General features: G+C 64.4%; 421 protein-coding genes, 5 tRNA genes and 4 pseudogenes (2 of these 430 running past the window's edge). 176 read left to right on the forward strand and 254 right to left on the reverse strand.

The genetic code is table 11. From position 1 onward, the window contains the following. The 4 genes from rpiB to E5554_RS17965 form a co-directional block, all read left to right on the forward strand. Positions 1-84, forward strand: partial view of a ribose 5-phosphate isomerase B gene (rpiB, locus tag E5554_RS17950; RefSeq protein ID WP_017501826.1) — the 3' portion only. It extends 354 nt beyond the left edge of the window; 84 of the gene's 438 nt are visible here — the last part of the coding sequence; the start codon falls outside the window, past its left edge; the stop codon is at positions 82-84. Between the two features lie 11 nt (positions 85-95). Further along, on the forward strand, positions 96-1,415 hold the full coding sequence (gene glyA, locus E5554_RS17955) for a serine hydroxymethyltransferase (RefSeq protein WP_136187626.1): 1,320 nt from the start codon (positions 96-98) through the stop codon (positions 1,413-1,415). A 6-nt stretch (positions 1,416-1,421) separates the two neighbouring features. Further along, entirely contained in the window at positions 1,422-1,883 is a 462-nt protein-coding gene (gene nrdR, locus E5554_RS17960) for a transcriptional regulator NrdR (protein ID WP_010337343.1), read from the forward strand. An 81-nt stretch (positions 1,884-1,964) separates the two neighbouring features. Continuing rightward, positions 1,965-3,050, forward strand: coding sequence for a TrmJ/YjtD family RNA methyltransferase (locus tag E5554_RS17965; protein WP_136187627.1), 1,086 nt, complete (start codon positions 1,965-1,967; stop codon positions 3,048-3,050). Here E5554_RS17965 and E5554_RS17970 read toward each other — a convergent pair. Beyond that, a complete protein-coding gene (locus E5554_RS17970; protein WP_037507836.1) occupies positions 3,047-3,343 on the reverse strand; it encodes a chorismate mutase in 297 nt (98 codons plus the stop codon). The genes E5554_RS17965 and E5554_RS17970 overlap by 4 nt on opposite strands. A gap of 232 nt (positions 3,344-3,575) precedes the next feature. Between E5554_RS17970 and rpsD the strand changes: the two genes are divergently transcribed. From rpsD to E5554_RS17995, 5 genes are all read left to right on the forward strand, one after another. Then, a complete protein-coding gene (rpsD, locus tag E5554_RS17975; RefSeq protein ID WP_004211980.1) occupies positions 3,576-4,190 on the forward strand; it encodes a 30S ribosomal protein S4 in 615 nt (204 codons plus the stop codon). 150 nt (positions 4,191-4,340) lie between these two features. Further along, positions 4,341-6,014 carry a M28 family metallopeptidase gene (locus tag E5554_RS17980; protein ID WP_136187628.1) on the forward strand — a complete coding sequence of 558 codons (1,674 nt, stop codon included), beginning with the start codon at positions 4,341-4,343 and terminating at the stop codon, positions 6,012-6,014. 72 nt (positions 6,015-6,086) lie between these two features. Further along, positions 6,087-6,431 (forward strand): hypothetical protein, encoded by a 345-nt coding sequence (locus tag E5554_RS17985; protein ID WP_136187629.1) that lies wholly within the window; start codon positions 6,087-6,089, stop codon positions 6,429-6,431. After that, on the forward strand, positions 6,431-7,567 hold the full coding sequence (locus E5554_RS17990; RefSeq protein WP_136187630.1) for a glutathionylspermidine synthase family protein: 1,137 nt from the start codon (positions 6,431-6,433) through the stop codon (positions 7,565-7,567). The genes E5554_RS17985 and E5554_RS17990 overlap by 1 nt, the downstream gene beginning before the upstream one ends. A gap of 60 nt (positions 7,568-7,627) precedes the next feature. After that, on the forward strand, positions 7,628-8,008 hold the full coding sequence (locus tag E5554_RS17995; RefSeq protein ID WP_136187631.1) for a hypothetical protein: 381 nt from the start codon (positions 7,628-7,630) through the stop codon (positions 8,006-8,008). A gap of 310 nt (positions 8,009-8,318) precedes the next feature. Here E5554_RS17995 and E5554_RS18000 read toward each other — a convergent pair whose 3' ends face one another. Beyond that, positions 8,319-8,771 carry a DUF6265 family protein gene (locus E5554_RS18000; RefSeq protein WP_136187632.1) on the reverse strand — a complete coding sequence of 151 codons (453 nt, stop codon included), beginning with the start codon at positions 8,769-8,771 and terminating at the stop codon, positions 8,319-8,321. A 101-nt stretch (positions 8,772-8,872) separates the two neighbouring features. Between E5554_RS18000 and E5554_RS18005 the strand changes: the two genes are divergently transcribed. From E5554_RS18005 to E5554_RS18020, 4 genes are all read left to right on the forward strand, one after another. After that, on the forward strand, positions 8,873-9,862 hold the full coding sequence (locus tag E5554_RS18005; RefSeq protein WP_136187633.1) for an agmatine deiminase family protein: 990 nt from the start codon (positions 8,873-8,875) through the stop codon (positions 9,860-9,862). 89 nt (positions 9,863-9,951) lie between these two features. Beyond that, positions 9,952-10,284, forward strand: a complete 333-nt coding sequence (locus E5554_RS18010) for a DUF2501 domain-containing protein (protein WP_136187634.1) — start codon at positions 9,952-9,954, stop codon at positions 10,282-10,284. A 68-nt stretch (positions 10,285-10,352) separates the two neighbouring features. Then, positions 10,353-11,201, forward strand: a complete 849-nt coding sequence (gene aguB, locus E5554_RS18015) for an N-carbamoylputrescine amidase (protein WP_099230338.1) — start codon at positions 10,353-10,355, stop codon at positions 11,199-11,201. A 31-nt stretch (positions 11,202-11,232) separates the two neighbouring features. After that, entirely contained in the window at positions 11,233-11,559 is a 327-nt protein-coding gene (locus E5554_RS18020) for a YnfA family protein (RefSeq protein WP_136187635.1), read from the forward strand. Here E5554_RS18020 and E5554_RS18025 read toward each other — a convergent pair. Then, on the reverse strand, positions 11,556-12,221 hold the full coding sequence (locus E5554_RS18025) for a uracil-DNA glycosylase (RefSeq protein WP_026109227.1): 666 nt from the start codon (positions 12,219-12,221) through the stop codon (positions 11,556-11,558). The two genes, E5554_RS18020 and E5554_RS18025, sit on opposite strands and share 4 nt — an antisense overlap. A 23-nt stretch (positions 12,222-12,244) precedes the next feature. On the opposite strand from E5554_RS18025, the gene folK reads away from it, so the two are divergent. Together folK and E5554_RS18035 are read left to right on the forward strand one after the other, a co-directional pair. Next, complete coding sequence (gene folK, locus E5554_RS18030; RefSeq protein ID WP_125986636.1) at positions 12,245-12,754, forward strand: 2-amino-4-hydroxy-6-hydroxymethyldihydropteridine diphosphokinase; 510 nt, start codon at positions 12,245-12,247, stop codon at positions 12,752-12,754. A gap of 41 nt (positions 12,755-12,795) precedes the next feature. Then, positions 12,796-12,871: transfer RNA gene (locus E5554_RS18035), tRNA-Lys, on the forward strand. Between the two features lie 310 nt (positions 12,872-13,181). On the opposite strand, the gene E5554_RS18040 is transcribed toward E5554_RS18035, so the two are convergent. Continuing rightward, positions 13,182-16,310 (reverse strand): TonB-dependent receptor, encoded by a 3,129-nt coding sequence (locus tag E5554_RS18040; RefSeq protein ID WP_136187636.1) that lies wholly within the window; start codon positions 16,308-16,310, stop codon positions 13,182-13,184. A 293-nt stretch (positions 16,311-16,603) separates the two neighbouring features. On the opposite strand from E5554_RS18040, the gene E5554_RS18045 reads away from it, so the two are divergent. Continuing rightward, positions 16,604-18,376 carry a rhamnogalacturonan lyase gene (locus tag E5554_RS18045; protein ID WP_136188404.1) on the forward strand — a complete coding sequence of 591 codons (1,773 nt, stop codon included), beginning with the start codon at positions 16,604-16,606 and terminating at the stop codon, positions 18,374-18,376. A 143-nt stretch (positions 18,377-18,519) separates the two neighbouring features. Then, positions 18,520-21,615, forward strand: a complete 3,096-nt coding sequence (locus tag E5554_RS18050) for a DUF4982 domain-containing protein (RefSeq protein WP_136187637.1) — start codon at positions 18,520-18,522, stop codon at positions 21,613-21,615. Positions 21,616-21,963: 348 nt separating this feature from the next. On the opposite strand, the gene E5554_RS18055 is transcribed toward E5554_RS18050, so the two are convergent. From E5554_RS18055 to E5554_RS18070, 4 genes are all read right to left on the reverse strand, one after another. Beyond that, on the reverse strand, positions 21,964-23,589 hold the full coding sequence (locus E5554_RS18055; RefSeq protein ID WP_136187638.1) for a GMC family oxidoreductase: 1,626 nt from the start codon (positions 23,587-23,589) through the stop codon (positions 21,964-21,966). Next, a complete protein-coding gene (locus E5554_RS18060; RefSeq protein WP_004211880.1) occupies positions 23,590-24,354 on the reverse strand; it encodes a hypothetical protein in 765 nt (254 codons plus the stop codon). 3 nt (positions 24,355-24,357) lie between these two features. Continuing rightward, positions 24,358-24,879: a sigma-70 family RNA polymerase sigma factor gene (locus tag E5554_RS18065; protein ID WP_136187639.1), complete on the reverse strand. Its 522-nt coding sequence runs from the start codon at positions 24,877-24,879 to the stop codon at positions 24,358-24,360. 88 nt (positions 24,880-24,967) lie between these two features. Next, a complete protein-coding gene (locus E5554_RS18070) occupies positions 24,968-25,993 on the reverse strand; it encodes an oxidoreductase (protein WP_136187640.1) in 1,026 nt (341 codons plus the stop codon). A gap of 113 nt (positions 25,994-26,106) precedes the next feature. Between E5554_RS18070 and E5554_RS18075 the strand changes: the two genes are divergently transcribed. The 3 genes and pseudogenes from E5554_RS18075 (at position 26,107) to E5554_RS23395 (ending at position 27,702) form a co-directional block, all read left to right on the forward strand. Beyond that, on the forward strand, positions 26,107-26,616 hold the full coding sequence (locus E5554_RS18075) for a VOC family protein (protein WP_136187641.1): 510 nt from the start codon (positions 26,107-26,109) through the stop codon (positions 26,614-26,616). A gap of 20 nt (positions 26,617-26,636) precedes the next feature. Continuing rightward, a pseudogene (locus E5554_RS23390) lies at positions 26,637-26,933 on the forward strand (Gfo/Idh/MocA family oxidoreductase); the annotation flags it as partial. Between the two features lie 172 nt (positions 26,934-27,105). Then, positions 27,106-27,702 (forward strand): Gfo/Idh/MocA family oxidoreductase, encoded by a 597-nt coding sequence (locus E5554_RS23395; protein ID WP_247594449.1) that lies wholly within the window; start codon positions 27,106-27,108, stop codon positions 27,700-27,702. Between the two features lie 122 nt (positions 27,703-27,824). Here E5554_RS23395 and E5554_RS18085 read toward each other — a convergent pair whose 3' ends face one another. The 7 genes from E5554_RS18085 to E5554_RS18115 form a co-directional block, all read right to left on the reverse strand. Beyond that, positions 27,825-28,457 carry a PaaI family thioesterase gene (locus E5554_RS18085; protein ID WP_037507444.1) on the reverse strand — a complete coding sequence of 211 codons (633 nt, stop codon included), beginning with the start codon at positions 28,455-28,457 and terminating at the stop codon, positions 27,825-27,827. Between the two features lie 96 nt (positions 28,458-28,553). Then, positions 28,554-30,458, reverse strand: coding sequence for a glycogen debranching protein GlgX (glgX, locus tag E5554_RS18090; RefSeq protein ID WP_136187642.1), 1,905 nt, complete (start codon positions 30,456-30,458; stop codon positions 28,554-28,556). Then, positions 30,455-31,906, reverse strand: a complete 1,452-nt coding sequence (gene glgA, locus E5554_RS18095) for a glycogen synthase GlgA (protein WP_136187643.1) — start codon at positions 31,904-31,906, stop codon at positions 30,455-30,457. The genes glgX and glgA overlap by 4 nt, the downstream gene beginning before the upstream one ends. Before the next feature lie 8 nt (positions 31,907-31,914). Then, positions 31,915-33,174, reverse strand: a complete 1,260-nt coding sequence (glgC, locus tag E5554_RS18100; protein WP_136187644.1) for a glucose-1-phosphate adenylyltransferase — start codon at positions 33,172-33,174, stop codon at positions 31,915-31,917. Between the two features lie 48 nt (positions 33,175-33,222). Beyond that, positions 33,223-35,397: a 1,4-alpha-glucan branching protein GlgB gene (gene glgB / locus E5554_RS18105; protein ID WP_136187645.1), complete on the reverse strand. Its 2,175-nt coding sequence runs from the start codon at positions 35,395-35,397 to the stop codon at positions 33,223-33,225. 39 nt (positions 35,398-35,436) lie between these two features. Beyond that, entirely contained in the window at positions 35,437-37,902 is a 2,466-nt protein-coding gene (locus E5554_RS18110) for a glycogen/starch/alpha-glucan phosphorylase (protein ID WP_004211863.1), read from the reverse strand. 119 nt (positions 37,903-38,021) lie between these two features. Further along, positions 38,022-39,227, reverse strand: a complete 1,206-nt coding sequence (locus E5554_RS18115) for a serine hydrolase domain-containing protein (protein WP_136187646.1) — start codon at positions 39,225-39,227, stop codon at positions 38,022-38,024. Between the two features lie 158 nt (positions 39,228-39,385). On the opposite strand from E5554_RS18115, the gene E5554_RS18120 reads away from it, so the two are divergent. From E5554_RS18120 to E5554_RS18145, 6 genes are all read left to right on the forward strand, one after another. Beyond that, positions 39,386-39,898, forward strand: coding sequence for a sigma-70 family RNA polymerase sigma factor (locus E5554_RS18120; protein WP_029547652.1), 513 nt, complete (start codon positions 39,386-39,388; stop codon positions 39,896-39,898). Positions 39,899-39,953: 55 nt separating this feature from the next. Continuing rightward, complete coding sequence (locus E5554_RS18125; protein WP_136188405.1) at positions 39,954-40,883, forward strand: FecR domain-containing protein; 930 nt, start codon at positions 39,954-39,956, stop codon at positions 40,881-40,883. Continuing rightward, positions 40,867-43,311 carry a TonB-dependent receptor gene (locus tag E5554_RS18130; RefSeq protein WP_136187647.1) on the forward strand — a complete coding sequence of 815 codons (2,445 nt, stop codon included), beginning with the start codon at positions 40,867-40,869 and terminating at the stop codon, positions 43,309-43,311. Before E5554_RS18125 ends, E5554_RS18130 begins: the two co-directional genes overlap by 17 nt. A gap of 102 nt (positions 43,312-43,413) precedes the next feature. Continuing rightward, on the forward strand, positions 43,414-46,629 hold the full coding sequence (locus E5554_RS18135; RefSeq protein ID WP_136187648.1) for an autotransporter domain-containing protein: 3,216 nt from the start codon (positions 43,414-43,416) through the stop codon (positions 46,627-46,629). Between the two features lie 251 nt (positions 46,630-46,880). Next, entirely contained in the window at positions 46,881-47,543 is a 663-nt protein-coding gene (locus E5554_RS18140) for a hypothetical protein (protein ID WP_136187649.1), read from the forward strand. Positions 47,544-47,576: 33 nt separating this feature from the next. Next, a complete protein-coding gene (locus E5554_RS18145; RefSeq protein ID WP_136187650.1) occupies positions 47,577-48,227 on the forward strand; it encodes a hypothetical protein in 651 nt (216 codons plus the stop codon). Positions 48,228-48,292: 65 nt separating this feature from the next. Here the strand turns inward: E5554_RS18145 and gatB are convergent, their stop codons facing one another. The 3 genes from gatB to gatC all read right to left on the reverse strand — a co-directional run bounded on the left by gatB (position 48,293) and on the right by gatC (position 51,813). Continuing rightward, positions 48,293-49,798: an Asp-tRNA(Asn)/Glu-tRNA(Gln) amidotransferase subunit GatB gene (gatB, locus tag E5554_RS18150; protein WP_136187651.1), complete on the reverse strand. Its 1,506-nt coding sequence runs from the start codon at positions 49,796-49,798 to the stop codon at positions 48,293-48,295. Positions 49,799-50,026: 228 nt separating this feature from the next. After that, complete coding sequence (gene gatA, locus E5554_RS18155; protein WP_136187652.1) at positions 50,027-51,526, reverse strand: Asp-tRNA(Asn)/Glu-tRNA(Gln) amidotransferase subunit GatA; 1,500 nt, start codon at positions 51,524-51,526, stop codon at positions 50,027-50,029. Beyond that, positions 51,526-51,813, reverse strand: coding sequence for an Asp-tRNA(Asn)/Glu-tRNA(Gln) amidotransferase subunit GatC (gene gatC, locus E5554_RS18160; RefSeq protein WP_004211845.1), 288 nt, complete (start codon positions 51,811-51,813; stop codon positions 51,526-51,528). Before gatC ends, gatA begins: the two co-directional genes overlap by 1 nt. A gap of 156 nt (positions 51,814-51,969) precedes the next feature. Between gatC and E5554_RS18165 the strand changes: the two genes are divergently transcribed. From E5554_RS18165 to E5554_RS18175, 3 genes are all read left to right on the forward strand, one after another. Continuing rightward, positions 51,970-53,094 carry a DUF3089 domain-containing protein gene (locus E5554_RS18165; protein ID WP_136187653.1) on the forward strand — a complete coding sequence of 375 codons (1,125 nt, stop codon included), beginning with the start codon at positions 51,970-51,972 and terminating at the stop codon, positions 53,092-53,094. Positions 53,095-53,100: 6 nt separating this feature from the next. Next, positions 53,101-53,574 (forward strand): Holliday junction resolvase RuvX, encoded by a 474-nt coding sequence (gene ruvX / locus E5554_RS18170; RefSeq protein ID WP_004211843.1) that lies wholly within the window; start codon positions 53,101-53,103, stop codon positions 53,572-53,574. A 299-nt stretch (positions 53,575-53,873) separates the two neighbouring features. Next, a complete protein-coding gene (locus E5554_RS18175; protein WP_004211842.1) occupies positions 53,874-54,038 on the forward strand; it encodes a hypothetical protein in 165 nt (54 codons plus the stop codon). Here E5554_RS18175 and E5554_RS18180 read toward each other — a convergent pair. Beyond that, the gene (locus E5554_RS18180; RefSeq protein ID WP_136187654.1) at positions 54,020-54,427 is read right to left on the reverse strand and encodes a MerR family transcriptional regulator; all 408 of its coding nucleotides are present in this window, start codon (positions 54,425-54,427) and stop codon (positions 54,020-54,022) included. The two genes, E5554_RS18175 and E5554_RS18180, sit on opposite strands and share 19 nt — an antisense overlap. A gap of 67 nt (positions 54,428-54,494) precedes the next feature. On the opposite strand from E5554_RS18180, the gene E5554_RS18185 reads away from it, so the two are divergent. Continuing rightward, positions 54,495-55,259, forward strand: coding sequence for a MauE/DoxX family redox-associated membrane protein (locus E5554_RS18185; protein ID WP_136187655.1), 765 nt, complete (start codon positions 54,495-54,497; stop codon positions 55,257-55,259). An 18-nt stretch (positions 55,260-55,277) separates the two neighbouring features. Here E5554_RS18185 and E5554_RS18190 read toward each other — a convergent pair whose 3' ends face one another. The 3 genes from E5554_RS18190 to serB form a co-directional block, all read right to left on the reverse strand. Then, the gene (locus E5554_RS18190; protein ID WP_136188406.1) at positions 55,278-56,771 is read right to left on the reverse strand and encodes a L,D-transpeptidase family protein; all 1,494 of its coding nucleotides are present in this window, start codon (positions 56,769-56,771) and stop codon (positions 55,278-55,280) included. A gap of 68 nt (positions 56,772-56,839) precedes the next feature. Next, complete coding sequence (locus tag E5554_RS18195) at positions 56,840-57,097, reverse strand: hypothetical protein (RefSeq protein WP_010337163.1); 258 nt, start codon at positions 57,095-57,097, stop codon at positions 56,840-56,842. Between the two features lie 160 nt (positions 57,098-57,257). Next, positions 57,258-58,196: a phosphoserine phosphatase SerB gene (serB, locus tag E5554_RS18200; RefSeq protein WP_210729766.1), complete on the reverse strand. Its 939-nt coding sequence runs from the start codon at positions 58,194-58,196 to the stop codon at positions 57,258-57,260. Between serB and miaA the strand changes: the two genes are divergently transcribed. The 8 genes from miaA (at position 58,195) to leuA (ending at position 66,213) form a co-directional block, all read left to right on the forward strand. Beyond that, positions 58,195-59,139, forward strand: a complete 945-nt coding sequence (gene miaA, locus E5554_RS18205) for a tRNA (adenosine(37)-N6)-dimethylallyltransferase MiaA (protein WP_136187656.1) — start codon at positions 58,195-58,197, stop codon at positions 59,137-59,139. The two genes, serB and miaA, sit on opposite strands and share 2 nt — an antisense overlap. Before the next feature lie 104 nt (positions 59,140-59,243). Next, the gene (locus tag E5554_RS18210) at positions 59,244-60,995 is read left to right on the forward strand and encodes an acetolactate synthase 3 large subunit (protein ID WP_136187657.1); all 1,752 of its coding nucleotides are present in this window, start codon (positions 59,244-59,246) and stop codon (positions 60,993-60,995) included. Continuing rightward, entirely contained in the window at positions 60,992-61,339 is a 348-nt protein-coding gene (locus E5554_RS18215) for a hypothetical protein (protein ID WP_010337168.1), read from the forward strand. The genes E5554_RS18210 and E5554_RS18215 overlap by 4 nt, the downstream gene beginning before the upstream one ends. After that, positions 61,339-61,854, forward strand: coding sequence for an acetolactate synthase small subunit (gene ilvN / locus E5554_RS18220; RefSeq protein WP_004211828.1), 516 nt, complete (start codon positions 61,339-61,341; stop codon positions 61,852-61,854). The genes E5554_RS18215 and ilvN overlap by 1 nt, the downstream gene beginning before the upstream one ends. Before the next feature lie 89 nt (positions 61,855-61,943). Further along, positions 61,944-62,963 carry a ketol-acid reductoisomerase gene (gene ilvC, locus E5554_RS18225; RefSeq protein WP_004211826.1) on the forward strand — a complete coding sequence of 340 codons (1,020 nt, stop codon included), beginning with the start codon at positions 61,944-61,946 and terminating at the stop codon, positions 62,961-62,963. Between the two features lie 115 nt (positions 62,964-63,078). Continuing rightward, positions 63,079-63,699 carry a YceI family protein gene (locus E5554_RS18230; RefSeq protein WP_136187658.1) on the forward strand — a complete coding sequence of 207 codons (621 nt, stop codon included), beginning with the start codon at positions 63,079-63,081 and terminating at the stop codon, positions 63,697-63,699. Between the two features lie 4 nt (positions 63,700-63,703). Beyond that, complete coding sequence (locus E5554_RS18235) at positions 63,704-64,309, forward strand: YceI family protein (protein ID WP_136187659.1); 606 nt, start codon at positions 63,704-63,706, stop codon at positions 64,307-64,309. 230 nt (positions 64,310-64,539) lie between these two features. After that, positions 64,540-66,213 carry a 2-isopropylmalate synthase gene (gene leuA, locus E5554_RS18240; protein ID WP_136187660.1) on the forward strand — a complete coding sequence of 558 codons (1,674 nt, stop codon included), beginning with the start codon at positions 64,540-64,542 and terminating at the stop codon, positions 66,211-66,213. Positions 66,214-66,331: 118 nt separating this feature from the next. Here leuA and E5554_RS18245 read toward each other — a convergent pair whose 3' ends face one another. Continuing rightward, positions 66,332-67,699 (reverse strand): M20/M25/M40 family metallo-hydrolase, encoded by a 1,368-nt coding sequence (locus E5554_RS18245; protein WP_247594300.1) that lies wholly within the window; start codon positions 67,697-67,699, stop codon positions 66,332-66,334. A gap of 194 nt (positions 67,700-67,893) precedes the next feature. Here E5554_RS18245 and E5554_RS18255 point away from each other — a divergent pair, with 194 nt between their 5' ends. After that, entirely contained in the window at positions 67,894-69,195 is a 1,302-nt protein-coding gene (locus tag E5554_RS18255) for a dicarboxylate/amino acid:cation symporter (RefSeq protein WP_136187661.1), read from the forward strand. Positions 69,196-69,231: 36 nt separating this feature from the next. Here the strand turns inward: E5554_RS18255 and E5554_RS18260 are convergent, their stop codons facing one another. The 3 genes from E5554_RS18260 to E5554_RS18270 all read right to left on the reverse strand — a co-directional run bounded on the left by E5554_RS18260 (position 69,232) and on the right by E5554_RS18270 (position 71,614). After that, a complete protein-coding gene (locus tag E5554_RS18260) occupies positions 69,232-69,999 on the reverse strand; it encodes a ThuA domain-containing protein (protein WP_136187662.1) in 768 nt (255 codons plus the stop codon). 71 nt (positions 70,000-70,070) lie between these two features. Next, positions 70,071-70,457: a RidA family protein gene (locus E5554_RS18265; protein WP_136187663.1), complete on the reverse strand. Its 387-nt coding sequence runs from the start codon at positions 70,455-70,457 to the stop codon at positions 70,071-70,073. Beyond that, the gene (locus tag E5554_RS18270; RefSeq protein WP_136187664.1) at positions 70,457-71,614 is read right to left on the reverse strand and encodes an alanine racemase; all 1,158 of its coding nucleotides are present in this window, start codon (positions 71,612-71,614) and stop codon (positions 70,457-70,459) included. The genes E5554_RS18265 and E5554_RS18270 overlap by 1 nt, the downstream gene beginning before the upstream one ends. 149 nt (positions 71,615-71,763) lie before the next feature. On the opposite strand from E5554_RS18270, the gene E5554_RS18275 reads away from it, so the two are divergent. The 5 genes from E5554_RS18275 to trmFO all read left to right on the forward strand — a co-directional run bounded on the left by E5554_RS18275 (position 71,764) and on the right by trmFO (position 75,713). Then, positions 71,764-72,309: a MarR family transcriptional regulator gene (locus tag E5554_RS18275; protein ID WP_004211810.1), complete on the forward strand. Its 546-nt coding sequence runs from the start codon at positions 71,764-71,766 to the stop codon at positions 72,307-72,309. A gap of 61 nt (positions 72,310-72,370) precedes the next feature. Then, complete coding sequence (locus E5554_RS18280; protein ID WP_136187665.1) at positions 72,371-73,393, forward strand: SRPBCC family protein; 1,023 nt, start codon at positions 72,371-72,373, stop codon at positions 73,391-73,393. 20 nt (positions 73,394-73,413) lie between these two features. Then, positions 73,414-73,785: a hypothetical protein gene (locus tag E5554_RS18285; RefSeq protein WP_136187666.1), complete on the forward strand. Its 372-nt coding sequence runs from the start codon at positions 73,414-73,416 to the stop codon at positions 73,783-73,785. 50 nt (positions 73,786-73,835) lie between these two features. Further along, positions 73,836-74,243: a hypothetical protein gene (locus tag E5554_RS18290; RefSeq protein WP_136187667.1), complete on the forward strand. Its 408-nt coding sequence runs from the start codon at positions 73,836-73,838 to the stop codon at positions 74,241-74,243. Between the two features lie 123 nt (positions 74,244-74,366). Next, entirely contained in the window at positions 74,367-75,713 is a 1,347-nt protein-coding gene (gene trmFO / locus E5554_RS18295) for a methylenetetrahydrofolate--tRNA-(uracil(54)-C(5))-methyltransferase (FADH(2)-oxidizing) TrmFO (RefSeq protein WP_048937311.1), read from the forward strand. A gap of 16 nt (positions 75,714-75,729) precedes the next feature. Here the strand turns inward: trmFO and E5554_RS18300 are convergent, their stop codons facing one another. Both E5554_RS18300 and E5554_RS18305 read right to left on the reverse strand, forming a co-directional pair. After that, positions 75,730-76,194 carry a hypothetical protein gene (locus E5554_RS18300; RefSeq protein WP_136187668.1) on the reverse strand — a complete coding sequence of 155 codons (465 nt, stop codon included), beginning with the start codon at positions 76,192-76,194 and terminating at the stop codon, positions 75,730-75,732. A gap of 45 nt (positions 76,195-76,239) precedes the next feature. Next, positions 76,240-76,899, reverse strand: coding sequence for a hypothetical protein (locus E5554_RS18305; RefSeq protein WP_136187669.1), 660 nt, complete (start codon positions 76,897-76,899; stop codon positions 76,240-76,242). A gap of 139 nt (positions 76,900-77,038) precedes the next feature. Here E5554_RS18305 and E5554_RS18310 point away from each other — a divergent pair, with 139 nt between their 5' ends. Genes E5554_RS18310 through E5554_RS18320 form a run of 3 tightly spaced genes read left to right on the forward strand, consistent with a single transcriptional unit; the run spans position 77,039 to position 80,282 of the window. Continuing rightward, complete coding sequence (locus E5554_RS18310) at positions 77,039-79,033, forward strand: TadE/TadG family type IV pilus assembly protein (protein WP_136187670.1); 1,995 nt, start codon at positions 77,039-77,041, stop codon at positions 79,031-79,033. 59 nt (positions 79,034-79,092) lie between these two features. Further along, positions 79,093-79,626 (forward strand): TadE/TadG family type IV pilus assembly protein, encoded by a 534-nt coding sequence (locus E5554_RS18315; RefSeq protein ID WP_247594301.1) that lies wholly within the window; start codon positions 79,093-79,095, stop codon positions 79,624-79,626. Then, positions 79,623-80,282 carry a pilus assembly protein gene (locus E5554_RS18320; RefSeq protein WP_125987297.1) on the forward strand — a complete coding sequence of 220 codons (660 nt, stop codon included), beginning with the start codon at positions 79,623-79,625 and terminating at the stop codon, positions 80,280-80,282. The genes E5554_RS18315 and E5554_RS18320 overlap by 4 nt, the downstream gene beginning before the upstream one ends. 65 nt (positions 80,283-80,347) lie before the next feature. Here the strand turns inward: E5554_RS18320 and E5554_RS18325 are convergent, their stop codons facing one another. From E5554_RS18325 to eno, 4 genes are all read right to left on the reverse strand, one after another. Continuing rightward, entirely contained in the window at positions 80,348-81,715 is a 1,368-nt protein-coding gene (locus E5554_RS18325; protein ID WP_136187672.1) for a pyruvate dehydrogenase complex E1 component subunit beta, read from the reverse strand. Next, positions 81,715-82,788, reverse strand: coding sequence for a pyruvate dehydrogenase (acetyl-transferring) E1 component subunit alpha (gene pdhA / locus E5554_RS18330; protein ID WP_136187673.1), 1,074 nt, complete (start codon positions 82,786-82,788; stop codon positions 81,715-81,717). The genes E5554_RS18325 and pdhA overlap by 1 nt, the downstream gene beginning before the upstream one ends. A gap of 230 nt (positions 82,789-83,018) precedes the next feature. Continuing rightward, positions 83,019-83,330 (reverse strand): septum formation initiator family protein, encoded by a 312-nt coding sequence (locus E5554_RS18335; protein WP_004211795.1) that lies wholly within the window; start codon positions 83,328-83,330, stop codon positions 83,019-83,021. Positions 83,331-83,420: 90 nt separating this feature from the next. After that, the gene (eno, locus tag E5554_RS18340) at positions 83,421-84,695 is read right to left on the reverse strand and encodes a phosphopyruvate hydratase (RefSeq protein WP_037521021.1); all 1,275 of its coding nucleotides are present in this window, start codon (positions 84,693-84,695) and stop codon (positions 83,421-83,423) included. A gap of 226 nt (positions 84,696-84,921) precedes the next feature. On the opposite strand from eno, the gene E5554_RS18345 reads away from it, so the two are divergent. From E5554_RS18345 to E5554_RS18365, 5 genes are all read left to right on the forward strand, one after another. Then, positions 84,922-85,527 (forward strand): hypothetical protein, encoded by a 606-nt coding sequence (locus E5554_RS18345; RefSeq protein WP_004211793.1) that lies wholly within the window; start codon positions 84,922-84,924, stop codon positions 85,525-85,527. A gap of 65 nt (positions 85,528-85,592) precedes the next feature. Beyond that, positions 85,593-85,967 carry a phage holin family protein gene (locus tag E5554_RS18350; RefSeq protein ID WP_136187674.1) on the forward strand — a complete coding sequence of 125 codons (375 nt, stop codon included), beginning with the start codon at positions 85,593-85,595 and terminating at the stop codon, positions 85,965-85,967. Then, positions 85,964-86,287 carry a hypothetical protein gene (locus E5554_RS18355; RefSeq protein WP_125998630.1) on the forward strand — a complete coding sequence of 108 codons (324 nt, stop codon included), beginning with the start codon at positions 85,964-85,966 and terminating at the stop codon, positions 86,285-86,287. The genes E5554_RS18350 and E5554_RS18355 overlap by 4 nt, the downstream gene beginning before the upstream one ends. After that, positions 86,280-86,933: a DUF883 family protein gene (locus tag E5554_RS18360; RefSeq protein WP_136188408.1), complete on the forward strand. Its 654-nt coding sequence runs from the start codon at positions 86,280-86,282 to the stop codon at positions 86,931-86,933. The genes E5554_RS18355 and E5554_RS18360 overlap by 8 nt, the downstream gene beginning before the upstream one ends. Positions 86,934-87,037: 104 nt before the next feature. Further along, a complete protein-coding gene (locus tag E5554_RS18365) occupies positions 87,038-87,259 on the forward strand; it encodes a DUF4170 domain-containing protein (protein ID WP_004211788.1) in 222 nt (73 codons plus the stop codon). A 63-nt stretch (positions 87,260-87,322) separates the two neighbouring features. Here E5554_RS18365 and E5554_RS18370 read toward each other — a convergent pair whose 3' ends face one another. The 5 genes from E5554_RS18370 to carA all read right to left on the reverse strand — a co-directional run bounded on the left by E5554_RS18370 (position 87,323) and on the right by carA (position 93,482). Continuing rightward, complete coding sequence (locus E5554_RS18370; protein WP_136187675.1) at positions 87,323-87,982, reverse strand: rhomboid family intramembrane serine protease; 660 nt, start codon at positions 87,980-87,982, stop codon at positions 87,323-87,325. Between the two features lie 4 nt (positions 87,983-87,986). After that, positions 87,987-88,463 carry a transcription elongation factor GreA gene (gene greA, locus E5554_RS18375; RefSeq protein WP_004211784.1) on the reverse strand — a complete coding sequence of 159 codons (477 nt, stop codon included), beginning with the start codon at positions 88,461-88,463 and terminating at the stop codon, positions 87,987-87,989. Positions 88,464-88,544: 81 nt separating this feature from the next. Further along, entirely contained in the window at positions 88,545-91,880 is a 3,336-nt protein-coding gene (gene carB, locus E5554_RS18380) for a carbamoyl-phosphate synthase large subunit (RefSeq protein ID WP_136187676.1), read from the reverse strand. Between the two features lie 58 nt (positions 91,881-91,938). Next, the gene (locus tag E5554_RS18385) at positions 91,939-92,307 is read right to left on the reverse strand and encodes a ribonuclease E inhibitor RraB (protein ID WP_136187677.1); all 369 of its coding nucleotides are present in this window, start codon (positions 92,305-92,307) and stop codon (positions 91,939-91,941) included. Continuing rightward, positions 92,304-93,482: a glutamine-hydrolyzing carbamoyl-phosphate synthase small subunit gene (carA, locus tag E5554_RS18390; protein WP_136187678.1), complete on the reverse strand. Its 1,179-nt coding sequence runs from the start codon at positions 93,480-93,482 to the stop codon at positions 92,304-92,306. The genes E5554_RS18385 and carA overlap by 4 nt, the downstream gene beginning before the upstream one ends. Positions 93,483-93,635: 153 nt before the next feature. Between carA and E5554_RS18395 the strand changes: the two genes are divergently transcribed. The 7 genes from E5554_RS18395 (at position 93,636) to E5554_RS18425 (ending at position 101,690) form a co-directional block, all read left to right on the forward strand. Beyond that, the gene (locus E5554_RS18395; protein WP_099231727.1) at positions 93,636-94,088 is read left to right on the forward strand and encodes a GatB/YqeY domain-containing protein; all 453 of its coding nucleotides are present in this window, start codon (positions 93,636-93,638) and stop codon (positions 94,086-94,088) included. A gap of 77 nt (positions 94,089-94,165) precedes the next feature. Continuing rightward, positions 94,166-94,567: an endonuclease domain-containing protein gene (locus E5554_RS18400; RefSeq protein WP_080727267.1), complete on the forward strand. Its 402-nt coding sequence runs from the start codon at positions 94,166-94,168 to the stop codon at positions 94,565-94,567. A 4-nt stretch (positions 94,568-94,571) separates the two neighbouring features. Continuing rightward, positions 94,572-96,461 carry a DNA primase gene (gene dnaG, locus E5554_RS18405; protein WP_136187679.1) on the forward strand — a complete coding sequence of 630 codons (1,890 nt, stop codon included), beginning with the start codon at positions 94,572-94,574 and terminating at the stop codon, positions 96,459-96,461. Between the two features lie 43 nt (positions 96,462-96,504). Continuing rightward, positions 96,505-98,544 (forward strand): RNA polymerase sigma factor RpoD, encoded by a 2,040-nt coding sequence (gene rpoD, locus E5554_RS18410; RefSeq protein WP_004211766.1) that lies wholly within the window; start codon positions 96,505-96,507, stop codon positions 98,542-98,544. Between the two features lie 220 nt (positions 98,545-98,764). Continuing rightward, on the forward strand, positions 98,765-99,448 hold the full coding sequence (locus tag E5554_RS18415) for a hypothetical protein (RefSeq protein WP_037507512.1): 684 nt from the start codon (positions 98,765-98,767) through the stop codon (positions 99,446-99,448). 99 nt (positions 99,449-99,547) lie between these two features. Beyond that, the gene (locus E5554_RS18420) at positions 99,548-100,393 is read left to right on the forward strand and encodes a MoxR family ATPase (protein WP_010337204.1); all 846 of its coding nucleotides are present in this window, start codon (positions 99,548-99,550) and stop codon (positions 100,391-100,393) included. 250 nt (positions 100,394-100,643) lie between these two features. Continuing rightward, positions 100,644-101,690, forward strand: a complete 1,047-nt coding sequence (locus tag E5554_RS18425) for a hypothetical protein (protein WP_136187680.1) — start codon at positions 100,644-100,646, stop codon at positions 101,688-101,690. 60 nt (positions 101,691-101,750) lie between these two features. On the opposite strand, the gene E5554_RS18430 is transcribed toward E5554_RS18425, so the two are convergent. Beyond that, on the reverse strand, positions 101,751-102,620 hold the full coding sequence (locus E5554_RS18430) for a DUF3617 family protein (protein ID WP_136187681.1): 870 nt from the start codon (positions 102,618-102,620) through the stop codon (positions 101,751-101,753). Between the two features lie 120 nt (positions 102,621-102,740). Between E5554_RS18430 and E5554_RS18435 the strand changes: the two genes are divergently transcribed. After that, positions 102,741-103,595 carry a DUF817 domain-containing protein gene (locus E5554_RS18435; protein ID WP_136187682.1) on the forward strand — a complete coding sequence of 285 codons (855 nt, stop codon included), beginning with the start codon at positions 102,741-102,743 and terminating at the stop codon, positions 103,593-103,595. Here E5554_RS18435 and E5554_RS18440 read toward each other — a convergent pair. Beyond that, positions 103,583-104,947 carry a methyl-accepting chemotaxis protein gene (locus tag E5554_RS18440; RefSeq protein WP_210729767.1) on the reverse strand — a complete coding sequence of 455 codons (1,365 nt, stop codon included), beginning with the start codon at positions 104,945-104,947 and terminating at the stop codon, positions 103,583-103,585. The genes E5554_RS18435 and E5554_RS18440 overlap by 13 nt on opposite strands. Before the next feature lie 146 nt (positions 104,948-105,093). Here E5554_RS18440 and E5554_RS18445 point away from each other — a divergent pair, with 146 nt between their 5' ends. Together E5554_RS18445 and E5554_RS18450 are read left to right on the forward strand one after the other, a co-directional pair. Beyond that, the gene (locus E5554_RS18445; RefSeq protein ID WP_136187684.1) at positions 105,094-106,269 is read left to right on the forward strand and encodes a VWA domain-containing protein; all 1,176 of its coding nucleotides are present in this window, start codon (positions 105,094-105,096) and stop codon (positions 106,267-106,269) included. 615 nt (positions 106,270-106,884) lie between these two features. After that, positions 106,885-107,295: an immunity 70 family protein gene (locus tag E5554_RS18450; protein ID WP_026108722.1), complete on the forward strand. Its 411-nt coding sequence runs from the start codon at positions 106,885-106,887 to the stop codon at positions 107,293-107,295. A 286-nt stretch (positions 107,296-107,581) separates the two neighbouring features. On the opposite strand, the gene E5554_RS18455 is transcribed toward E5554_RS18450, so the two are convergent. The 25 genes from E5554_RS18455 to thiE form a co-directional block, all read right to left on the reverse strand. Next, complete coding sequence (locus tag E5554_RS18455; RefSeq protein ID WP_136187685.1) at positions 107,582-107,851, reverse strand: DUF1467 family protein; 270 nt, start codon at positions 107,849-107,851, stop codon at positions 107,582-107,584. Between the two features lie 169 nt (positions 107,852-108,020). Then, the gene (locus tag E5554_RS18460) at positions 108,021-109,658 is read right to left on the reverse strand and encodes a ribonuclease J (protein ID WP_097382621.1); all 1,638 of its coding nucleotides are present in this window, start codon (positions 109,656-109,658) and stop codon (positions 108,021-108,023) included. Beyond that, positions 109,655-110,437, reverse strand: a complete 783-nt coding sequence (locus E5554_RS18465) for a type III pantothenate kinase (protein WP_037507523.1) — start codon at positions 110,435-110,437, stop codon at positions 109,655-109,657. The genes E5554_RS18460 and E5554_RS18465 overlap by 4 nt, the downstream gene beginning before the upstream one ends. A gap of 10 nt (positions 110,438-110,447) precedes the next feature. Next, positions 110,448-111,113: a biotin--[acetyl-CoA-carboxylase] ligase gene (locus E5554_RS18470; RefSeq protein WP_247594302.1), complete on the reverse strand. Its 666-nt coding sequence runs from the start codon at positions 111,111-111,113 to the stop codon at positions 110,448-110,450. A gap of 44 nt (positions 111,114-111,157) precedes the next feature. After that, a complete protein-coding gene (gene nuoN, locus E5554_RS18475; RefSeq protein WP_136187687.1) occupies positions 111,158-112,594 on the reverse strand; it encodes an NADH-quinone oxidoreductase subunit NuoN in 1,437 nt (478 codons plus the stop codon). Continuing rightward, a complete protein-coding gene (locus E5554_RS18480) occupies positions 112,594-114,147 on the reverse strand; it encodes an NADH-quinone oxidoreductase subunit M (RefSeq protein WP_136187688.1) in 1,554 nt (517 codons plus the stop codon). Before E5554_RS18480 ends, nuoN begins: the two co-directional genes overlap by 1 nt. Beyond that, positions 114,147-116,243, reverse strand: coding sequence for an NADH-quinone oxidoreductase subunit L (gene nuoL / locus E5554_RS18485; protein ID WP_136187689.1), 2,097 nt, complete (start codon positions 116,241-116,243; stop codon positions 114,147-114,149). Before nuoL ends, E5554_RS18480 begins: the two co-directional genes overlap by 1 nt. Before the next feature lie 10 nt (positions 116,244-116,253). Further along, a complete protein-coding gene (gene nuoK / locus E5554_RS18490) occupies positions 116,254-116,559 on the reverse strand; it encodes an NADH-quinone oxidoreductase subunit NuoK (protein ID WP_004211745.1) in 306 nt (101 codons plus the stop codon). After that, complete coding sequence (locus E5554_RS18495) at positions 116,556-117,167, reverse strand: NADH-quinone oxidoreductase subunit J (protein WP_004211740.1); 612 nt, start codon at positions 117,165-117,167, stop codon at positions 116,556-116,558. The genes nuoK and E5554_RS18495 overlap by 4 nt, the downstream gene beginning before the upstream one ends. Before the next feature lie 29 nt (positions 117,168-117,196). Continuing rightward, entirely contained in the window at positions 117,197-117,682 is a 486-nt protein-coding gene (gene nuoI / locus E5554_RS18500) for an NADH-quinone oxidoreductase subunit NuoI (protein ID WP_004211738.1), read from the reverse strand. After that, a complete protein-coding gene (nuoH, locus tag E5554_RS18505) occupies positions 117,679-118,728 on the reverse strand; it encodes an NADH-quinone oxidoreductase subunit NuoH (protein ID WP_017501781.1) in 1,050 nt (349 codons plus the stop codon). Before nuoH ends, nuoI begins: the two co-directional genes overlap by 4 nt. Beyond that, entirely contained in the window at positions 118,725-120,731 is a 2,007-nt protein-coding gene (nuoG, locus tag E5554_RS18510; protein WP_136187690.1) for an NADH-quinone oxidoreductase subunit NuoG, read from the reverse strand. The genes nuoH and nuoG overlap by 4 nt, the downstream gene beginning before the upstream one ends. A gap of 2 nt (positions 120,732-120,733) precedes the next feature. Beyond that, positions 120,734-122,068, reverse strand: coding sequence for an NADH-quinone oxidoreductase subunit NuoF (gene nuoF / locus E5554_RS18515; protein WP_004211735.1), 1,335 nt, complete (start codon positions 122,066-122,068; stop codon positions 120,734-120,736). Beyond that, complete coding sequence (locus tag E5554_RS18520; RefSeq protein ID WP_004211734.1) at positions 122,065-122,748, reverse strand: NAD(P)H-dependent oxidoreductase subunit E; 684 nt, start codon at positions 122,746-122,748, stop codon at positions 122,065-122,067. Before E5554_RS18520 ends, nuoF begins: the two co-directional genes overlap by 4 nt. Next, entirely contained in the window at positions 122,748-123,983 is a 1,236-nt protein-coding gene (locus E5554_RS18525) for an NADH-quinone oxidoreductase subunit D (protein WP_004211732.1), read from the reverse strand. Before E5554_RS18525 ends, E5554_RS18520 begins: the two co-directional genes overlap by 1 nt. Beyond that, positions 123,983-124,780, reverse strand: coding sequence for an NADH-quinone oxidoreductase subunit C (locus E5554_RS18530; protein ID WP_136187691.1), 798 nt, complete (start codon positions 124,778-124,780; stop codon positions 123,983-123,985). Before E5554_RS18530 ends, E5554_RS18525 begins: the two co-directional genes overlap by 1 nt. Position 124,781: 1 nt before the next feature. Then, complete coding sequence (locus E5554_RS18535; protein WP_017501785.1) at positions 124,782-125,300, reverse strand: NADH-quinone oxidoreductase subunit B; 519 nt, start codon at positions 125,298-125,300, stop codon at positions 124,782-124,784. 26 nt (positions 125,301-125,326) lie between these two features. Then, on the reverse strand, positions 125,327-125,701 hold the full coding sequence (locus E5554_RS18540) for an NADH-quinone oxidoreductase subunit A (RefSeq protein WP_004211729.1): 375 nt from the start codon (positions 125,699-125,701) through the stop codon (positions 125,327-125,329). A 295-nt stretch (positions 125,702-125,996) separates the two neighbouring features. Continuing rightward, entirely contained in the window at positions 125,997-126,809 is an 813-nt protein-coding gene (locus E5554_RS18545) for an inositol monophosphatase family protein (protein WP_004211727.1), read from the reverse strand. Between the two features lie 36 nt (positions 126,810-126,845). Beyond that, positions 126,846-127,202, reverse strand: a complete 357-nt coding sequence (locus tag E5554_RS18550) for a hypothetical protein (protein ID WP_099232399.1) — start codon at positions 127,200-127,202, stop codon at positions 126,846-126,848. Then, complete coding sequence (gene efp / locus E5554_RS18555; protein ID WP_004211725.1) at positions 127,202-127,765, reverse strand: elongation factor P; 564 nt, start codon at positions 127,763-127,765, stop codon at positions 127,202-127,204. The genes E5554_RS18550 and efp overlap by 1 nt, the downstream gene beginning before the upstream one ends. Before the next feature lie 214 nt (positions 127,766-127,979). Then, positions 127,980-128,546, reverse strand: coding sequence for a M23 family metallopeptidase (locus E5554_RS18560; RefSeq protein WP_136187692.1), 567 nt, complete (start codon positions 128,544-128,546; stop codon positions 127,980-127,982). Further along, entirely contained in the window at positions 128,543-129,661 is a 1,119-nt protein-coding gene (locus E5554_RS18565; protein WP_136187693.1) for a L,D-transpeptidase family protein, read from the reverse strand. Before E5554_RS18565 ends, E5554_RS18560 begins: the two co-directional genes overlap by 4 nt. A 48-nt stretch (positions 129,662-129,709) precedes the next feature. Next, positions 129,710-130,078 carry a DUF1622 domain-containing protein gene (locus tag E5554_RS18570; protein WP_004211722.1) on the reverse strand — a complete coding sequence of 123 codons (369 nt, stop codon included), beginning with the start codon at positions 130,076-130,078 and terminating at the stop codon, positions 129,710-129,712. A gap of 74 nt (positions 130,079-130,152) precedes the next feature. Further along, positions 130,153-130,845 carry a thiamine phosphate synthase gene (gene thiE, locus E5554_RS18575; RefSeq protein WP_010337227.1) on the reverse strand — a complete coding sequence of 231 codons (693 nt, stop codon included), beginning with the start codon at positions 130,843-130,845 and terminating at the stop codon, positions 130,153-130,155. A gap of 74 nt (positions 130,846-130,919) precedes the next feature. Here thiE and E5554_RS18580 point away from each other — a divergent pair, with 74 nt between their 5' ends. Beyond that, positions 130,920-132,047, forward strand: coding sequence for a P1 family peptidase (locus E5554_RS18580; protein ID WP_136187694.1), 1,128 nt, complete (start codon positions 130,920-130,922; stop codon positions 132,045-132,047). Positions 132,048-132,109: 62 nt separating this feature from the next. Here the strand turns inward: E5554_RS18580 and E5554_RS18585 are convergent, their stop codons facing one another. Next, positions 132,110-132,649 (reverse strand): hypothetical protein, encoded by a 540-nt coding sequence (locus E5554_RS18585; protein ID WP_136187695.1) that lies wholly within the window; start codon positions 132,647-132,649, stop codon positions 132,110-132,112. Positions 132,650-132,654: 5 nt separating this feature from the next. Further along, positions 132,655-133,560: a fructose bisphosphate aldolase gene (locus E5554_RS18590; RefSeq protein ID WP_136188409.1), complete on the reverse strand. Its 906-nt coding sequence runs from the start codon at positions 133,558-133,560 to the stop codon at positions 132,655-132,657. A 259-nt stretch (positions 133,561-133,819) separates the two neighbouring features. Between E5554_RS18590 and E5554_RS18595 the strand changes: the two genes are divergently transcribed. Together E5554_RS18595 and E5554_RS18600 are read left to right on the forward strand one after the other, a co-directional pair. Then, positions 133,820-134,317: a TlpA disulfide reductase family protein gene (locus tag E5554_RS18595; RefSeq protein WP_210729768.1), complete on the forward strand. Its 498-nt coding sequence runs from the start codon at positions 133,820-133,822 to the stop codon at positions 134,315-134,317. A gap of 79 nt (positions 134,318-134,396) precedes the next feature. Then, on the forward strand, positions 134,397-135,608 hold the full coding sequence (locus E5554_RS18600; protein WP_048937341.1) for an MFS transporter: 1,212 nt from the start codon (positions 134,397-134,399) through the stop codon (positions 135,606-135,608). A gap of 20 nt (positions 135,609-135,628) precedes the next feature. Here E5554_RS18600 and E5554_RS18605 read toward each other — a convergent pair whose 3' ends face one another. The 3 genes from E5554_RS18605 to tkt all read right to left on the reverse strand — a co-directional run bounded on the left by E5554_RS18605 (position 135,629) and on the right by tkt (position 139,917). Next, a complete protein-coding gene (locus tag E5554_RS18605; protein WP_136187697.1) occupies positions 135,629-136,831 on the reverse strand; it encodes a phosphoglycerate kinase in 1,203 nt (400 codons plus the stop codon). A 71-nt stretch (positions 136,832-136,902) separates the two neighbouring features. After that, entirely contained in the window at positions 136,903-137,913 is a 1,011-nt protein-coding gene (gene gap / locus E5554_RS18610) for a type I glyceraldehyde-3-phosphate dehydrogenase (protein WP_004211711.1), read from the reverse strand. Positions 137,914-137,949: 36 nt separating this feature from the next. Then, complete coding sequence (gene tkt / locus E5554_RS18615) at positions 137,950-139,917, reverse strand: transketolase (RefSeq protein WP_136187698.1); 1,968 nt, start codon at positions 139,915-139,917, stop codon at positions 137,950-137,952. 18 nt (positions 139,918-139,935) lie between these two features. Here tkt and E5554_RS18620 point away from each other — a divergent pair, with 18 nt between their 5' ends. The 5 genes from E5554_RS18620 to aqpZ all read left to right on the forward strand — a co-directional run bounded on the left by E5554_RS18620 (position 139,936) and on the right by aqpZ (position 142,625). After that, positions 139,936-140,283 (forward strand): hypothetical protein, encoded by a 348-nt coding sequence (locus tag E5554_RS18620; RefSeq protein WP_168708658.1) that lies wholly within the window; start codon positions 139,936-139,938, stop codon positions 140,281-140,283. Further along, the gene (locus E5554_RS18625) at positions 140,276-140,611 is read left to right on the forward strand and encodes a cell division protein ZapA (protein WP_004211707.1); all 336 of its coding nucleotides are present in this window, start codon (positions 140,276-140,278) and stop codon (positions 140,609-140,611) included. The genes E5554_RS18620 and E5554_RS18625 overlap by 8 nt, the downstream gene beginning before the upstream one ends. A gap of 196 nt (positions 140,612-140,807) precedes the next feature. Further along, positions 140,808-141,389 (forward strand): 5-formyltetrahydrofolate cyclo-ligase, encoded by a 582-nt coding sequence (locus tag E5554_RS18630; protein WP_004211706.1) that lies wholly within the window; start codon positions 140,808-140,810, stop codon positions 141,387-141,389. Between the two features lie 5 nt (positions 141,390-141,394). Beyond that, complete coding sequence (locus tag E5554_RS18635; RefSeq protein WP_010337236.1) at positions 141,395-141,637, forward strand: DUF2842 domain-containing protein; 243 nt, start codon at positions 141,395-141,397, stop codon at positions 141,635-141,637. A 256-nt stretch (positions 141,638-141,893) separates the two neighbouring features. Next, positions 141,894-142,625 (forward strand): aquaporin Z, encoded by a 732-nt coding sequence (aqpZ, locus tag E5554_RS18640; RefSeq protein ID WP_026109314.1) that lies wholly within the window; start codon positions 141,894-141,896, stop codon positions 142,623-142,625. 102 nt (positions 142,626-142,727) lie between these two features. Here aqpZ and E5554_RS18645 read toward each other — a convergent pair. The 3 genes from E5554_RS18645 to E5554_RS18655 all read right to left on the reverse strand — a co-directional run bounded on the left by E5554_RS18645 (position 142,728) and on the right by E5554_RS18655 (position 144,157). Further along, positions 142,728-142,804 (reverse strand) — tRNA-Asp (locus E5554_RS18645). Between the two features lie 80 nt (positions 142,805-142,884). Next, positions 142,885-142,961: transfer RNA gene (locus E5554_RS18650), tRNA-Asp, on the reverse strand. A gap of 41 nt (positions 142,962-143,002) precedes the next feature. Next, positions 143,003-144,157 carry an AI-2E family transporter gene (locus tag E5554_RS18655; protein ID WP_136187700.1) on the reverse strand — a complete coding sequence of 385 codons (1,155 nt, stop codon included), beginning with the start codon at positions 144,155-144,157 and terminating at the stop codon, positions 143,003-143,005. 165 nt (positions 144,158-144,322) lie between these two features. On the opposite strand from E5554_RS18655, the gene E5554_RS18660 reads away from it, so the two are divergent. Continuing rightward, entirely contained in the window at positions 144,323-144,793 is a 471-nt protein-coding gene (locus E5554_RS18660; RefSeq protein WP_210729769.1) for a hypothetical protein, read from the forward strand. Positions 144,794-144,841: 48 nt separating this feature from the next. Here E5554_RS18660 and E5554_RS18665 read toward each other — a convergent pair whose 3' ends face one another. The 5 genes and pseudogenes from E5554_RS18665 to E5554_RS18685 form a co-directional block, all read right to left on the reverse strand. After that, the gene (locus E5554_RS18665; RefSeq protein ID WP_136187701.1) at positions 144,842-146,137 is read right to left on the reverse strand and encodes a dihydrolipoamide acetyltransferase family protein; all 1,296 of its coding nucleotides are present in this window, start codon (positions 146,135-146,137) and stop codon (positions 144,842-144,844) included. Positions 146,138-146,240: 103 nt separating this feature from the next. After that, entirely contained in the window at positions 146,241-147,245 is a 1,005-nt protein-coding gene (locus tag E5554_RS18670) for an alpha-ketoacid dehydrogenase subunit beta (RefSeq protein ID WP_136188411.1), read from the reverse strand. Positions 147,246-147,419: 174 nt separating this feature from the next. After that, entirely contained in the window at positions 147,420-148,715 is a 1,296-nt protein-coding gene (locus E5554_RS18675) for a 3-methyl-2-oxobutanoate dehydrogenase (2-methylpropanoyl-transferring) subunit alpha (protein ID WP_010337241.1), read from the reverse strand. Positions 148,716-148,832: 117 nt separating this feature from the next. Continuing rightward, positions 148,833-149,105 (reverse strand): annotated as a pseudogene (locus E5554_RS18680) (thymidylate synthase); the annotation flags it as partial. 197 nt (positions 149,106-149,302) lie between these two features. Then, complete coding sequence (locus tag E5554_RS18685) at positions 149,303-149,605, reverse strand: helix-turn-helix transcriptional regulator (protein WP_168708738.1); 303 nt, start codon at positions 149,603-149,605, stop codon at positions 149,303-149,305. A gap of 325 nt (positions 149,606-149,930) precedes the next feature. Here E5554_RS18685 and E5554_RS18690 point away from each other — a divergent pair, with 325 nt between their 5' ends. Further along, entirely contained in the window at positions 149,931-150,545 is a 615-nt protein-coding gene (locus tag E5554_RS18690; protein ID WP_136187703.1) for a hypothetical protein, read from the forward strand. 1,051 nt (positions 150,546-151,596) lie between these two features. Here the strand turns inward: E5554_RS18690 and E5554_RS18700 are convergent. The 10 genes from E5554_RS18700 to E5554_RS18745 form a co-directional block, all read right to left on the reverse strand. Beyond that, positions 151,597-152,406 (reverse strand): TIR domain-containing protein, encoded by an 810-nt coding sequence (locus E5554_RS18700; RefSeq protein WP_168708739.1) that lies wholly within the window; start codon positions 152,404-152,406, stop codon positions 151,597-151,599. Next, positions 152,303-152,980, reverse strand: a complete 678-nt coding sequence (locus E5554_RS23130; protein WP_168708740.1) for a hypothetical protein — start codon at positions 152,978-152,980, stop codon at positions 152,303-152,305. The genes E5554_RS18700 and E5554_RS23130 overlap by 104 nt, the downstream gene beginning before the upstream one ends. Then, positions 152,977-153,618 (reverse strand): hypothetical protein, encoded by a 642-nt coding sequence (locus tag E5554_RS18705; RefSeq protein ID WP_136187706.1) that lies wholly within the window; start codon positions 153,616-153,618, stop codon positions 152,977-152,979. The genes E5554_RS23130 and E5554_RS18705 overlap by 4 nt, the downstream gene beginning before the upstream one ends. Positions 153,619-154,119: 501 nt before the next feature. Further along, a complete protein-coding gene (locus E5554_RS18710) occupies positions 154,120-155,238 on the reverse strand; it encodes a hypothetical protein (RefSeq protein ID WP_136187707.1) in 1,119 nt (372 codons plus the stop codon). A 10-nt stretch (positions 155,239-155,248) separates the two neighbouring features. Next, complete coding sequence (locus tag E5554_RS18715) at positions 155,249-156,880, reverse strand: alkaline phosphatase D family protein (protein ID WP_136187708.1); 1,632 nt, start codon at positions 156,878-156,880, stop codon at positions 155,249-155,251. Positions 156,881-156,950: 70 nt separating this feature from the next. Then, positions 156,951-160,118, reverse strand: coding sequence for an outer membrane beta-barrel protein (locus tag E5554_RS18720; protein WP_210729770.1), 3,168 nt, complete (start codon positions 160,116-160,118; stop codon positions 156,951-156,953). Between the two features lie 143 nt (positions 160,119-160,261). Beyond that, positions 160,262-161,272, reverse strand: a complete 1,011-nt coding sequence (locus E5554_RS18725) for a FecR domain-containing protein (RefSeq protein ID WP_136187710.1) — start codon at positions 161,270-161,272, stop codon at positions 160,262-160,264. Then, complete coding sequence (locus E5554_RS18730) at positions 161,241-161,843, reverse strand: sigma-70 family RNA polymerase sigma factor (RefSeq protein WP_136187711.1); 603 nt, start codon at positions 161,841-161,843, stop codon at positions 161,241-161,243. The genes E5554_RS18725 and E5554_RS18730 overlap by 32 nt, the downstream gene beginning before the upstream one ends. 1,083 nt (positions 161,844-162,926) lie before the next feature. Then, positions 162,927-163,757 (reverse strand): aldo/keto reductase, encoded by an 831-nt coding sequence (locus E5554_RS18740; RefSeq protein WP_136187712.1) that lies wholly within the window; start codon positions 163,755-163,757, stop codon positions 162,927-162,929. A gap of 73 nt (positions 163,758-163,830) precedes the next feature. Beyond that, positions 163,831-164,409: a TetR/AcrR family transcriptional regulator gene (locus tag E5554_RS18745; protein WP_198382195.1), complete on the reverse strand. Its 579-nt coding sequence runs from the start codon at positions 164,407-164,409 to the stop codon at positions 163,831-163,833. A 138-nt stretch (positions 164,410-164,547) separates the two neighbouring features. On the opposite strand from E5554_RS18745, the gene E5554_RS18750 reads away from it, so the two are divergent. The 3 genes from E5554_RS18750 to E5554_RS23510 all read left to right on the forward strand — a co-directional run bounded on the left by E5554_RS18750 (position 164,548) and on the right by E5554_RS23510 (position 169,802). Continuing rightward, positions 164,548-165,537: a zinc-dependent alcohol dehydrogenase family protein gene (locus tag E5554_RS18750; protein ID WP_136187713.1), complete on the forward strand. Its 990-nt coding sequence runs from the start codon at positions 164,548-164,550 to the stop codon at positions 165,535-165,537. Positions 165,538-165,639: 102 nt separating this feature from the next. After that, positions 165,640-166,749: an S-(hydroxymethyl)glutathione dehydrogenase/class III alcohol dehydrogenase gene (locus E5554_RS18755; protein ID WP_063975929.1), complete on the forward strand. Its 1,110-nt coding sequence runs from the start codon at positions 165,640-165,642 to the stop codon at positions 166,747-166,749. Positions 166,750-167,210: 461 nt separating this feature from the next. Beyond that, positions 167,211-169,802, forward strand: coding sequence for an excinuclease ABC subunit UvrA (locus E5554_RS23510; protein WP_136188413.1), 2,592 nt, complete (start codon positions 167,211-167,213; stop codon positions 169,800-169,802). A 255-nt stretch (positions 169,803-170,057) separates the two neighbouring features. Here E5554_RS23510 and E5554_RS18765 read toward each other — a convergent pair whose 3' ends face one another. The 9 genes from E5554_RS18765 to E5554_RS18805 form a co-directional block, all read right to left on the reverse strand. Further along, positions 170,058-170,627: a type 1 glutamine amidotransferase domain-containing protein gene (locus E5554_RS18765; protein ID WP_136187714.1), complete on the reverse strand. Its 570-nt coding sequence runs from the start codon at positions 170,625-170,627 to the stop codon at positions 170,058-170,060. 31 nt (positions 170,628-170,658) lie between these two features. After that, positions 170,659-171,798 (reverse strand): glutathione-independent formaldehyde dehydrogenase, encoded by a 1,140-nt coding sequence (locus E5554_RS18770; protein WP_009823884.1) that lies wholly within the window; start codon positions 171,796-171,798, stop codon positions 170,659-170,661. A 299-nt stretch (positions 171,799-172,097) separates the two neighbouring features. Further along, positions 172,098-172,517, reverse strand: coding sequence for a heme-binding protein (locus E5554_RS18775; protein WP_136187715.1), 420 nt, complete (start codon positions 172,515-172,517; stop codon positions 172,098-172,100). A 102-nt stretch (positions 172,518-172,619) separates the two neighbouring features. Next, positions 172,620-172,913 carry an antibiotic biosynthesis monooxygenase gene (locus E5554_RS18780; RefSeq protein ID WP_136187716.1) on the reverse strand — a complete coding sequence of 98 codons (294 nt, stop codon included), beginning with the start codon at positions 172,911-172,913 and terminating at the stop codon, positions 172,620-172,622. Positions 172,914-173,024: 111 nt separating this feature from the next. Continuing rightward, positions 173,025-173,765 (reverse strand): SDR family oxidoreductase, encoded by a 741-nt coding sequence (locus E5554_RS18785; protein WP_136187717.1) that lies wholly within the window; start codon positions 173,763-173,765, stop codon positions 173,025-173,027. 76 nt (positions 173,766-173,841) lie between these two features. Continuing rightward, complete coding sequence (locus tag E5554_RS18790; RefSeq protein ID WP_009823880.1) at positions 173,842-174,993, reverse strand: L-dopachrome tautomerase-related protein; 1,152 nt, start codon at positions 174,991-174,993, stop codon at positions 173,842-173,844. Further along, a complete protein-coding gene (locus E5554_RS18795) occupies positions 174,990-176,102 on the reverse strand; it encodes an NADH:flavin oxidoreductase/NADH oxidase (RefSeq protein WP_136187718.1) in 1,113 nt (370 codons plus the stop codon). Before E5554_RS18795 ends, E5554_RS18790 begins: the two co-directional genes overlap by 4 nt. Then, positions 176,096-176,554 (reverse strand): VOC family protein, encoded by a 459-nt coding sequence (locus tag E5554_RS18800; protein WP_136187719.1) that lies wholly within the window; start codon positions 176,552-176,554, stop codon positions 176,096-176,098. The genes E5554_RS18795 and E5554_RS18800 overlap by 7 nt, the downstream gene beginning before the upstream one ends. Then, a complete protein-coding gene (locus tag E5554_RS18805; RefSeq protein ID WP_009823877.1) occupies positions 176,554-177,249 on the reverse strand; it encodes a type 1 glutamine amidotransferase domain-containing protein in 696 nt (231 codons plus the stop codon). The genes E5554_RS18800 and E5554_RS18805 overlap by 1 nt, the downstream gene beginning before the upstream one ends. Before the next feature lie 209 nt (positions 177,250-177,458). Between E5554_RS18805 and E5554_RS18810 the strand changes: the two genes are divergently transcribed. From E5554_RS18810 to E5554_RS18830, 5 genes are all read left to right on the forward strand, one after another. Further along, positions 177,459-178,337, forward strand: a complete 879-nt coding sequence (locus E5554_RS18810) for a LysR family transcriptional regulator (protein ID WP_031297874.1) — start codon at positions 177,459-177,461, stop codon at positions 178,335-178,337. 662 nt (positions 178,338-178,999) lie between these two features. Beyond that, entirely contained in the window at positions 179,000-181,333 is a 2,334-nt protein-coding gene (locus tag E5554_RS18815; protein WP_136187720.1) for an AAA family ATPase, read from the forward strand. Next, a complete protein-coding gene (locus E5554_RS18820; protein WP_136187721.1) occupies positions 181,330-183,231 on the forward strand; it encodes a UvrD-helicase domain-containing protein in 1,902 nt (633 codons plus the stop codon). Before E5554_RS18815 ends, E5554_RS18820 begins: the two co-directional genes overlap by 4 nt. Then, positions 183,188-183,952 carry a TauD/TfdA family dioxygenase gene (locus tag E5554_RS18825; RefSeq protein WP_210729771.1) on the forward strand — a complete coding sequence of 255 codons (765 nt, stop codon included), beginning with the start codon at positions 183,188-183,190 and terminating at the stop codon, positions 183,950-183,952. The genes E5554_RS18820 and E5554_RS18825 overlap by 44 nt, the downstream gene beginning before the upstream one ends. Further along, positions 183,945-184,883, forward strand: coding sequence for a hypothetical protein (locus tag E5554_RS18830; RefSeq protein ID WP_136187722.1), 939 nt, complete (start codon positions 183,945-183,947; stop codon positions 184,881-184,883). Before E5554_RS18825 ends, E5554_RS18830 begins: the two co-directional genes overlap by 8 nt. Here E5554_RS18830 and E5554_RS18835 read toward each other — a convergent pair. Continuing rightward, a complete protein-coding gene (locus tag E5554_RS18835) occupies positions 184,868-185,995 on the reverse strand; it encodes a hypothetical protein (RefSeq protein WP_136187723.1) in 1,128 nt (375 codons plus the stop codon). The two genes, E5554_RS18830 and E5554_RS18835, sit on opposite strands and share 16 nt — an antisense overlap. Before the next feature lie 121 nt (positions 185,996-186,116). Here E5554_RS18835 and E5554_RS18840 point away from each other — a divergent pair, with 121 nt between their 5' ends. Then, positions 186,117-187,019 (forward strand): hypothetical protein, encoded by a 903-nt coding sequence (locus E5554_RS18840; protein WP_136187724.1) that lies wholly within the window; start codon positions 186,117-186,119, stop codon positions 187,017-187,019. Positions 187,020-187,233: 214 nt separating this feature from the next. Here the strand turns inward: E5554_RS18840 and E5554_RS23410 are convergent, their stop codons facing one another. From E5554_RS23410 to thyA, 8 genes and pseudogenes are all read right to left on the reverse strand, one after another. After that, complete coding sequence (locus E5554_RS23410; RefSeq protein ID WP_247594303.1) at positions 187,234-188,070, reverse strand: hypothetical protein; 837 nt, start codon at positions 188,068-188,070, stop codon at positions 187,234-187,236. Positions 188,071-188,752: 682 nt separating this feature from the next. Continuing rightward, entirely contained in the window at positions 188,753-189,694 is a 942-nt protein-coding gene (locus E5554_RS18850) for a helix-hairpin-helix domain-containing protein (protein WP_136187726.1), read from the reverse strand. Beyond that, complete coding sequence (locus tag E5554_RS18855) at positions 189,688-190,149, reverse strand: hypothetical protein (RefSeq protein ID WP_136187727.1); 462 nt, start codon at positions 190,147-190,149, stop codon at positions 189,688-189,690. The genes E5554_RS18850 and E5554_RS18855 overlap by 7 nt, the downstream gene beginning before the upstream one ends. Next, positions 190,149-190,727 carry a hypothetical protein gene (locus E5554_RS18860; RefSeq protein WP_136187728.1) on the reverse strand — a complete coding sequence of 193 codons (579 nt, stop codon included), beginning with the start codon at positions 190,725-190,727 and terminating at the stop codon, positions 190,149-190,151. The genes E5554_RS18855 and E5554_RS18860 overlap by 1 nt, the downstream gene beginning before the upstream one ends. Beyond that, positions 190,724-192,907 (reverse strand): site-specific integrase, encoded by a 2,184-nt coding sequence (locus E5554_RS18865; protein ID WP_136187729.1) that lies wholly within the window; start codon positions 192,905-192,907, stop codon positions 190,724-190,726. The genes E5554_RS18860 and E5554_RS18865 overlap by 4 nt, the downstream gene beginning before the upstream one ends. Before the next feature lie 10 nt (positions 192,908-192,917). Then, a complete protein-coding gene (locus E5554_RS18870; protein ID WP_136187730.1) occupies positions 192,918-195,578 on the reverse strand; it encodes a hypothetical protein in 2,661 nt (886 codons plus the stop codon). 94 nt (positions 195,579-195,672) lie between these two features. Continuing rightward, positions 195,673-196,614, reverse strand: coding sequence for a thymidylate synthase (locus tag E5554_RS18875; RefSeq protein WP_136187731.1), 942 nt, complete (start codon positions 196,612-196,614; stop codon positions 195,673-195,675). Positions 196,615-197,242: 628 nt separating this feature from the next. Further along, positions 197,243-197,911: pseudogene (gene thyA, locus E5554_RS18880) on the reverse strand (thymidylate synthase); the annotation flags it as partial. A 204-nt stretch (positions 197,912-198,115) separates the two neighbouring features. On the opposite strand from thyA, the gene E5554_RS18885 reads away from it, so the two are divergent. Both E5554_RS18885 and E5554_RS18890 read left to right on the forward strand, forming a co-directional pair. Beyond that, complete coding sequence (locus tag E5554_RS18885) at positions 198,116-198,391, forward strand: JAB domain-containing protein (protein WP_136187732.1); 276 nt, start codon at positions 198,116-198,118, stop codon at positions 198,389-198,391. A 104-nt stretch (positions 198,392-198,495) separates the two neighbouring features. Further along, positions 198,496-198,572, forward strand: a tRNA-Pro gene (locus tag E5554_RS18890). Between the two features lie 178 nt (positions 198,573-198,750). Here the strand turns inward: E5554_RS18890 and E5554_RS18895 are convergent. From E5554_RS18895 to E5554_RS18905, 3 genes are read right to left on the reverse strand one after another with little or no spacing between them, the layout of a single operon-like run. Then, positions 198,751-200,562 (reverse strand): response regulator, encoded by a 1,812-nt coding sequence (locus tag E5554_RS18895; RefSeq protein WP_136187733.1) that lies wholly within the window; start codon positions 200,560-200,562, stop codon positions 198,751-198,753. Then, on the reverse strand, positions 200,552-201,427 hold the full coding sequence (locus tag E5554_RS18900) for a CheR family methyltransferase (RefSeq protein WP_099231441.1): 876 nt from the start codon (positions 201,425-201,427) through the stop codon (positions 200,552-200,554). Before E5554_RS18900 ends, E5554_RS18895 begins: the two co-directional genes overlap by 11 nt. Then, complete coding sequence (locus tag E5554_RS18905) at positions 201,412-204,825, reverse strand: response regulator (protein ID WP_136187734.1); 3,414 nt, start codon at positions 204,823-204,825, stop codon at positions 201,412-201,414. Before E5554_RS18905 ends, E5554_RS18900 begins: the two co-directional genes overlap by 16 nt. A 205-nt stretch (positions 204,826-205,030) precedes the next feature. On the opposite strand from E5554_RS18905, the gene E5554_RS18910 reads away from it, so the two are divergent. After that, a complete protein-coding gene (locus E5554_RS18910; protein WP_136187735.1) occupies positions 205,031-206,698 on the forward strand; it encodes a cyclic nucleotide-binding domain-containing thioredoxin-disulfide reductase in 1,668 nt (555 codons plus the stop codon). On the opposite strand, the gene E5554_RS18915 is transcribed toward E5554_RS18910, so the two are convergent. Beyond that, positions 206,649-207,113, reverse strand: a complete 465-nt coding sequence (locus tag E5554_RS18915) for a MarR family transcriptional regulator (RefSeq protein WP_136187736.1) — start codon at positions 207,111-207,113, stop codon at positions 206,649-206,651. The two genes, E5554_RS18910 and E5554_RS18915, sit on opposite strands and share 50 nt — an antisense overlap. Positions 207,114-207,241: 128 nt before the next feature. On the opposite strand from E5554_RS18915, the gene E5554_RS18920 reads away from it, so the two are divergent. Further along, positions 207,242-207,670, forward strand: a complete 429-nt coding sequence (locus tag E5554_RS18920; protein WP_004211445.1) for an organic hydroperoxide resistance protein — start codon at positions 207,242-207,244, stop codon at positions 207,668-207,670. Positions 207,671-207,728: 58 nt separating this feature from the next. Here the strand turns inward: E5554_RS18920 and putA are convergent, their stop codons facing one another. After that, positions 207,729-211,355, reverse strand: coding sequence for a trifunctional transcriptional regulator/proline dehydrogenase/L-glutamate gamma-semialdehyde dehydrogenase (gene putA, locus E5554_RS18925; protein WP_136187737.1), 3,627 nt, complete (start codon positions 211,353-211,355; stop codon positions 207,729-207,731). 98 nt (positions 211,356-211,453) lie between these two features. Here putA and E5554_RS18930 point away from each other — a divergent pair, with 98 nt between their 5' ends. Continuing rightward, the gene (locus tag E5554_RS18930; protein WP_004211443.1) at positions 211,454-211,939 is read left to right on the forward strand and encodes an Lrp/AsnC family transcriptional regulator; all 486 of its coding nucleotides are present in this window, start codon (positions 211,454-211,456) and stop codon (positions 211,937-211,939) included. Here E5554_RS18930 and E5554_RS18935 read toward each other — a convergent pair. From E5554_RS18935 to E5554_RS18975, 9 genes are all read right to left on the reverse strand, one after another. Beyond that, a complete protein-coding gene (locus E5554_RS18935) occupies positions 211,936-212,139 on the reverse strand; it encodes a hypothetical protein (protein ID WP_017502196.1) in 204 nt (67 codons plus the stop codon). The genes E5554_RS18930 and E5554_RS18935 overlap by 4 nt on opposite strands. 76 nt (positions 212,140-212,215) lie before the next feature. Next, positions 212,216-213,445 carry an SGNH/GDSL hydrolase family protein gene (locus E5554_RS18940; RefSeq protein WP_210729772.1) on the reverse strand — a complete coding sequence of 410 codons (1,230 nt, stop codon included), beginning with the start codon at positions 213,443-213,445 and terminating at the stop codon, positions 212,216-212,218. A 391-nt stretch (positions 213,446-213,836) separates the two neighbouring features. Further along, positions 213,837-216,701 carry a TonB-dependent receptor gene (locus tag E5554_RS18945; RefSeq protein WP_136187738.1) on the reverse strand — a complete coding sequence of 955 codons (2,865 nt, stop codon included), beginning with the start codon at positions 216,699-216,701 and terminating at the stop codon, positions 213,837-213,839. Between the two features lie 133 nt (positions 216,702-216,834). Then, on the reverse strand, positions 216,835-219,516 hold the full coding sequence (galB, locus tag E5554_RS18950) for a beta-galactosidase GalB (RefSeq protein WP_136187739.1): 2,682 nt from the start codon (positions 219,514-219,516) through the stop codon (positions 216,835-216,837). Positions 219,517-219,527: 11 nt separating this feature from the next. Beyond that, positions 219,528-220,988 carry a mannitol dehydrogenase family protein gene (locus E5554_RS18955; protein ID WP_136187740.1) on the reverse strand — a complete coding sequence of 487 codons (1,461 nt, stop codon included), beginning with the start codon at positions 220,986-220,988 and terminating at the stop codon, positions 219,528-219,530. A 4-nt stretch (positions 220,989-220,992) separates the two neighbouring features. After that, positions 220,993-222,267 (reverse strand): MFS transporter, encoded by a 1,275-nt coding sequence (locus tag E5554_RS18960; RefSeq protein ID WP_136187741.1) that lies wholly within the window; start codon positions 222,265-222,267, stop codon positions 220,993-220,995. Positions 222,268-222,405: 138 nt separating this feature from the next. Continuing rightward, positions 222,406-223,617 (reverse strand): D-mannonate dehydratase ManD, encoded by a 1,212-nt coding sequence (gene manD / locus E5554_RS18965; RefSeq protein WP_136187742.1) that lies wholly within the window; start codon positions 223,615-223,617, stop codon positions 222,406-222,408. Between the two features lie 86 nt (positions 223,618-223,703). Then, complete coding sequence (locus tag E5554_RS18970; protein ID WP_136187743.1) at positions 223,704-226,082, reverse strand: glycoside hydrolase family 3 N-terminal domain-containing protein; 2,379 nt, start codon at positions 226,080-226,082, stop codon at positions 223,704-223,706. A gap of 3 nt (positions 226,083-226,085) precedes the next feature. Then, positions 226,086-228,410: a glycoside hydrolase family 3 N-terminal domain-containing protein gene (locus E5554_RS18975; RefSeq protein ID WP_247594450.1), complete on the reverse strand. Its 2,325-nt coding sequence runs from the start codon at positions 228,408-228,410 to the stop codon at positions 226,086-226,088. Between the two features lie 201 nt (positions 228,411-228,611). On the opposite strand from E5554_RS18975, the gene E5554_RS18980 reads away from it, so the two are divergent. Further along, complete coding sequence (locus E5554_RS18980; protein ID WP_136187745.1) at positions 228,612-230,756, forward strand: alpha-glucuronidase family glycosyl hydrolase; 2,145 nt, start codon at positions 228,612-228,614, stop codon at positions 230,754-230,756. A 74-nt stretch (positions 230,757-230,830) separates the two neighbouring features. Further along, positions 230,831-231,904 carry a LacI family DNA-binding transcriptional regulator gene (locus E5554_RS18985; protein WP_136187746.1) on the forward strand — a complete coding sequence of 358 codons (1,074 nt, stop codon included), beginning with the start codon at positions 230,831-230,833 and terminating at the stop codon, positions 231,902-231,904. 342 nt (positions 231,905-232,246) lie between these two features. On the opposite strand, the gene E5554_RS18990 is transcribed toward E5554_RS18985, so the two are convergent. Continuing rightward, complete coding sequence (locus E5554_RS18990; protein WP_136187747.1) at positions 232,247-232,639, reverse strand: hypothetical protein; 393 nt, start codon at positions 232,637-232,639, stop codon at positions 232,247-232,249. 603 nt (positions 232,640-233,242) lie between these two features. Beyond that, a complete protein-coding gene (gene purB, locus E5554_RS19000; RefSeq protein WP_136187749.1) occupies positions 233,243-234,559 on the reverse strand; it encodes an adenylosuccinate lyase in 1,317 nt (438 codons plus the stop codon). Between the two features lie 287 nt (positions 234,560-234,846). Between purB and E5554_RS19005 the strand changes: the two genes are divergently transcribed. Continuing rightward, complete coding sequence (locus E5554_RS19005) at positions 234,847-235,260, forward strand: EF-hand domain-containing protein (RefSeq protein ID WP_210729773.1); 414 nt, start codon at positions 234,847-234,849, stop codon at positions 235,258-235,260. A gap of 138 nt (positions 235,261-235,398) precedes the next feature. Here the strand turns inward: E5554_RS19005 and E5554_RS19010 are convergent, their stop codons facing one another. Further along, positions 235,399-235,584 carry a hypothetical protein gene (locus E5554_RS19010; RefSeq protein ID WP_004211421.1) on the reverse strand — a complete coding sequence of 62 codons (186 nt, stop codon included), beginning with the start codon at positions 235,582-235,584 and terminating at the stop codon, positions 235,399-235,401. Between the two features lie 223 nt (positions 235,585-235,807). Here E5554_RS19010 and E5554_RS19015 point away from each other — a divergent pair, with 223 nt between their 5' ends. The 7 genes from E5554_RS19015 to pyrF all read left to right on the forward strand — a co-directional run bounded on the left by E5554_RS19015 (position 235,808) and on the right by pyrF (position 241,971). Beyond that, positions 235,808-236,956: a fumarylacetoacetate hydrolase family protein gene (locus E5554_RS19015; RefSeq protein ID WP_063976189.1), complete on the forward strand. Its 1,149-nt coding sequence runs from the start codon at positions 235,808-235,810 to the stop codon at positions 236,954-236,956. Further along, on the forward strand, positions 236,953-237,711 hold the full coding sequence (locus E5554_RS19020) for an SDR family oxidoreductase (RefSeq protein WP_037507575.1): 759 nt from the start codon (positions 236,953-236,955) through the stop codon (positions 237,709-237,711). Before E5554_RS19015 ends, E5554_RS19020 begins: the two co-directional genes overlap by 4 nt. A 1-nt stretch (position 237,712) precedes the next feature. Continuing rightward, positions 237,713-238,588 carry an SMP-30/gluconolactonase/LRE family protein gene (locus tag E5554_RS19025; RefSeq protein WP_136187751.1) on the forward strand — a complete coding sequence of 292 codons (876 nt, stop codon included), beginning with the start codon at positions 237,713-237,715 and terminating at the stop codon, positions 238,586-238,588. 29 nt (positions 238,589-238,617) lie between these two features. Beyond that, a complete protein-coding gene (locus E5554_RS19030; protein ID WP_004211417.1) occupies positions 238,618-240,030 on the forward strand; it encodes a sugar porter family MFS transporter in 1,413 nt (470 codons plus the stop codon). A 53-nt stretch (positions 240,031-240,083) separates the two neighbouring features. Continuing rightward, complete coding sequence (locus E5554_RS19035) at positions 240,084-240,884, forward strand: aldose 1-epimerase (protein ID WP_247594451.1); 801 nt, start codon at positions 240,084-240,086, stop codon at positions 240,882-240,884. 68 nt (positions 240,885-240,952) lie between these two features. Next, a complete protein-coding gene (locus E5554_RS19040) occupies positions 240,953-241,300 on the forward strand; it encodes a LapA family protein (RefSeq protein ID WP_004211415.1) in 348 nt (115 codons plus the stop codon). Further along, positions 241,297-241,971, forward strand: coding sequence for an orotidine-5'-phosphate decarboxylase (gene pyrF / locus E5554_RS19045; protein ID WP_017501564.1), 675 nt, complete (start codon positions 241,297-241,299; stop codon positions 241,969-241,971). The genes E5554_RS19040 and pyrF overlap by 4 nt, the downstream gene beginning before the upstream one ends. Positions 241,972-242,028: 57 nt before the next feature. Here pyrF and E5554_RS19050 read toward each other — a convergent pair whose 3' ends face one another. The 8 genes from E5554_RS19050 to E5554_RS19085 all read right to left on the reverse strand — a co-directional run bounded on the left by E5554_RS19050 (position 242,029) and on the right by E5554_RS19085 (position 253,312). Continuing rightward, positions 242,029-243,129: a glycoside hydrolase family 43 protein gene (locus tag E5554_RS19050; RefSeq protein WP_247594304.1), complete on the reverse strand. Its 1,101-nt coding sequence runs from the start codon at positions 243,127-243,129 to the stop codon at positions 242,029-242,031. Between the two features lie 206 nt (positions 243,130-243,335). After that, on the reverse strand, positions 243,336-243,764 hold the full coding sequence (locus E5554_RS19055; protein ID WP_004211412.1) for a thioesterase family protein: 429 nt from the start codon (positions 243,762-243,764) through the stop codon (positions 243,336-243,338). A 198-nt stretch (positions 243,765-243,962) separates the two neighbouring features. Further along, complete coding sequence (locus tag E5554_RS19060; protein WP_004211411.1) at positions 243,963-244,616, reverse strand: porin family protein; 654 nt, start codon at positions 244,614-244,616, stop codon at positions 243,963-243,965. A 177-nt stretch (positions 244,617-244,793) separates the two neighbouring features. Continuing rightward, positions 244,794-246,188: an L-serine ammonia-lyase gene (locus E5554_RS19065; protein WP_097382575.1), complete on the reverse strand. Its 1,395-nt coding sequence runs from the start codon at positions 246,186-246,188 to the stop codon at positions 244,794-244,796. Between the two features lies 1 nt (position 246,189). After that, positions 246,190-250,395 carry a translocation/assembly module TamB gene (locus E5554_RS19070; RefSeq protein WP_210729774.1) on the reverse strand — a complete coding sequence of 1,402 codons (4,206 nt, stop codon included), beginning with the start codon at positions 250,393-250,395 and terminating at the stop codon, positions 246,190-246,192. Next, complete coding sequence (locus tag E5554_RS19075) at positions 250,395-252,413, reverse strand: autotransporter assembly complex family protein (RefSeq protein ID WP_136187754.1); 2,019 nt, start codon at positions 252,411-252,413, stop codon at positions 250,395-250,397. Before E5554_RS19075 ends, E5554_RS19070 begins: the two co-directional genes overlap by 1 nt. A gap of 128 nt (positions 252,414-252,541) precedes the next feature. Further along, positions 252,542-253,012, reverse strand: a complete 471-nt coding sequence (locus tag E5554_RS19080) for a DUF1465 family protein (protein ID WP_010337951.1) — start codon at positions 253,010-253,012, stop codon at positions 252,542-252,544. 120 nt (positions 253,013-253,132) lie between these two features. Further along, positions 253,133-253,312 carry a DUF465 domain-containing protein gene (locus E5554_RS19085; RefSeq protein WP_037492086.1) on the reverse strand — a complete coding sequence of 60 codons (180 nt, stop codon included), beginning with the start codon at positions 253,310-253,312 and terminating at the stop codon, positions 253,133-253,135. A 186-nt stretch (positions 253,313-253,498) separates the two neighbouring features. Between E5554_RS19085 and E5554_RS19090 the strand changes: the two genes are divergently transcribed. Continuing rightward, complete coding sequence (locus tag E5554_RS19090) at positions 253,499-253,657, forward strand: YdcH family protein (RefSeq protein ID WP_010337949.1); 159 nt, start codon at positions 253,499-253,501, stop codon at positions 253,655-253,657. A gap of 253 nt (positions 253,658-253,910) precedes the next feature. Here E5554_RS19090 and E5554_RS19095 read toward each other — a convergent pair whose 3' ends face one another. From E5554_RS19095 to E5554_RS23215, 3 genes are all read right to left on the reverse strand, one after another. Then, complete coding sequence (locus E5554_RS19095; RefSeq protein ID WP_048939094.1) at positions 253,911-254,279, reverse strand: PilZ domain-containing protein; 369 nt, start codon at positions 254,277-254,279, stop codon at positions 253,911-253,913. 59 nt (positions 254,280-254,338) lie between these two features. Then, positions 254,339-254,803 (reverse strand): RNA polymerase-binding protein DksA, encoded by a 465-nt coding sequence (gene dksA, locus E5554_RS19100; protein ID WP_004211401.1) that lies wholly within the window; start codon positions 254,801-254,803, stop codon positions 254,339-254,341. 520 nt (positions 254,804-255,323) lie between these two features. Continuing rightward, positions 255,324-255,926, reverse strand: coding sequence for a hypothetical protein (locus E5554_RS23215; protein ID WP_247594305.1), 603 nt, complete (start codon positions 255,924-255,926; stop codon positions 255,324-255,326). Positions 255,927-255,981: 55 nt separating this feature from the next. Between E5554_RS23215 and E5554_RS23515 the strand changes: the two genes are divergently transcribed. Beyond that, a complete protein-coding gene (locus tag E5554_RS23515) occupies positions 255,982-256,116 on the forward strand; it encodes a hypothetical protein (RefSeq protein WP_257211453.1) in 135 nt (44 codons plus the stop codon). A 56-nt stretch (positions 256,117-256,172) separates the two neighbouring features. Here E5554_RS23515 and E5554_RS19110 read toward each other — a convergent pair whose 3' ends face one another. Further along, complete coding sequence (locus tag E5554_RS19110; protein ID WP_168708741.1) at positions 256,173-256,613, reverse strand: host attachment family protein; 441 nt, start codon at positions 256,611-256,613, stop codon at positions 256,173-256,175. An 88-nt stretch (positions 256,614-256,701) separates the two neighbouring features. On the opposite strand from E5554_RS19110, the gene serS reads away from it, so the two are divergent. The 6 genes from serS to rimO all read left to right on the forward strand — a co-directional run bounded on the left by serS (position 256,702) and on the right by rimO (position 265,434). Then, a complete protein-coding gene (serS, locus tag E5554_RS19115; RefSeq protein WP_136187757.1) occupies positions 256,702-257,979 on the forward strand; it encodes a serine--tRNA ligase in 1,278 nt (425 codons plus the stop codon). Positions 257,980-257,993: 14 nt separating this feature from the next. Then, positions 257,994-258,758: a 5'/3'-nucleotidase SurE gene (gene surE, locus E5554_RS19120; protein ID WP_136187758.1), complete on the forward strand. Its 765-nt coding sequence runs from the start codon at positions 257,994-257,996 to the stop codon at positions 258,756-258,758. A 23-nt stretch (positions 258,759-258,781) separates the two neighbouring features. Next, a complete protein-coding gene (locus E5554_RS19125) occupies positions 258,782-259,921 on the forward strand; it encodes a LysM peptidoglycan-binding domain-containing M23 family metallopeptidase (RefSeq protein ID WP_210729775.1) in 1,140 nt (379 codons plus the stop codon). After that, positions 259,918-260,976, forward strand: a complete 1,059-nt coding sequence (locus E5554_RS19130; protein WP_136187759.1) for a potassium channel family protein — start codon at positions 259,918-259,920, stop codon at positions 260,974-260,976. Before E5554_RS19125 ends, E5554_RS19130 begins: the two co-directional genes overlap by 4 nt. 155 nt (positions 260,977-261,131) lie before the next feature. Then, the gene (locus tag E5554_RS19135; protein ID WP_136187760.1) at positions 261,132-263,957 is read left to right on the forward strand and encodes a TonB-dependent receptor; all 2,826 of its coding nucleotides are present in this window, start codon (positions 261,132-261,134) and stop codon (positions 263,955-263,957) included. A 94-nt stretch (positions 263,958-264,051) separates the two neighbouring features. Further along, the gene (gene rimO, locus E5554_RS19140) at positions 264,052-265,434 is read left to right on the forward strand and encodes a 30S ribosomal protein S12 methylthiotransferase RimO (protein WP_201450253.1); all 1,383 of its coding nucleotides are present in this window, start codon (positions 264,052-264,054) and stop codon (positions 265,432-265,434) included. An 18-nt stretch (positions 265,435-265,452) separates the two neighbouring features. Here rimO and E5554_RS19145 read toward each other — a convergent pair whose 3' ends face one another. Next, a complete protein-coding gene (locus E5554_RS19145; RefSeq protein WP_136187762.1) occupies positions 265,453-266,295 on the reverse strand; it encodes a DUF4163 domain-containing protein in 843 nt (280 codons plus the stop codon). After that, positions 266,295-266,495 (reverse strand): hypothetical protein, encoded by a 201-nt coding sequence (locus tag E5554_RS19150; RefSeq protein ID WP_004211387.1) that lies wholly within the window; start codon positions 266,493-266,495, stop codon positions 266,295-266,297. Before E5554_RS19150 ends, E5554_RS19145 begins: the two co-directional genes overlap by 1 nt. A 156-nt stretch (positions 266,496-266,651) precedes the next feature. On the opposite strand from E5554_RS19150, the gene E5554_RS19155 reads away from it, so the two are divergent. The 4 genes from E5554_RS19155 (at position 266,652) to argC (ending at position 270,328) form a co-directional block, all read left to right on the forward strand. After that, positions 266,652-268,049: a leucyl aminopeptidase family protein gene (locus E5554_RS19155; RefSeq protein WP_136187763.1), complete on the forward strand. Its 1,398-nt coding sequence runs from the start codon at positions 266,652-266,654 to the stop codon at positions 268,047-268,049. A 62-nt stretch (positions 268,050-268,111) separates the two neighbouring features. Further along, complete coding sequence (locus E5554_RS19160; protein WP_004211384.1) at positions 268,112-268,519, forward strand: MarR family winged helix-turn-helix transcriptional regulator; 408 nt, start codon at positions 268,112-268,114, stop codon at positions 268,517-268,519. Next, positions 268,479-269,387, forward strand: a complete 909-nt coding sequence (locus E5554_RS19165) for an NlpC/P60 family protein (protein WP_136187764.1) — start codon at positions 268,479-268,481, stop codon at positions 269,385-269,387. Before E5554_RS19160 ends, E5554_RS19165 begins: the two co-directional genes overlap by 41 nt. Then, entirely contained in the window at positions 269,384-270,328 is a 945-nt protein-coding gene (gene argC, locus E5554_RS19170; RefSeq protein ID WP_136187765.1) for an N-acetyl-gamma-glutamyl-phosphate reductase, read from the forward strand. Before E5554_RS19165 ends, argC begins: the two co-directional genes overlap by 4 nt. A gap of 69 nt (positions 270,329-270,397) precedes the next feature. Here the strand turns inward: argC and E5554_RS19175 are convergent, their stop codons facing one another. Next, the gene (locus E5554_RS19175) at positions 270,398-270,601 is read right to left on the reverse strand and encodes a hypothetical protein (RefSeq protein ID WP_004211380.1); all 204 of its coding nucleotides are present in this window, start codon (positions 270,599-270,601) and stop codon (positions 270,398-270,400) included. Between the two features lie 230 nt (positions 270,602-270,831). On the opposite strand from E5554_RS19175, the gene E5554_RS23140 reads away from it, so the two are divergent. The 3 genes from E5554_RS23140 (at position 270,832) to E5554_RS19185 (ending at position 272,857) form a co-directional block, all read left to right on the forward strand. Next, positions 270,832-271,002, forward strand: coding sequence for a hypothetical protein (locus E5554_RS23140; protein ID WP_010337933.1), 171 nt, complete (start codon positions 270,832-270,834; stop codon positions 271,000-271,002). A 60-nt stretch (positions 271,003-271,062) separates the two neighbouring features. Continuing rightward, the gene (locus tag E5554_RS19180) at positions 271,063-272,391 is read left to right on the forward strand and encodes a sorbosone dehydrogenase family protein (protein ID WP_004211377.1); all 1,329 of its coding nucleotides are present in this window, start codon (positions 271,063-271,065) and stop codon (positions 272,389-272,391) included. Positions 272,392-272,518: 127 nt separating this feature from the next. Continuing rightward, complete coding sequence (locus E5554_RS19185; RefSeq protein WP_247594306.1) at positions 272,519-272,857, forward strand: hypothetical protein; 339 nt, start codon at positions 272,519-272,521, stop codon at positions 272,855-272,857. 3 nt (positions 272,858-272,860) lie between these two features. On the opposite strand, the gene E5554_RS19190 is transcribed toward E5554_RS19185, so the two are convergent. After that, complete coding sequence (locus E5554_RS19190; RefSeq protein WP_136187766.1) at positions 272,861-273,676, reverse strand: ATP-binding protein; 816 nt, start codon at positions 273,674-273,676, stop codon at positions 272,861-272,863. A 110-nt stretch (positions 273,677-273,786) separates the two neighbouring features. On the opposite strand from E5554_RS19190, the gene E5554_RS19195 reads away from it, so the two are divergent. After that, complete coding sequence (locus E5554_RS19195) at positions 273,787-274,743, forward strand: L-threonylcarbamoyladenylate synthase (RefSeq protein WP_136187767.1); 957 nt, start codon at positions 273,787-273,789, stop codon at positions 274,741-274,743. A gap of 14 nt (positions 274,744-274,757) precedes the next feature. Here E5554_RS19195 and E5554_RS19200 read toward each other — a convergent pair whose 3' ends face one another. The 7 genes from E5554_RS19200 to E5554_RS19230 form a co-directional block, all read right to left on the reverse strand. Next, the gene (locus E5554_RS19200; protein WP_136187768.1) at positions 274,758-275,024 is read right to left on the reverse strand and encodes a hypothetical protein; all 267 of its coding nucleotides are present in this window, start codon (positions 275,022-275,024) and stop codon (positions 274,758-274,760) included. A 114-nt stretch (positions 275,025-275,138) separates the two neighbouring features. Continuing rightward, positions 275,139-275,672, reverse strand: a complete 534-nt coding sequence (gene msrA, locus E5554_RS19205) for a peptide-methionine (S)-S-oxide reductase MsrA (protein ID WP_136187769.1) — start codon at positions 275,670-275,672, stop codon at positions 275,139-275,141. Positions 275,673-275,717: 45 nt separating this feature from the next. Further along, complete coding sequence (locus E5554_RS19210) at positions 275,718-277,439, reverse strand: long-chain fatty acid--CoA ligase (RefSeq protein ID WP_026109646.1); 1,722 nt, start codon at positions 277,437-277,439, stop codon at positions 275,718-275,720. 148 nt (positions 277,440-277,587) lie between these two features. Beyond that, positions 277,588-278,271, reverse strand: coding sequence for a cell cycle transcriptional regulator TrcR (locus tag E5554_RS19215; protein WP_010337928.1), 684 nt, complete (start codon positions 278,269-278,271; stop codon positions 277,588-277,590). Positions 278,272-278,386: 115 nt separating this feature from the next. Next, entirely contained in the window at positions 278,387-279,415 is a 1,029-nt protein-coding gene (locus E5554_RS19220; RefSeq protein WP_136187770.1) for a glycosyltransferase family 1 protein, read from the reverse strand. Between the two features lie 14 nt (positions 279,416-279,429). Beyond that, complete coding sequence (locus tag E5554_RS19225; protein WP_136187771.1) at positions 279,430-280,293, reverse strand: UDP-2,3-diacylglucosamine diphosphatase; 864 nt, start codon at positions 280,291-280,293, stop codon at positions 279,430-279,432. 115 nt (positions 280,294-280,408) lie between these two features. Beyond that, a complete protein-coding gene (locus tag E5554_RS19230; protein ID WP_136187772.1) occupies positions 280,409-281,416 on the reverse strand; it encodes an NAD(P)H-quinone oxidoreductase in 1,008 nt (335 codons plus the stop codon). Between the two features lie 102 nt (positions 281,417-281,518). Here E5554_RS19230 and E5554_RS19235 point away from each other — a divergent pair, with 102 nt between their 5' ends. From E5554_RS19235 to E5554_RS19270, 8 genes are all read left to right on the forward strand, one after another. After that, positions 281,519-281,716 (forward strand): DUF1192 domain-containing protein, encoded by a 198-nt coding sequence (locus E5554_RS19235; RefSeq protein ID WP_004211362.1) that lies wholly within the window; start codon positions 281,519-281,521, stop codon positions 281,714-281,716. A 156-nt stretch (positions 281,717-281,872) separates the two neighbouring features. Continuing rightward, on the forward strand, positions 281,873-284,194 hold the full coding sequence (gene clpA, locus E5554_RS19240; RefSeq protein ID WP_037511227.1) for an ATP-dependent Clp protease ATP-binding subunit ClpA: 2,322 nt from the start codon (positions 281,873-281,875) through the stop codon (positions 284,192-284,194). A 143-nt stretch (positions 284,195-284,337) separates the two neighbouring features. Then, positions 284,338-285,027 (forward strand): DUF2185 domain-containing protein, encoded by a 690-nt coding sequence (locus E5554_RS19245; protein ID WP_247594307.1) that lies wholly within the window; start codon positions 284,338-284,340, stop codon positions 285,025-285,027. Continuing rightward, positions 285,020-285,670, forward strand: a complete 651-nt coding sequence (locus E5554_RS19250) for an alpha/beta fold hydrolase (RefSeq protein WP_247594308.1) — start codon at positions 285,020-285,022, stop codon at positions 285,668-285,670. Before E5554_RS19245 ends, E5554_RS19250 begins: the two co-directional genes overlap by 8 nt. 99 nt (positions 285,671-285,769) lie before the next feature. After that, positions 285,770-286,504, forward strand: coding sequence for a hypothetical protein (locus tag E5554_RS19255; RefSeq protein WP_136187774.1), 735 nt, complete (start codon positions 285,770-285,772; stop codon positions 286,502-286,504). Between the two features lie 115 nt (positions 286,505-286,619). After that, on the forward strand, positions 286,620-287,858 hold the full coding sequence (locus E5554_RS19260) for a hypothetical protein (protein ID WP_136187775.1): 1,239 nt from the start codon (positions 286,620-286,622) through the stop codon (positions 287,856-287,858). A 109-nt stretch (positions 287,859-287,967) separates the two neighbouring features. After that, complete coding sequence (locus E5554_RS19265; RefSeq protein ID WP_136187776.1) at positions 287,968-290,034, forward strand: S9 family peptidase; 2,067 nt, start codon at positions 287,968-287,970, stop codon at positions 290,032-290,034. A 62-nt stretch (positions 290,035-290,096) separates the two neighbouring features. Then, positions 290,097-290,726, forward strand: coding sequence for a glutathione S-transferase family protein (locus tag E5554_RS19270; protein ID WP_037511357.1), 630 nt, complete (start codon positions 290,097-290,099; stop codon positions 290,724-290,726). 78 nt (positions 290,727-290,804) lie between these two features. On the opposite strand, the gene E5554_RS19275 is transcribed toward E5554_RS19270, so the two are convergent. The 8 genes from E5554_RS19275 to E5554_RS19310 form a co-directional block, all read right to left on the reverse strand. Continuing rightward, the gene (locus E5554_RS19275; protein WP_048939075.1) at positions 290,805-291,539 is read right to left on the reverse strand and encodes a Bax inhibitor-1/YccA family protein; all 735 of its coding nucleotides are present in this window, start codon (positions 291,537-291,539) and stop codon (positions 290,805-290,807) included. Between the two features lie 123 nt (positions 291,540-291,662). Continuing rightward, on the reverse strand, positions 291,663-292,334 hold the full coding sequence (locus E5554_RS19280) for a cyclase family protein (RefSeq protein WP_136187777.1): 672 nt from the start codon (positions 292,332-292,334) through the stop codon (positions 291,663-291,665). Next, complete coding sequence (locus tag E5554_RS19285; RefSeq protein WP_136187778.1) at positions 292,331-292,588, reverse strand: hypothetical protein; 258 nt, start codon at positions 292,586-292,588, stop codon at positions 292,331-292,333. Before E5554_RS19285 ends, E5554_RS19280 begins: the two co-directional genes overlap by 4 nt. Before the next feature lie 78 nt (positions 292,589-292,666). Beyond that, on the reverse strand, positions 292,667-295,336 hold the full coding sequence (gene acnA / locus E5554_RS19290; RefSeq protein WP_136187779.1) for an aconitate hydratase AcnA: 2,670 nt from the start codon (positions 295,334-295,336) through the stop codon (positions 292,667-292,669). A gap of 318 nt (positions 295,337-295,654) precedes the next feature. Next, positions 295,655-297,409: a DUF885 domain-containing protein gene (locus tag E5554_RS19295; RefSeq protein WP_136187780.1), complete on the reverse strand. Its 1,755-nt coding sequence runs from the start codon at positions 297,407-297,409 to the stop codon at positions 295,655-295,657. A 54-nt stretch (positions 297,410-297,463) separates the two neighbouring features. Beyond that, positions 297,464-297,667: a DUF5818 domain-containing protein gene (locus tag E5554_RS19300; protein ID WP_004211342.1), complete on the reverse strand. Its 204-nt coding sequence runs from the start codon at positions 297,665-297,667 to the stop codon at positions 297,464-297,466. 5 nt (positions 297,668-297,672) lie between these two features. Further along, on the reverse strand, positions 297,673-297,858 hold the full coding sequence (locus E5554_RS19305) for a DUF1328 domain-containing protein (RefSeq protein ID WP_136187781.1): 186 nt from the start codon (positions 297,856-297,858) through the stop codon (positions 297,673-297,675). A 71-nt stretch (positions 297,859-297,929) separates the two neighbouring features. After that, a complete protein-coding gene (locus E5554_RS19310; protein WP_136187782.1) occupies positions 297,930-298,928 on the reverse strand; it encodes a D-glycerate dehydrogenase in 999 nt (332 codons plus the stop codon). Between the two features lie 102 nt (positions 298,929-299,030). Between E5554_RS19310 and E5554_RS19315 the strand changes: the two genes are divergently transcribed. From E5554_RS19315 to E5554_RS19325, 3 genes are all read left to right on the forward strand, one after another. Beyond that, positions 299,031-299,528 (forward strand): SH3 domain-containing protein, encoded by a 498-nt coding sequence (locus E5554_RS19315; protein WP_004211336.1) that lies wholly within the window; start codon positions 299,031-299,033, stop codon positions 299,526-299,528. A 536-nt stretch (positions 299,529-300,064) separates the two neighbouring features. Beyond that, entirely contained in the window at positions 300,065-301,000 is a 936-nt protein-coding gene (locus E5554_RS19320) for a hypothetical protein (RefSeq protein ID WP_136187783.1), read from the forward strand. Positions 301,001-301,038: 38 nt separating this feature from the next. Then, entirely contained in the window at positions 301,039-301,575 is a 537-nt protein-coding gene (locus E5554_RS19325; RefSeq protein WP_157228538.1) for a CAP domain-containing protein, read from the forward strand. Between the two features lie 250 nt (positions 301,576-301,825). Here E5554_RS19325 and E5554_RS19330 read toward each other — a convergent pair whose 3' ends face one another. The 4 genes from E5554_RS19330 to E5554_RS19345 all read right to left on the reverse strand — a co-directional run bounded on the left by E5554_RS19330 (position 301,826) and on the right by E5554_RS19345 (position 306,391). Further along, positions 301,826-302,023 (reverse strand): hypothetical protein, encoded by a 198-nt coding sequence (locus tag E5554_RS19330; RefSeq protein ID WP_136187785.1) that lies wholly within the window; start codon positions 302,021-302,023, stop codon positions 301,826-301,828. A 128-nt stretch (positions 302,024-302,151) separates the two neighbouring features. Further along, positions 302,152-303,465, reverse strand: a complete 1,314-nt coding sequence (locus tag E5554_RS19335; protein WP_136187786.1) for an amidohydrolase family protein — start codon at positions 303,463-303,465, stop codon at positions 302,152-302,154. Continuing rightward, the gene (locus E5554_RS19340; RefSeq protein WP_136187787.1) at positions 303,462-304,865 is read right to left on the reverse strand and encodes an amidohydrolase; all 1,404 of its coding nucleotides are present in this window, start codon (positions 304,863-304,865) and stop codon (positions 303,462-303,464) included. The genes E5554_RS19335 and E5554_RS19340 overlap by 4 nt, the downstream gene beginning before the upstream one ends. Beyond that, entirely contained in the window at positions 304,862-306,391 is a 1,530-nt protein-coding gene (locus tag E5554_RS19345; protein WP_136187788.1) for a peptide MFS transporter, read from the reverse strand. The genes E5554_RS19340 and E5554_RS19345 overlap by 4 nt, the downstream gene beginning before the upstream one ends. A gap of 164 nt (positions 306,392-306,555) precedes the next feature. Between E5554_RS19345 and E5554_RS19350 the strand changes: the two genes are divergently transcribed. Together E5554_RS19350 and E5554_RS19355 are read left to right on the forward strand one after the other, a co-directional pair. Further along, positions 306,556-307,134: a nitroreductase gene (locus E5554_RS19350; protein WP_037511276.1), complete on the forward strand. Its 579-nt coding sequence runs from the start codon at positions 306,556-306,558 to the stop codon at positions 307,132-307,134. Positions 307,135-307,207: 73 nt separating this feature from the next. Beyond that, complete coding sequence (locus E5554_RS19355; protein WP_004211328.1) at positions 307,208-307,552, forward strand: GntR family transcriptional regulator; 345 nt, start codon at positions 307,208-307,210, stop codon at positions 307,550-307,552. Positions 307,553-307,582: 30 nt separating this feature from the next. Here the strand turns inward: E5554_RS19355 and E5554_RS19360 are convergent, their stop codons facing one another. From E5554_RS19360 to E5554_RS19390, 8 genes are all read right to left on the reverse strand, one after another. Then, positions 307,583-309,598, reverse strand: a complete 2,016-nt coding sequence (locus E5554_RS19360) for a tetratricopeptide repeat protein (protein WP_136187789.1) — start codon at positions 309,596-309,598, stop codon at positions 307,583-307,585. Positions 309,599-309,601: 3 nt separating this feature from the next. Further along, a complete protein-coding gene (gene prsR / locus E5554_RS19365) occupies positions 309,602-310,966 on the reverse strand; it encodes a PEP-CTERM-box response regulator transcription factor (RefSeq protein WP_004211323.1) in 1,365 nt (454 codons plus the stop codon). Then, positions 310,966-313,047, reverse strand: coding sequence for an XrtA/PEP-CTERM system histidine kinase PrsK (gene prsK, locus E5554_RS19370; protein WP_136187790.1), 2,082 nt, complete (start codon positions 313,045-313,047; stop codon positions 310,966-310,968). Before prsK ends, prsR begins: the two co-directional genes overlap by 1 nt. Positions 313,048-313,057: 10 nt before the next feature. Further along, complete coding sequence (locus E5554_RS19375; RefSeq protein ID WP_136187791.1) at positions 313,058-314,446, reverse strand: TIGR03013 family XrtA/PEP-CTERM system glycosyltransferase; 1,389 nt, start codon at positions 314,444-314,446, stop codon at positions 313,058-313,060. A 205-nt stretch (positions 314,447-314,651) separates the two neighbouring features. Beyond that, a complete protein-coding gene (locus E5554_RS19380) occupies positions 314,652-314,909 on the reverse strand; it encodes a hypothetical protein (protein WP_004211319.1) in 258 nt (85 codons plus the stop codon). 82 nt (positions 314,910-314,991) lie between these two features. Beyond that, positions 314,992-315,678: a sigma-70 family RNA polymerase sigma factor gene (locus E5554_RS19385; RefSeq protein ID WP_136187792.1), complete on the reverse strand. Its 687-nt coding sequence runs from the start codon at positions 315,676-315,678 to the stop codon at positions 314,992-314,994. A gap of 142 nt (positions 315,679-315,820) precedes the next feature. Then, complete coding sequence (locus tag E5554_RS23520) at positions 315,821-315,952, reverse strand: hypothetical protein (RefSeq protein WP_004211316.1); 132 nt, start codon at positions 315,950-315,952, stop codon at positions 315,821-315,823. Between the two features lie 92 nt (positions 315,953-316,044). Then, positions 316,045-316,839 carry a response regulator gene (locus tag E5554_RS19390; RefSeq protein ID WP_004211315.1) on the reverse strand — a complete coding sequence of 265 codons (795 nt, stop codon included), beginning with the start codon at positions 316,837-316,839 and terminating at the stop codon, positions 316,045-316,047. 331 nt (positions 316,840-317,170) lie between these two features. On the opposite strand from E5554_RS19390, the gene E5554_RS19395 reads away from it, so the two are divergent. Further along, complete coding sequence (locus tag E5554_RS19395; protein WP_037511289.1) at positions 317,171-317,365, forward strand: NepR family anti-sigma factor; 195 nt, start codon at positions 317,171-317,173, stop codon at positions 317,363-317,365. A gap of 59 nt (positions 317,366-317,424) precedes the next feature. Beyond that, a complete protein-coding gene (locus E5554_RS19400) occupies positions 317,425-318,978 on the forward strand; it encodes a sensor histidine kinase (protein WP_136187793.1) in 1,554 nt (517 codons plus the stop codon). Between the two features lie 7 nt (positions 318,979-318,985). Here E5554_RS19400 and tgt read toward each other — a convergent pair whose 3' ends face one another. Together tgt and E5554_RS19410 are read right to left on the reverse strand one after the other, a co-directional pair. Further along, positions 318,986-320,116, reverse strand: a complete 1,131-nt coding sequence (gene tgt, locus E5554_RS19405; protein WP_099234149.1) for a tRNA guanosine(34) transglycosylase Tgt — start codon at positions 320,114-320,116, stop codon at positions 318,986-318,988. Positions 320,117-320,175: 59 nt separating this feature from the next. Next, positions 320,176-320,358, reverse strand: a complete 183-nt coding sequence (locus E5554_RS19410; RefSeq protein WP_004211308.1) for a hypothetical protein — start codon at positions 320,356-320,358, stop codon at positions 320,176-320,178. A gap of 235 nt (positions 320,359-320,593) precedes the next feature. Between E5554_RS19410 and E5554_RS19415 the strand changes: the two genes are divergently transcribed. After that, positions 320,594-321,529, forward strand: coding sequence for a crotonase/enoyl-CoA hydratase family protein (locus E5554_RS19415; protein WP_004211306.1), 936 nt, complete (start codon positions 320,594-320,596; stop codon positions 321,527-321,529). 3 nt (positions 321,530-321,532) lie between these two features. Here the strand turns inward: E5554_RS19415 and E5554_RS19420 are convergent, their stop codons facing one another. The 4 genes from E5554_RS19420 to E5554_RS19435 all read right to left on the reverse strand — a co-directional run bounded on the left by E5554_RS19420 (position 321,533) and on the right by E5554_RS19435 (position 327,510). After that, positions 321,533-323,524 (reverse strand): EAL domain-containing protein, encoded by a 1,992-nt coding sequence (locus E5554_RS19420; protein WP_136187794.1) that lies wholly within the window; start codon positions 323,522-323,524, stop codon positions 321,533-321,535. Between the two features lie 276 nt (positions 323,525-323,800). Further along, positions 323,801-325,444 (reverse strand): chaperonin GroEL, encoded by a 1,644-nt coding sequence (groL, locus tag E5554_RS19425; protein ID WP_004211302.1) that lies wholly within the window; start codon positions 325,442-325,444, stop codon positions 323,801-323,803. 56 nt (positions 325,445-325,500) lie between these two features. Beyond that, the gene (groES, locus tag E5554_RS19430; RefSeq protein ID WP_004211301.1) at positions 325,501-325,788 is read right to left on the reverse strand and encodes a co-chaperone GroES; all 288 of its coding nucleotides are present in this window, start codon (positions 325,786-325,788) and stop codon (positions 325,501-325,503) included. 639 nt (positions 325,789-326,427) lie between these two features. Then, a complete protein-coding gene (locus E5554_RS19435) occupies positions 326,428-327,510 on the reverse strand; it encodes an IS110 family transposase (RefSeq protein WP_247594309.1) in 1,083 nt (360 codons plus the stop codon). A gap of 602 nt (positions 327,511-328,112) precedes the next feature. Here E5554_RS19435 and E5554_RS19445 point away from each other — a divergent pair. After that, entirely contained in the window at positions 328,113-328,550 is a 438-nt protein-coding gene (locus E5554_RS19445) for a universal stress protein (RefSeq protein WP_136187796.1), read from the forward strand. 97 nt (positions 328,551-328,647) lie between these two features. Then, positions 328,648-329,517: a glutathione-dependent disulfide-bond oxidoreductase gene (yghU, locus tag E5554_RS19450; RefSeq protein ID WP_136187797.1), complete on the forward strand. Its 870-nt coding sequence runs from the start codon at positions 328,648-328,650 to the stop codon at positions 329,515-329,517. 135 nt (positions 329,518-329,652) lie between these two features. On the opposite strand, the gene E5554_RS19455 is transcribed toward yghU, so the two are convergent. Continuing rightward, positions 329,653-330,264, reverse strand: coding sequence for an NAD(P)-dependent oxidoreductase (locus tag E5554_RS19455; RefSeq protein WP_136187798.1), 612 nt, complete (start codon positions 330,262-330,264; stop codon positions 329,653-329,655). A 110-nt stretch (positions 330,265-330,374) separates the two neighbouring features. Here E5554_RS19455 and E5554_RS19460 point away from each other — a divergent pair, with 110 nt between their 5' ends. Continuing rightward, on the forward strand, positions 330,375-330,767 hold the full coding sequence (locus tag E5554_RS19460; RefSeq protein ID WP_136187799.1) for a helix-turn-helix domain-containing protein: 393 nt from the start codon (positions 330,375-330,377) through the stop codon (positions 330,765-330,767). Here E5554_RS19460 and E5554_RS19465 read toward each other — a convergent pair. The 10 genes from E5554_RS19465 to truB all read right to left on the reverse strand — a co-directional run bounded on the left by E5554_RS19465 (position 330,764) and on the right by truB (position 342,518). Then, positions 330,764-331,792, reverse strand: a complete 1,029-nt coding sequence (locus E5554_RS19465) for an acyltransferase (RefSeq protein WP_136187800.1) — start codon at positions 331,790-331,792, stop codon at positions 330,764-330,766. The two genes, E5554_RS19460 and E5554_RS19465, sit on opposite strands and share 4 nt — an antisense overlap. A 77-nt stretch (positions 331,793-331,869) precedes the next feature. Next, positions 331,870-332,187 carry a hypothetical protein gene (locus tag E5554_RS19470; RefSeq protein WP_004211293.1) on the reverse strand — a complete coding sequence of 106 codons (318 nt, stop codon included), beginning with the start codon at positions 332,185-332,187 and terminating at the stop codon, positions 331,870-331,872. A gap of 114 nt (positions 332,188-332,301) precedes the next feature. Then, positions 332,302-334,413: an NAD-dependent DNA ligase LigA gene (gene ligA / locus E5554_RS19475; RefSeq protein WP_136187801.1), complete on the reverse strand. Its 2,112-nt coding sequence runs from the start codon at positions 334,411-334,413 to the stop codon at positions 332,302-332,304. Between the two features lie 21 nt (positions 334,414-334,434). Next, positions 334,435-334,809: a putative quinol monooxygenase gene (locus E5554_RS19480; protein WP_136187802.1), complete on the reverse strand. Its 375-nt coding sequence runs from the start codon at positions 334,807-334,809 to the stop codon at positions 334,435-334,437. A 141-nt stretch (positions 334,810-334,950) separates the two neighbouring features. Then, on the reverse strand, positions 334,951-336,612 hold the full coding sequence (gene recN / locus E5554_RS19485; RefSeq protein WP_136187803.1) for a DNA repair protein RecN: 1,662 nt from the start codon (positions 336,610-336,612) through the stop codon (positions 334,951-334,953). A 52-nt stretch (positions 336,613-336,664) separates the two neighbouring features. Beyond that, positions 336,665-337,453, reverse strand: a complete 789-nt coding sequence (locus tag E5554_RS19490) for an outer membrane protein assembly factor BamD (protein ID WP_037492082.1) — start codon at positions 337,451-337,453, stop codon at positions 336,665-336,667. Between the two features lie 67 nt (positions 337,454-337,520). Then, positions 337,521-338,540, reverse strand: coding sequence for a histidine kinase dimerization/phosphoacceptor domain -containing protein (locus E5554_RS19495; protein WP_136187804.1), 1,020 nt, complete (start codon positions 338,538-338,540; stop codon positions 337,521-337,523). 147 nt (positions 338,541-338,687) lie between these two features. Then, positions 338,688-341,003, reverse strand: coding sequence for a polyribonucleotide nucleotidyltransferase (gene pnp, locus E5554_RS19500; RefSeq protein WP_017499908.1), 2,316 nt, complete (start codon positions 341,001-341,003; stop codon positions 338,688-338,690). Positions 341,004-341,205: 202 nt separating this feature from the next. Further along, entirely contained in the window at positions 341,206-341,475 is a 270-nt protein-coding gene (rpsO, locus tag E5554_RS19505; RefSeq protein WP_010337408.1) for a 30S ribosomal protein S15, read from the reverse strand. Positions 341,476-341,492: 17 nt separating this feature from the next. Then, entirely contained in the window at positions 341,493-342,518 is a 1,026-nt protein-coding gene (gene truB, locus E5554_RS19510; RefSeq protein WP_136187805.1) for a tRNA pseudouridine(55) synthase TruB, read from the reverse strand. A 164-nt stretch (positions 342,519-342,682) separates the two neighbouring features. Here truB and E5554_RS19515 point away from each other — a divergent pair, with 164 nt between their 5' ends. Next, positions 342,683-343,378 carry an HAD family hydrolase gene (locus E5554_RS19515; protein WP_136187806.1) on the forward strand — a complete coding sequence of 232 codons (696 nt, stop codon included), beginning with the start codon at positions 342,683-342,685 and terminating at the stop codon, positions 343,376-343,378. Positions 343,379-343,381: 3 nt separating this feature from the next. On the opposite strand, the gene E5554_RS19520 is transcribed toward E5554_RS19515, so the two are convergent. The 3 genes from E5554_RS19520 to E5554_RS19530 are packed head-to-tail and all read right to left on the reverse strand — an operon-like array spanning position 343,382 to position 345,414. Continuing rightward, the gene (locus E5554_RS19520) at positions 343,382-343,933 is read right to left on the reverse strand and encodes a GNAT family protein (RefSeq protein WP_348769743.1); all 552 of its coding nucleotides are present in this window, start codon (positions 343,931-343,933) and stop codon (positions 343,382-343,384) included. After that, entirely contained in the window at positions 343,930-344,508 is a 579-nt protein-coding gene (locus E5554_RS19525; RefSeq protein ID WP_136187807.1) for a thymidine kinase, read from the reverse strand. The genes E5554_RS19520 and E5554_RS19525 overlap by 4 nt, the downstream gene beginning before the upstream one ends. Before the next feature lie 9 nt (positions 344,509-344,517). After that, positions 344,518-345,414, reverse strand: coding sequence for an alpha/beta hydrolase (locus E5554_RS19530; RefSeq protein ID WP_136187808.1), 897 nt, complete (start codon positions 345,412-345,414; stop codon positions 344,518-344,520). A gap of 135 nt (positions 345,415-345,549) precedes the next feature. Here E5554_RS19530 and E5554_RS19535 point away from each other — a divergent pair, with 135 nt between their 5' ends. Next, the gene (locus E5554_RS19535; protein WP_038292451.1) at positions 345,550-345,837 is read left to right on the forward strand and encodes a hypothetical protein; all 288 of its coding nucleotides are present in this window, start codon (positions 345,550-345,552) and stop codon (positions 345,835-345,837) included. Positions 345,838-345,872: 35 nt separating this feature from the next. Here E5554_RS19535 and rbfA read toward each other — a convergent pair whose 3' ends face one another. From rbfA to E5554_RS19585, 10 genes are all read right to left on the reverse strand, one after another. Continuing rightward, the gene (rbfA, locus tag E5554_RS19540) at positions 345,873-346,274 is read right to left on the reverse strand and encodes a 30S ribosome-binding factor RbfA (RefSeq protein ID WP_048939454.1); all 402 of its coding nucleotides are present in this window, start codon (positions 346,272-346,274) and stop codon (positions 345,873-345,875) included. Positions 346,275-346,276: 2 nt separating this feature from the next. Next, positions 346,277-346,651, reverse strand: coding sequence for a helix-turn-helix transcriptional regulator (locus E5554_RS19545; protein ID WP_136187809.1), 375 nt, complete (start codon positions 346,649-346,651; stop codon positions 346,277-346,279). Beyond that, positions 346,648-346,872, reverse strand: a complete 225-nt coding sequence (locus E5554_RS19550; RefSeq protein WP_247594310.1) for a type II toxin-antitoxin system RelE/ParE family toxin — start codon at positions 346,870-346,872, stop codon at positions 346,648-346,650. Before E5554_RS19550 ends, E5554_RS19545 begins: the two co-directional genes overlap by 4 nt. Before the next feature lie 106 nt (positions 346,873-346,978). Beyond that, positions 346,979-349,606, reverse strand: coding sequence for a translation initiation factor IF-2 (gene infB, locus E5554_RS19555; protein WP_136187810.1), 2,628 nt, complete (start codon positions 349,604-349,606; stop codon positions 346,979-346,981). A 9-nt stretch (positions 349,607-349,615) separates the two neighbouring features. Further along, positions 349,616-350,329, reverse strand: coding sequence for a DUF448 domain-containing protein (locus E5554_RS19560; protein WP_136187811.1), 714 nt, complete (start codon positions 350,327-350,329; stop codon positions 349,616-349,618). A 63-nt stretch (positions 350,330-350,392) separates the two neighbouring features. Continuing rightward, on the reverse strand, positions 350,393-350,626 hold the full coding sequence (locus E5554_RS19565; protein WP_017499897.1) for a 4-oxalocrotonate tautomerase family protein: 234 nt from the start codon (positions 350,624-350,626) through the stop codon (positions 350,393-350,395). 6 nt (positions 350,627-350,632) lie between these two features. After that, positions 350,633-352,207, reverse strand: a complete 1,575-nt coding sequence (gene nusA / locus E5554_RS19570) for a transcription termination factor NusA (RefSeq protein WP_048937887.1) — start codon at positions 352,205-352,207, stop codon at positions 350,633-350,635. A 13-nt stretch (positions 352,208-352,220) separates the two neighbouring features. After that, positions 352,221-352,745 carry a ribosome maturation protein RimP gene (rimP, locus tag E5554_RS19575; protein WP_017499896.1) on the reverse strand — a complete coding sequence of 175 codons (525 nt, stop codon included), beginning with the start codon at positions 352,743-352,745 and terminating at the stop codon, positions 352,221-352,223. Positions 352,746-352,904: 159 nt separating this feature from the next. After that, positions 352,905-353,723: a proline dehydrogenase family protein gene (locus E5554_RS19580; protein WP_235654687.1), complete on the reverse strand. Its 819-nt coding sequence runs from the start codon at positions 353,721-353,723 to the stop codon at positions 352,905-352,907. A 23-nt stretch (positions 353,724-353,746) separates the two neighbouring features. Further along, a complete protein-coding gene (locus E5554_RS19585) occupies positions 353,747-354,862 on the reverse strand; it encodes a GNAT family N-acetyltransferase (RefSeq protein WP_136187812.1) in 1,116 nt (371 codons plus the stop codon). Positions 354,863-355,023: 161 nt separating this feature from the next. Between E5554_RS19585 and E5554_RS19590 the strand changes: the two genes are divergently transcribed. Together E5554_RS19590 and E5554_RS19595 are read left to right on the forward strand one after the other, a co-directional pair. Continuing rightward, entirely contained in the window at positions 355,024-356,172 is a 1,149-nt protein-coding gene (locus E5554_RS19590; protein WP_136187813.1) for a PQQ-dependent sugar dehydrogenase, read from the forward strand. 8 nt (positions 356,173-356,180) lie between these two features. Beyond that, the gene (locus E5554_RS19595) at positions 356,181-356,867 is read left to right on the forward strand and encodes a pentapeptide repeat-containing protein (RefSeq protein WP_136187814.1); all 687 of its coding nucleotides are present in this window, start codon (positions 356,181-356,183) and stop codon (positions 356,865-356,867) included. 6 nt (positions 356,868-356,873) lie between these two features. Here E5554_RS19595 and E5554_RS19600 read toward each other — a convergent pair whose 3' ends face one another. Continuing rightward, a complete protein-coding gene (locus E5554_RS19600; RefSeq protein ID WP_136188420.1) occupies positions 356,874-357,695 on the reverse strand; it encodes a hypothetical protein in 822 nt (273 codons plus the stop codon). Between the two features lie 182 nt (positions 357,696-357,877). Here E5554_RS19600 and E5554_RS19605 point away from each other — a divergent pair, with 182 nt between their 5' ends. After that, positions 357,878-358,990 (forward strand): NADH:flavin oxidoreductase/NADH oxidase, encoded by a 1,113-nt coding sequence (locus tag E5554_RS19605; protein ID WP_136187815.1) that lies wholly within the window; start codon positions 357,878-357,880, stop codon positions 358,988-358,990. 32 nt (positions 358,991-359,022) lie between these two features. Here the strand turns inward: E5554_RS19605 and E5554_RS19610 are convergent, their stop codons facing one another. From E5554_RS19610 to tpiA, 3 genes are all read right to left on the reverse strand, one after another. After that, positions 359,023-360,654 (reverse strand): CTP synthase, encoded by a 1,632-nt coding sequence (locus E5554_RS19610; RefSeq protein WP_010337427.1) that lies wholly within the window; start codon positions 360,652-360,654, stop codon positions 359,023-359,025. 90 nt (positions 360,655-360,744) lie between these two features. After that, positions 360,745-361,122 (reverse strand): preprotein translocase subunit SecG, encoded by a 378-nt coding sequence (gene secG / locus E5554_RS19615; RefSeq protein ID WP_004211256.1) that lies wholly within the window; start codon positions 361,120-361,122, stop codon positions 360,745-360,747. A 376-nt stretch (positions 361,123-361,498) separates the two neighbouring features. Then, positions 361,499-362,242 carry a triose-phosphate isomerase gene (gene tpiA, locus E5554_RS19620; RefSeq protein ID WP_004211255.1) on the reverse strand — a complete coding sequence of 248 codons (744 nt, stop codon included), beginning with the start codon at positions 362,240-362,242 and terminating at the stop codon, positions 361,499-361,501. Between the two features lie 211 nt (positions 362,243-362,453). On the opposite strand from tpiA, the gene E5554_RS19625 reads away from it, so the two are divergent. Next, the gene (locus E5554_RS19625; protein WP_136187816.1) at positions 362,454-364,403 is read left to right on the forward strand and encodes a peptidylprolyl isomerase; all 1,950 of its coding nucleotides are present in this window, start codon (positions 362,454-362,456) and stop codon (positions 364,401-364,403) included. Position 364,404: 1 nt separating this feature from the next. Then, entirely contained in the window at positions 364,405-365,928 is a 1,524-nt protein-coding gene (gene trpE / locus E5554_RS19630; protein WP_210729776.1) for an anthranilate synthase component I, read from the forward strand. Positions 365,929-366,040: 112 nt separating this feature from the next. Here the strand turns inward: trpE and E5554_RS19635 are convergent, their stop codons facing one another. Genes E5554_RS19635 through pobA form a run of 3 tightly spaced genes read right to left on the reverse strand, consistent with a single transcriptional unit; the run spans position 366,041 to position 368,781 of the window. Then, the gene (locus E5554_RS19635; RefSeq protein WP_136187817.1) at positions 366,041-366,769 is read right to left on the reverse strand and encodes an extensin family protein; all 729 of its coding nucleotides are present in this window, start codon (positions 366,767-366,769) and stop codon (positions 366,041-366,043) included. A gap of 3 nt (positions 366,770-366,772) precedes the next feature. Further along, a complete protein-coding gene (locus E5554_RS19640; protein WP_136187818.1) occupies positions 366,773-367,543 on the reverse strand; it encodes an NUDIX domain-containing protein in 771 nt (256 codons plus the stop codon). 56 nt (positions 367,544-367,599) lie between these two features. Continuing rightward, positions 367,600-368,781 carry a 4-hydroxybenzoate 3-monooxygenase gene (gene pobA / locus E5554_RS19645; protein WP_136187819.1) on the reverse strand — a complete coding sequence of 394 codons (1,182 nt, stop codon included), beginning with the start codon at positions 368,779-368,781 and terminating at the stop codon, positions 367,600-367,602. 151 nt (positions 368,782-368,932) lie between these two features. Between pobA and E5554_RS19650 the strand changes: the two genes are divergently transcribed. After that, positions 368,933-369,814 (forward strand): helix-turn-helix domain-containing protein, encoded by an 882-nt coding sequence (locus E5554_RS19650; RefSeq protein ID WP_136187820.1) that lies wholly within the window; start codon positions 368,933-368,935, stop codon positions 369,812-369,814. Positions 369,815-369,842: 28 nt separating this feature from the next. Here the strand turns inward: E5554_RS19650 and E5554_RS19655 are convergent, their stop codons facing one another. Beyond that, complete coding sequence (locus tag E5554_RS19655; RefSeq protein ID WP_136187821.1) at positions 369,843-370,436, reverse strand: TetR/AcrR family transcriptional regulator; 594 nt, start codon at positions 370,434-370,436, stop codon at positions 369,843-369,845. A 50-nt stretch (positions 370,437-370,486) separates the two neighbouring features. Between E5554_RS19655 and E5554_RS19660 the strand changes: the two genes are divergently transcribed. The 6 genes from E5554_RS19660 to E5554_RS19685 all read left to right on the forward strand — a co-directional run bounded on the left by E5554_RS19660 (position 370,487) and on the right by E5554_RS19685 (position 375,891). After that, positions 370,487-371,332: an oxidoreductase gene (locus E5554_RS19660; RefSeq protein ID WP_136187822.1), complete on the forward strand. Its 846-nt coding sequence runs from the start codon at positions 370,487-370,489 to the stop codon at positions 371,330-371,332. A gap of 36 nt (positions 371,333-371,368) precedes the next feature. Further along, a complete protein-coding gene (locus E5554_RS19665; protein WP_136187823.1) occupies positions 371,369-371,854 on the forward strand; it encodes a hypothetical protein in 486 nt (161 codons plus the stop codon). After that, positions 371,854-373,443, forward strand: coding sequence for an alpha/beta hydrolase-fold protein (locus E5554_RS19670; protein ID WP_136187824.1), 1,590 nt, complete (start codon positions 371,854-371,856; stop codon positions 373,441-373,443). Before E5554_RS19665 ends, E5554_RS19670 begins: the two co-directional genes overlap by 1 nt. Positions 373,444-373,509: 66 nt before the next feature. Next, positions 373,510-374,262: a peroxide stress protein YaaA gene (gene yaaA, locus E5554_RS19675; RefSeq protein ID WP_136187825.1), complete on the forward strand. Its 753-nt coding sequence runs from the start codon at positions 373,510-373,512 to the stop codon at positions 374,260-374,262. 84 nt (positions 374,263-374,346) lie between these two features. After that, positions 374,347-374,901, forward strand: a complete 555-nt coding sequence (locus E5554_RS19680; RefSeq protein ID WP_080604505.1) for a zinc/iron-chelating domain-containing protein — start codon at positions 374,347-374,349, stop codon at positions 374,899-374,901. Positions 374,902-374,994: 93 nt separating this feature from the next. Further along, positions 374,995-375,891 carry an aldo/keto reductase gene (locus E5554_RS19685; RefSeq protein WP_136187826.1) on the forward strand — a complete coding sequence of 299 codons (897 nt, stop codon included), beginning with the start codon at positions 374,995-374,997 and terminating at the stop codon, positions 375,889-375,891. A 122-nt stretch (positions 375,892-376,013) separates the two neighbouring features. Here the strand turns inward: E5554_RS19685 and E5554_RS19690 are convergent. Further along, positions 376,014-376,089: transfer RNA gene (locus tag E5554_RS19690), tRNA-Ala, on the reverse strand. A gap of 257 nt (positions 376,090-376,346) precedes the next feature. On the opposite strand from E5554_RS19690, the gene E5554_RS19695 reads away from it, so the two are divergent. Beyond that, positions 376,347-377,270: a DUF2171 domain-containing protein gene (locus E5554_RS19695; RefSeq protein ID WP_136187827.1), complete on the forward strand. Its 924-nt coding sequence runs from the start codon at positions 376,347-376,349 to the stop codon at positions 377,268-377,270. Between the two features lie 207 nt (positions 377,271-377,477). On the opposite strand, the gene E5554_RS19700 is transcribed toward E5554_RS19695, so the two are convergent. The 3 genes from E5554_RS19700 to E5554_RS19710 form a co-directional block, all read right to left on the reverse strand. Then, positions 377,478-378,311, reverse strand: a complete 834-nt coding sequence (locus E5554_RS19700; RefSeq protein WP_136187828.1) for a CoA ester lyase — start codon at positions 378,309-378,311, stop codon at positions 377,478-377,480. Further along, positions 378,308-378,760, reverse strand: a complete 453-nt coding sequence (locus tag E5554_RS19705) for a MaoC family dehydratase (protein WP_136187829.1) — start codon at positions 378,758-378,760, stop codon at positions 378,308-378,310. The genes E5554_RS19700 and E5554_RS19705 overlap by 4 nt, the downstream gene beginning before the upstream one ends. Before the next feature lie 61 nt (positions 378,761-378,821). After that, complete coding sequence (locus E5554_RS19710) at positions 378,822-380,663, reverse strand: acetyl/propionyl/methylcrotonyl-CoA carboxylase subunit alpha (protein ID WP_136187830.1); 1,842 nt, start codon at positions 380,661-380,663, stop codon at positions 378,822-378,824. Between the two features lie 116 nt (positions 380,664-380,779). Between E5554_RS19710 and E5554_RS19715 the strand changes: the two genes are divergently transcribed. Further along, on the forward strand, positions 380,780-381,136 hold the full coding sequence (locus tag E5554_RS19715) for an endonuclease domain-containing protein (RefSeq protein WP_313737313.1): 357 nt from the start codon (positions 380,780-380,782) through the stop codon (positions 381,134-381,136). Here the strand turns inward: E5554_RS19715 and E5554_RS19720 are convergent, their stop codons facing one another. Next, positions 381,137-382,738, reverse strand: coding sequence for a carboxyl transferase domain-containing protein (locus tag E5554_RS19720; protein ID WP_136187831.1), 1,602 nt, complete (start codon positions 382,736-382,738; stop codon positions 381,137-381,139). A gap of 39 nt (positions 382,739-382,777) precedes the next feature. Between E5554_RS19720 and E5554_RS19725 the strand changes: the two genes are divergently transcribed. Next, positions 382,778-383,116 carry a DMT family protein gene (locus E5554_RS19725; protein ID WP_017499869.1) on the forward strand — a complete coding sequence of 113 codons (339 nt, stop codon included), beginning with the start codon at positions 382,778-382,780 and terminating at the stop codon, positions 383,114-383,116. 130 nt (positions 383,117-383,246) lie between these two features. Here the strand turns inward: E5554_RS19725 and E5554_RS19730 are convergent, their stop codons facing one another. Beyond that, positions 383,247-384,392, reverse strand: a complete 1,146-nt coding sequence (locus tag E5554_RS19730) for an isovaleryl-CoA dehydrogenase (protein WP_004211231.1) — start codon at positions 384,390-384,392, stop codon at positions 383,247-383,249. Between the two features lie 85 nt (positions 384,393-384,477). Between E5554_RS19730 and E5554_RS19735 the strand changes: the two genes are divergently transcribed. Continuing rightward, positions 384,478-385,350, forward strand: a complete 873-nt coding sequence (locus E5554_RS19735) for a LysR family transcriptional regulator (RefSeq protein ID WP_136187832.1) — start codon at positions 384,478-384,480, stop codon at positions 385,348-385,350. A gap of 152 nt (positions 385,351-385,502) precedes the next feature. Here the strand turns inward: E5554_RS19735 and E5554_RS19740 are convergent, their stop codons facing one another. After that, entirely contained in the window at positions 385,503-386,348 is an 846-nt protein-coding gene (locus E5554_RS19740; RefSeq protein ID WP_136187833.1) for a DUF4239 domain-containing protein, read from the reverse strand. Positions 386,349-386,789: 441 nt separating this feature from the next. Here E5554_RS19740 and E5554_RS19745 point away from each other — a divergent pair, with 441 nt between their 5' ends. Both E5554_RS19745 and E5554_RS19750 read left to right on the forward strand, forming a co-directional pair. Next, on the forward strand, positions 386,790-387,866 hold the full coding sequence (locus tag E5554_RS19745) for a BamA/TamA family outer membrane protein (RefSeq protein ID WP_247594311.1): 1,077 nt from the start codon (positions 386,790-386,792) through the stop codon (positions 387,864-387,866). Positions 387,867-388,071: 205 nt separating this feature from the next. Further along, positions 388,072-389,571 carry a glycosyltransferase family 39 protein gene (locus tag E5554_RS19750; RefSeq protein ID WP_168708742.1) on the forward strand — a complete coding sequence of 500 codons (1,500 nt, stop codon included), beginning with the start codon at positions 388,072-388,074 and terminating at the stop codon, positions 389,569-389,571. Positions 389,572-389,581: 10 nt separating this feature from the next. Here E5554_RS19750 and queA read toward each other — a convergent pair whose 3' ends face one another. The 5 genes from queA to E5554_RS19775 form a co-directional block, all read right to left on the reverse strand. Next, on the reverse strand, positions 389,582-390,610 hold the full coding sequence (queA, locus tag E5554_RS19755; protein ID WP_136187836.1) for a tRNA preQ1(34) S-adenosylmethionine ribosyltransferase-isomerase QueA: 1,029 nt from the start codon (positions 390,608-390,610) through the stop codon (positions 389,582-389,584). Between the two features lie 25 nt (positions 390,611-390,635). Then, the gene (locus E5554_RS19760) at positions 390,636-391,409 is read right to left on the reverse strand and encodes a peptidylprolyl isomerase (protein WP_004211219.1); all 774 of its coding nucleotides are present in this window, start codon (positions 391,407-391,409) and stop codon (positions 390,636-390,638) included. A 285-nt stretch (positions 391,410-391,694) separates the two neighbouring features. After that, positions 391,695-392,207, reverse strand: a complete 513-nt coding sequence (coaD, locus tag E5554_RS19765; protein ID WP_010337450.1) for a pantetheine-phosphate adenylyltransferase — start codon at positions 392,205-392,207, stop codon at positions 391,695-391,697. A 3-nt stretch (positions 392,208-392,210) separates the two neighbouring features. After that, a complete protein-coding gene (locus tag E5554_RS19770) occupies positions 392,211-393,116 on the reverse strand; it encodes a farnesyl diphosphate synthase (RefSeq protein WP_004211215.1) in 906 nt (301 codons plus the stop codon). A gap of 8 nt (positions 393,117-393,124) precedes the next feature. Continuing rightward, positions 393,125-393,382 carry an exodeoxyribonuclease VII small subunit gene (locus E5554_RS19775; protein WP_004211214.1) on the reverse strand — a complete coding sequence of 86 codons (258 nt, stop codon included), beginning with the start codon at positions 393,380-393,382 and terminating at the stop codon, positions 393,125-393,127. Between the two features lie 190 nt (positions 393,383-393,572). Between E5554_RS19775 and E5554_RS19780 the strand changes: the two genes are divergently transcribed. The 5 genes and pseudogenes from E5554_RS19780 to E5554_RS19800 all read left to right on the forward strand — a co-directional run bounded on the left by E5554_RS19780 (position 393,573) and on the right by E5554_RS19800 (position 399,072). After that, positions 393,573-393,956 carry a hypothetical protein gene (locus E5554_RS19780; protein WP_004211213.1) on the forward strand — a complete coding sequence of 128 codons (384 nt, stop codon included), beginning with the start codon at positions 393,573-393,575 and terminating at the stop codon, positions 393,954-393,956. A gap of 177 nt (positions 393,957-394,133) precedes the next feature. Next, a pseudogene (locus E5554_RS19785) lies at positions 394,134-394,469 on the forward strand (glycine zipper 2TM domain-containing protein). A 79-nt stretch (positions 394,470-394,548) separates the two neighbouring features. Beyond that, entirely contained in the window at positions 394,549-396,726 is a 2,178-nt protein-coding gene (gene purL, locus E5554_RS19790) for a phosphoribosylformylglycinamidine synthase subunit PurL (RefSeq protein ID WP_136187837.1), read from the forward strand. A 296-nt stretch (positions 396,727-397,022) separates the two neighbouring features. After that, entirely contained in the window at positions 397,023-397,289 is a 267-nt protein-coding gene (locus tag E5554_RS23415) for a hypothetical protein (protein ID WP_247594312.1), read from the forward strand. Between the two features lie 112 nt (positions 397,290-397,401). Continuing rightward, the gene (locus tag E5554_RS19800; RefSeq protein ID WP_136187838.1) at positions 397,402-399,072 is read left to right on the forward strand and encodes a glycoside hydrolase family 43 protein; all 1,671 of its coding nucleotides are present in this window, start codon (positions 397,402-397,404) and stop codon (positions 399,070-399,072) included. Here the strand turns inward: E5554_RS19800 and E5554_RS19805 are convergent. Next, entirely contained in the window at positions 399,030-399,803 is a 774-nt protein-coding gene (locus tag E5554_RS19805; RefSeq protein WP_136187839.1) for a methyltransferase domain-containing protein, read from the reverse strand. The genes E5554_RS19800 and E5554_RS19805 overlap by 43 nt on opposite strands. Before the next feature lie 58 nt (positions 399,804-399,861). On the opposite strand from E5554_RS19805, the gene E5554_RS19810 reads away from it, so the two are divergent. The 3 genes from E5554_RS19810 (at position 399,862) to bfr (ending at position 401,971) form a co-directional block, all read left to right on the forward strand. Then, complete coding sequence (locus tag E5554_RS19810; RefSeq protein ID WP_136187840.1) at positions 399,862-401,106, forward strand: DUF418 domain-containing protein; 1,245 nt, start codon at positions 399,862-399,864, stop codon at positions 401,104-401,106. A 54-nt stretch (positions 401,107-401,160) separates the two neighbouring features. Beyond that, positions 401,161-401,331 (forward strand): (2Fe-2S)-binding protein, encoded by a 171-nt coding sequence (locus tag E5554_RS19815; RefSeq protein WP_004211205.1) that lies wholly within the window; start codon positions 401,161-401,163, stop codon positions 401,329-401,331. A 160-nt stretch (positions 401,332-401,491) separates the two neighbouring features. Then, positions 401,492-401,971 (forward strand): bacterioferritin, encoded by a 480-nt coding sequence (bfr, locus tag E5554_RS19820; RefSeq protein ID WP_004211204.1) that lies wholly within the window; start codon positions 401,492-401,494, stop codon positions 401,969-401,971. A gap of 126 nt (positions 401,972-402,097) precedes the next feature. Here bfr and E5554_RS19825 read toward each other — a convergent pair whose 3' ends face one another. After that, positions 402,098-402,505 (reverse strand): (deoxy)nucleoside triphosphate pyrophosphohydrolase, encoded by a 408-nt coding sequence (locus E5554_RS19825; RefSeq protein ID WP_125985188.1) that lies wholly within the window; start codon positions 402,503-402,505, stop codon positions 402,098-402,100. An 80-nt stretch (positions 402,506-402,585) separates the two neighbouring features. Here E5554_RS19825 and E5554_RS19830 point away from each other — a divergent pair, with 80 nt between their 5' ends. Together E5554_RS19830 and E5554_RS19835 are read left to right on the forward strand one after the other, a co-directional pair. Then, positions 402,586-402,771, forward strand: a complete 186-nt coding sequence (locus tag E5554_RS19830; RefSeq protein ID WP_048937848.1) for a Flp family type IVb pilin — start codon at positions 402,586-402,588, stop codon at positions 402,769-402,771. 133 nt (positions 402,772-402,904) lie between these two features. Then, complete coding sequence (locus E5554_RS19835) at positions 402,905-403,066, forward strand: Flp family type IVb pilin (protein WP_004211201.1); 162 nt, start codon at positions 402,905-402,907, stop codon at positions 403,064-403,066. A gap of 76 nt (positions 403,067-403,142) precedes the next feature. Here the strand turns inward: E5554_RS19835 and E5554_RS19840 are convergent, their stop codons facing one another. The 5 genes from E5554_RS19840 to E5554_RS19860 all read right to left on the reverse strand — a co-directional run bounded on the left by E5554_RS19840 (position 403,143) and on the right by E5554_RS19860 (position 408,623). Next, positions 403,143-404,621, reverse strand: a complete 1,479-nt coding sequence (locus tag E5554_RS19840; protein WP_136187841.1) for a M48 family metalloprotease — start codon at positions 404,619-404,621, stop codon at positions 403,143-403,145. A gap of 81 nt (positions 404,622-404,702) precedes the next feature. Further along, entirely contained in the window at positions 404,703-405,647 is a 945-nt protein-coding gene (locus E5554_RS19845; protein ID WP_004211198.1) for an acetyl-CoA carboxylase carboxyltransferase subunit alpha, read from the reverse strand. A gap of 11 nt (positions 405,648-405,658) precedes the next feature. Beyond that, positions 405,659-406,588, reverse strand: coding sequence for a tyrosine recombinase (locus E5554_RS19850; RefSeq protein ID WP_136187842.1), 930 nt, complete (start codon positions 406,586-406,588; stop codon positions 405,659-405,661). 14 nt (positions 406,589-406,602) lie between these two features. Continuing rightward, on the reverse strand, positions 406,603-408,432 hold the full coding sequence (locus E5554_RS19855) for a hypothetical protein (protein ID WP_136187843.1): 1,830 nt from the start codon (positions 408,430-408,432) through the stop codon (positions 406,603-406,605). A 5-nt stretch (positions 408,433-408,437) separates the two neighbouring features. Next, a complete protein-coding gene (locus tag E5554_RS19860; RefSeq protein ID WP_004211192.1) occupies positions 408,438-408,623 on the reverse strand; it encodes a hypothetical protein in 186 nt (61 codons plus the stop codon). A gap of 94 nt (positions 408,624-408,717) precedes the next feature. Here E5554_RS19860 and E5554_RS19865 point away from each other — a divergent pair, with 94 nt between their 5' ends. After that, positions 408,718-409,266, forward strand: coding sequence for a shikimate kinase (locus tag E5554_RS19865; RefSeq protein ID WP_004211191.1), 549 nt, complete (start codon positions 408,718-408,720; stop codon positions 409,264-409,266). After that, positions 409,257-410,366 carry a 3-dehydroquinate synthase gene (aroB, locus tag E5554_RS19870; RefSeq protein ID WP_136187844.1) on the forward strand — a complete coding sequence of 370 codons (1,110 nt, stop codon included), beginning with the start codon at positions 409,257-409,259 and terminating at the stop codon, positions 410,364-410,366. Before E5554_RS19865 ends, aroB begins: the two co-directional genes overlap by 10 nt. Positions 410,367-410,778: 412 nt before the next feature. Here the strand turns inward: aroB and rpmE are convergent, their stop codons facing one another. The 12 genes from rpmE to rpsB all read right to left on the reverse strand — a co-directional run bounded on the left by rpmE (position 410,779) and on the right by rpsB (position 422,150). Beyond that, complete coding sequence (rpmE, locus tag E5554_RS19875) at positions 410,779-411,003, reverse strand: 50S ribosomal protein L31 (RefSeq protein WP_004211187.1); 225 nt, start codon at positions 411,001-411,003, stop codon at positions 410,779-410,781. 114 nt (positions 411,004-411,117) lie between these two features. Then, the gene (gene fabZ, locus E5554_RS19880) at positions 411,118-411,597 is read right to left on the reverse strand and encodes a 3-hydroxyacyl-ACP dehydratase FabZ (protein ID WP_004211185.1); all 480 of its coding nucleotides are present in this window, start codon (positions 411,595-411,597) and stop codon (positions 411,118-411,120) included. 4 nt (positions 411,598-411,601) lie between these two features. Then, positions 411,602-412,270: an OmpH family outer membrane protein gene (locus tag E5554_RS19885; RefSeq protein WP_136187845.1), complete on the reverse strand. Its 669-nt coding sequence runs from the start codon at positions 412,268-412,270 to the stop codon at positions 411,602-411,604. Continuing rightward, on the reverse strand, positions 412,270-414,906 hold the full coding sequence (bamA, locus tag E5554_RS19890; RefSeq protein WP_017499847.1) for an outer membrane protein assembly factor BamA: 2,637 nt from the start codon (positions 414,904-414,906) through the stop codon (positions 412,270-412,272). The genes E5554_RS19885 and bamA overlap by 1 nt, the downstream gene beginning before the upstream one ends. 88 nt (positions 414,907-414,994) lie before the next feature. Continuing rightward, on the reverse strand, positions 414,995-416,128 hold the full coding sequence (rseP, locus tag E5554_RS19895; RefSeq protein ID WP_017499846.1) for an RIP metalloprotease RseP: 1,134 nt from the start codon (positions 416,126-416,128) through the stop codon (positions 414,995-414,997). Next, the gene (locus E5554_RS19900; protein ID WP_136187846.1) at positions 416,125-417,282 is read right to left on the reverse strand and encodes a 1-deoxy-D-xylulose-5-phosphate reductoisomerase; all 1,158 of its coding nucleotides are present in this window, start codon (positions 417,280-417,282) and stop codon (positions 416,125-416,127) included. The genes rseP and E5554_RS19900 overlap by 4 nt, the downstream gene beginning before the upstream one ends. Continuing rightward, positions 417,282-418,058, reverse strand: coding sequence for a phosphatidate cytidylyltransferase (locus E5554_RS19905; protein ID WP_004211179.1), 777 nt, complete (start codon positions 418,056-418,058; stop codon positions 417,282-417,284). The genes E5554_RS19900 and E5554_RS19905 overlap by 1 nt, the downstream gene beginning before the upstream one ends. A gap of 5 nt (positions 418,059-418,063) precedes the next feature. Then, positions 418,064-418,804, reverse strand: a complete 741-nt coding sequence (locus E5554_RS19910; RefSeq protein WP_010337468.1) for an isoprenyl transferase — start codon at positions 418,802-418,804, stop codon at positions 418,064-418,066. Positions 418,805-418,847: 43 nt separating this feature from the next. Then, the gene (gene frr, locus E5554_RS19915) at positions 418,848-419,405 is read right to left on the reverse strand and encodes a ribosome recycling factor (protein ID WP_004211176.1); all 558 of its coding nucleotides are present in this window, start codon (positions 419,403-419,405) and stop codon (positions 418,848-418,850) included. A 2-nt stretch (positions 419,406-419,407) separates the two neighbouring features. Then, the gene (pyrH, locus tag E5554_RS19920; protein WP_004211175.1) at positions 419,408-420,133 is read right to left on the reverse strand and encodes a UMP kinase; all 726 of its coding nucleotides are present in this window, start codon (positions 420,131-420,133) and stop codon (positions 419,408-419,410) included. 226 nt (positions 420,134-420,359) lie between these two features. Then, positions 420,360-421,286, reverse strand: a complete 927-nt coding sequence (gene tsf / locus E5554_RS19925; RefSeq protein ID WP_010337470.1) for a translation elongation factor Ts — start codon at positions 421,284-421,286, stop codon at positions 420,360-420,362. A gap of 105 nt (positions 421,287-421,391) precedes the next feature. Next, entirely contained in the window at positions 421,392-422,150 is a 759-nt protein-coding gene (gene rpsB / locus E5554_RS19930; RefSeq protein WP_010337471.1) for a 30S ribosomal protein S2, read from the reverse strand. Positions 422,151-422,407: 257 nt separating this feature from the next. Here rpsB and E5554_RS19935 point away from each other — a divergent pair, with 257 nt between their 5' ends. Next, entirely contained in the window at positions 422,408-422,644 is a 237-nt protein-coding gene (locus E5554_RS19935; protein ID WP_125985195.1) for a hypothetical protein, read from the forward strand. A gap of 14 nt (positions 422,645-422,658) precedes the next feature. Here the strand turns inward: E5554_RS19935 and E5554_RS19940 are convergent, their stop codons facing one another. Further along, on the reverse strand, positions 422,659-423,372 hold the full coding sequence (locus tag E5554_RS19940; RefSeq protein ID WP_136187847.1) for a phosphatidylcholine/phosphatidylserine synthase: 714 nt from the start codon (positions 423,370-423,372) through the stop codon (positions 422,659-422,661). A 50-nt stretch (positions 423,373-423,422) separates the two neighbouring features. Next, positions 423,423-424,157 carry a phosphatidylserine decarboxylase gene (locus E5554_RS19945; RefSeq protein WP_029547694.1) on the reverse strand — a complete coding sequence of 245 codons (735 nt, stop codon included), beginning with the start codon at positions 424,155-424,157 and terminating at the stop codon, positions 423,423-423,425. A gap of 203 nt (positions 424,158-424,360) precedes the next feature. Here E5554_RS19945 and E5554_RS19950 point away from each other — a divergent pair, with 203 nt between their 5' ends. Next, a complete protein-coding gene (locus E5554_RS19950) occupies positions 424,361-425,581 on the forward strand; it encodes an NADP-dependent isocitrate dehydrogenase (protein ID WP_004211167.1) in 1,221 nt (406 codons plus the stop codon). Between the two features lie 119 nt (positions 425,582-425,700). Continuing rightward, the gene (locus E5554_RS19955) at positions 425,701-427,314 is read left to right on the forward strand and encodes a bifunctional GNAT family N-acetyltransferase/carbon-nitrogen hydrolase family protein (RefSeq protein ID WP_048937837.1); all 1,614 of its coding nucleotides are present in this window, start codon (positions 425,701-425,703) and stop codon (positions 427,312-427,314) included. 54 nt (positions 427,315-427,368) lie between these two features. Here E5554_RS19955 and glmS read toward each other — a convergent pair whose 3' ends face one another. From glmS to glmU, 3 genes are all read right to left on the reverse strand, one after another. Then, a complete protein-coding gene (glmS, locus tag E5554_RS19960; protein ID WP_136187848.1) occupies positions 427,369-429,192 on the reverse strand; it encodes a glutamine--fructose-6-phosphate transaminase (isomerizing) in 1,824 nt (607 codons plus the stop codon). Positions 429,193-429,308: 116 nt separating this feature from the next. Beyond that, positions 429,309-430,172 (reverse strand): metallophosphoesterase, encoded by an 864-nt coding sequence (locus E5554_RS19965; protein ID WP_136187849.1) that lies wholly within the window; start codon positions 430,170-430,172, stop codon positions 429,309-429,311. Next, positions 430,169-431,461, reverse strand: coding sequence for a bifunctional UDP-N-acetylglucosamine diphosphorylase/glucosamine-1-phosphate N-acetyltransferase GlmU (gene glmU, locus E5554_RS19970; protein WP_247594452.1), 1,293 nt, complete (start codon positions 431,459-431,461; stop codon positions 430,169-430,171). The genes E5554_RS19965 and glmU overlap by 4 nt, the downstream gene beginning before the upstream one ends. A 154-nt stretch (positions 431,462-431,615) precedes the next feature. Here glmU and E5554_RS19975 point away from each other — a divergent pair, with 154 nt between their 5' ends. The 3 genes from E5554_RS19975 to E5554_RS19985 all read left to right on the forward strand — a co-directional run bounded on the left by E5554_RS19975 (position 431,616) and on the right by E5554_RS19985 (position 434,336). Beyond that, positions 431,616-432,284, forward strand: coding sequence for an HAD family hydrolase (locus E5554_RS19975; RefSeq protein ID WP_210729777.1), 669 nt, complete (start codon positions 431,616-431,618; stop codon positions 432,282-432,284). Further along, positions 432,281-433,042, forward strand: coding sequence for an enoyl-CoA hydratase-related protein (locus tag E5554_RS19980; RefSeq protein ID WP_136187852.1), 762 nt, complete (start codon positions 432,281-432,283; stop codon positions 433,040-433,042). The genes E5554_RS19975 and E5554_RS19980 overlap by 4 nt, the downstream gene beginning before the upstream one ends. A gap of 142 nt (positions 433,043-433,184) precedes the next feature. Beyond that, positions 433,185-434,336 carry a GGDEF domain-containing protein gene (locus tag E5554_RS19985; protein WP_136187853.1) on the forward strand — a complete coding sequence of 384 codons (1,152 nt, stop codon included), beginning with the start codon at positions 433,185-433,187 and terminating at the stop codon, positions 434,334-434,336. On the opposite strand, the gene E5554_RS19990 is transcribed toward E5554_RS19985, so the two are convergent. From E5554_RS19990 to E5554_RS20030, 9 genes are all read right to left on the reverse strand, one after another. Continuing rightward, positions 434,312-434,587 (reverse strand): hypothetical protein, encoded by a 276-nt coding sequence (locus tag E5554_RS19990; RefSeq protein ID WP_136187854.1) that lies wholly within the window; start codon positions 434,585-434,587, stop codon positions 434,312-434,314. The genes E5554_RS19985 and E5554_RS19990 overlap by 25 nt on opposite strands. A gap of 94 nt (positions 434,588-434,681) precedes the next feature. Next, on the reverse strand, positions 434,682-436,082 hold the full coding sequence (gene lpdA, locus E5554_RS19995; RefSeq protein ID WP_136187855.1) for a dihydrolipoyl dehydrogenase: 1,401 nt from the start codon (positions 436,080-436,082) through the stop codon (positions 434,682-434,684). A gap of 107 nt (positions 436,083-436,189) precedes the next feature. Beyond that, positions 436,190-437,437, reverse strand: coding sequence for a 2-oxoglutarate dehydrogenase complex dihydrolipoyllysine-residue succinyltransferase (odhB, locus tag E5554_RS20000; protein WP_004211157.1), 1,248 nt, complete (start codon positions 437,435-437,437; stop codon positions 436,190-436,192). A gap of 8 nt (positions 437,438-437,445) precedes the next feature. Next, complete coding sequence (locus tag E5554_RS20005) at positions 437,446-440,241, reverse strand: 2-oxoglutarate dehydrogenase E1 component (RefSeq protein WP_004211156.1); 2,796 nt, start codon at positions 440,239-440,241, stop codon at positions 437,446-437,448. A 98-nt stretch (positions 440,242-440,339) separates the two neighbouring features. Then, on the reverse strand, positions 440,340-441,224 hold the full coding sequence (gene sucD, locus E5554_RS20010) for a succinate--CoA ligase subunit alpha (RefSeq protein WP_004211155.1): 885 nt from the start codon (positions 441,222-441,224) through the stop codon (positions 440,340-440,342). 99 nt (positions 441,225-441,323) lie between these two features. Continuing rightward, entirely contained in the window at positions 441,324-442,286 is a 963-nt protein-coding gene (gene mdh / locus E5554_RS20015; RefSeq protein WP_136187856.1) for a malate dehydrogenase, read from the reverse strand. Positions 442,287-442,602: 316 nt separating this feature from the next. After that, on the reverse strand, positions 442,603-443,715 hold the full coding sequence (zapE, locus tag E5554_RS20020) for a cell division protein ZapE (protein WP_004211152.1): 1,113 nt from the start codon (positions 443,713-443,715) through the stop codon (positions 442,603-442,605). Further along, positions 443,712-444,173 carry a PaaI family thioesterase gene (locus E5554_RS20025; RefSeq protein WP_010337482.1) on the reverse strand — a complete coding sequence of 154 codons (462 nt, stop codon included), beginning with the start codon at positions 444,171-444,173 and terminating at the stop codon, positions 443,712-443,714. Before E5554_RS20025 ends, zapE begins: the two co-directional genes overlap by 4 nt. Before the next feature lies 1 nt (position 444,174). Further along, the gene (locus tag E5554_RS20030; RefSeq protein WP_004211148.1) at positions 444,175-444,963 is read right to left on the reverse strand and encodes a succinate dehydrogenase iron-sulfur subunit; all 789 of its coding nucleotides are present in this window, start codon (positions 444,961-444,963) and stop codon (positions 444,175-444,177) included. Positions 444,964-445,241: 278 nt separating this feature from the next. Between E5554_RS20030 and E5554_RS20035 the strand changes: the two genes are divergently transcribed. The 3 genes from E5554_RS20035 to E5554_RS20045 are packed head-to-tail and all read left to right on the forward strand — an operon-like array spanning position 445,242 to position 447,849. After that, entirely contained in the window at positions 445,242-446,321 is a 1,080-nt protein-coding gene (locus E5554_RS20035; RefSeq protein ID WP_136187857.1) for a glycosyl transferase, read from the forward strand. Next, positions 446,318-447,421 (forward strand): CDP-alcohol phosphatidyltransferase family protein, encoded by a 1,104-nt coding sequence (locus E5554_RS20040; protein ID WP_136187858.1) that lies wholly within the window; start codon positions 446,318-446,320, stop codon positions 447,419-447,421. The genes E5554_RS20035 and E5554_RS20040 overlap by 4 nt, the downstream gene beginning before the upstream one ends. Continuing rightward, positions 447,418-447,849, forward strand: a complete 432-nt coding sequence (locus E5554_RS20045; protein ID WP_136187859.1) for an HIT family protein — start codon at positions 447,418-447,420, stop codon at positions 447,847-447,849. Before E5554_RS20040 ends, E5554_RS20045 begins: the two co-directional genes overlap by 4 nt. 24 nt (positions 447,850-447,873) lie before the next feature. Here the strand turns inward: E5554_RS20045 and E5554_RS20050 are convergent, their stop codons facing one another. Next, positions 447,874-448,890, reverse strand: a complete 1,017-nt coding sequence (locus tag E5554_RS20050; protein ID WP_247594313.1) for an outer membrane beta-barrel protein — start codon at positions 448,888-448,890, stop codon at positions 447,874-447,876. A 177-nt stretch (positions 448,891-449,067) separates the two neighbouring features. Between E5554_RS20050 and E5554_RS20055 the strand changes: the two genes are divergently transcribed. Next, on the forward strand, positions 449,068-450,246 hold the full coding sequence (locus E5554_RS20055; protein ID WP_247594314.1) for a BamA/TamA family outer membrane protein: 1,179 nt from the start codon (positions 449,068-449,070) through the stop codon (positions 450,244-450,246). Positions 450,247-451,109: 863 nt separating this feature from the next. Here E5554_RS20055 and E5554_RS20065 read toward each other — a convergent pair. Further along, positions 451,110-451,880 (reverse strand): phosphocholine cytidylyltransferase family protein, encoded by a 771-nt coding sequence (locus E5554_RS20065; protein WP_069337757.1) that lies wholly within the window; start codon positions 451,878-451,880, stop codon positions 451,110-451,112. A gap of 126 nt (positions 451,881-452,006) precedes the next feature. On the opposite strand from E5554_RS20065, the gene E5554_RS20070 reads away from it, so the two are divergent. Beyond that, positions 452,007-453,353, forward strand: coding sequence for a lipopolysaccharide biosynthesis protein (locus tag E5554_RS20070; RefSeq protein WP_136187862.1), 1,347 nt, complete (start codon positions 452,007-452,009; stop codon positions 453,351-453,353). Between the two features lie 95 nt (positions 453,354-453,448). Here the strand turns inward: E5554_RS20070 and E5554_RS20075 are convergent, their stop codons facing one another. The 3 genes from E5554_RS20075 to E5554_RS20085 all read right to left on the reverse strand — a co-directional run bounded on the left by E5554_RS20075 (position 453,449) and on the right by E5554_RS20085 (position 456,233). Next, the gene (locus E5554_RS20075; protein WP_136187863.1) at positions 453,449-453,811 is read right to left on the reverse strand and encodes a hypothetical protein; all 363 of its coding nucleotides are present in this window, start codon (positions 453,809-453,811) and stop codon (positions 453,449-453,451) included. 105 nt (positions 453,812-453,916) lie between these two features. Continuing rightward, positions 453,917-454,708 carry a nucleotidyltransferase family protein gene (locus E5554_RS20080; RefSeq protein WP_010337492.1) on the reverse strand — a complete coding sequence of 264 codons (792 nt, stop codon included), beginning with the start codon at positions 454,706-454,708 and terminating at the stop codon, positions 453,917-453,919. A 40-nt stretch (positions 454,709-454,748) separates the two neighbouring features. Beyond that, a complete protein-coding gene (locus E5554_RS20085; protein ID WP_247594315.1) occupies positions 454,749-456,233 on the reverse strand; it encodes a M23 family metallopeptidase in 1,485 nt (494 codons plus the stop codon). Positions 456,234-456,518: 285 nt separating this feature from the next. Between E5554_RS20085 and E5554_RS20090 the strand changes: the two genes are divergently transcribed. Both E5554_RS20090 and E5554_RS20095 read left to right on the forward strand, forming a co-directional pair. After that, complete coding sequence (locus E5554_RS20090; RefSeq protein WP_136187865.1) at positions 456,519-459,464, forward strand: helicase-related protein; 2,946 nt, start codon at positions 456,519-456,521, stop codon at positions 459,462-459,464. Between the two features lie 19 nt (positions 459,465-459,483). Next, complete coding sequence (locus tag E5554_RS20095; protein WP_037510259.1) at positions 459,484-459,780, forward strand: RNA-binding S4 domain-containing protein; 297 nt, start codon at positions 459,484-459,486, stop codon at positions 459,778-459,780. A 13-nt stretch (positions 459,781-459,793) separates the two neighbouring features. On the opposite strand, the gene E5554_RS20100 is transcribed toward E5554_RS20095, so the two are convergent. Further along, on the reverse strand, positions 459,794-460,127 hold the 3' portion of the coding sequence (locus tag E5554_RS20100) for a MipA/OmpV family protein (RefSeq protein WP_136187866.1). It continues 458 nt past the right edge of the window; only the last 334 of its 792 coding nucleotides appear in the window; its start codon lies beyond the right edge, outside the window — the gene reads right to left on this strand; it ends in the stop codon at positions 459,794-459,796.

Raw genomic sequence — 460,127 nt, forward strand, 5'->3', positions numbered from 1 at the left:
TGCGTCACCGCCTTCCTCACCACCGAGTTCGGCGGTGGCCGCCATGCCGGCCGCGTCGAGAAACTGTCCCAGCCCGCGCTCTGAAAGGACTTGAGATGAGCACCGAAACCCTCACCCAGCCCAACCTGTCCGACATTCGTTCGGAAGGCTATTTCACCGCAGGCCTGGCCGCTGCCGATCCGGCCGTGTTCGCCGGCGTCGCCCAGGAACTGAAGCGCGAGCAGACCCAGATCGAGCTGATCGCATCGGAAAATATCGTGTCGCAGGCCGTGCTCGAAGCGCAGGGCAGCGTCTTCACGAACAAGTACGCCGAAGGCTATCCGGGCAAGCGCTATTATCAGGGCTGCGCCCCGTCGGACGTGGTGGAACAGCTCGCCATCGACCGCGCCAAGCAACTGTTCGGCTGCCAGTTCGCCAACGTCCAGCCCCATTCGGGCGCGCAGGCCAATGGCGGCGTGATGCTGGCGCTGGTCAAGCCCGGCGAAACCATCATGGGCCTGTCGCTCGACGCCGGTGGTCACCTGACCCACGGTTCCAAGCCCAGCATGTCGGGCAAGTGGTTCAACGCCGTGCAATATGGCGTGCGCGAAGACACCCATCTGATCGACTATGACGCGGTCGAGGCCCAGGCGATCGAATGTAGCCCCAAGCTGATCATCGCCGGCGGCAGCGCCTATCCGCGCCAGATCGACTTCGCCCGCTTCCGCGCGATCGCCGACAAGGTCGGCGCGCTGTTCATGGTCGACATGGCCCATTTCGCCGGCCTGGTCGCCGGTGGCGCCCATCCCTCGCCCTTCGGCCATGCCCATGTCGTGACCACCACCACGCACAAGACGCTGCGTGGCCCGCGTGGCGGCATGATCATGACCGATGACGAGGCGATCGCGAAGAAGATCAATTCGGCGATCTTCCCCGGCCTCCAGGGCGGCCCGCTGATGCACGTGATCGCCGCCAAGGCTGTCGCCTTCGGCGAAGCGCTGCAGCCCGAATTCAAGACCTATGCCCAGGCGATCGTCACCAACGCGAAGGCGCTGGCCGGCAAGCTGGAGCAGCGCGGCCTGGCCGTGGTCTCGGGCGGCACCGACACCCACCTCGCCCTCATCGACCTGCGCCCCTACGGCATTTCGGGCAAGGATGCGGACGAGGCGCTGGAACGCAGCTTCATCACCTGCAACAAGAATGGCGTGCCGGGCGACCCGTTGCCGCCGACCAAGACCAGCGGCATCCGCGTCGGTTCGCCGGCCGGCACCACCCGCGGCTTCGGCGTCGCCGAGTTCGAGGATATCGGTGACATGATCGCCGACGTTCTGGAAGGCCTGCGCGACAATGGCGAAGCCGGCGATGCCGCCGTCGAAGCCAGCGTCCGCGAGCGTGTCGCCGCGCTCTGCGCCCGCTTCCCCATCTATCAGGGGTAAGCCCGCTTGCGCTGCCCTTTCTGCGCCCATGAGGACAGCCAGGTGAAGGACAGCCGGCCGACGGAGGATGGCAATGCCATTCGCCGTCGCCGGCAGTGCGAAGCCTGCGGCGCGCGCTTCACCACCTTCGAGCGCATCCAGTTGCGCGACATCTGGGTGGTGAAGAGCGAAGGCCGCAAGGAAGCGTTCGAGCGCGACAAGCTGGCCCGCTCCATCGGCATCGCCTGCCGCAAGCGGCCGATCGACCCGAGCCGGATCGAGAAGCTGATTTCGGGCATCCAGCGCCAGCTGGAAACCAGCGGCGAGAGCGAGATCCCGGCGCGATCGATCGGCGAGATGGTGATGGAGGGGCTCAAACGCCTCGACAGCGTCGCCTATATCCGCTTCGCCAGCGTCTACAAGGACTTCACCGACGCCCGCGACTTCGAGGATTTCGCCAGCACGGTGAAGGAGGTCGGGAGTGAGTGAGACGGAAGGCGCTATAATCTTCCGTTCGGCCTGAGCGAAGTCGAAGGCCCCAACCGAGCGAAGCGAGGGCGAGGAGACGGCATGGCGTTCTATTGCTATATACTGCGATGCGCGGACGGCTCCTATTATACGGGCCACACCGACGATCTCGACGCCCGCTTCGCCGCCCATCAATCGGGCATCATCAAGGGCTACACATCGGAACGGCTGCCGGTCGAACTGATGTGGTCCGCCGAATTTCCGACCCGCGCCGAGGCGCTGGCCAGCGAGTTGCAGATCAAGGGCTGGTCCCGCAAGAAGAAGGAAGCCTTGATCGCGGAAGACTGGCAGGAGCTCAAGGCAGCTTCCGTCTCACCCACTTCGCCTTCGCTCAGTGACGCCCTTCGACTTCGCTCAGGGCGAACGGAGGTGGAGGCAGACGAGAAAATTGGTTCCATGAATATAGACACCTCCCCCCTCCCCCCCGTCATCGTCCTGGTCCGTCCGCAACTGGGCGAGAATATCGGCAAGGCGGCGCGGGCGATGCTGAATTTCGGGCTGACCGAGATGCGGCTTGTTTCCCCGCGCGACGGCTGGCCCAATCCCGATGCCGGCCCGGCGGCGGCGGGCGCGGACTTCATCCTGGACAAGGCGCAGGTCTATGAGACGCTGGCCGATGCGGTCGCCGACTGCGCCCATGTCTATGCCACCACCGTGCGCAAGCGCGGCGTCACCAAGCCGGTGGTCACGCCGGAGGAAGCCGCGCAGGAAATCCATGCCGCACAGGGCCGCTGCGCCTATGTGTTCGGGCCGGAACGCTCGGGGCTGGAGACCGAGGATGTCGCGCTTGCCCGCAAGATCCTGACCGTGCCCATCAACCCGGAATTCGGCTCGCTGAACCTCGCCCAGGCGGTGATCCTGTGCGCCTATGAATGGTCCAAGCAGGCCAATCTGGCCCAGCCGACCGTGACCGAGCTGGGCGAACCCGCGCCACAGGAGGAGCTGGAAGGCATGATCCTGCAGCTCAACACGCTGCTGGAGAAGGTCGGCTATTTCTTCCCGCCCGACCGCGCACCCGCGACCAAGCTGACGCTGCGCAACCTGCTTACCAAGCCGGGCTGGAACCATCTGGAGGTGCGCACGCTCCGCGGCGTGCTATCGCACCTCAACCGACCGCGCGAGCGTTAACCCCGCGTGCGGTCATACTCGGCCATTTCATAGGCGATCGAGGCTTCGACCAGCTGCTCCCACAGCTCCGCGATGACGTCGCCGGGCGCACCCAGCCGTTCGGCCTCCGCACGGGCATTGTCGATCACCTGGCGCTTGCGCGCCTCGTCGCGCACGGCGCTGCGATCCGGCTTGATGCGGGCGGCGGCGCGCATATGGGCGAAACGCTGGTCAAGCAGGGCGACGAGCTGGCGGTCGAGGGCGTCGACACCGGCGCGCACCTCGGTCATACTGGTATAGTCTTCGGGCTTCATGGCCGCCGGATTAGGCCGCGCTCCGCCGGCTGTCGAGGCTTGACATAGTATCCGACCTTCTCCATAGGCGCGCCTTCGCGATTGGCCCCGCATCCCGGTGAAGCGGCGGCCCTGTCCCTGAAATATGGAAACAGGCGATGACCGGGAAGCCTTCGCCCTCCGCTTGCTGCGGACCTCGGTTCATCGGATCCGGAGGGCGGATAACGTAGTATGCAGTTGTAAGGAATTAGGTATGTCGAAGCGCTCTAGCGCCAAGTACAAGCTCGACCGTCGCATGGGCGAGAACATCTGGGGTCGCCCGAAGAGCCCGGTCAACAAGCGCGAATATGGCCCCGGTCAGCACGGCCAGCGCCGCAAGGGCAAGATGTCGGACTACGGCATCCAGCTGCGCGCCAAGCAGAAGCTGAAGGGCTATTACGGCGACATCACCGAGAAGCAGTTCAAGAAGAACTATTTCGAAGCCAGCCGCATGAAGGGCGACACCGGCCAGAACCTGATCGGTCTGCTGGAGCGCCGCCTGGACGCCGTCGTGTACCGCGCCAAGTTCGCGCCGACCATCTTCTCGGCCCGTCAGATCGTTTCGCACGGCCACATCTATGTGAACGGCGTGAAGTGCAACATCGCCTCGCGTCTGGTGAAGCCGGGCGACGAAATCACCCTGGGCAAGAAGGCGCAGGAAATGGCGCTGGTTCTCGAAGCGCAGAGCCTGCCCGAGCGTGACATCCCCGACTATGTCGCCCCCGACGGCGCCACCAAGGTCACCTATGTCCGCGTTCCGACGCTGGACGAAGTGCCCTACCCGGTGAAGATGGAACCGAATCTGGTCGTCGAATTCTATTCGCGCTAATCGGTCTTTCCGGACAGAATTTGGAGAAGGGCGGCCCCGCAAGGGACCGCCCTTTTTCTTTTGGCCATTTTCTTTACCTTGTAACAATCTTGCCTTGCCCCCGGTGCGATGGCATCACCCCGCCATCCTATCCAACCAAGGGTCATTCCCATGCGCAGCTCCGTCGCGGCGATCGCCGCCGTTCTCGCCCTTTCCGCTCCCGCCCTGACGCCCGCCGTCGCGCTGGCCGCCCCGGCCGCCAAGAGCGACGCCGCCCCCTCGATCGACACGATGAAGCGGCTGGTGAAGGAGCTTTCGTCCGACGCCTATGAGGGCCGCGCGCCCGGCACCGTGGGTGAGGAAAAGACGCTGGCGCTGCTGACCGCCGAGTTCGAGAAGCTGGGCCTCAAACCCGGCAACAAGGGCAGTTGGTTCCAGGATGTGCCGCTGGTCGAGATCACCGCCAAGAATGTCTCGGCCCTGAGCTTCACGGGTGGCAAGGCGCCCATCACCGCCACCTATGGACCGGAAATGGTGATCGGCACCTATCGCACCACCCAGCCCCGGATCGAGGTCAAGGACAGCCCGGTCGTGTTCGTCGGCTATGGCATCAACGCCCCGGAAAAGGGCTGGAACGACTATGCCGGCCTGGACGTGAAGGGCAAGACGGTGCTGATCCTGGTCAATGACCCGGATTATCAGACGCCGGGCCTGACCGGCCCGTTCAATGGCCGCGCCATGACCTATTATGGCCGCTGGACCTACAAGTTCGAGGAAGCCGCGCGCCAGGGCGCCGCCGCCGCGATCATCATCCACGACACCGAGCCGGCCGCCTATGGCTGGAACGTCGTCCAGTCGAGCTGGACCGGGTCGCAGCATGTCGCCGACAATCCGGGCGGCAATGCCGACCAGTCAGCCGCGATCGGCTGGATCCAGAAGGACAAGGCCGCCGCCCTGTTCGCCGACGCGGGCCTCAACCTCGACCAGCAGATGGCCGCCGCCAAGCAGAAGGGCTTCAAGGCCGTGCCGCTGGGCGCGATCAAGGCCAATGTCTCGTTCGACAATGACCTGCGCAAGCATGCGTCGAAGAATGTCGTCGCCCTGCTGCCGGGCAAGACCCGCCCCGACGAATATGTGCTCTACAGCGCCCATTGGGACCATCTGGGCCACTGCCAGGCGGCGCCCGACGGCGACGATATCTGCAACGGCGCGGTCGACAATGCCACCGGCACAGCCGCGCTGGTCGCCCTGGCCCAGGCCAATGTGAAGGCCGGCCCGTCCGACCGCAGCCAGGTGTTCCTGGCCGTCACCGGCGAGGAATCGGGCCTGCTGGGTTCGGCCTATTATGGCAACAACCCGGTCTTCCCGTTCAGCAAGACCGTCGGCGGCGTCAACATGGATGCCTTGAGCGTCGCGGGCCTCGCCAAGAATGTCGTCGTCATCGGCAAGGGCAAGTCGCAGCTCGATGCCTATCTCGACCGCGCACTGGGCGCGCAAGGCCGCGTCGCCACGCTCGAACCGACCCCGGAAAAGGGCTATTATTACCGCTCCGACCATTTCAGCTTCGCCAAGCATGGCCTGCCGATGCTCTATTTCGAGGGCGGCGAGGATCTGGTGAAGGGCGGCACCGCCGCCGGCATGGCCGCGGCGGAGGATTATACCGAGCATCGCTATCACGGTCCCAAGGACGAATATGATCCCAACTGGGACTGGACCGGCGTCGCCGCCGACCTGAAGCTCTATTATGATGTCGGCCGCGCGCTCGCGAACACGACCGACTGGCCCAACTGGGTCGATGGCGACGAATTCCGCGCCATCCGCGACAAGGACCGCGCGGGCAAATAAGCATCGTCAAGGCCGGCGACAGCATGGGGACGCTGTCGCCGGCCTTTCATCTTCGGGGCTATAAGGGGGATCATGACCCAGAAATTCGACCGGCGCATGTTGCCGATCACATCGGCCATGGCGGCGGCCCTGCTCGCCACCGGCTGCTCGCGCAGCCCCGACACGGCCGACCGCGACGTGCGTGTGTGCCGCGATGCGCAGGGACGCCGGGTCGAGGACCGCAATTGCAGCTGGGGCGGCAGCGGCGGCGGCCATGGCTGGTATTATCTGGGCCGGGGCAGCGCGGTCGCGCGCGTGGGCGAACGGGTCAGTGGCGGGTCGATCGCCCCCTCCTATGGCCATAGCTACAGCCCGGCATCCTCGGCCAATGTGACGCGCGGCGGCCTTGGCCTGTCGGGGCGCAGCGGCCACAGCTGATGGAACGGATCGCCTGCACGCCGCGCCCGCACTGGCAGGCCCGCGTCGAGCATCTGGGCCTGGTCTGGCATGGCGCCGATGCCCAGCCCTATTGGGATGAAAGCGCCTGCTATCGCTTCAGCCCGGACGAGATCGCGGAGATCGAGCAGGCCACCGCCGAACTCTATCGCCTGTTCCTCGCCGCTGGCCAGCATGTGCTGGATCAGAATCTGCTCGGCAGCTTCGGCATTCCCGATTTCTGTCATCAGGCGATCCGCGAGGCGTGGGACGGCGAGCCGGCCGCGCTCAACTATGGCCGCTTTGACCTCGGCTATGACGGCGCCGGTCCGCCCAAATTGTTCGAGTTTAACTGCGACACGCCGACCAGCCTACTGGAAGCATCGGTGATCCAGTGGGACTGGAAGGAGGCCGTCTTTCCCGCCGCCGACCAGTTTAACAGCCTGCACGAGCGGCTGGTCGACCGCTGGCGCGCCATCGCCCCGCCGCGTGGCACGTCGATGCTGCACCTCACCTATGTCGACGGCAATATGGGCGAGGATGCGGTGACCGTCGCCTATATGGCCGACACGGCGCGCGAAGCGGGGATCGACACCCAGTTGATCCAGACCCAGCAGCTCGGCTGGGACCATCAGCGCCGCCGCTTCGTCGATCTCGACAATCGGCCGATCGACGCCCTGTTCCACCTCTATCCCTGGGAATGGATCGTCCATGAACCTTTTGGCCGGGAAGTGGTGGAAAGCCTGTCCTCCACCCTGTGGATCGAGCCGATCTGGAAGATGATCTGGAGCAACAAGGCGATCCTGCCGATCCTGTGGGATCTGTTCCCCGGCCACCCCAATTTGCTGGAGGCCAGCCGTGTCGCCATGACCGGCGACCATGTGGTGAAACCGCTGCTGTCGCGCGAGGGCGCCAATGTCCGCCTCGTCCAAGATGGCGAAACGGTCGCCCAGAGCGGCGGCGACTATGGCGAGGAAGGCTTCATCTACCAGCGGCTCTATACCCTGCCCGGTGCAGGCGACCGGCGGCCGGTGCTCGGCAGCTGGGTGGTGGATGGCGACCCCGCCGGCATGGGCATTCGCGAGGATGGGCCGATCACCGGCAATGCCGCGCGCTTCGTGCCGCACATCATCGCCTGAAGGTTCAGCGCGGGTTCAGCGCTTGGGGCTGACCTTGCCCCGTCCTGTAGGAGCAACGCCATGCGCATCCCCCTTGCCCTGCCCAGCCTGTTTCTGACCGCCCTCGCCCTGCCGGCCACGCTGCCCGCGCAAATCGCGCCCAAGACAGAGCCGACCGCACCGCCCGGCCCGGTCAATGTCCGGGTCGAGCCTCGGCCCTCGGGCGACTATGAACTGGATCGCGCGCGTCAGGACATACGCGACGGACGCAAGAGCGGCTCGCTCAGCAGGAAACAGGCGCGCGCGCTGCGGCGAGAGGCCGACCGCGCCGATGCCCAGGCCGATCGCAGCGCCCGCGATGGCCTCAGCTATTCCGAACAGCGCGAAATCGACATGCAAGGCCGCGCCCTCCAGAGCCTGACCGAAGCCCAGCGCAGCCAGCCAAGCGGAAAACGGCCTTAAAGTCTGAGGTGGGCGCATAGGCTCCAACCTGCCTTTCATCCCGTCATCCCAGCGAAGGCTGGGATCTCTCTTTTCTTTCAAACCCATCGTTAAAAGAAGTGAGATGCCAGCCTCCGCTGGCATGACGGACCTGGGTGGGAAGCGGACTGTCCGAAAATCCTCCCCAAGCTTGCTTGGGGAGGGGGACCGCCGAAGGCGGTGGAGGGGCAATAGCCTTGCGCTTGCGCCATTTCCCCTCCGTCAGCGCTTCGCGCTGCCACCTCCCCAAGCAAGCTTGGGGAGGAACTAGGTCTGGTCGCAACCTCGCCCCTCATTGCCCCGCCGGGGCGTAGGTCCAGTTCTGGGCGTTGCTGCCGTCCATCATCGCGGTTTCGGCCATCAGCAGACGGCCTTCGCGCCAGTAGCGGATGCGCTGGGGATAATCATGGTCGGGATTGGCGAAGCTGATGTCGCGCACGCCCTGCTCCAGCACGGGGAAGATCGTTTCCTTGCCGCCCTCTGGCGCCGCATGCAGCGTCAGCGTTCCGTCCGCCGCCCGCACGATCCGCATCACCTCCCAGCTTTGCAGGCTTTCGCCCCGCCCGCTGCGCCCCATGCCGATCATCACCCCGCCGCGCGGCAGCGACCAGAGTTCCTCGGTCCAGCGGTCGCCCCGTTCCTGCTGCCATTCGCCGGTCAGCCATTCGGGCAGGTCCGCCGCCTGCGCCAGCGGCGCCGCGCCCAGCATCAGCGCCGCCAGCATGATCGATACGCTCTTCTTCACCCGCTACACCCTCTGTCCAGACCCGCGACCCTGCGCTATGGAGCGCGCAACATCTCTCCCGCTATCTCGGACCGGCCAGCGCGCCGGGCAAGGACAAATCTATGACTTTTCGCATGCCTGCCGAATGGGCGCCGCACGACTGGACCTGGATCGGCTTCCCGACCAACCCGGAAGAATGGCCCGGCGCCTTTGACGGCGCGCGTCGCCAGATCGCCGATTTCGCCAGTGCGCTCCACGCCGATGGCAAGGGCGAGGAGGTGCGGCTGGTCGTCGCCAACCAGGCGGATGCGGACGCTGCGCGTGCGCTGGTCGCGCCGGGCGTCACCATCGCCGTCCACAGGCTGGGCGACGTATGGCTGCGCGACACCGCGCCGATCGCCGTGCTGAACGGCGCTGGAGACCGCGCATTGGTCGATTTCGGTTTCAACGGCTGGGGCGGCAAATATCAGATGCCCGGTGACGAGGATATCGGCGCGCGCCTGGCCGCGACCACCGGCATGACGACCTCCACCCAGAATTGGGTGTTCGAGGGCGGCGCGATCGACACCGACGGCACCGGCCTGTTCGTCACAACCGAACAATGCCTGCTCCACCCCAACCGCAACCCGGACCTTGATCGCGGCAAGATCGAAACGCTGCTGGCCGGCGCGCTGGGCCTGTCCGACATGCTGTGGCTGGGCGATGGCCTGCTCAACGACCATACGGACGGCCATGTCGACAATCTCGCCCGCTTCGTCGCGCCGGGCAAACTGGCGCTGCCGATCGCGACCACGCCGGACGATCCCAATACGGCCATTTATGCCGACGCCCGCGCCCGCGCCAAGGCGCATGGCGTGGAGGTGGTCGACATCCCTTCGCCCGGCCTGGTGCTGGTCGATGGTGAGGCGATCCCGGCCAGCTACATGAATTTCTATGTCGGCAACGCCGCCGTCATCGTCCCCATCTATGGCCAGCCCAATGACCAGGCGGCACTCGATGCCTTCGCCCCCTTCTTTCCGGGGCGTCAGATTGTCGGCCTGCGCAGCGACGCGATCCTGTCGGGCGGCGGCAGCTTCCATTGTTGCAGCCAGCAAATGCCCTCGCTGGTCTAAGGGTTAGTCCCCCGTTGCGGGGATGCGCATGCGGGCGCAATTTCCGGGCCGGGCGACGCAGCATCGCCCGGCTTCAGGAGCATTGCCCCATGTTTCGTCCGATCCTTGCCACTTCACTGATCCTGCTGGGCGCGAGCGCCGGCACCGCCCAATTGCCCAGCATCGTCGGCATGGGCGCTGAAAACGCCGCCGGCGTGCTGGGCTATTGCGTCAAGAACCGGCTCGTTGACGCGACCAGCGCCAATGCCGTGCTGGACAAGCTGCACAAGAAACCGGGCGTGAAGGGCTCGGGCGCCTTCAAGTCCGGCGAGACCGGCATCATCCATGCCGGCAAGAAGGACATTTCGCTCGACAGCCTGAAGGGCGATGCCAAGGGCAAGATGTGCTCCATGGTGCTCAAGCAATCGGCTTCCCTGCTATAGGCGCTTCCCGGTAGCGCGGCGGCGCCATAGCCCCTATATCGCGCGGCGAACCCATCATGGAGTGATGAATGACCCGCGTGACCGTCGCCGCCCTGCAGCTCGCCTTTTCGGACGACATGGCCGACAATATCGCCATGGTCGCCGATCATGTGACCAAGGCCGCCGCCCGCGGCGCGAAGATCATCCTGCCGCCCGAACTGTTCGAGGGCCATTATTTCTGCAGGCAAGAGGACGAAGCCCTGTTCGACCGCGCCCAGCCGACCGACCAGCACCCCGCCGTGCAGGAAATGCGCAAGCTGGCCAAGGATCTGGGCGTCTATATCCCGACCAGCTATTTCGAGCGGGACGGCCATCATTATTACAACTCGCTCGCCATGATCGATGATGAGGGCGAGATCATGGGCGTCTATCGCAAGAGCCACATCCCCGACGGTCCGGGCTATGAGGAAAAATATTATTTCCGCCCCGGCAATACCGGCTTCAAGGTGTGGCCGACCAAATATGGCACCGTGGGCGTCGGCATCTGCTGGGACCAATGGTATCCCGAAACCGCCCGTTGCATGGCGCTGATGGGCGCGGAAATGCTGTTCTACCCGACCGCGATCGGCTCTGAACCCTATGATGCGGAGCTGGACACCAGCCGCATGTGGCGCCGCGCGATGATCGGCCATGCGGTCAGCAACTGCATGCCGGTGATCGCCGCCAACCGCATCGGCGAGGAAGAGGGCCAGAAATTCTACGGCCACAGCTTCATCAGCGACGAATGGGGCGATTTCCTCGCGGAGTCCGACGCCAGGGACAATGGCGCGCTGGTCGCCACGCTGGACCTTGCCAAGGCGAAAATCCACCGCGCCGGCATGGGCTTCTTCCGTGATCGCCGCCCCGAACTTTACGGCCGCATCGCGCAGGATATCTGATGACGCACTGCAACCCGGCCCGGATCGGCTGATGCAGTCGATCCTGGTCTATATCGCCGCCGCCCTGGCCGAGATCGCCGGCTGCTTCGCCTTCTGGGCGTGGCTGCGGATGGACAAGTCGATGCTGTGGCTGATCCCCGGCGCGGGGTCGCTGCTGCTCTTCGCCTGGCTGCTGACCCTGGTCGACGCGGCGGCGGCGGGCCGCGCCTATGCGGCCTATGGCGGCGTCTATATCAGCTCGGCGCTGCTCTGGCTCTGGCTGGTCGAAGGCGTGCGGCCGGACCGCTGGGACATGGCCGGCGTGGCGCTCAGCCTGGTCGGCGCGGGCATCATCCTGTTCGGCCCGCACCGCGCCTAATTGGCGGACGTCAGCCCCGCCAGTTCCACCGCCCGCGCAAACACCGCCTCGAACATCTCCGCCGTCAGCCGGTTGGTATTCTGATTGTAGCGCGAACAATGATAGCTATCGATCAGCATCCGCCCGTCGGGCATGCGATGCTCCGCCCCATGGGCAAAGCGCGCCTTGGGCAACTTGCCACCAAGCACCTTCACCGCCGACTGATGGGCAATCTCGCCCAGCGCGACGAAGGTCCGCGCGCGCGGCAGTTGCGCCACGCCGTCGGCCAGGAAGGGGCGACAGGCATGGACTTCGGCCGGCACCGGCTTGTTCTGCGGCGGCAGGCAGCGGACCGAATTGATGATGATCGCGTCGCGCAGTTCCAGCCCGTCATCGACCCGCGCCTCATAATTGCCTTGCGCCAGGCCGAACTTCTTGAGCGTCGCGAAAAACAGCTCGCCCGCGACATCGCCGGTGAAGGGCCGACCCGTGCGGTTTGCCCCCTGCTTGCCCGGCGCCAGGCCGATGATGCCGATCCGCGCCATCGGGTCGCCAAAGGCGGGCACCGGCGCGTTCCACCAGTCGGGATGTTCCGCTCGGCATTCCTCGCGCAGCGCGACAAGACGGGGGCAGAGCGGACAGTCGCGGGGCGGTTCACTAGATAGGGGGCTTTGCAGGATCATGGCGCTCAGATAGGCGCTGCACCATGCCGGACACAAGCCGCCACCTTTATGCCCTCTCGATCGGGTCGAACCGGCCGCTCTCGGCTCGGCTGACGCCGCCGCGCCTGCTGGCCGAGGCGGTGCGCCGGATCGGCGCGCTGGGCGATGTCCTTGCCCTGTCCCCGACGATCGAGACGCCGCCGCTCGGCCCGTCGCGCCGCCGCTTCGCCAATGCCGCGCTGCTGGTCGCCAGCGCCCTGCCCCCGCCCGCCATGCTGGCCGCGTTGCAGGGCATCGAGGCCGGGCTTGGCCGCCGCCGCTTCCAGCGCTGGGGCGCGCGCCGGCTCGACATCGACATCATCCTCTGGTCGGGCGGGCATTGGCGCAGCCGCGATCTTCTGATCCCCCACCCCACCTTTGCCCAGCGCGACTTCGTCCTGCGCCCGCTCAGCGCCATCGCGCCCGACTGGAAATGCCCGCCTTCCGGGCAGAGCGTGCGGCATCTCCATGCGCTTTTGCGAAAAGCATCCTATCATCGTGCCACAAGAGGTTGACCAGCCGCCCGCACGCCACTAGTGCGAGCGGTCTCGACAGGGGGTCCATAGCTCAGTCGGTAGAGCAACTGACTTTTAATCAGTAGGCCGCTGGTTCGAACCCAGCTGGACTCACCACCCCCCGACATCGCGATAGAAACCGATTCCGGCGCATCCTTGCCGATCGAGCGCGCGCATCCACGCCATTTCTGCACGCAACGCACAACTGTCGTGCCGACAAACGGCAGGACAGGACGCCCCCGGATGTTATCGAGCGGGCGACGCGCCCGCTGCCAAGATTCGGGGCGCACACCGCGGTTTTCAAAAGCGGGCGCGTCACCCTCCCTTCGTTCCGACCTGTCGCGGCCTGCCCGCCGCACAAAGCAAAACGCGGCCCCGGAACATGCCCGGAACCGCGTCTTTGCCTTTTCCCCAAAGGGGAATGGGATCAGAACTTGCCCTGGATACCGACGAAGAAGCGCTGACCGGGATAGGCCATCTCCACCGGCATATCGCTGTTGATATAGAGTTTGGTGGATTCCTTGGTCAGGTTCTGCGCTTCCAGGAAGACACTGAAATGATATTGCGGGAAGCGCAGCGTGATCTTTCCGTCCAGATAGCCTTCACCCCTGCGATAGAGCGGGTTATTGCCGTTATTGGCATCAATCACCGTCTGCATCCACTTGGAGCGATAATTGTAGCTCAGGCGGAAATTGAGCCAATCCTTGTCGTAGAAGAAGCTGGCATTATAAGTATATTTCGACATGCCGGGATATTCTTTGAGTTCCGCCCCGGTCGCACTGTTGGTGAGGTTGGTCCGCAACGCCCGCGAATAGCTGAAATTCGCGCTAGCCCCGAAACCATCGAACGGCTTGGGCAGGAAGGTGAAGGCAGTCTGCGCATTCGCCTCGATGCCGTCGAGCAGCGCACCAAAGCCATTGACCGGCTGGCGCACCGTATAGCTGGAGCCGTCGTTGAACAGGTCCACGCCGCTGCGGGTCACATTGGGAATGACAAAGCTGGATTCATATTTCTTCCAATAGCCCAGGCTCAGCATCGTGTCGGCATTGGGATACCAGGCCAGGTTCACTTCCCACTGGTCTGCGCGATAGGGCTTGAGCGCCGGATTACCCGCTGTGCAGGTATCGTCCGTGCCCGTGATGGTGATGTCATCCAAGCAATTGATGTTCGGCACCAGGTCGGTGGGACGCGGTCGCGCCAAATTCTTGGCCCAGTTCGCCCGCAGGAACAGGTCGCGCGCCAGTTCCAGATTGGCGTTGAAGGCCGGCATGATGTCCGTGTAACTGTTGCTGATCGTCACCGATTGCGCCGCCAGCACGACCGTTTCCGTGCCGCCGGTCGGGGTGAAGCGGGTCACGCGGCTGACATTGGTGCCGGTCCCTTCATCCTTGGTATGCATCCAGCGCACGCCGGCATTGCCGGTCAGGCGCATGCCGAAAATCTGGGTATCGATATCCGCCATGACATAACCCGCCAGCACGGTTTCGTCGATCTTGGCGCTGGGCACCTGCGGGAAACCATCGGCGAAGCGGACCAGATCATGATCGAAGCCCGACAGATCGTAGAATTTCCCCAGTTCCTCGGCATCGAAATTGGGGAAGGCGAGCCCCGTGGGCAGGCCAGCCGGCGCGCCCTTCAGGCCGGAAAAGAGCGGCGCGCCACCCGTGGTGCCGCCTATCGCGCCGATCAGCGCGGTATATTGGGCGGGCGTCATATACCAGGTATTGCCGTTGCGCGTCTGGGTCGGATTGGCGACGATATTGGTGGTGTAGGAGACATTCGCCGACGATTGATAGGTCATGCTCGTGGGATCGAGCAGTACCGAACCACCCCCCTGATAGTTCAGGAATTTTTGTTTGCGCCCCTGGGCACCAAATTCGATCTTGCTGACGATCGGGTGATCGATTTCCCAATCGACGTCGATCTTGAACTGATCTTCGGTATTGTTGAACTCGCCCGGACGATATTGCAGGCCGGGGCCGTAGACGGGCAGCACCTGGCCATTGGCGCCGGTGCGGGTGAAGTCGGCATAGACCGCCGGATCGGCGGGGTCGAAATTGGATGGGAAGCTGAAGACCGGCAGCCCCTGATCATTGTTGCGGTCGATGGTGATGCCCGACACGCTGGTGCCCAGCGAAATGAGGTTGGTCTGCTGATCGGTATGGGCGGTCGCATGCGATCCCATCACGTCGATCTTCAACCGGCTATTGGGTTCCCAGGTGAAGCCGCCCGAGAAATATTTGCTGTCCTGGTCATAATCGAAGTCGCGGCGCTGCACGCCGATGATGTTCGCCGCACCATTCCAGTTGGGGTTGGTTGCGGTACCGATGTTGACGGCGTCAAGCGCGGTGGTGAGGCCGGTGACGACATGGTTCCCGTTGACCGTCGAAGTGCCCAGTTGGACCCGGCGACGCGACGTGCCACCGCCCGCGCCGGCTGCCAGTTGCGGATCGAGATTGAAGCGCTCGATGCGGCCCAAATCGACCGAATAGTTGGTGTCCTGCAGCTTCTGGTTGCGCAGATTGACCTGGCCGTTGACATAGGCGCGGAAATTGGGCGCCACCTGATATTGCAATGTGACATCGGCCGAGATGCGCTTGTCATTACGCACCAATTGGCGATAGCGCGGCACGGTCGGCGCCCAGTCGAAGAACTGGGTTTCGCACGCCAGCCGGTTGGCGGTGGCGGCCCCACTGGTCGCACCACCGACGCCAGCGCAGCTCTCATATGTATTATAGTTGCTGTAGAGCGGGTTAGCGACCGTCTTCTCGGTCGAATGATCGAAATCGGCCAGCCGCTGCCAATTGGTGTTGCTGATATAATCCTGGCGTGTGTCGACGTCGCTATAGGTAGCGTTGACCAGGATGCCCAAGCCATCGATCAGGAATTTGGGCGCACCGGCAAAGAAGGTCAGGCGCGGCTTCCAGCTTTCCGTAAGATCCAGATGCTGGCCCGACGCGACCATCGAGATCAGTGGATCCTTCAGTTCCAGCGGCTTGCGCGTTTCGACGCGCACCGTGCCGCCGATGCCACCTTCGGTCAGGTCGACGGCATAGCCCTTGTAGACGTCGATCGACTTGACCAGTTCGGCCGCGATTTCGCGGAAGTCGCCGGCGCGCGAACCGAGCGCGCTGACCTGGCTGACACCGTTGATCTCGACGCGGTTGAGGTCGGGTTCGACGCCACGGATCGAGATCTGGTTGCCCTCGCCAAATTCGCGGCTCAGTTGGACGCCGGTGATGCGGGCGAGCGAGTCACCGATATTCTTGTCGGGGAAGCTGGCGATATCATCGGCGACGATCGAGTCGACGACGGTGTTCGCTTCCTTCTTGCGGTTGATCGCCGATTGCAGCGAGGCGCGGGTGCCGACGACGACGATATCGGCGGCCGAAACGGCGCCTTCCTTCTTTTCGCCTTCGTCATTTGTCTGAGCAATGGCCGAAGCCGACATCAGCATGACGCCCGCCATGGTCAGGGCAGAGGCGCCCTTCAGCGTCCGGCGAACCATTGCGATGTTGGAAAAATTGCGTGCACTTTCAGTGGTATGCTCGCGCATAGCCGATCCCCTCTCTCCCAGAACACCCCATGACCGACTCCGTTTCCCCACGGTCGTCGAATCAGTTTCTAGACGGAGAGTTACTGAACCTATATGTGGGATGCAATTCTAATATTTGGATCAGTAGTGATCCGGAGGGGAGATTGATGCAAATGCGCACCACTATTCGGGCCTTTACCATGATGCTCGGGCTGGCGACTTCGACCATGGCATTGGCAACTGGCCCCACCGCCCGAATAGCGGCCGAACGACTTGATCGCGGCGCGGTAGCGCTACCAGCGCAGGGCGGCGGCATGCTCATTACATGGCGTCTACTGGCCGATGATCCCGCCACCATTCGCTTCCGTCTGCTGCGCGATGGCAAGCCGATCCATGACAGCCGCGTCGGCGAAGCCACCGCCTTCGTCGACAGGAAGGGCAGCGCCACCAGCCACTATGCGGTGCAGCGGATCGGCGACAAGGGCGCCCCCTCCCCCGCCATGATGTGGGACAAATCCTATCTCTCCATCCCCCTCACGCCCCCCGCCGACGGCGTCACCCCCGCCGGCGAGTCGTTCAGCTACACCGCCAATGATGCCAGCGCGGCCGATCTGGACGGCGACGGCCGTTACGAGATCATCCTGAAATGGGATCCGACCAACAGCCATGACAACAGCCAGGGCGGCTATAGCGGACCGGTGCTGCTCGACGCCTATCGGCTCGACGGCACGCGGCTTTGGCGCATCGATCTGGGTCGCAACATTCGCGCAGGCGCCCATTATACCCAGTTCCTGGCCTTCGACTTCGACGGCGACGGTCGCGCCGAAGTGGCGATGAAGACCGCCGACGGCACGGTCGACGGCACCGGCACGGTGATCGGCGACGCCAGGGCCGACTGGCGCGGCCATGATGGCGAAGTGCCCCAGCGCGACCGCACCGGCGCCAAGATACTGCCCGATGGCACGAAGGTCGCGCCGATGCAGGGCCGCATCGTTAAGGGGCCGGAATATCTGACCGTCTTCGACGGCCTCACCGGCAAGGCACTCGCCACCGCCCCCTATGATCCGCCGCGCTATCCCGGCGGCAATCCCACGACCGCGCAACTGACCGAAAGCTGGGGCGATGGCTATGCCAACCGGTCCGACCGGTTCCTGGCCGGTGTCGCCTATCTCGACGGCCATCTGCCCTCGATGGTCTTTGGCCGCGGCTATTATGCCCGCACCGCGATCGCCGCCTGGGACTGGCGCGACGGCAAGCTGACCCAGCGCTGGCTGTTCGACAGCAGCCAGCCGGGCAAGGGCGACTATGCCGGGCGCGGCAATCACCAGCTTTCGATCGCCGATGTCGATGGCGACGGCCGCGACGAGGTGATCTACGGCTCGATGGCGGTCGACGACGATGGCAAGGGGCTGTGGACCCAGCCGCTCTTCCACGGCGACACCATGCATGTCAGCGATCTCGACCCCGCCCGCCCCGGCCTCGAAAAATTCGGCGTGTTCGAGGATCAGCGCCAGAACGGCATGATCGGCTCCGCCCTTCTCGACGCGCGCACCGGCCAGATGCTCTGGTCCACCCCGGCCGAAAAGGATACCGGCCGCGGCGTCGCCGCCGATATCGATCCGCGCCACTGGGGCGCCGAGTTCTGGAATTCCAGTTCGGCCGAACTGTTCGACGTCGCCGGCAAGCCGATCGGCCCGCGCCCGCGCCAGATGAACTTCGCCATCTGGTGGGATGGCGACCTGCTGCGCGAACTGCTCGACAAGACGACCATTTCCAAATGGGACTGGGAAAATGGCAAGGAAATCCCCCTGCTCTCGCCCGAGGGCCTGTCGTCCAACAACGGCACCAAGGCGACACCGGCGCTGCAGGCGGACCTGATCGGCGACTGGCGCGAGGAAGTGGTATGGCGCAGCGCCGACAATCGCGAACTGCGCATCTACACCTCCCCCTATCCGACCACGCACCGCTTCGTCACGCTGATGCAGGATCCGGTCTATCGCCTCGGCGTCGCCTGGCAGAACACCGCCTATAACCAGCCGCCGCACACCAGCTTCTATCTGGGCGCCGGCAAGCAGGGCGAACGCTGACCCTCGATCGGGTGGGCGGCGCCACACACGCCCCACCTGACTGACCAATATATGGATCACATATCCATTTTTAGGGATATCTATTGACCCCTCGCCCGGCATCGCCCAAAGTGGCCTGACCAATATTCGGAGAGGGCAAGGGCATGAAGCGGAAATCGGCTGTCGGCGCGCGGGTGCGTCAGTTGCGGGGTGGCCTGGCCCTGCTGGCGCTGGCGCCGCTCCTGCCCGCGCTCCCCGCCGCCGCCCATGACGCCTCCACCGTCACCGCCTCGCCGCGCCAGACCTATAATCTCAATCCCGGCTGGCTGATGACCACCGGCGATCAGGCCGGCGCGCAGCAGCCCGGCTTTGACGACAAGGGATGGCAGAACGTCACCCTGCCCAACGCCTTCAACGAGACCCAGGCCTTCGCCCGCGACATCAAGGCACTGTCCACCGGCATCATCTGGTATCGCAAGCACATCACCCTTCCCGCCGATGCGACACGCGGCAGGGCCTTCCTCGAATTCGAAGGCGTGCGTCAGGCCGCCGAAATCTGGGTCAATGGCCGTTCGGTCGCCCTCTCCGAACATGGCGTCATGGCCTTTGGCGCCGACATCAGTGCTGCGCTCCGTCCCGGCGATAATGTCATCGCCGTGCGCGTCGACAATGACTGGAAATATAAGGAACGCGCCACTGGCAGCGGCTTCCAGTGGAACAATGACAATTTCAACGTCAATTATGGCGGCATTACCAAGAATGTCCGGCTCCACCTGACCGGGCCAGTCTATCAGACGCTGCCGCTCTATTCGTCGCTCGGCACCACCGGCCAATATGTCTGGGCCGACGGTTTCGACATCGCCGGCCGCCGCGCGACCATCCATGCCGAAAGCCAGGTCCGCAACGACAGCGCCGCTGCCCGCGCCTTGTCGTTCCGCGTCGAAGTGCGCGATCCCGCCGGCCGCCGCATTGCCCGCTTCGACAGCGCCGCCGCCTCGATTGCGCCCGGCCAGACCGCCACCCTCGCCGCCGCCGCACCGGTCGCCGGCCTCCATTATTGGAGCTGGGGCTATGGCTATCTCTACACCGTGACGACCAGCCTGATGGACAAGGACAAGGTCATCGACAGCGTTGATACGAAGACCGGCTTCCGCCAGACCCGCTTCGGCGATGGCAAGATCGACCTCAATGGCCGCACCATCATGGTCCATGGCTATGCCCAGCGCACCTCCAACGAATGGCCCGCCGTCGGCACCTCCATCCCGCCCTGGATCAGCGACTTTTCCAACGCGCTGATGGTGGAGAGCGGCGGCAATCTGGTCCGCTGGATGCACGTCACCCCGTCAAAGCAGGACATCGAATCCGCCGACCGCGTCGGCCTGATGCAGGCGATGCCGGCGGGCGACGCCGAAAGCGACGTCACCGGCCGCCGCTGGGACCAGCGCAAGGAAGTGATGCGCGACGCGATCATCTATAATCGCAACAATCCCTCGATCCTCTTCTACGAAAGCGGGAACGAGAATATCAGCGAAGCGCATATGGCGGAGATGAAGGCGATCCGCGATCAATACGATCCCCATGGCGGCCGCGCCATCGGATCGCGCGAAATGCTGGACAGCAAAGTCGCCGAATATGGCGGCGAGATGATGTATATCAACAAGAGCGCGAAGCATCCGATGTGGTCGATGGAATATAGCCGCGACGAAGCCGCCCGCGCCTATCAGGACAATTTCACCCCGCCCTTCCACAAGGATGCGCCCGCCTATAATCGCAACCAGGACAGCCATGCCATCGAGGATGTGAAGCGCTGGAACGACTATTATGTCATGCGGCCGGGCACCGGCACCCGCGTCAGCTCGGGCGGGGTCAACATCATCTGGTCGGACAGCAACACCCATTTTCGCGGCGACAATAATTACCGCCGCTCGGGCGAAGTCGACGCCGTGCGCATCCCCAAGCAGGGCTTTTTCGCGCATCAGGTGATGTGGGATGACTGGGTCGACAGCGTCACCCCCGCCACCCACATTATCGGCCACTGGAACTATGCGCCCGGCACGGTCAAGGACATGAGCGTCGTGTCCAATGGGGATAGCGTCGAGCTGTTCCTCAACGGCCGCTCGCTCGGCAAGGGCCAGCGCAGCGATAGTTTCCTCTTCAGCTGGAAGAATGTCGCCTTCGCCCCCGGCACGCTGCGCGCCGTCGCCACCCACGCCGACGGCAAGACGTCGGAGTTCAGCCTCATCACCACCGGCCCGGCGGTCGCGCTCAAACTCACCCCCCATGTCTCACCGCGCGGCTTCGTCATGGACGGCGCCGACATCGCACTGGTCGATGTCGAGGCGGTCGATGCCCAGGGCCGCCGCGTGCCGGTCGATGCCAGCAAGGTCCATTTCGATCTCAAGGGGCCGGCGCTCTGGCGCGGCGGCATTGCCCAGGGCGACAGCCAGGGCAAGGTCCGCGCCGGCCAGACCGAAGGCGAAGCGGTGGTGACCAAGGCGCATGGCGCGGACGGCACCACCTCCTATGCCGGCACCGCGCGCGAGGAGGATAATTATATCCTCTCACCCGACCTGCCGCTGGAGGGCGGGGTCAACCGCGTCCTGATCCGCGCGGGCACCAAGGCCGGCACGGTATCGCTCACTGCGACGGCGCCGGGCCTGAAAACGGCCAGCCTGTCGATCCAGACCAAGCTGCCCGCCGCCACCAAGGGCGGTCTGTCCACCGACTTCGCCGACGCCTTCCAGCCCGGCAGCCTGGTGCGCGGCCCGACGCCGGCCACCCCCAGCTTCACCCCGCACCGCACCACTTTCCTCGCCCAGGATATCCGCGCCGGGTCGGGACAGACCGATGCCAGCGCCACCGTCGACGACAATGAACTCACCCGCTGGGCGAGCGACGGCAAGCCCGACAATGGCTGGATCGAATATCGCTTCGCCACGCCGGTGCGCTTGAGCGAAATCGACCTGAAGCTGGTCGGCTGGCGCTCGCGCGCCTATCCGCTCGAACTGACGATCGACGGCAAGAGCGTCTGGCGCGGCGAGACCGAACGGCAGCTCGGCTACACCACGCTGCGTTTCCCCGCCACGACCGGCCAGTCATTGCGCATCCGCCAGACCGGCCCGGTGCAGGACAAGGACGCCTTCGGCAAGGTGGTGGAACTGGCCAGCGCCCGCCAGGCCGGCGACACCGGCGCCGACGCCGTCCCGCCCGGCTGGCACCTGGGCATTGTCGAAGCCGAATTCCACGGTCCGGTCGACTGACGCCCCCAACCCGCACGCTCCCACATCCGTTCGTTTCGAGCCTGTCGAGAAACGAGAAAGCCGCGCCGGCCGTTTCTCGACCAAGTTCATTCTGAGCGCCTGCCTCAGATCATACGGACAAATTCGGACGGTCTGAAAGCGACCAGAAGCTGACGTTTCTCATTCCTCCCCAAGCTTGTCTTGGGGAGGTGGCAGCGCGAAGCGCTGACGGATGGGCAATGGCGCGACCTCATCTACTTGCCCCTCCACCGCCTTCGGCGGTCTCCCTCCCCAAGCAAGCTTGGGGAGGATTGTCGGTCAGTCCGCAACCCACCCATCGCCACCGCTCGGCGAACCTCAAAGCAAGCGCTACGATGCCTTCGCCAGCCCCGGCACCCGCACCGGCTGCGCCACCGGGCGGTTGAGCGCGACCGACAGCCGATCGGCCGTGCGCAGCGCCAGCGCAGCGATGGTCAGCGTCGGATTGGCCCAGCTCGATGTCGGGAAGATGGACGACCCCACGACATAGAGATTGGCCTGGCCATGCACGCGCCCGTCGGCATCCACCACGCCTTGGCGCGGGTCGGTCGCCATGCGGGTCGTGCCCATATGATGATAGCCGCCGATCGCGTGGGACGAGATGAGCGGATCGTTGCGCCACAGCTCGCCCGGCTCGTCCAGCCAATCGGCCCGCTCGACCCGGCCCATGCCCAGCCGCTTGAGTTCACGGCCCAGACCATCGACCAGTCCCGTCACGCTATGCTTGTCGATCGCCGACAAGCGCCAGTCCAGCGCCACGCGCGGCACGCCCAGCGCGTCGCGCTCCTTCGTCAGCAGCACCCGGCTATCGGGATTGGGCGCCTGTTCGGCCCGCACCAGCAGCGCGATCTCCAGCTTGCCCGCCTTGTGCAGCAGCCAGGGACGCAGCGGATCGACATGGCGCTGGGCCCAGGTCGCCGCCTTCTTGGTCATCATCCACATCCGCCGGCCACTGCGCGTCGGCGACATGTCATGCTTGAGCGAACCATAGGCGCGCATGCCCCAGAATTGCGACGCCCGCGCCGGTTGCCGCCCGACGATGGTGAGCGAGCTGTTGAGCAGCCCCTCGCGCCGCTGCAGATCGGCAGAGGGCGTGATGAGCGCTGCCATGTCATGGCCGCCGATCCGGTGCCGCCGGCCGAAGGCCTTGAGCAGTGGCCAGGCCTTGGCATCGACGATCCGCCCGCCGCGCGCATGGGGATGTTCCATGAAGTTGCGGCCGACCTGGTCGCGCTCATTGCCGATGTTCGACGCCAGCAGCAGCCGGGCATTCTCGATCCCGCCCGCCGCCAGCACGAAGGCGCGCGCCTCGACATGCAGATGCGCGCCGGCCAGCGCCTTCGCCTCGATCCGGCTGATCGCGCCATCCCTGGTCACGATCCGCGTGACGCTGGCATGGGTGATGATCTCGCAGCGTGGATGGTCGCGCAAATCCTGGCACGCGTCGAAGGTGAAGCGGTTGAAACGCGGATCGAAATTCCACACCGGCATATGCAGTTCCGACCGATCGAAGCCGGGCAGCGGCACGCCATGGGCGCTCAGCGCATCGGCGCTGGCCGGCTCGTCGCCAATCTCGAATATGCCGCGCGCCTGGCCATAATAATCCTGCAGTTCGTCCCAGGACAGCGGCCAGCCTGATCCCGCCACCCAGTCGCGGCGCTGCAGGTCGATCGGGTCCAACGTAGCGCAGCGCCCGCCCCAGATCGCCGTCGTGCCGCCAAAGAAGCGCAGCCGTGCATCGTCGAGATCATAATAGGCCTGGCCGACATTCTTGCCGGCGTTGAGGTCGGCGGTTTCCCGCTCATAGTCCAGCCCGCCGCTTTCCAGCAGCAGCACCTGATGCCCGGCCGCCAGCAGCCGGCGCGCGGTGGTGATGCCGGCCGCGCCCGCGCCGACGACGCAGACATCTGCCCGCCGGCGCAGCGCGCCGGTCTGTTGCGAGAGATCAATGCTCATTCATGCGTCCTGATTATTGGCCAGATCGGCCGCGTGCTTCTGCAGGAAATCCTGGGATTCCACGCCGGTCAGCACATAGACGGTGCCCTTGCGGGCCCAGTAGGCGATGGTCTCGCCGTCGACGACCTGGGTGCGCGGCGTTTCCGGCAGGCCGGTGACAGCCCGCGCCGCAAACAGCGACACCGGCGCCTTTTCGCCCGCGTCGATCACCAGTTGCAGGCTCGGCCCATAGTCCGACGGAAACAGCTGCACATCCAGCACCCGCCAGCCCGCCGGCAGCACCGGCACGTTGATATGGGTGGCGGACCGGACATCGGCCGGGTCGAAATGCGGGATTTCGGGCTGCGACTTCATGTGCGACCGGACCAGCGCGGTCTTGTGCGACATCAAGGCCTCCTCGATGAACACCGGCATCGCCTGCGCCGTCGGCGCCACGCCCATGTTCAGCTTGCCCACGCCCAGCGCCACGGCGGCAACGATGCCCGCCGCCATCGCCAGCCCGCCGCTCAACCGGCGAAACAGGCGGCTACGGTGCAGCGCGCCTTCCACCTTGCGGGCGCTGTCATGCAAGCGTTGCGGCACCGGCTGCTCGTCGCGCTCCGCCAGTGCCCGCATCGCGTCGCGCACCGACAGATCGGCCAGCACGCGCGCGGCGACATCAGGGTTGCGCACCAGATAATCGGCCACTTCCAGCCGCCCCATGGCGTCGAGCTGGTCGTCGACATAGGCGTGCAGTTCGCATTCGGTGATGGTGAGTTCTGCCATGGCTCAATCCCTCACGATGCGCAGATGGCCGGGGCGCATTGCGGGTGCGCCGTCCTCCAGCGCGCGCAGTTTCGCGCGGGCGCGGGACAGGCGCGAAATCAGCGTGCCGATGGGAATGCCGATCGCGTCGGCCGCATCCTGATAGGAAAGCCCCTCGACCGCGACGAGATGCAGCACGGCCTGCTGCTCCTCCGGCAGGGCGGTCAGCGCCGCCTCGATCTGGTGCAGTCGCACCATCTGCTCCTGCGCCGGCGCCGCTACCGGCTCGGCCTGCGCCACGGCGTCGGCGCGGAACCGTTCGCGCACGGCCGCCCGTCGCGTGCCGCTGACGAAGACATTGTGCAGGATGGAAAACAGCCAGACGCGCAGTGGCCGGCCGCGCTGATAGCTGTCGGCATTGGCATAGGCGCGCACCAGCGCATCCTGGACCAGGTCTTCGGCATCGCTTTCATTGCCGGTCAGTCGACGGGCGTAGCGCATCAGCGCGGGCAGCAGGTCGACGACCTTGGGCGACGTGGGTTTCATACGTCACTTACGCCTCAGTGGCGGCTTTAATCCCCTTTGCTACCAAATTATTTCCAGACCATGTATCGGGGCTTTCCCCGACCGGGGATCAGGGTCGGATTTCGCGCCTTTCCGCGCTGCTGCGCAGGCCCGCCTCCAATATCTCCATCACTGCGATCGCCTCGTCCGCCGGCACCGGATTGGCGCCCTCGCCCCGGATCGCATCGGCCAGCGCCTGCCAGAACAGCCGGTAATCGCCGCGCTCATTCATAACCATATGGGTATCGCCCGCCGCATCGGTCAGATCGCCCGGTTGCGGATCGACGCCCCAGTCCGCACCCTCAGGCCGCTGCCCCGCGACGGTCGCCGCCTCCTGCCCGTCGGTCCCACTCTTGATCCAGCTGCCGCCCGTGCCATGCACGACGAAGCGCAACCCGTGCGCCGCCGCTTGCTTGGTCGCATGCAGCAGCACGCGATGGCGCGGATAGCGCAGCGTCACATGGAAATAGTCGGGCGACACCGCCCCTTCGCGCAAAGCCGCAATATCCGCGCTCACCCCTTCGGGCTTGCCGAACAGGCACAGCGCCTGGTCGATCAGATGCGGCCCCAGATCCTGCCAGATACCCGCCGCCCGCGCATCCTTCCAGCTCGTCGCCGGGATCGGTCGCCAGCGGTCGAAATGGCTTTCGAACTGGATGATCTCGCCCAGCCGTCCCTCGGCAATCAACCGGCGCAGGGTGCGGAAATCGGCGTCCCAGCGCCGGTTCTGGAAGATCGCCAGCAACCGGCCCGCGCCTTCCGCCTCGGCCGCGACCCGGCGCGCATCGGCCAGGGTCGCAGCGAAGGGCTTGTCCACCAGCACATGCTTGCCCGCTCGCAGCGCCGCGATCGCATGGTCGGCATGCAGCTCGTCCGGGCTGCACACGATGACCAGATCGATCCCCGGCAGCGCCAGCAGCGCATCGACATCGGGCACCACCTGCATGCCCGGCAGGCCGGCATGGACCTTGGCCGGATCGCGCGAGACCACCGCGCGCAGCGCCATGCCCGGCGTCGCCAGCACATAGGGCGCGTGGAACGCCCGCCCGCCAAGCCCATAGCCGATCAGGCCCACGCCGATTTCCTGCATCATCATCGTCCCATATCGCCAGGGCGGATCAGGGCGCGCGCGCCTTGCCCCATAAAAATAGCATATACTATCTTCATGCCGAATCCCGCGAACGGGATCATGCCGAGAGGATAGCGCCCATGTTGTTGCGCCGACCATCGCCGCTTGTCGACCCGGCATCGGGCGTGCTGCGCGCCGAACATTTCCAGATCGCCTATGCGACCAACGATATCGACCGGGCACAGGCGATCCTTGCCAATCGCTATGGCATAGGTGCTTTCCGCCGGCTCGAAGGACCGCTGGCGGCCGGCGGCCAGATCCGCGTCGAACTGGCCTGGGTCGGCCCGGTCATGTATGAATTGCTGACCGCCTCGGGGCCGGGATCGGCCATCTACATGGACCGCCTGGCACCCGGCGATGCTTTCCAGCTGCGCCATCATCATCTGGGCTATCTGATCCACGACGCCGCGCAGTGGCAGGCCCTGCTCGCCCGCGCGCAAGCCGACGGCCTGCCCGTCCCCCATGTCAGCCATAATCCGGGCTTCATGGACAGCTGCTTCATCGATGCGCCGGATCTTGGCCATTATCTCGAATATATTTTCCCGACCCAGGCCGGGATCGACTTCTTCGCCGCCGTCCCCGCCACCTGATCCGCCCGAAAGGACCAACCATGCCCCCTGCCCCCCGCGCGATCGTCGTCGGCACCGGCTTTGGCTGTCGCATCCATGTCCCCGCACTGCGCGCTGCCGGGTTCGAGGTGGCAGGCCTCATCGGCACCGATCCTGACCGCACCCGCCGCCGCGCCGATGCTGTCAACATCGCTGACATCTTCACGGATCTGGGCGAAGCGATCGAGCGCACCGGCGCGGTCGCGGTGACGATCGCCACGCCGCCCGCCACCCATGCCGCGCTTGCGCTGACCGCGATCGAACGGGGCTGCCACGTCCTTTGCGAAAAGCCGATGGCCGCCGATCTGGCCGAAGCCCGCGCGATGCTGGCGGCGGCGGAACAGGCGGGCGTCACGCACCTGATCGGCAACGAGTTCCGCTGGGCGCCCGATCGCGCGATGATCGGCCGCGCCATCGCCAAACGGGCTGATCGGCGATCCACGCTACGTCACCCTGTCCAGCGTCCTGCCGATCGTCGCCGATCCTGCCGCCCGCATGCCGCGCTGGTGGTTCGATGCCGGCGCGGGCGGCGGCTGGCTCGGCGCCCATGGCTCACATCTGGTCGACCAGTTGCGCGTCTGGCTGGGCGAGGTCGACAGCCTCAGCGCCACCCTGCCCACCGTGCCGGATCGCCCGGCCGACGCGGCGGAGGACAGCTATATCGTCCGCTTCCGCATGAAGAATGGCGCGCAGGGCGTGCTCCAGCACAGCGCCGGCGTCTGGGGGCCGTCCGAGAATATCAGCCGCGTCGCCGGCACCCATGGCACGCTCTGGGTCGACAAGGGGGTGGTGAAGATCGCCGACCGGGATGGCGTGCGCGACCTACCGGTCGATGCCGACCTCCACCTGCCGCCGGTCGAAGCCGACGATCCGCGCAAGGCGGCGATGCTGTTCGAACTCGCCCCCTTCATCCGCCTGTGCGAAGCCCTGCGCGCCGGTGTCGAAGGGCGGCCCATGCCCGATGACGTCCCGATCCCGACCTTCCATGACGGCGTCGCGGCGATGGCGCTACTCGACGCCATCCGCCAGTCCGCCGCGCAGGATGGCGCGCTGATCAACATAGCCTGAAAAGAGAGAAGGCCCGTCGACGGGGGGATGTCGACGGGCCCGATCTGCGAGACCGCCCGAGCGGGGGGGAAGTGCGGCGGCCTCATGCAACAGAACGGGCCAGGACAGTGATGGTTCCCGACTTATTGCTGATGCGGCAGCAATTCGATGAACAGCCCTTCGGCGTCGGCACACAGCAGATCGCCGTCACGCAGTTCGCCCCGCACGAAACGCTTGCGTCCCTCGACCTTCGTGACCCAGGCGCTGACCTGCAATTCCTTGTCGATCGGCGTGATGGCGCGATAATTGACGTGTAAATAGGCGGTCCGGGCCATCCGCTGCGCGCTCATATTCGCCGGCAGGCCCAATATCTCGTCGAACAGCAAAGCCACCGCCCCGCCATGGGCGGCATAATTGGCACCCAGATGGAAGGCGCCAAAGGTGACGCGGGCATGGAGCGAATCGTCGCCCATCTGATCGGGGATGAAGGCCGGCGCGAACACCTGGCCATGGCCCGGCGCGTCGCGCACCCGGCCGAACATGCGATGCGCCTCATCCGCCACCATCGGCGTCAGCCGCTGCGTCCAGGCGGCCAGGTCCGCGTCCAGCGCCTGCGCCGTAGCGTCGTCCAACTTGGCCGCCGCGACATGATCCAGGAAATCGCGCAGCCGGTCGATCATCGCGCCATAGGGCGTATCGCCCGTCAGCCAGCGTCCGCCCAGCAGATCCCGTTCCTCGTCCGCTCCCGGTCCTGCCGCCGATCCTGCTTCCGTCATCTGTCGTCCTGCTCCCTTTGCCCCTGCTTAGCCATGCTTTGGCGGGCGAAGGAAGCCCCCGATCGGCGGGCAGGATGGCGGCTGGATCGCCGCGCATCAATCGGGCGCGGCCGCGCCTTCCGGGATAACGCTACGGCGTTGCGGCATCACGCTGCGCCCCGGCACCATCAGGGGACCGCCGGGCGTCTCGAAAAGAAAATCGCCCTCCGCGCCATTGATGCACAGGCTGAGGCCCGACGCCCGGAAATGCAGCACCAGCCGCCGCCGCGCGGGATCTTCCCATTGAGCGACGCTCAGCGGCTGACCGCCCTCGTCCAGCCAGACGACATCGTCCTCGCCCAGCAGCGCCACGTCGGTCAGATCGGCACAACGCCGCCGCCATTGCCCCAGCGCAAAGGCATGGGCCTCGATCTCCCGGTCGCGCGCGTCCCACTCGATCCAGCTGATGCCATTATCCTGCGCATAGGCATTATTATTGCCCATCTGGCTGCGCCCGAACTCGTCGCCCGCCGTCAGCATGATCGTCCCGCGCGAGCAGAAGAGGGTGGAAAGCAGCGCCTTGATGTCGCGCCGCCGCGCCGCGATGACCGTCGGATCGTCGCTCGCCCCCTCCACGCCGTTGTTCCAGCTGAAATTCTCGCCATGGCCATCGCGATTGTCCTCGCCATTGGCGAGGTTATGCTTGTCCGCATAGGCAGTGCAGTCGGCCAAAGTGAAGCCGTCATGGGCGGCGAGGAAATTGACACTGCGGGTGATGCCCTCGAACAGGTCCGAAGACCCCGCCAGCCGCGTGGCAAAGGCGCCGATCGTGCCAGCGTCGCCCCGCCAGAAGCGCCGCATATCGTCGCGATAGCGGTCATTCCATTCCAGCCAGGGCAACCCGAACCGGCCCAGTTGATAGCCGCCCGGCCCGATATCCCATGGCTCGGCAATCAGGATGCGGTCGCCCAGCACCGGATCGGCGCGCATCTCCGCCAGCAGCGGCGCGTCGCGATCGAACCCATCCGGCAACCGCCCCAGCGCCGGCGCCAGATCGAAACGGAAACCGTCGATCCCCGCCTGCACCACGAAATGGCGCAGCGATTCCAGGATCAGCCGGCGCACCATCGGCTGGTTGCAATCCACGCTGTTGCCGGTGCCGGTATCGTTGATCAGCCGCCCGTCCGCCTCGTGCCGGAAATAGGCGCGGGCATTGAGGCCGCGCAGCGACAAGGTCGGCCCCAGCCTGTCGCTTTCGCCGTCATGATTATAGACCATGTCCATGATCACGCCGATCCCGGCGTCGTGCAGCGCCGCCACCGTATCGCGCAGTTCGGCAAGCCCGCCGGGCGCCAGCCGCGGATCGAGGGCGAAATAGCTGACCGGATTATAGCCCCAGGCATTGCGCAGGCCGAGCGGCGGCAAATGCCGCTCGTCGATCCAGGCGTTGATCGGCATCAGTTCGACCGCACCGACACCCAGCTTCTGCAGATGATCGATGACCGCCGGATGCGCGAGCGCGGCGATCGTGCCGCGCTGCGCTTCAAGAACGTCAGGATGAAGCAGCGAGAAGCTGCGCACCTGCAATTCGTAGATCAGCCCGCCCGGCTGGAAGCGCGGCGGCGCCGGCGCGATGGCCGGCAGCGGCGGCGCCACCACCCCTTTGGGTATCAGCGGCGCCGTGTCCTCCCCCTGCCCGCGCGGCGCGGCCAGCATCGGGTCATGGACGAAGGCCCGGTCGATCGCCGGCGCATAAGGATCGAGCAGCAGCTTGTCGGGATCGAACCATAGGCCGCTATCGGGATCATATGGGCCGTCGGCGCGCAGGCCATAGCGGGCACCGGCGCCGACGCCCGGCGCATGAACCTGCCAGACGCCCTCATCTCCCTGCGCCATCGGCAGGCGGCTTTCCCGGTCGTCGGCGTCGAACAGGCAGAGCCAGAGCTGCGTCGCCTCGGGCGCCCAGACGGCAAAGCGGGTTCCGCCGGCATCGATCACCGGCCCGAACCCGTCCGCGCTCATGCCGCTTCGCGCCCCAGCAGGCTGCGATAAAGGGCCGCATAGCGCGCCGCGCTGTGCGTCCAGCTGAAATCGGCGCGCATCCCCGCGCGCTGCATCGCCTGCCAGGCCTCCGGCTCACCATGCAATCGCACCGTCCGCGCAATCGCGCCGTGCAGCGCCAGCGGATCATCGCCAGCGAACAGGATGCCGGTCGCCACGCCCGCGCTCACCGCCGCCTCATTGGCGTCGATCACCGTGTCGGCCAGACCGCCGACCCGCGCCACTACCGGCACGCAGCCATAGCGCAGGCCATAAAGCTGGGTCAGGCCGCAGGGTTCGAATCGCGACGGGATCAGGATCGCGTCGCCGCCCGCCTGCAACAGATGCGACAGCGGCTCGTCATAGCCGATCTGCACGCGCACGCGGCCGCGATGCCGGTCCGCCGCCGCCAGGAAGCCGCCCTCCAGCGCGTGATCGCCCGACCCCAGCACCGCCAGTTTCGCGCCCAGCCCGACCAGATGGTCGATCGCCCCCATCATCAGGTCCATGCCCTTCTGCCAGGTCAGGCGGCTGATGATGACGAAGATCGGCGCATCGTCACGCTGCAGGCCGAAGCGTTTTTCCAGCGCCCGCCGGTTGGCGCTTCGGCCGCTGAGCGCGCGCGCGCTGTAGCGGCGCGCGATCAGTTCATCCTCGGCCGGGTTCCAGATGTCGGTATCGACGCCGTTCAAAATGCCGTGCAGCTTGTCGCTGCGCCCGTTGATCAGCCCATCCAGCCCCATGCCATGGACCGGCGAGCGGATTTCCTCGGCATAGGTCGGGCTGACCGTGGTGATCGCATCGGCCGACACCAGCCCCGCCTTCAGAAAGCCGGTGCCGCCATAATATTCGACGCCATCCATGCCCCAGGCTTCGGCCGGCAAGCCCAGCTGGGCAAATATCTCGGGCCCGAACCGCCCCTGAAAGGCCAGGTTATGGATGGTGACGACGCGCGGCACGGCATGGGCCGGGCCAAAGCGCATATAGGCCGCCGTCATCGCCGCCTGCCAGTCATGGACATGGACGATATCGGGCACCCAGCCCTTCACGCCCTCCGCCGCAATGTCCGCACCGACCCGCGCCAGCGCGGCAAAGCGCCGCCAATTGTCGCCCCAGTCATTGCCGCCATGGTCGCCATAAGGCCCACCTTCGCGGGCGAAGAAATCCGGCGCATCCAGCACCAGCAGGTCGAGGTCGCCGACCTTCCCCGCCAGCACCGTCGCCGGGGCACCGAACAGCTTGTCATAACGGCGCACCGCCTTGGCCTTACCCAGCTTCGACAGCACCGACGGATAGCCCGGCACCAAGGTCCGGGTCTCGACATCATGGCCGGCCAGCGCGCCGGGCAGCGCGCCGACGACATCGGCCAGCCCCCCGGTCTTGATCAGCGGATAGATTTCGGACGCAACCGACAGAAGCTTCATCATCATCCTTCTTTTCAGGCCACCAGCCGATCGATCATTGGCTGCGTCACCAGGCATATGCCGCTGTCGGTGCGGCGAAAATGCTGCGCGTCAAAGGCCGGGTCTTCGCCGATGATCAGGCCCGGCGGGATGCTGATCCCCGAATCCACCACGCATTTGTGCAGCCGCGCGCCGCGCCCGATCACGCAATTGGGCATGATGACGCTCTCTGTAATGGACGAGAAGCTGTGGGTGCGCACCTCGGAAAAGAGCAGGCTGCGATGCAGCGAGGAGCCCGACACGATGCAACCGCCCGCTACCAGCGAACTGGTCGCCGATCCGCGTCGGCCATCCTCATTATGGACGAACTTGGCCGGCGGCGTGACTTCCGAATAGGTCCAGAGCGGCCAGCTGCGGTCGTAAAGGTCGAGGCTGGGCACGACGTCGGTCAGGTCGATATTGGCCTGCCAATAGGCGTCGATCGTGCCGACATCGCGCCAATAGGGCACCAGCTCGCTTTCCGCCCGCACACAGCTGCTGGAGAAGCGATGCGCCACCGCCTTCCCGTGCTTGACGATATAAGGGATGATGTCGCCGCCGAAATCGCGCTTGCTGCTCTTGTCGTCGGCATCGCGCAACAATTGCTCGATCAGGAAGCGGGTGCGGAAGACATAAATGCCCATCGATGCCAGCGCCATGTCAGGCTGGCCGGGAATGGCGGGCGGATCCTTGGGCTTTTCGACAAAGGCGGTGATCACGTCCGCCTCGTCGACATGCATCACGCCAAAGCCCACCGCCTCCATCCGCGGCACCTCCAGACAGCCGACGGTGACATCCGCGCCACTGTCGACATGCTGCTGCAGCATCAGCTCATAGTCCATCTTGTAGACATGATCGCCGGCCAGGATGACCATATATTCCGGCGCATAGCTTTCGATGATGTCGATATTCTGGAACACCGCGTCGGCCGTGCCCTCATACCATTGGCTTTCGGAAATACGCTGGCTGGCGGGCAATATGTCGAAGCTCTCGTTGCGCTCGGGCCGCAGGAAGTTCCAGCCGCGCTGCAAATGGCGGATCAGCGAGTGGGCCTTATACTGGGTCGCCACGCCGATGCGGCGGATACCGCTGTTGAGCGCATTGGACAGCGCAAAGTCGATGATCCGCGCCTTGCCGCCGAAATGCACCGCCGGCTTGGCCCGCCGGTCGGTCAGCTCGGCAAGGCGACTGCCGCGTCCGCCGGCCAGCACATAGGCCATGGCGTCGCGCGCGATCGGCTGATTGCGTTGTTGCATTAGGGCTCCTCTCTCATGCCCGCGACCGCCTGCACGCGTTCCTCGGTATCAATAGTCCAGTTCCAGCATCAAGGTTCCGAAGGGCGGGATGGTTATGTTCGCCCATCCGCTCTCATCGGCCTCGACCACGCCCATATTGCCGGCTCCGCTGCCGCCATATTCACACGCATCGCTATTGAGTATCTCGCGCCAGCGACCACCCACGGGCAGCCGCATGCGATAGCCATGGCGCAGCACCGGCGTGAAATGGCTGATGACGACGATCGGCTTGTGGCCTGGAGCCCGCCGTTGCCAGGCAAAGACGCTGTCCACCGCGCCGTCGACCAGCACCCATTCAAACCCTTCCGCCTCGCAATCGCGCGCATGCAATGCCGGCCGCGAGCGATAGAGGCGGTTGAGGTCGCCGACCAGCATTTGCACGCCCTGATGGGGCGCATGATCGACCAAGTTCCAGTCGAGCGCCCGCTGCTCGCTCCACTCGGCGCGCTGGGCGAATTCCTGCCCCATGAACAGCAGCTTCTTGCCAGGATAGCCCCACATGAAGGCATAATAAGCCCGCAGCGTCGCGAATTTCTGCCAGTCGTCGCCCGCCATCTTGTGCAGCAGCGACGATTTGCCATGCACCACCTCGTCATGGCTCAGCGCCAGCACGAAATTCTCGCTGAAGGCGTAGAGCAGGCCGAAGGTGATGTCGTCATGATGATGCTGCCGATGCACCGGCTCGCGCGCCAGATAGCGCAGCGTGTCGTGCATGAAGCCCATATTCCATTTGAAGCCGAAGCCCAGACCACCCTGATGCACCGGCGCCGACACCTGCGGCCAGCTGGTCGATTCCTCGGCGATCGTCATCACGCCGGGCGAGTCCGCGTAAAGGGCCTTGTTCATCCCCTGGAGGAAAGCAACCGCCTCCACATTTTCCCGCCCGCCATGGTCGTTGGGGATCCATTCGCCGGGCTTTCGCGAATAATCGAGATAGAGCATCGACGCGACGGCATCGACCCGCAGCCCGTCGACATGATAGCGCTCGGCCCAGAAGAGCGCATTGTTGGTCAGATATTCCGCCACCTCGCGCCGGCCGAAATTATAGATCGCCGTGTTCCAGTCCGGCTGGAACCCCTTGCGCGGATCGGCATGTTCATAGAGCGCGGTGCCATCGAACCGGGCTAGGCCATGCTCGTCGGTCGGGAAATGCGCCGGCACCCAATCCAGGAGGACGCCAATCCCCGCCCGGTGCGCACCATCGACGAAGCGGGCAAAGCCCGCCGGATCGCCGAAGCGCGCAGTCGGCGCATAAAGGCCCAGCGTCTGGTAGCCCCAGCTTGGATCATAGGGAAATTCGCTGATCGGCAGGAACTCGATATGGGTAAATCCCATGCCGACGACATAAGGGATCAGCCGCTCGGCCAGCGCGTCCCAGTGCAGGAAATCGCCATTTTCGTCGCGCTGCCATGACCCGGCATGCACTTCGTAGATGGAGATGGGTTGCCGCCGCGCATCCGCCTTCTGCCAATGGTCGCGGTGATCCGCATCGCCCCATATATGCGCGGGTGGACCGTTGACGATCGACGCAGTCGACGGGCGCAGTTCCGAGCGGAAGGCGAAGGGATCAGCCTTGAGCGGCAGCACCACGCCGTCCGGCCCGACAATCTCGAACTTGTAGGGCTGGCCGATACCCACTTCGGGCAGGAAGATTTCCCACACGCCCGCATCCTGCCGGTGCCGCATCGCCGCGCGCCGCCCGTCCCAGCGGTTGAAGTCGCCGACCACCGACACGCGCCGGGCATTGGGGGCCCAGACCGCGAAATGGGTGCCGGCAACCCCCTCATGCTCCATCGGATGCGCGCCCAGCTTCTCGAACAGCCGCTTGTGCGATCCTTCGGCGAAATAATAATCGTCCATCGGCCCCAGCACCGGGCCAAAGCCATAGGGATCGATCGTCGCATAGCGGCCGCCATCGGCATATTGCGCTTCATAGCGCAGCGGCTGGCGCTTGCGGATCTTGACCTTGCCCTCGAACAGTCCGGCCGGGTGGATCAGCGCCAGTTCGCCGACCGGCTTGCCATCCAGCGTCTGCGCACTGACGCTGACGGCGTCGGGCAGCAGCACGCAGGCGGTAAAGCCGGTCTTGCCGCTGTCGGGATCGGCCGGATGCACGCCAAGCGTCGCGAAGGGATCGGCATCGCGCCCTTCGACCAGCCGGTCGATCTGCTCCGGCGTCAGCACGCTCCTATCTCCCGTCTCCGCCGATAGCGGCCATTCTTATCATCCCATGTTCCAGATGTCGGCTGCATATTCGCGGATCGTCCGGTCGGACGAGAACCAGCCCATGCGCGCGACATTGTGGATCGCCTTCTTCGCCCACAATGCCTGATCCTGCCAGATGCCATCGACCCGGCGCTGGGCGGCGGCATAGCTGTCGAAATCGGCCGCCACCATGAACCAGTCATGGTCATAAATGCCCTGGATCAGATCCTTGTAGCGATTGGGATCGTCGGGCGAGAAGACGCCGCTGGCAATGGCATTGAGCGCCTGTCCCAGCTCCCGGCTCTGTTCGATCACCGCGCGCGGATTATAGCCCTCGGCCCGGCGCTGGTTCACCTCGGCCGCGGTCAGGCCGAAGATCACGATATTATCCTCGCCGACATGGTCGCGCATCTCGACATTGGCGCCGTCCAGCGTGCCGATGGTCAGCGCGCCATTGACCGCGAACTTCATGTTTCCGGTGCCCGATGCCTCCATGCCGGCGGTCGAAATCTGTTCCGACAGATCGGCGGCCGGGATCATCATCTCGGCCATGGAGACATTGTAATTGGGCACGAACTGCACCTTCAGCAGTCCCTGCACCGACGGGTCATGATTGATCGCGCGGGCCACGTCGCCCGCCAGCTTTATGATCAGCTTGGCATTATGGTAGCTGGGCGCCGCCTTGCCGCCGAACAGCTTGACCCGCGGTACCCAGTCCTTTTCCGGGTGAGAACGGATCTGGTCATAGAGCGCCACCGCCTCGATGATGTTGAGCAACTGCCGCTTATATTCATGGATGCGCTTGATCTGGATGTCGAACAGCGCGTCGGCGTCGATCCGCGCATTGATCCGCTTGCGCAGCAGGTCGGCCAGCGCGACCTTGTTGAAGCGCTTCACAGCCAGGAACCGTTCCTGGAAGGCGGTGTCGTCGGCGAAATTGTCAAGCTCGCGCAGCGCCTCGGCATCGTCCATGAAGCGGTCGCCGATCGCCTCGCGGATCAACTCGAACAGGCCATGGTTGCACTGCATCAGCCAGCGGCGGAAGGTGACGCCGTTGGTCTTGTTGTTGATCCGCGCGGGATAAAGCTTGTGCAGGTCGGCAAAGACCGTGACCTTCATCAGGTCGGTATGCAGCGCCGACACGCCGTTGACGCTGTGCGATCCGGCAAAGGCCAGATTGCCCATCCGTACCCGCCGCTCGCCGCCCTCGTCGATCAGCGAGATGGTGCCGATCGCATGGTCGTCGAACTGGCCGGACTTGCGCGCCTCGCCCAGCAAGCGGCTGTTGATGGCATAGACGATCTGCATGTGCCGGGGCAGCAGCCGCTCGAACAGGGGCACCGGCCAGCTTTCCAGCGCCTCGGGCAACAATGTGTGGTTGGTATAGCCGAAGGTGCGGCGGACAATGTCCCAACCCTCGTCGAAGTCCAGCCCATGCTCGTCGACCAGGATGCGCATCAGCTCCGCCACCGACACCGCCGGATGGGTATCGTTGAGCTGGATCGCCGCCTTGTCCGGCAGGGTGCGGACATCGCCGAAATATTGGATATGCCGCCGGACAATGTCCTGCAGCGAGGCGGAGGAGAAGAAATATTCCTGCCGCAGCCGCAATTCCTGGCCCGCCGGCGAACTGTCGGCAGGATAGAGAACGCGGGTCAGCGCCTCGGCCCGATTGCTTTCGGACAGCGCGCCCAGATGGTCGCCGGCATTGAACTTGTCGAGCAGGATCGGATCGATCGGCTGCGCTTCCCACAGGCGCAGCGTATTGACCCGCTTGCCCCGCCAGCCGGCAATCGGCGTGTCATAGGGGGTGGCGATCACCCGTTCGGCGGGACGCCAGCTCATCTGATAGGGGCCGCAATTCTCGCACTCGGCGGGATCGACACGCCCGCCGAACCCGACCTCGTAACTCGCCTCGCGCCGCTCGAACTCCCAGGGGTTGCCGTGCGCCAGCCAGTTTTCCGGCAGTTCAACCTGCCAGCCGTCGCTGATCTCCTGCCGGAACATGCCGTTCACATAACGGATGCCATAGCCATAAGCGGGGATGTCGACCGTCGCCATGCTCTCCATAAAGCAGGCGGCGAGGCGCCCCAGGCCGCCATTGCCCAGCGCAGCATCCGGCTCCAGCGCAGCGATCAGGTCCAGATCGACACCCAGCGAGTCGAGCGCCGCCTGCAAATCGTCCAGCATTTCCATGTTGGACGCGGCATCGCGCATCAGCCGGCCGATCAGGAATTCCAGGCTCAGATAATAGACCCGGCGCCCCTGTTCCTCATAGGTCTTGTGGGTGGACTCGATCCAGGCATCGATCACCCGGTCGCGGATCGAGAGGATGACGGCATGCAGCCAGTCATGCGGCTTGGCTGCCTTGGCATCCTTGCCGATGCGATAGGTCAATCGCTCGACAATCTCATGGGCCAGAATCTGCGGATCAACCTGCCGGGGTGCCGGCTTGGGAAGCTGCGTCTCGCCCTTGAGATTCATGGCCGGGATCTCCCTCTATGAGTCACCGGGATGATGGCACAGCGCGCTTCGCCATGCCAATCCATTTTTTGCAGCGCAGCATGGGCTTTTCCCGCTTCTTTCTGCGGGCTTGGCTCGCCTCAGCCCTGACCGCGTCGCGTGACGATGGCGGCCCCGATCCCGGCCCGCAATTCCGCCCGCACCGGATAGGTGCTGGACGGCAGATGCTGGGTCATGAACAGGCCGATCAGCCGCTCGACCGGATCGATGAAGAAATAGGTCGAAAACACCCCGCCCCAGTAAAATTGCTGGTTCGCCAGCGTCATCGCAAAGCCCAGGCCGAAACCGACACCGGCATAGTCAGCTTCGCTGAACATCGCCTGCGACATGCTGGCGAGGTCGCCGCCGCCGGGCAGGTGATTGCTCCGCATCTGCGCCACCGTGTCGGGCTGCAACAGCCGCGCCCCATCAAGCTCGCCACCGCGCAGCAGCATCCGGGCAAAGCGATGATAGTCGGCGGTCGAGGAAATCAGCCCGCCCCCGCCCGACCGGAAGCGCAGCTTGCGCCGCCAGCTGCTGGCCGCGCCCCGGTCACGAAGCCGCAACCCGTCCTCGCCCAGCCCCCAGGCATCGGTCAGTCGGTCGGTCCGGTCCGCAGGCAAGGTGAAGAAACTGTCCTTCATGCCCAGCGGATCGAAGATATTCTGACGAAAATGCGTCTCCAGATCCTGCCCCGACAGCCGCTCGACGATCACGCCCAGCACATCGGTCGACACGCCGTAATTCCAGCGCTCGCCCGGCGAAAATTCCAGCGGCAGGCTGGCCAGCGCGGCGATGAACTCGTCGGACGACCGCTTTTGCTGGAACTCGTCCAGCCCCAGTTCGCGATAGCGCGCATCGATCGGCGTCTGCCGTTGCAACCCATAGGTCAGACCCGATGTGTGGCGCAGCAGGTCGATCATCCGCATCGGCCGCGTCATCCGCCCGGTTCCGTCCGCGCCGACGCGCAGGTCGGCAAATTCGGGCAGCACGTCGGTAACCGGATCGTCCAGCGCCACCTTGCCCTGTTCGACCAGCCGCATGAAGGCGACGCTGGTGATCGGCTTGGTCATGGACGCGATGCGGAACAGCGCATCGGCCTGCAACGGCTCGCCGGTCGCGCGCGCCTGCCCCCGGCTGACCGACAGCAACGGCACCTCGTCGCGCGACAACAGCATCTGCATATGCGGCAACTTGCCGCTCTGCACATAGGTCTGGTCCAGATGATCGACCAGCGCATCCAGCCGGTCGGGGTCCATCCCCGCCGCCCGCGCCGCTGCTGCATCCGTCACCTTCGCTGTCGCCATGTCCGCTCCTGCCATATCCGAAACGGGCTAGAGCAAGCCGCGCACTAGGTAAATGATTTCAGACCATGACTGGTCCATCAACGCCTTGCCATTGCCAAGACCCCACCCCTGCCTCTATGGCAACCCGCCTGATCGCCAATACCGGACGCACCACAGGCATGGCCACGGGCCTTTCTGCTATCTTCTTCCAGAACCGCGCTGCTCTGCTGCGCTTCCTGCGCGCGCGCGGTGCGGGGGAGGATGCGGAAGATCTGCTACAGGACATGTGGATGAAGCTGGAGGCCAAGGATCTGGGGCCGGTCGCCGACCCGCTGCCCTATCTCTATCGCATGGCCAACAACCTCATGCTCGATCGCTATCGCTCCGCCACGCGGCGCGAGCGGCGCGAGCAGGACTGGGCCGAAGGCGCCGGCGGCGTGATGGCCGACCCGAATGACGATCTGGCAGTCGACGAACGCATGATCCTCAATCAGCGGCTGGAACAGGCGCGCGGCATATTGGCCGACCTTGGCCCCCGCGTCGAACTGGTGTTCCGTCGGTTCCGCATAGAGGGGGTCGGCCAGCGGCTGATCGCGGAGGAATTGGGGGTCAGCCTGACCACGGTCGAGAAGGATCTGCAAAAGGCCTATCGGGCGATGCTTGCGCTCAAGCAAAGTCTGGATACGGAATGAGCGGATCGGCGGCGTCTGGCTCTTCAAGGGGCAAGAAATGAACAGGGCACAGGCCATGATGAACGAGGAGGCGCTCGGGTGGGTGATCCGCACGCGCGATCCCGAATTTGACGACTGGGACGCCTTCACCATCTGGCTGGAGGGCGATCCCGCCCGCGCGACCGCCTATGATGCGCTGATGGCGGCCGACGCGGATCTGGCGGACATGGTTCCGGCAGAACCCGTCGTCATGCCTGTTGCCGCCAATGATGCCGGCGAACGTCACCGCCGCCCGCTGCGCTGGATCGGCGGCGGCGCGATCGCCGCCGCGCTGGTCGCCGCCGTCTCGGTCGGCCTGCTCAACCGCAGCGACATCTACAGCATCACCACCCGTCCCGGCGAGACCCGCAGCATCGCGCTGGATGACGGCACCAGGATCGAACTGAACGGCGGCACCACGCTGCGCCTCGACCGCAAGAATGCGCGCTTCGCCGCGCTCGACGCGGGCGAAGCCGCCTTCACCGTGCGCCATGACGCCGCCGATCCGTTCCGCGTGACCGTGGGCGACGCCGTGTTCGAGGATGCCGGCACCGTCTTCAACATCGTCCATAGCGGCGACGCCACCCGCATCGGCGTGTCCGAGGGCAAGGTCATCTACAATCCGCAGGCCGAAGCCATCTCGCTGCCCGCCGGCCGCGCCCTCAGCGATAGCGCCGAAGGGCTGCGCGTGATGGACGTCGCGCCCCAGGCCGTCGCGAGCTGGCGCCAGGGCCAACTCATCTATGCCAATGCGCCGGTCGGCGACGTGACCCAGGATATCGCCCGTTCGCTGGGCGTGACGCTGGCCGCGACGTCCGGTGCGCAGGCCATGCGCTTTACCGGCACGATCCGGCTGGAACGGGATCCGTCCCGCTTCTTCGCCGCTGCCGCGCCCCTGATGGGGCTGTCCGCCATCCGACAGGGGAATGGATGGCTGCTGAAGGAAGGGGATGGGTCGCAAAACTGACGTCCTTTTCGTCACCGCCTTCGCCATAGCGGCCGCATCGCCTGCGCGAGCGGCGGACAGACAGTCGATCGACCTCGCTCCGGGACGCCTGGGCGAGGCGGTGGTGGCGCTCGGCCGTCAAACCGGCGCCAGCATCGGCATGTCGGACCAGTCGCTGGCCGGCATCGCCACCCCTGCGATCCGGGGCCGGATGTCGACCGCGAGCGCCCTTTCCCAGTTGCTGCGCGGCAGCGGCGCCAAAGCCAGACAGATCGACGCCAGCACCTGGCGCATCGTCCGCGCGCGCAAGGCCGCGCCGCCCCCATCGCCGACGCCAGCCGCAGCCGTGCAACTCGCGCCGGTTGCGCAGGAACCGCCCGCCGACATCATCGTCACCGCATCCAAGCGCGACATTCCCCTGCCCCGCTATGCCGGTATGGTCGAAACCGTGACCGGCGGGCTGTTCGAGACCGCCGACGCGGCACAGGGCACGGCCGCGCTGCTCTCGCGCGTCGCCAGCCTCAGCTCCACCCATGCCGGCGCCGGCCGCAATAAGCTGTTCATCCGCGCCATAGCCGATTCCGGCGTCGCCGGGCCGACCCAGGCGACGACCGGCCAATATCTGGGCGACATGCGTCTCAACTATGCCGCGCCCGATCCCGACCTGCGCCTCTATGACGTCGGCGGGGTCGAGGTGCTGGAAGGGCCACAGGGCACGCTCTATGGCGCCGGCTCGCTCGGCGGCATCATCCGCATCATCCCCAATGCCCCCAATCTCGCGCAGTTCGGCGGCCAGATCTCGACCGGCGTGTCGGCGACCCAGCATGGCGATCCGGGCGGCGACCTGTCGGCCATTCTCAATCTGCCGATCGTGGCCGAGAAGGTGGCGCTGCGCGTCGTCGGCTATGGCGTGCAGGAAGGCGGCTATATCGACGATGTTTTGCGCGACAAGGATGACGTCAATCGCACCCGCACCTATGGCGGCCGCGCCACGCTGCGGATCGCACCGGCGGACGACTGGACGATCGATCTCAGCACCGCCTACCAGCATATCGAGGGTGACGACGCCCAATATGCCAGCCGCGAGGTCGGCCGGCTGGAACGCGCCTCCAGCGTCGCCCAGCCCTATCATTCCGACTATATCCTGGCCAATGCGCGCATCGAGCATCAGTGGGATGACCTGCGCCTCGTCTCCTCGACCGGCTATGTCCGCGATGTCCTGGCCGAAAGCTATGACGCGACCCAGCCGGGCGGCGCGCCGGCCCTGTTCCGCCAGCGCAACAAGGTCGAACTTTTCTCGACCGAAAACCGGCTGGTCCGCGACCTCGACAATGGCCTGGGCTGGCTGCTGGGCGTTTCCTATCTGGAAAGCACCTCGACCATCCAGCGGTCGCTGACCGGCTATGGCCCCCTGAGCGCACCGGCGATCGAGATTTTGCCGGGCGTCCCGGTCTATGGTCGCGGACGTCCTGCCACGGCCACCGGCGTGCGCAACCGGATCAAGGAAGCGACCCTGTTCGGCGAAGCCTCGTTCGAACCGCTCCAGGGGCTGGTCGCCACCGTCGGCGGACGCCTCACCAACAGCCGCCTCAGCGGCGAAGCGATCGATCCGGTAGCGATGCTCTCAGCCGTCGCTGATCTAGCTCGTGTCGAGGCGCAGGCCGATCGTTCCGAAACCATCTTCCTCCCCTCCTTCTCGCTGCTCAGCGATGCGGTGAAGGGGCTGACGCTTTATGCCCGGTTCGAACAGGGCTTCCGTCCCGGTGGCCTGGCGGTCGACGATCAGCGCGCGCGCAGCTTCCGCAATGATCGCATCTCGACCATGGAACTGGGCTTCCGCAAGGGCGTGCCGGGCCGCGACACGATCGCGCTCAGCGGCAATGTCGCCTATACCGACTGGCGCGACATCCAGGCCGACGTCACCGACCGCATCGGCCTGCCCACCACCGCCAATATCGGTGATGGACGCATCTATACGGTGGAAGGCCGGATCGTGGTCCGCCCGATCCCGCCGCTGACGCTGGACGGCTCGATCATCTACAATGACAGCCGCCTGACCCAACCGGCCCAGTTCGTGCGCGCGCTCTCCTATGAAGGGCGCTCGCTGACCCTGCCCAACGTCGCCAATCTGGGCGGCCGCGTCGCTGCCGATTATCGCGCGCCACTGGGCGACGACATGCGCCTGCACCTGTCGGCATCGGCCCGCTATGTCGGCAAGTCGCGCCTGGGCGTCGGACCGATATTGGGCCGGGAACAGGGCGATTATGTCGATACGGCCCTGTCCGCCGCCGTCACCCGCGGCCCGGTCGAACTCTCGCTTTCGCTCACCAACTTGTTCGACAGCGACGGTAATCGTTTCTCGCTCGGCACCCCGTTCGACCTGAGCACCGACTATTATACGCCGCTGCGCCCCCGCACCGTGCGCATCGGCCTGGATTTCGCCTTCTAAAATCACGCCGGACGGCATTTTTCCTGACGGAACCGGCCCGGCGGCGGCGTCCCTCCCGCATGTACGTGCCCATCAAACGGCGCGGCATTCAGAGGAGATATCATGCGACATTTGCTGGCCTGCACGGCCATCGCCCCGGTTCTGGTTGCGATGACCGCAACCAATGCCGCGGCGGAAACCACGATCGGTTCATCCACCACCACCGCCGTCAAGACCTCCACCGTCGCCTCCGGCGCGGCCGATGCGATCACGGTCAGCTCGGCTGGCAGCATCACGCTGACCAGCGGCACCGCGATCACGATGGACAGCAACAACAATGTCAGCAACGCCGGTTCGCTGACCATCAACGATGCCGACAATGCGACCGGCATTCTGGTCAAGGCCGGCACCACCGGCAACATCACCAACAGCGGCACGATCACGCTGACGGAAGATTATACCGCGACCGACACGGACAGTGACGGCGACATTGACGGCACGTTCGCCAAAGGGACGAACCGCAATGGCATTCTGGTCGAATCCGGCGCGGCCCACACCGGCAATATCGACACCACCGGCACGATCTCGATCGAAGGCAACAACAGCGCCGGCATCCGCGTCAACTCGACGCTGATCGGCAATCTGTCGACCTATGGCACGATCGGCGTGACCGGCGACAACAGCTATGGCGTGGTCGCCAACGATATCGATGGCAACGCCACGATTCGCGGTTCGATCAGCACCAAGGGCGCGAACAGCACCGCCGTCGCCCTGCTGGGCGATGTCGATGGCGCAGTGAAGATCCAGGGCACGATCGTCAGCACCGGCTATCGCTCCACCACCCGCCCGAGCGACGTCACCAAGCTCGATGCCGACGACCTGCTGCAGGGTGGCCCCGCCCTCGTCATCGCCGGCAATGTCAGCGGCGGCATCGTGTTCGACGTCGCGCCGACCGCCAGCGACGATGACGACGAAGATGACACCGACATCGATGATGACGGCCTGCTCGACAGCACCGAAACCACCGCCACGGTCATCAACTATGGCTCGGCGGCTGCGGTGCAGATCGGCTCGGCCAGCGCCGACACCAGCATCGGCGTGGTCCAGGGCGACAGTTCGGGCTATGGCGTGGTCGTGCGCGGCGCGATCGCGGGCTATGGCATCTATGACGGTGTCGATGCCAATGCGATGGTGATCGGCGGCCTGGGCGGCGATGTCGACATTGCCAAGGGCGTCCTGGTCGCCGGATCGATCACCGCCATCTCCTATGACAGCAACGCCACCGCGCTGCGCCTGGGTTCGGGCGCTACCAGCGACGCGATCGAGATTTCGGGCACCGTCGCCGCATCGGGCGCGGCGCTCGCGAACACCACGTCGCGCGGCCTGGTGATCGACGCCGGGGCACAGGTGAATTCGGTCAAGGTCAGCGGCACCGTCGCGGCCGTCGCCGCCGATGATGAAAAGGGCCGCGCGATCGCGATCCTCGATTCCTCGGGCACCGTCTCCAGCCTCAGCAACACCGGCACCATCTCGGCGACCGGCGGCCTCACCAACACCGCCATCGACCTCAGCGCCAACAGCAGCGGCGTGACGCTGACCCAGGCGCTCGCCTCCTCGACCGCGACCGCGCCCAGCATCATCGGCGACGTGAAGCTCGGCTCGGGCGATGACGTCATGACGGTATCGGCTGGCCGGATCGTCGGCGATGTCAGCCTGGGCGCGGGCAATAACAGCCTGTCGCTCTCGGGCAGTTCGACCCTGACCGGCGATCTCAGCTATGCCGGCACCGGCGCCACCCTGACCCTGGCCGATACCGCCAGCGTCACCGGCGCGCTCGACTTTGGCGGCGCCAGCGGCACGATGACGCTGAACGGCACCTCCAGCTATACCGGCGCGATCAGCAACAGCGGCAACATGGCGCTGGTGCTGAACGGCGGCACGCTGGCAGCCAGCAACACCGGTTCGATCGCGCTCGCCTCGCTCAGCGCGTCCTCGGGCTCGGCGCTGGGCGTCACCATCAACGGCGCCGACGGCACCAACACCGTCTATGACGTCGCCGGCGCCGCCAGCTTCGCCAGCGGTTCCAAGGTGAAGGTGGCGCTGACCCAGGTCGGCGGATCGGAAGGCGACTATGTCATCGTCCGCGCCGCATCGCTGTCGGGCACCCCGGCGCTCGATAGCGCGACCCTGCTGCCCTATATGTTCAAGGGCAGTGTCAGCAGCGACACGACGACCGGTGACGTGACCCTGTCGATCGCCGCCAAGACCACATCGGAACTGGGCCTGACCGGCTCGCTTTCAAGGGCTTATTCGGCGATCTTCAATGCGCTCGACAATGACAGCACTCTGGCCAACGCCTATCTGGACGTGACCGACGGCCAGACGCTGAACGGTGCGCTGCGCCAGATGCTGCCCGAACATTCCGGCAGCACCTTCGAAGCCGTCACCGCCGGCTCGCGGGCGACCGCGCGCATCCTGTCGGATCCCAACGGCATCTACCGGACCAAGGACGGCAAGCTCGGCTTCTGGTTGCAGCAGGTCGCGTTCGGCAGCTCCAAGAGCATCGGCGACACCGCCTCCTACGACATTAATGGCTGGGGCGCGGGCGGCGGCGTCGAATATCTGACCGACCTTGGCGCCTTCGGTGGCTCCTTCGCCTATATTCATGGCCGGGACACCAGCGACAGCTCCAACAGCTCGGCGGATTCCGACCAGTTCGAACTGGCGGCGCACTGGCGCGGCAGCTGGGGTCCACTCCAGGCCTTCGCGCGCGTTTCGGCGGCGCATATCGACTTTGACGGCACCCGCAACTTCGCGCTCGACGATGTCGTGCGCAAGGCGACCGGCGACTGGTCGGGCAAGCTCTATTCGGCCACGGCCGGGGCTTCCTATCAGCTCCAGTTCAACCGCTTCAGCCTGCGTCCGGGCATTGGCATCGACTATTACCGCCTGAAGGAAGGCGGCTATAGCGAAAGCGGCGGTGGCGACGCGTTCAACCTGACCGTCGACGGCCGCACCAGCGACGAAATGACCGCAAACGGTACGATCGCCGCTGGCTATGATTTCGGCAGCCTCAATCGCGAGGATGGCTGGGCGCGGTTCGAACTGGAAGGCGGTCGCCGCCAGCTGATCGGCGGGTCGCTCGGCGATACGGTCGCCCATTTCAAGGATGGCGATGACTTCGTCCTGGTCGCCGACAAGCGCACCAGCGGCTGGACCGGCCGGGCCCGCCTCTATGGCGGCACCGACACGTTCCGCGTTGGCGGCGAATTCGGTGCGGAAGAACAACAAAATCACGTCGCAATCTCATTCCGCGCGACGGTTAACTTCGTCCTGTGACGTCTGAATAAGGAATTGGCGGGCCACACCCCACAGACCCTCCCGGTCCGCCAGTTGCGCCACGGCATGATGTTCCTCCCCAAGGGACGCCAAGGCAAAAAAGAGGGGCGTCGCATGGGTTTCACCCGAGCGGCGCCCCTTTTTCTTTGCTCCCCTCTGCGCCCTCTCCTTTCATTGGCCTCTTGCGGGCGGCATCGGCCCGTGCTGAATAAGTAGCGGGGAATCAGGCTCTTGAGCCTAATGGGGGATGAATGGGGGGAATTTCTCGCCTGTGCGCGACCTTGGTCGGCATATGGCTTGCGGCATTGTCGCCGGCGCACGCACAGACCGACGCCGCATCGGCAGATACAGATCATCAAAAGCCATGTGAGCTACATGTCTGGCCGGGAAACGGGCTGGGCTCGGTTTATCATGGCTGGCTGCATGGCGGCATCGTCAATGGCGCCGTCCAGGGACGCGAAGGCTACAAGGCCATGAATGCCAATCCGCTTGCCACGGCGGACCAACGCGCCTTGCTTGCTACGCTACCACTGGCCTCATGGCTTGGCCTGCCCGACCATCAGTTGGTCCTTCATGACGAATCTCTCGACAGCCGGACGATGCGTTCGACTTCGGGCCGCATCCGGCCGGACGGATCGATCTGCTACGCCGAATTCATGATCGACGACCTGATCTTTCAGGAAGATGTCGTTACCGGCCGCTTTCTCAAGATATTGTTCCGATTCCGCGATTTCGGATCGGAACAGACGGCGAGACGCAGCTTCGGCACCTGGACCATGACCAAGCTTACCCAGTTCCCGCCACAAACGGCGGAGGCAGAAGGCGCGGCCCTGACCGACTTGAAATCGGCGTTCCAACAGGATGTCGAGCAATTCGGGGAATATCTGCGCCGCCCGGTAAGGACACGTAACTAACCAGCTTTTATCACGACAATTGGGGGAATGATTATGTTGAAGACCATCTGGGTTGGTCTGGCATCGCTGACGCTTGCCAGTGCCGCCCAGGCCCAAACGGCCGAGGCTCCGTCGCCGGCCTGCGAATTGCACATATGGCCGGCCGAACGCATGGCCTCCGTGACAACCGGCCTGCTTGGCGGCGGCTTGCTCGATGCCGCCCTGCATGCCGGCAAGGATGCCAGCAACAAGGCACAGATGGCCAGCGCGCTCGACAGCCCCAGCCAGGTTGACGCACTCCAGTCGCTGGATCTGGCCACGTTGCTGGAACTGAAGCCGGGCACGGTTATCATCCGTCATGAAGCACCGCTTGAGCGCAAGACCATGAACAAGGTGAAGACGCGCCGGTCCGATTCCACTGCCGCCTGCTACTCCGAGCTCATCACCGCAGATGTGCTGTATCACAAGGCCGCGATCTATGGTCGCTCGCTCAAGACATTGTTCATGGTTCGGGACTTCGGCAACGACCAGAAGATCGACTTCGAATATAAGGCCTGGGGCGGAAATGGCCTGTCGCTCTTCCCCGCGAAGGAAGGCGAGGACGCCGTGGCCGCGCTGGATGAACTGGTTGGCGTCTTCAAGAAGAATTTCGAGGAATATGCCAACAATGCCCGCAAATCCATGGCATTGAAGAAGAAGGCCTGACCGAAAAAGGGGAGCGACCGTCAGGCCGCTCCCCCTCAATCACGAAAGGCCATGGAGAAGCGGCCTCAGCCGGCGAGCGCCTTCTTGACCAGTTCGTTGACGACCTGGGGGTTGGCCTTGCCCTGCATCGCCTTCATCGTCTGGCCGACGAAGAAGCCGAACAGCGCTTCCTTGCCGCCGCGATACTGCTCGACCTTGTCGCCATTCTTGGCGAGGACATCGGCCACTGCCGCCTCGATCGCGCCGGTGTCGCTGGTCTGCTTCAGGCCCTTTTCCTCGACGATCTTGCCGGGCTTGTCGCCGGTCTCCAGCATGATCTCGAACACCTGCTTGGCGATCGTGCCGCTGATCGTGCCGTCGGCTACCAGCGCCAGCAATTCGGCGCCTTCCTCGGGACTTACCGGGCTTTCTTCAAGGCCTTTGCCAATGCGGTTGAGCGCCCCATACAGCTCCGACAGCAGCCAGTTGGCCGATGCCTTGGCGACCTCGCCCTCGCTCTTCTTCTGGATGCGTGCGCCTTCGGCCAGCAGCGCCTCGAACCAGCGCGCCGTGTCGGCGTCGGCGGTCAGGGTCGCGGCATTATAGGCGGACAGGCCCAGATCCTGCGCATAGCGGCGCAGTTTCGCGTCCGGCAGTTCGGGCAGCGACTGGCGGCATTCCTCCAGGAAGGCATCGTCCAGTTCCAGCGGCAGCAGGTCGGGATCGGGGAAGTAGCGATAATCATGCGCATCTTCCTTCGACCGCATCGAACGGGTCTCGTTGCGGTCCGGATCATAGAGGCGCGTTTCCTGCACGATCTTGCCACCGGCTTCTAGCACGTCGACCTGACGGTTCGCCTCATGCTCGACCACGGCCATGACGAAACGGACCGAGTTCACATTCTTGGTCTCGGTGCGGGTACCGAATGCCTCGCCCGGACGGCGCACGGAGACGTTGACGTCGGCGCGCATCGAACCCTGGTCCATATTGCCGTCGCACGAACCGACATAGCGAAGAATGGTTCGCAGCTTCGAGAGATAAGCCCCTGCTTCGGCAGGCGAACGCATATCCGGCTTCGACACGATTTCCATCAGCGCCACACCCGACCGGTTGAGGTCGACATAGGAGCTGGTGGGATGCTGGTCGTGCATCAGCTTGCCGGCATCCTGCTCGACATGGATGCGCTCGACGCCGATCACCTTGGTGCTGGCTTCGGGGTTCTTCTCGTCGAGGACGATCTCGATCTGCCCCTCACCCACGATCGGGTGATAGAGCTGGCTGATCTGATAGCCCTGCGGCAGATCCGCATAGAAATAATTCTTGCGGTCGAAGCGCGACCATTTGTTGATCTGCGCGTCGATCGCCATGCCGGTGCGCACCGCCTGACGGATGCACTCGCGGTTGGGCACGGGCAGCATGCCGGGCATGGCCGCATCGATCAGGCTGACCTGCGTATTGGGCTCCGCGCCGAACGCCGTCGCGGCGCCGGAAAAGAGCTTCGCGTTCGACGTCACCTGCGCATGGACTTCCAGGCCGATCACGACCTCCCACTCGCCGGTTGCGCCCTGGATGCGATAGGTTGATTCAGTCATTTCGCTTCTTGCCCATCAATTTCTGTCGGAGCGATCCGACCTCTGCTTCGGCGACCCTTGCCCCACAGACTGGTCTTGGGACGATCCGATGTCGCTTCTGCGGTAGCAGTGACGATCTTCCGCCGCTTGGCTGGTCGATCATCCTTACGCTGATATCGCTGCTTCCCAGAAACAGTGAAGGAACTGAGCAGATCGACCAGTCCTCCCAACAGTTCCGAGAAACTCATATCACCACCACTTGTCCGGCCGCGCGGTGAAGCCGGCCCGTTCCTCGATGGCGAGGCTGGCGTTCAGCACGGTCTGTTCGTCCAGCGCCTTGCCGATCACCTGCAGGCCGATCGGCAGGCCCGCCGAATCCAGCCCGCCGGGAATCGCCATCGCCGGCAACCCGGCCAGCGAGGCCGGCACGGTGAAGACGTCGTTCAGATACATGGCCAGCGGATCGGCTTGCTTCTCGCCCAGCGCGAAGGAGGCGCTCGGCGCGGTCGGCGTCAGCAGCAGGTCGCACTTTTCGAACGCCAGTTCGAAATCGCGCGCGATCAGCGCCCGCACCTTCTGCGCCTGGGTATAATAGGCGTCGTAGAAGCCGGCCGACAGCACATAGGTGCCGATCATGATGCGGCGCTTCACTTCCGGGCCGAAGCCGGCGGCGCGGGTCGCGGCATACATGTCCTGCAAACCTGCGCCATCGGGCAGGTCGCGCTGGCCATAACGCACGCCGTCATAGCGGGCGAGGTTCGACGAGGCTTCGGCAGGCGCGATGATATAATAGGTCGGCAGCGCATATTGGGTATGCGGCAGCGACACTTCGACTACTTCGGCGCCGGCGTCCTTGAGCCATTCGATGCCGCGATCCCACATGGCGGAGATTTCGGCGTTCAGGCCATCGGGCCGATATTCCTTGGGAATACCGACCTTCTTGCCCTTGAGATCGCTCGACAAATTGGCTTCCCACTGCGGAACGGCCAGGTCGAGGCTGGTCGAATCCTTGGGGTCGAAGCCCGACATGACTTCCAGCAGGATCGCATTGTCGCGCACGGTGCGCGCCATCGGCCCGGCCTGGTCCAGCGAACTGGCGAAGGCGACGATACCGAAGCGCGAGCAGCGGCCATAGGTCGGCTTGATGCCCGAAATGCCGGTGAAGGCGGCAGGCTGGCGGATCGAGCCACCGGTGTCGGTGCCGGTCGCCGCCGGGCAGAGCCGCGCGGAAATGGCCGAGGAGGAACCACCCGACGAACCGCCGGGCGCCAGTGCGGCGTTATCGCCGCCCCCCCCATCTTTCTTGGCCCGCCGCCAGGGCGAGATCACATTGCCATAGTAACTGGTCTCGTTGGACGAACCCATGGCGAACTGGTCGAGGTTGAGCTTGCCCAGCATGCCCGCGCCAGCCGCCCACAGCTTGCCCGACACGGTCGATTCATAGGTCGGCACAAAGCCTTCCAGCATGTGGCTCGCGGCAGTCGTCTGCGTGCCTTCGGTGCAGAACAGGTCCTTCATGCCGATCGGCACGCCGGCAAGCGCGCCCAGTGTCTCGCCGGCAGCCTTGGCCTTGTCGGCCGCGTCGGCTGCTGCCAGCGCCTTTTCGGGCGTCTCGACGATGAAGGCGTTCAGTGCCTTGGCAGCAGCGACATTGGCATTGAAGCCCTCGGCCACTTCACGCGCCGAAAAATCGCCCGCGCGGAAGCCGTCGCGGATTTCCGCGACCGTCAGATCAGTCAGATTGGTCATTATTCGATCACCTTGGGCACCGCGAAGAAGCCATGTTCGGCCTGCGGCGCATTGGCCAGCACCTTGTCACGCACATTGCCGTCAGTGACGACATCGTCGCGCAGGCGTTGATGGTTGGGGATGACGGCCGTCATCGGCTGCACGCCGGTCACGTCCACCTCGCCCAGCTGTTCCACCCAGCCAAGGATATTGTTGAGTTCGGGCACCATGGCTTCCGCTTCCGCATCCGTCACCGAAATGCGCGAAAGGCTGGCGATCTTTTTCACGGTCTGAAGGTCTATCGACATGGGCCAAGCCGCTAGCACCCGCACCAGTCCGCTTCAAGTGTCCTGCTGCACCATCTGCCATCTTGCATGCCCCCATCTTGCATGACTGCCGCGCATGGGCCAGACAGGCCGCACGAAGGCGGGGCGATCCCCGCACAGGGATGGAGACGAGAGCAAGTGGCCCGCAAATTCCTCTATGTCGTCGCCGGCCTGGTCGTGCTGGTGCTTGCGATGCTGCTCGCCTATCGCATCTGGGGGATGCAGATCATGCGGGCGGTGATGGTCCCGCGCGAAGCGTTCCAGCCGCTCCAGCCCCTGCCCGCCAACGCCTATGACGATCCGAAAATGTGGATCGCCCGCCCCGACCAGACCAAGGACAATCCCGCGCTCTGGACGCCGCAGGGCGCGGCCAGGCTTGCGCCGCCCGCGCAGAAGGCCGCCGTCTTCTTCATCCATCCGACCAGCTATGTGACGCCGCTTGGCAATGCCCATTGGAATGCGCCGCTGGACGATGCGGAAAGCAATGCGACCGCGCGCCGCTTCGTGCTGAGCCAGGCCAGTGCCTTCAGCGCCGCCGGCAATGTCTGGGCACCCCGCTATCGCCAGGCCAATTATGGCGCCTTCCTCACCACCGGCGCGGAGGGCGACCAGGCACTCGCCGCCGCCTATCGCGACGTGACCCAGGCCTTCGCCGCCTTCCTCAAGGCCAATCCCACCGGCCCGCTGATCCTCGCCGGCCACAGCCAGGGGTCACGCCACCTGCTGCAACTGGTGCGCGAACAGGTGGCCGGCAAGCCGGTCGCTGACCGGGTCGCCGCCATCTATGCCGTGGGCTGGCCGATCTCGGTCGAGGCCGACCTGCCTGCATTGGGCTTCCCCGCCTGCGCCAGGCGGGATCAATCGCACTGCATCGTCAGCTGGCAAAGCTATGCCGAACCGGCCGATCCGTCCGCCGTGGTCGAAAGCTTCGAGCGCAAACAGGGCCTCAATGGCCAACCGCGCAAGGGCACGCACATGCTCTGCACCAATCCGATCACCGGCACCTTCAACGGCAATGCGCCCGCCAGCGCCAATATCGGCACGCTCGACGCCCGCGCCGCCGACAAGCCCGCCCATCTGGTGGCCGGCATCGTCCCTGCCCGCTGCGACACCAGCGGCGTGCTGATGATCGGCGAGCCGGTCGACATGGGCCCCTACACGCTGCCCGGCAATAATTATCACGTCTATGATTATAGCCTGTTCTGGGGCAATGTGCGCGACGACGCCCGCCAGCGACTGGCCGCTTTCACCAAGACACACTGAGACGTAATGAAACTTGTCACGACTGACCGCGCGGAATTTCGCGCAGCCCTGCCCGAGGGTGGCCGCCTGATCGGCATGGATGTGGGCACGAAGACGATCGGCCTGGCCCTGTGCGACGCGCAATGGTCGATCGCCAGCCCCGCCTACACCGTCAATCGCGGCAAGTTCAGCAAGGACAAGCCGGCGCTCGAAGCCTTCATGGCGCAGCAGCAGGTCAAGGGCATCGTCATCGGCCTGCCGCTCAACCTCGACGGCACCAACAGCCCGCGCAGCCAGGCCAGTCGCGCCTTCGCCCATAATGTCGCGGATATCGGCCTGCCGGTGCTGCTCTGGGACGAGCGCTGGTCGACCCAGGCCGTCACCCGCACCCTGCTGGAGGCCGACGCCAGCCGCGCCCGCCGCGACGAACTGGTCGACAAACTCGCCGCCAGCTACATCCTTCAGGGCGCGATCGACGGCCTCGTCGCCGGGCTGGAATAGGCACGCCTGTCCTACAGCGTGCCGCCCGGCTACATTCCCGGCGGCTCTTTCCCATCGTGACCCCACGCCGCTTTCCGATAGGATCAGCGGAACGCAACATAATGTCAGAATGTGCGGGAAATGTGCGAAGTTAAGCGCGCGATTTCCAACATTTACCCTGTCACGCGCGCGCCGCCCAAGTTGCATATATCTGAAGTAACAGCGTTAAAGCGCCGTTTACGTGATCGCGCTCACGGATTGATCGGCGCGAAAGCGATATTCCCTGCCCTGCAGTCGAACGGAAAAGGGCGGACGGATCAATGACCGAAGGCAAGAGTCCGGAAGATATCTGGCACATCATCAGCGAACAGCGGCGCATGATGCGCGACCATTTTCGCCGTGATCCCACCAGCTACTCGGTGCGTCGGGAAATGTCGCGCCGGCAGATGGCGCAGAAGCAGGACGATCAGACGCAGGACGTCTGAACGCCGTCCTCGAACGCCGCGATGATCGGGCATGGCCCTTCATCGGAGGCATGGCATTGCCGGGCCAGTCGCGTCAGCGCCGCCCGCGCCGCCTCCAGTTCCGCGATCTTCACATCCAGCGCCGCGATCCGATCGGCCGCCAGCTCGCGCGCCCGCTTGCGATCCTGCCCGGCATCGAGTTGCAGCAGCTCGCCGATCTGCTCCAGCGTGAAGCCCGCCGCCTGCGCCGACCGGATGAAGCGCAACCGCCGCACGTCGCTCTCTCCATAGCGGCGCACGCTGCCCTCCGGCCGATCGGGCGCATCCAGCAGGCCGCGCCGCTGGTAGAAGCGCACCGTCTCCACCCCGACATCGCCCGCGCGGGCCAGTGCGGAAATTGTCATGCTCATGCCTTGACTCCGTACCATGGTACAGACCCTATATGAGGGGCATCGCAGCGTAAACAAGGATGATGCAATGTCCCCAGCCTCGGGAAATCCGGCCCCGGAAAAGACGGCCCAGCTCTACCGTATGGCGATGCCCGGTCATGTCTGTCCCTATGGCCTCAAGGCGCGCTGGCTGCTGGGCCGCCATGGCTATCGGGTCGAGGATCATGCCCTTAGCAGCCGGGCCGAGACCGACGCCTTCAAGGCACAGCATGACGTAAAGACGACGCCGCAAATCTTCATCGATGGCCGGCGGATCGGCGGCCATGACGATCTGCGCCGCTTCCTGGGCCTCAAGGTGCCGGTGCCCGGCGCGACCAGCTATGTGCCCGTCCTCGCCGTCTTTGCCGTCGCCGCGCTGCTGGCACTGGCGATCAACTGGCTGACCTTGGCGCCACTCCTAGGCTTGCTGACGCTGGAGCGGTTCATCGCCATCGCCATGATGCTGCTTGCCATGCTGAAGCTGCAGGATGTGGAGCGGTTTGCGACCATGTTCCTGAACTACGACCTGCTCGCCCGCCGCGTCATTCCCTATGGCCGCGTCTATCCTTTCCTGGAACTGGGGGCGGGCGCGCTGATGCTGACCGGCCTTGCCCCCTGGCTGTCGATCCCGGTCGCCCTGTTCATCGGCGGCATCGGCGCCGTGTCGGTGTTCAAGGCAGTCTATATCGAGAAGCGCGAACTCAAATGCGCCTGCGTCGGCGGCAGCAGCAATGTGCCGCTCGGCTTCGTCTCGCTGACCGAGAATGTCATGATGGTCGCCATGGCGCTTTGGATGGTTGCCGGCATCCATTGAGCCGGCAGGACGGGGAGACTACTCCCCGTCCCGTCCATAGTCGTCGGGCAGGAACTGCACCCCGTCCGCCGTCGGCACCACCGTCAGATAGGTGAGATAGACCGGCACCGGCCGCGGCAGCGGCACATATTGTTCGGGTGCATCGCTCTCTGCCGTCGGCGTCTTGCCGAAGAACCAGCGGCCCAGACGCTGTGCATCCTCCAGCCGGACGCAGCCATTGCTGAAATGGCGCACCGGCTTGGCGAACAAAGCCCGGTCAGGTGTGTCGTGCAGATAGATGCCCAGGTCATTGGGGAACATGAACTTGATCTTCCCCATGGCATTATTGCCGCCCGGCAACTGGCGCACGCGCAATTCGCGCTGCCCCGCTGCCACCGCCTGCCAGTCGATCTCACTCTGGTTCAGCGTCTGCGCATCGGCGGTCCAGTCGCTTAGCGCTTCATAGCGCATCTTCCTGAGCGTCGCCCCGTCCAGGATCTTGGGTGCGATCTTGCGCTCGACCAGGTCGGGCGGGACATTCCAATAGGGATTGAGCGTCGCATAGCGGATCATGCCCGCCATCATCGGCGTCTGGCTTTCCTTGGCGCCGGCCACGACCTTCATCGATCCGTCCAGTTCGCCGCCGCTATAATAATAGAGCCGCGCCGATGCCGCATCGACCTCGACATGCCGCACCCATGGGCCAGGCAGCAGCCGCGCCCGCTCCAGATTGAGCTGCAATATCCGGCCATAATGGCCCGGACCACGATTGAGCGCCTCGATCGTCTGTGCGCCGGCAATGCCGTCCGCATCCAGCCCGTGATCGGCCTGGAACAGCTTGACCTTGGCCGCCAGCGCCTTGTCATAATCGACCCCGTCGGGCAGCCCCAGCCGATGGCGCAAGATCGCGATCTCACCACTCGATCCGCCCGGCCGCAGCTTGACGTCGGTCGGCACGTTCACCGCCGGCAGGCCGCCCCAGCGCGTTGCATAGGCGCCGCTCGCCGCGCGCAGCTTCATGTAGAGCGGGCTCATCCAGCCCGCCTTCTCGACATAGGTCGCCAGCGACGGCGCGACCGCCGCCGCGCGCAGCACCTCGGCGGCATCGGGCGCCTGCGGCTCCACCTCGGGGTCGAGATAGCGCATCTTCACCGCCTTGGACGGGCGGCGCACATCGGCGACATAGGTGGCCAGCGCCTTCGACAGGGCGACATCGACCCGCGCCAACGCCTTGGGATCGCCTGAGGCATCGGCCTCCTTGATCGCCCGCAACAATCCCCTAGCATCATAGTCGCGCGATCGCAGCCCGTCCTGATCGGCACTGTCGAGCAGCGCCAGCAGCGCTTGCGCCGGTTCGGCGCGGACCTTGCCGTTGTCGCTCCACAGCGGCCAATAGCCGCGCGTGCCATAGAAATCGCGCAGCTTGCCGCTGGCCGCCGACCGGATTTCAGCAGCCACGCTCGACCGCGCCGCCGTGTCGCTGACGGCCGGCTGCGCAGCCGCCATCCCCGGCACGGAACCGGCGATCAGCATGGCGAGGATCAAGGAAGCAGGATGTCGGGGGGCGCGGCGGAAATGCCGCGCCCGAAAAGGAGGATTGCTCAGCCGCGTTCTCCGGAACGGGGCGGCGCCGGCGGCGGCGGGGGCGGCGGACAGGGCGGTCCCTGGACCGGGTGATAGATGCCATCCGACGTGTAATAGCCGTCGACATAGCCATCGCCGTTGCGGTCTGCGGCCACCGTGCCGGCAATCGCGCCCGGCCCGAGCGGCGGTGCGCTGGTCACCGGCGCATCATTTTTCGAGCAGGCGCTCAGCGCCAGCAGGCTACCGGCGACCAGCGCCATTGTCTGGATTTTCATACCATCTCCCTGTGCGCCACGATCCTGTCGCGACGCCAATTGGACCCACTGCCGGGATGCAGTGCGACGACAACGGTTCAGGGGCGAAATGGAATCCATTACCCTTGTGCAATGACGGCAGGACGTGCCTCAAGCGCGCCCAGCCGTTAAGCATATCGGATCAGTCGCGGACCCAGTCAGCCGAAGCGATACCCTGCGCATAGAGCAGCACCGACAGGTCGCCATGGACGATCTCGGCCGCCGCCGCTGCGCGGGTCTTGGGCTTGGCATGATAGGCAACGCCCAGCCCCGCCCCCTCGATCATCGGAATGTCATTGGCGCCGTCACCCACCGCCAGCGTCAGCGCACGGTCAATCCCGCCGTCGATTGCGGCCTCCAGTTCGGTGCGCTTGCGCGCCGCATCGACGATCGGGACGGTGACGGTGCCAAGCAGCGCGCCATCAGCGATTTCCAGCACATTGGCGACATGTACGTCGAAGCCGATTTCCGCCGCCACCGGCCCGGTGAAGCGGGTGAAGCCACCCGACACCAGCAGCGTCCGAGCACCACGCGCCTTCATCGTACGCACCAGTTCGCGCGCACCGCCCATGATCACCACCCGCTCCTCGCGGCACTGGTCGATCGCGCTGTCGGGCAGGCCTTTCAGCAGGGCGACGCGGCCATGCAGCGCGCCCTCGAAATCCAGTTCGCCGCGCATCGCCCGTTCGGTGATCTCGGCAATCTGCGGCTTGATCCCGGCATAGTCGGCCAGTTCGTCGATGCACTCGACCGTGATCATGGTCGAATCCATGTCAGCGATCAGCAGCTTCTTCTCGCGTGTGGCGGCAGGTTGGACGATCACATCCAAAGCCAAGTCACGGCCATACCCGCCCTGCGCGATGGAAAGTGCGATCTCTTTGATTGCTCGCGAAATTTCGAGGCAATCCGATTTTTCGACACCGTCCGCCGGTTCAAAGAAGATGTCCGCAGCGATGCCGTCGTCGATCATGGATATGGAGTAACCAGCGCCCGCAGTACAATCGCGATCAAACTGGTGCGCAATTTCGCTGAGCAGGTCGTGGTCCAACCCACCTTTTGCCACTAAGGTCGCGACGAACATGAACACTCCCGCACATATGCCGGGCGAATCCCGCCCACCGGTCGCGCTTATTGCCGGGCCGACCGCCAGCGGCAAGAGCGCGCTCGCCGTCCGCCTGGCCCAGATCGCCGATGGCATCGTAATCAATGCCGACGCCAGTCAGGTCTATGCCGACCTTGCGATCCTGTCCGCCCGCCCATCGCAAGAGGAAATGGGCGGCGTGCCCCACCGCCTGTTCGGCCATATCGATGGGGCCGAAGCCTGCTCCGCCGCGCGCTGGGCCGCCGAGGCCAGGGCGGAGATCGACGCCGCCCATGCGGCCGGCAAGCTGCCGGTACTGGTTGGCGGCACGGGCCTTTATATACGGACCTTGCTCGACGGCATCGCGCCGGTGCCGGAAATCGACGCCGACATCCGCGCCGCCGTGCGCGCCATGCCGGTGGCGCAGGCGCATGAAGCGCTGCGCAGCGAAGACCCGGAGGCCGCTGCCCGCCTCGCCCCGGCCGACACCACCCGCGTCGCCCGCGCGCTGGAAGTGGTGCGATCGACCGGCAAGCCGCTGAAGCTATGGCAGCAGCACAAGCAGGGCGGCATCGCCGACCGCATCAGCCTGTCGCCGATGATCCTGCTGCCGCCGCGCGACTGGTTGATCGAACGGTGCGACCGGCGGTTCGAGCTGATGGTCGATCAGGGCGCCGTCGCCGAAGTGGAGGCGCTGCTGCCGCGCAACCTCAATCCCGACCTGCCGGTGATGCGGGCGATCGGCGTGCCGGAAATCGCCGCCTGGCTCAAAGGTGACATCGATCGTGACACGATGATGGCGCGCGGACAACTCGCCACGCGCCAATATGCCAAACGCCAATATACATGGTTCTCCAACCAGCCGCCGCAGGACTGGCATCGCGAAAAGAGATCGATTGATGCTGAAATCGCCAATGAATTAGCAATTAAATTACAACAATAGGGGTTGACCACGCATTTTATGTCCTCTAGACGCTGGCGCCTTGCCAATGCGGGCGCGACGGCGCAGACCCGCGAGCCAGCATCTTAAAAAAGAGGAGTTTCATCGTGGCCGAAAAGAGCGGCGCGGACATTTTGGTCGAGTGCCTGGTTGATCTGGGCGTCGAAGTTGTGTTCGGCTATCCGGGCGGCGCCGTGCTGCCCATCTATGACGCGCTCTATAATCACCCCACGATCAAGCATGTCCTAGTGCGCCACGAGCAGGGCGCGACCCACATGGCCGAGGGCTATGCCCGTTCGACCGGCAAGCCGGGCGTCGTCCTGGTCACCTCCGGCCCCGGCGCGACCAATGCCGTCACCGGCATCACCGACGCGCTGCTGGATTCGATCCCGATGATCGTCATCACGGGTCAGGTGCCCACGCAACTGATCGGCACCGACGCTTTCCAGGAAGCGGACACGGTCGGCATCACGCGCCACTGCACCAAGCATAATTATCTGGTGAAGGATCCGGCCAAGCTGGCCGGCATCGTTCATGAGGCATTCCATATCGCCACCACCGGCCGCCCCGGCCCGGTCGTCGTCGACATTCCCAAGAATGTCCAGATCGCGACCGCGCCCTATGCCCGGCCGGAACTGAAGGTCCATGCCAGCTATCATCCGCAGACCAAGGCGGATGCCGCCGCGATCGATACGGCGGTGGAGATGCTGGCGGCGGCGGAACGGCCGATCTTCTACACCGGCGGCGGCGTCATCAATTCGGGTCCGCAGGCCAGCGCGCTGCTGCGCGAACTGGCGGCGATGACCGGCGCGCCCGTCACCTCGACCCTGATGGGTCTGGGTGCCTTCCCCGCGTCGTCCGACCAGTGGGTCGGCATGCTGGGCATGCACGGCACCTATGAAGCCAATTGGGCGATGAACCAGGCGGACCTCATCCTCTGCATCGGCGCGCGTTTCGACGATCGCGTCACCGGCCGGCTGGACGCTTTCGCGCCCAACAGCCGCAAGGTGCATATCGATATCGACCGCAGCTCGATCAACAAGATCGTCGACGTCGATGTCGCGGTCGTCGCCGATGTCGGCAGCGCGCTGGAAGACATGATCGCCCTGTGGAAGCAGCGCGGCCATGAAAAGGCGGACCTGTCGGCCTGGTGGGCACGGATCGCCGAATGGCGTGCCAAGAAGAGCCTGTCCTACCCCGAAAGCGGCAGCGAGATCATGCCGCAAAAGGCGATCGCGGACCTCTACAAGGCGACCCGCGCGACCGGCAAGGACATCATCATCACCACCGAAGTCGGTCAGCACCAGATGTGGGCGGCCCAGCATTTCGGTTTTGAAGCCCCCAATAAATGGCTGACCTCGGGCGGTCTGGGCACGATGGGTTATGGCTTCCCCGCTGCCATCGGCGCGCAGATGGGCAATCCCGACAGCATCAGCATCTGCATCGCCGGCGACGCCTCGATCCAGATGAATATTCAGGAAATGGGGACAGCCAGCCAGTATCGGCTGCCGGTGAAGATCTTCATCCTGAACAATGAATATATGGGCATGGTCCGCCAGTGGCAGGAACTGACCTATGAAAGCCGCTATTCCAACAGCTATTCGGACAGCCTGCCCGACTTCGTGAAGCTGGGCGAGGCCTATGGCTGGACCGGCATCCGCATCGAAGGGCCACAGGAACTGGAGGCCGGCATCCGCCAGATGCTGGAAACCGACGGTCCCGTGATCGTCGATTGCCGCGTAGCGAAGCTGTCCAACTGCTTCCCGATGATCCCGTCGGGTGCGGCCCATACCGAAATGCTGCTCGATCCCAACCAGATCGAAGGCGTCATGTCGGACGAGGCAAAGGCACTGGTGTGACCACCCCCGCCAAGGTCCGCATTTTCGTGACCGAACCCTGGGATTTCGAACGGATCACAGGCACGACCGAACTCACCGGCTGGACCAGCGACCATGCTGACCCCGACAATGAGGAATGGGAAGTGCATCTGGATAGCGGGTTCGAATATCATGGCCTGCAGGTCGATCGGCTGCTGGCCGGCCCACGCTATGTGGGCGAACATCTTCTGCGGATGTTCGACGCGGTGACGGCCTTTCCCGTCCGCCTCGCCCACCCGCAGGACGATGATTGGCACTATGCCTTTATCGGCATGATCTCGCCGCGCCCCGAGCGCGAAGAAATGGAAGACGGGAACAGCATCTGATGCATATCCACGAAGAACAGAGCGAGCGGCACGTCCTGTCGCTGACGGTGTCGAACGAGGCGGGCATCCTGGCCCGCATCGCCGGCCTGTTCACCGCGCGCGGCTATAATATCGACAGCCTGACCGTGGCCGACATTACCGACGACCATGCGATCAGCCGCATCACCATCGTCACCAACGGCCCGCCCAAGGTGATCGACCAGATCATCGCCCAGCTCGACCGGCTGGTGCCGGTCCACAAGGTGACCGACCTGACCGACGCTGGCCCGTTCGTCGAGCGCGAACTGGCGCTGGTCAAGGTCGCCGGCACCGGCGAGGACCGGATCGAGGCGCTGCGCCTGGCCGACGTGTTCCGTGCCAAGGTGGTCGACACCACGATCGAGAGCTTCATCTTCGAGATCACCGGCACGACCGAGAAGATCGACAATTTCGTCGGCCTGATGCGCCAGATCGGCCTGGTCGAGGTCGGTCGCACTGGCGTAGCCGGCCTGATCCGCGGCAAGGAGCCGGCCTGATATTCCATTCCGCGCCGTCACAGGCGGCGTTTCTTTCCACCACTATTGTCTAACGCCCCCTGCATGGGGGGACGAGAAGGGGTTTTCCAATGAAGGTTTATTACGATCGCGACGCAGACATCGGCCTGATCAAGGGCAAGAAGGTCGCCATTCTGGGCTACGGCTCGCAGGGCCACGCCCATGCTCAGAATCTGCGCGACTCCGGCGTTGCCGAAGTCGCCATCGCGCTGCGCCCCGGTTCGCCCAGCGCCAAGAAGGCCGAAGGCGCCGGTTTCAAGGTGCTGCCGAACAAGGAAGCCGCCCAGTGGGCCGACGTGCTGATGATCCTGGCGCCCGACGAGCATCAGGCCGCCATCTATGAAGCCGACATCAAGGGCAATCTGCGCCCCGGCGCCGCGCTCGCCTTCGCCCATGGCCTCAACATCCATTTCGGCCTGATCGAAGTCCCCGCCGACATCGACGTCATCATGATCGCGCCCAAGGGCCCCGGCCACACCGTGCGCGGCGAATATCAGCGGGGCGGCGGCGTCCCCTGCCTGATCGCCGTCCATCAGGACGCGACCGGCAACGCCCATGACATCGCCCTGTCCTACGCCTCGGGCGTCGGCGGCGGCCGCTCGGGCATCATCGAAACCAACTTCCGCGAGGAATGCGAAACCGACCTGTTCGGCGAGCAGGCCGTGCTGTGCGGCGGCGCCACCGCGCTGGTCCAGGCCGGTTTCGAAACCCTGGTCGAAGCCGGCTACGCCCCGGAAATGGCCTATTTCGAGTGCCTGCACGAGCTGAAGCTGATCGTCGACCTGATGTATGAAGGCGGCATCGCCGACATGCGCTACTCGATCTCGAACACCGCCGAATATGGCGACATCAAGACCGGCCCGCGCATCATCACCGAGGAAACCAAGAAGGAAATGAAGCGCGTTCTGGCCGACATCCAGTCGGGCCGCTTCGTCAAGGACTTCATCCTCGACAACCGCGCCGGTCAGCCCGAACTCAAGGCCAGCCGCAAGCAGGCCGCCGCCCACCAGATCGAAAAGACCGGTTCGCAGCTGCGCGCCATGATGCCCTGGATCGGCGCCAACAAGCTGGTCAACAAGGACAAGAACTAAGCCCTTTCGCGCACCGGAAACGGAACGATCCGTTTCCGGTTACGCCTCTGGAACAATCGAGGGACGTGGCATATTCTGTGCCGCGTCCCTTGAATGCTTTTGGAGAGCGTTTCCCATGCGCAAATATCTGATCTCTGCCGCTGCCCTGATCGCGGTCGCCGGCGGCACTGTTGTCATCGCCCAGGCCCCGATGGCCGTCCCCGGCAGCAAGGATGTCGCCAAGGTCACCGGCGGCACCTATAGCGTCGAACCCAGCCACACCCAGATCGTCTTCGCCTATGACCATATGGGCTTCACCAACAATATGGGCGTCATCACCCAGCCGACCGGCACGCTGACGCTGGACAAGGCCAACCTCTCGGCTTCGAAGGTGTCGATCACCCTGCCGATCGCCAACCTCACCACCGGCATCCCGGCGCTGAACGAGCATCTCGCCAAGCCCGAATTCTTCGACGCCGCCAAATTCCCGACCGCGACCTTCGTGTCGACCGGCGTGAAGCCCGACGGCGCGACCGGCGCGGACATCACCGGCAACCTGACCATCAAGGGCATCACCAAGCCGGTGACGCTGGATGCCGAATTCTATGGCGCCGGTGCGAACCCGATGAACAAGAAGGAGAATGTCGGCTTCGTCGCGACCGGCACGATCAAGCGCAGCAATTTCGGCATGGGCGGCTTCGTCCCCGTCGTCGGCGACAATGTCGAACTGAAGATCATCGTCGCCTTCCAGAAGTGATGCGATGATCCCCCGCCCGGCCCGCGCGATCCTGCTTCTGAGCGTGATCGCGTGCGGGCCGGCGGCGGCCAGTCCTGCTAGCGGCCCTGCGCTCTATGCGCCGGGCCGCTATCTGGTGGATGGCGCAGCGACCAGGGTCCACTTCCATGTAAAGGCCCTGGTCGGCGGCTATGAAGGCGATTTCACCCAGCCCGAGGGCATGGTGATGATCGACCCCGCCCGGCCCGAGCGGGCCGACGTCGATATCAGCTTCCCGGTCGAGAAGATGACCACGGGCGATGCTTCGACCGACGCCATGCTGAAAGGCGACAGCTTTTTCGACATGGCCCATTTCCCGATCGTGCGCTTCACTGCACAGGATGCGCCCCTCGTCGGCAGCGACAGCGCGACGATCATTCCCGGCGAACTCACCATGCACGGCCAGACCCGCGCGGTCGCCCTGTCGGTCCGGCTGACCGGTGTCACGCCCGACGAAGCGCCCGGCATCGCTACCCTTCACTTCACCGGCAGCATGACCGTCGAACGCAGCAATTATGGCATGGGCTTTGGCCGCCCCTTCGTATCCGACAAGGTCGACCTGGCCATCGACGCAATTTTCCGTCGCACCTGACGCCCCTTTTGCAAGAAACGGCTTTACGCTCCCCCTGTCCGCGTTTATGGGGACAGCATCATGCAGAGCGTCGCGCTTCTTACCCTGCTACGACTTACACGCCCTTAGGCGTGGCTTTTGTGCTGCCTTCCGGCTAAGGGCAGCGTCGATCCGCCTAAGGGCATTCATCACAGTCAAGTCGTACCCCGGAGCGCGCCATAGCGTCCCGAGCCAGGAAGTAGTTTGATCCCATGATGCTGACCGATCCTTCGCAGAAATACCGCCCCTTCCCCCAGGTGGACCTGCCCAATCGCCAATGGCCGTCCAAGGTCATCACCAAGGCGCCCCGCTGGCTGTCGACCGACATGCGCGACGGCAACCAGTCGCTGATCGACCCGATGAATGCGGAAAAGAAGCGCCGCTTCTTCGACCTGCTGGTCAAGGTCGGCGTCAAGGAGATCGAGGTCGGCTTCCCCGCCGCCGGCGCGACCGAGTTCGACTTCATCTCGGGCCTGGTCAAGGAAGGCGCCATCCCCGACGATGTCATGCCCCAGGTGCTGACCCAGGCGCGCGAAGACCTGATCGCCACCACCTTCGAAAGCCTGCGCGGAGCGAAGCAAGCCATCGTCCATGTCTATAACGCGATCTCGCCGGCCTGGCGCAACATCGTGTTCCAAATGGAACGCCCGGAAATCAAGCAGATCGCGATCAACGCCGCCAAGCTGCTGCGCGACAATGCGGCGCGGATGCCCGACACCGACTGGCATTTCGAATATAGCCCCGAAACCTTCTCGACCGCCGAGCTGGATTTCAGCCTGGAATGTTGCGAGGCGGTGATGGACATCCTGCAGCCGACACCGGATCGGCCGCTGATCCTGAACCTGCCGGCCACGGTCGAGTGCGCGACCCCCAACATCTATGCCGACCAGATCGAATGGATCTGCCGCAACATCTCGCGCCGTGACAGCGTGGTGATCTCGCTGCACACCCATAATGACCGGGGCACCGGCGTCGCCGCCGCGGAACTGGGCATCATGGCCGGCGCCGACCGCGTCGAAGGCTGCCTGTTCGGCAATGGCGAACGCACCGGCAATTGCGACCTGGTGACCGTCGCGCTCAACATGTACACGCAGGGCATCGACCCCGAACTGGACTTCAGCGACATCGATGAAGTCATCCAGACCGTTGAATATTGCAACCAGCTGCCAGTCCACCCGCGCCATCCCTATGCCGGCGAACTGGTGTTCACCGCCTTCTCGGGGTCGCATCAGGACGCGATCAAGAAGGGCTTTGCCGCGCAGGAAGCGCGCAACGACCTGTTCTGGAACGTCCCCTATCTGCCAATCGACCCCAAGGATCTGGGCCGCGACTATGAAGCCGTGATCCGCGTCAATTCGCAGTCGGGCAAGGGCGGCGTCGCCTGGGTGCTGCAGCAGGACAAGGGCTACAAGCTGCCCAAGCGGATGCAGGCCGACTTCTCGAAGGTGGTGCAGGCGCTGGCCGACCAGTCGAGCCGCGAACTCAATGCCGCCGACATCTCGGCCGCGTTCGACGTCCATTATCACCAGACCGGCGACCAGGCCTATAGCCTGATCGACTATCATGAGAGCGGCAGCGCAGGCGACCGCATCTTCACCGGCAAGATCGTCCATGAAGGCGGCGAACGCTCGATCTCGGGTCGCGGCAACGGCCTCATCTCGTCGGTGCTGGCCGCGCTGCGCGACGAACTGGGCGTGGTGTTGGAGGTCGCCGACTATAATGAACACGCCATCGGCGCCGGCACCGACGTGAACGCCGCCGCCTATGTCGAATGCCGCACCGCCGACGGCCGCACCGTCTTCGGCATCGGCACCGACAGCGACGTCGCGACCGCATCGGTCAAGGCCGTCCTCTCGGCCGCCAATGCGGTGGCTGTGCGAGGCTGATATCCATCCGTTCGCCCTGAGCGAAGTCGAAGGGCACGGCCGACCATCGGGAGGCCACTTCGCTTCGCTCAGTGTCGGGCTTCGACTTCGCTCAGCCCGAACGGATTAAAGATAGCCGTTACTTGGCCAGCGCCCGCACCACGCTGTCCCACTGGGCCAGCGAGGCGGAGATTCCCGCCACCGGCACCCGTTCGTTGAGGCCATGGGCAAAGCCGTCCTCGGCCTTCATGAACAGGCTGGAGACGCCATAGCTGGGAACGCCCAGCGCGCGGAAATAGAGGCTGTCGGTCGCGCCGGCCGACATGCCCGGCATCACCGTGATCGCCGGCGAACGCGCCTTGATCGCGGCGGCCACCGCCTTCATCACATCGTCGCGCAACGGCGAGGCATCGCTGCCGGTCGGGTCGTTGAGCGTGGTGAAGGTCGCGCTTTGATCATCCACCACCTTGACCAGTTGCGCCTTCACGTCGTCGATCTTTACGCCGGGAAAAATCCGGCAATTGACGCTGACCTTGGCACTTTGCGGCAGGGCGTTGAGCGCATGGCCGCCCGACAGCATGGTCGCGACGCAGGTGGTGCGCACCTGCCCGACAAATTCCGGCCGGCTCGACAATAGTTCCGCAGAGGCCGGATCCTGGGTCGCGGCATAGAGACGCATCGCCTCTCCCACGTCGCCGCCGATCCGCTGCGCCGACAGGCTGAGCGACGCCTTGGTCAGCTCGTTGATCATAGGCGGGAACCGATAGGCCGCGATCCGGTCGATCGCCTTGGCCAGCCGATAGATGGGATTGCCCGGCGTCGGCGCGCTCGAATGGCCGCCCGGATCGGTGAAGCCGATCTCGAAATCGGCATAGGTCTTCTCGCCCGCCTGCAACTGGTAGAGGACCGGCTTGCCCGTCTCGTCGAGCAGGCCGCCGCCGCCATCGCCGTTCAGCAGCAGCTCGGCATCCTTATATTTGGCCGCCAGCGCCTTGGTGGTGACCATGTTGGTCTCCTCGTCGCCCGACAGAAGCAGGATGACGGTGCGGCGCGGGGTCCATCCCTCCTTTTTGAGCTGCGCCAGCGTCGCGACCATCATCGCGACATCATATTTATTATCTTCCGACCCGCGCCCGAAAATATAGCCATCCTCCTCGACCGGGACGAAGGGATCGCGTGTCCAGTCGGCCCGATTGGCGGCCACCACGTCCATATGACCGATCATCAGCATCGGCTTCAGGCTGGGGTCGCGCCCCTTGATCGTCGCCGCCAGGGTCGCGGTCTCGCCCATCGGGGTGATGACGATATCGGCATCGGCAAAGCCCGCCTGCTTCAGCACCGACGCATAATAGGCGGCCAGCGCAGGCACCTGCCCCGCCCCCTCGACGGTTTTGAACGCGACCGATCGCTTCAATATCTCCTTGGCCGCGCCGGCATCCGCTGCCGCCTGCGCCCCGACTGGCATTGCCAGCACCACCCCCGCCAGCAATATCCCCCGCAATTGCATATATTTATACTCCCTGATGGACCCGAGCGGCGATTGTGGCATAGCGGATCGCGCCGTTCCATGCGTTTGATCGGACGGCGCGCGGAAAGAGGGCCACCTTATCCGCACTGAACCCCTTGAAAGAATTGCTTGCGCGCAATCGGATAGATGCCATCCGATATAGCGCGCCGGTCGTCCAAAGGAAAAATGCCATCATGGCCCTCAATTATCGCAGCTTCGGCTTCCAGGTTCTGCTCGGCATGGTCGTGGGCCTTGCCCTCGGTCTCGTCGCGCGCCAGATCGGCGCGGGTCCGGATGGCGACCTCAACTGGCTGGCGACCACCCTCAAGACGGTCGGATCGATCTTCGTCTCGCTCCTGAAGGCGATCGTGCCGCCATTGGTGTTCGCCGCGATCGTCGCGTCGATTGCCAATCTGCGCGCGCTCGACAATGCCGCCCGGCTTGCCGGCCAGACCCTGCTCTGGTTCGCGATCACCGCACTGATCGCGGTCAGCATCGGTCTCGCCATCGGCCTGATCGTGCAGCCGGGCGCGGGCCTGCACGGCACAGCGCTCGCCATGGGCAAGGCGGATTCGGTCGGCGGCTGGCTCGATTTCCTCAAGGGCCTGGTGCCCGGCAACAGCCTAGCCCTGTCGGGCAGCACCAAGATCACCGACGGCAGCGCCAGCACCAGCATCTCGTTCAACATCCTGCAGTTGCTGGTCATCTCGATCGCGGTCGGCCTTGCCACGCTGAAGGTCGGCGACAAGGCGGAGCCCTTCCTGTCCTTCGTCCGCTCGCTGCTCGCCGTCGTCCGTGCGATCCTGGGCTGGGTCATCCGCCTGACGCCGATCGGTTCGGCCGCGCTGATCGGTACCGCGATCGCCACCTATGGCTGGAGCGCGCTGGCGCAGCTCGGCACCTTCACCGCCGCCATCTATCTTGGCCTCGGCCTCGTCCTGCTGGTCGTCTATCCGCTGCTGCTGATCGCCAATGGCCTGAAACCCGGCCCCTTCTTCGCCAAGGCTTGGCCGGCAATCCAGCTCGCCTTCGTCTCGCGCTCGTCGGTCGGCACCCTGCCAGTGACCGAGACCGTGACCGAGCGGCTGGGTGTCGACAAGGGCTATGCCGCCTTCGCGATCCCGCTCGCCTCGACCACCAAGATGGATGGCTGCGCCTCCATCTATCCGGCACTGGCAGCGATCTTCGTTGCGGGCTTCTATGGTATCCCGCTGCACTTCATCGACTATGTGCTGATCGTCTTCGTCTCGGTCATCGGCTCGGCCGCGACCGCTGGCCTGACCGGCGCGATCGTGATGCTGACGCTTACCCTCTCGACGCTGGGCCTGCCGCTCGAAGGCGCCGGGCTGCTGCTGGCGATCGACCCGATCCTCGACATGGGCCGCACCGCCGTCAATGTCGCGGGCCAGGTGCTGGTTGGCGTGATCGCCGCCAAGCGCGAGGGCATTCTCGACGAGAGCGCCTATTATGGCGAAGGCGAACTGGTCGCCGCCTGATCGAAAACCGGGCGGCGCGGGCATTCCGTGCCGCCGTCAGGGCAGTTGGCCGCGCCCGGTCGCCGTCCAGTAGATGCCGCCCATCAGATGGTCGAGATAGCGCGGATCGCGATACATCTCGCCATTATGGCCCAGCGTGGTGACGAACACCCGCCCCTTCTCATACGCATGATACCAGGCGACGGGATGCTCCCGCCCCATCGGCCTTGCCACCTGCCCCGGCCAGATTTTGGTCGGGTCGTAGCTGCTTTCCTCGACATTCAGCACCGGATGGATCGTCACCTTATAGGGGTTGGCGGTCACATAATATTCGTCGGTCCAGATCCAGCGATCGGGCAGGCCATAGGTGGCAGGAAAACCCTTGTCGGTCGGCGTCACCACCGCCGTCTGCACCATCGGATGGATGACGAAGCTGCGCCCGACCATCTTCTCGTACCAGGCCCACTCGCCCGGCGGGGTGATGAGCGCGCGATGCACGACGATGGCATTGCCGCCCGCCCGCATATAGGCCTCGAACCTGGCGCGCTGGGCCGGGTTCAGTTCCTCGCCCGGCGTGTTGAGGAACATCACCGCCGCATATTGGCTGAGATCGCCGTCGAAGACGGACGTGTTGTTGGCCCAGGTGAAGCTGAAATCATGCAGCTTGCCCAGATGCTCCAGGTTGTCGCGCGCGATCGGTATATATTCATAATGATATTTGTTCGGGATGGCGAGGACGAGCAGCTTATACTGGTCCTCCGCCCGCACCGCTGCGGGCACCGACAGCGCCATCAGGGCAATGAGTGCCCCGACCTTGTTTCTCATCCGCCTGTCTCCTTCGCTCGCCTATCGCTAGGACAGGCGGCGACGGAAAGATAGCGCTCCCATGGTCGTAGTCAGCCCGGTAGCAGGCCGATCGCGTCCACTTCGACCAGACAGCCATGATGAAGTTCGGGTGCGGGCACTACCGTGCGCGCCGGCCGGGCATCCCCCATCATCTCGGCATAGATGCCGTTGAAACGCGGCCAATTCTCGACGCCCACGATATAGGCGGTGACGCGCGCGATCCGTTCCGGCCCGCATCCTGCCTCTGCCAGGATCGCCAGCATATTGCCGATCGCCAGCCGCGCCTGATCCTCGAACGACAGGTCGCTGCGTGGCCCCTGCCCTGCCACCACCGGCAATTGCCCCGATACGAAGACGAAGCCATTTGCAATCGTCGCCTGCGCATAATAGCCGGCGGGCGCCGGCGCCTTGTCGGTCTCGATCCGCTGCACGTTCATCACCATCCTCCAAATCGCGGCCAGACCGCTTCCACCGCACCGCTGCCCCCCCGCACCACATGATAGCGATCATGCTGCGCCCCGGTGGCACAGGCATGATTGGGCAATATCCGCACCCGATCGCCCACCGCCAGGTCCGGCAGAGCGCCAGATGCCCCCGGCCGCAGCGCGATGATGCCATGCTCCTGATTGGCATCGACCAGGACCAGATCGCCATAGGGCCGCCCATCCCGGTCGCAGACCAGGCCATAGCCCTGATCGACATCCTGTTTCGCCGTGCCGCGATCGCGCGACATCGCCATCCAGCCGGCATCGACCAAGATCCAGCCCTTGTCCCGTTGATGCCCGATCACCGTCGCCAGCACCGACAGGGCGATGTCGTCCACCGAACAGATGCCGATCCCGGCCATCACCAAATCGAAGAAGACGAAGACGCCGGCGCGCACCTCGGTCACGCCGCTCAGGTCCGTGGCATGATGCGCGGTGGGGGTCGATCCGACGCTGATCACCGGGCAATCATGTCCCGCCGCCCGCAAGGTCCGCGCCGCCGCCAGCACGGCATCCCGCTCGGCATCGGCGCAGGCGCGCAGTTCGGCATCGCCCCTTGCGCCATAGCTGCCGCCGGCATGGGTCATCACGCCGCGCAATGCCCCGCCCTGTGCCAGCGCCGCGCCGATCGCCCGCAATCGCGCCGCATCGCCGGGCTGCACGCCCGACCGATGGCCGTCGCAATCAATCTCGATCAGGGCCGGAATGGCGGTACCGGCCGCGCGCGATGCGGCCGCGACCGCCTCCGCCTGCTCGACCGAATCCAGCACGATCGCCAGATCCACGCCCTGCGCCCGAAGCGCCAGTATCTCGGGCAACTTGGCCGGGCTGATGCCGACCGCATAGAGAATGTCGCGCACCCCGGCCGCCGCAAAGCGGCGCGCCTCCTGCAGGGTCGATACCGTCGCCGGCCCCTGCGCCGTCGGCATCAGCCGCAGCGCGACCTCGACCGACTTGGCGGTCTTGAGATGCGGCCGCATCCCCACGCCCAGCCCGTCCAGATGCGCGCGCAGCCGCGTAATGTTGCGATCCATCCGGTCGGCATCCAGCACAAGGCAGGGTGTTGGCAAGGTATCGAGCGAGGCGGGATCGTCGAAAAGGGCTGACATAAAAAGCTCCGTTGCTGATCCGCAGATTGCCGAGATGCGGCGGCTTTTCAACGGGCTCGACGGATTTCGGCGATTTTTCCTCCGCCGTCACCGCCCCCTTGCCCGACTCACCTCATTCCGTTATTTCTGTTTTTACAGAAAGGAATGTCATGCCACTTCTCGACCATCCCGATGCCAAGGCGTTCCTGCTCCACTGGGGCGAGATGGGCACCCAATGGGGCGTCAACCGGTCGGTCAGCCAGGTCCATGCGCTCCTCTATCTGTCGGACCATCCCCTGCCCGCCGACGAGATTGTCGACCAGCTTGGCCTAGCCCGCTCCAATGTCTCGACCGCGCTCAAGGAACTGCAATCCTATGCGATCGTCCGCCGCGTCCATGTGGAGGGCGACCGGCGCGACCATTTCGTCGCGGAAACCGATCTGTGGGAAATGCTCACCCGCATCGCTGCCGAGCGCAAGCGGCGCGAAATCGATCCGACCATCGCCCTGCTCAACGACCTCGCCCAGCGCCTCGCCAAAGATGAAAGCTGCCCGCCCCATGTGCGCGAGCGCATCACCCGCATGCATGAATTCATGTCGACGCTCGGCAACTGGTATGAGCAGGTGAACAAGCTGCCCAAGTCGACCCTGATCGCCCTCATGAAGCTCGGCAACAAAATTGCCCGCTTCATCCCCACCGGCAAGAGCAAGGACTAGTCGCTGCTGATCGATGCGCCCTGACGCCCGATCGCGCCCGCCAGTTTCGGAGTTTACAGAAATGTCTGATATAAACGACGAAAACCCCGATCCCGTTGCCCCGATCCCCCGCACCGGATCGGCCCCGCTGCGCATCGCCTCGGCGGTCGCGCTGGCCATGGCTTTTGCGATCGGCGTCTATCTGCTGCTCGACGCCACCCGCGTGAATGGCCTTGTCAGCTTCACCTTCCTGCTGCTCCTGCCGGCCGCGCTCACATCTTTCGTTGCCTATGTCGGCGATCCCTGGGCGGAGCGGTCGCGCCGCTATTATATGATGATGCCGCTCTGGCTGCTGGGCGCCACCATCCTCCTGTCCGTCCCGGTGCTGAAGGAAGGGGTGATCTGCATCGTCATGCTCGCCCCGCTGTGGATCGTCAGCGGTCTGGCAGGCGCCTATGCCACCTACCGGCTGCGCGGCCGGGCCGGCGATCGTGGCACCAGCTATTGCATGGCGGTGCTGGCCATGCCGCTGATCGCGATGCAGGTCGAACCGATGATCCCCCTGCCCGACGCCACCGCCACGGTCAGCCGCTCGATCATCGTGGAGGCCAGCCCGGACCGGATCTGGCCGCTGCTGCGCGGCATTCCCGATGTCCGACCGGGCGACGGCACATGGACCTTCACCCAGGATGTGCTGGGCGTGCCCCGACCGCTCGGCGCGCATATGCTGGGCGACGGGATCGGCGCGGTCCGCATGGCCGACTGGGGCCGGCAGGTGCGGTTTCGCGAACATATCATCGACTGGCAACCGGGCCGCAGCATCGGCTGGCGCTTCGATTTTCGCGGGCTCGACGCCTGGCAATTCACCGACCGGCACCTGATGCCCGACAGCGCCTATTTCAAGGTGACGACCGGCGGCTATCGCATGGAACCGGCCGGCCCCGGCCGCACCCGCGTCATCATCGACACCCATTATTGGATGCAGACCCCGGTCAATGGCTATTCCCGGCTGTGGGGCGAACTCTTCCTGGGCGACATCGAAAAGAACCTGCTCGCCCTCATCAAGCAGCGCGCCGAACGACCGGTCGCGCCCACCATCCTCTGACCGCTACAAGGAGATGAACCATGGTTGAAACCGCCTATGCCCTCTATCTGGTCATCACGCTCGCCATCACCATCTGGGTCGCGCGCACCCTGTCGAAAAATGGCGAGGTCTTCCTGACCCAATGTTTCGGCCATGATGCGCAACTGGCCCAGTCAACCAACCATCTGCTCGTCGTCGGCTTCTACCTCGTCAATATCGGCTTCATCACCCTGACGCTCAGCCTGGGCAAGGAACCGACCAGCTATGCCGAAACGATCCGCTTCCTCAGTGCCAAGATCGGCCTCGCCGTGCTCGTGCTGGGCGGCATGCATTTCTTCAACATGGGCGCGATCGCCCATTTCGGTCGCAAGGTGAATGGCTGGTTGCACGACGGCCATCCCCAGGCCGCCTGATCGCTCGTCGGGAGGGTGCGCCCCACCCTCCCCCTTTTCGGGAGGTTCCGATGTCCCATGCCGATCCTGCCCATCTTCGCGGCGCCGGCCGCGCGATCCTAACCGCCGGCCCGCTATTCGTGACGCTCTATCTGGCGGCCGATCTCTATCGCCGCATACCCGATGCCATCACGGTGGATCTGGGCATCTTCATCATCCTGCCCCTCATATTGCTCTTCGCGTTGATCTTCGGCCCCTTGGCTGCCGCCATCCCAATCATCATCGGGACGACGTCGATGCGCGTCCTGGCATATCATTGCCCCCTTTTTGCACCCCGCGCCTTCTGGTTGCTCGCCGGTGCCGCCATCGGCTTCGGCGTGGCTTATGGCTGCGACCTACTGGGGGAAGTCCCCGATTTGAGCTTTGCCCTGATCGCCACCAGCGGCCTCAGCGGCTGGCTGGCCTACACGCCGGAATAGTATTTCCGCGCCCCTGTCCTATTGAACCATGGCCCGCTATACTGATTGCATCTCATAACAATATGTCCCACTGGCGTTCGGAAATTGCCGAATGTGCGGGAAAAGTGCGAAGTTAAGCGAAATATGTCCAATCATCAGATCCATGTCATCGGCGGCGGTCTCGCCGGTTCGGAAGCCGCCTGGCAGCTCGCCCAGGCCGGTATCAAGGTTCGCCTGTCGGAAATGCGCGGCACCGGAGAGATGACCCCGGCGCACCAGACCGATGGGCTGGCGGAACTGGTCTGCTCCAACAGTTTCCGGTCCGATGACGCGGACAAGAATGCCGTGGGCCTGTTGCATCAGGAAATGCGCCGCCTCGGCTCGCTGATCATGGACCGCGCCGAACCGGCCAAGGTGCCGGCCGGCTCCGCCCTGGCGGTCGACCGCCATGTCTTTTCCGACGGCGTCACCCGCGCGCTGGCCGAACATCCCAATGTCGAGATCGTGCGCGAGCGGATCGACACGCTGCCCACCGAAGGCATGACCATCGTCGCCACCGGGCCGCTGACCGCCGCCGCGCTCGCCAGCAGCATCGGCGAAGCCGCCGGCATGGAGCATCTCGCCTTTTTCGACGCGATCGCGCCGGTCATCCATTTCGACAGCATCGACATGGAAGAATGCTGGATGGCCAATCGCTGGGACAAGATCGGCCCCGGCGGCGGCGAGGGCAAGGACTATATCAACTGCCCGATGAACAAGGAGCAGTATCAGGCCTTCGTCCAGGGGCTGCTCGACGGCGAGAAGACCGAGTTCAAGGAATGGGAGTCGAGCACCCCCTATTTCGAGGGCTGCATGCCGATCGAGGTGATGGCCTCGCGCGGGCCGGAAACGCTGCGCCACGGCCCGATGAAGCCGATGGGGCTGGACAATCCCAAGACCGGCCGCTGGCCCTATGCCGTGGTCCAGCTGCGCCAGGACAATGCGTCGGGCACGTTGTGGAATATGGTCGGCTTCCAGACCAAGCTGAAGCATGGCGCCCAGGTCGAGCTGTTCCGCACCATTCCGGGCCTGGAAAAGGCGGAGTTCGCGCGGCTGGGCGGGCTGCATCGCAACACCTTCATCCAGAGCCCCAAGCTGCTCGATCCGACGCTGCGCCTCAAGAGCGCGCCGCATATCCGCTTCGCCGGACAGATGACCGGGTGTGAGGGCTATGTCGAAAGTGCCGCCATCGGCCTGATCGCCGGGCGTTTCGCCGCGGCCGAGATATTGGGCCAGGACCTGGCGCCGCCGCCCGCCGACACGGCGCTCGGCGCGCTGCTCGGCCATGTCACTGGCAATGTCGAGACCGCCGACTATCAGCCGATGAACGTCAATTTCGGCCTGTTCCCGACGCTGGACGACGTCAAGAAGAAGCAGCGCAAGGAAGCCTATACCGCCCGCGCCCGCGCCTCCTTCGGTCGCTGGCTGGGTGAGGTGGTGGAACCGGCCTGACCCGTCCGGGACAGGCTCAGCATTTGCAGCGTGGTTTCACCGCGCGCTTCGGCGCAGTCGTGGCGAATTCGGCCGGGGTCAGCTTGCCGTTCTTGTCGGCATCAGCCCCGGTGAAGCGGTCCGCGGTCGCGACCGCCCATTCCTCGAACGACAGGAGATTATCCTTGTTCGTGTCGAGTTGTTTGAAGGCGGCAGTGCGGCTGCCCAGCATCTCGATCCGGCTGATGATGCCGTCGCGATTGCGGTCATAACGGGCAAAGCGCTTTTCCTCGCGGCTCTGCGGACTGGTCTCGCCGGGCATTGGCGGCGCCTCCCCGACCGCATCGGGGTCGCCCTCCGGCAAGACTTCGTTGGCTGGCGGCGGCGGCGGCGCGAGCAAAGCCTTGGGCGGCGGCTCGTTGGTCGCCCGCCCCTGCCACCAGAACAGGCCCGCCGCGACCAGCAGCAAAGCCCCCATGCCACCTGCCAGCAACCGTCCCATCGCCCGCTCCCCACTTCGTGACGGCAGCGAACCTATCGCGATCGACTAGCGCCCGACAAGCGCGATCCGCATCAGCCGCCAGGCCATGTTCCGCGTCAGCCCGACCGGCGCCCGCTGTCCCCGCTCGACATCGTGCCGCGCCAGCAGATAGGCGATGCGCAGCGGCTTCCACGCCCTGGGCCACGCCGGATCACCAACCTGCGGCAACAGGTCGCGGGCCAGGCCAATGGCGGCGTCCGCCAGCGCCTCGTCGCCGCTATGGGCGGACAGATCCCACAAGGCCCAGACCTTGCCCGCCGCGATCAGCCAGTCGGGCGCATCGGCTACATCGGCCAATGCCTGGAACAGCCCGCCGCCGCGGCCGGCGGCATAGTCGCGCAGGCCGGTGAGATCGATCTCCGACTCCACCACCAGCACTTCCCAACCATCGAGCATCGCCGGGATACCGGGCGCGGCCAGCGCACCGATCGCGCGCAGCCAGTCGACCACCGGCTCGCCCTGTCCCTTGACGCCCGCCTCGTCCATGACGACGCCCAGCCACCAGGCGAGGCGCATCTGCCCGATCGCCGCATCGCTGGTTGTTCGCGCAATTTGCGCAAAGCGCTGGTCCAACGCCCAGAGCGCCCGATGCCGCTCGGCAAGGCGCCCGGCATGCCCGGAAAGCAGGCGCGCCAGCGGCGCCAGATCGTCCGTGCGATCCATCATTTCGATCCCGATCTAAAAATGGCTTATCAATCCTTTAACCAGACTTCGCATAGAGACCCTAACCAGTCCCGTTGCATAGCCGACGATGGCCCTGTCCAGATTTCTGGGGGGAAACGGGCGACATGGGTGAATGCGGAACATGGGCAAGCAGATCAAGCGCGCGATGACATTCCTTGGCCGGCTTCGGCGCAACCAGGCGGGCAACACGCTCGCCATGGTGGCCGCAGCCATCATCCCGCTCGCCGGCCTGATCGGCGGCGGCGTGGACATGAGCCGCGCCTATATGGTCCGCGCCCGGATGCAGCAAGCCTGCGACGCCGCAGCACTGGCGGGACGGCGTGCGATGACGACCGCGTCAATGACCGATGACAACAAGGCCGAGGCGAAGAAATTCTTCGACTTCAACTTCCCGCAGCAGACCTTCGGCGCCGCCAGCTTCACGCCCGTGATCCAGAGCAAGCCCGGCGAGACGACCACGGTCCAGGTGTCGGCTGCGACCACCATCCCGACCACCATCATGCGCATCTTCGGCGTTCAGACATTGTCGCTGGCAGTGAACTGCGATTCCCGCTTCGACATCGGCAATACCGACGTGATGCTGGTGCTGGATACGACCGGATCGATGGCAGATTCCATTTCCAACGGCTCTGGTGGCAGCGTCGTGAAGCTCGCGGCGCTTCAGCAGGCCGTGAAGGACTTCTACGATACGCTGGGTCCTGGTTCCGACAGCAGTGGCCGCATCCGCTATGGGTTCATGCCCTATAGCAGCACGGTCAATGTCGGCTACCAATTGCCGACGGAAGATTTAATTGGCGGGACTTCTGGCGACACGTGGAATTATCAGACCCGTCGCGCAATCTATGAAACAAGTTCGCAACCTGTAATCTGCTATCGTCGCTACGGCTTGAACAACTGCTATGCAACATCGACAGATGCCAATGCCGCAACAACATCCTCAACGCTATCCCCGTCAAGTTGCACGTCCTATTCCAATAATAACGGAAACGGCAATCCATTAAACTCCGGAAGCGCTCCATCAACGGTGGTGACGACGACTTATAGCTATGATTCCTTCAATGGCTCTACATCATCGCCATCGGGCAGCAACAATCGCAAGTGCGTTCGCAAGGAAAGCGCCGTCACGAAAACATATTCCAGAACAAATTCGGGTAATAGCGATACCAAGTTCTATTCATGGGAATATGGACAATATCCGGTTGATCTAACCGGTGTGATCGCCGGCAACAGCGTTGCAAATCCTAGCTATAATGCCAGTTCGCCAAACGACGTGAACAGTACCGCTGTGGCATCGACTATGAAATGGTCCGGTTGTATCGAGGAACGCTCCACCGACAGCAATATTTCGGCCACCACGTCCACTGCCTCCATCCCAAGCACAGCTTTCGATCTTCAGATCGATACGGCTGCAACGGATACAGAGACAAGATGGCGCCCCCATCTCCCGCAGGTCGAATTTAAGCGCAACGGTCGTTGGATGAATGACAACATCGATAACACAAAGGCTCTAAAGGCCGAAAGCGACACCTATCGCGCAGGTTCTGGCGGCTGGAACGCATGCCCGAGTCAGGCGCGAAAATTGACCAGCTATGCCAGCCGCACTGCGATACCAACCGGACAGTCGAGTAGCTACGACAGCTACGTCGATGGATTGGTCGCAGTAGGAGGCACTTATCATACCATCGGTATGATGTGGGGCGCCCGATTCCTGTCACCGACCGGCATATTTGCGGATGAAAATGCTTCAGCTCCCAACGGTTTCAACATTTCGCGGCACATCGTGTTCATGACGGACGGAACAATGAGCGCCTATAACAACGTCTATGGCGCTTGGGGCTATCAGTCACTCGACCAACGCGACGGGCCATCAGGAGCATCCAATAGCGACCTGACCGCCATCCACAATCGCCGCATGGAAATGATGTGCAATGCCATAAAATCCAGAGGCATCACGATTTGGGTCATCGGCTTTAGCAATTCAAACGTCATGAGCACGGAACTGCAGAATTGCGCCAGCAGCGCCAATCACTGGAGCATGAACTATTCAGCCGCCCAGTTGAAAACGACGTTCCAGAACATCGCCAAGAATATTGGCGGCCTGCGGTTGTCGAACTGATGCCCCGCCCTCTCCACCTCCCCCGTGATCTACAGCATGATCAACGTGGCGCGACGCTGATGGAGTTCGGCCTGATCGTCACGCCCCTCTGCCTGTTCATCATGGGCGTCGGCGACTTGGGCTATCAGTCCTATCTGCGCTCGGTGACCCAGGGTGTGCTCGACAGGGCCGCCCGCGCGGCATCGGTCGGGACACTCAACAGTACCCAGATCGATGCCTATATCGATGCGCAGATGCAGGCGATCAACAGCAAGAACGGCTCCACTTCGGTGACCAAGAAGAGCTATTACAACTTCTCGCGCGTGGGAAAGCCTGAAAAAATCACCACGGATACGGCACCGCTTGGCAGCTTCAACACGGGCGATTGCTTCGAGGATTCCAATGGCAATGGCAGTTACGACAGCAGCGCAGGATCCACTGGTCTTGGTGGTGCCGATGATATCGTCTTCTATCAGGTGACAGTGTCCATGCCCCGCCTGTTCCCGATGGCCAAGCTGCTGGGCTGGAGCGCGACCCAGACCGCCACGGCCAACGCCACCATCCGCAACCAGCCTTGGTCCAACCAGGCAACATTGCCGATCATCTGCACATGAAACCGACCCACCTCCCCCTTGCGCGCTGGGCGCGCCGTCTGCGCGACGATCAGTCCGGCCTGGCCCTGATCGAATTTGCCTATTCGTTGCCGGTGCTAATGGTCCTCTCCATGGGCGGACTGGAAATCGCCAATTTGGCAACCGCCCATATGCGCGTTAGCCAGATCGCGATGCTGGTAGCCGACAACGCCTCGCGCGAGCGAACCTCGATTGACGAGGCGGATATCAACGAAATCTTCACCGGCGCCGAACTGGCCGGCGCCAACCTCAAGGATTTCAAGGCGAATACCCGCATCTTCCTGTCCGACCTGGAGCCCAATACCCAGACCGGCACCAAGGCAGGGCAATATATTCGCTGGCAGCGCTGCTGGGGTGGCGGTACCTTTACCTCCACTTACGGCAAGGCCGGCGACGGCACCAGCGACGCCACATTGGCGGACGGGCTTGGCCCCACCGGGACCAAGATCAAATCAGGCAGCGGCACGGCCGTGATGTTCGTGGAAGTGGCCTATACCTATCAGCCGCTGGTCTCCAACAGCATCTTCGGCACGAAAGTCATCCGCTACACCAGCGCGTTCAACGTGCGCGAACGGACCGACCAGGCAATGAAAAATGCCGGCAACCTGTCCACCTCGCAGACTGCAGCCTGCTCCTGATAGCCGGCCACCATAGGTCTGATTAAAAAAAGGGGCGATCCGATCGGACCGCCCCTTTTTCATTCTTACTTGTAGCAGACCTTCTTGGCCGCTTCGACCACGCGGGCCGTGTCGATCAGTGCCAGCTTTTCGAGGTTGGCGGCATAAGGCAGCGGCACATCCTCGTTGGTAACGCGCAGGACCGGGGCGTCGAGATCGTCGAAGCCCTTTTCCATCACGACGGCAGCGATTTCCGACGCGATCGAGCAGGTCGGCCAGCCTTCTTCCACCACCACCAGGCGGTTGGTCTTCTTCAGGCTTTCCAGCACGGTCGCGGTATCGAGCGGACGCAGCGTGCGCAGGTCGATCACTTCCGCATCGATGCCCTCGGCAGCAAGCTGCTCGGCCGCGTCGAGCGCCAGGCCCACGCCGATCGAGTAGCTGACCAGGGTCACGTCCTTGCCCGGACGCATGATGCGCGCCTTGCCGATCGGCAGGACATAATCGTCGACCTTGGGCACGTCGAAGCTGCGACCATAGAGAAGTTCATTCTCCAGGAACACGACCGGGTCGGTCGAGCGGATCGCGGCCTTCAGCAGGCCCTTGGCGTCGGCCGCGTCATAGGGCGCGATGACGATCAGGCCGGGAACGGCGGCATACCAGGGACCATAGTTCTGCGAGTGCTGCGCGCCGACGCGGCTGGCCGCCCCGTTGGGACCACGGAACACGATCGGGCAGCGCATCTGGCCACCGGACATATAGTTCGTCTTGGCCGCCGAGTTGATGATGTGGTCGATCGCCTGCATGGCGAAGTTGAACGTCATGAACTCGATGACCGGGCGCAGGCCACCCATGGCCGCGCCCGAACCGATGCCGGCAAAGCCATATTCGGTGATCGGCGTGTCGATGACGCGCTTGGGACCGAATTCGTCGAGCAAGCCCTGGGTCACCTTGTAGGCGCCCTGATATTCGGCGACTTCCTCGCCCATCACGAAGACGCGCGGATCCGACCGCATTTCCTCGGCCATGGCGTCGCGCAGCGCTTCGCGCACGGTGGTCTTGACGAACTCGGTGCCGGCCGGGAGGTCGGGATCCTGCACGGTCGCCTTGGCTTCCGACGCCAGCTTCGACGTGCCGCTTTCCGCCTTCTTGGGGGCTTCTTCGGCCTTGGGCGCTTCTGCCTTCGGCGCAGGTGCCGGAGCAGCTTCGCCGCCCTCGCCCGCCATCGTCGCGATAACGGTGCCGACCTTCACGCCTTCGGTGCCTTCGGCAATCACGATCTGGCCGATCTTGCCTTCGTCGACGGCTTCGAATTCCATCGTCGCCTTGTCGGTCTCGATCTCGGCGAGGATGTCGCCGGACTTCACTTCATCGCCTTCCTTCACCAGCCACTTGGCCAGCGTGCCCTCTTCCATCGTCGGCGAGAGCGCCGGCATCTTGATTTCGATACCCATTAATATTGCTCCACCAGCACGTCGGTATAGAGTTCATGCATCTCAGGTTCGGGCGAGGTTTCGGCGAAATCGGCCGCTTCGGCGACGATCTTGCGGATATCCTGGTCGATGACCTTGATCTCGTCCTCGCTAACGCCGGCGTCGATCAGATATTTCTTCACGCCCTCGATCGGGTCGCTGTTGTCGCGCACAGCCTGAACCTCGTCACGTGAACGATATTTCGCCGGATCGGACATGGAGTGACCGCGATAGCGGTAGGTCTTCATTTCCAGCAGGATCGGGCCATTGCCGCCCTGGACCCACTTGAGCGCTTCCTCGGTCGCACCGCGCACCGCCAGAACGTCCATGCCATCGACCTGGATGCCGGGGATGCGGAAGCTCTCGCCACGGCGATAAAGCTGGTCTTCCGACGAGGCGCGGTTGACGCTGGTGCCCATGGCATATTGGTTGTTCTCGATCACGAAGATGATCGGGAGCTTCCACAGTTCGGCCATGTTGAACGATTCGTAGACCTGGCCCTGGTTGGCCGCGCCGTCACCGAAATAGGCAACGCACACACCGCCATCATCATTATATTTGTGGGCAAAGGCCAGGCCCGCGCCGAGCGACACCTGGGCGCCGACGATGCCGTGGCCGCCATAGAATTTATGCTCGACGCTGAACATGTGCATCGAACCGCCCTTGCCACGCGAAATGCCGGCTTCGCGGCCGGTCAGTTCGGCCATGATGACCTTGGGATCGATGCCATAGGCGAGCATGTGACCATGGTCGCGATAGCCGGTGATCACGCTGTCCTTGCCGGGCTTGAGCGCCGACTGGATGCCGACCGCAACCGCTTCCTGGCCGATATAGAGGTGACAGAAACCGCCGATGAAACCCAGACCATAAAGCTGGCCGGCCTTTTCCTCGAAGCGGCGGATCAGAACCATCTGCCGATAGAATTCCAGCAGCTCTTCCTTGCTGGCCTTGTAGTCGGTGGGCGTTTCGGGGCGCGGACGATTATGGTCCGCACCGGCCGGCGCTGCGGCCTTTGCCTTTGCGCTGTCGGCGCGCGGCGTGGTTGGTTTCGCCAAGGCTATTATCCTTTTGCGTGGGTAGGATGGAAGGAAGCCCGATATGCGTCAGAGTTGCATAGATTGCAACGGCGGACCCCACGGAATCCCGGCATAATGAATATCCCGAGTGCAAAAACGACAATCCATGACAACGCTGTCGAAAACGGGCCACGAACGGCTGGCAACAAAATGTTGCCGCGATAGGATTTTACCAAATAAATGGAAAGCGCACCCCGTCGGGATGCAGATCAGTTCAGCGGAACGATCACTTCATCATGATGAATCACGCCAAGCTGGCGACGGATCAGTTCGTCCGACAGGTCAGGATCGACGCGGCGCGGATTGAGCAGGTCGACCCGGTTGCGCAGCTCCTGGCGATGCAGCTGGACGATCTTGAGTTCAGCCTTCGCATCGCGCAGCTGGCGCGAATAATCGCCCCAGGCAAGCACGCCATTGGAGCCGAGGACGACATAGCCGGCGAAGAACAGCAGCAATAGCACCGCGATTGCCGGCCCGAGGGCCGACATCAATAGCATGCGGAGCTTCGCGATATGCGCCATGAACTGCTTGAATCACAGGATTCGGCCGGTCGCAAGCAAAAATATGCCCGATGCGACCAGCCGAATCCCTAACCTGAAATTAGCCGTGGATCAGCGGAAGATCGAACGACCGGCATAGACCGCCATGTCGCCCAGTTCCTCTTCGATGCGGATCAGCTGATTATACTTGGCAAGCCGGTCCGAACGGGCGAGCGAGCCGGTCTTGATCTGACCGCAATTGGTGGCGACGGCAAGGTCGGCGATGGTCGAATCCTCGGTCTCACCCGAACGGTGCGACATGACCGCCGTGTAGCGGGCACGGTGCGCCATATCGACGGCGGCGAGCGTTTCCGACAGCGTGCCGATCTGATTGACCTTCACCAGCAGCGAATTGGCCAGCCCCTTGCCGATGCCCATCGACAGGCGGGCCGGGTTGGTGACGAACAGATCGTCGCCGACCAGCTGGACCTTGTCACCGATCTTGTCGGTCAGCGCCTTCCAGCCCTCGAAATCATCCTCGCTCATGCCATCTTCGATCGACTTGATCGGATAGTCGGCGGCCAGCGCGGCGAGATAGTCGGCCATTTCGACCGGCGAGAGCGACAGACCTTCGCCCGAAATCTCGTACTTGCCGTTCTTGAAGAATTCGGTCGCGGCACAGTCCAGCGCCAGCACGACATCGTCACCGGGCTTGTAGCCGGCCTTTTCGACCGACAGCATGATGAAGTCGAGCGCATCACGGGTCGAGGCGATGTTGGGGGCAAAGCCGCCCTCGTCACCGACCGAAGTGGCCAGCCCCTTGTCGTGCAGGCCCTTCTTGAGCGTGTGGAAGATTTCCGAACCGATGCGCACGGCGTCGGCGATGCTCTCCGCACCGACCGGCATGATCATGAATTCCTGGAAGTCGATCGGGTTGTCGGCATGCTCGCCACCGTTGATGATGTTCATCATCGGCACCGGCAGGACATGCGAGGAGACGCCGCCGACATAGCGATAGAGCGGCAGGCCGCGCGCGTCGGCGGCGGCCTTGGCAGTGGCCAGCGACACGCCCAGGATCGCGTTGGCGCCCAGACGCGACTTGTTCTCGGTGCCGTCGAGCGCGATCATCGCGGCATCGACTTCGCCCTGGTCCTCGGCGTCGAGGCCGATGAGCTGCTCGGCAATCTCGTCATTGACGGCGGCGACGGCCTGAAGCACGCCCTTGCCCAGATATTTGCTCTTGTCGCCGTCGCGCTTTTCGACCGCCTCATAGGCACCGGTCGACGCGCCCGAGGGCACGGCGGCGCGGCCGAAGCTGCCATCTTCCAGCATCACATCGACTTCGACGGTCGGATTGCCGCGGCTGTCGAGAATCTGGCGGGCGTGGATATCGAGAATGGCGGTCATGATCGCTCCCTGATCTGGGCCCGGACACGCGCCGGGCGGCCTTTTCGCGGCCCCGCTTAGCCAGCAGCCCCAAACTTGGCAATCCGGGGGACTTGCCATCGGACAAAAAATGCCGATGCTCAAAATAGTAACGGCGCCGGAACTGTAGGCCGCCGCCAAGCATTAGGATCATGACAGCCCGCCCCGCGCGGGACCATGAGGTTGAGCTTTAGGGAGACTTTGGACAATGGCCGACACCCCGGAAACCCCGCCCGTCAAGCGCGTGAAGAAGGCGGTTGCCGCCAAGGCGAAGCCGGCGTCGACCAAGGCCTCCACCCCGGCCGTCAAGGCCGCGCCGGTGAAGAAGGCCGCCACCCGCAAGGCGCCCGCAAAGCCCGGAAACGGGGCCGCCCATGGCTGGTCCGCGCAGATCGCCCCGATCAAGGCGCAAGCCGAAAAGGCCGCCAAGGCCGCGACCGACAAGATCAATTCGGTCGACTGGAAGGCGCATATCGACCCGATCAAGGAGCAGGCCGGCAAGACTGCAAAGTCTGCGGCGAGCAGTGCCAAGGACAAGACCGGTTCGGCGATGCAGAGCCTGTCGAAGCTGATTGCGGATACCGCCGGCACGGTCGATGCGAAGCTGGGCCCGCAATATGGCGACTATGCCCGCCAGGCAGCGGAATCGGTGGCCAGTGCCGCAGATACGCTGGATAGCAAGGACGTCGACCAGTTGATGACCGAGGCGCGTGATTTCGTGCGCAAGAGCCCGGCCGTTGCCATCGGCGCTGCCGCCGTGGTCGGCTTCGTGCTGATGCGCCTTGCCAAGGGATCGTCCGACAGCGACGCCTGACGGACGCAAGACAGGATTATCGTGACGGCTAACCGCAGGCCCCGGTTCACGGGGCGGAGGGGCAATTGACGCAGGAACCAGCGGATACGGTGGCAACGCCGCAGACCGAGGGGAATGAGGAGTCTGTCCGCGCGACATTCGCCCGCCTCTACACCGATGGCCGCGCCTATGTGCAGGCGGAGGTCGAGCGCCAGAAGCTGCGCGCCGGCATTGCCGGCGCCGGCATCCGTAATGCCGCTATCCTGGGGATCGTAGCCCTGATGCTGCTGTTCGCCGCGATCGTGACCCTGTTGATCGGGTTGGTGATTGCGCTGTCCGCGATGATCGGGCCGCTCTGGGCAACGCTGGCGGTGTTCGGCGGCGCCGTACTGATCGCCGTCCTGCTGCTGCTGCTGGCCAAGGGACAGATCAGCCATATGTTGAAGACGATCAAGTCATGAGCCGGGAACAGGCCTATCTCGAAGCGACCGAACGCGCGGCGCATCTGCGCAGCAAGGCGGTCCTGAGCCTTGCCGATGCCCAGGCGCGGATCGCACCCGATCGGCTGAAGGCCGATGTCGAGGCGAAGATCACGGCGACTGCGCTCGACGGCGTCGCCTATGTCGGTGCCAAGGTGCGCCAGCGGCCGGCTGCCACCGGCGCGGCCGCAACCGGCATCGTCCTGTTTCTCTTCCGCCGCCCCCTCACGGCACTTTTCGGACGACTGTTCGTTCGACTGAGGAACCGTAACACGGAAATTTCGGAGATTGATGATGGCTGACATCCGCGCCCAACTGACCCGCGTCCGCGAAGCGGCCAATGACGCCGCCGGCAGCGCAACCGACATGATCAAGGACAGCACCGGCAAGGCGCGCGAAAGCGCCGGCGAACTGATCCAGACCGGCAAGGACAAGGCGAGTGAAGCCTATGGCGACGCGCGCGATCGGAGCCAGCGGGTCGCTGCCCGCGCCAACGAGATCATTCAGGAGCATCCGGTTGCGGCCGTGGCCGGCGCGGTCGCGGCCGGCGCAGTCATCGCCTGGATGTTCCCGAAGAGCCGGAAAGTGATGAAGGCGCTGCCGGGCCTGGCCGCCACTGCCGGCGCGCGGGTGCTGGAAGCAGCCGCCACCGCCCGCACGGCCGCGAGCGAGAATAGCGAGTCGCTGCGCCATAATGCTGGCGAAGCGCTGGCCAGTGCGCGGGACAATGCCGGCGAAGTGCTCAGCAAGGCCCGCGAAACGGCCAGCCATGCGCTGTCGAGCGCCAAGGAAAGCGCAAGCGACACCGCGACGGCGGCCCGTGACGCTGCGGCATCGGCCGATCTTGGCGGCAAGGCATCGAAGCTGGCGGACGAACTGGTCGCGCTCGTCTCCACCCGCGTCGAGGCGTTGGGCGACGCGATCAAGGCACGATTGCCGAAAAGCTAATCGCGATTGCCGCAAACGCAATCGACACACAGGCCGCTTTCCTTGGCGGATCGCAGGGACGATGCTAAGGCACCGCGATCAGTCAAAGGAGAACATATAACGCCATGAGCAAGATGCATCTGGTGATGGGCGGCCGCGTAACCAACCCGCAGACGCTGGAATTCCAGGACCTGAGCAAGGTCGACCTGGTTGGCGTCTTCCCCGACTATGCCTCGGCCGAAAAGGCCTGGCGCGGCGCCGCGCAGCGCACCGTCGATGACGCCGAAATGCGTTATGTGATCGTCCATCTGCACCGCTTGCTGGAGCCTGAGCTGCCGGCAGCCTGATGGCCCGTTTCGGGCGAGACCGGATCATGCCCCGGTTTCGCCCGAACACAGTTTATCGAACGATCAATTGATAGCCTGGGGCCGCTTGCGGAAGCGCCAGCGCAGCAAGGGCCTGGTCAGGGCCAGCCCTGCCAGGAAGCCGCCAATATGCGCGGCAATCGCGATCTGACCCAGATCGCCCAATCCCCCCGCCGTCGCCACACCGATCATCAGCTGGATCGTGATCCAGGCGGCCGCCAGCCACAGCACCCGCACAAAATTGGCCGACAAAGGCCCGATCCGCCGCACCTGTTGCTGGCTGTAGAGCAGCGCATAGGTGGCGATGATCGCGGAAATGGCGCCACTCGCCCCGACCATCGGATTGACCGATTCCGGCGTGATCGCCCATTGGGCGAAGCAGGCGGCATAGGCGCCGGCGACATAGAGGATCAGCGTGCCAGTGCGGCCCAGCACATGTTCGACCTGCCGCCCGCAGAAAAGCAGCATCAGCAGGTTGAAGCCGATATGCAGCCAGCCGGCATGGACGAAGGTGCAACTGAGCGGCGTCAGCCACCAGGGCACCGCCGCCATGCCGTCCAGCAAGCCGGGGTTGCCAATGCGGGCAGGAATGAACCCGCCCAGCAAGGCCGCATTGTCGATCTGCCCGGTTGCCAGCAGCAACAGGAACAGGACGAACGTGACCAGCGCGATCGCGTTGGTCGTGCGTCCGGCAGGCAGTTTCACGGGATCAGATGAACGCGATCTTGTCGACCAGGTAGAATTTGTCGCCCGACGGGACCGACACTTCCACCTCGTCACCGACCTCGCGGCCGATCAGCGCACGGCCCAGCGGGCTGTTATAGCTGATCATGCCCGCCTTGGCGTCCGCCTCGGCCTGGCCCACGATCTGATATTTGACCGGCTTGTCATCCTCGTCCAGCAGGGTCACGGTCGCGCCAAACACGATCTTGTTACCCGACAAGGTGGTCGGATCGATGATCTGGGCGCGCGACAGCTTGTCTTCCAGGTCGGAAATCGTTGCCTCGACCTGCCCCTGCCGTTCCTTGGCGGCGTGATATTCGGCATTTTCCGACAGGTCGCCGTGGGCACGAGCTTCCTCGATGGCGTCCACGATCAGAGGGCGCTCGGCCTTCAGTTCGCGGAGCTGCGCATTGAGCTTGTCATAGCCCACCTGCAGCATCGGCATCTTCTCGACGGTCGCCATTATTGCAAATCCTTCGTCAAAACTTCCCTTTGGCGGCGCCGAACGTGGCGCCACCCGCAGCATGCTTCCTGGTGAAGGGGATCAGGCGTGCGACCCAGGATAATAGGACTGGAGCGAGCGCACTTCAAGGGCGCGGTCCCGCAAAGCCTCGATTGCGTCCGCCGCAGCGACGCTGGCGGTCGCGGTGGTGAAACTTGCAATCTTTGCGCGTAGAGCACTGGTGCGGATCGCCTTGCTGTCCTTCAGGGACTGCCAGCCTTCGGTGGTGTTAAAGATGAGCTGCACGTCGCCATCGGTGATCCGGTCGACGATGTGCGGACGGCCTTCAGCCACCTTGTTCACATGCTCGACGGCGATCCCCTGCCCTTCCAGATAAGTGGCAGTGCCACCGGTCGCGATGATGGTGAAGCCCATGCCCGCCAGCTTCTGCACCGCCGGCAGGATCACCGGCTTGTCGCTATCCTTGACCGACACGAAGACGGTGCCGCTGGTCGGCAGCACGGTGCCCGCGCCCAGCTGCGCCTTGGCAAAGGCGGTCGCGAAATTGCTGTCGATGCCCATGACTTCGCCGGTGCTCTTCATTTCCGGCGAGAGCACGGGATCGACGCCGGGGAAGCGGTTGAACGGGAAGACCGCTTCCTTGACCGCGACATGGTCGATCGCGTTGCGATCGATCCTGGGCAGATCCTTGATCTTTTCACCGGCCATGACGCGCGAGGCGATCTTGGCGATCGGGGTGCCGATCGCCTTGGCGACGAAGGGCACGGTCCGGCTGGCGCGCGGATTGACCTCGATCAGATAGACGATGCCATCCTTGACCGCGAACTGGATGTTCATCAGGCCACGGACCGACAGGGCACGGGCCAGCACTTCGGTCTGACGCTCGATCTCGGCAATCACCTCGTCCGACAGGCTGTAGGGCGGCAGCGAGCAGGCCGAGTCACCGGAGTGAACGCCGGCTTCCTCGATATGCTGCAGCACGCCGGCGACGACCACATCGTCGCCGTCACACAGCGCGTCCACGTCGACCTCGACCGCATCACGCAGATACTGGTCGATCAGCACCGGGGAGTCGCCCGACACCTGCACGGCGGTGGTGATATATTCTTCGAGCTGGGCCTGACCATCGACGATTTCCATGGCGCGACCGCCAAGGACATAGGACGGACGCATCAGCACCGGATAGCCGATGCGGTTGGCGACCGCGATCGCCTCTTCGCGGCTGCGGGCAATGCCGTTGGCCGGCTGGCGCAGCTTCAGCTTGTCGATCAGCGCGGCGAAGCGCTCGCGATCCTCGGCCAGGTCGATCGCGTCCGGGCTGGTGCCCAGGATCGGGATGCCGGCATCTTCCAGCGCCTGTGCGAGCTTGAGCGGCGTCTGGCCGCCAAACTGCACCAGCACGCCGGCCAGCGTCCCCTTCGACATTTCGACATGCAGGATTTCCAGCACGTCTTCGGCCGTCAGCGGCTCGAAATAGAGGCGATCAGACGTGTCATAGTCGGTCGACACGGTTTCCGGGTTGCAGTTGACCATGATCGTCTCATAGCCGGCTTCGCTCAGCGCAAAGCAGGCATGGACGCAGCAATAGTCGAACTCGATACCCTGGCCGATGCGGTTGGGACCGCCACCCAGGATGACGACCTTCTTGCGGTCGCTGGGCTGCGCCTCATTCTCCGGCTCGCCGAAGATCGGGGCTTCATAGGTCGAATACATATAGGGCGTCTTCGCCTCGAACTCGGCGGCGCAGGTGTCGATCCGCTTGAACACCGGACGCACGCCCAGCTTGTGGCGCAGGCTGCGCACCTCGTCTTCGGTCACGCCGCCGGTCATGGCGACGACGGCATCGTGGATCAGGCCGCTGCCGCGCGCGACGCCGCGCTCATTACCGCGCAGATTGGCCGACTTGAGCGCCAGCCAGGCGAGACGCTTGTCGGAAAAACCCATGGCCTTGAGGCGGCGCATGCCGTCCGCATCGCGCGGCAGGCCATGTTCCAGCACCTCATTCTCGGCCTCGACGATTTCCTTCAGGCGCTCCAGGAACCAGGGGTCGAACTTGGCGATATTGTGGATTTCCGCGACGGTCAGACCTTCACGAAGGGCTTGCGCGGCAACCAGCAGGCGATCGGGCGTCGGCTGTGCCAGGGCGGCGATGATGTCGTCCTTGGGCGCGCCGACCAGATGATCGACCTGGTTGAAGCCGGACAGGCCGGTTTCCAGACCGCGCAGCGCCTTCTGCATCGATTCATGGATGTTGCGGCCGATCGCCATGACTTCGCCGACCGACTTCATGGCGGTGCCCAGCAGCGGCTCGGCGCCCTTGAACTTTTCAAAGGCGAAGCGCGGGATCTTGGTCACGACATAGTCGATGGTCGGCTCGAACGAGGCCGGGGTCACGCCGGTAATGTCATTCTCGATCTCGTCGAGCGTGTAGCCAACGGCCAGCTTCGCCGCGACCTTGGCGATCGGGAAGCCGGTTGCCTTCGACGCGAGCGCCGAGGAACGCGACACGCGCGGGTTCATCTCGATGACGACCAGGCGGCCGTCCTTGGGATTGACCGCGAACTGGACGTTGGAACCGCCGGTCTCGACGCCGATCTCGCGCAGCACCGCCAGGCTGGCGTTGCGCATGATCTGATATTCCTTGTCGGTCAGCGTCAGCGCCGGCGCGACGGTGATGGAGTCGCCGGTATGGACGCCCATCGGATCGACATTCTCGATCGAGCAGATGATGATGGAATTGTCGTTGCGATCGCGCACGACTTCCATCTCATATTCCTTCCAGCCGAGGAGCGATTCCTCGATCAGGACTTCGGTGGTCGGCGAGGCATCCAGGCCGCCGCGGACGATGTTCATGAACTCGTCGCGATTATAGGCGATGCCGCCGCCGGTGCCGCCCATGGTGAAGCTGGGACGGATGATCGAGGGAAGGCCGGTGAACTCCAGCGCTTCCATCGCCTCTTCCATGGTGTGGGCGATGCGCGAGCGGGCCGATTCCAGGCCGATCTTGTCCATGGCGTCGCGGAACTTGATCCGGTCCTCCGCCTTGTCGATCGCCTCGGCGTCGGCGCCGATCATCTGGACGCCGAACTTCTCCAGCGTGCCGTCGTTGAACAGCGCCAGGGCTGTGTTCAGCGCGGTCTGGCCACCCATCGTAGGCAGCACCGCATCGGGCCGCTCCTTCTCGATGATCTTCGCCACGATTTCGGGCGTGATCGGCTCGACATAGGTCGCGTCGGCAAATTCCGGGTCGGTCATGATCGTGGCCGGGTTGGAATTCACCAGGATGATGCGATAGCCCTCTTCCTTCAGCGCCTTGACCGCCTGCGTGCCCGAATAATCGAACTCGCACGCCTGGCCGATGATGATCGGACCAGCGCCGATGATGAGGATGGAGGAGATGTCTGTGCGCTTGGGCATTATTTGGCCTCTGATTTACAGTTGAAGGCGCTCACGCGCACAATTTGAATAATGGCGGTCAATGCACGCCTCCCGTCTGCGCCTCGCAACCCCAGCCGTCATATTCGACGCCGCAGAGAATTTCGATCTGGAGGCATTTCCGGGTCAGCGCGCGGATCGAGGCTTCGTCGACCGGCTGCACGCATTCCAGGAACAGGAACAGGTCGCCTTCCTCATCTTCCTCCCGGTCCAGTTCGACGAAGCCGAACTGGCTGGCGATGGTCAGGACGCGCTCGAAATCCTTCTCGCTGCCCCGGAAGCTGACATCCACGGGCCGCGCGAAACGCGCGACGTCGCCATTGCGCTTGAGATTGGCGAGGACTTGCCTGTCCGCCTCCCACTCTGCGGCAAGGCGCGCTTCGTCAACCGGGGGCAGGTTCTGGCTCACGCGGCGACCGCGCCCTTGAGGCCATCGACGAACTTCTTGAACAGGTAGAAGCTGTCCTGCGGGCCGGGCGAGGCTTCGGGGTGATACTGGACCGAAAAGGCATTTTTGTCCGTGAGTTCGATGCCGCAATTGCTGCCGTCGAACAGCGAGACATGGGTCGAGCGCGCATTGGCCGGCAGCGTGTCGACATCGACGGCGAAGCCATGGTTCATGCTGGTGATCTCGACCAGGCCATCCGACAGGCGCTTGACCGGATGGTTGGCGCCGCGATGGCCCTGATGCATCTTGATCGTCCTGGCGCCGACGGCCAGGCCCAGAAGCTGGTGGCCGAGGCAGATGCCGAAGACAGGGATATCGGCGGCCAGTACCTGCTGAATCACCGGCACGGCATATTCGCCGGTCGCGGCCGGATCGCCCGGACCGTTCGACAGGAACACGCCGTCGGGATTGAGCGCCTTGACCTGATCGAAGCTCGCGGTGGCGGGCAGCACGGTGACGCGCGCGCCGGCCTTCACCAGATTGCGGAAGATATTGTTCTTCGCACCATAATCGATGGCGACGACATGGGGGCGTTCCTCACCCGCTTCATTGAGGCCATAGCCATGGCCGATGGTCCAGATGCCGTCCTTCCATAGGCGGCTTTCCTTGCCCGTGACTTCGATGGCGAGGTCCATGCCTTCAAGGCCCGGCCAGGCGGCCGCCTTGGCAGCGAGCGCGGCGATGTCGAAATTGCCGTCGGGATCATGGGCGATGACGACGTTGGGCGCGCCCTTCTCACGGATCAGCCTAGTCAGCGCGCGGGTGTCGACACCGGCGAGGCCGATGCGGCCCTTTTCCTTCATCCACTGGTCGAACGGTTCGACATTGCGGAAATTGCTGGGCGCGGTGACGTCCTGGCGCACGATGCAGCCCAGCGCATAGGGGCTGTCGGCTTCGACGTCGTCGAGATTGGTGCCGACGTTGCCGATATGCGGGAAGGTGAAGGTGATGATCTGCCCGGCATAGGAGGGATCGGTCATGATCTCCTGATAGCCGGTGATCGAGGTATTGAAGCAGAGTTCGCCGACCGCGTCGCCGACCGCGCCGAAGCCGCGACCGAAGACGGCGGAGCCATCGGCAAAAACCAATACCCCTGTCGCTCCTTTGGGCACAATGAGGGTCTTGGCGTCAGCCATGGTCTGCGGTCCTTTATGCTTTTGCGGGAACCCGTCTGGTGCGGGTTAAACGGCCGGTCACCTATTCCCGCAACGCGTGAAGGTCAACGTCTGTTAAAAATCTCTTTTCGCATTATATCTACTCCTTTCCCGAGAAACAGGATTAATTCGCCCATGATTCGCGACACCATCAAGAGCGCCCAAGTGGAGTCCATGAAGGCCGGCGACAAGGATCGCCTGGCTGCCGTGCGCCTGATCCTGGCCAAGCTCAAGGATCGCGACATCGAACTGCGCACCGCCAGCAATGTGCCCGACGACGACACGGTCGTGGTCGAGGTGCTGCAGAAGATGGTGAAGCAGCGCCGCGAATCGATCGACATGTTCAAGAGCGGCGGCCGCGACGAACTGGCCGCCAAGGAACAGGCCGAGCTGGACGTCATCGAAACCTTCCTGCCGGCGCAGCTGAGCGAAGACGAGACCAAGGCGGCGATCGAGGGCATCAAGGCCGAGATCGGCGCGGAAAGCGTCAAGGACATGGGCAAGGTGATGGCCGTGCTCAAGGAACGCCATGGCGCCGTCATCGACATGAGCAAGGCGAGCGGGCTGGTGAAGGCGGCGCTGAGCTGAGTTAGCACCGGGCTGACATGCGCGTGCGATACTGACATAATAGCCCCTCCCTTCCAAGGGAGGGGTTGGGGTGGGTGATGGCGCTGCGCATCAATGCGAGACTCGGTCAATTTGCGCGCAAGATGCGGCGCGAGCCCACGGAATATGAACGCCGCCTTTGGGGCGCCCTACGCGGCTCCCAGCTGGAAGGCTTCAAATTCCGCCGACAAGCCGTGATCGAACCCTATATCTGTGACTTTCTCTGCCCCCTCCTCGGCCTCATCATAGAAGTCGATGATGATAGCCATGATGCTATCAAGGATCGAGATAGAGACTTTGACCTTGCACATCAGGGCTATCTGGTTTTGCGCTTCTCCAACTTCGACATTCGGGACAATCTGGAAGGCGTGCTGAGCGTCATTCTGGATCGTGCCCGCGCCATGCCGGAAAGGCAGAAGATCACCCACCCCAACCCCTCCCTTCGAAGGGAGGGGCTTTAATTAGATGACCCTCACGCCCCAATGGCTGGATGAGCTGCGCGCGCGGACGTCGCTTTCGACGTTGATCGGCAAGACCGTGAAGGTGCAGAAGGCGGGCCGCGAATATAAGGCCTGCTGCCCCTTCCATAACGAGAAGACGCCCAGCTTCACGATCAACGACGAGAAGGGTTTCTATCACTGTTTCGGCTGCGGCGCGCATGGCGATGCGATCCGCTGGATGACCGACCAGCGCGGCCTGCCCTTCATGGAGGCCGTGAAGGAACTGGCGGCAACCGCCGGCATGGAAGTGCCCGCCGCCGATCCGCGCGCGGCCAAGCGCGCCGAGCAAGCCAAGGGGCTGCATGACGCGATGGCGGCGGCGCAGAGCTTCTTCGAGGACCAGCTTGGCGGCATCGACGGCGGCGACGCCCGTTCCTATCTCGCCAAGCGCGGCATCACCGACGCGACCCGGCGCACGTTTGGCTTTGGCTATTCGCCGGATTCGCGTGGCAAGCTCAAGACATCGCTGCGCGATTTTGGCGAGCCGATGCTGGTCGAGGCCGGCTTGCTCATCGACCCTGACGGCGAACGTGACACGTACGATAGGTTTCGCGGTCGCCTCATGCTGCCGATCCGCGATATTCGCGGACGGGTGATCGCCTTTGGCGGCCGCATCATCGGCCAGGGCGAACCCAAATATCTGAACTCACCCGACACCCCGCTCTTCGACAAGGGGCGCACCCTCTACAATATCGACCGCGCCTCCCCCGCCAGCCGGCAAAGCGGCCGGGTGATCGTGGTCGAGGGCTATATGGACGTGATCGCGCTCGCCCAGGCCGGTTTCGGCGACGCCGTCGCGCCGCTCGGCACGGCGCTGACCGAACATCAGATCGAACGACTGTGGAAGATGGTCGAGGTGCCGATATTGTGCTTCGACGGCGATGCGGCCGGGCAGAAGGCAGCGATCCGCGCGGCGACCCGCGCCCTCCCCCTGCTGCGTCCCGGCCATAGCTTGGCCTTCGCCACCCTGCCCGCCGGGCAAGACCCCGACGATCTGCTCCGCGCCGAGGGGCCGCGCGCGATGGACGCGGTGCTGGCTGGCGCCCAGCCGCTGGTCGATCGCCTGTGGGAGCATGAGCAGAAGGTCGGCCCGCTCGACACGCCTGAACAGAAGGCGGCGCTCAAGCAGCGGCTCGCCGCCCATAGCGACTCGATCCAGCATCCCGATGTCCGCGCGCTCTATGCCCAGGCATTCCGGGAGCGTTATGATGCGCTCTTCTTTGCCCGGCCCGATCGCTTCGGCGGCGGCCAGCGCGCGCCGCGCGGCGCAGGTGGCGGTGGCGCCCGCGCCGGCTGGCAGCGCGACAAGAAGGGCAATTGGAAGCCCCCCGTCCCGCCCGCCGGCAACGAGGCGCGGGAGATCGGCGCAAACGGCATGGAACATCGGCTGCTGCGGGCGATATTGGCCAGCCTGCTGCGCGATCCGGAGCAGATCGTCCTGCACCGCGAGACGCTGTCAGGCCTGCGAATCGGCGATCCCGCGCTGGCGCGATTGCTGGATGCGATGATCGCCGCATCCTTCCGCAAAGAAACAGTTGAAACGCAGGCCCTCCTTACCATATTGGGGCAAGGTGACTTGTATAATATGGCTAAGGGGATGCTCCGGGCCGATACGTTCACATTCACCCCACATAGGATGACAACCGACCCCAGTCGCGTGCAACGCGACCTGGACGAGGCCATCCGGGTGATGGCGCAAGGACCGGAGCTGGAAACGGCGCTGGCGGAGGCTACTAGACGGTTCGAGAGCGACTTCAGCGAAGAGAATTTCGCTGAACAGCAGCGCGTCCGCGCGCTGAAAGCCGATCACGACAGCCGCCTGGCGGAACTGGCGCAGTCCGAAGACATTGTTTGATTGAGGCTCGTTCCTGTCGGGACGACGGAGTTAAGGCGAATAGATGGCGACCAAGGCGAACAGCAAGAATGGCGGGATGGGCGATGGCGAGGATGGCGATGCCCCCCTGCTCGACCTCAACGAAGCGTCCGTCAAGAAGCTGATCGCCCGCGCGAAGAAGCGCGGCTACATCACCTATGACGAACTGAACGACGCCCTGCCGCAGGACCAGATGTCCTCCGAGCAGATCGAGGACATCATGTCGGCGCTCAACGAGATGGGCGTCAACATCGTCGAGAATGAAGAGGCGAGCGAAGACGGCGACGAGCAGCGCGAGCGCGAGGAAGCCGACGACGCCGACGATGATTCGAGCGACGATGACGGCCCCAAGCTCGTCACCGAGAAGAAGAAGGAAACGGTCGATCGCACCGACGATCCCGTGCGCATGTATCTGCGCGAGATGGGCGCCGTCGAACTGCTCAGCCGCGAGGGCGAAATCGCCATTGCCAAGCGCATCGAGGCCGGCCGCGACACGATGATCCTGGGTCTGTGCGAAAGCCCGACCACCTTCAACGCGATCATTGAATGGTCGACCGCGCTCAATAATGGCGAGATGCAGCTGCGCGAGATCCTCGATCTCGACGCCATGCTGTCCAAGGATCCTGCTCCTGAAAATATGGAGGAAGGCGCCGAGGATGATGATGGCGAGATCAGCGAGAAGACCGCTGGCCCCAGCTTCAAGGAAGAGGAAGAGCCGGAGGAGGAATCCGCCGACGGCGACGAGGACGAGGATGGTGCGCCCCGCGCCCGCCGCGAGGAGGACGAGGAAGAGGACAACACCCTGTCCCTCGCCCAGATGGAAGAGACTTTGAAGCCGATGGCGCTGGAGAAGTTCGCGACCATCACCGAAATCTTCCGCGCCTTCTCCAAGGCCCAGGAATCGCGCATGGTCGCCATGGCGAACGGCGAGAGCCTGAGCCAGAAGGCCGAGGACAGCTATCATGAGCTGCGCGAGCAGCTGACCGCCGAGGTCGAGAGCGTCCAGTTCCACCAGCAGAAGATCGAATATCTGGTTGACCAGCTCTATGCCTATAACCGGCGCCTGACCGCGCTGGGTGGCCAGATGCTGCGCCTGGCCGAGCGCCACAAGGTCAGCCGCAAGGACTTCCTTGAGCGCTATATGGGCCATGAGCTGGACGATGCCTGGCTGGAAAAGGTGCAGGGCCTCGACAAGAAGTGGGCCGCCTTTGCCGCTGCCGAAGGCCGCGCGGTCGAGCGCATCCGCAATGAAGTGAGCGAGATCGCCCAGGCGACCGGCATGTCGCTCAGCGAATTCCGCCGCATCGTGAACATGGTGCAGAAGGGCGAGCGCGAGGCGCGCATCGCGAAGAAGGAAATGGTCGAGGCAAACCTGCGCCTCGTCATCTCCATCGCGAAGAAATACACGAACCGCGGCCTTCAGTTCCTGGACCTTATCCAGGAAGGCAATATCGGCCTGATGAAGGCGGTGGACAAGTTCGAGTATCGCCGCGGCTACAAGTTCAGCACCTACGCCACCTGGTGGATCCGTCAGGCGATCACCCGTTCGATCGCGGACCAGGCGCGGACCATCCGCATCCCGGTCCACATGATCGAGACGATCAACAAGCTGGTCCGCACCAGCCGACAGTTCCTGCACGAGCAGGGCCGCGAGCCGACCCCGGAAGAGATGGCCGAACGCCTCTCCATGCCGCTGGAGAAGGTGCGCAAGGTGATGAAGATCGCCAAGGAGCCGATCTCGCTCGAAACGCCGATCGGCGACGAGGAAGACAGCCATCTGGGCGACTTCATCGAAGACAAGAATGCGATCATCCCGGTGGATGCCGCGATCCAGGCGAACCTCAAGGAAACGGTCACCCGCGTCCTTGCCAGCCTGACCCCGCGCGAGGAACGCGTGCTGCGCATGCGCTTCGGCATCGGGATGAACACCGACCATACGCTGGAGGAAGTGGGCCAGCAGTTCAGCGTGACCCGCGAGCGTATCCGCCAGATCGAGGCGAAGGCGCTCCGCAAGCTGAAGCACCCCAGCCGCAGCCGCAAGATGCGCAGCTTCCTGGACCAGTAAATCCGGTCAGATTATCGCTTCAAACAAGGGCCCGGCCGGACATTCCAGCCGGGCCTTTTGTTTTTCAAGACGATAGCATCATTTGTTAACCATAACGGCCTAGACCATTGGTGCCACATTTGCGACCAGCCGAAGCGACAAGTTTAACCCGGCGTTTACGCACCTTGCCCTAGATTGTGCCCAGCGGCGCCCCTTACGCCGTTGCCACAGGGAAATTTCTATGAGCGAAGTGACGGCGCTGCGCCGGGGCGACGATATTGCGCAAATCCTGGACATGCTGGTTCGGGCCGATGGCAGCTATAGCCACAGCTATCTGGCCCAGGCGAGCCAGGATGCCCGCTCGCGCGATGGCCTTGGCCTGCCCGACCTTGCCGATGCCGCCTATTATCTCTGCCTGCTCCATGGTCGCCATCCCGGCGTGATCGACCATGCCGCCACCCGCTCGGTCGACAATGCCGCGCGCCGCTGGCTGATCGAGGCCGCCGACGCCTTTGCGCGGGAGCGCGCCTATCTGACCCAGGTCACCGTGGCTGCTGGCCCCGCCCCCAGCACGGCGGGCCAGAGCAGTTGCGAAACCATCGTCAGTCAGCAGCGCCATGCGCTCGACATGCTGGCCCAGTCCGACCGGCGCGGTTGCGCCATGGGCGCAGCGATCGCGCTGGTGCTGGACTGGCGCGCCGTGCGCAAGCTGCTGGACATTGCCGCGCTTCGTGCGGGCATCGAACCGGTTCCCTGCTCTTTGCCCGATCATCGGGCAACGCTGGACGTGGCGCGCGCCATTGGTGGCGATCCGGCCGTTGATCGCGCGATCCAGTTCGGCATGCGCCAGCTGCTGGCCCAGCATCGCGGCCTGTGGGATGTGCTGGAGGCGCGCGCCGCCATCCGCCGGCAACAGCAGGACTGATCCATCGCCCCACCGCTTGCCGCAACGCACAAACGCGTTGCGCCCCAATCCCGCTTTGCCTAGTCCGGTCCTCCAGCAATGATGGAGCGGAAGAGAGCCATGCGCTTTGAGGGCACCCAGGATTATGTCGCCACCGACGATCTGAAGGTCGCGGTCAATGCCGCGGTGCTGCTGCGCCGGCCGCTGCTGGTGAAGGGCGAACCGGGCACCGGCAAGACCGTGCTGGCCCAGGAAATCGCCAAGGCCATTAACGCCCCCCTCATCGAATGGAACGTCAAGTCGACGACCAAGGCGCATCAGGGCCTGTATGAATATGATGCGGTTGCCCGCCTGCGTGACGGCCAGCTGGGTGACGAGCGGGTCCACGACATCGCCAACTATATCCGCAAGGGCAAGCTATGGGAGGCCTTCACCTCCCCCACCCTGCCCGTCCTGCTGATCGACGAGATCGACAAGGCCGATATCGAATTTCCCAACGACCTGTTGCAGGAACTCGATCGCATGGCCTTCCATGTCTATGAGACCGGCGAGACGGTCGCGGCCAAGGAACGGCCGGTCGTCATCATCACCTCGAACAACGAGAAGGAACTGCCCGACGCGTTCCTGCGCCGCTGTTTCTTCCACTATATCAAATTCCCGGATCGCGAGACGATGCAGGCGATCGTCGATGTCCATTTCCCCGGCATCCAGAAGATGCTGGTCAGCCGGGCGATGGACATTTTCTACGACATTCGTGAAGTGCCCGGCCTCAAGAAGAAGCCCAGCACATCCGAACTGCTCGACTGGTTGAAACTGCTGCTGAACGAGGACATGCCGCTCGACGTGCTGCAGAATGCCGATCCGACCAAGGCGATCCCGCCGCTGCACGGCGCGCTGCTCAAGAATGAGCAGGACATCATGATGTTCGAGCGCCTGGCCTTCATGGCACGACGCCAGGGGCGCTGAGGCCGCCGTCCAACCTGGCCGAATCGCGATCCTGACATTGGGCGAACCCGGCCTGATCGTGGCCGAAGGCGTCATCCGGACCGATGCTGCACAGCAATGGGCCTGTCACGGCCCGCAATTGTCGCAATTTCCGGGGCAAATAGCACCGGCAGCGTGAAGGCGGCTTGCGCCCCTGCGGAATACGTGATTTCCTGATCCTCTGTCATTCAAGGCCGCGCCAAGACGGTCTGGATCGAGAGAGAGGATGCCAATGCCCCGACGTGCGTTGTTCCTATGTTCGATGGCTCTCTGCCTGGCCCTGCCCTCGCTGGCGCAGGCGGCGGACGATATCGAGGCATGGACGCCCAGTGATACTGCCATACGTGCCACCGCCGCCGGCATCAGCCTGCCGCAGACGGTCGCCAGCCTGTCGTTGACCAAGAGCGGCGAAGTATCGAACGGCGGCAAGGGCATCGACAATTACGCCCAATATATTTCGCAGGATGGCGCCATCCAGGCGACCCTCTATGTCTATCTGCCGGCCTATGCCGACGCTTCACTCGCCGCTTACATGACCGACAAGGCGGTGATGGAGCGGTTCGGCGGCAAGACCCATCGCACCGCTTATGACAGCGTCGCCGCCGGCGGCCGCGCGGGCACGGCGATCCGCGCCGTCTATGACGATGCCGCCGATGGCGCGCTGACCACGGCGGCCGCCTTCGCCCATGCCGGGCGCTGGATGGTGAAGCTGCGCGTCACCGGGCCGACCGAACGCCGCGCAGAAGTGCTGGCCGGGTTGGACGGCATGCTGGCCGGCCTGAAATTCGACGATGCGGCAAGCCTGCACGCGACCAGCCCGGCCAGCTTCGGTGCCTGCCCGACCGGCGATGGCGGCGACGCGCGCCTGACCAAGGCCGTGCCGAGCGGCACCGCCGGCCAGCCCGTGCCGCAGGACGTCCGCATCCCGCGCGAGGGCAAGGATAATCTGTGCATTCGCGGCACCGTCCAGACCGCGCAGGGCAGCTATGACATGCTGCAGCAGACGGGGCGCAGCGATGGCGCGATCATCGTGCCGGTCGACGATAGCGGCACTGTCCTCGCCTTCGATCCCGCCACCCGCGACCTTGGCTATCAACTGTCGATCCATATGGTCGGCCAGACCGACCTTTACGGCGTCTATGACAAGGTGCCCAGCGGCCGCCAGATCGCCGCGATCCTGGACGGCAAGGATCCCCAGACGGCCCAGGCCGAAGCCACCGCACTTTATGCCGCCAATGGCGAGGTTACGATCAGCCAGGGCGCGCGCAAGCCCAACTGAGGCGGTTTTAGAAAATCCTGGGCGCTCCGGACATTATCCGGAGCGCCCTTTCGCTTCCGATCAGCGACCGGGGCACACGCCGACGCGCTCCCCCGACAATTCGGTCTTCAGGCTCCCGAAGAAGCGAGGCTTCTCGGGCCCCTTCCCGCGCGGCCCGCGTCCGCCAACCGTCTTGTGTTCGGCAGACGCCTCCAGCGCATCGCCCGTGACCGTTCCGTTCATCCTGCCATAGGAAAAGCCGCCATGCGCACGACCGCAATATAGTCGCCCCTCGAATTTGCGCCCTGACACAGTGACCCGCCATTGGCGGCATCCATGCGGGCCACCGGCCCCAGCCGGCCGGGGCGGCCCCTCCACGGCATAGCGGATCGCCAGGTCATCGCGGCGATCGGGGATGCAGGCCTCCCACTGGCGGGTGCCGGGAGGATGATGTCCGGACATGCTGCTCACATAGGTGCCGATCTCGGTAAAGCGCCACAGGCCAGGATTGATGACATGGCGCGCGCCGGTGACGATGATCGCGTCGGATTTTCCGCCTTCATCCGCTTGCGCATCCTGTCCGGCAGCGGCGGTTTCAAGCGCGGCTTCGCTCACCAGCGCCGGCAATGTTCCACGATGACTGGCGAGATCATCGATCCGGGCATTGACGCATTGCTTGGCCTCTTCGCGCCTTGTCTTCCCGTCGAGCAGGCATTGCTGCAGCAACATGCAAATCGCCCGGTCGGCCGCCGGCGTGCCGGTCGTCCCGTCGAGATTGCAGGCCTTGAGCCAGGGGCCACGAAGCGCATATTCGATGTTGATGATCTTCATCCGGGCGGCGATCACGATGATCTCGTCCTCGGCCTGCTGGGGCGTATCGGTCCCCAGCGCCGCGCCCGACGCGCCGAGCAGCGCCAAGGCCACACCCCGCGTCCATCGCCGTCCCGCCATCGGCAGCCTCTCCTCATTTTTGTCGTTCCGTCAGCTTAACGATCATGCGCGCGCTGCAAAGCCCTTTCGTCGGGGCCGGAATGATTGGCGTCCGAGCCATGGCGCGCTAGACATGGGGACATGAACGACCCCACGGGCGCGACCCGCTTTGCGCGGATACGCGCCCATCTGGAATCGGTCCGCGTCGCGGCGGGGCCGCGCGCCTGGGCCTATGAGTTCCTGCTGTTCGGCTTCAAACAGGGCTGGGCCTGCCTGTTCGGCGGACTGATGCTGGCGCTGCTGCTAGGCACCCATCTTTTCTATCCCGCCAACGCGGCCCTCCACCGCTATGATTTCCTGACTCTGTCGGCGATCGTGATCCAGATCGCGATGCTGGGGCTGCGGCTGGAAAGTCCGCGCGAGGCGCTGGTGATCTGCGCCTTCCACCTGATCGGCACGATCATGGAATTGTTCAAGACCCATGCGGGAAGCTGGGTCTATCCGGAGGCCAGCCTGCTCCATATCGGCCCGGTGCCGCTCTTTTCCGGCTTCATGTATGCCGCCGTCGGCAGCTATATCGCGCGGGTCTGGCGCATCTTCGACTTTGGTTTCAGCCGCTATCCGCCGGTCTGGGCGACGGTGCTGCTGGCGAGCGCCGTCTATGTCAATTTCTTTGCCCATCACTGGCTGCCCGATGTGCGGATCGCCCTGTTCGCCGCCGCCATCCTGTTGTTCGGACGCAGCTGGATATGGTTCACGCCCTGGCGGGAAGCACGGCGGATGCCGCCGCTGCTCGGCTTCTTCCTGGTTGCGCTGTTCATTTGGCTGGCGGAGAATATCGGCACCTTCGCCAATGCCTGGACCTACCCCAGCCAGCGCCACGGTTGGGAGATGGTCAGCCTGATGAAGCTGGGCGCCTGGTATCTGCTGATGATCATCTCCTTCGTGCTGGTCTCGCTGATCCACGGCATAAGGCGCGTCGATCAGATCAGATAGCCGACCTCATACAGGCCCCAGCGGCGGCCGGCGAAACGCAGCGGCACGAACACGCTGCGCAGTGCCCGATAGCGCCCCTCCCCCAGATTCTGGCGATAGGTGAAGAGGTAGAAGTCGTCGTCGCCGTCGAGCGCGCGGCGGGTCTGGGCATCCATGAAGATTTGCCGGTTGCGGGCATGTTCCATGTTCCAGCGCGGGTCGCCGATCCGCTGCGGCTGGCTGCGCGCGCTGATATGGGTGGGCAGATAGCCGTCCATGTCGATCAGGCAGCAGCCGATGATGGTCGCGTCCTTCGCGGTATGGCGGTCGAGCAGCGGCCGCACCCGCAGATCGGCATAGGCGGTGAAACCAGTCTGATATTGGGTCGGCTCAGACCCCGCGATCGGTCGATGGCTGCGATCGAACAAAGCCTGTTGCGACACTTCGCCACGGGCCAGCGCATCCTCGATCAGCGCCGCGACCTCGGCCGCGCCATCCTCGGCCAGCGCGATATAATGGCTGTTACGGGTGCGCAGCCGGCTCTGCGCCGCGGTGTTGAGCATGTCGTTGGCCAGGCTCTCCAGCGCCTCGATCTTGTCGCGGGCCATGTCGACGCGCCCCGCGCTTTCGGTCGAGGAGCGGCCGAACAGCGCCAGCCCCTGGTCCAGCGCCGCGACATGGGCATCCGCCTCGTCGGTGCAGGCGACGATCGCGCTGGAGCGCTCGCCGAACTGGGTCACCAGCGAGGCGATTTCCGCCATGGACAGGCGCAGCTGGTCTATATGGGTGCCGACGTCGCGGCCGCGCTGGATATTCGCCTCCACCCCGCCGATCAGATGGCGGGCATCGCGGTCGAGCTGGCCAAGCTTGCTGCCGACCGAGGCCGAGGATTCGGCCGCCTGTTCGGCGAGCCGGCGGATTTCCTCCGCCACCACGGCAAAGCCCATCGTCGCCTCACCCCCGCGCGCCGCCTCGATCGCGGCGTTGACGCCCAGCAGGCGGGTCTGGCGGGCGATCGTGCCGAGCTGGTCGGAAATGCCGCCCACCGCCTCGATCACCTGCAGGAACTGGCGCAGATGGCCTTCGAGGCCCGTGACATGTTCGACCAGCCCCGCCACCTCGCCCAGCGACAAGGTGATGACATCATGCCCCTCGGCAATGATGCGCCCGGCGCGTCCGGCGGTGAGGCTCAACTCCTGGGCCGCCGCCACGCTCTCATTCTGGCTGGCGGTCAGCGTCTGCATGTTCGCCTGCAAGTCCGACAGGCGCGCCGAATCGCCCTGGATCCGGCGGTTCACTTCGCCCAGAAATCCAGCGGTTTCGCTGCATTGCAATGCTATGTCGCCCGACCGTTCCCCCAGGTCAGCCAACAATTCTCCGTTTTCCAAGCCGCCCCCGCAACTTAACTGTCACAATGAATACTGAACTGTTTACCGTGCGGCGCAACACTTAATATTTCGCCAATGCGATCCGCCCGGCGCTTGCATCGCCCGGCGCGCTGGCCGACAAGATCGGCACCATGATGCTCAATTTCCTCGACGCGCTACGCGCCGCCGGCATCCCCGCCAGCATCAAGGAGCATCTGCTGCTCCTCGAAGCGCTGGACCGCGACGTGATCGAGCGGCGGCCCGAGGATTTCTATTATCTCGCCCGCGCCACCTATGTGAAGGATGAGGGGCTGATCGACCGGTTCGACCAGGTCTTTGCCAAGGTGTTCAAGGGACTGCTGGGCCAGGACGGGGTCGAGGCGGAGATACCCGAGGAATGGCTGCGCCTGGTCGCGGAAAAGTTCCTCAGCCCCGAGAAGATGGAGAAGATCAAGTCGCTGGGCGACTGGGACGAGATCATGAAGACGCTGAAAGAGCGACTGGAGGAACAGAAGGGCCGGCACCAGGGCGGCAGCAAGTGGATCGGCACTGGCGGCACATCCCCCTTCGGCCATGGCGGCTATAATCCCGAGGGCGTGCGGATCGGCGGGGAGAGCCGGCACAAGCGCGCCATCAAGGTGTGGGAAAAGCGCGAATTCGCCAATCTGGACAGCAATCGCGAGATCGGCACCCGCAACATCAAGGTGGCGCTGCGCCGACTGCGCCGGTTTGCGCGGGAGGGGGCGGCCGACGAACTGGATCTGGACGCAACGATCCGCGGCACCGCGCGGCAGGGCTGGCTCGACATCCGGATGCGGCCCGAGCGGCACAATGCGGTCAAGCTGCTGCTGTTCCTGGACGTGGGCGGATCAATGGACCCGCATATCAAGCTGTGCGAGGAGTTGTTTTCCGCCGCGACCAGCGAATTCAAGAATATGGAATTCTTCTACTTCCATAACTGCCTCTATGAAGGCGTGTGGAAGGATAATCGCCGCCGCTTTGCCGAGCGCACCCCGACCTGGGACGTGCTGCACAAATATGGCCATGACTATAAGGTGATCTTCGTCGGCGACGCGGCGATGAGCCCCTATGAGATCAGCCATCCCGGTGGATCGGTGGAGCATATGAACGAGGAAGCCGGCGCCGTCTGGCTGCAGCGCGTTGCCCATACCTATCCCGCGACCGTGTGGCTGAACCCCGCACCGGCGGAACATTGGGGCTATAGCCAGTCCACCCGCATCATCCGCGACCTGATGAACGAGCGCATGTATCCGCTGACGCTGGAGGGGCTGGACGAGGCAATGCGGGAATTGACCCGCAAGCGGTAGGGTCGGCCTCCGCAGCACGCGGGCATATCCGACAGGTCAAAGAGCCGTCCGCATTATGGCTGTCAGGCGAACTGTAGGACAGTCTGAATTTGTTGCCCTAAGGCCGGCCGGTCAGGCGGATGACGCGACAGTTTATTTCGGCCCGAAGTTCACAGTGTCGTCGGGCCATTTAGGGCCTTTTGCACCTGTCGCGCGCCCGCGACGCGACACCCACGCGCCTGTGACGCCACATTTGGGTCACGATCAGGGTCACCGTCCCGCACCACCGACGCGACAGTCAGGCGACAGGGAAGCGACAGCGGCGCGACAATTCTGGACATGCGTGCGAGAGAGACGGCTTTTCATGGCCGGAGTAGATCATGAACGGGCCGAATAGGACAGAGGGAGCGCGGCCTTGGTCGGGGCGCGCTCGCAAAGCAAGAAAAGCGGGATGCCGGGTCAAGCCCGGCATGACGGGATGGGGATGGAATCTAGCGACCATTCGTGGACGTTCCGCCAGATTATCCTAATCCCTGAAACCAGCCACTCATTCAGATGGCTGGTTCGACACTGAATGACGAAATTTGTTGGAAATCGGCCGTTGTGCGGGATAGCGGCGCAGAAGGAGGAATGGGCATGACAGTCGGTATCAAGGTCGGCAGCATCACCGATGAAATCGGCACTGGCGACTTCTTTCATTCCTTTTACTCGACCGTGAGTGGCAGGCTGGAGGGGCGATGGGGTGAACGCTTTCCGTCGCTAATGCACCTCTACGAGGGGAAACTGCCATGTGATCAAGCGCCAGTCGCTCTCGCCGAACTGGCTGATATCCGTTCGGAGTTTGCGGCCTTCTCGCCTGATCGAGTAATCTGGGATATAGAAGATCGAGCCAAGGTGCCGCCTTGGGGCAACGAGATATCGGCGGACATAACCAGCCTCGCGAATTACTTTGTGACATCGACAGGTCGCGATTTGATCGACGTTCTACAAGAGGCGCTGGAAGCGTCGCGTGATGAGCGAAAAGTAGCCGAGATTGTGCGTTATTGAAGGTCAATAATTGCGGCAACTCTTCCCAAGCGATATTTACCGCGCAGCGTCAGCTAGTAGCGGCGTTCACTTCTCCAAAACCCGACAGGCCCTTAACCACCCTTCCCCGCCATTCTCTCGTAGGCGGGAATCTATCTCCGAACCTTCTCTCTGGTCCCACGCTGGCGAGATGGATCCCCGCCTCCGCGGGGATGACGGGAGGAAAAGCAGGCGGTCGTTAGCCATCCCTGCGTGGCGCTTCCACGGCATCGGTTTTGCCCGCGCCGCCGGTACATAGCATCCCCGCTCAGCGTGGCGGATGGAGGCCGGGGATGTTGTCGATCGTCACCCAGCCCTGGACATAATTGGCGTAATAGAGGCCGAACAGGACGGCCGAGAGCAGGGTGGCGCGCAGCATGACGCGGCCGGGGCGGAAGTTGCTGGGGGCGCTGTCCGCCTGGCCTTTCAGCAGCACCTCCCCCGTCTCGTCGGGCGTGCGCAGGCCGAAGGGCAGGACGAGGAAGGCGCTGATCACCCAGAACAGCACATAGATGGCGAAGATGGCATACCAGTTCATCCGGCCCGCCCGTTATTGCAGCGCATGCCCCTATCCTCTCCCGTCATCGCGGCATTTCTTCGCTCGCCATGACGATTCAATCTTGATCGGCCCGAGCCTAGAAGATTCTGGGCATTTGCGAAAGCGCCGTTCGCCTTGCTCCCGCAGGATGGCGAACGGCACTCTCATATCATGCGCGGATCAGCAGCACGTCGACGATCGGCTTCTTGCCGGTCCAGCGGGTGGCGGTGCGGCGCACGGCGAGGCGCAGCCGTTCGCGCAGGGCTTCCTGCTCCATCGATCCCTTGGCGACGGCCGCCGCCGCTTCCTCGGCCGCTTCGGCGAGGAAGGCGTCCTTGTCTTCCTCCACCGGCACGCCCTGGGTGCGCAGCACGGGTTCGCCGATCAGGCGGTTCTTCGCGTCGAGCGCCACGGCGACGCTGATCTGGCCGTGCAGACCCAGCTTGCGCCGTTCGTTCATGGTCGCGCCGTCGGCGGGCAGGATGACGTCGCCGTCAAGCACCAGACGGCCGGTATCCTCATGGCCGATGATCGTCGGCTTGCCCGGTGCCAGCCGCAACAGGTCGCCGTTCGACTGGACCACCGCATCGGGGATGCCGGTGGCGAGGCCAAGCCGCGCCTGTTCCGCCATGTGGCGGCGTTCGCCATGGACCGGCAGCAGGATGGCGGGGCGGATCCAGCGATACATGGATTCCAGTTCCGGACGGCCCGGATGGCCCGAGACATGGACTTCGGCCTGGCGGTCGGTCACCATGATGATGCCCTTGGTCGCCAGCGCATTCTGGATGCGGCCGATCGCGATTTCATTGCCCGGAATCTGCTTGGACGAGAAGACGACGGTATCGCCCTCGGCCAGCTTGATCGGGTGGCTGTCAAAGGCGATGCGCGACAGGGCGGCACGCGCCTCGCCCTGGCCGCCGGTGGCGATGAACATCACTTCCGAACGCGGCAGGTCCATCGCATCGTCCCAATCGACCAGCGGCGGGAAATCCTTGAGATAACCGGCAGCCTTGGCGGTGCTGATGATGCGATCGAGCGAGCGGCCGGCGACGCACAGCTTGCGCCCGGTGGCCGCCGCGACCTCGCCCAGCGTCTGCACGCGCGCGGCGTTGGAGGCGAAGGTGGTGACCAGCACGCGGCCCTTCGCCGCTGCGACGGTCTGCATCAGGCCATCGCGCACCGTGCTTTCAGAACCCGATGGTTCTGGATTGAAGACATTGGTGCTGTCGCACACAAGCGCGAGCACGCCCTCGTCACCGATCGCGGTCAGTTCCTCCGGCGTGGAGGGCTGGCCGAGCAGCGGGGCTGAGTCCAGCTTCCAGTCGCCGGTGTGGAAGATGCGGCCGTGCGGCGTGTCGATCAGGACGGCATTGCCCTCCGGAATCGAGTGGGCGAGCGGCACGTAGCGGAAGCCGAACGGACCAAGATTGAAGCTGCCTTCATTCTCGATAACGTGGAGCTTCACCTCCTTGGTGAGGCCCTCTTCCTCCAGCTTCAGCCGGATCAGGCCCGCGGTGAAGGGCGTGGCATAAAGCGGCACGCCCAGGTCTGCCGCCAGATAGGGGATGGCGCCGATATGGTCTTCATGGCCATGGGTCAGCACGATGCCGAGCAGGTCGTCCTTGCGCTCCTCGATGAAGGCAAGGTCGGGCAGCACCAGTTCCACGCCGGGATAAAGCGGGTCGGCAAAGGTCAGGCCGAGATCGACCATGACCCATTTGCCCTGGCAACCATAAAGATTGACGTTCATGCCGATCTCGCCCGAGCCGCCGAGGGCCAGGAAGAGCAGCTCGTCCTTGGGTGTCATTCTGTCTGTAAACTCCGTTCGTACAGCAATGCGAGGCCCTGGATCGTCAGGTCGGGCGCGATCGCATCGAAAATATCGCTATTGTCATTGAAGAGGACGGCGAGTCCTCCGGTCGAAATCACTTTGGTCGGGCGGCCGATCTCGGCCCGCATCCGGGCGACCAGCCCCTCCATCATCGCCACATAGCCCCAGAAGACGCCGATCAGCATGGCGTCGGCCGTGGTCCGACCGATAACCGATCGGTTCTCTGGCGGGGCGATCGCGATGCGGGGCAATTTGGCCGCAGCCGCCACCAGCGCATCGAGCGACAGATTGATGCCCGGCGCGATGATGCCGCCCTTATAGGCGCCGCGATAATCCACCACGTCGAAGGTGGTCGCCGTGCCGAAGTCGATGACGATCAGGTCGCCCTCATAAAGATGGTGGGCCGCGATCGCGTTTACAACCCGGTCGGCGCCGACCGAGGCCGGTTCCGCCACGTCCAGTTCGATGCCCCAGTCGACCGGCGATTGGCCGGCGACCAGCGCCGTCGTCTTGAAATATTTGTCGGCCAGCACCTGAAGATTGTGGAGCGCGCGCGGCACGACCGTGGCGACGATCACCGCGTCGACATCGGCCATGGCATAGCCTTCCAGCATCAAAAGCTGGTTCAGCCACACGGCATATTCGTCGGCGGTGCGGCGCGGGTCGGTGGCGATGCGCCAGCGCGTCTTGATCTCACGCCCGTCGAGCAGCGCGAAAACGACATTGGTGTTGCCCGCGTCGATCGCGAGAAGCATGGCCGAACCCTCAGATGAGAAAGATATCGCCGGCATGAATGGCACGGGTATCGCCATTCGCCAAGCGCAGGATCAACATGCCCTGGCTGTCGAGCGTGCCGAAGCCGCCCTCCACCACGTCGCCGTCGGGCTGGACGACACGCATCTGCGTGCCGGTCGGGTGGGCGTTGAGCAGCCAGTGGGTGCGCACCGGATCAAGCCCCTGGGCGCGCCAGATTGCCAGCCAATGGCCGAAAAGCTGGGCGAGGCGCTCCAGCAGCGCAGCGGCGTCCGCCCCCTCCCCGGTCGCGCCTTGCGCTGTTAGGCTGGTGACCGGACGGTCGAGCCCTTGCGGGAAATGGGTGACGTTGATGCCGATGCCGACCACCACGGCATCGCCGGTGCGTTCCAGCAGGATGCCGGCGATCTTCGCGCCGTCGACCAAAATGTCATTGGGCCATTTGATCCGCGCCTGTCCGGCACAGAGGGGCGCGACCAGCGCATGGACGGCGTTCGCCGCGACCAGCGCCAGCGTGTGCGCCATCGGGTCGCCCGGCTGCGGCCGGATCAGGGTGGAGCAATAGAGATTGCCGACCGGGCTTTCCCACGCCCGGCCCAAACGACCGCGGCCTCCGGACTGTCGCTTTGCGCGCAGCCAGAGGCCCTCGGTTTCACCCTGCTCCGCCAATGCCAGCATGTCGGCATTGGTGGAGCCGGTTTCTTCTACGGTGCGAAACTGCGTCAGAACAGTGAGGCCGCCGCAGCCGCGCTGGCCTTGTCCAGCAGCGGGTTGAGCAGATAACCGAAGACGATCACGATGGCGCAGGCGGCCATGATGATGTTCTCGACCGCCCCGCCCTTCGCCTCATAGGGCGCGGCCGGCTCGTCGAAATAGATCGTCTTGATGATCTTGAGATAATAGAAGGCGCCGATCACCGACATGGCGATGCCGAAGGCGGCGAGCGCGGTCAGGTTGGCGGCGACCGCGGCATCGAACACCAGGAACTTCGCCCAGAAGCCGAACAGCGGCGGGATACCGGCCATCGAGAACATGAAGATCGCGAAGGCGGCCGACAGGCCCTTGCGCGACTGCGACAGGCCGGCAAGGCTGGCGATCGTGTCGACCGGCTTGCCGTCGGCATCCCGCATCTGGAGGATGCAGGCGAAGGCGCCGATGGTCATGACGACATAGATCGCCATGTAGCTCATCGTCGCGGCAACGCCGGCGGGCGTGCCGGCGGCGAGGCCGACCAGCGCGAAACCGACATTGTTGATCGACGAATAGGCCATCAGACGCTTGATGCTGGTCTGGCCGATCGCCGCGACCGCACCGAACAGGATCGAGGCGAGTGCAACGAAGATGATGATCTGCTGCCAGTCGAGGCCGGCCGGGCCGAGCGCTTCGATCGCGACGCGGACCATCAGGCCCATGGCGGCGACCTTGGGCGCGCTGCCGAAGAAGGCGGTGACCGGGGTCGGCGCACCTTCATAGACGTCGGGCGTCCACATGTGGAACGGCACGGCGCTGATCTTGAAAGCGAGGCCGGCAAGCACGAAGACCAGGCCGAACAGTTCGCCCTTCGACACGCCGTCGCCCATGGCGATGGCGATGCCGTCGAACGCGGTCGAACCGGTGAAGCCGTAGAGCAGCGAGATGCCGTAGAGCAGGATGCCGCTGGCCAGCGAACCGAGCACGAAATATTTCAGGCCCGCTTCCGACGACTTTTCGTCCTGGCGCATGAAACTGGCCAGCACGTAGGACGCGAGGCTGTTCATTTCCAGGCCGACATAGAGGGTCAGCATGTCGCCGGCCGAAACCATCATGCCCATGCCGATGGCGGCAAAGACGATCAGGACGGCATATTCGGCACGCAGCGCGCCGCCGGTGGCGAAGAAGCGCGGGGCCAGCAGGATGGCCGCACCGGCCGCGCCATAGATCAGCGCCTTGGCATAGACCGAGAAGGCGTCGGCACGGACCAGGCCGTCGAACGCGACCGGGCCATGCGCCATCGAGGTGCAGAGGCTGAGGCCGGCGGCGAGCAGTGCAAGCACTGCCAGCCAGTTGACGGCATGGGTCGAGCGGTCACCACCAAAGGCGGCGATCAGCATCAGCACCAGGCCGGAGCCGGTGAGGATGAGTTCCGGCAATACGGCCAGAAGGGAAGCGGTTTCGATCATTAGTGCGCCTCCCCGTGCGCAGCGGCTTCTTCATGATGGCCCTCGCCTACCGGCTTGGGCGCACCCATCTTGATCTGGGAATCTCCTGCGGGAGCCGCAGGGGCGAGACGCGCTTCGAGCGCGCGGATGTCGGGACGCATCGGGGCCAGGAAGCTTTCCGGATAGACGCCCATCCAGAGCACCGCCGCGGCAATCGGGGCGAGCAGCCAGATTTCACGCGCCGACAGGTCGGGCATGGCGGCGGCATCGGCGTTCACCTGATCGCCGTAGCAAATGCGGCGATAGAGGTAGAGCATATAGGCCGCACCCAGGATGATGCCGGTGGTGCAGATCAGCGCCGCCCAGGTCGAGACCTGATAGATGCCCATCAGCGACAGGAATTCGCCGACGAAGTTGCTGGTGCCCGGCAGACCGACCGAAGCCATGGTGAAGAGCAGGAACAGCACGGCGTAGCGCGGCATGTTGATTGCGAGGCCACCATAGCGGTTGATCTCACGGGTGTGCAGGCGGTCATAGATGACGCCGACGCAGAGGAACAGCGCGCCCGAGACCAGGCCGTGGCCCAGCATGACCATCATCGCGCCTTCCAGGCCCGCCTGGTTGAAGGCGAACAGACCGATGGTAACGATCGCCATGTGCGCGACCGACGAATAGGCGATCAGCTTCTTCATGTCCGACTGAACCAGCGCGATGAGGCTGGTATAGACGACGGCGACCATCGACAGGCCCCAGACCCAGGGCGCGAGCTGCGCCGAGGCTTCCGGGAACATCGGCAGCGAGAAGCGGATGAAGCCATAGCCACCCATCTTCAGCAGCACGCCTGCCAGGATGACCGAACCGGCGGTCGGCGCCTGAACGTGCGCGTCGGGCAGCCAGGTGTGGACCGGCCACATCGGCATCTTCACCGCGAAGCTGGCGAAGAAGGCAAGCCACAGCCAGATCTGGATCTTCGGATCGAAATTGTAGGCCATCAGGTCGGGGATGCGGGTCGTGCCGGCCTCATGCACCATCCACATCATCGCGATCAGCATCAGGACCGAGCCGAGCAGCGTGTAGAGGAAGAATTTGTACGAGGCGTAGATACGGTTCGCACCACCCCAGATACCGATGATCAGATACATCGGGATCAGGCCGGCTTCGAACATGATGTAGAAGAGGTAGAGATCCTGCGCGGTGAAGACGCCGATCATCAGCACCTCCATGAACAGGAACGCCGCCATATATTCGCCGACGCGCTTGTTGATCGCGTTCCAGCTGGCGCCGATGCAGATCGGCATCAGGAACACGGTCAGTGCGATCAGCAGCAAGGCGATGCCGTCGATCCCGAGCGCCCACGCGAAGCGGCCGAAGATCGGCGCATATTCGGTGAACTGCCACTGGGCGCCAGCGCCCGACTGATCGAAATTGACCCACAGGACGATGCCCAGGACCAGATCGACCAGCGTGGCGATCAGCGCAATCCAGCGCGCATTATTGGCGCCAGCGAAGAGGCAGGCGATGGCACCAGCCATCGGCACTGCCATCATCAGGGAGAGGATGGGGAAGCCGTCCATTATCGTGTCATCGCCCAGGTTGCAGCCGCGGCGAGGCCAATCAGCATCACCAGCGCATAGGTGTAGAGGTAGCCGGACTGAAGCCGACGGGTGATCTTGTTGCCCTGCACGACCAGAGCAGCCAGCCCGTTGGGGCCGAAGCGGTCAATGAAGCCGACGTCACCGAACTGCCAGAAGAAGCGGCCGATGGCGAAGGCGGGCTTGACGAACAGGAAGTTGTACAGCTCGTCAAAATACCACTTGTTGAGCAGGAACTGGTGCAGGGCGCCGAAGGTGGCGACGAAGCGCTGCGGCCAGTCGGTGTTCTTGATGTAGGCGAGCCAGGCAATGACCAGGCCGGTCAGCATCACGGTGAACGGACCGAACTTGACCCAGGTCGGCACTTCATGCGCGGCGTGCATCAGGTGGCTGTCGAACGCGAGCGCGCCCTTCCAGAACTCGATGCCCCCTTCCGGACCAATGAACTGGTCGTGGAAGACGAAGCCGGCGAACACGGCGCCCAGGCTGAGCACCAGCAGCGGGATCAGCATGACCAGGCCGCTTTCGTGCGGGTGGTAGCCACCGGTGCCGTCGCCAGCGTCATGGGCATGATGGTCATGGCCATGATCGGCATGTGCGTGGGCATGATCGTCATGATCATGGCCGGCATGGGCGTGATCGTCATGGCCGTGGCCGTGATCGTCATGCCCATGGGAGTCATGGAGGGCATGCTGGATATGCTCGGACTGGGTCCAGCGCGGCTTGCCGAAGAAGGTCAGGAAGACCAGGCGCCAGCTGTAGAAGCTGGTCAGCAGCGCGGCAAACACGCCAACATAATAGGCGCCAATGCCTGCACCGCCCGAAGCGAACGCCGCTTCGAGAATGCCGTCCTTCGAATAGAAGCCGGCGAAGCCGACGCCGACGAGCGGCAGGCCGACGCCCGTGATGGCGAGCGTGCCGAGCGTCATGGTCCAGAAGGTCACGGGGATCTTCTTACGCAGGCCGCCATAGTAACGCATGTCCTGCTCATGGTGCATCGCATGGATGACCGAGCCGGCGCCCAGGAACAGAAGCGCCTTGAAGAAGGCGTGGGTGAAGAGGTGGAACATCGCCGCGCCATAGGCGCCGCAACCGGCCGCGAAGAACATGTAGCCCAGCTGCGAACAGGTCGAATAGGCGATAACGCGCTTGATGTCGGTCTGCACGGTGCCGACGGTGGCGGCGAACAGACAGGTGGCGGCACCGACATAGGTGACCACGGTCAGCGCGGTCGGCGACATTTCGAACATCGGCGACAGGCGGCAGACCATGAAGACGCCGGCGGTGACCATAGTGGCCGCGTGGATCAGCGCCGACACCGGGGTCGGGCCTTCCATCGCGTCGGGAAGCCAGGTGTGGAGGCCGAGCTGTGCCGACTTGCCCATCGCGCCGATGAACAGCAGCAGGCAGAGCACGGTCATGGTGTCGAAGCGGTGACCCAGGAAGCCGATGGTCGAACCCGCCATCGACGGGGCCATTTCCAGGATTTCCGGGATCGAGATGGTGTTGAACACCAGATAGGTGCCGAAAATGCCCATCATGAAGCCAAGGTCGCCGACGCGATTGACGACGAACGCCTTGATCGCGGCCGCGTTGGCCGACGGCTTACGGAACCAGAAACCGATCAGCAGGTAGGAAGCCAGACCCACGCCTTCCCAACCGAAGAACATCTGCAGCAGATTGTTCGCGGTCACGAGCATCAGCATCGCGAAGGTGAAGAGCGAGAGATAGGCGAAGAAGCGCGGCTGATCCGGCTCTTCGTCCATATAGCCCCAGCTATAGAGGTGGACCAGGCTGGACACGCTGGTGATGACCACCAGCATGACCGCCGTCATGGTGTCGACCCGCAGCGCCCACTGGGCGTCGAAGCTGCCGCTTTCGATCCAGGTGAAGACGGGCGCGACATAGGGTTCGGCGTGGCCGGTCAGGAAGCTGATGAAGATCGGCCAGGACATGGCGCAGGCTGCGAACAGCGCGCCGGTCGTGACGATCTTCGCCGGGATCTTGCCCAGGGCCTTGTTGCCAAGGCCGGCGATGGCTGCAGCAAGCAGCGGGAGAAGGACGATAAGCTGGATCATGGGATTTGGCTCAGCCCTTCATCCGGTTGACATCGTCGACGGCGATGGTGCCGCGACCACGGAAGTAAATGACGAGGATGGCGAGGCCGATGGCCGCTTCACCCGCCGCGACGGTCAGCACGAACATCGAGAAGACCTGGCCCACCAGATCGCCCAGGAAGGCGCTGAAGGCGACGAGGTTGATGTTCACGCTGAGGAGGATCAGCTCGATCGCCATCAGGATGATGATGACATTCTTGCGGTTGATGAAGATGCCGAGCACCCCCATCACGAAGAGGATGGCGCTGACCACCATATAATGTTGAAGGCCGATCACAGCTCCACCCCCTGCCCCACGGGCTGATTGATGTTGCGCACGGCGTCCTGCGGACGACGGCGGTTCTGCTTGGCAACATTCTGACCACGGACGCCGCCACGGGCACGATGGGTCAGCACGATGGCGCCGATCATCGCGACCAGCAGGACGATACCCGCCGCCTCGAACAGGAAGATGTAGCGGGTATAGAGAATGCCGCCGATCGCCTGGATGTTGGAAAGTTCCGGATTGGCCGGGGCCGCACGCTGCGCGAGTTCGATCGGGCCAGCGCTCCACAGGCCGATGCCCAGGACGATTTCCGCCAGCAGCACGAGCGCGATCAGCAGGCCGAACGGCAGATAGCTGACGAAGCCGGCGCGCAGTTCGGCGAAGTCGATGTCGAGCATCATGACGACGAACAGGAACAGCACCGCGACCGCGCCGACATAGACGATGACAAGCAGCATCGCGATGAATTCGGCGCCGAGCAGGATCATCAGACCGGCAGCGTTGAAGAAGGCCAGGATCAGCCAGAGGACCGAATGGACCGGGTTGCGCGACAATATCGTGAGCGCGCCGCTGCTCACCACCAGAATGGCGAACAGGTAAAAGGCGAGGACGTGGATCACAGGTTCATATTCCCTTTGACGCCGGCGGCTTAACGATAGGGGGCATCGGCAGCAAGATTGGCAGCGATGGCACGCTCCCACTTGTCACCGTTTTCCAGGAGCTTGGCCTTGTCGTAGATCAGCTCCTCGCGGGTTTCGGTCGCGAACTCGAAGTTCGGGCCCTCGACAATCGCATCGACCGGGCAGGCTTCCTGGCAGAAGCCGCAATAGATGCACTTGGTCATGTCGATGTCGTAGCGCGTGGTGCGGCGGCTGCCATCGTCGCGCGGCTGCGCCTCGATGGTGATCGCCTGCGCCGGACAGATGGCCTCGCACAGCTTGCACGCGATGCAGCGCTCTTCCCCGTTGGGATAGCGGCGCAGCGCATGTTCACCACGGAAACGCGGCGAAATCGGGTTCTTCTCGTACGGGTAGTTGATCGTCGCCTTGGGCTTGAAGAAATACTTCAAGGTCAGCCAGTGCGCCTTCACGAACTCCCAGAGGGTGAAGCTTTTGACGTAGTAACCGAGGCTCATTGTGCGCCTCCATAGCGCGTCAGCATGAGGAAGCCCGAAACCAGGAAGACGAAGAAGAGCGAGGTCGGCAGGAAAATCTTCCAGCCCAGCCGCATCAGCTGGTCATAACGGTAGCGGGGCACCGTCGCCTTCACCCAGGAGAAGACGAAGAAGAAGAAGGCGATCTTGAGCAGGAACCAGATGATGCCCGGCACCAGATAGAGCGGCGCCCAGTCGAACGGCGGCAGATAGCCACCCCAGAACAGGATCGCGTTGAGGCCGCACATCAGGATGACGTTGGCATATTCGCCGAGCCAGAACAGGGCGAAGGCCATCGACGAATATTCGGTCTGGTAACCCGCGACCAGTTCGGATTCCGCTTCGGTCAGGTCGAACGGCGCGCGCGCCGTTTCCGCCATGGCCGAAATCAGGAACATGATCGCCATCGGGAACAGCAGCGGGTTGAAGCCGTTGCCGTTGAGGAAGCCATAATAGCCCTTCTGGCTTTCCACGATCGCCGACATGTTGAAGCTGCCGGCCCACAGCACGACGGTGATCAGGATGAAGCCGATCGAGACTTCATAGCTGATCATCTGCGCGCTGGCGCGGATCGCGGAGTAGAAGGGATATTTGGAGTTGGACGCCCAGCCCGCCAGCACCACGCCATAGACGCCGAGCGACGAGATGGCGAGGATGTAGAGCAGGCCGACATTGACGTTCGACACCATCACGCCGACGCCGAAGGGGATGACGGCCCAGGCCATCAGCGCCACGGTGAAGGTGATGATCGGCGCGATCAGGAACAGCGCCTTGTTCGATGCCGACGGAACGATGGTTTCCTGCAGGAAGACCTTGAGGCCGTCCGCGAAGGACTGAAGCAGGCCCAGCGGGCCGACGACGTTGGGACCACGGCGCAGCGCCATGGCCGCCCAGATCTTGCGGTCAGCATAGATGATCATGGCGACGGCCAGCATCAGCGGCAGTGCGATGACCAGAATACCGATAATGGTCGAAAGCAGCCAGGCGCCCTCGAAAGGCAGGCCAAGGCCTTGGAAGAAAGCGGTCACTCTGCGGCCTCCGCGAAGCTTTCACCATGGATCAGCTCGGCCGAGCATTGCTGCATCGTCGGGCTGGCGCGGCAGATCGCGTTGGTGAGGTAGAAATCCTTGATCGGCGAACCCAGCTCGCCGGTCGCACCGGTGGGCAGCGACGGGACCGACCAGCCATAGTCGGCGATACCCTCGACGCCGAGCGCCGGAACCGCCTTGACCATTTCGGCGCGCAGCGCGTCGAAGCTGTCGAACGGCAGCTTGGCACCCAGCGCTTCCGACAGGGCGCGCAGGATCGACCAGTCCTCGCGGGCGTCGCCCGGCGCGAACACGGCCTTTTCACCAAACTGCACCCGGCCTTCCAGGTTGACGTAGGTGCCGGCCTTTTCGGCATAGCTTGCGCCCGGCAGGATCACGTCCGCCGCATGCGCGCCCTTGTCGCCATGATGGCCGACATAGACCTTGAAGCTGGTTTCGAAGGCCGAATAGTCGACTTCGTCGGCGCCGAGCGAGAAGAGCAGCTTCGGCGCGGCCGCAGCCACGGCCTTGATGCCGCCCTTGGTCGCATAGCCCAGCATCAGGCCGCCCATGCGGGCCGCTGCGAAGTGCAGGACGTTGTAACCGTTCCAGCCGTCCTTGATCAGGCCCAGCGTATCGACCAGCGCCAGCGTGTCGCCATGCGCGCCGTCCTTGGCCAGCACGCCGCCGCCGACGATCATCGCCGGACGGGCAGCGCCCTTGAAGGCTTCGAGCACGGCGTCCGGCAGCTTGGCCAGCAGCGCCGCGTCATTACCCAGCCATTCGACCTTGTAGGTCAGGTCGAATTCGGGACCGACGGCAAAGACCTTCGCGCCCTTCTTGATCGCCTTGCGGATGCGGGTGTTCACCAGCGGCGCTTCCCAGCGCAGGTTGGTGCCGACCAGCAGAATGACGTCCGCGGTTTCGAGATCGGCGAGCGGGGTGTTGAACACCACCGACGACAGGCTCGACACGTCGTAGGACAGGCCGGTCTGGCGGCCTTCCAGCAGCGAACCGCCGAGCTTTTCGACCAGCGCGCGCCCTGCGAACATGGTTTCGCAGTCGAGCAGGTCGCCGGCGATCGCCGCGACGCTGCCGCCATGCTGGACGGCGGCGACGGCAGCAAAGGCTTCCGCCCAGGTCGCCGGAACCAGCTTGCCATCCTTGCGGACGAACGGCTTGTCGAGGCGCTTGCGGACCAGGCCGTCGACATTGTGACGGGTCTTGTCCGACGCCCACTCCTCGTTCACGTCGTCATTGATGCGCGGCACGGCGCGCAGCACCTGACGACCACGGCTGTCGAGGCGGATGTTGGTGCCGAGCGCGTCCATCACGTCGATCGCATGGGTCTTCTTGAGTTCCCACGGACGCGCTTCGAAAGCATAGGGCTTGGCGGTCAGCGCGCCGACCGGGCACAGGTCGACCACATTGCCCGACAGTTCGCTCTTGGCGGCATGTTCGAGATAGGTGGTGATCTGCATATTCTCGCCGCGATAGATGGCGCCGATTTCCGGCACGCCCGCGACTTCCTCTGCAAAGCGCACACAACGGGTACACTGGATGCAGCGGGTCATGACCGTCTTGACGATCGGACCCATATTCTTCTCGGTGACAGCGCGCTTGTTCTCGTCATAGCGCGACGAACCACGGCCATAGGCCACCGACTGATCCTGCAGGTCGCACTCGCCACCCTGGTCGCAGATCGGGCAATCCAGCGGGTGGTTGATGAGCAGGAACTCCATCACCCCTTCGCGGGCCTTCTTGACCATTTCGCTGTCGGTGCGGATTTCCTGGCCTTCGGTGGCCGGAAGCGCGCACGAAGCCTGCGGCTTGGGCGGTCCGGGCTTCACCTCGACCAGGCACATGCGGCAATTGCCGGCGATGGAAAGGCGCTCATGATAGCAGAAACGGGGGATTTCCTTCCCCGCCTGCTCGCAAGCCTGGAGGACTGTGGCGCCCGCCGGGACTTCGAGTTCTACGCCGTCTACTTTGACCTTCGGCATGGTTACTCCGCTGCCTCCATGACGGGGGCACTACCCTTGTTCTCGTTGATCCGGCGCTCGATTTCCGGACGGAAGTGCCGGATCAGCCCCTGGATCGGCCATGCCGCTGCGTCGCCAAGCGCGCAGATGGTGTGGCCTTCAACCTGCTTGGTCACCTGGAACAGCATGTCGATTTCGCTCTGGTCGGCGTCGCCGGTGCGCAGACGCTCCATGACGCGCCACATCCAGCCGGTGCCCTCGCGGCACGGCGTACACTGGCCGCAGCTCTCATGCTTGTAGAAGTAGGAGAGACGCGAAATGGCGCGGACGATGTCGGTCGACTTGTCCATGACGATGACGGCGGCGGTGCCCAGGCCCGAGCCCAGCGCGCGCAGACCGTCAAAGTCCATCGGTGCGTCCATGATTTCCTTCGCAGGAACCAGCGGCACCGACGACCCGCCCGGAATGACCGCGAGCAGATTGTCCCAGCCGCCACGGATGCCGCCGCAATGGCGATCGATCAGTTCGCGGAACGGGATCGACATCGATTCCTCGACGACGCAGGGCTTGTTCACATGGCCGCTGATCTGGAACAGCTTGGTGCCGCGGTTGTTCTCACGGCCGAAGCCGTTGAACCAAGCCGCGCCGCGCCGCAGGATCGTCGGCGCAACCGCGATCGATTCCACGTTGTTCACCGTGGTCGGGCAGCCATAGAGGCCCGCGCCGGCCGGGAAAGGCGGCTTCAGGCGGGGCTGGCCCTTCTTGCCCTCGATGCTTTCGATCTGGGCGGTTTCCTCGCCGCAGATATAGGCGCCGGCGCCACGATGGACGAACACGTCGAAATCATAGCCCGAACCGCAGGCATTCTTGCCGATGAAGCCCTTTTCATAGGCCTGCTCGACGGCGGCGAAGAGCACCTTCGCCTCATAGATGAACTCACCGCGGATATAGATGTAGGCGGCACGCGCCCGCATCGCGAAACCGGCGATCAGCGCGCCTTCGATCAGCTTGTGCGGATCGTGACGGATGATTTCGCGGTCCTTGCACGAACCCGGTTCGGATTCGTCGGCGTTGATGACCAGGAAGCTGGGACGGCCGTCCTTGCTTTCCTTGGGCATGAAGCTCCACTTCATGCCGGTCGGGAAGCCGGCGCCACCACGGCCGCGCAGGTTCGACGCCTTGATGGTGTCGATGATCGCGTCCTGGCCGATTTCCATCAGCTTCTTGGTATTGTCCCAATCGCCACGCTTCATCGCGGCGTCGACGCCCCAATCCTGGAAGCCGTGGACGTTGGTGAAGATGCGGTCCTTGTCGGACAGCGGCCCGACGAAGGGGGCCGGTGCGGGTGCATCGGTCATGCCGTCGCTCCTTCGTTCCATTGACCGCGATAGTCGTGATTTTCGCCGACCATCTCCTTGAGGGTGGTCGGGCCACCTTCCGGCGCGCTGGTCTGACGATCGATCTGCGGGCCGATCTTGGGCTGGCCGCCGGCGGCCAGCGTTTCCAGGATGGCGATGGTGCTGTCGTAGGTCAGATCTTCGAAATTATCGTCGTTGATCTGGACCATCGGCGCGTTGGCGCAGGCACCGAGGCATTCGACCTCGTTGAGGGTGAACAGGCCATCAGGGGTCGTGCCGCCCTTGACCAGGCCCTTGTTCTTGCACGCGGCAAAGACATCGTCCGACCCGCGCAGCATGCACGGCGTCGTGCCGCAGACCTGCACATGGTAGCGGCCGACCGGCGCCAGATTGTACATGGTGTAGAAGGTCGCGACTTCATAGACGCGCATGTACGGCATATCGAGCTGGCGCCCGATATATTCCATGACCGGGACCGGCAGCCAGCCATTGGTCTGCGTCTCCGCACCAACCTGGCGCTGGGCCAGATCGAGCAGCGGCATCACCGCCGACTGCTGGCGACCGGCGGGATAGCGCGCGATGACCTTCTTGGCCTGCTCGGCATTTTCGGGCGTCCACTCGAACGCGCCCCAGCGCGCGCGGGTTTCGGCCTCATCGGGGATATGAACTGCGTCAGCCATTATCGGTCACATTCTCCGAACACGATGTCCATCGCGCCCAGTACAGCGGTTGTATCGGCCAGCATGTGGCCCTTCATCATGAAGTCCATCGCCTGCAGATGGCTGAAGGCGGTCGGGCGGATCTTGCAGCGATAGGGCTTGTTGGAGCCGTCGCTGACCAGATAGACGCCGAATTCGCCCTTCGGGCTTTCGGTCGCCACATAGACTTCGCCCGCGGGGACGTGGAAGCCCTCGGTATAGAGCTTGAAGTGGTGGATCAGCGCTTCCATCGACTTCTTCATCTCGCCGCGCTTGGGCGGCGAAACCTTGCGGTCGAAGCTGGCGATCGGCCCTTCGGGCATTTCACTGAGGCACTGCTTCATGATGCGCGCCGACTGGCGCACTTCCTCGACGCGGACCATGAACCGGTCATAGCAGTCGAACGCGGTGCCGACCGGAACGTCGAATTCCATGCGGTCATAGACGTCGTAGGGCTGCGCCTTGCGGATATCCCAGGCGATGCCCGAACCACGCAGCATCGGGCCGGAGAAGCCCCACTTCAGCGCATCTTCCTTGCTGACGATCGAGATGTCGACATTGCGCTGCTTGAAGATGCGGTTATCGACGACCAGGCTCATCGCGTCCTCGAACAGGCGCGGCAGACGGGTGTCGAGCCAGTCGGCGATGTCGGTCAGCAGCTTGAGCGGCACATCCTGATGCACGCCGCCCGGCCGGAAATAGGCCGAGTGCATGCGGGCGCCCGACGCGCGCTCGAAGAAGTTGAGGCAGTCCTCGCGGATTTCGAACAGCCACAGGTTCGGCGTCATCGCGCCAACGTCCATGACGTGCGAACCCAGGTTCAACATGTGATTGCAGATACGGGTCAGTTCCGCGAAGAACACGCGCAGATATTGCGCGCGCAGCGGCACTTCCAGGTTCAGCAGCTTTTCAACCGCCAGGACATAGCTATGCTCCATGCCGAGCGGCGAACAATAGTCCAGCCGGTCGAAATAGGGCAGCGCCTGCATATAGGTCTTGTGCTCGATCAGCTTTTCGGTGCCGCGATGCAGCAGGCCGACATGCGGGTCGCAGCGCTCGACGATTTCGCCGTCCAGCTCCATGACCAGACGCAGAACGCCGTGCGCCGCAGGGTGCTGCGGACCGAAGTTGATCGTGTAGTTCTGGATTTCCGTGTCACCATAGGCCGGGTCGGCCGCATCGGTGACATGATCCATCTTTTCGAGATAGTCGGACATCAGGCCTTACCTTCGGGCTTGGCAGCCCCCTTGCCTTCATCGGTTTCGGCGGCGGGCTTGGCCGGCGCATCGGCCGACTTTTCCTCGGCCTTCTTGTTGGCGGCATCGCCAGCACCGGTGTCGGCCTTGCTTTCCGTCGCCTTGGGCGTGGGTGCAGCTGCGGGCGCAGGAGCCGGCGCGGCAGGTGCCGCCGCCTTCTCGTCGCCGGGCAGCACATATTGCGCGCCTTCCCAGGGCGACATGAAGTCGAAGCTGCGGAAGTCCTGGGCCAGCTTCACCGGCTCATAGACGACGCGCTTGTCTTCTTCGGAATAGCGCAGCTCGACATAGCCGGTCAGCGGGAAGTCCTTGCGCTGCGGATGGCCCTTGAAGCCATAGTCGGTCAGGATGCGACGCAGGTCGGTGTTGCCGTCGAAGATGACGCCATACATGTCGAACACTTCGCGCTCCAGCCAGCCGGCGACCGGCCAGAGGTGCGTGACGGTCGGCACCGGCGTATCCTCGTCGGTCGAGACCTTGACGCGGACGCGGTGGTTCCGCGTGACGCTGAGCAGGTGATAGGCGACCTCGAACCGGTCCGGACGTTCCGGATAGTCGACGCCGGCGATTTCCATCAGCTGCTGGTAATGCGCCATGTCGCGCAGCGCGACCATGGCATTGGCCAGGTCGTCGCGCGCGACAACGAAGGTCAGCTCGTCGGCATGATCGATGGTTTCGATCAGCATCGAACCCAAGAGGGCGCCGATTTCCTCGGCGATCCCTTCGGGGTTCACGATCTTGGGTGCAGAATAGCCCATATTAACGCTCAATCGTCCCGATCCGGCGGATCTTCCGCTGCAGCTGCATGATGCCGTAGAGCAGAGCTTCGGCAGTGGGCGGGCAGCCCGGCACATAGATGTCGACCGGCACGATGCGGTCACAGCCACGGACGACCGAATAGCTATAGTGGTAGTAACCACCGCCATTGGCGCAGCTGCCCATCGAAATCACATATTTCGGGTTGGACATCTGGTCATAGACCTTGCGGAGCGCCGGGGCCATCTTGTTGCACAGCGTGCCCGCGACGATCATCACGTCCGACTGGCGCGGAGACGCGCGCGGCGCGGCGCCGAAGCGCTCCATGTCGTAGCGCGGCATGTTGACGTGGATCATCTCCACGGCGCAGCAGGCCAGACCGAAGGTCATCCACCACAGCGAACCCGTGCGGGCCCACTGGAACAGTTCCTCGGTCGAGGTGACAAGGAAGCCCTTGTCGCTGACTTCACTGCTGAGCGCGTTGAAGAAGTCCTGGTCGGGCTGCGTCCCCATCGGCGGCATGGTGCCGGGAATGGGGCTGGTCAGTTCTACTCCCAATCGAGTGCTCCCTTCTTCCACGCATAGACGAGGCCGAGCACCAGCTCCGCTATGAAGATCATCATCGTCGCCCAGCCGGCCCAGCCGATCTGGTCAAGGCTCACCGCCCAGGGAAAGAGGAATGCCGCTTCCAGGTCGAAAATGATGAACAGGATGGCGACAAGGTAGAAACGCACGTCGAACTGGCTGCGCGGCTCTTCAAATGCGGGAAAGCCGCATTCATATTCGGACAGCTTGGCAGGATCGGGCTTGTGCGCACCGGTCAGGCGGCCAACCAGCATCGGCAAGAAGACGAAGGTGCTGGAGAGCAGCAGAGCGATCCCGAGAAAGATCAGGATCGGCAGATATTGGCTGAGATCGACCAATGGAATCCCCTGGGCGAAAATTGTTCTGGGGGGCCTTTAGGCCTGCTGCATATGCGAAGCAAGGGGCGAACCCATGAGAATGATTCGCAACAATTGCAAAGGCTTGATCGCGTTACCAAAAGCGCAAGAGACGATTGCCGCAGACACAAAAAAACAGGCGCCGGACCACCTCTGGAAGTCCGAAGACTCGCCGCGGTGGGCCGACGCCCTTTGCTCTTAAATCAGAAGCTTAGCAGAGCCTGATTCACGCTATCGGCGGAAGCGCGGCGCGCCTCCCCCTCAGACAACCCTGCTCTTAGCGTAGCGCGCCTGCCACCAGCTTGTGCAGCTTGCTGTGGGTCGCGTCATTGCCGGCGATCACTTCCTTGCGATCGATCATCTGGTCGCCGCCACGGAAGTCGCTGACGAAGCCGCCGGCTTCGCGCACCATCAGGATGCCGGCCGCCACGTCCCAGGGCTGCAGGCCACTTTCCCAGAAGCCGTCATAGCGGCCCGAGGCGACATGGGCGAGGTCGAGCGAGGCAGCGCCGAAGCGACGCAGGCCAGCGACCGAAGGCGCCACCGCACCAAAGATCCGGGTCCATTCGGCCATATTGCCATGACCCATGAACGGGATCCCGGTGGCGATCAGGCAGTCGGCAAGGTCACGGCGAGCCGAGACGCGCAGGCGCTGGTCATGACGCCAGGCGCCGCGATTCTTTTCCGCCCAATAGCTTTCGTCAGTGACCGGCTGGTAGATCAGGCCCGAGGTCACTTCGCGCTTGCCGCCGAACAACGGCTCCTCGACCGCGATCGAGATGGCGAAGTGCGGGATGCCGTGCAGGAAGTTGGTGGTGCCGTCGAGCGGATCGATGATCCAGCGCGGCTTGTTGGGATCACCCTCGATCACCCCGCCCTCTTCCAGCAGGAAGCCCCAGTCGGGACGCGCCTTCTGCAATTCCTCGACCAGAGTCTGTTCGGCCTGCTTGTCGGCCTTGGACACGAAGTCCGCCGGCCCCTTGCGCGATACCTGCAGATGCTCGACCTCGCCGAAGTCGCGGCGCAGCTTGGAGCCGGCCTTGCGGGCGGCGCGTTCCATGACGGTGAGAAGGCCGGAATGGGATACCATGTAAAATCTCCGCCGCCCCGGTGGGCGGCCTTTGCTTTATTTCTTGGGGGCGGGCTTGGCGGCGGCCGGACGATAGCCACAGGTGCCGGCGATCACCGCCAGCATCTGCGAGGGATCCTTGCGGTTCACCTTGCCCGGATTGCCCGCGATCACCTTGTCGGTCGCCGCACTGATCTGCGACAGCGAATTGCTGTAGAGGCATTCGAACAGCGCGGTCTTGACCGGCTGTTCGACGTCCTTCGACTCCAGCGCGCTGCTGATGACCTGCAGCACATAGGCCGCACTGTCGATCTGCGCCTTTGACGGCTTGTTGACCGTCTGGGCAGGGAGCGCAGCCGGCAGGGCGCCGATCGCGAGGATGGCGGCCAATGCCGTGCTGCGCCCGAACCGCATCAGTCGGCCCGCTTCACATATTCGCGCTCATAGACATCGACCACGATGCGCGTGCCGGTGACGATGTGCGGCGGAACCATGACGCGTACGCCATTGTCGAGGATCGCCGGCTTGTAGCTGGCCGATGCGGTCTGGCCCTTCACCACGGCGTCGGCTTCGACGATGGTCGCTTCGACCGTCTCGGGCAGCTGGACGCTGATCGGACGTTCTTCATACATTTCCAGCATGACCATCATGCCGTCCTGCAGGAAGGCAGCGGCGTCGCCGACCAGGTCCATCGGCAGGTTGATCTGGTCATAGGTTTCGGTGTCCATGAACACCAGCATGTCACCCTCGGGGTAGAGATACTGGAAATCCTTGGTGTCGAGGCGGATGCGCTCGACGCTCTCGGCCGAGCGGAAGCGGACATTGTTCTTGCGGCCATCGATCAGGTTCTTCAGCTCCACCTGCATATAGGCGCCGCCCTTGCCGGGCTGGGTGTGCTGAATCTTGACGGCGCGCCACAGGCCACCCTCATATTCGATATTGTTGCCGGGACGAATGTCCACGCCGCTGATCTTCATGGGAAGAGCCTGCCTATATGTCTGAATGTGGAAAAGAGCCGGCCTCTGCGAGGCTGGCCGCGCCTTTACCGCGAGACGGCGCCAAGGGCAAGAGGGCGGCGTTTCCGCTTAACTTCGCACATTTCCCGCACATTTTGAAATTCGCTTTCCTACTTGAGCAATTTTCGATCGCGGCTGACCCCGATGATAGCCGATCGCGAGCCGATAGGACAGGTCATTGGCCGACCAGCAGCGGATAGGGATTGACCGGCTGGCCACCATACCAGGGATCAGCCGGCGCCATGCGGTTGACGGCGAAATGGAGGTGCGGCGCGGCGGGATCCGCATTGCCGGTGCTGCCCACGGTCGCGATGCGCTGCCCGCGCCTGACCGCCTGCCCTTCGTGCAGGCCGGGCGCATAGCTGTCGAGATGGGCATAATAATAGAGGGTGTGCCCGTCGGGCGCGCGTTCATAAAGGGTGCGGCCACCCGCCTCGCTCCAGAAGATCTTCTCGATCCGGCCATCGGCAGCGGCCAGCACCGCCCTGCCCCGCGCCGCCATGATGTCGATCGCGTCATGCGGACGGGCGCCGCCTGCCCGCGCCTGGGTGAAGGTGTCGGTGAGCGCGGACGTCGGCACACCCTCCACCGGGATCAGCAGCGCACCGTCGCTGACGGCTGGCGGCGCGGATGCAGCGGATCGCACCGGCGCATCGGCCGGGACGATCCGCACGCAATAGCGGGCGAAGGCGATGCAGAGCAGCAGCGCGACCGCGATACCGCCCCACAGCCGGACATTCATGCCTGGAACTTGGCCTTGACGCCGCTCTTCACCATCTGCGCCAGCCGCGCGGCGTCCCAGTTGGTGAGGCGGATGCAGCCATGACTTTCGGTGCGGCCGATCAGTTGCGGTTCGGGCGTGCCATGGATGCCATAATGATCCTTGGACAGATCGATCCACACGACGCCGACCGGGCCTTTGGGACCGGGTTTCAGCACCGCCTTCTGATCCTTCGACGCGGCATCCCAGAACAGGTCGGGATTATAATGGAAGTCGGGATTGCGGCTGACGCCCTTGATCGTCCATTCGCCCAGCGGCAGCGGATCATGCTGCGACCCGGTGGTGACCGGAAATTGCGCGATCAAGCGGTTGTCCGCGCCATAGACCTTGAGCAGCCCTTCCGACTTGTCGACCACCAGATGGTCGGCCTGTGGCTGGTCCTTGGCGACGCCCAGGCTGGCGAGCGTTTCGCCCCAGCCACGCTCGTCGCCCTCGATCCGTGCCACCGGCTGATTGGCGATCGCCGGCACGCGGATGGTCACGCCGGCGGCGACCTTCGTATCGGGCGGGTTCAAGGCGGTCAGCACTTCGGGCGTGGTGTGGAAGCGCTCCGCCAGTTTTTCGAGCAGGTTGCGATAAGTGAGCGCGGGCAGGCTCGCCTGATTGTTCAGCCCCTTGGGAATGTCGAAGAAGGGCCCGCGGGCAAAACCATCAGGAATGCGCACCAGCCAGGTGGTCGGCTTCGCCTCCCCCTCCAGCAGTGCGGCCGCGGTCTTCTGGTCATAATCGCCGGTGACCGGCAGCTTGTTCGCCTCCTGGAAGCCACGCAAGGCCGCCTTGAAGCTCATCCCGTCCTTGCCGTCGATCACGCCGGGCGAGAAGCCCCAGCGATCGAGCGCCACCTGCGCCTGCAATATCTGGTTGGGCTGCCAGGGCTTGCCGCCAGGTTCCTCGACAACCTGGAATGCATAGGCGGCCGAGGGATCGGGCGCGGCCTGTGTCTGGTTGATCGGTGCCTGGTTGGTTGGCGCGGCTGGCTGGCTTTCATTGGCGTCGGTGGTCGACACATTGCAGGCCGCGCACAGCAGCGGCAGGCCGAGAAGACGATATTTCAAGGCGATACTCTCCCACATCATGGAAGAGACAACGCAGCAGGCGACGGAAAGCTGCCTGTGCCGCTGCGATCAGATGGCTTCGGCCTCCGCCTTGGCCTTCTCGCGCTCGCGTATCCCCTCCAGATCCCGGTCGAGGAAATAGTTGAGGAAGGTGCGGATGGCAGCGATCGCCCCGAGCTTGCCGATTTCCGCCCAGGTCGGAGCGATGCTGGTTTCGACGATATCGGCCGCAAGCTGGAAACTCAGTCCGGCGACCGCCCAGCGACCAAAGCTCATCCAGACCGGCATGAGCTTCGATTCGTCCGCCTTGAACAATAGCAGCCCCGTCAGGCCGATCGCGCCCTGAACCGAGCCGATGGCGATCGCCAGGATCGCCAGCAGATTGACCAGCAGCGCGACATATTCCGCCAATTGATGGACGAATTCTTCCAACGCCATGCCCAGCACCCCTTGCCCGATTGCGGGGATGCTGGCCCGGTGGCGGCCCTTTGCCTATCGGGATAAACCCGCGATTAGGCCCCGCCCAGCACCGACGCGAAGGCGGCGACGCCGGCCTTGGGCCCTTCGGGGTGATTCCACACCGTTCCGCTGACGGCCAGGAAGTCGGCACCTGCCGCAATCAGGGGGGCGGCATTGTCCGGCGTGATGCCGCCGATCGCGACGCAGGGCAGTTCGAACAGGGTGGTCCACCAGCCCAGGATCGACGGTTCGGCGCGGTGCGTCGTTTCCTTGGTCGTGGTCGGGTAGAAGGCGCCGAAGGCGACATAGTCGGCCCCCGCCTCGCCCGCTTCCATCGCCAGATGGCGGCTGTCGTGACAGGTCACGCCGATCTGCACCTTGGGACCAAGCTGCTTGCGCGCCTCGCGCGGGTCGCCATCCTCCTGCCCCAGATGGACCCCATCGGCGTTCAGCCGCTTGGCAAGGCCGATGCTGTCATTGATGATGAAGGCGACCTCGCGCTCGGCACAGAGCGCCTGGATCGGCCCGGCGAGCGCAGCGATGGCATGATCGTCGATGCCCTTCAGGCGCAGCTGGAAGGCGGCGACCTTGCCGCCGTCGAACGCCTGGGCGAGCTGATCGACGAAAGTCTCGTCAATCGCCGGCGGCGAAATCAGATAGAGTTGGCAAGCGGGGCGAAAGCCCTTTTCGAACTGCTCGGCAAAATGGGGGTCGAGCGCCAGTTCTTCGTCAGTGAAATCGGTCATGCGCGCCTTATAGCCGCTCGCGCGGCCGCGCCAAGTGCGGCTATGACCGCGATCACAATACCGAAGGATATTCCATGCGCCATGCTTTCGCCGCCCTGCTGCTCCTGTCCGCCGCGCCCGTGCTGGCGCAGGAGGCGCCGCGGCCGCGCGCACGGGAGGCAGGCGTGACCGTCGGCATCCTCCGGCCCGGCCCGCTCAACGCGATCACCGACGTTGCGGGGGTGAAGGTGGGCCAGGTGACCTTGCCGCGCAGCAAGAACGTTAACACCGGCGTCACCGCGATCCTGCCCCATGGCGGCAACCTGTTCCAGGACAAGGTGCCGGCCGGCTTCGTCGCCTATAATGCGTTCGGCAAGTTCATGGGATCGACCCAGGTGGCCGAACTGGGCGAGATCGAGACGCCGATCCTGCTGACCAATACGCTGAACGTGGCGGAGGCCGGCGCGGCTTCGGTCGAATGGACGCTGGCGCAGACCGGCAATGAGGAGGTGCGGTCGGTCAATGCCGTGGTCGGCGAGACCAATGATGGCATGCTCAACGACATTCGCGGGCGGCATGTGACTATTGCGGATGCCCGCCGCGCGATCGAGAGCGCCAGGGCCGGCGCGGTCGAGGAAGGCGTGGTGGGCGCCGGCACCGGCACGGTGGCCTTCGGCTTCAAGGCGGGGATCGGCACATCCTCCCGCAAGCTGCCGGCGGCGCTCGGCGGCTGGACCGTGGGCGTGCTGGTGCAGGCCAATTATGGCGGGGTGCTGACGATCGCGGGCGTGCCGGTGGGGGTGAAGCTTGGCCGCTATGACTATCGCCAGCAGGTCGAGGAAAAGAAGGCGGACGGATCGGTCGTGATCGTGATTGCGACCGATGCGCCGCTGTCCGACCGCAATCTGCGCCGCGTCGCCGAGCGCGCCTTTGGCGGCATTGCGCGAACCGGGTCCAGCTTCTCCAACGGGTCGGGCGACTATGCCATCGCCTTTTCCACCAGCGATGCGGTGCGGCGGACGGCAGCGAAGCGCAATGCCGTGGCGGCGGTCGACGACCTGCCCAATGACCGCATGTCGCCGCTGTTCCAGGCGACCATCGAGGCGACCGAGGAAGCGGTGTTGAACGCGCTGTTCAAGGCGCAGACCGTGGTCGGCAATCGTGGCACGGCAGAGGCACTGCCGCTCGACAAGGTGCTGCCTATGCTGAAGGGCAAGCCGTAAAGCGGAAGTGCTGCGCCCATTTCCGTTCGTTTCGAGCCTGGTCGAGAAACGCGAGCAGCGCGCTAGCCGCTTCTCGACACGCTCGAAGCGAACGGGTCGGGGTGCGGGTGTAGCAGGCCGAAAGCTGCGATGAAGGCGGCGGGATCGTCGAGCCGGTGGGCGAGGTAGCGGATCGTGCGCCGCCCTGACTTGGCCGGTGGGTCGAGCGCGATGACCATGTTGGGGTGGGCCACCAGCGCGCCGTTGAACAGGCCCGCCGCCTTGAGGTCGGCCAGGGTCCAGTCGTCGCATGGCCCCGCGACTTGCGGCCAGGGGATGGAAAGGCTGCGCAGCGTACCGACGGGCCAGACCAGGCCGTCCGGGCCGATCCGCACCGGATGGTCGCGGAAGGATCGGATGAAGAGGATGAACCAGGCGATCATGGCGAGGCTCAGCAGGGAGAGGATGACCGCCGCGCGCGGGCTCCACAGCGCGACCAGCAGATGGACCACGGACGTCTCGACGACCATCAGGCCCAGTAGAATCCAGAGCATCGGCGCGACCGCGCGATGATAGGAAAAGGCGGCGCCGGCGGGACTTTCCCCCTGCCCGGCGCCGTCCATATGCGTCAGGCCGCAACCGGGGTCTTGGTGGCCGAAGCGGCGTAGATTTCGTCGATGGCACCGCCCAGCGACGCGTTGAATTCGTCGTCGCTCATCTGGTGACGCAGGTCGTTCAGCAGCGCGCGGCTGAAGCTGGCGATGATGCCGCGATTCTTGGCCAGTTCGGCGCAGGCTTCGGTGCGGCTGAAGCCACCCGACAGGGCGACGACGCGCAGCACCTTGGGATGATCGACCAGCGGATCGAACAGGCCGGCCTTGGCGGGCAGCGAGAGCTTGAGCATCACCTGCTCGCCTTCGGGCAAGGCGTCGAGCTGCTTGAGGATTTCCTCGAGCAGGATCTGGTCGGCCTCGGCGCGTTCGGGCGACTTGATGTTCACTTCCGGCTCGATGATCGGCATCAGGCCGCCGGCCAGCACTTGGCGGCCGACTTCGAACTGCTGCGCGACCACGGCGGCAATGCCCTCACGGTTGGCGAGGTTGACGACCGAGCGTTCCTTGGTGCCGAACACGCCCAGGCCCTTGGCGCGGGCGAGCAGCGCGTCGAGTTCGGGCATCGGCTTCATCAGCTGCACGCCGTTCGCCTCATCCTCCAGCCCCTTGTCGATCTTGATGAAGGGCACCACGCCGCGTTCGAGCAGCGCGGTCGGGGTCGGCTTGCCGTCGACGGTGCCGTCCATGGTGCGCTCAAACAGGATCGCGCCCAGCACCTTGTCACCAGTGAAGGCGGGCGAGGTGATGACGCGGCTGCGCATCGCATGGATCAGGCCGAACATCTCCTCGTCATTGCTCCAGGCGCTTTCCTCGACGCCATAGCCCTTGAGCGCCTTGGGCGTCGAACCGCCGCTCTGGTCGAGCGCGGCGATAAAGCCCTGACCGTCGGAAACCTTCTTGACCATGTCCTGATCCAGCATCTGCACATACCTTCTCTTGGGGCGCGCCGCCCCCTCGGCAGCGCGGAAAGATGGAAGCCATCGGGCGAACCCGAGGGCATGACTGTAGCGCGCCGTCAGGCCCGCCGGTATCCGGGCTGTTAGCTAGTCCCATGTCGCACCGCAAGATGCTTGCCCCCGCGCGGCGACGGGGCGGCCGCCAATATCGTTGGCGCGTGCGAAAGTGCCTGATAGGCTGTGGCCAAAGGTCTGAATCGGGGGAAGAATGGGGATCGGGAAGATGCGGCCCGTCATGGCGGCCGCGCTGATACTGGGGCTGATCGATATCGGGGTGGCGCAGGCGGCGACCAAGCCGGTCGTCGGCGAGATGGCGCCGGATTTCGAGCTGACGCTGATCGACGGCAGCAAAGTGACGCTGGCGGAACTGAAGGGCCAGGTGGTGCTGCTCAATTTCTGGGCGACCTGGTGCGTACCGTGTCGCAAGGAATTACCGACGCTCGACAGCTATTATGGGCTCCAGAAGAAACATGGGCTGAAAGTCTTCGCGATAACGACCGAAGGATCGGTGCCGATCGCGCAGCTGAAGCAATTGTTCGCGGCGATGCACATCCCGTCGGCCAAAAGGATCAAGGGGCCTTATGGCCCACTGACCGGGGTGCCGACCAATTTCGTCATCGATCGGGCGGGCCGGCTGCGCTACGCCAAGTCCGGCGCGTTCGAGCTGGATGATCTCAATGCGCTGCTGGTGCCCTTGCTGAACGAACAGCCGCCCGCCTGAGGCGATTTTCCGTTGCATTGCACAATGAAATTTCCGTCATCCGGTTGAAAGCCGGCCTGGGGGTGACCATTAGGGCGGCATGACCCATTCTGCCGCCCTGCCCCTGCCGCGCGATGATGCGCCCCTGTCCCGCTTTGCCATATTGCTGATGGCGGTCGCGTGCGGGACGATGGTCGCCAACCTCTATTATGCCCAGACGCTGATCGACGTGATCGGGCCGGAGATCGGCATGTCGGCCGGGGTCGCGGGCCTCATCACCACGCTGACGCAGCTTGGCTATGGCCTGGGCATCATCCTGGTGGTGCCGCTGGCCGACCTGTTCGAAAACCGGCGGATCGTGCTGATTTCGGCGGTGGCAACGGTGCTGGGCTGTATCGCCATCGCCCTGTCCAACGGCCCCGCGACCTTCCTGATCGCGTCGGTCATGACCGGCGTCGGTGCGACCGGTGTGCAGGTGCTGATCCCCCTCGCCTCCCACCTCGCCCCGCCCGAGCGACAGGGCCGCGTCGTCGGCACGGTGATGAGCGGGTTGTTGTTCGGCATCATGCTGTCGCGGCCGATCGCCAGCTTCCTTGCTGGTTCGATGGGCTGGCGTGCGACCTTCCTGCTGTCGGCCGGGGTGATTGCGTTGGTCGCGATCGCGCTGCTGATCGCCTGTCCGCAGCGCCGGCCCAAGGGGGGCATGCATTATGGCGAAGTGCTTAGCTCCACCTTCTCGCAGCTCGGCAAATATCGCGTGGTGCGGATGCGCGCCTTCTACCAGGCGTCGATGTTCGCGGCGTTCAACCTGTTCTGGACCGCCGCGCCGCTGAGCCTGATCCATGACTTTGGCCTAGGCCATAATGGCATCGGCGCCTTTGCGCTGGCAGGTGCCGGCGGCGCGCTGGTGGCCCCGGTGGCGGGCTGGCTGGCCGACCGACGGCTCACCGGCCCGGCCTCGCTCGGCGCGCTGATCGCACTTTCGATCGGTTTCCTGCTGGCGGACTGGACCGTGGCGGCCGGCAGCCTGATCGGCTTCACCATCATGGCGGTGCTGATCGATGCGGCGGTGCAGGTCAGCCAGATCACCGGGCAGAAGCTGATCTTCTCGCTCGATCCCCATGCCCGCGGCCGGATCAACGCAGCCTATATGACGGTGATGTTCGTGGTCGGCGCGCTGGGATCGGTGATCGGATCGACCACCTATGAAGCGGGTGGCTGGAGCCTGAGCGCGATCGCCGGTGCGGCGATCGGCGGCGTGGCCGCGCTGGTCTTCATCCTGTTCGACCGGGGCGCCAGCGCCACGCGCTGACACCCCTGCCGTCAAAAGACTTAGGCGTAGAGCGCCTTCACGCCCGGCAGTTCCTTGCCTTCCATCCATTCGAGGAAGGCGCCGCCGGCGGTCGAGATGAAGGTGAAGTCGGCGGCCGCGCCGGCATGGTTGAGCGCGGCGACGGTGTCGCCACCGCCCGCGACCGAGACCAGCTGGCCTTCCTTCGTGAGCGCCGCTGCGGTCTTGGCAAGGGCGACGGTCGCCGCGTCGAAGGGCGCGATCTCGAACGCACCGAGCGGGCCGTTCCACACCAGGGTGCGGCAGTTCTTGAGCGCATCGCCCAGCGCCTCGACCGCAGCCGGGCCGACGTCGAGGATCATCTCGTCTTCCGCGACTTCATGGACGTTGCAGGTCCGGATCGACGGCGGGTTGGCGGCAAATTCCTTCGCCACGACCACGTCATAGGGCAGATGGATGATGCAGCCGGCTTCCTCGGCCTTGTCGAAGATGGCGTCCGCCGTGTCGGCCAGATCCTTTTCGCACAGCGACTTGCCGACATCGACGCCGCGGGCGTGGAGGAAGGTGTTGGCCATGCCGCCGCCGATGATCAGATGATCGACCTTGGTGACGAGATTGTTGAGCACGTCGAGCTTGGTCGACACCTTGGCGCCGCCGACGACGGCCGCGACCGGCTTGACCGGGGCACCGAGCGCAGCTTCGAGCGCGTCCAATTCCTTCTCCATCGAGCGGCCGGCGAAGGCGGGCAGCTTGTGGGCCAGCCCCTCGGTCGAGGCATGGGCGCGGTGCGCGGCGGAAAAGGCGTCGTTGACATAGAGGTCGCCAATCGCGGCGATCGCGTCGACCAGCGCGGGATCATTCTTTTCCTCGCCAGTATGGAAGCGGGTATTTTCGAGGATGGCGATGTCGCCGTTGCGCATCACCTTGATGCCGTCGGTCGCGGCCTCACCCTGGCAGTCGGGAATGAACTGCACCTCGCGGCCCAGCACCTGGGTCAGCGGACGGGTGATCTTGCTCAGCGAAAATTCCGGGTTCTTCTGGCCCTTGGGCCGGCCGAAATGGGCCAGGATCAGCACCTTGGCGCCACGATCGGCCAGTTCCAGGATAGTCGGCATCGCCGCGCGCAGACGGGTGTCGTCGCTGACCGAACCGTCCTGCATCGGCACGTTCAGATCCTCGCGCACCAGCACCACCTTGCCGGTGATGTCGCCCATGTCGTCGAGTGTCTTGAACGGCTTTGCCATGATCGCTCCTAGAATTTGGAATTATATCAGAAGAAAAACCCCGCCGGTTGATCCGGCGGGGCTGAGAAGGCTTAGAGGAACTTCGCCATGACACCCGAGGTGTCGATCATGCGGTTCGAGAAGCCCCATTCATTGTCGTACCAGCTGAGCACGCGGACCAGATTGCCCTCGATCACGGCCGTTTCCAGGCTGTCGACGGTCGAGCTGCGCGGATCGCCGTTGTAATCGATCGAGACCAGCGGCTCGTCCGAATAGCCCAGGATGCCCTTGAGCGGGCCGGATTCCGACGCAGCCTTGAGCAGGCCGTTGACTTCCTCGACCGTGGTGGCGCGGCTGGGGATGAACTTCAGGTCGACGACCGAGACGTTCGGGGTCGGCACGCGGACCGACGAACCGTCCAGCTTGCCCTTGAGCGCGGGCAGAACCTCACCCACGGCGCGGGCGGCACCGGTGGTGGTCGGGATCATCGACAGGGCAGCGGCGCGGGCGCGACGCATGTCCTTGTGGATCTGGTCCAGCGTGTTCTGGTCGTTGGTGTAGCTGTGGATCGTGGTCATGAAGCCGCGTTCGATGCCGATCGAATCGTTCAGCACCTTGGCAAGCGGCGCCAGGCAGTTGGTGGTGCAGCTGGCGTTCGAGATGATGATGTCGTCGGCGGTCAGCTCGTCATGGTTGACACCGAAGACGACAGTCTTGTCGACGTTGGTGCCCGGTGCCGAGATGACGACGCGCTTGGCGCCGGCGGTCAGGTGGGCGCCGGCCTTGTCCTTGCTGGTGAAGATGCCGGTGCATTCCAGGGCGATTTCGACGCCCAGTTCGGCGTGCGGCAGATTGGCGGGATCGCGCTCTGCCGTCACCTTGATCTTCTTGCCGTCGACCACCAGGAAATCGCCGTCGACGCTGACTTCGCCAGCCCAGTTGCCATGGACCGAGTCGCGCTTGAACAGCAGGGCATTGGCCTTGGCATCGCCCAGGTCGTTGATGCTCACCAGTTCCAGATCATGGTCGGTGCGCGAGAGGATGGCGCGCGCCACCAGACGACCGATGCGGCCGAAACCGTTGATTGCTACCTTCGTTGCCACTGCACTTGTCTCCCGGTTTGCGTGTAGGTCTTGGGCTCAGGCGCCGAGCGCGGCCTTGATCTGCGGAGCGATCTTGGCGGCGGTCAGGCCGAAATGGTCGTAGAGGACTTCGGCCGGAGCCGACGCGCCGAAGCTGTCGATGCCGAAGCGCAGGCCGTCAAGGCCGGTATAGCGTTCCCAGCCGAAGGTGGTGCCGGCCTCGATCGAGGCGCGCAGCACGCCGGCGGGCAGGATGTCGGCCTTGTAGGCGGCGTCCTGCGCGTCGAAATGGGCCCAGCTGGGCATCGAGACGACGTCGGCGCCGATGCCCTGTTCTTCCAGCGCCTTGGCGGTGGCGACGGCGATCTCGACTTCCGAACCGGTGGCGAGCAGCACGACCTTGCGATCGGCGGTCGCGGCGACCAGGCGATAGGCGCCCTTGGCCGACAGATTCTCAGCTTTTTCGAGGCGCAGCTGCGGCAGGTTCTGGCGGGTCAGCGCCAGCACCGACGGGCCGGTCGCATCCTTCAGTGCCAGTTCCCAGCACTCCGCCGTCTCGACGATGTCGGCCGGGCGATAGACGTCGAGGTTCGGGATCATGCGCATCGACATGACATGCTCGATCGGCTGGTGGGTCGGGCCGTCTTCGCCCAGACCGATCGAGTCATGGGTAAGGACATGGATCACCCGCTGTTCCTGCAGCGCGGCGAGGCGGATGCCGGCGCGCATATAGTCGGAAAAGACCAGGAAGGTGCCGCCATAGGGGATCACGCCGCCATGCAGCGCCATGCCGTTCATCGCGCAGGCCATGCCAAATTCGCGAATGCCATAATAGACATAGCGGCCCGAGTAATCGTCACGGGTCAGCGGGCCGGTCGACTTGGTCTTGGTGTTGTTCGAGCCGGTAAGGTCGGCCGAGCCGCCGACGGTTTCGGGCAGCAGATCGTTGATCGCGCCCAGCGCCAGTTCGCTGGCCTTGCGGGTGGCGACCTTTTGCGGGTTGGCGATCAGGCTGTCGATATAGGCGTCCAGCGAGAAGCCGGCCGGCAGTTCGCCCGCCATACGGCGCGAAAATTCAGCGCTCTCCGAAGCATTTGCCAGGCGACCTTCCCAGGCCTTGCGAACATCACCGCCCTTGGCGCCGATTGCCTTCCAGGCGGCGTCGATGTCGGCGGGGACGACGAAGGGTTCGGCGGTCCAGCCCAGGAACTCGCGGGCGGCGGCGACTTCGGCCTCGCCCAGCGCCGAACCGTGGACGCCCGAGGTGCCGGCCTTGTTCGGCGCGCCATAGCCGATCTTGGTGGCGCAGGCGATCAGCGAGGGACGCGGATCGGCCAGCGCTTCGTCGATGGCGCGACGCACGTCGGCGACGTCATGGCCGTCGCACGACACGACATGCCAGCCGGTGGCGGCATAGCGGGCGCGGACATCTTCGTTGCTCGACAGGTCGACGGCGCCGTCGATGGTGATCTTGTTATCGTCCCACAGCACGATCAGGCGCGACAGGTTGAGGTGACCGGCGAGGCCGATCGCCTCATGGTTGATGCCTTCCATCAGGCAGCCGTCGCCGGCGATCACCCAGGTGTGGTGATCGACCAGATCATCGCCGAACTCGGCATTCAGGTGACGCTCGGCAATCGCCATGCCGACGGCGGTGGCGAGGCCCGAACCCAGCGGGCCGGTGGTCGCTTCGACCCCTGCCAGCTCGAAATTCTCCGGGTGGCCGGCGCAGGGGCTGCTGAGCTGGCGGAAGTTGCGAATGTCGTCCATCGTCGGACGGGCATAGCCGGTGAGGTTCAGCAGCGAGTAGATCAGCATCGAGCCATGGCCGGCCGACAGCACGAAGCGGTCGCGGTCGGCCCATTTCGGCGCGGCCGGATCGAACTTCACATAATCCTTGAACAGCACGGTGGCGACGTCAGCCATGCCCATCGGCATGCCGGGATGGCCGCTGTTGGCAGCCTGCACGGCGTCCATGGAAAGCGCCCGGATGGCGTTGGCGAGCTGCGTGTCGGAAACGGTCATAGCGGGAAGATGTCTTTCATGACTGGCATGGAACGGCCCGCGCGAACGGGCGAGTCGATTTGGGTTCCCTTTGTCGCGTCAATCCCCATGCGTCAACCGCAGGCGGGGCGTGGTGCGCGGCAAGCCGTCCAAACAGCGCTTTTGCAAGGCGAAAACATTGGCTATGCAGAAAATATGGCAAGCGACCGCATGATGCAGGCGATCGGCACGCTGGAGCGCGCGATCAGTCGGCTTGAACAGAATGTGGCCAGCCTTTCGCAGGCTGTCCCCCACGCCAATTCCGGCATCGACCAGATGGCCGCCCAGGCGGCATTGCAATCGCTGGACGACCTGATCGGAGAATTGCGAGGGCGCACCGATGGCTGAAATCATGCTGCAGATCGCCGGTCGCCCCTATCAGCTGCGCTGCCGCGATGGCGAGGAAGCGCATATGGCGCATCTGGCCCAGATCATCGAGGACAAGGCCTATCAGGCGCAGCGCAGCACGCCGGGCCTGACCGAGGTGCGCACCTTGCTGTTCGCGGCGCTGTTCATGGCGGACGAACTCAACGAACTGAAGCGCGCCGCAGCGGGCCGACAGGAGCAACTGGCGCTGGATGGCGATGACGAGCCGGCCGCCCGCGCGGTCGAGGCATTGGCCGCCCGCGTAGAAAAGCTGAGCGAGGCTCTTGCCGCCCGCGCCGCCGACGCCTAGATTGGCGGCGACGGGCACTGCCTGGTGCGAGCTTTAGCGAACATCCCTGAGGCGATAATCACATCCACGGGGGCTGTCCCTGGGCGGGCTCTGGCCCGATCTACATGGTCCCCACCTGACGTTGAGGCGTCAGAGGATATTCCAGCAAACGGCCAAGGCGGTCCCGTCACCCTGCCCCTACCAGCAAAGGCACCCCATGCCCGACGACAGTGATGCCGCCGACAAGTCGACCCTGCGCGCGATCGCCCGGCAGCGGCGGCGCAACTTCGTCGCCTCGCTCGACGCGCTGACCCACAGGCTGGCGTTCAAGGCCGTGCCCTCTCCGCTCGCCCAGCGCATCGCCGACGCGCAGGTGATCGCGCTCTACATGGCGCTGGATGACGAGGCGCCGGCGCAGCGTCTGGCTCCGCAACTGGGCGTGATGGGCAAGCAGGTGGCGTTGCCGCGCGTGCTCGATCGGCTGGGCAGCATGGACTTCCTGCTGTGGCGTCCCGAGGACCAGCTGTTCCCCGGCCTGTTCGGCACCAGCCACCCTGAGCCGTCAGGCGGTGCGGTGGTGCCGGATGTCATCATCGCGCCGCTGCTGGGTTTCGACCAGCGGATGAACCGCCTCGGTCAGGGCGGCGGCTATTATGACCGCGCCTTTGCCCGCCATCCCGATGCCTTGCGCGTCGGCCTTGCCTGGTCGGCGCAGGAACTGGATGATGTGCCGGCCGACCCATGGGATCTGCCGCTCGACATGATCCTGACCGAAACCGCCGTGATCGAGGCAGCCTGACCCCGATGAGCATCGACCCGCGCCATTATCATCAGCCCAGCTGGCGCAAGCCGGCCGGCATGTTCGCGATCCTGGGGCTGATCCTGGGCTGGGCCGTACTGGTCGGCAGCCTGTCGCCGCTGATCGGCCAGTTGCCGATGTGGGGCCAGGTGCCGGTCTATATTTTCCTGGGCCTGATCTGGATCTGGATCCTGCCGCTGCGGCGGCTGCTCGCCTGGATGGAAACGGGGCGCTGGCGTCAGGGTTAATCCCGATGCCCAGCCCATGGTGTTTCGCCTTATCCCTGAGCGTTAGGCGACCATAGCGGACGCATCGCGGCCATGCGCGATGCAGGCGGCTCGCCGGAAACGGGGGCAACGGCATGTCCATGCGCCAGTCACCAGCATCGGCCGCCCGTGTCGCGGACAGCCCCCTCCTGTCATCCTGCATTCTCCGGGCGGCGCCACCCCGCACCGGTCTCAAGCCATGTCCGGTGGCGGGCGCACAGTGCAACAGGAGGATCCGATGGTTCCATTGAGCAAGCGACTATTTGCCGAATGTTTCGGCACATTCTGGCTGGTGTTCGGCGGGTGCGGCAGCGCCGTGCTGGCGGCGGCCTTTCCCGATGTCGGCATCGGCCTGCTGGGCGTGGCGCTGGCCTTCGGCCTCACGGTGCTGACAATGGCCTTCTCCATCGGCCATATTTCGGGCTGCCACCTCAACCCGGCGGTGACGATCGGCCTGTGGGCCGGCGGGCGCTTCCCGGCCCGCGACATCGCCCCCTATATCGTCGTGCAACTGGTGGGCGCGGTGATCGCCGCGGCGCTGCTGCTGTTCATCGCCAGCGGCCAGCCGGGCTATGAGCTGGCGCCCAATGGCCTGGCGGTCAATGGCTATGGCCTGCATTCGCCGGGCGGCTACACGCTCGAATCAGGGCTGGCGATCGAGATGGTGCTGACCTTCGGCTTCCTGAGCGTGATCCTGGGTGCGACCGACAGCCGCGCGCCGGCGGGCTTTGCCCCGATCGCGATCGGCCTGGCGCTGACGCTGATCCACCTCATCAGCATCCCGGTCACCAACACGTCGGTCAATCCGGCGCGCAGCACCGGGCCGGCCCTGCTGGTCGGCGGCCTCGCGCTGCATCAGCTCTGGCTGTTCTGGGTTGCGCCGATCATCGGTGCGCTGGCCGCCGGTGGCGTCTATCGCTGGCTCGCCAACGAACCGCTGCCGCCGCATGTGACGGGCGAGCATCTCTGAGACGAATCGTCACGGGCCGATGCGGTTGGTGTCGGCCCGCTGGCCTGTATCGATATGAGGGAAAAAGGATCGCCTGGCGATCGGATCACTTCGGGAATGAAGTGGCGCGAGTGACGGGGCTCGAACCCGCGACCTCCGGCGTGACAGGCCGGCGCTCTAACCAACTGAGCTACACCCGCGCAGGGCGGCATCCTATCGTGACCCATGGTCACCAGATGATGCAAATCTGTTTACCTTCCGACTTTCCGGTCAGGGAAAGTGGCGCGAGTGACGGGGCTCGAACCCGCGACCTCCGGCGTGACAGGCCGGCGCTCTAACCAACTGAGCTACACCCGCGTTCGGTGTGGGCGGCCGTCTATGCGGGTCCGGCCAAGCTGTCAACCGTCCTCGCCATCAGTTTCTTCACTTGTTGCATTTTCTTTGCGACGGCTGACCGTCAGCGTCCCCTGTTCGAACAGGAAACCGGCGATGTCGGGCGTGCCGGCGGCGGCCACGACGGTCTGCACGATGATGAGCAACGGCACGCCGAGCAGCGCACCGGGCGTGCCCCAGACCCAGCCCCAGAAGGTCAGCGAGACGAGAATCAGCAGCGGGTTCATCGTCAGGCGACGGCCAAGGATGGTGGGCGTGATGACATTGGCCTCCACCAGATGGAAGCCGATCTGGAGAAAGGCGGGCAGCAGCGCCGTCCAGACATCGTCGAACACCATGAGGCCGCCCAGCGCCAGCAGCACGGCGGCCAGCATCGGGCCGAAATAGGGAATGAAGTTGAGCAATGCGACGATGCCACCCCACATCCAGGGCGATGGCATGCCGATCAGCCAGAGCGCCAGCGCCACGGCGAGCCCCAGACACAGGTTGATGGTGGCGATCGTCATCACATAAGCGGAGGTCGCGTCGACCACATTCTGGATCACCCGCGCGACCGCCATGGCGCCGTCGAAACTGCCCCGGCTGTTGATCGTGCGGCGGCGCAGCCGGGTCCAGCCGGCCAGGAAGAAATAGATGATGAGCAGGGCGAACACCATCTGGATGATCGCCGACGGGGCGGAGGTGGCCGCGAACTGCAGCAGCGATCCGGGCGTTTCCACCGCCGCCCTGTGCGCGACCGATGCCGGCCCCGCGACCAGCATCTGGACGGTTTCGTCAACGAATCGCTGGGCCTGGGAATAGAAATCGATGAGCGGCGCCAGTGTTGCCTGAATCTTGGGCAGGCGCTGGGGCAGGATGCGGAACCAGTCGGTCGCCGGCACCACGATCAGCACCAGCGCGGTGTTGGCGACACTGAGGAAGGCGACGACCGCCAGCAGCGCCGACAGGCCCGAGGGCAGCCCGCGCCGCTCCAGCCATTCGAGCAGCGGCACCAGCGCGATCGCGATCACCAGCGCGGCGGTCAGCGGCAGGAAGAATTCGGCGCCCGCACGCAGGGCGAAGGGCAAGGCCAGCAGCAGGCCGACGCCCGAGGACAAGGCGATCGATGCCAGCAAACGGTCGCGCCGCCGATTGACTTCCAGTTCCTCGTTGGTGGTCACGCCCGATCCGTCCCCTGTGCAGCAGCCCTGCCGCTCTGCACCCGGCGCTGCGGCCGGTCAAATGACATCGGCGAATCGCATCAGGAAGACGGCAAACAGGGGCTTAACCAAATATTGGGGAGACTGGCCGTAGGAGATGCGGACATTCGATAAGGGGGATATCGCATGGCAAGAAGCTTGATCGCGGGCCTGGGCCTGATCGCAGGCATGACCGCATCCTGGCAGGCCGGGGCGCAGGACATGCGGCTCGACAGCCGGACCTTCGTCGAACGGGTGCAGACCGACATTAATGGCCGCCCGCGCCGCACCATCGCCAATGCCGAACGCGCCATGTCGGGCGACCAGTTGATCGTCGTGGTCGACTGGCGCCATGAAGGCAGCCGGACGGCCCATGGGCTGACCGTGGTTCGCCAGGTGCCGCGCGGCACCCTGCTCGACCCGACCGATCCCGCCATGCAGGCATCGGTCGATGGCGGCGCCCATTGGGGTCGACTGGATCAATTATGGCTGCCGACGCCGCTGGGCGGTGTCCGCCACGCTACGCCCGAGGATATTACCCATATACGCTGGCGCCTGCCCGACAGCGTGGCACCGGGACAATCGGGACGGCTGACCTATCGGGCGCAGGTGCGCTGACGCAGACGGGACCGGGGCGACGTTGGCCGCCCCGGTCCCGTGCATTCATCAGCCCTCGAACAGCAGGACCGGCGTTTCCAGCAGCTTGCGCACGGCCTGGACGAAGCTCGCCGCATCCCAGCCGTCGACGACGCGATGGTCGCAGCTGATCGACAGGTTCATCAGCTTTGCCGCGACGATCTCCTTCCCCCGGAACATCGGCCGCTCAATCACGCGGTTGGGGCCGATGATCGCCACTTCGGGCCGGTTGATGACCGGGGTGGTGGCGATGCCGCCGAGCGGCCCCAGCGACGTCAGGGTCAGGGTGGAACCCGACAGTTCGGCCGAGGTCGCCTTGCCGCTGCGCGCGGCGTCGGCGAGGCGGCGGATCTCGGTCGCCAGCTGCCAGACATTCCTGTCCTGCGCGTCGCGGATCACCGGCACCATCAGCCCCGCGTCGGTCTGCGTCGCCATGCCAAGATGGACGGCGCCATGGCGCGTCACCACGCCCGCCTCGTCATCATAACGGGCGTTGAGCATGGGGAAGTCGGGCAGCGTCCTGCAGATCGCCACGATCAGCAGCGGCAGCATGGTGAGCTTGGGCCGATCGCCGCGATGGGCGTTGAGCTGTGCCCGCGCCTCCTCCAGCGCGGTGACGTCGATTTCCTCGACATAGGTGAAGTGGGGAATGTGGCGCTTGGACGCGGCCATATTCTCGGCAATGCGGCGGCGCATGCCGATCACCTTCACCTGCTCGTCGGCGCGCGGTGCCGTGCGGCCGGCCGGGCGATAGCCCTGCCCCGAACCGTAGAGCAGATAGGCGTCGAGATCGGCGTGGCGGATATGGTCGCCATGGGGCTTCACCAGGGCGAGGTCGATACCCAGTTCCCTGGCGCGTGCGCGGACGGCGGGGGACGCGAGGACGGGCGCGGCAGCATCAGTCCCCCACCCTTCCAGGGAGGGGTTAGGGGTGGGTACCGGCGAAGCCGGTGCTTCTGGCTCAACGGCAGGCAGCTCGCTTTGCTCGCCACCCACCCCCGGCCCCTCCCTTGAAGTGAGGGGAGCATCAATGGAGGCCTCGACCGTTTCGACCGTCGGCGCGGGTGCGGCAGACGCCCCCTCGCCTTCCGTCTCGATCTCGACCAGCATCGATCCGATCGACACCTGATCGCCCGGCTCGCCGGCCAGGCGGACGACGGTGCCCGCGACCGGGCTTTCCATCTCGACCGTCGCCTTGTCGGTCATCATGTCGGCGATCGGCTGGTCTTCTTCGACCCGGTCGCCGACCTTGACATGCCAGCCGACAATCTCCGCCTGCGCAATGCCTTCGCCGATGTCCGGCAGCTTGAAGGTGAATAGGGCCATCTTACTCTCCGTTCGTGTCGAGCGAAGTCGAGACACGTTTATCATAGGGCGGCGCTTCCGTTTCTCGACTTCGCTCGAAACGAACGGAAGGGGTGCGGGATGGTCAGTCCCGCATGATCTTGTTGATGGCTTCGCGGATGCGCACGGGGCCGGGGAAATAGGCCCATTCCAGACTGTGCGGATAAGGCGTGTCGAAGCCGGTGACGCGCTCGATCGGCGCTTCGAGATGGTAGAAGCAGCGTTCCTGCACCAGCGCCGACAGTTCGGCGCCAAAGCCGGACGTCCGCGTTGCTTCATGCACGATCAGGCAGCGGCCGGTCTTCCTGACCGACGCCTCGATCGTCTCGATGTCGAGCGGCACCAGGCTGCGCAGGTCGACGATTTCGGCATCGATACCCAGCTTTGCCACGGTGTTTTCAACGACATGGACCATCGTGCCATAGCAGAGGATGGTCAGCGCCTCGCCGGGTCGGGCGATCCGCGCCTTGCCGAGGTCGATGCGATAATAGCCCTGCGGCACCTGGGCATCTGCATGGCCCGCCCAGCTCTTGGCCGGCGTGTCATAATGGCCGTCGAACGGGCCGTTATAGATGCGCTTGGGCTCGAAGAAGATGACCGGGTCATTATCCTCGATCGCCGCGATCAGCAGCCCCTTGGCGTCATAGGGGGTGGACGGGATCACCGTCTTGACCCCGGACACATGGGTGAAGATGCCTTCCGGGCTCTGGCTGTGAGTCTGGCCGCCGAAGATGCCGCCGCCAAAGGGCGAACGCACCGTCATCGGCGAGATGAACTCGCCGGCCGAGCGATAGCGCAGCCGCGCTGCTTCGCTCACCAACTGGTCGAGCGCGGGGTAGATATAGTCGGCGAACTGGATTTCCGGCACCGGCCGCAGGCCATAGGCGCCCATGCCGACCGCGACGCCGATGATGCCGCATTCGGTGATCGGCGTGTCGAACACGCGGTTCTTGCCATATTTCTGCTGGAGGCCGGCGGTGGCGCGGAACACGCCGCCAAAATAGCCGACATCCTCGCCCATCACCACGACATCGGGGTCGCGGCCCATCATCACGTCCAGCGCGCTGTTGATCGCCTGGATCATGTTCATTTGCTGGGTGTCAGCCACAGCTTCGAGAGGCGCTTCAATCATGGCGCGATCCTCCAACGCCGTTCGCCCTGAGCGAAGTCGAAGGGCTCTGCAGAGCCGAAGGCGAAGCGACTTCGCTCCGCTCAGTAGAGGGCTTCGACAAGCTCAGCCCGAACGGAAAAATATGTGTTTTCATCACAGCCCTGCCGCCTTCCATTCGTCCAGCATCTGCTGCTGCTGTTCTTTCAGGTGCCAGGGCATGTCCTCGAACACGTCCTGGAACATGCTTTCCATCGGATGGTGGAGGCCATGGCCCAATATGCCGTTCTTTTCGGCCTCACGCGCGGCGTCGCGGACCATCTCGGCCAGTTCCTGGTCCATCGCGGCGTGCCGCTCCTCGTCCCAGATGCCCAGCGTGATGCAATGCTGTTTCAGCCGCGCGATCGGATCGCCGAGCGGCCATTTGCTGCTTTCCTCGGCCGAGCGATAGGCCGTCGGATCGTCCGACGTGCTGTGCCCTTCGACGCGATAGGTGAAATGCTCGATCAAGGTCGGGCCACCATTGGCGCGGGCGCGGTCGGCGGCCCAGCGGGTGGCGGCATAGACGGCCAGCACGTCATTGCCATCGACGCGCAGCCCGGCAATGCCATAGCCGATCGCGCGCGCGGCGAAGGTGGTCGCCTCCGCCCCGGCAAAGCCGGAGAAGCTGCTGATCGCCCACTGGTTGTTCACCACATTCATGATGACCGGGGCGCGATAGACGCTGGCGAAGGTGCAGGCCGAATGGAAGTCGCCCTCCGCGGTCGAGCCCTCGCCGCACCAGGTGGCGGCGATGCGGGTATCGCCCTTGGCCGCGCTCGCCATCGCCCAGCCCACGGCCTGGGGATATTGGGTGGTGAGGTTGCCGGAGATGGAGAAGAAGCCGGCCTCGCGCGCCGAATACATGATCGGCAGCTGGCGCCCCTTCATCCGGTCGCCCTTGTTCGAGTAGATCTGGTTCATCATGTCGACGATGGACCAGTCGCGCGCGATCAAAATGCCCTGCTGGCGATAGGAGGGGAAGCACATGTCGTCGCGCGACAAGGCAAGCGCGGCGCCGATCGACACCGCCTCCTCGCCGGTCGACTTCATGTAGAAGCTGGTCTTGCCCTGGCGCTGGGCGCGGAACATGCGGCCGTCAAAGGCGCGGGTCAGCGCCATATAGCGCAGCATCTTGAGCAGCGTGTCAGCCGGCAGCTTGGGGTCCCAGGCGCCGACCGCATGGCCATCCTCGTCCAGCACGCGGACCAGCCCATAGGCGAAGTCGCGCATCTGCGAAGGGTGGGTCGCCTCGTCCGGGCGCGGCGCCGCGTCGGCCGCGGGAATGTCGAAATGGGTGAAGTCCGCGCTTTCACCGGGCCGCGCGGGCGGCTCGGGCACATGCAGCTGCAGCGGCGGCAGGTTGCGCCCCTGCCCGTCCGTCACAGCGCCGGATTCGATCGAATCGGTCATCCTGCCTCCTATTGTGCGTTGCAATAATATTGCTTGTGGCAATTATTATATTTCAACGCCGCGCAAGGCAAGCCTTACTGACCCAATTCCTTTTCGCCTGTCGCCTTCGCTGTCACCTTAAACAGCGACGGGCGCGGAAATATGGGCCTGCGGCGCATAATCCTGCACCTCGAAATCCTCGATCTTATAGTCGAAAATGCTCGAAGGCCGGCGATTGATCCGCAGCTTTGGCGCGCCAGCCGGGGTGCGGCTGATCTGCTCCTCCACCAGATCGGCATGATTGAGGTAGAGATGGACGTCGCCGCCCTGCCAGACCACCTCGCCCGGTTCCAGATCGCATTGCTGGGCCAGCATCCGGGTGATCATCGACAGGCCGAAGATGTTGAAGGCTTTTCCGGTCACCCTCTTTCTCCTCCGAATCACTTCACCTTCCGTTGGCACAGTCCCTAGGCCAACTTCGAGTAAGGCAGGGTGAGGCGCTGAGCCTTCAACTCAGCGCGGCGCATCACCCTGCCATGCGCAACGGAAGCTGAGAGAGCCTTGGACCCGGCGCTCTGCGCCGGGCCCGCTCAGCCCGCAGAATCAAGCTATGTTTGCGAGGCTTCAGGTTCAAGGTCCACCGAATCAGGCTGACAATCTTTGAGCTCGATCTCTCCGAGGATCTCGGAAGGCTTCACACCCAAGCCGGCCGCTAATGCAAATAGGACGTTGAGCGAGATGTTGAGCTCCCCTCGCTCGATACGTCCGTAACGAGCGCGTTCCACGTTTGCGAGTTGCGCGAATCGCTCCTGAGAAATGCCTTTGGCTTCTCTAAGGCTGCGAATGGTCGCCGCGAGTTTCTTTTGGGCCGTGCTGTACACTTGGCCGTTCAACGAAATACTTGCAATCACGGCAACGCCATATATAGCCACGCCATATATGGCGCTATTTGTTAGCACGCTCGATAGGCAGGTCGGACCGACACTTCCTAGAGAATAGCCTCACCCCCACGCTCGTTTGGGAAGGGGCGTTCATCGTGCTGATCCTCATGGGCCGTAGAGAATGTCGGCCATCGCTTCGAAAAGCCGACGCAACGGAAAATAGTGGGAGGCTCCAGATGAATCTCGTCGCTGACACGTCTCAAGACAAACGCCTTGCGCACGCATCGTGGGGGCCCTCTTCCAGTTTGGCATTCTTGATGCCTGAGGCGACGCGCCGCACATTCAGGTCCACGCAATGAAAACCGACTTTTTAAGTTACGAGTACGTGACGTCGCCTTTCAGACCGGATTGGGTCGGAGCACTGCCTCCGGGCGCAAAGATCGGCCTCATAACTGTGAGAAGAAACAGTCAGCGGCTCGTCTCGGAAATCAGTTGGGGGACGCTCGACGATGCTGGAAGCGTAACGTCCGGGACCGTCACCATTAAGTGGAGGAACCTAGAAGCCAGTCCGACAAGTGAGGCGGAAAAGCTCCGCCTTTATCGGAATGCCGCGAATGCCCTGAATCGGCGCCTCCGCGGCGTGGTCATAGAGAAGACCGACTATCGACCACGTAGTAGCCCAGAAACGTTATTCCATGAGGAGGCCCAGGTTAAGCCTTCTTGGCTTCGCGCGGAAGGCGACGCGTATGCACTCTTCGACGAACTTCGGATTGAGGTGGCCGAAGGCATCGGCTTCAAGACCTTCCTTCGACGATGGACGGAGAGTTCTGCAGAGGGACAGATAATTGCTATGCTGGAAGCGTTTCGCACCCTTCGCGAATTTCGCCGACAAGTCACAGCAGAGGTATTTGCTCCGGATTTCAAGCGAGTAAAGCCGCCAAAGAGTTTCAGCGACGTCATTCCAGGATGATGGTCGTGCGGATTGAAATTTGGCCGGGCGGTGACGAGCAGGCAGCGTTCGAACTTGGTCGCATGGATGTGACCAACGTCAGCACCGTGGCTGATGTCGGATCTTATACTGCCTCCATCACGCAGAGGGAGACTCCGACCCTTCGCGTGCCGAGTTTCGTCCGAAATGTGTGGGTCGCATCCCATCCCCGTGGGGATGGCCCTTGGGCGCTTGTTGCTAGGGTGCTTGGCGAAGTTACCGCAAAGCCCCTCGATAATCCGAAATCGTCGACCGATGTCTAGCGCAGGTAAAAACCGCACCTCCAAGTCGGGCGAATATGACGCTGACCTCGATGATTGGACGCCAGTCTACTCGACAGCATGTTTCGATCCAACTCGGCCACAAGTCCGGCTCGTGGGGCTGATTTCAAATGATCGCCGGCAGCGTTTCCCTGACGGTCGATCCGTTTGCACCTCCACGGTCCGTTCTTCACCCAGCGCTATCGCCGAGGGGGCAATCGTGCAGACGGATAATACGCGCTACCGGCTGCTGAAGCGCAGCTCTCGGTTTGCATTCGTAACGGAGTAACTCAGACCCAGGCAGGTCAATCATGAGTGCTTAGGCATTGGAATTTGGCAGCTGGATGGCGAGGATGGGAAGGCAGCAATGCACCCATTAGCGGTCGGTCCGTCTATGACCGGGCCTGGGACAAAACCGACGTTCGCGAGCTGCGCCGGGAACGGCAGGTTCCCGTCCAACACCTGCCGTTCCTGAAGCACTGATGATCGTTTCCCGGAATGCGAGGGATGGCCGGCAGGCGACTGTCTGGTTCGGAGCAGGGTTGCGGGCATAGCGGACGCTCACTCCGAGTCGGCTGCCGACCACAATCGGACATGCAGCTTATCGGCAGGAAATGGCCGGTTCCGGGAGTCCCGCCATCCCTGCAATCACAATCTGTCGGTCAGCATAGCGCTTCATCCGCCAGCAACCGATCAACATAGTCGATCGGATATATTCTCTGAACTCTCGATCCAGCGAGCGCGCGACGGACGCAGTTTGTTTGGTTCCTAAGTCAACGCCCCGCCGCCACTGCAGCGTCGTGCGTCCAGTGGAGTAAGTTATGAGCGCCGTTGTCGGTGATCCAATCGTAAGCCTTAGCGCCATGACTTAATTGCATGACTTGACCCTGTGGCGCGACCGGAAGCCATTTTGGCCACGACGCAAGCGGAGCACCGAGCCGCAGGAAAATTCGCCATGTTCCGTTGAACCATTCGTAGATGCGAGGACGCATCTGCGCGTCATAGCCAATCGCCATCTGATCGAGCGGATTTGGTCCCTTGAGGGAATACCCGTTACGGGGACAATTGCAGTTGTTGATGTAGACAGCCAGCAACCCGTTACCCCGCGCAACGCTCTTTGCTATCTCGTAACGGACCCAGGGCCGGTTCCAAGTTTCGTAACCTGCCAGAACACAGGTTGCCGAAGTGCCTTCCAACCCCTTGTCGATCATACCTTTCAGCGCACCAGGATTCTTAAGCTTCGCATCCTCCCATAGGCTGCGATCCTGCGGGGTCGGGAGCCGTTGCTTGTCCACGGGGCGAAATTGCCCGGCCTTCCTGATGTGGTTGACCCGGAAGATGTCCGCGTAGTGGAAGGAGTAAAAGACCCGCCTGATCTTCGGCGTGGATTTCAGGTTGGCAAAGGGATTACCGGCAGCCGCAGGTTTCGGTGGAACTCCGAAAAATCCTAGCGCCGTTGGCTGCGGCTTGAAGAACGGATTAGTCGTGCCGAGAGCCGGTGGTGTTGGTGTCGGCGGGCTGGCCAGCCCGAACAGTCCGCCCAGGGTTGATTTCGGCGGGGACGACAGGCTGGCGAGGGTCAATGCGTTTGGCTGCGGCGGTGTCGCGAACAGAGCCGCCAGGCCCGTCGGCTTTGGGGTCGGCGGGTTCAATCCGCCGTGCCCCTCCAACGCCTTCCACAGCTCTTCCAGATAGTTGCTCGGTGGGTTTCCGCTCATCCGTCGGACCATACAAGAAAGCGGCAATGCAGGCCAGCAAGATGGGGATGTAGAACAGGAGAATAGATAGACTTCTCGCGGCCTTCCCTAGGCACGCGAGAGAGAACTTAGCGGGCTTAATACGGAGATCGGCGGCCTCGGAAAGTGGTCGCTGAGCGATGCGCTCGTATGCGGCCCGGAAGCGCAGTTCGAGGGTCAGATAATAGAGGTCCAGGAAGCCGAGGCAGATCACCGCAACGATCGCACCAAGGGCCAGCTTTGCGGTTCCGGCCTGAACAGCTAGTGCGATGATCGCCGCAAGGATCGTGATGCAGAATGTTTTGGCGCTAGCACTGAACCCCGCCATGCGCGTGACCGCGCCCTGCACCATGTTCAGGTGGGCGATGCGGAGATCGACCAGCTTATCGGGTGACGGTGTTATAACCGGTGGCTGGGTCATGCCTTTCGTGCCTTCTCCTTGGCAAACTGAGCGATCACATCGTCGAGCGATCCTTCAGCAGCGGCCCAGGCACGATACTTCTTCAGGCGCTTCTCATCCTCGTTATTATTCCACCAGCGATATAGCCCTCCATGCGCCTCATACTTCACCTTCTCCCACTCGGCTTTGAGCAGCCATTGCGAGTGTGCGATGAGCAGCTTGTCGGCCTTGTCCACCAGAAGGGGGTCGGTCCTGTCGCGGATCACCACACTATCGATCAGGCGCAACAGGTTCTTGTCGATCTCGTTCCAGGGATTGAGTTGCAGCTGAATGACCGAGGCGGTGTTGTTGATCTTGGTGAGGACGTTGACGACCAGCGTCGCGGTACCACTCCCCTTCTCGCTCAGCACCTTCTGACCCATGAGAGTGAAGCTCAGTTCAGCCAGTAACCCCGAGTAGGTGGCGATGCTTGTTCGCAACTTTTCGATCCACTTCGATCGTTCCGCTGTGATGCTGTTGATGTAGACCGCGCGGCCAGCCACCAGGTACGACGTGACAACGCCCGCAAGAGCGCCGACCAGCGCTATCAATGCGACGATCACCGCAATAGCCGCTGCACCACCCCCGAGTGCATGATAGATTTGTGTCACTATGTCCATGTCATCCCCCCGCACCAGGTTGGCGCAGATGGGAATGCGATGCAATGAAAGGATAAAACAGGCAGGCCTTCGACGAAACAGACGTTCTGATCTTAAATTCCGGGGGTCAAGTTGCAATTAACCGTGTGAATGTCCGTTTTGGCCAGATGCGGCCACTCGCCGCGATGGCCGGGAATGTCAGCTATATCTCACTCCCAGTCATAAGCGGACGGACCGCTCAAAGGCGCACTCATTTCCCAATTGAACGACGTGGATGGGCGCGAAGCCGACCGGCCGATTTGCCAGATCCGAATGGCGGCTTTCAGCGTAAGCCGACGCTCGCATCAACCACGCTGTATGTCCTGAGCTGGTCGACACCCGCCGGAATAGCGGACGGTCTGCTGCTGGGGAGCGAAAGCCCGGCGCTGAATGGCGACAAAGGGTCGTTGTCGTCCTTGGCAAGCATACAAGATATTGGCGCGCGGTAAGGGTACTTCCATCAAACGCCAGTGGGTGAGCACGTCATCGATCGGCCATTGGCATTGTCTCAAAGGGCTTGGAAGAGAAGCCCGTCCAATGCATCAACCGCGTAAAGGCGGACCGCGCGCCGCGCACACCGTCGTTCTGGACGAGATAGTATAGGCCATCTCCCAAGGGCTGTATTCCGACATCGGCCTTCTGATACCACCCCCGCACACCCGTCTTCACATCATGAACCCCATCCTGAGCGAGCGGCAGTAGCAGGCCTTTTTCTGGATTCATGCCTTGAGGAGAAGCCAGGCCTTGCAAGGCCTGGCGACGTGGCCGGCTGCGGGCATCGAGCGCGAACAGCAGATAATTGGGCCAGTCGGGTTTGGCACCCTGATAGACGCCCATGAACCAGCGTTGCAGGCTTGAATCATAGGCGAGGTTCTGGACGCCATAGCGGGTGTTGCCGGTAAGGACGAAATATTTGCCCCGAGGGGTAGTCGGGCCAGAATGGTGCAGTGCCTTTTCGTCAATCGGCTGCGCCTCTCGGCCCCAGCCCGTCGCGTCATATTGCAGGAGGACCTGATGATCATTGTCGCTGCGGGCGACGTCGCCATAAATGCCGTAAGCGACGGTCAGGTAGAGCGGGCCGTCGCTCCGGCCGAAGGCGGGGCCAAAAGCGACGCCATCGATGCCTGAACAGCCATAGCGATGATCCGCCTTGCCGTCGCCATCGAGATCGGCGGCATAGTCGCGCGTCACTTCGGGCAGATAGACGGCGCGCAGCAGGTCGGTGCCGGCAACCGTCATGCCGACCCGATCGATCCGTGCCCCGTCGATCATCGCGATATAGAAGGCGTCCTGCTTGCCATATTCCAGCGAGCCATAGACCCGTCCGTCGACCGGGTTGAAGTCCAGGTCGCCCAGATGCCCCGACCAGCCGGTCAGTGTGCCGACGAGCTGGCCTTCAAAGTCATATTTGGCGAGCATGTCGGTGAAGGAATAATAGATGAAGCCGCCCTTGCGATCGACCGCGATACCCTGAACATGGCCCGAGGCGAAAGGGCCCGCGACCTGTTCGCGCGGCAGGTCGGCAGGCGGAAACGGCGTAGCCGAATGAGCAGACTGGGCAAGGCCAAGCAGAAGTAGCGCAACGATCGCGGACCGCATCATAATCTCCCGATCAGGCGCTGAAGACACGGCGGCCGCGCTCGACCGACATGCGATGGGTGCTGGCGATCCGCGTGCTGCGCGCCTTGATCGTATCGAGGAACAGCCATTCGCCGGTCACCCGATCACGGCTGATGTCTATCATCATATAGCCACGCTGGTGCGTGTTCGCCCATTTGAGTTCGGGATTGGCGGCGACGAAGCCGCGCGCCACCGCCGTCGGATCGCCGCGCAGGTCACCCTCCATGCCACCCGACGTGACCGCCTGTCCGGCAAATTCGACACCGGCGGGCTGGCCATCCTCGACCAGGCCGTAGGCCCAGGCATTGTGGCTGTCGCCCGCCAGCATGATGAGGTCGGAGTTGGCCGCCTGTGCCGACCGGAGCAGGCGCGAGCGGGCAGCGGGATAGCCGTCCCACCGGTCCATCCACATCGGCAGGCCATTTTGCGCCATGCGCACGCTGTTGCGATAGCGTTGGACCAGCTTGGCGTTAGCGTCGGGACGGAGCCAGTCGGTGACATTGGCCGGCATCACCGTACGGCCGATGATCGTACCCATGCCGACCATCTGCCAGGCGGTGGTGCGGGCGTTCGCCCGGAACGCATGGGCCAGCCAGCTTTCCTGGGTGCTGCCCAACATGGTGGCCGATGGGTCCTGCCACACGCCATCATGGAAGGCCTTTAGCGCGGCGTCCCCATCGGGCGCGCTGGCGGCGGCCGTGATGTCGGCCGGGCGCGTACGGGCGAGCAGGCGGGATTCGGTGCGATACAGCGTCGCCAGCGTCCCGATATCATAGGCCTTCCACGGCTCGTCCGACACCGGCATCCATTCGCGATAGACCTGCATTGCGGCGGCGCGGCGGGTGTTCCAGTCGCCTTCCTTGTCGGCCTGATGGTTCTGGGCGCCACCTTCCCAGCTGTCATTGGCCGATTCATGATCGTCCCACAGCGCAACCATCGGCGCCATCTGGTGCAGCCGTTGCAGGTCGGGGTCAGCCCGATAGGTGGCGTAGCGCAGGCGATAGTCGGCAATCGCCAGGATTTCCGTGTCGGGCATCAGTGTGCGCCCCACGATGCCCTGATCGAGCCGCACCGAAGCATTGCCATATTCGTAGATATAGTCGCCGACATGCAGCCACAGGTCGAGATCGTCGCGCGCCGCGGCATGGGCATAGGCGTTGAACCAGCCATAGGGCAGGTTGGAACAAGAAAAGACGCCCAGGCCAAAGCGCGGCACGTCGCCTTGCGGCAGCGTCCGGGTGCGGCCGACCGGCGACTTGCTGCCGTCCGGCGCGACGAAGCGATACCAGTAACTCGTGCCGGGCTGAAGCCCGTCCACTGTCACTTTCGCTGTCCAGTCGCGATAGCCCCCGGTGCGCACCGCGCCGCCGCCGACGATCCGCACGAAATCGGGATCGATCGCCACTTCAACGTCGAGGCGCACGCTCTCAACCTCGCTCGCAGGGACATAGCGGGTCCATAGCAGCATCGAATCCGCCCCCGGCTCGCCGCTGGCGACCGCATGGGTGAAGCCGCGCGCGCCGATCAGTTCGGCGGCCAGCGCCCGGCCGGCGGGTAGCGCCAGGGCGCCAATGCCCCAGGCGCCACCCAGGATCATGCTGCGGCGGTCGATATGCATTACCATGAAGATGCCTTTTCGATGGGATCGGAAAGGGACGGAGCGGCCCAAGGCCGCTCCGTCCAGTGGGGGAGGATCAGAAGCTGCCCTTGATGCCGATGTTCCACATCGAGCCGTAGATGCTGTACTGGCGCACCCGGCTTTCGATGTTGGAATAGATGACGTCGGGCGCATTGAAGATATTGCGGCCGGCGACATTCAATTCGAAATTGGGGCTCAGCTTGTAGCTGAAGCTCACATTCCAGAGCTGGCGATCGGTATGATAGAGGACACCATTGTTGGCGGTGGTCGGCGTGGCGCTCAATGCACTCACCCGATATCGCGACTGCCAGTTGCCCGTCAGCTGGAAGTCGAACGGGCCATAGCTGTAGCGCAGGCCCCAGTTGGCCGATTTTTCCGGCGTGTTGACGCGCTCGGCATCGGGGAAGAGACGGGTGAAGGAACCGCGCAAACCCAGCCCCTTGAGGATGCCCGGCAGGAAGGTCAGCTGCTGGTCATATTCGAAGATCAGCCCCTCATTGGTGCTGGTCCCCGGAAGATTCTGCGCGCTTCGGAATGTGTAGCCGGCATATTCATCAGCATCGAAGCCGACGGCGGCGGGATCGACCTCGATCCCGGTGACCTGCATGTCCTTCATGTCGAGACGATAATAGGACAGGCCGATGATGCCCGACGGCTCCAGATAATATTGAAGGCTGGCGAAATATTTGGTCGAATGTTCGGGCTTTAGCAGGGGATTGGGTACATTGACGATCTGTGTATCGTCATTGACCGACACCACCCCGCCCAGATTGCCATAGTCGGGCCGCAGGATCGACTGGCTGAAGGCGAGCTGGCCGACCAGCCGGCGGCTGAAATCATATTTCATGCCCCCGCTCAGGAACCAATCATCATATTCACCATGACGGGTCGAATAGGTGCCGCCATTATATTGATAGAGCAGCCCTTCGACAGTGTTGGTCTTGTAGCCTGCCGCCTCGACCTCGCTGGTCGGGCGGATATTGGCGACCAGCGCACCCGTCCTGGTCTTCTCGTAGCGCAGGCCGAGGTCAAAGGTCGCCTTGCCGACGCGCGCCTCCGCCTCGACATAGGCGGCGTAAATATCTTCCTTGACCCGCTTGTTGTTGTCGAGGTCGCGCTTCAGATTGCCGACGGTATCGGCAACGAAATATTCCGGATGCGCCTTGTAGATGTCGTACATCGCGTAATTATTGTCGGCGCGCCAGTTCTGGTCGTTGAGGTTGCCGGCGTTGAAGCCGATGATTTCGAACTGATAGCGATTGGTCCAGGGAATCACTGCGGCTGGGTCCTTTTGGCTCAGATCGCCGTTCGGGCCGACATATTGGAACTGGTCATAAGACCCCTCATTTGTGCGCCAGTCGTTCACCCGCGCGCCGGCCCCCGCCATCAGCGTCAGCGGCACGTCACCGACGAACAGCTTGCGCTTGATGTCCAGATTGCCGCCATACATTTCATTGCGGGCGTCCGATTCAGCCGTGCGGATATTGTTGCCGATGTCATCGTCACGGTTGAAGCTGGTGGGATCGCTCCATGACCGACCGGCTGTCTGCTGCAACGTCCAGGCGTTCGAGCTTTCCGACGCCCGGTCGAGCGTGAAGCCGATACGCGTCAGCCAGCTGTCGGTGCGTTGGAAGAAGCCTTTGGAATTGTCGCGGAAATTGAATTCCGAACTGGAATAGCTGCCGCGCAGCGCGACTTCCCAATCGTCATTCTTATATTCGAGCTTGGGTGCCAGCAGCATTGCCGGGGTGCCGGCATAGCGATGCGAATATTGGGTGTGCAGCCGCGTGTTGGTGCCGTTGGGATTGACGACGATATGGGTACCGGTCGAATCCGGCGTGGCATAGGATTTGGTCGTCGTGCCGAAAATCAAATAGGTATATTGGTTGAAATATTCGACCTCGTAGAGGGAATAGCTGCCCCGCAGCGACAGCGCGAGTTCGTCGGAGAATTTATAGTCGACCGATAGGTTGGCGGCGGTGCGGCTGGTCTTCTTCGGGCCAGGACGCCACATGACCTGATAGGGGATGACCCGGCCGTCGGCGAGATAGGACCAGTCGGTCTGGACGCGATCCTGCTGGACATAATTGGCATTGTAGCTGGCGCTCAGCGCGACGCCGAGCCGCCCGTCCAGAAACACGTCGCCATAGTTGAAGCTGGCCGATGGATAGATGCGGGCATGCTTGTCATTGTCGGGCAAATAGATTTCGCCGATCCCGGCGTCCGAGGTGCCGACCCCGCCGACCTGGAAGCGCAGTTGGCGCTTCTTCAGCTGAAACGCATATTTGCTGCGCAGGTTGATCGCGCCGCCAGGCGCGTCGGCATCCATGCGGGCGGTCAGCGTGTTGTTCAGCTCGATCGACTCAATGCCGGTGATCGACATCTGCTCGAAACTGTTCTGGCGGCCATTATTGTTGTTGGACGTCGCCGTCGCCATGCGGGCGCCGTCGGTGGTGAAGGTCGAATATTTGGGGTCGAGACCACCAATGCGGACCGCCGTGGCATCAACCTCGGTATAGTCGAGCGAGATGCCCGGCATCTGCTTCATGAATTCGCCGACATCACCCATGGTCAACAGGCCGTAATTGTCGGCAGCGACCACGGTCTTGGCATTGGTGGCGGCGCGGCGTTCCATGATCGCGGCGGCCTGCCCCTCGCGCCGGGCGGTGACAGTGATGGCCGAGCCGTCGTCGGCGGAAGAGCCCGCAAAGGTCGGTGCGCGCAACGCCACGTCCAGCGTCGCGACTTCACGCAGGCTGACAGTGGCGATCAGTCTTTCGGTCTGGAGGCCGGTATATTTGACGACGATCGTCGCTTCACCGGCCGGAATGTTGGACAAACGAAATTCGCCATTATCCTCAGAATAGACGGTGATCGGCGTGCCCTCGACGCGAATTTCCGCGTTGCGCAGATATTCGCCGGTGACCGTGTTGAACACACGGCCGCGCACCATGCCATTGCCGACGCTGGCTTCCGGGCGCGCCGAGCGCAGGGTGATGACATTGCCGTCGTCCGATCCAACCCGCAGCGGCGTACCTGCGATCAGGCGGCGCAACGCTTCGCGCACGTCCATCCGCCCCTTGATTGCGGGCGTGTTGATGCCGGCCAGATCACGGGCCGGGGCTACGATCTGCATTTGTGCCTGTCGGGCCAGTTCGGGGATGGCACGGACGGCGGGCTGGGCGGGTATGTCGAAGAGGCGTTCCTGCGCATGGGCCGGCACGGCCGCGGTAAGCGCAACGACAGAAGCCCCACAAGTGAGGAGAGAATGACGCGAATACATTAGCTGGTAGCCCCCTGCTGGCCGCGCGCTGCACGGCGTTCGACCCTAAGAGGTGGGAGGCCGGCGGTTCCGCTAATGCGGGGTCAATTTTTTTTCGACTGCGCTGTGCGGCTCAGGATGAGGTCATGGTCCTGCCGGACTAGGCTAGCATCGAAGATGGTCGAAATGGCGCGACTGAAGCCAGCGGGATCATTGGCTGTAAACAGACCCGTTACAGGTTCGCGCGCCAGTGCCGCGTCCGGTATAAGGATGCGGGTTTCGCTGTAACGGGCAAAGGCATTGGCCGCCTGCTGCAAGGTCTCGCCCTCGAAGGCCAGTTTCCCGTCGCGCCAGGCCAGCTCCCGGTTGATCCGTTCGGGCGAGATCGGTTCGGGCCGTTCCGCGACGAACAGGCTGGTTGCCGCATTGGCCATGACCATGTGGGTATTGCCAGCCAGGGCAACAACCTGACCGCTCATGGGATTGACCGCAGGCAGTTCGACCAGCCCCTGATGCACCAATATGTCGACAGGCGCCTTGGCCAGCTTGCGGACGCGAAAGCCGGCCTGCGCTGTGCGCAATCGGCGACCGCCGACCTCGACAATGAATGGGCGCCGCTCGTCGCGTGCGACCGAGAAATAGACTTCGCCATCTAGCAGCGAGACCAGACGTTCCTTTTCACCATAAAGGATCTGGATGCGGCTGTCGGTATTCAGCAGGGCGGTCGACCCGTCCTCCAGCGGCACCAGTCGCATCTCGCCGCGGCCGGTGCGGATTTCCGCGCCCGATGCTGGCATGCCGATGGTCAATGCGGCCATGCCCGCCATGGCGGCCAGCGCACCACCGCCGATGCCGAGCAAATGTCGTCGCGACAGGCCGCGCTGTTTTTTCGGTTCGAACAGACGAGGGTCGAAATCTGGGCCCAGCGCCTGCGCGGACTCACTCATCAACGACAATGCCTGGGCACGCAGCAGGGCACCCTTATGGCGCGGATCGGCGGCCAGCCATTGATTCAGTTCGGCATCCTGCGCCGCAGACAGCGCGCCACGATCCAGCCGCGCCGCCCAATCGGACGCGGTTTGGTCAATGCTGCGACTGTCTTCTTGTCCGGCCATCAACTGCGCGCGTCTCCGTTGTCACATCCCTAGAGGTTTGGGGCAGCGTCTTTCCACCACGACCGAACCAGTCAATCAAAAATCGGATGCCGCGCGAAATATGCGTCTCGACCGTATTTTCCGATATACCCATCTGCGCCGCGATTGCGCGCTGAGGCAGGCCCTCGACCCGGCGTAGGATGAACGCCTCACGCGTCTTGAGCGGCATGGCCGCGATCGCGCAGGCCAGTTGGCGCAATTCATCCCGGTCGATCGCCGTCTGCTCGGGTGATGCGGTATCGTCAGGGTGGTCCAGATAGTCAAGATTGTCGACCGCGTGGATGGGAACGATCCGCGCACGGCGGATATGGCGGGTTACCACAGACCGGGCTACCTGGAACAGATAGGCCCGGGGATAGGCGATGGTGTCCACCCGATCCATCTCCGCGAAGATGCTGTAGGACTCCTGAATGATATCGTCGGGTTCCAGTCCGCCCAATGGCCGACGCGCAAGCCAGCCGCGCAAAGCAGGCTCATGCGGCAAGATATTGCGCAGCAGCCAGCGCGCTCTTTCCCTGTCCGTTCCGCTCATCCCAGTTCCGCGACCGTTTATTATGACGAAGTGTCGATTCTGGGAGTGGCTAGAGGGGAAATGTGACAAACAGGCTGCGGGGCCGACATCTTCAAAACGTGCGGCCCATCTTTTCGAGGGCGGTGCGTTCAAACTGCCAGCATCCTTGGGTGCCCCCCTTTCAGCTTACACTGCGGGAGAAGCACGGCCTTAATCGAATCTAACAAGCAGACCTTCAGCACTTGGCGATTGAAAATCGACCTCCGAACGGCAGCAATGGGTCGACGGCGGAAGTGGCCGCTACGCGCCCACTCAAGCCGTTCGACCGCAATATTACGATGCTTGAAAGCGGACCGCCCGATTATGACTGGGCCTGGGACAGTGCTGCCGTTCCAAATTGATAGATCGGATGGCAGCTCCTGTCTGGAGCCGACATACATCGTTTGCCTGACTGGCATCACAGATCGGCAGAAAGTGGGCCGATTGTTGACCGTCCTCTTTTGGGGAGAAATCGGCTAAAGCTGCCGTCAAGCAGCTGACTCTTAATCAGCGGGTCCTAGGTTCGAGCCCTAGTGCGTCCACCACATTTCCCTTTTTCGTAAATCAGATACTGAGCTTGCGAGATCGGGCTATTGAGAGCATTTTTTTTGCTAAGCATCTCTAGGTAGCAGAGCGCTAATTCGGCGCTGCAGTGCAGTGAACGGTTCATGGCCTGCGCTCTGTCGAACTGAGCTTGAGCGAGTAATCGGCTCACCTTCCCGCCAGCGGCGCACGCTGGGATGGCAGCTCGGAAACTCAGGCAGCGCGGTGTCGTGCTGACAGCTAGGCCGCCCGAGCGCCCGATGGACAAGAATGACGCCCTTGGCTGGATGCCCTGCCAGCTCGGATACGCCCCATAGACGGTAAGAACGGTCAGACGGTTATTCGTGGAGGCTAAGAGCAGATTGGGGCCAGGGGCGCGATAGGCCTGGTGCTCGAACCGTCAGTCGCGCAGCACCCGCTCGATAGCGGTGTCGACACTGGTCCGATCACCGCACCGCTGAGCGCCTACCGCCGATCCGGTTTGCGTTCTGTTCCTTCGAGCGATAATATCGTCATCTGACGCTAAAGCATCTCGAGTGGACGGCGGTCGCGTGGCCTGGGAAATTCCGCATCGAGTGTCGCAATGTCGGCGTCGGAGAGCACGATATCTGCGGCCGCGCGGTTCTCCCGCACATGTGCAATCGAACTCGCTTTCGGGATGGCGATAAGGCCATCGTGGCGCAACGTCCAGGCAAGTGCGACCTGCGCAGGGGTTGCGCCAACCTGGGCCGCTACTTTGTCGAGGGCGGGATGGCTTGAGAGGCGTCCCTGCTCGACGGGACTATACGCCATCACTGGCACTTTGTGCTGGGCGAGCCACGGCAACAGGTCCAACTCAGGGCCTCGACGGACGAGATTGTAGAGGATCTGATCGGTCACGCAGCCATCCCCGCCGGCAGCGATAAGCTCGTCCATATCGTCGGTATCGAGATTGCTGACACCCCAATGCCTGATTTTCCCCGCTGATTTGAGCGCCTCCAATGCCTCCACAGTCTCAGCGAGCGGCACCGATCCCCGCCAATGGAGCAGGTAGAGGTCCAGCCGGTCGGTGCCGAGCCGCTTCAGGCTCGCCTCGCATGCATCGGCAAGGCGGGAGCGCGATGCGTTCTGCGGATATGCCTTGCTGACGAGGAACAACTCGTCGCGAACGCTGCCCAGCGCCTCGGATATCAGCGTTTCCGCCGCACCATCGCCGTACATTTCGGCGGTATCGATGAGCGTCATGCCCAGTTCGACACCGGCGCGTAGCGTGGCGATCTCATCGGATCGGCGCTCGGCACGTTCGCCCATCTTCCAGGTGCCTTGACCCAGTGAAGGAACCACTTCCCCGCCGGGCAATGTCACGTGTTTCATGTGCTTTCGTCCTATGAGATGAGTTCGACTGTTCGGTCGGGGGGCAGATTGGCAGATGACCACCATGAAACGATCATATCGCGGCCGGCCATCGATCGAGCGCCATTTTGGCGATGGAGAGCAGTTCGTTGATCGTAGCGCCGTCGCGCGCCTGAACGGACATGCCTTCCATGACCGTATTGATGAATTTGCCTAGCACGGCCGGATCGGTGTTGGCCGCAAGCTCGCCCTGCGCGGCGCCGCGTTGCAGACGCTCGATTAGGAGGGCCTCCGCCGCGATACGCTTGTCGCGCAGCAGGCATTCGATGGCGGCGGACGCCGGCGAAACGGCTGCCGCTGCCGAATACATGAAGCAGCCGGCCGGCGTTCCAGGTTCCGAGAATGATGACGCCGCTCGTTCCAGCAGGCCTTTGACGGCTTCGTAGGTGGACAACGCCGGATCGTTGATGGGTGCATAGAGGTGGACGCTGAACGTCGCGGCGTAACGTTCGATCACCGCCGCAAACAGCCCCGCCTTGTTGTCAAACGCTGCATAGAGACTGGCGGCGGCGACGCCAGTCTCCGCCACCAGATCGGCCATCGATGTCGCCTCGTAGCCGCGCTGCCAGAACAGCCGCACCGCCTTGTCGAGCGCAGCGTCAGTGTCGAACACACGAGGGCGACCTGCGCGGCGACGGGCTTTCGTCTCTGTCATCTCTGATGCACGATATGGAACGATCGATAAATAATATCTTGAAACGGGTGGTCCTCTCCCTTACAGAACGATCATTAAATAATCAAGGAGTCTCCAATGAGCCTCATCGTCCGTATCCACGAATATGGCGACGCCAGCGTCCTCAGGATTGAAGATGTGGCAGTCCCCGCTCCCGCGGCCGACGAAGTGCAGATCGCGGTGAAGGCGATAGGCATAAACCGCGCCGAGGTGATGTTCCGCAACCATGCCTACCTTCAGGAAGCCGAGTTCCCGAGCCGCCTTGGCTATGAGGCTGCCGGCACTGTCGTTACGGTCGGCGCCGACGTTACCGGGTTTGCGGAAGGCGAAGCCGTCAGCGTCATCCCCCCGCTCGATATCGCGCGCTGGGGCACTTATGGTGAGGTTGCCAACGTACCCGCCCGCCTCGTCGTCAAGCATCCGGCGGCGCTGTCGTTCGAGGAAGCGGCGGCCGTGTGGATGCAGTATGTCACCGCCTGGGGTGCGCTGGTGGAGCAGGCGAAACTCGGGGAGGGCGATTTCGTCATCGTCACTGCTGCCTCCAGCAGCGTCGGCCTTGCTGCCTTCCAGATTGCGCGGATGGTCGGCGCAACGGTAATCGCGACGACACGTACCGGCGCCAAGCGCCAGGCCCTGATCGATGCCGGTGCACATCATGTCGTCGCGACCGAGGAAGAGGATCTGGTAGCGAGGGTGATGGAGATAACCGATGGTCAGGGTGCGCGCGTGGTGCTCGATCCGGTCGGAGGCCCGTCGTTCGAGCCGCTGACCCAGAGCATGGCACGCGGCGGCATCCTGCTCGAATATGGCGCGCTCAGCGGCGAACCGACGCCGTTCCCGTTGTTCTCCGTGCTGGGCAAGAGCCTCACGCTCAAGGGGTATCTCTACAGCGAGATCGTCTCGGACGATGCCGCCCTCGATCGCGCCAAGGCGTTCATCGTGGCGGGTCTGGAATCGGGCGCGCTCAAGCCGCGGATCGCGCGCACTTTCCCGCTCGACGCCATCCAGGACGCTCACCGCTTCCTCGAGTCGAACGACCAGATCGGCAAGGTCGTCGTTACGGTCTGACCGGAATACCGGGGGGAGTGAGCGATCGCTCCCCCACGAATTTGCGCTGACGCGACGGCCTCGCGCCAGCAATCAGTTTAACTCAACGAGGGGTATCCCAACATGAAATCTCGCGCCGCTGTAGCCTTCGAGGCGGGCAAGCCACTCGAAATCGTCGAGATCGATGTCGCCCCACCCCGGAAAGGCGAAGTCCTCATACGGGTGACGCACACCGGTGTGTGCCACACCGACGCGTACACTCTGGCGGGGAGTGATCCGGAGGGTGTTTTCCCGGTGGTTCTGGGCCACGAGGGCGCGGGCATCGTTGTCGAGGTCGGTGAAGGCGTCACCAGCGTCGTGCCGGGCGATCACGTGATTCCGCTCTACACCGCCGAATGCGGCAAGTGCGACTTCTGCCTGTCGGGCAAAACCAACCTGTGCGTCGCTGTCCGCGAAACGCAGGGCAAGGGCTTGATGCCCGATGGGACCACCCGCTTTTCGTACAATGGTCAGCCCCTCTATCATTACATGGGCTGTTCAACCTTTAGTGAATACACTGTCGTCGCCGAAGTCTCGCTCGCCAAGATCAATCCCGAGGCAAACCCCGAACATGTCTGCCTGCTCGGCTGCGGCGTCACGACCGGCATCGGCGCAGTCCACAATACCGCCAAGGTCCAGCCCGGAGACTCGGTCGCCGTGTTCGGCCTCGGCGGCATCGGCCTCGCAGCGATTCAGGGTGCGCGCCAGGCGAAGGCGGGTCGCATCATCGCCATCGACACCAATCCGTCCAAGTTCGAGCTGGCACGCCAGTTCGGTGCAACCGAGTGCATCAACCCCAAGGACCATGACAAGCCCATCCAGCAAGTGCTGATCGAGATGACGGGCTGGGGCATCGATCATACCTTCGAGTGCATCGGCAACGTCCACGTCATGCGCGCCGCGCTTGAATCAGCGCACCGTGGCTGGGGTCAGTCGATCGTGATTGGCGTTGCCGGCGCGGGCGAGGAAATCTCCACCCGCCCATTCCAGCTCGTCACGGGCCGCGTATGGAAGGGGTCCGCTTTCGGTGGCGTCAAGGGACGGACACAGCTCCCCGGCATGGTCGAGGACGCGATGAGAGGCGATATCGATCTGGCCCCATTCGTAACCCACACGATGGGTTTGGAGGAGATCAACGAGGCCTTCGCACTGATGCACGAAGGCAAGTCGATCCGCACGGTCATTCACTACTGACCCGCCGATCCGACGCGGCGCGAGGCGCTCGGATCGACAACTCGGCCGTCATCATGGCCCGACCCGGGCATGATGAAGCGCGCTCTGGCAAATGGGCAACGCGTCGCGATGCGGTAACAAGCGCCGAAGTGCGGTCGTTACATGCCGATAGCGGCACGGACCAGGGCCGCCTGGCCCAGGCGCTTACCAGCGGAGTGTGTGTGGCCTCGTCGCGAGACCCAACGGGAAAAATGGTTTTGTCGTAACCTTTGTCTAATGCTGGAAAAATATTTCAAAGGTGCCGAACATCGGGCCAGCCTGGCCGTTGGATGTATTGAGTCGGAAATGCATTCATCTGTTACCCGACTGTGATGAACCACTGACCGCACGGGCGTATAGGGCAGAAGACTGAATTGAAGAGCAAGGATATTCACGCGACGACGCCGGCCACCGATCATGGGCATACGGGGCCGCCCGCTTGCGTGCAGGTTCGCGGCGCACGCCAGAATAACCTCAAAAATGTTGACGTCGATGTGCCGCGCAACGCCTTCGTGGTGTTCACCGGCATATCGGGCTCGGGCAAGTCATCGCTCGCGTTCGGCACCCTTTATGCCGAAGCCCAGCGGCGTTATCTGGAATCGGTTGCGCCTTATGCCCGTCGCCTGATCGACCAGGCCGGCGTGCCGGAGGTCGACGCGATCGACGGTTTGCCGCCTGCGGTCGCGTTGCAGCAGCAGCGCGGCTCGGCCAACGCGCGATCCTCGGTCGGCAGCGTGACGACGCTCTCTAGCCTGGTGCGAATGCTCTATTCGCGCGTCGGCGAATATCCGCGCCATCAGCCCATGCTCTATGCGGAGGATTTCTCCCCCAACACGGTCGCCGGCGCCTGCCCGACCTGTCACGGCATCGGGCGCGTCTATGACGCGACCGAAGAAACGATGGTGCCCGACGACACGCTGACGATCCGGGAACGCGCAGTCGCCGCTTGGCCGGCGGCATGGCATGGCCAGAATCTGCGCGATATCCTCGTGTCGCTCGGCTATAACGTCGACACGCCGTGGCGCGATCTGCCGAAGAAGGATCGCGACTGGATTCTCTTTACCGACGAGGCGCCGACGGTGCCGGTCTATGCGGGCCTGACGCCCGAACAGACCCGGACGGCGCTCAAGCGCCGCATGGAACCGAGCTATCAGGGCACCTTCACCGGCGCGCGCCGCTATGTGCTGGAAACCTTCGCCAACACGAAAAGCGCGCTGATGAAGAAGCGCGTCTCGCAATACATCATCGGACGCGAGTGCCCGACCTGCGACGGCAAGCGCCTGAAGCGCGAAGCCCTGTCCGTGAAGTTCGCGGGCCTCGACATCGCCGAGTTAGGCGATCTGACGGTGTTGAAACTCCGGGACTTGCTCACGCCCGTCGCGCATGGCGAATATGGGGGCGCCGGGGCGGTCCCGAAGAGCCATGTCCTCGGCAAGGCGGCCCGCGATGCGGCGGTCGAACGGCGGGTCGCGGCAGGAGGTTCGGCGCACAAGAGCGCGCCTGACGTACGCCGCACGCCCAATCTCTCCGACGAGAAGCGGATCGCCGCCCAACGCCTTGCCTGCGAATTGATCGAGCGGCTAGAGCCGCTGATCGATCTTGGCCTTGGCTACATTTCGCTCGACCGCAGCACGCCGACGCTCTCCTCCGGAGAGCTGCAGCGCTTGCGGCTTGCCACGCAATTGTCGTCACAGCTTTTCGGCGTGGTCTATGTGCTTGACGAGCCTTCGGCAGGGTTGCACCCGGCAGATGGCGAAGCCTTGCTCACCATCCTCGAGCGTCTCAAGGCGGCGGGCAACTCCCTGTTCGTCGTCGAACATGATCTCGACGTGATCCGCCGCGCGGAATGGCTCGTCGATGTCGGGCCAGGAGCCGGGGAAAAGGGCGGTGAAGTCCTCTACAGCGGGCCGATAGAGGGACTTGCCGACGTCGAGACTTCGATCACCCGCCGCTACCTGTTCGCAGAGCCGCTCCGCAGTGAGCGCACACCGCGCGATCCCAAGGCATGGCTACGCCTGGAAGGGATCAGGCGGAACAATCTCCATGGTCTCGACGTCGAGTTTCCCATCGGCTGCTTCACCGCTGTCACCGGCGTTTCGGGATCGGGCAAATCCAGTCTTGTCAGTCAGGCGCTGCCCGAGCTCGTCACGGAACACCTCGGCGGCTCCCCCGCGGCCGAGGAGGAGGATATCGATCCGCTGCTCGATGTTGCGCAGAACGACACTGAAGGACGCATTGTCGCAGGCATGGAGCATGTTCGCAGGCTGGTGCGGGTCGATCAGAAACCGATCGGCCGCACGCCGCGCTCGAACCTATCCACCTACAGCGGCTTGTTCGACCATGTGCGACGGATCTTCGCTGATACGCCGCTCGCCCGCCGGCGGCATTACAGCCCGGGAAGGTTCTCGTTCAACGTCGCGCAAGGCCGGTGCCCTGTGTGCGAGGGCGAGGGATACGTCATGGTGGAGCTGCTGTTCATGCCGAGCGTTTTTGCCCCGTGCTCGACCTGTCATGGCTCTCGCTACAACCCGCAAACGCTCGAAGTCGAATGGAACGGGCGCAATATCGCCCAGGTGCTCGAATTGACTGTCGACGATGCGTGCGATTTCTTCGCTGGCGAGGCATCTGTGATGCGCTCCCTCGACGTGTTGCGGGAGATCGGTCTTGGCTATCTGAGGCTCGGTCAGCCGGCGACCGAGTTGTCTGGCGGGGAGGCGCAGCGCATCAAGCTGGCGACTGAACTGCAACGCGCTCAACGCGGCAACACGATCTACATCCTCGACGAGCCAACTTCGGGGCTTCACCCCTCCGATGGCGATCGGCTGATGCAACACCTGCAGGGCCTCGTAGACGCCGGCAATACCGTCGTAGTCGTCGAACATGACATGCGCGCCATCACACAGGTCGACTGGATCATCGACCTGGGACCGGGGGCCGGGGAAGATGGAGGCCGTATCGTTGCCAGCGGCGTCCCTGGCGTCGTTGCGGAAGCGGAAGGCAGTCTCACCGCCCGCTATCTCAAGGCGGCGCTGTAGGTCGTAAATCTGGCCGAACGCACGTTCGATCATGTGCAACTCAACCACACGTTGGAATGGGTCGAATCTGGAAGCGGGAACCGGCGATGTGTGATCGCGGTTGACGCGGCTTAGGGTTTGTGTGCCCGCCAGGTGCGCCGCGTTCGTGTGATACGCGGCGTGGCGGACGGCCAATCGCTGGCCATCCGCCACATTTGCTTTGTGCGGACCTTTTCAAGTGAGAGGCCCTTACATGGTTCGTCGAAACGCCCCGCCTTAATTCCCTGCTGCGAGCGCTGCGTCCACGCCTTCTGCGATTTCCTCAACGAGTTTGGCACAGAAAGCGGGCAAATCATTGGGATCGCGGCTGGTAACAAGGCCGTTGTCGACCACGACTTCCTCATTGGTCCATGCACCGCCGGCGTTCTCGATATCGACCTTCAGCGTCGGGTAGGACGTCAAGGTGCGACCCTCAAGCACGCCCGCCTCAATCAATGTCCAGGGTGCATGGCATATAGCGGCAACAGGTTTTTTCTGATCGAAGAAAGCCCGGATGAAAGCAATTGCCTCGACGCTGCCGCGCAGCTTGTCGGCACCGACAGTCCCTCCGGGCACAACAAGTCCGTCGAAATCGTCGGCTTTCACCTCGGAAAACGTCTTGTCGATAGTATAGCTGGCGCCCTCGTCAAGATCGCTATTGACTGTGCGAGCCTTGCCCGGTTCAAAACTGATCACGGTCACTTTGCCACCAGCGTCCTCGACAGCTTGCTTGGGCTTCGAGAATTCTGGTTCTTCCGTCCCTCGGGGTGCGATCAGAATAGCAACCGATTTGCCTTCCAAAGTCATAATTTATTTCCTATTCCGTCGAAGACTAAGGTCAGGTGCCCGGCTTGAGCACGACCTTCGTCCAGCCTGCATCGCGCTCGTCGAAATGCTTGTAGGCGTCTGGTGCCTGATCAAGCGGCAGTCGGTGCGAGATGATTTGGGCAGGATTGGCCCGGCCTTGCTCGATAAGCTTCATCAGTCGCCGGTTGTAGTGCTTTACATTGCACTGGCCGGTGCCGATCTTCTGGCCCTTGAACCAGAAGTTGCCGAAGTCGAACGCCATCTTGCCTTCCTTTTGGAGATCGTCGGGCGCGTTCGGGTCTTCCGGAATGAACACGCCGACGACACCGATTCCGCCGGTGGCCTTCGTGCTTTTGACGAGGCAGTTCATCGTGTAATTGCTGCGCTCCTTGCCGTGCCGATCGCAACACTGATACCCGACCGCTTCGACCCCCCGGTCGGTCCCGAGGCCGCCGGTCGCGTCAAGGATCTGCTGGGCGGGATCGCCCTTGCGCATGTCGATCGGAATAGCGCCCATCGCCTCGGCCAGTTTCAGGCGGTCATCGTGAGAATCGACCACGAAGATCTGAGAGGCACCGCGGATTTCGGCTGAGTGCGCGGCCATCAAACCGACAGGACCGGCGCCGTAGATCGCGATGCTTTCGCCAGGCAGGAAACCCGACAGTTCAACGCCATGCCAACCGGTCGGGAAGATGTCGGAGAGCATGACATAGTCATCCTCCTTCTCCTCAGCGTCCTCAGGCAGCTTCAGACAATTGAAGTCCGCATAAGGAACGCGCATCAACTCGGCCTGACCACCTTGCCACGGACCCATCTCGGCAAAGCCGTACGCTGCGCCGGCGGTTCCAGGGTTGGTCGTGAGGCAGAATCCCGTCAAACCGCGTTCGCAATTTTCGCAGAAACCGCAACCGACGTTGAACGGCATGCACACGCGATCGCCCTTCTTGATACGATCTACGGCAGCGCCAACTTCGATGACCTCGCCAAGGTTTTCGTGACCGAAGACCCGGCCCTTTTCGAAGCTGGTACGGCCCTCATACATGTGAAGGTCCGACCCGCAGATATTGGTCGTGGTCAGCCGGATGATAACATCGGTCTGCTTTTCAATCTTGGGATCATCGATGGTACTGACAGAAACATCTTTGGGCCCGTTGTACACGACAGCTTTCACGGATCCTTTCCTTTCGCAGCTCTTCTCAACGCGTCATCAAATCGAGACCTTGCTGATGATCCGGTCCATCGCAGCGGCGGAGGACATCGCACCCTTCCAAGTGATCTCAGTTTCCTGAACCTTGTGCTACCTGAGAGGTTCCTTCCCGTGGGCTATCCTGGGATCGATTCACGGCGGTTTTCTGAATAACTGGGCCAGAATGGCCGAATAGCGCTCTAAACGGAGGCGACCCGCGCCGCGCGGGAGGCGCGCCCGGCGCCCGAGCCGCCACCGACTGAGCCGGCGCCGCGCTCCAAAGCTCAGCCGCGCGCGAACGCCTGCGCCGCTGCCTCGGCCACGCTCTCGTCCTCCTTGCCGGTGCCGCCCGACACGCCCACCGCGCCGATCACCGTCTCGCCCTCCTTGATCGGCACGCCCCCGGCGAAGATCATCACCTTGCCGTCGTTGGAGGCATGGATGCCGTAGAAGTCGGCGCCCGGCTGGGCGAGCTTCGCCAGCGCCTTGGTCTCGACGTCGAACGCGCGCGCCGTCCACGCCTTGCCGATCGCGATGTCGACGCTGCCGCGCCACGCATCGTCCATCCGCGCGAACGCCAGGAGGCAGCCGCCCGCAGCCACCACCGCGATGTTCGTCGGGTTGCCGATCCGTTCGGCCCCCGCGATCCCCGCATCGATGATCGTCCGCGCGTCGTTCAGGTCGAGCGTCTGGATGGTGTGCATGGCGTGTCTCCGTGGCCAGTTCGGGGAAAACCGCTCAACACCGCCGCGCCCGCCCCTCCACGCGGGCGATGAGAGCGAAGCGCTAGGGTGCTGACCGCTCCGCTATTTTGCGGCCAGCAGGGTGACCTTGTGAATCTGCGGCAGTTCAGAAAACAGTTCTTCTGCCTTGTCCATCAGTGCGGCGGCAACCTTGCCGTCAAGATGGGCCTGCCGATCCTCCTCCGTGTCGAACGTATCGAAGATCGCGTACGCACCGGGGCCTTCCTCGATCGCATACCAGGTCAGAGTGCCCGGCTCAGCTTGAACGAGCGGCAATGCCGAGGTCAGAAAATCGGCGACATCGCGCTCTTTTCCGGGCTTGGCCTTCAGTGGTACATACAGGGCAAGTTTGGGCATTGATGACTCCTCAAATGAAACGGGCAGATATCATTCCGCAAAGTAACGGACGAACCGGCCCGGTCGTTCCCCTAGAGGCGGAGCACATGCGGCCCCGCCTCCTCGTCGAAATCAGAACTGCTGCGCGGTCGGCCGGATGACGATCGCGTTGACGTCGACGTCATCAGGTTGTTCGACAGCGAACGCGATAGCACGAGCCACGGATGCCGCCGGGATGGCCTGCTTGTAGAAGTCGAGCACCGTCTCGGCAGCAGTGCCCGACGTCGTGAACTTCAAATCGCTTTCGACAGCTCCAGGCTCGATTGACGTGACCCGAACCTTTTCACCCACCTCGTGGCGCAAGCCCTCGCTGATCGCGCTGACGGCGAACTTGGTGCCGGAGTAAACCGTGCCGCCCGGTGCGAAGACCTTGATGCCCGCAACCGAGCTCAAGTTGATGATGTGACCGCTGCCCTGCTCGAGGAAGCCGGGAAGGGCCGCCGCGATGCCGTAGAGCGTACCCTTCAGATTGACGTCGATCATCTGGTCCCACTCGTCGGTGTTGACCTCGGCCATCGGACGGATCGGCATCAGCCCGGCGTTGTTGATCAGCACGTCGAGGCGGCCGAAGTCGGCAATGATTGCGGCGACGACGGACTGGACCGCCGACTTGTCGGTCACGTCCAGCGCGTAGCTACGTGCCGTGCCGCCCGTTGCGGCAATGTCCGCGACGACCTCGTCGAGCCTGTCCTTGCGCCGCGCGGCGATGGCCACTTTGGCGCCGCGGTCAGCGAGAAGACGCGCAGTTTCCGCGCCGATGCCGCTGCTGCCGCCGGTAATGAGAATTACCTTGCCTTCGATACCCTTGGTCATGATTGTATTCCTTCAAGTCAGTTGTTGATTTTTCGCCGGATCGCGGTCCCGCGCGAGCCCGCCCGGCCTGATGGGTTCACCGCGAGCGCAACAGGACGGGAGCGGCGCCGACCTTGATGCGGAGCAGCTCGTAGGGCTTGCGGCGCAGGTCCCGCCCGCCGTGGAAGCCGGGCTGGCGGTGGAGCTGGTTGGCGGTGAAGTAGAGGTAGCCGTCGGTGCCGATCGATAGCGTGTCGGGCCAGCTGATGCGCGGGTCGCTGACCACCGTCGTCCAGCGGCCCTGGTCGAGCACGCGGATCGCGTTGTTCTCGTAATCGCCGGCGAACACGCGGTCCTTGTCGTCCTCGGCTATCCCGTCCGAGGCGCCTTTGCGCCCCAGGCTGCGGACCGCGCGGCCTAACGCCTCCTCGGACACCGCGGGATCGCGCAGCATCGCCGTGGGCACCGCGTGCAGCGTGCGGCCCGACAGTGGCCCGTAATACAGCAGGCTGCCGTCGGCGCTGAGCGCAATCGCGTCGCTTGCGATCGTGACCGGCGTCGCGGGGCCGTCGGCCGGGCGGTTCATGAGCACCGCGCCGTCGACGACCGGGGTGAAGCCGGGCTCGGGGTTGGTCGTCGCATGGTTCGACAGGCGCCGGATCGCACGCCCGCTGGCGATATCGACGACGATGATGCCGCCGACGCCGTCGTTGCTGCTGTCGGTGATGTAGGCGACGCCCTCGGCGCCCTGACGCAGATCGAAGCGCACATCGTTGAGGTAGGTCGTGGGCAGCACCACGCTGGGCGGCAGGACGATCGTCTTCACCACCCGGTTGGTCGCAAGATCGATCGCCACCAGCTTTGCACCGCCGGCCCGTGGTTGAGAGAATTTGGGCGCCGCCGTGTCGAGCACCCACAGGCGATCGGCGCCGTCTGCCACCACGCTCTGCACCGAGATGAAATGCCCCGCCGGGTCGGCCGGATCGGGCCGGTTGGTCGCGGCGTCGGGATAAGGCACCGCCTTGCCGTCGACCAGCTCGGCAACCGTGAACGGCGCGTTGTCGCCCCATTGCGGGAAGTTGACGAAGATGCGCCCGTTGGGGGCGACGGTCACGCCAGTCGGCATCGCGCCATCGAAGGTCGCGACCTGTTCGATCCGGGGCGCGGATGCACCCTCCCGGGTCGTCGCGCAGGCGGCAAGCGAGAGGGCAGCGCCAGCGGCCAGAAGCAGTTTGACGGAGATTTTCATGGCGTCATTTCCTTGAGAATGCGGCCCACTTCGTGAGGCTCGGACCGGAAATATTGCGGGGGCGCCTTGACCGATGCACCAAGCGCGGCGGCGGCGTGCCAGGGCCAACGCGGATCCCACAGCGCAGCGCGGGCAATCGCTATGGCGTCGGCATGCCCGTCTTCTAGGATGCGCTCCGCCTGGTGCGGATCGGTGATCAAGCCGACAGCGATTACAGGCATAGCGACCGCGTCCTTGACCGTGCGGGCCAGCGGTACCTGATAGCCGGGGCCGACCGGGATCTGCTGGCGCGGGTCGAGCCCGCCGCCGGAGACGTGGATCGCCGCGCAACCGCGCCGCTTCAGTTCCTGCGCAAACCTTGCGGTTTCTTCCGCTGTCCAGCCGCCTTCAACCCAGTCAGTCCCGGAAACGCGAACGGTCACCGGGCGGTCGGCCGGAAACGATTCGCGCACGGCATCGAACACTTCCAGCGGGAACCGCATCCGGTTGTCGAGGCTGCCGCCGTATTCGTCGCCGCGCCGGTTGGAGATCGGCGAAAGAAACTCGTGAAGCAGATAGCCATGCGCGGCGTGGATCTGGACGGCTTCGATGCCGAGCCTGCCGGCGCGCCGGGCGGCATCCGCGAACGCCTCCCGGATGCGGGCAAGCCCTGACTTGTCCAGTTCGACAGGGGGATGGTCGTCCGGAGCGAAGGGAATGGCGCTGGGTGCCACGGTCTGCCAGCCATTCTCCGTATCGGGGGGAAGCTGCGCTCCGACGTGCCACGGCTTGGCGCTGCTCGCCTTGCGGCCGGCATGGGCCAGCTGGATGACGAGCGGCATGTCCGACCACTGACGGACGCTTTCTAGCACGCTTCGCATCGCCGCTTCGGTACGGTCATCGTACAGGCCGACGTCACCGTAGGTGATGCGACCTTCGGGGCTGACAGCGGTCGCCTCTATCGTCAGCGCGCCCGCGCCCGACAGCGCCAACTGGCCGAGATGCATCCGGTGCCAATCGGTCATCGCGCCGTCCTCGGCAGAATACTGGCACATCGGCGCGATAACGATGCGGTTGGCAAGCCGCAGCCCCGCGACCTCGAGCGGTTCGAACAGGCGCGCCATCACCATGCGCCCGTGTTGGGCATGGAGGCCCAGGGTTCGGCCGGGGCCATGTGTTCGCCTTTTTGGAGCAGTTCGATCGAGATCCCGTCCGGCGAGCGGACGAACGCCATGTATCCGTCGCGCGCGGGGCGATTGATCGTCACGCCGCCCGCTTGCAGCCGCGCGCACGTCTCGTAGATGTCGTCGACCCCGTAGGCGAGATGGCCGAAGTTTCTGCCCCCCGTGTAAGTCTCGGCAGCGCTGCCGTCCTCGGGCGGCCAGTTGTACGTCAGTTCGACCTCGGCATCGCCCTGCTCGCCGTCGCCGCGGAAATCCTCGTCGGCGGCAAGGTAGATCAGCGTGTAACGCCCGGCCTGGTTCTCCATGCGCCGGGTCTCCTTGAGACCCAGCAGCGTGAAGAATCGGATCGCTGCCTCGGGATCGGCGACGCGCAGCATGGTGTGGAGATAGCGCATGATCAGGCGACCTTGTCCTTGAGGGCTTCCATCACGAGCTCTGCGGTGAGGGTAGCGCTGGCGGGGTTCTGGCCGGTCACCAGATTGCCGTCGCGCAGGGCGAAGGGGGCAAAATCGGGGCCGCCCTCGTGCTTGCCGCCGAGTTCCTTGAGACGCGTTTCGAGGAGGAACGGCACCGCCTGATCGAGACCGACCGCGCGTTCCTCGCTGTCCGTGAAGCCCGCGACACGGCGGCCGGCGACGAAGGGCGTGCCATCGGCCTTCTTCGCCGAGACCAGCCCTGCCGGTCCATGGCAGACGGCGGCGACGATCTTGCCTTCGCGGTCGAAGCGTTCGACCAGGCGGGCCAGTTCGTCACTGACGGGGTAATCGAACATGGTGCCGTGGCCGCCCGGCAGGAACAGCGCGTCGTAGCCGGCGGGATCGATGCTTGTGAATACAAGGGTGCTGGCAACCTCGCCCTTCAGGGCCTCGTCCTTCAGATAGCGCTCGACCGAAGCGTCGTTCTCGCCGTCGGCGTTGACGCTACGCTGGTCGACGGGGATGGCGCCACCCTTGATCGAGGCCAGCGTAACCTCGGCGCCCGCATCGCGGAACGCGTAGTACGGGGTGGTAAGTTCCTCGAGCCAGACGCCCGTCGGTTCGGTGCCGGGAGTCATGCGGTCGGCGGAGGTGGCCACCATGAGAATGCGGGTCATCGTCAGTTGTCCTTTTCTAGTGATGTCGGAAACACGAGCAAACGCACCCGCCGGCGCCGCGCCCGCCACCAGGACAGCGGTGAGGGCTTGGAGCAATTGGCGGCGATTTTGCTTCGATCGTTCCTTTCGGCGGCTTAGATACGCAGGGAACGGCATCATGAAATCCAGCGGGAATGGCGGACGGCCATAAATCCGGTTATGGAACCGGAATGTCCCTCCTGCAGTTGCGCACCTTCGTCGAAGTCTACCGCCGTCGTTCACTGAGCGAGGCGGCCCGGGCAATCGGCATCACCCAACCGGCTGCGTCGCAGCACATCGCATCGCTCGAGGCGCAATTGGGCCGTCCCTTGTTCGATCGCCATTCGCGGGGTGTTCGACCAACAGCGATTGCCGACGATCTCGCGGCTTCGATCGGAAGCAGCCTCGACACGGCGGAATCGGCACTGGCCAGCGCGCGGGCCCGATCGTCGCGCATCTCGGGCACGGTCCACATCGCCGCGCCGTCGGACCTACTGGGAGAGATGATCGCGCCCCGACTGGCGCCGCTGCTGGATGCGGGGCTAGACCTGCGCCTGCATATCGGCGGGCGCGAGGCGCTCTATGCCTTGCTGCTCGAAGACAAGGTGCACCTAGCCGTCACCGCCTCGCAGCCCGAAGATCCGCGGTTGGCCTTTCATCCGCTGGGCGAAGAGCACCTGCGCGCCGTAGCCTCGCCCGCCGTGGCCATGCGGATTGCCGAATTGCCGCTTGCCGACGGGCTCAACCGGACGGCCCACCTCGCGTACGACCTCGACCGACCGCTGCTGCGTACCTGGCTCCATGCAAACCAGATCGAGCTGACGAGCCAGCCCGCGTTGACCGCGCCCGATCTGAGGGTGCTACGGTCGGGATTGTGCGCGGGTCTCGGCTGGACGGTGATGCCTGGCTATCTCACCCGCAGCGAACGCGCTGCCTGCACGCTGATCGAGATACCTGCCCCGGTCACGGTGCCGCGCAACGCTTACTACCTCGTCTGGGCACGCTCATCGCTGCGACACCCGCGCGTGGCCATGGCTCGGGATGCCCTGATTGCTGCACTCCGAAAATAATGGTGGCCACGCCTGTTGGGCCGTGAGCGCAATGTCGGGTCTGAACCAGTTGAGCGCTGGCGAAACGAATGGCGGCTTTCGGGATCGTCGGCTACAAGGCCGAACGTCCGAATTTAGGGCGCATTGCTGCCAGACGGTTTCACGGCGACCGAGCGGCAGGTTTTGGCAGAAGCTGTCGTTGAAAGCGCGACCGGCGAACGACGCATCTTGGTCGGGTGCTGCCGAGAGCCGAACGCCGCGTCGTGGGACTTTGCGCTCAGTCCGGTTTTGAGCTTCTGGTCAAGGAAAGCGGACGTTCAAGAGTAACGCATGACGCACCAGTTTCAGCTTCGCAACGGGATCTAGCACGAGCTCGTGAACGAGGAGGTCAATGTTACCGATGATGCGGAGTTCCTCGACGGCTTCGCAGCGCTGGCTCGGTTACAGTGCAGGCAGATACACCATTTTAGTCGTCAGTAGACAGCACGTCGCAGCGGCAGGCATCGACCTCGGTTGTCTCGCGAAGCCATCCTCCGGCAGTCGAACTATTCTAATTAAGAGCGAGCAGGCCGGCAAGGATGCGCCATAGTCGATCCGTCCAGCGCGTTAATGTCTGCCCATCGCTATCCACTCCATTGCGTGGGGGCATCGTTTGGCTATGCTCCCTCGAGAAAGGGGGGGATATGCGCATCGATTTCGTTGAGGTTGCCAATTTCAGGAAGCTGATTTCGACACGAATTGGACTTTCGCCCGAAAAGACAGTGTTCGTTGGTGCCAACAACAGCGGAAAAACCTCCGCTATCACTGCGCTGCGATACTTCCTTGTCGATGGGGAGCGCTCGAGCTTCTGCTTCAACGACTTCACCCTTTCGCATTGGCCCGCCATCAACGCGATGGGTGAGGTTTGGGAGGATGCTCATGTCGCGGAAGCGGCAGTGCCACCGCCGGCGTGGGACGGAATTCTGCCATCCCTGGATGTCTGGCTTCATGTCGAAGAGCACGAAGTCCATTACGTTCAGAAAATCCTGCCGACCCTGGATTGGGCAGGCGGGCGCCTGGGCGTCAGATTGCGATATGAGCCGAAAGACGGTGAACAGCTTCAGAAAGATTACCTGAGTGCTCGCAGCGACGCGCGTAAATTGCAAGCCGCCGGAGCGGCACTCGCGCAGGAGAAGGGCGAAGCACCAGAAAACTTTCAGGTTACGATCTGGCCGCAGACATTGGTCGAGTTCCTGCAGCGTCGCGTTTCAAGCTATTTCGGGGTCAGAACCTATGTTCTTGATCCGGCCGCCTGCGTCGAACCCGAGCATGGGCTAGCACGACCTCAGCAGTTGCAGGGTGCCGAGCCCATCGACGGTGATCCGTTTAAGGGCTTGATCCGTATTCACGAGATCAGCGCTCAACGCGGTTTCGGTCATGCCGGCGAGCAGGTGGGTGCGGAGGGCGAGACGAGTGCCAGCAGTGCGACCTCGCGGCGGCTGTCGGCGCAACTGCGGCAATATTACTCGCGTCATCTCGACCCATATGAAAATCCAGATGCTCAAGACCTTCTGGCGTTGAGAGCGATCGAAGAGGCGCAAAAGGCGTTCAACCTGCGTCTGACCGACGGTTTCAAGAATCCGCTCACCGAGATGGACACGCTCGGTTATCCGGGGGTCACCGATCCGAAGCTCAGCATTTCGACGCGTATCAGACCCGTCGAGGGCTTGAACCATGATGCAGCGGTGCAGTTTGTCGTTCCGATGCAGGACGGCGACAATTCGGTCGATCTGTTCCTGCCCGAGGATTCGAATGGTCTGGGCTACCAGAACCTGATCTCGATGGTTTTCAGGTTGATGGCGTTTCGCGACAGCTGGATGCGGGTCGGCAAGGCTCAGCACAAAGTCGCTGAAGACGACATCATTGCCCCGTTGCACCTTGTCCTAATCGAAGAGCCTGAGGTGCATCTGCACACGCAGGTCCAGCAGGTTTTCATCCGGCAAGCATATAAAATCCTACGAAACCACGAGTTGTTGCGCGCGAATCCGAATTTTGTGACCCAAATGGTCGTGAGTACGCACTCGAGCCATATCGCGCACGAGTGCAACTTCGAATCGCTCCGGTATTTCCGCCGATTGCCTGGCGGGCAAAAGACGATCCCGACCTCCTGCGTCATCAATCTGGAAAATGCGTTCGGGGGCGACCAAGATACCAAGCGATTTGTCACACGCTACTTAAAGGTCACGCACTGCGACCTGTTTTTCGCGGACGCCGCGGTGTTGATCGAGGGACCGGCGGAGCGCATCCTCGTCCCCAGTTTTGTATCCTCTCATGCCGAATTCGCGAAGCTGTCGGAGAGCTACATCACCTGGCTGGAAATCGGCGGCAGCCATGCGCACAAGCTGCGCAGCCTGATCGAGAAAATCGGGCTCACCACGCTGGTGATCACCGACATCGATTCCAAGGATGCCGACGGCAACACGGCGGCACCTATGCGCGACGCTGCGCATACGTCGGGTAACTACACGCTGCGAAACTGGTGGCCGGCCATCAGCGAGCTGGACGCCCTGCTCGACAAGCCCGAGGCCGAGAAGGAAAAAGCTTATGATGCCGAGCGCTTCAAGCTCCGGATCGCCTACCAATGCCCGATCGAAGTCCAATTCAAGGGCGCGACGACCGAGGCTCTTGCATACACCCTCGAGGATGCGATCGTGGTCAGCAATCTCAACCTCTTCGCCGAACTCCCCGGTTCCGGCTTAATTGCGAAGTTTCGGGGAGCGATCGCCGCCAGCGCCGATTTTGCTGCGCTCAGCGCGGCTTTGAAGGAGGCGCTAAAGAGTGGGAACAAGGCCGAATTTGCGCTGGATTTGCTGGAAATCGAAAACCCGAGCGATCTGAAGCCGCCGCTTTATATTCGCGAAGGCCTGCTTTGGCTCGGCACGCAGCTCGAACGAAAGAAGGCCGAACTGGGCCTCGCTCAAATCCTCGCGCTGGATCCCGCGCCGAATGAAGCGCCGATGCCCGGGACCCCACAATGACAGATGGTACCGCCTCGAATGTCACGCTCGATGACGATGTCGAAAATCAGCTCGCGACCTATCTCGATTTGGATCGCCCGAAGAGCTTTTTTTTGTTCGCTGGCGCGGGCTCGGGAAAAACGCGGTCACTGGTGAATGCGCTTCGCCATATCGCGGACAAATATCGCGATGCTCTGCGGTTACGGGCACGCAATGTAGCGGTGATCACCTACACCAACGCGGCTTGCGATGAGATTACCCGCAGGCTCGAATATGATCCGCTGTTTGTGGTGCGCACGATCCATAGCTTCGCATGGATGCAAATTCAGAACTTCCACGTCGACATCCGCGTGTGGCTTCGGACCAATTTGCAGGCCGACATCGAAGTCTTGATGATAGAGGAGGAGAAAGGTCGTGCCGGTACGAAAGCGTCGGCCGCGCGCCAGATCCAGATTGAATCGAAACAAAAGCGGCTCGGCCGTTTGGACGAGATCAAGGTTTTCACTTACAATCCGAGCGGCGACAATCGCGAACGAAACGCCCTGAACCATGCTGAGGTCATCAAGATTTTCTCGGCATTCCTGCTCGAAAAAACGCTTATGCAACGCATGTTCGTGGAGAAATACCCGTTCCTGCTGATCGACGAGAGCCAGGATACTAGCAAGACGCTGATCGAAGCGCTGTTCGCGGTCCAACAGGCGCATGCCGATCGCTTCTGCCTCGGACTCATCGGAGACACCATGCAGCGCATCTACCTCGACGGGAAAGAGCATATCGAACGCGATATCCCGGAAGGCTGGGCGTTTCCGGAAAAGCGCCTCAATCATCGAAGCCCCCATCGCATCGTTCGCCTAATCAACGACATCCGCGATGGCGCCGATACGCACAAGCAGGAACCGCGTGACGACGCCGGTGAAGGCTGGGCTCGGCTGTTCGCCTTCTCCAGCGACCTTGACGACAAGCCTGCCGCCGAGAACCGGGTGCGGGCCTATATGGCGTCGCTTACCAATGATGATGCCTGGAATGACCCGGCAGAATGCAAGGTTCTGACGCTTGAACATCATATGGCCGCCAAACGGATGGGGTTTGAGCCGCTATTCGAGGCACTCGCCTCGGTTGACGAGTTTCGTACCAGCTTTTTGGACGGCAGCTTTCCGGCCACCCGGTTTTTCACGCACTATGTGTTGCCCTTGGTCTCTGCCCACCAGCGCAACGACAAGTTCGCCATCGCGAAACTTGTCCGGGAGACCTCGCCACTGCTGAGCAAGGACAACCTAAAAGCATCGACGAATCCGCTGGATCAGCTTCGACTGGCGCAATCCGCGATCGACAGTCTTTTGGCGCTCTGGACATCCCAAGTGCCCAGCTGTGCGGCCGTGCTCGGCAATGTTGCGGGCACCGGCTTGTTCCAGGTTCCGGAAAGCTTGAAAGCCGCGCTCGCCGCGCAGCGCGCAGACGAGATCGTGGACGCTGAGGATGAGGCTGCCGACCCCGTCGGCCGGAACCTCGATGCGATACTGAACTTCCTCGACTGCCCCTTTTCGGTGATCCCGCCCTATGCCGCCTATGTCACAAAGGAAGCCGCGTTCGACACGCATCAAGGGGTGAAAGGCCTGGAATTTGATCGCGTCATGGTCCTCATGGACGATGGCGACGCCCGGGGATTTCTCTTCGGATATGATAAGCTGCTGGGAGCGAAGGCGCTAAGCGCGACCGATCTCAAGAATGCCGAGGAAGGCCGGGATTCGGCGATCGATAGAACACGTCGGCTCTTTTATGTGACCTGTAGTCGCGCCAAATCGAGTCTTGCGCTGGTTGCCTATACGGCTGATCCGGCCACCGTAAAGGCGCATGTCGTCGCGGCTGGCTGGTTTCATGAAGATGAAGTTGTTCTGGCGTTGCCCGATAATGCCCAGTAATCGCGACCACGGGTTCACCGAGCACGGAGTGACGGACCGACTTTGTGCATCTGACTTTTCGGCCCTCTTGTCCGCGCTTCCCGCAGGCTTGCGCGATACTGGATGGTTGACAACAAAGATTGAAGGCGACGATCGACAAATCATCAACGCCGTTGAACAAATCTGCAGTAAGCTCGGCACGGTCGTTCATGGTCGAGGCGGTGTTGAGGTGGAGACCATAGCCCCATCCCCGCGGGAACTCGCTCACCCACGATCGCTCAGTGCGCTACACGGCTTGGGGACGTTTCCACTGCACGTCGAGCTCAGCCATCGCATACGTCCATGCCGCTATGTCGTCTTGGCATGCTTGAACCCGGGTATTCCGTCGGTGGCTACAGCCTTGGTTGACCGCAACCAGCTCGTGTTTTCGTCGGATGAGAGAGCCATGCTGCGCAACGCAGTCGTGCTGGTCCGCTCTGGCAGGCGATCCTTCTACTCCTCGATACTGCCGGCAGACGAGGCGTGGATGAGGTTCGACATCGGGTGCATGGAAGCATTTGATGCACGTGGTCGTACCGCCATCGAGATGGTCGAGGATCGCCTTACGCGTTCTTCTCCAACCCTTCATCACTGGAACGCTGGTGGGATCTTGGTCATCGATAATTGGCGCGTCCTGCATGGAAGGACGTCAGCCGAAGGTGCTGTCGGGCGCCGCCTCTCAAGGATGCTAGTTGATGGCTGATGACGTCTTTATCGCAATCAGCGGCGAAGCGTTGCATGCGAAGTCCAAGGTTTACATGGGCCGAGCAATGACACGGAAGGCGGCCGGCGACCTTGACGAATACCAGCTCTGGGCGTCGCTCGCCCTCGAGCTTCTCGGCAAGGCGGCCCTCGCACGACAGCATCCTTGCCTTGTCGTCGATCCCCAGCATGCCCCGTCCATGTTCGTAGCAGCCGGGTTCAACATCACTACTGACGTGAAGACGATAACCGCGAAGACTCTCTTTGAACGGCTGACGCATCTCGTGCCGCGCTTCGACAAGGTGGTGCAGAAGTTCTGCATGGAGATCGCGGAGCGCCGGAATGCTGAACTTCATTCAGCAGATCTTCCCTTCAAAACCATGCGCCTTGACGCTTGGGAGGAACGCTATTGGCACGCCTGCGACACCATACTGCGCCATATGGAGACTTCGTTGGAGGACTGGATCGGCGCCGCTGATGCCGCAGCTCCGCGTCAACTCCTGGCCGAGGCTGCCTCGGCCCTAACCGCTGCGGTCAAGTTGCGGGTCGAATCCCATCGGGCCGCCTTTCAGGAGCTGAAGAAGGCGGAGAGGGAGAAGCTCCATGCGGACGCTGAGCTGCGCGAACCGGATAAGCAGACTGTTCTGTTCCCCGACAGGTATGACGAAATCTGGTCGGAATCCTGCCCGGCCTGCGCCTGTCGCGCGTTCGTTACAGGCGAACAGACAGGCGAGGACATCACGAAAGAGGCGGACGAATACGGCATTTGGGAAACCGTCGATCGGGAGTTCGTCGGTGAGGAATTCAAGTGCCCCACTTGCGATCTCACCCTCACCGGCAGTGACGAACTGGATGCTGCTGGGATCGACTACATCCATACCGATCAGCAGGAGCGGGAGATGGAATATGAACCGGACTATGGGAACGATTGATCGGACGTATGGGAGGCTTCTGATCCCCCTACATCAGCTTTGAAACCACTTTTGCGGGCATGGTCGGAGACGAATTCGAGTTTGTCGTCGAGCAGGAAGTTCATGTCCCCCGACGCGAGCAGCGCCGCCGCCTGATCCCGATCTAGCCCGGCCACCTCGGGCAGCACCGGGAACGCCACGGTCATCAGATGGCCGAACAACGCCTGATCGTATGGCCGGAAAAGCGGTTTCGATTCTGTGGCTCCGCCGATCAGCACGTCCTTCTTATCCGGCGAAACCTGGGTCCAGAAGCGCGGTCGGTTTACCAGATCGAGGTTCGCCATGGCAAAGTGGATGGCCAGCTCGCGGGCCTGGAAGCTGCTGAGCGGGCCGTTGATCTTCTCTATGATCCACATGACGCGGTTCAGCGCGGCGTGGGCGTCGTCGAAGACTGCGATGATCCCCGTGCGGCCAAGCTGAAGATACAGAGTCTGCGCATCGGTGATCGTGAGGAGGTCAAAGTCACGCTCGCCCGCGTCGATTGGGAAGACATAGAGCGATCCGGTCGCCTCGGGCATAAGGGTTGCGCCGATATGAAAGGCGCGCGCGACGGCATGGAGGTGGTGCATGTGCTCCCAGGTGTAGTCCACCGATATAGGAGCGTCGCCGTCGTTGAAGTTACGATGCTTCCGTAGCCGCCGGTCGTTAAGATGCAGCTTGAGGAATATCAGCGCCATCCAGGTGAAGAGGTGCTGTCCACCGCCGCCAGCGACATGGTTTTGAACGGCATCGCCCCCCGCGCGGACCAGCGGGCTGATGACATCCTCGAACTCACGCGCCATTTCGGTGTTGCAGTGCGCGCAGCACGGAATCGTGTAGTTGCCGTACACCGTTTGCCTGCCATTGGGCAGCGTGATTGCTTTCTTGTGCAGGTCGAAGGCGTGCAGCACCCAGTTGGGAACGATGTGCTCGTCGTTGAAGGCATTGCCGGCGCGGGGCCGGCCGCAGACGAAGCACGAAGTTCCCTCGCATATCGTCTCAACGAACTCGGGCCATGAGAAGAGCAGCACCTCTCCCGCTTCGTTACGGATCGAAACGTCCGGTGGAACGATCGCAACGGGGGGCTTGGTCATCTGAATACTCTCTGTGGGCCTTGGACCATACAGACAACCGCCCCCTAAGCGATGAAGAATTCTCTCCGCTCGAAACCATGCTGGTCTTGATATCCGGGAAGACGCGAACGAGCATGCCAACATGTTCGAACTCACCCGCTTCTCCGGATCACTATCCGGTCATGGCCATAGCCACCCGATCGATTTCACGGCTGAGGTGGACGGCGAAGGCGTGCTATTTGTCCAACTCGCTCGACTTCCTTTTTCCGACACGGCCTATGGGCTCTATCATCCGCCCGAGCCGACGGAACTGCTTGATCGGATTTTGCTCGAGGGTGTCGCCGAGAACGGCGCCACTTTCCGATCCGATAGCTTCAGCATCCTTCACTTCAGCCACGGATCAATCGATGGGCAAGAACTCGACTTCCAGGGGCAGTGCGCCGTTGCGGATATCACGCGACCGATGGCGGGGCCGCACAAGCAGGCTAGCAAGCTATGGCTGATCCGGAAATTCAGCACCTTCCATCGCATCTCTAGGCAGACGCCGCTGGGAAAAATCTGGGCTGGCGGAATCGATGAAAGCGCGGATTCGCAGAAGCCAGGCGGGTTCCTCCATCTGTTCGATCCTTCTGACACCGCCGACGATGCTTGGCTGGAAAAGTCGGAACGCTTATTCATCCACGTTTGTCGCGTCATGTCCTTCGCATCGAGCAGCTATCTGATGCCCGTGGTCGAGCGCATCTTCAGCGGCACGACGGAGCGTATGCGCGTCGTGCGTAGAGGTCGGGCGGCACGGCCGGGTCTCGCCCCGTTTACGCCCATCCATCTCGAACCGATCTTCGCTGTCGCCTGCGACTCTTTTTCCACGCGAGCTGACACCGTAGCGAAACTCGACGCCGCGATCCGCTGGCTGGTGATGCCGGCGTCGTCACTGACATGCTGGAGCGGGCGCGGCTCGACGCTCCGATCGTTCCATTTTTCCTTCGGCACGCACTGCACGCGCTCGGTGAAGTCCCACAACTCCGGATCCCAGCGGTCCTGCTGACTGCGTCTCTCGATTATCTGTTCGATGATAGTCATGTCGTGACGATGGTAGTGAGCCCCCGACCATTGCGCCACAACTGTCGCCACCTGCACTGCCTGAAAGCGGACCGTCGGCACCTAGGAACCAAAAATTGAAGCCTGAGCGTCCGGCAAGGGTCGGATTCGGACGCTGCATGCGGGATGAATAGCGACATGTCGTCGCTGCCGATGAACCCTCAACTGTCATTCGGTACCGTAAAACAATCTGGGTCACTCTCGATCCGGTCAGCAAGCTGCCGCAGGAGAAGTGGCAAATCATTGCGCCCGTTCTCATCGATCTGGCGGACAATATCCTGCAGACCAGACACACCAAGTAATTTTCGCTTCGCTACTCGAAACTGATGGTCTGCAGCCCTTGTTCGAGCCTCAACATCGGCACGGCGCTTATCTGGGTTCGCTCTCGCCCGCTGAAGCACCAGGGCGGTCAGGTATGGCTTAAGGGATGCAGGTTGGATGCCCATCTTGTTCGCGGCGCTAGTCAAAACAGACATCCCCATTTCGTTATCAGCGGTGACCTCGACTCCGGCGGAAATCTGATCGAGCTCGTATCCGACTGCCCTGACAGCCGCTACTGCACGAATGCGATGATAACTAGCGTTACTGATCCCAGCCCTTACAAAAAAATCATCAAATATGCTTGTTACGCTATCTTTGTGAAGAACTTCCCCCGTTCTAGACGATATAAACACGTGACCTTTGTCGATAAATTCGGGGTTCCTGCCCTTTATTTTACCTATGATTGAATGCCTGCCTCCATCGATCCAACGCCTCATTCTCATCAAAAGGTCTAAATTGCATAGAACTGCGTGATTTCGGCGGCCTTTCCTTACAACAGTTATATAATGAGGGGTGTCATTCTCGATCATATCGAGAAGCTTTTCAAAGCTCGGAACGTGGCATTCCATGAGCTGCAAAACCTCGAATCTACGCAGATTCATTTCTTCTGGAATACTCACCAATAGTGAATTCCGCTCCGCAAGGACCGGATCCCCATCAAGCGAAACGTCGTGCAAGCGCTCCATTTCCTCGTCAGTCGGCGTGTGCCTTGCAGGGCGATTGCCAGTCCGTGGAAGAACGGTGCATTTCCAGCGCGTCGCAACGTCCCCTGCTCTCCGCCGCCGGCGAGTGACCATCGCCGTGATCTGAAATCGCTTTGATCGTTGACCGGCAGGCAGCTCCGCTGGAGCATAAATCCCAACGTGAAAGTAGATTCGCTTGTTCTGTTCTGCCCATACGTAGAATTCGAAAATTCTCTCTAACGAGTATCTTACACGCTTAAGATCGATCTCTTGAACCCTCCGGAGATACTCACGCCACTGTATGAGAAAATCATCATTGACCGTATCCCACCTGCGTTTGAACCTCCGGCAGTAGCAAAGAAATGGGCGAAGTGTTTTCGCATATTGATGAACCGTACTAGGGGCCAAACCTCTGGAAACTGTCAGATAGCGGAACCAGTCAGATGCTGGCTCATCAATGCCATCGGGCCATATAAGGGTAGGAATTGCGGGATACGGCACCCCAGCTATGAGGCATTCACTCCCTGTATGAACGAGCGTACCGGTCGGCTCGATACGGATAAGAGGACGCGACATCAACGCGCTCCGAGACCGATACCGCGAAATGGCGCTCGAACACCGTCTGCCGATAGCGCCAGGGCTGGATACCTACGGCTATTCCAAGGGATGTAGGCGATCATGGCGGCTGCGGAGGCGCAGATCGGGCGTTGAGCGTGTCCTTCGCCCAAACACCCCGCAGCTGGAACTGCCTATCACCGAAGCGGACAAAGCCACCATTTCGGAAAGTCAGCAATAGAGCCGACGAGGCAGCATCATCAGAGTGAAGCAGGTTTGCGACGTACTTGCGAAGGTCCGGCTCAGCTACAACGGTATCGCCAGCCATATACCGCTTCTGGAGGACATGGATGACTGCCCCATGAAGCCTCCTTGGATCGTCCTTCGCCACTTGGAAACGCTTGGCTGCAATGCTGTCTGACTTGCGCCATGAAGTTCCGAACGCCAAGAGGCGATAAGGGTCAGCATTGAGCCGCCGAAGGGCTGCATCACATCCGCAATATGCAGCATCGAGATGCGGCAAGGCACTCGTTGGCAATTGAAAGCGGCTGAGCCATTCGGCTAAAGTATCTCGGCACCAACTCGCCCAGAGCCGGCCCAAGCTCCTCGCCATTTCAGGAGGGAATGCAGGGCAACAAGCCAACAGAAAGGCTACGTCACCCTCTGCGACAGCGTCCAACAAGCGGTCGCCTAGCCTATCAGCGGCATGGTTAGCGAAAGCCTGACCGATCCCATGAAAGTGCGGTGAATTCGCTACCAGCTGCGCCCAGTTTCCTCTCGACGGCATTATTGGGAACCAGTGCGTAACACGAATCTGCTTTTCTGTCCGGCCATCGCGAGGATTCTTCCAATCGCAAATCTTCCCGGACACCCTCATCAACTGGCCGACGTGGAATTGCCCTATGGCCGGCATATGAAAGCCTGGCATTTGTAACGCGATACGTCCTGACCCGGCTTCAACGTTCTCAAGGCGGTTGCACACAAGTATCGCGCCATTTCCCATCTCAGCCAGATGGCGTATGCGATGGACCTGTAGGTCGAGGACGGTGATTTCTTCTACCATGGCAGACAACCATGCTCGGGAAGGTCGCAGATTAGCCAAAGCGCTTCCTGCTTCTGTCGTCGCAAATCGGCAATCTCAGCGGCTTGCGCGTCGATCTTTTCGTAGCAACGAGATAGCTCCATCGCGCGCTCGGGTTCGGCCGGCTCGCTGGGCGAGCCGCTTCTTTCTCTCGAAGCTCGTACGGCTTTCCTCCGCGGCTCGAGGTCATTTTCAAGATCGGCTATTAGCTGCCGGATCGTAGCATTCTGCCGCAGGACAGACGCACAGCATTCGATCCTCTGACACAGATAAACACGGTCGATCCTTCCGTGGATCACGGCAACAGCGCGAATTTCCGGGTCGGTCTCGATCTTGTGAATGATCGCCCGAGCGCGATGGAGATAGACCTTGCCCCTATCCCGCCCTGAGAGCCCTTCAACACTATCCCAGACATTCGCCATCTCCGAGAAACGCATCAGGCTGGCCTCGGTCCGCGCTGGTTAGACCTTCGCTCTTCAGCCAATTCTTTCGTTAGCCTGGCAATCTCCTTATCCTTATCCGCCAGGCGATCGACATCGGAATCGTTAAGTGCGCGCGCGTCGTCCAATTGCGCCTTGATCACATGATAGTTGTTGGCGGCCCGCTGCAAGCACGCCTCGCACGCACTGTGCTCAGTCCAGGGTGTAGCCGACACCGCCTCCTTGCCCCGCGACCGCGGGAGTATTCGCCCCGATTTACTTCGACGAGGCTCGCCCCATTTCTTCCTGATGTCAGAATATAGCTGCTCTATCAGCGCGACTTTCTCCCCACGCACTCGCTCGGAGTGCACCTTCGTGAAGGTCCGAGGTGAAGGGATCTGCTCAATTCCCAACTCATCGTCTTGCCACTCTCTCGCTTCTGTCAGGCTGGCAGGCAGGCTCGCGAACTTGCCGGGGGGTACGCCATTTTCAAGCCAATCCGAAAGCACCGCAATCCGGCGATCGATACGCTGCATGATCGTAGTTTTGCGCGGCTCTTCGTGAACCATGAGATCCAAAACATCGGTCATGATCATTCAACGTAATCAAGAATAGAGTCCTCGCTGGACTTACCCGCACGAGCGTCGCGGACTTCATTCAGGATGACGAGGTTAGCTGCTTCTAGGTCACCGAAAAGGGTTCCTGCACGCTCTGCGCTTGCGACAGCAAACTGTAACTCCTCCGCTTGGCCATCATAATATGGCAACTTGCTGGCGGAGATCAGCGCCCAAGGGCATTCAATGCATACCGTCGGATTTGCACTCGCGAAATCCGGGCCAACCGTCCCCTCAGGCAGTGCTTTTCCAGCCCGGCAACGTGCCCGCTCTGCAGCCTTGCGCGAACGTGGGCATGTGCAATCGACCCAAGGCTTTGGCGTCAGGACAAGATGACTCCTTTGCATGAACGACTTCAATCGAAATCCCGCCTCCTTAGGGTCAATGACGAGCACCATCTGCCGCATCTTATCCATGATGAGCTTGCCGTATTTGCTGAGCTTCTTACCCATTCCACCCGTGAACCCATGGTTCGAGACGATTGCGCGAGCCTTGGCTTGATTGAAACCCCATTCGGTATCGGTCCAGATCGCATCAACGTCAGGGTCTTTCGTGACATAGACGCGCGTCATCTCCAGATTAAAATGGCGCAGATGGTGGGCGAGCACATTAATCGAGGCCCCTTCCCATCGATAGTAGTACAATATCGCGAAGAATCGTCGAAACTGATGTGGTGACCAGTGCCAAGGTAAAGCGACAGCGTCTCCAATCGCTTTAGGCAGCGGAACTTCGACAAAGCGGGCAAAATCATCGAGAGCGCTCTTAGCGGCGAAGGAAAAATGTTTCTCGTTCTGCCCAATTATGCTGCTGTACTGGAATATAACATCATTCCCGGCGGCCTCCCTCGCCCTTGCACTCAGCTTCATTAGAACCTTGAAGGCGGCCGCAACAACATTCGGCACCGGAATTGCCTCTTTCCGCTGCAATGTCTTCTCGATGTAAATCTCAAGAAAATACCCATCCAGATCATTGCCGCGAAGACTGTCGACCCTCAGGTCAAGAATCTCTTCAAGACGGCGAGCTGTGAAAGTCGCGATAACGATAAAGCAAGCAGTCATCAGGTATCGAATGGCTTTACCAAGGGACAGGCTATAGCCCCTCTGACGCTGGCGGATCGAGATTTCGAACGGAAGCTCTTCGTCGTCAACTACATCTGAGACCGCGAGCCCCTCTCGCGGCGGCGCGTGACGATATCGAACCGCCACGCGCTCATAGGCCTTTATCAGAGCGTCAGAATGCTCGACGACCCAGATTGCAGCATTCTCCATAAGATGCAGTGCAAGACGTGGCGGGGGTGTCGGGGTGCGAACGGTCCCGACACCCTTAGTCCGAGCAACTTCGGCAAGGCCTTGCGGGAACGGCCGCCGCTTAATCGCGTCATCGCCGATCACATCGGCCATCGCGTACAACCCCTCGATCGGGTCGAGCCAACTGGTCAGGTTCTGGACCGTTACATTAGCGATCTCGGGCATTTCGTCGGCTGGCAAGGTGGAGACCTTCACGCCATGATCGATCGCCGCCGTAACAAGATGCCAGCGCGCTTGAGGGCAATGCGGCAGTATCCAGCCCGGCAAGCCGATCGCCTGACCTACCGCATCGTAGTCAAGAAAGCTTGTGCGGTGCTTCGGGACTGGCGATCCTTCGCTTGCTCGTTGGCCTTGAACCGGAAAGCCGCCAAAATCTGTCGGCCTCTCCCTCTGCTCGCTGGCCAATCGGATGATATAGGCTCGAATTTTCTCCGGGACAGCGAGCACCGCCTCAGTGCCGTAGCGGGCAAACTCGACGAACTTCTCTACTAGGTACGGTGTAAATTCAGCAAAGGTGTAGATCCCTAGATCAGTGAGGTATCGCGCAATCTTGATGACATTGCGAACAAGGGCGGCATGAACATCAGCGTTATCGACTTTGCTGTAACGTCCGTCCCGAACGAGAAACGCATACTCCTTAACTGCATGATATAGCCGAGGGTGTTTTGTGAGGCACACCCCATCCGCCATGATGAATTCAAAATCGATATCGTAGATATCTTCTGGCTTGTTGGTGCTCGCCATTCGCCAATGAGGTGCCGAGTAAGGCTCCAGAAGCCAAGGTGCCGTCCGATCTGTGTCATTCAGACGTGCCGGCAGTTCGTCTGGGAAGAGTGTAAGCTGGTTGGCTACCATCGCTATCTCCTCAAAGCGGCTGCGGCAGGGGATAATTAGGATCAGCGATGCGGCGGTCGGTGAGGGCCTTAGCCTCCTTCCAGACCAAACGTGCGCTACCGGTGCGCATCTTCTCCTCAACGACGTCGGTGAGGCACAGCCATGGCAAATAGACGCTGTCCCAGCGAGCGGGTTGGTCACGCTCCCAGTCACCCTGCGCCAGCCGGAGGCTATGCTGCCACAATTGAAGGAGCGATATTGCTTCAACCTCGGCGAGGATGATCAAGTGCGGGCAGTTATTCCAGCAGTCGAGCGCCTTGCATTTTTCGCCCTCAGAGCCGGGACGACCAAATGGATCGCTGCAAAACGTGCCTAGGCCAGTCTGGGCAAGCCGACTGACCCGTTTGGCGAATTCTTCGGCACCTATACCTAACTTCTCGGCTGCCGCCTTGATGTTACGGGTAACGAGCGCCTCGAAGGCGTCGCTAAACTGCTTGATACGAAAATCGTATAGCAATCGCGTAGGCCACTTGACCTGGTACCCTGCGGTAACCTGTGAGCTATGCTGCCCGATGGCTTGCCCCATCTGCAGGCGCCCGTCATTCTCCAACGCTGCCCGCAAGAGGATCGAGGGGCGGATCATACTTGGTACGAGACCAAGTCCATTCAACTCTTCTGCAGATCCGATGTTAGCTTTGAACCAATTTGTGTACCAATGTGGCTCTGGGAGCTTGTAAGTTCCTGAAATGCGTGCAGCGAAGAGGGGGTCTTTGTCCTCCTTCTCAGTTATGTTTGCATTGGTAGCAGATCTGGCAAATTCACCAGACGAAGCCACCCATTCGACAGCCTTCACAGCGTCACATTTTGACGGAAGGTCGGCGATAATCGGCCTGCCCTGAGCACGAGCCTTAAAGCCAGTGATCCGCTTATGACCCGCGAGATCGCTCGGCTCAACGCAATCTCGATGGAGCGTCCTCCCGACCGAGATATTTGCGCCGCTTGCGCAAAGATACATAGTAATAACTGCACCGATGGCATCCGGGTGTGGACTTAAGTATGCATCCATCTCGACCTTGGGCCGAATGCTGTTGTATCTCTTTTCAAAGAACTGCCCAAATTCTTTGGGTTGTCCAACAAATCCCTTATCAGGCATCAATCCGTTGTAGTTAACAATCGCAATTTTGATCAAATTCGCAATGCCTATCTCCAGTTTTTCGAGTGTGACAGCCTCTCCTGCGACCGGAAAGTGCGGCTGAAGGGCCCGCCCTTTTGCGTGCGTATTGAGAGTAAAGTATGTCTCAAAAAACTGTTCAGGATCGATGTTCGCCATTAAGGCTAAGCGTTCGCCATCATCGTGATGCGCCCTCCATCGATGGTAAATGCCTGTCGCGATCTTCTCGATGGAATTCAGTCGGCGATCGATAATTGCCAGAATTGCTTGTGCAGGATCAGGCGAGAGGTCTGAATCACGTTCTACTTCCGCGTCTAGAACAGCAAGAAATGCTGCTGATTCTTCCGCCTGGATATCGAAGTTGAACTTCTTTGCCGCGCTCGATAGTTGCGCGGCCGCGAAGTCGATGTAACTTTTTCGCTGAACTGACTCAGAATCATCGCCATCGAATGCGACAGCCTCGGCAACACTAGCACGCTTACCGCCTTTCCGACCGGCGTTTTTTATGCCCGAGAGATGACTGCGCAGGTCCGGGAAAATCCGCTTACTGGCGAATTTTGCAAGGGTTTGCCGGACGGTATCTATGTATCGTGATACGGTCGTGACCTGACGGTCCGGCCCAACCGAAGCCTCCATAGCGTTCCGCCATTCCCATACAGCATTCTCCCACTGTCGTTGCGGAATGACACTGCCGCGGACGGCGGCCGAAATAACATCTCGGCAATTAGATGAAGCGCTCGTACCTATGAAGGTCAGCAACTCGACCAGGGTCAGATACGGGGTCTTTCGAGTGGACGACGCCATACTCGGCGCTATCTCGGTAAAACCTATGGCAACTCTCTCAGAAAACTCCCGACCCCAGGATTCGACCAAGCCACGAAAATCATAACGACGACCTTCTACAAGCGGCCATATCCTGCTTCGAAGTGCGTCTGCCCGAATTTCCTCCTCCTTCTGCACAATGAAAGGATGGAAAGGATCGCGGAATAGATAGGCCTCAGTGATCTTAACTGCGGTCGCAAGGTGCTTTTTGCTGATCGTGAGCCCGTCTTTATCCAAAGGACAGCTTTCAGCTAAGGCCACTTTGAGCCGAGCCAGTTCCTCTTGCAGGCGCTTCGGTTGATAGGAATTTTCTGCCACGCGGGCGTCAAACTCATCGAACATGTCGCGGATTTTTGGAGAACGGACGAGGAACGTCCCGCCTTTGATGCCGAATACACGACAGAACTCTACGCGATCAATCTTGCCGTCACGGATACCGAGAGCGCCCTCCTGCATCTTGTCTTCGAGCCAATTGCGCATGGCTGGCATTTTCGTTTCAAGATTGGTACTTGCTCCTACTTCGACTTGATAGCGGTCGAGGATCTTTTCATACCCTTGCTTCTTGAAGATGAATGCACTGCAGTTGAGTTGGGTCGCGTAATGCCTGACACTGATCTTTCCACCACGCCCGAGGACGACGCCGCCGTTGGCAGCATCGCGCTCCAAGATCTCGACAAGCTTGGCATCGTCAGAGGACATAAGGCTTCCCGCCCTGAAGCTGCGTGGGCAACATGCGGATAAATGCTCCGGAAGGATCAACCCCGCTGGCGACGGGGCTCGCGGTAGGAGAGGCTTAAACGGCTACGTCGGCCTTTATTGCCGGATGCGGATCGTAGCCCTCAACCTCGAAATCATCGATCGTATATCCGTCAATGCTGTCCGGTCGCCGGGAGAGTCGCATCTTCGGGAAGGGCCGAGGCTCACGGGTGAGTTGCTCTCGCGCCTGATCGAGATGATTGAGATATAGATGCGCATCACCAGCCATCCAGACGAACTCGCCCGGCCGAAGATCTGCCTGTTGGGCAAGCATGAGCTGGAGCGCAGTTGCGCCCACCCAGTTGAATGGCAAACCTAACAAGGCGTCGACCGAGCGCTGAAACATCAGGCAGTTCAAGCGCCCGTCAGAGGTGACGTGATACTGATAGACCATATGGCACGGGGGTAGTGCCATTTCGCCGAGTTCGGCCACATTCCATGCGTGGAATAACATCCGACGGCTCGACGGGTTCGTTTTGAGCGTTTCTACCAACGTAGCGATCTGGTCATGCTCTTGCCCATCAGGACCAGCCCAACGTCTCCACTGCTTCCCGTAGACGGGACCCAACTCGCCCCAGCGTGCAGCAAAATCATCGTCCTCGACGATACGGCGCTCAAACGCGTCCTGATCGATGTTCTCGCCAGTTTCACGGCGGTAAGTGGCAAGCGGCCAATCACTCCAGATCCGCACGTTATCACGGAGCAGATCCTGGATATTCGTGCCCCCCTTCAGGAACCAGAGCATCTCTTTCGTCGAGGTTTTCCAGTAAACCCGCTTTGTTGTGATGATCGGCGCGGTTCCATCAGACAGGTCAAATCTAGCCATCGCCCCAAAGACGGAGCGGGTTCCCACTCCAGTCCGGTCGATACGCTCATCCCCGTTGTCCAGAATGTGCCGCATCAGGTCCAGATATTGGCCCTCCGGATGTCCGCTCTGACCTACCACCTCAACACCTCCGCTACCATAATCCGCATACATAAGGCTGCCCTCACGCAAACACGATACCAATGATCAATTCCAACCCAACGTCCGATTGCCTGCGGTTAACCAAGGGAGGCTGACAACAATAACCCGAACCTCCACAATACAAACCTCATACAATCGGACGTTATCTCCGAACATTTCCTAATATAACGTCCAATAACATCGAATTTATTCCAATTATTATTTAAACATCACATCATTTACTCGGTACATGATACTATATTGATTGAATATTTTCAATCATGGATAGCCATTTTGCTCAGAAGGCCGCATCAGCCAGCATCTGCTAGTGTTTGGCGTACCGAATGAGCTTATTGCTCTCGTGCAGAGCGCATGCATCGCTCCCACTTTTGTCGGCATCGCCGAATCAACGCAGTATGGTGATTGTCGCGCTCAATTGGACGTCACGCGAGCAGAGGGCTTTGGGCACGTTTTGAATGGATACGTCCGATTATTCGACGTCCAGGCTGCATCGTCCGAGACTTCGCTCGCCTCCCGGCATTCACTCACCGGGTGAAGCGCTTCCCTATGCGGCCATTGGCGTCAACTGAAACCAGAACCAGTAAATCCGGCCACATCGGCCACTCACTCACTCACCGCTTCAATGCACTACACCGGAAAAGTAACTAAAGCCCAATCCCAGGTCGCAGCTGCGCTGGAAGAGCAGGCCGTTGAGGCGGCCGTCCGACACCTGGAACTGATAGGTCATATGGCAGGGCGGCAAGGCCATCTGTGCCACCTCCGCGACATTCCAGCCGGTGAAGAGCAGGCGGCGCGAACCGGGGTTGGTGCGAATCGCCTCGACCAGTGCTGCGATCTGGTTGTGGCCCTGCGCCGCCCGGCGGAACAGGCCGTCGCCGGCCGGCTCGTAGCGCGGCCAGTTCACCCATTGGGCGCCATAGACCGGGCCGAGATCGCCCCATTGCCGGGCAAAGGCCTCGTCCTCGATGATTCGCGCCTCGAACGCGTCGCGGCCGATATCCTCGCCGGTCGTCTTGCGGTAGCTGTCGAGCGGCCAGTCGGTCCAGATATGGACATTCTGCTTCACCAACTCGCGGATATTGGTGTCGCCGGTCAGGAACCACAGCATCTCACGTGCCGCGACCTTCCAGTAGACCCGCTTGGTGGTCAGCAGCGGCACCGCGTCGTCGGCCAGCGAGAATCGCAGGGTCGCGCCCAGGATCGAGCGGGTGCCAACGCCGGTGCGATCAATCCGCTCGTCACCATGGCGCCAGATATGGCGCATCAGGTCGAGATATTGCTCTTCATAATGGGGCGGCTGCGGCGACATGGCGTGCAAGGTCGGTGATCCTGGGATGGGAGTGAATCTGGGCGTCCCGTCCATGTAGCATCCCCCCTGCCCCGCTGTCCCGACCAAAGGTCGCGCCATAACGGATACGACTGCCCGCCCGGCCCGCTCCGTTCCGCCACTACGGATCATTCCGCGTCTCCGCTCCCGGCGCATTGCTGACAGGCTGCGTGCCCAGGGGGTGCGATGCTGACATTGGTGATTCTCGACGAGGACGGCCAGCCGCGCGACCGGCTGCACCCCGATGGCAACTGGCCCTGCCTGGTCGCGCACCTGCTGGCCAGCGATGCGCGACGGGTCATCCTGCACCAGCGGCGGCACAGTGCGGCGCCGCAGCCGGTCGATATCGCCCTGACCCGCAGCCTGCACCGCCGGCTGCGAGCGCTCGACATCCACCTGGCCGACCATCGGATCGACACGCCAACCGGCTGTTTCAGCTTCCGCGATGCGGGTCTTTTGTAGAATTTTCAAAAAAGCGCATCAGGTGACTTGCCAGCCCTCAAACCCCTCTCTATAGGCGCACTCCTGCCTTACGGGGCCGCCCCAAAAGCGGCTTCGGCATCGGTCGGGGAATAGCTCAGCCTGGTAGAGCACTGTCTTCGGGAGGCAGGGGCCGGAGGTTCGAATCCTCTTTCCCCGACCAACTTATTCGCTCGGACTTCGGTTCGGGACGATAAGCAGAAAAACCCCGGACTTCCATCGGAAGTCCGGGGTTTTTGCGTTTCGCCTCTTCGTCATGGCCCGTCGGAGCGCGGGCAGACCGAGGACATCCCGAACATGGTTCGAGATGCCCCCTGCCCCACCTCAACAGAGCATCCCCCCTAGGTTGCCGGCACCGCCAATTTGGCAATAGCGTCGATCAGGTCGGCGACCTTGAAGGGCTTTTCGATCACCGGCACCGCATCAAACGCTTCGGGCAGATGATCGCGCCCATAGCCGCTGACGAACAGGAAGGGTATGGCCCGGTCCGCCAGGACGCGCGCAACCTGCTCCACGCCCTCACCCTGGAGATTGCCGTCAAGCAGCACCAGGTCGCATTCCGCCTGATCGATCAGGGCCAGCGCATCGGCCACAGTCGCAGCCTGCCCGACGATATGGCCGCCGGCATCCTCCAGCGTCGCGGCCAGTTCGAAGGCCACCAGCGGCTCATCCTCAATCAGCAGCAGGCGGCGGCCGCCCAGATGCGCCTTGCCGTCACTGCCACTGCCGCTCGCGCCCTGTTCGCGGGGCGCCGGACGCGCCTTCTTACGCAGGCGCGGGCTGGAGGCATAGGGCAGCGTCAGCGTCCATCCCATGCCCTCGGCGCCGTAATGGGGCTGGGCACTGCCGCCGTCGGAACGCAGGCTGCGCTCGATCAGCGCAGTGCCGAAGCCGCGACGGCTGGGCGGCGCAACCGGTGGGCCGCCGCGTTCGCGCCAATCCAGAACCAACTGGTCATTGGTCAAGCGCCATTCCAGCTCGACACGGCCGGCCGGGGCCGACAGCGCACCATATTTATGGGCGTTGGTCACCAGTTCGTGCAGCACCAGCGCCAGGTGCAGCGCCGGTTCGGGCCGCAGGTCGACCTCCGGCCCGTTCCAATGGAATCGTTCTCCGTCGATCGCGCCGATCGTCACCTGCCCCTCGATCAGATCGCCCAGCCGCGCGGCCTGCCAGGTTTCGCCGCTCAGCAGCGAATGGGCGCTGGCCAGCGCATGGATGCGACCGATGAAGGTCGGGGCGAAATCGGACGGGCCGGACGAATGGCGCAAGGTCTGGGTGGCGATCGCCTGGACCGACGCCAGCGTGTTCTTCACCCGGTGATTAAGCTCGCCGATCAGCAGCTTCTGCGTCGCCTCCGCCCGCTTGCGTTCGGTCACGTCGAGGATCTGCAGACTGATCGAGAAAAGCCGGCCGGCGGCATCGCGCAGCGCCGAGCAATAGCATTCGCAATCGAGGGTCAGCCCCTCGGCCGTGTGGAAGCGCAGCAGGCGGTTGGTGCGCGGCACGGTGCCGGCGATCATCTCGTCCATCAGGCCGGCAAAGTCGCCACGCTGGCTGTCGTCCAGCCATTTGAGTTCGGACGCGCCAAAGCCCGCCACCTCTGCCGCACGCCAGCCGAACAGCCGCTCCGCTCCCTTGGACCAGGCAACGACATGGCGCTGGGCGTCGATTTCCACGATCGCCAACGGGCTGTTGTCGCCATGGGCCTGGATGCGGGCCAGGGCCGCGGCATGGCTGTCACGTTCTCGCGCCAGTTCCTGCCGCTGCTGGAACAGTTCGACGAACAAGGCGACCTTGTGCCGCAGGATATGGGGGTCGACCGGCTTGAACAGATAGTCGATCGCACCGCTTTCATAGCCGCGAAACTGGCGTCGCTCGTCGGTCGCCACGGCGGTCAGGAAGATGATCGGCACACGCCGGGTCCGTTCCGTGCCGCGCATCAGTTCGGCCAGCTCGAACCCGTCCATGCCCGGCATCTGCACGTCGAGCAGCGCCAGCGCGACATCCTCCACCAGCAGCAGTTCGAGCGCCTGCATGCCCGACCGCGCCTTGATCAGGGTCACGCCCTCGTCCGCCAGCAGCGCTTCGAGCGCGGTCAGATTTTCCTCGACATCGTCGACCGCCAGGATCTTGGTGGGTTCAGGCTGCATGGTCGAGCGCCTTCAGATCCTGAAGGTTGCGGCGATAGATTTTCTCGCCCTCGTCGAAATCGGCGAAGCCATCGGAATAGCGCGAGAAGCGCAGCGTTTCCTTCGAGCCCAGCCCCAGGAAGCCGCCGCGGACCAGCGATTCCCCGAACAGGCCGAGCGCGCGGTCCTGCAATTCGCGATCGAAATAGATGAGCACATTACGGCTGGACACCAGCTGTACCTCCCCGAAGACCTGGTCGCTCGCCAGATTATGTTGTGCAAAGACCGCACGGCGACGCAGCGTCTTGTCGAAGACGGCAGCGCCATAGGCGGCAGTATAATAATCGGACAGCGAGGCCTTCCCGCCCGCGAGCCGATGATTTTCGCTGAATTGCGGCAGACGATCGATCGCGTAGATGCCCGCCTCCGCCTTTTCGAGCGCGGCCGGGCTGATGTCGGTGCAGTAGAAGATCGTGCGATCCTCCAGCCCTTCCTCGCGGAACAGGATCGCGAGCGAGTAGAATTCCTCGCCATTGGCGCATCCGGCGATCCATATCTTGAGCGAGGGATAGGTCTTGAGATGCGGCACGACCTGCTCGCGCAATGCCCGGAAATAGGCGGGATCGCGGAACATCTCGCTCACCTGGATGGTGAGGAAGCCCATCAGGTCGGCGAATACGGCGGGATCGCGCAGCAGCAGATGCTGAAGCTGGGACAGGCTGTCGCAGCCATGCTGATGCTGGGCACGGGCCAGCCGGCGATGCAGCGATCCGCGCGAATAGCCGCGAAAGTCGTAATGATAGTGGCGGAAGATCGCTTCGAGCAGCAGGTCGAGCTCCAGCTCGTCCCGCGGCCCGAAATGTTCTTCCATCAGCGCGGCATCCATACACGCACCAGGCTGAGCAGCTTGTCGACGTCGAGCGGCTTGGCGAGATAATCGTTGGCACCGGCGGCCAGGCATTCCTGCTGGTCCTGCGCCATCGCCTTGGCCGTGAGCGCGATGATCGGCAGGCCCACGCCCCAGCCCTGCTTGCGGATTTCGCGCATCGCGGTCAGCCCATCCATTTCGGGCATCATCACGTCCATCAGCACAAGATCGACCTTGGGCGCCTCGGCGCGCGCAGCCTCTTCGAGCGCGACAAGCGCCTCGCGGCCATTGCGTGCGATACGGACATGAACCCCATGGGGTTCGAAAATGCTCGTGAGGGCATAAACGTTCCGTATATCGTCCTCGACAACCAGAATATTTTTGCCTTCCAGCGCCTCGTCGCGGCTGAGCGAACGAGCGATCAGCTGCTGCTGGGGTTCGGGCAGTTCCGACACCACCTGATGCAGGAACAGCGTCACTTCATCGAGCAGCCGTTCGGGCGACTTGGCGCCCTTGACGATGATCGACTTGGAATAGCGGCGCAGGCGCAGTTCCTCCTCCGCGCCAAGGTCGCGGCCGGTATAGACGATGACTGGCGGGAAGCCGACGCTGTCGTCTGCGCTCAACCGTTCGAGCAGATCGAAACCGGACGCATCGGGCAGGTTGAGATCGAGCACCATGCAGTCGAAGGTCTCGCGGCCCAGCATCTCGAAACATTGGGCGGCCGAATGGGCCTCCAGCGTCTCCACCTCGCGCGAGGCGAGCAGCAGCTTGATGCTCTCGGCCTGCTGGGCGTCGTCCTCGACCACCAGAACCCGGCGCATGCGCTGGGCCATGCGCGCCTCCAGCCCTTCGAGCATGTCGATCAGCGCGTCACGCTTCACCGGCTTGAACAGATAGCCGATCGCGCCGCTGGCCAGCGCCGCCTGGCTGTCATCATCGACCGACACGACATGGACCGGGATGTGGCGGGTGCGCATGTCGCGCTTGATCCGGTCGAGCACCGACAGGCCGGTATGGTCGGGCAGGTTCATGTCCAGGATCACGGCATGGGGCAGATATTGCCGGGCCATCAGCGCGCCTTCGTCGGCGGTGCCGGCGATCAGGCACTGGAAGCCCTGTTCATGCGCGATGTCGCACAGGATGCGGGCAAAGACCGGATCATCCTCCACGATCAGGATCAGGCGCGAATCCCCGGACAGGGTTTCGCGATCATCCTGAGTATCGACCAGGCTGGCGACACGCTGGCGCGCCGGCGCCACCGGCTGGGGGCGCGGCGCTTCGGCCAAGCTGATCGAAGGCAGATGGCTGAGCGCGGGATCGAAGCGATCGGGCAGCAGCAGCGAGAAGGCACTGCCCTCGCCCGGCTGGCTTTCGACGCGCAGTTCGCCGCCCAGCAGCCGCGCCAGTTCGCGCGAGATGGATAGGCCAAGGCCGGTGCCGCCATATTTGCGGCTGATCGTGCCATCGGCCTGGCGGAAAGGTTCGAAGATCAGCTTCTGCTGTGCTTCCGCAATACCGACGCCGCTGTCCTGCACGGTGAAGGCGACCCGGCCATCCGCATGCCGGCCGACGGTCAGCGCGACCTCGCCCCGATCGGTGAACTTGATCGCATTGGACAGGAAATTCTTCAGCACCTGCTCGACGCGCTGCGGATCGGTTTCGATCTCGACCGGATCGGCGCCGGCGGCGAGGCGGAAGGACAGGCCCTTGGCCTGGGCCGAGGGCGCGAAGATCGCCTGCAGCTTGTCCAGCATCGGCGCGATCCGCACCGAACGCGGCTGCAATTCCAGCTTGCCCGCCTCGATCTTGGAAATGTCGAGAATGTCGTTGATCAGGGTCAGCAGATCATTGCCCGACGTCTCGATCGTTTCGGCATGGCGCACCTGATCGGCACTGAGATTGCCGGCCCGGTTTTCCGCCAGCAGGCGTGCCATGATGAGCAGCGAGTTGAGCGGCGTGCGCAGCTCATGGCTCATATTGGCGAGGAATTCGGACTTGTAGCGGCTGGCCTGATCCAGCTCGGCGGCCTGTTGCTGGAGCGACAGCTGGGCACGGGCGAGATCGTCGCGCTGCGCCTGCATGTGGCGGGCCTGCTCCTCCAGCTGGACATTGGTCTGTTCCAGCTCGCTCTGCTGCGCCTCCAGGCGGGAGGCGGAGTCCTGAAGCTGGCGGCTCTGGGTTTCCAGCTCGTCATTATTGGCGCGCAGTTCCTCGCCCTGGGCCTGCAATTCCTCGGCCTGACGCTGGGTTTCCTCCAGCGCGTCCTGCAACCGGGCGCGGAAACGGGCCGAGCGCAGTGCGATGCCCATGCCGGCACTCGCTTCCTCCAGCAGTTCGAGCACGCGGTCATCGACCGGATCGAAGGCGCCCAGTTCGACCACCGCATTGACGACGCCGTCGGTCACGGTCGGCACGATCAGCAGATGGCGGGGACGATCGCGGCCAAAGGCCGAGCCGATCGTCAGATAATGATCGGGCACGTCATGCAGCAGTTGCGCCCGCCCTTCGGCCGCGACCTGGCCGAGCAGGCCTTCCTTGGCGACGAAGCGCTGCGGCATGTCGGCGTCGGCCGGCACGCCGAGCGTCGCGACGCGGTTGAACTGGCCTTCCTCGCCCTTGAACAGGGCACCGCCCTGGAAGCCGAGATAGCGCGCGAGGAAGGCGAGGATCGCCTCCCCCAGCTGCTCGACGCTCTGGTCGCCACGCATGGCGTCGGCCAGCCCCAGATGCCCCGCCTGCAACCAGGCCTGGCGCGCGCGCGCCTTGCTGTTGCGGCGTACCAGCAGATAGACGGCGATGGTCAGCACCACGCCCAGAAGGCCGGTAACAAGGCCCGACATGATCGCGGTCTGCGAGGCCGATGCCATGTCGGCGAGGCGGATTTCCCGCAGTCGCAATTCCTCACGCGCCATCGTGTCGAGCTGGGCCCGGACGGCGTCCATTTCCTGCTTGCCGCGGCCGGTGGTAACGATCGTCAGCGCCTGGATGATGCTCTGGTTGCGCCGCGCCTCGATCGTTTCCCTGAGTTCGGCAAGCTTGGCATCGACATGACGCCGCAGGCGGGCGAGATTATTCTGCTGGGTCGGGTTGTCGCGGGTCAGCCTGGCCAGCGCATCGAGCCGGCCGGGCATGGTCTGCACCGCATTCTCATAGGGTTCCAGATAGCCACGGTCGCTCGTCAGCAGATAGCCGCGCTGGCCGGTCTCGGCATCCTGCGCAGTCGAGAGCAGTTCATCGAGCGCGATCAGCACATTATGGGTATGGCGGATCGCCCGGTCGCTCTCGCCCAGGCCCTGGATATTGAGATAGGCGACGGCGCCGCTTACCAGGAAGAAGGCGATTCCGAGGAACAGGCCCAGCGCCGCCCATGCATCCGTGCGCCCACTGACGGAGCCAAATTTCGCCTTGCCCATTATCATCCTGTTGTCGTTGCCGTGACGGAGGTGCCGACTAAGGGGCATTTCCGTGCGAAAGCAAGCGCCACCTTGCGCCGGAGCGCCAGGGCTGATCGAGATCAACCTTTTGATGTGCCTGATCGCATCCCGAGCGCCCGCGACCATTGCGCACACGCTGCACCATCGCCATCATCGCGCGACACGGAGTGGCGGGAGGCCGGCGATGGAAACGATCGGGCGCGATCTGCGGGAGATGCAGCGTGTGCCGCTGACGGCCGAGCATGTCGCGGCGCTGCGGGCCGAGGGCAGCGAGGCCGTCTATCCCGCCGGCGCCTATATCGTTCGGCCCGGCGACCCGGTCGACCGCTTCATCTATGTCGAGGATGGCGAGATCGAGGTGGTCAATCCGTTTGGCGAGGAACGGCATGTCCCCTCCACCATCGGCCCGACCCAGTTCATGGGCGAGATTTCCTTCCTGGGCGGCGGCAGCTGGTCTATCCCGATGCGGGCAGCGCGCGATACCCGCGTACTGGAAGTGCCGCGCCCGGCGATGCTGCGCCTGATGGCGGCGATCCCGGAAATGTCGGACATCATCATCACCGTGCTGGCGGCGCGACGCCGGCGGCAGCTCGACATGGGCGACAGCACCCTGGTGCTGATCGGCGAGGATGAGGATCGGGCGGTGCGCTGCATCGCCGAGTTCGCCAGCCGCAACCGCCTGCCCTACACATCCCATGCGCTGGGCAGCGACGATGCCCGGCGGGTTGCCGCCAGTTGCGGGGCGCGGGCGGACCAGCCCGCCGTGATCTTCGGTCGCGACAATGTCGTTGCCGATCCCACCCCCGAGAAGGTCGCCCGGTTGTTCGGCCTCGACCGCGGCTTTACCGAGAATGAGACGGTCGACCTGCTGATCGTGGGCGGCGGACCAGCCGGCGTGGCGGCGGCCGTCTATGCCGGGGCCGAAGGGCTGAACGCGCTGGTGGTGGAGGATATCGCGATCGGCGGCCAGGCCGGCACGTCGAGCCGGATCGAAAATTATATGGGCTTTCCCACCGGCATTTCCGGCGCGGACCTGGTGTGGCGCGGCGAGGTGCAGGCCATGAAATTCGGCACCCGCTTCCTGATGCCGCGCCGGGTGACCGCACTGGAGGAAACCGGCGACGGCCATTATTGCGGCGTCTTCGACAATGACCAGCGCATCTGCGCCCGCGCGGTGCTGGTCGCGACCGGCGTGGAATATCGGCGCCTGCCGGTTAACCGGCTCGCCGATCTGGAGGGCGCCGGCGTCTATTATGCCGCGACCGAGAATGAGGCCCGCTATTGCCGCCAGGCCGAAGCGGTGGTGGTCGGCGGCGGCAACAGCGCCGGCCAGGCGGCGATGTTCCTCAGCCGCAGCGCGCGCCATGTCCATCTGCTGGTGCGCGGGCCTTCGCTCGCCTTGTCGATGTCCAGCTATCTGTCCAGCCGGCTGGAGGCAGACCCGGCGATCACCATCCATTATGACACCGAAATTGACAGTCTGCATGGCGATGCGCAGCTCGATGCGGTGACCATCCGTCACGCCGACGGCAGCGCGCGCGAGATCGCCTGCTGCGCCCTGTTCATCATGGTCGGCGCGGCGCCCAATACCGGCTGGCTGTCGGGACTGGTGGCGCTGGACGACAAGGGGTTCGTGCTGACCGGCGATGCGGTCGAGGCCCCCTCCCCCTATGAAACCTCCCGCGCCGGCATCTTCGCGGTCGGCGACGTGCGCGCCGGATCGGTGAAGCGCGTCGCTTCGGCCGTGGGCGAAGGATCGGTCGTGATCTCGCGCATCTGGAGTCATGTGAATGACGGGGCGGTCAGGCCGCCCGCTGCAGCTTCTCCCGCAGCGTCACCAGCGACTGGTTGAGTGCGGCGATTTCCTCGATCGAGATGCCGACGGCCTCCATCAGTTCGGCGGGGACGCAGGTTGAGACGTCCTGCGCCACCGACTGGCCATGCTGCGTCAGGCGCACCCGCACCACCCGCTCGTCGGCGGTGTCGCGCTGACGGGTGACGAGGCCCGCCGCCTCCAGCCGCTTGATCAGCGGGGTCAGCGTGTTGGATTCGAGGAAGAGCTGGTTGCCCAGTTCGCCGACCGTCTGGTCGTCGCGTCGGGCCAGTGCCACCATCACCAGATATTGGGGATAGGTGAGACCGTAGCGATCCAGCAGCGGCTTGTAGAGGCGATTGAAGGCAAGCCCGGTCGAATAGACGCCGAAGCAGAGAAAATCATCGAGCGCGCCGCGCGCGGTATCTTGGGCAGTCATGGCGGGGGTGGTCATGGCGATACTCCTTGCCCGGAAATATAAATCGCACGCGATATGATCGCAAGGGTTGACGACTCACATCGGCAGGTACATATAGATCGCACGCGATTTAATCGCAGATGATTAAATGAAAGGACCGATCGATGAGCAGCAAGATCCTCTATTCCACCAGCGCCACCGCAACCGGCGGCCGCGACGGCAAGGCCGCAACCACCGATGGCAGCTTCGCGGTGACGCTGGGCACGCCCAAGGAACTGGGCGGCAATGGCCAGGGCAATAATCCCGAACAACTGTTCGCGTCGGGTTATGCCGCCTGCTTCCTGGGCGCGATGAAGTTCGCCGCGAGCCAGGACAAGGATCTGCCCCGCGTACCCGCCGACGCCAGCGTCACCGCCACGGTCGGCATCGGCCCGCGCAGCGACAAGGGCTTTGGCCTGGACGTCGCGCTGGAAATCAGCCTGCCGGGCGTCGACAAGGCTGCGGCCGAGGCGCTGGTCGCCGAAGCGGACACGATCTGCCCCTATTCGCACGCCACCCGCGGCAATATCGACGTGCGCCTCAGCGTCGCCTGACGCGCGGCGACCTGCCACAAAGAAAAAGGGCGGCCCGTGCAGGCCGCCCTTTTCATCATCAGCCGATCATCATCAGGCTGGCATTGCCGCCCGCGGCGGTCGTGTTGATGGAGGTCGACACTTCCTCCAGCAGCCAGTCGAGATGCCAGGCGCGCTCGTCGCCGGGCGCGGCGGCATGGACGGTGACGATCGGCCCATCCAGTTCGGCCACCGCCTGGGTTGCGGCGAGGATCTGGTCGGCGTCGCCCTCCACCAGCATCGCGGCAAAGGGCGCGTCGGGCTGGACGAGGAAATGGGCGGCGACGCTGGCGGGCAGGCCCTGTGGCAGCGGCGTCCCTTCGATCACCGCGCGATTGCCGGTTGCCAGCACGGCGGCCATCTGGGCCAGCAGGCCGCGCCGCGTGCCGGGACGCAGCAGCAGCAGGCCGCGCGGATGCAACGCATAGAGGTTGGTCTCGCCGACCGGGCCGGGCAGCGCCAGTTCGACGCCGAGCGCCGACGCATCGCCATAATGGCGCGCGACCGCCGCCGCCTCATGATCGTCCTGCGCTTCCAGCCAGCTGACGAAATCATGGATCGGCGAAGCGAGATAGCCGACCCGCTCGGCAAAGACCGGCGCGGTGCGGGTCAGGCGGCCGAGATAGAGCGGCCCGCCCGCCTTGGGTCCGGTGCCCGACAGGCCGCGCCCGCCGAACGGCTGAACCCCGACGATCGCGCCGATGACGTTGCGGTTCACATAGATATTGCCGGCCTTCACCCGCGCGGTGACGCGGGCCACCGTCTCGTCGAGGCGGGTGTGCAGGCCGAAGGTCAGGCCATAACCGGTGGCGTTGATCGCATCGACCAGCGCATCCATCCGCTCGCGGCGGAAGCGGATGACGTGCAGCACCGGGCCGAATATCTCGCGGCTGAGGTCGGCGATGCTGTCCAGTTCGATGATGGTCGGCGCGACGAAGGTGCCGTGCGCCGCCTCTTCGGGCAGTTCCTGCTGCTCGACCTTGCGGCCGAGCGCACGCATCGCGGCGATATGCTGTTCGATGCCCGCCTTCGCCTCGGCGGTGATGACCGGGCCGGTATCGACCGCGAGCCGATCGGTGCGGCCGATGCGCAATTCCCTGAGCGCGCCCTTCAGCATGGTGAGGGTGCGATCGGCGACATCTTCCTGCAGGCACAATATGCGCAGCGCCGAACAGCGCTGGCCGGCGCTGTCGAAGGCGGAGGCGATGACGTCGGCCACCACCTGTTCCGCCAGCGCCGAACTGTCGACGATCATCGCATTCTGGCCGCCGGTCTCGGCGATCAGCGGGATCGGCTTGCCCGCGGGCGAGAGGCGGGTGGCGAGTTGGCGCTGGATCAGCCGGGCGACCTCGGTCGAGCCGGTGAACATGACGCCCGCCGTTTCCGGCGCGGCGACCAGCGCGGCGCCGATGCGACCGTCGCCGGGCAGCAGTTGCAGCGCATCGCCGGGCACGCCGGCTTCATGCAGCAGGCGCACGGCTTCGGCGGCGATCAGCGGGGTTTCCTCGGCGGGCTTGGCCAGCACCGGATTGCCCGCGACCAATGCGGCCGCGACCTGTCCGGTGAAGATGGCGAGCGGGAAGTTCCAGGGGCTGATGCAGACAATCGGTCCCAGCGGCGCCTGGTCCGGGGCAAAGGTGGTGCGCGCCTGCGCCGCATAATAGCGCAGGAAGTCGATCGCCTCGCGCACTTCGGCAATGGCGTTGGGCAGCGACTTGCCCGCTTCGCGCATGATGAGGCCGAGCAGCACCGGCATCCGGTCCTGCATCGCGTCGGCCGCCCGATCCAGCATGGCGGCACGATCGGCGACGGGCGTGTTGGGCCAGCAGGCGTTGGCGGCGCGGATCGCGGCGGCGCGAGCATGATCCGCGCTCGCTTCCCAGACGGTGCCGACAATGTCGCGATGGTCGGCGGGGTTGCAGACCGGGCGCACTTCCCCTTCCCCGCCTTCGGGCCCTTCCCCGCCCTCGGGCGCGGCGGTCCAGGCGATGGTGGCGCTGTGCTGCAGCGCCTGTGTCAGCTTAGCTAGCGCGCCTTCATCGCTGAGGTCGATGCCATCGGAATTTCGGCGATCGGGATAGAGGCCGGCGGGCGCGGCGATCTGGTCATGCCGGGCGCCGGGATGTGGCATGGCGCGAACGATCTCGACCGGGTCGGCGATCATCTCCTCGATCGAGACATCGGGGTCGGCGATGCGGTTGACGAAGCTGCTGTTCGCGCCATTTTCCAGCAGGCGGCGGACGAGATAGGCGAGCAAGGTCTCATGCGTGCCGACCGGCGCATAGATGCGGCACGGACGGTCGAGCTTGTCTTTGCCGACGACCTGTTCATAGAGCGGCTCGCCCATGCCGTGCAGGCACTGGAACTCATATTTGCCGATCGCGAAGTCCGGCCCGGCCATCTGGTAGATGGTGGCGAGCGTCTGGGCATTATGCGTCGCGAACTGCGGAAAGACGGCGTCGGGTGCGGCCAGCAGTTTCCTGGCGCAGGCGACATAGGCGACGTCGGTATGGACCTTGCGGGTATAGACCGGGAAATCGGCGAGGCCATCGACCTGCGCCCGCTTGATCTCCGCATCCCAATAGGCGCCCTTGACCAGACGCACCATCATCCGGCGATCGGCGCGGCGAGCGAGATCGATGATCCAGTCGATGACGAAGGGGCAGCGCTTGCCATAGCCCTGGACGACGAAGCCCAGGCCATTCCAGCCGGCAAGATCGGGGTCGAGCGTCAGGCTTTCGAGCAGGTCGAGCGAGAGTTCGAGCCGGTCGGCTTCCTCCGCGTCGATGTTGAGGCCGATGTCGTAGCGCTTCGAGAGCAGCGCAAGCTGCTTCACCGCCGGCAGCAATTCATCCATCACCCGGTCGGCCTGCGCCCGGACATAGCGCGGATGGAGCGCCGACAGCTTGATCGAGATGCCGGGGCCGGCATAGATGCCGCGACCGGCCGACGCCTTGCCGATGGCGTGGATCGCCTTTTCATAATCGGCATAATAGCGCGCGGCGTCGGCGGCCGTGGTCGCCGCCTCGCCCAGCATGTCATAGCTATAGGCGAAGCCCTTGGCCTCCAGTTCCTTGGCGCGCTTGACCGCTTCCTTGATCGTCTCGCCGGTGACGAACTGTTCGCCCATCATCCGCATGGCGAGGTCGACGCCGCGCCGGATCACCGGTTCGCCGGCACGGGCGACCAGGCGGGCGAGCGCTGCCGCCAGACCGCGATCATCGACGCTGCCGACCAGCTTGCCGGTGACGACCAGGCCCCAGGTCGCGGCGTTGACGAACAAAGACTTGCCGCCGCCCAGATGCGAACTCCAGTCGCCGTCGGCGATCTTGTCGCGAATGAGGGCGTCGCGCGTGTCATTGTCGGGGATGCGCAGCAGCGCTTCGGCAAGGCACATCAGCGCCACGCCCTCCTGACTGGAGAGCGAATATTCCTGGACCAGCCCCTCCACCCCGGTGCCCTTGTGATTGGCGCGCAGGGTGGTGACCAGATGGCGCGCCGTGTCCGCCACGGCGGCACGCGTGGCGTCGGGCAGGGTCGCCGCGTCGAGCAGCGGGGCAAGGCACTCGGCCTCATCGCGGCGATAGGCGGCGGTGATCGCCCGGCGCAGCGGCGACTGGTCGCGGATGGCGGGGGCAAAGGCGGCAAAGGGATGCTGGTCGGTCATGCGACCAGAATATCCGATCGGCGCATTTCATTCCGTCTTATGAATGCCCCGATAAATGCCAAAGTGACTTATTAATGGCGGCATGATAGGAAAATTGCATGAGCAACAAGCCCGCTATGGTCGAAATGGATGAGTTCGACCGGCGTATCATCGCCGCGCTGGTCGAGGATGGCCGCATGACCGTGACCGATCTGGCCGCCAGCGTCGGCCTGTCCAAGACACCCTGCCAGGTGCGGTTGAAGCGGTTGCAGGAGAGCGGCGTCATTCGCGGCTTTCGCGCGATCGTCGATCCGGCCAAGCTGGGGATGGACCATGTCGCCTTTACCGAGGTGAAGCTGAGCGACACGCGGGAGAGCGCGCTGCGCGAGTTCAATGCGGCGGTAAGGCGCATCCCGGAGGTCGAGGAATGCCATATGCTGGCGAGCAATTTCGACTATCTGCTGAAGGTCCGCACGTCCGATATTCGCCGCTATCGCATGGTGCTGGGCGAGAAGATTTCCGCCCTGCCCCATGTCGCCAGCACATCGACCTTCGTGGCGATGGAGACGGTGCTGGAGTCCGGCAGCAAGCGGCCGCGCCGTTAACGCGGGACCGAAGGCCCTTCTACCCGGATGCCGCGCCGCTGAAGCTCGGCCCGCGCCGCCTTCTGATGCGGGGTCAGGCGATGATAGTCGGTGGTCGAACGCCAGATGTCGAGCACATCCTGATCGCTGCGAAACGCGACGTCAGCCTCTGCATTGGCATAGTCCTGCAGACGATATTTCCTCGGCGCTTTTTCGATCACCCGTCATCCCTTTCGCGGGAGACGTAGCGGATTTTACGTAAAAGCCGCGTGATGGCCATCACGCGGTTAAGGCGTGTTAATCAAACAGGGTCAGCGGCACGGCGTCACCCATGGCGCGATAGCCGGCCGGATTGGGATGGAGCGCGTCACCGCCATCATAAGCAGGCCGCAGCCGGTCGGGGCGCGCGGGATCGCGGGTGGCGCGGTCGAAATCGACCAGCCCGTCGAAATGGCCCGGCGTGCGTATCCAGGCATTGACCGCCTGCCGGTCCGCCTCATTCTGGGCATCGGCATGATAATAGTCATTGCCGACAAAGGGCATGATGGTGGCGCCGATCACCTTGATCCCGCGCGCATGGGCGCGGGCGATGATCTGGCGATAGGCGCCGATGATGCGGGCGACATGGGCCTTGTGACCCTCGACACTGACGGGCGCGTCGCGGGTCAGGGTGCCAAGATCATTGACGCCTTCCAGCAGGACCAGATGGGTGACGCCGGGCTGGGCCAGCACATCGCGGTCGAGCCGGGCAAGCGCATTGGGGCCAAGGCCGTCGTTCAGCAGGCGGTTGCCGCCGATCCCCTGATTGACGACGGCGATGTCGCGGCGCTTGGGGTCCGCCTGCAACCGCTGGGCAAGCCGGTCGGTCCAGCGATCATTGCCGTTGGTGGTCGATCCCTTGCCATCGGTGATGGAATCGCCGAGCGCCACGACCAGCCGTGCGGGCGCGCAGCGCTCGACCTCCAGCGCGGCGAGATTGAACCAATGATCGAACGAGGCGGCGCCCGCCATCGCCGTGTCGGTCAGATGATCGCCGGGCAGATGCCAGGAGGTGGCGCGCGAGCCGGGATGCGAAGTCTGTTCCGGTTCGCCCTGATAGCGGATGGTGACGGCGATATTGTCGAGCGCGGCGACCGGCAGCGATACCGGGTCGGAGAGATAATCCGCACCGGCCGGCACGATCAGATCCGGGCTACCATCGAAGCGCAGCGAAATGAGCGTGCCGGGATCGATCGCCGGCGATGTGCTGGCGGGGGCGCGGGCGATGCTGACGCCGGCGATATGGAGCGGCGCGGTGCCGGCAAGGTTGGAGATGCGCACCCGAAGCCGGTCGCCGGCGATCGAGGGGCGGACGATCTGGCGCAGCGACTGGTCCTTGAGCGTGCCGGCGGGCAGTGCCGCGTCGCCGGTCGGGCGGAATTGCGAGGAGGCCCAGCCCGATACCCAGGTCGGCGTGCAGGTCTTTGCCATGGCGGGCTGGGCCAGCAGCATTGCCAGCGGCAGGCTGGCGAGCAAGGGGCGGATCATCGGCTTCCTTTCGGTCGGGGATGGCGGGCGGCGCGTCCCCAAAATGGGCATATGAGGATCACGGTATCGAAGTTCACAGTGTCGTGCGGCAGGCGTTGACGCATTTCCGCGCCTTTCCGGGCCGGCCGCGACCTGCGACGCGCCGGTGACGCGACACCAGGGTCATGGCCACGCGCCAGTGACGCGCCCATGAGGCGACAGGGACGCGACGATCGGGTCACGACGAGGTCATGGCAAAGGCGTCCGCGAAGACGGGTTCATGGCCAAGGGTAGACCAAATATCCTCCAACATTGGAAGGCCCCTGCCCTATGCCAAGCCGCGGTCCCAACGACTTCCAAGAAAAAGGGCCGGCGTTGCCGCCGGCCCTGTCAGTGCATCCCTGGGGGAGGATCAGAAGTTGGCCCGGATACCGGCCAGCACGGTGCGGCCGGGATAATAGACCGAATAGGCCGCGTTCGAATATTCGAAGGTGGTGCGGATCGGCTCGTCCGTGATGTTCAGCACATCGAGCGTCAGGCGCAGCGCCTTGTTGAAGAAGGGCAGCTGATAGCCGGCCGACATGTCGAGCTGGCCACGGGCGTCGGACTTGCGGTCGGCGCCGTTGATGCCGTTCTGCGGACCGTTCACGGCGATCGCCTCGTCATTCCAGACATAGTTCACGCTGACCGACAGACCGCCATTTTCATAGAAGCCCTGCAGGTTGTAGCTCCAGGGCGACACGCCGGTCGCGACCAGGCCCGACGAGGAGGACTGCTTGAGATAGGTGCCGTTGGCCGAGAAGCCGAGGCCCTTTACCAGGAAGTCGAGCGGCTGCACCCAGGTCGCTTCGATACCCTTGATCTTGAGATCGCGCAGGTTGACCGGGCGGTTCACGGTGATCGGCAGCTGAGCGACCGGGATGCCGGTCTGGAGCGACCGGTCGTTGAGGGCGTTCTGCTGCGTCGAGATCAGGCTGTCGAACGGAATGTTGAGCGACCCGAAGGCAACCTGTTCGGAGGTGGTGACGGTGAAGCCCTGGATATTCTTCATGAACAGCGACACGCCGACATAACCGATGCCGCCGGTGTAGATTTCGCCGCCCAGGTCATAATTGTCCGAGGTGTAGGGCTTGAGGTTCGGGTTGCCCGCCGTGGCGGTCAGCGCCGAAGGATCGGAGAAGGTGATGCCCGGCAGGATCGCGCCGGCATCCGGGCGGGTCATCGTCCGCGAGGCCGAGGCACGCAGCTTCACATTGTCGGCGACATCATAGGTCAGGTTGATCGACGGCAGGAAATTTTCGTAGGTCGAGGACGAGGTGATGTCGACGATCTCCGTACCGACCTGGCTCGGCCCGACCACCAACTGGTCGGTGTGGGCGTAGCGCATGCCAGTGTTGATGTGCAGGTCGCGGCCGGCAATGGTGGTGACGCCGTTCAGTTCGAAATAGGCGCCCCAGACCTTTTCATCCATGTCGCCGGTCGCACCGCCAGTGACGGCACCGCGTGCTTCGGGCGCGCTGTCGCGATAGCTGGCATAGTTGGTGGCCTGCTTGAGCGCATCGAAGTCCGGCACGATGAAGCCGGCGGTCGAGGAGCTGCGCAGATATTGGGCGATGGCGCTGGTCGGCACGGTGCCGGTGGCGCCAGTGCAGCCAGTGCCGCAGACCGACAGCTGATAGGCGGTGCTGTTGTCATAGGCGCGGATCGAACGGGTCGCCTGATCATAGGCGCCGCCGACCTTCACGTTGAACATGTCGTCGCCATAGGTCACGTCGAGATGCGCCCCCTTGGTCTCGGTCTTGCGACGGACCAGCTGGATATTCTGGCGATACCATTGCCAGCTGCCGTTGTTGGGATCGTTGAGGTCGAGATTGCTGGTGATCGACGGATAGTCGCCACCGGTATTGTCATAATAGGTTTCGACGCCCGACTGCGGCGTGGTCTGGAACGCCCAGGTCGGCTGTTCGCGGAAGAAGCGGCTCTTCGACCAGTTGGCGCTGAGGTCGACCTTCAGATCCTCGGTCGGCTGCCAGCTGACGCTCGGGTTGACGTTCCAGAATTTGGTCGTCTGCTTGAACAGGCTGGCTTCGAGGAAATAGGAGGAGTTGGCGAAGGTGCCGCTGGTGACGACGCCATTGTCATCGACGGTCAGGTCGATCGGCACCATGCCGCCGGTCGACTGGGCACTGGTGCCCGGCCCCGAGTTGCGGACCTGCCAGTTCATGTTGACCTTGCTGTAGTCGCGCTTGGACTTGGCCCAGATGCCGTCCAGGGCGAAATGCAGCTCGTCCGACGGGCGCCATTCGAGCGAGGCCAGCGCCGAGATGCGCGAGCGATCGCCTTCGGTCAGGCTCTTGCGGCCAAGACGCGGGATCAGCGCGGTGCTGAGCTGGTCGCGGGTCAGGCCCGAAGTGGCGACGACATCGACCGGCTGGCCGACGACCAGGCCATGGCCGGTATTGTTGGGAACGACCGAGGCCCAGGAGAAATTATTGCCGCCGGCGTCGCCGGTGCCGAGATTACCGTCGGTCCAGCCGACCGATTCAAAGCCATCGACGCGGGTCTTGGTCTTCACGCCGGCAACGCCGACGAGGATGCCGAACGTGTCAGTGGTGTGGCTGGCGACGATCGCGCCGCGCGGGCTGAACTTGTCGTTATTGTCGGTATATTGGCCCTGCGCCACGACGGTGACATGGGTGCCTTCCTTGTCGAAGGGACGGGCATTGCGCAGGTTGACGGTGCCGGCGATGCCGCCTTCGAGCGTCGAGGGCGACGGGCTCTTGGCGAGGTCGAGGCGGGTGAAGAGTTCCGACGGGAAGAAGTCGAGATCGACTTCGCGGTTGGCGCTGCCGCCGTTGGTGCCGCCATCCGATGCGACCTGAAGCTGCGAACCGTTGAGCAGCACGCGAGTGAAGCTGGGGCCAAGGCCGCGGATCGCGACCTGGGTGCCTTCACCGTTGATGTCGCGGTTGAGGCGCACGCCGGGCATGCGGTTCAGCGTTTCAGCGAGGTTGGTAGCGGGCAGCTTGCCGATATCTTCGGCGAAGATGGAGTCGCCGAAGGCAACCGCATTCTTCTTGGCGTTGGTGGCGCTTTCCAGCGAGGCGCGGATACCGGTGACGACGATGTCGGCGGTTTCGCTGTCCTGCGGCGCAGCGGCGGTTTCGGCCGGTGCAGCGGCATCCTGCGCAGCGGCGGCCTGGGCCAGGCCCAGCGCACCGAAGGCGGATGCGGCGAACAGGGCCGCACGGATATTATGGTGGCGTGAAACGTTCATACAACCTCTCCCCGAGCGCTGCCCCCGACTATCCGGTGGGCGCATCTGGTAGCGCTATCAGATGCAGACCAATAAAGTGCCCGTCCCAATTGTCAAGATATGGGACGGGCGAAAATGGTAACGTTATTAATTTTCAGCGGACTGTGGCATTTGTGCTGATGACGGCCTGCGCCGCGGTCAGGCCCGGTGCGCTGGCGCGGACGGTCACCCGCCCCTTCTCGCCCGGCTTGGCCTTCACGATCACTAGCGCCAGGCCATTGAAAGCCTTGCGATCTTTCGACGGAAAGGCAGTCAGATCGGTCGGGTCGCCATTGTCGGTGGCAATGATCTCGCCCGGTCCCTCGATCGAGAAGCGGATTTCCTGCTTGGCGGCAGGGACGACATTGCCGTCCTTGTCGAGGACCTTGAGCGTCACGAAACTGAGGTCGCGGCCGTCATCGGCGATGGCGCTGCGATCGGCGGTCAGCGACAGTTTCGCCGCCTCGCCCACGGTGCGGATCATCTCGGTTGCCCAGGGCTGGCCCTTCTTCCAGGTGACGACCTTCACCTCGCCCGGTTCATAGACGACATAATCCCAGCGGAAGCGATATTCATAGTCGCGCTTCTTGACCTTGCCCTGCGACTTGCCGTTGACGAACAGTTCCGCCTCGTCGGCCGAGGAGAAGACATGGACCGGCGTGATCTGGCCGACGCGGTCAGGCCAGGTCCAGTGCGGCAGGATATGCGCGAATTTGAGGTCGGGCCGCCAGCGCGCCTGGTAGAGCCAGAAGCGATCCTTGGGGAAGCCGGCAAGATCGAGGATGCCGGAATAGCTGCTGCGCGACGTGTAATAGGGGGTCGGTTCGCCGAGATAATCGAAGCCGGTCCAGACAAATTCGCCCGCGACATAGGGGTTCTGGTCATCGGCGGCCCAGACCCGGTCGGGCGAGGAGCCGAAATCGGCGGCGTGCATCTCATAGGCGGACACCTGATGCGTGTCGGGATTGCCGCCCGACCAGGGGCGGACCGGGCCGCTGATCGCGCCGGCGACCGGGAACATATATTCGCCGCGGCTGGAAAGGGCCGAGGCGCTCTCGGTGGACAGGATGAGCTTGTCCGGGAATTTCGCGCGGAAGGCGGGATATTGGCCGACGATGCCGCGAATGCCGGCGCCCTGATAATTGAGGCTGATGACGTCCACGGTGGTGGGCAGCAACATGTCCGCCTTGGCATAGTTCATCGCGCTGGTGGCGGGGCGGGTCGGATCTTCCTGATGCGCGATGGCGACCAGTTCGCGGCCGATCTTGGCGCCCGGCTCGCCATCATATTGCTCCCCGACCTCGTTGCCGATGCTCCAGATGATGATCGAGGGATGGTTGCGGTCGCGGCGCAGCATGGCGCGCGCGTCGGCCTCATGCCAGTCCGGGAAGATCAGGTGGAAATCGTGCGGGGTCTTCTTCTTCTCCCAGCTGTCGAACACCTCGTCCATCACCAGGAAGCCCATGCGGTCGGTGAGTTCGAGCAGTTCGGGCGCGGGCGGGTTGTGGCTCATGCGCACCGCGTTGGTGCCCATGTCGCGCAGGATTTCGAGCTGGCGTTCGGCCGCGCGGGCGTTGAAGGCGGCGCCGAGTGCGCCAAGGTCATGATGATTGTTGACGCCGCGCAGGGGGATCTGCTCGCCATTGACGATCACGCCCTTGTCGGGATCGAACTTGATGTCGCGCACGCCGAAGCGGGTTTCATAGCTGTCAATCAGCTTGCCGCCCTGGGTCACGGTGGAGACGGCGACATAGCGATTGGGCGCCTGCGTGGGCGGCGGCCCCCACAGGCGCGGGTTGCTGAGGATCGTGCTGCCCTTCAGCTCCGCCTTGCCATGGGGGGCGATGCTGGTCGATTGGCGGGCGATGCTGGCGACCGGGCGGCCGATGCGCTTGCCGCTGGCGTCGATCGCATAGAGGGCTGTCGCGACCTCGACCTGCGCCGGGATGTCGCCGTCATTGTCGAGGGTGAGGCTGAGGTCCACGCTGGCCTGCGCCTTGCTGACCTGCGGCGTGCGGACGATGCTGCCCCACTGGCCGACATGGACCTTGTTGGTGGTGGTGAGATAGATGTCGCGATAGAGGCCGCCGCCCGGATACCAGCGCGCCGAGGCCTGGGGATTGTCGAGCCGGATCACCAGCTGGTTCTGGCCGCCCGGCACCGCATAGGGGGTAAGGTCGAGGCGGAAGCTGTTATAGCCATAGGGCCAGCCGCCGACGAGCTTTCCATTGAGCCAGACGGTGGCGTATGACATCGCCCCTTCGACATCCAGGAAGATCGACTTGCCCTTGTCGCTGGCGGGGATGGTCAGCGCCTTGCGATACCAGCCAATGCCCCAGCTGGGAAGGCGGCCCATGCCGCCATAGGGGCCATCCTTGATGAACGGGCCGGCGATCGCCCAGTCGTGCGGCAGGTCGACATGGGTCCAGCCGCTGTCGTCGAAGCCGGGCTGGACATAGGCGACGGTGCCGCCCGGATTGCCGGCGGGACGGGCGTGATGCCTGGCGGGATCGGCGATGAAGGGATTGGCGCTGGGCAATATCCAGGGCTTGAGCACGCGCGCGCCGCTGTCGTCCACCTGCACCGCCGCGTCGGGGCGGGCGTCGGCCACCTTGCCGTCGCCGGCATCCTCGATCTGCGGACGGACATCATAGCGCAGATCCTCGGTCAGGCCGGCGGGATCTCCCTTGGTGAAGCGCCAGTCGCGGCTGATCGAGACGCTGTCGCGCGGCGCGGCCAGCAAGGTCGCAGGGCTGAGCAGGCAGGAGGCGAGCAGGATGGTGCGCAGGGTCTTCATCAGGGGCTCCGTCAGAGCTGGGCGAGCGCGGCGCGGGCACCGTCGGCTTCGAGAATGGCGAGCCAGCGGATCAGCGCGGCGCGGAAGGCGGCATTGCTGGCAAGGTCGGCGGGCACCACGGCGTCGAAGGCCAGGATCGCGTCGACACGGGCTTGCGTAGAGGGTGCGTCGGCCAGCCGGGCGGTGATGGCGGCGGCGAGCGGATCGTCGACGACATGGGCTTCGCCCCGGTCATCGACGCCGGCCTGCCAGCGGACCCAGGCGGCGGCGGCGAGCGACAGGGCATCGATCCCCTGCCCTGCCGACAGCCGCGCGGCGATGGTGGCGAGCAGGCGCTGGGGCAGCTTTTGCGATCCGTCCATCGCGATCTGGCGGGTGCGATGCTGCAGGGTCGGGTTGTCGAAGCGCGCCATCAACTCGCGGCGATAGGCGGCGACATCCAGTTCGGGCAGCGGCGACAGGGTGGTCTGCGCTTCGTCCCACAGACTTTCGACGAAATGCCGGGCTTCGGGCAGCGCGAGCACTTCATGGACATGGTCGATGCCGGCGAGGCCGCCGAGATAGGCGATGCCGCTATGCGCGCCGTTGAGCAGGCGCAGCTTCGCCTCCTCCCAGGGGGCGACGGCGGCGGTGACCTGAACCCCCGCGCCGAAATCCGGGCGCGGGCCGCAGAATTTATCCTCGATCACCCATTGCAGGAAGGGTTCGGTCTTGACCATGGCCTGATCCTCGACGCCGAGCCGGGCGGCGAGCGCGGCGATGTCGGCGTCGGTGGTGGCGGGGACGATGCGGTCGACCATGGTTTCGGGGAAGGCCCCTTCCGCCGCGATCCAGTCGGCCAGTGCCGGGTCGTGCCGGGCAGCGAGCGCCAGCACGGCGTTGCGCAACCGGGTGCCGTTGTGCGGCAGATTGTCGCAACTGATCGCGGTGAAGGGCGGCAGGCCCGCGGCGCGGCGCGCGGCGAGCGCGGCGACGAGGAAGCCGGGCGCGGTCTGCGGCGCGGCGAGCGAGGCAAGGTCGGCGGCGAGTTGGGGATCGTCCTCGATCAGGGCGCCGGTCGCCGGATCGAGCTTATAGCCCTTCTCGGTCACGGTGAGGGTGACGATATGGGTGTCGGGCGCGGCGAGCGCGGCGACCAATGCGGCCGGGTCTTCCGGCGCGACCAGTACCTCGCTCACTACACCGATGATGCGCGCCTGCTCGGCCGATCCGTCGCGCACCAGCATGGTGTAGAGGCAGTCCTGCGGCATCATCTGGTCGCGCACGCCGGGTGAGCGCAGCGACGCGGCGATCACGCCCCAGCGCAGGTCGCCGGCGGTCAGCGCATCATCGAAGATGACCGCCTGATGCGCGCGGTTGAAGGCGCCGATGCCGAGATGGACGACGCCGGGGCGGACCGCCGCGCGATCATAGCCGGGACGGACGATATCGGCGGGCAGGCCGGCGAGCGTGGCGGACGATAGACGGGTCACGGGATCAGGCAGCCTCTTGCGAGAGAGTCACGGGCGCATAGCGCGGGACGATAAGGTGCAGCACCAGCAGCGCCAGCAGATAGGCACAGGATGCGACGATGAAGATCGGCTGGAAGCTGCCGACGGTTTCCAGGATGATGCCGGCGAACTTGGCCATCAGCATGCCGCCGATCGCGCCGGCAAGACCGCCAAGGCCGACCACCGACCCCGCCATCCAGCGCGGGAAAAGATCGCCCGGCAGCGCATAGACATTGGCCGAAAACCCCTGATGCCCGGCGCAGGCGAGGCCGATCAGGCCGACCGCGATCCACATATTGGGCGCCTGTGCGGCGAAGGCGATCGGCAGGGCGCAAAGCCCGGCGCAGAACATCGCCGTCTTGCGGGCGCGGTTGATGGCCATGCCCCGGCCCATCAGCCGCGACGACAGCCAGCCGCCCGCGACCGAGCCGACATCGGCCAGCAAATAGACGGCGATCAGCGGCGGGCCGAAGTCCAGCATCTTCACGCCATATTGCTTGTTAAAGAAATCGGGCAGCCAGAAGAGGAAGGTCCACCAGACCGGATCGATCAGGAAACGCGAGGTCATATAGGCCCAAGTCTGGCGATAGCGGAACAGGGTGCGCCACTTGACCGGACGGGCCGGTTCCTGCGGGTCCGCCTCGATCCAGGCCAGTTCCTGCGCGCTCAGCCCCTTCTTCTCGCGCGGGCGACGGTAGAAGGTCAGCCAGGCGGCGAGCCAGAAGACCGTCAGCAGGCCGGTGAGGATGAAGGCCCAACGCCAGCCCAGCGTGACCGCAATGACCGGGACGATCAGCGGCGTCAGGATCGCACCGACATTGGAGCCGGCATTGAAGATGCCGATGGCGAAGGCCCGTTCCTTCTTGGGGAACCATTCATTGGTGGCGGCGATCGCCGCCGGGAAGGTGCCGGCCTCGCCGATCGCCAGCGGAATGCGGGCGAACAGCATGCCGGCGGTCGAGGTGAAGAAGATGTGCATGACATGGCCGACGGTCCACAGGCCGACCGCCAGCGCATAGCCGGCCCGCGCGCCGATCCGGTCGATCAGCCGGCCGAAGGCGACATAGGCGATGCCGTATCCGGCCTGGAACCAGATGGCGAGATCGGCATAGCCGCTCTCGCTCCAGCCATAGCGGGCCTGCAGATCGGGCTTGAGCGTCGGCAGGACGAGCCGGTCGATATAGCTCAGCACCACCGCCGCAAAGAGCAGGCCGCAGACGATCCAGCGGACCTTTCCGGACGGTTTGGGAATCGTGGTCATTGGCCACTCCGACAATGTTTCGTCATTCCCGCGAGCGCGGGAATCCACCTCCGGACCTCGCGATTGGGGCTATGGCAGGAGATGGATCCCCGCTTTCGCGGGGATGACGGAGTGGAGTGGCCAAAGCAGGTCAAGCGATCACCAGTTGAACATGGTGCCGTCTTCGAGCCGGTTCACCGGCAGGAAGGCGCGATTATATTCATATTTGGCGGCCAGTTCCTCGTCGATGTCGACGCCCAGGCCCGGCTTGTCGCCCGGATGCATCGCGCCGTTTTCGAACGTGTAAGCATGGGGGAAGACGGCATCGGTCTCGGGCGTGTGGCGCATATATTCCTGCACGCCGAAGTTCGGGACGCTCAGGTCGAAATGGAGCGCGGCGGCCATGCAGACCGGCGACAGGTCGGTCGCGCCGTGGCAGCCGGTGCGGACCTGATAGAGATCGGCCAGGTTCGCGATCTTGCGCAGATGGCTGATGCCGCCGGCATGGACCACGGTGGCGCGGATATAGTCGATCAACTGGTTCTGGATCAGTTCGCGGCAATCATGGATCGAGTTGAAGATCTCGCCCACCGCCAGCGGCGTGGTGGTGTGCTGGCGGATCAGCTTGAACGCGTCCTGATTTTCAGCCGGGGTCGCATCTTCCAGCCAGAAGGGCCGATATTGTTCCAGATCCTTGCCCAGGCGACCGGCCTCGATCGGGGTCAGGCGATGATGGATGTCGTGCAGCAGATGCACGTCCCAGCCCAGCGCTTCGCGTGCGGCCTTGAACAGTTCGGGGACGACGCGGAGATATTTGCTGGTGTTCCAGACATTTTCGGTCGGCAGGTCGGCGTCGGCGGGTTCGTAGAAATATTTGTCCTTCGACACGCCATAGGTCGACGCCATGCCGGGGACGCCGCACTGGATGCGGATCGCCTTGTACCCCTGCGCCTGATATTCCAGCGCGACCTTGACCGTATCCTCGATCGTCGTGCCATTGGCATGGCCATAGACCATGACGCTTTCGCGGCTGGCGCCACCGAGCAGCTGATAGACCGGCAGGCCGGCAATCTTGCCCTTGATATCCCAGAGCGCGGTATCGACGGCGGCGATGGCCGACATCGTCACCGGGCCGCGGCGCCAATAGGCGCCCTTGTAGAGATATTGCCAGATATCCTCGATCTGGTGCGCGTCCCGACCGATCAGGCAGGGAATGACATGGTCCTGCAGATAGGAGGCGACGGACAGTTCGCGGCCGTTGAGGGTCGCATCGCCCAGACCATAGACGCCCTCTTCGGTCTCGATCTTGAGGGTGACGAAATTGCGGCCAGGGCAGGTAACGATGACCTTGGCGCCGGTAATCTTGGGCATGGATGCTCCCCTAAAACTGGTATGACCAATCATGGCCATAGGCGATAATCAAAATTCCTTCAACGATATTGGTCAGGCCAATACCGTCAGGCGATTTCCAATGTAACCGTCTGAAGCGTAGCGCTGTCCGGCCCGACCATGATGTCGAACAGGCCGGGTTCGACCACTTCGCGCATGTCGAGATTCCACAGCGCGAAGGCTTCGGGACCGATGGTCAGACGCACGGTGCGGCTTTCGCCGGGCGCCAGCGCGATCCGTTCGAAGCTCTTCAGTTCCTTGAGCGGGCGCGTGACCGAGGCGGTCTGGTCATGGACATAGAGCTGCACCACCTCCTCGCCCGCGACAGTGCCGACATTGCGGACATCAACCTCCACCGTCACGTCGCCGCCGACGCCGATGCGCGTCGCCGACAGGCGCGGCGGGCCGAAGGCAAATTTCGTGTAGCTGAGGCCGAAGCCGAACGGGAAAAGCGGACTGGCGTCGGCGAAGAGATAGCCGCGCCGCGAGGATGGTTTGCGGTTGTAGAAGATCGGGACCTGACCGGCGTCGCGTGCCACCGTGACGGGCAGCTTGGCCCCCGGATTGACGTCGCCGAACAATATGTCGGCCATGGCCGTGCCGCCCTCCTGCCCCGGATACCAGCATTCGATCAGCGCATTGGCGCCATCGACCACCGCGGGATAGCTGGGCGGGCGGCCGTTGATGGCGCAGACCACCACCGGCTTTCCGGTCGCCTTCATCGCGGCGAACAGATCATTCTGCTCACCGACCAGATCGAGGCTGGTGCGGTCGCCCAGATGGTTTTTGGCAAAGCCTTCGCGGCTGGTCTGTTCGGTGTCGCCGATGGCCAGCAGGATGATGTCGGCGGTCTTTGCGACCTCGACCGCTTCGGCGATCAGCTGGCGGTTCTTCGCCGGATCGGCCAGCAGCACTTCGTCCACCGAGCGATCCTCGCTCTGGGTGATGAAGACGCCCTGGGCGTGGACGATGTCCGCCCGGTTGCCGAGCTTCGCCCTGATGCCATCGAGCAGTGAAACCGCCTGGCGCGGGATCGAGGAATAGCCGCCCAGCCGCGCGATCGCGGCATTGGGGCCGATCACGGCCACCTTGCGATGGGCGCCGGGCTTGAGCGGCAGGATGCCGTCATTTTTTAGCAAGACAATCGACTTGTGCGCCGCCTTGAGCGCCAGAGCGCGCGCCTCCGCATTGCCGGTGAGCGCATCATAATCGGCGCGCGGCCAGGGATTTTCGAACAGGCCCGCGCGGAACTTGAGCGTCAACATGCGCGTGCAGGCGAGGTTGACGGCCTCAAGGGGCACTTTTCCGGCGCGGACCTGCTCCACGAGCGTGCGATAGGCCAGGCCATCGGGCAGCTCGCAATCGACCCCGGCGCGGAGCGCGGCACGGGCCGTCGCCTCCAGGTCGGGCTGGACATGGTGGATGGTGTCGAGTTCGGGGACGGCGCCATAGTCGCTGACCACGGCACCATCGAAATGCCATTCGCCGCGCAAAATGTCGCCGAGCAGCCATTTATTCTGGTGACTGGGGACACCGTCAATCTCGTTATAGCTGGGCATGACGGCGGCGATGCCGGTGCGCTTCACCACCTGACGGAAGGGCGGGAAGAAATTCTCGCGCAGTTCGCGCTCGCTAATCGGCGCGGGCGCGATATTCTCGCCCGCCTGCGGCTGGCCATGGCCGGTCATATGCTTGAGCGTGGCCATGACCTTGTCCGGGCCGATCTGCTTGCTCTCGCCCTGCAGGCCCAGCACGGCGGCGACGCCCATCTCGCCGCAGAGATAGGGATCCTCGCCAAAAGTCTCCTCGATCCGGCCCCAGCGCGGGTCGCGGGCAATGTCGACCACCGGCGAGAGGGCGAGATGGACGCCGCGCGCGCGGACCTCCCGAGCGATAACCGACTGGACATCGGTCATCAGCTGCCGGTCGAAGCTGCCGGCAAGGCCGATCGCCATCGGGAACATGGTGGCGTCGGTCGCCATGTAGCCGTGGAGTGATTCCTCGTGGAAGAGGATCGGGATACCGAGGCGGGTGTCCTCCACCGCCCATTTCTGGACGGCGTTGATGAAGGCGACGGTATCGGCCGGGGTGCGCCAGCGCGCGCCGACGCCACCGGCCTGGGTCGATCCATTGGGCGCGCCGCGCCGATCGGACGGGCGGGTGATCTGGCCGAAGCTGGCGGGATAGGCCTTGCTCGCCTTGGCTGGCGAGAAGGTGAGATCGTCCATGATGTCGGCCTTGGTCGCCCAGAGCGCGATGATCTGGCCGACCTTTTCCTCCAGGGTCATGCGGCCGAGCAGGTCGCGCACGCGCAGGTCGATCGGTGCGGTCGCATCCTTGTAGAGCGGACCGCCCTTCCCCTTCGCCGCCAGCGGGGCGGCGGCGAGCGCGGAGGTGGAGGCGAGCAGACCAAGGGCCTGGCGGCGGGCAAATCGGGTCGTCATCATGGCTTATTGCACCGTCAGGGTGGTGGACTGGAGCGCGACCGAGCTGTTGCCGGTCATGATCTCGAAATCGCCGGGTTCGACGACGCGGCGCATCTGGTCGTTCCACATCTGCAGCGCCTCGGGACCGACGGTGAAAGTGACGGTGCGGCTTTCGCCGGGTTTCAGCGTGACGCGCTGGAAGCCCTTCAGCTCCTTGACCGGGCGGGTGACCGAGCTGACCTTGTCGCGAATATAGAGCTGGACGACCTCGTCCCCTTCCCGCGCGCCGCTATTGCGGACATCGACCGAGACGCTGGTCTTGCCGCCAATGCCGATCTTCGTGGCGGACAGGCGCGGCGCCGACAGGCTGAAGCTGGTATAGCTGAGGCCGAAGCCGAAGGGATAGAGCGGGTCTATGGTGTCGAACAGATAGCCGCGCCGGGCCGAGGGCTTCATATTGTAGAAGAGCGGCAACTGGCCGGCCGAGCGCGGGACGGTGACAGGCAGCTTGCCGCCCGGATTGACATCGCCGAACAGGATGTCGGCCACGGCATTGCCGCCCTGCTCGCCCAGATACCAGCCTTCCAGGATGGCATTGGCCTGTTCGCTGACCTTCACCGTGGAAGCGGGACGGCCGTTGATGAGGACGACGGTGATCGGCTTGCCCAATGCCTTCAATGCATCGAACAGCTCCTGCTGCTCGCCGACCAGGTCGAGGCTGGGGCGGTCGCCCAGATGATTGTCGGCCCAGCCCTCGCGGCTCGACTGTTCGGTGTCGCCCAAGGTCAGGATGATGCGGTCGACATTGCGCGCCGCCTCGACCGCCTGCGCGATCAGCTTGCGGTTTTCAGCCGGGTCCGACTTGGTGACGCTGTCGGCCCACCAGTCGTCATCCTCGGTGATCTTGACGCCCTGGGCGAAGACGATGTTGGCCTTGGTACCGACCCGCGCCTTGATCCCTTCTAGGATGGAGACGCTGTGCGGCGGCTGGCCATAATAGCCGCCCAGCCGCGCGACCGCCGCGCTGGGGCCGATCACCGCGATCGTGCCTTCGGGCTTCAGCGGCAGCATGCCGTCATTCTTGAGCAGGGTGATGGAGCGCTGGGCCGCGGTGCGGGCGAGCGCGCGGGCATCTTCATTATTGGTGATCGCGGCCGCCGCATTGGCGTCGGCATAAGGATTTTCAAACAGGCCGGCGCGGAACTTCAGCTCCAGCATGCGCCGCACGGCGAGGTCGACCTTCGCCTCGCTGACCTTGCCCTCGCGCACCAGCTTGCCGAGCGTGGCATAGGACAGGCCTTCGGGCAGGTCCGCATCGACGCCGGCATCGAGCGCGCGCATCGCCGCCTTTTCCAGATTGGCGGCGATATGGTGGATGCTCATCAGCTGGTCGACGGCCGAATAATCGGAGACGACGGCGCCGCGAAAGCCCCACTCTTCCCGCAGGACATTGTCCAGCAGCCAGCGATTGGCGTGGCTGGGCACGCCGTCAATCTCGTTATAGCTGGCCATCACCGCCTCGATGCCGGTGCGCTTCACCACCTGTTCGAAGGGCGGAAAGAAATTCTCGCGCAGTTCGCGTTCCGACACCGGCGCCGGGCCGATATTGGTGCCGCTTTCGGGCTGGCCATGGCCGGTCAGATGCTTGAGCGTGGCGAAGACATGATTGGGCTGGAGCGTGCGCGAACGGCCAATACCCTGAAGCCCCTCCACCGCCGCAACGCCCATTTCGCCGACCAGATAGGGATCCTCGCCATAGGTTTCCTCGATCCGGCCCCAGCGCGGGTCGCGGGCGATATCGACCACGGGCGAGAGCACCATCGGCACGCCGCGCGCGCGAATTTCGCGGGCGATCACCTGATTGACCTGGCGCAGCATGGCCGGATCCCAGCTCGACGCCATGGCGATCGACTGCGGGAAGCTGGTGGCGCCAACGGCGGCATAGCCGTGCAGACCTTCCTCATGGAACAGGATCGGGATGCCGAGCCGGGTCTGCGTCATCGCCCATTTCTGCAGGCCGTTGACCAGCGCCACGGTGCGGCGCGGATCGCGACCGGGAACGACGCGCGGGCTGAAACTGCCACGACCGTCGGAAGGCCGGGTGAAATGACCGATGCCGTTGGGGAAGGTCGGGCTCAGCTTGCTGGGGTCCAGTTCGCCCTGCGCGTCCAGCAGCTTCACCTTGTCGGTCCAGACGGTGGTGATCTGGGCGACCTTTTCATCCAGCGTCATGCGCGCCAGCAGATCATCGACGCGCGCCTCGATCGGGGCGGACGCATCCTTGTAGAGCGGGCGGGCCGACTGGCCGGTCGCTGGTGCTGCCGTAACGGGCGTGAGCGGCGCCGCCATCACCAGCGACAGCGCTGATGCTGCGCACAAAAACTGAACTGACCGGATCACGACGCCCCTCTCCAATTTTGTCGCGGCTTTCCTTTTTGCTTGCCGCCGATCAACTGATAGCGTTACCATCACAACCCAAGAGCTGCTTGTCAATGCCACCGTTGGCAGTGCACCAAAAAATTGCCTGCGGGCCAAGGGGGAGAGGACCGAATGTTTGCGCGCCTGTTTTGCTGGATCATGGCCAGCGCCCTTTTGATCAGCGCGCCCCGCGCGCTGGCGGAAGACGGTTATGATCTGTGGTTGCGCAATGCGCCGGCCGATGCCGCCGCTGCCCAACAGATCGGGGCCAACGCCCGCAGCATTGTCGGCGGGACCAGCCCTACCCTGACGATCGCAAGGCAGGAATTGCAGCGCGGCATTGCCGGGCTTACCGGCGCCACCGTGCCCCTGACAGCAACAGTGCAGCAAGGTGCGATCCTGCTGCAATCGGCCGCGCAGCAGGACAAGCCATCGGTGCCGACCGACGGGCTGGGCGCAGACGGCTATGCGATTCGCAGCCTGACGATCGCGGGCAAGCCGGTGACGGTGATTGCCGGCGCGACCGATGTCGGCGTGCTGCACGGCGCCTATGCCTGGCTGCGCCTTGCCCGCACCGGCGCGGCGCTCGACCGGATCGATATGCGCAGCGCGCCGCGCATCGGCCTGCGCCTGCTCAATCATTGGGACAATCTGGATGGCACAGTGGAGCGCGGCTATGCTGGCCAGTCGATCTGGGACTGGTGGCGCCTGCCCGATTATAAGGGACCGCGCTATACCGACTATGCCCGCGCCAACGCGTCGCTGGGCATCAACGGCACGGTGCTCAACAATGTGAATGCGAAGTCGGACAGCCTGACCGCCGCCTATATCGCCAAGGCGGCGGCGCTGGCCGACCTGTTCCGCCCCTATGGCATCAAGGTCTATCTGTCGGTCAAATGGACCGCACCGATGGAACTGGATGGCCTGAAAAGCGCCGATCCGCTCGACCCGGCGGTCGCCGCCTGGTGGAAGGCCAAGGCGGACGAAATCTACAAGGCGATCCCCGATTTCGGCGGCTTCCTGGTGAAGGCGAACAGCGAGGGCCAGCCCGGCCCGCAGGATTATAAGCGCACCCATGCCGACGGCGCCAACATGCTGGCGGCTGCGGTCAAGCCGCATGGCGGCATCGTGATGTGGCGCGCCTTCGTCTATGCCCATGACAATCCCGACGATCGCGCAAAGCAGGCCTATACGGATTTCAAGCCGCTAGACGGCCAGTTCGCCGACAATGTCATCGTCCAGGTGAAAAATGGCGCGATCGACTTCCAGCCGCGCGAACCCTTCCACCCGCTGTTCGGCGCGATGCCCAAGACGCCGCTGATGATGGAATTCCAGATCACCAAGGAATATCTGGGCCAGTCGACCCACCTCACCTATCTGGGCACGCTATTCGAGGAGACGCTGAAGAGCGATACGCTGGCCAAGGGCAAGGGATCGACCGTCGCCAAGGTGATCGACGGATCGCTGGAAGGCCACAAGCTGACCGGCATCGCCGGGGTCGCCAATATCGGCGTCGACCGCGACTGGAGCGGGTCGATCTTCAACCAGGCGGACTGGTATGCGTTCGGCCGCATGGCGTGGGACACCGACCTGACCGCCGAAGCTGTCGCGCGCGAATGGGCGGCGCAGACCTTCTCACCCGATCCCAGGGTGGTTGCGCCGATCGTCGCGATGATGATGGGATCGCACGAGGCGGCGGTCGACTATATGACGCCGCTGGGCCTAGCCCATATCATGGGCACCGGCCATCATTATGGCCCCGCCCCCTGGGTGTCCGAACTGGCACGGCCCGAATGGAACCCGGTCTATTATCACAAGGCCGACAGGCAGGGCATCGGCTTCGACCGGACCAGGACAGGCAGCAATGCCACCGGCCAATATGCGCTGGCGCTGGCGAAGCTGCTCGACAATCCGAAGACCACGCCGGAACGCGAGCTACTGTGGTTCCACCATCTGCCCTGGGATTATCGCCTGCAATCGGGCGAGACGCTGTGGGACGGCCTCATCCATCATTATGACCGGGGCGTCGAAACGGTGGCAGCGATGCAGCGGGATTGGGCCAAGCTCAAGCCCCAGGTCGATGCCGAGCGCTTCGCGCAGGTCGAGACCTTCCTGGCGATCCAGCATCGCGAAGCGCTATGGTGGCGCGACGCCTGCATCGCCTATTTCCAGTCGGTGTCCGGCCGCCCCCTGCCCGCCGGCAGCGCGGCGCCCGCCCATCCGCTCGACTGGTACAAGGCGCTGAGCTTTCCCTATGCGCCGGGGCATCCTAAATGAGATTTTACTTAAGCTTGCGCAATGATCCCGCTAGCAGAGAGGTTTAGTCCCATGTCGAAGGCCCCGAAATCCTGATGGAAGCCAGAAGTTCCCGCCGCCAGCGCAGCGCGCCCACCATCAACGATGTGGCGAAACATGCCGGCGTGTCGCCGATGACGGTGTCGCGGGTAATCAACGGTGAACAGGTGGTGCGGGCGGCGACCAAGGAGAAGGTGGAGGCGGCGATCGCCGCGCTCAACTACTCCCCCAGCGCCGCCGCGCGCAGCCTGGCGGGCGGCGACGAGACGCGGATCGGCCTGCTCTATTCCAACCCGTCTGCATCCTATCTGTCGGAATTCCTGGTCGGCAGCCTCGACCAGTCGAGCCGCGCCGGCATCGACCTGGTCGTCGAGAAATGGGACGAGCAGACCGCGGTCAAGGCGGTGGTCGACCATCTGGTGCGCGGCCGGATCGACGGCGTCGTGCTGCCGCCGCCGCTGTGCGACCATGAAGCGATGATCGATGCGCTGCGCGAGGCGGGCATCCCCGCCGTCGTGGTGGCGACGGGCCATGCGCCGGCCAGCCTGGCCGCGGTCAGCATCGACGACCGGGGCGCGGCCTATGAAATGACCCGGCACCTGATTGGCCTTGGCCATAACCGCATCGGCTTCATCAAGGGGCATCCGAACCTAAGCGCCAGCGAGGAACGGTATCAGGGCTATATCCGCGCGCTGGGCGAGGCCGGCATCGCACTGGACGACGCACTGGTGGAACAGGGTTTCTTCACCTACCGATCCGGGCTGGACGCGGCCGAGCATATATTGGCGCGGGACAATCCGCCGACCGCCATCTTCGCCAGCAATGACGACATGGCCGCCGCGACGGTGGCGATCGCCCATCGCAACGGGCTGGACGTGCCGGGCGACCTTACCGTCTGCGGCTTCGACGATACCTCGCTCGCTACCACCATCTGGCCGGAACTGACCACCATCCGCCAGCCGATCAGCGCCATGTCGCGGGCGGCGGTCGACCTGCTGGTCCGCCATATCAAGGGCCGCCGCGCCCAGAGCGAGGATGGCCCGCCGCACATGCTGCTGGACTATGAACTGGTCCGCCGCCAGTCCGACGCGGCGCCGCGATTGCGCCCCAAGCACAAGGGCCGAAAATAGGATCAGCAGCGCTTAACTTCGCATATTTCCTGCACATTGCGACATTTTCGTACGCACGTTGGAAATCTTCGTGCGAGGACGAACGGCGCGCGGACGATGGGAAAGAGCCTTGGCCCGGTGTAGCAGGGTGTGCGGGGTGTAGGACAGGTTTGGGTGGATTGCGGACCGGCGGCTTACGGGAAAGCATGAGCCGATAGCAGCCGTTGTCCGGTGACGGAAAACCCTCTTTGCGAGGTTGCCGGACAGTTTTGCAATCCGGCAGTGTTTTTCGGTCATTAGAAACGGCCTATAGCAACGTTTCGTCAGCCCGCCAAAACCTGCCGGTCAAACATATGATTGCCGTCAGGTAGCCAAGGTCACCGCTTTCCTAGGCCAAATGAAGGGAATTGAGCCAAGTATGAAACCTAGAAATGTCGCTTGGAGCGGCACGGCGACACCGAACGCCGCAATTTTCAGGACCACCAGCGCGTAAGTATTTGCTACCACATCGGCAATCATGATCGCTCCCGCCAACAGCAGGCCAGACCGCTTAAATCGTGAAAGAAGCAGGGCGATAATGAGCAAATCCAGAAGGATTAGCGAGGTCCAGAATATTTCGAGGACCGTTGGCCCCCAACTATAAGGCCGCCAGCCGTAGGCCAAGAAATCACGTGCATGATTGAATGCGCCAATCCCGAAGCAAGCCAGATACAGCCCCGAGACGAGCCGGAATCGAAGGTCTAGTCGCGTTTCCATGCGACAGCGATATCCTCAAAAAGTCATGACTGACAAACAGGTGTTTTCCGTTAGCGTCTGCTTTGGAGCGAGGCAGCAGTCCGGTCAAATGACGGAGAATGGTCGCTTCCAGACCATCCTCCCCTGCAAGGGGAGGTGGCTGGCCGTAGGCCAGACGGAGGGGTATCCCCCTCTCGATAGCGTGACACCCCTCCACCACTTCGTGGTCCCCCTCCCCTTGCAGGGGAGGAATTTACAGCCGCTCTTGGTCGTGTCGCGCCGGCCAGCTTTTCCGGCCATAAGCGGACAGGTCGCTGCGGGGAGCACTTTGTAGCGATTGGCTCTGTGGACAGCGATCGAGGGTCGGTTGCGGCCATCCCACCTCCGTCATGCTGAACTTGTTTCAGCATCTATCAAGCCTAACAAGCCATTGGTCTATTGGGAGGAATGGACCCTGAAACAAGTTCGGGATGACGACGATGGTGAGGGCACCTCTTGCTCGTCAGCGGTCAAAACCCGTTATCGTCATGACTTCGCCATGCTCGCAGGGACGCAAAAGGGCGCCGGACCGGGTGGTCGGGCGCCCTCTTCTTTACTGTCGCACGATGCTAGCCGCGCGCGGGGTCAGGCTTCGCCGAAGACGCGGGCGAAGATGGTGTCGACCTGGCGGAAATGATAGTCGAGGTTGAACTTGTCCTCGATTTCCTGCGCGCTCAATGCCTTGGCGACGTCTTCGTCGGCCTTGAGCAGTTCGAGCAGCGAGAGCTGGCCGTCGGATTCCCAGACCTTCATCGCGTTGCGCTGGACGTAGCGATAGCTGTCTTCGCGGCTGACGCCGGCTTGCGTCAGGGCCAGCAGCACCCGCTGCGAGTGGACGAGGCCGCCCATCTTGTCGAGATTCTTCATCATCCGCTCGGGGTAGACGAGCAGCTTGTCGATCACGCCGGTCAGGCGGCCGAGCGCGAAGTCGAGGGTGATGGTCGCGTCGGGGCCGATATAGCGCTCGACCGAGGAGTGCGAGATGTCGCGCTCATGCCAGAGCGCCACATTTTCCATCGCCGGCAGCGCATAGCTGCGCACCATGCGGGCGAGGCCGGTGAGGTTTTCGGTGAGGACCGGGTTGCGCTTGTGCGGCATGGCCGACGAGCCCTTCTGGCCGGGCGAGAAATATTCCTCGGCCTCCAGCACTTCGGTGCGCTGCAGGTGGCGGACCTCGACGGCGAGGCGCTCGATCGAGCTGGCGATGACGCCCAGGGTCGCGAAGAACATGGCGTGGCGATCGCGCGGGATCACCTGGGTCGAGACCGGCTCGATCGCGAGGCCGAGCTTTTGCGCCACATGTTCCTCGACGCGCGGGTCGATATTGGCGAAGGTGCCGACCGCGCCCGAGATGGCGCAGGTGGCGACTTCCTCGCGGGCCGCGATCAGGCGGGTCTTGCAGCGCGAAAATTCGGCATAGGCTTCGGCCATCTTGAGGCCGAAGGTGACCGGTTCGGCATGGATGCCGTGGCTGCGGCCGATGGTCGGCGTCAGCTTATGCTCGAAGGCGCGGCGCTTGATGACCTCGAGCAGCTTGTCGAGATCCTCGATCAGCAGGTCGGCGGCGCGGGTCAGCTGCACGGCCAGGCAGGTGTCGAGCACGTCGGAGCTGGTCATGCCCTGGTGCATGAAGCGGGCTTCGTCGCCCACCTGTTCGGCGACCCAGGTCAGGAAGGCGATGACGTCATGCTTGGTGACGGCTTCGATCGCGTCGATCGCGGGCACGTCGATCGCGGGGTTGGTGGCCCACCAGTCCCACAGCGCCTTGGCGGCCGACGGCGGGACGACGCCCAGTTCGCCCAGCTTCTCGGTCGCGTGCGCCTCGATCTCGAACCAGATCTTGAAGCGGGCTTCCGGCTCCCAGAGGGCAGTCATTGCGGGACGGGAATAGCGGGGGACCATGGGCGAATCCTGCGGCTGGAGGGTGAATATTGCCGCGCCGCCTAGCAGCCTGCGCCCTTTGGGGCAATTGAGGAGGCTCCCCTGCCCCGCGCGCGCCTCATCCGGCCGCAATTATCCAAGCAAAGACAGTCGAACCGAAGCATTTCATAAGTCCAAATGCGTAGATGAACCGATATTCAGGAACTTTTCCTAGTCTTCATGTATTATGTCATGGCAATTAAGGCATGAAGCCAAAGCAGGCGCCCAATGCAGGCCCTGCGCGTTTCAATGATATAAAGGATGTCGCCATGATCCGCACCTTGCTTCTGACGAGCACCATGCTGGTCGCAGCGCCCGCTTTGGCGCAGCAGGCTGCGCCGGCCGATCCGGCAGCACAGGCCGCGCAACCGGCCGCGCCCGCGAGCCCGGCAAAACCGCAGGCCGCACAGCCGGCAAACCCGGCCAATTCGGTCGCCGCGATCGTCGAGTCGGAATTCCCGGCCTATGACACGAACAAGGACGGACAGCTGGACCAGGGCGAGTTTTCGCGCTGGATGGTGGCCCTCAAGGATCAGGAGATGAAGGCCACCGGCAAGACGCTGCCGCCGGCCGAAGTCACTGCCTGGGCCAGCGGCGCCTTCACCACTGCCGATGCCGACAAGAGCATATCGGTCAGCAAGCCCGAACTGATCAGCTATCTGAGCGGCAGCGCGGGCGCATAAATATTTCCCTTCCCGTCACGAAGGCAGGGAAAATACAGAACCCCAAGCGGGTCGCACCGGGGCGGCATGTCGCAGAACATGCCGCCTCCTTTTTTTGATGGCGGACGGCCGCGGGGCCGGGAAGAGGCCCCGACGGGTTCAGCGACGCTTCTTGGTATAGAGCAGGGCAGCGACGATCGCGGCCGAGCCGATGCCCACGGCAGTGCCCATCCACACGGCCTTTCCGGCGGACTTGCGCGCCGCATCGGCGAGATCGGGGGCATTATCCTCTGGCTGGAGGGCTTCTGCGCCGGCGTCCGGCACGCTCTCTTGGTTCTTCTTCATAGTCCCCCTTCTATGCCGCAGCCCGGCGGGACTGAAAAGGGCTGACGTAGCGGCAAGGCCGGAAATTCGCCGTGCCACGCGCACGCCATGACGCCTGACCCGCGGCCAGCAAAGCCCCGACGCCCTGCCCCTGCGAGCGATTTTCATCAGGGGGTCTTGACTTGCACCGCCCTTCCATGTTGGTAGCGCTATCAATCAACAACCAGGTGCATAGGAGAAGATGATGCCGGGGGATACCGCCTTGCTTGACTGTCTGCCGCATGACTGGCGGACCGGGCTTTTCCTGGGCCGCATCCAGACGAACGCGGGCCCGAGCCCGATCCTGGTGTCGCAGGGCGTCGTTTACGACATGAGCGCGATCGCGCCGACCAGCGCCCAGCTGGTCGAGAAGCTGCCCTTCGTCGCCGCCACCGATGGCGAGAAGATCGGCGATCTGGACGCGATCGAAGCGGCGCTGCTGAGCCCGGTCGACCTGCAATGCGTCAAGGCATGCGGCGTGACCTTTGCCCTGTCGGCGCTGGAGCGCGTGATCGAGGAACGGGCGCGCGGCGATGCCGGCGCTGCCGCCGAAATCCGTGGCCGCCTGGAAGAGCGGGTGGGCGGATCGATCCGCGCCGTGGTGCCCGGGACCGAGGAAGCCGCAGCGCTCAAGGCCGCGCTGATCGAGGACGGGCTGTGGTCGCAATATCTGGAAGTCGCGATCGGCCCGGACGCGGAAGTCTTCACCAAGGCGCCGGTGCTGGCGACGGTCGGCCCGATGGCGGAAATCGGCATCCGGTCCGATTCCACCTGGAACAATCCCGAGCCCGAGGTCGTGCTGCTGGTCAATGCCGATGGCCAGGCCGTGGGCGCGACGCTGGGCAATGACGTCAACCTGCGCGATTTCGAGGGCCGCTCCGCCCTGCTGCTGGGCAAGGCGAAGGACAATAATGCGTCCTGCTCGCTCGGCCCGCTCGTTCGCCTGTTCGACGGCGATTTCACCATCGACGATGTGCGCAATGCCGAAGTCGGCCTGACCATCGAGGGGCCGGAAGGCTATATGCTCGAAGGTACGAGCCGGATGGACCAGATCAGCCGCGATCCGCTGGAACTGGTGCGCCAGACCCTGTCGGAACATCAATATCCCGATGGCTTCGCCCTGTTCCTGGGCACGCTGTTCGCGCCCGTGCAGGACCGTGACGAGGAAGGCCGCGGCTTTACGCACAAGGTCGGTGACATCGTTGCCATCTCCACCCCGCGCCTGGGCAAGCTGATCAATCCGGTGGTGACGTCGAAGGACGCCGCACCCTGGACCTTCGGCCTGACCGCGCTGATGACCAATCTTGCCGGGCGCGGTCTGCTCTCGGCCGTCGACCAGAAAGAAACTGCATGAGCCGCGCCATCTACCCGAGCCTGAAGGGCAAGCGGGTCTTCATCAGCGGCGGCGGCAGCGGCATCGGCGAAGGGCTGGTCGAAGCCTATGCGATGCAGGGCGCGCATGTCGCCTTCTGCGACATCGCCATCCCCGAGAGCGAGGCGCTGGCCGCACGGCTGAGCGGCTGCGCCTTCACCCCGATCTTCCACGCCTGCGACCTGCGCGACATCGACGCGCTGCAGGCGATGATGGCGCGGGTCGAGGCGGAACTGGGCGGGATCGACATCCTGATCAACAACGCCGCCAATGACGATCGCCACGCGATCGAGGACGTGACCCAGGCCTATTGGGACGAGCGGATGGCGGTCAATCTGCGCCACCAGTTCTTCGCGGCGCAGGCGGCGATCCCGGCGATGAAGCGCGCGGGCGGCGGCGTGATCCTGAACTTCGGTTCGATCAGCTGGCACCTCGCCCTGCCCGACCTCATCCTCTACCAGACCGCCAAGGCGGCGATCGAGGGGCTGACGCGCAGCCTGGCCCGCGACCTTGGCCGCGACAATATCCGCGTCAACACCATCATTCCGGGCAATGTGAAGACGCTGCGCCAGGAAAAATGGTACACGCCCGAAGGCGAGGCCGAGATCGTCGCGGCCCAGTGCCTGGACGGCCGCATCCTGCCGGTCGACGTCGCCGCGCTGGCCATGTTCCTGTCGTCGGACGATGCGCGCTACTGCACCGGCCATGACTATTTCATCGACGCCGGCTGGCGCTGAGATGCGCGACGCCGCACCGCGCAGCGTCCTGTCGGTCGGGGCGATACTGGGCGAAGGGCCGATCTGGGTCGCGCGCGAGGCGGCCTTGTGGTTCGTCGACATCAAGGGCCATGCGATCCACCGCTTCGACCCGGCGCTGGACGTGTCCAAGAGCTGGACCACGCCGGGCCAGGTCGGCTGGATCGTGCCGACCGACGACGGGCTGTTCGCGGTCGGCCTGCAATCGGGCGTGCATCGCTTCGATCCCAGGAGCGGCGCCTTCACCCTGCTCCACGCGCCTGAGGCGCATCGACCGGGCAACCGGCTGAACGACGCCACGGTGGCGCCCGGCGGTGCCCTGTGGTTCGGGTCGATGGACGATGCCGAGGCAGAGGAAAGCGGCCGTTTCTACCGGCTGCATCGCGGCGACCTGGTCGAAAGCGGGCTTGCCGCCGTGTCGATCACCAACGGCCCTGCCCTCTCGCCCGACGGGCGTATCCTCTATCACACCGACACGTTGGGCCGCGCCATCTGGCAATGCCCGGTCGATGCCGAAGGCGTCGCGGGCGCCGCCACCCTGTTCACGCGGATCGAGGATGGCGCGGGCTATCCCGACGGCCCCACGGTCGATGCCGAAGGCTGCCTGTGGACCGGCCTGTTCGGCGGATGGGCGGTGCGCCGCTATGACCCGGCCGGGCGGCTGATGCGCGAAATCCGCTTCCCCGTCGCCAACATCACCAAGATCGCCTTTGGCGGCCCGGACCTGATGACGGCCTATGCCACGACGGCGCGCAAGGGACTGGATGTGACAGCGTTGACAGAACAGCCCCTGGCGGGCGATCTGTTCGCCTTCGACGCCGGCGTCGCGGGGCTGCCGGGCCATGTCGCCACGATATAGAAGAAATAGAGAGCTGGAAGGACAAGCAGATGAGTGAGGGGAGCGCCGGGAAGGTCAATATGGCCTTCATCGCAGCGATCGTGGCCGTCGCCACGATCGGCGGTTTCATGTTCGGTTATGATTCGGGCGTCATCAACGGCACCCAGAAGGGGCTGGAAGCCGCCTTCGACCTGGGCAAGCTGGGCATCGGCGTCAATGTCGGCGCGATCCTGGTCGGGTCGTCGATCGGCGCGTTCGGCGCGGGCCGCATGGCCGACATCATCGGCCGTCGCGGCGTGATGATGCTGGCGGCGATCCTGTTCCTGGTGAGCGCGCTGCTGGCCGGTGCCGCCGGTTCCTCCGCCATCTTCATCATCGCCCGCATCATCGGCGGCCTGGGCGTGGGCGCGGCGAGCGTGATCTCGCCGGTCTATATCTCCGAAGTCACCCCCGCCTCGATCCGCGGCCGGCTGTCGAGCGTGCAGCAGGTGATGATCATTTCCGGCCTCACTGGCGCCTTCGTCGCCAATTTCGTGCTGGCCCGTTATGCCGGCGGTTCGACCGCGCCGCTGTGGCTCGACTTCCCGGCCTGGCGCTGGATGTTCTGGCTGCAGGCGATCCCGGCCGCCATCTATTTCCTGGCGCTGCTGGTTATCCCGGAAAGCCCCCGCTATCTGGTCGCGCGCGGCCAGGACGAACGCGCCCGCGCGGTCCTGACCAAGCTGTTCGGTGCCGAGGAAGCCAATCGCAAGGTCGGCGAGATCCGCGCCAGCCTGGCCGCAGATCATCACCGCCCCAAGCTGAGCGACCTGATCGACAAGGCCAGCGGCAAGGTGCGCCCGATCGTGTGGGCCGGCATTGGCCTCGCCGTGTTCCAGCAGCTGGTCGGCATCAACGTCGTCTTCTATTATGGCGCCACCCTGTGGGAAGCCGTTGGCTTTTCCGAGGATAATGCGCTGCAGATCAACATCCTGTCGGGCGTGCTGTCGATCGGCGCGTGCCTGGGCACGATCATGCTGGTCGACAAGATCGGCCGCAAGCCGCTGCTGCTGATCGGGTCTGCCGGCATGGCGGTGACGCTGGCGATCGTCGCCTATGCCTTCTCCACCGCCGTCACCGGCGCGGATGGCGGCGTGGTGCTGCCGGGCCATAATGGCCTGATGGCGCTGATCGCGGCGAACCTCTACGTGATCTTCTTCAACCTGAGCTGGGGCCCGATCATGTGGGTGATGCTGGGCGAGATGTTCCCCAACCAGATCCGTGGTTCGGGCCTGGCCGTCGCCGGCTTTGCCCAGTGGATCGCCAATGCCGCGATCTCGGTCAGCTTCCCGTCGCTCGCCGTGTCGCCGGGCCTGGTCGTGACCTATACCGGCTATGCCCTGTTTGCCGCCATTTCCTTCTTCTTCGTGCGCGCTATGGTCCATGAGACCAAGGGCCGCGAGCTTGAGGACATGGTCGGCTGAGCAAGATCGTCACCCTGAAGGCGGGCGCGCTCAGTTGCGCGCTCGCCCCTGACATTGGCGGATCGATCCTGTCCTTCGATCGCGACGGCGCGGCCCTGCTGCGCCGCGCGCCGCAGGACAGCCATGATCCGCTGGACATGGCCAGCTTCCCGCTGGTGCCCTATGCCAACCGCATCGCCCATGGGCGCTACAGGGTGGACGGGCAAAGCTATCAGTTGCCGCTCAATTTCGGCGATCATCCCCACAGCATCCATGGCTTTGGCTGGCAGCGGCCCTGGCATGTGCTGGAGCAGTCGGGCCATGACGTCAGGCTGGAACAGGATCATGAAGGCGAAGCCGGCTGGCCCTGGGCCTGGCGCGCGCAGCAGCATGTGCGGCTGAGCGAGGATGCGCTGGAGGTCACGCTGCTGGTGCAAAATCTGGGCGATAGCCCGATGCCCTGCGGCCTTGGCTTCCATCCCTATTTCGCGCTGGATGGCGACACGATGCTGCGCTTCCACGCCGACACGCTCTGGCTCTCCTCCCCCGACATGCTGCCCGAACGGGAAGTGTCGGCCGATGCGCTGGGCGACTGGTCGCAGGGCGCGCGCGTGACCGGCGACAGCCTGATCGACAATGTCCATGGCGGCTGGGACCATGTGGCGGTGGTCGACCGGGGCGACGGCATCCGCCTGACCTCGACGGCTGAGGGTTCGGACTGGCTGCATGTCTTCCGCCCGCCCGCCGGCGACTTCTTCTGCCTGGAGCCGGTCAGCCACATGCCGGACGCGATCAACGGACCTGAAGGCATGGCGATGCTGGCGCCGGGCGCCACGCAAACGCTGTCGATGATGGTCGCCGTCCGCGAAATCTGAACAGGCGCTTTCGCCTTTCGCCAAAATCGCCTAGGCTGACCGCCCTATCAGCAGCGAGAGGATCGCCGATGCAATTTCTGCGGACTGCCTTCTGGGTCGTCATCGCCGTCGCCCTCGCCTTCTTCTGCATGGCGAACTATGTCCCGGTGACCGTGCGCCTGTGGGGCGACATGGTGATGGAAACCAAATTGCCGGTGCTTCTGATCGGCGCATTCCTGCTGGGCGCCATGCCCTTCTGGATCATGGCCCGCGCGACGCGCTGGCGCATGAAGCGCCGGCTGGAGAGCACCGAGCGTGCGCTGGTCGCCGCAACCGCTTCCGCCGCGCCGGCTACACCCGTAACGCCTGCGACGGTGACAACCCCGATCTTGCCCGACGCCACGCCGTCGCCCCTTACCCCTACAGGACAAGCATGAGCAGCCCGATCTATGTCGCCATCGACACGCCCGACCTTGCCAAGGCCCAGCATCTGGCCGGGCAGGTCCGCAACCATGTCGGCGGGCTGAAGCTGGGGCTGGAGTTCTTCTGCGCCAATGGCCATCATGGCGTGCATGAGATGATGAAGTTCGGCCTGCCGATCTTCCTCGACCTCAAGCTGCACGACATTCCCAATACGGTGGCCAAGGCGGTGCAGGCGCTGCACGGGCTGGAGCCGGCGGTGCTGACGGTCCATGCCGCCGGCGGCCGGGCGATGCTGGAGGATGCCAAGGCGGCGGCCGGCACCAAGACCAAGGTGGTGGCGGTGACGGTACTCACCAGCCTCGACAATGGCGACCTCAATGACATCGGCGTCAGCGGCGCGGCCGAGGAGCAGGTGACGCGGCTCGCCGAACTGGCGCGGGACGCGGGCCTGGACGGCATCGTCTGTTCCGGCGAGGAGGTCGCGCTGGTCAAGAAGATCTGGCCCGACGGCTATTTCGTCGTGCCCGGTGTGCGCCCGGCGGGCGGCGCCATGGGCGACCAGAAGCGCGCCGTGACCCCGCGCGAGGCGCTGGACCGGGGCGCGTCGATGCTGGTGATCGGTCGCCCGATCAGCCAGGCCGAAGATCCTGACCAGGCGGCGCGCGCGATCGAAGCGACGCTGTAGGGATGGTGGATCGCACCGGCGGCGTTGCGCCGATCCGGTGCGATCCTCCCCTGCCCCTTATTTCCGGAAGAACGTCTTCAGCCGTTCCGCTTCCGCCGGGGTGATCGGGATGACGGCGCCGTGTTTGGGCTGGGTGAAGTTGGTGGCCTTCATCGGCGATCCCGGCGCGTTGAAATGGCCGATGTCGCGGAAATGGACGAAATCCTCCGTCTCCGAAAAGCCCATATTGTTGACCGGCTTGGCGCCGAACACATCATACATCAGCACATAGGTGTCGGTGCCGTGGCGGCGCCACAGGTTGGGCGCTTCGGTACCGACCGTTTCCGGGTCGATCTTGGCCGGATCGAAGACATAGCCGCCATCCATGCGCGATGAGGTCGCCTGACGCAGATGGCCGGGCTTGTCATGCGCGACATAGAAGAGGCGGTAGCGATCGCCGACCCTGGTGATGTCGCCGTCGATCGTGCCGATGCCGGACTTGGGATAGGTGAACAGGTCGCGCGGTTCGCTGGTCAGCGTGGTGAAGGCGTCGTCCGCATAGGCATAGACCATATGGTCGGTCTCCTTGCCGTTGCGGGTGCTGAAATAGACCATGATCTTGCGCTTGTCGGGATCGTAGATCATTTCCGGCGCCCAGGCGGTGCCGGCATTGGCGGTCGACTTGAACAGCTGATCGATGGTCACGGACGCGAGCGTCCAGTGGGTGAGATCATAGGATTTCATGAAGAGCATCGAGCGGTTATTGCCCCAGCCATAGCTGTCGGTCGGCCGCTGCCAGTCGGTATCCCGCAGCCCTTCGCGCTTGGCGAAAATATGCAGGTCGGTCATGGCGAGGTAGAAGGCATTGTCCGGGCCGCGCATGATGTAGGGATCGCGGATGCCCTTCTGTTCGGCGACGTCGCGGCCATTGAGGACCGGCGCACCGTCATTGACGTCGGTGAAGCTGTAGCCGTCTGCCGAGGTCGCGAAATGCAGCGAGTGGGTCTCGTCCTTGAAATAGACGAGGAGATAGGACGTCCGGGCGCTGGCCTCGTCCTTCGCTTCCGGCTTGGCCTTGGCGATGCGCTTGACGATGTCGAGCTGGCGCGGCGGCGTGGCGGGGGCCGCGATCGCCATGGTGGCGCTGCCCAGCAGCAGGCCAAACCCCAGATATCTCATTCCCGACGGCCACCGCATCAACACCCTCTCCCTCATCCATCGGGCGAGCGCATGATGATCGACAGACGCGCTTCGCCGACAGGGCCGCAGCGGACGGCGCTCTTCGCCGCCCCGTCACCGGCCCTTTATTTGTCGGACTAATGCAAACATCCGGGCATGGGTCAAGCGCGTTCCCGCGCTGCAATCCTGCCGTTCATGAGGTGGGATCAGTCGGCGGTGGTGCCGCTGTCGTCGGGCGCGAAGAAATGCTGCATCACTTCGCGGGCGATGCGGGCCGGACGCAGGGTGGAGGCATCGACGCAGCACCAGCTCGACTTGACCTCGGCCAGCACTTCCTCGCCACGGCGGATCACCGTTTCGTAGAAGGCACGGGCACCCTGCACCTTTTCGAGGAGGACGGTGGCGATCACCTCATCATCCAGGAAGGTGGGCTTGCGATAGGTGATCTCATGCTTGAGCGCGACCCAGAGATGCTGGGCCACCGCCTCGGCCGGGGCGAGCGCGCGCCAATGGTCGAGCACGGCATCCTGCACCCACTTGAGGTAGCTGGCATTGTTGACATGACCCATGAAGTCGATGTCGTCGGGCTGGATGCCAACCGGGTACAGGTGGGGAATCGCGTTACTCACAACCATGTAAGTAACATCCCCGCAGGGCGGCTGATAGAGGCTATGGGCGGATGCTGCAAAAAAGGGGCCGATCGGTGACCGGCCCCTTTTTTTTTGTCTCTAATGCCCCCTGCCCCGTTCGTTTCGAGCTTGTCGAGAAACGCTTCTGCATCGCACTTCTCGACTTCGCTCGAAGCGAACGGATGGGGAGGATGTTCTGACGTCTTAGAAGCGCCAGCCGACCGAGGCGACGACCTGATGGCGGTCGGTGTCGACGTCGAATTCGCTGCTGGTCGAGCCATCCATGAAGTCGATATGGGCGCTGTCATATTTGGAGTAGCGATATTCGATCTTGGCGAAGGTGTTGGCGTTGAGCGCGCGCTCCACGCCGCCGCCGACGCGCCAGCCGTCCAGCTTGAACGAGGTGTCGGTGACCTGGTTGGTGTCGCCGGCCAGCACGCCGAGCTTGGTGTTGGTGTAGCCGCCCTTCACATAGATGAGGGTCGAGGGATCGGCGAGGATACCGGCGCGGGCACCGATATAGAGATCGCGGCCCTGCTTGACGCGGCCATAACCGAACTGGTCGGTGAAGTCGTTGCGGCTGCTCTTGGCGGTGGAGTCGGTGAACTCGCCCTCGACGCCGACGACGGCGCCGCCGACATTCACGTCATAGCCCGCGCCGACACCATAGAGCAGGCCGTCGATCTTCTGATCGTCGCTGCCATTGTCATTGTCGATCGAGCTGCCGGCCCCGGTATGGTCATAGCCCAGGATCGCTTCGACGCGCGGGCCGGTGAAGGTCGGGGTGGCATCCTGTGCGAGCGCCGGCGCGGCGACTGCACCACCGGCCAGCAAAGTGGCGACCATCAACTTACGCATAAACATCACTCCGTTGTCTTTCTCTTCCCCTTGGGGGTGAGACGCTCAAGCCGGAGCGGTCATATTTGTTTCATGAACCTCAGATAAACAGCTGATAATGTGGCATTAATGCCACGAAAGCCGCTCAGTTCGGCGCGTTCCCGTGGGCCGGGAGCGACGAAATGAGGCGCCCTTCCTTCAGCATTCCACGACATTGACGGCCAGGCCGCCAAGCGATGTCTCCTTGTAGCGGCTGGCCATGTCCTCGCCGGTCTGGCGCATCGTCTCGATCACCGCGTCGAGGCTGACGATATGACGGCCATCGCCCTGGAGCGCGAGATAGGCGGCGTTGATCGCCTTCACCGCGCCCATGGTGTTGCGTTCGATGCAGGGGATCTGGACGAGGCCGCCGATCGGATCGCAGGTGAGGCCCAGATTATGCTCCATGCCGATCTCGGCGGCATTTTCGACCTGGCTGTTGGTGCCGCCCAGCACGGCGGCGAGGCCCGCCGCCGCCATAGAGCAGGCAACGCCGACTTCGCCCTGACAGCCCATTTCGGCGGCCGAGATAGAGGCGCGCTTCTTGTAGAGGAAGCCCATGGCGGCGGTGGTGAGGAGGAAGCGGCGTTCCCCTTCCCGATCGGCGCCGGGGACGAAGCGGCGATAATAATGAAGCACCGCCGGGATCACACCGGCCGCGCCGTTGGTGGGTGCGGTGACGACCCGGCCGCCGGCGGCATTTTCCTCGTTCACGGCGAGCGCGAACAGGCTGACCCATTCGAAGATCTGGGCGGGGCCGACGCTTGCGCCCTGCAGCCGCAGCTTGTTGTGGATTGCCTTGGCCCGACGGCGCACCTTGAGCCCGCCGGGCAGCAGACCTTCTTCTTTCAGACCGCGATCGATCGACGCGGACATGGCGTCGATCACGCTGTCGAGGAAGGCCTCGGTCTCTCCCTGGGCACGCCAGGCGCCCTCGTTGCGGAGAACGAGCGTGGCGATGCTGAGGCCGGTCGCCTCCCCCTGCGCCAGCAGTTCGGCGCCAGACGAGAAGGGAAAGGGCTGGACCACATTATGGCCGAGCGGAATATCCGGGTCGGCGGGAATAGCGCCAGGCAGCACCGCGCCGCCGCCGATCGAATAATAATCGCGCACCAGCGGATCGTCGCGACCGGGCAGCCAGGCGGTGAAGCGCATGCCGTTGCTGTGCGCCTCCAGAAATTCGCCCATGCGGAAGACAAGGTCGCGCGCTTCCTCGAACGGCACCCAGTCGAGATGGGCGCTGCCGGCGCGAATGCGGCCATCGTCACGGATCGCCTGAAGAATGGCGGGGATGGCATCGGGATCGACATTTTCGGGGCTGTGACCCGACAGGCCGAGCAGGATCGCGCTGTCGGTGGCATGGCCCCGGCCGGTCAACGCCAGCGACCCGTAAAGTTCGCACTGCACCCGCACCGGACAGGTCGGCAGCGTATCCATGAACATCAGCGCGGCGCGCATCGGCCCGACCGTGTGCGAGCTGGACGGGCCGATGCCGATGGTGAACAGGTCCATCACGCTGATCGCGGCGGCGCTGTCGATGCGCGATTTGGTCACGTCAATAATCCTTGGAAATACGCAGGTTGGCGCTCTGGCGGCCGAGGGTGGAAATGGCGCCTAGCAGGGACAGCCAGCGTGTCACCTGATATTCCATCCGGGTGGCGCTATAGCCCTGCCCGTCGCTGATCAGTTCGACATAGGTCTTGCGGGTCAGATATTTGCCGGCGGCAAGCGAGGTGCCCTGCCCCTGGGTCGGATCGGCCGCGATGATGCGCAGACGATCCAGGCCCGCCGCCTTGCGCACCGCATTGATCGGATCAAGCCCGCCCTCGCCCTGAAGCGAGCCGACCGCCGAGGCAAGCTGGAGCGCTTCGGGCGCGGACAGGTTGGTGATCGAGGTGCCGAACAGGATGCGCGAGAGCAGTTCGTCCTGTGGCAGCGAGGGCACGGAGTTGAAGCTGATGTCGGGCTTGAGGCCGGTGCCGCCGACATGGATGGTGGCGGTGAGATCGCTGACGTCCGCCTCCGCATCGATGTCGAGGGTCGGGTTGACCGGGGTCTTGCCGTCGAACTGGATGCGCCCTTCGCGCAGTTCGAAGCGGCGGCCGGCAAATTCATAATTGCCACGCACCAGTTCGGCCCGGCCGGCGATCGCCGGATTGGTGACGGTGCCGCCGATATTGAGATCGGCGCGCCATTCGCTGTCGAGCCCCAGGCCGGTCACGGTCAGGCGATTGCGCGCCCGCGCCTTGACCGCCATGGTCCAGGGCTCGGCCGCGCGGGGACGTTCAATCTCCTCGCCGCGCCGGTTGATCTCGATCACCTTGAGTTCGGGGATCTGGGCGACGGCGGCGGCGCGGCCCATGGTGAAGCGGCTCCTGTTGAGGGTGACGTCGCCGCCAATCTCGCCGCCCTTGCCATCGGAACGGATGGTGAGCGGGCCGGTGACGGTGGCGGCGATGTCGTCACGCTCCAGCAGCGCGGCATTGTCCGCCTGGAAGGCGAGGTCCATGCCGACGCCGCCAATGCCGTTGAAGGTGAAATTGCCGGTGCCGGTCACGCTGCCGCCATTCTGGGCATTGGCGGTGAAGCTGGAGAAGACCAGTTGCGCCCCGGCGAAACGGGCGCGCGCCTTGACGTTGCGCAGGCGCATGCCAGTGACCGGGCTGTTGAGCGCGGCATTGTCGGTCGCGAGCGAGCCGGTGATGACCGGATCGGCAAGCGTGCCATGGGCGTCGGCGGTGACGCTGACAGGGCCGGCAATGTCGACGATCTCGACGCCGGTGAGGCGCCATAGCGTGTCGGCGGTGCCGTTGAAGCGCAGTTGCGCGATCAGCGGCGCACCGTTGAGCCGTTCGACCAGACTGCCGGTCGAGATGAGCGGGGTGAGCAGCGCCTGACCGCGGCCGATGGTCTGGCCGTCGGCGACGAAGACCATGCGAGTGGCGAGCCGGTCGAGGGTCAGCACGGCGTTGACGCCGACATCGACCGGGCGGGAACTCAAGGACAGGCCCGAGCGCGACAGGCCACGGATGCGCAGTTCCGCCTTGCCGGTCGGCAGGCCGCCGCGCGGACGGCTGTAGCTCAAGGTGCCGGTGGCCATGCCACCCAGCCCCAGATTGTCATAGGCGATGTCGAGCAGGGCGAGCGGCATCTTCTGCGCGCGCGCCTCGATCCGGGTGGTTTCGCCGCCCAGTTCGCCCGCGAGCTGCAGCGTGCCGCCGGCATAGCTGATGGTCGCGGGCGACAGGCGCCAGCCATCCTCCACACGGGTGAAGAGCGCCGCGCGGGTCAGGCGGATCGGCCGCTTGTCGATCGTGCCGCTGGCCGACAGGCGGACGCGGTCGAGATCGACCTGCGCTTCGCCCTTGAGGTCGAACAGGCGGCCGCGCTGGCCCGAGAGATTGCCCGAGACCTTGCCCCGCCCGTCGACCAGCGCGGCGGTGGCGTCGAGCCGGCCGAGCAGCATGCCGCCGACGCGCAGCCCGCGTGCCTGGGCGGTGGCGTTGATCGAGGTGCCGTCGGGATCGAGCAGGATGGTGGCGTCGAGCGAGCCGCGCCGCACGGCGATGGTCGAGGGGCCGTCGAAGCTGGCGTCATTGGCGTCGAGATCGAGCTTCAACTGCTGGATGCCGCCGACCGGCTGGAAACCGATCGTGCCGCTGACCGGGCCGGCGACCAGCAACTGGCCGTCGAGCCCGCCAGTGACGGGGCGGATGTCGCCGCTGGCGGTGACGCCCGATACCGCGATGCGCGCGACGCGGACCACCGCCTGGCCGCCCGGCGGCAGCAAGATGCGGCCTTCCCCGGTGAACGGGCCGAGCGTCGATCCGCCATTGGCGGTGAAGCTGTAATTGCCGTCGGCGCCGGGCAGAAATTCGCCGCGCACGTCGCGCAGGCCGAGCGCATCCATCGGCCGCGCGAGCTGGACATGGACGATCGGCCGGTCGATCTTGCCATCGAGCACGACGTTGACCGGGCCATATTGCTTGTGGCTGCCATTGCCTTCGAGATGAACGGTGCCGTCGCGGTGGCGCACGCCCATGGCATTGAGGCTGATGAGCGGCGCGTCGAGCTTCATGTTGGAGAAGCCAATCTCGCCGCCCGGCAGCAGGGCGAGCGCGCTGCGGACCGTGGGCAGGCCGCCGCCCAGCCCCTTGAGGAAGGCATTGTCGAGCCGGCGGACCTTGGCCACGGCATTGCCCGACAGGCCGAAGGCGCCATTGGCGCCGGGGGCCGCACGCAGTTTCGAGTCCAGATCGACGATGCCGAGACCGCGGATGAAGAGGCCGCTGATCCGCCCGTCGATACCGACATCATAGCGGCCGCTCTTGAGGTCGGCGATGACCAGCAGCTTGCCGTTCAGGCGGTCCGACCGGAAAGGCATGGGGTTGCTGACGATCTGCTGCCCCTTGAGCTGCAGCACGCCGTCGAGCGCGAAATTGCGGACGATGCCGGCAACCAGATCGCCCTGCCCGTCGAGGCTGCGGGCGCGCAACCGGACCGGCAGCAGCACCGGCCCGCTTTTCGCCTGGCGGCCCTTGCCGTCGATGCGGACATCGTTGATCTGGGTCTTGCCGAAGGCCAGCTGGCGCGCGGTGAGCAGATATTCATAGCCGAAGCCGGCGAACGGACCGTCGAGCCGGACCTTCGCCACTACCTCGCGGCCGCGCATATCCTTGAGCAGCGCTTCGGGCCGGGCGAGGTTCATGTCGAGGCGCAGATTGTCGAAGGCGTTGTTGCGCAGGTCGATGGCGCCGTCGGCGATCAGGTCGATCGCGGCCGAGCGCAGCGTGAGCCTGCCATCGACCACCCGGTCGGCGAGCGTGCCCTGCGCGCCGATGGTCAGGCGCGGTGAGGCGAGGCGCGGCAGCAGGCCCTTGCCGGGAATGGCGCTGCCCTCGATCGTGCCCTGGATGGTGTAGGCGCCGCTGCGCGCGCCGAGTTTCAGGTCGGCGACGGGGTTGCCGGCCAGGGTGGCGGCGAGGCGGCCATCCCATCTGGTCCAGCGCCCCTTGCCGCTGATGCGCAGATTCCCGTCCTGATTGAGGCCGGCCATCGCCGCCAGCACGCCGCCCCTGGGCGCATTGACGGTGACCGCCAGGTTGAACCGGTCATCGTCGGGCCGGCTGTCGAGCGTGAGGTTCAGGGCATCCTCCGCGCCGATGACGCGGGCCGACAGGTCGATGATCGCGCGGCCGCCACGAATGTCGGCATCGCCCGACAGGGTGGCCAGTTCGACCTTGCCGGTGACGGCGGGCGCGACGGTAAGCCGATCGACCGAGAATTGCATCAGGCGGATGTCGAAGCCCGGCAGGATTGGCCCCTGCCGCTCGCTGGGATTGAGTTTGGGCAGTTTGTGCAGGGTCGCCTGTGGAATCACCAGCCGGTCGATGTCGAGCCGGTTGGAGAGCCAGGCGAAGGGCCACCAGTCCAGCTCCACCCGCGGCGCGTCGAAGAAGCGGCCCTTGGGATCGGACAGGACGAGACCGCGCAGCACCGCCTTGCGATAGATGCTGCCTTCGATCCGGTCGACATGGATGCGCAGGCCCGAGGGCGGGCTGACGGCGGCGATGCGCGAGACGAGGAAGCGGTGTCCGGGCGCGCTGTCGAGCCAGGCCAGCGTCGCCACCACGACCAGCAGCGCGAGCGCCAGTGCGCCCGCCAGCCAGCGCTGCCAGCGCCCGTCCCAGGCGCGGCGGCGCAGCGGCGCGGCGGGCGGCGGCGGCATGGGCGGCTGGCTGTCGGGCGGCGGCGTGGTCATCAGAAGGCCTGCCCCAGCGAGACATAGACGGCAACCTTGGCATCGCCCGGCTGCGGATTGATCGGCGTGCCGACGTCGACACGGATCGGGCCGAAGCTGCTATAATAGCGCACGCCAAGCCCCGTGCCGACGCGCAGGTCGCGGAAGCGCGGCAGGAAGGTGGTGGAGATATTGCCCGCGTCGAGGAAGGGCACGACACCGAAATTGCCGAAGCGGATGCGCGCCTCGGCCGAAAATTCGATCAGGCTCTTGCCGCCGACCGGATCATCATCCGGGCCGTAGCGTGGGCCGATCGCCTGATAGCCATAGCCGCGCACCGACGCGCCGCCGCCGGCATAGAAGCGCCGCGACGGCGCGATGCGATCGACGGTGGAGCCGAGGATGGTGCCGAGCCGGGTGCGCCCGGCGAGCACGACACGATCATTGATCGGCTGATAGGCGCTGGCGTCGACCTGCGCCTTGGCATAGCCGAAGGTGCTGCCCTGGAAGGAGAGTTCGGGGCTGAGGCGGCCGCCGAGGCGGAAACCCTTGCTGGGGTTGAGCAGGTCGTCGCTGCCATCATAGGTGAGGCTGAGCGGCACCGCGCCGATGAAGAAGGTGCGGCGGCTGCCGCCGGAAAAGGCGTCCGCTTCGTCCGAGGCGATGAGTTCGGCACCGACGCGCCAGACCCAATGCTTCTGGAACAGGATGTTGGTCTGCCGCTCCAGCCCGCCCGACAAGGTGATGGTGCGCGCGTCATAGGCGTCGCGGCGGATATTGCTGTAGGAAACAAGGCCGGTCAGCACATGGTCGCGCTCGCGGAAATTGTTGCGGCGATAGGTGGCCTGCGCCGTCTGTTCCTGAGTGCCGAGAACGCCGCGCAGGGTGAGCGATCCTTCAGGCGGGAAAAGATTGCGATGCTGCCAACTGACCTCCGCGCGATAACCTTCGCCCGTACCATAGCCCAGTTCGCCCGCAATGGTGCGCATCGGCGCCGGGCGCAGATCGACATCCAGGTCGACATGCTCGCCATCGCCCGCGTCCTTCGGCGTCAGCGTGACGGACGAGACGAGGCCGGTGGTGACGATAGCGCGGCGCAGATCCTCCACATCGGTGGCGCGGTAGGTTTCGCCGGGTTCGAACCGGGCCATGCGCTGGAGATGGCGGGCGCTGAACACATCATCATTGTCGAGCAATATCTGGCCGAAGCTGCGATAACCGCCGGGCGTGACGATGATGTCGAGATCGCCATTGCGCGCTTCATGGTCGATCCGCACTTCGGGTTCGTCCACCCTGGCGAAGGGATAGCCATTTTCGCCCAGCGCCGTCGCCAGCGCGGTCTGGCCCGCAAGGATGCGGTCGGCGTTGATCGGATCGCCCGACTTCATCGTGAAGGCGCCGCGCAGCGTCTCCTCCCGTGGGCCGGTTTCGGCGAGGCCGGCAATCTCGACCGTGTCGAGGACATAAAGCGGCCCCGGCGTGACGTCGAAGATGACGGACAGCTTGTCGCTGCCGGCGGGCGGCGGCGCGACGCTGCCGCGCACGCGCGCGGCATAATAGCCGTCGGCGCGCAGCAACCGGTCGAGCAGGTCGCTGTCTTCCTTCACCCGGCGGTTGATCTGGGCAAGGTTGGCCGCCTTCCCCTCCGACTGGTGCAGCACCGAGAGACTGTCGAAACGGGTCGCGATCTGATTGTCGCCGATCGCGTCGATACCGCGCAGGGTGACGCCATATTTGCGCTCCTCCCCGGCGTCGGTGAAGGTGACGACCTCCTCGGCCGGGCCTGTATCGGCGGCGTCGGCGGCCTGCTGCGCCGGCTGATCGGGGGTATCGGATTCGCTGGCTGCAACCGGATCCTTCGGCAACGGGGCGACCGTATCGGGCTGGCCCATGTCGGGCCAGTCGATGCCGATGTCGGGCATGGCATCGAGCGATGCGGAGGGATCGACCGGCGGGCTGGCGGGATCGGCAGCGGGATCAGGCGCAGGCTGGGCCGCCTGCGCGAACGCAGTGCCGGCAGTGCAAAGCGCCAGGGACAAGAGACATAGCCCTGCGGCGCGCGGATCAACGGGAAAGCGGCGCCCTGTCCGCAAGCCATGGGTCATGCAACCGGTCTAGACCAAGTCGGGGCGATTATGCCAGCCAAGAGATGGCGATGGCGCAATGGTCAGAAGGCGGTGTTGAGCCGATCCATGAGTGCGCGGGCCGGACTGTCGGCCAGCGGCGCGTCCGGCGACAGCATCCGCTCCTCCAGCCGCGCGACCCGGCCATAAAGCTCCTGGCTCGCCTCGATCAGCGAGCGGGCGGCGAAGGGGAAGTCACCGGCAATGCCTGGATCGGTGGCGGTGGCGCGGCCGAGCCGATATTTCTCATCGGCCACATCCGCATCGCCAATTTCGCCGCGCTGCCAGGCGCGCTGGCTAAGCAGCCAGGCGATGATGTGCATCAGCCGGGTCGTCACCTTGAGCGATTCACAGGCGAAGGACACGCGGCGCAGCGGATCGTCGGCGGCAAACTGTCCAGCCTCGTCCGCGTCGAAATAGGAGCGCGCCTCATCCGCCATCACCATCGCCTCCATATAGAGGCCATCGACGAGGCGGCGATGAAGGCCGGGATCAAGGGCGGCTGCGTTGCGCATAGGCCTAGCTGACATATCGCGATGCGATTGTCAGGGCCATGGATGGCGCCGGAAGCCCGCCTGTCCCATTTGGGATCGCTTTACGCCGCAGTCCCGCAATTTTGCGACGCGGCGGACGCATCAGGCGATGATGTCCGGGACCAGCGCATCTTCGAGCGCGACGATCTCGTCCCGCAGCCGCAGCTTGCGTTTCTTGAGGCGCGCGACCTGCATCTGGTCGCCCACCCCGCCGTCGACCAGCGCCGCGATCGCGGCGTCGAGATCGCGATGCTCGACCCGCAGCAGCTCCAACCGGCGCATAATGTCTTCGCGGCTCACCAAGCCCCCGCCTTCCGAACCCAACATAGCCTCTCCTGATAGCCGGGCACAGGCGCGCGGGCCATCGCAATTTTACCGACGGCCCATCGCAAAGCGCGAATCATCGCGAGACAGGTCCGCCGAATCATGATCTACTTCGTCATCCATCACCCTCGTAAGGAGAATGTCATGGAAAATTCCCACGTTTCAGCTCTTTCCGCAAAGCATGCCGGGCTCGAAGCCCGGATCAAGGCCGAGTCGAGTCGGCCGATGCCCGACGACATTCTCGTCGCCTCGCTGAAGAAGCAGAAATTGCGGGTCAAGGAAGAGATGCAGGGCCGACATTAAGCCCGTTCCGCACGGAAAAGGCCGGGGCCGGATCACCGGACCGGCCATTTTCCTGCCAGCGGGACACAGAGCATCGATCCAGCCGGAAGCCCGGCCAGATTTTCGACATTGTGCGACGGATGACGCCTAGCCGGGGAAGATGACCTGGCGATGACAGGCGTCCAGCATGGCAGCAGCATGCGCCGTCCCGAACGAAAAATGCTCCACGCGGCGAACCGGTGGAGCCTATGTCAGCCAACCATCATCATCAGGATCAGCGGCGGGTAATCGTCGCAGAACGCAGATAGTCCGGCAATGCCTGCCGCGACACGCCGTTGGCGACCGGCTTGCGCGCCAGTTGCGGATCGATCGGCGCGTCGAAGGCAAAACCGATCTTGTCATCGCGCGACCAGGCGACCGAACCCTCGACCAGACCAACGCCGCGCAGTTCGAGACGAAGCCGCGTGCCGGCGGGAATGGCGCGTTCGCAATCCGCCATCAGGCCGGTGGCCGACAGATTGCGCACGCGCGCCTTGCCCAGATCGACTCCATCGATCGTGCTGAGACTGGTGAGCAGGAACAGGCTGTCGCGCGGCGCGGAACGAGCCGGTCCCCGATCAGAATTTCCCGTTTCCTTGTCCATGACTATTCCCGCAAAATGACACTTGGCCAACAGGATAGTCATGCGACGTGGAGAAAGGGTTAATCGTCGCGGGAGACTTTTTCCTGACGCTCGTGCCGCTCCTGCGCCTCGACCGTCATGGTCGCGATCGGACGGGCTTCCAGCCGGCCCAGCGAGATCGGCTCGCCGGTGACTTCGCAATAGCCATATTCGCCTTCATCGATACGGCGGAGCGCCGCGTCGATCTTGGAGATCAGCTTGCGCTGGCGGTCGCGGGTGCGCAGCTCGATCGACCAGTCGGTCTCGCTCGAGGCGCGGTCGTTGAGGTCGGGTTCGCGCAGCGGTTCATTCTGCAGCACAGCGAGCGTGCCTTCAGCTTCGGACAGGATCTGTTTCTTCCAGTCCCAGAGACGCTGCCGGAAATATTCCTGCTGCAGGGGGTTCATGAATTCTTCGTCAGCCGACGGACGATAATCGTCCGGGAGTGTTACGGTCGATTTTGGCGGCTTCACACCGTCTTTATCGGAATTCAGTACCGATGCCATCTGGCTCTCCGACTCGAGAGGCCCCGGCGCTGTAAGTTCCGGGCGCCCATGACTTTTGTTTGAGCGGGCCTCATAGCCACCGCGACGAGGCGATACAAGCGGACAATGCGCACTCCGGCGCATCCCCTAGGCCAGCTGACGCACCCGGAACGGACAGCGCGACTCCATCAGGGTTTTCCCCGATCTCGCCATCCGGATGTTCATGCAGCCCATCCTTAACGTTCCACAATGACACGTTAACCATCGCGATTGACTCAAACGCCCGGTTTTTCGGACCTTTTACGACGCAAAGATGATTAATGCCCTTGCAGTTAACGCTTTATTTTGCGTTGGTATGCAGTAGGGAATGGCAGGGTTCACGCTACGGAAGGGTCCGATGGCGCGAATGGGTAAACAGGACTAGAGAAGATCCTATGTCGGTTCGGATGGCTTTGGCAAAATTGTGCGCCTGCACTTGTGGCGGCGCCATCATTGGCGGGGGCGCCGTCCATGTGGCGGAAAATGCGCGTCCGGCAACGGTCTACAGCACCAAGAGTGTGAAGGCCAAGCCGCGCCAGCGCGTCCTGGCCACGGCCAAGCGCCCGCCGGCCAAGAAGCCCGACCCGATCCGCGTGACCGTGACCACGCCGTCGCCGCCCATCCCGCTGCCCCCGCCGCCGGTGCAGGCCGCCCTGCCCCTGATGGCGGGTGGACCGACTCCGACCGCAGCGCCGATCGGCGGCAGCAGCGGCTTTGGCGGCAGCAGCGGTTTCATCGGCGGCTTCTTTGGTGGCGGCAGCAGCGGTGGCGGCACGGTGGTGATCTCTACCACCGGTTCGACGGGATCGACCGGTTCGAGCGGGTCCAACTCGCCCACGCCGCCAACCTCCACCACCAGCACGACGACCACGTCGAGCGGTTCGGATTCGCCGACTCCGCCGGGTGGAACGACCACGACGACCTCGACGTCGACCTCCACGTCGACATCGACCTCTACGTCCACATCGACGTCGACCTCCTCCTCGTCGGGCGCGACATCGACTTCCACGTCCAGTTCGACCTCGACCGGATCGTCGAGCTTTGGCAGCACGTCGACGAGCAGCTCGACCAGCAGTTCGTCGTCGACCTCGACATCGTCGGGCACCTCTTCGGGAACGCCGCCCGGTCCGCCGCCGCCGACCGATGTGCCGGCGCCGCCGATGGTGCTGCTGTTCGGTGCCGGTGCCGCCGCGCTGCTGATGCGCAAGCGCCTGGCCGATCGCAATACGGAGCTGTCGATCGAGGGCCATGGCCCGGCCAAGCCTATCCCGATCATCCGCACCGGCGACATCTGATAGAAAAAAGGGCGGCCCTGGGGCCGCCCTTTTCTTTTGCCGATTGGGTTTTCCACTCAACTGCGGGCGATGATCTTCTCGATTTCGGCCACGGGATGATTGGCCAGATCCTTGGCGATCTCGCCGACCAGCCGGTCCTGCACTTCCTTGTGATAATGTTTGCGCATCTCGCCCAATGCCGTGGGCGGGGCGACGATGATCAGCTTCTCATAATCCTGGGCAAAGGCGCGGCGCTTGAGCAGGTCTGCCGCCTCCGCCGCGAAGCGTGCCTCTTCCAGTTCATGGAAATCGGTCTGTTCCATACTGCTGCGATGGCTGCCAACCGAATTGAAGGCGCGGCCGGGGGCGTCCGATGCCTGGTCCCGGTCGGCCGGATTATCCTGCACCTTCACCTCTTCCGCCTCCAGCTGGGGAAAGGCGCGGTCGCCCTTGTTGCGGAAGAAGAGCAATTTGCGCCCGTCCGCCACCAGCACCATCGCATCATGATCGATCTGCATCGCCTTCTCCTTCATTTTGTGGACGCATCACCAACGGGCGAAGGCGCACAGGGTTGCGTGGCCTCGTTCGCGACGGCATAGGGCAGCGATGCACGACATCCGCTTCATCCGCGAAAATCCCGCCGCTTTCGACGCCGCCCTGGCGCGCCGTGGCCTGGCCCCGCTGTCCGCCGACATATTGGCGCTGGACGAAAAGAGCCGCGCGCTCAAGACGGAGCTGCAGCAGGGGCAGGCCCGCCGCAACGAGGCGAGCAAGGCGATCGGTCAGGCGATGGCGGCCAAGGACATGGCCAAGGCCGAGGCGCTGAAGGCCGAGGTCGCGGCGCTCAAGGAAGGCACGCCCGCGCTGGAAGCCGAAGAGGCCGAGGTCGGCGCGGCGCTCAATGCCATGCTGGCGGCGATCCCCAACCTGCCCGCCGACGATGTGCCGCAGGGCGAGGATGAAGCCGGCAATGTCGAGCTGAGCCGCTGGGGCAATATCCGCGCATTCGATTTCGCCGCTCAGGACCATGCCGATTTCGGCCCGGCGCTGGGGCTGGATTTCGAGGGCGGCGCGGCGCTGTCGGGCGCGCGCTTCACCGCATTGCGTGGCCAGATGGCGCGGCTGCACCGCGCGCTGGCGCAATATATGCTGGATACCCAGAGCGCGACCAACGGCTATGAGGAAACCAACCCGCCGCTGCTGGTGCGCGACGAGGCGCTGTTCGGCACCGGCCAGTTGCCCAAATTCGCCGAGGATCTGTTCCGCACCACCGATGGCCGCTGGCTGATCCCGACCGCCGAGGTATCGCTGACCAATCTGGTCGCCGAACAGATCGTGCCGACCGACACCCTGCCGGTGCGTCTGACCGCACTGACCCCCTGTTTCCGGTCGGAGGCCGGATCGGCCGGACGCGACACGCGCGGCTTCATCCGCCAGCATCAGTTCGAGAAGGTCGAGCTGGTCGCGATCTGCGCGCCCGAGGAATCGGACGCCGAGCATGAGCGGATGGTGCAGGCGGCCGAAGGCATCCTGCAGGCGCTGAACCTGCCCTATCGCAAGATGCTGCTGTGCAGCGGCGACATGGGCTTTGGCGCGCGCAAGACCTATGACCTGGAAGTCTGGCTGCCGAGCCAGGCGACCTATCGCGAGATCAGCTCCGTATCCAACTGCGGCGATTTCCAGGCGCGGCGAATGAACGCCCGCTATAAGCCGGAGGGGGAGAAGGCGACGCGCTTCCTCCACACCCTCAACGGATCGGGCCTGGCGGTCGGTCGCACGCTGGTTGCGGTGCTGGAAAATTACCAGCAGGCCGACGGCAGCGTGATCGTGCCCGAAGTGCTGGCGCCCTATATGGGCGGCATCACCAAGCTGGAGCCGCGATAAAAAAGGAACGGGCGATGCGCATCCTCCTCACCAATGACGATGGCGTCCATGCGCCGGGGCTGAAGGTGCTGGAGGCGATCGCCCGCACCCTGTCCGACGATATCTGGATCGTCGCGCCCAGCGAGGAACAGTCGGGTGCGGGCCACAGCCTGACGCTGACCCGGCCGCTGCGCATCCGCAAGCATGGCGAGAAGCATTATAGCGTCACCGGCACGCCGACCGACGCGGTGATGATGGCGGTCGGCCATCTGATGAAGGACGCCAAGCCCGATCTGGTCCTGTCGGGCGTCAATCGCGGCGCCAATCTGGCCGAGGACGTGACCTATTCGGGCACCGTCGCGGCCGCGATGGAGGGCGCGATTTCCGGCATCAAGTCGATCGCGCTGAGCCAGGTCTATGCCCGCGAGGCGATGGGCGACGCCGTGCCCTTTGCTGCCGCCGAAGCCTGGGGCGAGCGGGTGCTGCGCCCGCTGATCGCGATGCCGGCCAGCCCGCGCCTGCTGTTCAACGTCAATTTCCCCGCCATCGACCCGGACAGGGTCAAGGGCGTGCGCGTGGTGCGGCAGGGCTTCCATGACATCGACCGGACGAAGATCATCGAGGGCACCGATCCGCGCGGCTATCGCTATTACTGGTTTGGCCTGGGACGGAGCGATTCCGCGCCCGAGGGCAGTGATCTGGCGGCCATCGCAGAAGACTATATCGCGGTGACGCCGCTTCATTATGACCTGACGCAGGATGGCGCGCTGGCGGCGACGGCGCAGGCATTTTCGGACTGACTTTCGCTCCGGGGGGAGACCATATGGCTGGACATTCAAGGGGGCGGCGCTGGCTGCCCATAGCGCCGCTGCCGCTGCTGCTGGCGGGTTGTATCCCTGCCCCGGTGCAGGACAGCGCGCCCTATGCCGCACCCTTGCCCCCGGCCCAGCCGGCGTCCGCCATTCCGCCATCGCCCAGCATGCCGCCGCAGCCGGCCCAGCGCCCCTCGTCCGAACCGCAGATGATCGAGCGCAAGCCGGTCTGGACCGCGCAGCAGGTGACGGCGAACGCCCGGACGGTGACCGCCAGCACCTATAGCGTGCAGCCGGGCGACACGCTGCGCGGCATCGGCAACCGCACCGGTGCGGGATCGGACGCGATCGCGCGGGCCAATGGGCTGGCGCCGCCCTATGCGCTGCGGCCGGGGCAGAGGCTGTCGATCCCCGGCGGGCGCTATCATGCGGTGGCGGAGGGCGAGACCGGCATCGCCATCGCCGTTGCCTATGGCGTGCGCTGGAGCGACATTGTCGACATCAATGGCCTGTCCGAACCCTATGTGCTGCGGCGCGGGCAGCGGCTGCTGCTGCCCGGCGGCGAGATGCCGGCCGCCCCGGTGGCGGCGCAGCCGGTCCGGGCGCCCGCATCCAGCCTGGAACAGCGCGCCGCCGCCTTCCGCATCGATATCGACGATGTGCTGACCGGCGGCCAGCCTGCCGTCGCGGAGGAGAAGCCGCGCACGGTCGCCAAGGCGCAGCCCCACCCCCTGCCCTCCAATGTGGCGATCGCCCAGCCTGGCGGCTTTTCCGGCCAATTCGCCTGGCCGCTCAAGGGCAATATCCTTTCCCGTTTCGGCCCCGGCGAGAGCGGCGCCAAGAATAACGGCATCGACATTGCCGCGCCGATCGGCACGCCGATCCGGGCCGCGGCCGACGGCGTCGTCGCCTATGCCGGCGACAGCATTGCTGTGTTCGGCGGCCTGGTCCTCATCACCCATGGCAGCGGCTGGGTCAGCGCCTATGGCCATGCCAACCGGATCGACGTGGTGCGCGGGCAGAAGGTGACGAAGGGCCAGGTGATTGGCCTTAGCGGTGACACAGGCTATGCCAGCAAGCCGAAGCTGCATTTCGAGCTGCGCAAGGACCGGGTGCCGATCAATCCCACGACCCAATTGCCCACCCCATGAAGATCGCGCCGCCGCCTTCGGCATCGCCCATGGCCGGCTTTCTGCGGCGGCGGTCGGCGCTGCCGGTCTGGGCAGACCTCGCCTGGCGGGTGGTGCTGGTCTTTGGCCTGATCGCGATCGTGCTGGCGCTCCACTGGTTCGGGCGCGATGGTCTCAAGGACAATTATGACGACCAGATAAGCTTCATCGACGTGCTCTATTTCACCACGGTCACCGTCACCACGGTCGGCTATGGCGATATCGTGCCGGTCTCGCCCGAAGCGCGCCTGTTCGAATCCATCTTCGTCACGCCGATCCGGCTGTTCGTCTGGATCATTTTCCTCGGCACCGCCTATAATCTCTTTTTCCGCAACATCCTCTACAGGTGGCGCATGGCACGCATTCAGGCCGATCTGCACAATCATATCGTCGTCACCGGTTTCGGTACCAGCGGCCAGGAGGCGGTGAACGAACTGCTGGCGCGCGGCACCGACCCGCGCGAGATCGTGGTGATCGACGGCAGCGAGAAGGCGCTGGACCATGCCGAGGCGCTGGGCTGCAACGTGCTGTGCGGCGACAGCACGCGCGACAAGACGCTGAAGGACGTGGCCATCCACCGTGCCCGCACGATGATCGTGTCGGCCGGGCGCGACGACACGTCGATCCTGATTACACTCACCGCGCGCCACCTGGCGCCGCGCCTGCCGATCAGCATCGTCGTGCGCAACGAGGATAATGAAGTTCCCGCCCGCCAGGCCGGCGCCACCACGGTCATCAACCCGGTCAGCTTTGCCGGGCTGCTGCTGGCCGGCAGCACCAGCGGCAAGCATATCGCCGACTATATGGCCGATCTCGCCGCCTCGGGCGGCCGGGTGAAGCTGCATGAACGGCCGGTCCTGCCGCAGGAAATCGGCCAGCCCCTGTCCGCGATCGGCACCGGGCTTGGCGTGCGCATCTATCGCGGCGACCATCCGATCGGCTTCTGGGAGGAAGGCGCAAAGCGGCTTCAGACCGGCGACTGCATCATCGAGATCGTGGAAGAAACCGGCGCCACGGCCCGCGCCGACGATCAATAGGTTCAAACCAGCGACAGACTGAACATGTTTGTTGCGCCACGGCAACATATGGCAAAATTCGCGCTACCCACGGTGCAGCGCAGCATGCGGCCAATTGCCTTGCTGTCATAGAATGGCAACACTCCCCCTCAGGTCTGATTTTTGAGGGGTAGAATATGCGCTTGAAAAATGTCCTGAAAACCGGCGTTCTGCTGTCCGCCTTCCTTTATAATGCACCGTCTTTCGCCCAATCTGCCGCGCCGCAGGCCGATGATGCCGGGGCTATCATCGTCACCGGATCGCGCATCCGCCAGAGCCCGCTGGACCAGGACAAGCCGATCGTCACGGTCGATCAGGAAGCGATCGCGCGGACCGGCCTTTCCTCCATCGCCGACGTGCTGCAGCGCATTCCCAGCGCCGGCGGCGGCCTCAACACCAAGGTCAACAATGCCGGCAATATCGGCGGCCCGCCCGACGGCACCGGCGTCAGCTCCGGTTCGGCCGAAATCGACCTGCGCTACCTGGGCGCCAAGCGCACGCTGATCCTGGTCGACGGCATGCGCTATGTGAACGGATCGGCCGCCGGCGGCATCCCCGCTTCGGTCGACTTGAACTCCATCCCCGCCAGCATGATCGAACGGGTCGAGGTGCTGCAGTCCGGCGCCTCCCCGCTTTATGGCTCCGACGCGGTTGCCGGCGTCGTCAACATCATTACCAAGCAGTCGCAGAAGGGCCTCGACCTGTCCGCCCAGTTCGGCACCTATGAACAGGGCGATGGCGAAACCTATGACCTCAACGCCAGCTATGGCCTGCAGTCCGATCGGGTGTCGATCGTCTTCGGCGGCAATTATGTGAAGCAGCAGAGCGTCCGCACCGCCGATCGTTCCATCTCCCGCTTCCCTAATCCGGGCCAGACGAGCTGCGCCGACCCGATCGGTGGCTGTTCCGGTGCCACGCCCAACGGCCGCTTCATGATCGGCGACGATGATCTGACGCTGATCGCGCCGGTCAGCGGGCGCCCGACCTATCCGGGAGACTTCAAGAATTTCACCTCGGCCGATCGCTATAATTTCGCGCCGGAAAATTATCTGCTGACGCCGTCGGAACGCTATGGCGGCTTCCTCAACGCCAAATTCGAATTTTCCGACAATGTCAGCCTGCGCACGCGGCTGGTCTATCAGCATCGCAGTTCGACCACCCAGGCGGCGCCGCTGCCGCTGTTCGTCGGCCCGGATGCGGGCAACGGCAATCTGCTCGACACGATCAGCATCGATGCGACCAATCCCTATAATCCGTTCGGCTTCACCTTGTCGTCGGGTGCCAATGGCGAGCCGGCGACCTATTCGCTGATCGCCCGTCGCTTTGTCGAGGGCGGCCCGCGTATCTTCAGCCAGGATGTCGACACCTTCACCATGCAATCGACGCTCGAAGGCTCCTTCGGGGTCGGCGACAAGACATGGTATTGGGACGTCAACGGCATGTATGGCAGCAATGACGCGCATCAGGTGTTCACCGGCAACCTGAACGCCGCCAAGCTGGCCCAGGCGCTGGGGCCGGTCGCGGGCTGCACCGGCGATTGCGTACCGTTCAACATCTTCGGCGGGGCCGGGTCGATCACCCAGGCCATGCTCGACTATGTGACCTTCGACCAGAAGGATCGCAGCACGCAGGAATTGTGGGATGCCACCGCCAACCTGTCGGGCGAATTGTTCGACCTGCCGGGCGGCGCGGTCGGCTTCGCCGTCGGCTACGAGCATCGCAACCAGCGCGCCAGCTACACCCCCGACCCGATCATCACCGCGGGCCTGGGCGCCGACGTGCCGACCAGCCCGGCCGCCGGCAGCTTCAATGTCGATGAAGTCTATGGCGAAATCCGCATCCCGATCCTCGCCGACGTGCCCTTCTTCCAGAAACTGGAACTGGACGGCGCGGTGCGCCATTCCAACTATAGCAGCTTTGGCAGCAACACGACCTTCACCGTGTCGGGCCTGTGGAAACCGGTCAGCGACCTGCTGCTGCGCGGCGGCTATGCCGAGAGCCTGCGTGCGCCCAGCATCGGCGAAATGCATGCCGGCCGGTCGCGCACCGACCAGACGATCAACGACCCCTGCACCAGCGCAGCGGGCGGATCCTGGGACAATCCGACCGTGCGCGCCAACTGTATTGCCAATGGCGTGCCGGCCGATGGCAGCTATGACGAGCCGACCGGCGGCCAGCTGGGCGTCTTTTCCAGCGGCTCGACCAACCTGAAGCCGGAAACCGCCAAGACCTGGACCGCCGGCATGGTCTACAGCCCGGCCTGGGCGCGCAACGGTTTTGCCAGCGCACTCAGCCTTGAGGTCAATTATTATAATATCCGCCTAAAGAACGCGATCGACTCGGTGCCTGCGACGCTGACGCTGCGCCGCTGCGCCTTCGATGCCGATCCGGTCAGTTGCGCATCGATCAGCCGCACGCCCAGCGGTCTGGTCGCCGGCATCGACGCCACGCTGCAGAATCTCAACGCCATCAACACCGACGGCATCGACGGATCTTTGATCTATCGCTCCAAGCCGGTGGGCGACGGCACGGTCGGCCTGACGATCAATGCCGCCTATCTGCTGAGCTATGACATCAAGGCCCCGGCCGAGCTCAATGCGCCGACCATCAAATGCGCCGGCACCGAACGCTGCGGTTCGGTCGACCAGGCCTATCCGCGCTTCAAGGCGACCACCACGCTCGACTATTCGGCCGATGCCTGGGGCGTTTCCTTCACCGGCCGCTATATCAGCAAGGTGACGGAGAGCGACGGCCATGTCATGGGATCGACCTTCTATGGCGACATGCAGGCCTATTTCTCGCCGGCCTGGCTCGACCATCGCACCCGGCTGACCTTCGGCGTCAACAATCTGTTCGACAAGGATCCGCCGGCCTGCTTCACCTGCGACAGCGCCAATTTCGATCCGACCACCTATGATGTGCCGGGCCAGTTCGGTTACATCCGCCTGTCCTACAAGATGTAACGGATCAAGGGCTTAGCTAGAACGAAGGGCGCGTCCATTTGGGCGCGCCCTTTGTCTTTTCGGCTACCCCGTGACATTTGGCGCAAAAATCCCTATGTGCGCGCCGATCATGGCAACCAAAATCCCAGACGCGCCGAAGATCGGCATGGTTTCGCTCGGCTGTCCGAAGAACCTGGTCGATTCCGAGCGTATCCTGACCAAGCTGCGTTCCGACGGCTATCAGATGTCCGCCGACTATGCCGGCGCCGACGTCGTGCTGGTCAACACCTGCGGTTTTCTCGATTCCGCCAAGGAAGAATCGCTCGAAGCGATCGGCGAGGCCATGGCCGAAAATGGCCGCGTCATCGTGACCGGCTGCATGGGCGACGAAGCGGACGTGATCCGCGCGAAATTCCCGCAGGTGCTGGCCGTCACCGGCGCGCATCAATATGAGCAGGTGGTCAATGCGGTGCATGATGCATCGCCGCCCATCCCCAACGCCTTTGTCGACCTGGTGCCCGAAGGTGGCCTCAAGCTTACCCCGCGCCATTACAGCTATCTGAAGATTTCAGAGGGCTGCAATCATCGCTGCTCCTTCTGCATCATCCCCTCGATCCGTGGCGACCTGGTGTCGCGGCGCATCGACGCGGTGCTGCGCGAGGCGGAAAAGCTGGTCGCGGCCGGCACCAAGGAATTGCTGGTCATCAGCCAGGACACGTCGGCCTATGGCGTCGACACGCGCCATGAACCGCGCATGTGGAAGGGCCGCGAGGTCCGCGCCCATATGACCGATATGGCGCGCGAACTGGGCCAGTTGCGCACGGCTGACGGCGTCGCCCCTTGGGTGCGCCTCCACTATGTCTATCCCTATCCCCATGTCGACCATGTCATCCCGCTGATGGCCGAAGGGCTGCTGACGCCCTATCTCGACATTCCCTTCCAGCATGCTTCGCCCAGCGTCTTGAAGGCGATGAAGCGCCCGGCCAATGAAGCCAAGGTGCTGGATCGCATCCGCAAGTGGCGCGACATTTGCCCCGACATCGCGATCCGCTCCAGCTTCGTCGTCGGCTTCCCCGGCGAGACCGAAGCAGACTTCCAATATCTGCTCGACTGGCTGGAAGAAGCGCAGCTCGACCGCGTCGGCGCCTTCCGCTTCGAGCCGGTCGAGGGCGCAGCCGCCAATGACCTGCCCGGCGCCGTGCCCGAAGAGGTCAAGGAAGAACGCTATCAGCGGATCATGGAAAAGACCGCCGCGATCAGCGCCGCCAAGCTGCAGGCGAAGGTCGGTCGGGTCATGCCGGTGATCATCGATGAGGTCGGCGAGCCGGACGAGGAAGATGGCAGCATCGGCGCGACCGCGCGCAGCCAGGCCGACGCGCCGGAAATCGACGGCAATGTCTTCCTGCGCGACGTCGGCGAAGGCCGCAAGGCCGGCGACATGTTCGACGTGCTGATCGAGGATGCCGACGATCACGACCTGTATGGCGTGCCGGCCTGACCGATCGGGAACCGGATATCAGGGCCTGACGAAGACGTCCTGATATTCGGTCTTGATCGCCCTGTAGATCGCCGCGTCGACCGGCAGCTTGATGTCATAGCTGCCCTCGGCATAGGGGCCTGCGCCATAGGGGCCGATCGTCACCTGAATGCCGTCGATCAACTTGCCGTCCCGCGATGTCGGCGCCAGCACCTGCTTCATCGGATCGATGCATTTGGTGAAGTCGTCATCGCCCGGCACCACCGGCGCGCCGCGCTTTTCTGCCCGCGCCCGATCCAGCGCCTTGCAGAAATTGTCGTGGATCGCCGCGGCAAAGGCCGGTTCGGAGGTCAGCAGCGCGCCGAAATCGGTCTCGCGCCGCCGTTCCCTGTCCCACAGCAGCGCTTCATAGCCGGTCATGCCATGGGCGCCGCCGGTATACATGTAATTGGCGGATTCGAGCGCCAGGAAGCGCGGCGTATCGGCCATCACGCTCCAGCGCGTCTCGCGGCTATGGGCGTGGAAAGGAAAGCCCGCCTTCTTGGCAGAATCCCGGTCCTGCGTCGCCATCTTGAGCGCATCGGCCTTGTTCTCGGCCATGGCGCGGGCAAAGCGATCGACCAGCGTCGGGACCGCCGCCGCCTGCGCCGGATAGGCGTAGAGAAATTCCAGCAGTTCGGTCTTGTCCGACTGCTCGAATGGTTTGGCGGGTGGGGCTGCGGGGCGCGTGGTGCCGGCCATGCGATCGACAAAGGCGCGCATCGTCGCATTGGCGGGCATGTTGCCGCCGGGCGTGTCATCCTCAGTCGATTTCGAGCAGCCGGACAGCAACAGGGCTGCGAGCAGCAGGCCCGTCGTCCCGTTCCCCCACCCTGCCCGCATCAGTGCGGCTTGGCCGTCAGGCAGCGTTCGCTGATCGCCTTGCGCGCATAGTCGCCGGCGAGCGCGCGATGGATGTTGGGCCAGCCTTCAGCCACCAGCGCCTGTTCGACCGCATGGGCGTTGGCGAACTGGCCGCTTTCGGCCAGCGCATAGGCGCGGGCGCGCAGCGCCTGCAGGCCGCTATTGTCGGAACGGATCATGGCTACTCTCCTTGCCGTTTATTATGATCTGGAACCTAGGCACTCGGGCCACAATAGGCAAATGCCCTGACGGCCGGCCGGGTTTCCACCGGGACGAAAGAAATGACAAAAAATGGCCCGTTCCCATGTGGAGCGCTTTCTCCTACATCCCTGTGCATGACCGAATTTGCCGACCTGCTCAAAGCCGATAATGGCCAGCCCGCCCGTTCCATCCAGCTGATCGAAGCGGCCGAACTGGACACCTGGTTCACCGCCCAGCCCGAGCGGGTCCGCGCCCTGATCAGCGCCCAGAAATTCCACGCCAAGCCGAACGAATATGCGATCATCCCCGGCGAGGGGCAGAGCGACTGGTCGGTCGTGGCCGGAGTGGTCAAGCGCGACGCGCTGGGTAGCTGGTGCCTGGCCAGATTGGCCGAGAGCCTGCCCGAAGGCAGCTATCGTCTGGCCGAAGGCAGCACCGGCGCGGCGGCGCTGGGCTGGCTGACGGCGCAATATCGGTTCGAACGCTATCGCAAGGATGAGGGCGCGGCCGGGCCGCGCGTGTTGCTGACCGGCGACGTCGCCCGGATCGAGGCGATCGTGCAGCAGGCCGAGGCGGTAGCGCTGGTCCGCGACCTGGTGAACACGCCGGCCGCCGACATGGGGCCGCAGGATCTGGAAGATGTCGTGCGCCAGTTGGCGCAGGCCCATGGCGGCGAGGTGCAGGTGACGCGCGGCGACGCGCTGGAGCAGGGTTTCCCGATGATCCACGCCGTCGGCAAGGCGGCGGACAAGAGCTTTGCCCCGCGCCTCATCGAAATGGCCTGGGGCGACCCCGCCGCGCCGCGCATCGCCGTGGTCGGCAAGGGCATCTGCTTCGACAGCGGCGGCCTCGACATCAAGCCATCATCGGGCATGCGCCTGATGAAGAAGGATATGGGCGGCGCGGCCCATGCGATCGCGCTGGCCCGGCTGATCATCGGCGCGCGCCTGCCGGTGCGGCTGCACCTGCTGGTGCCGACCGCCGAAAATGCCATCAGCGGCAATGCCTTCCGCCCCGGCGACATATTGCGCAGCCGGCAGGGGCTGACCGTGGAGATCGGCAATACCGACGCCGAAGGGCGGCTGGTGCTGGGCGACGCGCTGACCCGCGCGGGCGAGGAAAAGCCCGAGCTGATCGTGGACTTCGCCACCCTGACCGGCGCGGCGCGCGTCGCCGTCGGCCCGGACCTGCCGGCGCTGTTCACCAATGACGAGGCGCTGGCGAGCGACATCGCGGCGGCCGGCACGGCGGTCGACGACCCGACCTGGCGCCTGCCGCTGTGGGACGGCTATTATGACATGCTGAAGTCCGACATTGCCGACATGAACAATGCCGGCGAAGGTGGCTTTGCCGGCGCGGTGACCGCCGCCCTGTTCCTGCAGCGTTTCGTGCCGGAGGGCACGGCCTGGATCCACCTCGACACCTTCGCCTGGCGACCGGCGGCCCGTCCGGGCCGGCCCAAGGGCGGCGAGGCGCTGGGCCTGCGCGCGGTCTTCCGCCTGCTCCAGCAGCGCTATGACGGCGCGCGATAGCCAAACTGCAATATCCTGCGATCCGTTACGCAACCGGATTGGCTATCATGCGTTAGGGGGGCATGAACGCGCTCGCTTCCCCGCAACAGGCCGCCCAGATCGACCGTCCCGGCATACAGCCGCTCAGCCAGTGGATGCGGACCCTGGTGGATTATGTGCGGTCGGGAAAACCCGACCTCACCAACCGCCAGATGGCCCTGATGCTGACCGTCTATATCGGCGATGGCCCGCATACCGTGCGCGGCCTGGCCGAACAGTTGCACGTATCCAAGCCGGTCATCACCCGCGCGCTGAACAAGCTTTCGGCGCTCGGCTATCTCCGACGAGAGCGGGATGCGGCCGATCGGCGCAATATTTTCATCACCCGCACGTCGAAGGGCGCGGAATTCCTTGACGCCTTTCACCATTTCATCGCAGGAACCGCGCGCGATGACAGGCCAGATCAACACCACGCGGAACGCACCGCCTGAAAGAACCCGGTTCAAGCTGGACGGCAGATCCGTAGCGCTCGACCACCGCGTCCATGCGGCGCGTGGCGACCTTGCGGACATCTCGCTCGCCGGCGTGCTCTTTTCCGCCCATTATGCCCGCGCGGTCGAACTGACCTGCGTGGCGCCCGGCGCGCCGATCCTGTCCCAGCCCTCGCACAATGCCGAGGCGGTCAGCGAATTGCTGCGTGGCGAAAGCTTCCATGCGCTCGACGTCACGACCGACTGGGCCTGGGGCTTTTGCGGGCATGATGGCTATGTCGGCTATATCCGCCGCGACGCGCTGGACGTGAAGGAAGCGGTCAGCCACCGCATCGTCAACCAGAGCGCGCCGCTGTTCAGCCGCGCCGACATCAAGGCACCGATCGCCGATCACTGGCCGCTGGGCGCCCGCTTCGGCGGCGAGGCCGAGGACAGCTTCCTCGCGACCGGCGACGGCTTCATCCATGGCCGCCATGCCGCCCCGATCGACTCGCCGGAAAGCGACTGGGTCGCGGTGGCACAGCGCTATTTGGGCCAGCCCTATGTCTGGGGCGGCCGTGGCCATCGCGGCATCGACTGTTCGGGGCTGGTGCAGGTTGCGCTGGGCGAATGCGGCATCGCCGTGCCACGCGACACCGACCTGCAATGCGAGGGCATTGGCGCGCCGATCGAGGCGAGCGCGCCGTTGCAGCGCGGCGATCTGGTCTTCTTCCCCGGCCATGTCGGGATCATGACCGACGCCACCCATATGCTGCACGCCAACGCCCATTGGATGGCCGTGGTGGTCGAGCCGCTGGCCGATGTCGTCGCCCGGCTGGCGCCCGACCATGAACAGCCGATCATCGCGCGGCGGAGGATTGCCCTGTGACCACGAAGATCTTCATCGACGGCGGCCATGGCACCACCGGCATCGAGATTGCCGATCGCCTGGCCGACCGGCCCGAACTGTCGCTGATCACGGTCGACGAGAAGGATCGCCGAAACATGGCGGCCCGGCGCGACGCGCTGAACGCGGCCGATATCGTGATCCTGTGCCTGCCCGACGATGCCGCGCGCGAATCCGTGTCGATGATCGACAATGACCGCACCCGCGTGATCGACGCATCGACCGCACACCGCGTCGCCGACGGCTGGACCTATGGCTTCCCCGAACTGGAACCGGGCCATCGCGAGCGACTGGCCAACAGCCGCTTCGTCGCCAATCCCGGCTGCTGGCCGACCGGCTTTCTGGGCCTGGTCCGTCCGCTGCTGCTGGCCGGCCTGCTGCCGGCCGACTGGCCGGTGACGGTATCGGGCGCGTCGGGCTATTCGGGTGGCGGCAAGGCGATGATCGCGGAATATGAGGGCGCCGAGGGCGCGCCGACCGCCTTCCGCGCCTATGGCCTGAGCCTGGCGCACAAGCATGTGCCGGAAATGACCCGCTATTCGGGCCTGGACCATCCGCCGCTGTTCGCACCGGCCGTCGCCAATGCCTATCGCGGCATGCTGGTGGAAGTTCCGTTGCAACTGCGCGCCATGCCCGGCACGCCATCCCCGGCGGATATCCATGCCGCGCTGGCCGCCGCCTATGAAGGATCGCCGATCGTCAGCGTGACGCCATTGGCCGACAGCAGCGCCATGGCACAGATTGAGGTCGAGCATGTCGGCGCGACCGACCGCCTGTCGCTGTCGGTGTTCGGCAATGCGCAGAGCGGACAGGCGCGCCTGGTCGCCACGCTCGACAATCTGGGCAAGGGGGCGGCGGGCGCCGCCGTGCAAAATCTCAATATCCTGGCCGGCCTGCCGGAAACCGCCGGCCTGCGGCTCTAAAGCGCCGTCAACGAAACAGCAAAAGGGCCGGAGCGTTGATGACGCTCCGGCCCTTTTGCGTTCAGACGTTCAGTGGATCGTGCCGAGCGGCTGGTGATGGGCGAGCAGCACGATAAGCCGCTCGATCTGGCGCCAGTGGCAGAAATGGATGTGGTTGCCGAGGTCACGGCTGCGATCAGCCCGCGCCGCAGCCTCATAGCCGGCATTGGCGCCAAAGGTCGCGATCAGTTCCGTCGCATCCTCATAGCTCTTTCGATCCGAAAGATATGGCATGTGCATACGACCCCCGATTTTTGCGCGCCCTTTCCACTCCCCTATCAACCCCCATGCCAGTTTGGCGCTTTGGCGCAGCAGGCCGATGACGAGGGTGAACAACCAGTCAGCCAAGTCCCGCAGCGGGACAGACGCGCCATTTCGGGACGCCGGCCGTTCCGATCCGGGACAGGGAAGACGCGGGCGACAAGCGACTGGCCATGGGCGGCGGGCCATGGCAAGGATGAGCCATGAACAAGGCGAAGAATCCGACCGGCGCGGGCGCCATCATCGCATTGCTGATCATGGCCGGGGCGATCGGCGGCGGCCTGCTGGGCCAGCCCAGCATCGGCCTGCTGGTTGGCACTGGGGCCGGCATCCTGATCGCCCTGCTGCTGTGGCTACGCGAACGAAAGGCCTAAGTAACACCCGCGCAACGGAGCGCCTTGCCGGGCGTCGCATCGCCGCATAGATGTGGCGACATGAAGAAGCATTTCATCGCCATCCCCCTCGTCGCGCTGGTCATTGCCGGCGGCGCCTTCCTCTATTTCGCCCAGGGCGACACGGCCCAGTTGCCGGCCGGCGCCGATGTCGGCCGGGAACCGCGCTTCACCACGCCGCGCAACGAGTTTTTCCCGACGGTCAACATCGCCGAAGTGAAGCCGTGGAAGGCCGGGGAAAAGCCGGTCGCCGCCAAGGGCCTGGTGGTCGAACGCTTCGCCGAGGGGCTGAGCCATCCGCGATCGCTGCTGCGCCTGCCCAATGGCGACATATTGACGGCCGAGACCAACAGCCAGCCCCGCCCGCAGACCGGCATCGTCAGCCGGGTGATGAATTTCCTGATGAACAAGGCCGGCGCCGGCGTCCCCTCGCCCGACCGCATCAGCCTGCTGCGCGACACCGACGGCGATGGCAAGGCGGACACCAAGACGGTGTTCCTGAGCGGCCTCTATTCGCCCTATGGCATGGCGCTGATCGGCGACACCCTCTATGTCGCCAACACCAATGCGCTGATGGCCTTTCCCTATAAGGAAGGCGAAACCAAGATCAGCGACAAGGGGCGCAAGATCCTGAACCTGCCCGCCCAGGCGCCGAACATGCACTGGACCCGCAGCCTGACCGTCGGCCCCAACGGGCTGCTCTATGTCGGCGTCGGATCGAACAGCAATATCGGCGAGAATGGCCTGGAAAGCGAAGCGAACCGCGCCGCCGTGCTGGAGGTCAATCCCAAGACCGGCGACTATCGCATCTATGCGTCGGGCCTGCGCAACCCGGTCGGCCTGGCGTTCGAACCCAGGAGCGGCGTGCTGTGGGGCGTGGTCAATGAGCGCGACATGCTGGGCGGCGACCTGGTCCCCGACTATCTGACCCGCGTCGAGTTCGGTGCCTTCTATGGCTGGCCGTGGAATTACTGGGGCGGCTATGAGGATCGCCGGGTCCAGCCGCAGCGGCCGGAAATCCGCGAATATACCAAGCGCCCCGACTATGCGCTGGGCAACCATGTCGCGCCGCTGGGCCTGAGCTTCTCCAAGGATGCGCAGCTCGGCGCCGCCTATGGCAATGGCGCCTTTGTCGGCCTGCATGGCAGCTGGAACCGCAAGCCGGCCGCCGGCTACAAGGTCGTGTTCATTCCGTTCGAGGATAATGGCGAAGTCGGCAAGGCCAAGCCGACCGACGTGCTGACCGGCTTCCTGGACGCGCAGGGCGCGGCGCGTGGCCGCCCGGTCGACGTGACCGTGGACGCCAAGGGCGCACTGCTGGTGGCGGACGATGTCGGCGGTGTCGTCTGGCGGGTGACCCGCGCACAATAATCTTGGTCGCCCGGCCGATGCGTCGAAAAAACTTGTTCGCAAGACCAGACGCTTAATTTCGGCCGGGCAAAAGCCGGGATATATTGCCCCGTTCGCGCGCTGATACGCGATGCGACAGGCGTCCAAGATGAAACCGATCGAACCGGCGGAGCTATATCAGCTGCGGGCGGACAGCGCGCGGCGATCCCTTCATCACTTGCGCATGGAAGCGCTGGGCCAGCCGGACCGACGACAAGGCTATGATCTGGAGCATGATCGCCGGCTGGCGGAAATGTATTTCAACACCTTCGCCGCCCTCGCCCACCGACAACGTCACAGCGACACGCTGAGCCTGGCCCGCGTCATCAAGACGATGGCCGATGCCGCACCGCTATGCGAAACCGCCGTCGATCCGCCGCGTTGCCGCAAGGAACTGGACCGACTGGTCGACGAATTTCTGAGCCTGGCCGAAAAGGATGGCGACTGAGAATCAGACCGAAAGGCCGTGACGGCCGGCGAGTTCGACCACATATTGCCAGGCGACCCGGCCCGAGCGGCTGCCGCGCTGGGTTGCCCACTGGATCGCGTCGAGCGGCTCGACACTGAGACCCAGCGCCTGGGCATAGCCCTCGACAATGGCGACATAGGCATCCTGGTCGAGCGCATGGAAGCCGAGGCTGAGGCCGAACCGGTCCGACAGCGCCATCTTGTCATCGACCACGTCGCGCGGATTGATCGGATCATCCTGTTCCGACAGGTTGCGCGGCACGATATGGCGGCGGTTGGACGTCACATAGAGGCGGACATTGGCCGGACGCGCGGCGGTGCCGCCCTGGAGCAGCGAGCGCAACGCACGAGCATCGCCCACGCCCTCGTCAAAGCCCAGATCGTCGAGGAACAGGATGAAGGGCCGGGTCGTGCTGCGCAGCAGGGTGAAGAGCGCCGGCAGGCTGGCCAGTTCGTCAATCGCGCATTGCAGCAGGGCGATGTCCTGCCCTTCCGCCTGCAGCTTGCCGACCACCGAGGCCACGGTCGCCGACTTGCCGGTGCCGCGCGCGCCCCACAGCAGCACGTCATGGGCGGCATGGCCGGCGGCATGACGACGGCTATTGTCCAGCAGCGCGCTCTTCTGCGCATCGATGCCGGTCAGCAGATCATAATCCACCGGGTCGAACACATCCACAGCGCGGATCGCCACCCCGTCCCACACATAGGCGGGAGCAGCCGCAAGGTCGGCAGAGGAAGCCGGCGGCGGCGCGAGCCGTTCGAGCGCTTCGGCGATACGGGTCAGCAGGGCGTCGTTCATGGCGCGGGATTAGCCGGGCCACGCCGTTGCGGCAAGCTTTGCCAACAATGTCATGTCACTGTCGCAATGGCCTTTTACTGCAGCGTTCCGGGGTCTATATCGCGGGGGTCGTGACTATCCCAAATCCAGCCTTTTCCACCAGGGTCTGCCGCTATGGCGCGGAAGCGCTTCGCGAGGCAGCCTTGCTGATCCGCGCCGGCGAGCCCGTCGCCGTTCCCACCGAAACCGTCTATGGCCTGGCGGCCGATGCCACCGATTCCCAGGCGGTCGCGGGCATCTACAGCGCCAAGGGGCGGCCCAGCTTCAACCCGCTGATCGTCCATGTCGCCGACATGGAGATGGCGCGGCGGCTGGCCGATTTCTCGCCCCAGGCCGAACAGCTTGCCGCCCGCTTCTGGCCGGGCGCGCTGACCATGGTGCTGCCGGTGCGGGCCGATAGCGGCCTGTCGCCGCTGGTGATGGCCGGCCTGCCGACCGTGGCGCTGCGCCTGCCGGCCCATCCGGCGATGCGCGCGCTGATCCGCGAGAGTGGTAGGCCGCTGGCTGCGCCTTCGGCCAATCGCAGCGGATCGATCAGCCCCAGCCGAGCCGAGCATGTGCTGGCGAGCCTCAACGGCAAGATCCGCATGATCCTGGACGAAGGCCCGACCAGCGAAGGGCTGGAATCGACCATTGCCGCGCCCGAAGAGGACCGCATCCGCCTGCTGCGCCCCGGCCCGGTCACGGCCGCGATGCTGGAGGAGGCAAGTGGCCTGCCGGTTATCACGGGGAAGGACAATGCGAAGATCGAGGCGCCCGGCCAGCTCGAAAGCCATTATGCGCCGTCGAAACCGGTGCGGCTCAACGCGCTGCGGGCGGAGAAGGACGAATATCTGATCGGCTTCGGGCTGATGCCCTGCCATCTGAACCTGAGCGTCGACGCGGACCTGCGCGAGGCGGCGGCCAATCTGTTCGCGGCGCTGCACGTCGCCGACGCCAGCACCCAGGAGCGGATCGCGGTGGCCCCCATCCCCGACGAGGGGATCGGCACCGCCATCAACGACCGGTTACGCCGCGCCGCGGCCTGACCGGTCGATCCGGCTCAGCCGCAATTGTCGTAACCGGCCTTGCGGCATTCGCGGCGGCGCTGTTCGTCGGCCTTCTTGCGCGCCTTGCCTTCCTCGGCCTCCTGCTTGCGCATCTTGCGGCCATAATTGCGGTCGGCCTCATCCTGGCTGGTCGTCGCCCAGTCCGCCGCCTGCGCACCTGCGCGCACCGGCAGGGTCACGATATCCACCGCCGTCCTGGCGATGCAACCCGGCAGCATCAGCGGCATCGCCGGCGCCAGCAGCATGATCGTCCTGGTCATTCTCAAAGTCCCCCGACTCGTCCGTTGCGCTGCATCTGCCATGGTCGACATTAACCATAAGCTAAGAACGCGGCGAAACGGGACGAGCCGTCGGGAAATCGGCCAGACCGAGGATTATTCCTCGATGCGGGCGGCAAAACCCTTGCGCAGCTTGGCCAGCTTGGGCGGGATCACCGCCATGCAATAGGGATTCTGGTCGCCGACCCGCTCCCAATATTTCTGGTGATAATCCTCGGCCGGATACCAGGGGGCGTCCGGCTCGATCGCGGTCACGACCGGATCGACCTGGTCCACCTGTGCCCGCGCGATACCGGCCAGCGCCTCGGCCTGCTGCTCGGCCGAATGGGGGAAGATCGCCGAGCGATACTGCGTCCCGATGTCGTTGCCCTGACGGTTCAGCGTCGTCGGGTTGTGGGTGGCGAAGAAGATGTCGAGCAGGTCGGCATAGCTGATGACGGCCGGGTCGAAGGCGATGCGGATCGCTTCGGCATGGCCGGTATTGCCGGTGCAGACCTCCTCATAGGTCGGATCGACCTTGGTCCCGCCGATATAGCCGCTCTGGACCGATTCCACGCCCTTGAGCGTCTGGTAGACTGCTTCCGTACACCAGAAGCAGCCACCAGCCAGCGTTGCGATTTCCTGCGCCATATATCGATAATCCTTATCCAGCTTTGGTGCGCTAGATAGGAGCAATCAGGCCGCGGTTCCAGTCTGCGCCGCATTCTGCGCCATTGCCTGTTCGGCCTTGGCCCGTTCTTCGGCGACCAGTTCCTTGCGCGACAGCTTGCCGACCAGAGTCTTGGGCAGGCTGGCCCGCACCTCGACCTCGCAGACCCGCTCATGCTTGCCCAGTTGCGGGTTCAGCCAGTCCTTGAGCCCCGGCCCGTCGATCGTCGCGCCTTCGTTCAGGGTCACGAACGCCTTGGGCTGTTCGCCGCGATAGCGATCGGGCACGCCGATCACCAGCGCCTCCTTCACCGATTCATGATGATAGAGGACCGATTCCACCTGGCTCGGGAAGACCTTGAAGCCACCGACGGCGATCATGTCCTTGAGCCGATCGACGATCCGCACATAGCCGTCGTCATCAACCTCGCCAACGTCACCGGTGCGCAGGAACTCGCCCACGAACACCTGCGCGTCCGCGTCCGGTCGGTTCCAATAGCCCTTCATGATCTGCGGACCAGCGAACATCAGTTCGCCTGGCTCACCTTCTGGCGGGGGCTGGGTCGGATCCTCGCGGCTGACGATCTTGACGCGGGTGCCCGGCACGGGCTGGCCGACGGTGCCGGTCTTGTTCAACCCCTCATAGGGGTTGGCGCAGACGATCGGGCTGGTTTCGGTGAGGCCATAGCCCTCGATCAACCGTGCGCCGGTCACCGCCTCGAACTTCTGCTTCACCTCCATCGGCAGCGGCGCGCCACCCGAAATGCAGGTGCGCAGCGACGAGAAATCGATGTTCGGCAAGGCCGGATGATCGAGCAGCGCCTGATACATGGTTGGCACGCCGGGCAGCGACGTCGCCTTGGTCCGCTGGACGGCCGAGAGCACCTGCACCGCCTCGAACCGGGGCAGCATCACCATCTCGCCACCATTCATGACGGTCCGGTTCAGCGTGCAGGTATTGGCGAAGACGTGGAAGAAAGGCAGCACCGCGATGATGCGGTCGTCGCCCTCGCCCGCATGCGGGTCGATCCCCTGCGCCTGGCGCGCATTGGCGGTCAGATTCTGGTGGGTCAGCATCGCGCCCTTGGGCGTGCCGGTGGTGCCGCCGGTATATTGCAGCAGCGCGACGTCGTTGACCGGATCGATGTCGGCCACGATGCATTCGCCGGAATTGGCGATCAGCCGGTCATAGCGGATGACGCGCGGATCATGCGGCAGCGGCGTCGTCTCGCCGCGCTTGAACAGGCGGAAGAGGATGCTCTTGGCAGTCGGCAGCACCTCGGCGATCGAACCGACCACCAGCTTTTCGAGGCTGCTATTGTCCAGCACCTTGAGCGCGGTCGGCAGCAATGCCTTGGCGGACAAAGTGAACAGGATCTTGGTGCCGCTATCCTCGACCTGATGCTCCAGCTCGGCGGCGGTGTAGAGGGGGGAGAAGTTGACGACGATCGCGCCGGCCAGCAGCGCGCCATAATAGGCCGCGACATAATGGGGGGTGTTGGGCAGGTAGAGGCCGACCCGGTCCCCCTTCTTCACGCCCATGGCCTGCAATCCGCAAGCGATGCGCCTGATGTCGTCCATCATCGCGCCATAGCTGAACTTGCGCCCCATGAAGTCGATCATGTGGGCCTGCGGGTGGGCGGTGGCGCTCTGCGTTACCATGTCCCCCATCGACATCGGCGGGAACGTCTGCTCCCACGGCGTAGGGTGCTGATAATGCTCGCGCCAGATCTTTTCTCTGCTCTCCATTTACAGAAGTGTAAGTGGCCCGAGCGCTTTACGCAAGCGTCAACCTGTGTCTGGATTGTAGCAAAAAGGCCGCGCCGGAAAGCCGGCGCGGCCCTTGAGAATGCTGCATTGCAGCGGGTCAGAAAGAGCGTCGGATGACGCTACGTCTTCAGACCTCGCCCTTGTTGCTGCTGAACGGATCGAGGATCGTCGCGGCGCCCGAAATCAGCTCGGACTCGCTCTTGAGCGCCTGCTCGATGCGGCGCGCATTATCCTCGCGCTCGCGGCGCAGTTCCTCGATCAGCGCCTCGCGATCGCCATCCAGACGCGAATCGGTCGGCATCTCGATACCGGCCTTCTTCGCCGCCTTGCTGACCAGCGCATCCAGTTCGCGCTGCGAGCACAGGCCCAGCGTCACCGGATCCTTGGGCGTGATGTTGCTGATGTTCCAGTGGCTGCGATCGCGGATCGCGGCGATGGTAGTGCGGGTGGTGCCGATCAGCTTGCCGATCGCGCCGTCCGAAATCTCCGGATGGTTGCGCAGGATCCAGGCGATGCCATCGGGCTTGTCCTGGCGCTTGCTGACCGGGGTGTAGCGCGGCCCCTTGGTGCGGCGGACCGGTTCGGGGCCCTTGAGCATCTTGAGCTTATAGTCGGGATTGCTCTCGCCCTTGTGGATTTCGTCCATGGTGATTTCATGGGCGCGCACCGGATCGCGGCCGGTATATTTGATGCCGGCAGTGTCATCGGCGATGGCCTGGACTTCCAGGATGTGGAGCCCGCAAAATTCCGCGATCTGGTCGAAGCTCAGAGCGCTATTGTCGACCAGCCAGCTGGCGGTCGCATGGGGCATGAGGGGCTGGGACACGGGGTCTTCTCCGGCTCTAAAAACGATAAGGGCCGCCCAAGCAGGGCGGCCACGACATGTCAGGGATAGAGCATCGCGGGGCTTGCGGCAAGGAAAAGCGTCAGGCGGCGCTGTCCATCACCACCGGATCGATCGGATGCAATCCGGCCAGGAATTCCTGCGCACTGCGTTCCCAACTGAAGCTGCGGCCGTAGGCGGCGCAGGCCGCCCGATCGCACAGCAGCGCGGCGGCGATGGCATCCTCCAGCCGCTCCGACAGCGCGCCGGTTTCCGGCGTGACGATATCGATCGGCCCGGTGACCGGATAGGCCGCGACCGGCGTGCCGGCGGCCAGCGCCTCGATCATCACCAGCCCGAACGTGTCGGTGCGGCTGGGGAAGACGAACACGTCGGCGCCGGCATAGATCGCCGCCAGATCGGCGCCGAACTGCGCGCCCAGGAAACGGGCATCGGGATAGGCCCGCTCCAGCGCCCCGCGCGCCGGGCCGTCGCCGACGATCACCCTGGTTCCGGGATGCTCGCTGGCCAGAAAGGCCTCGAGATTCTTCTCGACCGCGACCCGGCCGACATAGAGCTGGATCGGGCGCGGCAAGTCCGCCAGCAGGGCCGAGGGGGCGACATCCCCGGCAAAGGTGTTGAGGTCCACGCCCCTGCCCCATTTGCGGACATTAGCGACGCCATGGGCACGCAATTGCTGCCGCACCGACCGGGTCGACACCAGCACGGCCTGCGCCGGGCCATGGAACCAGCGAATATAGCGCCAGAACCAGGCCGCCGGCAGCCCGGTGCGCTGCGACACATAATCGGGGAAATGGGTGTGATAGGCGGTGGTGAAGGGCACGTTGCCGCGCAGGCACCAGCGCCGGGCGGCAAAGCAGAGCGGCCCTTCGGTCGCCAGATGGACGGCATCGGGACGGAAGGCGGCGATCGCCTGCCCCACCACGCCCGAGCGCACCAGTGCCAGCCGGATTTCGGGATAGGTCGGACAGGGAATGGAGCCATAGAGATCGGGCGAGATCACCTTCACCTCATGGCCCATATGCTCCAGTTCGGCCTGGATCGTCTGCAGCGTGCGCACCACGCCATTGACCTGCGGCGTCCAGGCGTCGGTGACGATCGCGATCCGCATGCCCCCTCTCCGCGTCAGGCCGCCATCAGCGCCGGCGTCTTTTCGCCGCGCTTGGCGATCTCGTCGGCCCAGTGCAGCACCTCCATCGCGCCGCTGGCATGTTCGACCAGCGCGGTGCAGCCCTCCACCCAGTCGCCATCATTATAATATTCGATGCCCTCGATCTCGCGCATCTCGGCATTGTGGATATGGCCGCACACCACGCCGTCGACGCCGCGCGCGCCGGCTTCATGCGCCACCACTTCCTCGAAGCGGGAGATGAAGGACACGGCATTCTTGACCTTGTGCTTGGCCATCTTGGACAGTGACCAATAAGGCAGGCCCATGCGCCGGCGCACCGCGTTGACCACCACGTTGAGGCGCATCAGCGTCGTGTAGGCCGCGTCCCCCACGAAGGCGAGCCAGCGATGCGCCAGCATGATCGTGTCGAACTCGTCGCCATGCAGCACCAGCAGCTTGCGCCCGTCGGCGGTCTCATGGATCGCCTTGCGACGGATCTCGACCCCGCCAAAATTCATGCCGGTGAACTGGCGGAACATCTCGTCATGATTGCCGGGAATATAGACGACACGGGTGCCGCGCTTGGCCCGCTTCATGATCCGCCACAGCACGTCATTATGGGCGGCGGGCCAGTAGAAGCGCTTCTTGAGCCGCCAGCCATCGATGATATCGCCGACCAGATAGATGGTGTCGCTGTCGACGCTGTCCAGGAAATCGATCAGCATCGTCGCGTTGCAGCCGCGCGTGCCCAGATGGATGTCGGAAATCCAGATGGTGCGATAGCGGCGACGCGCGCCTCCCCGCTCGGGGATGTGGAAGCGGTCGTCAGCCCCCTCTTCCAGTTCGCTCAGGAAGGGCAAGCGCGTGATGGCGTTCATGTCTACGTCCTCAAGGGCTGTTGTCCTTGAGGCCGAATCCTTAGCGCCGCTCTGTTACAACTCCGCACCGAATATGACGGAAATGCTACGGTTTGGCGGGTTTCCCCGCCGCTCCTCACGCCGTCAGCACGATCTTCCCGAAATGTTCGCCTGCATCCATGCGGGCATGGGCCTTGCCCGCGTCGGCAAGGGCAAAGCGCTGGTCCATCGCCGGGCGCAGCTTGCCCTGTTCGACGAAGGGCCAGACGGTGCGCATGATCTCGTCCGCGACCAGGCTCTTGAAGCCCGAGGAGCGCGGCCGCAGCGTCGATCCGGTCAGGGTCAGGCGCTTGGACATCACCGTTGGCAGGAAGATGCTGGTCTTGGCACCGCCCAGCACCGCGATCGACACATGGCGGCCATCTTCGGCCATGCATTCGATGTTGCGCGGGACATAGTCGCCGCCGACCATGTCGAGCACCGCCTGCACCCCCTGCCCGCCGGTGATGCGCTTCACCTCGGCGACATAGTCCTGGCTCTTGTAATTGATCGCATGGGCAGCGCCCCATTCGAGCGCCTGGGCGCATTTGTCGTCACTGCCGCAGGTGACGATGATCTCTATGTCGAACAGGCGGCAGAGCGAGATCGCCATGGTGCCGATGCCGCTGGTGCCGCCATGGACCAGCACCCGGTCACCGCCGACCACATAGGCGCGCTCGAACAGGTTGGTCCACACGGTGAACAGGGTTTCGGGCAGCGCCGCCGCCTCGACCAGGTCATAGTCCGCCGGCACCGGCAGGCACTGGCCGGCAGGCGCAATCGCATATTCGGCATAGCCCCCACCCGGCAGCAGCGCACAGACGCGCTGGCCCACCAGCATGTCGGCGGACCGGCCGGCAGCGACGATCGTGCCCGCCACCTCGAGTCCGGGAATGTCGGATGCGCCGGGCGGCGGCGGATATTTGCCCTGCCGCTGCAGCACGTCAGGCCGGTTGACGCCGGCGGCGGCGACGCGGATCAGCACCTCATCCTCGCCGGGCACCGGCACCGGCCGCTGTTCGGGCACCAGGGCGTCGGGACCGCCCGGCACCGGGATGCCGATGGCCGTCATCTGCGATGGAATCGTGAAACTGTCGAGGATCATATGCGCCCCCCCGGGCCAGAGATATTGCGCCGCACCCAAAATCGACGGACGGAGCTTCGCTTCTTATTGACAGACTAGCCTACAGGGTCAACATTACCCTTTATGGACATGGACAATGATCTGCCGAGAAAGGCCGATGATCCGCTGGCCCAACTGCTCCGACAGGATCTGGGTCCCCTGTCCGTTGCGGAACTGGAAGCGCGCATCAGGGCGCTGGAAACCGAAATCACCCGCACTCGAACAAAAATTGAAAGCGCCGTTAACCATAAGGCAACTGCCGAGGCGTTATTCAAGCGATGAACCCGCGCCTCGCCCCTGACGGCCCGACCATGGGCTCCACCGGGCATGGGCAGTCTGGCAATTCCGGCGGTCAGGGCCTCTCCCTTGAACCGTCGTCGAGCAATGCCGACATAAGGTTCAAGTCAGCCCCTAACCGGGGCCAGGAGTAGAAAAGACATGCCATCTTTCGCAGCCGCCCTTGAAACCACCCTGCACAATGCGCTGACCCATGCGTCCGAGCGCAAGCATGAATATGCGACGCTGGAGCATCTGCTTCTCGCGCTGATCGACGATGAACATGCGTCGAAGGTGATGCAGGCGTGCGGCGTGGAACTGGGCGAACTGGCCGATGCCGTCACCCAGTATCTCGACACCGAACTCGACAGCCTGAAGGTAGAGGGCGCCAGCGACCCCTCGCCCACCAGCGGCTTCCAGCGCGTCGTCCAGCGCGCCATCCTCCATGTCCAGTCGTCCGGCAAGGATGAGGTGACGGGCGCCAATGTGCTCGTCGCGCTCTTCTCCGAACGCGAATCCTATGCCGTCTATTTCCTGCAGCAGCAGGACATGAGCCGCCTCGATGCCGTCAGCTACATCAGCCACGGCGTCGGCAAGGGCACGCCCACGCCCGAGCGTCAGGAGACCAAGGGGGCAGCCGAGGAGGAAAAGAAGGTGCAGGACGGCAAGGGCAAGAAGGACAGTGCCTTGGAGCAGTTCACCGTCAACCTCAACGAGAAGGCGGAACGCGGCAAGGTCGATCCGCTGATCGGCCGGTCGTCGGAAGTCGACCGCACCATCCAGATCCTGTGCCGCCGTTCGAAGAACAACCCGCTCTATGTCGGTGATCCGGGCGTCGGCAAGACCGCGATCGCGGAAGGCCTGGCGCGCAAGATCGTCGAGGGCGAAGTGCCCGACGTGCTCAAGGAAGCCGTCATCTACTCGCTCGACATGGGCGCGCTGCTGGCCGGCACCCGCTATCGCGGCGACTTCGAGGAGCGGCTGAAGGCGGTCGTCACCGAACTGGAGAAGATGCCGCATGCGGTCCTCTTCATCGACGAGATCCACACCGTCATCGGCGCCGGCGCGACCAGCGGCGGCGCGATGGACGCCTCGAACCTGCTGAAACCCGCGCTGTCTGGCGGGACGATCCGCTGCATCGGTTCGACCACCTACAAGGAATTCCGCAACCATTTCGAGAAGGACCGCGCGCTGCTGCGGCGCTTCCAGAAGATCGACGTGAACGAGCCTTCGGTCGAGGATACGATCAAGATCCTGACCGGCCTGCGCACCGCGTTCGAGGAACATCATCACGTCAAATATACGCCGGACGCGATCAAGGCGGCGGTCGAGCTGTCGGCGCGCTACATCAACGACCGCAAGCTGCCGGACAAGGCGATCGACGTGATCGACGAAGTGGGCGCGATGCAGATGCTGGTGGTGCCCTCCAAGCGCAAGAAGACGATCACCCCCAAGGAGATCGAAGCGGTCATCGCCACCATGGCGCGCATCCCGCCCAAGACCGTGTCGTCGGACGACAAGAGCGTGCTGGAATCGCTGACCACCGATCTGAAACGCGTCGTCTTCGGCCAGGATCAGGCGATCGAGGTGCTGTCCTCCGCGATCAAGCTGTCGCGCGCCGGTCTGCGCGATCCCGACAAGCCGATCGGCAACTATCTCTTCTCCGGCCCCACCGGCGTCGGCAAGACGGAGGTGGCACGCCAGCTCGCGACCCTGCTCGGCATCCCGCTGCAGCGGTTCGACATGTCGGAATATATGGAACGCCATTCGGTCAGCCGCCTGATCGGCGCCCCTCCGGGCTATGTCGGCTATGATCAGGGCGGCCTGCTGACCGACGCCGTCGACCAGCAGCCGCACAGCGTCCTGCTGCTCGACGAGATCGAGAAGGCGCATCCGGACCTGTTCAACATCCTGCTGCAGGTGATGGACAATGGCCGCCTGACCGATCACCACGGCAAGACCGTCGATTTCCGCAACACCATCCTCATCATGACCACCAATGCCGGTGCGTCGGACATGGCGAAGGAATCGATCGGCTTTGGCGAGCTGACCCGCGAGGATGTGCAGGAAGACGCGGTGAAGAAGCTCTTCACCCCCGAGTTCCGCAACCGCCTCGATGCGATCGTGCCGTTCGGCTATCTGCCGCCGGAAATCGTCGCCCGCGTCATCGACAAGTTCGTGCTGCAACTGGAACTGCAACTGGCCGACCGCGACGTCCACATCACCCTGGACGAGGATGCCAAGGCCTGGCTCACCAAGAAGGGCTATGACAAGCTCTATGGTGCCCGCCCGATGGGCCGCCTGATGCAGGAAAAGATCAAGCAGCCGCTGGCCGAGGAATTGCTGTTCGGCAAGCTGGTCCATGGCGGCGAGGTCCATGTCCATATGAAGGACGAGGCGCTCGCCTTCCAGATCACCCCCGCCGCGCCCAAGAAGGGCGGCAAGAAGGGCGGCAAGGCCAAGACGCCGGAAGGCACGAAATAAGCGGCTTTGGAGCTTAAAACAAAAAGGGCGACCCGCTTGGGTCGCCCTTTTTGTTTGCGGGCGCCCCTCCTGTTCCCTCCTCCCTTTCAGGGAGGGGCCGGGGGTGGGTAGGCGCGCGCCGCGCGCCTCGCTATCAATCGATCATGCGCCTCAATGATCGTCTCCATAACCTCCGTCGTCGTCTCTTCGGCTCCTGGTCGATTGACGATCCACGCCCGATCCAGGCCGGCGCGCCCTACACCTATTTCCTGCCCTCGGCCGAACGGATCGACGCCTTGCGACCTGATGATCTGGTCAAGCTGGTGATCCGCAGCCATCCGCCCGGCCGCGAATGGGATGCCGAACGCATGTGGGTGGAAGTAAAAAGCATCGCGCCGGACGGCTGGACCGGCATATTGGCGAATACGCCGTCCGACATGCCGCAACTACGCGAAGGTAGCATGCTCGCATTTCAGTCCTTCCACATCATCGACCTCATCTATGACGGTGACAGGCGAGGTCCGGCAGAACCGCCAAGGCGTGCCTATTGGGACCGCTGCATGGTCGACCGCTGCGTGCTCGATGATAATGTGCCGGTCTATTACCTCTATCGCGAACAGCCCGACATGACGGAGGAAGGCGATTCCGATCCAGACAGCGGATGGCGGATCAGGGGTGATTATCGCGACCTGAACGATGAACAGCTAGACGCCCGCAAGGCCGACTATATCGCGATCGGCAAGGTGCTGAACGCGGACGATAGCTGGCTGCACCTGATCGACAGCCCGATCGGGTCGGCATGGCTGCGCAACTTCGAGACCGGGGAATATGAGCCACTCGAAGAAAATGACTGAATCCGTCATCCTCCTCCACGGCTTTGGCGGGCATCAGGTCCAGACCGCTTTGCTCGCGCGTCGCTTGCGCGGGGCGGGATATGACGTCGCCAATATCGGCTATCCAAGCTGGCGCTGGCCGCTCGCCCGCGTCGTCGATCATCTCCACGCCCGCATCATCGCCAGCCCGGCCTATCAGGCCCAGACCGTGCATTGCGTCGGCCATTCGATGGGCGGACTGATGCTACGCGCCTGTCTCGCGCGCCATCGCCCCGATCATCTCGGCCGCGTCGTCATGCTCGGCACGCCCAATGGCGGCAGCGAGATTGCCGACCTTCTCTACCGCCTGCGCCTCCATCCGCTGATCCTGAACCAGGCCGGCGCGCTGCTGCGCACCCGCCGCGACGCGGCCACGCTGGCGGCGCTGGGCGAGGTCGACTATCCGCTCGGCATCATCGCGGGCGACCGGCCGATGAACGGCCTGCTCCCCGGCCGCATCTTCCGCGCGCCCAATGACGGCAAGGTCAGCGTCGCCGCCACCCATTGTCCGGGCGAAAGCGATCATATCACCCTGCCCGTCGCTCACACCGCGATGATCTACACCCGCCCCGTCGTCGATCAGGTCGCGCATTTCCTGCGCCATGGGCAGTTCGCGCGGACCTGATTCCCCCGCCCCACATGCGCGCGGCGGCCGTTGCGCAATTATTAGGGAATTGCGGTCAGATCGGCAGGACGGATTGGGTCCGCAGGGATTGGGGAAAACATGGTCATGATTGGAAAATGGGCGGCAGCGCTCGGTGCAGTTGTTGCGTTGGGCGGCGCGCTATCGCCGCATGTCGCCAACGCCAAGGCGCCCGGCCAGATCATTCTCACGCCCCAATCCGAAGAGGCGCTGGTCATCATCAAGACCGACTGGTGGCAACCGGCGCCGTCGATGCACTCGGCGTTCAAGCTGCTGCTCTCCACCTATGTCGATGCGGAAGCCCGGCTTTCCAGTGGGCCTTTCAGCGGCACCGCGCTGTTCGAAGCCAAGCAGAAGAATTTCCTCGACGGCTATCTGATGGTTCCCGTCAAGCCGGGGCGCTGGGTCGTGCGCAGCTATTCGCAGCAGGACAGCTGGGCGCTCTGCTTCAACGCCGCCTCGCTCCAGTTCGAGGCGAAGCCGGGCCAGGTCGTCTATCTCGGCCGGTTCGACGCGCTCTCCCATCGGCAGCAATTGACCAGGCAGGCGATCGCATCAGGCAATAGCAGCATTCGCGGCGGCGGCTTCGTCGATTATTTCGACCTGCCGCAGGGACCGATCTTTGCGCCGGTGGATGCGCCCCAGATCGCCGCCGTGCAGACCATGCTGGCGCGCCGCGTGCCCGGCGTCAGCGTGCCGGTGCAGGCCGTCGCCTTTACTCCCGCGACATTCGGCACCGGTTCCACTTTGTATGGCACACGGCGCTGCGGCGGCTATTTCCCGGCCAGCGGCAAGGGCAAGGCTGACAAAAGCTAAAACGGGAAGGCAGGTCGCCTAGCGGCGCGCCCCTCTCCCCGCCCCCCTTAAATTCTGCTAAGCCGACTCCAGAACAGAAAGGTCGCATGTCTTCCACGCTTTCATAGGGGAATGCATGTCCACTTCGCTTCATCTGCGGTCCGCCGCGCCACGCGCCGCGCTGCTCAGCTTCAGCTTCGTCCTTCTCGCCACGCCCGGCGCCAGCCAGCAGGCCGGCGGACCGATCGCCCGCTATTCGATGGATGCCGGCACCATGTCCGGCATGGCCGCGATGGCTGGCGGCGGTGGCATGGGCGGGGCCATGTCGATGATGATGGGCGGCGGCAACCAGCCTATCCATGAACTGGTGCTGCGCCTGGGGTCGACCCAGGCCGCGAGCGGTTCGCCGGCAGCCGAGCATTATATGCCCGCCGGTGCCCGGCTGGGCGCCTCCGTCCCGCTGGTCACGCCCAAGGTCACGCCGAGCGACGAGCCGGCGCTGCCCGGAGAGAAGCCCAAGGGGCGGCTGCTCATCTATTGGGGATGCGGCGCGACCGCCGGGCCGAACCAGCCGGTGGTGATCGATTTCGCCAAGGTCGCGCGCGGCCAGTTTCCGCCCGGCCTCTACATGACCGGCGCGGCGATCCCGCAGGAATGGCAGGTCCGCTTCACCAACAGCAAGACCTATGGCGAATGGCCCAATGGCCAGACGCGCAAGACGCTGTCGGGCAATTCCTCGCTGATCGGCGACCATCGCATCGCCGGCAATTATTCGCCCGAAATCAAGTTCGCGCTGAACCAGGACTTCATGACGCCGATCACGGGCCGCGCCAGCCCGGCGGCGGGCGGCGCCACCCAGTTGAGCTGGAACGCGGTGCCCAATGCGACCGGCTATTATGCCTGGGTATTCGCGGCCAAGCAGGGCGGCGACATGGTGTGGTGGGCGTCATCAGCCAGTCAGGCCTTTGGCGGGCCGGTGTGGGACTGGCTTTCGCCCGGTGCCGTGCGCAAGCTGATCGGCGACAAGATCGTCATGCCGCCCAGCCAGACCAGTTGCACCGTGCCGTCGCAGGTGGTGCAGTCGGGCGGCGAGATGCTGATGGGCAGCCTCTACGCCTATGGCCCGGAAGCCAATTTCGCCTGGCCGCCGCGCCCGGCCGATCCCAAGATCGCCTGGAAACCGGAATGGATCGCCCGCGTGCGCTATCGTTCCAACACCATGTGGATGCTCAATGGCCCGGACATGGGATCGATGATGAGCCAGGGCAGTGACGACAGTGCCGACGCCTCGGGCGACAATCCGCCACCCAAGAAGAAGAAATGCAAGGGCGGCCTTGGCGGCATGCTGGCCGGCGCGATGGGCGCGGGCTGCTGAAGCGACAGCCGGGGCGCGGCACCATCCGTCGCGCCCCGGCCACGAGTTGCACTTGAAACGAAAGGAAAATCCGGCAAGTCTCGCGCCATTCTTCCGTTTCGAGGTTTTCATGCGACACAAGCTACTGGCCGCGCTGCTGCTCGGCGCCGCCCTCTCCCCCCTGCCGCTCGCCGCCCAGTCGGCCGCCCCGTCGTCCAGGTTCGAGGGCCGCGACATCTTCGCGCTGCAGGTTGCGACCGATCCGCAGATCAGCCCCGACGGAAAGAGCGTCGCCTATGTCCGCCGCCAGGGCGACATCATGACCGACCGGCAGAAGGGCGCGATCTGGCTGGTCGACACCGCCACCGGCGCGCAGCGCCCGCTGGTCGCCGACGCCAGCCAGCCGCGCTGGTCGCCCGATGGCAAGCGCATCGCCTATATCGCCGCCGATGCGGGCAAGCCGCAGCTGTTCGTGCGCTGGCTCGACACCGGCGCCACCGTGCGCGTCACCACCCTGCCCGACGGCCCGCAGTCGGTCACCTGGTCGCCCGACGGCAAGTCCCTCGCCTATATCATGCGCGTGCCCGCCGACCCGATGAAGCTGGGCAAGGCGCCCGACAAGCCGGAGGGTGCCGAATGGGCCAAGCCGCTGGAGGTGATCGACCGGGTCGATTATCGCAATGATGGCGGCGGCTATGTCCAGGCCGGCTATGACCATATCTTCCTGGTGTCGGCCGATGGCGGCCCGGCGCGGCAGCTGAGCTTTGGCGACTATCAGGATGGCGGCCCGTTGAGCTGGACGCCCGATGGCCGCGCCATATTGTTCAGCGCCGTGCGCAAGCCCGACTGGCAGCAGAAGATATTCGATCCGGAAATCTACACGCTCGACATCGCCTCGGGCGCGATCAGCCCGCTCACCAGCCGCGACGGTCCCGATGTCGCGCCGGTCGTCTCGCCGGACGGCAGCAAGATCGCCTATCTCGGCTATGACGACAAGCGCCTGTCCTACCAGAACACCTATCTCTACGTCATGAACCGCGACGGCAGCGGCGCCCATGCGATCACCGCCAGTTTCGACCGCAGCATCGATCGCGCCTATTGGGCAGCCGACGGCAAGTCGCTCTACGCCCAATATGACGAGCGCGGCGTCAACCGTCTTGCCCGCATCACCCTCGACGGCCATGTCACCGAACTGGCAAGCGGCCTCACCGGCACCGCCTTCGATCGCCCCTATAGCGGCGGCGATTTCAGCGTCGCGGCCAATGGCACGCTCGCCTTCACCAGCGGATCGGCGTTGCGCCCGGCCGACCTGTCGGTCAGCAGCGGCGGCAAGAGCCGGCAGCTCACGCGCCTCAATGAGGATTTCCTGGGCCACAAGGCGCTGGGACAGGTGAAGGAACTGGCCGTCACCGCGCCTGACGGCCGCACCGTGCCGGCCTGGCTCGTGACGCCGCCCGGCTATCAGCCCGGCACCCGCGTGCCACTGCTGCTGGAAATCCATGGCGGCCCGCACACCGCCTATGGCCCGCATTTCTCGACCGACGACCAGCTTTATGCCGCCGCCGGCTATGCCGTGCTCTACACCAACCCGCGCGGCTCCACCTCCTATGGCGAGGAATTCGCCCAGCTGATCCATCATAAATATCCCGGCGACGACTATGGCGACCTGATGGCCGCGGTCGATGCCGCGATCGCTGCGGGCGTGGCCGATCCGGACAATCTGTTCGTCACCGGCGGTTCGGGCGGCGGCGTGCTGACCAGCTGGATCATCGGCAAGACCGACCGGTTCAAGGGTGCCGCCACGCAGAAGCCGGTGATCAACTGGATCAGCGAGGCGCTGACCATGGACAATACCCTCTTCACCTCGCGCTACTGGTTCCCGGCCAAGCCCTGGGAAGATCCGATGGGCTATTGGAACCGCTCGCCGCTCAGCCTGGTTGGCAACGTCAAGACGCCGACTTTGGTGGTGGTGGGCAGCGAGGATTATCGCACCCCGGTCAGCGAAGCGGAGCAATATTATGGCGCGCTGCAGATACGGGGCGTGCCCACCGCGCTGGTCAAGGTGCCGGGCGCGAGCCATGGCGGCATCGCCGCCCGCCCGTCGCAATCGGCGGCCAAGGCGGCGGCGATCATCGCCTGGTTCGATCGCTATCGCGACAAGCCGGCGGCGGCCCCGGCCGCAAGCCCGGCGCAATGATCGGACTGGCCGGAACATATCGTTCATGATATGTTCCGGCCACTTTCCAAGGAGAATGCACAATGGCGGACCCGGTTCTTCTCTATACCAACCCCATGTCGCGCGGGCAGATTGCCCGCTGGATGCTGGAGGAGGTCGGCGCCCCCTATGAGGCGGTGATCCTGGATTATGCCGGCGGCATGAAGACCGCCGACTATCGCGCGATCAACCCGATGGGCAAGGTGCCGGCGATCGTTCATGGCGGCAAGGTGGTGACCGAATGCGCCGCCATCTGCGCCTATCTGGCCGATGCCTTCCCCGCCGCCGGCCTGGCGCCGGCGACCGATGACCGAGCCGACTATTATCGCTGGCTCTTCTTTGCTGCCGGACCGGTGGAGGCCGCCGTCACCAACAAGGCGATGGGCTTCGTCCTGCCCGAGGGACGCGAGCGCAGCGCGGGCTATGGCTCGCTCGACGACACGCTCGATACGCTGGAAACGGCGGTCACCGGCCGCAGCTGGATCTGCGGCGGCACCTTCACCGCGGCGGACGTCTATGTCGGCGCGCAGATCGACTGGGGGCTCACCTTCGGCACCATCCCCAGCCGCCCGGCATTCGAGGCCTATGCCGCCCGGTTGCGCGAACGCCCAGCCTATAAGAGGCAGAAGGAGATCGACAACGCCCTGATCGCCGAGATGCAGAAACAGGGCTGAGCCTGCCCCTTCCCAACAAAGCAAAAGGCCCGGCGGAGATGTCCGCCGGGCCTTTTTTGACTTGCCGTTCGACCGCTATCAGCGACGATCGCCGAACAGGCGCAGCAGGAACAGGAACATGTTGATGAAGTCGAGATAGAGGTTCAGCGCCCCCATCACCACCGACTTGCCCATCATCTCCGTGCCGGCGACATAGGCATAGATGCTCTTGATCTTCTGCGTGTCATAGGCGGTCAGGCCCGCGAACAGCAGCACGCCGACGGCGCTGATCACCAGATCCATCATGCTGGAGCGCAGGAAGATGTTGATCAGGCTCGCGACCAGCAGGCCGACCACGCCCATGATCAGGAAGGTGCCGAAGCCCGACAGATCCTTCTTGGTGGTGTAGCCGAACAGGCTGAGACCGGCGAAGGCCGCAGCGGTCGCGAAGAAGGTCTGCGCGATTGACGTGCCGGTATAGACCAGGAAGATCGACGACAGCGACAGGCCCATCACGGCGGCATAGGCCCAGAACAGGCTCTGCATCGCGACGGTCGACAGCTTGTTGATGCCAAAGCTCATCACCATGACGAAAGCCAGCGGCGCGAACATGATGACATATTTCAGGATGCCGGGGCCGGCGAGGATTTGGAGCGCCAGACCGCTCGACGCGAACAGCATCGCGACGACACCGGTCAGCAGCACGCCGCTCGCCATATAATTATAGACCGACAGCATATATTTGCGCAGCCCGGCATCGAACGCCTCGCTGCGCGCGGCGCTGGCATTGCCAAAGCCTGCGATATCGGAACGGGGGTCGGACCAATTGGCCATGGGTAAAATCTCCTTGGACGGCCTTTCTCGGCCGATCGTCATAGTATCGGCGCTAACGCCTCTCAGTTCAAGTGAAAGCCGAAGCCTAACAGCGATGTCATGCTTCAGCGCGACATCACAAGATCATGCCGGATCGACTTGCGCGAAGGCCCGCACCGGGAATGTGCCCATGCCGACGATCTTGGGCGGCACGGCAGTGAAGGAGAAGCCCGCATCCGGCAGCGCGCCCAGATTGGTCATATGTTCGCAGATCAGCACGCCGGCACCCAGCAGCTCGCGATGGACCGGGCGACCGGTGCCGGGGCGGGTATCGTCGATATTATGGCTGTCGATGCCGACCAGCCGAGCGCCGCGCGCCACCAGCATCTGCGCCGCCGCTTCGGTCAGGAAGGGATGATCCTCATAATAGGCCGGCGTACGCCAGTGCCGGTCCCAACCGGTGTGGACCAGCACCGCGCGGCCGGCGACATCGATCCCATCCAGATCGGCGGCGTCGGTCGCCAGGCCCACGGCCTCGAACGGCCTGCGCACCACGATCGCCGGCAGGCTGGCCAGCCGGTCGAGATCGAGCATGGAGAGATCATCGCCCTCCTCGAAGCGGTGGAAGGGCGCATCGAGATAGGTGCCGGTGTTCGACACCATGTCGATCCGTCCCATCTGAAACGCGCTGCCATCGGCATAGTTGGCGCGCGACTGTTCGCGGGTCCAGTAATCGCAGATATGCGGCGCGGCGACGCCCTTATAGGTGGTCATGCCATGTTCGATGGCGTGGCTGAGGTCGATGAAGCGGGTCATGACGGGGACATTCTCCGACGGAAGATGCGCCACAGGGTGGTAAAGCCGACCACCGCCCAGATGATGTTGAGCACCATCGACGGGAAGGCGCCATGCCACCAGGTGTTGAGGATGAAGAAGGCGGCGCCGACGGCGTTCAGCCACTGGAAGGTCGCCGACCCACCCGACAGCCGCCCGGTCGAGACGCCGACATAGGCGATCAGCACCAATATCGCGCCGGCCCAGCCGACGATCTCCACGAACAGCGCCACCATCCACCCCCAAGAAAAAGGGCCTCTCCCTTCCGGGAGAAGCCCTCATTCCTTAGCTCAGCGCGTCAAGCGATCAAGCGCTCAGGCGGCCAGCTTGCGCAGCACATATTGCAGGATGCCGCCGTTGAGGAAATATTCCAGCTCGTTGACGGTATCGATGCGGCAAAGCGCGGTGAAGCTGAAGGTCGAACCGTCGGCGCGGGTGACCTGCACTTCGACATCCTGGCGCGGCTTGAGGTCGGCGACACCGGTGATGGTGAAGCTGTCATCGCCCTTGAGGCCCAGCGTGTCGCGGGTCTGGCCGTCCTTGAACACCAGGGGCAACACGCCCATGCCGACCAGGTTCGAGCGGTGGATGCGCTCGAAGCTTTCGACGATCACGGCGCGCACGCCGAGCAGGTTGGTGCCCTTGGCCGCCCAGTCGCGCGACGATCCGGTGCCATATTCCTTGCCGCCGATCACGACCAGCGGCGTGCCGTCGGCCTTGTGCTTCATCGCCGCGTCATAGATCGGCATGACTTCGCCCTGATAGCTGGTCATGCCGCCTTCGACGCCGTCGAGCATCAGATTCTTGATGCGGATATTGGCGAAGGTGCCGCGCATCATGACTTCATGATGGCCACGGCGCGAGCCATAGCTGTTATAGTCGGCCTGGGCGACCTGATGCTCGCTCAGCCACTTGCCTGCGGGCGAGGTCGCCTTGATCGAACCGGCCGGCGAGATGTGGTCGGTGGTGATCGAGTCGCCGAAGATCGCCAGCGGCATGGCGCCGATGATGTCCGTGACCGGCGCCGGGGTCATGGTCAGCCCCTCGAAATAGGGCGGGTTGGCGACATAGGTCGACCCGGCACGCCACTTGTAGGTGTCCGACCCGGTCACCTCGATCGCCTGCCAATGGGCGTCGCCCTTGTAGACATTGGCGTAGCGGGCGCGGAACATCTCCCGGTCGACCGCCCCCGCCAGGGTGGTCGCGACCTCGTCATTGGTCGGCCAGATGTCCTTGAGATAGACCGCTTCGCCATCCTTGCTCGTGCCGATCGGGGTGGTGATGAAATCCTCGATCACCGTGCCCTTGAGCGCATAGGCGACGACCAGCGGCGGCGAAGCGAGGAAGTTGGCGCGCACGTCGGGCGACACGCGGCCTTCGAAGTTGCGGTTGCCCGAGATAACGGCGGCCGCAACCAGGCCATTCTCGTTGATCGCCTTGCTGATCGGCTCGGCGAGCGGTCCCGAATTGCCGATGCAGGTGGTGCAGCCATAGCCCACCAGGTTGAAGCCGATCGCGTCGAGATGCGCCTGAAGGCCCGCCTTTTCCAGATAGTCGGTGACGACCTGGCTACCGGGCGCCAGCGAGGTCTTGACCCAGGGCTTGGGCTTGAGGCCCAGCTCATTCGCCTTCTTGGCGACCAGGCCGGCGGCAATCAGCACATTGGGGTTGGAGGTGTTGGTGCAGCTGGTGATCGCGGCAATGGTGACGTCGCCATCGCCAATGTCATAATCCTTGCCCTCGACCGGAACGCGGGTCTGCGCCTTCTTGTAGGTCTTCTCCATGTCGGCGTTGAACACGTCATCCACTTGCGGAAGCGCAACGCGGTCCTGCGGGCGCTTGGGACCAGCCAGGCTGGGCACCACGGTGGACAGGTCCAGCTCCAGCGTATCGGTGAAGATCGGCTCTATCGACGGATCGATCCAGAAGCCCTGCTGCTTGGCATAGGCCTCGACCAGCGCGATATTCTCGTCGCTGCGGCCAGTGAGGCGCATATAGTCGAGCGTCTTGTCGTCGATGCCGAAGAAGCCACAGGTCGCGCCATATTCGGGCGCCATATTGGCCAGCGTCGCCCGGTCGGCGAGGCTGAGCGTGGCAAGGCCGGGGCCGAAATATTCGACGAAGCGGCCGACCACGCCGCGCGCGCGCAGCATCTGGGTGCAGGTCAGCACCAGATCGGTGGCGGTCACGCCTTCCTTCAAATTGCCGGTGAACTTGAAGCCCACCACTTCGGGGATCAGCATCGATACCGGCTGGCCCAGCATCGCCGCTTCCGCCTCGATCCCGCCGACGCCCCAGCCCAGCACGCCCAGGCCATTGACCATGGTGGTGTGGCTATCCGTGCCGACGCAGGTGTCGGGATAGGCGATGGTGGCACCATCGGCCCCCTCGCTCGACCAGACGCCCTGGGCGATATTTTCCAGGTTCACCTGATGGCAGATGCCGGTGCCCGGCGGCACGGCGTAGAAATTGGCGAGGCTCTTGCTGCCCCATTTCAGGAAGTCGTAGCGCTCCATGTTGCGCTGATATTCGATCTCCATATTGTCCTGGAACGCGCGGGGCGTGCCGAACTCGTCGACCATGACCGAATGGTCGATGACGAGGTGGACGGGCACCTGCGGGTTGATCTTGCTGGCGTCGGCGCCCAGCGCATTCATCGCGTCGCGCATCGCGGCCAGGTCGACGACGCAGGGCACGCCGGTAAAGTCCTGCAGCAGCACGCGCGCCGGGCGATACTGGATCTCGCGCTCCGCCTTGCCCTTGTCATTCTGCCAATCGACGATCGCCTTGATATCGTCGGTGGTGACGGTCACGCCATCCTCGAAGCGCAGCAGATTTTCCAGCAGCACCTTCATCGAGAAAGGCAGGCGCGAAACGTCTCCAAGCTTCGCAGCTGCCTTTTCCAACGAATAATAGGCGATGTCCTTGCCGCCGACATTGAGCGTGTCGCGCGTGCCGAGAGTATCCTGTCCGGTGGCGGTCATAAGATATGCGTCTCCTCGCATAGGCCCGGCCATGCGGAAGGAAGCGTCGCGTTCCCACCAGAAGCCACGAAGACGCGGCAAGGTGGAGGGAGGCGCCCCAACCGATGGTCGAAGCAAGTGTGTCCCGATGAGCGGTGGCATACAGATTGCCACCGCCAAGTCAAAGGGACAAAATGGTCGAAACCGCCTTTATTTCCGCCATTTTCGCTTACTGAAAATCATTCGCAGCGACACGCACAAAGGCCGCACTTTTATTGTGCGGGGGGTGTGGAAATCGCTCCCGCCCCGCCCCATATCTTGCCTTTATTGGCGCTCTTTTCAGCGCGCCTTTTCCGCGGCGATCCAGCCGTCGATCTGGCTTTCCAGCACGGTGAGCGGCACCGCCCCCTGCGACAGCACTGCATCATGGAAACGGCGCAGGTCGAATTTGGCCCCGAGTTGCTGTTCCGCCCGCGCGCGCAGTTCGCGGATCTTGATCTCGCCCAGCTTGTAGCCCAGCGCCTGCCCCGGCCAGCTGATATAGCGATTGACCTCCGCATCGATATTGGCGTCGCTCAGAGCGCTGTTCGCCTTCATGAAGGTGACCGCCTTCGCCTTGTCCCAGCCCTTGGCATGGATGCCGGTGTCGACCACCAGGCGGCAGGCGCGCCACATCTCGTAGGACAGGCGGCCCATCATCTTCTCGGGCGTGTCGTAGAGGCCCATCTCCTCGCCCAGATATTCGGTGTAGAGCGCCCAGCCCTCGACATAGGCGGTGAAGCCGGCGAGATATTTGCGGAACGGCGGCAGCGGCAATTCCTGCTGCAGTGCGATCTGATTGTGATGGCCCGGCACCGCCTCATGCGCGGTCAGCGCCGGCAATTCCCAGAAGGGCCGCTGGTCCAGCTTCGAGGTGTTGACCCAATAGGTGCCGGAAATTCCTGCCTCGGGCGCGCCGGGGCCATAATAGGCCGTGGTCGTCCCCTCCGCCTCGGCAGCCGGGATCGACTTGATGCCATAGGGCAGGCGCGGCAGCGTGGCGAAATAGCGCGGCAGCAGGCCGTCGATCGCCTTGGCCTGGCGCGCGGCAACGCGCAGCAGTTCCTCGGGCGTCTTGGCGTAATAGCTGGGATCAGTGCGCAGATGCTGGATGAAGGCGGCACGGCTGGGATAGCCGGCCTTGGCCGCGATCGCGTCCATCCGCTTGCCGATGCGGGCGACCTCATCCAGCCCGATCTGGTGGATTTGATCAGGGGTCAGGTCGGTGGTGGTGTGGGTGCGCACCCGACTGGCATACCAGGCCGCGCCACCCGGCAGCGTCGATACGCTGTCGCTCTTGCGGCATTTGGGCAGATAGTCCGCCACGAACAGGTCGTGCCATTTGCCATATTCCGGCGTGATGACATCGCGGATCACCGCCACCGCGCGCGCCTGTAGCGCCGCCCAATCGGCATCGCTGATGTCGCGCGGCTTGGTGCGGGTGAAGGGCTCGTAGAAGCGCGTTCCTTCCGGCGCCCCGGCGACGATGCCGCTGATCCCCTTGGCAAAGCCGCCCAGCACCGAACAGGGCAGCACATAGCCGCCCTTGATCGCCTGGCGGGTGATCGCCATGCCGTCACCATTCTGCTTGGGGTAGAGCGCGAGGCGCTTCAGATAGCTCTCATAATCGGCGCGGGTGTAGAAAGGCAGGCCGTCGGCCATGCCGGAAAAGCCCTGATGCCAGCTATAGTAAGTGGTGAAGAGCATCAGCCGTTCGGCCTGATGCTTGTCGCTGGCGATATCGTCGCGCAGCATCCATAGCAGCACCGCGCGATTGACCTTGTCGGCGGCGTCCAGCCCGCCCTCGGGAACGGCGTCGAGGCGCGTGACGAAACCCTGCTCCACCTTGATCTGCGCATCCCGCGCGCCAAGCGACAGGTCCGAAATCTGGTCGTCATAGTCGCGCACGCCGCGTGCGGTCGCTTCCACCGGATGGACAGACAGATACCATTTCCAGTGATCGTCGATCACCTGGATCAGTTGGTCATGGGGAGTCTGGGCTTGGGCCAGGGCGGGCGCCGCAACGGCGAGCATCAGGGAAATGATCTTGCGCATGGGCGCAACTGATCGCGCGGCGCAACGATTCTGGCAAGATGGCCCGATGCCGGTTCAGGCGGCGGCTACGCCGTCCGCTTCGACAATGTCGTCGCCGGCATAATAGCCGCGCACCCGGACCCGCTTTTCCACATGGTCGACCGGCACCCGCAGCAGCACCAATCGCCAGGTGCCGCCCAGATCGCGCTGGAGCAGGAAGCCGGCCTCATCGCGCAGCAACCGCCCGGTTTCATCCACTCCAGCGCCAATCTCGATCATGCGTGTCAGTCTATCGCATCCTTGATTCCCTTGCCAGCCAGAAGGCCGAGGACGAGGAAGATCAGGAACAGGGCGATGGCGATGCCGAACAGCAATTTGGCGATGCCGACAAAGGTGCCGGCGGCGCCGCCGAAGCCGAGGATGGCGAGCACGGCCGCAATCACGAGGGCAATGATGGCAAGACGAATCATGGTGGGATTCCTTCCGTTTCTCTGATGTTTCCAAACGGAGGAAGGCGCGCATTGTTCCGCGCGCGCAGCGATCAGACCCAGCCTTCAAGCACCTGATTGGGTGGGCGATGGCCATCGGCCCAGGTGCGGATATTGGCGATGACGCGGGCGCCGGTGGCATCGCGCCCCTCGAAGGTCGCCGAGCCGACATGGGGCAGCAGGGTGACATTGGCGAGCGCCAGCAGCCGCGGATCGACCGCTGGCTCATGGGCATAGACGTCAAGCCCGGCGCCGGCGATCCGTGCTTCGGCAAGCGCCGCGATCAGCGCCGGCTCGTCAGTGATTTCCGCGCGGGAGGTGTTGATGAGATAGGCGTCCGGCCGCATCAGACCGATCCGCCGCGCATCGATCAGGCCGCGGCTGTCGGCGTTGAGCGGGCAATGGATCGAGACGATGTCGCATTCGCGCAGCAGCGCGTCGAGATCGTCATGCCAGCTGGCCTCCAGCTCCTGCTCCACCTCGAAAGGCAGGCGGTGGCGGTTATGGTAGGCGATGGAGAGGCCGAAGGCCCTCGCCCGGCGGGCGACGGCGCGACCGATGCGGCCCATGCCGATGATGCCCAGCTTCTTGCCGCCGATGCGGTGGCCGAGCATCCCCGACGGGCTCCAGCCATGCCACTGGCCCGAGCGCACCAGCTTCTCTCCCTCTGCCAGGCGGCGCGGCACGGAGAGGATCAGCGCCATGGTCATGTCGGCGGTGTCTTCGGTCAGCACGCCGGGCGTGTTGGTGACGATCACCCCCCTGGTCCGCGCGGCGGCGAGGTCGATATGGTCGACGCCGCTGCCGAAGCTGGCGATCAGTTGCAGCCGGTCGGGCGCGCTGGCGATCAGTTCCGCGTCGATCTGGTCGCTGATGCAGGGCACCAGCACGTCGCACTGCGCCATGGCGGCGGCGAGTTCGGCCCGGTTCATGGGGATGTCGCCGGTATTGAAGCTGGCGTCGAACAGTTCGGCCATGCGCGCCTCCACATTGGGCGGCAGGCGGCGCGTCACGATGACGCGCGGCGTTGCGGGGCGCGGTTTCCTGGCCATAGCAAGGCCGCTATTCCCGCCTGCCCCGCCGGTCAAGCGGATATGCTGCTGCCTGCGATTGAAAGCTTGTCGCGACCGGCCGGACAAGCGTATGGAAAGACCATGGGTGATATGGGCAAAGGGTCGGGCATGAAGCGCCTGCTGCTGGGCGCGGGCATGATCGCGGCACTGACCAACATGAGCGGCGCGGCGGCGGCCCCGGCCAAGCCTGTGCCCTATTGGGCGTCGCTGTCGCATGACGAGGCGCGGATGCGCGTCGGCCCCAGCCTCGATTACCCGTCCAACTGGGTCTATCAGCGCCGCGACCTGCCGGTGAAGGTGGTGCAGGTGCTGGGCCTGTGGCGCAAGGTGGAAGATCCCGACGGCGCCCAGGGCTGGATGCATGTCCGCCTGCTGAGCGATACCGCCACGGCGATCGTCACCGCGGCGCAAGCACCGATGCACGAGGGCGCGAGCGAAACCAGCCGTACCCTGTTCCGCGCCGAGAAGGGCGTGGTCGGCCGGATCGGTTCCTGCTCGAGCGGCTGGTGCGCGTTCGACGTGAAGGGCCAGAAGGGCTTCGTGAAGGCCAGCGATGTGTGGGGCGCCACCAGCGGCTGAGGCCAGAGCGGCAAAATAGGAAATGCCGCGCTTAACTTCGCATATTTCCCGCACATCCTGACATTTTCGTGCCGATGATGGAAATTATCGTGCGAGGCCGAGGACGCGCGCGGACGATGGGAAAGAACCAGCGACGGTATAGCGGAAAGCCGGCGCTGTAGGACAGACGCCACGGCCCCGGCGCCATCGCCCCTAAGGATTTTCCGCCATCGGCCATCCGGAATAGCCCGATTGTTTCGCACCCGACATCGTCATAGCAATCCGTTTGTCGCAGCGCGCCGGGATTGGCCCCGACATCTGCCTGGACATGGGGGACAGCGATGGCTTGGAGCAGGCGCGCATTCATCGGCGCAACGGCAGCATCGGTCACAGGCCTGTCCCTGATACCGGGCCTGATACCAGCCAGGGCGAATGCGCAGGCGAACCGGCAAAAAACCTATGGCGTCGTCGAAATCCGGCGGGGCGGAATGAGCGTCGCAGCCTACCGGTTTGACCGTGACCAGCTGGGCCGACGAAAGCTTTCAGGCTTCGAGCGCATGGCGCCGGAACCCACCGGCAAGGCCTTCGTGGAAACCGAACTGGCCAGCCCACTTGGCCCCGCAGCGGATGACGCCATGGCCGCCCAGAGCGTCGACATCGTGGCTGGCCATATCGATCGGCTGAAGTCCCAGCATGGATTGCAGACCAGCGACATTGCCGTGCTGGTCTCGGGCGGCCTTATCGACTTCGCGCCGGGCCGGGTGGAGCAATTCATCGCCGCCCTGCCCGCACGAACGGGCATCACCCCCGAAATCATATCGATCAAGGACCAGGCCCGGCTGGGCTATGACTGGATCGTGCGCCCCGCTGATCGCCGCAATGTGATGCACGTCAACATCGCCAGCGGCACTATCAAGGGCGGCTATTATGACCAGCATGGCCAGTTTGTCGCCCTTTCGGCGCCCTATGGACCCAAGACGATGGCCGGTGCGGTCAAGCTTCGCTGGCCGGACATCCGCACCGCCACCGTCGGCCAAAGGGCGTCGGAATTTTACGGCGATACGGTGGCGCCAGTGCTGGCGCCACAGATTGCGACGGAACCCCCGCCCCGCCAACGCCCGAACCTCTATCTGACGGGAGGGATCGTGACGGCAACCGCCGTGATCTTCCGCCCGAAGGCCATTATCCACCCTCATCCATGGGTGAAGATGCAACCCGATGATTTTGCGAACCTGCTCGGCCTGATCGCAAGCGGCACCCCTTATGGTGGGCCATTGCCCGCGACCCTGGCCGGCGAGGAAGGCGACCGCGTGCGCGACGCCCTGCGCCGGGTGCGGAACAGTTTCAACCCGCATGAGATGGCCGCCGGGGCGGCCATCGGCGATGGGCTGGCGCGGCAGTTGCGCTTTGACCAGCGGACCAGGCTGGCGCTGCCCCAATTGGCTGGCACCCAGATCTGGGTCTCGCAATATCTGCTCGAAAAATTCGGCTGATGCCCCGCGCGATCTACCATCAGAGCAAGGAGAAGTTTATGATGCTGGAGCTTCTCACGCGCCCATCGATACAACGGTCAGCCGCCATTCTGCTGGGCCTTATCGCCGCTCTGCCGGTCCAGGCCCAGAATCGGCTCGACAATTTCGACCAGCGCGTCCTGGCCGCCCATAATGCGGAGCGTGGCCAGATTGGCGTGCCCAACCTTAGCTGGAGCCCTGCGCTCGCCGCCGACGCGGCGCGATGGGGCGCCAATCTCCAGACGCTAAGCGATCTCGAACATGATGGTTCGCTGGTCGCCGAGGGCGAGAATCTGTGGCGGGGCAGCAAGGGCGCCTATACGCCCGAAGACATGGTCACCATGTGGATCGACGAGAAGGCGGCGTTCAAGAACGGCGTGTTCACCGATGTGAGCACATCGGGCCAGTGGGAAGATGTCGGCCATTACACGCAGGTGATCTGGCGCGACACGACGCAGGTGGGATGTGCGCTCGTCACCGTGGCCAGCGGCGAGGATGAGGTGCTGGTCTGCCGCTATCTCGACGGCGGCAATGTCACCGGCCAGATGACCTACTAATCGCGCGTGATCATGCGGCGCCTGTCGCGCAGGGAGGGCAGCATTCCTGTCAGAAGTCGACCATGACCGAGAGCCAGAGGCGGCGCCTTTTCCGGTTAATCGAATGGGTCGGCAGGTCGCGCCATGGACTGCCCTTTCGAACAGTCTACAGCACGACTTCCATGAATAGCTGATTGTTCTTGCCGCTACGTCCGGGGGCAGTTTGCCCAGATAGTGCGCTTCTATCGTCGCCCAGCTGGATTCACGGCCCCTAGAACAGGCTGCCGTCTATATCCGGCTCGGGGCTGTCTTGCATGCCTCTGGTCTGGATGGCCATTTCGACTTCGCCGGCCAGCAGAGCGGCGTCGTTGCCGGTGAAGCCGCTTTCGGTATCGATCAGATCATCCAGTTTGAAGCGGGCAGCAAACATCTGGAACCGCTCAAGGGCTTCATTCAGTTCATCGGGCATGGGGCCTCTCCTATATCGCGGTTGCGTCCTGCCCCAACGAGGCGGGGTCGCTTTGGTGCCATGGCCCCCGCATTTTGCCGGCAGATGTGCGCGGCATGAAAAAGGGGGCCGTGGCCCCCTTCCCCATCTTACCATTCATAGGCCTTGGGCAGGCTGCCTTCGGCCGGGGTGGCGTAGCGGTCGCGCAGCTTGGTCTGGCGATTGTCGATCGGCTGCTGGATGCCGTCGATCCACACCGCGACCGGCGCCGATTCCATTTCCAGCGGGTCGCCGTCCCAGATCACCACGTCGCCCGCCTTGCCGGCCTTGAGCGAGCCGATCCGGTCGCCCAGCCCCATCGCCTCGGCCGGGGCGGAGGTGATGCTGCGCAGCGCCTGGCCCCAGCTGAGGCCAGTGGCGCCCGGCACCTTGTTGAGCGCGACCATATTGCCCGCCTGCTGGGTGGCGAGGCGCAGCTGCAGCGCTTCGTCCCGGTCCATCAGGCCCATGGCGACGGGCACGCCGGCCTTGACCATGCGGCCGACATTGCTCTGGGTCGCGGCCAGCTTCTCGAAGCTGGAAGGCAGGTCGTCGAGCCCGCCGGCGATCACCGGCACCTTGGCGGCGGCGATCTGGCTGGCAACCATCCAGCCCTCGGTCGCGCCGGCGAGGATCAGCTTCAGCGCCGGGAAGTCCTTCCGGAGCGCCAGCACGCCGAGAATGTCGCGCGCGCTTTCAACATGGATCATCAGCGGCATCGCGCCGGTGACGACCGGGACCAGCGCCTCGGCATCGACGCGGTTGAGCAAAGCGTCCTTCGACCGGCCATCATAGCTGGCCGGGGCCTTGGCATAATCCTGCGCCTCGCGCAGCATCATCTTGAAGGTGAGGTAAGCGGCCGGTCGGCTGCCGCCGGCATCCTCCGCCCCTTCTTCGCCCATCTCGACATATTGGAAGGCGCGCGCCTTGGTGATCGGGTCCATGTCGGCGCCCAGATCGACCACCGCGCCCTGCCCGGCAAAGATGCCGTTGCCGGTCGCGGGCACCACCACCGCGCGGGTCACGCCGGCGGTGCGGCTGATCGCGATCGGATTGGCCAGCGGGTTGATTGCCGGTGCAACATCGATCGCGGCCGAGAAAGGCGTGCGGGCGTTGATGTCGTTGGTTTCCTTGACGCCGGGCACTTCGGCCAGGCCCACGCGCGAGAAGCCCGAGACGATGCCGGGCGTCACCCATTTGCCGCTGGCGTCGATGGTCCTGGCGCCGGCCGGCACGGCGACGCCGGCCCCGGCGGCCACCACCTTGCCGGCGGAAATCACCACGGTGCCATTCTGGATCGGTTCCGACCCGTCACCGATCGCCAGAGTGGCGCCAGTGATGGCGATGGTCTGGGTCAGGGCCATGGGCGAGGCGGCAACGGCCAGCAGCGCGGCGGCGGCGCGGATTGCGGTCTTCATCATCATTTCACGTCTCCCGCGCCGATCTGGCCGAGTTCGAAGTCGGTTACCGGGCGCCGCTTGGGATCATTGGCGTCATAGAGCAAGGCGCCGTCGACCCAGACCTTTTCCGGCCGGGTATAGGTGCTGAAGGGATTGCCGTTCCACAGCACGACGTCGGCCATCTTGCCGACCTTCAGGCTGCCGGTCTGGTCGGCGATGCCCATCGCCTTGGCCGGGTTGATGGCGAGCCAGGTCCAGACGATCTCGTCAGGGATATTGATGCCCATGCGACGGCCCGCGCCCAATGCCTTGGCCGCTTCCTGGTTCAGGCGCTGAATGCCATTCTCGTCATCGGAATGGACGATGGCGCAGGCGCCGGCCTGGTGGACGAGCGGGACATTTTCCTTGATTCCGTCATAGGCTTCCATCTTGAAGCCATACCAGTCGCCCCACATCGCGGCGCAGATGCCGTTCTCGCGCAGCAGGTCGGCGATCTTGTAGGCCTCGACCGCGTGGTGGAAGGCGGTGACCTTGTAGCCGAACTCCTTCGACATATCGATTACATTGGCCATCTCGTCGGCGCGGTAGCAATGGTTCTGGACCAGGATCTTGCCTTCCAGCGCGTCGGCCAGCGTCTCCATGCCCAGGTCACGGGTCTGGTCCTTACCGGCGGCGCGCTTCTTCTGATATTCGCGCGCCTTGATCCAGGTCTGGCGATCGACCGCCATATTGCCCATGCGGGTGCTCGGCTCGCGCCCCTTGGCGCCATAGACGCGCTTGGGATTTTCGCCACAGGCCATCTTCAGGCCATAGGGCGCGCCGGGGAATTTCATCCCCTGCATGGTGCGGGCCTGGACATTCTTCAGGATCACGCTGCGGCCGCCGAACAGATTGCCCGACCCCGGCAGGATCTGAAGCGTGGTGACGCCGCCATTGGCGAGTGCGCGACCAAAACCGGGATCCTGCGGCCAGACCGAATGTTCGGCCCAGACATGGGGCGTGACCGGCGAGGTCATTTCATTGCCGTCCGAATGCGCGTCCACGGCAGGCGAGGGATAGACGCCCAGATGGCTGTGAATGTCGATGACGCCGGGCGTCACGAACTTGCCCGTGCCGTCGAACACCGCGATGTCGGCCGGGATCGGCGTGTCGGGGCCGCCGATCGAGGTGATCTTGCCACCCGACAGGAAGACGACACCCTTGTCGATCCGCCCGCCTTCACCGTCAAAGATGGTTGCGCCGCGGATCGCGGTCGCGACGCCCGGATAGGGCTTGTAGGTCGAAGGATAGGGATTGTCCGGCTCGGCCGAACTGCCCTGAGACGCCGGTGCGGGCTGATCCTTTTCCTTCTTGGCGACCGCCGGCGCGGTCATGCCGGTCGCGACCAGCGCCAGCCCCAGCAGCAGCTTGCTGCGTGCGTTCATGCCTGTTTCCCCTTTTCAGCGGCAATGAGATCGAGATGCATCATGCGTTTCACATAGGGCGAGACGAGCAGCACCAGGCCGCCGACCACCACGGAAAACCAGCCGATGCGGCTGTAGACGTCCAGCACCTGGGTCACGTCGCCCGCTTCACCGCTGCCGGTGGCGCGCGCGATCAGGCCGGCGATGAAATTGCCCGCGGCCATCGCCAGGAACCAGGTGCCCATCACCAGCCCGACCATGTTCGACACCGACAGGCGCGTCATCGCCGACAGGCCGACCGGCGAGAAGCAGAGTTCCGCCATGGTGTGGAGCAGATAGATGAGGAAGACGAAGATCACCGGCGTCAGCGACTGGCCGGCCATCGCCGCGCCCGCGACCAGCACCAGGAATCCGGCGCCGCACAGGATGAGGCCGATGCCGAACTTGGCGGGCGAGGATGGTTCCGCCCGGCGCTTGTCGAGGAAGGTCCACAGCACCGCGAACAGCGGCGCGAGCAGGATGATGTAGATGGAATTGACCGACTGGAACAGCGAGGCCGGCACGTCCCAGCCCAGGATGACGCGATCGACATTGCGGTCGGTGAAGATGTTGAGCGAGGAACCGGTCTGTTCGAACAGGCCCCAGAAGAGCGGATTGAGCGCGATCAGGAAGAGCGCGGCGAACATCCGGTCGCGCTCCACCTTGGTCAGCACCGTCACCGAACGCCACAATATGTAGGCGACGGTCAGGGCGGAGAAGATCAGCAGCGTATAGCCCAGCAGTTCGGCATAGCGGATGACCATCCAGATCGCCGCCACGCCCAGCGCGGCGCTGGCATAGATGGTCCATTCCTGCGAGATCGTGCCGATCGCCGGCGCGCGCAGCTTTTCCGGCGCGGGCGGCTCGCCCTTGCCCAGCAGCCAGGGCCGCAGCCAGACGAACATGACGAGGCCGAGCAGCATGCCGACGCCGGCGGCGCCGAAGCCCCAGCTCCAGCCCCACAGCTCGCCCAGCAGGCCGCAGACGATCGGTCCGCTGGCGCCGCCCAGGTTGATGCCCATGTAGAAGATGGAGAAGGCCGGGTCGCGGCGATGATCGTCACGGGCATAAAGTTCGCCCACCAGCACCGAGATATTGGCCTTCAGGAAGCCGGTGCCGACGATGATGCTGGCCAGCGCCAGATAGAAGCCGTTGAGATAGAAGGCATCCTGCCCCCCCGGCCCTTCGGTGATGGCGATCAGGAAATGGCCGATGGCGATGAACACCCCGCCCACCAGCACCGCCTTGCGCGGGCCCAGGAACCGGTCGGCCAGATAGCCGCCTATCACCGGGGTGATATAGACCAGCGAGGTATAGGCGCCGTAGAGGATATAGGCCTTGTCCTCGCCGAACAGGAAATGTTTGGTGAGGTAGAAAATCAGGATGGCACGCATGCCATAATAGGAAAAACGTTCCCACATTTCCGCGAAGAACAGCAGGAACAGGCCGCGCGGATGGCCGAGCCAGGTCTTGCCTGCCTCCGCCGGTACGGTGATTGCGGTCGCCATCGGACCCCCTTGAAATTGTCTTTTTGTGCCGGCCGGCGAGAGCGGCGGCGTTATGGCGCGGACCCTAGAGGGGAAAGGTGGGCAGAGTCAAAGCAGGGTTGAAGCGATAGGAAGTGCGCCCTTCGCCCTTGCGCCCGACGGTAAAGCGTCCCATTTGGCAACCGATGTTCAACGACCTTTCCAGCCCCCTCACCCTGCTGCAGACCCGCCGTTCCGGCAAGCCGCGCGACCTGATCGCGCCCGGCCCGGACGATGCGCAGCTGCGCCAGATCCTCGAAGTCGCGCTGCGCACGCCCGATCATGGCAAGCTGGCGCCCTGGCGCTTCGTGATCGTGCCGCAGGACAAAAGGGAAAAGCTGGCCGCGCTGCTGGAGGCCGCCTATCGCGCCGAGAAGCCCGAGGCTGGGCGGCTGGAGATCGAGGCGATGCACCAGTTCGCGCATCAGGCGCCGACATTGGTAGTGGCGCTGTCCAAGCCGGTCGCGGGCAGCAAGATCCCGGTCTGGGAACAGGAATTGTCGGCTGGCGCGGCGATCATGAACCTGCTGCACGCCACCCATGCGCTGGGCTTTGCCGGCGGCTGGCTGACCGGATGGCCGAGCTTCAACGACGATGTGCGCGACGCCTTTGGCAGCGCGGACGAGCGGCTGGCCGGATTCGTCTTCATCGGCACGCCCTCACGCGCGCTGGAAGAACGGCCCCGGCCAGATTATAACGATATCGTATCGACATGGGACAGATAATTGCCGAAAATACGGGCTTTCACGTAACAAGGTCCATTGACCTGCACGGCTGTATTATGGCACTGATGCACTTATGAGCGACGAATCCAAACCCGTCTATCTCCGCCTTCGCGAGATCATTGCCGCCTCCATCCTGGATGGGGACTATCGCGATGGCGACCTCCTCCCCTCGGTCCGCGCCTTTGCCGCGCAGCAGGGCGCCAATCCGCTGACCGTGGCCAAGGCCTATCAGAGCTTTCAGGATGACGGTCTGGTCGTCGTGAAGCGCGGCGTGGGCATGTTCGTCGCCGATGGCGCGACCCGCAAGCTGCGCGAGGCGGAACGCAGCCGCTTCCTGGAAAGCGTGTGGCCGCCGGTCGCAGCGCAAATCCGGCGGCTGGGCATCCGGCTCGACGAACTGGACAGCCAGAAGGTCTGAAGAAGAGCGCCCTGCGGGGCGCTTTTTTTTTTACAATGAAGCGAGCGCCTTCACCGCCTGCTGGCGATCGGGGAAATGGGCGGCGGCCGCGCGCGACAAAGCGCGCTTCGCCTCCGCCTTGCGCCCGGCGGCGACATAGGCCTGCCCCAGATGGAGCTGGAAGGGCGGGTTTTGCGGCGCGAGGGCGACCGCCTTTTCGAGCAGGTCGATCGCCGCCGGCCCCTGCGCATCGGTGCGCAGCAGCACCAGGCCGTAGATATCGGCGGTGACCGGATTGGCCGGCATCAGGCGATAGGCCTGGGCGGCATAGAGGCGCGCCTTGCCGGGCGATCCCGTTTCCAGGCTCGCGCGGGCCAGATCGGCCATCAGCAGCGCATCATGGCCGCCGGTCTGCGCTTCCACCGCCTGCAACAGACGCAGCGCGCCGCGCCAGTCATGCGCCTGCATCGCCGCCCCGGCCGCCAGCCGTTGCATCTCCACGTCCATCGGATTCTGCGCCAGGAACAGGCTGATAAGTTGCAGCGCGCGGGCGGGATCGCCCGCCGCGCTCCAGGCCGCGACCAGCCGCAGCGCGGCATTGCGATCGAACCGGATATTGGCCGCCGCCTCGAAACTGCGGGCAGCATCGGCGGGCCGGCCGGCAGCGACCAGCGCATCGCCCAGCACGACATGGGCGGCCGGAGCGCCAGGATTGGCGCGCGCCAACAGCGCGGCGCGGTCGACCGCCTCGCCCGTGCGCCCCTGCATCAGCAGCGCGTGGATATAGGGGATATTGTCGGCCGCGGTGGCGACATCGGCCGGCGGCGTCATGACGGCGTTCGTACCGCCCAGCAGGTCCGACGAGGGACGCACCGGCCAGGAGGTGCGGGCCAGCAACGCATCGGCCTGCGCGCGATCGCCCAGTTGCTCCTGCGCGCGGGCAGCCAGCGTCAGCACATAGGGATCGGCATCATGGCGATCGACAAGGGGCGCGAGCGTCGCCGCCGTGCCGGCATAGTCGCCGGTCAGATAGGATGCGCGGGCCAGCAGCGTGCGCGCCACGCGATTGTCGGGCTGCATCGCCACCAGCGGCCCCAGCGCATCGGCCGCCAGCACGGCATTGCCATCCGACAGGTGCAGCACGCCGCGCAGCAACCGGGTCGCCGGTTCGCCATCCAGCCGGCCATCGGTGCGCGCCAGCAGGGTGCGGGCAAGATCGATCTGGCTGGCGCGGGCAGCGATCACCGCCTGAAGGAACCAGGCGCGCGGATTGCCGGGATCGAGCGCCAGGATGCGCCGGCTGACGCTGAGCGCGCGGCTCGCGCGGCCGGCATCGGCCAGCGTCGCGGCATATTCGGTGAGCGGGGCAAGCGCATTGGGATGATCGTCCAGCGCCCGTTCGAACCAGGGCAGCGCCGCCGCCAGCCCATATTGATCGCGGATCAGCATGCCGCGCAGGGTCAGCGCATCCGGATCGCCCGGTGCCAGCGTCAGCGCCTTGTCCGCGGCCGCAATCGCCCCGGCCTGATCGCCCAATGTCAGGCGGAACCGGCCGAGATCGATCCAGGTCCGTGCTTCGCGCGGGGCGAGATGCAGCGCATCGTCAAAGGCGCGCTGGGCGGCATCATTGTCGCCCTTGGCCTGCCAGGCGCGGGCGGCGACGCGGGCCGCCTCGGCCGACTTGGCTTCGCCCGCCTGCACCGCGCGCAGGGCGCCATCGGCATCGCCCTGCAACAGCAGCGCCTGCGCCAGCAGTCCATTTATGTCCGCGACGCTGGCGCCCAGCTTGCGCGCGCGCAGCAGATCGGCCTGCGCCCCGGCGCCATCACCCAATTGCACCAGCGCGCGGGCATGGCCCAGTCGCGCCGGCAGCGACGCCGGATTGCCGCGAATGGCGTTCATCAGCTCGATCCGGGCGGTGCGCGCATCACCGGCATCCAGCGCGGCCAGCCCGCGCGCGAGCGCGGCACTCCCGTCCGCCTCATGCACGCGCCACTGCCACAGGCCGGCCAGCGCCAGCAGCAGCAGGGCAAGGCCCGCCAGCAGGATCAGGCGTGAGCGCCGCATCGATCAGCCCTGCATCTTATATTGCTTGAGCAGGTCATAGAGGGTCGGCCGGCTGATCCCCAATATCTTGGCGGCGCTGGAAATATTGCCGTCGGTACGGGCGATCGCCCGGCGAATGGCGCGACGATCGGCCATTTCGCGCGCGGCCTTGAGATTGACGACCTCGCTGCCTTCGGCCCGATCGCCGTCGAGATCGAGATCGGCCGCCGTCACATGCTTGCCATCGGCCATGATGACCGCGCGCTTCACGCGATTTTCCAGCTCGCGCACATTGCCCGGCCAGCCCCAGGCGTCGAGCGCGGCGAGTGCATCGGGGGCGAAGCCCTTGACTTGCGGGTTCATGTCCTGCGCGAAGCGGGTGAGGAAGTGGCGCGCGAGCAGCGCCGGATCGCCCGGCCGGTCGCGCAGCGCGGGGATGCGGATGACGATCTCGGCCAGGCGATAATAGAGATCCTCGCGGAAGCTGGCGGCAGCAATCATCGCGTCGAGATCCTGATGGGTGGCGCACACGATGCGCGTATCCACCGCGATCGGCTGGCGCCCGCCGATCCGTTCGATCACCCTTTCCTGCAGGAAGCGCAGCAGCTTCACCTGCAAGGGCAGCGGAATGTCGCCAACCTCGTCCAGGAACAGGGTGCCGCCCTGCGCCTGCTCGATCTTGCCGGGGGTGGTCTTGACCGCACCGGTGAAGGCGCCCTTTTCATGCCCGAACAGTTCTGATTCCAGCAGGGTTTCGGGGATGGCCGCGCAATTGATCGCGACGAAGGCACCACCGCGACGCGGGCTGGCATCATGCAGACCCTGCGCCAGCAATTCCTTGCCGGTACCGCTGGCGCCCAGCAGCATGACCGAGACATCGGCGCTGGCGACCCGCTCGATCGTGCGGGCGACCCGCATCATCTCCGGCGCGCCGGTGATCATCCGGCCGAGCACCCTGCCCCCCTCCGGCGCGGCTTCGGCGAGGCGGGCATTTTCCTGCTCCAGCGCGTGGACGTGGAAGGCGCGGCGCACGATCAGGCCCAGTTCGTCAATGTCGACCGGCTTCTGGTAGAAATCATAGGCGCCGCCGGAAATGGCATTGAGCGCGCTTTCCCGTGCGCCATGGCCCGACGCCACGATCACCTTGGTATCGGGCTTGATGCGCAATATCTCCTCCAGCGTGGCAAAGCCCTCGCTGGTGCCGTCCGGGTCCGGCGGCAAACCCAGGTCGAGCGTCACCACATCGGGCGCCTCCATCCGCAGCATCTCGATCGCTTCCAGCCGGTCGCCGGCGATGAACAGCTGATAATCCTCATAGGCCCAGCGCAATTGCCGCTGCAGGCCGGGATCATCCTCGACGATCAGCAATTTGGGGCGGGTGTCGCTCATCAGGCGGCCTTTCCTTGAACATCATCGCGCGCCGGCGCGGGCGCCAGCGGCAGGCGCAGGGTGAAACGGCTCCCCACGCCGGGTTTGCTTTCCACATCAATCCGCCCGCCCATCGCCTCGGCAAGGCTGCGCGCCTCGAAAGCGCCGAGGCCAAAGCCGCCGGCCTTGCTGGACGAAAAGGGCTTGAACAGATCGCGGCGAATGAATTCGGCGGTCATGCCGCAGCCCTGATCGACCACGGCCAGCGTCGCCTGGCCATGCGCGCTGCCCAGATGCAGTTCGACCGGGCGATCGGTATCGCTGGCGTCGATCGCATTCTGCAGCAGATGGACCAGTATCTGCTCGACCCGCGCCGGATCGGCGAGCGCGACCGGCACGTCGCCGCTGACGGTGATGGCGCGCTGGCGGGCGCGGCTGCGCACGACCTGATCGACCAGCGGGCCCAGCGCCACTGGGCGCGGCTCTTCGGGCCGGCCCTTGTTATGCTGCGACAGGCGGGCAAGCATGTCGTTCATCTTGCCCACCGATTCCTTGAGCGTCAGCAGCATGTCGGCGCGAAAATCGGGATTGTCGGCGTGCCGCTCGGCATTGCGCGAGAGCAGCGACAATTGGCTGACCAGATTCTTGATGTCATGCGCGATGAAGGCGAAGCGGCGGTTGAACTCGTCGAAGCGCTGGGCGTCGTCGAGCGCCTGCTGCCCCTGCGCCTCGCTGATATGGGTCGCCGCCTGGCGCCCGGCAGCGCGCAGCATGTCGAAATCCTCCCAGTCGAGGCGGCGGTCGATCGGCGGCGGCGCAAGCAGGATCGCGCCGATCAGGCGGCCATAATGGAGCAGCGGCACCAGCGCCCAGACATGGGCATCCTCGATCAGCCAAGGCGGCAGGTCGAAGGTGGCATCGCCATCGCGGATGCGACCGACATCGACGATCCAGCCGCTCCCTTCCCAGCTTTCCAACTGGTCGAGCGGCAGGGACAGGCCGGCAATCGGCTCCTGCGGCCAGTTCCATTGCGCCTCGAACGCCAGCCGACCATCATCGGTGCGCAGCAGCAGCAAGGCAGCGGGGGAATCGGTGATATCGGCGACCGCCTTGGCCACCCGCTCGCCCAGCGGCGGGGCATTTTCGCCCGGACGACCGATGGTTTCGCCAAAGCGCATCCATTCGGTGCGATAATCGTAGCGATGCTGGAAGAAATGCTTGGCGACCTGCACTTTCCAGAGCGCGCGCATCTGTGGCGAGGGCAGCAGGACGAGCGCGGTAACCGCGACGAAGAAGACCGCGCCGATCTCCACCACCCGCGCATAGGGACCGGCGATCATTTCGATCAGCACCGCCGCCGCGGTCAGCACCACGACATAGAGGCCGACCGCGACCAGCGAGAGCGACTGGAAGGCAATGGTGCGCGACAATTGCAGCCGCCCGGCCATTTCCTTGCGCATGCCGATGGCGATCACCGGCGCCAGCAGCGCCATCAGCGGCCCGCGCAGCGCGTATAGCTCGTTGACCCGATCCATCGCGAAATAGCCGATGACATAGAGATTGAGGTCATAGGTCCACATCGCCGCCAGCGCGCCGAGCAGCAGCGATACCCGCCCGCGATCGCGCGAGGGCCAGGCGGTGTAAAGATGATGGACCAAGAGCAGGCAGCCGATCGCGGTCATCATCCGCAGCACCAGCGACACCGCCACCAGCATCTGGTGCAGATCGCTGCGGACCGGCAATTGCCGCCAGGTGAGATCGGTCGAGGTCTGGAGGAAGATGAGGCCGGCAACGGCGAGATAGACGAGACCGACGGCGACCAGCGAACCGCTGCGCGAGGCCGGGCCGCGCCGCAGCATGACGAACAGCAGCATCAGCCAGGCCGCGTTGCGGATGCTTTCCCCGATGCCCGACAGCGGCTTGTCGACGCCGCCGAACGAGACATAGAGCGCCCAGCAGGAGGTCAGCAGCAGCGCGCTGGCGAGCATGCGCGGCTCGGCCGCGTCGTCCCGGCGCCGCAGGATGAAGATGCCAAGCGCGGCGAACAGGACCGCGGCCAGTGCGTGGCCCCAGTCGCCGATGAATTGCAGCAGCGCGCTCATGGCCTGCCGCTCAGCGCGCGCCGTCGGGCCAGAGGATCACCCGCACCGTCTGGATCAGGATCAGCAGGTCCAGGAAGGGCGTGTAATTCTTGGCATAATAAAGATCATATTCCAGCTTGTGGCGAGCGTCCTCGATCGACGCGCCATAAGGATAGTTGATCTGCGCCCAGCCGGTGATGCCGGGCTTCACCATATGCCGTTCGGCATAATAGCGCAGATGCTGTTCCAGATCCTCGACGAACTGGCGCCGTTCCGGGCGCGGGCCGACGAAGCTCATCTCGCCCTTCAGCACGGTCCAGCTCTGCGGCAGTTCGTCGATGCGCAGCTTGCGCAGCCAATAGCCCAGCCGCGTGATGCGCGGATCGTCCTTCTCCGCCCAGACCGCCTGGCCCTTGACCTCCGCATCCTGGCGCATGGTGCGCAGCTTCACGATCCAGAATTCCTGGCCATAGAGGCCGACGCGCTGCTGCCGGTAGAAAGCCGGGCCACGGCTGTCGAGCTTCACCAGCAAGGCGGCGAACAGGATGATCGGGCCGGTCAGCAGCAGCAGGATCGAACTGGCGATGATGTCGAAGATGCGCTTGGCGATGCTGGACAGGCGACGACCGGCGGAAAAACCGTCGGAAAAGATCAGCCAGCTGGGATTGACGCTGTCGAGATCGACGCGCCCGGTCTCGCGCTCCAGGAAGGTCGAGAGATCGTTGACATGGACGCCGGTGGTCTTGATCCGCAGCAGGTCGGACATGGGGATGGCATTGCGCCGTTCCTCCAGCGCCAGCACGACCTCGCTGGCATTGAGACGCACCACATAATCGGACATGTTATAGATGGCGGTGCGGTTGATCGCCTCCTCCACCACCTGGTCGCCGTCATTCATGGCGATATAGCCGACCACCAGGAAACCGGCGCCGCGCTTCTGTTCCAGGTCGCGGATGCGGTTGGCGCGCCGGCCAGCCCCCAGCACGACAAGGCGGCGCTTGAACGCCTCCCCGCCGAGCAGCGACCCCAGCAGCATGCGCGCCAGCAGCAGCAACCCCATCGCCAGCCCCATCGCGTAGAGCGAGTTGGAGCGCCACAGGGTGATGCCGGGCAGCAGGAAATACATGACCGAGAGGAAGATGACGCCGAGCGAGATGGCGACCAGCAGGCGGGCGAAGGCGAAGCGGATCGATTGCAGCGCTTCGGGGCTGTAGACGCCGACCGCCATCATGCCGGTCTGGATGGCGAAGGCGAAGCTCAGCAGCGGGCCGATGCGGGTCGCGATCGGCTCGACATCCATGCCGATCTGATGCGCGCGCAGGATCCAGCCCGCTTCCGCCGCGCCGATCAGCAGCAGGAAATCGAGCAGGCCGAGCAGCAGCACCGCATGAGGGACATAATGTTTGAACAGCCTGATCATCGTATCGCGCTTCTTCCCGCAGCACCGCCCCTCCGGTCGGGAAGGGCCGCCAACTGGAGTCGGCCCAGCCTTACAACAAGCTGTAAGGAAATCCGACAGGGCTCAGACCCTGCCTGAAAATGGCAAAGAAAATCTGAAGATGGCGCCAATGACTGTAAATCAAGGCGACACCGGATCGCCTTGTCCCGCCCGATCGCAAGGAGGTTCAGTTGTTGTTGCGCAGCTTGTCCGCGGCATTGCGCGCGGCTTCACCCACGATCCGGGCACCATTGTCGACCGAATCCGCCGCCTGGGTAATGGCGTCGGCGCGCCGATCCTCTCGGCTTTCATTGGTGAGATAGAAGAAGCCGATCGCCAGGATCAGGGCCAGCGCCACCAGCGCGAAGACGATGCCGCCGCTGCCTTGCGGACGATCCGAGCGTCGCCCGGTCCGATCCTGTCGATGTTGCGGGTCGCTGCCCATGGCTTCCATCCTTCCCATGGCCTTTCAACCGACAAGCCGGGCGGATCGTTCCCGATCACGCCGTGGCAACGGCATTCCGCCCTCAATCCTCGGCGGTCTTGCCCCCCATGTCGTCATCGCCGTCGTCGCCGGCGCCATGGTCGACCAGATTGTCGGAAATGCGGCCACGGCTCAGGCGATCGACATCGTCCATGATCTCGTCCAGCACCGCCGTGTCGGTCGTTTCCTGCGTCCGGCGCGAGGGCAGCGCGCCCTCCTCCAATATCTGTTCGAGCGCGGCGCGACCGCGGGCCACGCGGCTTTTGATCGTGCCGACCGCAACACCGCAGATTTCCGCCGCTTCCTCATAGGCGAAGCCACCCGCGCCGACGAGGATCAACGCCTCGCGCTGGGGCTGGGGCAGTTGCAGCAGGGCGCGCTGCATGTCGCTGAGTTCGACATGCTTGTCCTGACCCGCAGGCGCGGCAAGCAGCCGGTCGGCAGTAAGATCGTCCCAGTCGCCGCGGAAGCGCGAACGGCGCATCTGCGAGAGATAATGATTGCGCAGGATGATGAAGGTCCAGGCACGCATGTTGGTGCCGGCCTGGAAGCGGGCACGGGCGGCCCAGGCCTTGAGCAGGGTTTCCTGGACAAGATCGTCGGCAGTGTCGCGATTGCCCGACAGGGATCGCCCGAAGGCGCGCAGATGCGGAATGACCGCGGCCAGTTCACGCTTGAACTCGCCGTCCGACAGTGCCTCGCGCGGCGCCTGGTTCAGCCCTTCATCCACGGCAGCAACCCCCGTTTCGACTGTCGCCCTCGCTGCATGAACCGAAGTCGTCAAAGCCATATATGCATCCGCACCCTAGTTCGATTACCGCCAAAGGCCAATTCCCAAGATACCCCTAGAAACGCCCATTTTTTCCACTGCCTTACCGCCAGAGAACCAGCAGCATCACGATCACGGCCAGTGCGAGCGAAATGCCCAGCACATAGCGAACGACGTGCGGCGTGGCGCCGCCCCGTGCGTCCTGCGTCGAGATATGCTGCTCCTCGTCGGCCATCAGCCCTCTCCGAATCGTTACGCATATTTAACGCGTTAAAGCCGGGAGGGTTCCGCCGACCGTCACAAAGGATCGGCCGGCGGGAAGACAGGTCAGGCCGGGGCGGTCGCTTCGTCGAAGAAAAGCGCCTGCGAGATCGCGGCCTTGACCGTCGAGCGCTGGAACGGCTTGGTGATGAGGAAGGTCGGCTCGGGCCGTTCGCCGGTCAGCAGCCGTTCGGGGAAGGCGGTGATGAAGATCACCGGCACCGAGAATTCGGCGAGAATGTCCTTCACCGCGTCGATGCCGCTCGAATCATCGGCCAGCTGGATATCGGCCAGCACCAGGCCGGGCCGCTCCGCCAGCGCCTCGCGCACCGCATCCTCGCGGGTGACGGCGATGGCGGTCACGTCATGACCAAGGTCGCGCACGATCGTCTCGATATCCATCGCGATGATCGGCTCATCCTCGATGATGAGGACCTTGGCACGGGTCTGCGCCTCGATCTCCTCCAGCGCTTCCTCGACCAGGGCTTCGACATCGGCGGTGTCGAGGCCGATCAGATAGCCGGCATCTTCCGTGGTGAAGCCTTCGAGCGCGGTCAGCAGCAGCGCCTGACGCGGCAGCGGGGTCAGCCGGGCCAATCGGGCATGGGCGATCGCCTCCTGCCCGATCGATCCCGAGAAGCCGGGCTCGTCATCCAGATGCGAGGACGACCAGATCGCATGGAAGGTCTTGTAAAGGCCGAGGCGAGGATCGACACCGCTGGGAAATTCTTCTGGCGCAGCGACGATCGCTTCGAGCGTGGCGCGCACATAGGCGTCGCCATGAGTCTGGCTGCCCGTCAGCGCGCGCGCATAGCGCCGCAAGAAAGGAAGATGGGGGTGCAGTTGCTGTCCAAGCGACATCGGTAAGTCTTCTCCCTGCCCTGTCGGGCCTGTTGTCCGAAACATCGGCTCGCCGGAGGATGGGATGACGATGCCGCGCTGGCAAGCCCCTCTCCCCCTGCCGCCGAATGACCGACGGTGCAAAAAATGCTTCGAATGCCGGAACCATCGACACCAAGATTTGTTTCACTCTCGTTCGGTTTTTTCGACGGTAACAGCTTTTTGGTGAAATTTGCCCAGCTTGGTGAATTGACGCCGCTATGCGTTGCGGCGAAATAGCGGACAGGCTGGCGTCACGGATTTAGCTTCAAAGGGGCTGATTTTGGTTTCTTCAACAACGGAACGGGACAGGATGGGAGGGGATATTGACGTCGGCACGACCATCCGCGACCGCGACATGAAGACTGCGCCCGAACCACGCAAGCGCCGCGCGGCCGCGAAAAAGGACGAGGCCCAGGTGTCCCAGGTACTCAAGTCCGTCTATCAGCGCACGGTCGACGAAGATATTCCCGCCGAAATGCTGGACCTGCTCAGCAAACTGGACTGATCAACGCTGGTCGGGGCGGCATTTCCCTGCCGCCCATACAAGGACCCTCTCGATCCCCCATGACCATGTTCGGCGTCTATCTCCGGTCCACCGGCGTCAAGATGTTCCTCATCCTGACGCTCGCGCTGCTGCCGCTGGGGCTGATCGCGCTGGTGGCGTCGTTGCAGGCGATCCGCACTGCCGACCTGGAGAAGGAGGCGTTGCTGCGCGTCGCCGTGACGCAGAGCGCGCGCAAGCTAACCGCTGATCTCAACGCCGATCGCACCGCGCTGGGCCTGACCGTCAACGCGCTGGCCGATGGCAAGGCGGACGGCGAAATCTGCAACCGCCTCTCCTTCTTCCTCACCGCGCAGGACCGGAACGGCATCCGATTCTATATCTATGACCGATCGGGCAAGAAGCTGTGCGGATCGACCACGCCAGAGCCGGCCGGCATTCCGCCCGCGCGCCGTTTCATCGGTCCGCGCGTCGAACTGCTGTCGTCCGGCGACTTCCTGCTGTCGCGCACCCACAGCCATGACAACCGCGTCGCGGCGCTGGCCTATTATTCGCGGCCGCATCTCGAAAGCGTCGCCGATCCGGCCACCGCGCTGCAGAACCGGCAACTGAGCCTGCGCCAGGGCGAGCGGCAGATGATCGTCAGTCGCCCCGGCAGCCGGATCGACGGCCATAGCAGCAGCCTGTCCGCCCGGCTCGACCCGCCCGACATATTGCTGACCATGACGGTGCGCGAGCCGCCCGCGACGATCGCCCGGCTGCTGTCGCTGTTCCTGCCGCTGGTGATGTGGTTCGCGGCCGCGGCGATCGGCTGGTTCGTGGTCAATCGGCTGCTTATCCGCCCGCTGGTGCTGCTGCGGCGCCAAGTTGCCGCCTATCAGCCCGGCGAAGTGCTGGAGCCGTTGCGGCGCATCCGCACCCCCGCGCACGAGATCAGCGACCTGGGCGACACATTCCGCGAGATCAGCGAGGATGTCGCCACCCATGAGTCGGAAATGGCCGCCGCGCTCGACACCCAGCGCAAGCTGACGCGCGAGGTGCATCATCGGGTCAAGAACAACCTGCAGATCATCGCCAGCCTGATCAGCCTGCATGCCCGGTCGGCGCATGAGCCCGAAGCAGTTTCGGCCTATGGATCGATCCAGCGCCGGGTCGATGCGCTGTCGGTCGTCCATCGCAACCATTTTGCCGAGCTGGAGGACAATCGCGGCGTCGGCGTGCGTCCGCTGATCAGCGAATTGTCCGCCAGCCTGCGCGGCACTGCCCCGCATGAGGCGCGCCGTTTCGGCATCCAGATCGACAGCGACGATGATCTGCACATCAGCCAGGATGTCGCCGTTCCGGTCGCCTTCCTGGTGACCGAACTGGTCGAACTGGCGATGCTGTCCGATCCGCGCGCGACGATGCGGATATCGGTGCATCTGGAGGCCGATCGGAACGACCGCGCCCTGTTGCAGATGGCGTCGCCCGCGCTGCGCGCCGGGCCGGAAATGACGCTGTTGCTGAACGAACGCTATGGCCGGGTGCTGACCGGCCTGTCGCGCCAGCTCCGTTCCCCGCTCGATCATGATGCCGAAGCGGGCCGCTACAGCATCGCGATCAGCGTCATTCCCTGAAAAACCGTCAGACCCGCTGATAGTCGCGGCGGAAATCTGCCGTGAAGGTCGACAATGTGCCGGCCGCAATATTGTCGCGCAGGCCCTGCATCAGTTCCTGATAGAAATGGATGTTATGCTGGGTCATCAGCATCGCGCCCAGCATCTCGCCCGACTTCACCAGATGATGGAGATAGGCGCGGCTCCAGGTCGCGCAGACCGGGCAGCCGCAGCGCGGATCGAGCGGGCCCAGATCCTCGTTGAACTTGGCGTTGCGGATGTTGAGCGGGCCGGCCCAGGTGAAGGCCTGGCCATTGCGGCCCGACCGGGTCGGCAGCACGCAATCGAACATGTCGATGCCGCGCTCCACGGCGCCGACGATGTCGTCGGGCTTGCCCACGCCCATCAGGTAGCGCGGCTTGTCCTGCGGCAGCATGTCGGGCGCGAAGTCGAGCGTGGCGAACATCGCCTCCTGCCCCTCGCCCACCGCAAGGCCGCCCACGGCATAGCCGTCAAAGCCGATCTCGATCAGCTTTTCCGCCGAAATCTTGCGCAGCCCTTCGTTGAGCGAGCCCTGCTGGATGCCGAACAGGGCTGCGCGATCGGCATGGTCGCCGCCCGCATCGAAACCGTCGCGCGAGCGCTTGGCCCAGCGCATCGATCGCTCCATCGACCTGGCGGCCTCGTCATGGGTGCAGCCATTCTTGGTGCATTCGTCAAAGGCCATGACGATGTCGCTGTCGAGCAGCCGCTGGATTTCCATCGAGCGCTCGGGGCTGAGCATATGCTTGGAGCCGTCGAGATGGCTGGAGAAGGCGACCCCCTCCTCGCTCATCTTGGTAAGGGCGCTGAGGCTCATCACCTGATAGCCGCCGCTGTCGGTCAGGATCGGCCGGTCCCAGCCCATGAAGCCGTGCAGGCCGCCCAGCCGCGCCATGCGTTCTGCGCCGGGGCGCAGCATCAGATGATAGGTGTTGCCCAGGATGATGTCGGCGCCGGTGGCGCGCACTTCGGCCGGGCGCATCGCCTTGACGGTGGCGGCGGTGCCGACCGGCATGAAGGCCGGCGTGCGGATCTCGCCGCGGCGCATCTGGATCGCGCCGGTGCGGGCCTTGCCGTCGGTGGCGGCGATCGAGAAGGAAAAGCGGGGCTTGGTCATCGCCGCGCTCTAGGAGCGAACGCCCGCGCGCACAAGAGCAGCGCGGCCGGAGCGCCGTTTCAGCCGGCCCGGCGGACGCCGTCGAACAGGGTCATCGCGTCGATATCGAACCCCTCGACCCGGCGATAGCGGCCGATGAAGCGCAGACAATCGGTGGACAGGCGCAAGGTCCAGGGCTGGCCCTGCGCATCCTGTAGCGTGAGTGTCACATTCTTGCGGGCCGGAAGGCGATGCATGTCCATGCGATCGCTCTAATTAACAATGGTTAACAAAGGGCTGAGCAGACGGGCTGAAAAGGGGAAACGAAAATTTCTGTTGCGATATCGCAACAACAATCTCCATTTCGGCGCATTTACCGCGCTTTCCGGGCAACAGTTGCGGATAAAAATGGTTAATGATCTGTCAACTATTTGTCCCGCACTGCATCATAAGCGCCGACCGTCGAAGGTTCAGATTCAAGAGAAAAATGGGGCGCACATGATTGATTCAGGACGCTTTAGTGCAGCTGACGAGCGCGCGACCGAGGTCGAAGCGGCATTCGAGATCGAAAGCTTTGGCGAGGATGCCGTAACGTCATCCCCCGCCCCTTCCCAACTGTTCGACCTGGGCCAGATCGACGTGCAGTGGGAGGCCGAATCCGAAACACTCTGGGCGTTCATGACGCCGGCCAATAGACCCAATTTCAGCATGACCATGCTGCGCGACGTCCGCTACTGGTATGCCGAGACCAAGCGGCTGTTCGATGCTGGCCAGTTGCCGGTCAAATATATGGTCGCCGGCTCCCGCTTCCCCGGCGTGTTCAATCTGGGCGGCGACTTGGAATTGTTCGCCGGCTGCATCGAGCGCGGCGACCTGCCCGGTCTGGTCCAATATGGCCATGCCTGCATCGACGTGGTCCATCGCACCTGGCGCAACGGCGACATGCCAGTGGTGTCGATCGCGCTGGCGCAGGGCGACGCACTGGGCGGCGGGTTCGAGGCGCTGCTCTGTTTCGACGTGGTGATCGCCGAGCGCAGCGCCCGTTTCGGCCTGCCGGAAATGCTGTTCGGCCTGTTCCCCGGCATGGGCGCCTATTCGATCCTGTCGCGCAAGCTGGGCCGGCTGGCGGCCGAGCGCATGATCCTGTCGGGCAAGGTCTTCACCGCGGAAGAGATGTTCGACATGGGCATCGTCCATACGCTGGTGGAGGATGGCGAGGGTGAAGCGGCGGTGCGCGATTTCGTCGCCCGCAATCGCCCGCACCATGCCGGCCATGTCGGCGTCTATGAAGCCGGGCGACGGGTCGATCCGCTGCACCATGACGAACTGAAGGATATTGTCGAGAATTGGGCCGCTTCGGCGCTCAAGACCGACCTCAAGGATATCCGCATGATGCGCCGGCTGGCGTCCGCCCAGACGCGCCTGACCAAATAAGGATCAGGCCAGGCGGCGCTGGCGGATCAGCGCCGCCATGTCATGGATATCGGCCCTGTTGCGGTTGAGCAGGGCCTGCAACTCGCCGATCGGGACCGGCCGGCTGAGGACGAAGCCCTGAACGTTGGTGAAGCCGGTTTCGCGGGCGTAGCGCAACTGTTCCTCGGTCTCGATCCCCTCAGCCACCGTCTCCACCTCCAGCGCGCGGGCCAGATAGGCGACGGACTGGGCGATAGCGCGGTCGCGGGAATTTTCGCCGACGCCGCGCATGAAGCTCTGATCGACCTTGATCGTGTCGAACTCATGGGTGCGCAGCGCGCCCAGCGAGGAATAGCCGGTGCCGAAATCGTCGAGCGCCAGGCGCAGGCCGATACGGCGCAATTCGCTCAGGATCAGATGGGTGCGGCGATCATCTTCCAGGAAGATGGATTCGGTGACTTCCAGCTCCAGCCGGCGGGCCTTTAGCCCCGACTGGAGCAGCGCGGAGATGACCGCGCGCGGCAGGCCGTCGGTCTTGATGAGCGCGGGCGAGATGTTGACCGCAACCCGGATATCCTCGTCCCAGCCCATCGCGTCGCGGCACGCCTGTGCCAGCGCCCAGTTGGTCATCGGCTCGATCAGGGCCGAGCTTTCGGCGATCGGGATGAACTCTGCCGGGGAAATCCAGCCCAGTTCGGGATGCTGCCAGCGCATCAGCGCCTCGCAGATGGTGATCCGGCCAGTCTCGGTATCGAAGATCGGCTGATAATGAAGTTGCAGCTCGCCATTGGCGAGCGCGCTGCGCAGCCCGGTCTCCAGCTCATAGGTGCGGTTCTGCCGCTCCTTCATGGTCCAGTCGAACTGGGCATGGCGGTTTCGGCCGGCATGCTTGGCCTTGTAGAGCGCCAGATCGGCATGCTGCAGCAGTTCGTCGCCATCAGCGCCATCTTCCGGTGCGACGGCAATGCCCATCGAGGCGGAGATGGTCAGATGATGACCGCCGACCTCGAAATCGCCGGCCAGAATGCGGGTGATGTCGCCCGCGATCACTTCGGCCTGGATGCGGCTGACGCCGGGGCAGATCAGCACGAACTCGTCGCCGCCGAAGCGCGCGACATGGCCGCGCCGGTCGAGCGCACGGGTCAGCCGCTCGGCCACCTGGCACAGAAGCTGGTCACCGACGATATGGCCCAGCGTGTCGTTGATTTCCTTGAACCGGTCGAGGTCCATCCACAGGACGGCGGTCTGATCCGCATCGGAAATGCGATTGTCGAACAGGTCGCGCAGCCGCATCTGCATCGCCATGCGGTTTTCCACCCCGGTCAGGCTGTCATAGCGGGCCAGCCGCTCGAACTTGATCGCAAGGTTGCTCTTCTCCTGCTTGCCCTGCATCGCTTCCAGCACGATGCGGTGCGTGGTCTTGGTGATTTCCGCCATGGCGAAGATCATCAGGAAGCAGAGCACACCAAGCACGACATAGCCGACGCCGCCCGCGATCAGCAGGCCGATGGAGGTCGGCAGCATGGTGAAGCAGGTCTGGCCGACCGCGACATGGACCCGGCCGGCATTGCGCCCGGAAATGCCGCCCGCATAAGAGGCGACCATGCCGACGGCCAGCACATGCAGGGTCGCATCCTGGCTGATCGTCAGGGTCGCGAGCGATTGCAGCCCGAGCAGCGCGGCATAGATCCAGGCCCCCATTTCATAGGCGACCCCCCAGATCGGACGCGCCGGACCATCCTGATGCGCCAGCGCGCGCTGGAAATAGACGGCCGAAATGGAGCGACTGATTCCCACGATCAGGACCAGCGCGGCGATGATGTGCATGGTCAGAACATGGGCCTGCCAGGCGATCACGATACTGAGCGAACCTCCTGAAATCGCGCCAGAAAGCAGCGATGCCGGGGAGGCATAAAGCGCCTTGACGAGGCTGTCCTGTACCTCAGCATTCTGCTGGGTACGGGGCGCAAAGCGCGCGCGCAGGACTGCGCACAGATGGCGGACGAGGCGTGACACGTGCCAGCATAGTGGCGGATCAGCCTTGAGATTTGGTAAACCAGATGCCCACCAAAGCAGATCAATTCCGCTGCCCGATCAACAATATCCCCCTCTCCTCCCCGGCCAAGGCACCGTCATATGGGGCCGGAAACAGGCTGTAGGACAGCGGAAACGACAGGCATGAAAAAGGCCGGTGGATTGCTCCACCGGCCCCTTTCTTGTCGCGTGAGCGAGAACTTCTTTGAAGTCGCGATCGAACCGCGGGCGGGCGTTGCCCACCCGCTACGATCGCTTTTAGAAGTCCATGCCGCCCATGCCGCCCATGCCACCCGGCATGGCGGGCATGGCGGGCTTGTCTTCGGGCAGTTCCGAAACCGCGGCTTCGGTGGTGATCAGCAGACCAGCAACCGAGGCAGCGTTCTGGAGCGCGGTGCGCACGACCTTGGTCGGGTCGATGACGCCGGCGGCAACCAGATTTTCATAGGTGTCGGTCGACGCGTTGAAGCCGAACGAGGTGTCGGTCTGGTCGAGCAGCTTGCCCGAGACGACAGCACCGTCATGGCCGGCGTTGGCGGCGATCTGGCGAACCAGCGCGGTCAGCGACTTGCGAACGATGTCGATACCGCGGGTCTGGTCGTCATTGGCGCCAGCGACGCCTTCGAGAACCTTGGTCGCGTAGAGCAGCGCGGTGCCACCACCGGGGACGATGCCTTCTTCGACGGCAGCGCGGGTCGCGTGCAGGGCGTCGTCGACGCGATCCTTGCGCTCCTTGACTTCGACTTCGGTCGCACCGCCAACCTTGATGACGGCAACGCCGCCAGCCAGCTTGGCCAGGCGTTCCTGCAGCTTTTCACGGTCATAGTCCGAAGTGGTGACTTCGATCTGCGCACGGATCTGCTCGGTACGGCCCTTGATCGAGTCGGCATCACCGGCGCCATCGACGATGGTGGTGTTGTCCTTGTCGATGGTGACGCGCTTGGCGGTGCCCAGCATGCCCAGGGTGACGTTTTCGAGCTTGATGCCCAGGTCTTCCGAGATCACTTCGCCCTTGGTCAGGACGGCGATGTCTTCCAGCATGGCCTTGCGGCGATCGCCGAAGCCCGGTGCCTTGACCGCAGCAACCTTCAGGCCGCCGCGCAGCTTGTTGACGACCAGGGTCGCCAGCGCTTCGCCTTCGATGTCCTCGGCGATGATGAGGAGCGGACGGCCCGACTGAACCACGGCTTCCAGGATCGGCAGGATCGACTGCAGATTCGAGAGCTTCTTCTCGTGGATCAGGATGTAGGGATCAGCCAGCTCGACGGCCATCTTTTCCGGGTTGGTGATGAAGTAGGGCGACAGGTAGCCGCGGTCGAACTGCATGCCTTCGACAACGTCCAGCTCGAAGTCGAGACCCTTGGCCTCTTCCACGGTGATGACGCCTTCCTTGCCGACCTTTTCCATGGCTTCGGCGATCTTCTCGCCGACTTCCTTGTCGCCATTGGCCGAGATGATGCCGACCTGGGCCACTTCGGCCGAACCGGCAACCGGCTTCGAGCGCGACTGGATGTCCTCGACAACCTTGGCGACGGCGAGATCGATGCCGCGCTTCAGGTCCATCGGGTTCATGCCGGCGGCAACCGACTTCATGCCTTCGCGCACGATGGCCTGGGCCAGAACGGTCGCGGTGGTGGTGCCGTCACCGGCGATGTCGTTGGTCTTCGAAGCAACTTCGCGGACCATCTGGGCGCCCATATTCTCGAACTTGTCCTTCAGTTCGATTTCCTTGGCGACGCTGACGCCGTCCTTGGTGATGCGGGGGGCGCCGAAGCTCTTGTCGATGACGACGTTGCGGCCCTTCGGGCCCAGGGTCACCTTGACCGCGTCGGCCAGGATGTCGACGCCGCGCAGGATGCGCTCACGAGCGTCACGCGAAAACTTTACGTCCTTCGCTGCCATGATCTAATTCCTTCGAAAAATAGGGAAAAATGGAAAACCGAAATTCCGGAAATCGCTTAGGCGACAATACCCAGAATGTCCGATTCCTTCATGATGAGCAGGTCTTCACCGTCGACCTTGACTTCGGTGCCCGACCACTTGCCGAACAGCACGCGATCGCCGGCCTTGACGTCCAGCGGAGTGACCTTGCCGTCTTCGGCCTTCGAACCCGAACCGACGGAGACGATTTCGCCTTCCTGCGGCTTTTCCTTGGCGGTGTCGGGGATGATGATGCCACCGGCCGTCTTCGCTTCCGCTTCAATGCGGCGAACGAGAACGCGGTCATGCAACGGACGGAATGCCATGATGATTGCCTTTCCCTTTGTGCTGGGATGGGTCCGGCGCGGCCCGCAAGAGGAATGTCCCCGTGCGATATTGTGCCCCGCCTTGTCCTTCTCCCGATGAACTCTCTCATTGTTAGCACTCGCAGATGGAGAGTGCTAGCGGCATGCATATGGAAAAGTCGTTTCGCCGGTCAAGGGCGGGACGGGATAAAAATTTTCGCCGTCCCGATGGATCGGCGATCGATCGGGACGGCACGCAGGCCATAGCGCAATCGCCCCGCCCCGTCATGCCGGGCGCGACGGACCGCACGGGGATTGCGACGCGACAGGCGGCCGGCGGGTAGCAGCACAGGGCCACGCGCCTGTCGAAGTTCACAGTGTAAACGGGGCTTCCGGGGTCTTTGCACCGCCAACGCGCCGGGAACGCGTCGACTACGCGCCTGTCGCGCGTCGGGGGTGTGGGGGTGCGGGTCAGTGGCGCGCGCCCGTCATGCGGCGGCGAAGCGACGGTAACGCGACACATAGGCCCCTGCCGCGCATCGATGAGGCTACAGGCGAGGCAGAGGCGGCGATGCGAAGAAAGGCGCTGGTCCATCGCGCAGGGTAGATCAGAAATCGGGCATGTAGGACAGGGTGACACGAAGCGAGCATCTCCCGTCATCAACTCAGTTTGAGTGCGGCATTTGCGAATGTGATGAGCTTTCGCATGACGGCGGTGATGGCGACGATAGGCTTTTTGCCGTTTTGGATGAGGCGTTGGTAGAAGGGCTTGATGAGGGGGTGAGATCGGACGGCGGCGAGTGCGGCCATGAAGATGGCGTTTCGGACGGCGGGTCGGCCGCCCCTGACGCGGCGATAGGCGTCCTTTGATCCGCTTTGGCGGGGATGGGGCGCAAGGCCGGCGAGGGAGGCGGCCTGTTTACGCGAGAGGGTGCCCAACTCGGGCATGAGGGCAAGCAGGCTGTAGGCGGTGGTGGCGCCGATGCCGGGGATGGCGAGCAGGGTGCGAGCCCTTGCGGCGATCTGGCTGTGCCGAACGAGGGTGGCGATGGCGCCGTCGATGGCCTTGAGCTGGGTCCTGAAGCTGTGGACGATGGGATCGATGAGCGGCTGGATGTCCGCGGCGCCGGGGGCCTTTGTGCGATTGTTCCAGGCGGTGATGGCCGCGACGATATCGCGTCGCGCCATGACGAGGGCGTGCAGCTTCTGCTGCTCGGCCGGCCAGGGCTTCCATCGGGCCAGGCGATCATGGCGTTCCTGCCCGTAGCGGGCGAGCATACGCGCGTCGATGGCATCGGTCTTGGCAAGCGTGCCGAGCGAACGGATGAAGGCCTTCACCTTGCGTGCATCGGCGCGGTGGCAGGCATGGCCGGCGCTATACAGGGCGTCCAACAGGGCCGCTTCATAGCCGCCGGTCGCCTCGCACAGGACGAGGCAGCCCGGATCGAGGGTTTGCACGAAACGCGCCAACGCTTCAGGCTGGTTGGGCAGGATGTAGCTGGCGCCGCCATTGCTGTGAAAGACGGCGATCTCCTTTTTGCCGACATCGCAGCCGATAAAGCAGGTGGGGGTGATCATGGGCAGGCTCCTGACAGGCTTGCGATTGTCTGCGGGCATGCGCGAGGGCAGCCCCTTCAACTCATCAAGCATTGCAAGACAGCGGCCGGACGACCATGATGACGACGGGCGACGAGCCCTATTGCGAGACGGTCGATCCGGCCGCGCGCCGGGCCGGGTGGCCACCCGGCCCGGCGCATCCTCAGCGGATCACACAGCCATAGCCTATCTCAAACAGACAATTGCGAGCGGAGCGAAGCAATCCATCTCGCGCCAGTGGATTGCTTCGCTCCGCTCGCAATGACGATATCCGGCTTTGACAGCTAACGACCAGAAGCGGACATTCCTCCCCGGAACGGGGAGGTGGCAGCGCGAAGCGCTGACGGAGGGGCAGGAGCCTCTTGGCGCTGAGCTATCCGGCCTGTGCCCCTCCACCACTCGCTACGCGAGCGGTCCCCCTCCCCGTGCCGGGGAGGAATGTCTTGTTCCCACCCAAATCCGTCATTCCCGCGCAGGCGGGAATCCATCTCCTGACCTCGCATCTGGTCCGAAGCTGGTGAGATGGATCCCCGCCTGCGCGGGGATGACACTGTGAAACAGGTGGCCAGCTTCCCACCCCACTCCGCCATCTCAGCGACGGGTGGGAATGGCCGTGCCTGCCCCCTCCCCCATTGCCCGGCGATTGCGGCATGTCCTTATTCATGTCGGGTCGGGAATCTTTGATGACTGGGGCACCCCGCGCGCGCGTCGGTGGTTGGACGGCGCATAAGCGATAAGAGGAGAGCGCCATGTCCTACGCCACGATCGTCGCCGCCGTCGATGTCAACGCCCCTGACCTCGCCCGTGCCGCCATTGCCGGCGCGGCCGATGTGGCGGGGAACCAGGGCGTCGTCCATCTGCTCTATGTCCGCTATTATCTGCCGACCCGCTATTCCGAGCTGCTGGACGGCAGTTTCGACGAGAATGAGGAGCGCGATGCGCTGGCGGCGATGAAGACATGGGCGAGCGAGGCCGGGCTGGCGCCCGATCGCACCCATTTCCTGACCCGGCGCGGGCGGGTGCGCGACGAGGTGCTGAGCGAGGCGGCGCGGCTGAAGGCCGACCTGGTGGTGATCGGATCGCACCAGCCCTCGCTCACATCCAAGCTGCTGGGGTCCAATGCGTCGGCGATCATCCACCAGTCGCCGGTCAGCATACTGGTGGTGCGGACGCAAGCATCGGATTAGCAGAAATAATCAACAGCGGTTGAGCGGCGCTCGGTTGCGGCGGGCGGGCGCCGTTCCTACCTGCCGGGCATCAGAGATTTATCGGAGCGATGCCCGCATGACCGACAGCTATACCCCGCCCGCCGTCTGGATTTGGGACAAGGATAAGGGCGGCGCCTTTGCCAATATCAACCGGCCGATCGCCGGCGCCACCCATGACAAGGCACTGCCGGTCGGCCCGCATCCGCTCCAGCTCTATTCGCTGGGCACGCCCAATGGACAGAAGGTGACGATCCTGCTGGAGGAATTGCTGGAGGCGGGCGTCACGCAGGCCGAATATGATGCCTGGCTGATCCGCATCGGCGATGGCGACCAGTTCGGCAGCGGCTTTGTCGACGTCAATCCCAACAGCAAGATCCCCGCGCTGATGGACCATAGCGTGTCGCCGCCGCAGCGCGTGTTCGAATCCGGCGCGATCCTGCTCTATCTGGCCGAGAAGTTCGGCAAATTCCTGCCGACCGATCCGGCCAAGCGCACCGCGACCTTGAGCTGGCTGTTCTGGCAGATGGGCAGCGCGCCGATCCTGGGCGGCGGCTTTGGCCATTTCTTCGCCTATGCGCCGGAAAAATACGAATATCCGATCAACCGCTACACGATGGAAGTGAAGCGGCAGCTGGACGTGCTGGACCGGCATCTGGCGGAGAATGACTATCTGGCCGGCGACGAATATTCGATCGCCGATATCGCGGTGTGGCCCTGGTATGCGGGCGTGCTGCTGAACCGGGTCTATGGCGCGGCGGAATTTCTGGACGCGGGCAGCTACACGCATGTGCTGCGCTGGGCGAACCAGATCGATGCGCGCCCGGCGGTGAAGCGCGGGCGGATCGTCAACAAGACCAACGGGCCGCTGGAGGATCAGCTGCACGAGCGGCATGACGCCGGCGACTTTGCCACGAAGACGCAGGACAAGCTGGAGAGGGTGGCCTGACACCCCTTCCGTTCGTTTCGAGCTTGTCGAGAAACGGGAAGCACGGACGGAGGGGCATGATGCAAGGTCACGCACCGGCCCCTCCACCGCCTGTGGCGGTCCCCCTCCCCAAGCCAAGCTTGGGGAGGAATTTCATCAATAGCCTACGGTGAAGCGCTGGCGGATGTGCTTGGGCGCTTCGATTTCATCGGCGAGCGCGATGGCATAGTCGGCATAGGAAATGCTGCTATGGCCCTCGCCATCGACCAGCAACTGGTCGGTGCCGAGACGGAATGTTCCCTTGCGATCGCCGACGAAGAACAGGGCGGAGGGCGAGAGGAAGGTCCAGTCGAGATCCGCCACGCCGCGCAGATAGGTGAGGAAATCGCCGCCCCGGCCGGCTTCGGCCTTATAGGCTTCGGGAAATTCCGGCGTGTCGATCAGCTTGACGCCCGGCGCGACCTCCAGGCTGCCGGCGCCGCCGACCACCAGATAGCGGGCCACGCCCGACGCCCGCACCGCGCCGACCAGCGATGCCGGATCGGTGTCGGCGAACATCACGGCGCTCACCACCACATCATGGCCGGCGAGCAGCGCACTGAGCACAGCCGCATCATTGACGTCGCCAGCGACGGCGGTGATGCCGACGTCCTGCACCGCATTTTCGGGATGGCGCGAGATTGCCGTCACCTGATGCCCGCGACGGGCCAGTTCCGCGCTAATTTCCCGCCCTGCCCGGCCGCTGCCGCCGATGATCGCGATCTTCATGTTCCATTCTCCATGGGTAGTTACCAATGGAAACCAGATAGCGATTAGGATATCATGATCGCAAGAAGGCACTTTGCCATCACCTGGTTACGCCGAGGAAACCGCCTGCCATGACTGCGCCCACGCCCCTGCCCCGGATCGGCGACGCCTATGATCCCGATTGCCCGACCCGCCATGTGCTGGACCGGATCGGCGACAAATGGGCGGTGCTGGTGATGCTGACGTTGAAGGACGGGCCGGTGCGGTTCAACGATCTGCGTCGGCGGATCGGCGCGATCTCGCAGAAGATGCTGTCGCAGACATTGAAAAGCCTGGAACGCGACGGGCTGGTGAGCCGCGCCGCCTATGCCACGGTGCCGGTGACGGTGGAATATCGGCTGACGGAGATGGCGCAGGGGCTGATCGGCATATTGGACCAGATCACCCGCTGGGCCGAGGGCCATGTCGGCGCGATCATGGACGCGCGCCGGGCGCATGACGCGCGGGAGGTCGAGGCCGCCTAACCGGCCTGGGTGGCGCGCTGGCCCTGCGACGCGGTGCGGTCGCGCCACCAGCGGTTGATGCGACGGGCGGCGGGACGCTCCACGCCATAGGTGAGCGCGCTCGCCAGCAGCAGCGAGGCAGCCGTCGCGAGCAGGAAGCCGATCCAGGTCGACAGGCCGGCGCGGTCGACCAGATTCATGATCGCCAGCCCGGCATTATGGTGGATGAGGTAGAGCGCGTAGCTGATCGCGCCCAGCCAGAGCAGCAGCCGATGGCGCAGGAAGGGCAGCCAGCCGCGCAGCATCGCGGCGAAGATCGCCATCACCAGCAGCGCCGCGACCAGATATTCGCGCGGGTCGGCCCAGGCGATCGTCGCCAGCGCCGCCACGAAGAAGGGCGCCTGTTGCCCCCAGCGACGATGCCCCGACCAGATGCGGTAGAAGAGCATGCCGATGATGAAGAAGGGGATATAGTCGAGCACCAGCAGCATGACGAGGCGGCTGGGCATCGCGTGCCAGCCGGCAATCGCGGCCTTGATCGCCAGCCAGCCGAGCAGCAGCCATTCGAGCCGGGCAAAGCCGCGCCCCATCCAGATCGCCAGCATGCAGCAATAGAAGGCGAGTTCCACGCCCAGCGTCCAGTAGACGCCATCGACCGCGGGCAAATAGAAATAACCCTGCAGCATCGTCATGTTGACCGGGATCACCCAGGCGGGCGGCAGCAACTGACCGGCGCCGAGCAGCAGAACGATGCCGATCGAGAGCGCCATCGCCGCCCAATAGACCGGGAAAAGCCGGGCGAAGCGCTTGACCGAGAAATCGGCGGCACTGCGCGTCCCTTCCAGCGAGAAGGCGATGACGAAGCCGGAAATCGCAAAGAAGAGCAGCACGCCATAGCCGCCATGTTCGAACAAAGGCGGCAGGCGATGCCCTTGCGGGAAGAGCTTGGGATAGATGTTGAAATAGTGAAAGAGCAGCACGGAAAAGGCCGCGATGCCACGCAACGCGTCCAGTTCCTGCAATCGCGTCCTGCCCTGCCCCATCATCCCCCTGCCCTACGCCCCCACGCGATAAGATTGGGTAAATTTGTGTGAACGATAGCGCCCGCGCCGGGGCGCCGGCATCAATTGCCGTCGGCGTCGACCATGAACTGCATCGGCTTGCCGCGCGATTCCGGTTCCCAGCCGGCCGCCAGCGCCGCGCGCACGCCGCGCGCGACGATGGCATCGTTGATCTGGAGCCGGCCGCGCGCCAGTCCTTTGAGCAGGCGCTTGGGCGGCGGAAATTCCAGCACGGCGCCGCGCTGCGTCCCCTGCTGCTGCAGGGCGACGGTCATGCCGCGCCAGCCATCCGCATCGCTCCATTGCGGTTCGCGCCGCACTTCCCAATCATAATGCGCGCCGTCGACCAGGACGGTGCCACTGTTGTTGCTGTTTGACATGATGATCGCCCTATAGAGCATAATCCATTCATTCTGAATGGATTATGCTCTACTTTCCTTTTATTTTCCGCATTTTCCGAGCCAGCAGATGATACCATCTGCTTCGAAAATGCTCTAGCCTGCCGCCCTGACGATGTCAGCCCAGTCCTGTTCGCTAATCACCTCGATGCCGAGCGCCGTCGCCTGTTTGAGCTTCGATCCCGCGCCGGGGCCAGCGACGACCAGATCGGTCTTGGCGCTAACCGATCCCGCCGCCTTGGCGCCCAGCCGCTCTGCCTGTGCCTTGGCCTCGTCGCGGCTCATCGTCTCCAGCTTGCCGGTGAAGACGATGATCTTGCCGGTGACGGCGCTGGCGGTGGTCTCGACGACATAATCGGGCGGAGACACTTCGCTCAGCAGATCGTCCCATGCCTCGATATTATGGGGTTCGTGAAAGAAATCGGCCAGCGCATGGCCCACGGCGGCGCCGACATTCTCGACCCCGATATGCTCGGCGATCGCCTTGTCCTTCTTCGCCTGGGTCTCATGCTCCTGATCGCGCAGGGCAATGATCTCGTCCGCCAGGGTGCGCAGCGCGGGAAGCGTGGTGTAGCGTTTGAGCAGATCGCGCGCGGTGACGGCGCCGACATGGCGAATGCCGAGGCCAAACAGCAGCTTGGCGGCGTCTGGCGCGCGCTTCGCCTCGATCGCGGCGAGCAGATTGTCGACCGACTTTTCCTTCCAGCCCTCCCGCCCCAGCAGTTCGCCGGCATGGGTGCGCAGGCGGAAAATGTCGGCCGGCTCCTTGATCCAGCCAAGATCGAGAAATTCCTCGATCGTCTTTTCGCCCAGCCCCTCGATATCGAGCGCGGCGCGGCTGACGAAATGGCGCAGCCGCTCGAACCGCTGGGCGGCGCAGATCAGGCCGCCGGTGCAGCGATAATCGACTTCCTCCTCCTCGCGCACCGCTTCCGATCCGCAGACCGGGCAATGGGTGGGGAAGGGAAAGGGGTCGCGCACTTCGTCACGGGTCAGATTGTCGACCACCTGCGGGATGACGTCGCCGGCGCGCTGGACGACGATGCGGTCGCCCGGCCGCACGCCCAGCCGCTCGATCTCGTCGGCATTGTGCAGCGTGACGTTGGAGACGACGACGCCGCCGACCGTCACCGGGGTCAGGCGGCCGACCGGGGTCAGCTTGCCGGTGCGACCGACCTGGATGTCGATCGCCTCCAACGTGGTCTGGGCGCGTTCGGCCGGGAATTTATGGGCGATCGCCCAGCGCGGCGCCTTGGCCACGAAGCCGAGCCGCTGCTGCCAGTCGAGCCGGTCGACCTTGTAGACCACGCCGTCGATATCGAAGGGCAGGTCGGCGCGGGCGCGTTCGATCGCGCGATAATGGGCCAGGATCGCGTCGATGCTATCGACGCAGACCAGCATGTCGGACACGGGCAGACCCCAACTCGCAATCGCCTGCATCACGCCCAACTGGGTGTCGGCGGGCAGCGCGCTATGGGCGCCCCAGCCATGGGCGAGGAAACGTAAGGGACGGCTGGCAGTGACGCTGGCGTCCTTCTGGCGCAGCGATCCGGCGGCCGCGTTGCGCGGATTGGCGAACTGGCGCGCCTTGTCGGCATCCTCCGCCTCGTCCAGCAGCCGCTGGTTGAGGGCGACGAAATCCGCCTTGGCCATATAGACCTCGCCCCGCACCTCGAACAGGTCGGGGATGGCTTCGCCGGTCAGGCGCTGGGGGATGTCGGCGATGGTGCGGACATTGGCGGTCACATCCTCACCGGTGGTGCCGTCGCCACGGGTCGCGGCCAGCACCAGCTCGCCCTGTTCGTACCGCAGCGAACAGGACAGGCCATCGATCTTCGGTTCGGCGGTCATCGCCACCGGCGCGTCTTCAGCCAGCGCCAGGAAGCGGCGGACGCGGGCGGCGAACTCGACGATATCCTCGTCGGCAAAGCCATTGTCGAGGCTCATCATGCGGACCGCGTGCGGCACTTTCTTCAGCGCCGAGGTGGCGGCAGCGCCGACCTGCGCGTTGGGCGAGTCGGCGCGGATCAAATGCGGGAAGGCCGCTTCGAGCGCGTTATTCTCGCGGATCAGCGCGTCATAGTCCGCGTCGCTGATCTCCGGCGCGTCCTGGTCATGATAGAGGCGGTTATGCTTCGCCACCTCCCTGGCAAGGCGCATCAGGCGGTTGGCGGCTTCGGCTTCGGTAAGGCTGGCGGGATCGGTCATGGGGATGCCTTAACGCCCACTTCAGATTCCCGCCACCGGCACGGTTTCAAAATGCTGGGGGAAGCCGGCGATGATCGGGCGCGCCTTGGCGATGGCGGCGCGGACGGCGGGGAGCTTGAGCGAAGCGGCGTGGCTCTCGCGGCTGTCCCAGACTTCGGTGATCCAGAGCGCGTCGGGATTGGCTGTGTCGAGCGCAACGACATAGGAGAGACAGCCGGGCATCGCCCCGATCGCATCCTTGAGATAGCCGACCAGTTCGTCGCGCTTGCCCGGCGTGCTGAGCATCTGGCCGATCAGGCCGTAGCGCGGCCTTGCCTCCTGCGCGGTGGCGGGGATGGCAGTTGCAGCCAGCGTGGCGGCGGTGAGGCCGAGCATGTCTCTGCGATTATGGGTCATGCGGCTATCCTATCCCCTCCGTTCGTCCTGAGCGAAGTCGAAGGACGCGCCGAGCGGAGCGAGGCGCCTTCGCTTCGCTCAGGTGAAGGCTTCGACTTCGCTCAGCCCGAACGGTATGTGAAACGCGCGAATTGGCAAGCCTCAAGCTTCCAGCAGCCGTTCCGCCTGTGCGCGCGCTTCGGCGGTGATTTCCGCGCCGGAGAGCATGCGGGCGATTTCCTCGCGCCGTTCGCCATCGCTCAGCGCATGGACGCCGGTGCGTGTCACCGTGCCGTCGCTGGATTTCGCGATCAGCATATGGCCGGCGCCGCGCGCCGCGACCTGCGGGCTGTGGGTGACGACGAGGATCTGGTTGCTCTGCGCCAGGCGCGACAAGCGCTCGCCAATCGCATCGGCCACCGCGCCGCCGACGCCCCGGTCGATCTCGTCGAAGATCAACGTGTCGGCCCCGCCCTGCTCCGCCAGCGCGACCTTGAGCGCGAGGATGAAGCGGGACAGTTCCCCGCCCGAGGCGATCTTGGCGAGCGGCGCGAAGGGCGCGCCGGGATTGGTCGAAATCTCGAACTCGACCCGGTCCATGCCAGCGCCGCTCCATTGCCCTTCGTCGAGCGGGGCTACGACGGTGCGGAAGCGGGCGGCGTCAAGCTTCAGCGGCGCCAGTTCGCCCGCGACCGCCGCATCGAGCCGGCCGGCGGCCAACTGGCGTTCGGCCGACAGCGCCTGGGCGGCGGCGCGATAGGTTGCGGCCTTTTGCGCGACATCGGCTTCGAGCGCGGCGATATGCTCCTCCCCACCCTCGATCGCGGCGAGGCGCGCGGCCATCTCGTCACGCAGCGCGGCGAGATCGTCGGGCGCGACCTGATGCTTGCGGGCGAGACCCCGGAGGTCGAACAGCCGGGTCTCGATCGCGTCCAGCCGGGCGGGGTCGAAGCTCAGCGCTTCGGCCGCCTCGGCCAGCTTGTCCTCCGCCTCGCCCGCTTCGATCACGGCGCGGTCCAGCGCCTCCAGCACGGCGGAGAGCGGCTCATATTCGCCTGCGATCCGGTCGAGCCGGCGGGCGGCCTGCCGCAACTGGGCAAGACCGCCATCCGAGCCGGTCAGACAATCGGTGACGGCGGACAGATCATCGGACAGGCGCGCGCCCTTCTGCATGGTCGCGCGCTCCTCCGCCAAAGTCGCTTCCTCGCCGGCCTCGGGCGCGAATTTGGACAGTTCGGCGACGGCATGGTCGAGATAGTCGCGATCGCGCGCGGCCGTTGCGATCGTCTCGCGCGCCTGCGCCAGATCGGCAGCAGCGCTGCGCCAGGCGGCATGAGCGGTGGCGACCGCCTCCGCCTCGCAACGGCCATAGGTGTCGAGCAGGGCGCGATGGCCACGGGCGTTGAGCAGGCCGCGATCGTCATGCTGGCCGTGGATCTCGACCAGCGCACCGCCCAGATCGCGCAGCAGCGCGGCGGAACAGGCCTGGTCGTTGATGAAGGCGCGGCTGCCGCCGTCGGCCTTGACCGTGCGGCGGATCAGCAGCGGTTCGCCCGGATCGATCTCGATGCCATTGTCGGCCAGCAGCAGCGCGGCGCGATGACCGGCGGGCGGCGGATCGAAGCTGGCGGTGACGCTGGCCTGCGCCTCCCCTGCCCGGACAAGGCCGCTGTCTGCACGGGCGCCGAGCGCCAGCCCCAGCGAATCGAGCAGGATCGACTTGCCCGCGCCGGTTTCACCGGTGAGGACGGACAGGCCGGCGCCGAACTCCAGGTCCAGCGCCTCGATCAGCACGACATTGCGGATGGCAAGCGAGATCAGCATGGCGCCTGTCTACCTGCCATCGCACAAAAGGGGAACAAATAAAGCGTGCGCCTCAGCTCTTGACCGGATGCTGCTGCATCAGCTTGTAGCTGCGCTCATACCATTTGGTGCCGGGATAGTTGCGGCCGAGCACGGCGGCGGCCTTCTGCGCTTCGGCCGGGATGCCGAGCGAGAGATAGGATTCGACCAGACGCTCCAGCGCTTCGGGCGTGTGGGTGGTGGTCTGGAACTTGTCGATCACGGTGCGGAAGCGCAGCGTGGCGGCGAGCCACTGGCCCCGGCGCTGGTAGAAGCGGCCCAGCTCCATTTCCTTGCCGGCGAGGTGGTCATTCACCAGGTCGACCTTCAGACGGGCGTCGGCAGCATAGCGGGTGTCGGGATAGCGGCGGATCAGTTCGCCCAGCGCATCCATCGCCTGCTGCGTGATCTTCTGGTCGCGGGTGACGTCGGCAATCTGCTCATAATAGCACAGCGCGATCAGATAATAAGCGTAGGGCGCGTCCTTGTTGCCGGTGTGGATCGACAGGAAGCGCTGCGAGGCCGCGATCGATTCCGGATAGTCGCGGTTCATATAATAGCTGAACGCCGACATGAGCTGCGCGCGGCGCGCCCAGGGCGAATAGGGATGCTGGCGCTCGACCTCATCGAACAGCGCGGCGGCGAGCTTGTACTGGCCGCGATCGAGGCGGGCCTTGCCGCTGTTGTAGAGGGTCGACACGTCGCGGGCGACGTAGAGGGTGTCGGCCTTGTTCTTTGATGTGGAGCAGCCGGTCAGCACAGGCGAGGCGATCAGGACCAGAGTGGTGGCCGCGCCGATGCGCGTCAGGGTTTTCGTCAGCATGCGCCGGGTCATAGCCGAGCGGATCGCCGTCGCCAAGCGCCAGAATGTTGCAGAACGTTAAGCCGTGTCAGCGCGTCTGTTGCGGCAGGTCGAGGCAGGCCATGGCGCCGCCATCCGGCGCCGGTTCCAGCCGGAAACTGCCGCCCAGTTGCTGCGCCAGCGCGACGGCGATACGCAGGCCGATGCTGGTCGGTCCGTCGGGCATGGTCCCGTCCGGCAGGCCGCGCCCGTCGTCGACGATGCGCAGTTGGAGCGCGCCGCCCGTCTGCTGTTCCAGCGTCACCGCTACCCGCCCCGCGCGATCGGGCAGGCCATGTTCGATCGCGTTGCTGACCGATTCCGCCACGATCAGCGCCAGCGGCACGATGACATCGGGTTCGAGCGACAGGCCATCGGGCGCGCAGATGGTGCAATCGATATCGGTGCGGCCGGATGCATCGACGATATCGGCGCAGAGCATGACCATGAAGGCGCGCAGTTCCTGCCCCTGCCCCGAGGGATCATAGAGGGCGCGGCTGATCTTGCCGATCAAAGCGAGGCGGGCGGCGGCATCGTCCAGCGCGCGACGGGCGACATCATTGTCGATCTGGCGCCGCTGGAGCGAGAGCATGGCGGCCACCACCTGAAGATTGTTCGACACGCGGTGCTGGAGTTCGCGGAACAATAATTCGCGATTCTCGGCCAGGGCGCGGCTGCGCTCCCGCTCCACCGCTAGGTTGAAATTGGCGCGCTGCATGAAGTGGATGAGCAATATGTCGACGGCCACGACCATCGTGTAGAAGATCAGCGCCATCGCGACGCCGGGGTTGAAGGCCAGCGCATAGAAGGGCGGGATGAAGCAATACCAGGACAGCAGCCCGCCGATGACGGCGGCGAAGATGCCCGGCCGCACCCCGAACAGGAAGGAGGAGAGGATGACCGCCGGGAAGAAGGTGACGAAGGGATAGCCGACCGGCAGCAGCGTTTCCGCTGCGACACGCGCAAGCCAGGCGAGCAGGCAGAGCAGCAGGCTCAGCGCATAGCCATAGACCGGTCTTGGAAGCACGAGCGGCAGGCGCTCGACAAACCGCTCATTGCTGCGTTGCATGGACATTCCCCCGGAACCGTGACGCGACCGTATCAGATGTCGCCCCCCGCGCCTTGATCGAAATTAGCCCGGACGGGATTCGTCATGAAAAAGGGGCGCCCGGCCAAGCCGGACGCCCCCTTTTCCTGTCAGCGATGATGCTGCCGATCAGTCCTGGGTCAGGAAGTCGGGCAGGCCGGCGTTGGAGCCGTCATCGTCGCCCTTGCCTTCGCTGCGCGGGCCACGGTCGCGGCGCGGGCCACGATCGCCACCACGACCGCCACGGTCGCCGCCGTCACGGCGCGGGCCGCGACCACGATCGCCGCGATCACCACGGTCGCCGCGCGGTTCACGCGGTTCGCGGGCCGGACGGGTGTCTTCCAGTTCCTCGCCGGTTTCCTGGTCGACGACGCGCATCGACAGGCGAACCTTGCCGCGCGGATCGATCTCGAGGACCTTGACCTTCACTTCCTGGCCTTCCGACACGACGTCGGTCGGCTTTTCGACGCGCTCATTCTTCATTTCGCTTACGTGGACGAGGCCGTCCTTGCCACCCATGAAATTCACGAACGCACCGAAGTCGACGATGTTGACGACCTTGCCGGTGTAGATCTTGCCGACTTCCGCTTCCTCGACGATGCCCAGAATCCACTTCTTGGCAGCTTCGATCTGGGCGGTGTCGGACGACGAAATCTTGATGATGCCTTCGTCGTCGATGTCGACCTTGGCGCCGGTTTCGGCGACGATCTCGCGGATGACCTTGCCGCCGGTGCCGATGACGTCACGGATCTTCGACTTGTCGATCTGGATCGTCTCGATGCGCGGGGCGTGCGCCGACAGTTCGGTGCGGGTCGAGGACAGGGCCTTGTTCATCTCACCCAGGATGTGGGCGCGACCTTCCTTGGCCTGGCGCAGGGCGGTCTCGAAGATTTCCTGCGTGATGCCGGCAACCTTGATGTCCATCTGCATGGTGGTGATGCCGGCTTCCGTGCCAGCCACCTTGAAGTCCATGTCGCCGAGATGATCTTCATCACCCAGGATGTCCGAGATGACGGCGAAGTCGCTGCCTTCCAGGATCAGGCCCATGGCGATACCCGACACCGGACGCTTGAGCGGAACGCCCGCGTCCATCATCGAAAGCGAACCACCGCAGACGGTGGCCATCGACGAGGAACCGTTCGACTCGGTGATGTCCGAGAGAACGCGGATGGTGTAGGGGAATTCGTCCTTGGTCGGCAGCACCGGGTGCAGCGCGCGCCAGGCGAGCTTGCCATGGCCGACTTCACGACGACCCGGCGCACCGAAGCGGCCCACTTCACCGACCGAATAGGGCGGGAAGTTGTAGTGCAGCATGAAGTTTTCATAGTGCAGGCCGGTGAGGCCGTCGATCATCTGCTCGGCGTCCTTGGTGCCCAGCGTGGTGGTGCAGATCGCCTGCGTCTCGCCACGGGTGAACAGGGCCGAACCATGGGTGCGCGGCAGGAAGCCGACCATCGCCTCGATCGGACGGATCTGGGTGGTGGTGCGGCCGTCGATGCGCTGGCCGTCCTTCAGGATGGCGCCACGGACGATCTCGGCTTCCAGCTTCTTGGTCAGCTTGATGCCGGCCATCACGGTCTGCGCGTCGAGGCCGTCTTCCGTGAACATCGCCTTCGCCTTGGCGCGGGCTTCGTTCAGGGCGTTCGAGCGGGCCGACTTGTCGGTCAGCTTGTAGGCGGCGGCGATGTCGCCACCGATCAGATCCTTGAGCTTGCCCTTCAGCGCGCCGAGATCGTCGCCCTTGGCCATTTCCCACGGATCCTTGGCGGCCTTTTCGGCCAGCTGGATGATCGCGTCGACGACCTTCTTGCTCGCTTCATGGGCGAACAGGACAGCGCCGAGCATGACGTCTTCCGACAGTTCCTTGGCTTCGGATTCGACCATCATCACGGCGTTGCTGGTGGCAGCGACGACCAGGTCGAGTTCGCCGGTCTTCACTTCGTCCAGCGACGGGTTCAGCTGATATTCGCCATCCTTGTAACCGACGCGGGCGGCGCCGATCGGGCCCATGAAGGGCACGCCCGACAGGGTCAGGGCAGCGGAAGCAGCGATCATCGCGACGATGTCGGGCTCGCTCTCGCCATCGAACGACATCACCTGGGCGATGACGTTGATTTCGTTGTAGAAGCCTTCGGGGAAGAGCGGACGGATCGGACGGTCGATCAGGCGCGAAACCAGGGTTTCCTTCTCGGTGGCGCCACGCTCACGCTTGAAGAAGCCACCCGGAATGCGGCCCGCGGCCGAATATTTTTCCTGATAGTGAACGGTCAGCGGGAAGAAGTCCTGGCCGTCCTTCACCGACTTGGCGGCGGTCACGGCGCACAGCACCACGGTTTCGCCATAGGTTGCCAGCACGGCGGCGTCGGCCTGACGCGCGATCCGGCCGGTTTCGAGGGTCAGCGTCTTGCCGGCCAGCTCGATCGAAACTTTCTTTACATCGAACATATATGTTCCTTTGCCCACCTGGCCCTATTGCCGGGCGGGGCCTCATATGCGGACGAAACCGGTCCGCGGCGGTTGTGGAGCATCGTGTGGCCCCTGAAACGAAACGGGGCGCCGGATTGCGCCCGTCCCGAATGACATCCCCAAAAGGACGTCCGTTAGAATCGGAAACGGCCCCGAATGGGGCCGTCCCTTATTAGCAGGCTTACTTACGCAGGCCCAGCTTGGTGATGAGGTCGGTGTAGCGAGCCGCATCCTTCTTCTTCAGATAGTCCAGCAGCGAACGACGCTTGTTGACCAGCATCAGCAGGCCGCGACGGCTGTGGTTATCCTTGTGGTGACCCTTGAAATGCTCGGTCAGGTTCGAGATGCGCTCCGACAGGATCGCAACCTGGACTTCCGGCGAACCGGTGTCGCCTTCGACGCGGGCATGTTCCTTGATCAGCGCTTCCTTGCGCTCTGCAGTGATCGACATCGGGCTTCCTTTCGTATCTAGAGATTGAAGCCGCGCACCACCCGGATCTCCGGGCCACTGGACTCCACCAGCGCGACGGGCGTATCGCCCAACATCGCCAGCAGGAGACCGGTGTGCGGTTTCCCCATGAGCATCTTCCCCTGTCGGAGTGCCAATGCTTCATCGGGAGAGACTGCAAGAGCCGGGATATCGTCCAGCCCTGCCGTCAACGGGAGCATAAGCTCGCCGATGTCGCCGCCCCTAGCAGCTTCGTCCAGTTTGTCCAGCGAAATCGCGGTTTCCAGGGTGAAGGGCCCGGCCTTGATCCGCCGCAACATGGTGACATGGCCGACCGTGCCGAGCGCCAGCGCGATGTCGCGGGCGAGGGAGCGGATATAGGTGCCCTTGGAGACATGGGCACGCAAGGTGACGGAGGCCAATTCCTCCCCGGCACGGGGAGGGGGACCATGCGAAGCATGGTGGAGGGGCACGCCCCCCATATCCTGCCCATCCAAAGTCGCATCCAGCGACGCCTGCCCCTCCACCCCGTCGCTGCGCGACGCGGTCCCCCTCCCCGTTCCGGGGAGGAATAGTTCATGGATCGTCACCGATCGCGTCTTCATCTCCACCTGCTCCCCCTTGCGGGCGAGGTCATAGGCGCGCTGTCCGTCGATCAGGATCGCGCTATAGGCGGGCGGCGCCTGTTCGATCGGACCGGTGAAGCGCGGCAGGATGGCTTCCACCTGCGCCAGCGTCGGGCGCACATCGCTCTCCGCGATGACCTTGCCCTCCAGGTCGAGCGTATCGGTCTGTGCGCCAAAGGCGATGGTGAAATCGTAGATCTTGTCGCTGTCGAGCATCCGGCCGGCGAGCTTGGTCGCCTCGCCGATCGCGATCGGAAGCACCCCGGTCGCCAGCGGATCGAGCGTGCCGCCATGGCCGACCTTCCATTTCTCCGTCCCGCCCAGCACCTCGCGCTGGGTCCGCAGCGCGCGCTTCACTGCGCTGACCGCCTGGGTCGAGCCGAGGCCATGGGGTTTGTCGAGGATGATCCAGCCGTGCATGGCGGCGCGCTCTATAGCGCCCGCCCTGCCCTGTCAGCCCTTATCGCATCCTTACGTCCGTTCGTTTCGAGCCTGTCGAGAAACGGAGGCCAATGGAAGGAAGGATGAAACGCCTTGCCGATCAGCCATTTCCCCCTGCCCCGCGCCGCGCTATTCCCGGCGCCATGACGATCAAGCTCATCTGCCTCGATGCCGACGATACGCTCTGGCACAATATGCGTCATTTCAACGCGACCCAGGACGCGCTGACCGACATGTTGCAGCCCTTTGCCGATGTCGATGTGACGCGCGAGCGGCTGATCGCCTGCGAGATCCGCAACCTGCCGCTCTATGGCTATGGCGCCAAGGGCTTCACCCTCTCAATGATCGAGGCGGCAGTGGAACTGGCGGGCGAGCAACTGTCGACCGCGATGATCCAGGACATATTGGCGGCGGGCCGCGCGCTGCTGGCCCATCCGGTCGAGCTGTTCGACGGGGTCGAAGAGACGCTGGAGCGGCTGGCGGACATCGGCCCGCTGGTGCTGGTGACCAAGGGCGACCTGCTGCACCAGGAAAGCAAGCTGGCGGCATCGGGCCTGGGCGACCTGTTTTCCGGGATCGAGATCGTCAGCGACAAGAAGGTCGACACTTTCCGCACCTTGTTCGCCCGCCATGGCATCGCCCCCGAACAGGCGGTGATGGCCGGCGATTCGATGCGGTCGGACATATTGCCGGCGCTGGAGGCCGGGGCCTGGGCCGCGTTCATCCCGCAGGAGGGCGCCTGGTCGCATGAGCGGGCGCAGCCGCCGATTGGCGCGGCCCGCTATACCCAGTTGGAACGGCTGGGCGAACTGCCCGACTGGATTGCCGGCATAAGCTGAAACTCAGGCGGCGCGCGCGGCCCATTCGTCGGCGAGGATCGAATAGATTACCGTGTCGCGGACATGGCCGGTCCAGGTGATGCGCTGCTTGCGCAGCACGCCTTCGCGCACGGCGCCCAGCTTCTCCACCGCCTTTTGCGAGCGGATGTTGCGGGCGTCGATGCAGAACTGGACGCGGGTGAAGCCGCAGGCAAAGGCGCGGGCCAGCAGCAGCGGCTTGATCCGGCCATTAAGTCCGGTGCCACGCACCGACGGCGTCATATAGGTGCCGCCCAGTTCCAGGCCATTATGCGCGGCGTCGACATTCAGATAGCCCGACATGCCGACCGGCTCGCCATCGGCCAGAATGAGAAACGTGTGGCGATTGGGCGTCGCCAGGATCGCGTCGAAGGTCGGATCGAAATCCGCGCCGGCGAGATGGTTGGGATAAATCTCCCACACCGGATCGTCGACCGGGCAGATCGCGCGCAAGGCTTCGCGATGATGGTCGGCCAGTTGCTCCAGATAGAGGCCGGGCGCTTCGATCGGCGCCAGCAGATCATCCATCCGGCTCATCCGCGCATCTGCTCGACAAAATGGCGACGGCACAGCGCCACATAACGGTCATTGCCGCCAATCTCCGTCTGGGCGCCCTGGCGGATCGCCCGGCCCGACGCATCGACGCGCAGGTTCATCGTCGCCTTGCGGCCACAGTCGCAAACCGTCTTGATCTCGGTCAGCGCGTCGGCCAGGCCCAGCAGATGGGCGCTGCCCTCGAACAATTCCCCCTGGAAATCGGTGCGCAGGCCGTAGCAGAGGACGGGGATGTTCAGGCTGTCGCTGACCGCCGCGAGTTGCCAGACCTGATCGCGGGTCAGGAACTGGGCCTCGTCCACCAGCACGCAGGACAGCGGCGTCGCGTCATGCTGGGCGGCGATGGCGGCAAGCATGTCGACGCCCGGCTCGAACAGATGCGCCTGCGCCTCCAGCCCGATGCGCGAGGCGATCCGGCCATGGCCGAAGCGATCGTCGACCGCCGCGGTCCACAGCATCGTCGCCATGCCGCGTTCCTGATAGTTGAAGCTCGATTGCAGCAGGGTCGTCGATTTGCCCGCATTCATCGAGCTATAATAGAAATAGAGCTTCGCCATGGCCGCGCTTTAGCGCAGCGTCGGCGCAACGCCAGCCAGGAAACGCACCAGCGCATCGGCGAGCGCGATCCGCTTGTCGGAAAAGCTGTGATCGGTCGGCCAGACCATCAGCCGGCTGTTGGGATTGGCCGACTGGGCGTCCGCCCCCACCTTGCGCGCCATCGCGCCGATGCCACGCTCCGCGCCGATGATGGTCAGCGGCCGACGGCCATAGCCGACCAGCTTGCGGCCGAGGTCGAACTTCTGCGCATCGCCCTTGATCTCGGCGGTCAGGCTTTCATAGCTGGCGCCCGACAGCGGCGGCAGGTCGCCCGCCACCTCGGCCTTCCAGCCCGCCTCGCCCTGTGGCGTGGCGAGCGAGGCGACGGTCTGGGCCGGATCCCAGGGATCGATCAGGAACAGGCCGGCGACGCGCGGTTCGGCGGCGGCCGCCTCGGCCGCCATGAAGCCGCCCATGCTGTGGCCGGCGACCACGATCGCGCTGGTGTCGATACGATATTTGGCGACGGTCGACGCTTCCTCCAGGAACAGCAGCGCGTTGAACGCATCCTCCGCCGCGTTGGTGAAGGAGAAGATGCCGGGGCTGCCCCATGAGCCGCGATAATGGAGGGTCAGGACATTCCAGCCGGCCCGGCGCGCGGCCTGGGCTAGGTCCAGATTCTGCTCATTGCCCGGAAAGCCGTGGAGCAGCAGCAGGGTCGGATGCACGCCGCTGCCCGCCGCGACATACATGACCGCATTCATCGCCCCCTCGCCCGAGGGAATGACGAACGCATCCATCCGCGCCGGGTTGGCGGCGTCAGGCGCGGGATCGGCGGTGACGGCAGGATGGATGGCGGGTTCACAGGCGATGGCGGGCGTAGCCAATGCCAAGGCGGCCATACTGATTATCCCGCTCATCTTCATGCGTCTGCCCCTCTTGATCTTCCGGTTCCGGGAAAGACGCTGTTAGCGCTGCGGCACCGTCGCGTCGACGCTGGAAACATTCCGCGACCGGACGAAATGTGGCAAGATGCTTCGCACCTTTTCTGGAGCAAACACATGGCGAACGCGCAAGCCAGTGAAGCCTGTCTCTATCCCATCGTCCTCGTGCAGGACCGGTATAGCGGTGCCTATAGTGGCGGGGCATGGCTTGCACTGGCCGAGGGCGATCACTCCTGCGAGCAGGCTTCGCGGATAGGCTGGATCATGAGCCACGGCCCCAGCGGTAATGACCTGGAGGCAGCTGCGTTCTGGCAGGCGCATCCGGCCTGGATTGCTACAGGTAAAACGCCCGACGAGGCGATCGCGCGTTTACGCGCTCAAAATTCCATCGCAGCCATGGCCTAGTCCTCCCCCGGAACAGCGCTCCGGGGGCCAGCCCTTCAATCTTCGCTCTCATCCTGTTCCAGGTCGCGGGCGACCTTGGGATCGCGGAGCAGCTTGTCGATATGGCTGCCCTCGTCGAAGCTCTCGTCCGACAGGAATTTGAGCTTCGCCGCATATTTGAGGCGGATGCGGTGCGCGACTTCGCGCTGGAGATAGGCGGTGTTGGTGCGCAGCGCCTTGAGCACCGCTTCCTCATCCTTGCCGAGCAGCGACTTGATGAAGACGGTGGCGTGGCGCAGGTCGGGCGACATGCGCACTTCGGTGACGCTGACCACATGCTGGCTCAGCACATCGTCATGCACGTCGCCGCGCTGGAGAATGTCGGAAAGGACATGGCGCACCTGTTCGCCGACGCGCAGCAGGCGGACAGAGGGGCCTTCGGATTGTTGTTGAGCCATAGTCAGACCTTAAAAAACATATCTTCGAGCGAAACATTCAACTCCATGGCCAGCTTGCGCCAGAGTTCCACATTCGCGCTTCTCTTATTGCGTTCTACATTACTGAGATGGGCATGTGTCGAGCCCACCCGTTCCGCCAAAACTTTCAGCGTTAAGCCCCGATGTTTTCGCCATGCGCGTAAAGGGCTTTCCCCGGCCATCATTCCATCGACCACTTTCGCGGGAAGATATTCCTCGCCCTCATCGCGGCGCGCCTCAGCCTCTGCAGCTGCTACCGTGTCAGCCTTATCCTCCGCGATCTCGACAAGCCGTTGATAATCCTCAATCGGCAGCATCGCGATCTTCTGGCCCGCGATCTCGACAATTTGAACGGTCATGGGTTCACCTCATAAGCCGATCCGCGCGGCGCAATATCATCAATCCACAGAATATCCTGATCGAGACGGAAAATCACGCGCCAGTCCTGAACCCGCAACCGATATTCAGGACGCCCCTGCAGGCGTTTGACATTGGCATCAAGCGATGCGGGATCGCTCGCCAACTCGTCAATCTTCTGCCGAATAAGCGTTCGCTTGTTCGATCGCAGCAGCGCTCTCATCGCCGTCTTCGAGAAGCGGATATCCACATCCGCAAATTATAGGCACGACAAAGGCCGGTGAAGAAATTTAGCTCACAGCTAAATTCCTCGACCGGCCTTCTGTAACTCACAGCGTGCGTGCGCGCTCTTCGACTTCGAACAGTTCGAGCGTATCGCCCGGCTTGATGTCGTTGGTGTCCTGCAGGACCGCACCGCACTCCATGCCGGCGCGGACTTCGGAGACATCGTCCTTGAAGCGACGCAGCGACGCGATGTTGGTGCGCGACACGATGACATCGTCGCGGGTGAGGCGCGCGGCCAGACCCTTGCGGATGATGCCGTCGAGGACGAGCAGACCGGCGGCCTTGTCCTTCTTGCCGGCCGGGAAGACCTGCAGCACCTCGGCGCGGCCGACGATCGTCTCGATCCGTTCGGGGGCGAGCTGGCCAGCCATTTCGCCGCGAACTTCCTCAAGCAGGTCGTAGATCACGTCATAGTAGCGCAGGCTGATCTTCTCGCGCTCGGCGAGCTGACGGGCCTTGGCATTGGGACGGACGTTGAAGCCGATCAGCGGCGCGCGGCTGGCCGCGGCCAGCGTGACGTCGCTTTCGGTGATCGCGCCGACGCCCGAATGCAGGATGCGGACCTTGATCTCGTCGGTCGAGATGCGGTTGAGCGAGGACACGATCGCTTCGACCGAACCCTGCACGTCGCCCTTCACCACCACCGGATATTCGATGACCTTGGTGTTCAGCGCCGAGAACATATGCTCGAAGCTGGTCGGGGCAGCCGTGGTGCGCTTCTTGGTCGCCTGTTCCTGACGATAGGCAGCGACTTCGCGGGCGCGGGCTTCATTCTCTACGACGGTGAGCTGATCACCGGCCATCGGCACGCCCGACAGACCCAGAACCTCGACCGGGGTCGAGGGGCCGGCTGTCTTCATCTGCTGGCCCTTGTCGTTGATCATCGCGCGGACCTTGCCGCTTTCCGAGCCGATGACGAAGGTGTCACCGATCTTCAGCGTGCCCTTGCGGACCAGCACGGTCGCAACCGCACCACGGCCCTTGTCGAGCTGTGCCTCGATCACATTGCCTTCGGCGTCGCGATCGGGGTTGGCGGTCAGTTCCATGACCTCGGCCTGGAGCAGGATCTTGGTGATCAGTTCGTCGAGGCCGGTCTTCTTGAGCGCCGACACTTCCACGTCCTGGACGTCACCACCCATGTCCTCGACCACGATTTCCTCGCTCAGCAGGCGCTCACGCACCTTCTGCGGGTTGGCGTCGGGCTTGTCGCACTTGTTGATCGCGACGATCATCGGCACGCCAGCAGCCTTGGTGTGGTTGATGGCTTCGATCGTCTGCGGCATCAGGCCGTCATCGGCCGCCACCACGAGGATGACGATGTCGGTGACGTTGGCGCCACGGGCACGCATTTCCGAGAAGGCTTCGTGGCCCGGCGTGTCGAGGAAGGTGATGAGATCACCGCTCTTCGTCTTCACCTGATAGGCGCCGATATGCTGGGTGATGCCGCCGCTTTCGCCGGCCACCACGTCGGTGCCGCGCAGCGCGTCGAGCAGCGAGGTCTTGCCATGGTCGACATGGCCCATGATGGTCACGACCGGGGCACGCGGCTTGAGCGTTTCGGGTGCGTCAGCCTCGCCTTCCATGCCGATTTCAACGTCGGCATCCGACACGCGCTGGATGCGGTGGCCGAATTCCTCGACCAGCAGCTCCGCCGTATCCTGATCGATCGGCTGGTTGAGCGTGACGGCGGTGCCCATCTTGAACAGCGCCTTGACCAGGTCCGCGCCCTTTTCGGCCATACGGTTGGCCAGTTCCTGCACGGTGATGCTTTCGGGCACCACGACGTCGCGGCTCTGCTTCTCGCGCGGCTGGCTGCCGCCCGAATAATGGGCACGACGTTCCTTCTCGCGCGCACGCTTGAGCGCGGCGAGGCTGCGGGCACGGGCGCTGTCGTCGTCCGCAAGCGCGCGGGTGACGGTCAGCTTGCCGGACTGGCGGCGATTGTCATCGTTGCGCTTGGCACGATCGGGCTTCGCCGGTTCGGGGCGCTTGACCGGCGCGACCGGGGTGAAGCGGCGCGGCGGCGGCATGGTCGAGCTGGTGGTCGCCGGTGCGGCGGGCGCAGCCGGGGCAGCAGCGGCAGGCTCGGCTGCAGCAGCCGGCGCGGCCGGGGCCTCGACCGGCGCAGCCGGCTTGGCGGCTTCGGCAGCCTTGGCCTGCTCGGCGGCTTCGGCAGCCTTGGCGGCCTCGACCTCGGCATTTTCGGCAGCCTGGCGATTTTCCTCGGCGCGGCGCTTTTCTTCTTCGCTGGCGGCAAGGCGCGCGGCATCCTCACGGCGGCGCGCATCTTCCAGCGCGGCCATGCGGGCTTCCTCGGCCTCGCGCAGCAGCTTGGCCTGCAGTTCCTGACGCGACATCAGGCTCTGCGGCGGCGCCTGGCGCACGGGGGCGGGCTGCGGCGCGCGCTGCTGCGGCGCAGGCGCGGCAGGACGGGGTGCGGCCGGCGCTGCGGGCGCGGCCGGCGTCGGATCAGCCTGGGGCGCAGCAGCGGGCGCAGCGCCGGTGCTTTCACCCGGCTTGCCCATGGGGACGCGGCGCCGCTTCACCTCAACCACGACCGTGTTCTTGCGGCCATGGCTGAACTGCTGCTGCACCTGACCGGACTCGACCGTGCGCTTGATCCCCAGCGGCTTGCGGCCCAGAACCGGCTTGTCTTCGTTGCTGTCACTCATCGACTATGTTTAACCCTTCACATCATCATCAGCCGGCGCAGCCGCCGACGTATCATTCCATGCAGCCTCATGCGCCTGCGCATCGGCGGAGTCCTGCTCCCCATGCACCGGCGCCCCGGTAGCGCATCCCAGATAGCTTTCCAAGCGGCCCAGAGCCGCACGCAGGCGCACTGTCGCCCGCGAGTCGGTCACCGCGATATGGACGACATTGTCGCGCCCCATTGCCATAGATAGGGCGTGCCGGTCCACAGGCAAGACGATGCCCGCAAGATCCGTGCCTTCCGCTTCCTGTCCCACGCGCAAGGCCTGGTCCAGTTTTCGATTGCCGTCCGTGCCCGCATCGGCGGCATGGAGCAGCATTTTCACCATGCCCTTGCGGCATGCGACGTCGATCTTTTCCGATCCGGTCAGCAGCATGGAGGCGCGAGCCTCCAGCCCCAGGCGGCTGAGCAGATCCTGCCGCAGCCCGGCCTCTACCAGATCGGGAAGATTGTCGGGAATTTCAAGAGCGCCTTCCTTGAAGGCGCGGGCGAGTGCGCCCTTGAGCTTGCCCTTGGCCAGCGCCGTTTCCAGTTCGGCCCGCGACACGCCGATCCAGGCGCCCCGGCCCGGCGCCTTGGCGCGGACGTCGGGCATCACCTGCCCTTCAGGGCCGATGGCCAGGCGGATCAGCGTTTTGGGATCGGCGCGGTCGCCGCTCAATATGCATTTGCGTTCGGTCATGCGCGCCCCTCCGCCAAAACGGACAAAAGGGCAAGACCAACGCTGTCGAGTAGGCTTATTCTCTCATCGGGGAGTGTCCGCAGCATTGGCGTCCTCCCTATTTGGAGAAATTGCGCGGTCGGCGATCAACTGACCGCCGGCCGCATAATTTTCGGTCGAGACTTCCGAGATCACGATCTGGACGGCAGCCGCCGGCTTTCCCAGCCGCTCCACGAGCGACTGGGTGACATCAGCAACGATCGCGGCTTTCTGCTCGCGAGTCGCGCTACCGGCCAGGCGGATGTCGACGAAAGGCATGTTGGCTTACGCTTCCTCGCCTTCGAACCAGTGGGCGCGGGCGGCCATGATGATCTCATTGCCCTGCTCATCGGTCAGACCATAGGCAGCCAGGATGCCGCCCTTGTCTTCATTGCCGCTGTCCGACTTGCGACGACGCTGATCGACGCGCTTCTTCTGCACCAGTTCGTCGGTGGCCAGATCGGCGAGATCGTCGAGCGTCTTGACGCCAGCCTTGCCGAGCGTGACCAGCATCGCTTCGGTGAGGTGCGGCATGTCGGCCAGCGCGTCCTCGACGCCCAGTGCCTGACGCTCTTCACGGGCAGCCTGTTCGCGACGGTCGAGCGCTTCCTGCGCGCGGCTCTGCAGCTCGGCAGCCAGATCCTCGTCGAAACCTTCGATCCCGGCCAGTTCCTCGACGCTGACATAGGCGACTTCTTCCAGCTCGCCAAAACCTTCGGCGACCAGCAACTGCGACAGCGTCTCGTCCACGTCCAGCTCGTTCTGGAACATTTCCGAACGGCTGACGAATTCCTTCTGACGCTTCTCGCTGGCGTCGGCCTCGGTCATGATGTCGATCGCCTTGCCGGTCAGCTGGCTGGCGAGGCGGACATTCTGGCCGCGGCGGCCGATGGCGAGCGACAGCTGATCGTCGGGAACGACGACTTCGATGCGCTCTTCTTCCTCGTCGATGACGACGCGGGCGACCTGGGCCGGCTGCAGCGCGTTGACGACGAAGGTGGCGGTATCTTCCGACCAGGGGATGATGTCGATCTTTTCGCCCTGCATTTCCTGCACGACGGCCTGGACGCGGCTACCCTTCATGCCGACGCAGGCGCCGACCGGATCGATGCTGCTGTCACGGCTGATGACGCCGATCTTGGCGCGCGAGCCCGGATCGCGGGCGGCGGCCATGATGGTGATGACGCCATCATAGATTTCGGGCACTTCCTGCGCGAACAGCTTCTTCATGAATTCGGGGTGCGCGCGGCTGAGGAAAATCTGCGGACCGCGATTTTCGCGGCGCACGTTCAGCACGACCGAACGGATGCGGTCGCCGACGCGAACCACTTCGCGCGGGATCTGCTGGTCGCGGCGGATCACGCCTTCGGCGCGGCCCAGATTGACGACGACATGGCCGAATTCGACCGACTTGACGACGCCGGTGATGATTTCACCCACGCGGTCCTTGAACTCGTCGAACTGGCGCTCGCGCTCGGCGTCGCGGACCTTCTGGAAGATCACCTGCTTGGCCGACTGGGCATCGATGCGGCCCAGGTCGATCGCGGGCAGCGGATCGACGATGAAGTCGCCGACCACGGCGTCCTTCTTCAGCTTGGCGGCCTGCTTGAGGTCGACCTGCTTGAAATAATCCTCGACCACCTCGACGACTTCGACGACGCGCCACAGGCGCAGGTCGCCACTGTCCGGGTCCAGCTTGGCACGGATGTCATTCTCGGCGCCGTAACGGGCACGGGCGGCGCGCTGGATCGCATCTTCCATCGCCTCGATGACGATCGCTTTGTCGATCATCTTCTCGCTGGCGACGCTGTTTGCAATCGCGATCAGCTCGGCCTTATTGGCGGAAATGGCGTTGGCCATGACGATAAAACCCTTATTCCTCGGTTTCGAACTCGTCCGCCCCATCGGAGGAGAGCGGCATGGTAGCAGAAATCAGTGCATCGGTCAGCATCAGCTTGGCATCGCCGACCAGCGCGAACGGGATGGTGACATCGCCGGCCTTGGCATCCTGGAACAGGATATCCTCACCCTCGACGCCCTTGAGGATGCCACGGAAGCTCTTGCGCCCCTCGACCACTTCGGTCGCGGCGATCTTTGCCTCATGGCCCGCCCATTCGAGAAAATCGTGCAGGCGGGTCAGCGGCCGGTCGATACCGGGCGAGCTGACTTCCAGACGATAGGCTTCCTCGATCGGGTCGACTTCATCCATCACGTCGGACAGGCGGCGCGAGATCGCAGCGCAATCCTCGATGACCAACTGCTTGGTCTTCGGGTCTTCGGCCATGATCTGCAGCGTATATTCGTCGCCCGATCCGAACAGCTTGATGCGCACGAGGTCGAACCCCAGGGCCTTCACCTCGGGCTCGATCAATGCGGTCAGTTCGGCGATGTCCGCCATGGATACTCCAGAAATCAGATAGGCCAAAAAATATATAGCTGCTTGTTGCCGCCGCAGGCTTGGTGCCTGCGACCCTGACATGTGTGACGATGTAAGGAAGCAATATCCATATAGGCAGGTTGCCAATGACCTGCAACATGTTTCGTAAAATGCGCTATTTCAGGGGTCTGCGCGCCCCGTCCAGTCGCGCCACATCCACGCCAGCAGATAGGGCCGGGCCAGCGCCCGGTCCAGCGCATAGGGAATCCAGCCGGGGCCAAAGGGCACATAGAGGCGCACCGGCACCCCCTGCCCCCGCGCCACCGCCCGGCAACGACGGCCCGGCAGCCCCCGCAATTGCTCCAGGCTGCACGGCGTGCCGGCGTCGCGCAGCAGGGCCAGCGCCCGGTCGGCCAGCGCGGGGCGATGGGTGGCGATCGCGACCGGCGCCGCGCGGCCGGCCAGCGCCTCGACCAGCGCCAGATAGGCGGCATCGGGATCGACGGCATCGCCCGCCGGATCGGGCCACTCCCCGCGCACGACGCGGACCGGTGCGCTGCTGTCGCGCAGCCAGGCCGCATCGGCCTGACTGCGCTGCCAGCGGGCGGGCAGGACGATGCCGGTTTCGGGAAAGTCGGGCAGCAGCCGTTCGACCGCCGCCAGCGTCTCGTCCGCATCCTGCGGGCCATGGGCGTCGAACACCAGCGACAGGCCGGACTGGCGCGCAATCTGCGCCAGTTCGCGCAGGCTGACCGGATCGAAACGCAATGGCGGCGCCTTCACCGACAGGCTGAGGTCCAGGCCGCGCGCCCGCTGTGCCACCCGCGCATAGGCGGCCATGATCGACGAGGGATCACCCCCCGCCCCTTCGAAATAGCCGATCGTGGTGGCAGCGCCGGCGCGGGCCTGTTGCCGGGCGATCGCCACGGCATGGGGGGCGTCGGGTGCCGGGATGACCCGCCCCAGCGCGCCGGGCAGAGCATAACGCGTGTCCCGCAACAGGCGCCAGGCGGCCCCGCCTCTCACCGCCGCAACAGCCGTTGCCGCGACCAGACAATAGCATCCGCCGCAAAGGCCGCCGCGCCGCGCAGATTATAGGGATAGGTGCGCAACTGGACGCAGTCATGCTCCGTCTGGGTCCAGAGCTTGCGAATCCAGGGTTCGGCGACGCCCAGAAATTCGAAACTGTGCAGCCGCGCCTGCGCCGCCCAGCCAATGGCATGGAGCATCAGCAGCCCGCCCGGCGAACAGGCGTTGAAGGCCGCGTCATGGCCGATCTTGAACAGCCAGTAGCGGCCGTTCCACAGCACCGCCATCTGCATCGCGATGGCCCGGCCATCGATCCGCAGGAAGGAGATGCGCAGGTCGCCGCGCTGCGCCACCGCGCGGAAGAAAGCGCGGAAGATCGCCGCCTGGCGCGGGTCAGTGGCGATGGCGGTGCCCGCCTCGCTCTTCCAGCCCAGCGCCTCGACCGCGACGGCCTCGTCGAACAGGGCGTCGAAATTGTCCACGTCCGGCGCCAGCGTCTCATACTGGAGCGGGCCGCACCCTTCCGCCTTGCGCCGAGCACGACGGAAGTCGGAGCGGCGACCAGCGTTGAAGCGGCTTTCCGGGTCGCGCCAGCCCTCATCGAGCGCGATATGGGGACAGGCCATGGCCGGTCGCACGACCAGCCGGCCGCGCCGCCGCACCGCTCGCGCCAGTGCGGGGATCAAGGGCGACCCGGCCGAAATGCGATCGAGCAGCAAGGGATGCGGCAAATGCGCGATCGCGCCGGCCAGTGCATCGCCGGCCGCCGTCCCGTTGCACAGCATGTCGCCCGGCTCATAGGTTTCGCGCGCGCCGATCATCCGCCAGCGAGCGAGCGCGCCAGCATCGCGGCACAGCGGCAGCAGCGCGACCAGATCGGCGCCCGCCCGGACCGTCATGATGCGGCTCGGCCCGGCAGCAATCAGGTCGTTCAGCGTGGCGGCGAACAGGCGGGTCTGGGTCGGCCAGTCGGCGCGCGCCTCCAGCCTTTCCCAGGCGCGGGCAAGCACGGTCGAATCCAGCGCGTCGGCAAGGCATAGCGGCTCGACGCGCAAGGCGCCTGCCTGCGCGCACGCAGCATCGAAATCCGATACGCCGTGCAGCACCATATTCCCCCTCTTGCCGCCCTGTCCTCTAGCGGCAGAAGCTTAAGAAATCGGCAGATCGCCGATGACGCTTGCATCCATGCCCGCATCCGGTGGAGGATGCGGGCATGGAACCCCCGCCGAAAATCGGCTTTCCCCCGCGAATATTATAACAGGAGTTTCCCATGCTGCGCGTGATGGCCGTCACTCTCCCCCTCGCCCTGCTGGCCTGTTCGGCGAACAATGCGACCGGCCAGAATGCCGGTGCGACCGCCGGGGAAAAGCCGTTCAAGACATCGGTGATCGCCGATTTCGAATCGCCCTGGGCGATGACCTTCCTGCCCGACGGGCGGATGCTGATCACCGAAAAGGCCGGCGAGATGATCCTGTTCGATCCGAAGAACGGCACCAAGATCCCGGTCGCCGGCATCCCCAAGGTCGACAGCGAGGGTCAGGGCGCGTTGATGGACATCGTCCCCTCCCCCACATTCGCGCAGGACAAGAAGGTCTATTTCAGCTTTTCCGAAGTCGGCCAGGGGAACCGCGCCGGCAGCAAGGGCGTGGCGCTGGCCACCGGCATCTTCGACCAGGCAAGCGACGGCACGACTAGGCTGGCCGACGTGAAGGTCATTTTCCGAGCCAGCGATTATGTCGAGGGCAATGGCCATTATTCCGGCCGCATCGCCTTCTCGCCGGACGGCAAATATCTCTTCTTCACCAATGGCGAGCGACAGAAGTTCGAACCGGCGCAGGATCCCAAATCGACCCTGGGCAAGGTGCTGCGCCTCAATCTAGACGGCACGCCGGCGGCGGGCAATCCGCTCAGCGCCAAGGGCTTCAACCCGGCGGTCTGGTCCTATGGCCATCGCAACCTGCTGGGCATCGCCTTCGACAAGGACGGGCGCCTGTGGGAACAGGAAATGGGCCCCAAGGGCGGCGACGAGGTCAATTTGATCAAGCCCGGCCTCAACTATGGCTATCCGCGCGTGTCGAACGGCAGCCATTATGACGGCCGCGACATTCCCGATCACAAGCCCGGCGACGGCTATGAGGCGCCGAAGGTCTGGTGGAATCCGGTGATCTCGCCGGGCGGCCTGATCTATTATTCGGGCGACCTGTTCCCGCAATGGAAGGGATCGCTGTTCATCGGCGGCCTGTCGAGCCAGTCGCTGGTACGGGTAAAGCTGGACGGCGAGAATGCGGAAAAGGCCGACCAGTGGGATATGGGCGCGCGCATCCGCGAGGTCGAACAGGGGCCGGACGGCGCGCTGTGGCTGCTGGAGGATGGCGGCAAGTCGCAGGGCCGCCTGCTCAAGCTGACGCCCAAGGCATAGACGGCGGCATGACCGACATCGATGCCCTGCCCGCGCGCAACGGGCAGCAACTGGCGCGCGCCGACATCATGGCGCTGGCGGGAACACCCCATGCCCTGATCGACTGCGACCTGGAGGAAGCGGAACTGACGCAGCTCGACCTTACCGGCTGGCAGTTCGAGCGCTGCAACCTGCGCAACGCCGATCTGGCCGGCGCCATGCTGGAACGAACGCGCTGGCAGGGTTGCCGGGGCGGCGGCGCGAATTTCACCGGCTGCGACCTCAGCGACGCGGTGCTGACCGGATGCGATTTCAACAATGTCGTGTTGCGGCGGGCGCGGCTGGAGGGCGCCCGGCTGGCCCAGTGCAAGCTGACCGGCGCCGACCTGTCGGACCTGCGTGCGCTGGAGGTCGACATGGCCGAATGCCTGCTGATCGACGCGCGCCTGCCTGGCCTGTCCTTCCGCAAGCAACGGCTGAGCCGCATCGATTTTTCGCAGGCGGACCTGCGCAAATGCGATTTCCGCATGGCCAGTTTCGAAGGCTGCAGCCTGCGCGAGGCGATGCTGGACGGCGCCCGGTTCGAGGGCGCCGACCTGCGCGGCGCGGATATAGGCGGCGTCCATCTCGGCGATGCCAGCCGCTTTCGCGGCGCGACCATCTCACGCGACCAGGCCGGCGAACTGCTCGCCGAACTGGGGCTGAAGGTGCGCTGATCCGTTCTATCGAACCGGCGGCATCTCGCTCGCCACCATCTCGCCAGCACCCCGGCCGATCGACCAGAGGCGCCGGGGCGCCTTGGGATCCCAGTCGATCGCCTGGCCGGGGGTGGCAATGCCGATCGTGCCGACATGCTCCAGCACCGATCCCGCCTCGGGCAGTTTCAGCGCATAGACTTCGGGCCGGTCATGACCGGTGGCATAGATCAGCCCGTCGGCGCCCCAGCTGAGGCCCGAGCAGCTTTTCGGCGCAAAGCGGCTCAGCACATCGGCCGGGAACGCCCAGCTTGCCTCCGCCCGGAAGGCGTCGTCCATCCGCACCAGCAGCGTATAGCGATAGTCGCGCCCCGGCTCGCCGCCCTTGCCCTCATAATTGGCGAAGACCGCCCACCATTTGCCGTCATGGCGATCCATGACGGTCAGCGATCCGGGGCCAAAGCCCAGGCTGACGCTGCGGACATGCTTCAGCGTCTTCGTGTCGAAAATCTCGACCGCGCTGGTCTGCGGCACGGCCGGATAGTTGGACGCGGCACAGACCAGTTCGGCGCCGACAACGGTGCAACTGTTCATGTGCGGATAGAGGCGGCGCTCCCCCTGCCACTGGGCGACGCGCTGGCCGTCGGCGATGCGATATTTGCCGATCCGGTCATTGTCGATCCCATAGACATGGGTGCCGTCCGACGCAGCCCCCTGATGCGCTTCCGGCGCCTTGATCCGCAGGCTGACTGGGGATGGCGGCGGCGACGGCGCATCCGCCGGCGCCTGGGCGATCGCCGCGCCGCCAAGCCCGAGGACCAGCAGCCCTGTCACGACACGTAGTGCCATCGCCATGAACCCGTCCTCCTTGTGGTGGCCGCAGATACGATGCCCGAGCGATGTTGCGGCGACAAGGCAAGGCGATGACGTATTGATGACGAATCCATGCCAGCAATCCAGCCCCTTTCGGCCGCCCGGCCGGCTTCCTATCTTGCGGGCCTTCTCTCCCCTCTCCCCTTCTGGAGACCTGCATGAGCGCTCCCAAGCTGTTCCAGCCCTTCGATGTCGGCGGCCTTACCCTCGACAACCGCATCGTGATCGCGCCGATGTGCCAATATTCCGCCGTCGACGGCGCGATGAACGACTGGCACCTCATCCATCTCGGCCAGCTTGCCCTGTCGGGCGCGGCGCTGCTGACGATCGAGGCGACCGCGGTGCTGCCCGAGGGGCGGATCAGCCATGCCGATGTCGGCCTGTGGGATGATGCCACGCAGGCGGCGATGCAGCGTGTGCTGGACGGCGTGCGGCGCCATAGCGACATGCCCATCGCGATCCAGCTTGGCCATGCCGGGCGCAAGGCATCTACCGAAGTGCCATGGAAAGGCGGCGCGCAGATCGCGCCCGACGCGGTCAATGGCTGGCAGACGGTCGCCCCCTCCGCCCTGCCCTTCACGCCGGGCACCCATGCGCCGATGGCGCTGGACCAGGCCGGGATCGAGCGGCTGCGCGATGCCTTTGTCGCGGCGGCGAAGCGGGCTGACGCGATCGGCATCGACGCGGTCCAGTTGCACGGCGCCCATGGCTATCTGCTGCACCAGTTCCTCTCCCCGCTCTCCAACCAGCGCGACGATGATTATGGCGGCAGCCTGGAAAACCGGATGCGCCTGCCGCTGGAGATTTTCGACGCGGTGCGCGCGGCCCTGCCCGCGCACAAGCCGGTGACGATGCGGGTGTCGGGCACCGACTGGGTCGAGGGCGGCTGGGACATCGATCAGACGATCGCTTTCGCCAAGGCGCTGGAAGCGCACGGCTGCAGCGCCATCCATGTGTCGAGCGGCGGGCTCGACCCGCGTCAGGATATTCCGGTGGGGCCGAGCTATCAGGTGCCGCTGGCCCGCGCGGTCAAGCAGGCGGTCGACATGCCGGTGATCGCCGTTGGCCTGATCACCGATTTCGAGCAGGCCGAGGCGATCATCGGCACCGGCGACGCCGACCTGATCGCGATCGCCCGCACCATCCTCTATGATCCGCGCTGGCCCTGGCATGCCGCCGCGCATTTGGGCGCGAGCGTGAAGGCGGCGCCACAATATCTGCGCTGCCAGCCGCGCCAGTATCGGCACCTGTTCGACGCGCCGAAGGGCTGAAACGAAAAACGGGGCCTTCCGGCCCCGTTCTTTTACACCAACCGGCTCTGCTTGACCGCCGCTTCGATGAAGCTGGCGAAAAGCGGGTGCGGGTCGAACGGCTTGGACTTGAGTTCCGGGTGGAACTGCACGCCAACGAACCAGGGATGGTCGGGCCGCTCGACGATTTCGGGCAGCGTGCCGTCCGGCGACATGCCCGAGAAGATCAGGCCACCCTTTTCCAGCGGTTCGCGATAGCCGGCATTGACCTCATAGCGGTGGCGGTGACGCTCGCTGATGTCGTTGCTGCCATAGATGCCGGCGACGACGCTGTTGCCCGCCAGCTTGGCCGGATAGGCGCCCAGACGCATGGTGCCGCCCAGATCGGTCTCGGCGGTGCGCTTCTGCAGGCCTTCCTTGCTCATCCATTCGGTGATGAGGCCGACGACCGGCTCGCTGGTTTCGCCGAACTCGGTGGTCGAGGCATTCTCGATCCCCGCCGTGTTCCGCGCGCCTTCGATGCAGGCCATCTGCATGCCAAGACAGATACCAAAGAAGGGCACGTCGCGTTCGCGCGCGAACTTGACCGATGCGATCTTGCCTTCCGACCCGCGCACGCCGAAGCCGCCGGGGACGAGGATGCCGTGCATCGGTTCGAGGCTGGCGGCGAGGTCGTCGCCCTTCTCGAACAGTTCGGCGTCGATCCACTTGATGTTGACCTTCACCCGGTTGGCAAGGCCACCATGGTGCAGCGCTTCATGCAGCGACTTGTAGGCGTCGAGCAGGCCGACATATTTGCCGACCACGCCGATCGTCACTTCGCCTTCGGGGTTGAGCTGGCGATCCATGATATCGGTCCAGCGGTCCATCGACGGCGCGGGCGCATCGGTGATGCCGAAGGCGCGCAGCACTTCATTGTCGAGACCCTCGGCATGATATTGCTCGGGCACGGCATAGATGCTCTTGGCGTCGAGCGCCGGAATGACCGCCTCGGGACGGACATTGCAGAAGAGCGCGATCTTCTTGCGCTCGCTTTCGGGCAGCGGATGCTCGGCGCGGCACAGCAGGATGTCGGGCTGGATGCCGAGCGAGGTCAGTTCACGCACGCTGTGCTGGGTCGGCTTGGTCTTCAGTTCGCCCGCCGCCGCGAGATAGGGCACCAGGGTCACATGGACGAAGATCGACTGGCCGCGATCCAGATCATTATGGAGCTGGCGAATCGCTTCCATGAAGGGCAGCGATTCGATGTCGCCGACGGTGCCGCCGATTTCGCACAGCACGAAGTCCAGATCGTCGGTCTCCGCCGTGGCGAACGCCTTGATCTCGTCGGTGACGTGCGGGATGACCTGGACGGTCGCGCCCAGATAGTCGCCGCGCCGCTCGCGCTGGATGATGGTCTGATAGACCCGGCCCTGGGTGACATTGTCCGACTGGCGCGCCGACACGCCGGTAAAGCGTTCATAATGGCCAAGATCGAGGTCGGTTTCCGCCCCGTCGTCGGTCACATAGACTTCGCCATGCTGATAGGGCGACATCGTGCCCGGATCGACGTTGAGATAGGGGTCGAATTTCCGGATTCGCACGCGATAGCCCCGCGCCTGCAACAGCGCTGCCAAGGATGCGGCCATGAGGCCCTTACCAAGCGAGGAGACCACGCCGCCGGTGATGAAAATATACCGCGTCATGGGAGAAGAGGCTTAGCCTTATACAAACGAGTTGAGCAAGCGCGCGAATCCGCACGCTCGCAAAAAATATGGCGATGAACGACGAAAAGGTCAGTTAGCGAGCGGAACTGCGCCGTTCGCTGCCGAACCATTGCCGGCGGCACTGGCCGCACCGGCCAGCGGGTCGGCGTTGCCGGTCGCGGGCGCCGGGGCCTGCGTGGCGGGGGCCGACTTGACCAGCGAGGTGTCGATGTCGCCGCCGGCATGACGGACCGAGGCGATGACCGCCAGGGTGATCGACAGCAGGACGAAGATGGTCGCCAGGATCGTGGTCGAACGCGTCAGGAAATCCGCCGCGCCGCGCGCCGACATCAGCCCGGCCGGGCTGCCACCGACGCCCAGACCGCCACCTTCCGACTTCTGCATCAGAATGACGGTGACCAGCAGGGCAGCGACGATCGCCTGCACGACGAGAAGGAAGGTGAACATGCGGGTTCTTTTCTGTCCAATGAAGGAATGCGTTGGCGCGCACATAGCGATGATGGACCGCCGGGGCAACCGGCGAGCCTGTCGATATGAACGAAGGCATGGATGAGGGCGCGTGCGGAGGCGGTTGCGACTGGCCTTCCATGCCTCCTATAATCAAGTCTGGACAGTGAAAGAACCGTTCAAGCTGAGCGAAGTCGAAGCCCTCGGCCGAGCGGAGCGAGGCAATAGCTTCGCCTTCGCTCAGCAGCGCCCTTCGATTTCGCTCAGGGCGAACGGAGTGAAGATAGCCCGCCCCTTCAACGCACAGCCAGCAACGCGCTCGACTCGCACCAAGCCAGAATGCCCCCTCTTCCGCACGAAGAGAGGGCGTTCGGCATCAATCCGCGGCGGCGATCACCGGTTCGAACTTGGCGGCCGACAGGCTGGCGCCGCCGACCAGACCGCCGTCGACGTCCGGCAGGGCGATGATCTCGGCGGCATTGTCGCCGTTCATCGATCCGCCATAGAGGATGCGCATGGCATCGGCCTGTTCCTGGCCGATCCGGCTGGCGAGCGCGGCGCGCAGGGTGGCGTGCATCGACTGGATCGCCTCCAGCGTCGGGATGCGGCCGGTGCCGATCGCCCAGATGGGTTCATAGGCCACGGCCAGCCAGTCGGCGCTTGCGCCTTCGGGCAGAGAGGCGAGCAACTGGGCGGTGACCACTTCGTCGGCATCGCCCGCATCGCGCACGGCCAGCGTTTCGCCGACGCACAGGATCACCTTCATGCCCGCGGCATGGGCGGCGACCGACTTGGCGGCGACATCGGCGTTGGTCTCGCCTCGCGTCTCGCGCCGTTCGCTATGGCCGGTGATGACCCAGGTCGCCCCCGCCTCGATCAGCATCTCCGCCGACAGCGAGCCGGTATAGGCGCCGCTCAATTCCATATGGCAGTTCTGGGCGCCGATGAAGGCTGCGCCCTTCAGCTGCGATCCGGCCATGATCAAAGTGGCCGGCAGGCAAAGCCCGACTTCCACCGCCGGATGCTGCGCGGCGAGCTTGCCGATCGCCTCCACCTCGTCGAGATGCGCGCGCATCCCGTTCATCTTCCAGTTGCCGACCACCAGCTTGCGCCTGCTCATCGGTCCAAGTCCCCTTGTGATTATTGCTGCACGTGCCCGCAGCGGGTCCCCACGGCATGCACCGCGTCTCCTGGTTCCGCTTTCAGGCAATCAAGCCGATGGACGGCGATGCAGCATTTGTCCAGACCGTCCGCCACGGCCGCACTTGCCGCCGGGTCGATCCGCCCCTAAAGCGGGCCGCCATATCGCCGCATAAAAACCGGACATTCTCATGCTCTCTGTCTTCCGCAGTTTCATCCGTTCCAAATTCGGCGCCTTTTTCGCGATCCTCTTTCTGGGGTTGATCGCGGCGGCGTTCATCCTGGGCGACATTTCCAGCGGCAAGTTCGGGACCGGGCTGGGCGGCGGCGACACCGTCGCCAAGGCCGGCGGTTCCAAGCTGCGCATGAGCGAGTTGCAGGACCGCATCCAGCGCGTGTTCGAAAATGCGCGCCGCGAAAATACGGGCATGCAGATCGGCGATTTCTTTGCCCAGGGTGGCGGCAAGCAGGTGTTCGACCAGCTGGTCGCCGCGCTGACGCTCAAGCAGTTCGCCAGCGATCAGGGCGTCCATATCAGCAAGCGGCTGGTCGATGCGCAGATCGCGCAGATCCCCGCCTTCCAGGACGCCGCCGGCAATTTCAGCCAGGATAATTTCCGCGCCCTGCTGCAGCGTGAGCGGATCAGCGAACAGTCGCTGCGCGACGATATCAGCCGTGAAATCCTGCAGCGCCAGCTGCTGGCCCCGGTCGGCCTGGGCGTGAAGCTGCCCGACAGCGTGGCGCTGCCCTATGCGTCGCTGCTGCTGGAAGAACGCCAGGGCACGATCGCCGCGATCCCGGCCGCCGCTTTCCTGGACGCCAAGGAGCCGACCGACGCGCAGGTCGCCGATTTCTACAAGAAGAATGCCGCGCGCTACACCATCCCGGAACAGCGCCGCATCCGCTATGCCGTGATCGACAGCGAGCGTTTCGCCCAGGCGGCCCAGCCGACCGAGGCGGAAATCACCGCCGCCTACAACCAGAACAAGGCGGCCTATGCTGCCAAGGAAAATCGCAGCGTCGAGCAACTGGTGCTGCCGACCCAGGCGGGCGCCAAGGCGATCGCCGATCAGGTGAAGGCCGGCAAGACGCTGGCCGCTGCGGCGCAGGGCGCGGGCCTTGCCGTGTCGACCCTGACCGACCAGAGCCGCGAGGCGCTGGCCGCCACCGCGTCCAAGCCGGTCGCCGACGCCGCCTTTGCCGCCAAGCAGGGCGAACTGGTCGGCCCGGTCCGTGGTTCGCTCGGCTGGATCGTGCTGCGCGTCACCGCGCTCAACAATGTCCCGGCTCGTGCGCTGGCGTCGGTGCGCGATGAGATCATCGCCACGCTGCGCACCCAGAAGGAAAAGCAGCTGCTGACCGACTTCACCGGCAAGATCGAGGACCAGATCGCCAATGGCGGCACCTTCGAGGAAGTCGCGAAGGATAATGGCCTGAAGCTGGAAACCTCGCCGCTGCTGGTGTCGACCGGCAAGCAGGTCGAGGACGAAACCTATCAGCCCAATAGTGACCTGCAGCCGCTGCTGGCCCCCGTCTTCGCGATGAGCGCCGACGATGATGCCCAGCTGGTGCCAATCACCGCCGACAAGCGCTATGCGCTGGCCGCGCCGGGCGACATCGTCGCCCCCGCCCCGCCGCCGCTCGCCAAGATCAAGCCGCTGGTCGTGGCCCAGTACAAGCTGAGCCAGGGCTATGAGAAGGCGCAGAAGGTCGCCGAGGACATCCGCGCCAAGGTCGCCAAGGGCACCAAGCTGGCCGATGCGCTGGCCCAGGCCGGCGTCAAGCTGCCCGCCCCGCAGGTCGTGGGTGGCCGTCGCGCCGACCTGATGCGCGGCCAGCAGCGCCCGCCGGCAGAAATCGCCATCCTCTTCTCGATGGCCGCCAACAGCGTGAAGACCCTGCCGATCGGCCAGGATCGCGGCACCTTCGTGGTGCAATTGAACGCCATCAAGCGTGGTGACGCCGCCGGTCAGCCCGAATTGCTGAACCAGGTCCGCACCCAGCTGGGCGACGTCGTAGGCGAAGAATATGGCGCCCAGTTCGAGCGCGCGATCGAGAAGGACATGGGCGTGACCCGCAAGGCGAACGCCGTGGCCGAAGCCCAGAAGGCGCTGTCCGCCACCAACAGCGGCGAGCAGTAAGATGGCGGCGCAGGGGGGAATGGTGGACGGCACGGCCGTCGCTCGCGCGGCACTGGCACAGGGCCGTTCGGGTCTGGTGTGGCGGCGGCAGATTGCCGACACCGACACGCCGATCTCCGCTGCGCTCAAGCTGTTCGAGCCGGACCGGGGCGACTTCCTGCTGGAATCGGTCGAGGGCGGCGCGGTGCGTGGCCGCTACAGCCTGATCGGCCTCGCCCCCGACCTCGTCTATCGCGCCGAGGGCGCAAAGGGCGAGATCAACCGCCAATGGGCGACCGATCGCGACGCCTTCGTCCCCGCCGAACAGGATGCGTTGCAGGCGCTGCGCGCGCTGGTCGCCGAATGCCGCGCCGATCTGGACCCCGCCCTGCCGGCCGCGCTCGCCTGTCTGGTCGGCTATTTCGGCTATGAGACTGTGGGCCTGGTCGAAAAGCTGCCCCGCCCCGCCGCCAACGACATCGCCCTGCCGGACATGCTGTTCGTGCGGCCGACCGTCATCCTGGTGTTCGATCGCCTGGCCGACGCCCTGTTCCTAGTCGCCCCGGTGTGGAAGGATCAGTCCGCCGACGCGGAAAAGGCGATCGCGCAGGCGCTGGAGCGGATCGACGCGACCGCCGCGCGCCTGGCTGCGCCGCTGCCGGCCGTGTCCGCCCCGGCCGACATTGCCGAGATCGACGTGACGCCGGTGCTGGAACCGGGCCGCTACGCCCAGATGGTCGACCGCGCCAAGGACTATATCGTCGCGGGCGACATCTTCCAGGTGGTGCTGGCGCAGCGCTTCACCAGCCCCTTCACCTTGCCGCCGATCGCGCTCTATCGCGCGCTGCGCCGGATCAACCCGTCGCCCTTCCTCTATTATCTCGACCTGCCCGGCTTTGCGCTGATCGGGTCCAGCCCGGAAATCCTGGTCCGCGCCCGCGATGGCGAAGTGACGATCCGGCCGATCGCCGGCACCCGCCCGCGCGGCAAGAATGCGGTGGAGGACGCCGCCAACCGCGCCAGCCTGCTCGACGATCCCAAGGAACGGGCCGAGCATCTGATGCTGCTGGACCTGGGCCGCAACGATGTCGGCCGCGTCGCCAGCGCCGGCAGCGTTACCGTGACGGAAAGCTATACGGTCGAATTCTACAGCCATGTGATGCACATCGTGTCGAACGTGGTCGGCCGTCTGGCGCCCGAAAAAGATGCTATCGACGCGCTGTTCGCGGGTTTCCCGGCCGGCACCGTGTCGGGCGCGCCCAAGGTCCGCGCCTGCGAGATCATCGCCGAACTGGAGCCGGAAACGCGCGGTGCCTATGCCGGCGGCGTCGGTTATTTCGGGCCGGACGGCAATATGGACAGCTGCATCGTGCTGCGCACCGCCGTGCTGAAGGATGGCGTGATGCACGTCCAGGCCGGCGCCGGGATCGTCGCCGATTCGACCGCCGAATATGAGCAGCGCGAATGCGAGGCGAAGAGCGGTGCCCTGCTCGCCGCCGCGCGCGAAGCCGTCAGCCTGGCCAAGCAGGCCGGCTACGGGCAGTAATTACAGCCGTTCGCCCTGAGCGAAGTCGAAGGGCCCTGCTGAGGCGAAGCCGAAGCCCTTCGCTGCGCTCAGGAGAAGGCTTCGACTTCGCTCAGCCCGAACGCCTTAATCCCTAACGACAGGCCCGCCAGCCCGTCGCGCCGCGTTCCGCCTGGTCGAGGTGGAAATGGTCGCGATGGGCGGCATTATAGTCGGGCGAGAGCACGGTCGAGAAAAGGTCGCAGGCGCCATCGCGCACCTCACGCAGGAAGGCGGCGTCCCTGCCCTGCCCCTTCCAGTCGCCGACCACGCTGATCCGGTGGCCATCGGCCAGCACGAAGCCCGCGACATCGATCGCGTCGGCCGTGGCATGTTCGCTGAAGTCGCCCTGGCTGCGGCCATACATGCGCCGGCAGCTATAGGAACCGAAATGGGTGATGGAGCGCACCGGCTGGCCGAACAGGCGCTGGGCGGCGGGCTGCACCACCTGCCATTCCCAGACGCGCAGGGCGGCAACCACCGGGCAGGACGGCGCCACCCCGGCGGGTGACAAGGCGATCATGCCCTTTTCCGCCTTCAGCCGGACCGCGTCGGCATAGCCGCACTGCCCGTCGCCCCCGCCCGGCTTCATCACCGTATAGGCAATGCCGGCCCGGTCGAGCAGCGCCAGACATTGCGCCCGATCGCCGGTCAGGGCGGCAAGCTTGCGACCGGTGAACAAGCCGACCGGCTGCGACAGGTCCAGCCTGGTCCAGGGCAGATCCTGCGGCCGCTGGCGCAGCAGCGCGTATCCGACCCAGAGCAGGCCAAGGATGACAGCGATAATGACAAGGGCACGAAGGGTCAGATGAAGGCGGCGCATGCCCTAACCACGCCGGACCTGCCGCATTGGTTCCGACGTGACCGGATAACCAAGATGCGCCGGGATGCAGAGATGCGGCTCGCCGTCGCGCTCCTCGAACCAGGGGCGCACCTTTTCCACCGGGATGCTGCGGGCATGGGCGGCGAGCGCGTCGAAACTGTCATATTGCGCCAGCCGCTCCAGATTGCGGCGGGTCGGAAAGATGACATGCCCGTCGCCGCCATCGGCGCGGGCGATGGTCGCGGCGGCGCTGCTCCAGAACAGGCGAACATTCTCGGTCGCGTCGACGCTCGCCTCCTGCCCCAACGGCGCGCGAGCGAGATAGAAGCGGGTATCATAGACGCGGATCGCCTTTTCCCGTGCAGACGGGTGCCAGCGGGCGAACGGCACCAGCGCATCCAACGCCAGGGCGATGCCACGCGGCGCCAGAAGATCGCCCAGCGACGCCCCGCCGAGCAGGCCCGCGCGAATCGCCGACACGGTCGCGGCATCGACAGACCCCGCCAGACCGACGCCCAGGCCGCTTTCCTCGATCGTCTCGCGAATGGCCGCGATCCGCGCGGCGACCTCATCACTGGCCAGATCGCTGGACATACTGGCGGCCAGCGCCCGGTCGCCATCGTCGACGCCACCGCCCGGAAAGACCAGCGCACCAGCGGCAAAGGCCATGGTCGCGGCCCGTTCCATCATCAGCAGGTCGGGCGCTCCGCCCGGCCGGTCGCGCACGATCACGATCGTCGCTGCGGGGCGTCCCGCGTCATTCTCTTCGCTCATGCCCCGGTCTAGGCCGCATCCGGCGGGGCGGTAAAGCCCCGCCCCGGCCAGAGGCGTCAGGCAGCCATCAGCGGAAGGCCGACATAATTTTCCGCCAGCGTGCGCTGCGCCGCCTGCGACCCACGAATATAGTCGATCTCCGCTGCCTGGATGCGGCGGGCGAAACCGTCCATGTCGGGGAAGCGGTGGGTGATCGAGGTGAACCACCAGGAGAAGCGCTCCGCCTTCCACACGCGGGCCAGAGCGCGGGCGGAATAGCCGTCCAGCCCGGCATCCGATCCGCCGCGATAATGGTCGACCAGCGCCTCGCTCAGCATGATGACGTCCGACGCGGCAAGGTTGAGCCCCTTGGCGCCGGTCGGCGGCACGATATGGGCGGCGTCGCCGGCCAGGAACAGCCGGCCCCAGCGCATCGGTTCCGACACGAAGGAGCGCAGCGGCGCGATCGACTTCTCGAAACTCGGCCCGCGGGTAACGCGCGATGCGGCGTCGGGGCCAAGGCGCAGGCAAAGCTCGTCCCAGAAACGATCGTCGGACCAGTCCTCGACCTGCTCATCGAGGCCGCACTGGATATAATAGCGGCTGCGCGTGGGCGAGCGCATCGAGGCGAGCGCGAAGCCGCGCTCATGATTGGCGTAGATAAGCTCATGGTCGGCGGGCGGCACATCCGCCAATATGCCGAGCCAGCCAAAGGGATAGACGCGCTCGAAGGTGCGCAGCACATGGGCGGGGATGCTGTTGCGGCTGACGCCATGATAGCCGTCGCAGCCGACGACATAGTCGCACTGCAATTCCTGCGCGACGCCATCCTGGCGCCAGCGGACCACCGGGTGATCGCCGTCCAGCCCCTCCAGCGTCACATCCTGCGCATTCCAGACGATCTCGACGCCGCGCTCCGGCGCCGCCTCGAACAGGTCGTGCATCACCTCCTGCTGGCCATAGACGGTGACCGCGCTGCCGCCGGTCAGCGCCGTCATGTCGATGCGGAACAGCGAACCGTCGAGCGAAATCTGGGTGCCGCCATGCACCAGCCCCTCGCGATCGAGCCGGCCGACAAGGCCCAGCCGATGCATCAGGTCGGTCGTCACCTGTTCCAGCACGCCGGCGCGGACCCGCCCCTCGACATAGGTCCGATCGCGCCGTTCCAGCACGACCGCGGCAATCCCCTCCGCCGCGAGCAGATGGGCCAGGAACATGCCGGCCGGGCCGGCGCCGATAATGGCTATGCTGGTGCGCATTCGCATCCTCTCATGATCCGGGCGCGCTGACGGCGCCCCTGTTTGTCCGATGCGGCTACCCTATCCGCACGGCCGGCGATGGACATGGGCGCACCAGCCTATTAATTGGACAATTCATCAGCCCCAGCGCATCCCGACGGGACCATGCCCGATGTCGAAACAGTCTTTCCCGACCTTCTACCTTTATGGTGAACCCCACAGGCTGGTGGCGGAGGGGTTCGTCCATGTCGAAACGCTGGACAATCGCTCACGTCCCAGCGAATGGACGATCAAACCGCATGCCCATAGCGAGCTGAGCCATATCTTCCTCATCACATCGGGCGGCGGCGCGATGGAGGCGGATGGCGCGGAGCTGCGCTTCGTCGCGCCCAGCTTCCTGCTGGTGCCGGCCACCGCCGTGCATGGCTTCAAATGGCTGGAGGAAACCGCCGGCTTCGTCATCACCATGGCCGACGCCTATCTGCAGGATCTGGGCCGCCATGGCCCGGAACTGACCGGTCTGTTCGAGCGGCCCGACGCGATCGAGATGAACGCAGCGCAATTACCGCCGGTCGAGCGGCTGGTGGCCGATCTGATGCGCGAACTCAGTTGGTCGGCGCCGGGCCACCGGGCGGCGGTCGATGCGGCGATGCTGTCGCTGCTGGTGACGGCACTGCGCCATCGCAGCGCCGCCATCCATACCGCCCCGCGCGCCGGACCGCATGCGTCGATCGTCGCGCGGCTGCGCGAACGGATCGAGCAGCGCTTCCGCCTGCGCGAACCGGTGTCGGTCCATGCCGCCGCACTGGGCGTCAGCCAGACCGCGCTGCGCGTCGCCTGCGCCCGGATGGCGGGCCGATCGCCGGCCCAGATGCTGGACCAGCGCGCCCTGCTCGAAGCGCAGCGGGCCCTACTCTATTCCAACCTGTCGATTGCCGAGATCGGCTTTTCGATCGGCTTTGCCGACCCGGCCTATTTCAGCCGCTTCTTCCAGCGCAACATGGGCCTGTCCGCCCGCGCCTATCGCGATGCACAGCAGGGCGCGAACGGTTAAGGCGCGCCGCCCGCTCTGGACTTGGCGATCAGGCCTGCCTGGCTGCGCCGCCCAGCAAGGCGTTCGCCACATCGCGGGCATTAGCGGCAAGTTCCTCGTCCGGTAGCTCGCCCGCGGTCCAGAAGGAGAGCACGCCGCGAAAGCCGAAGGCCAGATGCCTTGCCAGGGCAGGCAGCGCTGGGTGCCCGTCGATCAGGCCCTCGCCAGCACCGATCGCCAGGGTCCACAGCGCGGTGGACTGCGCCAGCACTTCGCCATGGGTCGGCCCCGGCGTGCCGAGCCACCCCATCACCGCCCGGTTCACGCGCGGTTCTTCCAGCATCAGTTCGACCACCGTGGCGACCGCCAGCAGCACGCGCTGGCCGGCATCGTCGAGCCGCGGCTTGTCCGCGAAGCGCTGGGTCGCGGTGGCGATCCGCCGCGCCGACAGGGCGTGCATGATCGCGGCCTTGCTGCCGAACTGGTTGAACGGCGTGGCGAAACTGACGCCCGCTTCGGTCGCCAGATCGCGCATCGAAAATTCCGCCTTGCCGTCGCGCAGCAGGCGTTCGGCCGCGTCGATCACACGATTGCGCACGGGTTCACCACGCGAACCGGTCGAGGGGGGCTTGATGGACGTCATGTTGCTATCTATATCATGATATAGTTGATGTTCAAATCATGGAGTAGGCCATGTCGGCGCTGATCCCCAAGACTTTCCTGATTACCGGCGTCAGTTCCGGCCTGGGCCGGGCCTTTGCCGAGGGCGCGCTGGACGCCGGCCATGCCGTCGTCGGGACCGTGCGGAACCCCAAGGATGCCCAAGCCTTTGCGGCGCTCGCGCCCGGACGCGCGCATCCGCTGCAGTTGGACGTGACGCATCTGGACGCGATTCCGGCGGCCGTAGCGGACGCCGAGCGGCGCGCCGGGTCGGTCGACGTGCTGGTGAACAATGCGGGCTATGGTCATGAGGGCGTGCTGGAGGAATCGTCGATCGACGATCTGCAGCGCCAGTTCGCCGCCAATGTGTTCGGCCCGGTGGCAATGATGAAGGCGGTACTGCCCGGCATGCGCGAAAGGCGGCGCGGGCATATCGTCAACATCACCTCCATGGGCGGGTTCATCACCATGCCCGGCATCAGCTTCTATTGCGGCAGCAAGTTCGCGCTGGAAGGGATTTCCGAAGCGCTGGGCAAGGAAGTGGCGCCGTTCGGCATTCATGTGACGGCGCTGGCGCCCGGCCAGTTCCGCACCGACTGGGCCGGGCGGTCGATGGACCGCACGCCGCGCAGCATCGCCGACTATGACGCGGTCATGGACCCGATAAGGGCGGCCCGTCAGGCCAAGAGCGGGCAGCAGCCGGGCGATCCCGCGCGCGCGGCGCAGGCCTTGCTGGCGCTGGTGGAGGCGCCGGCACCACCGACGCGCCTGTTCCTGGGCGACGATGCGCTGGGCCTGGTCGAAGGCAAGATGGCCGCCATGGAAGCGGAGATCGCGCAATGGCGCGCATTGTCCCGCTCCACCAGCTTTGCCGCATAAGCGCGGCGATCGTCCGCCAACCGAAAGATACAGACCATGTTTGGAATAACGCCCCTGGGCTGGGTCCATACGCTCGGCAGCCTGCCCGCCATCCCGCTGGCCGCCTATATGTTTGCGCGCCATGGCCGGATCATGCCGCGAACGGCACCGGGCATCGCCTATCTCATCTTCATGCTGATCGGTGCCGGCACCGTGTTCCTGGTGGCGCATCAGCCCGTCAGCTACGGCATCGGCACGGTGACGATCCTGCTGCTGATCGCCGGCTATGGCGTGAACAATATCCGCTTTCTCGGGCGGGCGCGGCGCTATCTGGAAACCGTCTTCCTCAGCCTCACGGCGTTCCTGCTGATGGTGCCGACGGTGACTGAAATCCTGCGCCGCGTGCCGGACGGTCACCCGTTCGTCACCGACCTCAAGTCGCCCTTGCTGCTGGGATCGCAGGCTGTACTTCTGGCAATGCTGATCCTGGGCCTTGCCGCCCAGTTGATTGCCCTGCGCCGGCAAAATGGCAGGATCTCCTGATGATGACCGCAATGGCCCGCTTGCTTGCACTTCCCCTGTCTGGGCTGGCGCTGATCGGCGCTGCGGCACCCGAAACGCGTTTCGATATCAGCCTGCCGGCTGCGCTGGGCGACGACGCATCGGGACGGTTGCTGCTCTTTGCGGCACCGCTGAGCGCCGACAATGGCAAGAGCGAGGATATCGACATCTATGGCCCCGACGACGCCCGCATCTTCGTGGCGGGCCGCGATGTCGCCAGTTTCGGGCCTGATCGCACGATCAGCATCGATGCCGGGGAAAGCGCCTTCCCCAAGGGGCTCGCGGCCCTGGCGCCCGGAGACTATCGGGTGCAGGTCGTGCTCGATCGCGATGGCGACTATAATTATGGCGGGCGGGGGCCGGGCGACCTGGTCTCGAAGGTGGTGACGTTGCGCCTGCCGCTAGGCGCCAGGCCATCGATTGCGCTGGATCACAAATTGCCGCCGGCGCCCGCGCAGTTCGACGTCACCGGCCTGCCGCCGCGCGCCGCCGAGCAGATCACCGCGTCGCGCCCGCATCTGCACGACGAACAGGTCGTATCGAAAGTGCTGACCCGCTTTCGCGGCACGCCGCAGAGTGTCGCCGCCTGGGTGCTGACCCCGCCGGGCTATGATCCCAACGGCCGCGTCACCTATCCCACGGTCTATACGGCCGGTGCGTTCGGCACCAATCACCGGGTGGACGGGCAGCAATTGTCGCGCATCTGGCACCTGATGGAAACAAAGGCCATTCCGCCGATGATCTGGGTGACGCTGGACTTCGCCTCGCCCACCGGCACGACCGAATTTGCCGACAGCGTCAATAATGGTCCCTGGGGCGAAGCGCTGACGCGCGAGATCATCCCGGCGCTCGAAAGCCGCTATCGGATGGATGCCATGCCCTCGGGCCGGTTCCTGACCGGCCATAGTTCGGGCGGCTGGTTCGCGCTCTGGGCGATGGTGCGCTATCCCGCCTCCTTCGGTGGAAGCTGGGCCTCGTCACCCGATCCAGTGGATTTCCGGCACTTCATCGGGGTCGACCTCTATCAGCCGGGCGCGAACATGTATCGCGATGCCCAGGGCACGGCCCGTCCGCTGGAGCGCGCCCATGGCGCGGTGAAGACGACGATCGCGCAGGCAGCGGGGATCGAGACGGTGCTGGGCCGGGACGGCGGCCAGTTGCGATCCTTCGACTGGACCTTCTCGCCGCGCCGCGCGGACGGGACGCCGGCGCCGCTCTTCGATCGGGTGACGGGCGCAGTCGATGCGCAGGTCGCGGCCTATTGGCGGGACAATTATGATATCGGCCACCGGATCGAGACCCAATGGCCACGCCTGCGCCATGATCTGGAGGGCAAGGTCCATGTCGTGGTCGGGACCGCCGATTCCTATTATCTCGACGGCGCCGTCCATGATCTGGAGGCCGCGTTCCGCAAGGTGGGTGGCCGGGCAGAGTTCATCTATGTCCCCGGCGCGTCGCACAGCATCAACGAAGTCTATGCGCGCGACGGCGATCGCAACGCCTATTATCGGGAAATGGCGCAGGCCATGTATGCGGTGGCGCGGCCATCAGGGGCCACAGGCGGGCGCTGAAGCGAAATCCGCCGGCGGGCGGGAGGGTGTTTGACGCCCGGACGAGGCGCGGCTACCGCGCGGGGCATGATCGTTCTGCTCTCTCCCGCCAAGACGCTCGACTTCGAGCGCGCGCTGCCGCCCCTTGCCGTCACCACGCCGCATTTCGCCGAGGAAGCGCGCGGGCTCGCCAAGTCGGCCGCCAATCTTTCGCAGAAACGGCTGGCGGAACTGATGCATATCTCGCCGCGCCTGGCCAAGCTCAATGCCGACCGGTTCCGGGACTTTGCCGAGCTGCCCGAACGGCAGGCGCTCTATGCCTTTGCCGGCGACGTCTATTCCGGTTTCGAGGTGGACACGCTGGACGAGGCGGCGGTGGCCTTTGCGCAGGATCATGTGCGGATGCTGTCGGGGCTCTACGGGCTGCTACGTCCGCTGGATGCGATCCGTCCCTATCGGCTGGAAATGGGCACGCGCTGGGCACCGCGGCACAAGAAGCTGACCGACTGGTGGGGCGATCGCATCGCCGCGCTGCTGCGCGCACAGACCGCGGAAGAGGGATCGGGCGTCGTCCTCAACCTGGCCAGTCAGGAATATTTTGCGGCGGTCGAGAACAGGCTGGACGGCCTGCGTGTGATTCATGTCGATTTTCGCGAGCCGGGGCCGAACGGCCCGCGCTTCGTGAGCTTCAACGCGAAGCGGGCACGCGGCATGATGGCGCGCTGGATGTGCGAACATCATGTCGCCGATGTCGAGGCCATGCAGGGCTTCGACAGTGACGGATATCGCTTCGATCCGGCCGAGAGCGACGCTGACCACTGGCGCTTCATGCGCGCCTGACCGGCGCAGGGCATCTGCCGCGAGGCGGCGCGCATGATGCCGCTTGCATTCCCGACAAGGCCAAGGCACGCCGCCCGGATGCACATGGATACAGATCTGGAAACCGCTCTGCTGGGCCCTGTCATCCCTGACCGGTCCTGCGGCGATTGCACCATGTGCTGCACCATTCTGACCGTCGACACGCCCGACTTCAAGAAAGCGGCGGGCGCGCCCTGCGCGCATCTGGGCGAGCAGGGATGCAGCATCCATGCCGTGCGCCCGCATATCTGCCGGACATGGTTTTGCGCATGGCGCCGGGTCCAGGCCATGCCCGATGAAGCCCGTCCGGACCGGTCCGGCATCCTGGCGTCGATCGATTTCGTCCGCGAACCGCGCAACTGCTTCGAAGGCGTATCGATCATGGTTCGCATGCTGCCCGGCAGCGCGGCGATCGAGAATGGCATGGCCGGCGCGATCCTCGACAGCCTTTGCGATCAGCTGGTGCCCGTCTGGTTCAGCGACGGATCGCGGAAGATGTTGATGCATCCCGACAATGAGGTCGCCGCCCTCGTCCTGTCGGGGGACGCCGCCCCGGCCCACCTGCGCGCCGAAGTCGCCGCCTGGCGCGCGCGTTACATGAGCTTTTCATCCAGGGCGTGACACCGGCCCCGGCAAGCGCCGGTCGCCCGGCCGGTCATGTGGGACGCGGATGGCCCCTACCGCCGGCACATTGCTTGTGCCATTGATCGATCCATGACGACGCTGCGCCTCTCCGCCGAACCACGTCCGCTCGGCAAGAGCGGCATTTCCGTCTTTCCGATCGCCTGGGGCATGTGGCGCCTGGCCGGCGAGGATATCGCCGAGGCCCGCGCCAGGGTGGAGGCGGCGCTGGACGCCGGCATCACCCTGCTCGACACGGCGGACATCTATGGCTGCGACACACCCGCCGGTTTCGGATCGGCCGAAACGCTGTTCGGCCAGATATTGGCGGATGCCCCTGAACTGCGGCACCGCATGATCATCGCCACCAAGGGCGGCATCCGACCGGGCATCCCCTATAATAGCGGCGCAGACTATCTGGCCGAGGCCATCGATGCGTCCTTGACGCGAATGGGCATCGACCGGGTCGATCTCTACCAGATCCATCGCCGCGATTTCCTGACCCATCCGCAGGAAGTCGCCGCCAGCCTGACCCGCATGGTCGAAGCCGGCAAGGTGCGCGCGATCGGCGTGTCCAACTATGCGATTCATGAACTCGATGCGCTCCAGGCCTTTCTCGACCTGCCGATCGTCAGCACCCAGCCTGAATTTTCCGCGCTGCGCACGGCGCCGCTCCATGACGGCACGCTCGATCAGGCGATGGCGCGCGACATGGCGGTTCTGGCCTGGTCGCCGCTGGGTGGCGGTCGCCTCGCCAAGGCGCTGCACCCGGCCGCTGTGACGCTTGCAGATCAGGGTGAACGCTATGGCGTCGATATCACCGCCGCCGCCCTGTCCTGGATCATGGCGCATCCCGCGCGCCCGATTCCCATTGTCGGCAGCCAGTCCGCTGCCCGCATCGCCCGCAGCATCGATGCCTTCAAGGTCGAATGGACCCGCGCCGAATGGTATGCGGTTCTCGAAGCGTCAATGGGGGAAAGGCTGCCCTGATCCGCTCGTGCGAGATTGCGCATCTTGCCATGCTGTCCGATGATCATGGGGTGCGCCGGCCGGTGGCGTCCGGTCCGCGCCGCCAATGTCACACGGCACAGTTTATTCATTTCGAAGGGAAATGGTGGAGCCTAGGGGGATCGAACCCCTGACCTCGTCATTGCGAACGACGCGCTCTCCCAGCTGAGCTAAGGCCCCAAAGGTGGGCTGCCTATAGGCGAGGGATTTTCGCCTTGCAACGGTCTTTTGCGCAAAAAATCACGGCCTTTCCTGATCTCGATCAAGAGCCCCGGAAATCGGCCCTTTCCGCCTTCGACAGGGCGGTTGAAAGGCACGACGTTACCCGCCCGTAACGCCCGGAACGATGGGCCGCGCCACCCATTGATGGCCTGTCGGTGCAACACGCACGCACCACCGGAGGGCGCGATCCTCCGACAAGCACAAGGAGACGGACCATGGGTTATCAAGGCGGACGCCGCTATGGCGGCGATGATCGCTATTCGACCGACTGGGATCGCGGCAACGACCGTTACAATGATCGGTACAGGGCACCGCGCGACGAGCGCGCCTATCGATATGGCATGCGCGGCCAGTTCAGTGGGCCGGGTGCCCGCCCCTACCCCCAGGGCTATGATCCCGACGAGCGCGGCTTCCTCGACCGGGCGGGCGACGAGATTCGCAGCTGGTTCGGCGATGACGAGGCGGAACGCCGCCGCGAATATGACGAATATTATAACCGCCCCTATGGCGACCCCCGCGACCAGTCGAGCCGGCTTGGCTATGCCTCGGCCGCGCGCAGCGACTATCTGCCCGGCCGTGGCTTTGCCCCCTATACCGGGGAGCGCAGCGGCTATGGCAGCGAGGATCATGGCTATCGCAACCGCGCCTTCGGCCCGCAGCAGGACTATGGCGCGCATCATGACAGCAACTATTATAGCTGGCGCCAGCAGCGGATCGACGAATTGGACCGCGACTATGCCGAGTATCAGCGCGAACATCGCGATCGCTTCAACAGCGAATTCGGCACATGGCGCACCCGTCGCGGCGAGCAGCGCCAGGCGGTGACGCAGGTGCGCGAGCATATGGAAGTGGTCGGCAGCGATGGCGAGCATGTCGGCACGGTCGACAAGCTGCGCGGCGACCGCATCATCCTGACCAAGAGCGACAGCGATGCGGGCGGCGTCCACCACTCCATCCCCTCCTCCTGGATCAAGTCGGTCGATGCGACCAAGGTGACGCTGGAGAAGAGCGCGGACGAAGCGCAGCACGCCTGGCGCATCGAGCGCGAACAGCAGGCGCTGTTCGGCGATCGGGACGATACGCGCGGCACCTATGGCGCCGGATCGTCGACCAATTATGAAAAGAGCCGTTACCGCTAAGAGTCTGTTTTGACATGCGCCTTTGGCGCATCCGCACCGGCCCACACCCCCACCCGACCTCCCATTCAGGATACACTCTGTGGGTGGTCGGGTGGGGGTGTGGGCCGGTGCCGCGTCCGAAATGCGCTCTTTCGCGCATTTCGAGAAAAAGTCCGAACAAAGGCAACTACATGGAAAGGCCCGGCCGCGATGCCGGGCCTTTTTTTTTCAGAGCGCGGCGAGCACCCGCTGCGCCTGCACCAGATGCGGGCGATCGATCATCTTGCCGTCCAGCTTCAGCACGCCGGCACCCGGATTGGCAGCAAAGGCGTCGACCACCGCGCGGGCATGATCGACCTCCGCCGGGGTCGGGGTGAAGCCGGCATTGATCGCCGCGACCTGGACCGGGTGGATCGCCATCATGCCGGTAAAGCCATCGCGCCGCGCCCGGCCGACATAGGCGGCCAGATCATCCATCGCATCGATCCGGGGGAAGACCGTGTCGATCGCCGCGACACCGGCGGCGTGGGCCGCGAACAGGGTCAGGCTGCGCGCCATCTCGATCGGCGCGGTATAGCGGCCATCGGCTTCGCGCGCGCTGGTGGCGCCGATCGAGGCGGGCAGATCCTCCGCGCCCCAGGTGAGGCCGGCCAGCCGATCACGAACGCTGCGATAGCTGCCAAGCTCGAACAAGGCCGCGGGCGTTTCCGTGGCGATCGGCAGGATCGGCGGCAGGCGCCCTGCCCCGGCCAGTTCCTCCAGCGCCAGGATGCTGACCGCCCCTTCCGCCTTGGGCAGCATGATGCCATCGGGCGCGGCCGGCAGGATGACGGCCAGATCGTCGGCGGTCTGCCCGCCCTCCAGTGGATTGACCCGGACGAAGGCGGTGCAATCGCGCGCCTCCCCCAGCCACGCGGCGATCGCGTCGCGGGCATAGCCCTTGCGCTCGGGTGCGACCGAATCCTCCAGGTCGAGGATGATCGCATCTGCGCCGCTCGCCGCCGCCTTGTCGAACCGTTCGGGACGATCGCCCGGTACAAAGAGCAGCGAGCGAAGTTTCATGCAGACCTCTTCTTGAGCAACGCCATGCGCAGGCACTGGCAGACAATCTCGTCCCGCTGGTTGAGCAGGCGATGGGTGAAGGTGACGATGCCGGCCTCCGGACGCGAGCGACTTTCCTTGAGGTCCGTAACCTCGGTCTCGCAGCGCAGCGTGTCGCCGATGAACACCGGCTTGGGCATGACGAGTTTGTCATAGCCCAGGTTCGCGACCAGCGTGCCCATGGTGGTATCGCCCACCGACAGGCCGATCATCAGCGCGAAGCTGAAGGTGCCGTTGACGAGGATCTGGCCGAATTCCGACGCCTTGGCCGCCTCGGCATCCAGATGCAGCGGCTGGGGATTATGGGTCATGGTGGTGAACAGCAGGTTGTCGGTCTCGGTCACCGTGCGGCGCAATTCATGCGCGATCCGGTCCCCCACCTTCCATTCGTCAAAATGCCTGCCCGCCATAGTTCGCCTCTATATAAATATGCACATTAGTGCAATTATCATTCCATGGAGCCGGATCGGCTCAGCCCTCGGCCTGATCGATCCGGGCCAGCAATACGCCCTCGCTCACCTGGCCGCCCTCGGCCGCGTTCAGGTCTGCGACCACGCCATCGAACGGCGCGACCAGGCTATGCTCCATCTTCATCGCTTCGAGCGTCAGCAGCTTCTGCCCCTTGGTCACCGCCTGCCCGGCCGTCACCGCCACGGCAATGATGCGGCCGGGCATGGGCGACAGGATCGCGCCGTCGGATGCCGCGCCACCGGCGCCACCGGCAACACGCCAGGGGGTCATTTCCCAGACCTGCCCGCCCTCGGCAATCAGCACATCCTCCAGCGGCCGGACGTCGCCCAGACGCGGATCATAGCGCACCGCATGGGGATGGCCGTTCAGCAGGAAATTCGCTTCCGCCCGGACCGGCGCATTGAGGCGGAAGCCAGCCAGCGCCCCGCCCGGCGTCAGCGCCGCTGCCGCGTCGGCCAGTGCCGCGTCGGACGGATCAGCCGGCGGCAACAGCGCGTCGCCCTCCCGCGCGATCAGGCCGGTGTCGAGCCGGGCCGCCGCGAAATCCGCATTCTCCAGCGCCTTGACCAGAAAGCCCGCATTGGTGCGCAGCGGCCAGATCACCGTCTCATCAAGCGCCGCCGCCAGCCGCAGCCGCGCCGCGTCGCGCGTGTCGCCATGGGCGATGACCTTGGCGATCATCGGATCATAATAGGGCGAAATGGCCGCCCCTTCCTCGACGCCGGTATCGATGCGCGCACCGCCGCCCAGTTCGAACGTCTCGAGCGTGCCGATCGAGGGCAGGAAGCCCTTGGCCGGATCCTCAGCATAGAGGCGCGCCTCCATCGCCCAGCCATTGATCGACAGTTGATCCTGCGTCCGTGGCAGCGGTTCGCCCGACGCGACGCGCAACTGCCATTCGACCAGATCCTGGCCGGTGATCTCCTCGGTCACGGGATGTTCGACCTGAAGCCGGGTGTTCATTTCCATGAACCAGATGCGGTCGGCACGCAGCCCGCCCGATCCGTCGGCGATGAACTCGATCGTGCCGGCGCCGACATAGTCGACCGCCTTGGCCGCATTGACTGCTGCCTGGCACACGGCCGCGCGGGTCGCCTCATCCATGCCGGGTGCGGGTGCTTCCTCGATCACCTTCTGGTGGCGGCGCTGGAGCGAACAGTCGCGCTCGAACAGATGGACGACATGGCCATGCTTGTCGCCGAACACCTGCACCTCGATATGGCGCGGATTGGTGATCCATTTTTCCAGCAGCACCTGGTCATTGCCGAAGCTGGACGCCGCCTCGCGCCGGCAGGACAGCAAGGCATCGGCGAAGTCGGCCGCGGCATCGACCTTGCGCATGCCCTTGCCACCGCCACCGGCGACCGCCTTGATGAGGACAGGATAGCCGACCGCGTCGGCCTCCGCCGCCAGCCGCTCGGGTGACTGGTCTTCGCCCAGATAGCCCGGCGTGGTGGGCACGCCGGCATCCTGCATCAGTTTCTTGGCCGCATCCTTCAGGCCCATGGCGGTGATGGAGGACGGGTTGGGGCCGACCCAGATCAGCCCCGCGTCGATCACCGCCTGCGCGAATTCGGCATTTTCCGACAGGAAGCCATAGCCGGGATGAATCGCCTGCGCGCCTGTCGCTTTCGCTGTCGCGATGATCCGGTCACCGACCAGGTAGGATTCGCGCACCGGCGACGGGCCGATATGCACCGCCTCATCCGCTTCGCGCACATGCAGCGCGTCGGCGTCAGCATCGGAATAGACCGCGATCGTGCGGATACCCAGCCGCCGCGCGGTGCGGATCACCCGACAGGCAATTTCGCCCCGATTGGCAATGAGGAGGGATTGGATCATAGTGCATTCCTCCCCGGCACGGGGAGGGGGACCGTGCGAAGCACGGTGGAGGGGCAGGCGCCATGTTGACCGGACCAGGCCGAACGGTGAAGCGCGCGCGTGAATTGCGCCGCCAGATGACCCTGCCGGAAGGGCTGTTGTGGCAGGCGCTGCGCCAGCGCCCGAACGGCTTCAAATTCCGTCGTCAGCATCCAGCCGGCATCTATATCCTGGATTTCTACTGCGCGGTCGTTCGACTGGCCATCGAAGTCGACGGCAGCAGCCATGACGGGCCTGATGCCCTGCGCCATGATGCAGCCCGAACCCATTGGTTGACGGCGCAAGGCGTTACGGTGCTGCGCATAGCGGCCGCCGATATCCTGCGAGATTTGCCTGCTGTGGTCGATCATATCATCTCTCACTCTCAAAGGCTCCTGCCCCTCCACCACTCGCCTCCGGCGAGCGGTCCCCCTCCCCGTGCCGGGGAGGAATGATCACATCCGGAACACGCCAAATTGCGCGCGTTCGTCCACCGGCGCGTTCAAGGCGGCGGCGAAGGCCAGCCCGAGCACATCCCGTGTCTGGGCCGGGTCGATCACGCCATCGTCCCACAGGCGCGACGTCGCGAAATAGGGATTACCTTCATCCTCATATTTCTGGCGCACCGGCGCCTTGAAGGCTTCGGCCTCTTCCGGCGTCCATTTGGCGGCGTCGCGGTGGACGGTCGCCAGCACGCTCGCCGCCTGCTCGCCACCCATCACGCTGATGCGGGCATTGGGCCAGGTGAAGAGGAAACGCGGCTGATAGGCGCGGCCACACATGCCATAATTGCCCGCGCCGAAGCTGCCGCCGATCAGCACGGTGATCTTGGGCACCTGCGCCGTGGCCACCGCCGTCACCAGCTTGGCGCCATGTTTGGCGATCCCCTCCGCCTCATATTTGCCACCGACCATGAAGCCGGAGATATTCTGGAGGAACAGCAGCGGAATGCGCCGCTGGCAGGCCAGTTCGATGAAATGGGCGCCCTTCTGCGCGCTTTCGCTGAACAGCACGCCATTGTTCGCCAGGATCGCGACCGGCATGCCCCAGATATGGGCGAAGCCGCAGACGAGCGTGGTGCCGTAGAGCGGCTTGAACTCGTGAAATTCGCTGCCGTCGACGATCCGCGCGATCACTTCGCGCACATCATAGGGGGCGCGCACATCCTGGGGGATGATGCCATAGAGATCGGCCGGATCGAACTTGGGCGGACGCGGGTCGCGCAGGTTGAGGTCGCTCTGGCGGTCGGGCTGCAGGGTCGAGACGATGTCGCGCACGATCGACAGCGCATGCTCGTCATTGTCCGCGACATGATCGACCACGCCGGACTTGCGGCCATGCAGGTCGCCGCCGCCCAGATCCTCGGCGCTGATGACCTCGCCCGTCGCCGCCTGCACCAGCGGCGGGCCGGCGAGGAAGATGGTGCCCTGGTTGCGGACGATCACCGTTTCGTCCGACATGGCCGGGACATAGGCGCCACCGGCGGTGCAACTGCCCATGACGCAGGCGATCTGCGGAATGCCGCGCGCCGACAGGTTCGCCTGATTGTAGAAGATGCGGCCAAAATGGTCGCGGTCGGGAAAGACCTCCGCCTGGTTGGGCAGGTTGGCGCCGCCGCTGTCGACCAGATAGACGCAGGGCAGCCGGTTTTCGAGCGCGATTTCCTGCGCGCGCAGATGCTTCTTCACCGTGACGGGATAGTAAGTGCCGCCCTTCACCGTGGCGTCGTTGCAGGCGATCATCACCTGTCGCCCCGACACCCGGCCGATGCCGGCGATCATGCCCGCGCCCGGCACCTCATCACCATATTGGCCATTGGCGGCGAGCTGGCCGATCTCCAGGAAAGGCGAACCGGGATCGAGCAGCCGCTCGACGCGATCACGCGGAAGCAGCTTGCCACGACCGGTATGCTTGTCGCGCGCGGCCGGCGATCCGCCCAGCGCCGCGTCGGCAACCCTGGTGCGCAATTCTTCCGCCAGCGCGCGATTATGCACAGCATTGGCGCGGAAGCCCTCGCCATCGGGTAACAGCTTGCTGTCCAGAACCGGTGCGCTCATGCCCTCGCCTTCCCGGCGTCCGCGTGCCACAGAGCAGATATGCCCACCATCATCCTTCTCATCCTCTCCAACCTGTTCATGACCACCGCCTGGTACTGGCACCTCAAGGGCGGCATGAACAAACCGCTGATGCTGGTCATCCTGATCAGCTGGGCGATCGCCTTCGTCGAATATTGCCTGGCGGTGCCCGCCAACCGCATCGGCTTTGCCCATGGCTGGTCCGCCGGACAACTCAAGATCGCGCAGGAAGCCATCGCCCTCGTGATCTTCGGCATCTTCATGGTGACCGTGCTGGGCGAACCGCTCCACTGGCGCCACGCGGCCGCCTTTGCCTGCATCATGGCGGCGGTCGGCTTCCTGTTCGTGGGGCGGACTTGATTTAGGGAAAAACGGTGCCGGCCCACACCCCCACCCGACCACCCAACCAGGATACTGTCGTGGGTGGCCGGGTGGGGGTGTGGGCCGGTGCGGCCAAATGCGCTCTTTCGCGCATTTGCAGACAGACTCCTCACGCGCCGATCAGTTCGCGGCCAATCAGCATGCGGCGGATTTCATTGGTGCCGGCGCCGATGTCGAGCAGCTTGGCGTCGCGCATATAGCGTTCGACCGGCCAGTCCCTGGTATAGCCCGCGCCGCCCAGCGCCTGCACCGCTTCCAGCGCGACCTTCATCGCATTCTCGCTCGCCAGCAGGATCGCGCCGGCGGCATCGAAACGGGTGGTCTTGCCCGCGTCGCAGGCGCGCGCCACGGCATAGACATAGGCGCGCGCGCTGTTGAGCGCGACATACATGTCGGCGACCTTGGCCTGCATCAGCTGGAAGGCACCGATCGGCTTGCCGAACTGCCTGCGCTCGCGAACATAGGGCAGCACCGTGTCGAGACAGGCCTGCATGATGCCGAGCTGGATGCCGGCAAGCACGGTGCGCTCATAGTCGAGGCCCGACATCAGCACGCCAGCGCCACCGTTCAGCGGCCCCATGATATTTTCTTCCGGCACTTCGCAATCGTCGAACACCAGTTCGGCGGTCGGACTGCCGCGCATGCCGACCTTGTCGATCTTCTGGCCGATCGAGAAGCCGGCAAAGCCCTTCTCGATCAGGAAGGTCGTGATGCCCTTGGAGCCCTCGCCGGTCTTGGCATAGACGACCAGCGTGTCCGCCTCGGTCGCGTTGGTGATCCAGAATTTCGTGCCGTTGAGGACGTAGCGATCGCCCTTCTTCTCGGCCTTCAGCTTCATCGACACGACATCGGACCCGGCACCGGCCTCCGACATGGCAAGGCTGCCGACATGCTCGCCGGAAATCAGCTTGGGCAGATAGCGCGCCTTCTGCGCGTCATTGCCCCAGCGACGGATCTGGTTGACGCAGAGGTTTGAATGCGCGCCATAGCTGAGACCTATGGAGGCGGAGGCTCGTGCCACTTCCTCCTGCGCCACCACATGCTCCAGATAGCCCAGGCCCAGGCCGCCATCCGCCTCGTCCACGGTGATGCCGTGCAGGCCAAGCGCGCCCATGGCGGGCCACAGGTCGCGGGGGAACCAGTCCTTGGCATCGATCTCCGCCGCCAGCGGGGCGATATGATCGGCGGCGAAACGGGCGGTGCTTTCGCGGATCATGTCCGCATGCTCGCCCAGCGCGAAATCGAAGTCGGTCATTGGCATCTCTCCTGCGCCGCACCCTAGTCCTGAACGCTGCAAGGGAAAAATTGAAACCACGGGCAGGAGTGTATAGTTTCCATCTATGATCGAACGTTATCTGCTGCGCTATTTCCTGGCGGTCGTGGACCAGGGCAATTTCTCCCGTGCGGCGGCGCATTGCCTGGTGTCGCAACCGACCCTGTCGGTCGGCATCGCCAAGCTGGAACAGGCGGTCGGCGCGCCCTTGTTCCTGCGTAGCAACCAGCGGGTCGAACTGACCGAGGCCGGCAGTCGCCTGCTGAGCCACGCGCGGCGGATCGAGCGCGAGTTCAACCTGGCCGAACAGGCGGGCGCGCAGACGGCCGAAATCCAGACGCTGCGCATCGGCCTGCTGACCAGCATCGCCGGCGCGCCGGTGGCGGCAGCGGTCGCCGCCTGCCCGGCCGAGGCGCGCGGCCGGGTGGAGTTTATTCCAGGATCGGAGCGCGAACTGCTCGGGCGCTTGGATGCCGAGCGGATCGACGTGGCGCTGACCCTGGTGCGGCCGGGCGCGGAAGAGCGTTATGCGGCGCGGCCACTGGCAGAGGAAGGCTATGGCCTGGCCCTGCCCGCCGATCACCGTCTGGCCGGGCGCGAGACGATCGCGGCGGAGGAACTGGCGGGCGAAACGATGATCGTGCGCCGTCATTGCGAGGCGCTGTCGGCGACCAGCCGCTATTTCGTCGATCGCGGCATCCGCCCGCATTTTGCCTATCGGTCGACCAATGACGAGCGGGTGATGCAGATGGTGGCGGCCGGCCTGGGCGTCACGGTGATGCCGCTGGGCTATCAATGGCCCGGCATGGCGCGCGCGGCGCTGCGCGACTTTGGCGAGCGCCGGACGATCGGCCTGCTCCATGGCCCGCGCGCCATTCCCCTGCGCGACACGCCACCGCCGATGCTTCGCGCGTTGGCAATGGCGTTTGGCAACATCTAAGAGAGTGGTTGAGACATCGCGAAAGCGCGATTTCCGATACGGTGCCAGCCCGCTCCCCCTCCCGGCCACCCAACGGCAGTATTCTATGGGTGGCCGGGAGGGGGAGCGGGCTGGTGCCGGAATGCGCCGGATGGCGCATTCTCAAACAGACTCTAAGGCGCTGGCGCCGCGACCGGCTTGCGCCAGATGTCGAAGGTGCCGGGCGGTTGCTGTTTCAGCGTCTCGCGCAGTTCGATCATCGGCCCCTGGCTTTCGACGATATTGCCGCCCGCCGGCCGGTCGATATCGATAATCAACATGTAGGACATGGTGAAGAGCAGGAATAATATGCCCGCCAGCATCCGCCCCTGTGTTTCCGACCGGGCATAGCCCAGCATCCCCGCGGTCACCGCGATATAGAGCCACAGCGCCAGGAACACCTCGCCCGGCACCCGGACCTTGCGCGCCGCCTTACGCGAGCTGTCCATGTCGATCACTTCGTTGACGGTCGAATGGAGCGAGGAGGCCAGCGCGGAATTGCCGATCGTGTCGGTCGCCGCCAGCGTGCCGGCCCATAGCTCGACCAGCAACCTATCGCTGGCGACGATCAAGGGCGCCATCTTGTCGGGGCTGGCCGTGCCCAGTTCGACGCGATTATTGGTGTAGTTGACCAATATCTGCGACATCCGCGTGCGATGCGGTTCGGGCAGGCCCTGGACCCGCAAATAGCTGGTGCCGATGGCGTTGGCTTCCTGCAGCACCAGCGCCCGGCGCGTTTCGAACCGGCCAACTGCCAGTGCGAAGGTGAAGCCCAGCAGCAGCGCAACCAGACCGATCACGGCAGAGACGATATAGCCTTCCGCCCCATTTTCTTCCGTGGCGCCCTTGTGCGTCAGCAGCAACCGCACACGCCGCCGCAGGACATAGCCGGCTGCCGCCGTCAGCATCATCGTTGCCAGCATCAGCAGCCCGACCAGCAGGATGGGCAGCTTGTCCAGAAATTCCGCCAGATTGGCCATATGACCCCCTCAATGTATCGGGGGCAGCATGTCCCGTTTCCGGGGCCGGTAGCCATCGGGCGAAACACCGGCATGGCTCAGGGATTATCCCTAGTGGTGACCGGCCGACGCCGGCTTTCCATGACGATAGTCAGGCGAGAGCGCAAAGCGATCGACATGTGGGGACATCGCCATTTCAGTTGCTTACGCATGCCCTGCCCTGCATCCGTCCGATCGCATTCCCCCGAATGTCACGGCGCAATTCGACGGCTTTGCCTTGAAGCTGCGCAAGATCGCCGGCCATGCTTCAGTGTTTGTCCCGATGGCTCCTCTGCCGGAGATGAGGGATGGATAGCGCATGGCCATCCGCCCGCCTCTCCCACAGGCCCCGGCATGATCCGGCGCTATCGCCTCGGATGCGTGGCGCTTACGTCCGTCCCCTGCCTGTCAGCGGGCATGGCAATGGCTCAGAGCGAGACCGACGCGAACAGCCTGTCACGCGCCCTGCCCGCCGAAGGCAGGACTGCAGCCTCCCCCACCCGCAAGCCCCAGATCCTCTTCGCGCCCGTGCCGCTGTCCAATCCGGCAACCGGCACCGGCCTCGCCGCCGGTGCCATCGCCTTCTACAATCCCAATGCCGCGCCCCAGCAGTGGATCAGCGCTGGCGGCATCATCTATACCTCGCGCGGGACCAGGGGCGTCGGCGCCTTTCATTCCATGTCGTTCGACAAGGATCGGCTGCGCTTCAGCGCCAGCCTCTCCTATATCGACGATCGCAACGACTATTATGGGATCGGCGCGGCTGCGGGCGATGACGGTATCCATCGCGAGATCGACAGCAAGCAGTTGAACATCGACCTCCAGGCGTTGATGCGCGTCTTCCCGCGCGGCTATGCCGGCATCCGCTATCGCCTGCGCACCACCGACGCGCGGCTGAAAGAGGCGGAGGCAGAATCCTTGCCGGCGCCGCCGCTCGACGCCATGAACAGCAACCTGTCCGCGATCGGCCCCAGCTTTGCCTATGATACGCGCGACAGCGCGACCCAACCGCATCGCGGCATGATGTTGAGCGCCAATTGGCTGTTCGGTCTGCGCGCCCTGGGCGACAGTTATAGCCATGACAAGTTGCAGATGGCCGCCAACGCCTATCTGCCGATCGGCTCTGGCACGGTGATCGCACTGCGGGGCGCGCTATGTGCCGCCGGGGGCAACGCCCCTTATTATGATCTGTGCCTGTTCGGCGCGAACAACGATCTGCGCGGCTATGTCACCGGTCGCTATCGCGACAAGGCCAGTTGGGCGACGCAGGCCGAATGGCGCCAGCATGTCAGCGGCCGCTGGGGCGCGACCGCCTTTGTCGGGCTGGGCGGCATCGCGCCATCGGCCGGCACGATCATCGACAAGGGCAAGCTGCTGCCGGCCGGCGGCATAGGCCTGCGCTATCGCCCTTTCCGCAGCAATGACGTACAGTTGCGCGTCGACCTTGCGGCGGGAAAGGACGATCATGCCGTCTATGTCGGGATTGCGGAGGCCTTCTAGCCACCAGGTTCAACCTTGCGGCAGCAGCAGCGAGGAATGAACCGATAGCGCCACGCGACCAAGGTGCGGCTTTCCTCGGCGAAAGGGCGGATCACACCATCCTCGCTGGCCGCGACACCACCCCCGACCACGAAGCCCGCCTTCACTTATCCATATATTAACCATGGCAAATCACTGTCCTCGCAATTCATCCGAGGATCCGATCTTGCCCGAAACTTCCGCCGCGCGCCGGTTGCCCGCGACACCGATCATCCTGCTGACCGGCAGTTTCTTCCTCCTTGGCGCCCTCTATCTGGTCGGCATGCGCTTAAGCTTGGCGAACACGACCCCATTGTGGCTCGATGAAACCTGGAGCGGGATGATCGCGACGCGACCGGACTGGTCGTCCTTCTGGCGCGAGGCCTGGCTCGATTGCAATCCGCCACTCTATTATCTGCTGCTGACAGGCTGGGTGACGCTGTTCGGCGACAGCAATCTGATGCTGCGCCTCCCCTCCATCCTGTTCGTCCTCGCCGCCGCCCTGTTGCCGCTGCTCTGGCGCCCGCGCACGCTCGGTCGCACCGGCGCCTGGACATGGGCCGCCCTCCTCTTTCTGTGGCCGCCCAATCTGGGCATCATGGTGGACGCACGCGGCTATGGCCTGATGATGATGCTGTCGACCGCATCCTGCCTGACCGTCGCGCATCTGCTTGAGCGATTGACGCTGCGCTGGGCGATGCTCTGGGTCGGGCTTGGAACACTGATGTTCCTCACCCATTATTATGCCGCCGTCCTGATCCTGGGCCAGATACTGGTGCTGCTGTACCGACATCGCCTGAACCTGGCGCGGATGTGGCCGGCGATGATCGTGGCGACACCGGGCCTTGGCTGGTTCGCCTATCATCTGCCCCGGCTGGCAGACTATGCGCGCGACGATGTCGCCTGGTATGATCCTACCAGCCTGTCCCGAGCGATGCTCAACCTGGCCTTCGTCCTGGGCGCGCAGAATATCGTCGCCCTGTTCGCGGTCATCGCGCTTGTCATCGTCGCGACGATCCATATGCGGCGCCGGCAATCCGATATCCTATCGAGCGGCAGCGACCCGTTGCCGCTGACGGCACTGACGGCGGTAATCGGCTTTGCCATTGCGATCCTGGTCAGCCTATTCCAGCCGTCCCTGACCGACCGTTATCTGGTGCCACTGGTGCCAAGCGCGATGCTGGGCCTGACCCTGTTGATCCAGCGCACGCCGCGTCCCGTTCATGCCGCACTGGGCATGGCTTTCGCCTTCATGGTGCCCGTCCTCAACCCAACGCTGATGCGGACCGAACTGGGCGACCGAACGATCTACGGCTATGAACAGGGCAGCGACTTCATCCGCGCGGAACGGCCCGACCGCGTCCTGTTCCTATGGGATTCGCCCTCGGCAAAGATCATGGATCGCGCATCGCTTGCGGCCATCGGCGGCTATTTCCTGACACGGGCCGGAATGGACCTGCCAGTGGAACCGCTGGTCGTGGACCGCAGGGCCGATCCGAACGCAATATTGCGCGCCCATGCCATAAACGGCCGCCCCGCGCTGATCTGGCTATATAATGCCCATTATCGTTCGGCCGCCAAGGACCATCCGCCGACATTGCAGGATGACCCGTCCTGGCACTGCAACCGCGGCACCCGCACCGACATTGTCGGCAGCATCGCCTGCGTCAAACGAGCGGATCAATGACCGATCGCCGTCACGGCAGCAGCAGCGAAGAGTCCCCATAGCTGTAGAAGCGATAGCCGGTGGCGATCGCATGGGCGTAGACCTGCTGCATCCGATCGCGGCCCATCAAGGCACTTACCAGCATGAACAGGGTCGATTTGGGCAGGTGAAAATTGGTCATCAGCCCGTCGATCGCGCGGAAGCGGTAGCCGGGCGTGATGAAGATGCGGGTTTCGTCGGCGAAGGAGCGGATCACGCCATCCTCACCGGTCGCGCTTTCCAGCAGGCGCAGCGAAGTGGTGCCGACCGCGATGATCCGGCCGCCGGCCGCGCGCGCGGCGTTCAGGCGATCGGCCGTGTCCTGATCGATCCGGCCCCACTCGGCATGCATGCGATGGTCGTCGGTATCGTCCGCCTTGACCGGCAGGAAGGTGCCCGCGCCGACATGCAGGGTCAGCGTTTCGGTCAGCACGCCGGCCTGCGCCAGTGCGGCGGTGAGGTCGGGCGTGAAGTGCAGCGCGGCGGTGGGGGCAGCGACCGCGCCATCCTCGCGCGCGAACATGGTCTGGTAATCGCTGCGGTCACGCTCGTCGGTGGCGCGCTTGCTGGCGATATAGGGCGGCAGCGGCATGCGCCCGGCCCGTTCCAGCAGAATCTCGACCGGTTCCTCGCCCTCGAAATCGAGGGTGACGCCGCCATCCTCGTCGCGCGGGCCGGCGATCGCAGTGACGCCGGCACCGAAATCGATCCGGTCGCCATCACGCACCCGCTTGGCATTGCGCAGGAAGGCCTGCCACTGGCGCAGGCCCAGCCGCTTGTGCAGGGTCGCGCCGATCCGTGCCTCGCCCCGCATCCCTTCGAGCTGGGCGGGAATGACGCGGGTGTCGTTGAAGACCAGCACATCGCCCGCGCGCAGCAGCGATGGCAGGTCGCGCACGATGCGATCCTCCATCGCGCCGTCACCGGGCACGAGCAGAAGGCGCGCCGAATCGCGCGGGCTGGCCGGGCGGAGGGCGATATTCTCCGCCGGCAGATCGAAATCGAACAGGTCTACACGCATGACGATGGCCCTTCCGGGCGCAAGCTCACTTCTTCTTGGGGGCCGGCTTCTTGGCCGGGGCAGCCGGCTTCTTCGACGGCAGGGCCGCAGGTTCGGGCGCCGGCGGCGGGGGCGGCGGTGCCAGCACCGGCGGCTTGCCGTCGCTCTCGATCGAGGCCTGCAGGATCACGGTCGGGTCGGCCGGCGGCTCGCCCTCATGGATCGCGTCGACATATTGCATGCCTTCGATCACGCGACCGAAGACGGTATATTTCTTGTCGAGCTGCATGCGCGGCAGCAGCACGATGAAGAACTGGCTGTTGGCGCTGTCTTCGCTCTGGGCGCGGGCCATCGACAAGGTGCCGCGCAGATGCGGCATCGGGTTGAACTCGGCCTTGAGGTCGGGCAGCGTCGAACCGCCGGTGCCGTCGCCCTTGGGATCGCCGCCCTGGGCCATGAAGCCGGGGATGACGCGGTGGAACTTCAGGCCATTGTAGAAGCCCTGGCGGGTCAGTTCCTTGATCCGCTCGACATGATTGGGGGCGATGTCCGGGCGCAGCTGAATGCGCACGCGGCCGCCGCTCGACAGGTCGAGATCCCAGATATTCTGCGGGTCGGCCGGAATGGTCGCCGGCGGCAGTTGCGGCGTCAGCTGGGCGCCCAGCGACTTGGCATTCTGCTCCGCCTTCGCAGCGGTCTCCGCCTTCTTCATTTCCTCGGCACCGCCGCCGCCACCGCCGCCACCCTGGGCGAAGGCCACGCTGGACGCGGTGAGGGCGAAACCGATCGCCACGGTCTTGAGCGCGGAAGTGAAACGCATGCGAATAAGCTTTCCTTAGATCTTGCCCGGGAAGGTCAAGCCGTCCTGATAGCGCCCTGATCGGGATTGGCAACTGAACGCGGGCTGAAACGAGACGGCAACAATGAAGGCAACCCGTTCCTAGTGGTCCGATTCTGACATTTGGCACCGTTTGCCCGACCGGCGTATCCAAATGTCAGAATCTTCGTGGACCACTAGAAGATTCTGATTCTAGTGGATTTTACGATTTTGACATTTGCAGACTGATCCCAGCCGCCAAAGGGTGCAAATGTCAAAATCAATCCACTAGCCCTGCCCCTTGAGGCCAAGCGCGGCAACCCGCGCCTCCACCTCCTCGCGCACGGCGGGGCTGACGAACTTGTGGATCGGCCCGCCATAGAGGGCGATTTCCTTGACCAGACGCGACGCGATCGGCTGCAACGAGACGTCGGCCATCAGGAAGACGGTTTCGACCCGGCTGTTGATCTGCTGGTTCATGCCCGCCATCTGATATTCATATTCGAAGTCGGCGACGGCGCGCAGGCCCCGGATGATGACGCTGGCCCCCTGCGATTCGGCAAAGTCCATCAACAGCGAGTTGAAGCCGGTGACGACGATTTCAGTGTCGATGTCCGCACATTCGCGGCGAACCATGTCCAGCCGTTCCTCATCGGAAAACATCGGCGACTTGCTGATGTTGGTGGTGACGCCGATCACCAGCTTGTCGACCAGCTTCGCGCCGCGGCGGATGATGTCCATATGGCCAAGGGTGATGGGATCGAAGGTGCCGGGATAGACACCGATACGCGACTTGCTCATGATCTAGCGGTCCCTCTCCACAATATAGTCGGCAATAGCGCGCAGCAGGTCCGCCTCCGCGCCATGGCCGTGCAGGTGCGCCTTGGCCTGTTCAACGAGCAGACGCCCCTGTTCCCGCGCCCGGTCTACCCCCAGGAGCGAGACGAAGGTTTCCTTGCCGGCGGCGGCATCCTTGCCCAGCGCCTTGCCGGCGAGGGCCGCGTCGCCCTCCACATCGAGCAGGTCGTCGGCAATCTGGAAGGCAAGGCCGATGTCGCGGGCATAGCCGTGCAGACCAGTGCGCGCTTCGACCGGGATGCGCGCCATGATGGCGGCGGCATCGACGCAGAAGCCGATCAGCGCGCCGGTCTTGAGATTTTGCAGCCGGGTGACGGTGGCGAGATCGAAGCGGGTCTTTTCCGCCTCCAGGTCCATCATCTGCCCGCCCGCCATGCCGGCCGGGCCGCTGGCGACGGCGAGCGCCTTTACGAGGTCGATGCGGACGAAGGCATCGGGATGGGTCTGTTCGTCGGCGAGGATTTCGAAGGCGAGATCGTGCAGGCAGTCACCGGCCAGGATCGCGGTCGCTTCGTCGAACGCCTTGTGAACGGTCGGCTTGCCGCGCCGCATATCGTCATCGTCCATCGCCGGCAGATCGTCATGCACCAGCGAATAGACATGGATGCATTCGATCGCGAGGCCGACGCGCAGCGCGGATTCGCGGGAAATGTTGAACAGGTCGCAAGTCGCCTGCACCAGCAGCGGCCGCAGCCGCTTGCCACCCCCAATCGCGGCATGGCGCATCGCTTCATAGAGGCGATGGCGCGGATCGTCGGGGATCGCCAGCAGCGCGTCGAACGCCCGGTCGATATCGGCCGCGACCGTTGCCGCACGGGCGGCGACCAGCGCGCCTGCCGCGCTCCGTTCCATGCAGTGGGTCAATCCGCGCCGAACGGCTGGGCGCCGGTGATGGCGCCGCCGGCATCGACGGTCAGCTTGCTGATGCGCGCCTCGGCCGCCTGCAGCCGCTCGGTGCAGCGCTTGCGCAGTTCTTCACCCTGGGCATAGAGCGAGATCGACTCATCGAGCGGAACATCGCCGCTTTCCAGCCGGCGGACGATCGATTCGAGTGCGCGCAGCGCATCCTCGAACGACAATTGGGACAGATCCTTTTGCGGGGTATTTTCCTCAGCCATGCGCCTGCATTGACCGCCCCTGTCCACGGGGTCAAGCGCGGATGACATGGCAGCAGACCTAAGGCCGCTCAATAGTGGGTCAATCCCGCCGCTGTCACGCAAACGTCATGACGTCGCTGCACAGGCGTGGCGGAATTCGGGCAGTTTTGCGTTGACGCACAATGTTGCAAGCGCACATAAAAGGATCGCTATGAAATATTATCTCCCCCTCATCGCCGTTGCCGGCCTGACCATGCTGTCGGCCTGCAACAAGAGTGACGAACCCGAAGTCGTCGGCGGCCCCGCCGATCCGATGGCTGCCCAGCTTGCCAACGCCGCGCCGGTCGAGCTGCCGCCGTCGGTCAAGGCCAACAAGCAGTTCCGCTGCAAGGACAACAGCCTGTTCTTCGTCGACTATATGAGCGACGACAAGAGCGCGATCCTGCGCACCGAAAAGAATGGCGCGCCCACCATGCTGAAGGCGGCCGAAGCCGGCCAGCCCTTCACCGCCGAAGGTGGTTATGAGGTCAAGGGATCGGGCAACGACGTGACGATCACCGTTCCCGGCAAGTCGGCGCAGGCCTGCCACGTCTGATCGCAGCATTGCCTGAGTCTTTTTTCTGACAGGGGCCGGCTCTTCCCTAGGAACCGGCCCTTTTTCATGCCCAGCGCCTTTCCTGAACGACAGATAACGTGCCGGTTCAGGATGTTGCCAGCCAGCCGGTGGCAGAACAGCCTCGTACCAGAGATAAACAGGTCGAGGAGATGACCCATGAACTTCAAGAAGAGCCTGATCGCCATGGCCCTGGCGACTGCAACCGTCGCCACCGCCGTTCCGGCGACCTCCTTCGCCCGCGGCCATGACCGTGGCTGACACCGTGGCGACCGCCATTATGACCATGGTCGCTATTCCGACCGTCGCGGCTATCGCGGTGACTATCGCTGCCGCAAGTCGGGCGGCACCACCGGCCTGCTGCTGGGCGGCGTTGCCGGTGCCCTGCTGGGCCGCGCAGTCGACACCCGCGGCGATCGCACCACCGGCACCGTCGTCGGCGCTGGCGCCGGCGCCCTGGCTGGCCGCGCGATCGACCGCAACAGCAGCTGCTAAGCGACTTAAGAGCGGCGGCCATGACTTGGCCGCCGCCTCCCCATTGTGAATCCCGCGCCACGCGGCTAAAGGCGCGCTCATGTCCAGCAGCGCCCCCCAGATCACCCCGCAGATCGTTGCCGAGCACGGTCTGTCCCCCGAAGAATATGATCGCGTCCTGAAGGCGATCGGCCGCGAGCCGAACCTGACGGAACTCGGGATCTTTTCGGTCATGTGGTCCGAGCACTGCTCGTATAAATCCTCCAAGATCCACCTGATGAAGCTGCCCACCAAGGGTCCGCAGGTGATCTGTGGCCCCGGCGAGAATGCCGGCGTGGTCGACATCGGCGATGGCCAGGCCGCCATCTTCAAGATGGAAAGCCACAACCACCCCAGCTACATCGAACCCTATCAGGGCGCCGCGACCGGCGTCGGCGGCATCCTGCGCGACGTGTTCACCATGGGCGCCCGCCCGGTAGCCAACATGAACGCGCTCCGCTTCGGCCGCCCCGATCACCCCAAGATGAAGCATCTCATCAGCGGCGTGGTCCATGGCATTGGCGGCTATGGCAATTGCGTCGGCGTGCCGACCGTGGGCGGCGAGGTGAATTTCCACCCCGCCTATGACGGCAATATCCTGGTCAATGCGATGACCGTCGGCATCGCCGATACCGACAAGATCTTCTATTCGGCCGCCAGCGGCGTGGGCAACCCGATCGTCTATGTCGGGTCCAAGACCGGCCGCGACGGCATCCATGGCGCGACCATGGCGTCGGCTGATTTCGGCGAGGATAGCGAAGAGAAGCGCCCCACCGTCCAGGTCGGCGACCCCTTCACCGAAAAGCTGCTGATCGAAGCGTGCCTGGAACTGATGGCGTCGGACGCGATCGTCGCGATCCAGGACATGGGCGCCGCCGGCCTCACCTCCTCGAGCGTCGAAATGGCGTCGAAGGGCGGCGTCGGCCTGCACCTCAAGATGGATGACGTGCCGCAGCGCGAAACCGGCATGACCACCTATGAGATGATGCTGTCGGAAAGCCAGGAGCGCATGCTCATGGTGCTCAAGCCCGGCCGCGAAGCCTTTGCCGAGGCGATCTTCAAGAAGTGGGAACTCGACTTCGCCGTCATCGGCCATGTCACCGACACCGGCCGCATGGTGCTGGAGCATAAGGGCGAGATCGTCTGCGATATTCCGCTCGCGCCGCTGGCCGACGATGCGCCGCTCTATGACCGTCCCTCGATGCCGAAGGATGAGTATAAGATCTGGTCGAAGGTCGAACCGCTGGGTGAGATCGCCGAGAGCGCCGATATCGGCGCTGACCTTGTCACGCTGATGGGTAGCCCCGACATTGCCAGCCGTCGCTGGATCTGGGAACAATATGACCATATGGTCGGCGCCGACACGGTGCAGCGCCCCGGCGGCGACGCCGCGGTGGTCCGGGTCCATGGCAGCAGCAAGGGCATTGCCATCAGCACCGACTGCACCCCGCGCTATTGCTATGCCGATCCCTATGAAGGCGGCAAGCAGGCGATCGCGGAATGCTATCGCAATCTGAGCGCGGTCGGCTCGACCCCGCTGGCCGTCACCAACTGCCTCAACTTCGCCAATCCGCAGCGCCCCGAGATCATGGCGCAGCTGACCGGCTGCCTGGAGGGCATGGGCGACGCCTGCCGCGCGTTCGACTTCCCGATCGTGTCGGGCAATGTCAGCCTCTACAATGAATCCAAGGCGACCGGCGGTGGCTCGGCGATCCTGCCGACCCCGGCGATCGGCGGCATCGGCCTGCTGGCCGATATCGACAAGATGGCGACCGTGGCGTTCAAGAATGAAGGCGACGCGATCTGGCTGGTCGGCGGCGAAGGCACGCATCTGGGCCAGTCGATCTGGCTGCGCGAGATTGCCGGCCGCGAAGCGGGTGATGCGCCCAAGGTCGACCTGGCGGTCGAGCGCGCCAATGGCGACGCCGTCCGCGCGCTGGTGGTGGCCGGCACGGTCAATGCCGTGCATGACATTTCCGACGGCGGCCTGATCGTCACCGTCGCGGAAATGGCGCTGGCCGGCAAGATCGGCGCGACGCTGGACGTGGCGCTGACCACCGCTTCGGCGTTCGGCGAAGACCAGAGCCGCTATGTCGTAACGGCGCCGGCCGGCGTCGAGATTGCTGGCGCGGTCAAGATCGGCACCGTCGGCGGCGACAGCGTGGCGGGCGTGTCGATCGACGCGCTGCGCACCGCACATGAGGGCTTCTTCCCCGCGCTGATGGACAGCGAACTCTAAATCTTTCCGTCCCGCCGGGTGCAGCGCATCCGGCGGGACAAGTTCATCGCAATCTGTCATGATCCGCCCCGAGAAAATGGGGAGCGCACGATGCGCGAGAGGATCATCCGGGCAGCCCTGGTTGCCGGCACACTCGACATATTTTCCGCCTTCGTCTTTGCCGGCATGGCAGGCACGGCACCGCATGCGGTGCTGCAATTTGTCGCGAGCGGCCCGCTGGGCGATCGCGCGCGGGGCGATCCCGCCTGGATTGGGCAATCATCGGCCTGGCCGTCCATTTCGCGATCATGGCCTGCATGGCGGGCGCCTATATGCTGATCGCGCAGCGGCGCCCTGCCCTGCGCCGCCATCCGGTCGTCGCCGGCCTGCTCTATGGCCTGCTGCTCTGGGCGATCATGTACTGGATCGTGCGGCCGTGGCGCTGGCCCGCCATGTGGTTGCCCGCCGCCTATGCCGCGCTGCCGATCGGGCGGATCGCCTGGAACATCGGCAACCAGCTTTTCTCCCACTGCATCCTGGTCGGCCTGCCGATCGCCTTCATCGCCGCCGGGCGCCGACGATAGATAGTGACAGCGAAATTGACATATCCAGGCCGGTTTGCATGCACCGTACCGGATTTTTGATAGCGCTATCAAAAACTCCTGCCTATGCTCGGCAAAAATGGGAGGAGAGGATATGCGCAAGACCCGTCGTGCCGCCTTGCTGTTGCTGGCCGCCATTGCCGGCCCGGCCCTGGCAGGCCCCGCCCGCTTCAGCGATTTCCGCTATGACGGCCGCGCCCAGGAACAGGTGACGCCCGGCCCGGACGACTATCGCAACCCGATCCTGTCGGGCTATTATCCCGACCCATCGATCACGCGGGTCGGCGACACCTATTATCTCGTCAACTCCTCCTTCGCCCATTATCCGGGGCTGCCGGTTTTCCGGTCGAGCGACATGGTCCATTGGCGCCAGATCGGCAATGCGATCGACCGGCCCGACCAGTTTGATTTCAGCGGCCTGCGCAGTTCGCGCGGCATGTTCGCGCCCGACATCTCCTTCCATGACGGGCTCTTTTATCTGGTCGGCACCTGCGTCGATTGCGGCGGCAATTTCGTGATGACGGCAAAGGACGCGGCCGGGCCATGGTCCAAGCCGCACTGGCTGCCGTTCGAGGGGATTGATCCGTCGATCTACTGGGAAGGCGAGCGCGCCTTCATCGTCAATAATCGCGCGCCGACCGAACCGCCCCGCTATGAGGGGCATCGGGCGATCTGGGGGCAGGAATTTGACTGGCGCGCGCTCAAGATGAGCGGCACGGCGACGCAGATCGTCAATGGCGGCGTCGACATCAGCCAGAAGCCGTCCTGGATCGAGGGACCACATCTGCTGAAGCGCGAAGGGTTTTATTATCTGATCGCGGCCGAGGGCGGCACCGGCGACCAGCATAGCGAAGTGGTGTTCCGCGCCCGCAACCTGCGCGGCCCCTTCAGCCCCTATGCCGGCAATCCGATCCTGAGCCAGCGCAGCCTAGACCCGGCCCGCCCCCATCCGGTGACATCGGCCGGCCATGCCAAGCTGGTGCAGACGCAGGCGGGTGACTGGTGGGCGACATTCCTCGCGACTCGTCCCTATGGCCCGGACCTCTACAATATCGGGCGCGAAACCTTCCTGCTGCCGGTCGCATGGCGCGATGGCTGGCCGCATATATTGGAGGCCGGCAAGACCATTCCCTATGCGGCGAAACGCCCGCCCCTGCCCGTGCGCGATACCGATGCGCCGCCGACCAGCGGCGATTTTGCCTATCGCGACCGGTTCGACGGACCGCGCCTTAGCATGGACTGGATCGGACTGCGGACGCCCAAGGCGCCGCTTTACCGACTGGAGGCGGGCGCGCTGGTGCTGGACGGCACGACGGCGCTGGGCGACCTCAGCGGCGCCCCGGCCTTTGTCGGGCGGCGCCAACAGCATCATGTCGCGACCATCAGCACCGACCTCCGCTATCGGCCGGAGACGGAGGGGGATCGTGCGGGGCTGGCGGCGGTGCAATCCGACCGATCCTTCCTGTTCTTCGGCGTGACGCACAAGGACGGGAAACCGCAGCTCGCCCTGATGGTGCGCGAGGACAGCGATCATGACAGGCTGGTCGCGGCCGCGCCGATCGATCCCGCCAAGCCCGTCCGCCTGACCATCGCCCTTGACGGCGGCACGGCGCGCTTCGCCTATGGCGTCGACGGGCGGGAGACAGTGCTGGCACGCGATGTCGATATCCGCTTCCTCAGCACCCATGAGGCTGGCGGCTTCGTCGGCACGGTGGTCGGCCCCTATGCCTGGTCCGCGCGCGTCACCCGACCGATCAGCAACTGATAGACATCGCGGCCGCCCGCCTCGTCATAGGCGGCCATCACCCGGCGCAGCGCGGCGGGGGAGAGCGGCCGGCGCCCCTCGTCCGGCACCACCGCGCCGATCCCCTTGAGATGGCCGATCAGTGCGCGCGCGCCCTGCCCCTCCAGCAGGACGGTCTCGTCAAAGGCGAAGGCGTCGCCATAGGCCGCCAGCATCGCGCGCAGCGCGTCGAGCGAGGGGTAAGCGGGGACGCCGGGCGTCAGATCGCAGGCCGCATGGGCAGCGCGCCAATTGGCAAAGCTGCCCTGTCCCATGGTCGAGAAAATGAGGCTGCCGCCGGGGCGGAGCAGCGCCACCAGCCGCGCGATCGCAGCGGGCAGGTCGTCAAACCATTGGAAGGCAAGGCTGGAGAGAATGAGGTCGAACCATTCGCCCTCGAAAGACGGCGCCTCCCCATCCATCGTAAGGAAGGTGCCGGCGACCAGCCCGGCCGATGCAGCCCGGTCCAGCATCTTTGGCGAGATGTCCGTGGCGACCAGATCCGCGCCGGGCCAGCGGGTCTGGATGTCGCGCGTGAGCAGGCCGGTGCCGCAACCGATTTCCAGGATGCGCGCGACGCCGTCCGGGCTCTGTCGCTGGGCGATGTCGGCGACCAAAGCTGCAGCCGTCCGCTGCGGCCCGGCATGTTCGTCATACCGGTCGGCCGCCGCGCCGAAGGAGTCGCTTATCCGTTGCTTGCGGACCTGATTCATGGGTAGGCGCATGGCAGACCAATGCCCTGATGGCCAGCATCTTCAAGGATCGCCCCGCATGACCGCCGCATCGCCCCGTATCCCCGCCATGGACGTGCTGCGCGGCTGCGCGGTGATGGGCATATTGTGGATGAACATCACCGCCTTCGCGCTGCCGCAGAACGCCTATTTCAATCCGGTCGCGGCCGGGCCGATGTCGGCCGGCGACATCGCCTTCTGGGCCAGCAGCCTGATCCTGGTCGACGGCAAGATGCGCGGGCTGTTCTCGCTGCTGTTCGGCGCGTCGATGCTGCTGCTGATCGACCGGGAGGAAATGGCCGGGCGGGATGGCACGCGGACGCAACTGGTGCGCGGCGGTTGGCTGCTGGCGATCGGCCTGCTGCATCACATATTGCTGTGGTGGGGCGACATATTGGTGACCTATGCGGTGGTCGGCACCATCGCCCTGCTCTTTGCCCAGAAGGAGCCGCTGGCGCTGGTCAAATGGGCGTTCCTCGCCTTCCTGATCCATTTCCTGATCTGTGGCGCCTTGATCGCCAGCCTCTATGGCTGGGCTCATGCCGCGGCCGCCCCCGATGCAGCCGCCGCAACGCGCGAAGGACTCGACAGCTTCCTCGCTGGCCTCTCCGACCCCAGCAGCCCGATCATCCAGCAGGATATCGCCATCTACACCGGCAGCTTCGGCGGGATCGTGCGCCATCATCTGACCGGCTTTGTCGGCGACTGGCTGTGGACCTTCCTCTTCACCGGGCTCGATACGCTGGGCTTCATGCTGCTGGGCATGGCGATGCTGAAAGGCGGCTTCCTGATCGGTCGCTGGCCCGCCGAGCAATATCGGCAGACCGCGCGCCACTGTTTCCTGATCGGGCTGGTGCCGATGATCGGCCTGACCATCTGGGTGGTGGCGAGCGGCTTCGCGCCGCTGACCGCCTTTTCGACCGCGCTGCTCTGGTCCTTCCCCTTCCGCATCCCGCTGGCGGTCGGCTGGGCGGCACTGATCCTGTGGCTGCTGGCGCGGCATCGCGACCATTGGCTGGTCGGTCGGATCGCCGCGACCGGGCGCATGGCGCTCAGCAATTATCTGGGCACCAGCGTCATCATGACGGCGATCTTCTACGGCTGGGGCCTGGGGCTGTTCGGACAGGTGCGCCCGGCAGCCTTTCCGCTCTTCCTTATCGCCGCCTGGGCGGTGATGCTGCTGTGGTCCAAGCCCTGGCTCGACCGATTCGCTATGGGTCCGGCCGAATGGGTATGGCGCAGCCTGCAACGGGGGAAACTGCAAAAGATTCGCAGGAGCGCATGATCTTCTATTGCGATCCATTAGCATCTGACCTATTTCACGGGTCAGGAGAATCCAATGGTCGTCTGTGTTTGCAATGCCATTCGCGAAAAGGATCTGCGGGAAGCGGCGCGCGATGGTGCCGATACCCCCTGTAGCGCCTATGCCCGTTTCGGCCGCCGTCCCAAGTGCGGCCAATGTGTCGGCTATGCCCGCACGATCATCGCGGCGGAGCGCGCGACGGCCTGAATAGATTGCGAAGCAGGCGCAGTAAAAGCCCCCTGACAATCGCGAACATCACGCAATAGCTGCCTGAAAAATGGCGGTTTTCTGCGCCTTTCCGGCTTAACAACCGGATGCGAAACCTTTATATGTCCGGCATTCCCAATAACAGCCGGAGCATAGCGCCATGAAGGGCGACCAGAAGGTTATCGATTATCTGAACGAGGTCCTCAAGAACGAGCTGACCGCGATCAATCAATATTTCCTCCACTATCGCATCCTCAATCACTGGGGCATCGAGAAGCTCGCCAAGTTCGAATATGAGGAATCGATCGACGAGATGAAGCACGCCGACAAGGTGGCGGAGCGCATCCTGTTCCTCGACGGCCTGCCCAATTTCCAGCTGCTCGGCCGCCTGAAGATCGGCGAAACCGTCGAGGAAATCCTCAAGGCAGATCTGGAGCTGGAATATGAAGCGCTGCCGGTGCTGCGCGATGCCATCGCCTATTGCGAGTCGATCAAGGACTTCGTCAGCCGCGACCTGTTCCAGTATATCCTCGAAAGCGAGGAAGAGCATGTCGACACGCTGGAAACCCAGTTCGAGATGATCGAGCGCATGGGCATCCAGAATTATGTCCAGCTGCAGAGCAAGGCCAAGGAAGACTGAGACTGACGCGCGGGGCCGGCTGTCCGGCGGTCGGCCCCGTTACAGGCTGCGGGGGAAGGTGCGGATCGCCCTTCCCCCGCCCTTTATAGCCTGCCCCTGCACCATCGGTGCAGAGCCGGATTTCCGTTAGATGAGCGCGTCGAGAATGCCGATCAGCGGCAGGTCGGCCGGTGGCATGTCGAGCGCATACATTTGCGCAGGCCGCACCCATTGCAGCGCGGTGGCATGGCGCGCTTCGGGCATCCCTTCCCATTTGCGGCAGACATAGAGCAACAGCAGCAGATGTTTGTTCTCCAGCGGCGCGCTGGCGAAGGTTGCGGGCGCCAGGCAGCTTTCATGGGTGCGGATACCCAGTTCCTCCTCCAGTTCGCGCACAAGCGCCGCCTCGGGCGTTTCGCCGCGCTCCACCTTGCCACCGGGGAACTCCCACAGGTCCGCCATCGGCTTTCCGGGCGGCCGTTGCTGCACCAGAACGCGCCCATCCGCATCGATCAGGGCGACGGCGACGACCAGAAACGGGGTAAAACTCTGCATAACGCTCCCTTGCAAGGGCTTTGTTAACCGTGGCTGCTTTACACCCAGATCGTGGAGTGTCTGTAGCCAAGCGGGGTCATATGCGCGCGATCATCGAATTCGTCACGAAATCCGCGCTTTCGCGATGTGAGCGGGGGGCAACCGCGGTCGAATATGGCCTGATCATCGCGATGATCGTGCTGGCCATGATCGCGGCACTGAACAACGTCGCGACACGAACCACCGGCATGTGGAACAACGTCGCCGAAGAAGTTACCAAGCATTAACCAACAAATTCTGACACGCCACTTTCCGCATTAAACTTTTCTCAACCGAGCCAATCTAGAGAGGTCTTCGCTGACCTAATCCAAAGCGGGGCGGCCGGGTAGTTTAACGTAACGTTTGTCAAGGAGACATCACATGCAGTTCATTCGCAAGATGCTGAAGAACGAAAAGGGCGCGACCGCCATCGAATACGGCCTGATCGCCGCTCTGATCGCCGTGGCCGCCATCGGCGCCATGACCAGCCTGGGCTCGAAGCTGGGCAGCACCTTCAACAACGTTTCGGGCAACCTGAAGTAAGCTCGAAACCGATGTTAGAAAAGGGCGGCGGAAGCAATTCCGCCGCCCTTTTTCTTTGCCAGGAATGTGCCGAATCTTACCAGGTGACGATCTTCACCCGATCGCCCGGCTTCAGCGTGGAGCGTTCGTTGAGGGCGTTCAGCACCAGGAAGCGTTCCAGCGGATAATCGCTATAGGCCATGCGGCGGCCGAGCGACTGGACGGTGTCGCCCGCCTTGACGGTCACCAGATTGACCCGGCGCGGCTTGATCGCCGCCGCCTCCTGCGCCGACAGGCGCTGGACCGAACGGACCATCGAGTCGAATGGACCGATACCCTTGCCCGCCGGGGTCAGCAGTAGGAAATGATAGGCCTTTCCGCCGCCGAAATCATAGGCAAAGACGGTCGCGTCGATCTGACCCGACTTGGTGTTGGCGCGCACCGTGCGCCAGGCGGCCGGCAGGCCGTTGATCGTCGTGCGCTGCACCTCGCCTGCAGGCGGGGCGCCGGCATTGCCCGCGAGTCGCTTGAGCACCGAATCGATATAGGTCGACAGATTGCCATTATAGGCCATGCCGCCGAACTGTGCCTGACCGCCCGAACCGGTGACGCTGACCGCGTCCGCGCCATTTTCCATGCCGAAGCCCGAGGGCGCAGTGAAGGACAGGCGCAGGTCGGGATGGCGGAAACGGCTGCCATCGATCACGCCCTGCTTGGGATCGTCGCCATAGAGGACGCCATTGAGCGCGGTCAGGAAGGCATCGCGGTTGCGCAGCGTGCTGGTCGCGCCGGTGCGTGACGCCATCTGCGCCGCCCGATCGACGCGCTCACCCGGATCGGGATGGGTGCTGGCCCACTCGGGCATGGAGCGCGCGTCGCCCGACACACGCTGGTCCAGGCTGGTCTGCGCCGCCAGCGAGGCGAGCATGTCCGACAGCGCACGGGGATCATAGCCGGCGGAGGCGAGGTAGCGGATGCCCAGATCGTCCGCCTCATATTCCTGGCTGCGCGAAAATTTGAGGGTCAGAAGCTGGCTGCCGGTGCCGATCCCCTGCTGCAGCACGCCACCCAGCGCCGAATCGCCCAGCAAGGCGCCGGTCAGCACCTGCAGCAGCGCGCCGCCAATCGCGTTGCGCTGCGCCGCCTGCTGGCGCCGCTGGCCATGCTGGGCGGCAACATGGCCGACTTCATGGCCCAGCACGCCGGCCAGTTGCGCCTCGTCATTCATCAGCGCCATCAGCTGGCGCGTGACATAGACATAGCCGCCGGGGATGGCGAAGGCGTTGTTGACCGGGGAGTTGAGCAGGGTGACGGTGAAATCACCCTGCGCGTTGGAGAGGCCGGACTGGACCGCGATGCGGCGTCCGACCGTTTCCACATAGCGCGCCTGCGGCCCGACATAGGCGCCGCCAAATTCCTTGAGCAGTTCGGGATGCTGCTTGGCGCCCGATGCCTTGTCCTGCGCGCTGATCGAGGAGACAGTGCGAATCGCCCGCTGCTGCCCCAGCACCGCCGGCGCCACGCCCGCGACGATCAGGCCGACGCCAAGGCCGGCCGACAACCATGTCCGATTCATTCCATTCCCATCCTTGACACCCTGCCCCCTGTTACCGTGCCGTAACGAGCGAGGACAGGATGCTGTTCCGGGAAATTGACGTCAGATACCGATGGCCAGGAACTTGTCGGCGCGATCGGTGCGCAGCGCCTGCGGTTCGAGGCCGGACAGCGCGTCCAGTTCCTCACCGATGGCGGCGCCCAGATTGGCGATCGCCTGCACCGGCTCGCGATGGGCGCCGCCCACCGGCTCTACGACGATACGGTCGATCACGCCCAGGCCCTTCAAATGCTGCGCCGTGACCTGCATCGCGGTCGCCGCATCGCTTGCCTTGTCGGCGGTGCGCCACAGGATCGAGGCGCAGCCTTCGGGCGAGATCACCGAATAGACGGCATGCTCGAACATCAGCACGCGATTGGCCGCAGCCAGCGCCACCGCGCCGCCCGAGCCGCCCTCACCCACCACGGCCGCAACCATGGGGACGCCGAGCGCCAGACAGGCTTCGGTCGAACGGGCAATGGCTTCGGCCTGACCGCGTTCTTCGGCCTGAACGCCGGGAAAGGCGCCCGAGGTGTCGACCAGCGTAACCACAGGCAGGCCGAACCGGTCGGCCAGTTCCATCAGGCGGATCGCCTTGCGATAGCCCTCCGGCTTGGCCATGCCGAAATTGTGGCGGACGCGGCTGGCGGTGTCGTCGCCCTTTTCATGACCGATGACCATGACCTTGCGCTCGCCCAGCGTCGCGAAGCCGCCGATGATCGCCTGATCGTCGGCAAAGGCGCGGTCGCCGGCCAGCGGCATGAAATTGTCGAACATGCCCGCGACATAATCCTTGAAGTGCGGGCGTTCGGGGTGGCGGGCCACCTGCGTCTTCTGCCAGGGCGTCAGCTTGGCATAGATGTCCGACAGCATCTTGTCGGCACGCTGTTCCAGCGTGTTGATCTCGCCACTGATGTCGATGTCGCCGACGGAGGCCGTCTGGCGCAGTTCGATGATGCGGGCTTCCAGCTCTGCGACCGGCTTTTCAAATTCGAGAAAGCTTACCATGGCGGATGGCGTTAAGGCGCGGACGCGTCGCCGTCAACGCGGGGATGCGCGATCCTGGCTTGCATGCCGGCCAGCGGGTGCCGGCTGTTGACCAGTTCGACCAGCCGGCGGCTGTCGACATGGGTGTAGATTTGCGTCGTGCCGATATCCGCATGGCCCAGCATGGATTGCAGCGCGCGCAGGTCCGCCCCGCCCTCCAGCAAATGGGTGGCAAAGGCATGGCGCAGCACATGGGGGCTGACCCGTTCGGGCGCGATGCCGGCCGCCGCAGCCAGTTGCTTCACCAGCTGATAGAGGCGAATGCGGCTGACATGGCTCTTGCCCGAAGGGAAGAGCCAGGGGCTGTCCGCCGGGACATGGGCGAGCCAGGTGGCGACGGCAGCGCGGGCGCGGTCGGAGATCGGCACCAGCCGTTCGCGCGCACCCTTGCCCCTGATGATGAGGAAGGGGCGATCGACCGCCAGCGCCTTGCGCGGCAGCGAGACCAGTTCGGTCGCGCGCAGGCCCGAGCCATAGAGAAGTTCGATCAGCGCCGAGAGCCGCAGGTCGAGCGGCGCGGGATGCGCCGTCTCCACCCGCTGGGCGATCAGGGCGAACAGCGAATCGACCTCCTGCGACGACAATATCTTGGGCAGCGGCCGGCGCGTGACCGGCCGGGGCAATGCTGCGCCGGGATTGTCGGCGCGCAGCCCCTCTTCCTCCAGAAAGGCGTAGAAGGCGCGCAGCGCGGACGCCTTGCGCGCCACGGTGGAGGCGGCGAGCGGCGCCCATTCGCCGGCGAGGCGGCCAAGCGCATCCTGGCTGGCGGCGGCAAGCCCGCCGACAATCTCTCCCGCGCCCTGAAGATCGGTGCGATAGGCGATCAGCGTGTTGCGCGACGCGCCCCGTTCCGCCGCCATCATTTCGAGGAAGCGGTCGATCAGGACGGCATCGTCATCCATCACCCCGGACCGGGTCAGGACAGGCGGGTCAGGGCCTCGGCCGCGATCATCCGCGCCTCCGGGTCCAGCCCGACGCGATGGAGCGCCGCCACCACATGATAGAGATGACCAGGCGGCAGGCGATGCCAGTCGCGCCCCTGCATGCCGACGGCAGCGAGCAGTGCCACGGTCGCCTTCTCGCCCCGCTGCGACGCGGCGTCGATCGCACGCGCCCAGCGACTGTTGGCGGCCAGGGTGAAGCCATTATCCTGCGCCAGCGCGGCCGCATCATTGGCCGACAGACGCGACAGGCCCGCCAGTGCGGCGATCAGCATCCGTCCCTTTTCAGGGCCGGCATCGCCGACATAGCTGGAGATGCGGCTGCTGCCGCTGTCGACGACCGTGCTGGGCGCGCCGACCGCGAGCAACGCCCAGAAATCCTGTGCGCCATCGCCATCGATCTGGCCGATAGCCTGCGCCCAGCGGGCCGCATTGCGATCATAGCCGGCGGTCAGCATCGCCGCGACCAGATTGGCGGCATCGCGCGCATCCGCCTGCGACACCGGCAGCGCGGCGGCGGCGCGGGCCGTGGCGATCAGGCCGACATAATCGGGCGCGCCATTGTCCCGCCACAACGTCTGCATCGCCTGGATGCGGGCACCCGCAGTCGGGCCGGAATAGGCATTGCGCAGCGCATCGACGCGATCGGCCAGATCGGACGCGAGATCGCCTTCGCTGCCCAGCTCGGCATAGAAATTAACCAGCGCCTCGCTGGAGAAGACACCCAGTCGTGCGGCGACTTCGCTGCCCGGCAGGCGGCGCACGGCGGTCAGTGCCGGCGCGCGGGCTTCCCAGGCGCGGACGTGCGGGCCGACACTACCGAACATGTCGTCGGGGATCGGCACGTTGAGCGCCGTCGCCAGTCCATAGCGCCAGGCGGTGAGGCCATCGACGCCGTCCCATTCGATCTTGACCGAACGACGCGCATTGAAGCCCGCGCCGACCATCTTTTCGGCCAGGCGATAATCGATGCCGCGCACCACGCCCTTGCGCTGGGCCTGGTTGAGTGCGGCGCTGGCCGAACCCTGATCGCCCGACAGCGCGGGGCAGATCGCCCGTGTCATGTCCCAGCCCGGTTCCTTGCTGGTGCGCAGCGCGCCCGCCGACAGCGGGCACAGGCCCGCCGGATCGGCCGTCGCCAGATAGGTCTGCATCGCGATCGCGTAGAGGCGCGGCGTATATTTGTCGGGATCGACGCTCTGCACCAGCAGCCGGGCGCTATCCGCCTCGCCCATGCGCAGCAGCAGCCAGGCGCGCTCGGCCGCCCAGTCGGCGCCATTGATGCCGCGCGGCGTGTTTGTGGCGCTGAGCAGCGCGCGCCGCAGCAGGATGGAGGCCCAGCGCGACAGGATCGGCGCATGGGTCTGCTTCATCAGCGTGGCGAGATAGGGGCCATATTCCGCGCCGAAGGCGTCGGGTTCCATGCCGCGCGTGGCCGGCGTCAGCGGGCCGATGCGGTCGAGCGAGCGCCGGGCGCTCTGCGGCAGGTCATATTTGGCCTTTTCAGCGGCCAGTTCGTCCGCGCTCATCGCCTCGGCGGCATTGTCCACCGCATTGGCGACCGACAGGTCGAGCGGCTGGACGATTTCGCCAGACGGCGACGGCGTGACCGGCACGGTCGGGACGACCGGTGCGGGCGATGCCGGACGAGCCGGCTGCGCCGGCGTGGGGGTCGGCGCCGGGGCCGGATCACCAAAGCCGGGCGGCAGCAGCGATTCGGGCGCCTGCTGCGCGACGACCGGCAGCGCCAGGGCGAGCGCAAAGCTGCCCAGCGCCCATTTCGCATTCCCCCGCAGGCGGCTCATGCGGCTTACTGACCCAGTTTCTCGGCCGGGATGACCTTCTCGACGGGCTGTTGCGGCTGCTCGCCACCGCGCGACCAGAGCACGCCGATCAGCAGGACAAGAACCAACACCGCCGCGATCGGAAGGATCGGCAGACGGGTGCGACGGCGCGAACCGCCTTCGAAACTGCTCAGGGAACGATTATTCTTCATGGTCTCTTCTGCGGCTGGCCCGGCGATGTTTGCCGGACGACAGGGGAAAGTTGCGTTTGCCTCAGCGACGGCTGGCTGTATAGCCCCCCTCGCCATGCAGCGAAACAGCAAATTCCCGGAGAGCAAAGCCAAGCGCGGCCCGATCGTGCTGATCGGCATGATGGGCGTGGGCAAATCCACCGTCGGCCGGCGCCTTGCCGCGCGCCTGGGCCTGAGCTTCGTCGATGCCGATGAAGAGATTGAGCGGGCCGCCGGCATGAGCGTGAGCGAGATCTTCGCCCGCTATGGCGAGGCCCATTTCCGCGATGGCGAGCGCCGGGTGATCGCCCGGCTGATGGACGGCGTGCCCAAGGTGATCGCGACCGGCGGCGGCGCCTTCATGCAGGACGAGACCCGCGCGCTGATCCTGGACCATGCCACCACCATCTGGCTGGATGCCGATATCGAGGTGCTGGTCGACCGCGTGTCGCGCCGTGAAGGGCGCCCGCTGCTGAAGGATCGCGATCCGCGCATCGTGCTGACCGAGTTGGCGGCAGTCCGCAACCCCATCTACGCGCTGGCGCCGATCCATGTGAAGAGCATCGCCGCGCCGCACGAGGTCGCCGTCGACCGCATCCTGGAGCAGCTATCCGCATGGCACTAGTCCCCGTCGCGCTGGGCGCACGCAGCTATGACATCGTCATCGAACAGGGCGCGCTCGACCGTGCGGCCGACCATCTGGCGCGCTATGCCCGTGGCGGGCGGCTGGTGGTCGTCACCGACACCCATGTCGCCGCGGCGCAACTGCCCCGGCTCGACGCCAGCCTGCGCCGGGCCAATATCGTCATCGAACCGATCATCCTGCCGGCGGGCGAACAGACCAAGAGCTGGCGCCATCTGGAGGAACTGCTCGACGCGCTGCTGGCGCTGGAGATCGAGCGTGGCGACCATGTGATCGCGCTGGGCGGCGGCGTGATCGGCGACCTGGTCGGCTTTGCCTCGTCCATCCTGAAGCGCGGCTGCCATTTCGTGCAGCTGCCCACCACCCTGCTGGCGCAGGTCGACAGCTCGGTCGGCGGCAAGACCGCGATCAACGCGCGCGCCGGCAAGAATTTGATCGGCAGCTTCTACCAGCCCAGCCTGGTGCTGATCGACCCGTCGGTGCTCGACAGCCTGCCGCTGCGCGAAACCCGCGCCGGCTATGCCGAGGTGGTCAAATATGGCCTGATCGACGATCCCGACTTCTTTACCTGGTGCGAGGCCAATGCCGACCGGCTGCTGGCCGGCGACGCGGAAGCCCGCACCTATGCGATCGAGCGCAGCGTGCGCGCCAAAGCGGCGATCGTCGCCGATGACGAGCGCGAGACGACCGGCCGCCGGGCGCTGCTGAACCTTGGCCACACCTTCGGCCATGCGCTGGAGGCCGATACCGGCTTTTCCGACACGCTGCTCCATGGCGAGGGCGTGGCCGCCGGCATGGCGCTCGCCTTCCGCTATTCGGCGCGCCTTGGCCTGTGCAGTGCGCAGGATGCGGAACGGGTGACCGCGCATCTGAAGGCGATCGGCCTGCCCCATGACCTGGCCAGCGCCCATGTGAAGGCCGACGGCGCGGCGCTGGTGGCGCATATGCTGCACGACAAGAAGATGGCGGCGGGCACCCTGCCCTTCCTGCTGGCGCGCGGCATCGGCCAGACCTTCCTGTCGAAGGATGTGGTGCTGGACGATGTGGCGGCGTTCCTCGAAGCGGACCGCGCCGGCGCCTGACGAGGGCCTATTATACAGCAGGCAATTACCGCCCCTCCCTTCCAGGGAGGGGTTGGGGTGGGTAGCGAGCGCAGCGAGCTTCCTCCCTATCGACCGTGGAGCGCCGCTGATGCGGCGCACCCACCCCCGCCCCCTCCCTGGAAGGGAGGGGAGAAATAAAGCCTCGCCCCGACATTTCAGCACCGATCGGCCTCGGTAATAATCGGGACATTCGCCCGCAGCATTTGCGGGCTAGATCATTCCTTGTCAGCGGCATCCCCTTGCAGATCCCCCTCTGTCGCCGCTGATCCTCCCCTGAACCTCGGCCTCCAGCTTTTAGCTGGAGGCCCTTTTTTTGTGCCATGCGCATCGCGTTCAGGCACAAAAAAGGGCGCCCGCAGGCGCCCTTTCCATTCGTACCTTAAAAGGCCGATTACTTCTTCAGCGTCAGGCCGCCAAAGCGCTTGTTGAAGCGCGCAACCTGGCCACCGGTGTCCAGCTGGCGGTTGCCACCGGTCCAGGCCGGGTGCGACTTGGGGTCGATGTCGAGCGCCATCGTGTCGCCTTCCTTGCCCCAGGTCGAGCGGGTCTGGAAGGTGGTGCCGTCGGTCATCTGGACGGTGATGAAGTGGTAATCGGGGTGGGTATCGGCCTTCATGGCGTCTTGCTCCGTCTATGTGCCGGTTCCGACCGGCTATGGATGCGATAAAATGCGAAGGCGCGCCGTTAGCGTTTTCGGCGCGCCAAAGCAAGGAAAAGGATGTGCCTTCGCTCAGTCCTTGGGCGGATCGGCGATCATCGCGACGAAATTGGCTTCCGCCGCCAGCTTGCCATCGATCAGCGCACGGCCCGCGAACTTGCAGACCGCGCCGCGCATCTGCGTGACTTCGACATGCAGGTCGAGCAGGCAGCCCGGCTCCACCGGAGTCCGGAACTTCGCGCCGTCGATGCTCATGAAATAGACCAGCTTGCCCGAATCCGCGAGCCCCAGCGAATCGACCACCAGCACGCCGGCCGCCTGGGCCATGGCCTCGACGATCAGCACGCCCGGCATGATCGGCCGGCCGGGGAAATGACCCTGGAAGAAGGGCTCGTTCATCGACACCGCCTTGATCGCGTGGATCGACTGGCTCGGCACCAGCGACGCCACGCGATCCACCAGCAGCATCGGGTAGCGATGCGGCAGGGCAGCCATAACCCGACGGATATCCATCGGGCCACGGGCTTCCTTGTTATCAACCTCTCCGGTCATCTTATCAGCGCGACTTGGGCGCCTGCGCCGGATTGGCGGGGGCCGGAGCGGCAGCGGCCGGGGCCGCAGCCTGGCCCTGACGACCGCCCGGCTGCCAGCCGGCGGGCGGGGTGATGCCGACGCTGGGCACCAGCGTGTTGAGTTCGGTCACGACCGCGGCGGTGATGTCGACGGTCGGCTGATAGGACACGGTCGCGTCGGGCGACAGGACCAGGTCGACCTTCGACTTGGTCATGGCGGCCTTCAGCGCGTCCGACAGCTTGGCGGTGATCTGTTCCTCGACATAGGCGTTGGCGAGCGCGATCGGCTGGCCCAGGCGCTGCAGTTCGGCCTGCGCGGTCTGCTGCGACTGCTGGAACTGCTGATACTGGGTTTCGATCGCCGGGGTCGGCTTGCCGCCGGCCGCCTTCAGGGCAGCCTGCAGGGCGTCGCCCTTGGTCTTGAGATCAGTGTCGATCGCGGTCTTGCGCGCGGTGAAGCTGTCGATCTGCGCCTTGTAGGTGGTCTGGATCTGAGTGCGGGCCGTCGAATAGGCCGCGCTGGTGGCAACCGCGCGCTGCAGATCGACGACGGCGATGCCCTGCTTCGACTGGGCAGCGGCGGGCGCGGCGGTCAGAGCGATGGCGGTGACAGGCGCGATACCGAGCGCCAGAGCCTTGATAAACGTCTTCATCAGAATTGAGTCCCTACGTTGAAGGTGATGAGTTTGTTGTCGTCCCCTGGTTCCTTGAGCAGGGCCTTGGCGATGTCGATGCGGAACGGCCCGAATGGCGAGTTCCAGTTGACACCGAAGCCCACGGACAGACGCGGTTTCAGCGTGTCGCCCAGATAATCTTCCTCGAACATGCCGCTCTTGGTGTCATAGCCAACAGGGCAGACCGGGCTGGCCGCCGTGCCGGTCGCACGGACGGTGCTCAGCGAACCGGTGGAGTCGGAGCAATAGCCCGCAAAGTTGATGGTGCCCGGATTCTTCAGGCCGGCAACGGCGCCGACATCCGCGAAGATCGACGGACGCAGGCCCATTTCACGGGCACCCGAACCCAGCGGAATCTCCATTTCGGCGCGGGCCATATAATAGACGCGGCCACCCAGCGCGTCATCCGACACATTATTGTTGCCGGTCTGGCGGACATAGCTGGTGGAACCGTCATCATTGGTCTGCGAAACCAGATAATAGCGCTTCACGCGCGGACCAACGCCGCGAATGTCGAAGCCGCGCATCTGCGGTTCACCCAGGAAGAAGCGGTCGGTCAGGCGGATCGGGTCGACTTCGGCGCCGGTGGCGTCATAGCGTGTGCCCTGGAGGCTGTGGATATAGCCGCCTTCGCCCGTCAGCGAGAAGATGAAGCCGCCGCCCAGGCCCCAATATTTGGCGGCATTGGCGCGGGTGCGGATGTAGCGGACGTCGCCGCCCAGGCCGGCAAAGTCCTGGCTCAGCGTGACGGTCTGGCCACGGGTCGGACGGATGCGGTTGTCGCGGGTATCATAGATCAGCGAGTAGCCGATCGACGAGGTCGTGCGCTTGCCGATGGCATCGCAGAGATAGCGGCCGGCCAGCAGCGGGTCGCAGACACCGTCGGTATAATAGGTGTCCTTGTCCAGCGTCACGTCGTCGAAGTTCAGCGTGTAGCGCAGCGCCAGCGACACATATTCGGTGATCGGCACGCCGGCACGCAGCTGGAAGCCGGTCGTGGTCTGTTCATAGGTGGTGTCGCGGTCGTTATTGCTGAGATAACGGAAGCTGTTGAGGTCGCGGCGATAGATGTCGCCGCCCAGCGCGATATTCTTGTCCATGAAATAGGGCTCGGTGAAACCCACTTCGACCGACTTGGAATAAGCCGAATAATTGACCGAGGTGCGCAGTTCCTGGCCCTTGCCGCGGAAGTTGCGCTGGGTGATCGACGCCGAGATGATGAAGCGTTCGAGCGAGGAATAGCCGGCCGAAAGCGAGAGTTCGCCGGTCGACTTTTCCTGGACGTTGGTTTCCAGCACGATGCGGTCGGGCGCGGAGCCGGGCTTCTGCTCGATGTCCAGCTTCTCCTGGAAGAAGCCGAGCGAGTTGATGCGGTCCTTCGAGCGCTTGACCAGGAAGCTGTTGAAGGCGTCGCCTTCGGCCAGGCGGAACTCGCGGCGGACGACCTTGTCCTGGGTCAGCGTGTTGCCGTTGATGTCGACGCGCTCGACATAGACGCGCGGGGCGTTGGCGATGCGGAAATTGATCCCCATCGTCAGGTCGTCCTTCGACCGGTTGAAGTCGGGTTCGACCTGGGCGAAGGCATAGCCGAACAGGCCGGCGGTTTCGCTCAGCGTATCGACCGTGTCCTCGACCTGCTTGGCATTGTACCAGTCGCCCTTCTTCATCGGCAGGCGGCGGGTCAGCGCATCGCCCGACAGGTCGCGAATGTCGCTTTCGACCTTCACGTCGCCGAACTTGTAGCGATCCCCTTCCTCGACCACATAAGTGATGATGAAGTCCTGCTTGTCGGGCGTCAGTTCCGCGACGGCCGAGATCACACGGAAATCGGCATAGCCTTCGGTCAGGTAGAACTGGCGCAGCTTCTGCTGGTCATAGGCCAGGCGATCCGGGTCATAGCTGGTGCCCGACGAGAAGATGCGGAACCAGCGCGACTGCTTGGTCACCATCTGGCCGCGCAGTTCGCCGTCCTTGAACTTCTCGTTGCCGATGATGTTGATCTGGCGGACCTTGGACTTGGGCCCTTCCGAGATTTCGAACACGATGTCGACGCGGTTCTGGTCCAGCTGGACCATCTTGGGCTCGATCGTCGCGGCAAAGCGGCCCTGGCGGCGATACAGCTCGACGATGCGGGCGACGTCGGCGCGGACCTTGGAGCGGGTATAGATCTGGCGCGGCGCCAGTTTTATTTCGGGACGGATCTTGTCGTCCTTCAGGCGCTTATTACCTTCAAGGACGATACGGTTGATGACGGGGTTTTCCTTCACCTCGACGGTCAGCGCGCCGCCATCGTTGCGGATCTGGACGTCGGCGAAGAGTTCGGTCTCATACAGGTCGCGCAGCGCCTGATCGAGCGATTCCTGGCTGAAGGCCTGGCCCACGCGCAGCTTGGTGTAGGACATGACCGTGTCCTGCTCCAGACGCTGGGTGCCGGTCACGGTGATGCTGCGGATCGTGCCTTCGGGCGTATTGGCCGTGGACGCCGCGATCGGCGCAGCCGCCGGTGCTGCCGGGGCCGCATTCTGGGCCATCGCCGGCACGGCCGACAGGCCCGCAATCATCGTCGTGGCCAACAGGGCCGCGATGATCGGACGCTGGCCCTTGCTGCTGTTCATCGCTGTCACCCGCTCACCTCAAAAAAGTAAAAAACTGTTTCGCCAGAAATAGACGGCGCCGAACCGCGCCTTCCCTGCCCGATGCGGCTCAGCCGATCAAGCCGGACAGCCGCTCCCACAATCCGAAAGACGACAAATCGTTGAAGGTCACCAGCAACATGACCGTCATCAGCAGCGCCAGACCCGACCGATAGGCCCAATCCTGCACCTGCGGGCTCACCGGCCGCCGCTGCACTGCCTCCACCCCATAGAAAAGCAGATGACCGCCATCCAGCATGGGAATTGGCAAGAGGTTGATGAACCCCAAGTTAATCGAGATGAGGGCGATGAAGAAGATGAAGCTCTCCAGCCCCAGCGTCGCCGCCTGTCCCGATACCTGCGCGATCTTGAGCGGCCCGCCCAGTTCCTTGACCGAACGGTCGCCGCCGATCACCTGGCCCAGCGTCTCCACCATGGTGCGGATGATCTGGCCGGTCCGCTCGATCGCCACCACGGGCGCGCGCAGCAGGCTGACCGGCTCGATCACCGGTTCGCCCGGCGCGATGCCCAACCGCCCGATGCGGAACTTGTTGCCGAAACCGTCATCTTCGCTGACCGCGCCGACATGGCCCTGCTTCTCGATCACCTGCCCCTTGCGGTCGAGCAGGATCGTCACCGGCTCACCGGGACGGATCTGAGCATAAAGACGGATATCGTCGAAGGTGCTCATCGCCCGGCCATTGAGCGAGACGATGCGATCGCCCGGCTGAATGCCGGCCATGGCAGCGGCGCTGCCGGGCTGGACCATGCCGGCAACCGCCGGCGTCCGGCTTTCGCCATGCAGGAAGGCGAAGGCAGCAAGGATCAGGATGGCGAAGAGGAAATTGATCGCCGGGCCGGCGGCGACGATCGCCGCGCGCTGCCATAGCGGCTTGGCCGGGAAGCTTTCGGCGCGATCCTGCGCTGACATTTCCAGCCATTTGGGATCGGTCTGGCTGGCCGCGTTCATGTCGCCCTTGAAGCGGACATAGCCGCCCAGCGGCAGCGCAGCGAGCCGCCAGCGGGTGCCGCGCCTGTCCACCCAGGCGGCGATTTCCGGGCCGAAACCGATCGAGAAGGCCTCCGCCTTTACCCCGCACCAGCGTCCGACCAGATAATGACCCAGTTCATGCACGAAGACGAGCGGCCCGATGACCGCCACGAAAGCCAAGATGGTCAACAGGAAACCGGGATTGTGGATCAAACCGTCAATCTTTCCATCACATCACCCGCCATAACCCGTGCCGTTGCGTCGGCGTGCAGGACATCGTCCATGCAGGCAGGCATCGGCGCGCTATAGCGGTTGAGAACATCCTCCACAATCATGGCGATATCAAGGAAGCCGATGCGGCCGGCCAGAAAGGCCGCCACGGCGACCTCGTTCGCGGCGTTGAGGATGGCGGCCGATGCGTCGCCCGCCTGCGCCGCCGCGCGCGCCAGGCGCAGCGCCGGGAAACGCCGGTCGTCGGGCGCTTCAAAGTCCAGACGGCCGATCCGGGCCAGGTCGAGCGGCTGACAGGGCGTCGCGATCCGCGCCGGCCAGGCCAGCGCATGGGCGATCGGGATGCGCATGTCGGGCGAACCGAGCTGTGCCAAAGTGGACCGGTCGCGATATTCGACCATCGAATGGATGACCGATTGCGGGTGGACCAATATCTCGATCCGGTCGAGCCCGACCGGGAAGAGATGGGCCGCCTCGATCAGTTCCAGCCCCTTGTTCATCATCGTCGCGCTGTCGACGCTGATCTTCGCGCCCATCGACCAGTTGGGATGCGCCACGGCCTGCGCCGGGGTGATGCCGCGCATATCCTCATAGCCGAGCGTGCGGAACGGCCCGCCGCTCGCGGTCAGGATGATGCGCGCGACATCGTCCAGGCTGCTGCCCGCCAGGCACTGGAAGATCGCATTATGCTCGCTGTCCACCGGCAGCAGCGTCGCGCCCGATGCTGTCGCCGCCTGCATCATCAGCGCGCCGGCCGACACCAGCGATTCCTTGTTGGCGAGCGCCACCGTGCCGCCGGCCTGCAGCGCGGCGATGGTGGGCTTGAGGCCCGCGCAGCCGACGATCGCGGCCATGGTCCAGTCGGCACCCGCCGCTGCGGCATCGACCAGCGCACCCTCGCCCGCCGCCGCCTCGACACCCGATCCGGCAAGCGCGTCCTTGAGCGCGCCATAATGGGCTTCGTCCGCGACCACGGCGATCTGCGCACCGACCGCGCGCGCGGCGGCGGCAAGGCCGGCGACATCGCGATTGGCGGTCAGGGCGATGACTTCATAGGCATCGGGGTCGCGCTGGATCAGGTCCAGCGTCGACATGCCGACCGATCCGGTGGCGCCAAAGACGGAAACGCTGCGCATCAGGCGCCCGCCAGGACCAGATAGAGCAAGGCGGCGAGCGGCGCCGCCGCTACCACGCCGTCGAGCCGGTCCATCACCCCGCCATGGCCGGGCAGCAGATTGCTGCTGTCCTTGACGCCGGCGCGGCGCTTCATCGCGCTTTCGAGCAGATCGCCAAGCTGTGCCGCAACCGCGAGCAGGCCGCTCGCCGCCGCCAGTTGGATCGGCAGGTCAGCAAAACGATAGAGAAGGAAGCCGGTGAGCAGGGCTGCCAGCACGCCGCCACCCAGCCCCGACCAGGTCTTGGACGGGCTGACCCGTGGCGCCAGCTTGGGCCCGCCGATCGAGCGACCGGCAAAATAGGCGCCGATATCGGTCGCCCAAACCAGGCCCAGCGCCCAGAAGGCGAGCAGCAGGCCATGGCTGTCAGGCGCCTGCCCGCGCAGGAACAGCAGCGCCATCACCGGCAGGCAGATATAGAGAATGCCGAGCGCCAGCTTGATCGCGCGGCTGGTGATCAGCACGAAGAAGAAGGAAGCCATCATCAGGCCGAAGCCGAGCCAGGACACGCCCGCCGCCACCGGGCAGAGGATCGCCAGCGGCACCGAGACGGCATACATCGCCATCTTGCGCTGATCGGACGAGGCGCCGGTCAGCATGCCCCATTCGCCCATCATCAGCACACCGGCGATCGACAGCAGCATCCAGAAGACGAAGCCGCCAAAGACCAGCGCGCCCACAGCCATGGCGATCAGGCCAAGGCCAACGATCGTGCGGGTCCGCAATTCACTCGACATGTTACTCACAGTCCGCCGAAACGGCGGTCCCTCATGCGGAAGGCGTCGAGCGCCTGCGCCAATGCCCGGCCATCGAAATCGGGCCAGAGCATATCGGTAAAATAGAGTTCGGCATAAGCCGCCTGCCACAGCATGAAATTGCTAAGCCGCTGTTCGCCCGAGGTGCGGATCAGCAGGTCGAGTGGCGGCAGGTCGGCGGTGTAGAGTTCGGCGTCGATCGCCTCGATGCCGATATTCTCGGCCGACAATTCACCGCTCGCCACCCGCTGCGCCAGACGCTGCGCCGCGCGCACCATCTCGTCCTGCGCGCCATAGTTGAGCGCGATCGCGATCACCGGGCCAGTGTTGGCGGCAGTGCGCGCCATCGCGCTTTCGATCAGCTCGACCAGGCCAGGCTCGAGCGCCTTGTAGTTGCCGATCACCCGCAGCCGCACGCCATTGGCATGAAACTCATCGATATCCGACTGGATGAAATGGCGCAGCAGCCCCATCAGGTCGGACACTTCGGTCGCCGGACGCTTCCAGTTCTCCGAGGAGAAGGCGTAGAGCGTCAGGCATTCAAGGCCCATATCCTGCGCCGCACGGGCGACGCGACGTACCGCCTCCACCCCGGCGCGATGGCCGGCGATGCGCGGCAATAGCCGCTTCTTCGCCCAGCGGCCGTTGCCGTCCATGATGATGGCGACATGACGCGCACCATGGGCAGGCGCAGCGCTGGTAAGATCGGGCTTGGCTTGTGTGGCCATCAGATAGGAATGCGTGCTTTGGCCGCGAAAGAAAAGCCCCGGCTTACTGGCCGAGGATTTCCTTTTCCTTGGCCGAAGCGGCCGCGTCGATATCCACGATGGTGGCGTCGGTCAGCTTCTGGACTTCGGTTTCCAGACGCTTGCGCTCGTCTTCGCTGATCTCGCCCTTCTTCTCGTCGGTCTTCAGGCTGTCCATGCCGTCGCGACGGACGTTGCGGACGGCGACGCGCGCGCCTTCGGCATATTTGCTGGCGAGCTTGGCCAGTTCCTTGCGGCGTTCCTCGGTGAGGTCCGGGATCGGCAGGCGCAGCGTCTGGCCGTCGACGATCGGATTGAGGCCCAGGCCCGCCGAGCGGATCGCCTTGTCGCAGGGGCCGACATTGGCCTTGTCCCACACCTGGACCGACAGCATGCGCGGCTCGGGCGCCGACACGGTGGCGACCTGGTTCAGCGGCATGTTGGCGCCATAGACGGTGACCATGACGGGATCGAGCAGCTGCACATTGGCGCGGCCGGTGCGCAGACCGGTGAGATCGCCCTTCAGCGCTTCGATTGCACCGGCCATGCGGCGTTCGAGGTCGGACTTGTTATACTGGGCCATTATTAGCGCTCCTGATTTTGCACGATCGTCGCGGTGCCTTCACCCGCCAGCACCTTGGCCAGGTTGCCTTCCTCGCGGATGTTGAAGACGACGATGGGAATATGATTTTCACGGCACAGCGCGATCGCGCTGGCGTCCATGACCTTGAGATTGTCGGTCAGCACCTGATCGAAGCTGATCGCCTCATAGCGGGTGGCGTCCGCCACCTTCTTGGGATCGGCGTCATAGATGCCATCGACACTGGTGCCCTTGAACAGCGCGTCGCAGTTCATTTCCGCCGCGCGCAGGGCCGCCGTGGTATCGGTGGTGAAGAAGGGATTGCCGGTGCCCGCCGCGAAGATCACGATCCGGCCCTTCTCCATGTGGCGCACGGCCTTGCGCCGGATATAGGGTTCGCACACCGACGCCATCGGAATGGCCGACTGGACGCGGGTGTCGCAGCCGATCTTTTCCAGCGCATTCTGCACCGCCAGCGCGTTCATCACGGTCGCCAGCATGCCCATATAGTCGGCACTGGTGCGGTCGAAGCCCTTGGCCGCGCCGGCAAGGCCGCGGAAGATGTTGCCGCCACCCACGACCACGCACAGTTCGAAGCCCGCATCCTTCGCGGCGGCGATTTCGCCAGCGACGCGATCGACGGTCTCGGGATCGATGCCGAACTGGCCGGACCCCATCAGCACCTCGCCCGACAATTTCAGCAGGATGCGTTTGAAGGCTGGCCGGGTCATGTGGGGCAAGAATCCTTGATGGTTGGCAGGGGAAGCGGCCGGGACATTAGAGGCGGTAAAGCGCGATGCCAAGGGGCGTTTGTCGTGCGCTCCAGCCTCTTCATGGAGAAAGCGGCACCGATGGCGCCCGGCCCGACCGGCGCCGACCGCCGAACGCACCATGCTCTCATAGAAAAAGGGCGCCCCGCAGGACGCCCCTTCCCTTTGCTTGTCGCTCGATCGGCGATCAGGCGCCGGCGGCAGCAGCCACTTCGGCGGCGAAGTCGCTGACTTCCTTCTCGATGCCTTCGCCCAGCTGGAAGCGGACATAGGACTTGAGCGAGATCGACTTGCCGGCATCCTTTGCCGCCTTGGCGACAACGTCGGCGATCGGGGTCTTGTTGTCCATCACGAACAGCTGCGAGAGCAGGGCCTGTTCCTTGGCGAACTTGGCGACCGCGCCGTCGACCATCTTGGCGACGATTTCGGCGGGCTTGCCCGATTCGGCAGCCTTTTCAGCGGCGATCGCGCGCTCACGCTCCAGCAGGGCCGGATCGATGTCGTCGGCCGACAGGGCCAGCGGGAAGGCAGCGGCGATGTGCATGGCCAGCTGCTTGCCCAGCGGCTCCAGAACGTCGGCGGGGGCATCGCCCTCGAGCGCGACGAGCACGCCGATCTTGCCGAGGCCCGGCGCAGCAGCGTTGTGCACGTAGGGCACGACGACGCCTTCGGTCACTTCGACATGGGCGACGCGACGCAGATTCTGGTTTTCGCCGATGGTGGCGATGTTGGCGACCAGCTTTTCGGCGATGGTGCCGCCGGCGGGGTGCGGCTGGGCCGACAGGGCTTCGGCGTCAGCCGCGCCCGATTCCAGCGCAACGGTCGACACGGTGCGAACGAAGTCCTGGAACTGGTCGTTCTTGGCAACGAAGTCGGTTTCGCTGTTCACTTCGACGGCAACGCCCTTGGTGCCGGCGACGGCAACGCCGACCAGGCCTTCAGCAGCGGTGCGGCTCGACTTCTTCTGGGCAGCAGCCAGACCCTTGGCGCGCAGCCAGTCGGTCGCCGCTTCGATGTCGCCATTGGCTTCGGTGAGGGCCTTCTTGCAATCCATCATGCCCGCGCCCGAACGGTCGCGCAGTTCCTTGACGGCGGCAGCGGTAATCTCGGCCATGTTGAGGCTCCTAAATCAAAAGGGGTTTAATCAGATAAGCACTAGGGCGCGTTCCGTAATGGACCGCGCCCTAGCCTGTCATTCTTGCAGTTCGAAGACCGCGGATCAGGCCTGCGCGACGACCTCTTCGGCCTCGGGCTCGTCCAGAGCGCCCAGGTCGATGCCCGAAGCCTGCTGCGCACCACGGTTGCCCTTGGTGGCGGCGGCGGCAACGGCGTCGCAGTAGAGGCGGATGGCGCGGCTGGCGTCATCGTTCGCCGGAACCGGGAAGGCGATGCCGTCGGGCGAGACGTTCGAGTCGAGGATAGCGACAACCGGGATACCCAGGGTGTTGGCTTCCTTGATCGCCAGCTCTTCCTTGTTGGCGTCGATCACGAACATGACATCGGGGATGCCGTTCATGTCGCGGATGCCGCCCAGCGACAGTTCCAGCTTCTCGCGCTCGCGGGTCATCTGGAGGACTTCCTTCTTGGTGAAGCCGTGGGTATCGCCCGACAGCTTCTCTTCGAGGGTCTTCAGGCGCTTGATCGAGCCCGAGATGGTCTTCCAGTTGGTGAGCATGCCGCCCAGCCAGCGGTGGTTGACGAAGTGCTGACCCGACTTGCGGGCGGCTTCGGCGATCGGATCCTGGGCCTGGCGCTTGGTGCCGACGAACAGGACCTTGCCGCCGCCGGCGACGGTGGCCGACACGAAGTCGAGCGCGCGCGCGAAGAGCGGCACGGTCTGCGACAGGTCAAGGATGTGGATGCCGTTGCGGTCGCCGAAGATGTACGGCTTCATCCGCGGGTTCCAGCGGTGGGTCTGGTGGCCGAAGTGGGCGCCAGCCTCGATCAATTGCTGCATGGTGACGACGGGGGTCGCCATAATCATTTCTCCTTCCGGTTGCTACCTCTGGGAATCAGGAACCTTGGATGGTCTCAAAGACCCGTCCGGCACCGGATATGTCGATTCCCATGTGGAATGGGCGCGCCTTTAACGCCCAAAACCCCGTTGCGCAAGGGGTTGACTCGCTCTCAATATGAGAACATAAAGTGAACAGATGGAACAAACAGTCTAAACGCCCGTTTGCACCGACATAGTGAGCCTAAGCGTGCAAATGGCAAGATAGAAAGTCAGCGGCCATGTTCACCATTGTTGCAGCGACCATTTTCTCCGCCGCCTTCCTGCTGGCGGTCGGCACCATTGCCTGGATGTTTGCGCTCTATCATCAGAAGATGGCGGCAGCCCTGCTGTTCGAGCCGATTCCCCAGACCCCGCCCGTCTATCATATCCGCATCACGCGGAACCGCGTGCGCCAGCCGGCCCGCGGCGCCACCCTGTCCGCCCCCGCCCTGCCCGGCAGCGTGCTCGCTGCCTGAACAGGGCATTCGGCTCAGCCGACAGGCTGCTTGCGCACCTTGGCGTAGGACAGGATGCCGAACGGGATCAGCAGCACATAGACGCCGCAGATCAGCAGCAGAGTGAACCAGGGCTGGGTCGCCAGCGCCGCCGCCAGCAGGCCGACAAAGGCGATGAGTTCCAGCCGGATGCGCTTGCGCAGCCGCAGCGCCGACCAGCTATAGGTGGCGATGCTGGAGATCATCAGGAAGGCCACGAACGCGGTCCAGGGCGCGACCACATACCAGGCGCGGAAAATCTCTTCGCCCGTCACCATCCACAGATAGAGCGGCACGAAGGTGAGGCCAGCGCCGGCCGGGGCCGGCACGCCGGTCAGGAAACCGGCCGACTTGTGCGGCTGCTCCTCCACATCGATATTGGCGTTGAAGCGCGCCAGGCGCAGCGCGCAGGACAGCGCATGGGCAAGCGCGAAGATCCAGCCGAATTTCGGCATGGCATGCAGCGACCAGAGATAGAGGATCAGCGCCGGCGCGACACCGAAGGCGATCGAATCGGACAGCGAATCCAGTTCGGCGCCAAAGCGGCTCTCGCCCCGCAGCATCCGGGCGATCCGGCCATCGAGCCCGTCGAGCACGCCGGCGAACAGGATGGACAATACCGCCCGCTCCCAATCGCCCGAAATGCCGTAGCGCACGCCGGTGAGGCCGAAGCACAACGCCATCGCCGTCACCGCATTGGGTGCCAGCATGCGCAGCGTAATGCCGCGCCGCAGCCCGCGCGGAACGGCGCGACGCCGCCTCACTGCTGGATGCCCGCAATCACGCGGCGATCGCCGATCTGGCCCAGGATCGTCTCGCCCGCGACGGTACGCTGGCCCAGGATCACGCGCGGCGCGGTGCCGGCGGGCAGATAGACGTCGACGCGGCTGCCAAAGCGGATGAGGCCGATGCGCTGGCCGGCGGCGACCATGTCGCCCGGCTTGACGAAGGGCACGATGCGGCGCGCGACAAGGCCGGCAATCTGGGTGAAGCCGACGCGCAGGCCGTCATGACGCTCGACCAGGATATGCTGGCGCTCATTATCCTCGCTCGCCTTGTCGAGATCGGCGTTGAGGAACTTGCCCGAAATATAGGTGACGGCCTTCACCGTGCCGCCGATCGGGGTACGGTTGATATGGACGTCGAACACGCTCATGAAGATCGACACACGGATCAGCGGCTGATCGCCCAGGCCATCAGGGCCGGCCATCTCGCGCGGCGGCGGCACGCGCTGGATCAGCGTCACCAGGCCATCCGCCGGGGCGATGATCGCGCCTTCATCCTGCGGCACGGCGCGGATCGGATCGCGGAAGAAGGCCAGCACCCAGATGGTGACCATCAGCATCAGCCAGCCGATGATTTCCCAGCCCATCACGAAGAACAGGCCGGTGATCGCAGCCGCGATCGCGCCGAACTTCACCCCTTCGGGATGGACCGAGGGGAAGCGCCATTTGACATTGCCGCCTGCGGCAATCGTGATCTCGTCATTTTCCATGGGCATGTCTTTAGGGGGAGACATTGATCCTGACAACGACGATCCCCGTCCTTGGCTCCCGGCATGAACGCGCATCGCACAACAGTCTTGCGCATGCATCGCATGATCGGCCGGAAATCCGGCGCTGGACGGTTGAACATTGGCGGCGCAGGCCGTAGGGCGTCCCCATAATTCCACCCAAGAGAAGAAGGCGAATAGGCGCTATGGCGAAGATCAAGGTGAAAAACCCCGTCGTGGAAATCGACGGCGACGAAATGACCCGCATCATCTGGGAATGGATCCGTGAGCGCCTCATTCTCCCCTATCTCGACGTCGACCTGAAATATTATGACCTGTCGGTCGAGAAGCGCGACGAGACCAGCGACCAGATCACCATCGACGCGGCCAACGCGATCAAGGAATATGGCGTCGGCGTGAAGTGCGCCACCATCACCCCCGACGAAGCGCGCGTCGAGGAATTCGGCCTCAAGAAGATGTGGAAGTCGCCCAACGGCACGATCCGCAACATCCTGGGCGGCGTCGTGTTCCGCGAACCGATCGTCATCAAGAATGTCCCCCGCCTGGTTCCGGGCTGGACCGACCCGATCGTCGTCGGCCGTCACGCCTTTGGCGACCAGTATAAGGCCACCGATTTCAAGGTGCCCGGCGCCGGCACGCTGACCATGAAGTGGGTCGGCACCAATGGCGAGGAACTCGAATATGAAGTGTTCGAATTCCCCAGCGCCGGCGTTGCCATGGGCATGTACAATCTCGACGAATCGATCCGCGATTTCGCCAAGGCCAGCTTCAACTATGGCCTGAACCGCGGCTGGCCCGTCTATCTGTCGACCAAGAACACCATCCTCAAGGCCTATGACGGCCGCTTCAAAGATCTGTTCCAGGAAGTGTTCGACGCCGAATTCGCCGACAAGTTCAAGGCGGCCGGCATCGTCTACGAACACCGCCTGATCGACGACATGGTCGCTTCGGCGCTGAAGTGGAGCGGCAAGTTCGTCTGGGCCTGCAAGAATTATGACGGCGACGTCCAGTCGGACACCGTGGCCCAGGGCTTCGGTTCGCTCGGCCTGATGACCTCGGTCCTGCTGTCGCCCGACGGCAAGACCGTGGAAGCCGAAGCCGCGCACGGCACCGTCACCCGCCACTATCGCCAGCACCAGCAGGGCAAGGCGACCTCGACCAACCCGATCGCCTCGATCTTCGCCTGGACCCAGGGCCTGTCGTTCCGCGGCAAGTTCGACGATACGCCGGACGTCGTGAAGTTCGCCGAGACGCTGGAGCAGGTCTGCATCAAGACCGTCGAAGGCGGCGCGATGACCAAGGATCTGGCCCTGCTGATCGGCCCGGATCAGGCCTGGATGACCACGGAGCAGTTCTTCGAGGCGATCCGCGTCAATCTGGAAGCCGAAATGGCCAAGTGGGCCTGATAAAGGCTTTTTCCCGGAACTGATCGCTTCCTGAAGCTTTCAATACGGAAACGGAACGAGGCGGCGCCGCATCCCGGCGCCGCCTTTTCCTTTTCGGATTGATGCGACGGGAGCAAAGAATGACCACGACAGCCAAGAAGCGCCTGGAAGTCCGGGCGGCGGTGCCCGGCGATGTGCGCGGCATCCAGCGGCTGATCGCCCGCGCCTATCCCGGCATGCCCAATTATTCGCTGGCCACCATCCGCGGCCAGATCAACAATTTCCCCAATGGCTGCTTCGTCGCCCTCTATGACAGCAAGGTCGTGGGCTATTGCGCCACCATGCGCGTCAGCAAGGCGATGGCCTTTTCCCATCATGACTGGGAGGAGATCACCGCCAACGGTTTCGGCACCCGCCACAGCGCCGCGGGCGAATGGCTTTACGGCTATGAGATGGCGGTCGATCCCAAGCTGCGCGGGCTGCGCATCGGCCAGCGCCTCTATGACGAGCGCAAGGAACTGGCCGAGGAACTGGACCTGCACGGCATCGTCATTGCGGGCCGCATGCCCGGCTATGCCCGCGCCAAGCGCCGCGCCGGCAGCCCGGCCGACTATCTGGAAAAGGTGGTCAGCGGCAAGCTGCGCGACCAGGTCATCAGCTTCCAGTTGAAGAACCAGTTCGAGCCGCTGGGCGTGCTGGAAAATTACCTGCCCGAAGACAAGCAGTCGGACGGACATGCCGCGCATCTGGTCTGGCGCAACCCCTATGTCGACCCGGACGAGGCGCCGGAAATGCGGGTGCCGCGCGGCGTCGAAAGCGTCCGCCTCGCCACCTGTCAGCTCCAGGCGCGCGCGGTGAAGGATTTCGACGAGTTCGTCCGTAACATCGAATATTTCGTCGACGTGGCGGCGGATTACCGATCGGACTTCATCGTCTTTCCCGAACTGTTCACCCTGCCCCTGCTCTCGTTCGAGACCAAGAAACTGTCGCCGATCGAGGCGATCGACCGGCTGACCGGCTATACCCCGCGCCTGACCAAGGAACTGACACGGATGGCGCTGGAATATAATATCAACATCATCGGCGGGTCGCACCCCACCCGCGCCGACGATGGCGACATCCAGAATATCGCCTATGTCGCGCTGCGCGACGGATCGGTCCACACCCAGGAAAAGATCCACCCGACCCCCAACGAGGCCTTCTGGTGGAACATCAAGGGCGGCGACGCGCTCGACGTGATCCAGACCGACTGCGGCCCGATCGGCGTGCTGATCTGCTATGACAGCGAATTTCCCGAACTGGCCCGCCGACTGGTCGACCAGGGCGCGCGCATCATCTTCGTCCCCTTCTGCACCGACTCGCGCCTGGGCTATATGCGCGTGCGCTATTGCGCGCAGGCCCGCGCGATCGAGAATCAATGCTATGTCGTGATGTCGGGCAATGTCGGCAATCTGCCGAACGTCGACAATATGGACATCCAATATGCCCAGAGCGCGATCCTGACGCCGTGCGACCTGCCCTTCGCCCGTGACGGCATCGCCGCCGAGGCGAGCGAGAATGTCGAGACGCTGACCATGGCGGACGTGAACCTGGCCGACCTCAGCTGGGCGCGGGCCGAAGGCACGGTCCGCAACCTGCGCGACCGCCGCTTCGACCTTTATCATATCGACTGGGACAGCAATCCCGACCACAGCCACGCGCCCAGCGGTGGCCCGGTGCCGGCCGGCGGCCATAATTCGCCCGGCGGCGGCTGATCGAAGCGCGAGCAGCCAAGACCCCTGCCATCATGATGGCAGGGGCGGCCCGGCTCACTCCACCGTGACGCTCTTTGCCAGGTTGCGCGGCTGATCCACATCCGTGCCCTTGAGCACGGCGACATGATAGGCGAGCAGTTGCACCGGCACGGCATAGACCATCGGCGCGATCAGCGGGTGGACCTTGGGCATGGTGATGGTGGCGAGGCAGCCTTCGCCTGCCGCCTGCACCCCGTCATAGTCGGAAATCAGCACCACCTTGCCGCCGCGCGCCTGCACTTCCTGCATGTTGCTGACGGTCTTTTCGAACAAGGGGCCGCTGGGCGCGATGCAGATCACCGGCACCAGTTCGTCGATCAGCGCGATCGGGCCATGCTTCATCTCGCCGGCCGCATAGCCCTCGGCATGGATATAGCTGATTTCCTTGAGCTTCAGAGCGCCTTCCAGCGCCAGCGGATAGTCGGTGCCACGGCCGAGATACAGGACATCGCGCGCCGGCACGATATGATGGGCCATCGCCTCGATCGCCTCGTCATAGGCGAGCGCGCCGTTGATCGCAGCGGGCGCTTCGGCGAGATGGCGGACGATTTCCTTCTCGTCCTTGGCGCTGAGCTTGCCCTTGGCCCGCGCCAGATTGGCGGCAAAGGCGGCCAGCACGGCCAACTGGCAGGTAAAGGCCTTGGTCGAGGCGACGCCGATTTCCGGGCCGGCATGGGTCGGCAGCAGCAGGTCGGCCTCGCGCGCCATCGAACTGGTCGGCACATTGACGACGACGGCGATCTTCTGCCCCTGGGCGCGTGCATAGCGCAGCGCAGCAAGCGTGTCGGCGGTCTCGCCCGACTGGCTGATGAACAGGGCCAAGCCGCCCTCCTCCATCACCGGTTCCCGATAGCGGAACTCGGAGGCGAAATCCAAATCGACCGGCACGCGGGCGAACTGTTCGAACCAGTAGCGCGCGACCATGCCGGCATAGAAGCTGGTGCCGCAGGCGACGATGGTGACGCGGCGAATGGTCGACAGGTCGAAATCCGGGATCGGCAGCGATACGCGATCATCCATCCGCTGCAGATAGGCCTTGAGCGTCTGGGCCACGACGACCGGCTGCTCATAGATTTCCTTCTGCATGAAATGGCGATGATTGCCCTTGTCGATCATCGCGCCGGACACGCCGCTGATGGTAACCGGGCGTTCGACTGGGTTATTGTCCTTGTCGAAAATCTCGGCACCGTCCTTGGTGATGACGACCCAGTCGCCTTCCTCCAGATAGGCGATGCGCTGGGTCAGCGGCGCCAGCGCGAGCGCGTCGGAGCCGAGGAAGGTCTCGCCATCGCCATAGCCCACGACCAGCGGCGAGCCGAGGCGCGCGCCGATCAGCATGTCGGGATGACTCTTGAACAGGATGGCCAGCGCGAAGGCGCCGTGCAGGCGCGGCAGTACCTGCGCAACGGCCTCCTTCGGCGCCACGCCCTGCTCCACCAGTTCGCTGACCAGATGGGCGACCACTTCGGTGTCGGTCTGGCTGTCGAAGGTGCGGCCGCGCCCAATCAGTTCGTCGCGCAGCGGCTTGAAATTCTCGATGATGCCATTGTGGACCAGCGCCACTTCGCCGGTCGCATGGGGGTGCGCGTTGCTGGTGGTCGGTGCCCCATGGGTGGCCCAGCGGGTATGGGCGATGCCGGTGGTGCCGGGCAGCGGCGAGGCGGCCAGTTCCTTGACCAGATTGTTGAGCTTGCCCTCGGCCCGGCGGCGATCGATCCGGCCGTCATGCACGGTGGCGACACCGGCGCTGTCATAGCCGCGATATTCCAGCCGCTTGAGGCCATCGACCAGCCGCTCCGCGACCTGATCCTTACCAATAATTCCGATGATACCGCACATGGTGGAAAGCCCCGCCGAACCAGATTAGTCAGATAGCGTCCATATAGGACAGCTTTGTCGCCATGCCATTAATGCCGGTCAGGCGACAGCGCCATGGCTGAGCCATGAAAAGAATGTCATCGTGGCCGGATGGTGATCAGCCAGATGTCGGGCGGCGCCAGCATGCGGAAAGGCAGGCCGCTGGTGCCCACGCCTCCGGACACGATCATCGCCTTCCGCCCATCCTGATAGCGGCCGCAGGCATAGCGGGTGCCATAGCGGGAGGGGACATAGACGATTCCCGCAAAGGGCAGCGCGACCTGACCGCAATGGGTATGGCCGACCAGGGTCAGCGACGGCGCATCGGGCAGCAGCGGGAAGACATCGGGCCCGTGCGACAGGATGACCGGCGCGCCGCCAATGTCCTGCATCGCCTTCAGCGTATCGGGTATGTCGGGCTTGCGGGTATAGATATCCTTGAGCCCGCCGATCGCCAGCGGCCCGCGCCGCACCGCGCCATCCTGCACCAGGGTGATGCCCAGATCGGCAAAGGCGCGCTGCCAGTCATCGGCGCTCAGCGCCACCCGGTTCTTCCTGCTGCGACTGTCATGATTGCCCAGCACCGCGACCACGCCCATCGGCGCGCGCAGCCCGGCAAAGGGGGCGATCGCGTGGCGCGCATCATAGGTCGCGCCCCATTTATTGTCGCCGATATAGTCGCCGCCCAGCAGGATCAGGTCGGGCTTGAGGCCGTTGATCCGGGCCACGATCCGCGCCATCCGCGCCGGGCTGTTGTCCGGCCCGGACAGATGGGTGTCCGTCAGCAGCGCGACCTTGATCGGCTGCTGCGACGCGCCCGCCGGGAAAGGCAGCACGACATCGGCGCGTCGCACGACCGGCATGGCGCGCGCATTCATCAACAGCCAGAGCGGCCCTGCCACCGCGATCAGCAACAGGAGCAGCAGAGCGGAGAGAAACGGCCGGCGCCGGATGAAGCTCAAGCCTTCGCCTTCCGCTCGCGCATGCGGGTGCGGAACGCCGCCGCCCAGCCCGGCTTGCTTTCCTGTTGCGGGCGGACCAGACACAGCGCGTCGGCCGGAACCGGCTTGGTCACGACGCTGCCCGCCGCGACGATCGCGCCATCGCCGATCGTCGCCGGCGCAACCAGCGCGCTGTTGGAGCCGATGAAGGCCCCCGCGCCGATCTGCGTCTTGTATTTGAAGAAGCCGTCATAGTTACAGGTGATGGTGCCCGCGCCGATATTGGCCGCCGCGCCGACGCTGGCGTCGCCGATATAGGACAGGTGATTGACCTTCGCCCCTTCGTCGAGGCGCGCCTTCTTGATCTCGACGAAATTGCCGACCTTCGCCTTGGGGCCGATATCGGCGCCCGGACGCAGGCGGGCATAGGGGCCGATATCGGCGCCGCTGGCGATGGTAGCCCCCTCCAGATGGGAGAAGGCATGGATGACGACATTGTCGGCGATGGTGACACCCGGACCGAAGACGACATTGGGTTCGACCGTCACATCGCGGCCCAGCACCGTGTCGTACGAGAAGAAGACGGTCTGCGGCGCGACCAGGGTCACGCCCTCGCGCATCGCCTCGGCCCGGCGGCGGTCCTGCCACACGGCTTCGACGCCGGCCAGTTCGGCGCGGCTGTTGACGCCGGCCACTTCCCACGCTTCCGTCTCGATCACGGCGCTGTTCGCACCGGGCAGCATGATGATGTCGGGCAGATAATATTCGCCGGCCGCATTGTTGTTGCCGATCTGGTCGAGCAGCACGAACAGGTCGCTCGCCCGCACCGCCATCAGGCCGCTGTTGCACAGGGTGACGGCGCGCTCGGCCTCGCTCGCATCCTTAAACTCGACCATCTTCTCGATGATGCCCTGGCCATCGGCGATGATCCGGCCATAGGCGGCGGCATCATCCGGGCGGAAGCCCAGCACCACCGCGCGCGGCTCGTCGCCCCGGCTCAACCGATCGAGCATCGCCTTCATCGTCGCGCCGCTGACCAGCGGCACGTCGCCATAGAGGATCAGCACGTCGCCGGCGAACCCCGCCAGCGCATCATGCGCCTGCGCCACGGCATGACCGGTGCCAAGCTGCTGTTCCTGCACGGCGATGGCGACGCCGCTGCCCTCGACCGCCTTTTCCACCTGCTCGCGGCCGGCGCCGACCACGACCACTTGCCGCTCGGGCAGCAGGTCCGCGACGCTGGCAAGCAGGTGCAGCAGCATCGGCCGCCCGGCGATCGGGTGCAGCACCTTGTGCGTGCCGGACTTCATCCTTGTGCCCTGCCCGGCGGCAAGGATGACGACTGCTAGGGGGCGAGGTGCGGTCACGGCGAGCGCGTCCTTTTCGTTCAAGTGGTCTGGAATATCACGGCTCTCTGCCATGTTTGCCTTGCCATTGCCACCGCCGACGCGGCATGGCGATGCCATGGCACGCTTATCCTTCGACATTGTCGGCTTCGACCTCGACGGCACCCTTCTCGACACCAGCGGCGATCTGGCCGCGGCGGTCAATTATGCGATCGGCACGATCGGCCGAGCCCCCTTCCCGGTCGATTCCATCCGGCCCTTCGTCGGCAAGGGGGCCAAGGTGATGCTGCAGCGCGCGCTCGACGCGTCGGGCGGCTATGACGAAGCGATCCTCGACCAGACGCTGCCGATCCTGCTCGATTATTATGAACAGAATCTAGCGCTCCATTCCCTGCCCTATCCCGGCATGATGGCGATGCTGGATGCGCTGGCGGAGCGCGGCGTGAAGCTCGCCATCTGCACCAACAAGGCGGAGCGCTTCACGATTCCCTTGCTGCACCAATTGGGCCTATTCGAACGCTTCGCCTCGGTCGTGGCCGGTGACACGGTCGGCATTGCCAAGCCCGATCCGGCGCCGATCCATGCGATGATCGAGCGGGCCGGTGGCGGCCGCGCCATCTTCCTGGGCGACACGATCAACGACATTGCCGGCGCGCGCAATGCCGGCATTCCCAGCATCGCGGTCAGCTTCGGCTTCCTCGACGGCCCGGTCGAAAATCTGGAGGCCGATGCGGTGATCCACCATTTCGACGAGTTGGTGCCGATGCTGGAAGCCTGGCCGGCATGAGCTTGCGCCTGGAGCGGGACGGCGCGATCGCCCGGCTGCTGATCGACCGGGCCGATCGCCGCAACGCCATGACCCAGGCGATGTGGGAGGCGATGCCCCATCTGGTCGCCGATGCCATGGCCGATGCGGACATCCGCGTGCTGATCCTGGCCTCGGCGACGCCCGGCCTGTTCTGCGCCGGCGCCGACATCAACGAATTTGCCGCCTGCTCGGGCGACGCTGACTGGCGCGCCGCCAATCAGGCCGCGATCCGCGCCACCCAATATGCGCTGGCCCATGCCGAAAAGCCGGTGATCGCGGCGATCGACGGCGATTGTGTCGGCGGCGGATGCGGGCTGGCGATCGCCTGCGACCTGCGCATCGGGGCGCCCACCGCGCGGCTGGGCATCACCCCGGCCAAGCTGGGCATCGTCTATTCGCTGTTCGACACCCGCCTGCTGGTCGATCTGGTCGGGCCAGCACGAGCCAAGCGCATCCTGTTCACCGGCGCGCTGCACGAGGCCGATGCGGCCCTTGCCATCGGCCTGATCGACGAGATTGCGGCCGATCCGCTGGCCGCCGCCGACGCACTGGCCCGCAAGATTGCCGCCAACGCCCAGCATAGCGTGCGCGCGTCCAAGGCGATGGTCCGCCGCATCCTCGACGGACAGGCGGATGACGACATGGTGACGCTGGAGATGTTTCGCGACGCCTTCACCTATCCCGACTTTGCCGAAGGGGTCGCGGCGTTCCGCGAGAAGCGGAAACCGCGTTTCTGATCCAGGTTAGGCAGTTTCCCGCTCGGCCCGTCGCAACCGTTACGCTCTCTTAACCATCGACATTTACCGGAAAATGCAGGATGGCGCTCCTGCATGACGCGACGTCATGCCGCCATGCTGCACAAAGGATCGGTCGCACTTCGTGGGTGAGAATTTCGCCTTCTTCCTGCCCATCATGATGGCCAGCTTCGGCGTCGCCTTCCTCATCGTCTGGGGCTGGGGCGCGCGGGAAGCGGGCTGGTGGAGCGGCGCCTTCTTCAGCGTCGCTATGGGTTTTGCCGTGCCGGTCGCGTTCGACTTCCTGCCGACGGACCTGTGGGGCATCGTCGCCGACACCGCCTTTGCCACCGGCTTCCTGCTGTTCAGCCAGGCATTGCTGACGCGCTGGCGCCCCAATTGGGTGCTGGGGCTGCGCATCGCCATCTGGGCGATATCGATCCTGCTCTGCAGCTTTGCGGTGATGCAGGACATCGTCCCGCTGGAACTGGTGTCGTCCGACTTCGGCTGCTTCCTGCTGATTTCCATTCCGCTGATCGCCGGGCGCGGCCAGCTTCGCGGCTGGCCCGATCGCGCCCTCTATGCCGCCGTCACCCTGGTGGCGCTCGACAATCTGCTGCGCGGCAGCAGCGTGTCCTTCACCCTGCCCGGCGGCGTAGCGTTCCGCGACAGCCAATATGCCTTCCTGATGCAGGCGCTGGCCTGCATGTTCGGCCTGTTCCTGGCCCTCTCCGCGCTCGCGGCGGCCATGCAGGATGTGCTCACCCGTTATCGCCATGATGCCCATGTCGATCCGCTGTCGGGCCTGCTCAATCGCCGCGGGTTCGAGGAAGCGGTGGCGCGCCATGATGCCAGCGGCAGCCTGATCGCCTGCGACATCGACCATCTCAAGCGGGTCGACGACGCCCATGGCCATGGGCTGGGCGACCGGGTGATCGTCGCGCTGGCCGATGCGCTGCGGGCGCTGGCCCCGGCCGATGCCGTCATCGCCCGCTTCGGCGGCGAGGAGTTCATCCTCTTCCTGCCCGGCGCAGACCCCGCCATGGCGACCGGCATAGCCGACGCGATCCGGCTGCGCTTTGCCGAACAGGCGGCAAGCCGGCTTGGCCTGCCCGGCCCGCTCACCGCCAGCTTCGGCCTCACCAGCCTGCACCGCGCCGACCGCTCGATCCATGACGCGATCGCCCGCGCCGACAGCGCGCTCTATGAAGCGAAGGAAAAGGGCCGCAACCGCGTCGCCATTCGGCCCGCGCTGGCGCCCGCCGGCGATGCTCAGTCGAGCCGCGCCATCGCCTGAAGAAAAGCGTCGCGCGCGGCCTGGCGCTTGAGCCGCCGGCGTCGCAGCAGGATCGCGACCGCGCCGAAGGGCAGGCACACCGCCAGTCCCAACGCCGTCTGCGGCAATATCTGCAACGTCATTTCGAGATGGCGAACGATCGCGATGATGTCGGCCAGCGCGGTCAGCACCGAAAAGATGATCCATAGCGCAAAGAACAACCGCTCAGGATTGGCCGACGGCACCGACTGGCTGGAGGGAAACTGGTTCATGCGCGTCCGATAGAACAGCGCGCGTCCTTCCCCAAAAGAAAAAGGCCCCCGCTTGGCGGAGGCCCCTTCCCTTATCCTGCGATAGCGCAGTCGATCACATGTGGATCGGCTTGCCGGTCACGGCCATCGCCGCTTCCTTGATCGCTTCGCTGTGCGTCGGATGCGCGTGGCAGGTGTAAGCGATGTCTTCGCTCGATGCGCCGAATTCCATGGCCTGCGCCGCCTGTGCGATCATCGTGCCGGCGACGGTGGCGATGATCCACACGCCCAGCACCTTATCGGTTTCGGCGTCGGCGATGATCTTCACGAAGCCGTCGGGCTCGTGATTGGTCTTGGCACGGCTGTTCGCCATCATCGGGAACTTGCCGACCTTGACGGCGCCACGTTCCTTGGCGGCTTCCTCGGTCAGGCCCACGCCCGCGATTTCCGGCTTGGTGTAGACCACCGAGGGGATCACGTCGTGATTCACGATGCCGGTCAGGCCGGCGATATTCTCGGCGACGGCAATGCCTTCGTCCTCGGCCTTGTGCGCCAGCATCGGACCGGGGATGACGTCGCCGATCGCCCAGACGCCCGGAACCTTGGTGCCGAACTCATGATCGGTCTCGATCTGACCGCGCGCGTTCAGCTCCAGGCCGATCTTGTCGAGGCCGAGGCCCTCGGTGTTGGGACGACGACCGATCGACACCAGGACAACGTCGGCCTCGATCTTCTCGGCTTCGCCACCAGCGGCGGGTTCGACGGTCAGGGCCACGCCCGACTTGCCGACTTCGGCGCCGGTCACCTTGGTGCCGAGCTTATATTCGAAGCCCTGCTTCTTGAAGATCTTGTTGGCTTCCTTGCGGACTTCGCCGTCCATGCCGGGCAGGATCTGGTCGAGATATTCGACCACGGTCACCTTGGCGCCCAGGCGCTTCCACACCGAACCCAGTTCCAGACCGATGACGCCGCCACCGACGACGACCAGATGGCCCGGAACCTTGTCCAGTTCCAGCGCGCCGGTCGAATCGACGATCTTGCCGCCCGCATTGTCCACGGCCACACCCGGCAGCGGGGCGACCGACGAACCGGTGGCGATGACGATGTTCTTCGCCGTCACCTTCTCGCCATTCACTTCGACAGTGTTGGCGCCGGTGAAGCTGGCCAGGCCCTTGAGCCAGGTCACCTTGTTCTTCTTGAACAGATATTCGATGCCGCCGGTCAGGCCCTTGATGGCATCGACGCGCTGGCCCTGCATGGTGGGCAGGTCCAGGCTCATCTTGTCGATCTTGACGCCCAGCTTGGCGAGCGCGCCGTTGGCGGCCTCGTCATAGAGTTCCGAGGCGTGCAGCAGGGCCTTGGACGGGATGCAGCCGACGTTGAGGCAGGTGCCGCCCAGCGTCTCGCGGCTTTCGGCGCAGGCGGTCTTCAGGCCCAGCTGCGCAGCGCGGATCGCGGCGACATAGCCACCCGGACCAGCACCGATAACCAGGACGTCATAATCGAAATCGGACATGGGGTTTTCCCTTCTCCAGTCATGCCAGCCAAACTGGCATCGCTCTGCCCCAAATCAAGGGCAAGAGGCGCCCCGGCCGAAGCCGGGGCAACAATAAATGGTGATTATTACAGGTCGATCAGCAGACGGGTCGGATCCTCAATCGCGTTCTTGACCGCGACAAGGAAGGTCACCGCTTCGCGACCGTCGATCAGACGATGGTCATAGCTGAGCGCCAGATACATCATCGGGCGGATCACGATCTGACCGTTGCGGACGACCGGACGGTCCTCGATGCGGTGCAGGCCCAGAACCGCCGACTGGGGCGGATTGATGATCGGGCTGGACAGCAGCGAACCGAACACGCCGCCGTTGGAGATGGTGAAGGTGCCGCCCTTCATATCTTCCATCGTCAGCTTGCCTTCCTTGGCCTTCTTGCCGAAGCCGCCGATGGTCTTTTCAATGGCAGCGACGCTCAGGCTTTCCGCATTGCGGATGACCGGAACGACCAGGCCGGTCGGGGCCGAGACGGCGACCGAGATGTCGGCGAAGTCGTTATAGACGATCTCGTCGCCTTCGATCTGCGCGTTGACGCCCGGAATGTCCTTCAGCGCCATGCAGACGGCCTTGGTGAAGAAGCCCATGAAGCCCAGACGGACGCCATGCTTCTTCTCGAACAGATCCTTGTACTTGGCGCGCGCCTCGATGACGTTGGTCATGTCGACGTCGTTGTACGTGGTCAGCAGGGCAGCGTTGTTCTGCGCTTCCTTCAGACGCTTGGCGACGGTCTGGCGCAGGCGGGTCATCTTGACGCGTTCCTGCTTGCGGCTGGGGCCAGCGGCCGGCGCATCGGCGGCAGGCGCCGATGCCGGGGTCGCGGCAGCCGCCTTGGCAGTGCCGGCGGCGACGGCGGCCATGACGTCGTCCTTGGTCAGACGGCCGTCCTTGCCGGTGCCCTTGATCTTGCTCGGGTCAAGACCATGCTCCAGCACCAGGCGGCGGACCGCCGGCGACAGGGTCAGGCTGCCGCCCTCTTCGTCGTCCGATGCAGCCGGGGCCGAAGCGGCCGGCGCGGGTGCAGCGGCTTCCGCCTTGGCGGCGGGAGCAGCGGCAGCAGCCGGCGCGGCGGCAGCGGCACCGCCTTCGTTCACATAGGCCAGCAGCGCGCCGACCTCGACCGTGTCGCCTTCCTTGGCGACCAGATCACCCATGACACCGGCGACCGGCGAGGGCACGTCGACCGCGACCTTGTCGGTTTCCAGGCTGACGATCGGCTCGTCGGCCTTGACCGCTTCACCCGGCTTCTTGAGCCACTGACCGACGGTGGCTTCGGTAACGGATTCGCCCAGCGTGGGGACTTTGACTTCGGTTGCCATGTGCTTTCTCAGCCTTTCTTCTGGCGACGGATTTCTTCACGAACGCTGTGACCCAGCGCATCGGCGACGAGGGCGCCCTGTTCGGACACATGGCGCGAGGCCAGGCCCGTGGCAGGCGATGCCGATGCCTTGCGGCCGGCATAGCGGGCGCGCTTGGGCGCCTTGCCGGCCTTGGCCAGCGCTTCCTCGATATAGGGTTCTACGAAGGACCAGGCGCCGTTGTTGCGCGGTTCTTCCTGACACCAGACGACGTCTTCCAGATTGGTCATGCGCTCGATGCGCGTGGCCAGTGCGTCGGTGGCGAACGGATAAATCTGTTCGATACGGACGATCTGGGTGTTGGCGTCGCCGGCGGCGTCGCGGGCTTCCATCAGGTCGTAGAAGACCTTGCCCGAGCAGAGCACCAAGCGCTTGGTATCCTTGTCGGCCGACCCATTGGGGTCCGACAGGATGCGCTTGAAGTGCGTTTCGCCCAGGAAGTCCTCGGCCTTGCTGACGGCGGCCTTGTGACGCAGCAGCGACTTGGGCGCCATGATGATGAGCGGCTTGCGGAAGGGCCGCAGCATCTGGCGACGCAGCGCGTGGAAGTAATTGGCCGGGGTCGTGATGTTCGCGACCTGGATATTGCCTTCGGCGCAGAGCTGCAGATAGCGTTCCAGACGCGCCGAGCTATGCTCGGGGCCCTGACCTTCATAGCCGTGCGGCAGCAGGCAGACGAGGCCGTTGGACCGCAGCCACTTGGTTTCCGACGACGCGATATACTGGTCGAAGATGATCTGCGCGCCGTTGGCGAAGTCGCCGAACTGGGCTTCCCAGATCACCAGGCTCTTCGGGTCCGCCAGGGCGAAACCATATTCGAAGCCCAGCACGCCATATTCGGACAAAGGCGAGTCCAGCACTTCGAAACGGCCATGCGGCACGGTCGAAAGCGGGATATACTTGGCCTCGGTGTCCTGATCGGTCCAGACCGCGTGACGCTGGCTGAAGGTGCCGCGACCCGAGTCCTGACCCGACAGGCGAACGCCATAGCCTTCCGACAGCAGCGAACCGAAGGCCAGCGCCTCGCCGGTCGCCCAGTCGAAATTGGCACCCGACTTGAACATCTCGGCCTTGGCATCCAGCACGCGCTTCAGCGTCTTGTGGACATTATGGCCTTCGGGAACGGTGGTCAGCGTGCGGCCCAGGCTGTCGAACAGCTTCTGGTTGATCGCCGATTCCACGCTCTGACGCGCGGTTTCGGCATCGGCCGGCTTGTGCAGGCCCGACCAGCGACCGGCGAACCAGTCGGCCTTGTTGGCCTTGTAGCTCTTGGCGGCTTCGAACTCGTCTTCCAGATGGGCGACGAACTCGTCGGTCGAACCGGAAACGAACGCATCGTCCACCACGCCTTCCGCCTTCAGGCGCGCGGCATAAATGTCGCTGACCGGCGGATGCTGACGGATTTCCTTGTACATCAGCGGCTGGGTGAAGCCCGGCTCGTCGCCTTCGTTATGACCGAAGCGGCGATAGCACCACATGTCGACGACGACGTCGCGATGGAATTTCTGGCGATATTCCATGGCGAGCTTGGTCGCAAAGGTCACGGCTTCGGGATCGTCGCCATTGACGTGCAGGATCGGTGCCTGGACACCCTTCGCCACGTCCGACGGATAGGGCGAGCCGCGCGAGAATTGCGGGCTGGTGGTGAAGCCGATCTGGTTGTTGATGATGAAGTGAACGCAGCCGCCGGTGTTGTAGCCGCTGACGCCCGAGAAGCCGAGGCATTCCCAGACGATGCCCTGGCCGGCAAAGGCCGCGTCGCCGTGGATCAGCACGGGCAGAACCTGCTCATGCTTGGTGAGGTCGTCGCGGAAGGTCTGCTGCGCGCGGACCTTGCCCAGCACCACCGGATCGACGGTTTCAAGGTGCGACGGGTTGGGGACCAGCGACATATGGACCTTGACGCCGTCGAACTCACGGTCGGTCGAGGTGCCGAGGTGATATTTCACGTCGCCCGAACCACCCACGTCTTCGGGGTTGGCGGTGCCGCCCGAGAATTCGTGGAAGATGACGCGGAAGCCCTTGGCCATGACGTTGGCGAGGACGTTCAGGCGGCCGCGATGGGCCATGCCGAACACGATCTCGCGCACGCCCGATGCGCCACCATATTTGATGACCGCTTCGAGCGCGGGGATCATGGACTCGCCACCGTCGAGGCCGAAGCGCTTGGTGCCGACATATTTGCGGCCCAGGAACTTCTCATACTGCTCGCCCTGGATGACCTTGGCCAGGATCGCCTTCTTGCCCTCGGGCGTGAAGTGGATTTCCTTGTCCTTGCCTTCCAGGCGTTCCTGCAGGAAGCGGCGCTCTTCAACGTCCGCGATATGCATATATTCAAGGCCGACATTGCCGCAGTAATTCTGGCGCAGGATCGTCACGATCTCCGCGACGGTCGCATACTGCAGGCCCAGCGTGCCGCCCAGGAAGACCTTCTTCGACGCGTCGGTCAGGCCATGATATTCCGGGGTCAGGTCCGCCGGCAGGTCACGCTTGGCCAGGCCCAGCGGATCGAGATTGGCGGCCAGATGACCGCGCACGCGATATGTGCGGATCAGCATCTGCGCGCGGATTGCGTCCTCGGCAGCCGATGCGATATCGGCCTCGGAAACAGCGGCACCCTGCGCCTTTGCAGCAGCCTTCACGGCCACCTGCATCTGCGTCGGGTCCATCGCCCCGGTCAGGTCGTCGGTGTCCGCCAACGGCCAGTTGGGGCGTGCCCAGCTCGGCCCCTGTTCGATCTCGAAATCCTGGTTCTCGTAACCCATCGTCTTGTGTCCCATGCATGCCGCGTGCAGTCGCGGAGCGGGAAAGTGCGGCCGGGGTGCAGCCCGGCCGCGTTTCCATATCATATTTTAAAGGCGGATCAGCCCTTCAGCACTTCCAGCAGGGTCTCGCCCAGCAGGCTCGGGCTGGCAGCGACCTTGATGCCGGCCGCTTCCATCGCCGCGATCTTGCTTTCTGCGTCGCCCTTGCCGCCCGACACGATCGCGCCGGCGTGGCCCATGCGACGGCCCGGAGGCGCCGTGCGACCCGCGATGAAGCCGGCCATCGGCTTCTTGCGGCCCTTCTTGGCTTCGTCGATCAAGAACTGGGCAGCCTGTTCTTCCGCGTCGCCGCCGATTTCACCGATCATGATGATCGATTCGGTGGCGTCGTCGGCCAGGAACAGTTCCAGCACGTCGATGAAGTTGGTGCCGTTGACCGGGTCACCGCCGATGCCGACGGCCGTGGTCTGGCCCAGGCCCGCATTGGTGGTCTGGAACACGGCTTCATAGGTCAGCGTGCCCGAACGCGACACGACGCCGACCGAACCCTTCGAGAAGATGTTGCCGGGCATGATGCCGATCTTGCATTCGCCCGGCGTCAGCAGGCCGGGGCAGTTCGGGCCGATCAGGCGCGACTTCGAACCCGACAGGGCGCGCTTCACCTTGACCATGTCCAGAACCGGGATGCCTTCGGTGATCGCGACGATCAGCGGGATTTCGGCATCGATCGCTTCCAGGATCGAGTCGGCCGCGAACGGCGGCGGAACATAGATGACCGAGGCGTCGGCGCCGGTCTTCGACTTGGCTTCGGCAACGGTGTCGAACATCGGCAGACCGATGTGGGTCGTGCCGCCCTTGCCGGGGGTCACGCCGCCAACCATCTGCGTGCCATAGGCAAGAGCGGTTTCGGTGTGGAAGGTGCCGGTGGCACCGGTCATACCCTGGGTGATGACCTTGGTGTTCTTGTTCACCAGAATGGACATATGTGTCCCTTTATTCTCTGTGGACGTGGCACTTGGGTCTAAAGCGACCCGTCCCAGGCTGCGCACTTACCTGGAACGGGACGGTGCAAGCTGGTTGGCTCAGGCGAGCGAGGGATCGATACCCTTGCAGGCTTCCAGCAGTTCCTTGACGGCGTCGACCGACACCTGGAGGTTGGCCTTGGCTTCGTCGTTCAGCTCGATCTCGATGACCTGCTCGACGCCGTCCTTGCCGATGATGACCGGCACGCCGACATAGAGATTGTCGACGCCATACTGGCCGGTCAGGTTCGCGGCGCAGGGCAGCAGGCGCTTCTTGTCGCCCAGATAGGCTTCAGCCATGGCGATCGCGCTGGTGGCGGGCGCATAGAAGGCCGAACCGGTCTTGAGCAGCGCGACGATCTCGCCGCCGCCCGAACGGGTGCGCTTGACGATGGCGTCGATGCGCTCCTGGGTCGAACGGCCCTGCTTGATCAGGTCGGGAACCGGGATGCCGGCGACGGTCGAATATTCGATCACCGGAACCATGGTGTCGCCATGGCCGCCGAGCACGAAGCTGGTGACGTCCTTGGCCGAGACGTTGAATTCTTCCGCCAGGAAGTGGTTGAAGCGCGAGCTGTCCAGAACGCCGGCCATGCCGACGACCTTGTTTGCGGGCAGGCCCGAAAATTCGCGCAGCGCCCAGACCATGGCATCCAAGGGGTTGGTGATGCAGATGACGAAGGCGTCGGGGGCGTTGGCGGCGATGCCCTCGCCCACGGCCTTCATGACCTTGAGGTTGATGCCCAGCAGGTCGTCGCGGCTCATGCCCGGCTTGCGGGCGACACCGGCGGTGACGATGATGACGTCCGCGCCCGCGATATCGGCATAGTCGTTGGAACCGGTGATCTTCGCATCGAAGCCTTCGACCGAGGCGCACTGCGACAGGTCGAGAGCCTTGCCCTGGGGAACGCCTTCGACGACGTCGAACAGGACGATGTCACCGAGTCCTTTGAGAGCCGCGAGATGCGCGAGCGTGCCGCCGATACTGCCAGCGCCAATGAGCGCGATCTTCTTACGGGCCATATGCAATCATCCTCCAAGATGTGAACTCTGGAATTGTCAGTGCGCCTACGCCCATATTGTGGGGGTTTCAACCAAACAAAGCCCCCTGCAGCAAATTATCTTTGCAATTCATTCGCAGTTGCATTAGAGGCTTTTTCACACCCTGTCGCTCCTGGTCTCCTACCCTGGACCTAGAGCCTTCCCTGCAGCGGTAGCCTGCCGGATGCTTCCCAAGTGGAAGCATCCGGTCTGTTTTTCCGTAAGAAAGTTGCGCCCTGATGAACGTCGACGCAAGCGGCGATAGGGCGAAATGCGCGCACGACGGGGTGCGCCGCGCTTATTTGGGGCCGTGGCCCAGCGCGAGATAATCGTCGGACTGCATCTCCATCAGCCGAGACACGGTCCGCTCGAATTCGAACGCCCCATCCCCTTCGGGATAGAGTCGCATCGGCTCGGCATCGGCCGAGGCGAGCAATTTGACCTTATATTCGTAGAGCGAGTCGATCAGCGTGACGAAGCGCGCCGCCTCGTTGCGCTTCTCCGGCCCCAGCACCGGAATGCCGACGATGATGACCGTATGATATTTGCGCGCGATCGCCAGATAGTCGGGCGCGCCGCGCGCCTCGACGCACAGCCGCTTGAACGAGAAGACGGCAACGCCCTTCAGGCTCTTGGGCACATGCATGGTGCGCCCGCCCTGAACGACGATCTCCTCCGAGGGCACCTTGGCCCGGTCCTCGACCGAAAAGTCGGTCAGGCGGAAAAAGGCCTCCGACAGCGCCCTGGTCGCCTCCGGCCCATTGGGCACATGCCACAGCTTCGAGTCGCCCAGGCGGTCGCGGCGATAATCGACCGGCCCGTTCAGCGTCATCACGTCCAGCTTGGCCTTGATGAGGTCGATGAAGGGCAGGAAGAGCTGGCGGTTGAGGCCATTCTTGTAGAGTTCGTCCGGCTCGCGGTTGGAGGTGGTGACGATCGTCACCCGCTTTTCCAGCAACCCCGTGAACAGCCGCGACATGATCGCCGCATCAGCCATATTGTTGACGACCATCTCGTCGAAGCAGAGCAGCCGCGCCTCTTCGGCCAGCGACTCGACCACCGGCGGGATCGGGTCGCCCGACTCGGACTTGCGCGCCTCGGCCAGGCGGGCATGCACGTCGAGCATGAATTCATGGAAATGGGCGCGCTTCTTGCGCTGCACATGGACCGTGTCGAAGAACAGGTCCATCAGCATCGACTTGCCGCGCCCGACCCCACCCCACATGTAGAGGCCGCGCGGCGGCTCGGGCTGCTTGCGCAGCAGCTTCCACAGCGTCGAGCCACGCGCGGGCGTCGCTTCCAGATCATGCTGAAGCTGATCGAGTCGCACGGCGGCGGCCCGCTGGTCCGGATCGGGCCGCAATTCGCCAGCCGCGACCAGCGCATCATAACGGGCGATGACGCTGGTCACTGCGCCTTGGGCGCCTTGCGCAGCGTGGCGGTGGACGCCGCGACCGGCTCGCCCTCCTGGGTGATCAGCATGCGCAGGAACATGAGGCGCCCGGTCTCGCGCAGCAATTCCACCTCGGCCAGCAGGTCGGGACCGACCTTGCCCGCGCCCAGATATTGCATCGACAGGTCGATGGTCACGCCGTTGACCTGGCCCTGATGGCCCATCGCCCAGAGTGCGCCGAAATAGGCATGGTCGGCAAAGGCGGCGAGGAAGCCGCCATGCAGCGTATCGAGCCGGTTGCGGTGGCTGGTGCGGGTTTCCAGCGCGACATGCGCCTTCTTCTCGCCCAGCCCGCGCATATAACCGCGGCCGATGGCCTGAAGGAAGGTGTCGGGATGCGGATCGTGCCAGGCGGTCCAGCCCGACCATTTCCCTTCGTTCAGCGGTCGCCCGCCTGCAACACCGTCGCTGGTCAACTTACAGCTGCCGTTCGACCATCATCTTCTTGGTCTCCGCGATCGCCTTGGCCGGGCTCAGGCCCTTGGGGCAGACGTTCGCGCAGTTCATGATGGTGTGGCAGCGATAGAGACGGAAGGGATCTTCCAGCTCGTCGAGGCGCTCGCCGGTGAACTCGTCGCGGCTGTCGGCCAGCCAGCGATAGGCCTGCAGCAGGATCGCCGGCCCCAGGAACTTGTCGCTGTTCCACCAGTAGCTGGGGCAGCTGGTCGAGCAGCAGGCGCACAGGATGCACTCATAGAGGCCATCCAGCTTCTCGCGATCGGCGGGCGACTGCAGCCGCTCCTTGCCGCTCGGCGCGGGGCTGACGGTTTGCAGCCAGGGCTTGATGCTGTTGTACTGGGCGTAGAAGTGGGTGAAGTCCGGCACCAGATCCTTGATGACGTCCATGTGCGGCAGCGGGGTGATCTGCACCTGCTTGCCGGCGCACTCGTCGATCGCGGTGGTGCAGGCCAGGCCGTTCTTGCCGTTCATGTTCATCGAACAGGAACCGCAAATGCCTTCGCGGCACGAACGGCGGAAGGTCAGGGTCGAGTCATACTCGTTCTTGATCTTCAGCAGCGCGTCGAGAACCATCGGGCCGCAATTGTCGAGATCGATCTCGAACGTATCGTAGCGCGGATTCTCGCCCGAGTCCGGATCGTAGCGATAGACCTTGAAGCTGCGGACATTGGTCGCGCCCTCGGGCGCCTTGTGGGTCACGCCCTTGCCGCTGATCTTGCTGTTCTTGGGCAAAGCAAATTCGGCCATCGCTCGTCGAGCCTCTTCGTCGATGTCTGTCTGATGGGGGTCCGCATAACGAAAAATCTGCAAAGGTCCAGCACTGAGACCATGATTCTGCCCCGGCGGGCCTTGTTGCAAATCGATTGCAAATAATCATTGCCGAAGAGGGGCTTCGGCTTGCGTCCCGCGCCAGCCACGCTAGAGCGGCCTCGTTTCGCTCCCCCCTCGCATTGCGACGCGGGGCGAAGTAAAGCAAACGCAGGTCATGCCCCTGCGGCGGCGAATATCTGTGGGGACCGCCTTCATTGCCGATCGACATCGCCTTTCTTGCCATCGCCGAAGCGCAGCAGGTGTTTCACTGGCTGCCGGCCGCGCTTGAGCTGGGCAAGCGCGCGGATGTGCGCGTCCATGTGCTTTCGCCCTCGCGCCTGATTCTCGATCTGGTCGCCAGCTATGATCCCGAAGGACGGCTCGACCTCATCAAGCTGCGCCGCCCCTCGACCAAGCCCGACTCCCTGTTCCGCCTGCCCTCGCGGCTGGCGACGTTGCTGCTCAACTATCGCGCCATCGCCCGCTTCCCGACGCTGGTGACGACGGAGATCACCAGCGCCTGGCTGAAACGGGTGCCCGGCTTTGCCACCCGCCTGATCCTGATCAAGCATGGCGCGGGCGACCGGGCTGGCGGCTACAAGCAGCGCCACGCCGATTTCGACCTGACCATCGTCGCGGGCGAGAAGGACCGGCGGCGGATGATCGAATATGGCCTCTGCACCCAAGCCAATTGCCTGGTCGGCGGCTATGCCAAGTTCGAACTGCGCGCGCCGCGCCGGCCCTTGTTCGACGATGACAAACCGGTGCTGCTGTACAATCCGCATTTCGACCCGGACCTGTCCTCCTGGGTCAGGCACGGGCCGCAGGTCATGGCTGCACTCGAAGCGCTACAGGGCTGGAACGTCATCATCGCGCCGCATGTGAAGCTCGCCCGTCGCGTCCCGCCGATCCACAGCGACAGCCCGCATATCCGTGTCGACATGGGCAGCCGCCATTCGATCGACATGAGCTACACAACCAGCGCCGACGCCTATCTGGGCGACGTGTCGAGCCAGGTTTACGAGTTCCTGCTCACGCCCCGCCCCTGCATCTTCCTCAACCTCGACCATCATGACTGGCGCGAGGATCAGGCCTTCGCCCATTGGCGTCTGGGCCAGGTGATCGACCGCGCCGATGCGCTTCAGGGCGCGCTCGATCGGGCAGCGGACTTGCAACCGGGCCTGGTTGCTGCTCAGGAAGCGGCAATGCAGGATAGTATCGATCTTTCCCCGGTCCCCGCCTCGCAGCGGCAGGCCGCCCTCATCCTCGATTTTGCGCAGAAGGCACAGGCATGATGCAGACGATCAGCACCACCCTCGGCCCGGTTCGCCTGCTCGGCGAGAATGCGACCCCGATCTGGGGCATGTCCAACGCCAAACGCAATCGCCGCATGGTGGAAAGCGCGGCCAAGAATGGCAGCACGCTGGCGCCGGGCCATGAACTGGTCTTCAACCTCGCCTATGCCTTCGATCCGCTGCTGCTGCGGCTGGTGTTGGAAACGCCCGGCACGATGTTCGCCTGGGCCGGCCAGCCGATCGTCGGCCAAGTGCCGGCGGGCAGCGACCCGATGCAGGCCAGCGGCCTCATCGACCTGTCGGACGGGCGCAAGCTCTACAATCGCCAGCTGCGCAAGCTGGAACAGCCGATGGTGCGCGAACTGGTGCCCCAGACCCGCAAGGCGATCGAGCGGCAAAGCTATTTCGGTGCCTATAAGGGCGTAACCGACCTGCTGACCAAATATCTCTGGCCCGAACTGGCGCTGATCCTGACGCGCATCGCCGCGCAGCTGAAGATGACGCCGAACATGGTGTCGGTGATCGGCGTGACGCTCTGCCTGGTCGCCACCTTCCTGTTCGCCAAGGGGCTGTTCTGGACCGGCTTCCTGTGCGGCTTCATCTTCATGGTGCTCGACACGGTGGACGGCAAGCTCGCCCGCTGCACCATCACTTCGTCCAAATGGGGCAATGTGATCGACCATGGCGTCGACCTGGTCCACCCGCCCTTCTGGTGGTATTTCTGGGGCGTGGGCCTCACCTATTGGGGGCTGGGCCTGTCGGCCGGCACCTTCACCTTCATCATGACCGCCGTGATCGCAGGCTATATCCTCCAGCGCCTGATCGAAGGGATGTTCCTCAAGGACTTCAAGATGGACATCCATGTCTGGCGCCGGTTCGACAGCCAGTTCCGCCTGATCACCGCCCGCCGCAACCCGAACATGGTGATCCTGTTCGTGGCGCTGCTGTTCGGCCGGCCCGACATCGGCCTGATCGCGCTTGCCTGGTGGACCATCATCTCGCTGGTCGTCCATGCCGTGCGCCTGGCCCAGGCCTATATCGTCCACCGCTCCGGCCGGCCGATCGTCAGCTGGATGGATGAGGCGGAGGCAGCGGCATGAACGCCACCATCGCGAAATTCGGCTGGCCTGCGACGCTGGTCGCCGAATTCGACCATTGGGTCGTGCTGCTGCGCCCGGCCCAGCCGACGCTGGGATCGCTGGTGCTGGCGGCCAAGAGCGACGCGACCGCGTTCGGCGACCTGCCGGGCGCAGCCCATGCCGAACTCAAGACCGTCACCGCTGCGATCGAGGCCGCACTGACCAGCGCGGTCGGCTATGCCAAGATCAATTATCTGATGCTGATGATGGTCGACCCGCATGTCCATTTCCACGTCATCCCCCGTTATGAAGGGGAACGCAGCGCTGTCGGCCTGACCATTGCCGATGCCGGCTGGCCGGGCCAGCCCGACCTTGGCAGCGCGGTCAAGATTGACAGCGAAGCTGACACGGCGCTGCGCGATTGGCTGAAGGGGCATTTCGCCCTCTGATCGGACGGATCGGGGCCGGCCGGATCAGGGCCGAAAGGTCAGGCTCAGCACGAAGCGGTTGGATTCCTGCCCCAGATTATATTCGGCCTGCATCGCCCAATGGCTGGACAGTTCCAGATTGGCGCCGGCGATGCCGGCCCAAGGGCGGCGGCTCGACAGGTCGACCTTGTAGCGCAGGCCGACACCATCGCCGTCCTCGAACAACGGGCCGCTGCGCACCAGCCCCGACACAGTGACATCCATGTCGAAATAATTGGCGCCGACATAGGGTGTCAGGATCGTGTCGCCGCCCAGCGAGACGCGCGGGCCCGCTCGTGCCGCGATGTTGGTCATCCGCATGTCGGACCGGTCCTTCTTCGCCACGCTGATCGTCTTGGCGAGGGACAGGGCGGCAAACCAGCTGTTGCTGCCATAACCCAGGATGCTGCCGAAGGTGAAGGAGGTGTTGTCGACATCCGCCCTGAAGGGCAGCTGGCTATGACCGCAGGGCTTGGCCGGGCGACAAAAGGGGAAAGGCACGAAGGCATCGAGGTCGATGTCGACGCCGACATCGACATGCCCCTTCACCTTGCCGATGCCGGCGAACAGGTTGAGGAAGGGAAACAGCCAGACATCCGCCTTGAACTCGCTGTTGCTGGTCCGGCTTTCCATCTCCGTCGTCGTGACGAAGGGCACCTGTAGCAGCGATGCGCCCTCGGGCGGATCATCGCCCTTGGCAATGGCGACTGCCAGGTTCCGGCTGTTCATATGCTGAACATTGTGGATCAGCATGCCGCTGGCGCCCAGCGCGCGCTGGATATGATAGCCACGTTCTATCGCCACCCGCCCGCCGATCGGCAGCAGCGGATATGTCCTGCGCTCGGGCGGGGGCTCCACCGCCTCTTCTGTGGGCGCAACGGGCATCGGCGTGTCGGCCGTCCCGCTGACGGGATCGGCGCTGGTCGCGACCTGGGTAATGATCGGGACGGGCGGCACTTCTTCTGCGCGGGCATGGCCCGCCACACCCAGCGTCATGACCGATAGCAGCGTCAATCCTCGCATCGCCATCATCCCCTGTCCCCCGGCCCCGCGCCCTGCTCCTTCGGGCCGGACAGACAATATGCGGGAAAGGCGCTTGCCTGGCTTCTGGGTAATTTCCCCCTTTTGCCTGCACATTTCCCCCGATGGTGCCGCCCCCGCCTTCCTCTAGGCTGGTCCGATATGACAGGGAGACATGGCGTGCGACACGCGCTGGCCGGCCCAAGCCTGATGATGTGCCTGGGCATGGCCCTTCCCGCCGCCGCCCGGAATACCCCATCGCGCGAGATCATGGATCAGGCGCAGAGCGTGCAGGCCGGCGAACCGGAACCCGCGCCCGATGCCGCCCTGCCCCCGCCCAGCACCAAGCCGGATCTGGTGATCGCGCCGATCCCGCTGTCCAATCCGGCGATGGGCACCGGCCTCGCCGGTGCGGCGGTGCTCTATTATAATCCCAACGGATCGTCCCGCCCCTGGGTCAGCGGCTTTGGTGGCGGCTACACCAGCACCGATAGCTGGGGCCTGGGCGCGTCGCACAATATGACGCTGGCCGACGACCGGCTGCGCTTCCAGGGCTGGGCCGGCTATGGCATCGCCAATCTGCGCTTCTATGGCATCGGCGCCAATGCCGGCGCGTCCAACCTGTCGATCAAGCTGCGCGACAAGGCCTTCGCCGCCATGGTCGACACCCAATATCAGATCTTCAGCAAGGGCTTCCTGCGCCACCTCTCCTTCGGCGCGCGCCTCTATTATCTCGACATGAACGCCCGCGTTTCACTGCCGCTGCCCAATCATCCGAACCTGACACCGCCCGCGATCGAGCGGCACAGCCAGATTGCAATGCTCGGCCCCTCCTTCACCTTCGACAGCCGCAACAATCCGGTCGATCCGCGCAAGGGCGTCTACACCACCGGTTCACTGACCTATGGCGCCGACTGGCTGGGCAGCGACTTCACCCATCATAAGTTGCAGATTGCGGGCAATGGCTATTTCCCGCTGGGGCGCGAGACCGTGCTGGTGGTGCGCAAGACGCTGTGCGAAGCGTCAGACGGCGCGCCCTATTATGACCTGTGCCTCTATGGCCAGAATGGCGACCTGCGCGGCTATGAGACCGGCCGCTATCGCGACCGGGCCAGCTGGGCGCTGCAGGGCGAGGTGCGCCAGCATCTGTTCGGCAAGATCGGCATGGTCGCCTTCGGCGGCATCGGCGGCATTGCGCGCAGCGGCAAGGATATCTGGAAACATACCAAGATGCTGCCAGCCGGCGGTTTCGGCCTGCGCTATCTCGCCTCGAAGGAGGCCAATGTAAATCTGCGGGCCGACATTGCCTGGGGCAAGGACGGCGCCGCCTTCTATTTCGGCATCGGGGAAGCCTTTTAGGTCGGGTAGACAGATCAGACGGTCGGCAAACGACCATTTTTTGCCGTTTAGACTACCGCCAGTTGTTCGCGATTGCGGACATTCTGTTCACCGCTAAAGTGCAACCATGAGCATCATCAGGCCTTCGCGCGACATATGGCTGATGCTAGGCATGCTTAGCGCAGCCAGCGCCTTCTTTCGCTATGTCGGCCTGTCACCCATCGTATATACTATCTGCTATGTGCTTCTTGCCTTGTTGGGCCTTGGGACCGCGACCTATCTCACGTTCCAAGCGCGACGGTCAGTCCGCGTCGACAGCAGTTCTTTCATTGCGACCCTAGCGCCAGCTCTACTGCTGTTTATCGATCTTCCAAGCAAATGGCGCATCATCTGCCTCTTGGTAATTACGCTGGTTGCGATGCTGGAGTGGAGATCACGCCTTCCGGGAGGCAGCATCAGGTAACGACCACAGTTCGGCTTTTGTCGCGGCTATGAGCGTCCCCAAGAGCAGAAAACTATCCAAAGGCCGCAAGCAAATTGCTCAGAATTTAACGCATAAAAAATTGGATGAGCCGAAGCATTAGTAATGGAAATGGAGCAAGTACAAGTGCCCATACCATCAACCAAAATGCTATAGATATGAGGTCAGCATTGGCCGGCGGACCTATAAAGACGTTTAGAATGCCACCAGAAAATCTAATTCCAAGCAAAAATAATACAACGGAAACAAAGCCCCATATCAACAGGAGAGGCATGGATATTTTATTAAAAAGCATTTCCTTGTTCCCGTGATCCGGTCCGCGTCGTGATAGGCCTAGACCAAAAGCAGACCGTCTCAAACCCACCCATTCCGGCCATTTGGCAGTGCTACGCAACCCGGGGCATCATGCCCCGTAACGGCCCTCTTCCACCCATTTTTCGGTCAGCGCGTTGGCGGCATCGACATCCTGCGGGAAGTCGACTTCCTGCCATTCCAGCCCCTCGATCGACACGGTGCCGACCCGGTTGCCCTTGGCGATGATGTCGATCGCGCGCAGATACCAGCGGGCGACGCCTTCGGGCGTGCGCATCATCTGGTCGACCTGGTTGCGGAAGATCGCCGGCCCTTCGCCCACGAACGCCAGCATGCCGATCGATTCGGCATTGGTGTCGGGCGGCAGCAGCCGCTTGCCGATATGGTGCAGGCGACCGGTCTCGTCCCGGTTCACCTTCATGTCGTCATCGTCATAGTCGCCGTCCGGCTTCACATCGACGGTGACGGTGATCGCGTCCTTCGCGCCCGTGACCAGCTTCGCGACGATCTCGTCCGACACGATGGTGTCGCCGTTCAGGATGATGAAGTCCTGGTCCATCTCCTCGCGCGCGATCCAGCAACTGCCCAGATTGTCGGCGACCTGGAAGAACGGATTGAACAGCGTGCGAATGCGCGCCCCGGTCTCGCGATAAAGCTGCAGCGCATGATCCTCGACCCGTTCGGTGCGGAAGCCGGTGACGACGACGATGTCGGTCACGCCATTGGCGACCAGCGCGGCGATCTGCCAGCTGATCAGGGTGCGGCCGTTGAAGTCGATCATGCACTTGGGCACGTCACGGGTCAGCGGCAGCAGGCGCGAACCCTGGCCGGCGGAGAGGATGATGGCTTTCTTGATGGTCATGCCCGCGCTTTAGAGCGATTTCGCAGCGCAGGGAAGAGAAGGACGCATTTGCGCAATGCGCCGCCCTTCCCTAGATAGACGCCCGCCAGCAACAAACGGCGTGTCACGCGAAAGGCTCCTGTTCCGGTGAAGTTGAAGCGCGCAAAGGGTAGCAGCGCACAGGATGGCTTTGCCCGTATCCTGGCCAATACCGGCTGGCTGCTGGGCGGCAAGGGCGTGGGCGCGGTGCTGAGCCTTGCCTATCTCGCCATCGTCACCCGCACGCTCGGCGTCGCCGATTTCGGCCGCTTCGCGCTGGTGCTGAGCGCCGCAAACGTGATCAAGACGTTGGTGTCCTTCGACAGCTGGCAGATCGTCGTGCGCTATGGCCAGCCGCATCTGGCGGACGGCAACGGCAATGCGCTCAACCGGGTGCTGCGCTTCTGCATTCTGATCGATCTCGCCTCGGCCGTGGCCGGCGGCCTGATCGCCGCGATCATCATCCTCGCCTTCGGCAACCAGCTGCAGCTGGGGCCGGGCATGGGGCTTCAGGCCTGGCTGTTCTGCATGGTGATGATGATCACCATCCGCTCCTCCCCCACCGGCATATTGCGCCTGTTCGACCGGTTCGATTCGGCCGCTGTCGCCGAAACCATGATCCCGGTCGGACGGATGATCGGCGCGGGCCTGGCCCTGGCGCTGATGCCCGGCATCACCGGCTTCCTGATCGCCTGGGGCGCCGCCGAACTGCTGTGCGCGGCGGCCTATTGGTATCTCGCCTTGCGCGAAGGCAAGGGGCGGCTCGGCAGCTGGACCGCCGGCCGGGCGCTCGATGCGCGCCACGAAAATCCGGGCATCGTCGGCTTCCTGACCGCCACCAACCTGCAGACCAGCCTGTCCGCCATGGGACAGCAGGTGGCGGTGCTGGTCGTCGGCCTGTTCGTCGGGCCGGTGGGCGCGGGCCTCTATCGCCTCGCCAACCAGCTCGCCCAGTCGCTGACCAAGATTTCCAGCCTGCTCTCGCGCAGCATCTTCGTCGAACTGTCGCGCACCCAGTCCAGCCATGGCGTGGATGCGCTGCGGTCTCTGTTCCGCCGGACCAACCGGCTGGCGCTGATCGCCGGCGCCATCATCATCGCGCTGATCCTGACCATCGGCCATCCGCTGCTGGGCCTGATCGCGGGCAAGGAATTCCTCCCCGCCTATCCGCTGCTGATGCTGCTGGGCGTGTCGGCCTGCATCGACCTGGTCGGGGTCAGCTATCGCCCGCTGCTGATGGCGACCGACCGGACCGGCCTGTCGCTGCGCATCACCTTTGCCTCCACCCTGCTGCTGCTGGGGATGCAGGCGGTGCTGCTGCCGATGAATGGCACGATCGGCGCTGCGATCGCCAATATCGTCGCCTCGATCGCCGGCTTCCTGATGATGGGTCTTGCCACCCGCCATGCGCTGGCATTGCGCGATACGCTGCCGCCGGAGCCCGACGCGAACTGAGCGACACCAGCGCGCCATCCCTGGATCGAGGGGGGAGAGGAACGACGCACTGGTGCCGCGCCCGGTTCAGCCTGATGAGACCGGGCTAGGGAAATTCAATAATATTTGAAGGCGGTTACCACCCCATTCTGGGTGCTGCACTTGAACGTCTTCTTGACCGTCTTCTGCTTGCCGTCCTTGTCGATCACGACATTGACCAGCGCGCGCACGGCGCCGCGGCTGTCGCTTTTCTTGTCGGTATCCTCGACCTCGCGCAGGGTGACATCGATCACGCCCTTCTTCGCGCCCTGGGCCTTGGCTTCGTTCAGGCAGGCCGCAACCGACACGTCGCGGGAATCGCCGCTGACCGGAGTGACCGGGGTCGGCGCCGGCGGCGGGGGAACCGCTTCGGGCGCTGTCTGTGCCATCAGGACGAGGGTGGCGGGCAACAATGCCGCCAGGGGCAGAATCTTGCGCATGCGGGTGCTCCCTTCATCGGGCCCATCTGCCGGGTCCGATTGTTTCTAGCATGCAGCCACAGCGCGCGGCATCGGGAATAACCCGATAGGGAAACGCCCTGCCCCTTAGCGCGCGAGGATGGATTCGATCAGCACGATGTCGTCGGGCTTGTCGGCGTCGATGCAGGCCTCCGCCTGGTCCATCGCCACCAGCCGCGCGGTCAGGCCGAAACGCCGCCCCACCCGCGCAATGCCGCCGCGCAGGGTCAGGATGCGCAGCAGTGCGCCGACCAGCGCCAGCGGGCCAAAGGCGGACAGGATCTTCCAGCCCTTCTTCCGGTCCTGCTCGACATCCTGCCACAACGCGATCACCGGCCGCGCCCTGGCACTGCCGAACCAGAAGATGTTCGCGCCCGACCACCAGCCGTCGCGGAATTTGAGCCAGGTGCGACGCGACTGCGGATAATGGGCCAGCAGGGTCGCCTTCTCGACCATGGCGACGGCGATGTCGGCGCCCGTCGCCTCCGCCACGAACTGGTCCAGCATCGCCGCGTCGAGCAGCACATGGTCCGCCGTCGTCATCAGCAGCGGGAAAGGCAGGTCCGCCTTCTCCATCAGCTCCAGCAGAGAGGAGGCAATGCCCTTGCCGCCGCGCTCGAACCGCACGCGCGGATCGCTGGCCAGCCAGGCAGTGGCCGGATCATCGGCGAAATATTCGGGATTCTGCGTCAGCACCACCAGCTGGCCGATCGCCGGATGGGCGAGCAAGGCGCGTGCCGGGCGGTTGATCATCGGCTCGCCCGCGACCGGCACCAGCGGCTTGACCGGCACGCCGGCAGCGGTGGCGAGCGGATCGGCGATCGGCCGCGCCCCTGCCAGCAGGATCGCGGTGATGGTGGCGGGATCGGAGGATGTCATGCCCGCTCGTTAGCCGAGCGAGCCACCGCCGCAAAGCCGCTTATTTCCCCGCAGCGGCCGGTGCGCCCGCGGTCGGCGCGGCCGCCGCCACCTCATGCGTGCCGACCTTCAGCCCCTTGAGCTGGGCCAGGCGCGCGCGGAAGGCGGCCAGATTGCTGCCGGTCAGCTGCGCCGTCGTGGTGAACTTCACCGACAATGGATTGACCACCTGCCCATTGCGATACAGCTCATAATGAAGATGCGGACCGGTCGACAGGCCGCTGGAGCCGACATAGCCGATCACCTGGCCGCGCCGCACCCGCTGGCCGGGTACCGCCGCGATCCGGCTCATATGGGCATAGCCGGTGGCCAGGCCCCCGCCATGGGAAATGCGGACATAATTGCCATGACCGCCATGGCGGCCGGCAAAGGCGACCACGCCGTCGGTCACGGCATAGATGGGCGATCCATAGCGCGCGCCGAAATCGATGCCGGCATGCATGCGGGTATAACTCAGGATCGGATGGCGGCGCATGCCGAAGCCCGATGTCATGCGAGCGCCGTCGACCGGCGCGCCCAGCACGCCGCGTTTTTCACCCACGCCCGATGCCTCGAACCATTCGGTGCGGCCGTCGCTGGTCCATTTCAGCATGTCGACCGCCTTGCCCCGCGCCCGGCGGAAACCGGCGTAGAGCAGCTCGCCCACCTCGACATCGCCGGTTTCGGCGCGATGATATTCGGTGATGATGTCATAGCGGTCGCCTGCGCCGATCGATCCCAGATCGACCTGCTTGGCGATCACCCGCAGGAAGGCCTGCACCGCCTTGGGCGGTGCGCCGGCGGCGCGGGCCGAACGATAGATGCTGTCGCCGACCACGCCCTGGATGCGCAGCGGGGTGTTGTCGACGCGAATGGGCACGCGCGTCACCTGCAGCACGCCGCCGACCCGGTTGAGTTCGACCGCAAGGTCGAGCCGCGCGCGGAAATTGAGCTTGTCGAGCGGCCGGGGCGACGTGCGGCTGGCACGGCGGCCCAGGATGATGTCGAGGCGCGTGCCCGGCTTCACGCCCGCGCCGATGTCGCCGCCGACCATGCTGGTCACGGTCGCGACATCGCCGCTGCTGACCCCGGCACGCGACAGGGCGCGAGCCAGCGTGTCGCTGCTGCCGATCTGGGCATTGAGTTCGATCTGCGGCCGCTCGGGCGTTTCCTTGAGCGGCTGCACCGCATCGGTCGCGCCCATCCGCCGGCCGCTGTCCGCGCCCAGCGCCAGCGGCGTGATCATCTGGCTGCGCACCTCGTCATATTGCGCTGGCGCCAGCAGGGGTTCGGGCGCGCCGGGCACCGGCTGGAAACCGGGCGAGAGATAAAGGGCAGTGGCGCACAGGCCAAAACAGGTGGCAAGGCCGCGAAACCAGGTGAGGCTGCCAACATTCTGCCCCAGGTCCGGGACGAGGTTGACGTCCTCCGCCCAGTCGCGCAGGCGCGTGCGCCAGTCGCGCGGCGCCGCCGGTCGCTGCAGGCTGTCCGCCAGCCATAGCGACATGGACGCGCCACCCTGCTGAAAACCCGACTGATTATCCTGGAACAAAAGCCGCAACCCCCGGGGTGCTTTTTATCGCATCGCCAACGCAATGGTCCCCGCGCCATGCGTCGGACCGCACCCTTGTGAACGCGCAGGGTTAAAGTCAATTTAAGACGCCGCCATGACCCGCGCCGCTGCGACGAAACGTGCCCATGGCCGGGCAGAGTCCCGTTAACCACCGGAACATCGGGCGGATCGCGCAAAGTCCTTGCCCTGCCCGCCATCCTGCACGACATAGGCCCCATCATGGCCCAGTTCGCCCGTTCGCCCGTCACCGCTGTGCTGGGCCCCACCAATACCGGCAAGACCCATCTCGCCGTCGAGCGCATGTGCGGCCATTCGAGCGGCATGATGGGCTTTCCGCTGCGCCTGCTGGCGCGCGAAGTCTATGACCGCGTCGTCGCGATCAAGGGCGCGCAGCAGGTTGCGCTGATTACCGGCGAGGAAAAGATCGTGCCACCGGGCGCGCGCTATTTCCTCTGCACGGCCGAATCCATGCCCATCAGTGGTGGCAAGGAAGCCGCCGCGATGACCGGCGGCCTCAGCGATTTCGCCTTTGTCGCGCTGGACGAGGCGCAACTGGGCGCCGATCCCGAGCGCGGCCATATCTTCACCGACCGCATCCTGCGCGCGCGCGGCCGGGAAGAAACGATGATCCTGGGCTCCGCCAGCATCGCGAAGACGGTCAAGAGCCTGGTCCCGGAGGTCGAGATCATCGGCCGGCCGCGTTTCTCCACCCTCTCCTATGCCGGCGCCAAGAAGCTGTCGCGCCTGCCCCGCCGTTCCGCCATCGTCGCCTTCTCGGCCGAGGAAGTCTATGCCGTGGCGGAAATGCTGCGCCGCTTCCGCGGCGGCGCGGCGGTGGTGATGGGCGCCCTGTCGCCCCGCACCCGCAACGCCCAGGTACAGATGTTCCTCAATGGCGACGTCGATTATCTGGTCGCCACCGACGCGATCGGCATGGGCCTCAATCTCGACGTCGCCCATGTCGCCTTCGCCTCGCTGCGCAAGTTTGACGGCCGCCGGTCGCGCCGGCTAACGGTCGCCGAAATGGCCCAGATCGCCGGCCGCGCCGGGCGCCATCACAAGGACGGCACCTTCGGCAGTCTGGGGTCAGAGGATGGCGATGCCGCCTTCACGCCGGAAGAGATAGAGGCGATCGAGGCGCATCGCTTCCCCTCCGTCGACCAGCTTTTCTGGCGCGACGGCGCCCCGCGCACTGACAGCATCGATCATCTCATCATCGATCTGGAGGCCCGGCCCGACCGCCCGGAACTGCGCGCCGCGCCACAGGCGGTCGACCTGGCCGTGCTGCGCCGCATGGCCGAAGACCCGGAAGTTCAGACCCGTGTCCGCTCCAAGCGCGATGTCGAACGGCTCTGGGCCGCCTGTGGCCTGCCCGATTTCCAGAAGCTGGGCGCGGAGCATCATGCCCGCACCGTGGCGCGCATCTGGCGCTTCATCGCCGGCAATGGTTCGGGCTTTGGCGGCCATATTCCGCGCGACTGGTTCGCCCAGCAGATCGCCCGCCTCGATTCGGTCCAGGGCGACATCGACACCTTGTCGGGCCGGATCGCCGCCGCGCGCACCTGGTCCTATATCGCCCATCGTCCCGACTGGCTGGCCAATCCGGTAGAGATGGCGGAACGCACGCGCATGCTGGAAGAAAAGCTGTCAGATGCGCTGCATGCGGCCCTGACGCAGCGTTTCGTGGACCGACGCACCTCTGTTCTGCTAAGGGATATCGGACAGAATGCGAGCAATCTGCCGGTCACGGTCGACCCGGATGGGACGGTCTGCGTCGATGGCGAGACGATCGGGCGACTTGACGGATTTCGTTTCTCAGTCGATCCCGCTACGCGACTCCAGGACAGAAAGCTGTTGCTGGCGGCGGCGGAAAGGCGCCTTGGAAAGGTATTACGAGTGAAGGCTGACGAATTGATGAGCGCTGCGGATACGGATTTCGCGCTCATGGACGATGCGGGACAGACGCCGGGCATCGCCTGGCAGGGAACCCCGGTCGCAACGCTGATGGCGGGCGCAGGCCTGCTCGCGCCCGAAATCCGGCTTGATCGCGCGCTCGCCGCGTTGGGCCCGGATGTGCAGAAGCAGGTGACGACCCGTCTGGCGACCTGGTTCGAGGCGCAGAAGCAGAAGCATCTGCTGCCGCTGGTCAAGATGAGCGAAAGCGCTGCCGATCCGGCCGTGCCCGCCGTCGTCCGCGCGGTCTTCGCCCAGCTGGCCGATGCCGGTGGCGTCGCGCCGCGACTCGACCTTGATTCGGCGCTCGGCCATCTCGACAAGGATCAGCGCCATCTGTTGCGCCGCGCCGGCATCGATATCGGCGTGCTCGACCTCTATCATCCCGGCCTGTTGAAGCCGGGCGCGGCGCGCTGGCGCGCGGCGCTGCAGGCGGCCCGCATCGGCAAGCCCTGCCTGCCGCTGCCCCAGCCGGGCCTGACCCTGATCCCGACCGGCGACAAGCCGCAGGAAATGGGCGCCCGCATCGCCGGCTTCCGCAGCTTCGGTCCGCAGATGCTGCGCATCGACATGGCCGAGCGTATGGCCCGCACCGCGCATGAGACGATCGCCAAGAATGAGCCGTTCAGCGCGCTCAGCCCGCAGATCGTGTCGTTGGGCCTGAGCGAAGAGGCGTTCCTGCAGCTGATGCGCGCCGCCGGCTTCCGCCCGATCGATCCGGTGCCGACCCCAGCGCCCGTCGCCGAGGCATTGGCCGAAGCCGCACCCGCCGTGGAAGGCACGGACGTGGTCGAAGCGACCGACGCTGCGCCTGAAGCCGCAGCGGAAGCCGTTGCCGAGGCTCCCGTCGAAGCGGACGCGGGAACGCCTGGCGAAGCGACGACCGAAACCCCGGCCGAAGCGCCCGTGGCCGCCACCGGCGCCAACTGGGTGTTCAAGGGCCGGCAGAAGGGCCGCCCGCAGGGCGATCGTGGTCCGCGCGGTCCCCGCCGCGATCAGCAGCAGCGCCCCGAGGGCAAGTTTGCCGGCAAGAGCGACAATCGCGGTGAAAACCGCAGCGACAACCGTGGCAAGGGCGGCGATCGCGGCCCGCGCAAGGGTGGCGACCGCGACGATAATCGCGCGCCGCGCGCTACCCCCGCCAGCCACAAGGCCGCGACCAGCAACCATGCCTTTGCCGGCCTGGCCGAACTGCTGGGGCGCAATGGCTGACCCCAAGGGGGCCATGACAATGCCAGGGAAGGGGCCAGGGACGGGCCTCGGCCCGTCCCTGCGCATCGACAAATATCTGTGGTTCGCGCGCCTGTCGAAAAGCCGATCGACCGCGCAGAAGCTGGCCGAGGACGGCCATATCCGCCTCAATGGCCGGCGCATCGACCGGTCCCATGCGCCGGTGCGCGCCGGCGATCTCATCACCTTTCCCCACGCCGCCGGCGTCCGCGTCGTCCGCGTGATCCAGCTGCCCAGCCGGCGCGGCCCCGCGCCCGAGGCGCAGGCCTGTTATGAGGAATTGACGGTCGGCAGTTGATCTCGCCGGTGATTCAGAACCGGTAGGCGAGCGCCAGGAAGCCGTTCGGCCGCGTCGCATGCTCGACCAGCGGGCTGTCCTTGACCCGGCCGAGCAGGCTGGTCGCCCCGACCGATCCGGTCACACTCCACCGGCTGTCGAGCCGATAGACGATGTTGAGCAGCGCCGAGACATCCTTGAACCCTGCCTTGCCGCGATATTGGTCCAGCCCGGATGCTGCCGCCTCCCGCGCATTCACCCCGAAATAGCCGTCCATATGCTTGCCGTCGGCAAAGCTGGTGGCGATCGAGGGGGTGATGATGACCTTCGGACTGAGGATGACCGGATAGGAGAGGCTGGCGTCAGCA

It is taken from the genome of Sphingobium sp. PAMC28499, assembly GCF_004795815.1.
In the GTDB taxonomy this organism is placed as follows: domain Bacteria; phylum Pseudomonadota; class Alphaproteobacteria; order Sphingomonadales; family Sphingomonadaceae; genus Sphingobium; species Sphingobium yanoikuyae.

Bases quoted from the DNA above. Each gene is read 5' to 3' on its own strand.
- glyA (WP_136187626.1), top strand. From the start codon at position 96: ATGAGCACCGAAACCCTCACCCAGCCCAACCTGTCCGACATTCGTTCG.
- E5554_RS17965 (WP_136187627.1), top strand. From the start codon at position 1,965: ATGGCGTTCTATTGCTATATACTGCGATGCGCGGACGGCTCCTATTAT.
- E5554_RS17970 (WP_037507836.1), bottom strand. From the start codon at position 3,343: ATGAAGCCCGAAGACTATACCAGTATGACCGAGGTGCGCGCCGGTGTC.
- rpsD (WP_004211980.1), top strand. From the start codon at position 3,576: ATGTCGAAGCGCTCTAGCGCCAAGTACAAGCTCGACCGTCGCATGGGC.
- E5554_RS17980 (WP_136187628.1), top strand. From the start codon at position 4,341: ATGCGCAGCTCCGTCGCGGCGATCGCCGCCGTTCTCGCCCTTTCCGCT.
- E5554_RS17985 (WP_136187629.1), top strand. From the start codon at position 6,087: ATGACCCAGAAATTCGACCGGCGCATGTTGCCGATCACATCGGCCATG.
- E5554_RS17990 (WP_136187630.1), top strand. From the start codon at position 6,431: ATGGAACGGATCGCCTGCACGCCGCGCCCGCACTGGCAGGCCCGCGTC.
- E5554_RS17995 (WP_136187631.1), top strand. From the start codon at position 7,628: ATGCGCATCCCCCTTGCCCTGCCCAGCCTGTTTCTGACCGCCCTCGCC.
- E5554_RS18005 (WP_136187633.1), top strand. From the start codon at position 8,873: ATGACTTTTCGCATGCCTGCCGAATGGGCGCCGCACGACTGGACCTGG.
- E5554_RS18010 (WP_136187634.1), top strand. From the start codon at position 9,952: ATGTTTCGTCCGATCCTTGCCACTTCACTGATCCTGCTGGGCGCGAGC.
- aguB (WP_099230338.1), top strand. From the start codon at position 10,353: ATGACCCGCGTGACCGTCGCCGCCCTGCAGCTCGCCTTTTCGGACGAC.
- E5554_RS18020 (WP_136187635.1), top strand. From the start codon at position 11,233: ATGCAGTCGATCCTGGTCTATATCGCCGCCGCCCTGGCCGAGATCGCC.
- E5554_RS18025 (WP_026109227.1), bottom strand. From the start codon at position 12,221: ATGATCCTGCAAAGCCCCCTATCTAGTGAACCGCCCCGCGACTGTCCG.
- folK (WP_125986636.1), top strand. From the start codon at position 12,245: ATGCCGGACACAAGCCGCCACCTTTATGCCCTCTCGATCGGGTCGAAC.
- E5554_RS18040 (WP_136187636.1), bottom strand. From the start codon at position 16,310: ATGCGCGAGCATACCACTGAAAGTGCACGCAATTTTTCCAACATCGCA.
- E5554_RS18045 (WP_136188404.1), top strand. From the start codon at position 16,604: ATGCTCATTACATGGCGTCTACTGGCCGATGATCCCGCCACCATTCGC.
- E5554_RS18050 (WP_136187637.1), top strand. From the start codon at position 18,520: ATGAAGCGGAAATCGGCTGTCGGCGCGCGGGTGCGTCAGTTGCGGGGT.
- E5554_RS18055 (WP_136187638.1), bottom strand. From the start codon at position 23,589: ATGAGCATTGATCTCTCGCAACAGACCGGCGCGCTGCGCCGGCGGGCA.
- E5554_RS18060 (WP_004211880.1), bottom strand. From the start codon at position 24,354: ATGGCAGAACTCACCATCACCGAATGCGAACTGCACGCCTATGTCGAC.
- E5554_RS18065 (WP_136187639.1), bottom strand. From the start codon at position 24,879: ATGAAACCCACGTCGCCCAAGGTCGTCGACCTGCTGCCCGCGCTGATG.
- E5554_RS18070 (WP_136187640.1), bottom strand. From the start codon at position 25,993: ATGATGATGCAGGAAATCGGCGTGGGCCTGATCGGCTATGGGCTTGGC.
- E5554_RS18075 (WP_136187641.1), top strand. From the start codon at position 26,107: ATGTTGTTGCGCCGACCATCGCCGCTTGTCGACCCGGCATCGGGCGTG.
- E5554_RS18085 (WP_037507444.1), bottom strand. From the start codon at position 28,457: ATGACGGAAGCAGGATCGGCGGCAGGACCGGGAGCGGACGAGGAACGG.
- glgX (WP_136187642.1), bottom strand. From the start codon at position 30,458: ATGAGCGCGGACGGGTTCGGGCCGGTGATCGATGCCGGCGGAACCCGC.
- glgA (WP_136187643.1), bottom strand. From the start codon at position 31,906: ATGATGATGAAGCTTCTGTCGGTTGCGTCCGAAATCTATCCGCTGATC.
- glgC (WP_136187644.1), bottom strand. From the start codon at position 33,174: ATGCAACAACGCAATCAGCCGATCGCGCGCGACGCCATGGCCTATGTG.
- E5554_RS18110 (WP_004211863.1), bottom strand. From the start codon at position 37,902: ATGAATCTCAAGGGCGAGACGCAGCTTCCCAAGCCGGCACCCCGGCAG.
- E5554_RS18115 (WP_136187646.1), bottom strand. From the start codon at position 39,227: ATGGCGACAGCGAAGGTGACGGATGCAGCAGCGGCGCGGGCGGCGGGG.
- E5554_RS18120 (WP_029547652.1), top strand. From the start codon at position 39,386: ATGGCCACGGGCCTTTCTGCTATCTTCTTCCAGAACCGCGCTGCTCTG.
- E5554_RS18125 (WP_136188405.1), top strand. From the start codon at position 39,954: ATGATGAACGAGGAGGCGCTCGGGTGGGTGATCCGCACGCGCGATCCC.
- E5554_RS18130 (WP_136187647.1), top strand. From the start codon at position 40,867: ATGGGTCGCAAAACTGACGTCCTTTTCGTCACCGCCTTCGCCATAGCG.
- E5554_RS18135 (WP_136187648.1), top strand. From the start codon at position 43,414: ATGCGACATTTGCTGGCCTGCACGGCCATCGCCCCGGTTCTGGTTGCG.
- E5554_RS18140 (WP_136187649.1), top strand. From the start codon at position 46,881: ATGGGGGGAATTTCTCGCCTGTGCGCGACCTTGGTCGGCATATGGCTT.
- E5554_RS18145 (WP_136187650.1), top strand. From the start codon at position 47,577: ATGTTGAAGACCATCTGGGTTGGTCTGGCATCGCTGACGCTTGCCAGT.
- gatB (WP_136187651.1), bottom strand. From the start codon at position 49,798: ATGACTGAATCAACCTATCGCATCCAGGGCGCAACCGGCGAGTGGGAG.
- gatA (WP_136187652.1), bottom strand. From the start codon at position 51,526: ATGACCAATCTGACTGATCTGACGGTCGCGGAAATCCGCGACGGCTTC.
- gatC (WP_004211845.1), bottom strand. From the start codon at position 51,813: ATGTCGATAGACCTTCAGACCGTGAAAAAGATCGCCAGCCTTTCGCGC.
- ruvX (WP_004211843.1), top strand. From the start codon at position 53,101: ATGAAACTTGTCACGACTGACCGCGCGGAATTTCGCGCAGCCCTGCCC.
- E5554_RS18175 (WP_004211842.1), top strand. From the start codon at position 53,874: ATGACCGAAGGCAAGAGTCCGGAAGATATCTGGCACATCATCAGCGAA.
- E5554_RS18180 (WP_136187654.1), bottom strand. From the start codon at position 54,427: ATGAGCATGACAATTTCCGCACTGGCCCGCGCGGGCGATGTCGGGGTG.
- E5554_RS18185 (WP_136187655.1), top strand. From the start codon at position 54,495: ATGTCCCCAGCCTCGGGAAATCCGGCCCCGGAAAAGACGGCCCAGCTC.
- E5554_RS18190 (WP_136188406.1), bottom strand. From the start codon at position 56,771: ATGCTGATCGCCGGTTCCGTGCCGGGGATGGCGGCTGCGCAGCCGGCC.
- E5554_RS18195 (WP_010337163.1), bottom strand. From the start codon at position 57,097: ATGAAAATCCAGACAATGGCGCTGGTCGCCGGTAGCCTGCTGGCGCTG.
- miaA (WP_136187656.1), top strand. From the start codon at position 58,195: ATGAACACTCCCGCACATATGCCGGGCGAATCCCGCCCACCGGTCGCG.
- serB (WP_210729766.1), bottom strand. From the start codon at position 58,196: ATGTTCGTCGCGACCTTAGTGGCAAAAGGTGGGTTGGACCACGACCTG.
- ilvN (WP_004211828.1), top strand. From the start codon at position 61,339: ATGCATATCCACGAAGAACAGAGCGAGCGGCACGTCCTGTCGCTGACG.
- ilvC (WP_004211826.1), top strand. From the start codon at position 61,944: ATGAAGGTTTATTACGATCGCGACGCAGACATCGGCCTGATCAAGGGC.
- E5554_RS18230 (WP_136187658.1), top strand. From the start codon at position 63,079: ATGCGCAAATATCTGATCTCTGCCGCTGCCCTGATCGCGGTCGCCGGC.
- E5554_RS18235 (WP_136187659.1), top strand. From the start codon at position 63,704: ATGATCCCCCGCCCGGCCCGCGCGATCCTGCTTCTGAGCGTGATCGCG.
- leuA (WP_136187660.1), top strand. From the start codon at position 64,540: ATGATGCTGACCGATCCTTCGCAGAAATACCGCCCCTTCCCCCAGGTG.
- E5554_RS18245 (WP_247594300.1), bottom strand. From the start codon at position 67,699: ATGCAATTGCGGGGGATATTGCTGGCGGGGGTGGTGCTGGCAATGCCA.
- E5554_RS18255 (WP_136187661.1), top strand. From the start codon at position 67,894: ATGGCCCTCAATTATCGCAGCTTCGGCTTCCAGGTTCTGCTCGGCATG.
- E5554_RS18260 (WP_136187662.1), bottom strand. From the start codon at position 69,999: ATGAGAAACAAGGTCGGGGCACTCATTGCCCTGATGGCGCTGTCGGTG.
- E5554_RS18265 (WP_136187663.1), bottom strand. From the start codon at position 70,457: ATGAACGTGCAGCGGATCGAGACCGACAAGGCGCCGGCGCCCGCCGGC.
- E5554_RS18270 (WP_136187664.1), bottom strand. From the start codon at position 71,614: ATGTCAGCCCTTTTCGACGATCCCGCCTCGCTCGATACCTTGCCAACA.
- E5554_RS18275 (WP_004211810.1), top strand. From the start codon at position 71,764: ATGCCACTTCTCGACCATCCCGATGCCAAGGCGTTCCTGCTCCACTGG.
- E5554_RS18280 (WP_136187665.1), top strand. From the start codon at position 72,371: ATGTCTGATATAAACGACGAAAACCCCGATCCCGTTGCCCCGATCCCC.
- E5554_RS18285 (WP_136187666.1), top strand. From the start codon at position 73,414: ATGGTTGAAACCGCCTATGCCCTCTATCTGGTCATCACGCTCGCCATC.
- E5554_RS18290 (WP_136187667.1), top strand. From the start codon at position 73,836: ATGTCCCATGCCGATCCTGCCCATCTTCGCGGCGCCGGCCGCGCGATC.
- trmFO (WP_048937311.1), top strand. From the start codon at position 74,367: ATGTCCAATCATCAGATCCATGTCATCGGCGGCGGTCTCGCCGGTTCG.
- E5554_RS18300 (WP_136187668.1), bottom strand. From the start codon at position 76,194: ATGGGACGGTTGCTGGCAGGTGGCATGGGGGCTTTGCTGCTGGTCGCG.
- E5554_RS18305 (WP_136187669.1), bottom strand. From the start codon at position 76,899: ATGATGGATCGCACGGACGATCTGGCGCCGCTGGCGCGCCTGCTTTCC.
- E5554_RS18310 (WP_136187670.1), top strand. From the start codon at position 77,039: ATGGGCAAGCAGATCAAGCGCGCGATGACATTCCTTGGCCGGCTTCGG.
- E5554_RS18315 (WP_247594301.1), top strand. From the start codon at position 79,093: ATGGAGTTCGGCCTGATCGTCACGCCCCTCTGCCTGTTCATCATGGGC.
- E5554_RS18320 (WP_125987297.1), top strand. From the start codon at position 79,623: ATGAAACCGACCCACCTCCCCCTTGCGCGCTGGGCGCGCCGTCTGCGC.
- E5554_RS18325 (WP_136187672.1), bottom strand. From the start codon at position 81,715: ATGGGTATCGAAATCAAGATGCCGGCGCTCTCGCCGACGATGGAAGAG.
- E5554_RS18335 (WP_004211795.1), bottom strand. From the start codon at position 83,330: ATGGCGCATATCGCGAAGCTCCGCATGCTATTGATGTCGGCCCTCGGG.
- eno (WP_037521021.1), bottom strand. From the start codon at position 84,695: ATGACCGCCATTCTCGATATCCACGCCCGCCAGATTCTCGACAGCCGC.
- E5554_RS18345 (WP_004211793.1), top strand. From the start codon at position 84,922: ATGGCCGACACCCCGGAAACCCCGCCCGTCAAGCGCGTGAAGAAGGCG.
- E5554_RS18355 (WP_125998630.1), top strand. From the start codon at position 85,964: ATGAGCCGGGAACAGGCCTATCTCGAAGCGACCGAACGCGCGGCGCAT.
- E5554_RS18360 (WP_136188408.1), top strand. From the start codon at position 86,280: ATGGCTGACATCCGCGCCCAACTGACCCGCGTCCGCGAAGCGGCCAAT.
- E5554_RS18365 (WP_004211788.1), top strand. From the start codon at position 87,038: ATGAGCAAGATGCATCTGGTGATGGGCGGCCGCGTAACCAACCCGCAG.
- greA (WP_004211784.1), bottom strand. From the start codon at position 88,463: ATGGCGACCGTCGAGAAGATGCCGATGCTGCAGGTGGGCTATGACAAG.
- carB (WP_136187676.1), bottom strand. From the start codon at position 91,880: ATGCCCAAGCGCACAGACATCTCCTCCATCCTCATCATCGGCGCTGGT.
- carA (WP_136187678.1), bottom strand. From the start codon at position 93,482: ATGGCTGACGCCAAGACCCTCATTGTGCCCAAAGGAGCGACAGGGGTA.
- E5554_RS18395 (WP_099231727.1), top strand. From the start codon at position 93,636: ATGATTCGCGACACCATCAAGAGCGCCCAAGTGGAGTCCATGAAGGCC.
- E5554_RS18400 (WP_080727267.1), top strand. From the start codon at position 94,166: ATGGCGCTGCGCATCAATGCGAGACTCGGTCAATTTGCGCGCAAGATG.
- dnaG (WP_136187679.1), top strand. From the start codon at position 94,572: ATGACCCTCACGCCCCAATGGCTGGATGAGCTGCGCGCGCGGACGTCG.
- rpoD (WP_004211766.1), top strand. From the start codon at position 96,505: ATGGCGACCAAGGCGAACAGCAAGAATGGCGGGATGGGCGATGGCGAG.
- E5554_RS18415 (WP_037507512.1), top strand. From the start codon at position 98,765: ATGAGCGAAGTGACGGCGCTGCGCCGGGGCGACGATATTGCGCAAATC.
- E5554_RS18420 (WP_010337204.1), top strand. From the start codon at position 99,548: ATGCGCTTTGAGGGCACCCAGGATTATGTCGCCACCGACGATCTGAAG.
- E5554_RS18425 (WP_136187680.1), top strand. From the start codon at position 100,644: ATGCCCCGACGTGCGTTGTTCCTATGTTCGATGGCTCTCTGCCTGGCC.
- E5554_RS18430 (WP_136187681.1), bottom strand. From the start codon at position 102,620: ATGGCGGGACGGCGATGGACGCGGGGTGTGGCCTTGGCGCTGCTCGGC.
- E5554_RS18435 (WP_136187682.1), top strand. From the start codon at position 102,741: ATGAACGACCCCACGGGCGCGACCCGCTTTGCGCGGATACGCGCCCAT.
- E5554_RS18445 (WP_136187684.1), top strand. From the start codon at position 105,094: ATGATGCTCAATTTCCTCGACGCGCTACGCGCCGCCGGCATCCCCGCC.
- E5554_RS18450 (WP_026108722.1), top strand. From the start codon at position 106,885: ATGACAGTCGGTATCAAGGTCGGCAGCATCACCGATGAAATCGGCACT.
- E5554_RS18455 (WP_136187685.1), bottom strand. From the start codon at position 107,851: ATGAACTGGTATGCCATCTTCGCCATCTATGTGCTGTTCTGGGTGATC.
- E5554_RS18460 (WP_097382621.1), bottom strand. From the start codon at position 109,658: ATGACACCCAAGGACGAGCTGCTCTTCCTGGCCCTCGGCGGCTCGGGC.
- E5554_RS18465 (WP_037507523.1), bottom strand. From the start codon at position 110,437: ATGCTTCTCGCGATCGACGCGGGCAACACCAATGTCGTTTTCGCGCTG.
- E5554_RS18470 (WP_247594302.1), bottom strand. From the start codon at position 111,113: ATGCTGGCATTGGCGGAGCAGGGTGAAACCGAGGGCCTCTGGCTGCGC.
- nuoN (WP_136187687.1), bottom strand. From the start codon at position 112,594: ATGATCGAAACCGCTTCCCTTCTGGCCGTATTGCCGGAACTCATCCTC.
- E5554_RS18480 (WP_136187688.1), bottom strand. From the start codon at position 114,147: ATGGACGGCTTCCCCATCCTCTCCCTGATGATGGCAGTGCCGATGGCT.
- nuoL (WP_136187689.1), bottom strand. From the start codon at position 116,243: ATGATCCAGCTTATCGTCCTTCTCCCGCTGCTTGCTGCAGCCATCGCC.
- nuoI (WP_004211738.1), bottom strand. From the start codon at position 117,682: ATGAGCCTCGGTTACTACGTCAAAAGCTTCACCCTCTGGGAGTTCGTG.
- nuoG (WP_136187690.1), bottom strand. From the start codon at position 120,731: ATGCCGAAGGTCAAAGTAGACGGCGTAGAACTCGAAGTCCCGGCGGGC.
- nuoF (WP_004211735.1), bottom strand. From the start codon at position 122,068: ATGACCGATGCACCCGCACCGGCCCCCTTCGTCGGGCCGCTGTCCGAC.
- E5554_RS18520 (WP_004211734.1), bottom strand. From the start codon at position 122,748: ATGGCTGACGCAGTTCATATCCCCGATGAGGCCGAAACCCGCGCGCGC.
- E5554_RS18525 (WP_004211732.1), bottom strand. From the start codon at position 123,983: ATGTCCGACTATCTCGAAAAGATGGATCATGTCACCGATGCGGCCGAC.
- E5554_RS18530 (WP_136187691.1), bottom strand. From the start codon at position 124,780: ATGGGCTATTCTGCACCCAAGATCGTGAACCCCGAAGGGATCGCCGAG.
- E5554_RS18535 (WP_017501785.1), bottom strand. From the start codon at position 125,300: ATGCCGCCGATGGGGACGCAGCCCGACCAGGACTTCTTCAACGCGCTC.
- E5554_RS18545 (WP_004211727.1), bottom strand. From the start codon at position 126,809: ATGGTATCCCATTCCGGCCTTCTCACCGTCATGGAACGCGCCGCCCGC.
- E5554_RS18550 (WP_099232399.1), bottom strand. From the start codon at position 127,202: ATGCGGTTCGGGCGCAGCACGGCATTGGCCGCCATCCTCGCGATCGGC.
- efp (WP_004211725.1), bottom strand. From the start codon at position 127,765: ATGAAGATCAGCGGCGTGGACATTCGTCCCGGCAACAATATCGAATAT.
- E5554_RS18560 (WP_136187692.1), bottom strand. From the start codon at position 128,546: ATGAATGTCCGGCTGTGGGGCGGTATCGCGGTCGCGCTGCTGCTCTGC.
- E5554_RS18565 (WP_136187693.1), bottom strand. From the start codon at position 129,661: ATGATGTGGGAGAGTATCGCCTTGAAATATCGTCTTCTCGGCCTGCCG.
- E5554_RS18570 (WP_004211722.1), bottom strand. From the start codon at position 130,078: ATGGCGTTGGAAGAATTCGTCCATCAATTGGCGGAATATGTCGCGCTG.
- thiE (WP_010337227.1), bottom strand. From the start codon at position 130,845: ATGACCGATTTCACTGACGAAGAACTGGCGCTCGACCCCCATTTTGCC.
- E5554_RS18580 (WP_136187694.1), top strand. From the start codon at position 130,920: ATGCGCCATGCTTTCGCCGCCCTGCTGCTCCTGTCCGCCGCGCCCGTG.
- E5554_RS18585 (WP_136187695.1), bottom strand. From the start codon at position 132,649: ATGGACGGCGCCGGGCAGGGGGAAAGTCCCGCCGGCGCCGCCTTTTCC.
- E5554_RS18590 (WP_136188409.1), bottom strand. From the start codon at position 133,560: ATGCTGGATCAGGACATGGTCAAGAAGGTTTCCGACGGTCAGGGCTTT.
- E5554_RS18595 (WP_210729768.1), top strand. From the start codon at position 133,820: ATGCGGCCCGTCATGGCGGCCGCGCTGATACTGGGGCTGATCGATATC.
- E5554_RS18600 (WP_048937341.1), top strand. From the start codon at position 134,397: ATGACCCATTCTGCCGCCCTGCCCCTGCCGCGCGATGATGCGCCCCTG.
- E5554_RS18605 (WP_136187697.1), bottom strand. From the start codon at position 136,831: ATGGCAAAGCCGTTCAAGACACTCGACGACATGGGCGACATCACCGGC.
- tkt (WP_136187698.1), bottom strand. From the start codon at position 139,917: ATGACCGTTTCCGACACGCAGCTCGCCAACGCCATCCGGGCGCTTTCC.
- E5554_RS18620 (WP_168708658.1), top strand. From the start codon at position 139,936: ATGACTGGCATGGAACGGCCCGCGCGAACGGGCGAGTCGATTTGGGTT.
- E5554_RS18625 (WP_004211707.1), top strand. From the start codon at position 140,276: ATGGCTGAAATCATGCTGCAGATCGCCGGTCGCCCCTATCAGCTGCGC.
- E5554_RS18630 (WP_004211706.1), top strand. From the start codon at position 140,808: ATGCCCGACGACAGTGATGCCGCCGACAAGTCGACCCTGCGCGCGATC.
- E5554_RS18635 (WP_010337236.1), top strand. From the start codon at position 141,395: ATGAGCATCGACCCGCGCCATTATCATCAGCCCAGCTGGCGCAAGCCG.
- aqpZ (WP_026109314.1), top strand. From the start codon at position 141,894: ATGGTTCCATTGAGCAAGCGACTATTTGCCGAATGTTTCGGCACATTC.
- E5554_RS18660 (WP_210729769.1), top strand. From the start codon at position 144,323: ATGGCAAGAAGCTTGATCGCGGGCCTGGGCCTGATCGCAGGCATGACC.
- E5554_RS18665 (WP_136187701.1), bottom strand. From the start codon at position 146,137: ATGGCCCTATTCACCTTCAAGCTGCCGGACATCGGCGAAGGCATTGCG.
- E5554_RS18670 (WP_136188411.1), bottom strand. From the start codon at position 147,245: ATGAACATGATCCAGGCGATCAACAGCGCGCTGGACGTGATGATGGGC.
- E5554_RS18675 (WP_010337241.1), bottom strand. From the start codon at position 148,715: ATGACCGATTCGATCGAATCCGGCGCTGTGACGGACGGGCAGGGGCGC.
- E5554_RS18690 (WP_136187703.1), top strand. From the start codon at position 149,931: ATGAAAACCGACTTTTTAAGTTACGAGTACGTGACGTCGCCTTTCAGA.
- E5554_RS23130 (WP_168708740.1), bottom strand. From the start codon at position 152,980: ATGACCCAGCCACCGGTTATAACACCGTCACCCGATAAGCTGGTCGAT.
- E5554_RS18705 (WP_136187706.1), bottom strand. From the start codon at position 153,618: ATGGACATAGTGACACAAATCTATCATGCACTCGGGGGTGGTGCAGCG.
- E5554_RS18710 (WP_136187707.1), bottom strand. From the start codon at position 155,238: ATGATGCGGTCCGCGATCGTTGCGCTACTTCTGCTTGGCCTTGCCCAG.
- E5554_RS18715 (WP_136187708.1), bottom strand. From the start codon at position 156,880: ATGGTAATGCATATCGACCGCCGCAGCATGATCCTGGGTGGCGCCTGG.
- E5554_RS18725 (WP_136187710.1), bottom strand. From the start codon at position 161,272: ATGGCCGGACAAGAAGACAGTCGCAGCATTGACCAAACCGCGTCCGAT.
- E5554_RS18730 (WP_136187711.1), bottom strand. From the start codon at position 161,843: ATGAGCGGAACGGACAGGGAAAGAGCGCGCTGGCTGCTGCGCAATATC.
- E5554_RS18740 (WP_136187712.1), bottom strand. From the start codon at position 163,757: ATGAAACACGTGACATTGCCCGGCGGGGAAGTGGTTCCTTCACTGGGT.
- E5554_RS18750 (WP_136187713.1), top strand. From the start codon at position 164,548: ATGAGCCTCATCGTCCGTATCCACGAATATGGCGACGCCAGCGTCCTC.
- E5554_RS18755 (WP_063975929.1), top strand. From the start codon at position 165,640: ATGAAATCTCGCGCCGCTGTAGCCTTCGAGGCGGGCAAGCCACTCGAA.
- E5554_RS18765 (WP_136187714.1), bottom strand. From the start codon at position 170,627: ATGACTTTGGAAGGCAAATCGGTTGCTATTCTGATCGCACCCCGAGGG.
- E5554_RS18775 (WP_136187715.1), bottom strand. From the start codon at position 172,517: ATGCACACCATCCAGACGCTCGACCTGAACGACGCGCGGACGATCATC.
- E5554_RS18780 (WP_136187716.1), bottom strand. From the start codon at position 172,913: ATGCCCAAACTTGCCCTGTATGTACCACTGAAGGCCAAGCCCGGAAAA.
- E5554_RS18785 (WP_136187717.1), bottom strand. From the start codon at position 173,765: ATGACCAAGGGTATCGAAGGCAAGGTAATTCTCATTACCGGCGGCAGC.
- E5554_RS18790 (WP_009823880.1), bottom strand. From the start codon at position 174,993: ATGAAAATCTCCGTCAAACTGCTTCTGGCCGCTGGCGCTGCCCTCTCG.
- E5554_RS18795 (WP_136187718.1), bottom strand. From the start codon at position 176,102: ATGGTGATGGCGCGCCTGTTCGAACCGCTCGAGGTCGCGGGGCTGCGG.
- E5554_RS18805 (WP_009823877.1), bottom strand. From the start codon at position 177,249: ATGACCCGCATTCTCATGGTGGCCACCTCCGCCGACCGCATGACTCCC.
- E5554_RS18810 (WP_031297874.1), top strand. From the start codon at position 177,459: ATGTCCCTCCTGCAGTTGCGCACCTTCGTCGAAGTCTACCGCCGTCGT.
- E5554_RS18815 (WP_136187720.1), top strand. From the start codon at position 179,000: ATGCGCATCGATTTCGTTGAGGTTGCCAATTTCAGGAAGCTGATTTCG.
- E5554_RS18820 (WP_136187721.1), top strand. From the start codon at position 181,330: ATGACAGATGGTACCGCCTCGAATGTCACGCTCGATGACGATGTCGAA.
- E5554_RS18825 (WP_210729771.1), top strand. From the start codon at position 183,188: ATGAAGATGAAGTTGTTCTGGCGTTGCCCGATAATGCCCAGTAATCGC.
- E5554_RS18830 (WP_136187722.1), top strand. From the start codon at position 183,945: ATGGCTGATGACGTCTTTATCGCAATCAGCGGCGAAGCGTTGCATGCG.
- E5554_RS18835 (WP_136187723.1), bottom strand. From the start codon at position 185,995: ATGACCAAGCCCCCCGTTGCGATCGTTCCACCGGACGTTTCGATCCGT.
- E5554_RS18840 (WP_136187724.1), top strand. From the start codon at position 186,117: ATGTTCGAACTCACCCGCTTCTCCGGATCACTATCCGGTCATGGCCAT.
- E5554_RS18850 (WP_136187726.1), bottom strand. From the start codon at position 189,694: ATGGTAGAAGAAATCACCGTCCTCGACCTACAGGTCCATCGCATACGC.
- E5554_RS18855 (WP_136187727.1), bottom strand. From the start codon at position 190,149: ATGCGTTTCTCGGAGATGGCGAATGTCTGGGATAGTGTTGAAGGGCTC.
- E5554_RS18860 (WP_136187728.1), bottom strand. From the start codon at position 190,727: ATGATCATGACCGATGTTTTGGATCTCATGGTTCACGAAGAGCCGCGC.
- E5554_RS18865 (WP_136187729.1), bottom strand. From the start codon at position 192,907: ATGGTAGCCAACCAGCTTACACTCTTCCCAGACGAACTGCCGGCACGT.
- E5554_RS18870 (WP_136187730.1), bottom strand. From the start codon at position 195,578: ATGTCCTCTGACGATGCCAAGCTTGTCGAGATCTTGGAGCGCGATGCT.
- E5554_RS18875 (WP_136187731.1), bottom strand. From the start codon at position 196,614: ATGTATGCGGATTATGGTAGCGGAGGTGTTGAGGTGGTAGGTCAGAGC.
- E5554_RS18885 (WP_136187732.1), top strand. From the start codon at position 198,116: ATGCTGACATTGGTGATTCTCGACGAGGACGGCCAGCCGCGCGACCGG.
- E5554_RS18895 (WP_136187733.1), bottom strand. From the start codon at position 200,562: ATGCAGCCTGAACCCACCAAGATCCTGGCGGTCGACGATGTCGAGGAA.
- E5554_RS18900 (WP_099231441.1), bottom strand. From the start codon at position 201,427: ATGGATGCCGCGCTGATGGAAGAACATTTCGGGCCGCGGGACGAGCTG.
- E5554_RS18905 (WP_136187734.1), bottom strand. From the start codon at position 204,825: ATGGGCAAGGCGAAATTTGGCTCCGTCAGTGGGCGCACGGATGCATGG.
- E5554_RS18910 (WP_136187735.1), top strand. From the start codon at position 205,031: ATGGAAACGATCGGGCGCGATCTGCGGGAGATGCAGCGTGTGCCGCTG.
- E5554_RS18915 (WP_136187736.1), bottom strand. From the start codon at position 207,113: ATGACCACCCCCGCCATGACTGCCCAAGATACCGCGCGCGGCGCGCTC.
- E5554_RS18920 (WP_004211445.1), top strand. From the start codon at position 207,242: ATGAGCAGCAAGATCCTCTATTCCACCAGCGCCACCGCAACCGGCGGC.
- putA (WP_136187737.1), bottom strand. From the start codon at position 211,355: ATGACCGACCAGCATCCCTTTGCCGCCTTTGCCCCCGCCATCCGCGAC.
- E5554_RS18930 (WP_004211443.1), top strand. From the start codon at position 211,454: ATGAGCAACAAGCCCGCTATGGTCGAAATGGATGAGTTCGACCGGCGT.
- E5554_RS18940 (WP_210729772.1), bottom strand. From the start codon at position 213,445: ATGATCCGCCCCTTGCTCGCCAGCCTGCCGCTGGCAATGCTGCTGGCC.
- E5554_RS18945 (WP_136187738.1), bottom strand. From the start codon at position 216,701: ATGAACGTTTCACGCCACCATAATATCCGTGCGGCCCTGTTCGCCGCA.
- galB (WP_136187739.1), bottom strand. From the start codon at position 219,516: ATGAAGACCCTGCGCACCATCCTGCTCGCCTCCTGCCTGCTCAGCCCT.
- E5554_RS18960 (WP_136187741.1), bottom strand. From the start codon at position 222,267: ATGACCACGATTCCCAAACCGTCCGGAAAGGTCCGCTGGATCGTCTGC.
- manD (WP_136187742.1), bottom strand. From the start codon at position 223,617: ATGCCCAAGATTACCGGCGCCAAGGTCATCGTTACCTGCCCTGGCCGC.
- E5554_RS18970 (WP_136187743.1), bottom strand. From the start codon at position 226,082: ATGATGACGACCCGATTTGCCCGCCGCCAGGCCCTTGGTCTGCTCGCC.
- E5554_RS18975 (WP_247594450.1), bottom strand. From the start codon at position 228,410: ATGGCGGCGCCGCTCACGCCCGTTACGGCAGCACCAGCGACCGGCCAG.
- E5554_RS18980 (WP_136187745.1), top strand. From the start codon at position 228,612: ATGTTTGCGCGCCTGTTTTGCTGGATCATGGCCAGCGCCCTTTTGATC.
- E5554_RS18985 (WP_136187746.1), top strand. From the start codon at position 230,831: ATGGAAGCCAGAAGTTCCCGCCGCCAGCGCAGCGCGCCCACCATCAAC.
- E5554_RS18990 (WP_136187747.1), bottom strand. From the start codon at position 232,639: ATGGAAACGCGACTAGACCTTCGATTCCGGCTCGTCTCGGGGCTGTAT.
- purB (WP_136187749.1), bottom strand. From the start codon at position 234,559: ATGGTCCCCCGCTATTCCCGTCCCGCAATGACTGCCCTCTGGGAGCCG.
- E5554_RS19005 (WP_210729773.1), top strand. From the start codon at position 234,847: ATGATCCGCACCTTGCTTCTGACGAGCACCATGCTGGTCGCAGCGCCC.
- E5554_RS19010 (WP_004211421.1), bottom strand. From the start codon at position 235,584: ATGAAGAAGAACCAAGAGAGCGTGCCGGACGCCGGCGCAGAAGCCCTC.
- E5554_RS19015 (WP_063976189.1), top strand. From the start codon at position 235,808: ATGCCGGGGGATACCGCCTTGCTTGACTGTCTGCCGCATGACTGGCGG.
- E5554_RS19020 (WP_037507575.1), top strand. From the start codon at position 236,953: ATGAGCCGCGCCATCTACCCGAGCCTGAAGGGCAAGCGGGTCTTCATC.
- E5554_RS19025 (WP_136187751.1), top strand. From the start codon at position 237,713: ATGCGCGACGCCGCACCGCGCAGCGTCCTGTCGGTCGGGGCGATACTG.
- E5554_RS19030 (WP_004211417.1), top strand. From the start codon at position 238,618: ATGAGTGAGGGGAGCGCCGGGAAGGTCAATATGGCCTTCATCGCAGCG.
- E5554_RS19040 (WP_004211415.1), top strand. From the start codon at position 240,953: ATGCAATTTCTGCGGACTGCCTTCTGGGTCGTCATCGCCGTCGCCCTC.
- pyrF (WP_017501564.1), top strand. From the start codon at position 241,297: ATGAGCAGCCCGATCTATGTCGCCATCGACACGCCCGACCTTGCCAAG.
- E5554_RS19050 (WP_247594304.1), bottom strand. From the start codon at position 243,129: ATGAGATATCTGGGGTTTGGCCTGCTGCTGGGCAGCGCCACCATGGCG.
- E5554_RS19055 (WP_004211412.1), bottom strand. From the start codon at position 243,764: ATGGTTGTGAGTAACGCGATTCCCCACCTGTACCCGGTTGGCATCCAG.
- E5554_RS19060 (WP_004211411.1), bottom strand. From the start codon at position 244,616: ATGCGTAAGTTGATGGTCGCCACTTTGCTGGCCGGTGGTGCAGTCGCC.
- E5554_RS19070 (WP_210729774.1), bottom strand. From the start codon at position 250,395: ATGACCACGCCGCCGCCCGACAGCCAGCCGCCCATGCCGCCGCCGCCC.
- E5554_RS19080 (WP_010337951.1), bottom strand. From the start codon at position 253,012: ATGCGCAACGCAGCCGCCCTTGATCCCGGCCTTCATCGCCGCCTCGTC.
- E5554_RS19085 (WP_037492086.1), bottom strand. From the start codon at position 253,312: ATGCGCCGGTTGGAGCTGCTGCGGGTCGAGCATCGCGATCTCGACGCC.
- E5554_RS19090 (WP_010337949.1), top strand. From the start codon at position 253,499: ATGGAAAATTCCCACGTTTCAGCTCTTTCCGCAAAGCATGCCGGGCTC.
- E5554_RS19095 (WP_048939094.1), bottom strand. From the start codon at position 254,279: ATGGACAAGGAAACGGGAAATTCTGATCGGGGACCGGCTCGTTCCGCG.
- dksA (WP_004211401.1), bottom strand. From the start codon at position 254,803: ATGGCATCGGTACTGAATTCCGATAAAGACGGTGTGAAGCCGCCAAAA.
- E5554_RS23515 (WP_257211453.1), top strand. From the start codon at position 255,982: ATGGTGCTGCTGTTCGGTGCCGGTGCCGCCGCGCTGCTGATGCGCAAG.
- E5554_RS19110 (WP_168708741.1), bottom strand. From the start codon at position 256,613: ATGCAGATCGATCATGATGCGATGGTGCTGGTGGCGGACGGGCGCAAA.
- serS (WP_136187757.1), top strand. From the start codon at position 256,702: ATGCACGACATCCGCTTCATCCGCGAAAATCCCGCCGCTTTCGACGCC.
- surE (WP_136187758.1), top strand. From the start codon at position 257,994: ATGCGCATCCTCCTCACCAATGACGATGGCGTCCATGCGCCGGGGCTG.
- E5554_RS19125 (WP_210729775.1), top strand. From the start codon at position 258,782: ATGGCTGGACATTCAAGGGGGCGGCGCTGGCTGCCCATAGCGCCGCTG.
- E5554_RS19130 (WP_136187759.1), top strand. From the start codon at position 259,918: ATGAAGATCGCGCCGCCGCCTTCGGCATCGCCCATGGCCGGCTTTCTG.
- E5554_RS19135 (WP_136187760.1), top strand. From the start codon at position 261,132: ATGCGCTTGAAAAATGTCCTGAAAACCGGCGTTCTGCTGTCCGCCTTC.
- rimO (WP_201450253.1), top strand. From the start codon at position 264,052: ATGTGCGCGCCGATCATGGCAACCAAAATCCCAGACGCGCCGAAGATC.
- E5554_RS19145 (WP_136187762.1), bottom strand. From the start codon at position 266,295: ATGCGGGCAGGGTGGGGGAACGGGACGACGGGCCTGCTGCTCGCAGCC.
- E5554_RS19150 (WP_004211387.1), bottom strand. From the start codon at position 266,495: ATGATCCGTTCCGACAATAGCGGCCTGCAGGCGCTGCGCGCCCGCGCC.
- E5554_RS19155 (WP_136187763.1), top strand. From the start codon at position 266,652: ATGACCGAATTTGCCGACCTGCTCAAAGCCGATAATGGCCAGCCCGCC.
- E5554_RS19160 (WP_004211384.1), top strand. From the start codon at position 268,112: ATGAACGCGCTCGCTTCCCCGCAACAGGCCGCCCAGATCGACCGTCCC.
- E5554_RS19165 (WP_136187764.1), top strand. From the start codon at position 268,479: ATGACAGGCCAGATCAACACCACGCGGAACGCACCGCCTGAAAGAACC.
- E5554_RS19175 (WP_004211380.1), bottom strand. From the start codon at position 270,601: ATGCCATATCTTTCGGATCGAAAGAGCTATGAGGATGCGACGGAACTG.
- E5554_RS23140 (WP_010337933.1), top strand. From the start codon at position 270,832: ATGAACAAGGCGAAGAATCCGACCGGCGCGGGCGCCATCATCGCATTG.
- E5554_RS19180 (WP_004211377.1), top strand. From the start codon at position 271,063: ATGAAGAAGCATTTCATCGCCATCCCCCTCGTCGCGCTGGTCATTGCC.
- E5554_RS19185 (WP_247594306.1), top strand. From the start codon at position 272,519: ATGAAACCGATCGAACCGGCGGAGCTATATCAGCTGCGGGCGGACAGC.
- E5554_RS19190 (WP_136187766.1), bottom strand. From the start codon at position 273,676: ATGAACGACGCCCTGCTGACCCGTATCGCCGAAGCGCTCGAACGGCTC.
- E5554_RS19200 (WP_136187768.1), bottom strand. From the start codon at position 275,024: ATGACCAGGACGATCATGCTGCTGGCGCCGGCGATGCCGCTGATGCTG.
- msrA (WP_136187769.1), bottom strand. From the start codon at position 275,672: ATGGCGCAGGAAATCGCAACGCTGGCTGGTGGCTGCTTCTGGTGTACG.
- E5554_RS19210 (WP_026109646.1), bottom strand. From the start codon at position 277,439: ATGGAGAGCAGAGAAAAGATCTGGCGCGAGCATTATCAGCACCCTACG.
- E5554_RS19215 (WP_010337928.1), bottom strand. From the start codon at position 278,271: ATGCCCCATGCGACCGCCAGCTGGCTGGTCGACAATAGCGCTCTGAGC.
- E5554_RS19220 (WP_136187770.1), bottom strand. From the start codon at position 279,415: ATGCGGATCGCGATCGTCACCGACGCCTGGACGCCGCAGGTCAATGGC.
- E5554_RS19225 (WP_136187771.1), bottom strand. From the start codon at position 280,293: ATGAACGCCATCACGCGCTTGCCCTTCCTGAGCGAACTGGAAGAGGGG.
- E5554_RS19230 (WP_136187772.1), bottom strand. From the start codon at position 281,416: ATGATCCTCGACAGTTTCACGATTCCATCGCAGATGACGGCCATCGGC.
- E5554_RS19235 (WP_004211362.1), top strand. From the start codon at position 281,519: ATGGACATGGACAATGATCTGCCGAGAAAGGCCGATGATCCGCTGGCC.
- clpA (WP_037511227.1), top strand. From the start codon at position 281,873: ATGCCATCTTTCGCAGCCGCCCTTGAAACCACCCTGCACAATGCGCTG.
- E5554_RS19245 (WP_247594307.1), top strand. From the start codon at position 284,338: ATGCGCCTCAATGATCGTCTCCATAACCTCCGTCGTCGTCTCTTCGGC.
- E5554_RS19250 (WP_247594308.1), top strand. From the start codon at position 285,020: ATGACTGAATCCGTCATCCTCCTCCACGGCTTTGGCGGGCATCAGGTC.
- E5554_RS19255 (WP_136187774.1), top strand. From the start codon at position 285,770: ATGGTCATGATTGGAAAATGGGCGGCAGCGCTCGGTGCAGTTGTTGCG.
- E5554_RS19260 (WP_136187775.1), top strand. From the start codon at position 286,620: ATGTCCACTTCGCTTCATCTGCGGTCCGCCGCGCCACGCGCCGCGCTG.
- E5554_RS19265 (WP_136187776.1), top strand. From the start codon at position 287,968: ATGCGACACAAGCTACTGGCCGCGCTGCTGCTCGGCGCCGCCCTCTCC.
- E5554_RS19270 (WP_037511357.1), top strand. From the start codon at position 290,097: ATGGCGGACCCGGTTCTTCTCTATACCAACCCCATGTCGCGCGGGCAG.
- E5554_RS19275 (WP_048939075.1), bottom strand. From the start codon at position 291,539: ATGGCCAATTGGTCCGACCCCCGTTCCGATATCGCAGGCTTTGGCAAT.
- E5554_RS19280 (WP_136187777.1), bottom strand. From the start codon at position 292,334: ATGACCCGCTTCATCGACCTCAGCCACGCCATCGAACATGGCATGACC.
- E5554_RS19285 (WP_136187778.1), bottom strand. From the start codon at position 292,588: ATGGTGGCGCTGTTCGTGGAGATCGTCGGCTGGGCCGGCGCGATATTG.
- acnA (WP_136187779.1), bottom strand. From the start codon at position 295,336: ATGACCGCCACCGGACAGGATACTCTCGGCACGCGCGACACGCTCAAT.
- E5554_RS19295 (WP_136187780.1), bottom strand. From the start codon at position 297,409: ATGCGCAAGATCATTTCCCTGATGCTCGCCGTTGCGGCGCCCGCCCTG.
- E5554_RS19300 (WP_004211342.1), bottom strand. From the start codon at position 297,667: ATGATCGAGATTGGCGCTGGAGTGGATGAAACCGGGCGGTTGCTGCGC.
- E5554_RS19305 (WP_136187781.1), bottom strand. From the start codon at position 297,858: ATGATTCGTCTTGCCATCATTGCCCTCGTGATTGCGGCCGTGCTCGCC.
- E5554_RS19310 (WP_136187782.1), bottom strand. From the start codon at position 298,928: ATGGCCAGGAAACCGCGCCCCGCAACGCCGCGCGTCATCGTGACGCGC.
- E5554_RS19315 (WP_004211336.1), top strand. From the start codon at position 299,031: ATGGGTGATATGGGCAAAGGGTCGGGCATGAAGCGCCTGCTGCTGGGC.
- E5554_RS19320 (WP_136187783.1), top strand. From the start codon at position 300,065: ATGGCGCCGGAACCCACCGGCAAGGCCTTCGTGGAAACCGAACTGGCC.
- E5554_RS19325 (WP_157228538.1), top strand. From the start codon at position 301,039: ATGATGCTGGAGCTTCTCACGCGCCCATCGATACAACGGTCAGCCGCC.
- E5554_RS19330 (WP_136187785.1), bottom strand. From the start codon at position 302,023: ATGCCCGATGAACTGAATGAAGCCCTTGAGCGGTTCCAGATGTTTGCT.
- E5554_RS19335 (WP_136187786.1), bottom strand. From the start codon at position 303,465: ATGATGATGAAGACCGCAATCCGCGCCGCCGCCGCGCTGCTGGCCGTT.
- E5554_RS19340 (WP_136187787.1), bottom strand. From the start codon at position 304,865: ATGAACGCACGCAGCAAGCTGCTGCTGGGGCTGGCGCTGGTCGCGACC.
- E5554_RS19345 (WP_136187788.1), bottom strand. From the start codon at position 306,391: ATGGCGACCGCAATCACCGTACCGGCGGAGGCAGGCAAGACCTGGCTC.
- E5554_RS19350 (WP_037511276.1), top strand. From the start codon at position 306,556: ATGTTCAACGACCTTTCCAGCCCCCTCACCCTGCTGCAGACCCGCCGT.
- E5554_RS19355 (WP_004211328.1), top strand. From the start codon at position 307,208: ATGAGCGACGAATCCAAACCCGTCTATCTCCGCCTTCGCGAGATCATT.
- E5554_RS19360 (WP_136187789.1), bottom strand. From the start codon at position 309,598: ATGCGGCGCTCACGCCTGATCCTGCTGGCGGGCCTTGCCCTGCTGCTG.
- prsR (WP_004211323.1), bottom strand. From the start codon at position 310,966: ATGAGCGACACCCGCCCCAAATTGCTGATCGTCGAGGATGATCCCGGC.
- prsK (WP_136187790.1), bottom strand. From the start codon at position 313,047: ATGAGCGCGCTGCTGCAATTCATCGGCGACTGGGGCCACGCACTGGCC.
- E5554_RS19375 (WP_136187791.1), bottom strand. From the start codon at position 314,446: ATGATCAGGCTGTTCAAACATTATGTCCCTCATGCGGTGCTGCTGCTC.
- E5554_RS19380 (WP_004211319.1), bottom strand. From the start codon at position 314,909: ATGGGCAGCGACCCGCAACATCGACAGGATCGGACCGGGCGACGCTCG.
- E5554_RS23520 (WP_004211316.1), bottom strand. From the start codon at position 315,952: ATGGCCGACGAGGAGCAGCATATCTCGACGCAGGACGCACGGGGCGGC.
- E5554_RS19390 (WP_004211315.1), bottom strand. From the start codon at position 316,839: ATGTCGCTTGGACAGCAACTGCACCCCCATCTTCCTTTCTTGCGGCGC.
- E5554_RS19395 (WP_037511289.1), top strand. From the start codon at position 317,171: ATGGGAGGGGATATTGACGTCGGCACGACCATCCGCGACCGCGACATG.
- E5554_RS19400 (WP_136187793.1), top strand. From the start codon at position 317,425: ATGACCATGTTCGGCGTCTATCTCCGGTCCACCGGCGTCAAGATGTTC.
- tgt (WP_099234149.1), bottom strand. From the start codon at position 320,116: ATGACCAAGCCCCGCTTTTCCTTCTCGATCGCCGCCACCGACGGCAAG.
- E5554_RS19410 (WP_004211308.1), bottom strand. From the start codon at position 320,358: ATGGACATGCATCGCCTTCCGGCCCGCAAGAATGTGACACTCACGCTA.
- E5554_RS19415 (WP_004211306.1), top strand. From the start codon at position 320,594: ATGATTGATTCAGGACGCTTTAGTGCAGCTGACGAGCGCGCGACCGAG.
- groL (WP_004211302.1), bottom strand. From the start codon at position 325,444: ATGGCAGCGAAGGACGTAAAGTTTTCGCGTGACGCTCGTGAGCGCATC.
- groES (WP_004211301.1), bottom strand. From the start codon at position 325,788: ATGGCATTCCGTCCGTTGCATGACCGCGTTCTCGTTCGCCGCATTGAA.
- E5554_RS19445 (WP_136187796.1), top strand. From the start codon at position 328,113: ATGTCCTACGCCACGATCGTCGCCGCCGTCGATGTCAACGCCCCTGAC.
- yghU (WP_136187797.1), top strand. From the start codon at position 328,648: ATGACCGACAGCTATACCCCGCCCGCCGTCTGGATTTGGGACAAGGAT.
- E5554_RS19455 (WP_136187798.1), bottom strand. From the start codon at position 330,264: ATGAAGATCGCGATCATCGGCGGCAGCGGCCGGGCAGGGCGGGAAATT.
- E5554_RS19460 (WP_136187799.1), top strand. From the start codon at position 330,375: ATGACTGCGCCCACGCCCCTGCCCCGGATCGGCGACGCCTATGATCCC.
- E5554_RS19465 (WP_136187800.1), bottom strand. From the start codon at position 331,792: ATGATGGGGCAGGGCAGGACGCGATTGCAGGAACTGGACGCGTTGCGT.
- E5554_RS19470 (WP_004211293.1), bottom strand. From the start codon at position 332,187: ATGTCAAACAGCAACAACAGTGGCACCGTCCTGGTCGACGGCGCGCAT.
- ligA (WP_136187801.1), bottom strand. From the start codon at position 334,413: ATGACCGATCCCGCCAGCCTTACCGAAGCCGAAGCCGCCAACCGCCTG.
- E5554_RS19480 (WP_136187802.1), bottom strand. From the start codon at position 334,809: ATGACCCATAATCGCAGAGACATGCTCGGCCTCACCGCCGCCACGCTG.
- recN (WP_136187803.1), bottom strand. From the start codon at position 336,612: ATGCTGATCTCGCTTGCCATCCGCAATGTCGTGCTGATCGAGGCGCTG.
- E5554_RS19490 (WP_037492082.1), bottom strand. From the start codon at position 337,453: ATGCTGACGAAAACCCTGACGCGCATCGGCGCGGCCACCACTCTGGTC.
- E5554_RS19495 (WP_136187804.1), bottom strand. From the start codon at position 338,540: ATGCAACGCAGCAATGAGCGGTTTGTCGAGCGCCTGCCGCTCGTGCTT.
- pnp (WP_017499908.1), bottom strand. From the start codon at position 341,003: ATGTTCGATGTAAAGAAAGTTTCGATCGAGCTGGCCGGCAAGACGCTG.
- rpsO (WP_010337408.1), bottom strand. From the start codon at position 341,475: ATGTCGATCACTGCAGAGCGCAAGGAAGCGCTGATCAAGGAACATGCC.
- truB (WP_136187805.1), bottom strand. From the start codon at position 342,518: ATGCACGGCTGGATCATCCTCGACAAACCCCATGGCCTCGGCTCGACC.
- E5554_RS19515 (WP_136187806.1), top strand. From the start codon at position 342,683: ATGACGATCAAGCTCATCTGCCTCGATGCCGACGATACGCTCTGGCAC.
- E5554_RS19520 (WP_348769743.1), bottom strand. From the start codon at position 343,933: ATGAGCCGGATGGATGATCTGCTGGCGCCGATCGAAGCGCCCGGCCTC.
- E5554_RS19525 (WP_136187807.1), bottom strand. From the start codon at position 344,508: ATGGCGAAGCTCTATTTCTATTATAGCTCGATGAATGCGGGCAAATCG.
- E5554_RS19530 (WP_136187808.1), bottom strand. From the start codon at position 345,414: ATGAAGATGAGCGGGATAATCAGTATGGCCGCCTTGGCATTGGCTACG.
- E5554_RS19535 (WP_038292451.1), top strand. From the start codon at position 345,550: ATGGCGAACGCGCAAGCCAGTGAAGCCTGTCTCTATCCCATCGTCCTC.
- rbfA (WP_048939454.1), bottom strand. From the start codon at position 346,274: ATGGCTCAACAACAATCCGAAGGCCCCTCTGTCCGCCTGCTGCGCGTC.
- E5554_RS19545 (WP_136187809.1), bottom strand. From the start codon at position 346,651: ATGACCGTTCAAATTGTCGAGATCGCGGGCCAGAAGATCGCGATGCTG.
- E5554_RS19550 (WP_247594310.1), bottom strand. From the start codon at position 346,872: ATGAGAGCGCTGCTGCGATCGAACAAGCGAACGCTTATTCGGCAGAAG.
- infB (WP_136187810.1), bottom strand. From the start codon at position 349,606: ATGAGTGACAGCAACGAAGACAAGCCGGTTCTGGGCCGCAAGCCGCTG.
- E5554_RS19560 (WP_136187811.1), bottom strand. From the start codon at position 350,329: ATGACCGAACGCAAATGCATATTGAGCGGCGACCGCGCCGATCCCAAA.
- E5554_RS19565 (WP_017499897.1), bottom strand. From the start codon at position 350,626: ATGCCTTTCGTCGACATCCGCCTGGCCGGTAGCGCGACTCGCGAGCAG.
- nusA (WP_048937887.1), bottom strand. From the start codon at position 352,207: ATGGCCAACGCCATTTCCGCCAATAAGGCCGAGCTGATCGCGATTGCA.
- rimP (WP_017499896.1), bottom strand. From the start codon at position 352,745: ATGGCGGACATCGCCGAACTGACCGCATTGATCGAGCCCGAGGTGAAG.
- E5554_RS19585 (WP_136187812.1), bottom strand. From the start codon at position 354,862: ATGGTGCTGCACGGCGTATCGGATTTCGATGCTGCGTGCGCGCAGGCA.
- E5554_RS19590 (WP_136187813.1), top strand. From the start codon at position 355,024: ATGCTGCGCGTGATGGCCGTCACTCTCCCCCTCGCCCTGCTGGCCTGT.
- E5554_RS19595 (WP_136187814.1), top strand. From the start codon at position 356,181: ATGACCGACATCGATGCCCTGCCCGCGCGCAACGGGCAGCAACTGGCG.
- E5554_RS19600 (WP_136188420.1), bottom strand. From the start codon at position 357,695: ATGGCACTACGTGTCGTGACAGGGCTGCTGGTCCTCGGGCTTGGCGGC.
- E5554_RS19605 (WP_136187815.1), top strand. From the start codon at position 357,878: ATGAGCGCTCCCAAGCTGTTCCAGCCCTTCGATGTCGGCGGCCTTACC.
- E5554_RS19610 (WP_010337427.1), bottom strand. From the start codon at position 360,654: ATGACGCGGTATATTTTCATCACCGGCGGCGTGGTCTCCTCGCTTGGT.
- secG (WP_004211256.1), bottom strand. From the start codon at position 361,122: ATGTTCACCTTCCTTCTCGTCGTGCAGGCGATCGTCGCTGCCCTGCTG.
- tpiA (WP_004211255.1), bottom strand. From the start codon at position 362,242: ATGAGCAGGCGCAAGCTGGTGGTCGGCAACTGGAAGATGAACGGGATG.
- E5554_RS19625 (WP_136187816.1), top strand. From the start codon at position 362,454: ATGCTCTCTGTCTTCCGCAGTTTCATCCGTTCCAAATTCGGCGCCTTT.
- trpE (WP_210729776.1), top strand. From the start codon at position 364,405: ATGGCGGCGCAGGGGGGAATGGTGGACGGCACGGCCGTCGCTCGCGCG.
- E5554_RS19635 (WP_136187817.1), bottom strand. From the start codon at position 366,769: ATGCGCCGCCTTCATCTGACCCTTCGTGCCCTTGTCATTATCGCTGTC.
- E5554_RS19640 (WP_136187818.1), bottom strand. From the start codon at position 367,543: ATGAGCGAAGAGAATGACGCGGGACGCCCCGCAGCGACGATCGTGATC.
- pobA (WP_136187819.1), bottom strand. From the start codon at position 368,781: ATGCGCACCAGCATAGCCATTATCGGCGCCGGCCCGGCCGGCATGTTC.
- E5554_RS19650 (WP_136187820.1), top strand. From the start codon at position 368,933: ATGTCGAAACAGTCTTTCCCGACCTTCTACCTTTATGGTGAACCCCAC.
- E5554_RS19655 (WP_136187821.1), bottom strand. From the start codon at position 370,436: ATGACGTCCATCAAGCCCCCCTCGACCGGTTCGCGTGGTGAACCCGTG.
- E5554_RS19660 (WP_136187822.1), top strand. From the start codon at position 370,487: ATGTCGGCGCTGATCCCCAAGACTTTCCTGATTACCGGCGTCAGTTCC.
- E5554_RS19665 (WP_136187823.1), top strand. From the start codon at position 371,369: ATGTTTGGAATAACGCCCCTGGGCTGGGTCCATACGCTCGGCAGCCTG.
- E5554_RS19670 (WP_136187824.1), top strand. From the start codon at position 371,854: ATGATGACCGCAATGGCCCGCTTGCTTGCACTTCCCCTGTCTGGGCTG.
- yaaA (WP_136187825.1), top strand. From the start codon at position 373,510: ATGATCGTTCTGCTCTCTCCCGCCAAGACGCTCGACTTCGAGCGCGCG.
- E5554_RS19680 (WP_080604505.1), top strand. From the start codon at position 374,347: ATGGATACAGATCTGGAAACCGCTCTGCTGGGCCCTGTCATCCCTGAC.
- E5554_RS19685 (WP_136187826.1), top strand. From the start codon at position 374,995: ATGACGACGCTGCGCCTCTCCGCCGAACCACGTCCGCTCGGCAAGAGC.
- E5554_RS19695 (WP_136187827.1), top strand. From the start codon at position 376,347: ATGGGTTATCAAGGCGGACGCCGCTATGGCGGCGATGATCGCTATTCG.
- E5554_RS19700 (WP_136187828.1), bottom strand. From the start codon at position 378,311: ATGAAACTTCGCTCGCTGCTCTTTGTACCGGGCGATCGTCCCGAACGG.
- E5554_RS19705 (WP_136187829.1), bottom strand. From the start codon at position 378,760: ATGGCGGGCAGGCATTTTGACGAATGGAAGGTGGGGGACCGGATCGCG.
- E5554_RS19710 (WP_136187830.1), bottom strand. From the start codon at position 380,663: ATGATCCAATCCCTCCTCATTGCCAATCGGGGCGAAATTGCCTGTCGG.
- E5554_RS19715 (WP_313737313.1), top strand. From the start codon at position 380,780: ATGACCCTGCCGGAAGGGCTGTTGTGGCAGGCGCTGCGCCAGCGCCCG.
- E5554_RS19720 (WP_136187831.1), bottom strand. From the start codon at position 382,738: ATGAGCGCACCGGTTCTGGACAGCAAGCTGTTACCCGATGGCGAGGGC.
- E5554_RS19725 (WP_017499869.1), top strand. From the start codon at position 382,778: ATGCCCACCATCATCCTTCTCATCCTCTCCAACCTGTTCATGACCACC.
- E5554_RS19730 (WP_004211231.1), bottom strand. From the start codon at position 384,392: ATGACCGACTTCGATTTCGCGCTGGGCGAGCATGCGGACATGATCCGC.
- E5554_RS19735 (WP_136187832.1), top strand. From the start codon at position 384,478: ATGATCGAACGTTATCTGCTGCGCTATTTCCTGGCGGTCGTGGACCAG.
- E5554_RS19740 (WP_136187833.1), bottom strand. From the start codon at position 386,348: ATGGCCAATCTGGCGGAATTTCTGGACAAGCTGCCCATCCTGCTGGTC.
- E5554_RS19745 (WP_247594311.1), top strand. From the start codon at position 386,790: ATGGCTCAGAGCGAGACCGACGCGAACAGCCTGTCACGCGCCCTGCCC.
- queA (WP_136187836.1), bottom strand. From the start codon at position 390,610: ATGCGTGTAGACCTGTTCGATTTCGATCTGCCGGCGGAGAATATCGCC.
- E5554_RS19760 (WP_004211219.1), bottom strand. From the start codon at position 391,409: ATGCGTTTCACTTCCGCGCTCAAGACCGTGGCGATCGGTTTCGCCCTC.
- coaD (WP_010337450.1), bottom strand. From the start codon at position 392,207: ATGAGCAAGTCGCGTATCGGTGTCTATCCCGGCACCTTCGATCCCATC.
- E5554_RS19770 (WP_004211215.1), bottom strand. From the start codon at position 393,116: ATGGAACGGAGCGCGGCAGGCGCGCTGGTCGCCGCCCGTGCGGCAACG.
- E5554_RS19775 (WP_004211214.1), bottom strand. From the start codon at position 393,382: ATGGCTGAGGAAAATACCCCGCAAAAGGATCTGTCCCAATTGTCGTTC.
- E5554_RS19780 (WP_004211213.1), top strand. From the start codon at position 393,573: ATGAAATATTATCTCCCCCTCATCGCCGTTGCCGGCCTGACCATGCTG.
- purL (WP_136187837.1), top strand. From the start codon at position 394,549: ATGTCCAGCAGCGCCCCCCAGATCACCCCGCAGATCGTTGCCGAGCAC.
- E5554_RS23415 (WP_247594312.1), top strand. From the start codon at position 397,023: ATGGCGGGCGCCTATATGCTGATCGCGCAGCGGCGCCCTGCCCTGCGC.
- E5554_RS19800 (WP_136187838.1), top strand. From the start codon at position 397,402: ATGCGCAAGACCCGTCGTGCCGCCTTGCTGTTGCTGGCCGCCATTGCC.
- E5554_RS19805 (WP_136187839.1), bottom strand. From the start codon at position 399,803: ATGAATCAGGTCCGCAAGCAACGGATAAGCGACTCCTTCGGCGCGGCG.
- E5554_RS19810 (WP_136187840.1), top strand. From the start codon at position 399,862: ATGACCGCCGCATCGCCCCGTATCCCCGCCATGGACGTGCTGCGCGGC.
- E5554_RS19815 (WP_004211205.1), top strand. From the start codon at position 401,161: ATGGTCGTCTGTGTTTGCAATGCCATTCGCGAAAAGGATCTGCGGGAA.
- bfr (WP_004211204.1), top strand. From the start codon at position 401,492: ATGAAGGGCGACCAGAAGGTTATCGATTATCTGAACGAGGTCCTCAAG.
- E5554_RS19825 (WP_125985188.1), bottom strand. From the start codon at position 402,505: ATGCAGAGTTTTACCCCGTTTCTGGTCGTCGCCGTCGCCCTGATCGAT.
- E5554_RS19830 (WP_048937848.1), top strand. From the start codon at position 402,586: ATGCGCGCGATCATCGAATTCGTCACGAAATCCGCGCTTTCGCGATGT.
- E5554_RS19835 (WP_004211201.1), top strand. From the start codon at position 402,905: ATGCAGTTCATTCGCAAGATGCTGAAGAACGAAAAGGGCGCGACCGCC.
- E5554_RS19840 (WP_136187841.1), bottom strand. From the start codon at position 404,621: ATGAATCGGACATGGTTGTCGGCCGGCCTTGGCGTCGGCCTGATCGTC.
- E5554_RS19845 (WP_004211198.1), bottom strand. From the start codon at position 405,647: ATGGTAAGCTTTCTCGAATTTGAAAAGCCGGTCGCAGAGCTGGAAGCC.
- E5554_RS19850 (WP_136187842.1), bottom strand. From the start codon at position 406,588: ATGGATGACGATGCCGTCCTGATCGACCGCTTCCTCGAAATGATGGCG.
- E5554_RS19855 (WP_136187843.1), bottom strand. From the start codon at position 408,432: ATGAGCCGCCTGCGGGGGAATGCGAAATGGGCGCTGGGCAGCTTTGCG.
- E5554_RS19860 (WP_004211192.1), bottom strand. From the start codon at position 408,623: ATGAAGAATAATCGTTCCCTGAGCAGTTTCGAAGGCGGTTCGCGCCGT.
- E5554_RS19865 (WP_004211191.1), top strand. From the start codon at position 408,718: ATGCAGCGAAACAGCAAATTCCCGGAGAGCAAAGCCAAGCGCGGCCCG.
- aroB (WP_136187844.1), top strand. From the start codon at position 409,257: ATGGCACTAGTCCCCGTCGCGCTGGGCGCACGCAGCTATGACATCGTC.
- rpmE (WP_004211187.1), bottom strand. From the start codon at position 411,003: ATGAAGGCCGATACCCACCCCGATTACCACTTCATCACCGTCCAGATG.
- fabZ (WP_004211185.1), bottom strand. From the start codon at position 411,597: ATGACCGGAGAGGTTGATAACAAGGAAGCCCGTGGCCCGATGGATATC.
- E5554_RS19885 (WP_136187845.1), bottom strand. From the start codon at position 412,270: ATGAAGACGTTTATCAAGGCTCTGGCGCTCGGTATCGCGCCTGTCACC.
- bamA (WP_017499847.1), bottom strand. From the start codon at position 414,906: ATGAACAGCAGCAAGGGCCAGCGTCCGATCATCGCGGCCCTGTTGGCC.
- E5554_RS19900 (WP_136187846.1), bottom strand. From the start codon at position 417,282: ATGCGCAGCGTTTCCGTCTTTGGCGCCACCGGATCGGTCGGCATGTCG.
- E5554_RS19905 (WP_004211179.1), bottom strand. From the start codon at position 418,058: ATGTCGAGTGAATTGCGGACCCGCACGATCGTTGGCCTTGGCCTGATC.
- E5554_RS19910 (WP_010337468.1), bottom strand. From the start codon at position 418,804: ATGGCCACACAAGCCAAGCCCGATCTTACCAGCGCTGCGCCTGCCCAT.
- frr (WP_004211176.1), bottom strand. From the start codon at position 419,405: ATGGCCCAGTATAACAAGTCCGACCTCGAACGCCGCATGGCCGGTGCA.
- pyrH (WP_004211175.1), bottom strand. From the start codon at position 420,133: ATGACCCGGCCAGCCTTCAAACGCATCCTGCTGAAATTGTCGGGCGAG.
- tsf (WP_010337470.1), bottom strand. From the start codon at position 421,286: ATGGCCGAGATTACCGCTGCCGCCGTCAAGGAACTGCGCGACCGTTCG.
- rpsB (WP_010337471.1), bottom strand. From the start codon at position 422,150: ATGGCGACCCCCGTCGTCACCATGCAGCAATTGATCGAGGCTGGCGCC.
- E5554_RS19935 (WP_125985195.1), top strand. From the start codon at position 422,408: ATGTTCACCATTGTTGCAGCGACCATTTTCTCCGCCGCCTTCCTGCTG.
- E5554_RS19940 (WP_136187847.1), bottom strand. From the start codon at position 423,372: ATGCTGGCACCCAATGCGGTGACGGCGATGGCGTTGTGCTTCGGCCTC.
- E5554_RS19945 (WP_029547694.1), bottom strand. From the start codon at position 424,157: ATGGAAAATGACGAGATCACGATTGCCGCAGGCGGCAATGTCAAATGG.
- E5554_RS19950 (WP_004211167.1), top strand. From the start codon at position 424,361: ATGGCGAAGATCAAGGTGAAAAACCCCGTCGTGGAAATCGACGGCGAC.
- E5554_RS19955 (WP_048937837.1), top strand. From the start codon at position 425,701: ATGACCACGACAGCCAAGAAGCGCCTGGAAGTCCGGGCGGCGGTGCCC.
- glmS (WP_136187848.1), bottom strand. From the start codon at position 429,192: ATGTGCGGTATCATCGGAATTATTGGTAAGGATCAGGTCGCGGAGCGG.
- glmU (WP_247594452.1), bottom strand. From the start codon at position 431,461: ATGAAGTCCGGCACGCACAAGGTGCTGCACCCGATCGCCGGGCGGCCG.
- E5554_RS19975 (WP_210729777.1), top strand. From the start codon at position 431,616: ATGGCACGCTTATCCTTCGACATTGTCGGCTTCGACCTCGACGGCACC.
- E5554_RS19980 (WP_136187852.1), top strand. From the start codon at position 432,281: ATGAGCTTGCGCCTGGAGCGGGACGGCGCGATCGCCCGGCTGCTGATC.
- E5554_RS19990 (WP_136187854.1), bottom strand. From the start codon at position 434,587: ATGAACCAGTTTCCCTCCAGCCAGTCGGTGCCGTCGGCCAATCCTGAG.
- lpdA (WP_136187855.1), bottom strand. From the start codon at position 436,082: ATGTCCGATTTCGATTATGACGTCCTGGTTATCGGTGCTGGTCCGGGT.
- odhB (WP_004211157.1), bottom strand. From the start codon at position 437,437: ATGGCAACCGAAGTCAAAGTCCCCACGCTGGGCGAATCCGTTACCGAA.
- E5554_RS20005 (WP_004211156.1), bottom strand. From the start codon at position 440,241: ATGGGTTACGAGAACCAGGATTTCGAGATCGAACAGGGGCCGAGCTGG.
- sucD (WP_004211155.1), bottom strand. From the start codon at position 441,224: ATGTCCATTCTGGTGAACAAGAACACCAAGGTCATCACCCAGGGTATG.
- mdh (WP_136187856.1), bottom strand. From the start codon at position 442,286: ATGGCCCGTAAGAAGATCGCGCTCATTGGCGCTGGCAGTATCGGCGGC.
- E5554_RS20030 (WP_004211148.1), bottom strand. From the start codon at position 444,963: ATGGCCGAATTTGCTTTGCCCAAGAACAGCAAGATCAGCGGCAAGGGC.
- E5554_RS20040 (WP_136187858.1), top strand. From the start codon at position 446,318: ATGATGCAGACGATCAGCACCACCCTCGGCCCGGTTCGCCTGCTCGGC.
- E5554_RS20045 (WP_136187859.1), top strand. From the start codon at position 447,418: ATGAACGCCACCATCGCGAAATTCGGCTGGCCTGCGACGCTGGTCGCC.
- E5554_RS20050 (WP_247594313.1), bottom strand. From the start codon at position 448,890: ATGCGAGGATTGACGCTGCTATCGGTCATGACGCTGGGTGTGGCGGGC.
- E5554_RS20065 (WP_069337757.1), bottom strand. From the start codon at position 451,880: ATGACCATCAAGAAAGCCATCATCCTCTCCGCCGGCCAGGGTTCGCGC.
- E5554_RS20075 (WP_136187863.1), bottom strand. From the start codon at position 453,811: ATGCGCAAGATTCTGCCCCTGGCGGCATTGTTGCCCGCCACCCTCGTC.
- E5554_RS20080 (WP_010337492.1), bottom strand. From the start codon at position 454,708: ATGACATCCTCCGATCCCGCCACCATCACCGCGATCCTGCTGGCAGGG.
- E5554_RS20085 (WP_247594315.1), bottom strand. From the start codon at position 456,233: ATGTCGCTATGGCTGGCGGACAGCCTGCAGCGACCGGCGGCGCCGCGC.
- E5554_RS20090 (WP_136187865.1), top strand. From the start codon at position 456,519: ATGGCCCAGTTCGCCCGTTCGCCCGTCACCGCTGTGCTGGGCCCCACC.
- E5554_RS20095 (WP_037510259.1), top strand. From the start codon at position 459,484: ATGCCAGGGAAGGGGCCAGGGACGGGCCTCGGCCCGTCCCTGCGCATC.